General features: G+C 70.4%; 392 protein-coding genes, 19 tRNA genes, 3 rRNA genes, 1 other RNA gene, 3 pseudogenes and 1 riboswitch (2 of these 419 running past the window's edge). Of the genes and pseudogenes, 207 read left to right on the plus strand and 211 right to left on the minus strand.

Going from position 1 to position 461,373, the window contains the following annotated elements; genetic code table 11:
- From OHT01_RS19865 to OHT01_RS19875, 3 genes and pseudogenes are all read right to left on the minus strand, one after another.
- Nucleotides 1-695, minus strand: partial view of an NAD(P)H-quinone oxidoreductase gene (locus tag OHT01_RS19865; protein WP_328554483.1) — the 5' portion only. 286 nt of this gene lie to the left of the window's left edge; only the first 695 of its 981 coding nucleotides appear in the window; its start codon is at nt 693-695; the stop codon falls past the left edge of the window.
- A 127-nt stretch (nt 696-822) separates the two neighbouring features.
- Nucleotides 823-1,440 (minus strand): hypothetical protein, encoded by a 618-nt coding sequence (locus OHT01_RS19870; RefSeq protein WP_328554484.1) that lies wholly within the window; start codon nt 1,438-1,440, stop codon nt 823-825.
- 412 nt (nt 1,441-1,852) lie between these two features.
- Nucleotides 1,853-2,545, minus strand: a pseudogene (locus OHT01_RS19875) (potassium channel family protein); the annotation flags it as partial.
- 236 nt (nt 2,546-2,781) lie between these two features.
- Here OHT01_RS19875 and OHT01_RS19880 point away from each other — a divergent pair.
- Together OHT01_RS19880 and OHT01_RS19885 are read left to right on the plus strand one after the other, a co-directional pair.
- A complete protein-coding gene (locus OHT01_RS19880) occupies nt 2,782-3,267 on the plus strand; it encodes a hypothetical protein (protein ID WP_328554485.1) in 486 nt (161 codons plus the stop codon).
- Nucleotides 3,268-3,427: 160 nt separating this feature from the next.
- On the plus strand, nt 3,428-4,537 hold the full coding sequence (locus tag OHT01_RS19885) for a potassium channel family protein (RefSeq protein ID WP_328554486.1): 1,110 nt from the start codon (nt 3,428-3,430) through the stop codon (nt 4,535-4,537).
- 201 nt (nt 4,538-4,738) lie between these two features.
- On the opposite strand, the gene OHT01_RS19890 is transcribed toward OHT01_RS19885, so the two are convergent.
- The 5 genes from OHT01_RS19890 to pdhA form a co-directional block, all read right to left on the minus strand.
- The gene (locus OHT01_RS19890) at nt 4,739-6,187 is read right to left on the minus strand and encodes a molybdopterin molybdotransferase MoeA (protein ID WP_328554487.1); all 1,449 of its coding nucleotides are present in this window, start codon (nt 6,185-6,187) and stop codon (nt 4,739-4,741) included.
- Nucleotides 6,184-7,359 (minus strand): DUF6457 domain-containing protein, encoded by a 1,176-nt coding sequence (locus tag OHT01_RS19895; protein WP_328558179.1) that lies wholly within the window; start codon nt 7,357-7,359, stop codon nt 6,184-6,186. Before OHT01_RS19895 ends, OHT01_RS19890 begins: the two co-directional genes overlap by 4 nt.
- Before the next feature lie 180 nt (nt 7,360-7,539).
- Entirely contained in the window at nt 7,540-9,150 is a 1,611-nt protein-coding gene (locus OHT01_RS19900; RefSeq protein ID WP_328554488.1) for a dihydrolipoamide acetyltransferase family protein, read from the minus strand.
- A complete protein-coding gene (locus OHT01_RS19905) occupies nt 9,150-10,154 on the minus strand; it encodes an alpha-ketoacid dehydrogenase subunit beta (protein WP_328554489.1) in 1,005 nt (334 codons plus the stop codon). The genes OHT01_RS19900 and OHT01_RS19905 overlap by 1 nt, the downstream gene beginning before the upstream one ends.
- Complete coding sequence (gene pdhA / locus OHT01_RS19910; protein ID WP_328554490.1) at nt 10,151-11,320, minus strand: pyruvate dehydrogenase (acetyl-transferring) E1 component subunit alpha; 1,170 nt, start codon at nt 11,318-11,320, stop codon at nt 10,151-10,153. Before pdhA ends, OHT01_RS19905 begins: the two co-directional genes overlap by 4 nt.
- A gap of 174 nt (nt 11,321-11,494) precedes the next feature.
- Between pdhA and OHT01_RS19915 the strand changes: the two genes are divergently transcribed.
- Entirely contained in the window at nt 11,495-11,995 is a 501-nt protein-coding gene (locus OHT01_RS19915) for an Lrp/AsnC family transcriptional regulator (protein ID WP_328554491.1), read from the plus strand.
- Nucleotides 11,996-12,111: 116 nt separating this feature from the next.
- On the opposite strand, the gene OHT01_RS19920 is transcribed toward OHT01_RS19915, so the two are convergent.
- Together OHT01_RS19920 and OHT01_RS19925 are read right to left on the minus strand one after the other, a co-directional pair.
- Nucleotides 12,112-12,699, minus strand: coding sequence for a TetR/AcrR family transcriptional regulator (locus OHT01_RS19920; RefSeq protein ID WP_328554492.1), 588 nt, complete (start codon nt 12,697-12,699; stop codon nt 12,112-12,114).
- Entirely contained in the window at nt 12,696-14,210 is a 1,515-nt protein-coding gene (locus OHT01_RS19925; RefSeq protein WP_328554493.1) for a 3-hydroxyacyl-CoA dehydrogenase, read from the minus strand. The genes OHT01_RS19920 and OHT01_RS19925 overlap by 4 nt, the downstream gene beginning before the upstream one ends.
- Nucleotides 14,211-14,358: 148 nt before the next feature.
- Here OHT01_RS19925 and paaN point away from each other — a divergent pair, with 148 nt between their 5' ends.
- Nucleotides 14,359-16,074 carry a phenylacetic acid degradation protein PaaN gene (gene paaN, locus OHT01_RS19930; protein WP_328554494.1) on the plus strand — a complete coding sequence of 572 codons (1,716 nt, stop codon included), beginning with the start codon at nt 14,359-14,361 and terminating at the stop codon, nt 16,072-16,074.
- An 18-nt stretch (nt 16,075-16,092) separates the two neighbouring features.
- Here the strand turns inward: paaN and OHT01_RS19935 are convergent, their stop codons facing one another.
- Genes OHT01_RS19935 through OHT01_RS19945 form a run of 3 tightly spaced genes read right to left on the minus strand, consistent with a single transcriptional unit; the run spans nt 16,093 to nt 19,153 of the window.
- Nucleotides 16,093-16,842 carry a TrmH family RNA methyltransferase gene (locus OHT01_RS19935; RefSeq protein WP_328554495.1) on the minus strand — a complete coding sequence of 250 codons (750 nt, stop codon included), beginning with the start codon at nt 16,840-16,842 and terminating at the stop codon, nt 16,093-16,095.
- The gene (locus OHT01_RS19940; protein ID WP_328554496.1) at nt 16,839-18,071 is read right to left on the minus strand and encodes an HTTM domain-containing protein; all 1,233 of its coding nucleotides are present in this window, start codon (nt 18,069-18,071) and stop codon (nt 16,839-16,841) included. Before OHT01_RS19940 ends, OHT01_RS19935 begins: the two co-directional genes overlap by 4 nt.
- Nucleotides 18,068-19,153 carry a DUF5819 family protein gene (locus OHT01_RS19945; RefSeq protein ID WP_328554497.1) on the minus strand — a complete coding sequence of 362 codons (1,086 nt, stop codon included), beginning with the start codon at nt 19,151-19,153 and terminating at the stop codon, nt 18,068-18,070. Before OHT01_RS19945 ends, OHT01_RS19940 begins: the two co-directional genes overlap by 4 nt.
- Before the next feature lie 260 nt (nt 19,154-19,413).
- On the opposite strand from OHT01_RS19945, the gene paaA reads away from it, so the two are divergent.
- From paaA to OHT01_RS19975, 6 genes are all read left to right on the plus strand, one after another.
- Complete coding sequence (gene paaA, locus OHT01_RS19950; RefSeq protein WP_328554498.1) at nt 19,414-20,454, plus strand: 1,2-phenylacetyl-CoA epoxidase subunit PaaA; 1,041 nt, start codon at nt 19,414-19,416, stop codon at nt 20,452-20,454.
- On the plus strand, nt 20,451-20,738 hold the full coding sequence (gene paaB / locus OHT01_RS19955; RefSeq protein WP_164372737.1) for a 1,2-phenylacetyl-CoA epoxidase subunit PaaB: 288 nt from the start codon (nt 20,451-20,453) through the stop codon (nt 20,736-20,738). The genes paaA and paaB overlap by 4 nt, the downstream gene beginning before the upstream one ends.
- The gene (gene paaC / locus OHT01_RS19960; RefSeq protein WP_328554499.1) at nt 20,735-21,454 is read left to right on the plus strand and encodes a 1,2-phenylacetyl-CoA epoxidase subunit PaaC; all 720 of its coding nucleotides are present in this window, start codon (nt 20,735-20,737) and stop codon (nt 21,452-21,454) included. Before paaB ends, paaC begins: the two co-directional genes overlap by 4 nt.
- On the plus strand, nt 21,448-21,981 hold the full coding sequence (gene paaD / locus OHT01_RS19965) for a 1,2-phenylacetyl-CoA epoxidase subunit PaaD (protein WP_328554500.1): 534 nt from the start codon (nt 21,448-21,450) through the stop codon (nt 21,979-21,981). The genes paaC and paaD overlap by 7 nt, the downstream gene beginning before the upstream one ends.
- On the plus strand, nt 21,981-23,045 hold the full coding sequence (locus tag OHT01_RS19970) for a 2Fe-2S iron-sulfur cluster-binding protein (protein WP_328554501.1): 1,065 nt from the start codon (nt 21,981-21,983) through the stop codon (nt 23,043-23,045). The genes paaD and OHT01_RS19970 overlap by 1 nt, the downstream gene beginning before the upstream one ends.
- Before the next feature lie 193 nt (nt 23,046-23,238).
- A complete protein-coding gene (locus OHT01_RS19975) occupies nt 23,239-24,372 on the plus strand; it encodes an acyl-CoA dehydrogenase family protein (RefSeq protein WP_328554502.1) in 1,134 nt (377 codons plus the stop codon).
- Between the two features lie 12 nt (nt 24,373-24,384).
- Here OHT01_RS19975 and OHT01_RS19980 read toward each other — a convergent pair whose 3' ends face one another.
- From OHT01_RS19980 to OHT01_RS19995, 4 genes are all read right to left on the minus strand, one after another.
- Nucleotides 24,385-24,732, minus strand: a complete 348-nt coding sequence (locus tag OHT01_RS19980) for a rhodanese-like domain-containing protein (RefSeq protein ID WP_328554503.1) — start codon at nt 24,730-24,732, stop codon at nt 24,385-24,387.
- A 36-nt stretch (nt 24,733-24,768) separates the two neighbouring features.
- Nucleotides 24,769-25,521, minus strand: coding sequence for a hypothetical protein (locus OHT01_RS19985; protein WP_328558180.1), 753 nt, complete (start codon nt 25,519-25,521; stop codon nt 24,769-24,771).
- A 701-nt stretch (nt 25,522-26,222) separates the two neighbouring features.
- Complete coding sequence (locus OHT01_RS19990; RefSeq protein ID WP_328554504.1) at nt 26,223-27,623, minus strand: DUF2252 domain-containing protein; 1,401 nt, start codon at nt 27,621-27,623, stop codon at nt 26,223-26,225.
- A gap of 421 nt (nt 27,624-28,044) precedes the next feature.
- Nucleotides 28,045-28,428 carry a winged helix-turn-helix transcriptional regulator gene (locus OHT01_RS19995; protein WP_328554505.1) on the minus strand — a complete coding sequence of 128 codons (384 nt, stop codon included), beginning with the start codon at nt 28,426-28,428 and terminating at the stop codon, nt 28,045-28,047.
- Between the two features lie 146 nt (nt 28,429-28,574).
- Here OHT01_RS19995 and OHT01_RS20000 point away from each other — a divergent pair, with 146 nt between their 5' ends.
- Nucleotides 28,575-29,228 carry an FMN-dependent NADH-azoreductase gene (locus OHT01_RS20000; protein WP_328554506.1) on the plus strand — a complete coding sequence of 218 codons (654 nt, stop codon included), beginning with the start codon at nt 28,575-28,577 and terminating at the stop codon, nt 29,226-29,228.
- Nucleotides 29,229-29,596: 368 nt separating this feature from the next.
- Here the strand turns inward: OHT01_RS20000 and OHT01_RS20005 are convergent.
- A tRNA-Leu gene (locus OHT01_RS20005) sits at nt 29,597-29,680 on the minus strand.
- A gap of 578 nt (nt 29,681-30,258) precedes the next feature.
- Between OHT01_RS20005 and OHT01_RS20010 the strand changes: the two genes are divergently transcribed.
- The 7 genes from OHT01_RS20010 to OHT01_RS20040 all read left to right on the plus strand — a co-directional run bounded on the left by OHT01_RS20010 (nt 30,259) and on the right by OHT01_RS20040 (nt 39,718).
- Complete coding sequence (locus OHT01_RS20010) at nt 30,259-31,101, plus strand: DUF3662 and FHA domain-containing protein (protein WP_328554507.1); 843 nt, start codon at nt 30,259-30,261, stop codon at nt 31,099-31,101.
- Nucleotides 31,102-31,111: 10 nt separating this feature from the next.
- Nucleotides 31,112-31,633: an FHA domain-containing protein FhaB/FipA gene (locus OHT01_RS20015; protein ID WP_328554508.1), complete on the plus strand. Its 522-nt coding sequence runs from the start codon at nt 31,112-31,114 to the stop codon at nt 31,631-31,633.
- 120 nt (nt 31,634-31,753) lie between these two features.
- The gene (locus OHT01_RS20020; protein ID WP_328554509.1) at nt 31,754-33,298 is read left to right on the plus strand and encodes a Stp1/IreP family PP2C-type Ser/Thr phosphatase; all 1,545 of its coding nucleotides are present in this window, start codon (nt 31,754-31,756) and stop codon (nt 33,296-33,298) included.
- A 26-nt stretch (nt 33,299-33,324) separates the two neighbouring features.
- Nucleotides 33,325-34,761 (plus strand): FtsW/RodA/SpoVE family cell cycle protein, encoded by a 1,437-nt coding sequence (locus OHT01_RS20025; RefSeq protein ID WP_328554510.1) that lies wholly within the window; start codon nt 33,325-33,327, stop codon nt 34,759-34,761.
- On the plus strand, nt 34,758-36,239 hold the full coding sequence (locus OHT01_RS20030) for a peptidoglycan D,D-transpeptidase FtsI family protein (protein WP_328554511.1): 1,482 nt from the start codon (nt 34,758-34,760) through the stop codon (nt 36,237-36,239). The genes OHT01_RS20025 and OHT01_RS20030 overlap by 4 nt, the downstream gene beginning before the upstream one ends.
- A 170-nt stretch (nt 36,240-36,409) precedes the next feature.
- Nucleotides 36,410-38,407: a Stk1 family PASTA domain-containing Ser/Thr kinase gene (pknB, locus tag OHT01_RS20035; RefSeq protein WP_328554512.1), complete on the plus strand. Its 1,998-nt coding sequence runs from the start codon at nt 36,410-36,412 to the stop codon at nt 38,405-38,407.
- Between the two features lie 261 nt (nt 38,408-38,668).
- Nucleotides 38,669-39,718 (plus strand): restriction endonuclease, encoded by a 1,050-nt coding sequence (locus OHT01_RS20040; RefSeq protein ID WP_328554513.1) that lies wholly within the window; start codon nt 38,669-38,671, stop codon nt 39,716-39,718.
- A 91-nt stretch (nt 39,719-39,809) separates the two neighbouring features.
- Here OHT01_RS20040 and OHT01_RS20045 read toward each other — a convergent pair whose 3' ends face one another.
- From OHT01_RS20045 to OHT01_RS20070, 6 genes are all read right to left on the minus strand, one after another.
- Nucleotides 39,810-40,484: a class E sortase gene (locus tag OHT01_RS20045; protein WP_328554514.1), complete on the minus strand. Its 675-nt coding sequence runs from the start codon at nt 40,482-40,484 to the stop codon at nt 39,810-39,812.
- Between the two features lie 181 nt (nt 40,485-40,665).
- Nucleotides 40,666-42,099, minus strand: a complete 1,434-nt coding sequence (locus OHT01_RS20050) for a class E sortase (protein WP_443043414.1) — start codon at nt 42,097-42,099, stop codon at nt 40,666-40,668.
- Nucleotides 42,096-42,734: an aminodeoxychorismate/anthranilate synthase component II gene (locus tag OHT01_RS20055; protein WP_328554515.1), complete on the minus strand. Its 639-nt coding sequence runs from the start codon at nt 42,732-42,734 to the stop codon at nt 42,096-42,098. Before OHT01_RS20055 ends, OHT01_RS20050 begins: the two co-directional genes overlap by 4 nt.
- Nucleotides 42,731-42,892: a hypothetical protein gene (locus OHT01_RS20060; protein ID WP_328554516.1), complete on the minus strand. Its 162-nt coding sequence runs from the start codon at nt 42,890-42,892 to the stop codon at nt 42,731-42,733. The genes OHT01_RS20055 and OHT01_RS20060 overlap by 4 nt, the downstream gene beginning before the upstream one ends.
- 31 nt (nt 42,893-42,923) lie before the next feature.
- Nucleotides 42,924-43,676, minus strand: coding sequence for a class E sortase (locus OHT01_RS20065; RefSeq protein ID WP_328554517.1), 753 nt, complete (start codon nt 43,674-43,676; stop codon nt 42,924-42,926).
- Nucleotides 43,677-43,744: 68 nt separating this feature from the next.
- The gene (locus tag OHT01_RS20070) at nt 43,745-44,524 is read right to left on the minus strand and encodes a DUF881 domain-containing protein (RefSeq protein ID WP_328554518.1); all 780 of its coding nucleotides are present in this window, start codon (nt 44,522-44,524) and stop codon (nt 43,745-43,747) included.
- 142 nt (nt 44,525-44,666) lie between these two features.
- Between OHT01_RS20070 and crgA the strand changes: the two genes are divergently transcribed.
- Complete coding sequence (crgA, locus tag OHT01_RS20075; RefSeq protein ID WP_328554519.1) at nt 44,667-44,921, plus strand: cell division protein CrgA; 255 nt, start codon at nt 44,667-44,669, stop codon at nt 44,919-44,921.
- A 326-nt stretch (nt 44,922-45,247) separates the two neighbouring features.
- On the opposite strand, the gene OHT01_RS20080 is transcribed toward crgA, so the two are convergent.
- A complete protein-coding gene (locus OHT01_RS20080) occupies nt 45,248-46,159 on the minus strand; it encodes a rhomboid family intramembrane serine protease (protein WP_328554520.1) in 912 nt (303 codons plus the stop codon).
- A gap of 152 nt (nt 46,160-46,311) precedes the next feature.
- Complete coding sequence (locus OHT01_RS20085; RefSeq protein WP_328554521.1) at nt 46,312-46,845, minus strand: peptidylprolyl isomerase; 534 nt, start codon at nt 46,843-46,845, stop codon at nt 46,312-46,314.
- A gap of 393 nt (nt 46,846-47,238) precedes the next feature.
- On the opposite strand from OHT01_RS20085, the gene OHT01_RS20090 reads away from it, so the two are divergent.
- Entirely contained in the window at nt 47,239-47,937 is a 699-nt protein-coding gene (locus OHT01_RS20090; protein ID WP_328554522.1) for a DUF5324 family protein, read from the plus strand.
- Between the two features lie 484 nt (nt 47,938-48,421).
- Here the strand turns inward: OHT01_RS20090 and OHT01_RS20095 are convergent.
- A tRNA-Ala gene (locus OHT01_RS20095) sits at nt 48,422-48,494 on the minus strand.
- Between the two features lie 182 nt (nt 48,495-48,676).
- Between OHT01_RS20095 and OHT01_RS20100 the strand changes: the two genes are divergently transcribed.
- A complete protein-coding gene (locus OHT01_RS20100) occupies nt 48,677-49,225 on the plus strand; it encodes a helix-turn-helix domain-containing protein (RefSeq protein ID WP_328554523.1) in 549 nt (182 codons plus the stop codon).
- 126 nt (nt 49,226-49,351) lie between these two features.
- The gene (locus OHT01_RS20105; protein WP_328554524.1) at nt 49,352-51,340 is read left to right on the plus strand and encodes a serine/threonine protein kinase; all 1,989 of its coding nucleotides are present in this window, start codon (nt 49,352-49,354) and stop codon (nt 51,338-51,340) included.
- A gap of 156 nt (nt 51,341-51,496) precedes the next feature.
- Here OHT01_RS20105 and OHT01_RS20110 read toward each other — a convergent pair whose 3' ends face one another.
- Together OHT01_RS20110 and OHT01_RS20115 are read right to left on the minus strand one after the other, a co-directional pair.
- Complete coding sequence (locus OHT01_RS20110; RefSeq protein ID WP_328554525.1) at nt 51,497-53,014, minus strand: hypothetical protein; 1,518 nt, start codon at nt 53,012-53,014, stop codon at nt 51,497-51,499.
- A gap of 293 nt (nt 53,015-53,307) precedes the next feature.
- On the minus strand, nt 53,308-53,436 hold the full coding sequence (locus OHT01_RS20115) for a DLW-39 family protein (protein WP_003999697.1): 129 nt from the start codon (nt 53,434-53,436) through the stop codon (nt 53,308-53,310).
- Nucleotides 53,437-53,763: 327 nt separating this feature from the next.
- Between OHT01_RS20115 and OHT01_RS20120 the strand changes: the two genes are divergently transcribed.
- Entirely contained in the window at nt 53,764-54,174 is a 411-nt protein-coding gene (locus OHT01_RS20120) for a DUF6344 domain-containing protein (protein WP_328554526.1), read from the plus strand.
- A 672-nt stretch (nt 54,175-54,846) separates the two neighbouring features.
- Here the strand turns inward: OHT01_RS20120 and OHT01_RS20125 are convergent.
- The 9 genes from OHT01_RS20125 to dnaA all read right to left on the minus strand — a co-directional run bounded on the left by OHT01_RS20125 (nt 54,847) and on the right by dnaA (nt 68,640).
- Nucleotides 54,847-54,923, minus strand: a tRNA-Ile gene (locus tag OHT01_RS20125).
- 101 nt (nt 54,924-55,024) lie between these two features.
- Complete coding sequence (locus tag OHT01_RS20130) at nt 55,025-55,744, minus strand: DUF3566 domain-containing protein (protein WP_328554527.1); 720 nt, start codon at nt 55,742-55,744, stop codon at nt 55,025-55,027.
- A gap of 18 nt (nt 55,745-55,762) precedes the next feature.
- The gene (gene gyrA, locus OHT01_RS20135) at nt 55,763-58,354 is read right to left on the minus strand and encodes a DNA gyrase subunit A (RefSeq protein WP_328554528.1); all 2,592 of its coding nucleotides are present in this window, start codon (nt 58,352-58,354) and stop codon (nt 55,763-55,765) included.
- Between the two features lie 42 nt (nt 58,355-58,396).
- Entirely contained in the window at nt 58,397-60,460 is a 2,064-nt protein-coding gene (gene gyrB / locus OHT01_RS20140; protein WP_328554529.1) for a DNA topoisomerase (ATP-hydrolyzing) subunit B, read from the minus strand.
- A gap of 884 nt (nt 60,461-61,344) precedes the next feature.
- Nucleotides 61,345-61,920: a DUF721 domain-containing protein gene (locus OHT01_RS20145; RefSeq protein WP_328554530.1), complete on the minus strand. Its 576-nt coding sequence runs from the start codon at nt 61,918-61,920 to the stop codon at nt 61,345-61,347.
- Nucleotides 61,917-63,041, minus strand: coding sequence for a DNA replication/repair protein RecF (recF, locus tag OHT01_RS20150; RefSeq protein WP_328554531.1), 1,125 nt, complete (start codon nt 63,039-63,041; stop codon nt 61,917-61,919). Before recF ends, OHT01_RS20145 begins: the two co-directional genes overlap by 4 nt.
- Nucleotides 63,042-63,171: 130 nt before the next feature.
- Nucleotides 63,172-64,047 carry a phosphogluconate dehydrogenase (NAD(+)-dependent, decarboxylating) gene (gene gnd / locus OHT01_RS20155; protein ID WP_328554532.1) on the minus strand — a complete coding sequence of 292 codons (876 nt, stop codon included), beginning with the start codon at nt 64,045-64,047 and terminating at the stop codon, nt 63,172-63,174.
- A 193-nt stretch (nt 64,048-64,240) separates the two neighbouring features.
- Nucleotides 64,241-65,371: a DNA polymerase III subunit beta gene (dnaN, locus tag OHT01_RS20160; RefSeq protein WP_328554533.1), complete on the minus strand. Its 1,131-nt coding sequence runs from the start codon at nt 65,369-65,371 to the stop codon at nt 64,241-64,243.
- Between the two features lie 1,199 nt (nt 65,372-66,570).
- A complete protein-coding gene (dnaA, locus tag OHT01_RS20165) occupies nt 66,571-68,640 on the minus strand; it encodes a chromosomal replication initiator protein DnaA (RefSeq protein ID WP_328554534.1) in 2,070 nt (689 codons plus the stop codon).
- 398 nt (nt 68,641-69,038) lie between these two features.
- On the opposite strand from dnaA, the gene rpmH reads away from it, so the two are divergent.
- The 9 genes from rpmH to OHT01_RS20210 all read left to right on the plus strand — a co-directional run bounded on the left by rpmH (nt 69,039) and on the right by OHT01_RS20210 (nt 76,136).
- Nucleotides 69,039-69,176 carry a 50S ribosomal protein L34 gene (gene rpmH / locus OHT01_RS20170; RefSeq protein ID WP_328554535.1) on the plus strand — a complete coding sequence of 46 codons (138 nt, stop codon included), beginning with the start codon at nt 69,039-69,041 and terminating at the stop codon, nt 69,174-69,176.
- Between the two features lie 21 nt (nt 69,177-69,197).
- On the plus strand, nt 69,198-69,569 hold the full coding sequence (gene rnpA / locus OHT01_RS20175; protein ID WP_328554536.1) for a ribonuclease P protein component: 372 nt from the start codon (nt 69,198-69,200) through the stop codon (nt 69,567-69,569).
- Nucleotides 69,566-69,919 (plus strand): membrane protein insertion efficiency factor YidD, encoded by a 354-nt coding sequence (yidD, locus tag OHT01_RS20180; protein WP_266760612.1) that lies wholly within the window; start codon nt 69,566-69,568, stop codon nt 69,917-69,919. The genes rnpA and yidD overlap by 4 nt, the downstream gene beginning before the upstream one ends.
- 3 nt (nt 69,920-69,922) lie before the next feature.
- Nucleotides 69,923-71,218 carry a membrane protein insertase YidC gene (gene yidC / locus OHT01_RS20185; RefSeq protein WP_328554537.1) on the plus strand — a complete coding sequence of 432 codons (1,296 nt, stop codon included), beginning with the start codon at nt 69,923-69,925 and terminating at the stop codon, nt 71,216-71,218.
- A 15-nt stretch (nt 71,219-71,233) separates the two neighbouring features.
- Nucleotides 71,234-71,743: a Jag family protein gene (locus tag OHT01_RS20190; RefSeq protein WP_261703727.1), complete on the plus strand. Its 510-nt coding sequence runs from the start codon at nt 71,234-71,236 to the stop codon at nt 71,741-71,743.
- Nucleotides 71,744-71,944: 201 nt separating this feature from the next.
- Nucleotides 71,945-72,661, plus strand: a complete 717-nt coding sequence (gene rsmG, locus OHT01_RS20195) for a 16S rRNA (guanine(527)-N(7))-methyltransferase RsmG (protein ID WP_328554538.1) — start codon at nt 71,945-71,947, stop codon at nt 72,659-72,661.
- A 361-nt stretch (nt 72,662-73,022) separates the two neighbouring features.
- Nucleotides 73,023-74,096, plus strand: coding sequence for an AAA family ATPase (locus OHT01_RS20200; RefSeq protein WP_328558182.1), 1,074 nt, complete (start codon nt 73,023-73,025; stop codon nt 74,094-74,096).
- Nucleotides 74,093-75,190, plus strand: coding sequence for a ParB/RepB/Spo0J family partition protein (locus OHT01_RS20205; RefSeq protein ID WP_328554539.1), 1,098 nt, complete (start codon nt 74,093-74,095; stop codon nt 75,188-75,190). Before OHT01_RS20200 ends, OHT01_RS20205 begins: the two co-directional genes overlap by 4 nt.
- Before the next feature lie 328 nt (nt 75,191-75,518).
- On the plus strand, nt 75,519-76,136 hold the full coding sequence (locus OHT01_RS20210; RefSeq protein ID WP_328554540.1) for a GNAT family N-acetyltransferase: 618 nt from the start codon (nt 75,519-75,521) through the stop codon (nt 76,134-76,136).
- A 126-nt stretch (nt 76,137-76,262) separates the two neighbouring features.
- Here OHT01_RS20210 and trxA read toward each other — a convergent pair whose 3' ends face one another.
- The 7 genes from trxA to OHT01_RS20245 form a co-directional block, all read right to left on the minus strand.
- A complete protein-coding gene (trxA, locus tag OHT01_RS20215) occupies nt 76,263-76,595 on the minus strand; it encodes a thioredoxin (protein ID WP_328554541.1) in 333 nt (110 codons plus the stop codon).
- Nucleotides 76,596-76,639: 44 nt separating this feature from the next.
- Nucleotides 76,640-77,605, minus strand: a complete 966-nt coding sequence (gene trxB, locus OHT01_RS20220; RefSeq protein ID WP_328554542.1) for a thioredoxin-disulfide reductase — start codon at nt 77,603-77,605, stop codon at nt 76,640-76,642.
- A gap of 249 nt (nt 77,606-77,854) precedes the next feature.
- Nucleotides 77,855-78,763 carry an anti-sigma factor family protein gene (locus OHT01_RS20225; RefSeq protein ID WP_328554543.1) on the minus strand — a complete coding sequence of 303 codons (909 nt, stop codon included), beginning with the start codon at nt 78,761-78,763 and terminating at the stop codon, nt 77,855-77,857.
- Nucleotides 78,760-79,491, minus strand: coding sequence for an RNA polymerase sigma factor SigM (gene sigM / locus OHT01_RS20230; protein ID WP_328554544.1), 732 nt, complete (start codon nt 79,489-79,491; stop codon nt 78,760-78,762). The genes OHT01_RS20225 and sigM overlap by 4 nt, the downstream gene beginning before the upstream one ends.
- A 29-nt stretch (nt 79,492-79,520) precedes the next feature.
- Nucleotides 79,521-81,236, minus strand: coding sequence for a protein kinase family protein (locus OHT01_RS20235; RefSeq protein WP_328554545.1), 1,716 nt, complete (start codon nt 81,234-81,236; stop codon nt 79,521-79,523).
- A 118-nt stretch (nt 81,237-81,354) separates the two neighbouring features.
- Complete coding sequence (gene murJ / locus OHT01_RS20240) at nt 81,355-83,589, minus strand: murein biosynthesis integral membrane protein MurJ (protein WP_328554546.1); 2,235 nt, start codon at nt 83,587-83,589, stop codon at nt 81,355-81,357.
- A 46-nt stretch (nt 83,590-83,635) separates the two neighbouring features.
- A complete protein-coding gene (locus OHT01_RS20245; protein WP_328554547.1) occupies nt 83,636-86,056 on the minus strand; it encodes a DUF6049 family protein in 2,421 nt (806 codons plus the stop codon).
- A gap of 222 nt (nt 86,057-86,278) precedes the next feature.
- Between OHT01_RS20245 and OHT01_RS20250 the strand changes: the two genes are divergently transcribed.
- Nucleotides 86,279-87,745 carry a CCA tRNA nucleotidyltransferase gene (locus OHT01_RS20250; protein WP_328554548.1) on the plus strand — a complete coding sequence of 489 codons (1,467 nt, stop codon included), beginning with the start codon at nt 86,279-86,281 and terminating at the stop codon, nt 87,743-87,745.
- Between the two features lie 102 nt (nt 87,746-87,847).
- On the opposite strand, the gene OHT01_RS20255 is transcribed toward OHT01_RS20250, so the two are convergent.
- Nucleotides 87,848-88,153: an LppU/SCO3897 family protein gene (locus OHT01_RS20255; RefSeq protein WP_328554549.1), complete on the minus strand. Its 306-nt coding sequence runs from the start codon at nt 88,151-88,153 to the stop codon at nt 87,848-87,850.
- A 15-nt stretch (nt 88,154-88,168) separates the two neighbouring features.
- On the opposite strand from OHT01_RS20255, the gene OHT01_RS20260 reads away from it, so the two are divergent.
- Nucleotides 88,169-88,381: a hypothetical protein gene (locus OHT01_RS20260; RefSeq protein WP_328554550.1), complete on the plus strand. Its 213-nt coding sequence runs from the start codon at nt 88,169-88,171 to the stop codon at nt 88,379-88,381.
- Between the two features lie 90 nt (nt 88,382-88,471).
- On the opposite strand, the gene OHT01_RS20265 is transcribed toward OHT01_RS20260, so the two are convergent.
- The 3 genes from OHT01_RS20265 to OHT01_RS20275 form a co-directional block, all read right to left on the minus strand.
- Nucleotides 88,472-89,734 (minus strand): MFS transporter, encoded by a 1,263-nt coding sequence (locus OHT01_RS20265; RefSeq protein ID WP_328554551.1) that lies wholly within the window; start codon nt 89,732-89,734, stop codon nt 88,472-88,474.
- A 78-nt stretch (nt 89,735-89,812) separates the two neighbouring features.
- Nucleotides 89,813-90,895, minus strand: a complete 1,083-nt coding sequence (locus OHT01_RS20270; RefSeq protein WP_328554552.1) for an inositol-3-phosphate synthase — start codon at nt 90,893-90,895, stop codon at nt 89,813-89,815.
- Between the two features lie 43 nt (nt 90,896-90,938).
- Nucleotides 90,939-91,622, minus strand: coding sequence for a PadR family transcriptional regulator (locus OHT01_RS20275; protein ID WP_328554553.1), 684 nt, complete (start codon nt 91,620-91,622; stop codon nt 90,939-90,941).
- Nucleotides 91,623-91,996: 374 nt separating this feature from the next.
- Between OHT01_RS20275 and OHT01_RS20280 the strand changes: the two genes are divergently transcribed.
- Both OHT01_RS20280 and OHT01_RS20285 read left to right on the plus strand, forming a co-directional pair.
- Complete coding sequence (locus OHT01_RS20280; RefSeq protein WP_328554554.1) at nt 91,997-94,726, plus strand: transglycosylase domain-containing protein; 2,730 nt, start codon at nt 91,997-91,999, stop codon at nt 94,724-94,726.
- A gap of 118 nt (nt 94,727-94,844) precedes the next feature.
- Complete coding sequence (locus OHT01_RS20285; RefSeq protein ID WP_328554555.1) at nt 94,845-96,350, plus strand: glycosyltransferase family 87 protein; 1,506 nt, start codon at nt 94,845-94,847, stop codon at nt 96,348-96,350.
- Between the two features lie 91 nt (nt 96,351-96,441).
- On the opposite strand, the gene OHT01_RS20290 is transcribed toward OHT01_RS20285, so the two are convergent.
- The 3 genes from OHT01_RS20290 to OHT01_RS20300 all read right to left on the minus strand — a co-directional run bounded on the left by OHT01_RS20290 (nt 96,442) and on the right by OHT01_RS20300 (nt 99,199).
- Nucleotides 96,442-97,473 carry an alanine racemase gene (locus OHT01_RS20290; protein WP_328554556.1) on the minus strand — a complete coding sequence of 344 codons (1,032 nt, stop codon included), beginning with the start codon at nt 97,471-97,473 and terminating at the stop codon, nt 96,442-96,444.
- Between the two features lie 128 nt (nt 97,474-97,601).
- Nucleotides 97,602-98,723 (minus strand): peptidoglycan bridge formation glycyltransferase FemX, encoded by a 1,122-nt coding sequence (gene femX, locus OHT01_RS20295; protein WP_328554557.1) that lies wholly within the window; start codon nt 98,721-98,723, stop codon nt 97,602-97,604.
- Between the two features lie 164 nt (nt 98,724-98,887).
- Nucleotides 98,888-99,199, minus strand: a complete 312-nt coding sequence (locus OHT01_RS20300; RefSeq protein WP_328554558.1) for a hypothetical protein — start codon at nt 99,197-99,199, stop codon at nt 98,888-98,890.
- A gap of 287 nt (nt 99,200-99,486) precedes the next feature.
- Here OHT01_RS20300 and rpsF point away from each other — a divergent pair, with 287 nt between their 5' ends.
- The 4 genes from rpsF to rplI all read left to right on the plus strand — a co-directional run bounded on the left by rpsF (nt 99,487) and on the right by rplI (nt 101,216).
- Nucleotides 99,487-99,777, plus strand: a complete 291-nt coding sequence (gene rpsF, locus OHT01_RS20305; RefSeq protein WP_005482942.1) for a 30S ribosomal protein S6 — start codon at nt 99,487-99,489, stop codon at nt 99,775-99,777.
- A gap of 77 nt (nt 99,778-99,854) precedes the next feature.
- Nucleotides 99,855-100,457 carry a single-stranded DNA-binding protein gene (locus OHT01_RS20310; protein ID WP_328554559.1) on the plus strand — a complete coding sequence of 201 codons (603 nt, stop codon included), beginning with the start codon at nt 99,855-99,857 and terminating at the stop codon, nt 100,455-100,457.
- Nucleotides 100,458-100,514: 57 nt separating this feature from the next.
- Nucleotides 100,515-100,751, plus strand: coding sequence for a 30S ribosomal protein S18 (gene rpsR, locus OHT01_RS20315; RefSeq protein WP_003949403.1), 237 nt, complete (start codon nt 100,515-100,517; stop codon nt 100,749-100,751).
- A gap of 18 nt (nt 100,752-100,769) precedes the next feature.
- Complete coding sequence (rplI, locus tag OHT01_RS20320; protein WP_328554560.1) at nt 100,770-101,216, plus strand: 50S ribosomal protein L9; 447 nt, start codon at nt 100,770-100,772, stop codon at nt 101,214-101,216.
- A gap of 182 nt (nt 101,217-101,398) precedes the next feature.
- Here rplI and OHT01_RS20325 read toward each other — a convergent pair whose 3' ends face one another.
- A complete protein-coding gene (locus OHT01_RS20325; protein WP_328554561.1) occupies nt 101,399-102,736 on the minus strand; it encodes an MATE family efflux transporter in 1,338 nt (445 codons plus the stop codon).
- 459 nt (nt 102,737-103,195) lie between these two features.
- Between OHT01_RS20325 and dnaB the strand changes: the two genes are divergently transcribed.
- Nucleotides 103,196-104,665 (plus strand): replicative DNA helicase, encoded by a 1,470-nt coding sequence (gene dnaB / locus OHT01_RS20330; RefSeq protein WP_328554562.1) that lies wholly within the window; start codon nt 103,196-103,198, stop codon nt 104,663-104,665.
- 110 nt (nt 104,666-104,775) lie between these two features.
- Here dnaB and OHT01_RS20335 read toward each other — a convergent pair whose 3' ends face one another.
- Nucleotides 104,776-105,342, minus strand: a complete 567-nt coding sequence (locus OHT01_RS20335; RefSeq protein ID WP_328554563.1) for a dihydrofolate reductase family protein — start codon at nt 105,340-105,342, stop codon at nt 104,776-104,778.
- A gap of 331 nt (nt 105,343-105,673) precedes the next feature.
- Here OHT01_RS20335 and OHT01_RS20340 point away from each other — a divergent pair, with 331 nt between their 5' ends.
- Nucleotides 105,674-107,059 (plus strand): serine hydrolase domain-containing protein, encoded by a 1,386-nt coding sequence (locus OHT01_RS20340; protein WP_328554564.1) that lies wholly within the window; start codon nt 105,674-105,676, stop codon nt 107,057-107,059.
- Between the two features lie 89 nt (nt 107,060-107,148).
- Here OHT01_RS20340 and OHT01_RS20345 read toward each other — a convergent pair whose 3' ends face one another.
- A complete protein-coding gene (locus OHT01_RS20345) occupies nt 107,149-107,601 on the minus strand; it encodes a GNAT family N-acetyltransferase (protein ID WP_328554565.1) in 453 nt (150 codons plus the stop codon).
- Nucleotides 107,602-107,610: 9 nt separating this feature from the next.
- Nucleotides 107,611-108,099, minus strand: a complete 489-nt coding sequence (locus tag OHT01_RS20350; protein ID WP_328554566.1) for a MarR family winged helix-turn-helix transcriptional regulator — start codon at nt 108,097-108,099, stop codon at nt 107,611-107,613.
- Between the two features lie 140 nt (nt 108,100-108,239).
- Here OHT01_RS20350 and OHT01_RS20355 point away from each other — a divergent pair, with 140 nt between their 5' ends.
- Together OHT01_RS20355 and OHT01_RS20360 are read left to right on the plus strand one after the other, a co-directional pair.
- A complete protein-coding gene (locus OHT01_RS20355) occupies nt 108,240-109,448 on the plus strand; it encodes an MFS transporter (RefSeq protein WP_328554567.1) in 1,209 nt (402 codons plus the stop codon).
- Nucleotides 109,449-109,547: 99 nt separating this feature from the next.
- Nucleotides 109,548-109,970, plus strand: a complete 423-nt coding sequence (locus OHT01_RS20360; protein WP_328554568.1) for a GlcG/HbpS family heme-binding protein — start codon at nt 109,548-109,550, stop codon at nt 109,968-109,970.
- Between the two features lie 101 nt (nt 109,971-110,071).
- Here the strand turns inward: OHT01_RS20360 and OHT01_RS20365 are convergent, their stop codons facing one another.
- A complete protein-coding gene (locus OHT01_RS20365; RefSeq protein ID WP_328554569.1) occupies nt 110,072-110,938 on the minus strand; it encodes a GNAT family N-acetyltransferase in 867 nt (288 codons plus the stop codon).
- Between the two features lie 159 nt (nt 110,939-111,097).
- Between OHT01_RS20365 and OHT01_RS20370 the strand changes: the two genes are divergently transcribed.
- A complete protein-coding gene (locus OHT01_RS20370) occupies nt 111,098-111,730 on the plus strand; it encodes an HAD family hydrolase (protein ID WP_328554570.1) in 633 nt (210 codons plus the stop codon).
- A 286-nt stretch (nt 111,731-112,016) separates the two neighbouring features.
- On the plus strand, nt 112,017-113,819 hold the full coding sequence (locus tag OHT01_RS20375) for a globin domain-containing protein (RefSeq protein WP_328558183.1): 1,803 nt from the start codon (nt 112,017-112,019) through the stop codon (nt 113,817-113,819).
- 22 nt (nt 113,820-113,841) lie between these two features.
- On the opposite strand, the gene OHT01_RS20380 is transcribed toward OHT01_RS20375, so the two are convergent.
- The 5 genes from OHT01_RS20380 to OHT01_RS20400 all read right to left on the minus strand — a co-directional run bounded on the left by OHT01_RS20380 (nt 113,842) and on the right by OHT01_RS20400 (nt 117,709).
- Nucleotides 113,842-114,324, minus strand: a complete 483-nt coding sequence (locus OHT01_RS20380) for an NUDIX hydrolase (RefSeq protein WP_328554571.1) — start codon at nt 114,322-114,324, stop codon at nt 113,842-113,844.
- Between the two features lie 185 nt (nt 114,325-114,509).
- Nucleotides 114,510-115,415: a LysR family transcriptional regulator gene (locus tag OHT01_RS20385; RefSeq protein WP_328554572.1), complete on the minus strand. Its 906-nt coding sequence runs from the start codon at nt 115,413-115,415 to the stop codon at nt 114,510-114,512.
- Nucleotides 115,416-115,629: 214 nt separating this feature from the next.
- Nucleotides 115,630-116,829: a cystathionine gamma-lyase gene (locus OHT01_RS20390; protein ID WP_328554573.1), complete on the minus strand. Its 1,200-nt coding sequence runs from the start codon at nt 116,827-116,829 to the stop codon at nt 115,630-115,632.
- On the minus strand, nt 116,826-117,317 hold the full coding sequence (locus OHT01_RS20395) for a low molecular weight protein-tyrosine-phosphatase (protein WP_328554574.1): 492 nt from the start codon (nt 117,315-117,317) through the stop codon (nt 116,826-116,828). The genes OHT01_RS20390 and OHT01_RS20395 overlap by 4 nt, the downstream gene beginning before the upstream one ends.
- Nucleotides 117,318-117,325: 8 nt before the next feature.
- Nucleotides 117,326-117,709 (minus strand): phage holin family protein, encoded by a 384-nt coding sequence (locus OHT01_RS20400; RefSeq protein WP_328554575.1) that lies wholly within the window; start codon nt 117,707-117,709, stop codon nt 117,326-117,328.
- A gap of 81 nt (nt 117,710-117,790) precedes the next feature.
- Here OHT01_RS20400 and OHT01_RS20405 point away from each other — a divergent pair, with 81 nt between their 5' ends.
- The 4 genes from OHT01_RS20405 to OHT01_RS20420 all read left to right on the plus strand — a co-directional run bounded on the left by OHT01_RS20405 (nt 117,791) and on the right by OHT01_RS20420 (nt 120,341).
- Nucleotides 117,791-118,108, plus strand: a complete 318-nt coding sequence (locus tag OHT01_RS20405; protein ID WP_261703765.1) for a cupin domain-containing protein — start codon at nt 117,791-117,793, stop codon at nt 118,106-118,108.
- A 164-nt stretch (nt 118,109-118,272) separates the two neighbouring features.
- Entirely contained in the window at nt 118,273-118,479 is a 207-nt protein-coding gene (locus tag OHT01_RS20410) for a DUF5326 family protein (protein WP_328554576.1), read from the plus strand.
- A 607-nt stretch (nt 118,480-119,086) separates the two neighbouring features.
- Nucleotides 119,087-119,800, plus strand: coding sequence for an IclR family transcriptional regulator (locus OHT01_RS20415; protein WP_405918481.1), 714 nt, complete (start codon nt 119,087-119,089; stop codon nt 119,798-119,800).
- A gap of 103 nt (nt 119,801-119,903) precedes the next feature.
- Entirely contained in the window at nt 119,904-120,341 is a 438-nt protein-coding gene (locus OHT01_RS20420) for an SsgA family sporulation/cell division regulator (protein ID WP_328554577.1), read from the plus strand.
- An 83-nt stretch (nt 120,342-120,424) separates the two neighbouring features.
- Here the strand turns inward: OHT01_RS20420 and OHT01_RS20425 are convergent, their stop codons facing one another.
- A complete protein-coding gene (locus OHT01_RS20425; protein WP_328554578.1) occupies nt 120,425-121,942 on the minus strand; it encodes a YibE/F family protein in 1,518 nt (505 codons plus the stop codon).
- A 220-nt stretch (nt 121,943-122,162) separates the two neighbouring features.
- On the opposite strand from OHT01_RS20425, the gene thiC reads away from it, so the two are divergent.
- A complete protein-coding gene (gene thiC / locus OHT01_RS20430; protein WP_328554579.1) occupies nt 122,163-123,983 on the plus strand; it encodes a phosphomethylpyrimidine synthase ThiC in 1,821 nt (606 codons plus the stop codon).
- A gap of 58 nt (nt 123,984-124,041) precedes the next feature.
- On the opposite strand, the gene OHT01_RS20435 is transcribed toward thiC, so the two are convergent.
- A complete protein-coding gene (locus OHT01_RS20435) occupies nt 124,042-124,428 on the minus strand; it encodes a VOC family protein (protein WP_328554580.1) in 387 nt (128 codons plus the stop codon).
- A gap of 389 nt (nt 124,429-124,817) precedes the next feature.
- On the opposite strand from OHT01_RS20435, the gene OHT01_RS20440 reads away from it, so the two are divergent.
- Entirely contained in the window at nt 124,818-125,705 is an 888-nt protein-coding gene (locus OHT01_RS20440; RefSeq protein WP_328554581.1) for a LysR family transcriptional regulator, read from the plus strand.
- Between the two features lie 46 nt (nt 125,706-125,751).
- Nucleotides 125,752-127,356, plus strand: coding sequence for a VWA domain-containing protein (locus OHT01_RS20445; RefSeq protein WP_328554582.1), 1,605 nt, complete (start codon nt 125,752-125,754; stop codon nt 127,354-127,356).
- A gap of 286 nt (nt 127,357-127,642) precedes the next feature.
- Here OHT01_RS20445 and OHT01_RS20450 read toward each other — a convergent pair whose 3' ends face one another.
- The 3 genes from OHT01_RS20450 to OHT01_RS20460 all read right to left on the minus strand — a co-directional run bounded on the left by OHT01_RS20450 (nt 127,643) and on the right by OHT01_RS20460 (nt 131,145).
- Entirely contained in the window at nt 127,643-128,506 is an 864-nt protein-coding gene (locus OHT01_RS20450; protein ID WP_328554583.1) for a hypothetical protein, read from the minus strand.
- Nucleotides 128,507-128,687: 181 nt separating this feature from the next.
- Entirely contained in the window at nt 128,688-129,830 is a 1,143-nt protein-coding gene (locus tag OHT01_RS20455; protein WP_328554584.1) for a metallophosphoesterase, read from the minus strand.
- Nucleotides 129,831-130,032: 202 nt separating this feature from the next.
- Nucleotides 130,033-131,145: a LacI family DNA-binding transcriptional regulator gene (locus tag OHT01_RS20460; protein WP_328554585.1), complete on the minus strand. Its 1,113-nt coding sequence runs from the start codon at nt 131,143-131,145 to the stop codon at nt 130,033-130,035.
- A gap of 468 nt (nt 131,146-131,613) precedes the next feature.
- On the opposite strand from OHT01_RS20460, the gene hisC reads away from it, so the two are divergent.
- The 6 genes from hisC (at nt 131,614) to OHT01_RS20490 (ending at nt 142,098) form a co-directional block, all read left to right on the plus strand.
- Entirely contained in the window at nt 131,614-132,690 is a 1,077-nt protein-coding gene (hisC, locus tag OHT01_RS20465) for a histidinol-phosphate transaminase (protein WP_328554586.1), read from the plus strand.
- 312 nt (nt 132,691-133,002) lie between these two features.
- Nucleotides 133,003-134,511, plus strand: coding sequence for a cytochrome ubiquinol oxidase subunit I (locus tag OHT01_RS20470; RefSeq protein WP_328554587.1), 1,509 nt, complete (start codon nt 133,003-133,005; stop codon nt 134,509-134,511).
- 20 nt (nt 134,512-134,531) lie between these two features.
- Nucleotides 134,532-135,539 carry a cytochrome d ubiquinol oxidase subunit II gene (cydB, locus tag OHT01_RS20475; RefSeq protein ID WP_328554588.1) on the plus strand — a complete coding sequence of 336 codons (1,008 nt, stop codon included), beginning with the start codon at nt 134,532-134,534 and terminating at the stop codon, nt 135,537-135,539.
- A 60-nt stretch (nt 135,540-135,599) separates the two neighbouring features.
- Nucleotides 135,600-139,133: a thiol reductant ABC exporter subunit CydD gene (gene cydD, locus OHT01_RS20480; RefSeq protein ID WP_328554589.1), complete on the plus strand. Its 3,534-nt coding sequence runs from the start codon at nt 135,600-135,602 to the stop codon at nt 139,131-139,133.
- Nucleotides 139,134-139,237: 104 nt separating this feature from the next.
- Nucleotides 139,238-140,908 carry a sensor histidine kinase gene (locus OHT01_RS20485; RefSeq protein ID WP_328558185.1) on the plus strand — a complete coding sequence of 557 codons (1,671 nt, stop codon included), beginning with the start codon at nt 139,238-139,240 and terminating at the stop codon, nt 140,906-140,908.
- 146 nt (nt 140,909-141,054) lie between these two features.
- The gene (locus OHT01_RS20490; RefSeq protein ID WP_328554590.1) at nt 141,055-142,098 is read left to right on the plus strand and encodes a M23 family metallopeptidase; all 1,044 of its coding nucleotides are present in this window, start codon (nt 141,055-141,057) and stop codon (nt 142,096-142,098) included.
- 59 nt (nt 142,099-142,157) lie between these two features.
- Here OHT01_RS20490 and OHT01_RS20495 read toward each other — a convergent pair whose 3' ends face one another.
- The 7 genes from OHT01_RS20495 to OHT01_RS20525 form a co-directional block, all read right to left on the minus strand.
- Nucleotides 142,158-143,045 (minus strand): Cof-type HAD-IIB family hydrolase, encoded by an 888-nt coding sequence (locus OHT01_RS20495; RefSeq protein ID WP_328554591.1) that lies wholly within the window; start codon nt 143,043-143,045, stop codon nt 142,158-142,160.
- A 118-nt stretch (nt 143,046-143,163) separates the two neighbouring features.
- Nucleotides 143,164-144,066 carry an LLM class flavin-dependent oxidoreductase gene (locus OHT01_RS20500; protein ID WP_328554592.1) on the minus strand — a complete coding sequence of 301 codons (903 nt, stop codon included), beginning with the start codon at nt 144,064-144,066 and terminating at the stop codon, nt 143,164-143,166.
- Nucleotides 144,067-144,146: 80 nt separating this feature from the next.
- Nucleotides 144,147-144,695, minus strand: coding sequence for an RNA 2'-phosphotransferase (locus tag OHT01_RS20505; protein ID WP_328554593.1), 549 nt, complete (start codon nt 144,693-144,695; stop codon nt 144,147-144,149).
- Between the two features lie 230 nt (nt 144,696-144,925).
- A complete protein-coding gene (locus OHT01_RS20510) occupies nt 144,926-145,870 on the minus strand; it encodes a MerR family transcriptional regulator (protein ID WP_328554594.1) in 945 nt (314 codons plus the stop codon).
- A 47-nt stretch (nt 145,871-145,917) separates the two neighbouring features.
- The gene (locus tag OHT01_RS20515; protein WP_328558186.1) at nt 145,918-146,835 is read right to left on the minus strand and encodes a metal-dependent hydrolase; all 918 of its coding nucleotides are present in this window, start codon (nt 146,833-146,835) and stop codon (nt 145,918-145,920) included.
- 92 nt (nt 146,836-146,927) lie between these two features.
- Nucleotides 146,928-148,697 carry an SDR family oxidoreductase gene (locus OHT01_RS20520; RefSeq protein ID WP_328554595.1) on the minus strand — a complete coding sequence of 590 codons (1,770 nt, stop codon included), beginning with the start codon at nt 148,695-148,697 and terminating at the stop codon, nt 146,928-146,930.
- On the minus strand, nt 148,694-149,536 hold the full coding sequence (locus tag OHT01_RS20525; RefSeq protein WP_328554596.1) for a M24 family metallopeptidase: 843 nt from the start codon (nt 149,534-149,536) through the stop codon (nt 148,694-148,696). Before OHT01_RS20525 ends, OHT01_RS20520 begins: the two co-directional genes overlap by 4 nt.
- A 257-nt stretch (nt 149,537-149,793) precedes the next feature.
- Here OHT01_RS20525 and OHT01_RS20530 point away from each other — a divergent pair, with 257 nt between their 5' ends.
- From OHT01_RS20530 to OHT01_RS20555, 6 genes are all read left to right on the plus strand, one after another.
- Nucleotides 149,794-150,810, plus strand: coding sequence for an ABC transporter ATP-binding protein (locus OHT01_RS20530; protein ID WP_328558187.1), 1,017 nt, complete (start codon nt 149,794-149,796; stop codon nt 150,808-150,810).
- Nucleotides 150,800-151,705 carry an ABC transporter permease subunit gene (locus tag OHT01_RS20535; RefSeq protein ID WP_328554597.1) on the plus strand — a complete coding sequence of 302 codons (906 nt, stop codon included), beginning with the start codon at nt 150,800-150,802 and terminating at the stop codon, nt 151,703-151,705. Before OHT01_RS20530 ends, OHT01_RS20535 begins: the two co-directional genes overlap by 11 nt.
- Entirely contained in the window at nt 151,702-152,613 is a 912-nt protein-coding gene (locus tag OHT01_RS20540; protein ID WP_328554598.1) for an ABC transporter ATP-binding protein, read from the plus strand. The genes OHT01_RS20535 and OHT01_RS20540 overlap by 4 nt, the downstream gene beginning before the upstream one ends.
- 10 nt (nt 152,614-152,623) lie before the next feature.
- Nucleotides 152,624-153,343, plus strand: coding sequence for an ABC transporter permease (locus tag OHT01_RS20545; RefSeq protein ID WP_328554599.1), 720 nt, complete (start codon nt 152,624-152,626; stop codon nt 153,341-153,343).
- A 131-nt stretch (nt 153,344-153,474) separates the two neighbouring features.
- A complete protein-coding gene (locus tag OHT01_RS20550; RefSeq protein WP_328554600.1) occupies nt 153,475-153,762 on the plus strand; it encodes an SGM_3592 family protein in 288 nt (95 codons plus the stop codon).
- 260 nt (nt 153,763-154,022) lie between these two features.
- Nucleotides 154,023-154,109, plus strand: a tRNA-Ser gene (locus OHT01_RS20555).
- Nucleotides 154,110-154,193: 84 nt separating this feature from the next.
- Here OHT01_RS20555 and OHT01_RS20560 read toward each other — a convergent pair.
- The 9 genes from OHT01_RS20560 to OHT01_RS20600 all read right to left on the minus strand — a co-directional run bounded on the left by OHT01_RS20560 (nt 154,194) and on the right by OHT01_RS20600 (nt 164,539).
- Nucleotides 154,194-155,048: an HAD family hydrolase gene (locus OHT01_RS20560; protein ID WP_328554601.1), complete on the minus strand. Its 855-nt coding sequence runs from the start codon at nt 155,046-155,048 to the stop codon at nt 154,194-154,196.
- Nucleotides 155,045-156,322: a serine--tRNA ligase gene (serS, locus tag OHT01_RS20565; RefSeq protein WP_328554602.1), complete on the minus strand. Its 1,278-nt coding sequence runs from the start codon at nt 156,320-156,322 to the stop codon at nt 155,045-155,047. Before serS ends, OHT01_RS20560 begins: the two co-directional genes overlap by 4 nt.
- A gap of 572 nt (nt 156,323-156,894) precedes the next feature.
- Nucleotides 156,895-157,830 carry a prephenate dehydratase gene (pheA, locus tag OHT01_RS20570; RefSeq protein ID WP_328554603.1) on the minus strand — a complete coding sequence of 312 codons (936 nt, stop codon included), beginning with the start codon at nt 157,828-157,830 and terminating at the stop codon, nt 156,895-156,897.
- A gap of 187 nt (nt 157,831-158,017) precedes the next feature.
- A complete protein-coding gene (gene efeB / locus OHT01_RS20575) occupies nt 158,018-159,337 on the minus strand; it encodes an iron uptake transporter deferrochelatase/peroxidase subunit (protein ID WP_405916640.1) in 1,320 nt (439 codons plus the stop codon).
- An 8-nt stretch (nt 159,338-159,345) separates the two neighbouring features.
- The gene (locus OHT01_RS20580) at nt 159,346-161,352 is read right to left on the minus strand and encodes a copper resistance CopC/CopD family protein (protein ID WP_328554604.1); all 2,007 of its coding nucleotides are present in this window, start codon (nt 161,350-161,352) and stop codon (nt 159,346-159,348) included.
- A gap of 13 nt (nt 161,353-161,365) precedes the next feature.
- Nucleotides 161,366-161,854, minus strand: coding sequence for a copper chaperone PCu(A)C (locus tag OHT01_RS20585; protein ID WP_328554605.1), 489 nt, complete (start codon nt 161,852-161,854; stop codon nt 161,366-161,368).
- Nucleotides 161,851-162,504: an SCO family protein gene (locus OHT01_RS20590; protein ID WP_328554606.1), complete on the minus strand. Its 654-nt coding sequence runs from the start codon at nt 162,502-162,504 to the stop codon at nt 161,851-161,853. Before OHT01_RS20590 ends, OHT01_RS20585 begins: the two co-directional genes overlap by 4 nt.
- A gap of 250 nt (nt 162,505-162,754) precedes the next feature.
- Nucleotides 162,755-163,489 (minus strand): YcnI family copper-binding membrane protein, encoded by a 735-nt coding sequence (locus OHT01_RS20595; RefSeq protein WP_328554607.1) that lies wholly within the window; start codon nt 163,487-163,489, stop codon nt 162,755-162,757.
- 210 nt (nt 163,490-163,699) lie between these two features.
- On the minus strand, nt 163,700-164,539 hold the full coding sequence (locus tag OHT01_RS20600; RefSeq protein ID WP_328554608.1) for a hypothetical protein: 840 nt from the start codon (nt 164,537-164,539) through the stop codon (nt 163,700-163,702).
- A 250-nt stretch (nt 164,540-164,789) separates the two neighbouring features.
- Here OHT01_RS20600 and OHT01_RS20605 point away from each other — a divergent pair, with 250 nt between their 5' ends.
- A complete protein-coding gene (locus tag OHT01_RS20605) occupies nt 164,790-165,245 on the plus strand; it encodes an ATP-binding protein (RefSeq protein ID WP_328554609.1) in 456 nt (151 codons plus the stop codon).
- Nucleotides 165,246-165,584: 339 nt separating this feature from the next.
- Nucleotides 165,585-166,406, plus strand: coding sequence for a triphosphoribosyl-dephospho-CoA synthase (locus OHT01_RS20610; RefSeq protein ID WP_328558189.1), 822 nt, complete (start codon nt 165,585-165,587; stop codon nt 166,404-166,406).
- A gap of 164 nt (nt 166,407-166,570) precedes the next feature.
- Here OHT01_RS20610 and OHT01_RS20615 read toward each other — a convergent pair whose 3' ends face one another.
- On the minus strand, nt 166,571-168,073 hold the full coding sequence (locus tag OHT01_RS20615; RefSeq protein WP_443043416.1) for an aminopeptidase P family protein: 1,503 nt from the start codon (nt 168,071-168,073) through the stop codon (nt 166,571-166,573).
- Between the two features lie 99 nt (nt 168,074-168,172).
- The gene (locus tag OHT01_RS20620) at nt 168,173-169,684 is read right to left on the minus strand and encodes a PP2C family protein-serine/threonine phosphatase (RefSeq protein WP_328558191.1); all 1,512 of its coding nucleotides are present in this window, start codon (nt 169,682-169,684) and stop codon (nt 168,173-168,175) included.
- Nucleotides 169,685-170,166: 482 nt separating this feature from the next.
- Between OHT01_RS20620 and OHT01_RS20625 the strand changes: the two genes are divergently transcribed.
- A complete protein-coding gene (locus tag OHT01_RS20625) occupies nt 170,167-170,832 on the plus strand; it encodes a bifunctional DNA primase/polymerase (protein ID WP_328554610.1) in 666 nt (221 codons plus the stop codon).
- Nucleotides 170,833-170,887: 55 nt separating this feature from the next.
- Nucleotides 170,888-171,475, plus strand: coding sequence for a hypothetical protein (locus OHT01_RS20630; protein WP_328554611.1), 588 nt, complete (start codon nt 170,888-170,890; stop codon nt 171,473-171,475).
- Between the two features lie 241 nt (nt 171,476-171,716).
- Here the strand turns inward: OHT01_RS20630 and OHT01_RS20635 are convergent, their stop codons facing one another.
- From OHT01_RS20635 to OHT01_RS20645, 3 genes are all read right to left on the minus strand, one after another.
- Nucleotides 171,717-172,685, minus strand: a complete 969-nt coding sequence (locus OHT01_RS20635; RefSeq protein ID WP_328554612.1) for a DUF5926 family protein — start codon at nt 172,683-172,685, stop codon at nt 171,717-171,719.
- A 127-nt stretch (nt 172,686-172,812) separates the two neighbouring features.
- Nucleotides 172,813-173,442, minus strand: coding sequence for an ATP-binding protein (locus OHT01_RS20640; RefSeq protein ID WP_328554613.1), 630 nt, complete (start codon nt 173,440-173,442; stop codon nt 172,813-172,815).
- A 126-nt stretch (nt 173,443-173,568) separates the two neighbouring features.
- Nucleotides 173,569-174,378, minus strand: coding sequence for a glycerophosphodiester phosphodiesterase family protein (locus OHT01_RS20645; RefSeq protein ID WP_328554614.1), 810 nt, complete (start codon nt 174,376-174,378; stop codon nt 173,569-173,571).
- Nucleotides 174,379-174,635: 257 nt separating this feature from the next.
- On the opposite strand from OHT01_RS20645, the gene OHT01_RS20650 reads away from it, so the two are divergent.
- A complete protein-coding gene (locus OHT01_RS20650) occupies nt 174,636-176,117 on the plus strand; it encodes a S1C family serine protease (protein WP_328554615.1) in 1,482 nt (493 codons plus the stop codon).
- A 150-nt stretch (nt 176,118-176,267) separates the two neighbouring features.
- Here the strand turns inward: OHT01_RS20650 and OHT01_RS20655 are convergent, their stop codons facing one another.
- Together OHT01_RS20655 and OHT01_RS20660 are read right to left on the minus strand one after the other, a co-directional pair.
- Nucleotides 176,268-177,089 (minus strand): DUF2637 domain-containing protein, encoded by an 822-nt coding sequence (locus tag OHT01_RS20655; RefSeq protein WP_328554616.1) that lies wholly within the window; start codon nt 177,087-177,089, stop codon nt 176,268-176,270.
- Nucleotides 177,082-177,228 (minus strand): hypothetical protein, encoded by a 147-nt coding sequence (locus OHT01_RS20660; RefSeq protein WP_328554617.1) that lies wholly within the window; start codon nt 177,226-177,228, stop codon nt 177,082-177,084. Before OHT01_RS20660 ends, OHT01_RS20655 begins: the two co-directional genes overlap by 8 nt.
- 430 nt (nt 177,229-177,658) lie before the next feature.
- On the opposite strand from OHT01_RS20660, the gene OHT01_RS20665 reads away from it, so the two are divergent.
- Both OHT01_RS20665 and OHT01_RS20670 read left to right on the plus strand, forming a co-directional pair.
- Nucleotides 177,659-177,745, plus strand: a tRNA-Ser gene (locus tag OHT01_RS20665).
- A 167-nt stretch (nt 177,746-177,912) separates the two neighbouring features.
- On the plus strand, nt 177,913-178,350 hold the full coding sequence (locus OHT01_RS20670; protein ID WP_328554618.1) for a hypothetical protein: 438 nt from the start codon (nt 177,913-177,915) through the stop codon (nt 178,348-178,350).
- Nucleotides 178,351-178,490: 140 nt separating this feature from the next.
- On the opposite strand, the gene OHT01_RS20675 is transcribed toward OHT01_RS20670, so the two are convergent.
- Nucleotides 178,491-179,366 (minus strand): bifunctional DNA primase/polymerase, encoded by an 876-nt coding sequence (locus OHT01_RS20675; protein ID WP_328554619.1) that lies wholly within the window; start codon nt 179,364-179,366, stop codon nt 178,491-178,493.
- Between the two features lie 372 nt (nt 179,367-179,738).
- On the opposite strand from OHT01_RS20675, the gene OHT01_RS20680 reads away from it, so the two are divergent.
- From OHT01_RS20680 to OHT01_RS20715, 8 genes are all read left to right on the plus strand, one after another.
- Complete coding sequence (locus tag OHT01_RS20680) at nt 179,739-180,050, plus strand: hypothetical protein (protein WP_328554620.1); 312 nt, start codon at nt 179,739-179,741, stop codon at nt 180,048-180,050.
- Nucleotides 180,051-180,378: 328 nt separating this feature from the next.
- Nucleotides 180,379-181,575 (plus strand): acyl-CoA dehydrogenase family protein, encoded by a 1,197-nt coding sequence (locus tag OHT01_RS20685; RefSeq protein WP_328554621.1) that lies wholly within the window; start codon nt 180,379-180,381, stop codon nt 181,573-181,575.
- A complete protein-coding gene (locus tag OHT01_RS20690; RefSeq protein ID WP_443043417.1) occupies nt 181,572-182,765 on the plus strand; it encodes a bifunctional MaoC family dehydratase N-terminal/OB-fold nucleic acid binding domain-containing protein in 1,194 nt (397 codons plus the stop codon). The genes OHT01_RS20685 and OHT01_RS20690 overlap by 4 nt, the downstream gene beginning before the upstream one ends.
- A 1-nt stretch (nt 182,766) precedes the next feature.
- Nucleotides 182,767-184,044, plus strand: a complete 1,278-nt coding sequence (locus OHT01_RS20695) for an acyl-CoA dehydrogenase family protein (protein ID WP_328554622.1) — start codon at nt 182,767-182,769, stop codon at nt 184,042-184,044.
- Nucleotides 184,041-184,523, plus strand: a complete 483-nt coding sequence (locus tag OHT01_RS20700) for a MaoC family dehydratase (protein ID WP_328554623.1) — start codon at nt 184,041-184,043, stop codon at nt 184,521-184,523. The genes OHT01_RS20695 and OHT01_RS20700 overlap by 4 nt, the downstream gene beginning before the upstream one ends.
- Nucleotides 184,520-185,686 carry a lipid-transfer protein gene (locus OHT01_RS20705; protein WP_328554624.1) on the plus strand — a complete coding sequence of 389 codons (1,167 nt, stop codon included), beginning with the start codon at nt 184,520-184,522 and terminating at the stop codon, nt 185,684-185,686. Before OHT01_RS20700 ends, OHT01_RS20705 begins: the two co-directional genes overlap by 4 nt.
- Before the next feature lie 391 nt (nt 185,687-186,077).
- Nucleotides 186,078-186,671 (plus strand): SigE family RNA polymerase sigma factor, encoded by a 594-nt coding sequence (locus tag OHT01_RS20710; protein ID WP_328554625.1) that lies wholly within the window; start codon nt 186,078-186,080, stop codon nt 186,669-186,671.
- 112 nt (nt 186,672-186,783) lie between these two features.
- Entirely contained in the window at nt 186,784-188,427 is a 1,644-nt protein-coding gene (locus tag OHT01_RS20715; RefSeq protein WP_328558193.1) for a long-chain fatty acid--CoA ligase, read from the plus strand.
- 147 nt (nt 188,428-188,574) lie between these two features.
- Here OHT01_RS20715 and OHT01_RS20720 read toward each other — a convergent pair whose 3' ends face one another.
- Both OHT01_RS20720 and OHT01_RS20725 read right to left on the minus strand, forming a co-directional pair.
- Entirely contained in the window at nt 188,575-192,786 is a 4,212-nt protein-coding gene (locus OHT01_RS20720) for a PAS domain-containing protein (RefSeq protein WP_328554626.1), read from the minus strand.
- A 318-nt stretch (nt 192,787-193,104) separates the two neighbouring features.
- Entirely contained in the window at nt 193,105-193,689 is a 585-nt protein-coding gene (locus tag OHT01_RS20725; RefSeq protein WP_328554627.1) for an SSI family serine proteinase inhibitor, read from the minus strand.
- 157 nt (nt 193,690-193,846) lie between these two features.
- On the opposite strand from OHT01_RS20725, the gene OHT01_RS20730 reads away from it, so the two are divergent.
- From OHT01_RS20730 to OHT01_RS20745, 4 genes are all read left to right on the plus strand, one after another.
- A tRNA-Ser gene (locus OHT01_RS20730) sits at nt 193,847-193,937 on the plus strand.
- Between the two features lie 281 nt (nt 193,938-194,218).
- Nucleotides 194,219-194,291, plus strand: a tRNA-Arg gene (locus OHT01_RS20735).
- 150 nt (nt 194,292-194,441) lie between these two features.
- Nucleotides 194,442-194,993, plus strand: coding sequence for a hypothetical protein (locus OHT01_RS20740; protein ID WP_328554628.1), 552 nt, complete (start codon nt 194,442-194,444; stop codon nt 194,991-194,993).
- A gap of 102 nt (nt 194,994-195,095) precedes the next feature.
- On the plus strand, nt 195,096-195,662 hold the full coding sequence (locus OHT01_RS20745; RefSeq protein ID WP_328554629.1) for a GNAT family N-acetyltransferase: 567 nt from the start codon (nt 195,096-195,098) through the stop codon (nt 195,660-195,662).
- 32 nt (nt 195,663-195,694) lie between these two features.
- Here the strand turns inward: OHT01_RS20745 and OHT01_RS20750 are convergent, their stop codons facing one another.
- Nucleotides 195,695-196,249 carry a DUF4760 domain-containing protein gene (locus OHT01_RS20750; RefSeq protein ID WP_328554630.1) on the minus strand — a complete coding sequence of 185 codons (555 nt, stop codon included), beginning with the start codon at nt 196,247-196,249 and terminating at the stop codon, nt 195,695-195,697.
- Between the two features lie 324 nt (nt 196,250-196,573).
- Here OHT01_RS20750 and OHT01_RS20755 point away from each other — a divergent pair, with 324 nt between their 5' ends.
- The 9 genes from OHT01_RS20755 (at nt 196,574) to OHT01_RS20795 (ending at nt 208,053) form a co-directional block, all read left to right on the plus strand.
- On the plus strand, nt 196,574-198,100 hold the full coding sequence (locus OHT01_RS20755) for a hypothetical protein (protein ID WP_328554631.1): 1,527 nt from the start codon (nt 196,574-196,576) through the stop codon (nt 198,098-198,100).
- A 146-nt stretch (nt 198,101-198,246) separates the two neighbouring features.
- Complete coding sequence (locus OHT01_RS20760) at nt 198,247-199,188, plus strand: DUF2797 domain-containing protein (protein WP_328554632.1); 942 nt, start codon at nt 198,247-198,249, stop codon at nt 199,186-199,188.
- Nucleotides 199,189-199,371: 183 nt separating this feature from the next.
- Nucleotides 199,372-199,722, plus strand: coding sequence for an antibiotic biosynthesis monooxygenase family protein (locus tag OHT01_RS20765; protein WP_328554633.1), 351 nt, complete (start codon nt 199,372-199,374; stop codon nt 199,720-199,722).
- Nucleotides 199,697-200,689: an amidohydrolase family protein gene (locus OHT01_RS20770; protein WP_443043418.1), complete on the plus strand. Its 993-nt coding sequence runs from the start codon at nt 199,697-199,699 to the stop codon at nt 200,687-200,689. Before OHT01_RS20765 ends, OHT01_RS20770 begins: the two co-directional genes overlap by 26 nt.
- A 127-nt stretch (nt 200,690-200,816) precedes the next feature.
- Complete coding sequence (locus OHT01_RS20775) at nt 200,817-201,557, plus strand: response regulator transcription factor (protein ID WP_328554635.1); 741 nt, start codon at nt 200,817-200,819, stop codon at nt 201,555-201,557.
- Nucleotides 201,554-203,200: a HAMP domain-containing sensor histidine kinase gene (locus OHT01_RS20780; protein ID WP_328554636.1), complete on the plus strand. Its 1,647-nt coding sequence runs from the start codon at nt 201,554-201,556 to the stop codon at nt 203,198-203,200. Before OHT01_RS20775 ends, OHT01_RS20780 begins: the two co-directional genes overlap by 4 nt.
- Before the next feature lie 14 nt (nt 203,201-203,214).
- A complete protein-coding gene (locus OHT01_RS20785; protein ID WP_328554637.1) occupies nt 203,215-204,684 on the plus strand; it encodes a bifunctional glycosyltransferase family 2/GtrA family protein in 1,470 nt (489 codons plus the stop codon).
- Nucleotides 204,681-206,939, plus strand: coding sequence for an ArnT family glycosyltransferase (locus OHT01_RS20790; RefSeq protein ID WP_328554638.1), 2,259 nt, complete (start codon nt 204,681-204,683; stop codon nt 206,937-206,939). The genes OHT01_RS20785 and OHT01_RS20790 overlap by 4 nt, the downstream gene beginning before the upstream one ends.
- Before the next feature lie 340 nt (nt 206,940-207,279).
- Nucleotides 207,280-208,053: a TetR/AcrR family transcriptional regulator gene (locus tag OHT01_RS20795; protein WP_328554639.1), complete on the plus strand. Its 774-nt coding sequence runs from the start codon at nt 207,280-207,282 to the stop codon at nt 208,051-208,053.
- A 31-nt stretch (nt 208,054-208,084) separates the two neighbouring features.
- Here OHT01_RS20795 and OHT01_RS20800 read toward each other — a convergent pair whose 3' ends face one another.
- The gene (locus OHT01_RS20800) at nt 208,085-208,555 is read right to left on the minus strand and encodes a PPOX class F420-dependent oxidoreductase (RefSeq protein WP_328554640.1); all 471 of its coding nucleotides are present in this window, start codon (nt 208,553-208,555) and stop codon (nt 208,085-208,087) included.
- A gap of 346 nt (nt 208,556-208,901) precedes the next feature.
- Between OHT01_RS20800 and OHT01_RS20805 the strand changes: the two genes are divergently transcribed.
- Entirely contained in the window at nt 208,902-209,639 is a 738-nt protein-coding gene (locus OHT01_RS20805; protein ID WP_328558194.1) for an ANTAR domain-containing protein, read from the plus strand.
- Nucleotides 209,640-209,675: 36 nt separating this feature from the next.
- Here the strand turns inward: OHT01_RS20805 and OHT01_RS20810 are convergent, their stop codons facing one another.
- The 3 genes from OHT01_RS20810 to OHT01_RS20820 form a co-directional block, all read right to left on the minus strand.
- Entirely contained in the window at nt 209,676-210,497 is an 822-nt protein-coding gene (locus OHT01_RS20810; protein WP_328554641.1) for a YceI family protein, read from the minus strand.
- 94 nt (nt 210,498-210,591) lie between these two features.
- Complete coding sequence (locus OHT01_RS20815; RefSeq protein WP_328554642.1) at nt 210,592-213,120, minus strand: MFS transporter; 2,529 nt, start codon at nt 213,118-213,120, stop codon at nt 210,592-210,594.
- A 21-nt stretch (nt 213,121-213,141) separates the two neighbouring features.
- The gene (locus tag OHT01_RS20820) at nt 213,142-213,648 is read right to left on the minus strand and encodes a MarR family winged helix-turn-helix transcriptional regulator (RefSeq protein WP_328554643.1); all 507 of its coding nucleotides are present in this window, start codon (nt 213,646-213,648) and stop codon (nt 213,142-213,144) included.
- A gap of 224 nt (nt 213,649-213,872) precedes the next feature.
- Between OHT01_RS20820 and OHT01_RS20825 the strand changes: the two genes are divergently transcribed.
- Nucleotides 213,873-214,070, plus strand: coding sequence for a hypothetical protein (locus tag OHT01_RS20825; protein ID WP_328554644.1), 198 nt, complete (start codon nt 213,873-213,875; stop codon nt 214,068-214,070).
- A gap of 247 nt (nt 214,071-214,317) precedes the next feature.
- On the opposite strand, the gene OHT01_RS20830 is transcribed toward OHT01_RS20825, so the two are convergent.
- The 9 genes from OHT01_RS20830 to OHT01_RS20870 form a co-directional block, all read right to left on the minus strand.
- Nucleotides 214,318-215,169 (minus strand): hypothetical protein, encoded by an 852-nt coding sequence (locus OHT01_RS20830; RefSeq protein ID WP_328554645.1) that lies wholly within the window; start codon nt 215,167-215,169, stop codon nt 214,318-214,320.
- A 50-nt stretch (nt 215,170-215,219) separates the two neighbouring features.
- Nucleotides 215,220-216,116, minus strand: a complete 897-nt coding sequence (locus OHT01_RS20835; RefSeq protein WP_328554646.1) for an RNA polymerase sigma factor SigF — start codon at nt 216,114-216,116, stop codon at nt 215,220-215,222.
- Between the two features lie 244 nt (nt 216,117-216,360).
- Nucleotides 216,361-217,431, minus strand: coding sequence for an RNA polymerase sigma factor SigF (locus OHT01_RS20840; protein ID WP_443043419.1), 1,071 nt, complete (start codon nt 217,429-217,431; stop codon nt 216,361-216,363).
- 216 nt (nt 217,432-217,647) lie between these two features.
- Nucleotides 217,648-217,941: a Dabb family protein gene (locus OHT01_RS20845; protein WP_328554647.1), complete on the minus strand. Its 294-nt coding sequence runs from the start codon at nt 217,939-217,941 to the stop codon at nt 217,648-217,650.
- A 124-nt stretch (nt 217,942-218,065) separates the two neighbouring features.
- On the minus strand, nt 218,066-218,245 hold the full coding sequence (locus OHT01_RS20850) for a hypothetical protein (protein ID WP_328554648.1): 180 nt from the start codon (nt 218,243-218,245) through the stop codon (nt 218,066-218,068).
- A 567-nt stretch (nt 218,246-218,812) separates the two neighbouring features.
- Nucleotides 218,813-218,897 (minus strand) — tRNA-Ser (locus OHT01_RS20855).
- A 121-nt stretch (nt 218,898-219,018) separates the two neighbouring features.
- Nucleotides 219,019-219,450, minus strand: coding sequence for a tRNA adenosine(34) deaminase TadA (tadA, locus tag OHT01_RS20860; protein WP_328558196.1), 432 nt, complete (start codon nt 219,448-219,450; stop codon nt 219,019-219,021).
- A gap of 417 nt (nt 219,451-219,867) precedes the next feature.
- Nucleotides 219,868-220,410 (minus strand): tRNA adenosine deaminase-associated protein, encoded by a 543-nt coding sequence (locus OHT01_RS20865; RefSeq protein ID WP_328558197.1) that lies wholly within the window; start codon nt 220,408-220,410, stop codon nt 219,868-219,870.
- Nucleotides 220,411-220,820: 410 nt separating this feature from the next.
- Nucleotides 220,821-221,003, minus strand: a complete 183-nt coding sequence (locus OHT01_RS20870) for a hypothetical protein (RefSeq protein WP_192582817.1) — start codon at nt 221,001-221,003, stop codon at nt 220,821-220,823.
- Between the two features lie 139 nt (nt 221,004-221,142).
- Here OHT01_RS20870 and upp point away from each other — a divergent pair, with 139 nt between their 5' ends.
- Nucleotides 221,143-221,778, plus strand: a complete 636-nt coding sequence (upp, locus tag OHT01_RS20875; RefSeq protein WP_261703858.1) for a uracil phosphoribosyltransferase — start codon at nt 221,143-221,145, stop codon at nt 221,776-221,778.
- A gap of 198 nt (nt 221,779-221,976) precedes the next feature.
- On the opposite strand, the gene OHT01_RS20880 is transcribed toward upp, so the two are convergent.
- Nucleotides 221,977-222,636 carry a LytR C-terminal domain-containing protein gene (locus OHT01_RS20880; protein WP_328554649.1) on the minus strand — a complete coding sequence of 220 codons (660 nt, stop codon included), beginning with the start codon at nt 222,634-222,636 and terminating at the stop codon, nt 221,977-221,979.
- 90 nt (nt 222,637-222,726) lie between these two features.
- Nucleotides 222,727-223,023, minus strand: a complete 297-nt coding sequence (locus OHT01_RS20885) for a type II toxin-antitoxin system VapB family antitoxin (RefSeq protein ID WP_003999914.1) — start codon at nt 223,021-223,023, stop codon at nt 222,727-222,729.
- A gap of 105 nt (nt 223,024-223,128) precedes the next feature.
- Between OHT01_RS20885 and OHT01_RS20890 the strand changes: the two genes are divergently transcribed.
- Nucleotides 223,129-224,775: a helicase HerA-like domain-containing protein gene (locus OHT01_RS20890; protein WP_328554650.1), complete on the plus strand. Its 1,647-nt coding sequence runs from the start codon at nt 223,129-223,131 to the stop codon at nt 224,773-224,775.
- 95 nt (nt 224,776-224,870) lie between these two features.
- Here the strand turns inward: OHT01_RS20890 and OHT01_RS20895 are convergent, their stop codons facing one another.
- On the minus strand, nt 224,871-225,455 hold the full coding sequence (locus tag OHT01_RS20895) for an HhH-GPD-type base excision DNA repair protein (protein ID WP_328554651.1): 585 nt from the start codon (nt 225,453-225,455) through the stop codon (nt 224,871-224,873).
- Nucleotides 225,456-225,587: 132 nt separating this feature from the next.
- Here OHT01_RS20895 and OHT01_RS20900 point away from each other — a divergent pair, with 132 nt between their 5' ends.
- From OHT01_RS20900 to OHT01_RS20910, 3 genes are all read left to right on the plus strand, one after another.
- A complete protein-coding gene (locus tag OHT01_RS20900) occupies nt 225,588-227,684 on the plus strand; it encodes a penicillin acylase family protein (RefSeq protein ID WP_328554652.1) in 2,097 nt (698 codons plus the stop codon).
- Nucleotides 227,674-228,306, plus strand: a complete 633-nt coding sequence (locus OHT01_RS20905; protein ID WP_328554653.1) for a GNAT family N-acetyltransferase — start codon at nt 227,674-227,676, stop codon at nt 228,304-228,306. The genes OHT01_RS20900 and OHT01_RS20905 overlap by 11 nt, the downstream gene beginning before the upstream one ends.
- A 63-nt stretch (nt 228,307-228,369) precedes the next feature.
- Entirely contained in the window at nt 228,370-230,370 is a 2,001-nt protein-coding gene (locus tag OHT01_RS20910) for a copper resistance CopC/CopD family protein (RefSeq protein ID WP_328554654.1), read from the plus strand.
- A 305-nt stretch (nt 230,371-230,675) separates the two neighbouring features.
- On the opposite strand, the gene OHT01_RS20915 is transcribed toward OHT01_RS20910, so the two are convergent.
- Nucleotides 230,676-230,763, minus strand: a tRNA-Ser gene (locus OHT01_RS20915).
- 72 nt (nt 230,764-230,835) lie between these two features.
- On the opposite strand from OHT01_RS20915, the gene ffs reads away from it, so the two are divergent.
- The 6 genes from ffs to OHT01_RS20945 all read left to right on the plus strand — a co-directional run bounded on the left by ffs (nt 230,836) and on the right by OHT01_RS20945 (nt 239,785).
- Nucleotides 230,836-230,934: signal recognition particle sRNA small type (gene ffs / locus OHT01_RS20920), an RNA gene on the plus strand.
- Between the two features lie 128 nt (nt 230,935-231,062).
- Nucleotides 231,063-233,423 carry a DNA polymerase III subunit gamma and tau gene (locus OHT01_RS20925; protein ID WP_328554655.1) on the plus strand — a complete coding sequence of 787 codons (2,361 nt, stop codon included), beginning with the start codon at nt 231,063-231,065 and terminating at the stop codon, nt 233,421-233,423.
- Nucleotides 233,424-233,556: 133 nt separating this feature from the next.
- Nucleotides 233,557-234,819 carry a phosphoribosylamine--glycine ligase gene (gene purD, locus OHT01_RS20930; RefSeq protein ID WP_328554656.1) on the plus strand — a complete coding sequence of 421 codons (1,263 nt, stop codon included), beginning with the start codon at nt 233,557-233,559 and terminating at the stop codon, nt 234,817-234,819.
- A gap of 366 nt (nt 234,820-235,185) precedes the next feature.
- Nucleotides 235,186-237,033 (plus strand): hypothetical protein, encoded by a 1,848-nt coding sequence (locus OHT01_RS20935; protein ID WP_328558198.1) that lies wholly within the window; start codon nt 235,186-235,188, stop codon nt 237,031-237,033.
- Between the two features lie 184 nt (nt 237,034-237,217).
- The gene (locus OHT01_RS20940; RefSeq protein ID WP_328554657.1) at nt 237,218-238,741 is read left to right on the plus strand and encodes a N,N-dimethylformamidase beta subunit family domain-containing protein; all 1,524 of its coding nucleotides are present in this window, start codon (nt 237,218-237,220) and stop codon (nt 238,739-238,741) included.
- 144 nt (nt 238,742-238,885) lie between these two features.
- Nucleotides 238,886-239,785, plus strand: coding sequence for a phosphoribosylaminoimidazolesuccinocarboxamide synthase (locus OHT01_RS20945; RefSeq protein WP_328554658.1), 900 nt, complete (start codon nt 238,886-238,888; stop codon nt 239,783-239,785).
- Nucleotides 239,786-239,906: 121 nt separating this feature from the next.
- On the opposite strand, the gene OHT01_RS20950 is transcribed toward OHT01_RS20945, so the two are convergent.
- From OHT01_RS20950 to OHT01_RS20985, 8 genes are all read right to left on the minus strand, one after another.
- A tRNA-Gly gene (locus tag OHT01_RS20950) sits at nt 239,907-239,982 on the minus strand.
- A 22-nt stretch (nt 239,983-240,004) separates the two neighbouring features.
- Nucleotides 240,005-240,694 carry a response regulator gene (locus OHT01_RS20955; RefSeq protein WP_443043420.1) on the minus strand — a complete coding sequence of 230 codons (690 nt, stop codon included), beginning with the start codon at nt 240,692-240,694 and terminating at the stop codon, nt 240,005-240,007.
- Nucleotides 240,691-242,136: a sensor histidine kinase gene (locus OHT01_RS20960; RefSeq protein ID WP_328554659.1), complete on the minus strand. Its 1,446-nt coding sequence runs from the start codon at nt 242,134-242,136 to the stop codon at nt 240,691-240,693. The genes OHT01_RS20955 and OHT01_RS20960 overlap by 4 nt, the downstream gene beginning before the upstream one ends.
- 37 nt (nt 242,137-242,173) lie before the next feature.
- A complete protein-coding gene (locus tag OHT01_RS20965; RefSeq protein WP_328554660.1) occupies nt 242,174-242,977 on the minus strand; it encodes an ABC transporter permease in 804 nt (267 codons plus the stop codon).
- Nucleotides 242,974-244,026, minus strand: a complete 1,053-nt coding sequence (locus tag OHT01_RS20970; protein WP_328554661.1) for an ABC transporter ATP-binding protein — start codon at nt 244,024-244,026, stop codon at nt 242,974-242,976. Before OHT01_RS20970 ends, OHT01_RS20965 begins: the two co-directional genes overlap by 4 nt.
- Nucleotides 244,027-244,175: 149 nt before the next feature.
- A tRNA-Gly gene (locus OHT01_RS20975) sits at nt 244,176-244,251 on the minus strand.
- Between the two features lie 118 nt (nt 244,252-244,369).
- A tRNA-Gly gene (locus tag OHT01_RS20980) sits at nt 244,370-244,441 on the minus strand.
- 182 nt (nt 244,442-244,623) lie between these two features.
- On the minus strand, nt 244,624-244,941 hold the full coding sequence (locus OHT01_RS20985; RefSeq protein WP_328554662.1) for a histone-like nucleoid-structuring protein Lsr2: 318 nt from the start codon (nt 244,939-244,941) through the stop codon (nt 244,624-244,626).
- A 361-nt stretch (nt 244,942-245,302) separates the two neighbouring features.
- Between OHT01_RS20985 and purS the strand changes: the two genes are divergently transcribed.
- The 7 genes from purS (at nt 245,303) to purM (ending at nt 253,482) form a co-directional block, all read left to right on the plus strand.
- Entirely contained in the window at nt 245,303-245,566 is a 264-nt protein-coding gene (gene purS, locus OHT01_RS20990; RefSeq protein ID WP_005482678.1) for a phosphoribosylformylglycinamidine synthase subunit PurS, read from the plus strand.
- Nucleotides 245,563-246,267 carry a phosphoribosylformylglycinamidine synthase subunit PurQ gene (gene purQ / locus OHT01_RS20995; protein WP_328554663.1) on the plus strand — a complete coding sequence of 235 codons (705 nt, stop codon included), beginning with the start codon at nt 245,563-245,565 and terminating at the stop codon, nt 246,265-246,267. Before purS ends, purQ begins: the two co-directional genes overlap by 4 nt.
- Nucleotides 246,264-248,537, plus strand: a complete 2,274-nt coding sequence (gene purL / locus OHT01_RS21000; RefSeq protein ID WP_328554664.1) for a phosphoribosylformylglycinamidine synthase subunit PurL — start codon at nt 246,264-246,266, stop codon at nt 248,535-248,537. Before purQ ends, purL begins: the two co-directional genes overlap by 4 nt.
- A 475-nt stretch (nt 248,538-249,012) precedes the next feature.
- A complete protein-coding gene (locus OHT01_RS21005) occupies nt 249,013-249,810 on the plus strand; it encodes a maleylpyruvate isomerase family mycothiol-dependent enzyme (protein ID WP_328554665.1) in 798 nt (265 codons plus the stop codon).
- Nucleotides 249,811-249,960: 150 nt separating this feature from the next.
- On the plus strand, nt 249,961-250,752 hold the full coding sequence (locus tag OHT01_RS21010; protein ID WP_328554666.1) for an META domain-containing protein: 792 nt from the start codon (nt 249,961-249,963) through the stop codon (nt 250,750-250,752).
- Nucleotides 250,753-250,813: 61 nt separating this feature from the next.
- Nucleotides 250,814-252,340 (plus strand): amidophosphoribosyltransferase, encoded by a 1,527-nt coding sequence (purF, locus tag OHT01_RS21015; protein ID WP_328554667.1) that lies wholly within the window; start codon nt 250,814-250,816, stop codon nt 252,338-252,340.
- Between the two features lie 41 nt (nt 252,341-252,381).
- On the plus strand, nt 252,382-253,482 hold the full coding sequence (gene purM, locus OHT01_RS21020; RefSeq protein ID WP_405916677.1) for a phosphoribosylformylglycinamidine cyclo-ligase: 1,101 nt from the start codon (nt 252,382-252,384) through the stop codon (nt 253,480-253,482).
- A gap of 203 nt (nt 253,483-253,685) precedes the next feature.
- On the opposite strand, the gene OHT01_RS21025 is transcribed toward purM, so the two are convergent.
- Both OHT01_RS21025 and OHT01_RS21030 read right to left on the minus strand, forming a co-directional pair.
- On the minus strand, nt 253,686-253,940 hold the full coding sequence (locus OHT01_RS21025; RefSeq protein WP_037615441.1) for a DUF3073 domain-containing protein: 255 nt from the start codon (nt 253,938-253,940) through the stop codon (nt 253,686-253,688).
- 301 nt (nt 253,941-254,241) lie between these two features.
- Nucleotides 254,242-255,336 carry a Leu/Phe/Val dehydrogenase gene (locus OHT01_RS21030; RefSeq protein WP_328554669.1) on the minus strand — a complete coding sequence of 365 codons (1,095 nt, stop codon included), beginning with the start codon at nt 255,334-255,336 and terminating at the stop codon, nt 254,242-254,244.
- Between the two features lie 222 nt (nt 255,337-255,558).
- Here OHT01_RS21030 and OHT01_RS21035 point away from each other — a divergent pair, with 222 nt between their 5' ends.
- Nucleotides 255,559-256,407 (plus strand): hypothetical protein, encoded by an 849-nt coding sequence (locus OHT01_RS21035; protein WP_328554670.1) that lies wholly within the window; start codon nt 255,559-255,561, stop codon nt 256,405-256,407.
- 623 nt (nt 256,408-257,030) lie between these two features.
- Entirely contained in the window at nt 257,031-257,237 is a 207-nt protein-coding gene (gene bldC / locus OHT01_RS21040; RefSeq protein WP_003949541.1) for a developmental transcriptional regulator BldC, read from the plus strand.
- 467 nt (nt 257,238-257,704) lie between these two features.
- On the opposite strand, the gene OHT01_RS21045 is transcribed toward bldC, so the two are convergent.
- The 9 genes from OHT01_RS21045 to OHT01_RS21085 all read right to left on the minus strand — a co-directional run bounded on the left by OHT01_RS21045 (nt 257,705) and on the right by OHT01_RS21085 (nt 265,519).
- Nucleotides 257,705-257,896 carry a DUF6274 family protein gene (locus OHT01_RS21045; protein ID WP_328554671.1) on the minus strand — a complete coding sequence of 64 codons (192 nt, stop codon included), beginning with the start codon at nt 257,894-257,896 and terminating at the stop codon, nt 257,705-257,707.
- Between the two features lie 331 nt (nt 257,897-258,227).
- Nucleotides 258,228-258,302, minus strand: a tRNA-Asp gene (locus OHT01_RS21050).
- Nucleotides 258,303-258,397: 95 nt separating this feature from the next.
- Nucleotides 258,398-262,375 (minus strand): ATP-dependent RNA helicase HrpA, encoded by a 3,978-nt coding sequence (gene hrpA, locus OHT01_RS21055; RefSeq protein ID WP_328554672.1) that lies wholly within the window; start codon nt 262,373-262,375, stop codon nt 258,398-258,400.
- Nucleotides 262,376-262,457: 82 nt separating this feature from the next.
- The gene (locus OHT01_RS21060; RefSeq protein WP_328554673.1) at nt 262,458-262,889 is read right to left on the minus strand and encodes a hypothetical protein; all 432 of its coding nucleotides are present in this window, start codon (nt 262,887-262,889) and stop codon (nt 262,458-262,460) included.
- A 221-nt stretch (nt 262,890-263,110) separates the two neighbouring features.
- Nucleotides 263,111-263,184: transfer RNA gene (locus tag OHT01_RS21065), tRNA-Phe, on the minus strand.
- Between the two features lie 24 nt (nt 263,185-263,208).
- A tRNA-Asp gene (locus OHT01_RS21070) sits at nt 263,209-263,283 on the minus strand.
- A 46-nt stretch (nt 263,284-263,329) separates the two neighbouring features.
- Nucleotides 263,330-263,402: transfer RNA gene (locus OHT01_RS21075), tRNA-Glu, on the minus strand.
- Nucleotides 263,403-263,482: 80 nt separating this feature from the next.
- A complete protein-coding gene (locus tag OHT01_RS21080) occupies nt 263,483-265,066 on the minus strand; it encodes a metallophosphoesterase family protein (RefSeq protein WP_328554674.1) in 1,584 nt (527 codons plus the stop codon).
- A 102-nt stretch (nt 265,067-265,168) separates the two neighbouring features.
- Nucleotides 265,169-265,519 (minus strand): metallopeptidase family protein, encoded by a 351-nt coding sequence (locus OHT01_RS21085; RefSeq protein WP_328554675.1) that lies wholly within the window; start codon nt 265,517-265,519, stop codon nt 265,169-265,171.
- 186 nt (nt 265,520-265,705) lie between these two features.
- On the opposite strand from OHT01_RS21085, the gene OHT01_RS21090 reads away from it, so the two are divergent.
- The 7 genes from OHT01_RS21090 to OHT01_RS21120 all read left to right on the plus strand — a co-directional run bounded on the left by OHT01_RS21090 (nt 265,706) and on the right by OHT01_RS21120 (nt 276,640).
- Entirely contained in the window at nt 265,706-266,959 is a 1,254-nt protein-coding gene (locus OHT01_RS21090; RefSeq protein WP_328554676.1) for a serine hydrolase domain-containing protein, read from the plus strand.
- Between the two features lie 196 nt (nt 266,960-267,155).
- Nucleotides 267,156-267,671 carry a hypothetical protein gene (locus OHT01_RS21095; protein ID WP_328554677.1) on the plus strand — a complete coding sequence of 172 codons (516 nt, stop codon included), beginning with the start codon at nt 267,156-267,158 and terminating at the stop codon, nt 267,669-267,671.
- Nucleotides 267,672-268,097: 426 nt separating this feature from the next.
- Complete coding sequence (locus OHT01_RS21100; RefSeq protein WP_328554678.1) at nt 268,098-270,368, plus strand: DEAD/DEAH box helicase; 2,271 nt, start codon at nt 268,098-268,100, stop codon at nt 270,366-270,368.
- A 272-nt stretch (nt 270,369-270,640) separates the two neighbouring features.
- Complete coding sequence (locus OHT01_RS21105) at nt 270,641-273,715, plus strand: FG-GAP repeat domain-containing protein (protein WP_328554679.1); 3,075 nt, start codon at nt 270,641-270,643, stop codon at nt 273,713-273,715.
- 58 nt (nt 273,716-273,773) lie between these two features.
- Complete coding sequence (locus OHT01_RS21110) at nt 273,774-275,309, plus strand: amino acid permease (RefSeq protein WP_328554680.1); 1,536 nt, start codon at nt 273,774-273,776, stop codon at nt 275,307-275,309.
- Nucleotides 275,310-275,429: 120 nt separating this feature from the next.
- Nucleotides 275,430-275,502, plus strand: a tRNA-Lys gene (locus OHT01_RS21115).
- 187 nt (nt 275,503-275,689) lie between these two features.
- Complete coding sequence (locus OHT01_RS21120; protein WP_328554681.1) at nt 275,690-276,640, plus strand: DUF1731 domain-containing protein; 951 nt, start codon at nt 275,690-275,692, stop codon at nt 276,638-276,640.
- On the opposite strand, the gene OHT01_RS21125 is transcribed toward OHT01_RS21120, so the two are convergent.
- Both OHT01_RS21125 and OHT01_RS21130 read right to left on the minus strand, forming a co-directional pair.
- Nucleotides 276,629-277,282 (minus strand): GTP cyclohydrolase II, encoded by a 654-nt coding sequence (locus OHT01_RS21125; protein ID WP_328554682.1) that lies wholly within the window; start codon nt 277,280-277,282, stop codon nt 276,629-276,631. The genes OHT01_RS21120 and OHT01_RS21125 overlap by 12 nt on opposite strands.
- A gap of 144 nt (nt 277,283-277,426) precedes the next feature.
- Nucleotides 277,427-277,936, minus strand: coding sequence for a MarR family winged helix-turn-helix transcriptional regulator (locus OHT01_RS21130; RefSeq protein ID WP_328554683.1), 510 nt, complete (start codon nt 277,934-277,936; stop codon nt 277,427-277,429).
- 86 nt (nt 277,937-278,022) lie between these two features.
- On the opposite strand from OHT01_RS21130, the gene OHT01_RS21135 reads away from it, so the two are divergent.
- The 5 genes from OHT01_RS21135 to OHT01_RS21155 all read left to right on the plus strand — a co-directional run bounded on the left by OHT01_RS21135 (nt 278,023) and on the right by OHT01_RS21155 (nt 283,472).
- The gene (locus OHT01_RS21135) at nt 278,023-279,162 is read left to right on the plus strand and encodes a dihydrofolate reductase family protein (protein WP_328554684.1); all 1,140 of its coding nucleotides are present in this window, start codon (nt 278,023-278,025) and stop codon (nt 279,160-279,162) included.
- A gap of 161 nt (nt 279,163-279,323) precedes the next feature.
- A tRNA-Met gene (locus tag OHT01_RS21140) sits at nt 279,324-279,397 on the plus strand.
- A 201-nt stretch (nt 279,398-279,598) separates the two neighbouring features.
- Entirely contained in the window at nt 279,599-280,783 is a 1,185-nt protein-coding gene (locus OHT01_RS21145) for a PP2C family protein-serine/threonine phosphatase (RefSeq protein ID WP_443043421.1), read from the plus strand.
- A gap of 328 nt (nt 280,784-281,111) precedes the next feature.
- A riboswitch (cyclic di-AMP (ydaO/yuaA leader) is annotated at nt 281,112-281,266 on the plus strand.
- Nucleotides 281,267-281,277: 11 nt separating this feature from the next.
- A complete protein-coding gene (locus OHT01_RS21150) occupies nt 281,278-282,291 on the plus strand; it encodes a M23 family metallopeptidase (RefSeq protein WP_328554685.1) in 1,014 nt (337 codons plus the stop codon).
- 236 nt (nt 282,292-282,527) lie between these two features.
- Nucleotides 282,528-283,472, plus strand: a complete 945-nt coding sequence (locus OHT01_RS21155) for an aldo/keto reductase (RefSeq protein WP_328554686.1) — start codon at nt 282,528-282,530, stop codon at nt 283,470-283,472.
- Nucleotides 283,473-283,546: 74 nt separating this feature from the next.
- On the opposite strand, the gene OHT01_RS21160 is transcribed toward OHT01_RS21155, so the two are convergent.
- The 4 genes from OHT01_RS21160 to OHT01_RS21175 all read right to left on the minus strand — a co-directional run bounded on the left by OHT01_RS21160 (nt 283,547) and on the right by OHT01_RS21175 (nt 288,666).
- Nucleotides 283,547-284,887 carry a PrsW family intramembrane metalloprotease gene (locus OHT01_RS21160; RefSeq protein ID WP_405916688.1) on the minus strand — a complete coding sequence of 447 codons (1,341 nt, stop codon included), beginning with the start codon at nt 284,885-284,887 and terminating at the stop codon, nt 283,547-283,549.
- A gap of 87 nt (nt 284,888-284,974) precedes the next feature.
- Nucleotides 284,975-285,811 carry a tRNA (guanosine(46)-N7)-methyltransferase TrmB gene (trmB, locus tag OHT01_RS21165; protein ID WP_328554687.1) on the minus strand — a complete coding sequence of 279 codons (837 nt, stop codon included), beginning with the start codon at nt 285,809-285,811 and terminating at the stop codon, nt 284,975-284,977.
- A gap of 99 nt (nt 285,812-285,910) precedes the next feature.
- Nucleotides 285,911-287,116 carry an L-2-hydroxyglutarate oxidase gene (gene lhgO / locus OHT01_RS21170; RefSeq protein WP_328554688.1) on the minus strand — a complete coding sequence of 402 codons (1,206 nt, stop codon included), beginning with the start codon at nt 287,114-287,116 and terminating at the stop codon, nt 285,911-285,913.
- A 128-nt stretch (nt 287,117-287,244) separates the two neighbouring features.
- Nucleotides 287,245-288,666: an MFS transporter gene (locus tag OHT01_RS21175; RefSeq protein ID WP_328554689.1), complete on the minus strand. Its 1,422-nt coding sequence runs from the start codon at nt 288,664-288,666 to the stop codon at nt 287,245-287,247.
- A gap of 792 nt (nt 288,667-289,458) precedes the next feature.
- Here OHT01_RS21175 and OHT01_RS21180 point away from each other — a divergent pair.
- Both OHT01_RS21180 and OHT01_RS21185 read left to right on the plus strand, forming a co-directional pair.
- Nucleotides 289,459-291,552, plus strand: a complete 2,094-nt coding sequence (locus OHT01_RS21180) for an asparagine synthase-related protein (protein WP_328554690.1) — start codon at nt 289,459-289,461, stop codon at nt 291,550-291,552.
- A gap of 438 nt (nt 291,553-291,990) precedes the next feature.
- Nucleotides 291,991-295,545, plus strand: coding sequence for an AfsR/SARP family transcriptional regulator (locus OHT01_RS21185; protein WP_328554691.1), 3,555 nt, complete (start codon nt 291,991-291,993; stop codon nt 295,543-295,545).
- 23 nt (nt 295,546-295,568) lie between these two features.
- Here OHT01_RS21185 and OHT01_RS21190 read toward each other — a convergent pair whose 3' ends face one another.
- Entirely contained in the window at nt 295,569-297,620 is a 2,052-nt protein-coding gene (locus OHT01_RS21190; protein ID WP_328554692.1) for a sigma-70 family RNA polymerase sigma factor, read from the minus strand.
- A 294-nt stretch (nt 297,621-297,914) separates the two neighbouring features.
- The gene (locus OHT01_RS21195) at nt 297,915-298,697 is read right to left on the minus strand and encodes a TetR/AcrR family transcriptional regulator (RefSeq protein WP_328554693.1); all 783 of its coding nucleotides are present in this window, start codon (nt 298,695-298,697) and stop codon (nt 297,915-297,917) included.
- Nucleotides 298,698-299,071: 374 nt separating this feature from the next.
- Here OHT01_RS21195 and OHT01_RS21200 point away from each other — a divergent pair, with 374 nt between their 5' ends.
- Nucleotides 299,072-300,436: an NAD(P)/FAD-dependent oxidoreductase gene (locus OHT01_RS21200; RefSeq protein WP_328554694.1), complete on the plus strand. Its 1,365-nt coding sequence runs from the start codon at nt 299,072-299,074 to the stop codon at nt 300,434-300,436.
- 130 nt (nt 300,437-300,566) lie between these two features.
- The gene (locus OHT01_RS21205; protein ID WP_328554695.1) at nt 300,567-302,234 is read left to right on the plus strand and encodes an ATP-binding SpoIIE family protein phosphatase; all 1,668 of its coding nucleotides are present in this window, start codon (nt 300,567-300,569) and stop codon (nt 302,232-302,234) included.
- 61 nt (nt 302,235-302,295) lie between these two features.
- Here OHT01_RS21205 and OHT01_RS21210 read toward each other — a convergent pair whose 3' ends face one another.
- A complete protein-coding gene (locus OHT01_RS21210; protein ID WP_328558202.1) occupies nt 302,296-303,570 on the minus strand; it encodes an MDR family MFS transporter in 1,275 nt (424 codons plus the stop codon).
- A gap of 184 nt (nt 303,571-303,754) precedes the next feature.
- Here OHT01_RS21210 and OHT01_RS21215 point away from each other — a divergent pair, with 184 nt between their 5' ends.
- The 4 genes from OHT01_RS21215 (at nt 303,755) to rrf (ending at nt 310,125) form a co-directional block, all read left to right on the plus strand.
- Nucleotides 303,755-304,303: a MarR family winged helix-turn-helix transcriptional regulator gene (locus OHT01_RS21215; RefSeq protein ID WP_328554696.1), complete on the plus strand. Its 549-nt coding sequence runs from the start codon at nt 303,755-303,757 to the stop codon at nt 304,301-304,303.
- Between the two features lie 657 nt (nt 304,304-304,960).
- Nucleotides 304,961-306,486: ribosomal RNA gene (locus tag OHT01_RS21220) — 16S ribosomal RNA — on the plus strand.
- A gap of 313 nt (nt 306,487-306,799) precedes the next feature.
- Nucleotides 306,800-309,922, plus strand: a 23S ribosomal RNA gene (locus OHT01_RS21225).
- A gap of 86 nt (nt 309,923-310,008) precedes the next feature.
- A 5S ribosomal RNA gene (rrf, locus tag OHT01_RS21230) occupies nt 310,009-310,125 on the plus strand.
- Together the 16S, 23S and 5S rRNA genes form the textbook arrangement of a ribosomal RNA operon.
- A gap of 236 nt (nt 310,126-310,361) precedes the next feature.
- On the opposite strand, the gene OHT01_RS21235 is transcribed toward rrf, so the two are convergent.
- A complete protein-coding gene (locus OHT01_RS21235) occupies nt 310,362-311,123 on the minus strand; it encodes a CDP-alcohol phosphatidyltransferase family protein (protein WP_328554697.1) in 762 nt (253 codons plus the stop codon).
- Between the two features lie 146 nt (nt 311,124-311,269).
- Between OHT01_RS21235 and OHT01_RS21240 the strand changes: the two are divergent.
- A pseudogene (locus tag OHT01_RS21240) lies at nt 311,270-311,830 on the plus strand (GNAT family N-acetyltransferase).
- 42 nt (nt 311,831-311,872) lie between these two features.
- Here the strand turns inward: OHT01_RS21240 and OHT01_RS21245 are convergent.
- The 7 genes from OHT01_RS21245 to OHT01_RS21275 form a co-directional block, all read right to left on the minus strand.
- Nucleotides 311,873-313,513 carry a type IV secretory system conjugative DNA transfer family protein gene (locus OHT01_RS21245; protein WP_328554698.1) on the minus strand — a complete coding sequence of 547 codons (1,641 nt, stop codon included), beginning with the start codon at nt 313,511-313,513 and terminating at the stop codon, nt 311,873-311,875.
- A gap of 1 nt (nt 313,514) precedes the next feature.
- Complete coding sequence (locus tag OHT01_RS21250; RefSeq protein WP_328554699.1) at nt 313,515-314,939, minus strand: ATP-binding protein; 1,425 nt, start codon at nt 314,937-314,939, stop codon at nt 313,515-313,517.
- Between the two features lie 14 nt (nt 314,940-314,953).
- Nucleotides 314,954-316,504, minus strand: coding sequence for an SCO6880 family protein (locus tag OHT01_RS21255; protein ID WP_328554700.1), 1,551 nt, complete (start codon nt 316,502-316,504; stop codon nt 314,954-314,956).
- Nucleotides 316,501-317,829 carry a hypothetical protein gene (locus tag OHT01_RS21260; RefSeq protein WP_328554701.1) on the minus strand — a complete coding sequence of 443 codons (1,329 nt, stop codon included), beginning with the start codon at nt 317,827-317,829 and terminating at the stop codon, nt 316,501-316,503. Before OHT01_RS21260 ends, OHT01_RS21255 begins: the two co-directional genes overlap by 4 nt.
- Nucleotides 317,819-318,667: a hypothetical protein gene (locus OHT01_RS21265; RefSeq protein ID WP_328554702.1), complete on the minus strand. Its 849-nt coding sequence runs from the start codon at nt 318,665-318,667 to the stop codon at nt 317,819-317,821. The genes OHT01_RS21260 and OHT01_RS21265 overlap by 11 nt, the downstream gene beginning before the upstream one ends.
- Before the next feature lie 208 nt (nt 318,668-318,875).
- Entirely contained in the window at nt 318,876-319,184 is a 309-nt protein-coding gene (locus OHT01_RS21270; RefSeq protein ID WP_037622434.1) for a hypothetical protein, read from the minus strand.
- A 544-nt stretch (nt 319,185-319,728) separates the two neighbouring features.
- Nucleotides 319,729-321,054, minus strand: a complete 1,326-nt coding sequence (locus OHT01_RS21275) for a S53 family peptidase (protein WP_328554703.1) — start codon at nt 321,052-321,054, stop codon at nt 319,729-319,731.
- Between the two features lie 386 nt (nt 321,055-321,440).
- Here OHT01_RS21275 and OHT01_RS21280 point away from each other — a divergent pair, with 386 nt between their 5' ends.
- Nucleotides 321,441-322,082, plus strand: a complete 642-nt coding sequence (locus OHT01_RS21280; protein ID WP_328554704.1) for an SRPBCC family protein — start codon at nt 321,441-321,443, stop codon at nt 322,080-322,082.
- Nucleotides 322,083-322,099: 17 nt separating this feature from the next.
- On the opposite strand, the gene OHT01_RS21285 is transcribed toward OHT01_RS21280, so the two are convergent.
- The 3 genes from OHT01_RS21285 to OHT01_RS21295 are packed head-to-tail and all read right to left on the minus strand — an operon-like array spanning nt 322,100 to nt 323,404.
- Nucleotides 322,100-322,360 carry a DUF397 domain-containing protein gene (locus tag OHT01_RS21285; RefSeq protein ID WP_328554705.1) on the minus strand — a complete coding sequence of 87 codons (261 nt, stop codon included), beginning with the start codon at nt 322,358-322,360 and terminating at the stop codon, nt 322,100-322,102.
- Entirely contained in the window at nt 322,353-322,547 is a 195-nt protein-coding gene (locus tag OHT01_RS21290; protein WP_328554706.1) for a DUF397 domain-containing protein, read from the minus strand. The genes OHT01_RS21285 and OHT01_RS21290 overlap by 8 nt, the downstream gene beginning before the upstream one ends.
- An 11-nt stretch (nt 322,548-322,558) precedes the next feature.
- Nucleotides 322,559-323,404, minus strand: coding sequence for a helix-turn-helix domain-containing protein (locus OHT01_RS21295; RefSeq protein ID WP_328554707.1), 846 nt, complete (start codon nt 323,402-323,404; stop codon nt 322,559-322,561).
- 207 nt (nt 323,405-323,611) lie between these two features.
- Between OHT01_RS21295 and OHT01_RS21300 the strand changes: the two genes are divergently transcribed.
- The 4 genes from OHT01_RS21300 (at nt 323,612) to OHT01_RS21315 (ending at nt 326,967) form a co-directional block, all read left to right on the plus strand.
- Entirely contained in the window at nt 323,612-324,058 is a 447-nt protein-coding gene (locus tag OHT01_RS21300) for an ATP-binding protein (RefSeq protein WP_328554708.1), read from the plus strand.
- 113 nt (nt 324,059-324,171) lie between these two features.
- The gene (locus OHT01_RS21305) at nt 324,172-324,951 is read left to right on the plus strand and encodes a trypsin-like serine peptidase (RefSeq protein WP_328554709.1); all 780 of its coding nucleotides are present in this window, start codon (nt 324,172-324,174) and stop codon (nt 324,949-324,951) included.
- A gap of 107 nt (nt 324,952-325,058) precedes the next feature.
- Nucleotides 325,059-326,066: a C40 family peptidase gene (locus OHT01_RS21310; protein ID WP_328554710.1), complete on the plus strand. Its 1,008-nt coding sequence runs from the start codon at nt 325,059-325,061 to the stop codon at nt 326,064-326,066.
- Nucleotides 326,067-326,265: 199 nt separating this feature from the next.
- Nucleotides 326,266-326,967 (plus strand): phosphatase PAP2 family protein, encoded by a 702-nt coding sequence (locus OHT01_RS21315; RefSeq protein WP_328554711.1) that lies wholly within the window; start codon nt 326,266-326,268, stop codon nt 326,965-326,967.
- A 22-nt stretch (nt 326,968-326,989) separates the two neighbouring features.
- On the opposite strand, the gene OHT01_RS21320 is transcribed toward OHT01_RS21315, so the two are convergent.
- Nucleotides 326,990-328,576, minus strand: a complete 1,587-nt coding sequence (locus OHT01_RS21320) for an FAD-binding oxidoreductase (protein ID WP_328554712.1) — start codon at nt 328,574-328,576, stop codon at nt 326,990-326,992.
- Between the two features lie 282 nt (nt 328,577-328,858).
- Nucleotides 328,859-329,029 carry a hypothetical protein gene (locus tag OHT01_RS21325; protein ID WP_328558434.1) on the minus strand — a complete coding sequence of 57 codons (171 nt, stop codon included), beginning with the start codon at nt 329,027-329,029 and terminating at the stop codon, nt 328,859-328,861.
- Nucleotides 329,030-329,147: 118 nt separating this feature from the next.
- On the opposite strand from OHT01_RS21325, the gene OHT01_RS21330 reads away from it, so the two are divergent.
- Complete coding sequence (locus tag OHT01_RS21330; protein ID WP_328554713.1) at nt 329,148-329,981, plus strand: hypothetical protein; 834 nt, start codon at nt 329,148-329,150, stop codon at nt 329,979-329,981.
- Between the two features lie 130 nt (nt 329,982-330,111).
- Nucleotides 330,112-330,303 (plus strand): hypothetical protein, encoded by a 192-nt coding sequence (locus OHT01_RS21335; RefSeq protein ID WP_328554714.1) that lies wholly within the window; start codon nt 330,112-330,114, stop codon nt 330,301-330,303.
- Between the two features lie 68 nt (nt 330,304-330,371).
- On the opposite strand, the gene OHT01_RS21340 is transcribed toward OHT01_RS21335, so the two are convergent.
- Complete coding sequence (locus tag OHT01_RS21340; protein ID WP_328554715.1) at nt 330,372-330,728, minus strand: metal-sensitive transcriptional regulator; 357 nt, start codon at nt 330,726-330,728, stop codon at nt 330,372-330,374.
- A gap of 238 nt (nt 330,729-330,966) precedes the next feature.
- Here OHT01_RS21340 and OHT01_RS21345 point away from each other — a divergent pair, with 238 nt between their 5' ends.
- Both OHT01_RS21345 and OHT01_RS21350 read left to right on the plus strand, forming a co-directional pair.
- Entirely contained in the window at nt 330,967-331,587 is a 621-nt protein-coding gene (locus tag OHT01_RS21345; protein WP_328554716.1) for a DUF47 domain-containing protein, read from the plus strand.
- Nucleotides 331,588-331,591: 4 nt separating this feature from the next.
- The gene (locus OHT01_RS21350) at nt 331,592-332,590 is read left to right on the plus strand and encodes an inorganic phosphate transporter (RefSeq protein ID WP_328554717.1); all 999 of its coding nucleotides are present in this window, start codon (nt 331,592-331,594) and stop codon (nt 332,588-332,590) included.
- 362 nt (nt 332,591-332,952) lie between these two features.
- Here OHT01_RS21350 and pstB read toward each other — a convergent pair whose 3' ends face one another.
- The 11 genes from pstB to OHT01_RS21405 form a co-directional block, all read right to left on the minus strand.
- On the minus strand, nt 332,953-333,729 hold the full coding sequence (pstB, locus tag OHT01_RS21355; protein WP_328554718.1) for a phosphate ABC transporter ATP-binding protein PstB: 777 nt from the start codon (nt 333,727-333,729) through the stop codon (nt 332,953-332,955).
- 48 nt (nt 333,730-333,777) lie between these two features.
- Complete coding sequence (gene pstA / locus OHT01_RS21360; protein WP_328554719.1) at nt 333,778-334,836, minus strand: phosphate ABC transporter permease PstA; 1,059 nt, start codon at nt 334,834-334,836, stop codon at nt 333,778-333,780.
- The gene (pstC, locus tag OHT01_RS21365) at nt 334,833-335,840 is read right to left on the minus strand and encodes a phosphate ABC transporter permease subunit PstC (protein ID WP_328558203.1); all 1,008 of its coding nucleotides are present in this window, start codon (nt 335,838-335,840) and stop codon (nt 334,833-334,835) included. Before pstC ends, pstA begins: the two co-directional genes overlap by 4 nt.
- A gap of 101 nt (nt 335,841-335,941) precedes the next feature.
- Nucleotides 335,942-337,072, minus strand: coding sequence for a phosphate ABC transporter substrate-binding protein PstS (gene pstS / locus OHT01_RS21370; RefSeq protein WP_405916701.1), 1,131 nt, complete (start codon nt 337,070-337,072; stop codon nt 335,942-335,944).
- A 456-nt stretch (nt 337,073-337,528) separates the two neighbouring features.
- Nucleotides 337,529-337,942 carry an NUDIX hydrolase gene (locus OHT01_RS21375; protein WP_328554721.1) on the minus strand — a complete coding sequence of 138 codons (414 nt, stop codon included), beginning with the start codon at nt 337,940-337,942 and terminating at the stop codon, nt 337,529-337,531.
- A 10-nt stretch (nt 337,943-337,952) separates the two neighbouring features.
- Nucleotides 337,953-339,023 (minus strand): CHAD domain-containing protein, encoded by a 1,071-nt coding sequence (locus OHT01_RS21380; RefSeq protein ID WP_443043422.1) that lies wholly within the window; start codon nt 339,021-339,023, stop codon nt 337,953-337,955.
- Complete coding sequence (locus OHT01_RS21385) at nt 339,004-341,235, minus strand: RNA degradosome polyphosphate kinase (protein WP_328554722.1); 2,232 nt, start codon at nt 341,233-341,235, stop codon at nt 339,004-339,006. Before OHT01_RS21385 ends, OHT01_RS21380 begins: the two co-directional genes overlap by 20 nt.
- Before the next feature lie 331 nt (nt 341,236-341,566).
- Nucleotides 341,567-342,538, minus strand: a complete 972-nt coding sequence (locus OHT01_RS21390; protein ID WP_328554723.1) for a hypothetical protein — start codon at nt 342,536-342,538, stop codon at nt 341,567-341,569.
- The gene (locus OHT01_RS21395; RefSeq protein ID WP_328554724.1) at nt 342,535-343,488 is read right to left on the minus strand and encodes a hypothetical protein; all 954 of its coding nucleotides are present in this window, start codon (nt 343,486-343,488) and stop codon (nt 342,535-342,537) included. The genes OHT01_RS21390 and OHT01_RS21395 overlap by 4 nt, the downstream gene beginning before the upstream one ends.
- Nucleotides 343,485-344,408: an ABC transporter ATP-binding protein gene (locus tag OHT01_RS21400; RefSeq protein WP_328554725.1), complete on the minus strand. Its 924-nt coding sequence runs from the start codon at nt 344,406-344,408 to the stop codon at nt 343,485-343,487. The genes OHT01_RS21395 and OHT01_RS21400 overlap by 4 nt, the downstream gene beginning before the upstream one ends.
- Nucleotides 344,405-344,791, minus strand: a complete 387-nt coding sequence (locus OHT01_RS21405) for a GntR family transcriptional regulator (protein ID WP_405918488.1) — start codon at nt 344,789-344,791, stop codon at nt 344,405-344,407. Before OHT01_RS21405 ends, OHT01_RS21400 begins: the two co-directional genes overlap by 4 nt.
- Nucleotides 344,792-344,980: 189 nt before the next feature.
- On the opposite strand from OHT01_RS21405, the gene OHT01_RS21410 reads away from it, so the two are divergent.
- The 5 genes from OHT01_RS21410 to OHT01_RS21430 are packed head-to-tail and all read left to right on the plus strand — an operon-like array spanning nt 344,981 to nt 349,671.
- Nucleotides 344,981-345,523, plus strand: coding sequence for an RNA polymerase sigma factor (locus tag OHT01_RS21410; protein WP_328554727.1), 543 nt, complete (start codon nt 344,981-344,983; stop codon nt 345,521-345,523).
- A gap of 32 nt (nt 345,524-345,555) precedes the next feature.
- Entirely contained in the window at nt 345,556-346,449 is an 894-nt protein-coding gene (locus OHT01_RS21415; RefSeq protein ID WP_328558205.1) for a zf-HC2 domain-containing protein, read from the plus strand.
- Nucleotides 346,446-347,306, plus strand: a complete 861-nt coding sequence (locus OHT01_RS21420; RefSeq protein WP_328554728.1) for an ABC transporter ATP-binding protein — start codon at nt 346,446-346,448, stop codon at nt 347,304-347,306. The genes OHT01_RS21415 and OHT01_RS21420 overlap by 4 nt, the downstream gene beginning before the upstream one ends.
- Nucleotides 347,303-348,874, plus strand: coding sequence for an ABC transporter permease (locus OHT01_RS21425; protein ID WP_328554729.1), 1,572 nt, complete (start codon nt 347,303-347,305; stop codon nt 348,872-348,874). The genes OHT01_RS21420 and OHT01_RS21425 overlap by 4 nt, the downstream gene beginning before the upstream one ends.
- Nucleotides 348,875-348,927: 53 nt before the next feature.
- Complete coding sequence (locus OHT01_RS21430; protein ID WP_328554730.1) at nt 348,928-349,671, plus strand: ABC transporter; 744 nt, start codon at nt 348,928-348,930, stop codon at nt 349,669-349,671.
- A 94-nt stretch (nt 349,672-349,765) separates the two neighbouring features.
- On the opposite strand, the gene mshD is transcribed toward OHT01_RS21430, so the two are convergent.
- Nucleotides 349,766-350,692: a mycothiol synthase gene (gene mshD, locus OHT01_RS21435; protein WP_328554731.1), complete on the minus strand. Its 927-nt coding sequence runs from the start codon at nt 350,690-350,692 to the stop codon at nt 349,766-349,768.
- Nucleotides 350,693-351,088: 396 nt separating this feature from the next.
- On the opposite strand from mshD, the gene OHT01_RS21440 reads away from it, so the two are divergent.
- Complete coding sequence (locus OHT01_RS21440; RefSeq protein WP_328554732.1) at nt 351,089-352,885, plus strand: bifunctional metallophosphatase/5'-nucleotidase; 1,797 nt, start codon at nt 351,089-351,091, stop codon at nt 352,883-352,885.
- Between the two features lie 62 nt (nt 352,886-352,947).
- Here the strand turns inward: OHT01_RS21440 and OHT01_RS21445 are convergent, their stop codons facing one another.
- The 4 genes from OHT01_RS21445 to OHT01_RS21460 all read right to left on the minus strand — a co-directional run bounded on the left by OHT01_RS21445 (nt 352,948) and on the right by OHT01_RS21460 (nt 356,663).
- Nucleotides 352,948-354,417: a HAMP domain-containing sensor histidine kinase gene (locus OHT01_RS21445; RefSeq protein WP_328554733.1), complete on the minus strand. Its 1,470-nt coding sequence runs from the start codon at nt 354,415-354,417 to the stop codon at nt 352,948-352,950.
- Complete coding sequence (locus OHT01_RS21450) at nt 354,417-355,148, minus strand: response regulator transcription factor (protein WP_328554734.1); 732 nt, start codon at nt 355,146-355,148, stop codon at nt 354,417-354,419. The genes OHT01_RS21445 and OHT01_RS21450 overlap by 1 nt, the downstream gene beginning before the upstream one ends.
- A gap of 79 nt (nt 355,149-355,227) precedes the next feature.
- Nucleotides 355,228-355,419: a hypothetical protein gene (locus tag OHT01_RS21455; protein WP_328554735.1), complete on the minus strand. Its 192-nt coding sequence runs from the start codon at nt 355,417-355,419 to the stop codon at nt 355,228-355,230.
- A 14-nt stretch (nt 355,420-355,433) separates the two neighbouring features.
- Complete coding sequence (locus OHT01_RS21460) at nt 355,434-356,663, minus strand: S1C family serine protease (RefSeq protein WP_328554736.1); 1,230 nt, start codon at nt 356,661-356,663, stop codon at nt 355,434-355,436.
- 445 nt (nt 356,664-357,108) lie between these two features.
- On the opposite strand from OHT01_RS21460, the gene OHT01_RS21465 reads away from it, so the two are divergent.
- Nucleotides 357,109-358,866 carry a trypsin-like serine protease gene (locus OHT01_RS21465; protein WP_328554737.1) on the plus strand — a complete coding sequence of 586 codons (1,758 nt, stop codon included), beginning with the start codon at nt 357,109-357,111 and terminating at the stop codon, nt 358,864-358,866.
- Between the two features lie 100 nt (nt 358,867-358,966).
- Here OHT01_RS21465 and OHT01_RS21470 read toward each other — a convergent pair whose 3' ends face one another.
- Both OHT01_RS21470 and OHT01_RS21475 read right to left on the minus strand, forming a co-directional pair.
- On the minus strand, nt 358,967-359,989 hold the full coding sequence (locus OHT01_RS21470) for a LacI family DNA-binding transcriptional regulator (protein ID WP_328554738.1): 1,023 nt from the start codon (nt 359,987-359,989) through the stop codon (nt 358,967-358,969).
- 23 nt (nt 359,990-360,012) lie between these two features.
- Nucleotides 360,013-360,831 carry a response regulator transcription factor gene (locus OHT01_RS21475; protein ID WP_328554739.1) on the minus strand — a complete coding sequence of 273 codons (819 nt, stop codon included), beginning with the start codon at nt 360,829-360,831 and terminating at the stop codon, nt 360,013-360,015.
- 253 nt (nt 360,832-361,084) lie between these two features.
- On the opposite strand from OHT01_RS21475, the gene OHT01_RS21480 reads away from it, so the two are divergent.
- From OHT01_RS21480 to OHT01_RS21515, 9 genes are all read left to right on the plus strand, one after another.
- Nucleotides 361,085-361,966 carry an alpha/beta hydrolase gene (locus tag OHT01_RS21480; protein WP_328554740.1) on the plus strand — a complete coding sequence of 294 codons (882 nt, stop codon included), beginning with the start codon at nt 361,085-361,087 and terminating at the stop codon, nt 361,964-361,966.
- 65 nt (nt 361,967-362,031) lie between these two features.
- Nucleotides 362,032-362,286, plus strand: coding sequence for a MoaD/ThiS family protein (locus tag OHT01_RS21485; protein WP_328554741.1), 255 nt, complete (start codon nt 362,032-362,034; stop codon nt 362,284-362,286).
- A gap of 8 nt (nt 362,287-362,294) precedes the next feature.
- Entirely contained in the window at nt 362,295-363,476 is a 1,182-nt protein-coding gene (locus tag OHT01_RS21490; RefSeq protein WP_328554742.1) for a hypothetical protein, read from the plus strand.
- A gap of 195 nt (nt 363,477-363,671) precedes the next feature.
- Nucleotides 363,672-364,406: an LmeA family phospholipid-binding protein gene (locus OHT01_RS21495; protein WP_328554743.1), complete on the plus strand. Its 735-nt coding sequence runs from the start codon at nt 363,672-363,674 to the stop codon at nt 364,404-364,406.
- 383 nt (nt 364,407-364,789) lie between these two features.
- Entirely contained in the window at nt 364,790-364,870 is an 81-nt protein-coding gene (locus OHT01_RS40180) for a putative leader peptide (RefSeq protein WP_350310325.1), read from the plus strand.
- Nucleotides 364,871-365,018: 148 nt separating this feature from the next.
- Nucleotides 365,019-365,864: a sulfurtransferase gene (locus OHT01_RS21500; RefSeq protein ID WP_328554744.1), complete on the plus strand. Its 846-nt coding sequence runs from the start codon at nt 365,019-365,021 to the stop codon at nt 365,862-365,864.
- A gap of 30 nt (nt 365,865-365,894) precedes the next feature.
- Nucleotides 365,895-366,182 (plus strand): DUF1416 domain-containing protein, encoded by a 288-nt coding sequence (locus tag OHT01_RS21505; protein ID WP_054232391.1) that lies wholly within the window; start codon nt 365,895-365,897, stop codon nt 366,180-366,182.
- A 179-nt stretch (nt 366,183-366,361) separates the two neighbouring features.
- Nucleotides 366,362-366,625, plus strand: a complete 264-nt coding sequence (locus tag OHT01_RS21510; protein WP_328554745.1) for a DUF3099 domain-containing protein — start codon at nt 366,362-366,364, stop codon at nt 366,623-366,625.
- 146 nt (nt 366,626-366,771) lie between these two features.
- Nucleotides 366,772-367,167, plus strand: a complete 396-nt coding sequence (locus OHT01_RS21515) for a VOC family protein (RefSeq protein WP_328554746.1) — start codon at nt 366,772-366,774, stop codon at nt 367,165-367,167.
- 57 nt (nt 367,168-367,224) lie between these two features.
- On the opposite strand, the gene OHT01_RS21520 is transcribed toward OHT01_RS21515, so the two are convergent.
- Nucleotides 367,225-367,587 carry a DsrE family protein gene (locus tag OHT01_RS21520; protein WP_328554747.1) on the minus strand — a complete coding sequence of 121 codons (363 nt, stop codon included), beginning with the start codon at nt 367,585-367,587 and terminating at the stop codon, nt 367,225-367,227.
- A 156-nt stretch (nt 367,588-367,743) separates the two neighbouring features.
- Here OHT01_RS21520 and OHT01_RS21525 point away from each other — a divergent pair, with 156 nt between their 5' ends.
- The 6 genes from OHT01_RS21525 (at nt 367,744) to ygfZ (ending at nt 373,093) form a co-directional block, all read left to right on the plus strand.
- The gene (locus tag OHT01_RS21525; RefSeq protein ID WP_328554748.1) at nt 367,744-368,790 is read left to right on the plus strand and encodes a hypothetical protein; all 1,047 of its coding nucleotides are present in this window, start codon (nt 367,744-367,746) and stop codon (nt 368,788-368,790) included.
- The gene (locus tag OHT01_RS21530) at nt 368,787-369,725 is read left to right on the plus strand and encodes a hypothetical protein (RefSeq protein WP_328554749.1); all 939 of its coding nucleotides are present in this window, start codon (nt 368,787-368,789) and stop codon (nt 369,723-369,725) included. The genes OHT01_RS21525 and OHT01_RS21530 overlap by 4 nt, the downstream gene beginning before the upstream one ends.
- A gap of 248 nt (nt 369,726-369,973) precedes the next feature.
- On the plus strand, nt 369,974-370,744 hold the full coding sequence (locus tag OHT01_RS21535) for a hypothetical protein (RefSeq protein ID WP_443043423.1): 771 nt from the start codon (nt 369,974-369,976) through the stop codon (nt 370,742-370,744).
- Nucleotides 370,745-371,005: 261 nt separating this feature from the next.
- Entirely contained in the window at nt 371,006-371,581 is a 576-nt protein-coding gene (locus OHT01_RS21540; RefSeq protein ID WP_328554750.1) for an FABP family protein, read from the plus strand.
- A 74-nt stretch (nt 371,582-371,655) separates the two neighbouring features.
- Complete coding sequence (locus tag OHT01_RS21545) at nt 371,656-372,084, plus strand: Fur family transcriptional regulator (RefSeq protein ID WP_328554751.1); 429 nt, start codon at nt 371,656-371,658, stop codon at nt 372,082-372,084.
- Nucleotides 372,085-372,127: 43 nt separating this feature from the next.
- Nucleotides 372,128-373,093 carry a CAF17-like 4Fe-4S cluster assembly/insertion protein YgfZ gene (gene ygfZ, locus OHT01_RS21550; RefSeq protein ID WP_328554752.1) on the plus strand — a complete coding sequence of 322 codons (966 nt, stop codon included), beginning with the start codon at nt 372,128-372,130 and terminating at the stop codon, nt 373,091-373,093.
- A gap of 3 nt (nt 373,094-373,096) precedes the next feature.
- Here ygfZ and dtd read toward each other — a convergent pair whose 3' ends face one another.
- Nucleotides 373,097-373,522 (minus strand): D-aminoacyl-tRNA deacylase, encoded by a 426-nt coding sequence (gene dtd / locus OHT01_RS21555; RefSeq protein ID WP_328554753.1) that lies wholly within the window; start codon nt 373,520-373,522, stop codon nt 373,097-373,099.
- Nucleotides 373,523-373,716: 194 nt separating this feature from the next.
- Here dtd and OHT01_RS21560 point away from each other — a divergent pair, with 194 nt between their 5' ends.
- The 3 genes from OHT01_RS21560 (at nt 373,717) to OHT01_RS21570 (ending at nt 377,557) form a co-directional block, all read left to right on the plus strand.
- The gene (locus tag OHT01_RS21560; protein ID WP_328554754.1) at nt 373,717-374,373 is read left to right on the plus strand and encodes an RsiG family protein; all 657 of its coding nucleotides are present in this window, start codon (nt 373,717-373,719) and stop codon (nt 374,371-374,373) included.
- A gap of 526 nt (nt 374,374-374,899) precedes the next feature.
- The gene (locus OHT01_RS21565; RefSeq protein WP_443043537.1) at nt 374,900-375,895 is read left to right on the plus strand and encodes an asparaginase; all 996 of its coding nucleotides are present in this window, start codon (nt 374,900-374,902) and stop codon (nt 375,893-375,895) included.
- A 384-nt stretch (nt 375,896-376,279) separates the two neighbouring features.
- Nucleotides 376,280-377,557, plus strand: coding sequence for a GNAT family N-acetyltransferase (locus tag OHT01_RS21570; protein WP_328554755.1), 1,278 nt, complete (start codon nt 376,280-376,282; stop codon nt 377,555-377,557).
- A 172-nt stretch (nt 377,558-377,729) separates the two neighbouring features.
- Here OHT01_RS21570 and OHT01_RS21575 read toward each other — a convergent pair whose 3' ends face one another.
- Nucleotides 377,730-377,915 (minus strand): hypothetical protein, encoded by a 186-nt coding sequence (locus OHT01_RS21575; RefSeq protein ID WP_328554756.1) that lies wholly within the window; start codon nt 377,913-377,915, stop codon nt 377,730-377,732.
- Between the two features lie 216 nt (nt 377,916-378,131).
- Between OHT01_RS21575 and OHT01_RS21580 the strand changes: the two genes are divergently transcribed.
- Entirely contained in the window at nt 378,132-379,040 is a 909-nt protein-coding gene (locus OHT01_RS21580) for a winged helix-turn-helix domain-containing protein (RefSeq protein WP_328558208.1), read from the plus strand.
- On the opposite strand, the gene OHT01_RS21585 is transcribed toward OHT01_RS21580, so the two are convergent.
- A complete protein-coding gene (locus OHT01_RS21585; protein WP_328554757.1) occupies nt 379,030-379,224 on the minus strand; it encodes a hypothetical protein in 195 nt (64 codons plus the stop codon). The genes OHT01_RS21580 and OHT01_RS21585 overlap by 11 nt on opposite strands.
- 187 nt (nt 379,225-379,411) lie before the next feature.
- Between OHT01_RS21585 and OHT01_RS21590 the strand changes: the two genes are divergently transcribed.
- From OHT01_RS21590 to OHT01_RS21610, 5 genes and pseudogenes are all read left to right on the plus strand, one after another.
- A complete protein-coding gene (locus OHT01_RS21590) occupies nt 379,412-380,296 on the plus strand; it encodes a winged helix-turn-helix domain-containing protein (RefSeq protein WP_328554758.1) in 885 nt (294 codons plus the stop codon).
- On the plus strand, nt 380,245-381,033 hold the full coding sequence (locus OHT01_RS21595) for an HAD family hydrolase (protein WP_328554759.1): 789 nt from the start codon (nt 380,245-380,247) through the stop codon (nt 381,031-381,033). Before OHT01_RS21590 ends, OHT01_RS21595 begins: the two co-directional genes overlap by 52 nt.
- A gap of 433 nt (nt 381,034-381,466) precedes the next feature.
- Nucleotides 381,467-382,450 (plus strand): aminoglycoside phosphotransferase family protein, encoded by a 984-nt coding sequence (locus tag OHT01_RS21600; protein ID WP_328554760.1) that lies wholly within the window; start codon nt 381,467-381,469, stop codon nt 382,448-382,450.
- Between the two features lie 57 nt (nt 382,451-382,507).
- Nucleotides 382,508-383,137: a TetR/AcrR family transcriptional regulator gene (locus OHT01_RS21605; protein WP_328554761.1), complete on the plus strand. Its 630-nt coding sequence runs from the start codon at nt 382,508-382,510 to the stop codon at nt 383,135-383,137.
- An 8-nt stretch (nt 383,138-383,145) separates the two neighbouring features.
- Nucleotides 383,146-383,412 (plus strand): annotated as a pseudogene (locus tag OHT01_RS21610) (AAA family ATPase); the annotation flags it as partial.
- 150 nt (nt 383,413-383,562) lie between these two features.
- Here the strand turns inward: OHT01_RS21610 and OHT01_RS21615 are convergent.
- Complete coding sequence (locus OHT01_RS21615) at nt 383,563-384,234, minus strand: SDR family NAD(P)-dependent oxidoreductase (RefSeq protein ID WP_328554763.1); 672 nt, start codon at nt 384,232-384,234, stop codon at nt 383,563-383,565.
- Nucleotides 384,235-384,459: 225 nt separating this feature from the next.
- Here OHT01_RS21615 and OHT01_RS21620 point away from each other — a divergent pair, with 225 nt between their 5' ends.
- The 4 genes from OHT01_RS21620 to OHT01_RS21635 all read left to right on the plus strand — a co-directional run bounded on the left by OHT01_RS21620 (nt 384,460) and on the right by OHT01_RS21635 (nt 387,355).
- Nucleotides 384,460-385,398, plus strand: coding sequence for an NAD-dependent epimerase/dehydratase family protein (locus OHT01_RS21620; RefSeq protein WP_328554764.1), 939 nt, complete (start codon nt 384,460-384,462; stop codon nt 385,396-385,398).
- A gap of 327 nt (nt 385,399-385,725) precedes the next feature.
- Nucleotides 385,726-386,256: a helix-turn-helix domain-containing protein gene (locus tag OHT01_RS21625; protein ID WP_328554765.1), complete on the plus strand. Its 531-nt coding sequence runs from the start codon at nt 385,726-385,728 to the stop codon at nt 386,254-386,256.
- A gap of 56 nt (nt 386,257-386,312) precedes the next feature.
- Entirely contained in the window at nt 386,313-386,900 is a 588-nt protein-coding gene (locus OHT01_RS21630) for a hypothetical protein (RefSeq protein WP_328554766.1), read from the plus strand.
- A gap of 116 nt (nt 386,901-387,016) precedes the next feature.
- Nucleotides 387,017-387,355, plus strand: coding sequence for a DUF2516 family protein (locus OHT01_RS21635; RefSeq protein WP_328558209.1), 339 nt, complete (start codon nt 387,017-387,019; stop codon nt 387,353-387,355).
- Between the two features lie 450 nt (nt 387,356-387,805).
- On the opposite strand, the gene OHT01_RS21640 is transcribed toward OHT01_RS21635, so the two are convergent.
- The 3 genes from OHT01_RS21640 to OHT01_RS21650 form a co-directional block, all read right to left on the minus strand.
- Nucleotides 387,806-389,134 carry a PP2C family protein-serine/threonine phosphatase gene (locus tag OHT01_RS21640; protein WP_328554767.1) on the minus strand — a complete coding sequence of 443 codons (1,329 nt, stop codon included), beginning with the start codon at nt 389,132-389,134 and terminating at the stop codon, nt 387,806-387,808.
- A gap of 326 nt (nt 389,135-389,460) precedes the next feature.
- Nucleotides 389,461-390,552: a C40 family peptidase gene (locus OHT01_RS21645; protein WP_328554768.1), complete on the minus strand. Its 1,092-nt coding sequence runs from the start codon at nt 390,550-390,552 to the stop codon at nt 389,461-389,463.
- 402 nt (nt 390,553-390,954) lie between these two features.
- Complete coding sequence (locus OHT01_RS21650) at nt 390,955-391,803, minus strand: class I SAM-dependent methyltransferase (RefSeq protein ID WP_405916725.1); 849 nt, start codon at nt 391,801-391,803, stop codon at nt 390,955-390,957.
- A 291-nt stretch (nt 391,804-392,094) separates the two neighbouring features.
- Between OHT01_RS21650 and mshA the strand changes: the two genes are divergently transcribed.
- From mshA to OHT01_RS21665, 3 genes are all read left to right on the plus strand, one after another.
- On the plus strand, nt 392,095-393,432 hold the full coding sequence (mshA, locus tag OHT01_RS21655) for a D-inositol-3-phosphate glycosyltransferase (RefSeq protein ID WP_328554770.1): 1,338 nt from the start codon (nt 392,095-392,097) through the stop codon (nt 393,430-393,432).
- Nucleotides 393,433-393,891: 459 nt separating this feature from the next.
- Nucleotides 393,892-394,383 (plus strand): YbjN domain-containing protein, encoded by a 492-nt coding sequence (locus OHT01_RS21660; RefSeq protein ID WP_328554771.1) that lies wholly within the window; start codon nt 393,892-393,894, stop codon nt 394,381-394,383.
- Between the two features lie 171 nt (nt 394,384-394,554).
- On the plus strand, nt 394,555-396,348 hold the full coding sequence (locus tag OHT01_RS21665) for a glycosyl hydrolase family 28-related protein (protein WP_328554772.1): 1,794 nt from the start codon (nt 394,555-394,557) through the stop codon (nt 396,346-396,348).
- 131 nt (nt 396,349-396,479) lie between these two features.
- Here OHT01_RS21665 and OHT01_RS21670 read toward each other — a convergent pair whose 3' ends face one another.
- Entirely contained in the window at nt 396,480-397,271 is a 792-nt protein-coding gene (locus OHT01_RS21670; RefSeq protein WP_328554773.1) for a helix-turn-helix transcriptional regulator, read from the minus strand.
- 253 nt (nt 397,272-397,524) lie between these two features.
- Here OHT01_RS21670 and OHT01_RS21675 point away from each other — a divergent pair, with 253 nt between their 5' ends.
- Nucleotides 397,525-397,953: a DUF2000 domain-containing protein gene (locus tag OHT01_RS21675; protein WP_328558210.1), complete on the plus strand. Its 429-nt coding sequence runs from the start codon at nt 397,525-397,527 to the stop codon at nt 397,951-397,953.
- Between the two features lie 259 nt (nt 397,954-398,212).
- Here OHT01_RS21675 and OHT01_RS21680 read toward each other — a convergent pair whose 3' ends face one another.
- A complete protein-coding gene (locus OHT01_RS21680; protein ID WP_328554774.1) occupies nt 398,213-399,499 on the minus strand; it encodes an MDR family MFS transporter in 1,287 nt (428 codons plus the stop codon).
- A gap of 195 nt (nt 399,500-399,694) precedes the next feature.
- Between OHT01_RS21680 and OHT01_RS21685 the strand changes: the two genes are divergently transcribed.
- Entirely contained in the window at nt 399,695-400,456 is a 762-nt protein-coding gene (locus OHT01_RS21685) for a phosphoglyceromutase (protein ID WP_328554775.1), read from the plus strand.
- Nucleotides 400,457-400,568: 112 nt separating this feature from the next.
- On the opposite strand, the gene OHT01_RS21690 is transcribed toward OHT01_RS21685, so the two are convergent.
- Nucleotides 400,569-401,264, minus strand: coding sequence for a hypothetical protein (locus OHT01_RS21690; RefSeq protein WP_328554776.1), 696 nt, complete (start codon nt 401,262-401,264; stop codon nt 400,569-400,571).
- Between the two features lie 385 nt (nt 401,265-401,649).
- Nucleotides 401,650-402,333, minus strand: a complete 684-nt coding sequence (locus OHT01_RS21695; RefSeq protein WP_328554777.1) for a calcium-binding protein — start codon at nt 402,331-402,333, stop codon at nt 401,650-401,652.
- 250 nt (nt 402,334-402,583) lie between these two features.
- On the opposite strand from OHT01_RS21695, the gene OHT01_RS21700 reads away from it, so the two are divergent.
- Complete coding sequence (locus tag OHT01_RS21700) at nt 402,584-403,057, plus strand: hypothetical protein (RefSeq protein WP_328554778.1); 474 nt, start codon at nt 402,584-402,586, stop codon at nt 403,055-403,057.
- Between the two features lie 5 nt (nt 403,058-403,062).
- Here OHT01_RS21700 and OHT01_RS21705 read toward each other — a convergent pair whose 3' ends face one another.
- Complete coding sequence (locus tag OHT01_RS21705) at nt 403,063-403,638, minus strand: hypothetical protein (RefSeq protein WP_328554779.1); 576 nt, start codon at nt 403,636-403,638, stop codon at nt 403,063-403,065.
- Between the two features lie 206 nt (nt 403,639-403,844).
- Nucleotides 403,845-407,648, minus strand: a complete 3,804-nt coding sequence (locus OHT01_RS21710) for an ATP-binding domain-containing protein (protein WP_328554780.1) — start codon at nt 407,646-407,648, stop codon at nt 403,845-403,847.
- A 505-nt stretch (nt 407,649-408,153) separates the two neighbouring features.
- Between OHT01_RS21710 and OHT01_RS21715 the strand changes: the two genes are divergently transcribed.
- Nucleotides 408,154-408,921: a calcium-binding protein gene (locus tag OHT01_RS21715; RefSeq protein WP_328554781.1), complete on the plus strand. Its 768-nt coding sequence runs from the start codon at nt 408,154-408,156 to the stop codon at nt 408,919-408,921.
- Nucleotides 408,922-409,066: 145 nt separating this feature from the next.
- On the opposite strand, the gene OHT01_RS21720 is transcribed toward OHT01_RS21715, so the two are convergent.
- Both OHT01_RS21720 and phoU read right to left on the minus strand, forming a co-directional pair.
- A complete protein-coding gene (locus OHT01_RS21720; RefSeq protein WP_167455652.1) occupies nt 409,067-409,219 on the minus strand; it encodes a hypothetical protein in 153 nt (50 codons plus the stop codon).
- 250 nt (nt 409,220-409,469) lie between these two features.
- Nucleotides 409,470-410,159: a phosphate signaling complex protein PhoU gene (phoU, locus tag OHT01_RS21725; protein WP_328554782.1), complete on the minus strand. Its 690-nt coding sequence runs from the start codon at nt 410,157-410,159 to the stop codon at nt 409,470-409,472.
- A gap of 243 nt (nt 410,160-410,402) precedes the next feature.
- On the opposite strand from phoU, the gene OHT01_RS21730 reads away from it, so the two are divergent.
- Both OHT01_RS21730 and OHT01_RS21735 read left to right on the plus strand, forming a co-directional pair.
- On the plus strand, nt 410,403-411,680 hold the full coding sequence (locus OHT01_RS21730; protein ID WP_328554783.1) for a sensor histidine kinase: 1,278 nt from the start codon (nt 410,403-410,405) through the stop codon (nt 411,678-411,680).
- Nucleotides 411,677-412,357: a response regulator transcription factor gene (locus OHT01_RS21735; protein WP_037622332.1), complete on the plus strand. Its 681-nt coding sequence runs from the start codon at nt 411,677-411,679 to the stop codon at nt 412,355-412,357. Before OHT01_RS21730 ends, OHT01_RS21735 begins: the two co-directional genes overlap by 4 nt.
- A 181-nt stretch (nt 412,358-412,538) precedes the next feature.
- Here OHT01_RS21735 and OHT01_RS21740 read toward each other — a convergent pair whose 3' ends face one another.
- Nucleotides 412,539-413,192 carry a DUF461 domain-containing protein gene (locus OHT01_RS21740; protein ID WP_328554784.1) on the minus strand — a complete coding sequence of 218 codons (654 nt, stop codon included), beginning with the start codon at nt 413,190-413,192 and terminating at the stop codon, nt 412,539-412,541.
- Between the two features lie 816 nt (nt 413,193-414,008).
- Here OHT01_RS21740 and OHT01_RS21745 point away from each other — a divergent pair.
- The 6 genes from OHT01_RS21745 (at nt 414,009) to OHT01_RS21770 (ending at nt 420,465) form a co-directional block, all read left to right on the plus strand.
- Nucleotides 414,009-414,491 (plus strand): CarD family transcriptional regulator, encoded by a 483-nt coding sequence (locus OHT01_RS21745; protein WP_003953493.1) that lies wholly within the window; start codon nt 414,009-414,011, stop codon nt 414,489-414,491.
- Nucleotides 414,492-414,838: 347 nt separating this feature from the next.
- Nucleotides 414,839-415,591, plus strand: a complete 753-nt coding sequence (ispD, locus tag OHT01_RS21750; RefSeq protein ID WP_328554785.1) for a 2-C-methyl-D-erythritol 4-phosphate cytidylyltransferase — start codon at nt 414,839-414,841, stop codon at nt 415,589-415,591.
- On the plus strand, nt 415,581-416,075 hold the full coding sequence (gene ispF / locus OHT01_RS21755) for a 2-C-methyl-D-erythritol 2,4-cyclodiphosphate synthase (protein WP_328554786.1): 495 nt from the start codon (nt 415,581-415,583) through the stop codon (nt 416,073-416,075). Before ispD ends, ispF begins: the two co-directional genes overlap by 11 nt.
- 119 nt (nt 416,076-416,194) lie before the next feature.
- A complete protein-coding gene (gene cysS, locus OHT01_RS21760) occupies nt 416,195-417,595 on the plus strand; it encodes a cysteine--tRNA ligase (protein ID WP_328554787.1) in 1,401 nt (466 codons plus the stop codon).
- A gap of 119 nt (nt 417,596-417,714) precedes the next feature.
- Nucleotides 417,715-418,659: a 23S rRNA (guanosine(2251)-2'-O)-methyltransferase RlmB gene (gene rlmB / locus OHT01_RS21765; RefSeq protein WP_328554788.1), complete on the plus strand. Its 945-nt coding sequence runs from the start codon at nt 417,715-417,717 to the stop codon at nt 418,657-418,659.
- 117 nt (nt 418,660-418,776) lie between these two features.
- Complete coding sequence (locus tag OHT01_RS21770; protein WP_328554789.1) at nt 418,777-420,465, plus strand: DoxX family protein; 1,689 nt, start codon at nt 418,777-418,779, stop codon at nt 420,463-420,465.
- A gap of 278 nt (nt 420,466-420,743) precedes the next feature.
- Here the strand turns inward: OHT01_RS21770 and OHT01_RS21775 are convergent, their stop codons facing one another.
- The 3 genes from OHT01_RS21775 to OHT01_RS21785 form a co-directional block, all read right to left on the minus strand.
- Complete coding sequence (locus OHT01_RS21775; protein ID WP_328554790.1) at nt 420,744-421,475, minus strand: nucleotidyltransferase family protein; 732 nt, start codon at nt 421,473-421,475, stop codon at nt 420,744-420,746.
- Nucleotides 421,476-421,705: 230 nt separating this feature from the next.
- Nucleotides 421,706-422,155 (minus strand): hypothetical protein, encoded by a 450-nt coding sequence (locus OHT01_RS21780; protein ID WP_328554791.1) that lies wholly within the window; start codon nt 422,153-422,155, stop codon nt 421,706-421,708.
- A 235-nt stretch (nt 422,156-422,390) separates the two neighbouring features.
- A complete protein-coding gene (locus OHT01_RS21785) occupies nt 422,391-423,527 on the minus strand; it encodes an ABC transporter ATP-binding protein (RefSeq protein WP_328554792.1) in 1,137 nt (378 codons plus the stop codon).
- Between the two features lie 245 nt (nt 423,528-423,772).
- Between OHT01_RS21785 and OHT01_RS21790 the strand changes: the two genes are divergently transcribed.
- Together OHT01_RS21790 and OHT01_RS21795 are read left to right on the plus strand one after the other, a co-directional pair.
- Nucleotides 423,773-423,846: transfer RNA gene (locus OHT01_RS21790), tRNA-Thr, on the plus strand.
- 168 nt (nt 423,847-424,014) lie between these two features.
- Nucleotides 424,015-424,311 carry a hypothetical protein gene (locus tag OHT01_RS21795; RefSeq protein WP_328554793.1) on the plus strand — a complete coding sequence of 99 codons (297 nt, stop codon included), beginning with the start codon at nt 424,015-424,017 and terminating at the stop codon, nt 424,309-424,311.
- Nucleotides 424,312-424,387: 76 nt separating this feature from the next.
- On the opposite strand, the gene OHT01_RS21800 is transcribed toward OHT01_RS21795, so the two are convergent.
- On the minus strand, nt 424,388-425,377 hold the full coding sequence (locus OHT01_RS21800; RefSeq protein WP_328554794.1) for a pyridoxamine 5'-phosphate oxidase family protein: 990 nt from the start codon (nt 425,375-425,377) through the stop codon (nt 424,388-424,390).
- Nucleotides 425,378-425,617: 240 nt separating this feature from the next.
- Complete coding sequence (locus tag OHT01_RS21805) at nt 425,618-427,432, minus strand: hypothetical protein (protein ID WP_328554795.1); 1,815 nt, start codon at nt 427,430-427,432, stop codon at nt 425,618-425,620.
- Between the two features lie 194 nt (nt 427,433-427,626).
- On the opposite strand from OHT01_RS21805, the gene OHT01_RS21810 reads away from it, so the two are divergent.
- On the plus strand, nt 427,627-430,569 hold the full coding sequence (locus tag OHT01_RS21810) for an AfsR/SARP family transcriptional regulator (protein WP_328554796.1): 2,943 nt from the start codon (nt 427,627-427,629) through the stop codon (nt 430,567-430,569).
- Nucleotides 430,570-430,821: 252 nt separating this feature from the next.
- Here the strand turns inward: OHT01_RS21810 and OHT01_RS21815 are convergent, their stop codons facing one another.
- The 4 genes from OHT01_RS21815 to OHT01_RS21830 form a co-directional block, all read right to left on the minus strand.
- Nucleotides 430,822-432,405: a glycosyl hydrolase gene (locus tag OHT01_RS21815; protein ID WP_328554797.1), complete on the minus strand. Its 1,584-nt coding sequence runs from the start codon at nt 432,403-432,405 to the stop codon at nt 430,822-430,824.
- Between the two features lie 103 nt (nt 432,406-432,508).
- Nucleotides 432,509-433,855, minus strand: a complete 1,347-nt coding sequence (locus OHT01_RS21820) for a hypothetical protein (protein WP_328554798.1) — start codon at nt 433,853-433,855, stop codon at nt 432,509-432,511.
- Nucleotides 433,856-433,920: 65 nt separating this feature from the next.
- On the minus strand, nt 433,921-434,142 hold the full coding sequence (locus OHT01_RS21825; RefSeq protein ID WP_328554799.1) for a hypothetical protein: 222 nt from the start codon (nt 434,140-434,142) through the stop codon (nt 433,921-433,923).
- A gap of 372 nt (nt 434,143-434,514) precedes the next feature.
- Nucleotides 434,515-436,140, minus strand: coding sequence for a hypothetical protein (locus OHT01_RS21830; protein WP_328554800.1), 1,626 nt, complete (start codon nt 436,138-436,140; stop codon nt 434,515-434,517).
- A gap of 353 nt (nt 436,141-436,493) precedes the next feature.
- On the opposite strand from OHT01_RS21830, the gene OHT01_RS21835 reads away from it, so the two are divergent.
- Nucleotides 436,494-437,024 carry a DUF4913 domain-containing protein gene (locus OHT01_RS21835; protein WP_405916749.1) on the plus strand — a complete coding sequence of 177 codons (531 nt, stop codon included), beginning with the start codon at nt 436,494-436,496 and terminating at the stop codon, nt 437,022-437,024.
- Nucleotides 437,025-437,138: 114 nt separating this feature from the next.
- Here the strand turns inward: OHT01_RS21835 and OHT01_RS21840 are convergent, their stop codons facing one another.
- Nucleotides 437,139-438,173: a C40 family peptidase gene (locus tag OHT01_RS21840; protein ID WP_328554801.1), complete on the minus strand. Its 1,035-nt coding sequence runs from the start codon at nt 438,171-438,173 to the stop codon at nt 437,139-437,141.
- Between the two features lie 144 nt (nt 438,174-438,317).
- On the opposite strand from OHT01_RS21840, the gene OHT01_RS21845 reads away from it, so the two are divergent.
- Nucleotides 438,318-438,728, plus strand: a complete 411-nt coding sequence (locus OHT01_RS21845) for a hypothetical protein (RefSeq protein WP_328554802.1) — start codon at nt 438,318-438,320, stop codon at nt 438,726-438,728.
- Nucleotides 438,725-439,993: a DUF418 domain-containing protein gene (locus OHT01_RS21850; RefSeq protein WP_328554803.1), complete on the plus strand. Its 1,269-nt coding sequence runs from the start codon at nt 438,725-438,727 to the stop codon at nt 439,991-439,993. The genes OHT01_RS21845 and OHT01_RS21850 overlap by 4 nt, the downstream gene beginning before the upstream one ends.
- Here the strand turns inward: OHT01_RS21850 and OHT01_RS21855 are convergent.
- The 8 genes from OHT01_RS21855 to OHT01_RS21890 all read right to left on the minus strand — a co-directional run bounded on the left by OHT01_RS21855 (nt 439,911) and on the right by OHT01_RS21890 (nt 448,700).
- The gene (locus OHT01_RS21855; RefSeq protein WP_328554804.1) at nt 439,911-441,710 is read right to left on the minus strand and encodes a type IV secretory system conjugative DNA transfer family protein; all 1,800 of its coding nucleotides are present in this window, start codon (nt 441,708-441,710) and stop codon (nt 439,911-439,913) included. The two genes, OHT01_RS21850 and OHT01_RS21855, sit on opposite strands and share 83 nt — an antisense overlap.
- Nucleotides 441,707-443,242, minus strand: a complete 1,536-nt coding sequence (locus OHT01_RS21860) for an ATP/GTP-binding protein (RefSeq protein ID WP_443043538.1) — start codon at nt 443,240-443,242, stop codon at nt 441,707-441,709. Before OHT01_RS21860 ends, OHT01_RS21855 begins: the two co-directional genes overlap by 4 nt.
- Before the next feature lie 362 nt (nt 443,243-443,604).
- Complete coding sequence (locus OHT01_RS21865; RefSeq protein ID WP_328554806.1) at nt 443,605-445,098, minus strand: SCO6880 family protein; 1,494 nt, start codon at nt 445,096-445,098, stop codon at nt 443,605-443,607.
- 228 nt (nt 445,099-445,326) lie between these two features.
- On the minus strand, nt 445,327-446,562 hold the full coding sequence (locus OHT01_RS21870; RefSeq protein WP_328554807.1) for a hypothetical protein: 1,236 nt from the start codon (nt 446,560-446,562) through the stop codon (nt 445,327-445,329).
- Nucleotide 446,563: 1 nt separating this feature from the next.
- Nucleotides 446,564-447,316: a hypothetical protein gene (locus tag OHT01_RS21875; RefSeq protein WP_328554808.1), complete on the minus strand. Its 753-nt coding sequence runs from the start codon at nt 447,314-447,316 to the stop codon at nt 446,564-446,566.
- An 18-nt stretch (nt 447,317-447,334) separates the two neighbouring features.
- Nucleotides 447,335-447,622 (minus strand): hypothetical protein, encoded by a 288-nt coding sequence (locus OHT01_RS21880; protein ID WP_328554809.1) that lies wholly within the window; start codon nt 447,620-447,622, stop codon nt 447,335-447,337.
- An 80-nt stretch (nt 447,623-447,702) separates the two neighbouring features.
- Entirely contained in the window at nt 447,703-447,984 is a 282-nt protein-coding gene (locus OHT01_RS21885; protein ID WP_328554810.1) for a hypothetical protein, read from the minus strand.
- Complete coding sequence (locus OHT01_RS21890) at nt 447,981-448,700, minus strand: hypothetical protein (RefSeq protein ID WP_328554811.1); 720 nt, start codon at nt 448,698-448,700, stop codon at nt 447,981-447,983. Before OHT01_RS21890 ends, OHT01_RS21885 begins: the two co-directional genes overlap by 4 nt.
- Nucleotides 448,701-449,113: 413 nt before the next feature.
- On the opposite strand from OHT01_RS21890, the gene OHT01_RS21895 reads away from it, so the two are divergent.
- The 3 genes from OHT01_RS21895 to OHT01_RS21905 all read left to right on the plus strand — a co-directional run bounded on the left by OHT01_RS21895 (nt 449,114) and on the right by OHT01_RS21905 (nt 451,668).
- Nucleotides 449,114-449,956 (plus strand): lytic transglycosylase domain-containing protein, encoded by an 843-nt coding sequence (locus tag OHT01_RS21895; RefSeq protein WP_328554812.1) that lies wholly within the window; start codon nt 449,114-449,116, stop codon nt 449,954-449,956.
- A gap of 11 nt (nt 449,957-449,967) precedes the next feature.
- A complete protein-coding gene (locus tag OHT01_RS21900) occupies nt 449,968-450,870 on the plus strand; it encodes a hypothetical protein (RefSeq protein ID WP_328554813.1) in 903 nt (300 codons plus the stop codon).
- Between the two features lie 183 nt (nt 450,871-451,053).
- On the plus strand, nt 451,054-451,668 hold the full coding sequence (locus OHT01_RS21905; RefSeq protein ID WP_328554814.1) for a sigma-70 family RNA polymerase sigma factor: 615 nt from the start codon (nt 451,054-451,056) through the stop codon (nt 451,666-451,668).
- 19 nt (nt 451,669-451,687) lie between these two features.
- Here the strand turns inward: OHT01_RS21905 and OHT01_RS21910 are convergent, their stop codons facing one another.
- A complete protein-coding gene (locus tag OHT01_RS21910; RefSeq protein ID WP_328554815.1) occupies nt 451,688-454,636 on the minus strand; it encodes an AfsR/SARP family transcriptional regulator in 2,949 nt (982 codons plus the stop codon).
- 157 nt (nt 454,637-454,793) lie between these two features.
- Here OHT01_RS21910 and OHT01_RS21915 point away from each other — a divergent pair, with 157 nt between their 5' ends.
- Both OHT01_RS21915 and OHT01_RS21920 read left to right on the plus strand, forming a co-directional pair.
- Nucleotides 454,794-455,447, plus strand: coding sequence for a rhomboid-like protein (locus tag OHT01_RS21915; RefSeq protein ID WP_328554816.1), 654 nt, complete (start codon nt 454,794-454,796; stop codon nt 455,445-455,447).
- A 10-nt stretch (nt 455,448-455,457) separates the two neighbouring features.
- On the plus strand, nt 455,458-456,864 hold the full coding sequence (locus OHT01_RS21920) for an NAD(P)/FAD-dependent oxidoreductase (protein WP_328554817.1): 1,407 nt from the start codon (nt 455,458-455,460) through the stop codon (nt 456,862-456,864).
- Nucleotides 456,865-456,879: 15 nt separating this feature from the next.
- Here the strand turns inward: OHT01_RS21920 and OHT01_RS21925 are convergent, their stop codons facing one another.
- Nucleotides 456,880-458,379, minus strand: coding sequence for an MFS transporter (locus OHT01_RS21925; RefSeq protein ID WP_328554818.1), 1,500 nt, complete (start codon nt 458,377-458,379; stop codon nt 456,880-456,882).
- A gap of 80 nt (nt 458,380-458,459) precedes the next feature.
- On the minus strand, nt 458,460-459,440 hold the full coding sequence (locus OHT01_RS21930) for a zinc-binding dehydrogenase (protein WP_328554819.1): 981 nt from the start codon (nt 459,438-459,440) through the stop codon (nt 458,460-458,462).
- 213 nt (nt 459,441-459,653) lie between these two features.
- Here OHT01_RS21930 and OHT01_RS21935 point away from each other — a divergent pair, with 213 nt between their 5' ends.
- Nucleotides 459,654-460,361, plus strand: a complete 708-nt coding sequence (locus tag OHT01_RS21935) for a pentapeptide repeat-containing protein (protein ID WP_328554820.1) — start codon at nt 459,654-459,656, stop codon at nt 460,359-460,361.
- 48 nt (nt 460,362-460,409) lie between these two features.
- Here the strand turns inward: OHT01_RS21935 and OHT01_RS21940 are convergent, their stop codons facing one another.
- Together OHT01_RS21940 and OHT01_RS21945 are read right to left on the minus strand one after the other, a co-directional pair.
- Entirely contained in the window at nt 460,410-460,904 is a 495-nt protein-coding gene (locus tag OHT01_RS21940; protein WP_443043425.1) for a DUF4913 domain-containing protein, read from the minus strand.
- Nucleotides 460,905-461,005: 101 nt separating this feature from the next.
- On the minus strand, nt 461,006-461,373 hold the end of the coding sequence (locus tag OHT01_RS21945) for a hypothetical protein (RefSeq protein ID WP_328554821.1). It continues 580 nt past the right edge of the window; the window shows 368 of its 948 coding nt (coding positions 581-948); its start codon lies beyond the right edge, outside the window; its stop codon occupies nt 461,006-461,008.

A 461,373-nucleotide genomic window follows, 5' to 3' on the forward strand; every position in this document is an offset into this window, starting at 1 on the left:
CCGTTGACGGCGAGGGCCCGCACGTTCCGGTCCAGGTACTTGGCCCCCATGTTGTCCAGGATGACGTCGGCACCCGCCCCGCCGGTGGCCCGCTCGATCTCCTCGACGAAGTCCTGCTCGCGGTAGTTGATCAGGATGTCCGCGCCCAGCTCCGCGCAGAGGTCGAGCTTCGCCTTGGTGCCCGCCGTGACCGCGACCTTCGCGCCGACGGCCTTCCCGAGCTGGATCGCCATGGTGCCGATACCGCTGGAGCCGCCGTGCACGAGCAGGGTCTCGGCGGGGCGCAGATGGGCGACCATGAAGACGTTCGACCAGACCGTGCACGTCACCTCGGGCAGCGCCGCCGCCTGCTTGAGGTCCAGGCCCGCGGGCACGGGCAGCAGTTGCCCGGCCGGGACGGCGACCTTCTGGGCGTATCCGCCGCCCGCGAGCAGCGCGCACACCTCGTCGCCGACCGCCCAGCCGAGGACACCCGTACCGACCGCGACGATGCGACCCGAGCATTCGAGTCCGGGATAGGGAGAAGCCCCGGGCGGCGGGTTGTACATGCCCTGGCGCTGCAGCAGATCGGCACGGTTGACGGCACTGGCCACCACCTCGACCAGTACTTCGCCCTCGGCCGGCACCGGATCGGGGACCTCGTCCCACACCAGCGCCTCGGGCCCACCAGGTTCAGGAATCGTGATCGCGTACATGAGAGGGACGCTACTCCTGGGAGACGCCGCCCATTCCTGCGGCAGGGGCCGGCCGTCCGCGTTTCCGTGACGGCCGGCCGACGGGTCCCCGCCGACCGGCCGGCCGTCACGCCGTGCCGGGCCCGGATCAGGCGGTGACGAAGGTGAAGCTGAGGCTGATCTGCTTCGCGTCCGACATCGAGACCGTGTAGTTCTTCGGACCCGTGAGCCGGACCTCGTAGTCGGCCTTGTCGCCTTTGTGGTTGGCGGCGGCCTTCAGCGTGGCCGGGCCGTTGTCGGTCCGTACGACCTCAGCCGTGACACCCGCCGCGGTGAGCGTGGCGGGCAGCCTCACCTCCGCCGTCACCACCAGGTCGGCGTCACCGGAGTTGGTGGCCGTGACCGGTGAGAGCGGCGTGAAGGCGGAGCTGCTGAGCGTGAGGGACTTCTTGTAGGTGTAGAGGAAGTCGCCGCTGTCGCTCTTGTTCCAGTAGGAGGCCGCGACGTCCACGGCGAGCTTGGCGCTCTTCGCGGGCGTGGAACTGGCTGTGGCGGTCGCGGTCGCGGTCGCCGTCGCGGTCGCGGTCGCCGTGGCGGTCGCGGTGGCGGTCGCGGTCGCCGTGACCGTGGCGGTCGGGCTCGTGGATTCCGAAGGCGTGGGCGTGTCCGTCGCCGTACTCGTGGCCGTCGGGGAGGACGACCTGGTACTGGACGTAGCCCTGCGCGGGAACGTGCGGCTGGCCGTCGCCGGCGCTGCCGCCGACACGCTGCAGCGTGGCCGTCAGTCCCTCGATGCCGGTGGGCGTCACCGTGGCCTCAAAGGGCAGGTCGATGTCGCCATCGTTGTGGACGGTGATGATCGGGGTCCTGTAGGTCATCGTCGACTTGTCGAAGAAGACCGCGCTTCCGAGGGGGTGTGTCTGGTTTTGGATGCTGCTGACTGGCCGGTATATGCGTTGCTTCCGGGCGCAGTTCACCGCAGTCGCTCATCAACTCCACTGTCAGGTATGGGAGTTGCTTTGAAATGCGTGTCGACGGGCCGCGAAAGCCCAGGCTTCGCCGAGTCGCGTGACGCCCGGTTCGTGACAATCTGCCGACCGGGCGCTGCCGACGTGGTCGCGCGCATGCGACGGGCGCCACTCTTGAGAGGGGCCCGGGCCGTCCCTGACGGATGCCGCCTACTCCTGCGGCAGGGGCCGGCCGTCCCGCGTCGTCCGGACACCCCGCGTGTCCCTCGCGACCCTCGCGATCGTGATCAGCCGGTCCGTCAACTGCAGTGCGCCGACGTCCGGATCGTCGTAGCCGAGCACGCGATGTCCCCGTACGACGCTCACCACCAGGTCGACGGTCTCCCGGACGCCCTGGCCCACCTCGGCCTTCATGACGGGCCGCTCGACGATGTCGAGCCCGCTGCCCTGATGGATCAGATCCTCCATCACCCTGCCCGCGGCGGGGCTGAGCACGGAGAGCCCGAGCAGCCGGCCGGCCGCGCTGGCGCTGGTGATGACCGCGTCGGCACCGGACTGCCGGAGCAGCGGGGCGTTCTCCTCCTCGCGGACGGCGGCGACGGTCTTCGCCTCGCGATTGAGCTGCCGGGCCGTCAGGATGACCAGGACCGCGGTGTCGTCCCGTTGGGTGGCGACGATGATCTGCCGCGCCTTGTGCACCTCGGCGCGCATCAGCACCTCGCTGCGCGTGGCGTCCCCGATCACACCCGCGTACCCCTCGGCCGTCGCCGCGTCGACCGCCCGGGAGCTCGGGTCGACGACGACGACCTGCTCCTTCTTGAGCCCGGTCGCACGGAGGGCCTCGACGGCCGACCGCCCCTTCGTTCCGAAGCCGACAACGACGGTGTGATCCCTCAAGGCCGCCTCCAGCGTTTTCTCGAAAATACCCGACACCTCACGTCGGTACGGGGTACCTGAAGCGTCCCGGCTTCAGGACCGGGGAAATCGCCGACCTCAAATCCGACTCAGAAAATCACCGGAATCCCCTCTACCGCCATGCCCACGACATACGGTCGCCACCGGAAGAGCCTCAGCGAACACGAGACCCGTCCGAAGCGCACCGTCGTGAGTCACTCCCCTCTCAAGGCTGGCTGGTACCCATGGGAAAGCTGAAGATTTCCGCGGCAACCACGGCAACCGCGTTATTGGCGGCGGTCATGGCACTCTCCGGCTGCACCGGCGGCCAGGACGACGCCGCGCCCCGTTCCCGTACACCGACGCCCCGTAGTACGTCCTCGCCCGCGCCGGCCCGTGCGGAGCACGTTCCCGGAGAGAGCGTGACGAAGGCTCCGGCCCTCGTGGAGGGGAAGGTGAAAGCACAGGCCGCGAATGCCCAGGGCGACCGGGAACTGGAGATCCGCGGCGGAATCAAGGCCGGACCTCTTTCGATTCTCGTCAATTGCCAGGGCAAGGGAACACTGAAAGTCTCCGTCCAACCACTCGGTCTCAGTTTTCCGCTCACGTGCGTGGACGGAGAGGTAAGCAGCACGCTCAACAAAATCGACCTGAAGCGTTCTCGCGGATACGGCACGGTGAACGTGACCGCTCCGTCCCGCGTTCGGTGGGCGGTCACCGTCGGACAATAGACAGGAGACCGGCACGGTCTGCGCGGCGCGTTCCCGAGGACTCCGGGAATTCACCGCTCCCGCGTCGGGCATGCCGACGGTCGGCTCCCTGCGCCACCGACAGCACTTGATCCGCCATCATGGTGCCGACTCGATGGATCACCGTCGCAGGGGACAAACGTTGAACGACGAGAAGCAACCGCGCTCCAAGACCGGGAAGTTCTCGATTCTCCGGTCTCTCTGGTACCGGTCACGGGCCGAGGCCCTGGACGACGCCGAGGCCGGACGTTCCATCACGATGCCCGTCGTGAGCAGCGTGCCGCCGCTCCAACAGGTTCTACGGCGCTTGGCCATGGCCCTGGTGGTCCTGCTCGTCACGACGCTTCTGGTCTGGTTCGACCGTGCCGGCTACAACGACAACGCCGACGGCAGCGTCGACTTCCTCGATGCCGCCTACTACGCGACCGTCACCCTCTCCACCACCGGATACGGGGACATCACCCCGGTCAGCGACACGGCCCGGCTCATCAACATCTTCGTCATCACACCGCTGCGCGTCCTCTTCCTGATCATCCTGGTCGGAACGACGCTCGAAGTGCTCACCGAGCGCACCCGCCAACAGGTGCGCGTCCATCGCTGGCGTTCCCGCATGCGCGATCACGTGGTCGTCGTCGGCTACGGCACCAAGGGCCGGCAGGCCATCGAGACGCTTCTGGGACAGGGCATCCGCAAGGACAGGATCGTTGTCGTCGACCCGGAGCGGAAGGCGGTGGAGGCCGCGGGAGGCGACGGTCTGGTGTCCGTGCTCGGAGATGCCACCCGCTCGGACACCCTCCGAAAGGCCGAGCTGCAAAGTGCCGCGCAGGTGATCGTCGCCCCGCAGCGCGACGACACCGCCGCGTTGGTCACCCTCACCGCACGTCAGCTCAACAAGCGCGCGACCATCGTCGCCGCGGTGCGGGAGGACGAGAACGTTCCGCTGCTGAAGCAGAGCGGCGCCGACACCGTCGTCACCAGTTCCAGTTCCGCGGGGCGCCTCCTCGGTGTGTGCATGGCCAACCCCCATGTCGCGGACGCTCTGGAGAATCTGATGACCTACGGGAGCGGACTCGACCTCGTGGAGCGTCCCGTGACAGTGGACGAGGTCGGTCGGTCACCCCGGGAATGCACGGATCTGGTCGTGGCCGTCGTGCGCCGAAAGACCGTCTTCGACTACACCGAGCCACAGGCCGCCAGTCTCCAGGCCGGAGACCGTGTGATCTCGATCAGACAGGCGGCGCCCGCTCGTTGAGCAGGCCGCACCGTTCCCGTCCGAGCCACTGGGTGACATCGCCGCGGATCGCGGACCGCGGAGGAGCCGAGAGGAGCGCCGAGGAGCGCTGCGAACCGCCGCGGACCACCGCGGACCACCGCGGACCGCACCGAGCGTCCTCGGCGGTTTCACGTGAAACACTCCCCGTTCGGTCTCGTGCCGCTCCCGCCCTTGACCGGCTCAGACGAAGCAGGCGTCGATCCCCGCGCTGGCCCACGGCAGATCGATGAGGTCCAGCTCCTGCCCGGCCCTCGCGCCACCGGGCGGTACGACCGCGAGCGCGTCCGAGGCGGCGATGCCCCGCAACATCGCCGGGCCGTTGTAGTGCAGCGGCGCGGCACGGTCGCCGCGCAGCGAGACGGGGACGATCCGGGTGTCGTACGGGTGCCCCTGCACGGCGTCCCTGAGGGGCAGCGTGTACATCTCCGGAGCCGCCCGTCCGGCCAGCGTGCGCAGAAGTGGCTCAGCGAGCGTGAGCAGTCCGGAGACAGCGGCCAGGGGGTTGCCGGGCAGACCGACGAGGTGTTGGTTCTCCTGGGTGCGGGCCAGCAGCATCGGGTGTCCCGGCCGCACTTTGACGCCGTCCACCAGGAGTTCGGCGCCGAGTCGGCGCAGCGTGGGGTGGACATGATCGACCGGGCCCCCCGCGGTACCGCCGGTGGTGACGATCAGGTCGGCCCGGGAACCGGTGATCGCCTTGTGCAGCGCCTTGGCGTCGTCGCCGAGTCGGCGCACCGCGATGACCTCGGCACCGAGCGACCGCAGCCACGACGGCAGCATGGGGCCGAGCGCGTCCCGGATGAAGCCCTCCCGGGGCAGCCCCTCGGTGAGCAACTCGTCGCCGAGTACCAGAACTTCGGCGCGCGGGCGGGGGACGACCGTGAGCGTGTCGTACCCGGCGGCCGCCGCGAGGCCCAGCACGGCGGGCGTGACCAGCGCTCCGAGGGGCAGCAACTGGTCGCCGCTGCGGCACTCCTGGCCACGCGGGCGGATGTCCTGCCCGTGCGCGACGACCAGGGTCCCCCTCGACCGGGTGGAGCCGGGGGCTTGCGCCCCGCCCGCGTGCAGCCGCCCCTTGTCGTCGAGGCGGCCGTGCTCACTGCGCAGGACAGCGGTCGCGTCCCGGGGAACACGCGCTCCGGTGGCGATCCGGACCGCTTCGCCGTCGGCGAGCCGTTCCGGCTCGGCGTGTCCGGCGAGCACGCCGTCCTCCCGCACCTCCCAGGGCCCGGGTCCGGCGACCGCCCAGCCGTCCATGGCGGAGGTGTCGAAGGAGGGAAGGTCCGTGAGCGCGGTCAGAGGAGCGGCGAGGACAAGGCCGAGCGAGGCGTCGAGGGAGACCGATACGGGGCTGCGGCGGGGCACGGAACGGGCGGCCCGCTCGGCGACGGCTCGGGCCTCGGCCCAGGGAACGGCCCGGTGATGGGCGTGCCCGCCCTTGCCTTCGCCCGGTGCGTCGGGTGCGGGGACCGCTGCCATGTCGGTTCCCGTAGGTCCGGGGACAGCGCCGTCCGCCCGGCCGGGCTCGCCGGGCGGACGGGCACCGACTCCCTTGACCAGGGCGAGCGCCTCCTCGACGTCGAAGTCGTCGGCGTCCTGGCTGTCCCGGGTGGAGCGGGCGGCGGTCATCCGGCGTCCGGCTCTGCGCCGGTGGCGGGCTCGGAAGCGGTTGCGGGCTCGGAAGCGGTTGCGGGCTCGGCACCTGGGGCAGGAGCGGTGGCGGGCGACGCGGTGTCGGCCGTCGTCCTCGGTTCGGCTTCGGCTTCGGCTTCGGCTTCGGGGGTGTCCTCGTCGGCCCAGCGGAGCGCGAGCGCCACCGCCTTGCGGGCAGCCTCGGCGACCGCCTCCGGGCCGCCGCCGGCCCGCCCGGCCGCGTAACCGACGAGGAACGTGGTCAGCGGGGCGGCCGGCCTGGCCACGCCGTGCGCGGCGTCGCGGGCCAGGTCGAGCAGAACGCCGGTGTCGACGTCCAGGTCGATGCCCAGCTCGTCCTTGACTGCGGAAATCCATTCATCCAGCACGTGCCCATGCTCCCTGATGCGTGCTCTAGCGGCGGCGATGTCGTCCCAGGTGTCGCAGTCGAAGGACGCCACGGGGTCGGTGATCCGAGTGAGGTCGAGGGCGGCGACGAGCCGTCGTAGCGGCAGCCCGCCGAGTTCCCCGTGCGCGGCGGCGAGCACGGCCAGCTCACGGCGCAGCGCGTCCGCGCGGTAGACCGCCACGAGAGGCTGATCCCGCCCGTCGGGGTCGGTGAGCAGAACACCGTCGACGCCGTCGGGGCTGGTGGCCGACCCGTCGGGGCTGCTGCCCGGCCCGTCGGGGCTGCTGACGAGCCCATCGGCATCCGGACGGACGCCTTCGTCGGCGGCCGGGGTCCTGTCGACGGCACCCGCGGGAACGGGCTCGGGCCCTAGGGTGCCACCCGGCCGAGCAGGCGCGGTCCCTTGAGTGCCGCCCGGCCGAGCGGGCACGGTCCCTTGAGTGCCACCCGTGCGAAGAGTCTCCAGCAGGCGCCGTACCGTCCCCTCGTCCAGGAACGGAAGGTCGGCCGAGAGCACGAGGACGTGAGGAGCCGCGGTGTGCCGCAGTCCGGCGTCCAGCGCGGCGAGCGGGCCCCCGCCCGGCGGGTTCTCACGGGCCCACTCCACGGGGCGTGCGGTGGGCCTGGGTTCGGCCACGACCACCGTGCGGGTGGCCCCGGCGCAGGCGGCCAGCACCCGATCCAGCAGCGCCCGGCCGCCCACCCGCACGCCGGGCTTGTCCGCACCGCCGAGCCGGCGGGCCGCACCGCCCGCGAGCACGACGGCGTCGTACCCGGCATCGGCATCGGCACCGGGGGTGCCCTGCGGGCCGGAGCTGCCCGATCGCCCGGTCGTGCCCTCGGGCTCGTACGCGGTCATGCCCCCGAGTATGGGCGCCCGAAGGATCAGCGCCACCCCCAGGGCACGGCCTGAGGACCGGGGGTGGCCGGACCGCCGGACCTACAGGGTTCGCAGCAGCACCGCCGGCTGCTCCACACAGTCCGCCACGTACCGGAGGAAACCACCCGCCGTACCGCCGTCGCAGACCCGGTGGTCGAAGGCGAGCGAGAGCTGGACGACCTGGCGCACCGCCAACTCGCCCTGGTGCACCCAGGGCTTGGGGATGATGCGGCCGACGCCGAGCATGGCCGCCTCGGGGTGGTTGATGATCGGCGTGGAACCGTCGACGCCGAACACCCCGTAGTTGTTCAGAGTGAAGGTGCCGCCCGTGAGGTCCCCGGGCGTCAGTGTCCCGGTCCGGGCCGCCTCGGTCAGCCGGCCGAACTCCGCGCTCAGCCCCTCGGCGTCCCGTGTGTGCGCGTCCCGTACGACGGGGACGACGAGGCCGCGCTCGGTCTGGGCCGCGAAGCCCAGGTGCACCTGGTCGAGCCGGACGATCTCGCGGGCCTCCAGGTCGACCGTCGAGTTGAGCTCGGGGAACCGGGCCAGCGCCGCGGTACAGATCCGGGCCAGCAGGGCGAGCAGGGAGATCTTCGGCCCGCCCGCCGCGTTCATCGCCCTGCGTGCCTGCATGAGCTCGGTCGCGTCGGCGTCCACCCAGCAGGTCGCGTCGGGAATCTCGCGCCGGCTGCGCGAGAGCTTGTCGGCGACGGCACCGCGGACACCCCGGAGCGGGACACGGACTCCCTGCGGGCCGGTCCCGCGGGAGACACCGGCCGCACCGGGCACGACCGACGCGATGTCCGCGTACGAGGTCGCCGCAGCCGGAGCGCGGTCGTACGAGGATGCCGCGGCGAGCGCGTCGGAGCCGGGACCGGCCGCCGGAACGGGATACGGCTCGGTGGTGACGGACGACCGCAGCCGGCCGGCCGCCGCGGCGCGCAGCGCGTACTCGACGTCGGCCCGCAGGATCAGCCCTTCGGGACCGGAGCCCTCCAGCTCCCGCAGATCCACGCCGTTCTCCCGGGCGAGCCGTCGCACGAGGGGCGAGATGACCGGTACGGGACCGTCACCTCGTCGCGTGGCGACGCCGTTCCGGGTGGTCCGCGCCAGGCCTGCCTCATCCTGCTGCGGGGCGCCGACGGGCTCGGGGCGACCGGAGTCGGGACCGTCCTGCTCGGGACGGCTGGGCTCGGGACGGCCTTGCTCGGGACGGACTGCCGAGGTGCCCGTGCCCGCCGGGGACGACGGTGTCCCCGCGGACGGGCCGGCCGTCCGTCGGCCACCGGCCATGACGCCACCGGAGGGGCGCACCCTCCGGCGCCGTGCCGGGGGAGCTCCCGTGCCGTAACCCACCAGCACGTTCCCGGAGCCCTCGTCGGCCCGGTCGTCCTGGTCGGTCCCGCTGTCCTCGGCCCCGGCCGGGGCGCCGACGGCGACGGTCAGCAGCGGCGCCCCCACGGGCAGTTCCGTGCCCTCCTCGCCGAAACGGGCGGTGACCACACCGCCGTAAGGGCAGGGGACCTCCACCATCGCCTTGGCCGTCTCGACCTCGACGACGAGCTGGTCGACGGCGACGACATCGCCGACCTCCACCAGCCAGCGGACGATCTCCGCCTCGGTGAGTCCCTCCCCGAGGTCGGGCAGCTTGAACTCCAGCACCTGTGCCATCAGCTCTGCGCCTCCCATTGCAGACGCCCGACGGCGTCCAGGATCCGGTCGACGCCGGGCAGGTGGTGCCGCTCCAGCATCGGCGGCGGATACGGGATGTCGAACCCGGCGACCCGCAGCACCGGCGCCTCCAGGTGGTGGAAGCAGCGCTCCGTGACGCGGGCCGCGATCTCTCCGCCCGGTCCGCCGAACCCGCCCGACTCGTGCACGACGACCGCTCGTCCGGTCCGCCGCACCGACGCCGCGACCGTCTCGTCGTCGAACGGCACCAGGGAGCGCAGGTCGACCACTTCGAGGTCCCAGCCCTCGGCCCGCGCCGCCTCGGCGGCTTCGAGGCAGACGGGCACGGACGGCCCGTACGTGATCAGCGTGGCGCTCCGGCCCGAGCGCCGCACCACCGCGCGGCCTATCGGCTCAACGGCCGGCGGCTCGTCCGGGTTCCAGGAATCCTTCGACCAGTACAGCCTCTTGGGCTCCAGGAAGACGACGGGGTCGTCGGAGGCGATGGCCTCGCGCAGCAGTCCGTAGGCGTCGGAGACGGTCGCGGGCATGACCACATGGAGGCCCGGGGTCGCCATGTAGTACGCCTCGGAGGAGTCGCTGTGGTGCTCGACGCCGCCGATGCCCCCGCCGTAGGGGACGCGGATCGTGATGGGCAGCGGCATGGCGCCCCGCGTGCGGTTGCGCATCTTCGCCACGTGCGAGATCAGTTGCTCGAACGCCGGGTAGGCAAACGCGTCGAACTGCATCTCCACGACCGGCCGCAGACCGTACATGGCCATGCCGACCGCCGCGCCGAGGATGCCGGCCTCGGCGAGCGGGGTGTCCGTGCAGCGGTCGTCGCCGAACTCCTTGGCCAGCCCGTCGGTGACGCGGAAGACGCCGCCGAGGGTGCCGACGTCCTCGCCCATGACGTGGACGGCGGGGTCGGCGGCCATGGCGTCGCGCAGGGCGCGTCCGAGTGCCTGCGCCATGGTGGCCGGCTTGAGGGCAACGGTCGTCATCGCCCGGCTCCTTCCGGGCCGTGCGGGCCCGCTCCGAGCGAGCCGTCCGCCTCGGCGTCCAGCTCCGCTCTCAACTGGCTCTCCTGCTCAAGCAGTTGAGGAGTGGGTCGGGCATATACATGGGCGAACAGATCCATGGGGTCGAGCACCGGGTCCTGGTTCATGCGCTCGCGCAGGTCCGCGGCCATCGCCTCGGCGTCGTCGCGCACCGCCTGAAGGGCGGCCTCGTCGAGCAGACCGCGCTCGGTCAGCTCGCGCTCCACCAGCGTGACGGGGTCGTGCCCGCGCCAGGTCTCGACCTCGGAGTCGCCGCGGTAGCGGGTGGCGTCGTCGGCGTTGGTGTGGGCGTCGATGCGGTAGGTCACGGCCTCGACGAGGGTGGGACCGCCGCCCGCGCGCGCGTGGGCGATGGCCTCGCTCAGAACCTGGTGCACGGCGACCGCGTCGTTCCCGTCGACCAGGCGGCCCGGCATCCCGTAACCGACGGCCTTGTGGGCCAGTGACGGGGCGGCGGTCTGCTTGGCGAGCGGGACGGAGATGGCGAATCCGTTGTTCTGTACGAGGAAGACGACCGGCGCCCGCCACACGGCGGCGAAGTTCAGCGCTTCGTGGAAGTCGCCCTCACTGGTGCCGCCGTCGCCGACCAGGGCGAGCGCGACCACGTCGTCGCCCTTGAGGCGGGCGGCGTGCGCGAGGCCCACGGCATGCGGGAGCTGGGTCGCGAGGGGGGTGCTCAGGGGCGCGACGCGGTGCTCGTGCGGGTCGTAGCCGGTGTGCCAGTCGCCGCGCAGAAGAGTGAGTGCCTGGACGGGGTCGAGACCCCGGGCGACGGCGGCGAGGGTGTCCCGGTAGCTGGGGAAGAGCCAGTCGCGCTCCTCCAGTACGAGCGCGGCGGCGACCTCGCAGGCCTCCTGCCCCGTGCTGGACGGGTAAACGGCGAGACGGCCCTGCTTGGTGAGGGCGGTGGCCTGGACGTTGTAGCGGCGGCCACGCACCAGCTCCGTGTGCAGACGGCGCAGCAGGGCCGGATCGACCTGCGCGGCCGCGTCGGTGCCGAGCACGCGGTGGGGCAGCGCGTCGGGCAGCAGCGGCGCGGGGTCGGTGCGGGGCTGCCAGGCGGGCGGCGGCGTGGGCCGGTAGGCCCCTCGCTGCTCCATGACCGTCATGACGGCACCTCCTCGTGGGAGCGGCTTCAGACGCGTCACGGGTGTGACGCGCCTCACCTACCGATTGTTCGGTCGTCGGCACATTTTGGCTACAGGCGCCGCCAGGCTGTGGACAAACGGTTCTCCACAGCCTGAGATGGATGCAGTACGTCCATGGTAGGGAGGCGGGGGGACATGGCACCTGAACAAATGGCCGAGCCGCCGGAGGCCGGACCCGTCGCGCCGCCCGCCCGTCCGCTCGACGCGATCGACCAGGACATCCTTCACATGCTCCAGGCGGACGGCCGCGCCTCCATACGTTCCGTGGCCGAACGGGTCCATGTGTCGCGGGCCAACGCCTACGCGCGGATCAACCGCCTCATCGAGGACGGCGTGATCCGCGGCTTCGGGGCACGCGTCGACCACGAACGCGCAGGGCAGGGCACATCGGCGTACATCACCCTCAAGATCGTGCAGAACTCCTGGCGCACGGTGCGGGAGCGGCTGAGGGTGCTCCCCGGGGCCTCGCACATCGCCCTGGTGGGCGGTGACTTCGACGTGCTCCTCCTGGTGCACACGCCGGACAACCGGGCGCTGCGCGAACTGGTCCTCACCCGCCTCCAGTCCATCCCGGAGGTGCTCAGCAGCCGGACGCTGCTCGTCTTCGAGGAGGAGGACCTGGAGCCGGAGGGCTGAAACGCCGGGCGCCGGCGCCTCACGGCCCGCGCGACCCCGGCCCCTGCCCACTGCCTGTCGGCGGGCCTCACGGCTCCTGGCGGAGCGCGGCACCGCGGGGCCCGTGTGGTGCCTCACTACTCCTGGCGGAGCCCTCCGAAGACCAGCACCACCACGGCGTCGGCCACTTCGCGCGCGCCCATGCCCCGCGCGTCGGGGCGGTACCACTCCACGAGTGAGTTGATCATTCCGAAGACCAGCCGGGTGGCGAGCCGGACCTCCACGTCGCCGCGCACGTCCCCGTCCGCGGCCGCGGCCTTCAGGAGTTCGGCGACCCGGTGGTCGAAGTCGCGGCGCCGCTCCAGCGCCCACCGCTCGGTGCCCGTGTTGCCGCGCACCCTGAGCAGCAGCGTCACGTAGGGCAGCTCCGAGGTGAGCACCTCGACCATGCGCCGTACGACGTACTCCAGGCGCTCCACGGCGCGCCCCACGCGCGCGTGCTCCTCGTCGAGGATCTCGAAGAGGCCGTCCAGCGCCCGGCTCACCGCGCGCCGCAGCAGCTCCTCCTTGCCCGCGACGTGGTGGTAGATCGACGACTTGGAGATGCCGGCCGCCTTGGAGAGGTGCTCCATGGAGGTGCCGTCGTAGCCGCGTTCGTTGAAGACCTGGACGGCGACGGAGAGCAGCGTCTCGGGGGTGTACGTGTCCCGCTTGGCGGTGGTCACTGGGTGCCCTCCCGCTTCTCGTTGGCGTACGCGTGGCGGTAGAGCGCCAGGGACGGGGCGTAGCGCCCGGAAGGATCGCGGACGTGCAGTTCGTCCAGGACGTCGTACGACCAGTTCGTGCCGAGCCTGCGGCTCCACTCGAAGGGGCCCAGCGGGTAATTGACACCGAGGCGCATCGCGGTGTCGATGTCCTCCTCGGTGGCCACGCCCTTGGCGACCGCGTCGTGCGCGAGGTCGACTATCCGGGCCACCGTGCGGGCGACGATCATGCCGGGGCAGTCCCCGATGACACTGACGTCCTTGCCCAGCGCCTGGAAGAGGCCGATGGCCTCGGAGAGCGTCTGGGGAGCGGTGTCCTGGGACGCCGACAGGGCGATCCGGGTGGCCTTGCGGTAGTCGAGGGCGAGGTCGAAGTAGACGACGTCGCGGAACTCGACCGAGGTCTGGCCGTCGGCGAGGACCAGTTGGCCGCCGCTCGGCAGGACCAGGCGGGTGCCGTGGTCCTCCTCGTCCTCCCGGACCTGGATGCCCGCTTCGCGGATCAGGCCGAGGACATCGGCGGCGGGGCCCAGGTCGCCCTCGGCGACGACGTAGGCGGGCGGCTGCGCCTTCTCCGCGGTGTGCGGCTCGGACCGCTCGGCGTCGTCCCCGTAGTCGTACCAGCCGTGTCCGGTCTTGCGGCCCAGGCGGCCCGACTCGACGAGCCGTCGCTGGGCGAGGGAGGGCGTGAACCGCACGTCCTGGAAGAAGGACTGCCACACGGAGTGCGTGACGGACTCGTTGACGTCCTGCCCGATCAGGTCGGTGAGCTCGAAGGCGCCCATCCGGAACCCGCCGGACTCGCGCAGGACCGCGTCGATGGTGGCGGGGTCGGCGGCCTGGGACTCGTGGACCGCGAAGGCCTCCGCGTAGAAGGGCCGCGCGATGCGGTTGACGATGAAGCCGGGTGTGTCCGCGCAGGCGACGGGCGTCTTCCCCCAGGCGCGGGCCGTCTCGTACGCGCGCGTGGCCGAGGTGACGTCGGTCGCGAACCCGGAGACGACCTCCACCAGGGGCAGCAGGGGCGCCGGGTTGAAGAAGTGCAGTCCGACCAGGCGGCCCGGGTTGCGCAGCGCGCCGCCGATGGCCGTGACGGACAGCGAGGAGGTGTTGGTGGCGAGCAGGCAGTCGTCCCCGACGATGTCTTCGAGGTCACTGAACAGCCGCTGCTTGGCGTCGAGCTGTTCGAGCACCGCCTCGACGACGAGCACGCAGTCCGCGAGGTCGGTGAGGCTCTCGGCCGGTTGGAGCCGGGCCCGCGCGGCGTCCCGGTCGGCGCCGGTGAGCCGGTCCTTCGCGACGAGCCGGTCGAGACGGGCGCCGATCGCTTCGGCGGCCGCCGCGGCACGCCCGGGAGCCATGTCGTAGAGCCGCACGGGGTGGCCCGCCACCAGCGCGACCTGGGCGATGCCCTGGCCCATGGTGCCGGTGCCGACGACTGCCACGGGGCTGCTGAGGTCGAGTGCTGTCATGTGCGCGATCCTCCCGCACGCCGTTTTCCACAGATGCGGCGGACCCCCTTGTCCCGACCGATCGTTCGGTTACTCTAACCCTGACTGTCCATTCCTGCCCAGCTCGCGAGCTCGACGAGGAGCTCTAGAGACGAGGAGTTGGTCCTTGATGGCCGCCGAACCCACCGCGCACCAGCTGATCGCCCAGCACCGCCCCACGCTCGATCAGGCACTGGAAGCGATCCGCACGCGCGCGTATTGGTCCCCGCACCCCGAGCATCCCAAGGCGTACGGCGAGCACGGCAGCCTCGGCATGGCCGAGGGCAAGGCGGCCTTCGACGCCCTCCTGGGCACGCGCCTCGACCTGGGTCAGCCCGGCACGGACGACTGGGTCGGCGGCGAGGTGTCGCCGTACGGCATCGAGCTGGGCGTCACGTACCCGCACGCGGACATCGACACCCTGCTGCCCGCCATGCGCGCGGGGCAGCGCGCATGGCGCGACGCGGGCGCGGAGATCCGCGCCGTGGTCTGCCTGGAGATCCTGAAGCGGATCAGCGACCGCACGCACGAGTTCGCGCACGCGGTCATGCACACCAGCGGCCAGGCCTTCATGATGGCGTTCCAGGCGGGCGGCCCGCACGCGCAGGACCGCGGCCTGGAAGCGGTGGCGTACGCGTACGTGGAGCAGGTCCGCACCCCCGACACCGCGGAGTGGAGCAAGCCCCAGGGCAAGCGCGACCCGCTCGCGCTGACCAAGCAGTTCACGCCCGTCCCGCGCGGCATCGCGCTGATGATCGGCTGCAACACCTTCCCGACGTGGAACGGCTATCCGGGCCTGTTCGCCTCCCTGGCCACAGGCAACGCGGTCCTGGTGAAGCCCCACCCGCGCGCGGTGTTCCCGCTCGCGCTGACCGTGCAGGTCGCGCGCGAGGTGCTCACCGAGGCCGGCTTCGACCCGAACCTGGTGGCGCTGGCCGCCGAGCGTCCCGGCGAGGGCATCGCGAAGACGCTGGCCACCCGCCCCGAGATCCGGATCATCGACTACACCGGCTCCACCGCCTTCGGCGACTGGCTGGAGACCAACGCCCGCCAGGCGCAGGTCTACACGGAGAAGGCCGGCGTCAACACGGTGATCGTGGAGTCGACCGACGACTACAAGGGGATGCTGTCCAACCTGGCGTTCTCCCTGTCGCTGTACAGCGGCCAGATGTGCACCACCCCGCAGAACCTGCTGATCCCCCGCGACGGCATCCGTACGGACGAGGGCGAGAAGTCCTACGACGAGGTGGTCGCCGACCTCGCCAAGTCGGTCGGCGGACTCCTCGGCGACGACGCCCGGGCGAACGCGCTGCTCGGTGCCATCGTGAACCCGGACGTGAAGGCCCGTCTGGAGGCCGCCGCCGGACTCGGCGAAGTCGCCCTGCCCTCGCGGCAGATCGACAACCCTGAGTTCCCGGGCGCCGTCGTGCGCTCGCCCGTCATCGTGAAGCTCGACGGCGCGCGCAAGTCCTGGGAGACCGCCGAGGGCGCCGACGAGGAGGCCGCCTACATGAGCGAGTGCTTCGGGCCGGTCTCCTTCGCCGTCGCGGTCGACTCGGCGGCGGACGCCGTGGAGCTGCTGCGGCGCACCGTCCGGGACAAGGGCGCGATGACCGTCGGCGCGTACACCACCGACGAGGCGTTCGAGAGCGAGGTGCGGGAGGCCTGCCTGGAGGAGTGCGCCCAGCTCTCCCTGAACCTCACGGGCGGGGTCTACGTCAACCAGACGGCCGCGTTCTCGGACTTCCACGGCTCGGGCGGCAACGGCGCGGCCAACGCGGCTCTGTGTGACGGAGCGTTCGTGGCGAACCGCTTCCGGGTGATCGAGATCCGCCGGGAGGCGTGAGACCGGGGGCGTGAGCCCCTACGCGGGTGCGCCCCCGGTGGCGCTCCAGTGGAACAGCGTCATGGCCACACTGGTCGCGAGGTTGTAGCTGGAGACCTGGGGGCGCATCGGCAGGGACACCAAGTGATCGGCACGGGCCCGCAGTTCGGCCGAAAGACCGTTGCGCTCCGAGCCGAACGCGAGCAGCGCGTCGTCGGGAAGCTTGGACCCGCGGATGTCCTGGCCCTCCGGGTCGAGCGCGAACACCGGTCCCGGCGGCAGTTCGTCCACCGTCAGGCGCTCCACGGCGGTCGCGAAGTGCAGGCCGGCCCCGCCGCGGACGACCGTGGGGTGCCAGGGGTCGAGCGTGCCCGTCGTGACCACTCCGGTCGCGCCGAAGCCCGCGGCGAGCCGGATCACGGCGCCGGCGTTGCCGAGGTTGCGCGGATTGTCGAGGACGACCACCGGCGTCGTGCGGGGCGTACGGGCCAGCGTCTCCAGGTTGACGGCGCGTGAGGGCCGTACGGCGAGAGCGGCCACCGAGGTGGGGTGCGGACGCGGCACCAGGGCCGTGAACGCCGCCTCCGCGACCTCGGTCAGCAGCTCGTCGAGAACGGCGCGTACGTCGGGAGCGAGTTCGTCGGCCAGCGCGAGGACCGCGTCCCGGTCGGTCGTGACGGCGACCGGGACGCGTGCTCCGAAGCGCACCGCGTGCTTGAGGGCGTGGAAGCCGTCGAGCAGGACGGATTCGTCGGCGAGCTGGCGCCAGGCGCGTACCGGGTCGGTCATGCGGTGAAGCCTACGTGCGCGCGCCCGGACTCCTCCGGGACGCCCGGCTCGGGCTCCCGGGGCCCCGGCACCGTACGGCCGCCGCGGGGGAACAGCCCTCCACGCGCGCGTGCCACCAGTCCGCCCAGGCGCAGCAGGAAGGACGTCGGCAGGAACACGGCGTCCGCGGCGATCATCGCGAGCGAGAAGAACGGCAGCCCGAGGACCACGGCGATCACGGCGTGCTCGGTCATCATGGCCGCCAGCAGGACGTTCTTGACCCGCCTGTTGAACAGGGTGAAGGGAAAGGCGACCTGCACGACGACCGTGCCGTAGGTGACGAGCATCACGATCGTGCCGTGCGCGGACAGCAGGTCGGACAGGGCCGGCCACGGCGAGAAGGACTCCAGGTGGAGGGGGTAGTAGACGGCGGTGCCGTCCTGCCAGCGCGAGCCCTGGATCTTGTACCAGCCGGCGGTCGCGTAGATCAGGCACGCCTCGGCCATGATGATCATCAAAGCCGCGTTGTGCACGAGGTTCGCCACGACGTCCAGCAGGACGCGCGGCTCCGCGGTACGGGCGACCCGGCCGACGGTCCACCACAGACCCTGCACCGCCCACAGCCCCCAGAGGACCGTGAGCCAGCCGCCCAGGACGCCCCCGTCGATCCGTCCCGCGCCCGTCGCCACCGCCAGCACGACCCCGAACCCCGCCCACAGCGCGGGGCCCGCCCGGTCGGGCCGGGGCCGCTCGCCACGCGCGCGTGCCTCACGGGCGCGACGGTCGCGCCGCGCGTCGAGGGACCACACCTGGCCGCAGCGGGTGAACACCAAGTAGATCGACATCAGGTGGAGGACGTTGTCCCCGCCGTCCCCCATGAAGACACTGCGGTTCTGCAGCGACAGCACGCCGATCATGAAGATCACGGACATCGTGCGGGTCCGCCATCCCACCAGCAGCAGGGCGCCGGTGAGGGCGGCGAGGGCGTACACGGTCTCGAACCACATCTGGCTGTCGGTCCACACCAGGACCGTGAAGGCGTGGTTGCTCGCCACGAGCTGCCGGGCGAGGTCCCAGCTCCAGGGTCCGTCGGGCCCGTACATCTCCTGGCGGTGGGGGTACTCGCGCAGCAGGAACAGCAGCCAGGTGGCGGCGAAGCCGATACGGATCACGGCGCTCTGGTACGGGCCGAGGGCGGACTCCGTGACCCTGGCGATGCCGCGCGCGACCGTCGGAGCGAATCGGCTCATCGGGCGCTCGCCTCCGTCACCGCGTCCGCGCGGTCGCTCGCCGGAACGGCCCACCAGGGCAGCTCACGGACGACGGGCCGGTCGGACACCTTCTCCCCGCTCCACGAGGGAGGCGGCACGTCGGTGGTCAGGGAGCGGAACTGGACGCGTTCGACGACGGCGCCCGCGCCACCCGCGTGCTCGCGGTCCAGACGCAGCACGCCGATACGGCGCAGGTACTGCTCCGAAAGGTCGCCGCGCAGGCCCGCGGGGCGGTTCTGGGCGTCGTGCGTGCCGGCGTAGAAGTCCCAGGCGCGGCGCAGCTCGTTCTGCTGGGTGTGGCTCGGCAGCGGGTTCCCGTCGATGGCGAGTCCGTCGAGCGCGGACAGGTCGTACCAGCCGGTCTCGCGACCACTGCCGTCCGGGGTACGGACCAGGGCGCGGACCTGGACCGCGATGTCCTGCTGCAACGGGTTGGGGGCGAAGAGCTTCCAGTTCTGCTCGAACTCGGGGTAGATCCATTCGTCGATCGCGCGGCCGTGCTGCCTGGTCACCGTGTTCGAGGGCGCGACGTGCAGGAACACCATCCCGAGGTGCACACAGGAGGCGACGGCCACGACGGCCAGGGCGAGGGCGGCGACGATCTGATAGCGGAGCGAGAGCGCGGCCAGCCCCGCGGGCTCCTCGACCCCCGGACAATCAGCCGCCTCGGGCCCCACCGCCTCGGGCCCCACCATCTCGGGCCCCACCATCTCGGGCCCCGCGGGAGCGGCCACCGCAGGTCCGGTCGCGTCGGACTCCGGCTCCGCCGACTCCGCTGGCGGGACAGCCTCCGGCCCGATCTCCCCGTGCTCCGGGAGAGTGGCCGCCTCGGCCCTCGTCCGGTCGGCTCTCGTGCCGTCGGCCCTCGTACCGTCGGCCCTCCTAGGGTCGGTCGCCGGCTCGTCGGGGGACGTCCTGGCGCCGGTGACCGTGTCCGGCGCGGCGTCCTCGGACGCGGCGCCGTCGGACCGGGCGCCGTCGGACCGGGCGACCCCGGGCACGGCCCCCTCGGGCGCACCCGGCCCAGGCTCCGGCTTCGAGCCCTCGTCGTTCGCGTCCATCCCGCCCCGATTCACGATCCCGCGTCCGGCTTTCGGCCCCCGGACTGCGGGCACCGTACCGCCGCGTACCACCACACCACGACGTTCGCAGGCGAACGGTACTCAGACGCGCCCCTTCGGCACAGCCCCATGGGCCACAACGGCCACACCGACGCGCACGAGGTCATCCACAGCGGTTGACAGCGTACGGCGACCGACCGACCATTGTTGCGAGCGAACCGAACGATCGGTCGGTCGGGAGAGAGGTCGAGGGGGACCGCATGGCGACAGCATCAGCGCACCACACGGCCCGCACACAGGCGGACGAAGCCGCCGACGAAGCGGCGCGCACAGCGGCATACGAGGCCGTCTTCGACGCCGCGGTGGCGGCCGACGAACGCATCGAGCCGCGGGACTGGATGCCCGACGCCTACCGGTCCACCCTGGTCCGCCAGATCGCGCAGCACGCCCACTCCGAGATCATCGGCATGCAGCCGGAGGCCAACTGGATCACCCGCGCGCCCTCGCTGCGCCGCAAGGCGATCCTGATGGCGAAGGTCCAGGACGAGGCCGGACACGGCCTGTACCTGTACAGCGCGGCCGAGACCCTCGGCGTCGGCCGGGACGAACTGCTGGACAAGCTGCACTCCGGCCGCCAGAAGTACTCGTCGATCTTCAACTATCCGACGCTGACCTGGGCCGACGTCGGCGCCATCGGCTGGCTCGTGGACGGCGCCGCGATCACCAACCAGGTCCCCCTGTGCCGCTGCTCGTACGGTCCGTACGCGCGCGCGATGGTCCGCGTGTGCAAGGAGGAGTCCTTCCACCAGCGCCAGGGGTACGAGCTGCTGCTGGCCCTGAGCCAGGGCACCCCCGAGCAGCACGCGATGGCACAGGACGCGGTGGACCGCTGGTGGTGGCCCTCCCTGATGATGTTCGGCCCGCCCGACGACGAGTCCTCGCACTCCGCCCAGTCGATGGTGTGGAAGATCAAGCGCCACTCGAACGACGAGCTGCGCCAGCGGTTCGTCGACATAGCCGTACCCCAGGCCGAGTCCCTCGGTCTGACCCTGCCCGACCCCGACCTGGTGTGGAACGAAGAGCGGGGACACCACGACTTCGGCGCCATCGACTGGACGGAGTTCTGGGAGGTCCTCAAGGGCAACGGCCCGTGCAACGAACAGCGGATCACCCAGCGCCGGAGCGCCCACGAGGAGGGCGCGTGGGTCCGGGACGCGGCCGCCATGTACGCGGACAAGCACACGAGCGGGACCGGTGGCTCCGCGAGCACGACCGGTGAGACAGGAGCGACCCGAGCATGACGAACACCGACTGGCCGCTGTGGGAGGTCTTCGTGCGCTCGCGCCGCGGGCTCTCGCACACCCACGCCGGCAGCCTGCACGCGCCGGACGCCGAGCTGGCCCTGCGCAACGCGCGCGATCTGTACACGCGCCGCGGCGAGGGCGTCTCGATCTGGGTCGTCCCGTCCGCAGCCGTCACGGCCTCCTCGCCCGACGAGAAGGACCCGTTCTTCGAGCCGTCCGCGGACAAGCCGTACCGGCACCCGACGTTCTACGAGATCCCGGAAGGGGTGAAGCACCTGTGACTCCCACCGTGACCACCGCGGCGGCCCTGGCCCTCGGCGACGACGCCCTGGTGCTCTCGCACCGTCTGGGGGAGTGGGCCGGCCACGCGCCCGTCCTCGAAGAGGAGGTCGCCCTGGCCAACATCGCGCTGGACCTGCTCGGCCAGGCCCGGGTTCTGCTGTCCATGGCCGGTGACGAGGACGAGCTGGCGTATCTCCGCGAGGAGCGCGCCTTCCGCAACCTCCAGCTGGTCGAGCAGCCGAACGGCGACTTCGCGCACACCATCGCCCGCCAGCTCTACTTCTCCACCTACCAGCGACTTCTCTACGCTCAACTGGCAGCCGGGGAAAGCGAGTTCGCCCCACTCGCCGCCAAGGCCGTCAAAGAGGTCGCCTACCACCAGGACCACGCCGAGCAGTGGACACTGCGGCTCGGTGACGGCACGGACGTGAGCCATGGGCGGATGCGCCGGGCGTGCGACGCGCTGTGGCGCTTCACCGGTGAGATGTTCCAGCCGGTCGAGGGCGTCGACATCGACTGGGAGGGAACGCGGGCCGCCTGGCTGGAGTCCGTGGGAGCCACCCTGCGCCGTGCCACGCTGCCGGTCCCCGAGGGGCCGCAGTCGGGGGCGTGGGCGGCGGGCGCCGGGCGCCAGGGACTGCACACCGAGTCCTTCGGGCGGATGCTCGCCGAGATGCAGCATCTGCACCGCAGCCACCCGGGGGCGTCATGGTGACGGCGACCGCCCTGGAGGAGGAGCTGCGCAGACTGGCCGGCTCCGTACTCGACCCCGAACTCCCCGTTCTCACCCTGGACGATCTCGGTGTGCTGCGCGCCGTGCACGTCCTCAGCGCCGACTCCGTCGAGGTCGAACTGACCCCGACCTACACCGGCTGTCCGGCCGTCGAGGCCATGTCCATGGACATCGAGCGGGTGCTGCACGAGCACGGCATCCGCGATGTGTCCGTGCGTACGGTGCTCAGTCCCGCGTGGTCGACGGACGACATCTCGGACGAAGGCCGCCGCAAACTGCGGGAGTTCGGAATAGCACCACCGCGTGGCGGGCGTCCCGCCGGTCCGGTGGCGCTCGGCCTGGGCCCGACCCGGACGATCACCGACGCGCCGGAGCTTGACCCCGTCCGCTGCCCGTCCTGCGGCTCGGCCGACACCGAGCTGCTCAGCCGCTTCTCGTCCACCGCGTGCAAGGCGCTGCGCCGCTGTCTGTCCTGCCGCGAACCGTTCGACCACTTCAAGGAGTTGTGATGGCTCGCTTCCACCCGCTCCCGGTGGCCGCGGTCGACCGGATCACCGACGACTCCGTGGCCCTGACCTTCACGGTGCCCGCGGAACTGCGCGAGGACTACCGGCACTCCGCGGGCCAGCATCTGGCCCTGCGCCGCGTGGTCGACGGCACCGAGATACGCCGTACGTACTCCATCTGCTCACCGGCCCCCGCCTCCGACGGCGAGGGACCGCGCACCCTGCGGGTCGGAGTACGGCTGGTCGACGGCGGCGCGTTCTCGACGTACGCGCTCAAGGAGATCGCCGTCGGCGACGAGGTGGAGGTGATGCTTCCGGCGGGACGCTTCACCCTGGAGCCCTCGGCAGGCCTGTACGCGGCGGTGGTGGGCGGCAGCGGGATCACCCCGGTGCTGTCGATCGTCTCGACGCTGCTGGCGCGGGAGCCGGACGCGCGGTTCTGCCTGATCCGCAGCGACCGTACGTCGGCCTCGACGATGTTCCTGGAGGAGGTCGCCGACCTCAAGGACCGCTATCCGCAGCGGTTCCAGCTCGTGACGGTCCTCTCCCGGGAGGAGCAGCAGGCCGGGCTCCCGTCCGGGCGCCTCGACCAGGAGCGGCTGGCCGGGCTGCTTCCGGCGCTGCTGCCCGTGGACCGGGTGGCGGGATGGTTCCTGTGCGGGCCGATGGGACTCGTACAGGGTGCCGAGCGGGCGCTGCGCGGACTCGGAGTGACGCGGGCACGGATCCACGAGGAGATCTTCCACGTGGACGCCGGCATCACGACGGCGTCCGCCGTACCGGCTCCCGCGCACAGCACGGTGACCGCACGCCTCGACGGCCGCGGCGGCACCTGGCCCGTCCAGGCCGGCGAGTCGCTGCTGGACGCGGTGCTGCGCAACCGTCCTGACGCGCCGTACGCATGCAAGGGCGGCGTGTGCGGCACCTGCCGGGCGTTCCTGGTCTCGGGCGAGGTGCGGATGGACCGCAACTTCGCGCTGGAACCGGAGGAGACGGAGGCCGGGTACGTACTGGCCTGCCAGTCCCATCCGGCCACGGAGAAAGTGGAGCTGGACTTCGACCGCTGAGTCCGGCGGACACACCGTCGACGCGACTCCGCCCGCCGGTCCCGTCGTGGCGGGCCGACGACCGCTCGGCCCGCCACGCGGACGACCGATCGCGACCGTTCCCTTCTCGTAGAACCTGTTCTATCTTGACGCTCCGTCAGATCAGGCGCCTCGTCTGGTCGTTGGTCCGGCACGTGTGCGGGAGGACGGGATCGTGGACTTCACCTTCACCGAGGAGCAGCAGGCGGCGGTCGAGGCGGCGAAGGCGGTGTTCGCCGGAGTCTCCCCGGACGGCGTGCCCAGTCCCGCGCTCACCGCGGGCGCCGTCGCCGAGGACTTCGACCGGGCCCTGTGGGCACGGCTCGCCGACGCGGATCTGCTGAGCCTGCTGCTCGACGAGGAGTCCGGCGGGGCGGGCCTCGACGCGGTCGCACTGTGTCTGGTGCTGCGGGAGTCTGCGAAAGTGCTGGCACGGGTGCCGCTGCTGGAGAGCAGCGCGGCGACGGCGGCCGTACAGCGGTACGGCGGCGAGGAACTGCGGGCGGAGCTGCCGGCGCGGGCCGGCCGGGGCGAACTCGTGCTGACCGTCGCCGCCAACGGCAGGACCGGCCACGACCCGGCCGAACTCGCGGTGACAGCGCGCCGGGACGGCGAGGCGTGGGTGCTGGACGGCGTACAGACGGCGGTTCCCTGGGCCCACGGCGCCGACTTCGTCGTCGTCCCCGCGCACACGGACACCGGCCGGACCGTGCTCGCCCTGGTTCCCCGCGAGCACGAAGGGGCCGTGATCGCCGAGCAGATCTCCACGACCGGTGAGCGGCTCGGTGAGCTGCGGCTGGAGTCCACCCGGATCGCCTCCAGGAACGTGGTCGACACACCGGGCGCATGGGAGTGGCTGCGCGACCTGCTGGTCACCGGCACCTGTGCACTGGCGCTCGGACTCGGGGAGAAGGTCCTCCGGATGACGAGCGAATACACGGGCAAGCGGGAGCAGTTCGGGTTCCCGGTCGCCACGTTCCAGGCGGTCGCCGTGCAGGCCGCCGACCGCTATATCGACCTGCGTGCGATGGAGGCCACCCTCTGGCAGGCGGCCTGGCGGATCAGCACGGGCGCCGCGGGCGCGCTCCCGGCCTGCGGTGACGTCGCCGTCGCCAAGATCTGGGCATCGGAGGGGGTACGCCGGGTCGTGCAGACCGCACAGCATCTGCACGGAGGGTTCGGCGCCGACACCGACTACTCACTGCACCGGTACCACGCCTGGGCCAAGCAACTGGAACTGTCGCTCGGCCCGGCGGCGGCACACGAGGAGGCCCTGGGCGATCTGCTGGCGGCGCACCCCCTGGGGTGAGGCGTCCAGCGGCTACAGCACGAAGCCGGGCTCGCCCTTGCCGTTCACGACCGGGCGGCCCGCGGCCTCCCAGGTCTGCATGCCGCCTTCGACGTTCGCGGCGTCGACGCCCTGCTGGACCAGGTACATCGTGACCTGGGCCGAACGGCCACCGGAGCGGCAGATCACGTTGACCCGGCCGTCCTGCGGGGCCGCCTCGGTCAGCTCGCCGTACCGGGCGACGAACTCGCTCATGGGGATGTGCAGCGCCCCCTGGGCGTGACCTGCCTCCCACTCGTCGTCCTCCCGGACGTCCAGCAGGAAGTCTTCGACCGCGAGATTGTCGACCCCGACCGTGGGCACACCAGCTCCGAAACTCATGCCTCCGACGCTACCCGACCGCGCCGGCCGCGAAGCTCAGGGAGTCTGCCCGGTCAGCTCCGCCAGCTCGTACTCGCGCTCGCCGACCTGCGTCAGCAGCTGTTCGGCGATCTCCTCCAGAAGACGGTCCGGGTCTTCCGGAGCCATCTTGAGCATCGCTCCGATGGCGCTCTCCTCCAGTTCGCGGGCGACGAAGGTGAGCATCTCCTTGCGCTGGGAGAGCCATTCGAGGCGGGCGTAGAGCTCCTCGCTGCGGCTCGGCTTCCACTCCTCGGGCGCCGGCCCGGCGGCCCACTCCTGGGCCAGCTCCCGCAGCAACGCCTCGTCGCCCCGGGCGTACGCGGCGTTCACGCGGACGATGAACTCGTCGCGCCGCTTGCGCTCGGCGTCGTCCTGCGCCAGGTCGGGGTGGGCCTTGCGGACCAGCTCGCGGAAGAGCTTGCGGGCCTCCTCGCTGGGGCGCACCCGCTGCGGGGGCCGCACGGGCTGGTCCGTCAGCATCGCCACGGCCTCGGGGAACAGCCCCTCCGAGTCCATCCAGCCGTGGAACAGCTCCTCGACACCGGGCATGGGCATGACTCGCGCCCGTGCCTCGTGCGCCTTGAATATGTCCTCCGGATCACCGGTGCGCGCGGCACGCGCCTCGGCGATCTGGGCCTCCAGCTCGTCGAGCCGCGAGTACATCGGACCGAGCTTCTGATGGTGCAGCCTGGAGAAGTTGTCGACCTCGACACGGAAGGTCTCCACGGCGATCTCGAACTCGATCAACGCCTGCTCAGCCGCTCGCACGGCCCGTTCGAGCCGTGCCTCGGGCCGGGTGTCCTCATCCTGGCTCCGGCTCCGGCTCCGGCCCTCATCGGCCCGAACCTCGCTCTGCCCCGCGGGCTGCTCCTCGTGCTGCCCGGTGGGCCGGGTCCCGGCCTGCTCCTCGGGCCGGGCTCCGCTCGGATCCCCGCCGTCGGCCGCACTCCGGTCCTCGGTGCGGACCTCGTTCCTGGGAGCTTCCTGGGCGCCGGAGGGGGCGTCCGCGCCCTCCGCGTCCGTGATGCCGCCGCCGTCGCCGGGGGAGGCTTGGGGCGTCTTGCCCTCCGGGGCACCGGAGGGTTCCCGGTCCCCCCCGAAGGTGGGCTCGGACTGGCTCTGATCGGCTTCCGGGGTCGTCACCCGACCAGCGTAGGCCACACTCCCGCGCGGCTCACTGCCTTCCCCGCCTCTACAGCCACCTGACCGGCCACAACGACCCCAATGACCCCAACCACCCCGATCATCCCGACCGCTCCGATCACCGAAGCAGCGCACCACTCGCGCCGCTACCGGGACCTACCACCGGTTCAGCGGCCGGTTCAGCGGCCGGTTCAGCGGCCGAGTCCCAGCATCGGACCTGGCGCCGGGACCGGAAGCCCACGGCTCACACCGGTCGGACCACCCTGGTGACCGGCGCCGATGGAGCGGACCCTCCGCGCGGCCGGGCGGCCCGGACGGCCCCCCGGTCACACCCCCGCTTCGGACGCGATCCGCCCGCCTCGGACCGCCGCCACCAGGGCCGCGTGGTCCGCCTCCGTGCGGTCCGCGTAGGCGACGGCGAAGGAGGCGATCGCCTCGTCCAGTTCCTCGTTCTTGCCGCAGTAGCCGGAGATGAGACGCGGATCGGCGCTGTGGCTGTGGGCGCGGGCCAGCAGGGCGCCCGTCATACGGCCGTAGTCGTCGATGTGGTCGGCGGCCAGGGCGGCGGGGTCGACGCTGCCCTTGCGGTTGCGGAACTGGCGCACCTGGTAGGGAAGGCCGTCGACCGAGGTCCAGCCGAGCAGGATGTCGCTGACGACCTGCATGCGCTTCTGCCCGAGGACGACACGGCGGCCTTCGTGAGCCACCTGGGGCATCGGGTGGCCGGCCGTCGCGAGGTGCGGGAGCAGCACCGAGGCACGGGCCTCCTTGACCTGGAGCACAAGGGCTTCGCCGCGATGGTCCAGGAGCAGCACGACGTACGAGCGGGTGCCGACACTGCCGGTACCGACGACCCGGAAGGCGACGTCGTGCACCGCGTAGCGGGCCAGCAGGGGGAGGCGGTCCTCGGAGAGCGTCGTCAGATAGTGGTCCAGGGATGCCGCGACCGCGGCCGCCTCCTCGTCGGGAACCCGGCGCAGCACGGGCGCCGCGTCCACGAACCGGCGGCCGCCGCCCTCCACGGCCTCCGTCGACCTGGCGGCGAACCGCCCACTGGTGTTGGCCCGCGCCTTCCCGGAGACTCGCTCCAGCGTGCCGAGCAGATCGTGGGCGTCGGCGTGCGAGACGAGTTCCTCGTCGGCGATGGCGTTCCACGCGTCCAGCACCGGCAGCTTGGCCAGCAGGCGCATGGTGCGGCGGTACGCGCCCACCGTGTCGAGCGCGGCGGCACGACAGGTGTCCTCGTCCGCCCCGGCCTCCCGGCCCGCGAGCACGAGGGAGGTGGCGAGCCGCTTGAGGTCCCATTCCCAGGGGCCGTACACGGTCTCGTCGAAGTCGTTCAGATCGATGACGAGGCCCCCGCGCGCGTCCCCGTACAGACCGAAGTTCGCCGCGTGGGCGTCACCGCAGATCTGTGCGTTGACACCGGTCGTCGGGGTTCGGGCCAGGTCGTACGCCATGAGGCCCGCGGAGCCGCGCAGGAACGCGAAGGGCGTGGCCGCCATCCTGCCGACCCGTATCGGAGTGAGCTCGGCGAGCCGGCCCCTGTTGGACTCCTCGACCGCGGTCACGGCGTCCGGCCGGTCGGCGTCCAGCAGGAGCTCGGCATGGGCTCCTCGCGGTACGCGCCCGCGCAGCGCCTTTCCCTCTCCCTTGGGCGAGTCCTTCGACGGCCAGGCGGCGAACCCCGGAACAGCGAAGCCCCGGGCCCCGAACACCTCGGCCACCGCCTCGCCCTCGGACGAGGACCGCGTCTCCGACCGCGACCCGGGCTGCGACGCGGGCCGCGCTTCGGACTGGGGCGCCAACGGGTCCCCGGGCCGCGGGCCACCGCTGTCCTGCCGCGCCGGACCGGCCTGCTCGACCAATCCCGCCTGTCCTGCCTGTCCTGCCTGTCCTGCCTGCCCCGCCTGTCGCGGCGGCGCCGTCCGCGGCTCCGTACCCGCTGTACCGATCTCGGCCATCACGACCGCCTCCCCCGCACACGAACATCAACTCGTGCTGACCGTACAGCCGGTCGGGAAAACGCGTCAGACCCTGTGGACAACTCCAGCGGCGCACGGGGAACAAGCCACGCGCACACCCGGGTCCGCGCGTCGGTCGTCGGCGCCGGTGCGGCAACCCCGGGGAGGACTCAAGCGAGTTCGCTCATGCCCCGGGCCGCGTCCGCAGCCGGTCCGGGCAGGTTCCGCTCTCCGGCAGATACCTCTCCGCCCAGGAACCCAGCTCCTTGAGCGCGGGTTCCAGCGCCGCTCCCGCCTCTGTCAGCCGGTAGGAAACCCGCAGCGGGGGACCCTCGTTGACCTCGCGCACCACCAGGCCGGCCGCGCCGAGTTCGGTGAGCCGGTCGGAAAGCATCCGCTCGCTGATGCCCGGGATCGCCCTGCGCAGATCGGCGAAGTGGACGGGGTGCTGCATCAGAACCGCGACCACGAGACCCGTCCAGCGCTTTCCGAGCAGCGTGAAGACACGGGTCATGCCGTCGTCGACCTTCTGACACGGCCCCACGTCGTGGCTTCCCGGTTCTGCCATGACCTCAGGGTACTGCGTCCACACAAGGGGATGAAAAAAAGTAAGTAGCTGTGTTATCTATAGTTAGCAACGAAAGAGAAGCCCCTCGGGCGGCTCGGCTCGGCTCCTCCCCCACCCGGTCCATCCCCGTTTGTCTGGAGATCCCCATGGCCACCCTCCTCCACATCGACTCGTCCGTCTTCACGGGCGACGCCTCCACCTCGCGCGCCGTGACGAACGCCTTCCGCACGGCCTGGCAGGAGCAGCACCCCGACGGCACGGTCGTCTACCGCGACCTCGCCGCGCACCCCGTGCCGCACATCACGGCGGACGCCCACACCGCCGGTTTCGCCGCCCCCGACACGCACACCCCCGGGCAGGCCGAGGCCTTCGCCGCACGGCTGGAGCTCATCGAGGAGCTGGAGAACGCGGACGCGATCCTGATCGGCGCCCCCATGTACAACTTCGCCATCCCCTCGACCCTCAAGGCGTGGCTCGACAACGTCGTCCTCATGGGGCGCACCGCCATGGCCGAGGACTCGAAGGCCAAGGGCACCCCGGTCACCGTCGTCGCCAGCCGCGGCGGCTCGTACGCGCCCGGCACTCCGCGCGAGGGCTTCGAGTACGTCCAGAACTACCTGGAGGCCGTACTGCGCGACGCGCTCGCCCTCGACCTCGACTTCATCGTTCCGGAGCTCACCATGGCCCCGCACAACCCGGCGATGGCCGAACTGGTCCCGCTCTTCGAGGCGTCCCGCAGCAAGGCCCTCGACGAAGCGGCCATCCAGGCCAAGAAGGCCGCGGAGCGCGTCGCCGCGTAACGCCCGGCGACCACCGCCGCTCCGTCCACCGAGGACGGCACACAGCCCCGCAGGGCCGGACACCCGATCCCGCGGGGCTCCGCCGCGTCCGCGAACGCCCGTCCACCCGCCGCCGCGGTCCGGACGGCTCCCCGCCGTTCACATGAGAGCATCGTCACACTTCACGGCGAGCACGAGCCGCCGGCATGGCCCGGCACTCCCGATCGCGTGGCAGCACGGGCGGACATCGGGAACATCACCACAGCCGCCCGCACCACCGCGGGTCCCGCACACCGAGTACCGGACTCCCGGACCCCGCCGTCCCGGACAACACGGCCCCGGACAACGCGAAAGCCCCCCAGGTCGAAACCTGAGGGGCTTTCAGCTTGTGCGCGAGGGGGGAGTTGAACCCCCACGCCCTTTCGGGCACTGGAACCTGAATCCAGCGCGTCTGCCTATTCCGCCACCCGCGCATTGGGTGTGTCGTCCGTCTCCCACCGAGTGGTGCGAGCGCCTTCCGACATGCAGAAGATTAGCACGCTGTCAGGGGTGGATTCACATCCCTTTTCCCCGCCCCTCACGCCCGGCACCCCCCGTCCCCGCGACCGGCAACCGCAGGCCCGGCGCCCTTGCCCCGCCCGGCCCGCGGCCCCCGCGGCTCCCGATCCGGCACCGGCCGCGTCCCTCACTCCCGCCCCGGCACCCTTCACACGTTTCAGACAGAACCGGTTCACGTATCAACCTCGTACCGGTCCTGCGCATCTCCCCAGGAGCCGGGCGGGCCGCACAGTCAGGTGCGGGACACTGGTCGTGGGGCGCCTCTACGATCCATGGCAGGAGTTGTGCCGGGAAGAGTTCGAAGAGGGGCCTCCCAGGGAACTTCGGGAGGGGACTTCGGAAGGCGTCGACAACCCGTCGACCGGGCCGACAGGGGGAACCAGCCGATTTCCCGACGCGTGGATACGATCAGTAAGCAGTACCAGCAAGGCCAGCAGGATCAGACAGGCGACAGCAAGCTGTACCAGGACGGCAACGAAGGAGGAGGTGCCCCATGGGAGTCCTGAAGAAATTCGAGCAACGGCTCGAGGGTCTGGTCAACGGCACCTTCGCCAAGGTGTTCAAGTCCGAGGTCCAGCCCGTGGAGATCGCCGGCGCCCTGCAGCGCGAGTGCGACAACAACGCCACGATCTGGAACCGCGACCGGACCGTCGTCCCCAACGACTTCATCGTCGAGCTGAGCACGCCGGACTTCGAGCGGCTCAGCCCGTACTCCGGCCAGCTCGGAGACGAGCTCGCCGGTATGGTCCGCGACTACGCCAAGCAGCAGCGATACACCTTCATGGGCCCCATCAAGGTCCACCTGGAGAAGGCGGACGACCTCGACACCGGTCTGTACCGGGTGCGCAGCCGTACGCTCGCCTCCTCCGCCAACCAGCAGTCCCCCGAGCGCGCCCCCGCGGGCCCCGCCCCGGCGGCACCCCGCGGAGCCCAGGGTGGCTACGGCTACCCGCCCACGGCCGCTCCCCCCATGCCGTCCGCGCCGCCGCCCGGCGGCCGTCCGGGCGCGTCACCCATGGGCGCCCGGCCCCCGGCTGGCCCGGCCGCGGGTGGCCGTATGCGGCATTGGGTCGAGATCAATGGCGCACGCCACCAGATCTCCCGCCCGACGCTGGTGCTGGGCCGCAGCACCGAAGCCGACGTGCGGATCGACGACCCCGGCGTATCGCGCCGGCACTGTGAGATCCGGACCGGAACGCCCTCGACGATCCAGGATCTCGGGTCCACCAACGGCATCGTGGTGGACGGGCAGCACACAACCCGCGCTACGCTCCGCGACGGCTCGCGGATCGTCGTGGGCAGCACCACCATCATTTACCGGCAAGCCGAAGGGTGAAGCGGGGGCAATGTCAGAGCTGACCCTCACGGTCATGCGGCTGGGTTTCCTAGCCGTACTGTGGCTGTTCGTGATCGTGGCCGTGCAGGTCATCCGCAGCGACCTGTTCGGAACGCGCGTCACACAGCGCGGCTCCCGCAGGGAGGCCGCAAGGCCTCAGCAGGCCGCGCGGCCTGCCACGCCTCCGCAGCAGCGCCAGCAGCAGCCGCCCAGCGGCGGCGGCCGGCAGCGTCGCGGCGCACCGTCCAAATTGGTCGTCTCGGAGGGCACCCTCACGGGAACGACAGTGGCGCTCCAGGGCCAGACCATCACCCTGGGCCGAGCGCACGACAGCACCATCGTGCTGGACGACGACTACGCGTCCAGCAGGCATGCCAGGATCTACCCGGACCGGGACGGCCAGTGGATCGTCGAGGATCTCGGCTCCACCAATGGCACGTATCTCGACCGGAGCCGACTGACGACTCCGACGCCCATTCCGCTGGGCGCGCCGATCCGCATCGGCAAGACCGTCATCGAGCTGCGGAAGTAGTACGACAATGAGCGAGCGGAGCGAGCACGCAACGGCGGTCCATGCGTTGGACCCCGGCGCGCTCCCGACCGGAGGGTGGGCACCGTGCGGATGTACCCGGAGCCGACGGGCGAGGTGCGCATGAGTCTGTCACTGCGCTTCGCCGCCGGATCGCACAAAGGCATGATCCGCGAGGGCAACGAGGACTCGGGCTACGCCGGTCCTCGCCTGCTCGCGATCGCCGACGGGATGGGCGGCCAGGCCGCCGGTGAGGTCGCCAGTTCCGAGGTGATCTCCACCATCGTCGCCCTCGACGACGACGTACCCGGGTCCGACATCCTCACCTCGCTCGGCACCGCCGTACAGCGCGCCAACGACCAGCTCCGGCTGATGGTCGAGGAGGACCCGCAACTCGAGGGCATGGGCACCACGCTCACCGCCCTGCTGTGGACCGGCCAGCGCCTCGGCCTCGTCCACGTAGGCGACTCCCGCGCCTATCTGCTGCGGGACGGCGTACTGACGCAGATCACACAGGACCACACCTGGGTGCAGCGCCTCGTCGACGAGGGCCGCATCACCGAGGAGGAAGCCACCACCCACCCGCAGCGCTCCCTGCTGATGCGCGCGCTGGGCAGTGGCGACCACGTCGAGCCCGACCTCTCCATCCGTGAAGTCCGCGCCGGCGACCGCTACTTGATCTGCTCCGACGGCCTCAGCGGCGTCGTCTCCCATCAGACGATGGAAGACACCCTCGCCAGCTACCAGGGCCCGCAGGAGACCGTGCAGGAGCTCATCCAGCTCGCACTGCGCGGAGGCGGCCCGGACAACATCACCGTCATCGTGGCCGATGTCCTCGACATCGACTCCGGGGACACCCTCGCCGCACAGCTCTCCGACACCCCGGTCGTGGTCGGCGCGGTCGCCGAGAACCAGCAGCAGCACCAGCTGCACGACAACGGCGCCATGCAGACCCCCGCCGGCCGCGCCTCCAGCCTCGGCCGGCCCGTGCCCGGACAGGGCGGCGGCGAGTTCGGCCCGCCCGGCAGCGGTGACACCACCGGCTACGTGTCCACGGGCAGCTTCGGCGACTACTCGGACGAGGACTTCGTCAAGCCGCGCACCGGACGCAGGTGGCTGAAGAGATCCTTCTACATCGTCCTGACACTCGCCGTCATCGGCGGCGGTCTGTACGGCGGCTACCGTTGGACGCAGACGCAGTACTACGTCGGCGCCAACGACGAACACGTCGCGCTGTACCGGGGCATCAGCCAGGACCTCGCCTGGGTCTCGCTCTCGAAGGTGGAGAAGGACCACCCCGAGATCGAACTCAAGTACCTGCCGCCCTATCAGCAGAAGCAGGTCAAGGCGACGATCACCGAAGGCGGCCTCGCCGACGCGAAGTCGAAGATCGACGAACTCGCCGTGCAGGCCTCCGCGTGCCACAAGGAAGCGCAGCGCCGCGCCGCCGAGAGCGAGAACAGCACCGCGACCGGTTCGGGCAAGGCCACGGGAACCACGGGAACCACAAAGACCTCCCTGACGTCCAAGGCCACGTCCACCCCGAGCCCGACCCCGTCGAGCTCGACACCTTCGTCCTCCAAGTCCACGACCGCACCCACTCCCACACCCGGCCCCAGCCTCTCCGACGAGGAGCAGAAGCTGGTCTCGCTGTGCGGTAAGCAGTAAGAAGCCGTGAGGGGCCCTGTCACACGATGAGCAGCAGTACGAACACGCCGACGCACCACACGTCCACGATCGGATCGATCGGCGCACCCAGCCGACGCAACACCGAACTGGCCTTGCTGGTGTTCGCCGTCGTCATCCCGGTGTTCGCCTACGCCAACGTGGGCCTCGCCATCGACGACAAGGTGCCCGCCGGCCTCCTGAGTTACGGCCTCGGCCTCGGCCTGCTGGCCGGCGTCGCCCACCTCGTCGTACGGAAGTTCGCCCCGTACGCGGACCCGCTGCTGCTGCCGGTGGCGACGCTGCTGAACGGCCTCGGGCTGGTGATGATCTGGCGCCTGGACCAGTCCAAACTGCTCCAGTCGATCAAGCAGGCCGGCACCGCGGCACCCCGCCAGCTGATGTACACCGCGCTGGGCATCGCCCTGTTCGTCATCGTGCTGATCTTCCTGAAGGACCACCGCGTCCTGCAGCGCTACACCTACATCTCCATGGTCGGCGCCCTGGTGCTGCTGCTCCTGCCGCTGGTCCCCGGCCTCGGCGCCAACATCTACGGCGCCAAGATCTGGATCCACGTCGGCAGCTTCTCGATCCAGCCCGGTGAGTTCGCCAAGATCGTCCTGGCGATCTTCTTCGCCGGCTATCTGATGGTCAAACGCGACGCGCTGGCCCTCGCCAGCCGCCGCTTCATGGGCCTGTACCTGCCCCGCGGCCGCGACCTCGGCCCGATCCTCGTGGTCTGGTTCATCTCGATCCTGATCCTGGTCTTCGAGACCGACCTCGGTACGTCGCTGCTGTTCTTCGGAATGTTCATCATCATGCTGTACGTCGCCACCGAGCGCACCAGCTGGATCGTCTTCGGTCTGCTGATGTCCGCGGCCGGCGCGGTCGGTGTGGCGACCTTCGAGACGCACGTCCAGCAGCGTGTCCAGGCCTGGCTCGACCCCATGCACGAGTTCATGCAGAGTCGGCAGGGCGTCCCCGGTCACACCGAGCAGTCCATGCAGGCCCTGTGGGCCTTCGGCTCCGGCGGCACCCTCGGCACCGGATGGGGACAGGGCCACTCCGAACTCATCCGGTTCGCCGCCAACTCCGACTTCATCCTCGCCAGCTTCGGCGAGGAAATGGGCCTGGCCGGAATCATGGCGATCCTGGTGCTCTACGGCCTCATCGTCGAACGCGGCATCCGAACCGCCCTCGCGGCCCGCGACCCGTTCGGCAAGCTCCTCGCCGTGGGCCTCTCCGGCGGCTTCGCGCTCCAGGTCTTCGTCGTCGCCGGCGGCGTCATGGGCCTGATCCCGCTGACCGGTATGACGATGCCGTTCGTGGCCTACGGAGGCTCCTCCGTCATCGCCAACTGGGCACTGATGGGCATCCTGATCAGAATCAGTGACACCGCCCGACGCCCGGCGCCCGCACCCGCCCCCAGCCCCGACGCCGAGATGACCCAGGTGGTCCGCCCGTGAACAAGCCCCTGCGCCGGATCGCGATCTTCTGCGGGCTGCTCGTCCTCGCCCTGCTCCTCCGCGACAACTACGTCCAGTACGTCCAGGCGGACGGCCTGCGGAGCGACTCGAACAACCGCCGCGTCGCCATCGAGCGGTACGCCACCCCGCGCGGCGACATCATCGTCGACGGCAACCCGGTCACCGGGGCCGTCAAGTCGAAGAAGAACGGCATCGACGACTTCGAGTACAAGCGCACCTACAAGAACGGCCCCATGTGGGCGCCGGTCACGGGGTACGCCTCGCAGGCCTTCGACGCCTCCCAGCTGGAGAAGCTGGACGACGGCATCCTCACCGGCAACGACGACCGGCTCTTCTTCCGCAACACCCTCGACATGCTCACGGGCAAGAAGCAGCAGGGCGGCAACGTCGTCACCACCCTCAACGCCGCCGCGCAGAAGGCCGCGTACCAGGGCCTGCTGAGCCGCGGCAAGGGCGCGGTCGCCGCGATCAACCCGCAGACCGGCGCGATCCTGGCACTGGCCTCGACCCCGTCGTACGACCCCTCGGCCTTCGCCGGCACCTCCGGGAGCGACGAGAAGGCCTGGAACAAGCTCCAGAAGAAGAACAACCCCGACGACCCGATGCTCAACCGGGCGCTGCGCGAGACCTACCCGCCGGGCTCCACCTTCAAGGTGGTCACCGCGGCGGCCGCGCTGGAGAACGGCCTCTACACGTCCGCGGACCAGCACACCGACTCTCCGCTGCCGTACATCCTGCCGGGCACCACGACCGAGCTGAAGAACGAGGGGAACATCCCCTGCAAGAACGCGAGCATGCGGATCGCCCTCCGCTTCTCGTGCAACACCGTCTTCGGCAAGATCGGCGCCGACCTCCGCAAGGAGAAGATGCTGACGGAGGCCGAGAAGTTCGGCTTCAACTCCGAGCAGCTCACACCGGTGCGCTCCAACGCCTCCGTCTTCCCCACGAAGATGGACCGGCCGCAGACCGCGCTCAGCTCCATCGGCCAGTTCGAGACCGCCGCGACGCCGCTGCAGATGGCCATGGTGGCCTCCGCGGTCGCCAACAACGGCACGCTCATGAAGCCCTACATGGTCGACAAGCTGCAGGCGCCCAACCTGGACGTCATCTCGCAGACCGAGCCGGAGAAGCTCAGCCAGCCGCTCTCCGAGTCCAACGCCCAGATCCTGCAGGACATGATGGAGACGGTCGTCAAGCAAGGCACGGGTACGAACGCGCAGATCCCCAACGTCACGGTGGGCGGCAAGACCGGTACCGCGCAGCACGGTGTCGCCAACAGTGAGAAGCCCTACGCGTGGTTCATCTCATATGCCAAACTCCCCGACGGTAGCTCGCCTGTCGCCGTGGCCGTCGTGGTCGAGGACGGAAGCGCCAACCGTGACGACATCTCGGGTGGCGGTCTCGCCGCCCCCATCGCGAGGGACGTGATGAAGGCAGTCATCGACAGCAAGAAGTGACCCCGCTCACGTCCCCATCACATCGGTGCACGTTGCGATACCGGTCCTGTCACGGGTGACGGTCTTGGCCAGGTCACACAAGGCGATCCGGGTACCGTATGCCCGGACAGCACACCGCCGGACCACACAAAGGTGCGGTCGGGACCGACGGAGAGGGCTGGTAGGTAGCTATGGAAGAGCCGCGTCGCCTCGGCGGCCGGTACGAGCTGGGCCACGTGCTCGGCCGTGGTGGCATGGCGGAGGTCTACCTCGCGCATGACACCCGGCTCGGCCGTACCGTGGCGGTGAAGACGCTGCGGGCGGACCTCGCACGTGACCCGTCGTTCCAGGCCCGGTTCCGCCGGGAGGCCCAGTCGGCCGCCTCGCTCAACCATCCCGCGATCGTCGCCGTCTACGACACGGGTGAGGACTACATCGACAACACCTCCATCCCGTACATCGTGATGGAGTACGTCGACGGGTCCACGCTGCGCGAGCTGCTGCACTCGGGCCGCAGACTGCTCCCCGAGCGGTCGATGGAGATGACCATCGGCATCCTCCAGGCCCTGGAGTACTCGCACCGCGCCGGCATCGTCCACCGCGACATCAAGCCGGCCAACGTCATGCTGACGCGCAACGGCCAGGTCAAGGTCATGGACTTCGGCATCGCCCGCGCCATGGGCGACTCCGGCATGACGATGACGCAGACCGCCGCGGTCATCGGCACGGCCCAGTACCTCTCGCCGGAGCAGGCGAAGGGCGAACAGGTCGACGCCCGCTCGGACCTCTACTCCACCGGCTGCCTGCTGTACGAGCTGCTGACGGTGCGCCCGCCCTTCGTGGGCGACTCCCCCGTGGCCGTCGCGTACCAGCACGTCCGCGAGGAACCCCAGCCCCCGTCGGTCTTCGACCCCGAGATCACGCCCGAGATGGACGCGATCGTGCTGAAGGCCCTCGTCAAGGACCCCGACTACCGGTACCAGTCCGCCGACGAGATGCGCGCCGACATCGAGGCCTGCCTCGACGGCCAGCCCGTCGCGGCCAGCGCCGCCATGGGCTCGGTCGGCTACGGCTACGGCGACGACCAGCCGACCACGGCCCTGCGCTCCTCGGACGCCCAGGCCACGTCGATGCTCCCGCCGATGAACCCGGACGACGGCGGCTACGGCTACGACGACCGCCCGGACCGCCGCCGCCAGAAGAAGAACAACAGCAACACCTCGACGATCCTCCTGGTCGTCGCGGGCGTCCTGGTGCTGATCGGCGCGATCCTGATCGGGAAGTACGCGTTCTCGGGCAAGGGAACGGCCAACGAGGCGTTCGACGTGCCCAACTTCGTCAGTCAGACACTGCCTGACGCCAGGAGACTGGCGGACAACCGCGACCTGAAGCTCTCCCCCACCCGCAAGCCCTGCGAGAAGGAACCCAAGGGCAACATCTGCTCGCAGGACCCGGCGCTCGGCTCGAAGGTGAAGAAGGGCGACACGATCCATGTGGTCGTGTCCACCGGAGCGCCGAAGGTCGTAGTGCCGACCGTCAAGGGCAAGACCCTGGACCAGGCCAAGCAGATCCTCCAGGACGACAAGTACGGGTTCACGGTCAAGCCGAAGTACGAGGACTCCGCGGAGACCCCGAACACCGTCCTGGACCAGGACCCGCCGTTCGGTGACGAGGTGCAGAAGGGCTCGGTCATCACCCTGACCGTCGCCAAGGAGAAGAAGCAGTCCACCGTCCCGGACGTCACGGGCAAGAGCTGCGACGAGGCCAAGACGCAGATGCAGGCCAACAACCTCGTCGGCGACTGCGTCGACACGGACACCGACGACCAGAACCTGGTCGGCAAGGTCATCCAGACGGCCCCGGCGGCCAACACCCAGGCCGACCCCGGTTCCAAGGTGACGATCCAGATCGGCAAGGCCAAGCAGCAGACGACCGTGCCGAACGTCGTCGGCAAGACCGTGGCCGAGGCGAGGCAGATCCTGCAGGGAGCCGGCTTCAACAACATCCAGTTCGCCCAGGGCAGCGACGGAAGCGACGACGCGAGGGTGATCGGACAGAACCCGAACGCCAACAGCCCCGTCGACAGCCCGGACAACACGACCGTCGTCCTCACGACGGTCAAGCTGGGCAACAACAACGGCGGCAACAACGACGGTGGCGGCGGCCTCTTCGGCGGCAACAACGGATAGGCCCCACCAAGGACCGTACTCGGGCAACCGACGGAAAGGGCCCCGGCACTCACTGAGTGCCGGGGCCCTTTCCGTTTCCTCTGATGACACACGGCTGAACAGACCTGCCGGCCGGCCCGATGATCCGCTGCACTGCTCCAGCGACCTGGTGTACGAGATTCGACCGTTTCTTCATACTTCCCGATTCGTTGAAGGCATGGGATGGGGAAGCGAAGCCCTGCCCCATCCAGACAGCAACGGCACAAGCAGAAGAGGCAGTACGTGATCGACGAAGCGGCTCTGCTGGAATCGAAGACCCTGCGGGGCAGTGTGCTGGAGCGCACAGACGTGCTCGACCGGGTCAAGGCATTGTCACTGCTGCCGGATGGCATGCATGTGACGACGACAATGGTGGCGACATACTTCGAGGTCGCCGAAACAGTGATCAACAACCTTCTGAGCCGCCACCGGCAGGAGCTCGAATCCAACGGTCTTCGCGTCCTTCGTGGCACTGAGCTGCAGGAATTTAAGGAACTCAGCTTGAGTTCCTATCGCGACAGTTATCCACAGCCCCGCTCCAGCCTGGCCCTCTGGTCGCGCCGGGCCGTCCTCAACGTCGCCATGCTCCTCCGCGACAGCGACGTCGCCCGCCAGATCCGCACCTACCTCCTCGACATGGAGTACCTGGCGCGCACCCGCCCGGTCGACACCCCGGCCTCAGAGGCGCCCCACGCCCTCGACGACCACATCGACCAGCGCATCACCCACATCCTCGGCAAGACCGTCGTCCCCATGTTCAACGCCCTGATCGAAACTTCGGGCGAACACCGTCAGGAACTCATCTCGCTCCGTGAGGATGTCCAACGGATCGAGCAGCAGATGTGCGGCCACGAGACTCGCATCACCGAACTCGAACGCACTCGTGGTCCGCGCCAGTACACCGGAATCATGGCCTCCATCGACGCCATGAACTGGCGGGAGTTCGAGCACCACGTCGCCGTCCTGCTGCGCCGCGACGGCTGCACGGACGTCATCGTGCACGGCGGCCCGGGTGACCGGGGAGTGGACGTCACCGCGCTCACCGCCGACGGCCGCTCGGTCGTCGCTCAGTGCAAGAGCTTCGCGCCCTACCGCCCGGTGTGGAGCGGCGAACTGCAGAAGTTCCTCGGCGCTTCCCTCGTCCAGCACACGGCCGACGTGGCGCTGTTCGTCGCCACGACATCGTTCACGCCCGACGCGCGCGCCATCGCGGAGACCCACGGCGTCACGCTCGTCGACCGCTCCCACGTGGAGAAGTGGAGCGCGGGCGTTCCGCTGGCTTCCCTTCAGTAGGCGTCACCGGAGACACAGGAAAGGGCCCGAAGTCGCAAGAGATAGTTGCGGCTTCGGGCCCAGCTCATTTTATGCGTAACGACCGGCCTCGCTAACGCAGTTCCTTCGGAGGCGTCCGCGCGCTGTCGACCTTGTCGACCCGCACCAGTTCGCCCCACACCACATAGCGGTAGCGGGAGGTGTACACCGGAGTGCAGGTCGTCAGGGTGATGTAGTGGCCGGGCTTCGTCTTACCCGACTGCTTCGGGACCGTCTGGAGAACCTTGACGTTGTACTTCGAGGTCTCCGGGAGGATGTCGAAGACCTTGTAGACGTACCACTTGTCCCGCGTCTCGAAGACGACCGCGTCACCCTTGCTGATCTTGTCGATGTTGTGGAACTTGGCACCGTGGCCGTCCCGGTGGGCCGCCAGCGTGAAGTTGCCGTTCTTACCGGTCATCGGCAGGGACGCCTTGACGGGGTCCGTGTAGTAACCGGCGACACCCTCGTTGAGGACCTTCGTCGCCGTGCCCTTCTGGACGAGGACCTCGCCGTTCCTCATCGACGGGACATGCAGGAAGCCGATGCCGTCCTTGGTGTCCAGGGCGCCCGGACCGCTCGGTGCCTGTGCCCAGTGGTCGCGGACCTTGTCGCCCTGCTTGTGCGCCTGGCGGTCGGCCACGACGTTCGTCCACCACAGCGAGTAGACGACGAACAGAGCGAGCACCAGCCCCACGGTGATGAGGAGTTCACCGAAGACGCTGACCGCTATCGCGAACCATCCCATGGGCCGGCGCCCCCCGGGAGCGTCACCGGCGGTCGCGTATCCGGCTTCCGATCCGGCGCGTTCGTCGTGGTCGATCCTCGCTGCCACAGTTCATCTGCCCCGTCTGGTGTGTCTCAGTTTGTCTCACGTGCACGTGACGCGCGCACGCACGCCTCCGTGCGGGCGTCGTCGGCGCCGGTCCTCAGCCGATCAGCGCGTCGGGCTTGCCCTTGCTGCGCGGCCGGTCCTCGACCATCTTGCCCCAGACGATCATCCGGTACTTACTGGTGAACTCCGGTGTGCAGGTGGTGAGTGTGATGTAGCGGCCCGGCGCGGTGAAGGTCGAACCCTTGGGAATCGGATCGAGCACGCTCGTGTTGGCCGGGCTCGTCACCGGCAGGATCGACGTCATCTTGTAGACGTAGTAGTCGTCCTGCGTCTCGACCACGATGTTGTCGCCCGGCTTGAGCCGGTTGATGTAGCGGAACGGCTCGCCGTGGGTGTTGCGGTGCCCGGCGAGCGCGAAGTTGCCCGTCTTGGCGTCAGGCATCGCCGTCTTGAGGGGTGCCTCGCCGTAGTGACCGACCATTCCGCGGTCGAGCACGTTCGTCTTGCTCGTGCCCTCCGCGATCGGCGCGACCACGTCCAGCTTCGGAATGTGCAGGATGGCGAAGCCCTGGCCGGGCGCGAACGACCCCGGATTCCGTTTTCCGTTCGCCCAGTCTTGCTGGAGGTGTTGCGTGGCACTGCCCGCCTGCTCGTGCGCCCGCACGTTCGACCACCACAGCTGGTACGTCACGAACAGCAGCATCAGAACGCCGGTGGTGATGAACACCTCGCCGACCATCCGGCTCATGAGCACACCCGCGCTGGGCTTGCGCGCCCGAGCCGCACGCCGGGCGTCCATCCGGCTTCGGGGCGCCCCAGCGGCCTCCTGAGCCCCTTCCTGGGACTCCTGGGGCTCCTGCTCCCCTCCGGGCCGCCCGTGCCGTCTGGCGGCCTTACGGCGGGCCGCACGGCCTCCAGGCGCGGGACCGACCCCGCTCCCGGCCCCACGTACGGCGCCCTCTCCCGTTCGAGGAAGATCAGGCAGACGCAGCGCGACCGTCTCGTCGTCCCGCGGCGGGCGCGCGGGAACCGGTTCCGCCCGGGGAGCGGCCACCGGGCCGCGGTACTGAGCGACCGCGGGCTCCTCGTACGGCGCGGAGTGCGTCCGTCCGTACATGTCCGCGTACGACGGGGCGTTCGCCGGCGTGGTCGGGATGGCCTGCGTCGGGACCTGAGCCGCGTACCCGTGGGAAGCCTGCGCCTGGGCGGCCTGCGCTTGAGCGGCCTGCAACTGAGCCGCCTGCAGTTGAGCCGCCTGAGCCTGCTGCTGGGCGGCCTGTGCCTGCGCGGCCTGTACCTGGGCCGCTTGCAACTGAGCGGCCTGGAACTGCTGCTGCTGCGCTGCGTGCCAGTCCGGTCCGTACCCGCCGGGGCCGTACCCCTGCTGTACGCCCTGTCCCTGGCCGGGCAGCGGATCCGTCAACGGGTCCGCGACCCCACCGGCTGTCGCCTCGAACGCGCCTGCGCCCCCGTACGCGGCCTCGCCGCCGTACGGGGAGCTCTCGCGCTCGGGGCGCAGCGCGGTCACGCCGTGGCCCTGCCCACCACCGGGGCGAGCCCCGCCGACCTCGCCACGGCCACCTTGTCCCCGCATTCGAGCAGCCAGTTGGCGAGCATCCGGTGACCGTGCTCGGTCAGCACCGACTCGGGGTGGAACTGCACACCCTCGACCGGCAGTTCGCGGTGTCTGAGGCCCATGACGATCCCGTCGTGGGTGCGGGCCGTGACCTCCAGTTCGGCCGGGACCGTGTCCGGCTCGGCCGCCAGCGAGTGGTAGCGGGTCGCGGTGAAGGGCGACGGCAGGCCCGCGAAGACGCCCTTGCCCTGGTGCTCCACGAGCGAGGTCTTTCCGTGCAGCAGCTCGGGCGCGCGGTCGACCACACCGCCGTACGCCACCTGCATGGACTGCATCCCGAGGCAGACACCGAAGACGGGAACCCCGGTCTCGGCACAGTGCCGGACCATGTCGATACAGACACCGGCCTGTTCGGGAGCACCGGGCCCAGGGGACAGGAGTACACCGTCGAAGCCGTCCTGGGCGTGCGCGGTCGACACCTCGTCGTTGCGCAGCACCTCGCACTCCGCGCCCAACTGGTACAGGTACTGGACCAGGTTGAAGACGAAGCTGTCGTAGTTGTCCACCACGAGGATGCGCGTGCTCACTGGTTGTCCACCGTCACATCGTTGAAGGGCAGCAGCGGTTCGGCCCAGGGGAAGATGTACTGGAAGAGCACGTAGACCACGGCCAGGACGAGCACGAGTGCGACCAGCGCCTTCACCCATACGCTCCCCGGCAGATGCCGCCAGATCCAGCCGTACATGCCGTCCCTTCCGTCGCCGTACGCCAACAGACTAACGGCGCAGAGCCGCCGGTTTCCCTGCCTCCACAGGCTGTGTGGAATCAAGATGTGCCCAGACGATCAACCGGTGACTGTGCCCCCACTCCGGATCACACGTGGTCAGCGTGAGATAGCGTCCCGGACGCGTATACCCGGACTTACGTGGCACAGGGTCGATCACCTCAATGTCGGAGGGCACCGTTTTGTAGGGGCCTTTGTCGATCCGATACGTGAACCAGGCCGTCCCGTCCGTCAGCACCACCGCGTCGCCGCGCCTGAGCTCGGGAAAGTCCTTGAAGGGATCCCCGTACGTGCGCCGGTGACCGGCGACCGAGAAGTTGCCCTCCTGGCCGAGCTGGGCGGTGCCCCGGTAGTGGCCGAGGCCCTTCTTCAGGACCTGTGTGGCGGTGCCTTCGAGCACGGGCTTGTTCCACGTGAAACCAAGCCGGGGGATGTACATGACCGCGAACGGGCCGCCGTACTTGTAGGGACCGGGCGCCTTCGGGCTCTCGGTGGCCGTGCCGCCGGTACCACTCGCGCTCCCTGAGGAGCCGGCCGTACCGGAGGAGCCCGAAGAGCCCGGCGAGGCCGTCGGCTCCTGGGTCACCGATCCCTTCGACCACTGCTTCTGGAGCACGTCGATCTGGTGGTTCATCGCGCTGTCGGCCTGTACGCCCGTCCAGAACAGCACGTAGACCACGAAGAGGACGATCAGGCTGCCGACGGTGACGCACAGCTCACTGATCGTCCTGACGACCACTCGCACCGACACAAGGTCCCCCCGGCGGCAGCTCGCTCCACAGGCTTCACCCGCTGCTCCGCGAGACCCGGCACCTACTCCACGGGCTTCGCGTAGTGGAGATCCACTGTGCCCGAGTAGCCGGGAAGAGTCACCGTCCCGTCCTCCTCGACTTTCCAGCCGAGCCCGTAGACGTTGACGTACACCATGTAGTTCTGGATCGCCGGAGAGGCCGCGAGCGCCTTCTGGAGCTTCCCCGGGTCACCGACGGCGGTGATCTTGTAAGGCGGCGAGTAGACGCGGCCCTGGAGGATCAGGGTGTTGCCGACACAGCGCACGGCGCTGGTGGAGATCAGCCGCTGGTCCATGACCTTGATGCCCTTGGCTCCGCCCTGCCACAGGGCGTTCACCACGGCCTGGAGATCCTGCTGGTGGATGACGAGGTAGTCGGGCTGCGGCTCGGGATAGCCGGGAAGCTTCGCCGTCGCGTTGGGCGGGGCGTCGTTGAGGGTGACCGTGACCGCCTCGCCCTTCAGCTTCTGGGTGCCCGCGTTCTTCTCCAGCGCGGCGACCTTGGCGTCGTCGGCCACGCTGCTGCCGTCCTCACGGCCGGCGAGGCTGTCCACGTCGTCGCGCAGGGCGCCGTTGGACTCGTCCAGCGTCGCGTTCTTGTGGCTGCGCTCCTGAATCAGGTCGGAGAGCTTCAACATGGACGAGTCCGTACGGATGTTCGTACCCTTGGCCGTATCGAAGCTCGTGAAGAAGATGAGGCCCGCAAGGGCGAAGACGGCGACCGTGAGGACACGTACGGGCCGGAAACGGTGCGTACCGCCAGGACTGGAACCAGTCCCGGGGGAGTCGGCAGAATTGCTCAACGTACCCTTATCTCCTTCGGCGCCGCGGAAGCACTACGCTAACGGACGCCCGGGGGAGCACTCAGTGTCCCCTTGTACGCTGCCCCGGAGCCCGCCCCAGTTCCCTGCGCGGCCACGCAGCGCATCGACAGGAGAGACCCTCGTGCCGAAGTCACGTATCCGCAAGAAGGCCGACTACACGCCGCCCCCGGCGAAGCAGGCGACCAACCTCAAGCTGACCAGCAACACCTGGGTGGCACCGGCCATGCTGGCCATGTTCCTCATCGGGCTCGCCTGGATCGTCGTCTTCTACGTGACGGACGGCTCCCTGCCGATCGACGCGCTGGACAACTGGAACATCGTGGTCGGCTTCGGCTTCATCGCGGCCGGGTTCGGCGTCTCCACACAGTGGAAGTGACCGTCTTCACCCACGTGGAAACGAGCGGGTCAGCAGCTCTGCCCACGACTATCCACTGAGTTATCCACAAGAGTTGTCCACAGGTGGAAAAGAAAGACGATCTGTGGATAACTCTTGCCGCGGTTGACGCCGGTGTGACCGGTCCATCAGCACCCGCAAACCTGTTCGCCCCCTGTCCGACCTGGGGAAACTCGGGTCAGTGACAGGGGGCACAGCTGTTCCCGCACAGCGTGCACAAGATCCGCCACGGTCTGTGGACAACATCACTCTCAGGTGAGCCCGGCGCCTTCTCAGGTGAGCCGACAGAGGCCCTGACCAGCCGTGCTTCAGGTGAGCTGAGCGGTCCTGAGCAGCGTCGTGAGGACCACCGCGACGAGCATCAGCCCGGCGACCCCGTACTGGACGAGATTCCTCCGCTCTCGCGGCGCGTGGACCATCGCGTAGCCGACCACCACACCGCCGACCAGACCGCCGATGTGCGCCTGCCAGGCGATGCCGCTCCACCCGAAGGTGAAGATCAGGTTGATCACCAGCAGGGCGATGACCGGGCGCATGTCGTAGTTGAGCCGGCGCATCAGGACCGCGGTGGCGCCGAACAGGCCGAAGATCGCGCCGGAGGCGCCGAGCGTCTGCTGGGTCGGGTCGGCCAGCAGATAGGTGAGCGCACTGCCCGCGAGACCCGAGACGAAGTAGAGAGTGATGTAGCGGGCACGGCCGAGGGCCGCCTCCAGCGGACCGCCGACCCACCACAGGCTGAGCATGTTGAAAATGATGTGCATGTAGCTGCTCGGGCTGTGCAGGAACATCGACGTCAGCATCCGGTACCACTGGCCTTCGGCCACGCCCTGCAGGTGGCCGGCGAGCAAGGCATTGCCGAAGAGGGTGAAGCGGTTGGTGAACGCGTAGCCCACCGAGAGCTGGACGAGGTAGATCGCCAGGTTGACGCCGATCAGAACCTTGGTGACGAGCCGGGGGTCCGCCGCGATCGTGCCGCCCGCGAGGGTGCGCGGCCGACTGGCCGCCGGGGCGTGCCCGGTGCCGGAGCCGCCGCGGACACAGTCGGGGCACTGGAAGCCGACGGAAGCGCTGACCATGCACTCGGGGCAGATCGGACGTTCACAGCGGGTGCAGCGGACACCGGTCTCGCGGCCAGGGTGCCGGTAGCAACCGGGCAGGCTCCGGGCGTCCTGCGGTCCCTGATCCCTCGGGCCCTGCGGGCTGCCGGGCTGCTGGTCCATGGGGTCCCCTCAATCTCCGTACGGCGGCTCGCACACGGTCTCAGCGGGTCCGGGTGCGCAACGCACCGCCCCGTCCATCCTTACGGATGAACGGGGCGTTTGGTTCCCTGTCGGGAGCCTTCGGGCTCACGGATGTGCAGCCCGGCGCGGTCTCAACGCTCGCGGGTCTCGACGACGACCGACTCGATGACGACGTCGTTGACCGGGCGGTCGGTGCGCGGATTGGTCTGGGCACCGGCGATGGCGTCCACGACCTTCTGGCTCGCCGCGTCGGTGATCTCACCGAAGATGGTGTGCTTGCGGGTCAGCCAGGCCGTCGGGGAGACGGTGATGAAGAACTGGGAGCCGTTGGTGGCCGGTCCGGCGTTGGCCATGGCCAGCAGGTACGGCTTGTCGAAGCGAAGGTCCGGGTGGAACTCGTCCTCGAACTGATAGCCGGGGCCACCGGTGCCGTTGCCCAGCGGGTCGCCGCCCTGGATCATGAAACCGCTGATCACCCGGTGGAAGACCGTGCCGTCGTAGAGCTTGTCCGTGGACTTCACGCCCGTCTCGGGGTTGACCCACTCACGCTCACCCGTGGCGAGCTCGACAAAGTTCCGGACCGTTTTGGGCGCGTGGTTCGGCAGGAGCCGGATGTCGATGTCGCCTTGGTTGGTCTTCAGGGTGGCGTGAAGCTGCTCGGCCACGATCTGCCTTCCGTTGCCTTCTCTTGACGGCCCGATCCTCGCACGGACCGGGCCGGTCAGCGCCCGACCGCCACCTCCGGACGCGCGTGCGGACGCCGGTCCCGCAGAAAACCGGTCGAGTCGCTGCGGGACGGGGGCGGGCCGAGGCGATCCGTGGCATTGTCGACGACAAGCTCCCGTTGCCCCGTATTAATCCGCTATCTCACTTGATCGACACCTGACCGGCTCCGTCCCGGGAGTCCCCGGGAGTCGGCACCCGTGACACGGATGCCCGCCCTCACATGCCCCGGACCCCTTGGACGGGCATGATCCCCATAGGGGTGGAAAGGTGAACTGTGTGTCTTTGGGGGTACCTGACACCCCCGACGTACGCCACCGAGGAGGAGGAAACCCGTGACCCGCATCGACAGCGTGCGCGCCGCGACCGGCTCGGCGAAGGAAAGCGTGCTGCACGCCGCGGAAGTGGTGGCGCCTTACGCCGACACGGCCAAGGACAGGGCCTCGTACTACGCGAGCGAAGCACGTGTACGGCTCGCGCCGAAGGTGTCGCAGGCCGCCGAACAGGCCCGCGTCCAGTACGACGCCTATCTCGCGCCGCGCCTTGAGCAGGCCCGTACCCATGTGCCACCGAAGGTCGACCAGGCCGCCCAGGAAGCGGCCATCCGCACGCGCAGGGCGGCTCGTCAGGCCGCCGACTACTCCAAGCCGAGGATCGAGCAGGCGGTGGCCGCGACCCAGCCCGTTCGGGACGAGGCCGCGGCCCGCGGCGTGGCGGCCATCGCCGCACTGCGCGGCCAGGTCACACCGCAGGAGATTCAGAAGCTGCTCCGCAAGCACGAGCGGCGGGCGCGGGCCGGCCGGCTCGTGAAGGGGCTGGCCGTACTGGGGATTCTGGCGGGCGGTGCTTTCGCCGCCTGGAAGTGGTGGGACAAGCAGGCCAACCCCGACTGGCTCGTCGAACCGCCGGCCGCGACCGAGGTTCCCGAGACCGGGCGCCTCTCGTCGGTCGACGGCAGTGGCCAGTCCGACCTGGCTCCCGAGGTCCAGGTCAAGGAAGCCGAGGAGGCGGCGGAGCGCGACGACCGCCGCTGAACCCGACTCAACATCGCCGCGGGGCAGGAGACTTGACGGTCTCCTGCCCCGCGGCGATGTTTCACGTGGAACGTCGGCAGGAGTCCACGAACGCCCTGCGATGGATTTACCCGCACCGGCCACGATGACGTTTGCAACGGTTCTCGTGTGCAGCATCCATGGAGATGTTGTTGACGGAATGCGCCGAACCGGTCACACGAAAGTCGGATCGGCAGCTCACACAAGGGCTCCGGCCGGTCCCGCGGCCCCCCGGGGCCATGCCGGCCACCCGCACGGCGAAGCCACGGGCCACGCCCCCGCCATCTTGTTTGCGCAAAGAAATGCAATGCCTGCAAAGGCTCTCTTGTGACGCACGTCACTGACCGCGGCGGCGTCGGTCCGATCGCGTCCAGGAGCCATCCCCACCAGGGCTCGCGCGCAGATCGAAAGGGGCATAAGAAAACCGGCCAGCCGCCACTGCTGGGCGTCTGGCCGGTCCGAGGTGTGGAGCCTAGGGGAGTCGAACCCCTGACATCTGCCATGCAAAGACAGCGCTCTACCAACTGAGCTAAGGCCCCTCGAAGAGGAGCGTCCGACCACAGGAACCATCTGTCGACGGGCGCCGCAGACCAGAGTACCGGGTCACCCAGGGGATCTCGCAAAATATTGGGGGTCCCCGTGGACGACCACTCTCCGTAAGATGCTCGACGTGGTTCGCTGTCGCGAACCGCGGTACTTGGGGAAGCGATGGGGAGACGCAATGGACGCCGCACAGCAGGAAGCAACCGCGAGAGCCCGGGAGCTGCAGCGGAACTGGTACGGGGAGCCGTTGGGGGCGCTCTTCCGTAGGCTCATAGAGGACCTGGGTCTGAACCAGGCGCGTCTTGCCGGGGTACTGGGGCTGTCCGCACCCATGTTGTCCCAGCTGATGAGCGGTCAGCGGGCCAAGATCGGCAATCCCGCGGTGGTCCAGCGCGTACAGCTTCTGCAGGACCTGGCGGGGCAGGTCGCCGACGGGAGCGTCAGCGCCGCCGAGGCGACCGAGCGGATGGACGAGATCAAGAAGTCCCAGGGGGGATCGGTGCTGAGCAACACCACGCATTCCACGACCAGTTCGGGAGCCCCGACGGTCAAGCGAGTGGTCCGGGAGATCCAGTCGCTGCTGCGCTCGGTGGCCGCCGCCGGGGACATCATCGACGCGGCGGACACCCTCGCCCCGACCCACCCGGAACTGGCAGAGTTCCTCCGGGTCTACGGCGCCGGCCGTACCTCCGACGCGGTCGCGCACTACCAGTCCCACCAGAACTGAGCCGAGCCCGGCCGCCGACCGTCCGGCGCTGGAGGCCCGTGTCACTTCCAGCCGCCGCACGTCATGCAGCCGGGCACCTCGGAAGAGGTCCCGGGACCGACCGTCGAAGGGGAGCGACGTACGACCATGGGTGAGGTCTTCGCAGGCCGGTACGAACTGGTCGACCCGATCGGGCGCGGGGGAGTCGGCGCGGTGTGGCGCGCCTGGGACCACCGGCGGCGCCGCTATGTGGCCGCCAAGGTGCTCCAGCAGAGCGACGCGCACGCGCTGCTGCGGTTCGTGCGGGAGCAGGCGCTGCGGATCGACCATCCCCATGTGCTGGCTCCCGCCAGTTGGGCCGCGGACGACGACAAGGTCCTGTTCACCATGGATCTCGTCGCCGGGGGCTCTCTGGTCCACCTGGTCAACGACTACGGCCCCCTGCCCACCTCCTTCGTCTGCGTCCTGGTCGACCAGCTCCTCTCGGGTCTCGCCGCGGTGCACGCGGAGGGGGTCGTGCACCGCGACATCAAGCCCGCCAACGTGCTTCTCGAAGCGACCGGCACGGCCCGGCCGCGGTTGCGTCTGTCCGACTTCGGAATCGCCATGCGGCTGGGCGAAGCACGACTGACCGAGACCAACTACGTGGTGGGAACGCCGGGTTACCTGGCGCCCGAGCAACTGCTGGGCTCCGAACCTGATTTCCCCGCGGATCTGTTCGCCGTCGGCCTGGTCGCCCTCTACCTCCTGGAAGGCGCCAAGCCCGACGCCAAGGCACTGATCGAGTACTTCGCCGAGCACGGCACGCCGTCGGCCCCGCAGGGCATACCCGAGCCCCTGTGGCAGGTCGTGGCGATGCTGCTCCAGCCAGATCCGCACGCTCGTTTCCGGACCGCCACAGGGGCGCGCAAGGCCCTTGCCGCAGCCGTCGAGCTGCTGCCCGAGCCCGGACCGGACGACGAACTGATCGAGGTCTTCGACCAACTCGGGCCGCTGCCCGAGGGGTTCGGTCCGAGTGGACCCGTGGGACCGGGGGCTGCTTCGCGCGTGAGTCCACGGACCCTGCCCTCCCTTCGGCATCCGGACTCCACCGCCGCTCACCCCGGCCCCGGCTCCGACGAGAGCGACGGATCAGGCCTTGGCCTTGGTCTCGACGCCATGGACGGTCTGGGGACCGGGACCGGGACCGGCTCCGGCGATCTCCCTGTTTCGGCGTCCGTGTCCGACCCGGGTGAGGATTCCGGCTCCCGGCCTGGCTCCGAACCCGGCTCGGGAGCACGAGGGGCCGTCTCGGGGGGTGTCCGGCGTGAGTCCGGCGCCGAGACCGGGGATCGCGGCCTCGGGACCGGGGCCGTAATCCCGGAATCCCGTCCTGCTGACATGGAGCGGAGTACTGCCCAGGGCGTCGCGGAACAGAGATCCTCTCAAGGCGGCATACGGTCTCAACCCGTCTCCGATCAAGCGCGAGTTCAGCCCGATCGCGAGCACGTGCCACCCCTCACGGCCCCCGACGCCGTACCGGATCGGCCGGCCTCCGAAGACCTTCGGGCTCTCACCACCCCCGACGGCACACCTCCGGACCCCGCTTCCGGGATCTCCCCCCAGCCTTCCTCGACCTCCGCCAGGCCTTCCTCGATGTCGGACACCGGCAGCTTCCATCTGCCGCCGCCGCAACCCGTAACCGGCCCCCCACGGGAACAACGGGCCGAATCTCCCCTTCACCAGCCCCGACACCCGCTGGAGCAGCCTCGACAGACATGGCCGGAGACCCGGACGCCCACTCCCGCCACCTCGCTCCCGCTCCCCCTCCCGTCATCGGCTCCGCTCTCCCCGCCCCCCTTCGACCCGACGCCGACCCCGACACCCACTCCCCCTACCGCGCCGATTCCCGCGCATGCGCCCTCCCCTCATCAGTTCCCGACCCCGGCCGCCGCGATGCCGCAGCACACGTACGCCCCCACCGCTTCGTACACCGCTCGGTCAGTTCAGGCTCCGCATCGGACGAAGGCGCTTCCGGAACGCCGCCGAAGGCGGGCTCGGCCGCGTCCGGGGCCGCCCGCCAAGATCGCGGTACCGATGCTGGTGCTGGCCCTTGCCTGCTTCGCGGTGGGGTTCTGGGCACTGACCCAGGTCTGAAAGGGGAAGGCGATCGGCCCCGGGTACAGGCGGCCCGGCAGCCCCGCGGCCGCAGCCGCGCGAGAATCCCTGGCCCTTTCCCTCCTCTTCCCTCCCCGCCTCGCCTCTCGCCCCGCCCCGCCTCGCGGCGCCCGGCCCTTGGCCCGAGCGAGAGCGCTACCAGCCCCGTGTCGCCCCGTGTTCCCAAGATGCCGGAGCCGACGCGGGCAGCGAAGCAGAAGCCGTGTCGGCGTCCTCCGGTGCGGGGCCCACGGGCCGCACCACACGGCGACGTGCGACCAGGGTCCAAGTGCCGAGCGTCAGCATCAGCAGGCTTCCGGCACCGATGCCGCCGGCGGCGACCAGCTTCATGGTCCCGCTTCGGCCCGCGCCGCCGCTGCCGCCTCCCCCGGTACCCACCGAGCCGCTCGCACCGCTGTCGTCGCCGGCCGCGTCGGTCGTTCTGCCGGAGCCCCCCGCCGGAACGGTGAAGACGTCCGACGGCGTCGGCCGTCCCGTGTAAGCAGGCCCCGACCGCGCCGTTCCGGCCACACGTACCCGCAGCGTCAGACCGAACGGCCCCTCACCGAAGCCGTCGGCGACCTGCGCGGCGAGATGGACCACGAGGTAGTAGGACCCGGCGAACCGCATCCCGCTCACATGGTCGTTGAGGGCGTAGCGGTTCTCGTAGGCGACGGGAGGGAGGGGGGTGAGCGCGGCGGAGCGCTGACTGCCGTCGTAGCCCGAGCCGACATCGACGACGAAACCGCGTACGGGGTTGTAGAGGGACATGACGAGGGCGGTACCCACGTATCCGTCGCCGCTGCCCGAACTGCCCAGGTCCGCCGTGGCGTAGAACCGCTGTCCCCAGTCGACCGGCACCTTGTAGAAGCGGGTCTGCCCCGGCCTGATGGCGTCCTTCCAGACTCCCTCGCTCAGCAGGGCGGCCCGGCTGAACCCGGCACCCCCGCTCCGGGACCTCGCGGTCCCCGTCAGGGCGTCGGGCGACGCGGAGTTCCAGACCTCAGGGGCACTCGTCGAACCGGACGCCGTCTTCAGACCGGGCTCCGACACGGCACTCAGTTCCAGGTCCCACGGCAGGAGGGAAGAAGGCGGTGCGGCGGACGAACCCGCCGCACCACCGGTCGTACCCGCCGCACCGGCTCCGGTTCGTTCGACGACCACGTAGTACGTTCCCGTCGTCCGGCAGGCGTACTGCCGGGCGCCCGTTTCCCGGGAAGCCCAGGCGGTGATGGGGTGCGGACTCTGGGTGGCGCCGAAGTGGACGGTGCCGGAGAACGAACAGTTGCGGCTGTTGCCGTCCTGGAGCGAGACCTTGAGGCCGTCCGAGTAGGAGACCGTCGCGCCGGGCCGGGGAACGGCGGTGACGGCGACGTACGCGGTGGAGGTCGCGTCGAGTTCGAGGCGGTAGTAGAGCCTGCCTTCCCTTCCGGCGGCTCCGATGGAGCTCTTGTAGGTGCGGCCCGGCGCAAGGCGTACGGAGTCGGTCGTGTCCGCGGCGCCCTTGACCGCGGTGGCGCCCTCGGCGAAGGCGTACGGCCCTGACGTACCGTCGGCGGCCGCCCCGGCGTCCTGGCCGGTCGTCCGCGCGTCCACGGTCCCGGGAACCGCTGCGGCGGCCCGGCCCGCGGGCCCGAAGCTCACGCACAGCGCGGCCGCCGTCGCGACGGCCATGAGCATCCGCCCGTGCCACGCCCCCGCACACCGGCTCTTGGTACGCCGGCCCTTCGTGCGCCGCCCCATCACGCGCCACCCCTCGTCGTAGCCCCATGGCGCGGACCATCCTGCCCCGTCGGCCACCGCGACACCCCGTCAATCAGGGGAGGGGCCGAAAGAGAGCGGCCACCCTGCCACCACCTTTGCCCATGCAACCGATTCGCTTGCTTTCGTGAATCGACACGGTCCCGGGAAACACAAAACCCCGACCGCGAGGCGGCCGGGGTCTGCTCCGAGACTGTTGTCGGTACTCACGAACCCGTGGGCACGGAGTCAGTCGCCTCCGTCCACAGATCCTGCTCGGCGCGATCCGCCTGGATCTGGCGGTACACGAGGAGCCCGCCGATGGCGGCCAGTGCGACCAGGAGAAGCTTCTTCACCGCGCGACCTCGTCTTTCGTTGACGTAGGGGACTTCTGGCGCCCGACTATACACACCGACCGATATCGATCGGTGACCTGGATCGGCCCTCAACTACGGCCCCTCAAGCAGCGATAGAAGAGGATGCGGCCGCTCCGACCTCAGGGTGATCAAGCGTCCCAGATTGCGACTTTAGAGAGCATCTACGGACTTTTCCGAGCACTTGCGGCCATCCGGGTGGTGTTCATCTGAACATCAACGCGCCACGAGCGTAGGTCCACCACTTCACGGCCCGCATACACATCATGAGGAAAGTACGCAAATCGCCCGACCCGAAAGTGAGGGGCCGTGACCCAGAACAAGGTCATGAACCTGTGGACCGCGATCGTCACCGCCTTCCTGGCGCTGTGCACGACGCTCGGACTCATCACCACCGCCGCGGCCGCCGCGGTACCGCAGGCCGTCCCGGCCCGCAACACCGAGGCCCCGGTGACGGCCCCGGCCATGGCTCCCTGGGCCTGGTCCTACAGCCGGGCCCTGCCCCCCACGATGAAGCAACGCATCCGCGCGGAAGCACACGGTTCCTCGCCGAGCTGCCGCCACCGCGCACCCGCCGACGACGAGGCGGCCGACCCCGCCGTTCTCGGCGCCACGGAAGGCCTTGCCGCTCCCGAAGCCTGCTCGGGCTCCGAAACCGTCACAGCGCCCGACAGGGAGCCCCTGGCGGGCCTCAGGCCCTCAGTACCGCTCCAGCGCTGAAGCGGGCGGGACACCCCGCACTAGGAATCGGACCGAACGAAGCGTTGGACCGCACGAAGAGTCGGCTGCGCGCCATTGGCTGTACGAAGAGTCGGCTGGACACGGCGCCTGCTGTACGAAGCGTCGGCTGCACACGGCGCCGGCTGTACGAAGAGTCGGCTGGACGGCAGTGGCCGTCCCGGCCCTCAGCTCCCGTCGAACCGGACCCAGCGGTCCCTGATCTCTCCGTCTGCCTGCCGTTCTCCCCTTCACGCGCCCTTTCGCGGACCCCGTAGCTCGTAACCCCCTCACGGACACCCTGACGTAGCGGCGAACTTGCGTACAAAGCACCCAGGGCAAAGGCCCGGCGACTCGGAAGAGTCGCCGGGCCTTCGACGTTGCGCCGAGAAGCTGCCGGCCGTGCCGAGGCGGGACCTGCTATGGCGGTTCGGGAGGAAGGGGATCGAGCAGGAGCAGCACATGGAGCAGGGTCATTGGGAGCGCCACGAGGATGAACGCACTCAGGAGGATCCAGCCGCAGGAAGCCTGATCCAGCTTCCCTCGTTCATAAGGATCGTCGTAGTGGGGGTCAATGCCGCCGGCCCTGCCTGGATCGGTCATCGCGCCTCTTGGGTCGATGACAGCCGTAGATGCCAAAGACCCCCGGCCCATATGGACCGGGGGTCTTCGTACTGGTGGGGCTAACAGGATTTGAACCTGTGGCCTCATCCTTATCAGGGATGCGCTCTAACCAACTGAGCTATAGCCCCGCCGCGCTTTGCGGTGTGTGTCCCGCGCGCTGACCTCTGAAGATTAGCGCACGACGTGGCCAGTCCCAAAATCGATAGTCAGAGGCCGTTTGAGCGGGCCCTCACTCGTCCTCGGCGAGGGTCAGCTCCACGCCTCCGACGAAGCCGGCGGAGAGGTTGTAGATGAACGCTCCGAGGGTCGCGAGCGCCGTCGCGAGCACGACGTCGATGACCGCGATGATCGACGTGAACAGCAGGACGTGCGGGAGCGAGAGGAACGACTGCAGGTCGAAGCCGTTGCCCTCGTTCGAGCCGGTCGCCTCGGAGATGGTGCCGCCGACGGTCGAGAAGACGCCCATCGCGTCCATGACCATCCACAGCACCGCGGCCGCCACGACCGTGCAGATGCCGAGCGCGATGGAGAGCAGGAAACTGACCTTCATCACCGACCACGGGTCGGCCTTGGCCACCCGCAGCCGTGCCTTGCGCGTGCGCGGGGTCGTCCGTGCCCCGGTGCGCGGACGGCGGACCGCGCCCGACGACTGCTGTGCCGGATACGCCTGCGGCGGGTGATACGGCTGTGCGGCCTGCTGCCCCTGCCGTTCGCCCGGCAGCGGCGACGCCGCCGCTGCCGGTGACGCCGGTGGCGCGCTCGGGGCCGCAGGCGCCCCGGCCGGGGCCGCCTGCCCGCCCGCGTACTGCTGGGCCTGCTGGCCTCGGGTGTCCGTCACAGTTCCCCCCTGGGATCCATGAGAGTCATGGGAGTCAGTCTCATCCATGGCGGTGCCACGGCCGCCGTCCGTTTCCGTACCGGTCGATCCGGCGCCCGTGGCTCCGCTCACGACGACTCACTCCTCGCGCTACTCGGCCGAGGACGGCTCGCCCTCTTCCGTACCGACGGCCTCGACGCCTTCGGCGTTCTCGTCCACGGCGTCATCGCCGTCGACTTCCTCCGCCTCACGACCGGCCTCGGCGTTACGAGCGATGCCGACCACGGCATCGCGCTTGCCCAGGTTGATCAGTTGGACGCCCATGGTGTCACGGCCCGTCTCCCTGACCTCGTTGACTCGCGTACGAATCACACCACCGGACAGTGTGATGGCGAGGATCTCGTCGGTCTCCTCGACCACCAGCGCGCCGACGAGAGAGCCGCGGTCCTCGACGATCTTGGCGGCCTTGATACCGAGGCCGCCGCGACCCTGGACGCGGTACTCGTCGACGGCGGTCCGCTTCGCGTACCCACCGTCTGTGGCAGTGAACACGAACGTACCGGGTCGAACAACATTCATCGAGAGCAGCTCATCGCTCTCGCGGAAGCTCATGCCCTTGACGCCCGAGGTCGCACGGCCCATCGGTCGCAAAGCGTCATCCGTCGCGGTGAACCTGATCGACTGCGCCTTCTTGCTGATCAGGAGCAGATCATCCTCTGCCGATACGAGTTCGGCTCCGATCAGTTCGTCGTCGGATCCGTCCTCCGTCTCCCGAAGATTGATCGCGATGACACCGCCCGCGCGGGGCGAATCGTAATCCTTGAGGGACGTCTTCTTGACCAGTCCGCCCTTCGTGGCCAGCACCAGGTAGGGCGCCGCCTCGTAGTCGCGGATCGCGAGGATCTCGGCGATCGCCTCGTCCGGCTGGAAGGCCAGCAGGTTGGCGACGTGCTGGCCACGCGCGTCCCGGCCGGCGTCCGGAAGCTCGTACGCCTTGGCGCGGTAGACGCGGCCCTTGTTGGTGAAGAACAGCAGCCAGTGATGCGTCGTCGACACGAAGAAGTGGTCGACGATGTCGTCCTGCTTCAGCTTCGTGCCGCGGACGCCCTTGCCGCCCCGCTTCTGCGAGCGGTAGTCCTCCGTCTTGGTGCGCTTGATGTAGCCGCCGCGCGTGATGGTGACGACGATGTCCTCTTCGGCGATCAGGTCCTCGATGGACATGTCACCGTCGAAGGGCACCAGCTTGGAGCGGCGGTCGTCGCCGAACTTCTCGACGATCGCGGCGAGCTCCTCGCTGATGATGCCGCGCTGGCGCACCGGCGAGGCGAGGATCTCGTTGTACTCGCGGATCTTGGCCTGGAGCTCGTCGTGCTCCTGGATGATCTTCTGTCGCTCCAGGGCGGCGAGCCGGCGAAGCTGCATCTCGAGGATCGCGTTGGCCTGGATCTCGTCGATCTCCAGGAGGCCCATCAGGCCCTCCCGAGCGATCTCCACGGTGTCACTGCGCCGGATGAGGGCGATGACCTCGTCGATGGCGTCCAGGGCCTTCAGGAGGCCACGCAGGATGTGCGCGCGCTCCTCGGCCTTGCGCAGCCGGAACTTCGTACGGCGGACGATGACCTCGATCTGGTGCGTCACCCAGTGGCGGATGAACGCGTCCAGGGAGAGGGTGCGCGGCACACCGTCGACGAGCGCCAGCATGTTCGCGCCGAAGTTCGTCTGGAGGTCGGTGTGCTTGTAGAGGTTGTTCAGGACGACCTTGGCGACGGCGTCCCGCTTGAGCACGATCACGAGCCGCTGGCCGGTACGGGAGCTGGTCTCGTCCCGGACGTCCGCGATGCCGCCGACCTTGCCGTCCTTGACCAGGTCGGCGATCTTCTGGGCGAGGTTGTCGGGGTTGACCTGGTACGGGAGTTCGGTCACCACCAGGCACTGGCGGTTCTGGATCTCCTCGACGTCGACGACCGCGCGCATCGTGATGGAGCCACGGCCCGTGCGGTACGCCTCCTCGATGCCCTTGCGGCCCACCACCAGGGCGCCACTCGGGAAATCGGGGCCCTTGATGCGCTCGATCAGGGCGTCCAGGAGCTCCTCGTGGGAGGCCTCGGGGTTCTCCAGGTACCACTGGGCGCCGGCCGCGACCTCGCGCAGGTTGTGCGGCGGGATGTTGGTGGCCATACCGACCGCGATGCCCGCCGAGCCGTTGATCAGCAGGTTCGGGAAGCGGGCCGGCAGAACCGTCGGCTCCTGGTTGCGGCCGTCGTAGTTGTCCGTGAAGTCGACGGTGTCCTCGTCGATGTCGCGGACCATCTCCATCGACAGCGGCTTCAGCTTGCACTCGGTGTACCGCATGGCGGCGGCCGGGTCGTTGCCGGGAGAGCCGAAGTTGCCGTTGGAGTCCACCAGCGGCATCCGCATCGACCACGGCTGCGCGAGACGGACCAGCGCGTCGTAGATCGAGGAGTCGCCGTGCGGGTGGTACGTGCCCATGACGTCGCCGACGACACGGGCGCACTTGTAGAAGCCCTTCTCGGGCCGGTAGCCGCCGTCGTACATGGCGTACAGGACGCGGCGGTGGACGGGCTTGAGACCGTCCCGCACGTCGGGCAGCGCGCGCGACACGATGACGGACATCGCGTAGTCGAGGTACGAGCGCTGCATCTCGGTCTCGAGCCCGACGGGCTCGATGCGCAGGATGATCTCGCCGTCTTCGGGAGTGCTCGAAGTATTCTCGTCGGTCATTGCTGGTGAAGATCCTTTCTGACGCGGTCAGCTGAGACCGACTCAGATGTCGAGGAAGCGGACGTCCTTGGCATTGCGCTGGATGAACGCGCGGCGCGCCTCGACGTCCTCGCCCATGAGGACCGAGAACAGGTCGTCGGCCTGGGCGGCGTCGTCGAGCGTGACCTGGCCGAGGACGCGGTGCTCCTGGTCCATGGTCGTGATGCGCAGCTCCTCGGCGTTCATCTCACCGAGACCCTTGAAGCGCTGGATCGAGTCCTCGCGGACGCGCTTGCCCGCCTGGCGGCCGAGTTCGATCAGCGCGTCGCGCTCACGGTCCGAGTACGCGTACTCGAAGTCGTCCCGGCCCCACTTGATCTTGTAGAGCGGCGGGCGCGACAGGAACACGTGCCCGGCCTCGACCAGGGGCCGCATGAAGCGGAACAGGAAGGTCAGCAGCAGGGTGTTGATGTGCTGGCCGTCGACGTCGGCGTCCGCCATCAGGATGATCTTGTGATAGCGGAGCTTCGCGATGTCGAAGTCCTCGTGGACTCCGGTGCCGAAGGCGGAGATCAGTGCCTGGATCTCCTGGTTCTGCAGGATCTTGTCGATCCGCGCCTTCTCGACGTTGAGGATCTTTCCCCGGATCGGGAGGATCGCCTGGTACTGCGGGTTGCGGCCCGACTTGGCCGAACCGCCGGCGGAGTCACCCTCGACGATGAAGATCTCGCACTTGATGGGGTCGTTCGACTGGCAGTCGGACAGCTTGCCCGGCAGGGACGCGGACTCCAGGAGTCCCTTGCGGCGGGTGAGGTCACGCGCCTTGCGGGCCGCCACGCGCGCGGTGGCCGCCTGGATCGACTTGCGGATGATGTCCGCGGCCTCGACCGGGTTGCGGTCCAGCCAGTCGTTGAGGTGCTCGTAGACCGCCTTCTGGACGAAGGTCTTCGCCTCCGTGTTGCCCAGCTTGGTCTTGGTCTGGCCCTCGAACTGAGGCTCGCTCAGCTTGACCGAGATGATCGCGGTCAGACCCTCGCGGATGTCGTCGCCCGTGAGGTTGTCGTCCTTCTCACGGAGCAGCTTCTTGTCGCGCGCGTACTTGTTGATGAGCGAGGTCAGCGCCGCACGGAAGCCCTCCTCGTGCGTACCGCCCTCGTGGGTGTGGATGATGTTGGCGAACGAGTACACACCCTCGCTGTAGCCGCTGTTCCACTGCATCGCGACCTCGAGGGACAGGCTCTTGTCCTTGTCCTCCGCCTCGAGGTCGATGACGGTGGGGTGCACCGCTTCTCCCTTGCGGGAGTTGAGGTACTTCACGAAGTCGACGATGCCGCCTTCGTAGTGGTACGTGACGGACTTGACCTCGTCCTTCTCGTCGGCGCCCGCCTCGTCCGCACCGGCCGTGGCCTTCGCCGAGTCGCGCTCATCAGTGAGTTTGATCGTCAAACCCTTGTTGAGGAACGCCATCTCCTGGAAGCGCCGCGAGAGCGTCTCGAAGGAGTACTCCGTGGTCTCGAAGATGTCCGCGTCGGCCCAGAAGGTGACCGACGTTCCGGTCTCGTCCGTGGCCTCGTGCTGGGACAGAGGAGCCGTCGGGACGCCCAGCTTGTAGTCCTGCGTCCACCGGTGACCGTCCGTCTTGACCTCGACGGAGATCTTGCTCGACAGGGCGTTCACGACGGAGACGCCGACGCCGTGCAGACCACCGGAGACCGCGTAGCCGCCACCGCCGAACTTGCCGCCCGCGTGCAGCACGGTCAGCACGACCTCGAGGGCCGGCTTGCCCTCGGACGCGACGATGCCCACCGGGATGCCGCGGCCGTTGTCGACGACACGTACGCCGCCGTCCGGAAGGATCGTGATGTCGATCGTGTCCGCGTGGCCGGCGAGCGCCTCGTCGACCGAGTTGTCCACCACCTCGTACACGAGGTGGTGGAGTCCACGCTCACCGGTGGAACCGATGTACATGCCGGGTCGCTTGCGGACCGCGTCCAGACCCTCGAGGACGGTGATGGCACTGGCGTCGTACGAGGCTGTGACCTCGCCGTTTGCGCCGATGTCGGTGGACGGGATGTTCTCGTTGGGGTTGCCGGAATCGGCCACGAAGCGCCCTTTCTGGCACAGCACAAGCCGAACTCCCGGCGGGTGGCCGGAGCGGCTGCGGCGTGTTGCGTTGGTAAGCCTTGGTCAGCGTTGCTCGGTGCGTCCCACTAGTGGGGCGGGATTAGCTTCCAGTCTACCGGTAGCGCCGACAGTGATGGGGGTTTGCCGGTACCTGAGTCCGCATGTGCCGCCCTGAACCGGTCTCGTCCGACTCCCCATATGCGGACCAGGGCCCAAAGAGGCTTACAGCGGCACTCAGCGCTTCGGGGTGTCAACCCTTGGCTACTGACCAGTCAGGTCGATCTCCGCCGTCGCGCGCGGTGACCCGCGACGGTGGGCCGGAGCCCGTCGAGGAAGGCCGCGCCCGGCGGCCGAAGCAAGCTCCCACAAGCACCTGATGGGCCCCTGACCAGCGATGATCGACCGTTCTCCGGATCGGCGAGCAAGCGCGGCGAAGTGCCGAGCGACGCACGGGCCCCGCCACAGCAGCCCCAGGAGAACAACGAGTCACACGCGTAGGCGTCCCGGAGCACCTCGACCACGCGGCGAAGGGGCGCGGCCTCCGGCACACGCCGGCCGCGGGCACCGCGATCACGGGCTCGACGCCGGCGGATTCCTCCGCGAGCGACGGCCCGAATTCATTTGCCTTCGTCCGGATCCGCGGCCCGGCGTGGCCACGATCACCGGACTCGGCGGCCCGGCAACGCCGGGATCAGCCGCGCCCGGACCCGAAGCCGCCAGCCGCCCGGCATCCGCCATGAATCGCGCGCGGCCGACAGCCCGGACAGCGTCCGGGCACGGCCCCGCCGGTCACCGGCAGGCCTGAGCGGCGTCCCCGCGCGAAGCCAAGGCGATCTCGTCCCCGTCCACGGCCCGGACCGTCCGGAGCCAGGACCGTCGATGGCCGGTCACCCGTAGGTGTCACCAGGCCCCGTGCTGCCGGGGGCGCGCAGCGGCCCGTAGCGACGTGGGGGACCCGTGGGCCCCTGGACCTTGAGCAGGCGCACGGCGCCGTGGCCGAGGTCCTGGTTCAGCCGCGCGACCAACTGCGGTGCCAGCAGACGCAGTTGCGTCGCCCAGGCGGTCGAGTCGCACTGCACGGTCAGCACCCGCTCGGCCGGGTCGTCGTCGTAGCGCAGCGGAACGCAGTGCTTGGCCAGGTCGTCGCCGACGATCTGCGGCCAGCGGCCCATCACACCGCCCATCGCGGCCGGGGTCTCCCAGCCGCGCTCGGTGAGCAGCCGGTTGATGGCGGCGCCGAGCGCCATGGGGTCACGTCCGTCGGCGCCGGAGCCGGAGCGCAGGCCGCCGCCTCGACGCGCCTGCTTCTTCTGCTGGGCCGCGTCCCCACGCGCGCGTGCCTGCTCCTTCGCGGCGCGCAGCGCCACGCGCGCGAGGTCGACGCCGGAGGGCTCGGGGGTCTTCTTGCCGGACGCAGCGCCTGAGGCGCCCTCGGCGGCCGCTCCCGATGTGTTTTCCGTCATACGCGCTCCACCGTGCCTTCGGACACGGCGTACCGCGTCCCGTTCAGGACGTCCGGAACGTCGTCCTCCACCGCGGCCGTCACGAGCACCTGCTCGCCGGGCGCGACAAGTTCCGCGAGCCGCTCCCGCCTGCGGGTGTCCAACTCGGCGAAGACGTCGTCGAGGACCAGCACCGGTTCGTTGCCCTCGGCCCTGAGCAGGTCGTACGAGGCCAGGCGCAGCGCCAGCGCGTACGACCAGGATTCGCCGTGGGAGGCGTATCCCTTGGCGGGCAGCTGGCCGAGTTTGAGGACCAGATCGTCCCGGTGAGGCCCTACGAGGGTCACGCCGCGCTCGATCTCCGGCTTGCGGGCCTCCTCCATGGCAGCCATCAGCTGGGCGTAGAGCTCCTCGCGGCCGTGGCCCACGATGCCGGGCGAGGACGCCTTGTACTCCAGGGCGAGAGGCCCGCCGCCGGGCGCCAGCTGCTCGTAGGCCTTGTCGGCCAGCGGCTGGATCGCGGCGACCAGGTCGAGCCGCTGGGCCAGCAGTTCGGCGCCCACGCGCGCGAGGTGCTGGTCCCACACTTCGAGTGTGGAGAGGTCCATGGTCCGGCCACCGTGCCGACGGGCCAGCGCGGCCGATTTCAGGAGGGTGTTGCGCTGCTTGAGGACCCGGTCGTAGTCGGAGCGGACGCCCGCCATGCGCGGGGAGCGCGCGGTGATCAGCTCGTCGAGGAACCGGCGTCGCTCTCCAGGATCGCCCTTGACCAGGGCGAGGTCCTCCGGCGCGAACAGGACGGTTCGTACGATGCCGAGTACGTCCCGGGGCCTGACCTGCGAGGACCTGTTGATGCGGGCGCGGTTGGCCTTGCCGGGGTTCAGTTCCAGCTCGATGAGCTGCTGGCGCTCTCCCTGCCGGACGTTGGCCCGGATGATCGCCCGGTCGGCGCCCATGCGGACGAGCGGGGCGTCGGAGGAGACGCGGTGACTGCCGAGGGTCGCGAGATAGCCGACCGCCTCGACCAGGTTCGTCTTGCCCTGTCCGTTGGGACCGACGAACGCGGTGACCCCCGGGTCGAGCGGGACCTCGACCCGGACGTACGAGCGGAAGTCGGCCAGCGACAGATGCGTGACGTGCATGGTCGTTCGCCGACCTCCCCCAGCGTGGTGTTCCGGTTCTCCCCGGGGTCCGGGTCGGCCCCGGTCCTCAGGTTCTTCCCCGGCTGTGGACAACCGGGTCACCCCGGGTGTGGAGAACCCGGGGCGTCGATCAGGCCTTCTCGACGGCGTGGCCGCCGAACTGGTTGCGCAGCGCCGCGATCATCTTCATCTGCGGCGAGTCGTCCTGCCGCGAGGCGAAGCGGGCGAAGAGCGACGCGGTGATCGCGGGAAGCGGTACCGCGTGGTCGATGGCGGCCTCCACGGTCCACCGGCCTTCGCCGGAGTCCTGTGCGTAGCCCTTGAGCTTCTCCAGGTGCTCGTCCTCGTCCAGCGCGTTGACGGCGAGGTCGAGCAGCCAGGAGCGGATGACCGTGCCTTCCTGCCAGGAGCGGAAGACCTCACGCACGTCCGTGACGGAGTCGGCCTTCTCCAGCAGCTCCCAGCCCTCGGCGTAGGCCTGCATCATGGCGTACTCGATGCCGTTGTGGACCATCTTCGCGAAGTGGCCCGCGCCGACCTTGCCGGCGTGCACCGCTCCGAAGTCGCCCTCGGGCTTGAGCGCGTCGAAGATCGGCTGTACCTGGGCGACATGCTCGGCGTGGCCGCCGTACATCAGCGCGTAGCCGTTCTCCAGGCCCCAGACGCCTCCGGAGACACCGCAGTCGACGAAGCCGATGCCCTTGATGCCCAGCTCGACGGCGTGCTTCTCGTCGTCCGTCCAGCGCGAGTTGCCACCGTCCACGACGACGTCGCCGGGCTCCAGCAGGGCGGCCAGCTCGTCGACGGTGGACTGGGTCGCGGCGCCCGCCGGAACCATGACCCACACCACGCGCGGACCCTTGAGCTTGCCCACAAGTTCTTCCAGGCTGTGGACATCGGCGAGGTCCGGGTTGCGGTCGTATCCGATGACGGTGTGACCTGCGCGGCGGATCCGCTCGCGCATGTTGCCGCCCATCTTGCCGAGGCCGACGAGACCGAGCTCCATCAGTTGTTCCTTAGGGGTTGCGACGTGGCGTGAGGGCACTCTCGTACCTGGGTCCGAGCCTAAACCTGGGGGTACCACCCACGCCTTTCGGGCACCGGTGGAACTCACGCACATCTGGGGACATAGCCGCTCATACGTATGCCCCACCCGCGGTGCAGCCCGCCGGGCCCTGGAGGACCGGCGGGCTCCGGGGTCAGCCGGACAGACGGACCGGCATGATCAGGTACTTGTAGGCCTCGTCCGCCTCGGCGTCCACCGCGGGCCTGCCGCTCAGCAGCGCGGGCTTCGTGGACGTCGTGAAGGAGAGCTGGGCGACCGGCGAGTCGATGGCGCTCAGGCCGTCGAGCAGGAACGTCGGGTTGAAGGCGATCGAGACGTCGTCGCCCTCCAACTGGGCGTCGACCCTTTCCACAGCCTGTGCGTCGTCGCTGGACCCGGCCTCCAGGATCAGCACGCCCTGCTCGAAGCTCAGCCGCACCGGGGTGTTCCGCTCCGCGACCAGGGCCACGCGCTTGACGGCCTCCACGAACGGGGCGGTCTCGATGACGGCGATGGAGTTGAACTCCGTCGGGAACAGCGAGCGGTACTTCGGGAGGTCGCCTTCGAGCAGGCGGGTGGTCGTACGCCGGCCCGCGCCCTCGAAGCCGATCAGACCCTCACCCGCGCCGGAACCGGAGAGCGCCAGGATCACGCTGTCGCCGCCCGTGAGGGCCTTGGCGGTGTCCAGGAGCGTCTTGGCGGGCACCAGGGCGACCGCGGACGCCTCCGGGTTCTCCGGCTTCCACAGGAACTCGCGGACCGCGAAGCGGTAGCGGTCGGTGGACGCCAGGGTGACCTTGTCGCCCTCGATCTCGATGCGCACACCGGTGAGCACGGGGAGGGTGTCGTCGCGTCCGGCGGCGATGGCCACCTGGGCCGCGGCCGAGGCGAAGACCTCACCGGGAACGGTGCCGGTCGCCGACGGCATCTGCGGCAGTGCCGGGTACTCCTCCACAGGCAGGGTGTGGAGTGTGAACCGCGAGGAGCCGCAGACCACGGTCGCCCGTACACCGTCTGTGGAAATCTCCACCGGCCGGTTGGGAAGGGCTCGGCAGATGTCCGCGAGGAGGCGGCCGGACACGAGGACCGTGCCCTCCTCGTCGATCTCCGCGTCCACGGAGACCCTCGCCGAGACCTCGTAGTCGAAGCTGGAGAGGCTCAGGGAGCCCTCCTCGGCCTTCAGAAGGAGGCCGGCGAGCACAGGCGCCGGCGGACGGGCCGGGAGGCTGCGTGCCGCCCAGGCCACTGCCTCCGCGAGTACGTCGCGTTCCACCCGGATCTTCACCGTTGCCGCCTCCGTCTGTTGCCGGCGCTCTCGCCCTGCTGGCCTTCGTCGTCTCACTCGGTGTCACTCGGACCGCTGAGGGGAAGGACACCGGGGAACAGTCTGACGCACCGCACTGACAGCTGGTGCCTCTCGGGGTCAAGTCGTGCCGACCGGCACCTGACCGTCCGAGAGCGAGTTGTGCACAGCCCCCACTTCGAAACGGTTTCCAGGCTCTCTCTAGTTGGTCTTAGTAGTAGGGCCTGTGGAAACCGTGGATAACCCCGTTTTCGCAGCTCAGAGGCGGTTTTTTGTCCACCGGGCCTGTGGGCGGAGACGGTGGACAACCGGGGGTCTCTGTGGACGACGAAAAGTTCTGCACACTCGATCCACAGCTTGGGGCTACTTCTCCCCAGCGCCGTCCCCAGCTTTACCCCCGTTCCCCACAGCCCAATCCGGCACCTTGGTGTGACGCCTTTCACTCGACGCGGTGAGATGGCGCGGCGCGTTGCCGAACAGTGGACAGAGATGTGGAGAAGCCGGAGATCGCTGGGGACAACCGGGTCCTGCCTGTGGGCCACCGGTGGACAACTTGGCGCACGACCTGGGGAACTTTCCTTCGTCCACAGGGTGTGGAGAATCTTTGTCCACGAATCCACAGGCGGTTGACCTGGTCTGATGGTCTTTCAACAGTGCTCCCTGTGGAAACAATCTGGACAACTTCCCAGTCCCCAGGGTGTGGACGGAAGAAAGTCGCCACATCTGTGGAGGGAGGCCGTAACCAGGCATGGATTCGAACAGCAGGTGTCGGGTCGGTAGCGGTGAAAACGGGGCGGGAGCCCTCGGAACGGGGGTCCGGAGGCCTCGAAGCGCCCGCATCCCGGTCCTCTGAGCGCGCGTCAGGACGCCCTGAGGAGCGCGTCCTGACTCCTCAGGGAGGGCTGGACACTCCTCCGAGCGTGCGGCTCGACCCTTTCGAGCGACATCCCGGACGCTCGCCTCGGTGCCTCGGTGCCTCGGTGCCTCGGTGCCTCGGTGCCTCGGTGCCCCGGTGCCCCGCGGCCGAGCCGGCTCCCGGGCTCCCCGGCCCTGCCCGCGGTGGAGACGTTCCTGCGCCCGGCTGAGGGCGGGACCTCCCGGACGAGTGAACGGGAACGGCGAAGGGCGCCCCGGGAGGATGTCCCGGGGCGCCCTTCGGACACGTACGGCCGCTGGGCCGTTCAGCCGTTCTTGATGCGGTTGGTGAGCTCGGTGACCTGGTTGTAGATCGAGCGGCGTTCGGCCATCAGCGCGCGGATCTTGCGGTCGGCGTGCATGACGGTCGTGTGGTCACGGCCACCGAACTGCGCGCCGATCTTCGGCAGCGACAGATCGGTGAGCTCACGGCACAGGTACATGGCGATCTGGCGCGCCGTCACCAGCACGCGGCTGCGCGAGGACCCGCACAGGTCGTCCACCGTGAGCCCGAAGTAGTCGGCCGTGGCCGCCATGATCGCGGTCGCCGTGATCTCGGGGGCCGAGTCCTCACCGCCGGGGATCAGGTCCTTGAGGACGATCTCCGTCAGACCGAGGTCCACCGGCTGCCGGTTGAGCGACGCGAACGCCGTCACCCGGATCAGCGCGCCCTCCAGCTCGCGGATGTTGCGCGAGATCCTGGACGCGATGAACTCCAGCACCTCCGGCGGGGCGTTGAGCTGCTCCTGCACGGCCTTCTTACGAAGGATGGCGATACGGGTCTCCAGCTCGGGCGGCTGGACGTCGGTGATCAGACCCCACTCGAAGCGGTTCCGCAGCCGGTCTTCCAGTGTGACGAGCTGCTTGGGCGGTCGGTCGCTGGAGAGAACGATCTGCTTGTTCGCGTTGTGCAGCGTGTTGAAGGTGTGGAAGAACTCCTCCTGCGTCGACTCCTTGTCCGCGAGGAACTGGATGTCGTCGACGAGCAGGATGTCCATCTCCCGGTACCGCTTGCGGAAGCTGTCGCCCTTGCCGTCACGGATGGAGTTGATGAACTCGTTGGTGAACTCCTCCGAGCTCACGTACCGCACCCGGGTGCCCGGATAGAGGCTGCGGGCGTAGTGCCCGATCGCGTGCAGCAGGTGTGTCTTGCCGAGTCCCGACTCCCCGTAGATGAAGAGGGGGTTGTACGCCTTCGCGGGCGCCTCGGCGACGGCCACCGCTGCGGCGTGCGCGAAGCGGTTCGAGGCGCCGATCACGAACGTGTCGAAGAGGTACTTCGGGTTCAGGCGCGCGGTGGGTTCGCCCGGACCGGACGCCGGCGCGGGCTGCGCGGCCTTCGACCCGGGGGCACCGGACGGCAGGGCGGGGCCGCCCCTGCGCCCCTGGCCGCCGCCGGAGGGGTCCTGCAGATCACGGCGGTCGGAACGCTGGTCGTAGTCCTGGCGCTGCTGCTCGTAGGGCGAGCGGTCCATCGACTGCGGCCGGTAGTCCTGGGGCGGCGAGGCGTAGGGGTCCCGTTCCGGGAAGCCGAGGCGCTGCTGCTGCCAGCCGTAGTCGTCCTGGGAGTGGCGCGGCCAGGCGCCCGGCTCCGGGCGCTGGTAGTCCGGGTACGCGGGACGGGCGGTCGGCAGCTGGTCGCCGGGGGCGCCGGGAAGCGGCTCGGAGCGGCCGCCGCCGCGGTGGTCGTCGGCGCGGTGCCGGCCGTACCCCTCGTATCCGTCGCGGCGTGAGTCGTAGGGACTGCGGTCGTCGCGCCCCTGCGGCTCGTACGTATTGCGGTCGTCACGGCCCTGACCGCCGCCCTCGTAGCCGCCGCGGTCGTCACGGCCCTGGCCGTCGTAGGCGCCGCGTTCGTCGCGTCCCTGGCCCTCGTACGCGCTCCGGTCGTCGCGGTTCTGGCCGCCTTCGTAGGCGCCGCGTTCGTCGCGTCCCTGGCCGCCCTCGTAGGCGTTCCGGTCCTCGCGTCCCTGGTTCTCGTAGGAGTCGCGGCTCTGGCCCGGTCCGGTGGGGGGCTCCGACTCCTCGTAACGGGGCGGGGCGGGAGCGGAGGGCTCGCCCGCGGAGTCGTCGACGGTGATGGCGATGCGGATCGGGCGGCCGCACTCCCGGCTCAGCGTCTCGCTGACGATCGGCGCGAGCCGGCCCTCCAGTACGTTCTTCGCGAACTCGTTGGGGACGGCGAGCAGGGCGGTGTCCGCGACCAGGGCCAGGGGCTGGCAGCGCTTGATCCAGTGCTCGTCCTTCGCCTCGACACCCTGCCCGCGGCCCTCGCCGAGAAGTTGTTCCAGTACGCGTGGCCACACTGCGGCAAGATCGGCAGGTACGTCAGCCACGGGGCACGCTCTCTCACGGGTCCCACGAACGTGTGGTTCTGGGAACAGGTTGGGAAGTCAGTCGCTTGGGGCGGGGGGAACAAAACCGCTGGGGCGGTGGGAAGGGAACTAATCGGGGTTCAGCCACGGTAGTCAGGGCGACCGGTGCGGTTCAAGTTGTTGTCCCCAGCCTGTGGATAGTGTCTCCTGTCAGGGACTGGTTTGACCGGATGGCGTAGCCGCGCGTACCGTAACCAGGTCGAGTTGTCGATGGCTGCTGCCGCCTGCCTCCGATGGGCACAGATCGCGAAGAGTGATCGGGAAGCGGTGCACTCGGGCGTAATGCGAGTTTCCTCGTGGGCGCACGGTGACAGCCAGGACGGCACCCCGCCACCATCGATTCTTTCTGGAGCCCCCTAGTGAGCAAGCGCACCTTCCAGCCGAACAACCGTCGTCGCGCCAAGACCCACGGCTTCCGCCTGCGGATGCGCACCCGTGCCGGCCGCGCGATTCTCGCGAACCGCCGTGTCAAGGGTCGCGCCAGCCTGTCCGCCTGATTACTCACAGGTCATGATCTCGTGCTGCCTACCGAGCATCGGCTGAGGCGGCGCGAAGACTTCGCGACCGCGGTACGCCGAGGACGCCGGGCCGGACGCCCGCTTCTCGTCGTCCATCTACGTAGCGGTGCAACGGACCCGCACGCGCCTGGGGAGAGCGCTCCCTCGACGCGTGCGGGTTTCGTCGTGAGCAAAGCCGTGGGCGGAGCGGTCGTACGCAACAAGGTGAAGCGCAGGCTTCGTCATCTGATGCGCGACCGAGTCGCCCTGTTGCCCCCCGGTAGCCTGGTAGTCGTACGAGCGCTGCCCGGTGCGGGTGACGCCGACCATGAACAGCTGGCCCGAGACCTGGATGCCGCCCTGCAGCGGCTGCTGGGAGGGGGCGCGCGATGAAGTACCCGCTGCTTGCTCTCATCAAGCTGTACCAGTGGACGATCAGCCCGTTGCTCGGGCCGGTCTGCAAGTACTACCCGTCGTGCTCCCGCTACGGCTACACAGCCATCGACCGGCACGGTGCGATCAAGGGAACGGCACTTACCGCCTGGCGCATCCTCCGGTGCAATCCGTGGTCGCTGGGCGGTGTGGACCATGTTCCGCAACGCAAGCGTCCGCGGTGGCACGAATTGCTGCGTAACGCCTGGCGTGCACGCAAGGGCGGGACCTCCGCCGCCGAACCGGCCACCGGGGAGACCACTGCCCCGGGCCCGGCCGCCGAGACCCCGTCCCATGCTCAAGGAGCTTGATTAGTGGACACGATTGCCAGTCTTTTCAGCTTCATCACGACACCTGTTTCCTGGGTCATCGTCCAGTTCCACGCCGTGTACGGGAAGATCTTCGGCCCCGACACCGGCTGGGCCTGGGGCTTGTCCATCGTGTCCCTGGTGGTTCTGATCCGTATCTGCCTGATCCCGCTCTTCGTGAAGCAGATCAAGGCCACCCGGGCGATGCAGACGCTGCAGCCCGAGATGAAGAAGATCCAGGAGCGCTACAAGAACGACAAGCAGCGCCAGTCCGAAGAGATGATGAAGCTGTACAAGGACACGGGTACCAACCCGCTCTCCTCGTGCCTTCCCATCCTGGCCCAGTCGCCGTTCTTCTTCGCCCTGTATCACGTGCTCAACGGCATCGCGACGGGCAAGACGATCGGCGTTCTCGACGATCAGCTGCTCGCGAGCGCCCGTAAGGCCCACATCTTCGGTGCCCCGCTCGCGGCGAAGTTCACCGACAGCGCCGAGACGGTCGCCCAGCTCGGTGCCACGCTGACCGATGTCCGTGTCGTCACCGCGATCATGATCGTGATGATGTCGGGCTCGCAGTTCTACACCCAGCGTCAGCTGATGACGAAGAACGTCGACACCACGGTGAAGACGCCCTTCATGCAGCAGCAGAAGATGCTGATGTACGTGTTCCCGGTGATGTTCGCCTTCTTCGGCATCCGGTTCCCCGTCGGTGTCCTCATCTACTGGCTGACCACCAACGTGTGGACCATGGGCCAGCAGATGTACGTGATCCGCAACAACCCGACCCCCGGTTCGAAGGCCCAGGCCGCGTACCTGGAGCGCCTGCAGAAGCACGTCACGAGCCACGGCAAGACGCGCCGCCGCAGTGAGAAGGCCATCGTCAAGGCCATCGTGGCCAAGGGCCGCGACCGCAACGAGTTCGAGCGCAAGTTCATCAACGGCCTCACCAAGGCGGGCCTGGTGGCCCAGCCCGACGGCCTGGTGGTGACGGGCGAGAACGCGACGGTCATCGAGTCCGAGGACGGCACCACGACCACCGCGGCCGCCGCTCCCAAGCGTCAGCAGCCGAAGCGGCAGTCCAAGTCGCAGCGCCAGTCGGGCGCGGCGTCCGCCGTCGCACCGGTGGACGAGTCGGAGCCGAAGACCTCGCTGAGCAAGTCCGACGAGCCACAGGACACCGAGCCCTCCGCCGCAAAGCCGGCCTCTGGAAGCGGTAACAAGCCCGGCACCGGTACCCGCAGCAAGGCCCAGTCCGGACAGCGCAAGGGCCCGCAGCGGCCCAAGTCCCCGTCCAAGAAGTAAGAAGGAGTCCATCCCGTGACGGAAGGCACCACCTCCGCCGCCGCTGAGGGCGACACCCTGACCCGCCTGGAGCAGGAAGGCGAGATCGCGGCGGACTACCTCGAGGGTCTGCTCGACATCGCCGATCTCGACGGCGACATCGACATGGACGTCGAGGCCGACCGCGCCGCTGTCTCGATCATCAGCGACTCGGGCGGCCGCGACCTGCACAAGCTGGTCGGCCGGGACGGCGAGGTGCTGGAGGCGCTCCAGGAGCTCACGCGCCTGGCCGTGCACCGGGAGACCGGGGACCGCAGCCGGCTGATGCTGGACATCGCGGGGTTCCGCGCCAAGAAGCGCGAGGAACTTTCCGAGCTGGGTGCCAAGGCCGCGGCCGAGGTCAAGAGCTCCGGTGAGCCCGTGAAGATGGACCCGATGACACCGTTCGAGCGCAAGGTGGTGCACGACGCGGTCAAGGCCGCGGGCCTGCGCAGCGAGTCCGAGGGCGAGGAGCCGCAGCGCTTCGTCGTCGTGCTCCCCGCCTGATCGGTACGTACGTTCCTTCGGCCCCGTCTGTTGCGCAGGCGGGGCCGAACTTTGTCAGCCTGATAGTCCCCACAGCTGTGGTCCCCGACGCCGATCACTGGCCGCGGTTCCCGAACCTTCGGTCCTCGACAGCTGTTGGTCCCTGATAGTCCTGGTGATCAGCGCCCAGTGCGCTTATGCGGTACGGAAGGACGGTCCCCCGTGACGGAGGCAGCGGAGCTTCCCCCCGCGCCCGAGCAGGCGCGCGAGGTATTCGGTGATCGCTTCGCGGACGCGGTCCGGTACGCGGAACTGCTGGCCGAGGCGGGAGTGCAGCGTGGGCTGATCGGCCCCCGTGAGGTACCCCGGCTGTGGGAGCGGCACCTGCTGAACTGCGCGGTGCTCTCTGAGGTCGTACCCGATGGGGTGACCGTGTGCGACGTCGGCTCCGGTGCGGGACTGCCCGGTATTCCGCTGGCGCTCGTCCGGGAGGACCTCAAGATCACCCTGCTCGAACCCCTGCTGCGCCGGACCACCTTCCTCACCGAGGTCGTGGAGCTGCTCGGCCTCGACCATGTGACCGTCGTGCGCGGCCGGGCCGAGGAGGTCATGGGGACGCTGCAGCCGGTTCACGTGGTGACCGCCAGAGCCGTCGCTCCGCTCGACCGGCTGGCGGCCTGGGGCATCCCGCTGCTGCGCCCGTACGGCGAGATGCTGGCTCTCAAGGGCGATACCGCCGAGGAGGAGCTGAAGGCCTCTGCGACGGCCCTGAGCAAGCTCGGTGCCGTCGAGACGTCCATCCTGCATGTCGGTGAGGGCGTCGTGGACCCGTTGTCCACCGTGGTGCGGGTCGAGGTGGGCGAGAGCCCCGGCGGTGTGCGCTTCGCGGCGAAGCGAGCCAAGGCCGCCAGGACGGGGCGGACGCGCCGCCGCCGCTGATCCAGGTCGATGTGAGCATCGTTACTCCCGGTTCCCGTGTGATGGGACCGGGAGTTTCGCTGTTCAGGGCCGGGAGTTGTTTGTCACTTCCGACGGGCCGGCCAGTCGGCGAGCTGAACTCGGCGAATACTGACAAACCAGTATGTATCGGAGTGTCGCGCCGCGATGGCTCCGGTGGCTGGGCATCGTGTTTCACGTGAAACGTCGCTCACTGTTGCACGGCATCATCAGTCGCGGCCGCGCTGCGGCCGAACCTCGCGACCGGAGGCCTCTCGGTTCACTCGGAAAGGGTGCGGGGTTGTCCACAGAGGTGGATTTCTCCACAGAACAACGGGCCTCGCTGGTTCACGACCCCGATGGCATGGGAGGCTCTGTTCATTGCGAGCCTGAAGTCGAGGAGAGTGAATCCTTGCGGTCCGACGCCAACATCGCGGGACCGATGACCGATCCGGTCCCCGGTCCCCGTACCGAGTCGCTGGGGGACGATGTTTCACGTGAAACACCGCCCCCAATGGACGACACTCCCATTGGTCGTGCTGCCCAGCTGGCTGTGGAGGCGCTAGGTCGCGCCGGTGAGGGCCTGCCACGGCCCGAGCAGACCCGAGTCATGGTGGTCGCCAACCAGAAGGGTGGGGTGGGTAAGACCACGACCACGGTCAACCTTGCCGCCTCCTTGGCCCTGCACGGTAGCCGGGTCCTGGTGATCGACCTCGACCCTCAGGGCAATGCCTCCACCGCGCTGGGCATCGACCACCACGCCGAGGTTCCGTCGATCTATGACGTGCTGATCGACAGCAAGCCACTCTCCGAGGTCGTCCAGCCGGTCCCTGATGTCGAGGGTCTCTTCTGTGCCCCCGCCACGATCGATCTCGCCGGTGCGGAGATCGAGCTGGTGTCGCTGGTGGCCCGTGAGAGCCGACTTGAGCGGGCGATCCTGGCGTACGAGCAGCCGCTGGACTACATCCTCATCGACTGCCCTCCGTCGCTCGGTCTGCTGACCGTCAACGCGCTGGTCGCCGGCGCGGAAGTCCTCATCCCCATCCAGTGCGAGTACTACGCGCTGGAAGGCCTGGGACAGCTCCTGCGCAACGTCGACCTGGTACGAGGACACCTCAACCCCGACCTCCACGTCTCGACGATTCTGCTCACCATGTACGACGGCCGGACACGTCTCGCGTCCCAGGTCGCCGAGGAGGTGCGCAGCCACTTCGGCGAGGAGGTGCTGCGGACGAGCATCCCGCGTTCGGTCCGAATTTCGGAGGCTCCGAGCTATGGGCAGACGGTTCTGACCTACGATCCGGGTTCGAGCGGTGCTCTCTCGTATCTTGAGGCCGCGCGCGAGATCGCCCTTCGGGGAGTCGGAATGGCGTACGACGCGCAACATGCCCATGTGGGCGGACAGAACGATCAGAACATGGTGGAGGGGATCCAGTGAGCGAGCGACGACGGGGTCTGGGGCGGGGCCTTGGCGCACTGATCCCCGCGGCTCCGACAGGTGAGCGTCCAGGTGTCTCGGCGAGTGGGGCATCCTCATCGCTGGGCGCCGGACCCGTACTCACAGCGGAGCGCGGGGTGGCGGCGGCAAAGGTGACAACGCTGCCGCCTGTTTCACATGAAACAGAGGAGCTGTCGTCGAACGAGGGGCAGGAGACGCTTCAGGCGCCTGTCGGTGCTCACTTCGCCGAGCTGCCTCTTGAGTTCATCACGCCGAACCCTCGCCAGCCGCGTGAGGTCTTTGACGAGGACGCTCTGGGCGAGCTCGTCACCTCGATCAAAGAGGTCGGGCTCCTCCAGCCCGTCGTCGTGCGACAGGTGGGCCCGGCGCGCTACGAGCTCATCATGGGGGAGCGCCGTTTCCGGGCCTGCCGTGAGGCGGGACTTGAGGCCATTCCCGCGATCGTGCGGGCCACGGAGGACGAGAAGCTCCTCCTGGACGCGCTCTTGGAGAACCTGCACCGGGCCCAGCTGAACCCGCTGGAAGAGGCGGCCGCCTACGACCAGCTGCTCAAGGACTTCAACTGCACGCACGACCAGCTGGCGGACCGTATCGGGCGGTCGCGTCCGCAGGTCTCCAACACTCTGCGTCTGCTGAAGCTCTCGCCGTCCGTTCAGCGCCGTGTCGCCGCCGGGGTTCTCTCCGCCGGGCACGCTCGGGCACTCCTCGCCGTCGACGACTCGGAGGAGCAGGACCGCCTGGCCCACCGCATCGTCGCGGAGGGGCTCTCGGTGCGAGCCGTGGAGGAGATCGTCACCCTCATGGGGTCCCGTCCGCAGACGGCTCAGCGCTCCAGGGGACCGCGGGCCGGCGGTCGCATCTCTCCCGCGCTGAGTGATCTGGCGACGCGTCTCTCGGACCGCTTCGAGACGCGTGTGAAGGTCGACCTCGGGCAGAAGAAGGGCAAGATCACTGTCGAGTTCGCTTCGATGGAGGACCTTGAGCGCATCCTCGGCTCCCTCGCCCCTGGAGAGGGACCGGTCCTTCAGAAGAGCCTTCTGGACGACGACGACGCCGACGACGCGGAAGACTGATTCGTCTTCCTGGCGGATCGATGTCCTGTCGGTCCACCAGCAAAGCGGGCCGTGTCCGGTGTGTACCGGAACACGGCCCGCTCTTTGCTTTCTGTCGGTATCGATGGAATCGCATCGTCGATACGATGCGATGGGGGTATGGCGCATCCACCTGGCAGCACCTTCATCGGGGAGGCGGGGCCATGCACACCGTGAGCCGTACGGGACTGGTGACCGCGGGCCTGGGCCTGGGAGCGGTCGGCGGATTCGTGGGCAGCCTGCTCAGGGAACGGAGCCATCTGACAGCCGCCCGTGACGCCGCGGGCGAAGGAAGCGAGGAACAGCCTTCATGGGGCGTCGGCTCGTACCGCTCACGCTGGACAACCTTCCGGACCTTCCCCAGCGCTGTCGTGCGTGCGTCTTCTGGGAACTGGACCCCGTCAGCGGTGAAGCCGCGGTAAAGGCGGGGAAGCCCGCGCTGGAGAAGGAAGCGTGGATCTCCTCGGTTCTGCTGGACTGGGGATCCTGCGGCCGGGTTGCCTACGTCGACGACGTACCGGTGGGCTTCGTGCTTTATGCCCCGCCGGCGTACGTCCCTCGTTCCACCGCGTTCCCCACGAGCCCCGTGGCACCGGACGCGGTTCAGCTCATGACCTCGTTCATCATGCCGGACTATCAGGGGCAGGGACTGGGCCGGGTGATGGTCCAGACAGTTGCCAAGGATCTGCTGCGCCGGGGATTCAAGGCGATCGAGGCTTTCGGGGATGCCCGGTGGAAGGAACCCGCCTGCATGCTCCCGGCCGACCATCTGGTCGCGGTGGGCTTCAAGACCGTACGTCCTCACCCCAGGTACCCGCGGCTGAGGCTTGAGCTGCGGACGACGCTCTCCTGGAAGGAAGACGTGGAGCTGGCACTGGACCGCCTTCTCGGGGCTGTACAGAAGGAGCCCGCGCTTCGCCCTCTGTGACGGGCGGCTGATGGCGGTCTGAACCCAGACCGGAACTCCCTCCGACAAAGCGAATGGGCCAGCCCCAAGGGGCTGGCCCATTCGTGTTTCACGTGAAACACGCGCCGCAGGCGCGGCAGTCACCGACTACTCGGCGATGAACTCCTCAAGGTCGCGCACGATCGCGGCCTTCGGCTTCGCACCGACGATGGTCTTGGCGACCTCGCCACCCTGGTAGACGTTCAGGGTCGGGATCGACATGACGCCGTACTTGGCGGCCGTCGCCGGGTTCTCGTCGATGTTGAGCTTGACGATCTCGATCTTGTCGCCATGCTCGGCGGCGATGGCCTCGAGCGACGGGGCGATCTGGCGGCACGGACCGCACCAGGCGGCCCAGAAGTCCACCAGTACGGGCTTGTCGCTCTTGAGGACGTCCTGCTCGAAGGAGTCGTCGGTCACGTTCTTGAGGGTGCCGGCCACGGCGGGCTCCTTAACTTGTTGGTGCGGTGGGGCGAACGGGGGGATCAGACGGTTGCGGCCGCGGCGGCGGTCTCGCTGTCCGCGAGGGCGGCGAGGTAGCGCTCGGCGTCGAGGGCGGCGGAGCAGCCCGTGCCGGCCGCGGTGATCGCCTGGCGGTACGTGTGGTCGACGACGTCACCGGCGCCGAAGACACCGGTCAGGTTCGTACGGGTGGACGGCGCGGCGACCTTCAGGTACCCCTCGCCGTCCAGGTCGAGCTGACCCTTGAAGAGCTCGGTGCGCGGGTCGTGGCCGATCGCGATGAACAGACCGGTCACCGGCAGCTCCGAGGTCTCGCCGGTCTTGAGGTTGCGCAACGTCAGACCTGCCAGCTTCGGGTCGCCCTTGATCTCGGCGACCTCGCTGTCCCACACGAACTTGATCTTCGGGTCGGCGAAGGCACGCTCCTGCATCGCCTTGGAGGCGCGAAGGCTGTCCCGGCGGTGGACGATGGTCACCGACGTGGCGAAACGCGAGAGGAAGGTGGCCTCCTCCATCGCGGTGTCGCCACCACCGATCACGGCGATGTCATGGTCCTTGAAGAAGAAGCCGTCACAGGTCGCGCACCAGGAGACGCCACGCCCGGAGAGCGTGTCCTCGTTGGGCAGACCGAGCTTGCGGTGCTGGGAGCCCGTGGTGACGATCACGGCCTTGGCGCGGTGCACCGTGCCGGCCGTGTCGGTGACGGTCTTGATCTCGCCCGTCAGATCGACGGCGACGACGTCGTCCGGGACCAGCTCGGCACCGAAGCGCTCGGCCTGAGCGCGCATGTTGTCCATGAGCTCGGGGCCCATGACGCCGTCCTGGAAGCCGGGGAAGTTCTCCACCTCGGTGGTGTTCATCAGCGCACCGCCTGCGGTGACTGCGCCTTCGAAGACCAGCGGCTTCAGCGACGCGCGCGCGGTGTAGAGCGCCGCCGTGTAGCCGGCGGGCCCAGACCCGATGATGATCACGTTACGGACGTCGCTCACGGCTTGATTCCTCGTCTCTGGAGACTGCTACGTACCGGTGGGAGCCTCTCTCAGTACTCTCACCCCACCCAACGGATCCTAAGGGGCTTCAATTCCCGTTGTGTCAGGGCACACGGAGACCGGACACCGGACGGAGAGGCCAAGCGGCACTTGGGCAGCACGTCGCCGAGCGTCGAAGCGTCAGAGAGCGCGACCGGGACGCTGCGGAAGGCTTCGCCCAAGACGTCCGGGAACCCGAAGCCGCGGTGTTCAGGATCGTGGGTACGACCGTGTCAGCAGCAACTTGCCGGGGGACGGGGAAGCCTGCTTTTCGCAGGAGCCGTCGACGATGTAGGCGGTGACCTTCGTCTTGTCGGAGACGTCGGACACCACGAGCAGATAGGCGCCGGTCCCCTTGTACGAGCCCTTCTTGGCGGCGAGGAGGACTCCGGGGTCTCCGGTCCCCTGCTCGACGCACTGGGGAACGGCAGGTGTGGGGGTGATCAAGGTCTTGATCCCGCCCGAGTCCGTTCCGGTGTTCTGGGACTCGGCACCCCAGGGCTTCGCACTGGCGGAGCCGTCACCCGATTTCTCGTTCTTCGTGAGAAGGCCGGAGACCTCGTTCTTCAGGGTCTTCTCGGAGAAGGCGTTCGGTGCTCCCGACTCCTGTTGGGTCGCCGACTGGGAGCTCTTGCCGGAGTCGTCGCCGCCCAACGACTGCACGAGGATCGCGCTCAGACCCAGGACGGCTGCCGCGAAGGCTGTGGTGAGAAGGACTGTCCTGCGGCGTCCGCGGCGCGGACGATGAGGGCGCCCGGGTCCGGTGGCCGCATGAGGATGTCCGGACGGGCGGCCAACGGTCGATGTTTCACGTGAAACAAGAATCCGGCCGTCGTCCGTGTCGGAGGCCTCATCGGGAGCTGTGGCACTCAGCAGGGCTTCCGCGGCGAGGGCGGCATCGATGCGTCCGGCCACATCGTCGGGCATGCGCGGGGGACTCGGCAGGCTGCCCAACAGCCCGTGGATCTCCTCCAGGGAGTCGTACACGTCGGCGCAGAGCGCGCACCCGTCGAGGTGCTGCCGTACGTCCTCGGTGCGGGTAGGTGAGAGCAGTCCTTCGGTCAGGTCGGCGATTTCCGCGACGTCCGGGTGCCCTGCCTTGTCCGTCGTGGATGTCACGCTCGCCCACCTCCGCCCTTCACAGCAGCTGAATCGCCTGGCCCTGCCTCGCGGGGCTCCGGCTCGTGAGGTCCCGCTGCGGGTGGGACGGATGTCCCCTGCGTCCGGTTCCGTCCGCGGCCCGACTTCCTGGTCCCGTCGCCACCCGGGCTCTCCGTACGGAGGTGGGCGAGCAGAGGAAGCAGTCTGGCTCTGCCGCGTGCGCAGCGGCTCTTCACCGTGCCGGTCGGCACATCGAGGATGCGGGCGGCCTCGGCCACGGGGTAGCCCTGCATGTCCACCAGGACGAGGGCGGCGCGCTGGTCGGCCGGGAGGGTGCCCAGCGCGCCGATGAGTTCGCGGTGGAGGTCATTGCGTTCGGCCGGCGCGGAGGCGGACTCGTGCGGTTCGAGGAGCTGTTCCAGGCGCTGGGTGTCATCGACGGGGGACGTCCTTCTGGAAGCCGTCTTACGGGCCCGGTCCAGGCAGGCGTTCACCGTGATGCGGTGCAGCCAGGTCGTGACGGCCGACTGGCCCCGGAAGGTGTGGGCGGCCCGGTAGGCGGAGACGAGCGCGTCCTGGACCGCGTCAGCGGCCTCCTCGCGGTCTCCCAGCGTCCGCAGGGCCACCGCCCACAGGCGGTCGCGATGGCGCCGTACAAGCTCACCGAAGGCGTCAGGATCGCCCTCGACGTGACGGGCCAGGAGGTCCTGATCGCTTGCTTCGCCGTGAGCGGCTTCATCGGCCATCGGACCCCCCTTCCCTCCGTCGACGAGCGTCAGCCGGTGAACTTCACATCCGTGATGGCCTGCTTGAAGCCGGCACCGCTGTACTGGTCCGTGCCCGAGTAGGGGGCCGCGGTGATCCACACCAGCACGTAGCGAGTCTTCACTGCCTTGTCCGCGGAGATCTTCAACTGCGTGCCGGAGGTCCTGGCGTCCGCGATCTTCCCCATGGAGCTGATGGGTGCCGACGACGACATGGAGTCCGCGGCGTACAACGACACCGCTGTGTAGTTGCCGCCGTAGTTGAGCCCTATGGAGGCCACCGACAGGCTCTGTGCGGATCCGAGGTCGTAGACGATCCCCACACCCTGCTTGAACGGCGCCAGTTTGGGGCCGCCGTTGAAGGAGTAGGTCCGCCAGTACGTGGTGCTGTCGCCGTCGTAGGTGAGCCCCACGTCCGACGGGTGCTGGGCCTTGCCGTCCGGGTAGTACTCCTGCGCGGCCTTGATGGCGATCGGCTTGACCGGCTTGGTCTGGTCGCCGCTCTTCTCGTTGCCGTCCGTCGTCTGGGTCTTCTTGGTGTCGTCGGGCTTGCTGCGGTCCATCAGCGCGTCTGCCAACTGCCAGCTGCCCAGGCCCAGCGCGGCGATGAGCAGAGCCGAGACGGCCCACTTCAAGGCGGTGCCGGTGCGGCTCTGCAGCGGGGGCGGCGGGGTCGGTACGGGCTGGGTTACACCGGGATGCGGTGACTGGCGGCCGTACGTGCCCTGCTGGTACGTCGTGCGCTGGTACTCGGGCGGCGCGGTGAAAGCGGGCTCCGGCGGGCGGATGCGGGGCATCTCGCTGATCGCCTTCACGAGCTCCTCCGGCGTGGTGCACGGGGACTCATGACGGGAGGCGGTCGCACCGTCGTTGGCCAGCGCGCGCATGGCGAGCTCCGACAGGCCCCGGTGGACACCGGCGCGCACCTGGTCGGGTGCGATGAGGCCCACACCCTTGGGGAGCCCTGACAGGCCGTAGGCATCGTTCTCGTACGGCCAGCGCTGGGTGAGGGAGGCGTACAGAAGTGCGCCGATCGCCTCGGTGTCGGAGCGCTGCGGGGTGTCCGAACTGATGCCGCGCAGCGCCGCGTTCACAGCGAGGCCGCGGATGCGCCACTGTCCCGACGACGTGCGGAGCACGGCGCCCGGAGTCAGCTTCAGATGTGCGAGACCCTCGCGATGCGCGGCGGCCATGGCCTGGGAGACCTGGCTGACCATCTGGTAGGCCTCGTGCACCTCAAGGGGAGCCGAGGCGAGGAGCGCGGTGAGCTCCGTGGCGTCCGGCAGCCACTCGTGCACCACGTAGACGAGATCGTTCTCCTCGACCGCGTCCAGGACCTGGACGAACCGGGGATCGCCCAGCAGGGCGGAGGAACGGGCGGCCGCCAGCACCGAGCGGGCCCGCGGATGATCCGCGGGCAGCAGGTGCACACCGACGGCACGGCGGAGTTTCTCGTCCATCGCGCGCCAACTGCTGAAACCGTCCAGACGGGTGACGCACTCTTCGAGGCGGTAGCGCCTGGCGAGTTTGTGGCCACTGTGCAGTTCGGGCGGTGAGGCCTTTTCGGGACTCTCGGTCCCGCCACTCCCCTGTGCCTCTTGGCTGTCCGTTTCCTGCTCCCAGTTCTGGGCCACCCCGTCGGACGTGGTCTGGTCCGCCTTGGCGGTCAGCGGCTTGTCACCGCTGTTGTCTGCCACGTCGACGGCAGCCGTGCTCCGTTCCGCCACCGTCGTCCCTGCCTCCCCATCCATTGCGCGCTGTCCGACGCAGAAACCAATTGTGCCCACAGTCCGGCGCTATGCACGACACACGGCGACGGACGATGGTTGTGCGCTTACCCCCGACTCAGCGCCCCAGGCGCCCGCGGACCATTCCGACCATTGAATTGAGCTCTTCGATGCGCATCTTGCGCGCGGCGACGTAGAAGACACCGAGCAGGGCGATCGATCCGGCGACGAGCGCGGCGATCGAACCGATCGCACCGTGCCCGAGAACCTGGGTGATCGCGAAGCCTACGGCCCCGCCCACCACGGCGCCAGGGATGGAGGCCAGGCAGAGACGCGCGTACGTGCGCAGCACGCGGGCGCCGTCCAGGTCGCCGCCCAGCCGCCGGCGCAGTCGCTGCCAGGCCACTCCGACGCCCACGGCGTACGCCAGCCCGTACGCGCCGGCCATGCCGACGACCGCCCACTGCGCGGGCAGCACCATGTAACAGACGGCCGACGCGGCCGCGTTGACGGCAGCCACGATGACCGTGTTGTAGAAGGGGGTGCGGGTGTCCTCGTAGGCGTAGAAGCCACGCAGGACCACGTACTGCACCGAGAACGGGATCAGGCCGAGCGCGAAGGCCATCAGGACGTAGCCCTGGGACTGCGCGGCCTCGATGCCGCTGGAGCCGAAGAGCAGGGTGCACATGGGGATGCCCAGGGCGACGAACATGAAGGCGACGGGGACGATCGCCACCGCGGACGTCCGCAGCCCCTGCGAGATGTCGTCGCGGACGGCTCCCGGATCACCGTCGTGGGCCGCTCGCGAGATCCGCGGAAGCATGGCCGCCATGACGGAGACCGTGATGATCGCCTGCGGCATGCCCCAGATCAACTGGGCGTTGGCGTAGGCCAGAATCCCCGCACCGCTCTTGCCCGAGGCCTTGCCGGCCGCCGTGGCCAGCTGGGTGACGACGAGGACGCCCGCCTGGTTGGCGAGAACGAAGAGCACGGTCCACTTGGCGAGCTTGACGGCCTTGCCGAGGCCGTGGCCCCTCCAGTCGAACCGCGGACGGAACCGGAACCCGGCCTCGCGCAGATACGGAACCATCGCCGTGGCCTGTACGACCAGGCCGAGCAGGGTGCCGATGCCCAGCAGGCGGATGCCGTCCGGCGGGATGTTGTTCACCGTCATGCCGGAGTGCCGGGCGGTGCCGTAGACCCAGAGGAACATGCCGAACGTGAAGATCATGACGATGTTGTTCAGGACCGGAGTCCACATCATCGCGCCGAACTTCCCGCGGGCGTTGAGGATCTGGCCCATGACCACGTGCACGCCCATGAAGAAGATCGTGGGCAGGCAGTACCGGGCGAAGGAGACAGCCACGTTGTTGGACGCCGGGTTGCTCGCGATGGAGTCCGACATCAGCTGGATCAGCAGCGGCGCGATGAACACCGCGCCGGTGACGATCACGCCGAGGGCGACCATGACGAGGGTCAGCAGGCGGTTGGCGTACGCCTCACCGCCGTCCTCGTCCTCCTTCATGGACCGTACGAGCTGGGGCACGAAGACCGAGTTGAGTCCGCCGCCGACGGTCAGGATGTAGATCATCGTCGGCAGGGTGTACGCGACGGTCCAGGCGTCACCGAGCGTCGCCGCTCCCAGAGCGGCCGTGATGATCATGGTGCGCACGAAGCCGGTGAGACGGGATACCAGCGTGCCCGCCGCCATGACGGCGCTGGACTTCAGCAAGCCGGAGGCGCGACCGCCGGACTTCGCCGGAGCGGCGGCGGGAGGCTGAGCGGCGGCCGGAGCCGGCTCGGGCGCCGGTGCCGGGACCGCGGGGGACGCATAGGCATGCCGGACCCCGCCCTGCTGCTGATCGCGGAAGAGGTGGGCGAAGGCGTCGGGTTGATCCTGCTCCTCGCCGGCCTGGGTGACCAGGTCGTCCACCCCCACGTACTGAGTGGTCCGGGCGTCGTCCCCGTACGGCAGGTGGCGCGTCGGCCCGGCCGGCTCCGGCGGGGGCGTCTGGGCCCACACCCGGGGATCGGGGGCGTACTGCGACGCGGGAGGCTGGGCGTAGAGCGGCTGCTGGGGGGCGTACGTTCCGGGCGTCGGCGGCGGGTGCGCGGCACGGTCGTAGAGCGCCTCCGCCACCGGGTCCTGGGCCGAGAGGTCCTGTGCCCGGTAGGGGTCCTGGTCGTAGGCGTCCTGGAGGTACATGTCCGCGGGAGACCCCGGCGGCATCTGAGCGGCCCCCGGTGTGCCCTCGGGGTAGCCGGAGCGGCCCGCGTCCTGGTCCGGGTAGTCCTCGGGGTAGCCCGAGGATCCCGCGCCCTGGCCGCGGTCACCGTCGTACGGCGCGTTCATGGTTACCCCACCTCATCGTCCCCGGGCCCACCGGCCACGACATCGCTCAACGGTCCACTCTCTCACCCGTGCCGGACGGGTCGGCGCTTTCCGGTGCGGTGTCCGGTGTTGGGTCACTCGGGTGCTCCGGGCCGTCCGCCCCCGACTCCGAGTCAGAAGCCTGTTCGGGACCGGCCTCGGAGTGTTCGGTGGTGTCAGTGTCCACGGTGCCGTCCGTGTCCTTGCTCTCGCCCCCTGCCTCAGGGCTGGTTTCAGCATCCTCCTCGGCCTGCCGGGCGGCCGCACGCTTACGCTGCGTGTACATCCGGAAACCGGCGAGCACGAGAAGCAGGACACCTCCGCCGATGACGAGCATCACGGTAGAGGTGATCTCGGTGACCTTCACCTCGAAGGGAACCGGGTCTCCGTACGGCTGCCCGTCCTCCGTGTACAGCTGGGCGACGACCTGCACCGGGCCGTTGGCCTTGGTGGAGGTCGTGAACTTCACCGACTGACTGTGCTCGCCGGCGACCTGGATCGGCTGCTCGTCGTACGGGCCGTTGCGGATCTTGAGGCGGGTGGGTTGCTGCGACGTGAGGCGCAGCACCAGATGGCCGACGCCCTGCACGAGGTTGTTCTGGACGGTCACGGGGATCGTGGCGCTGCGCCCGGAGAGCTTCGCGTCCGACTTCTTGATGAGGTGGACCAGGCCCATGAGCCCGTCGAGGTACGTCTCCACACCCTGGCGGAAGGCCGCGGCCTCCGTGGGACGACCGCGCCAGGACGCCGACATCCCCCGGTCTATGGCCAGGCCGAAGGGGGTGACCACACGGGACTCGTCGGTCAGGATCATCCGGAATTTGTCGAGCTTGGCCTGTGTCTCCTGGATCCGCTCGAAGGCAGCACGCGGCAGCTCCCGGTTGCGCAGGGCCGAGGGGTACGAGGAGGCGGGGGGCACCTTCGTGGTGGCGCCGGGGTCGGGCTTGGCCTTGGCGGCGTCGGTCAGCCCCTGCGACTCCGACCAGTTCCCCTGCTGAAGCGTCCGCAGCGCCTCGGCCATCGACTGCGCCTGGCTGGCGGTGGGCATGCGCTGCGGGGCGACGACGATACTGCGCGCGTCCTTCGGCTCCTGCAGGTTGATCATCAGGCTCTGCGCGAGGAACTTCTGGACGGCGAGCGTGGAGGCGTCCGCCTTCAGCATGTCGCCCTGGAACGCGGTCGACAGCCGCTCGTCCGCGACCACCGCCGTCGTTCCGCCGCCGATGGGGCGTGCGGCGCTGGGCGTGTACGACAGGCCACCCGTCTCGCGCAGGCTGTCGCTGCGGGCGATCACCTTGTCGGCTCCGGCCGACGTGGCCACCTTCACGATCGACGGGTCCACCGCGCCGTCCGCCGGCCAGGCGAACTCCGTGCTCGGTTTCACGTGGACGATCGTCTCCACGGTGTCGGCCGCCACAGCGGTGGCGTCCTTGAGGTGACTCAGGGAGCCGGTGACGTCCTTGCCGCGGTGGGCCAGCGACGCGAGGTCGGGGTCGGCGAAGGGGAGCGCGACGACGTCCTGGTCCCTGACCGTCTTCTCCAGCTTGTCGAGCCAGGCGTTGGCCACCGCCTGGTTCCTCCCCTCGACGGTCGTGCCGTCCTCCTGCTGAATCCGGTAGCCGCCCCGCATCGCGTCGACGGAGGCCAGCAGGTCCGGGTCGAGCACCCAGGTGACCTCGAGCTGGCTGCCGAGCGACAGGAGCTGGTCCAGCCGCCCGCCCGGAGAGATCTCCTTGGCCAGATCGTCGTTCTTGAAGACCGGCGTCTGCTGCGCGTCCGAACCGGTCTCCGCCGTGAGGTGGACGGTGGAGATGAGCGGCCAGAGGTACGTCGTCTTCGTCCTCGTGTCCGCCCCTGAGGGCTGCCAGGGCAGGAACGTCCGCTCGATGCCGAGTACCTGGTCCCACGGCTGTGCGGTCGTCCGGCCCGTGAGCGATACGCCGAGCTGGTAGACCCCGTCGGAGCCGAGGTCGAGGTCCTTGACGGGCACCGAGATGCTGAAGTGCTGAGAGCTGCCCGCCCCCAGCTTGGAGACCTTCGCGACGTACTTGCCCCCGACTTCCAGCGGGTCGAGGCCCGGCTGGAAGCTGGTGCGCTTCGCGACGGTGTCGATGGCGGAGCGGGTGTTCAGGGACGGCCCCACGCGGATGCCCACGTGGCCATCCGTGACCGCCTGCTTGCCCGTGTTGGTGACCGAACCCGAGACCGTGATCGTGTCGCCGTCGGTGGGGGTGCTGGGGTTGAGCGAGTCGAGGCTGACGTCGATCGGGCCGGACGAACCGGTGGCATCGGCCACAGAGGCCTTCTCAGCGGCCTGAGAGGGCGTGCTCAAGGGCAGCTGGAGCAGCCCGGCCAGCAGCGGCGCCCCGGCCAGCAGTGCGCCGCTGCGCCGGAGCCACCGACGGGCAGGTGAGGGACTGGTCCCTTGGAAGTCTGCCGCCTCGGCCACGCGCTCGCCCGTCCCTCGTCGTCGTCAGTGGTCGTCGGAATGTGCGTCCACGCATGGTAACGATGTGCGCTGAGAGTAAGTGCCGCGGAGTGGTCCGCAAGATCGGATGAGGGGCCGACTGCCCTGTATGTGCGCGTATTCTGCCCGCGAAAAGATGTGAGGCAGGGTGCGGGGATTTATCCAGGCGCTCCCGGTGGCCTCGGCCACGTACCCTTTTCTGTTGTGCCGAACGCCAATGAAGACAATTCCAGCGCCCTGAGTCAGGTGCAGCGCCGCGCGGTGAGTGAACTGCTGCGGGTGTCCCCTGTCGCCGACGAGCTCGCCCGCCGATTCCAGGAGGCCGGGTTCTCGCTCGCTCTGGTCGGCGGCTCGGTCCGGGACGCGCTCCTCGGCCGGCTCGGCAATGACCTGGACTTCACGACGGACGCCCGACCCGAGGACGTGCTGAAGATCGTCCGTCCCTGGGCGGACGCGTTGTGGGAGGTGGGGATCGCCTTCGGCACGGTGGGGGCGCAGAAGGATGCCCGCGTGGGCGATGTGGAGCAGTCGTTCCAGATCGAGATCACGACGTACCGCTCCGAGGCGTACGACCGGACCTCACGCAAGCCGGAGGTGTCCTACGGCGACTCCATCGAGGAAGACCTCGTGCGTCGCGACTTCACGGTGAACGCGATGGCCGTCGCACTGCCGGAGAAGGAGTTCATCGACCCCTACGGCGGTCTGGACGACCTGTCCGCACGTGTGCTGCGTACTCCGGGTACCCCGGAGGCGTCCTTCTCCGACGATCCGCTGCGGATGATGCGCGCCGCACGGTTCGCCGCGCAGCTCGACTTCGAGGTGGCGCCCGAGGTCGTGGCCGCCATGACGGACATGGCCGGACGTATCGACATCGTTTCGGCGGAGCGGGTACGGGACGAACTGAACAAGCTGATCCGGTCCGCCCACCCGCGCAAGGGCCTGACACTGCTCGTTGACACCGGGCTCGCGGACCACGTGCTGCCCGAGCTCCCGGCGCTGCGGCTGGAGAGTGACGAGCACCACCGGCACAAGGACGTCTACGAGCACACGCTGATCGTTCTGGAACAGGCGATGGCGTTGGAGCAGGACGGGCCCGATCTGGTTCTCAGGCTCGCCGCCCTGCTTCACGACATCGGCAAGCCGCGTACGCGCCGCTTCGAGCAGGACGGGCGGGTCTCGTTCCACCACCACGAGATGGTGGGCGCCAAGATGACCAAGAAGCGGATGGCAGCGCTCAAATACTCGAACGACCTCGTGAAGGATGTCTCACGTCTGGTCGAACTGCATCTGCGCTTCCACGGGTACGGCACCGGAGAGTGGACGGACTCCGCGGTCCGCCGTTACGTCCGTGACGCGGGCCCGCTCCTCGACCGGCTCCACAAGCTGACCCGTTCCGACTGCACCACGCGCAACAAGCGCCGGGCGGCCGCGCTCTCCCGGGCCTACGACGGGCTGGAGGACCGCATCGCCCAGCTCAAGGACCAGGAAGAGCTCGACGCGATCCGTCCCGACCTCGACGGCAACGAGATCATGGAGATCCTGGGCATCGGCCCCGGGCCGGCGATCGGTCAGGCGTACAAGTTCCTGCTGGAGCTGCGCCTGGAGAACGGCCCGATGGAGCACGACGCCGCGGTGGCGTCGCTCAAGGAGTGGTGGGCCGAACAGGGCTGAGGGTTGGAGAGGGCGTCATGTTTCACGTGAAACATGACGCCGGGAGTCGGGAAGGGGCGGTGTTTCACGTGAAACACCGCCCCTTCCCGACTGAGTCAAGTTCTACTTGGCGGCGATCTCCGAAAGGCAGAGTGTGAAGTCGCTGCTGCCGCCCGTCTCGGTGTACTCGGCGTACTTGCTGCGGTCGCAGCCAGAGCTGTCACTCTTCTTCTGCGCAACCTTGAACTTCGCCTTGGAGCTCCCGCAGTCCACGACCTTCAGGCCTGGGTCCGTGGCGTTGTCCGGGTTGCTGATGCTCATGCAGTCGCCGACCTTGGCGGTGTCCGGGTCGTGCCGGCTCGCGAGGTAGCCCACGCCGGCGGCTATGACGGCACAGACCACGATGCCGATGCGCAGGTACTGTTTCACACCACGCTTCGGGCGTTGCGGCGGGACCGGGGCGAACCCGGCGGCTGGCTGCTGCGGAAACCCGGGCTGACCCGGCTGCTGCGGATATGCCTGCGGATATCCCTGCGGCGGCTGCTGGCCGTACGGGACCTGACCTTGAGGCGGCTGGCCGTAGGGCGGCTGGCCCTGAGCGAACGGGTTCTGACCCTGGGGCGGTGGAGTTGTCACTGGATTCCCCCTGGAACGTAAGCGCGTGACACGAAATAAGACGCACGTAAGTTATCGGGCTCCTGTGACAACGCTGTGGCCTGAAGTGGCTCTGTGGCACTGATGTGACACTTACTGAAGTTCAAAGCGGGCCATAGCGACCGCAATGGACGCGTAGACCGCCGCCACCGTCACGACGAGGGAAACCGACCGTCCGTCAGAGGGCAGCATGAGAGCGGCCATTGCCGCCGCTCCGACGAAGGCGACGTTGAACAGGACGTCGTAGACGGAGAAGATCCGGCCGCGGAAACCGTCATCGACCGAGGACTGCACGACCGTGTCTGTGGCGATCTTCGCGCCCTGTGTCGTCACGCCCAGCATGAACGCTGCGACCAGGGTGGGTGCGGGGCTGAACGAGAGACAGAGGGCGGGCACGAGGACCGCGGCGGCACCGGCGCAGACGGCGATCCAGCGGCCCGGGCCCAGCCGCCCGGCTGCCCAGGGCGTCACCACGGCCGCGACGAAGAAGCCGGCGCCCGAGGCTCCGACAGCCAGCCCCAGGAGCGCCAGGCCGTCGTCGGAGTCCGACGCCCACGCATAGCGGCAGAGCATCAGCACCATGACCGTCAGGGCGCCGTAGCAGAAGCGCATCAGTGTCATCGTCATCAGAGCCCAGGCCGCCTCCCGCCGCGGACGCTCCGCGAGATGACGTACGCCCCCGGCAAGGCCACGCGCGGTGCCGGCGAGGGCGGCGACCAGGTGAGGCTGGATCAACTCCTGCTCGGGTCCGAGGAGTCCCGGGGCCATGCGCAGGGACGCGAGAGCCGCGCACAGATACAGCGCCGCTCCTACGAGGACCACCACCGCGTCGGAGTCCGCCCCGACCAGCCGCACGGCGAACGCGAGGGCTCCGCCCATGGTCGCCGCGAGCGTGCCGGCGGTCGGTGAAAGCGAGTTGGCAAGCACCAGACGGTCCGGGTCGACGACCCGGGGCAGCGCGGCCGACAGCCCTGCCAGAACGAAGCGGTTGACCGCGGTGACACTGAGCGCGGAGACGTAGAAGAGCCAGTCGGGTACATGGCCCAGCACCAGGACCGCCGTCACGGATGCCAAAGCCGTGCGCAGCAGATTGCCGTACAGAAGGACCTGCCGACGCCGCCAACGGTCCAGCAGGACCCCCGCGAAGGGGCCGATGAGGGAGTACGGGAGCAGCAGTACCGCCATCGCGGAGGCGATCGAGGCCGCCGAGGTCTGCTTCTCCGGTGAGAAGACCACGTAGGTGGCCAAGGCGATCTGATAGACGCCGTCAGCGCCCTGGGACAGCAGTCGTACACCGAGCAGGCGTCTGAATCCCTGGAAGCGCAGGAGGACGCGCAGGTCACGCACGACAGCCATGGAGCACAGCCTCACATACGAGGAGGGTCCCCGGGCGGTAAGCCCGGGGACCCTCGACAGCGAGCACGAAACCGTGCTTTAGCGCTCGACCTCGCCCTTGATGAACTTCTCGACGTTGGCGAAGGCCTCGTCGTCGAAGTACTGGACCGGCGGGGACTTCATGAAGTAGCTCGACGCGGAGAGGATCGGGCCGCCGATACCGCGGTCCTTGGCGATCTTCGCGGCGCGCAGCGCGTCGATGATGACGCCGGCCGAGTTCGGGGAGTCCCAGACCTCGAGCTTGTACTCCAGGTTCAGCGGGACGTCGCCGAAGGCGCGACCCTCGAGGCGGACGTACGCCCACTTGCGGTCGTCGAGCCAGGCCACGTAGTCCGAGGGACCGATGTGGACGTTCTTCTCGCCCATGTCGCGGTCGGGGATCTGCGAGGTGACGGCCTGCGTCTTCGAGATCTTCTTGGACTCGAGGCGGTCGCGCTCCAGCATGTTCTTGAAGTCCATGTTGCCGCCGACGTTGAGCTGCATGGTGCGCTCAAGACGGACACCGCGGTCCTCGAACAGCTTCGCCATCACGCGGTGCGTGATGGTCGCGCCGACCTGCGACTTGATGTCGTCGCCGACGATCGGGACGCCCGCCTCGGTGAACTTGTCCGCCCACTCCTTGGTGCCGGCGATGAAGACCGGGAGGGCGTTGACGAAGGCGACCTTGGCGTCGATGGCGCACTGGGCGTAGAACTTCGCCGCGGCCTCGGAACCGACGGGCAGGTAGCAGATGAGGACGTCGACCTGCTTGTCCTTCAGGACCTGGACCACGTCGACCGGCGCCTCGGCGGACTCCTCGATGGTCATGCGGTAGTACTTACCGAGACCGTCCAGGGTGTGACCGCGCTGGACCGTGACGCCCTTGCTCGGGACGTCGCAGATCTTGATGGTGTTGTTCTCGCTGGCACCGATGGCGTCGGAGAGGTCGAGGCCGACCTTCTTCGCGTCGACGTCGAACGCGGCGACGAACTCGACGTCACCGACGTGGTACTCGCCGAACTGGACGTGCATCAGGCCGGGTACCTTGGCCGCCGGATCGGCGTCCTTGTAGTACTCGACGCCCTGAACCAGCGAGGCGGCGCAGTTGCCCACGCCGACGATGGCTACGCGAACCGAACCCATTCCGGTTGCTCCCTGTGTGTATCGGTGAAACCCCGAATGGGCTTCACGTGGCGGTGTCGTCGGACGGATCCGGCCGGGTGCTGTCCCGGTGCCGGGGCAGGCCGCCCGTCTCTCCAGATGTGATGTCCTGTTGAGCTGAGCCTTCGGTGGCGAGACGCTTGACGTCCCGTCCGGCCCGCTCGCTCTCGATGAGCTCGTTCAGCCAGCGCACTTCGCGCTCCACGGACTCCATTCCGTGGCGCTGGAGCTCAAGCGTGTAGTCGTCGAGGCGCTCCCGGGTGCGCGCCAGCGAGGCGCGCATCTTCTCGAGGCGCTCCTCCAGACGGCTGCGGCGGCCCTCCAGTACGCGCATGCGTACGTCGCGTGACGTCTGTCCGAAGAACGCGAAGCGAGCGGCGAAGTGCTCGTCCTCGTACGCGTCGGGACCCGTCTGCGCGAGAAGTTCCTCGAAGTGATCCTTACCTTCCGCCGTCAATCGATAGACGATCTTGGCGCGACGTCCTGCGAGCGTTGCCGTCAGGGCGTCTTCGGGTGTGGATCCTGATTCCTCGATCAACCAGCCGTTGGCGACCAGCGTCTTGAGGCAGGGGTAGAGCGTTCCGTAGCTGAAGGCACGGAACACACCCAGTGACGTATTGAGTCGTTTGCGCAGCTCATAGCCGTGCATCGGGGACTCGCGGAGCAGGCCGAGTACGGCGAACTCGAGGATCCCGGAACGCCGGCTCATCGTCGCCTCCTCCCTGTCGCTGCCTCGTCGGCACGGTCTTTATGCCGTGCTGATGTATCGACTCGATACATCAGCACGATAGAACGGCGATGGAGATGCGACAAGCGGGAGCAGAGTGAACGGCGTCACATCACCGATTCATACGAAGCAAGTTGCCTGATTTGGGGTGACCTTCGGCGCTAGGTGGGTTTTGACGGTGCGTAGTCTGTGCGGCATGGACACCACCGGGAACCGAGTGACGTAAGAGAACGTCAACGTCTTTGGTGCAGTACGGGTGAATGCACGATCGACCGCATCCGTACTTCGGGGGGACCGGAAACCAGCCGCCGTTTCCAGGCGCGCAAAGGTGCGCCTGCCCGAGGAGTAGTCGTTCGATGAGCGAGCACCGTCGCAAACCGTCGCAGCCGCAGGGCGGCGGACGTGCCGCGGCCCGGCGCGGCCAACCACAGCCGGGCGCGACCGCAGGCCGCCGCGAGGCACCGCGAGACGCCACCGGGTCTCCTTCCGATTCCTATGACTCGGGGGGTGGAGAGAGCCCGTTCGGCAGCCGTGCCGAGGCACGCCGGGCCACACAGCGAGGAAACGGCGGAGGCCGGCGCAGAGCCGCCGACGGCGCGGGACCAGGCGGTCCCGGAGGAGGGGGCGGCCGACGCGGTGGTCCGCCCGGCCCCGGCGGGCCCGGACGCGGCCGAGGCCGCGCTCCCGAGCCTGCCAAGAAACGCATCATCGACTACCCGCGCTCGGGCAAGTACGGCGCCGCTCGCTGGGTGCCGTCCTGGAAGCTCGTGACGGGCCTGTTCATCGGCTTCTGCGGCAGCATGGTCGCGGCCGCGGGCGTCGCGTACGCCCTGGTGGGCATCCCGGACATCGGCAAGACCGCCAAGGCGCAGAACAACGTCTACTACTACGCCGACGGCAGCGAGATGGTCGCCACCGGTGGTGAGGCCAACCGCCAGATCATCAGCTACGCGCAGATCCCCAAGGAGATGCGGTGGGCGGTCATGTCGGCCGAGAACAAGACGTTCGAGACCGACAGCGGCGTCGACCCCATGGGTATCGCCCGCGCCTTCGTGAACATGGCCAAGGGCGGGCAGACGCAGGGTGGCTCCACCATCACCCAGCAGTACGTGAAGAACGCCATGCTTCAGGACCAGTCGCAGACGATCTCCCGCAAGCTCAGGGAACTGTTCGTCTCCATCAAGGTCGGGGCCAAACTGCCCAAGGACCAGATCATGGCGGGCTACCTGAACTCCGCGTACTACGGGCGCAACGCCTACGGCATCCAGGCCGCCGCACATGCCTACTTCAACAAGGACGCCACGAAGCTGGACCCGAGCCAGTGCGCCTTCCTGGCGGCGGTGCTCAAGGGCGCCACGTACTACGACCCCGCGGGCGCCCAGTCGATCGACCCGGTGAACGCCACGCCTCAGCTCAACCGCAAGCGTGCCGTTGCCCGCTGGCAGTGGATCCTCGACCAGGAGGTCAAGGACGGCCGTCTGAGCGCGGCGCGACGGGACGAGTTCAAGACGTTCCCCACGATCCAGTCCCCGCGGTCCAACGCAGCGCTGAGCGGGCAGGTCGGCTATCTGGTCGACCTGGCCAACACGTACCTGATCTCGAACAGTGGCAAGACCGGGATCACCGAGACCAAGCTCCGGCAGGGCGGCCTTCAGATCCACACGACCTTCGACAAGGCCAAGGTCAAGGCCCTCGAAAACGCTGTGAAGAAGGTGCAGAAGGCCAACATCAAGCCCAAGCTGCGCCCGAACAACGACAAGTACGTCCAGTTCGGCGGGGCGTCCGTCAACCCGGACACAGGCGCGATCGAGGCCATCTACGGCGGCGTGGACGCGACCAAGCACTTCACCGACAACGCCGACCAGACCGGCGCCCAGGTGGGTTCGACCTTCAAGCCCTTCGTACTGGCGGCGGCCATGACCTGGGGTGCCAGGAATCCCAAGGGTGGCGAGGAACAGGCGCAGGACGAACGCACCATCGTGTCGCCGAAGAGCCTGTACAGCGGCAAGAACGGGCTCAAGATCAAGGACTACAACGGGAACGACTGGACGGACGACAAGGGCAAGGAGTGGCTGCAGCAGAACGACGGCCATCAGTCCCTCAACCCGCCCTCGTACAAGATCGACCTGCGTGAGGCGATGCGCGAGTCCGTCAACTCCGCTTATGTCCAGCTGGGCATGGATGTCGGCCTGGACAAGGTGAAGGATTCTGTTCTGCGAGCCGGCATCAAGGAGTCGAGCCTCGCCAGTTCCAGGTTCCCGTCGTTCTCTCTCGGTACCTCCTCCCCGAGCGCGATCCGTATGGCCGGGGGATACGCCACCTTCGCGGCCAGCGGTAAGCAGAGGGATCCGTACTCGGTCGAGAAGGTGACCGACAAGGACGGCGACGTCTTCCAGCACGACCATGTCGCGAAGACCGTCCAGGCGTTCACCCCGGAGGTCGCCGACAACGTGACCGACGTCCTGAAGACCGTCGTCGAGAAGGGCACCGGTACCAACGCCCAGCTCAAGGGCCGCGAGGTGGCCGGCAAGACCGGTACCACGGACGGCAACAAGTCCGCCTGGTTCGTCGGGTACACCCCGCAACTGGCCACGGCGATCGGCATGTACCGCCTGGACGACAACGAGAGCAACAAGAACCGCGAGTTCCTGCCGATGTACGGCACGGGTGGCGAGAAGACCATCCATGGTGCATCGTTCCCGTCCCAGATCTTCCGGGACTACATGGAGGTCGCGCTCGAGAACGACAAGCCGGAGGCCTTCCCGGTCCCCGTGGACATCGGTGTGGTTCTCAACGACACTCCGAGCCCGTCGCCGACCCCCTCGGCCACGGTGAGCGACTCGCCGAGCCCGACGCCGACGCCGACCCCCAGCGAGACCTTGGAGTCTCCCTCGCCCTCGGCGAGCGAGACCTGCAGGAGGTTCGACCTCAACTGCAACAACACTGGTGGCACCGATACGGGCGGTACCAGTACGGGTGGCACCGACGGTGGGGTGACGTCCTCACCATCGGAAAGCACCAGCAGTTCGACCAGTAGAGGCAACAGCAACGGCAACGGAGGCCTCTTCGGAGGTTCCAACGGGTAGCCGTCTCCGTGTGTGTTTCACGTGAAACACACGGATTCATGTGAAACGAGGACCGCCGCACCGACAAGGTGGGGCGGTCCTCGGCCTATTCCTAGACGCGTACGGCAGGATGTGCGGCATGCCCAGTGCAGAGACGACGCGCGTGAGCGCGCACGAGCCGGAGCTGGTGCGGCCGACCAAGGACGACGAGGTCGCCGCCAGCGGCAGTGAGCTGATCGGCGGCCCTATCGGGCGACGAGCCCTGCTCGGGACGTCCTGGTGGACGCCCATACGGGTCGTGGCGCTGGTGGCGATCGGAATGTTCGTCCTCGGTATGGTCCAGAAGCTGCCTTGCTACGACGGCGGCTGGTTCTTCGGAGCCAGTTCGCAGTACACGCACGCGTGCTACTCGGACATCCCGCACCTGTACCAGGGGCGGGGTTTCGCCGACGGTCTCGTACCGTACTTCGACAAGATCCCCGGCGACATGGACTACCTCGAGTACCCGGTGCTGACCGGCGTGTTCATGGAAGTCGCGGCCTGGCTCACTCCGGGCAGCGGGAGCATCCAGCACCAGGAGCAGGTCTACTGGATGGTCAACGCGGGGATGCTGATGGCCTGCGCGGCTGTCATCGCCGTATGCACCGCGCGCACCCACCGTCGCCGCCCCTGGGACGGCCTCCTGGTCGCTCTCGCGCCCGCTTTCGCGCTGACGGCCACCATCAACTGGGATCTCCTCGCCGTGGCCCTGCTGGCCGCCGCGATGCTGATGTGGTCGCGGGGACGCGCCCTGGCCTTCGGCATCCTGATCGGGCTCGCCACAGCGGCCAAGTTCTACCCGTTCCTGGTGCTCGGGCCGCTTTTCCTGCTGTGCTGGCGGGCCGGCAAGTGGCGCGAGTTCGGTACGGCGATGCTCGGTGCCGTCGGTGCCTGGCTGGTCGTGAACCTTCCGGTCATGTACCTCGCGCCCGAAGGGTGGGCGAAGTTCTACAGCTTCAGCCATGACCGCGGCGTCGACTTCGGTTCGGTCTTCCTCTTCATCTCGCAGTGGATGAAGATCTCGATCACCCCCGACGCCGCCAACACCTGGGCGCTGGTCCTGATGGTGATCATCTGCGCGGGGCTGAGCGTCGTCGCGCTCACCGCCCCCCGCCGCCCCCGCTTCGCCCAGCTCGCCTTCCTGATCGTCGCGGCCTTCATCCTCACGAACAAGGTCTACTCGCCGCAGTACGTGCTGTGGCTCGTCCCGCTCGCCGTGCTGGCCCGGCCGCGCTGGCGGGACTTCCTGATCTGGCAGGCGTGCGAGGTCGCGTACTTCCTGGGCATCTGGATGTACCTCGCTTACACGACCAGCGGGGACGCTCACAAGGGCCTGCCGACCGACGGGTACCAAGTCGCCATCGCCGTACACCTGTTGGGGACCCTGTACCTGTGCGGGGTGGTCGTGCGGGACATCTTCATGCCGGAACGCGACGTGGTGCGCCGGGCCGGGGACGACGATCCGTCGGGCGGGCTGCTGGACGGCGCGGAGGATGTCTTCGTTCTCGGGGCTGCCGCACATCCGGCGCGGCACGCCGCACCCTTCGACGGGCTTCCCCAGGTCGACTGGGGAGCGGACACGACTCCTGGAGACCGTTCGCTCTGAGCGAACACGACCTGGAAGAGCACACGAGAAAGGCCGTACACGGACACCGTGTACGGCCTTTCTTCTTGGCTGGAGCGTGCCGAAACCCGGGTCAGCGCTCGACGACGCGGTCGAACTGCGTGGTGGTGTGCCGCAGATGGGCCACCAACTCGTCCCCGACCCTCGGCTCCGAGGCGTCGGAGGGCACGAAGAGAATCGAGACCTGCATGTGCGGCGGCTCGGCGAACCAGCGCTGCTTGCCGTCCCAGACGAACGGGGAAAGGTTCCGGTTGACCGTCGCGAGGCCGGCGCGGGCGACGCCCTTGGCGCGCGGCATGACGCCGTGCAGCGCCTTGGGAGCCTCCAGGCCCACCCCGTGCGACGTACCGCCCGCCACGACCACCAGCCAGCCGTCCGAGGCGGCCTTCTGCTGCCGGTAGCCGAAGCGGTCGCCCTTGGAGACGCGTGTGACGTCCAGGACGGCCCCGCGGTACTCGGTGGCCTCGTGGTCCCCCAGCCACAGCCGCGTGCCGATACGGGCGCGGAAGTGCGTCTGCGGGAACTGCTGCTGAAGCCGCGCGAGTTCCTCCGCCTTGAGGTGGCTGACGAACATCGTGTGCAGGGGCAGACGGGCCGCGCGCAGGCGGTCCATCCAGCCGATGACCTCCTCGACGGCGTCCGAGCCGTCGGTACGGTCCAGCGGCAGATGGATCGCGAAGCCCTCCAGCCTGACGTTCTCGATGGCGGAGTGCAGGTGCGGCAGGTCCTGCTCGCTCACGCCGTGCCGCTTCATCGAGGACATCACCTCGATGACGACACGGGCGCCCACAAGGCCGTACACGCCGTCGATGGACGACACGGAGCGGATGACGCGGTCGGGCAGCGGAACGGGCTCCTCGCCGCGCCTGAACGGCGTCAGGACCAGTAGATCGCCGCCGAACCAGTCCTTGATCCGGGCGGCCTCGTACGTGGTGCCGACGGCGAGGATGTCCGAACCCAGGCGGGTGGCCTCGTCCGCGAGCCGTTCGTGGCCGAAGCCGTAGCCGTTGCCTTTGCAGACGGGGACGAGTCCCGGGAACTGCTCGGACACCTGCTTGTGGTGTGCCCGCCAGCGCGCGGTGTCGACGTAGAGCGTGAGCGCCATGGCCGGTCCCGGAACCTTTCTCGTGGCTGCGGTGTATCAGAGGTATGAAAAGGAATTGTCGCTGATTCGCCGGACCGATGGGGCGATGCCGGGCTGGTTCAGCGGCCCGGCATGCGATTCGGGGTGGCTCAGCGGCGCGACATGTAGATGTCGAGCGCCTTGTGGAGCAGCTTGTTGAGGGGGAAGTCCCACTCGCCGAGGTACTCGGCGGCCTCTCCGCCCGTGCCCACCTTGAACTGGATCAGGCCGAAGAGGTGATCGGTCTCGTCCAGCGAGTCGGAGATGCCGCGCAGGTCGTAGACCGTGGCTCCCAGGGCGTACGAGTCGCGCAGCATGCGCCACTGCATCGCGTTCGAGGGCCGGACCTCACGCCCGATGTTGTCCGAGGCGCCGTAGGAGTACCAGACGTGTCCGCCGACGACGAGCATCGTCGCGGCCGACAGGTTCACCCCGTTGTGACGGGCGAAGTAGAGCCGCATCCGGTTGGGGTCCTCACTGTTGAGGGCCGTCCACATGCGCTGGAAGTACGACAGCGGGCGGGGCCGGAAGTGGTCGCGCAGCGCGGTGATCTCGTACAGCCGCTGCCACTCCTCCAGGTCCTGGTAGCCGCCCTGGACGACCTCGACGCCCGCCTTCTCGGCCTTCTTGATGTTGCGGCGCCACAGTTGGTTGAAGTTCCTGTGGACCTCTTCGAGGGAGCGGTTGGCCAGCGGCACCTGGAAGACATAGCGGGGCTGGACGTCGCCGAAGCCGGCACCGCCGTCCTCGCCCTGTTGCCAGCCCATGCGGCGCAGCTTGTCCGCGACCTCGAAGGCACGCGGCTCGATGAAGTCGGCCTCGATGTCGCGCAGGCGCTTCACGTCCGGGTTCTGGATGCCGCCCTTGATGGAGGTGGCTTCCCAGCGCCGGATGATCACCGGCGGGCCCATCTTCACGGAGAAGGCGCCCTGGTGCTTGAGGTGCGCGAGCATCGGCTGCAGCCAGTCGTCGAGGTTCGGCGCGAACCAGTTGATGACCGGGCCTTCGGGCAGATAGGCGAGGTAACGCTTGATCTTGGGCAGCTGGCGGTACAGCACCAGACCCGCGCCGACCATGTGGCCGGTCTTCTCGTCGAACCATCCGAGGTTCTCGGAACGCCACTCGGCCTTTACGTCTGCCCAGGCGGGGACCTGCATGTGACTAGCCGCGGGCAGGCTCTGGATGTATGCCAGATGCTGCTCTCGGCTGATGGTCCTCAGGGTCAGGCTCATTCGGGGCGCTCCTCGGGCTGGTGTGTCCCCATGGGTACAGGGGCTCCGGCTCTCGCGCCGAAGCCTACTGCGCCCTGCGAGCGCCCCGACTGGCCGTATGGAACCTGAACCCCGGGGACGCGTCGTGAGGCGTCCCCGGGGTCAGGGGAAAACGGACGTTCGACTCAGATCACACCGCCGAAGAGGCCGCCGTGGGCCAGGCCGAGGTAGAAACCGACGCCGGAGAGACCGAGTCCCACGATCAGTCCGAAGCGCTCCCGGGTCGTCTCGGAGATGAACTGCCCGTAGGCGCCGGCGAGGATCCCGACGAGTCCGGACCAGGAGCTGAGCAGATGGAGGCTGTGGAACATCGATGTGACGAAGGCCAGGACCCCGCACACCAGGGTCACCACGAGCAAGGTGTCCTGGAGAGGATGCGGCTTGCCGTCCGTGGCGAAGAGTGAGCCGGTGGTGCTGGGTCGCATTACCTGTGCCATAAGGCACCTCCTGCGGAAGGCGGCGCATCGTAGCGCCATACACACCCGATGTGTACAGATTGACGGCCAACCCGGCCGGATTTCAACCGGAAGCCGGTGTGCAGGTACTCTGTACCCTCTGCACCGGTGTCTGCCCAGGCTCAGAGCCAGGTCACGACAGGGATTGCCGCTCGGTTCACCGATCGGCGGCCCGCTTGTCAGTGGCGGCCGATACCGTTGCGTACGCATCACAACCCTCCTGCCACGGAACGACCGTGGCCGTTGAGTCCAAAGGAGGTGGGTTCCACATGCGTCACTACGAAGTGATGGTCATCCTCGACCCCGATCTGGAAGAGCGCGCTGTCGCCCCCCTGATCGAGAACTTCCTCTCCGTCGTCCGTGAGGGCAACGGCAAGGTCGAAAAGGTCGACACCTGGGGCCGTCGTCGTCTCTCGTACGAGATCAAGAAGAAGCCCGAGGGCATCTACTCGGTCATCGACCTGCAGGCCGAGCCTGCGGTCGTCAAGGAGCTCGACCGCCAGATGAACCTGAACGAGTCGGTCCTCCGGACCAAGGTCCTCCGTCCCGAGACCCACTGAGCTCTCCAGCTCAGCTGAACTCGGGCATCGAGTAGCAGCACCAGCAGCCAGCAGCAAACCCGCCGAGAGGTTCCCCCATGGCAGGCGAGACCGTCATCACGGTCGTCGGCAATCTTGTCGACGACCCCGAGCTGCGCTTCACCCCTTCCGGTGCGGCGGTCGCGAAGTTCCGTGTCGCGTCCACTCCCCGCACCTTCGACCGTCAGACCAATGAGTGGAAGGACGGCGAGAGCCTGTTCCTGACCTGCTCGGTCTGGCGTCAGGCGGCGGAGAACGTCGCCGAGTCGCTCCAGCGCGGCATGCGCGTCATCGTGCAGGGCCGCCTGAAGCAGCGGTCCTACGAGGACAACCAGGGCGTCAAGCGCACGGTCTACGAACTGGACGTAGAGGAAGTCGGCGCCAGCCTGAAGAACGCCACGGCCAAGGTCACCAAGACCACGGGCCGCGGCGGCCAGGGCGGTTACGGCGGCGGCAGTGGCGGCGGCCAGCAGGGCGGCGGCTGGGGCGGAAGCTCCGGCAGCGCTCCGCAGGGCGGCAGCGCTCCTGCCGACGACCCCTGGGCCACCGGCGCTCCCGCCGGTGGCAACCAGGGCGGTGGCGCTGCTGGTGGCGGCGGTGGCGGCTGGGGCGGAAGCTCCGGCGGTTCCGGCGGCGGCTACTCGGACGAGCCCCCCTTCTAGGCCTTAAGGCCGAGGGTGGGCCGTACTCCCACTTCTTGATCACACAGGAGATACACCATGGCGAAGCCGCCTGTGCGCAAGCCGAAGAAGAAGGTCTGCGCGTTCTGCAAGGACAAGGTCACGTACGTGGACTACAAGGACACGAACATGCTGCGGAAGTTCATTTCCGACCGCGGCAAGATCCGTGCCCGCCGCGTGACCGGCAACTGCACGCAGCACCAGCGTGACGTCGCCACGGCTGTGAAGAACAGCCGTGAGATGGCGCTGCTGCCCTACACGTCCACCGCGCGATAAGGGAAGGGTGACCGACTAATGAAGATCATCCTCACCCACGAGGTCTCCGGCCTCGGTGCCGCGGGCGACGTCGTTGACGTCAAGGACGGTTACGCTCGCAACTACCTGATCCCGCGGAACTTTGCGATCCGCTGGACCAAGGGTGGCGAGAAGGACGTCGAGCAGATCCGTCGTGCTCGCAAGATCCACGAGATCGCGACCATCGAGCAGGCCAACGAGATCAAGGCCCGCCTCGAAGGCGTCAAGGTCCGTCTGGCCGTTCGCTCCGGCGACGCCGGTCGTCTCTTCGGTTCCGTCACCCCGGCTGACGTCGCTTCGGCGATCAAGGCTTCCGGTGGCCCCGAGGTCGACAAGCGCCGCATCGAGCTGGGCTCGCCCATCAAGACCCTGGGCGCCCACCAGACGTCCGTGCGTCTGCACCCCGAGGTTGCCGCCAAGGTCAACATCGAGGTTGTCGCTGCCTGAGTGCAGCGCTCGGCATAGCTGAGAGAAGGGCCGCACCCCTCGGGGTGCGGCCCTTCTGCTTCTCCTGAGACCATCCGTTCCGTTTCCTCCGCGCGGGTCCGCCCGGGTACCGGGTCCTGCCCGGCTCCGGGGACTCGTCGTTTCACGTGAAACGCTCGCTTCCGTGAAACGGTCGACGGCGGTCAGCGCGTCGCTCCCGTCACGATCCAGCGGCCCGATCGAGAGCGCAGCCACAGGGTCAGCATCCGCACCGCCATCATCAGCGTCATCGCTCCCCAGAGAGCGGTCAGCCTGCCGCCGAGAACCGGAACCAGCAGGGCGACGGGGGTGAAGACCGCCAGCGTGAGCAGCATGGCCCAGGCCAGATAGGGCCCGTCGCCGGCACCCATCAGCACGCCGTCCAGGACGAAGACGATTCCACAGATCGGCTGGGAGGCGGCAACCATCACCAGAGCGGGCAGTGCCACGTCCTGCACCCCCGAGTCGCTACTGAACAACGGGAGGAACAGAGGGCGTGCCGCGAGGACCAACAGGCCGAGGACGACCCCGGCGACGAGGCCCCACTGCACCATGCGGCGGCATGCCTCGCGGGCACCCTGGGCATCGTCCGCGCCGAGGTAGCGCCCGATGATGGCTTGTCCGGCTATGGCGATGGCGTCGAGCGCGAAGGCGAGCAGGCTCCACAGCGACAGGATGATCTGGTGTGCCGCCATGTCGGCGTCACCGAGCCGGGCAGCCACCGCCGTGGCGATCAGGAGGATCGCCCGAAGCGACAACGTACGGATGAGCAGGGGGGTGCCGGCCTGGGCGCATGCCCGGATGCCGGTGACGTCCGGCCGCAGGGAAGCGCCGTGTTTCCGGGCTCCGCGGATGACGACGTACAGATAGACGGCGGCCATGCCGCACTGGGCGAGGACGGTGCCCCAGGCCGAGCCGGCGATGCCGAGGCCGGCACCGTAGACGAGGGCGGCGTTGAGGACCGCATTGGCGACGAAGCCTCCGACGGCGACGTACAGCGGGGTCTTCGTGTCCTGGAGTCCGCGCAGTATGCCGGTGGAGGCCAGCACGACGAGCATGGCGGGGATGCCGAACGCTGATATCCGCAGATAGGTGATCGCGTACGGGGCGGCGGTGTCCGAGGCGCCGAACAGCTCCATGAGGTCGGGTGCCGTGGGAAGGGCGACGGCGATCACCGCCGCGCCGATGAGCACGGCGAGCCAGATCCCGTCCATGCCCTGGCGGATCGCGGCCCGCAGATCGCCTGCGCCGACTCTGCGGGCGACCGCCGCGGTGGTGGCGTAGGCGAGGAACACGAAGACTCCGACCGCTGTCATGAGAAGGGCCGAGGCGACGCCGAGTCCGGCCAGCTGCGCGGTGCCGAGGTGGCCGACGATGGCACTGTCGGCCATCACGAAGAGAGGCTCGGCGACGAGTGCGCCGAACGCCGGAACGGCCAGCGCGACGATCTCTCGGTCGTGCCGACGTCGGGCGGCCCTGGGTGCCGTGGAGGCCTGTGTCATGAGCATCAATCTAATCTTCCACAGGTAAGAGATGCAACGTGGATGGGACCCTTACTTTCTGTCGTGCGGGGTGTGTTGTGACGCACTGTTTGCAGCGATCTTGATCCCACTGGGGAAGTTTTTCTTCTGCACAGCCGGTGGATGGGAAAAGGCCAGGTCAGAGAACATTCGGTGGATGGGCTGAGGGCTTGTTCACAGGGCTGTCCACCGGGTCGTGCACAGGTTTCGTGGAGTTCTCCACAGCATCCGGGCCGTCGTCCACATGGCCTGTGGATAACCAGATTGGCTGACGGTGCCCGCGGGCCTAACGTGGTGCGGCACCCGTTCTCTTCTCCGGCCTCGGAAAGCACGCAAAACCGACGCCTGAGAACCGGAGTTGGGCGGCTCACTTGTCAGTGCCGTGCCGTAGAAATTAGAGGCACTGCTAGGTCCGCTCCGCGGACGGGAGGAGGTGGCTCGGTGACTATTTCCGAGCCCTTGGACGACCCCTGGGCGGACAGTGGTCCCAGTGATCGTCTGCCCTCGTCCCGTCGGCGTGGGAACGGCGGCCGTGGCCGCGACGAGCAGCACGACCGGGACAACGGGTCATGGGAAAGCAGCGGTTCCTCATTCGAACGGGTACCGCCGCAGGACCTCGACGCCGAGCAGTCCGTCCTCGGTGGCATGCTCCTGTCGAAGGATGCCATCGCCGATGTCGTCGAGGTCCTCAAGGGCCACGACTTCTACCGGCCGGCGCACGAGACCATCTACGGGGCGATCCTCGACCTGTACGCGAAGGGCGAGCCGGCCGACCCCATCACGGTCGCGGCTGAGCTCACCAAGCGCGGCGAGATCACCAAGGTCGGCGGCCCGCCGTATCTGCACACGCTGGTCCAGACGGTCCCGACCGCGGCGAATGCCGAGTACTACGCGGAGATCGTCCATGAGCGCGCGGTCCTGCGCCGCCTGGTCGAGGCGGGCACGCGCATCACACAGATGGGCTACGCGGCCGACGGCGACGTCGACGAGATCGTCAACAGCGCCCAGGCCGAGATCTACGCGGTCACCGAGCAGCGCACCACGGAGGACTATCTGCCGCTCGGCGACATCATGGAGGGCGCGCTCGACGAGATCGAGGCGATCGGATCGCGTTCGGGGGAGATGACCGGTGTACCGACCGGTTTCACCGACCTCGACTCGCTCACCAACGGTCTGCACCCCGGCCAGATGATCATCATCGCGGCGCGTCCCGCCATGGGTAAGTCGACGCTGGCCCTGGACTTCGCCCGGGCCTGCTCGATCAAGCACAACATGCCCAGCGTGATCTTCTCGCTCGAAATGGGCCGCAACGAGATCGCGATGCGCCTGTTGTCCGCCGAGGCACGCGTGGCCCTGCACCACATGCGGTCCGGGACCATGACCGACGACGACTGGACCCGCCTCGCGCGTCGTATGCCGGACGTCTCGGCCGCCCCGCTCTACATCGACGACTCCCCGAACCTGTCGATGATGGAGATCCGTGCCAAGTGCCGGCGTCTCAAGCAACGCGCCGATCTGAAGCTCGTCGTCATCGACTATCTGCAGCTGATGCAGTCGGGCGGCAAGCGGTCCGAGAGCCGTCAGCAGGAGGTCTCCGACATGTCGCGAAACCTGAAGCTGCTGGCCAAGGAGCTCGAGCTGCCGGTGATCGCGCTGTCGCAGCTCAACCGTGGGCCCGAGCAGCGTACGGACAAGAAGCCCATGGTCTCCGACCTTCGTGAGTCCGGCTCGATCGAGCAGGACGCGGACATGGTCATCCTGCTCCACCGCGAGGACGCGTACGAGAAGGAGTCCCCCCGCGCCGGCGAGGCCGACATCATCGTCGGCAAGCACCGTAACGGCCCGACGGCCACGATCACGGTGGCCTTCCAGGGTCACTACTCGCGCTTCGTGGACATGGCACAGACCTGATCGGTGCCATTGGAGGGTCTCGAAACCCTTGGCGGAATCTCACGGCAGTTGGCAGACGGATGGCAGACATGCCACTGCCATGAGATTCGCCGCCGCGTGGGCGCTGCTGCTCAGCGCCTCGTCTCGTACCTGGTCAGGACCACGCCGCCGGGAAGCGTCCGCGTCTCCACCAGGTTCAGGTTCACCCAGCTGTCCAGCGCGGTGAAGAACGGCGTGCCGCCGCCCACCAGGACCGGATGGGCGGCGATCACGTACTCGTCGATCAGCCCGGCGCGCATGGCCGCCCCGGCGAGCGTCGCGCCGCCGATGTTCATCGGGCCGCCGTCCTCGGCCTTGAGCCGGGTGATCTCGGCGATCGCGTCGCCGGTGACCAGGCGGGTGTTCCAGTCGACCTTGTCGATCGTTGAGGAGAACACCACCTTCGGTGTGTCCCGCCAGTTCCGCGCGAACTCGATCTCCGCCGGTGTGGCGTTGGGCCGCTGGTCGCCGGTCGGCCAGTAGGAGCTCATCGCCTCCCACAGCTTGCGCCCGTACAGCGACAGGCCACTCGCCTGCTCGTGGTCGAGCCACCACTGGAACAGCTCGTCGCTCGGCGGTCCGCTCCAGCCGATGTCGTCGCCGGCCGCGGCGATGTAGCCGTCCAGGGTCAGGTTCATGCCGTAGATCAGTTTCCGCATGGCCCAGCCTTCCGTCCGTGGGTGTCCGGCGTACAGACCAGCGCGGCGCGGGAAACTCATCGGTGCGCGATCTGGGCTCGCCGGTACTCCTCGTGCTCGGGGCTCAGCGTGGTGTACTCGGCCGGCTCGGGCAAGCCGCCTGATCCCGACCTCGCCCTCGCGAGGAAAAGCCGCGGATTGAACTGATCATGGACGACAGGCCGTGAGACAGCCAGGAACGCCCAGGTCGCGCAAGATCGACATGTCGCGGGCGGCGAGACCCTGCAGCCATGTGGGCCGGCCCCGGGACAATCCGCTCGACGTCCGGCGCCGGGGCAGGTGGACTGGTGTCATGACGACAACCCACGATGATCTTCTCCCCGGCACGCGCCGAGCCCTGCTGCACCGTATCGCCGTCGCGCAGAGCGAGGGGCGGGCGCCGTCCCTGGTCGCGGCGGTGGTCCGGGGCGGGAAAGCGGTGTGGAACGGGGCGCGGACCTCGGTGGACGGCCACGGACCTGACGAGAACGTGCAGTACCGGATCGGCTCCATCACCAAGACCTTCACCGCCGTTCTGGTGCTGCGGCTGCGCGACGAGGGTCTCCTGGACCTCGGCGACCCGCTGGAGAAGCATGTGCCGGGCACCGGGGCGGGGGAAGTCACCATCTTCCAACTTCTCGCGCACACCGGAGGGTTGGCAGCCGAGTCGCCCGCGCCCTGGTGGGAGCGAACGCCCGGCTCGCTGCGTCCCGAACTGGCCGATGTGCTGGGCGAACAGCCGTACCGGCATCCGGTCGGCCGTCGGCACCATTACTCGAACCCCGGCTACACGTTGCTCGGAGCGCTGGTCGAAGAGGTAAGAGGCGCCCCCTGGGAGGAAGTACTGCGCCGCGAGGTCCTCGAACCGCTCGGTCTGCACCGGACGAGCGGTAGCCCGCAGGCGCCGCATGCGGGGGGATGGGCCGTCCACCCTTGGGCGGACGCGATGATGCCCGAGCCTGCGCAGGACCTCGGGCGGATGGCTCCGGCCGGTCAGCTCTGGTCCACCACAGGTGACTTGGCCCGCTTCGCCGTCTTCCTCGCCCACGGTGACGATCGAGTGCTGAGCGCCGAGTCCGTCAGGGAGATGCACGCGCCTGCCGCGCCTCCGGAGGCGGCGGAACTGGCTTCGGGCTCCTCGTACGGGCTTGCCCTGCAGCTCCTGCACCGTGACGGCCGAACCCTCGTAGGGCACTCGGGTTCCCTGCCGGGATTTCTCGCCGGTTTGGTGATCAGCGTGGAGGATGACGTGGCGGCTGTGGTGCTGTCCAACTGCACCTCGGGCCCGCCCGTGTTCACCGTGGCCGCCGATCTGGTGCGGATCGTCGCGGAGGCAGAACCGCGGATCCCTGAGCCCTGGCGGCCGATGGCCGAAGTCGGCCGTGAGGTAATGGAGTTGGCGGGCCAGTGGTACTGGGGGACGCAGGGTTTCGGGCTGAGGCTGCCGGCCGGCGGTGGGCTCGTGCTGGGTCCGCTCTCGGGTGTCGGCCGGGGCGCCCGCTTCCGGGCGAACGGCGACGGGACGTGGACGGGGCTCGACGGCTACTACGCGGGCGAGCTCCTGCGCCCCGTACGGCGGCCCGACGGCTCGGTGAGCCATCTGGACCTCGGATCGTTCGTGTTCACGCGGCAGCCGTACGACGAGCAGGCCCCTGTGCCCGGTGGAGTGGATCCGGCTGGCTGGCGAGGAGTCGAGTAGGAGCCGTCGGGCCAGGAGGCGGCATGTTTCACGTGAAACAGGCCGCAAACAGGCTGCAACCTCGGCGCGCGGAGGGAACGAGGCCTTCGTCAGAGGGGGAGTTTGAAACCGACGTGTGAGGCCTCGAAGCCGAGCCTCTCGTAGAAGCGATGGGCATCGGTGCGGGAGGCGTCCGAGGTCAGCTGGACCAACTGGCAGTCCTGGCGGCGGGATTCCTCGACCGCCCACTCGATGAGCTCCGTGCCGAGACCACTGCCGCGCTCGTCGGCGTGGATGCGTACGGCCTCGATCAGGGAACGCGTCGCTCCTTTGCGGGACAGCCCGGGAATCACGGTGAGCTGCAGGGTCCCGACAACGCGGTCCTCGCGTACGGCGACGACCAGGTGCTGGTTCGGGTCACGGCTCAGACGGTCCAGGGCGCTCAGATAGGGCCTGAGATCGTCGGGCGACTCCCGTTGGGTGCCGAGCGGGTCGTCGGCGAGCATCGCGACGATGGCGGGAACGTCGTCGGCGACCGCGGCTCGTATCTCAAGATCTGCCATGTCCGCACCCTACGAGGGCATGCCCACGGAGGACATGGGTTCTACGGGCATGCTCGCCGACTCCACGACCCGGACCAGTGGTGCCAGTTCAGGGTTCTCGGCCGCTGTGCCGAGCGCCTCGCGCAGGGCGGCGTCATTGGTGGGCCGCGCCTCGGCGAGGAGTGTCAGTCCTGCGTCGCTGACATTCGTGTAGATGCCGCGCCGGTCGGTCGGGCAGAGATAGCGGGCGAGCAGCCCTCGGTCCTCGAGACGCGTGACCAGCCGAGTGGTCGCGCTCTGGCTGAGGACGACCGCGTCCGCGACCTGCTTCATCTGCAGATGGCCGCCGTCGCCGTCGTGCTGCCGGCTGAGCACGTCGAGCAGGGAGTATTCGCGCACGCTGAGCCCGTGCCGGGCCTGCAGGGCCCGCTCGATATGGGCCTCGATCCTTCCGTGCAGCAAGGAGAGGGCGCACCACCCCTGAGCGAGGGCGGTGAGCGCGGGGTCCGTGGCTGTCATGGTGTTTCCTCCGTCCCGGAGCGGCTGAAGCCAGGATAGAGCACAGGCGCAATAGCCCGCTGTTGCACATTGCCCGCGTCTGCAACTATTGTGAACGCAGGCAAAGCGCCTCTGCAATCTTATGGAAGGTGTACCCCACCATGCCTCTCGCGCTTCTGGCCCTCGCGATCGGGGCCTTCGGCATCGGAACGACCGAGTTCGTGATCATGGGTGTCCTGCCGGAGGTCGCCGGGGACTTCGGGGTCTCCATCCCCACGGCCGGACTCCTGGTGACCGGCTACGCCCTGGGCGTGGTGGTCGGTGCGCCGATCATGACCGCGCTCGGCACGAAGGTGTCCCGCAAGCGGATGCTCATGGTGCTGATGGGCCTGTTCGTTCTCGGCAATCTGATCTCCGCCCTGGCTCCGGCCTTCTGGTTGATGTTCGTGGGCCGGGTGGTCGCCTCCCTCGCGCACGGCGCCTTCTTCGGTATCGGGTCGGTGGCCGCGGCCGAACTGGTCGCACCGGAGAAGAAGGCCGGCGCCATAGCGATGATGTTCAGCGGGCTCACGATCGCCAATGTCGTCGGGGTCCCGCTGGGCACGCTGATCGGACAGTCCGCCGGCTGGCGGGTCACGTTCACGGGTGTCGCCGCACTGGGTGTCATCGGGCTGCTGGGTATCGCCAAGCTGGTCCCGGAGATGCCGAAACCCGAGGGCGTACGTCTGCGCCACGAACTGGCCGCCTTCAAGAACGTCCAGGTCCTGCTCGCGATGGCGATGACCGTGCTCGGGTTCGGCGGCGTCTTCGCGGCCATCACCTACATCGCGCCGATGATGACGCACGTCGCGGGCTTCGCCGACGGATCCGTCACCTGGCTGCTGGTCCTCTTCGGGCTCGGCATGGTGGGCGGGAACCTGATCGGTGGCAAATTCGCCGACCGCGCGCTGATGCCGATGCTCTACGTGTCGCTGGGCGGCCTCGCCGTCGTGCTCGCCCTCTTCACCGTCACCGCGCACAACAAGATCCTGGCGGCCGCCACGATCGTCCTGATCGGCGGTCTGGGCTTCGCGACCGTGCCTCCTCTGCAGAAGCGTGTTCTCGACCAGGCGCACGGCGCGCCCACCCTGGCCTCGGCCGTCAACATCGGCGCCTTCAACCTCGGAAACGCCGTCTCGGCCTGGCTCGGCGGCGTCGTCATCGCTGCGGGTCTCGGCTACACCGCTCCCAACTGGGTCGGTGCGGTCCTCGCCGCGAGCGCGCTCGTCCTGGCCGTTGCCTCGGCCGCTCTGGAGCGCCGCACAGGTGGGCCCAGCGTCGTGGTCGCCGGAGGTACCCCCGCCGAGCAGCGGACCGTCGTCCTCCGCTGACCAGGTCCGAGACGCTGCGGGACCAGGGCCGTTCCCACAGCGTCTCGACCCGGCACGTTCCCGACTCGAACCAGCACACCCCCACAAGGAGAAAACCTGATGAGCACCACCACCGCCGTCGCCCCTCTGACCATCGAGGACGCCGAGGTTCTCGTGACCGCGGCCCGTCGGGCCGCCGAGGCGGCCGGGGTTCGGATCAGCGCCACCGTCCTCGACGCGGGTGGCCACCTGCTCGCCTTCCGACGCGACGACCAGGCCGTCCTGATCTCGGGAGAGACCAGCACACGCAAGGCCTACACGGCACTGCAGCTCGACTCGGCCACGGCCGATCTCGTCGAGGCCGTGCAGCCCGGCGGTCTCTTCCACACGCTGCCCACCGCGCTCGACCGTCCGTTGCTGTTCATAGCGGGCGGCGTTCCGGTCCACCGCGGCGGTCGCCTCATCGGTGCCATCGGGGTCGGTGGCGGGATGCCCGACCAGGACCACGGTTTCGCCGTCGCCGCTGTCGAGTCGCTCGTCTGACGCTCGTCGACAACGGCGCCCACCTGGCGCACGACAGTCGAGAAATGCCGGTTCCCGCGCACCATGGGGACCGGCATTCTTCCGTGAGAGCCGTAGGAGCCCTAGCCGGCGGCCACAGTCAGGGGTGCGAAGCGGCGCGTCCAGTCGCCGGGCAGTTCCGGGATGCCGTACGTCATGACCGCGTTGAAGCCGGTGGGCGCAAGCCCGCGTTCCTTCAGCCAGATCAGCAGGTCTTCGTGCCGGACGTCGACATCGGTGCGCAGCGGACGGTCTGTGCGGGCCGCGAGCGCGGAGAGCAGGGCCTTCGCCGTCTCCGTGTCCCGGGCGATCAGGGGTCCCACGACCTGGTTGGTCATATTGGGCCAGGCGGCCGCGTAGCCGATGATCCGGCCGTTCTCCTCGGCCACGCGGAGCTGGTCCGCGAAGGCGGGCAGGCGCGTGATCATGTGGGTGCGGTCGGTGCCGAAGACGTCTTCGTCCAGGCGGAGGATGGAGGCGAGGTCCTCCGCGGTGGCCGGACGGGTGAGCACCTCGGGCTCAGGGCCGCCCGCGGTGAAGGTCCCACGGACCATCTCGGCCCGGCCGGTGACCTTGAATCCCAACCCCTCGTAGAGCGGGCGACCGTACTCGGTCGCGTGCAGGGTCAACGGGGTGGTGCCCATCTCCTCGATGACGTGCCGCATGAGACGGCGGCCGACCCCTTGGCGGGAGTGCCGCTCCGCGACGAGAACCATGCCGATCGCACCCAGTTCGGGGCGCTCGCGCGGTCCGTATTCGGTCACCACACAGGCGGTGACGAGACCATCGGCTGGGTCGTCGATCCCGTATCCGGTTCCCGCAGCGAGCAGCAGACCCCACTTGTGTTCCTCACGGGGCCAGCCCCGGTCCTCGGACAGGTCGGCGCAGGCGGCGAGGTCGCTGGGCGTCAGACGGCGAACGGGCAGATCGGAGAGGGAAGGTGTCGACACGCGGTTCAGGCTCTCTGACAGGTGTCTTTGCCGTCCACCGCTTTCCCGGCGATTTCATCGACTTTTGGCCATGCCCCGGACCAGCCGCAGCGGGCGGACGGCTGTTTCACGTGAAACCCCGACCGCTGACCGCCGACTGCCCCAGTAGCCTCGATGGACATGGCGAGACTTCATCTCTTCGATCTTGACGGGACGTTGCTCCACGGGAGCACCGCACCGCTGGAGATTTCACGGCAGTTGGGGCTGGAAGCCGAGACCCTGGCGCTCGAAAAGGCCATCTCCGAGGGGCGTATAGGTCCGCCCGAGTATGCGACGCGTGTGCATGCTCTGTGGGCGGAACTCACCGATGCTCGTGTGGCGGCGGCATTCGACGGCGCGCCTTGGATGGCCGGAATCCAAGACGTCTGGCAAGAGATCCGGCGAAGTGGCGACTACTGCGCGGTCGTATCGCTGTCACCCTCGTTCTTTGTGGAACGTCTGATGGCGTGGGGAGCCCACGCGGCCCATGGATCACGCTTTCCGGTCGTGCCGTTCACCGAACCGCTGGACCCGGCGGGCATTCTCAGCTCGGCGTCAAAGGTGCTGATCGCGGACCGGCTCTGTGAAGAGTTCGGGGTGAATCGAAGCGACTGCGTCGCCTATGGAGACTCACTCTCGGACCAGGATCTTTTCGGTGTTGTGCCCGTGTCGGTCGCGATCAATGGCGACCGTCGGCTGCTCAGTCTGGCAACTCACTCCTACGTGGGACGGGACCTGTCGGCTGCCTATCGACTGGCATGCCGTGCCCGGTAAACGCAGACCAGAGCAGCCTAACGGGACGGAGAGATCGAAGACCGGAGTTTTCCGTTATGCGGCTCGCCGTTGATCCGGAGTGGGATGCTCGATGAGAGCGCTGCGGCCAATGCCACGCTCTCGCCTTACGTGTCCGTGCGGGTGGGGATCCGGCTTCATTGGGGCCGCATTGGGCCGACGATGACTGATCCGGAAAGGGGAGCGCACCGGATGCGGGGGAAAGCAGGCATCTTCCGACCGCGGAGGTGCGAGGACCGACCGAAAGATGTTCGAGGCGAGGCAGACCATGGACGCTCCGACCACCACGTCGGCCGACAGGGGCACTTCAGGTGCCAACGGCGGAGGCGGCTGGTTCACGCCCCACAAGGAGCCGCTTGCTACCGGCGATGACCAGGGACCGTCGGACGGCCGTCGACTGGCTGCGATGCGCCCGGTGGGCCGGTCGGCCGCGCCACAGGGGCAACCCGGGCAAGCCGTCCCCGATCAGGCGGTCTCCCGACACGGAGCACCCGAGCCGGCCGGGCAGGGATCACCGGTGCAGGAACGAATATCCCCGGTCGACGAAGCACCCATGACCCTCCGTGAGACGGCATCGGTACCCCACGGGACACCTTCCCCCCAGACGCGAGGTCTCGGGGCAGCACCATCGGAGACGCGCCCGTACGAGGCCGCACTTCCTGGAATCTGGTCTGCCGAGCCCGTCCTGCCGGAGCCCGTCCGGCTCGAGCCGGTACCGTCCGAGAAGCGTTTTCTTCCGCCGGCACCGTCCGAGTTACGGCAGTCCGAGCCGGAGCCGGCCCACGAAGCCGTACGACCTCGATCGGACCCCGGGCCCACTGGGTTCGGCTCTCTGCGGCCCTCTCAGGCGTCCGCACCCGAGCACGTGTCCCCGGGGCCCCATCACCGCCCTTCTCGGCCTGACGCCCGCCCCGAGCCCCTTGTGACGGGTCGACAGGACGCCCCCGCCCCCCAGGCGTCCCCCGACGCGGTGCTGATCCGCCGGACCATGACCGAGGTCGGACCCATCGCCGACAAGGTCACCTCCTACTTCTACGCACTGCTCTTCGTGCGCCATCCGGAACTGCGGTCGCTGTTCCCCGCCGCGATGGACACCCAGCGGGACCGGTTGCTCAAGGCCTTGCTGACCGCGGCCGAGCACATCGACAACACCGAGGTCCTCGTCGCTTATCTGCAGAACCTCGGGCGGGGACACCGCAAGTACGGAACCCGGCCCGAGCACTTCCCGGCCGTCGGTGAGTGCCTCATCGGCTCGCTCGGCCGCTACGCCTCGGCGGTCTGGGACGCCGAGACGGAGGCGGCCTGGGTGCGCACGTACACGACCATCTCCCAGGTCATGATCGACGCGGCCGCCGCCGACGAGCTGCGCGCTCCGGCCTGGTGGTTCGCCGAAGTGGTGTCCCACGACCTGAGGACGCCGGACGTCGCGGTCATCACGGTCCGGCCCGACCAGCCGTACCCGTTCCTCGCCGGGCAGTACACGAGCCTGGAGACACCGTGGTGGCCGCGGATCTGGCGGCACTACTCCTTCGCCTCGGCGCCTCGCTCGGACGGGTTGCTGACCTTCCACGTGAAGGCGGTTCCGGCCGGCTGGGTATCCAACGCGCTGGTGCACCGCGCCCGGCCCGGCGACTTCATCCGGCTCGGTCCACCGACCGGCTCGATGACCGTCGACCACACCACCGAAAACGGCCTGCTCTGTCTGGGCGGCGGCACGGGCATCGCACCCATCAAGGCCCTGGTCGAGGACGTCGCCGAACACGGGGAACGCCGACCCGTGGAGGTCTTCTACGGTGCGCGCACCGATCACGACCTCTACGACATCGACACCATGCTGCGGCTCCAGCAGAGCCACCCCTGGCTCGCGGTACGGCCCGTCGTCGACCGGCGGGCCCATCTGCAGCTGCCGGACGCCGTGCGCGAGTACGGGCCGTGGAACGAGTACGACGCCTATCTCTCGGGGCCGCCCGGAATGATCCGCAGCGGTGTCGACGCACTCAGGGACCTGGGCATCCCGTCCGACCGCATCCGCCACGACTCGGTGGAGGAACTCGTGGTGACCGGCGACTGACCCGGGGCGGCTCTTCTTCGTGTCAGCCCAGGTCGGGTGCGTGCATGGCCCGTACGCCCTCGATGTTCCCGTCGAGATAGTGCCTCAGCGAAAGCGGCACGAGGTGGACCGAGGCGATCCCGACCCGGGTGAACGGGACACGGACGATCTCGTACTCACCGCACGGCTCGTCCACCTCGGGACCGTGCCGCAGGGCGGGATCCATCGACTCCAGCCTGCAGACGAAGAAGTGCTGGACCTTCACGCCGGTCGCGCCACCGTCGTCGCCGATGTGCTCGACCGTGTCGACGAAGCAGGGCACCACATCGATGATCTTCGCGCCGAGTTCCTCGTGCACCTCACGGTGGAGTGCTTCGACGACAGTCGTGTCCTCCGGTTCGACCCCGCCACCCGGTGTGAGCCAGTAGGGATCGACGCCGGGCTTGGTGCGCTTGATCAAGATCAGGTCGTCGCCATCGAGCAGGACGGCACGTGCGGTGCGCTTGACCACGGGTCGGACGGTCATGGGAGAAATGTGGCCCGGCTGGTTCCACGTGAAACATCGTGCGGCCGCGATTCCGTGTGAATCCTCCTGGAGCCCTTCATAGGTGCCCAGGAACAGGGGGGCGGCCTTCGCCCGAACCGCCGCCGTTCGGTCCTCAGTCGCAGGTGGTGCCGCACTGTGCCGCGGTTCGACGCTCCGCGCCCGTCTCAGGTCCAGTCGGCGGCCGCCCGCAGCAGCCATTCGTGCGCTCGGGCGATGTGCGGCATCGCCAGCGTCCCGGTGCGGACGACAAGGAAGTACGTACGCAGCGGGGGCACCGCCGGATCCAGGAGTGCCACGACATCTCCGCGTTCGATGGCATCGGAGCAGAGGTACTTGGGCAGAACGGCGAGACCGGCGCCGGCCGAGGCGCAGGCGAGCACCGCCCGCAGATCCGGGACGACAACCGTGCCGGAGGCGGCCGGGCGGCAGTCGAAGACCGAGGCCCAGTAGCGGGCGACGAGCGGCAACGACTCGTGGACCTCGACGATGGGGAAGTCCTCCAGCGCGTGAGCGCCCTTACGGCGGAGCTTGCCCGGACCGATCTCGGCGGCCCAGCGAGGAGCGGCGACCAGTACATGCTCTTCGTCGCAGAGCGGAGTCGCGGTGAGAAGCGCACCGCGTGGTTGGGCCGTCGTCATGGCCAGATCATGATGTCCGGCGGCGAGCCCCTCCAGCGTCTCCTCCGCGTTGCCGAAGGAGGCACGCAGCGCGAAGCCCAGGCCGTCGTCGCCGGTCAGTTCCGTGAGAGCGGGCAACGCGCGCTCCGCGGTGAACTCCGGCGGACCCGCGAGATGCAGGGTGCGAACGGAGGAATCCTCGTCGAGACCGGTCTCGGCGATCTCCACCAAGGCGTCGAGATGCGGCGCCGCCTTGTGGGCGAGCTCGTCGCCGATGGTCGTGGGAGTCACCCCGCGCGCCTGGCGCAGGAACAGGGGCCGCCCCAACTGGCGCTCCAGTGTGCGGATCTGCGAGGTGACGGCCGGCTGGGACAGGCCGAGCAGCGCGGCGGCACGAGTGAAGGAACCGGCCCGGTGCACAGTCACAAACGTGCGCAGCAAGGCCAAGTCCATGGTGCCCCTCCCCTTTCAGCACCCCCGCGCGAGCCCTAACTATAAATAAGTCGATAGGTCTCTGTCGCTACAGTGATTGGACACTGACACAGAGTCAACTAGCCTTGTTCGCGCGGTTCTTCGCGCGCAGAACCGGGACGGTCCGAGCCACGAGGGGGGAGGCTCGGACCGTCCGTCGTACGTAACGGGGCGCTGATCCCGCAGCCGGTCCGCCTCACTCCGCGGATGCGTCGAGGGCCCGCAGTACGTCCGCCACCAGGTCCTCGGGATCTTCGGCACCGGCCGAGAAGCGGATGAAGCCTTCCGGGACCGCGTCGCCGCCCCACCGCCCGCGCCGTTCGGCCGTGGACCGGACCCCGCCGAAGCTGGTGGCGTCGTCGACCAGGCGCAGCGCGTCGAGGAAGCGCTCGGCATGCGCGCGCGTGGGCAGGGTGAAGGAGACCACGCATCCGAAGCGGCGCATCTGCTGGGAGGCGATCTTGTACGAGGGGTCGTCGGGCAGTCCTGGGTAGCGGAGCCCAGTCACCTCGGGCCGGTCCCGCAGGACCTCGGCGATCGTCCTCGCGGTGGCGGTCTGCCGGTCGGCGCGAAGTTGGAGCGTGGCGAGGGAGCGGTGGGCCAGCCACGCCTCCATGGGGCCGGGGATGGCGCCGACCACCTTGCGCCAACGCCGTACGGGAGCCATCACGTCCGCGTCCCGTCCGGTGACGTACCCCAGAAGGATGTCGCCGTGCCCGGTCAGCATCTTGGTGCCGCTCGCCACGGAGAAGTCGGCGCCCAGCTCCAGCGGGCGCTGTCCGAGCGGGGTGGCCAGGGTGTTGTCGACGGCCACGAGCGTGCCCTGCGCGTGTGCCGCCGTGACGAGGCGCCGCAGGTCGCAGACGTCGAGCCCCGGGTTGGACGGCGTCTCGATCCACAGCAGCTTCGCGCCGTCGAGCACCTCCAACTGGGCATCGCCGGCGGTGGGGGCGGTGCGCACCTCGATGCCGTACGCCGTCAACTGCTCCCGTACCAGCGGCAGCACCTGGTAGCCGTCGTCGGGCAGGACGACGATGTCGCCGGCCCGCAGTTGCGAGAAGAGCACCGCGGAGATGGCGGCCATGCCCGAGGGGAAGGAGAGCGTCTCGACGGACTCCCGCCCGGGCGCCTCCAACTCGCCGATGGCGCGCTCCAGGAGCGTCCAGGTCGGGTTCTCGTCGCGGCCGTAGGTGTACGGTCCCGTGGGTTCACCGGGCAGATGGAAGTGTGCCGCGAAGACCGGGCCGGGAAGGGTCGGCTCGTACTTGACGGGTTCGGGAAGCCCGGCACGCACCGCCCGTGTGCCGTCGCCCGGCACCGTCGCGCGCGTGCCCTCGCTCTCTCCCGCCGGGTCCGTGCCGTCGCCGCTCGCCGTGACGAAATCCCCTGACGTCATACCGCTCGTCCCTCCACTCGCTCTCGTACCGCCGCGAGCAGACCGGGGCTCGCTGCCTCCACCATCTCAAGACATTCCTCGAAGCCGTCCATATGTCCGTAATACGGATCGGGGACGTCCAGGTCGGCGCCCGCGGCGGGGTCGTACGAGCGCAGCAGCCGGACCTTCCCGGCGTCCTCGGCGCTCGTCGCGAGGCGGCGCAGGGCCTTGAGGTGGCCGGTGTCGAGGGCGATCACGAGATCGAGACGGGAGAACCACGAGGCCTGGAACCGCCGGGCCGCGTGGTCGCTCTCGTAGCCTGCCGCCTCCAGCACGGCGACGGTGCGCTCGTCGGCGCCGTCGCCCTCGTGCCAGCCGTCCGTGCCCGCGCTGTCGACCTCGACCAGCTCACCGAGCCCGGCTTCCGCCACGTGGGCGCGGAACACGGATTCGGCCATCGGCGAGCGGCAGATGTTGCCGGTGCAGACGAAACAGACGCGGTAGGTCATGGGCTCTCTCAGTCGTCGTCGCCGTCGGGCAGGACGACATTGAGCGCCCAGGAGACGACGGAGATGATCAGGCCACCCAGGACGGCGGTCCAGAAGCCCTCCACGTGGAAGCTCAGGTCGAGCTTGTCGGCGAGCCAGGAGGTGAGCAGCAGCATCAAGGCGTTCACCACGAGGGTGACCAGGCCGAGTGTGAGGACGAAGAGCGGGAACGTCAGTACCTTCACGACCGGCTTGACGAGGAAGTTCACCAGTCCGAAGACCAGTGCGACGAGGAGGAGCGTGCCTATCTTCTTGCCCGTGCTGTCGCCCGTCAGGGTGATCTTGTCGAGCAGCCAGACGGCGACGGCCAGGGCCCCCGCGTTGGCGAGCGTCTTGACTACGAAATTCTTCATGTGTCTGATCGTGACAGAGAGATCGACTGGCCAGAAGAGGCTGTGGAAACAGCCTGAGGCGGACAAGAGCGGACGAGGGCGATGAAGGCATTCCGGCTGGACGAACTGGAGGCGGAACGCGCCGCCAACGACGGTGCCTACCTGCAGTTCCTGCGTGAGCGGAACATGTCGGTCGGGCTGTACGCGCTCGACGCGGGCGGCCTCGATCCGCAGAAGCCGCACGCTCAGGACGAGGTGTACTTCGTGGTCAGCGGGCGGGCGTCGATCACGGTCGGCCTGGAGACCACCCAGGTGGCACGGGGCAGCGTCGTCTACGTACCCGCGGGGGTCGCCCACAAGTTCCACCACATCACGGAGGATCTGCGGGTCCTGGTGGTGTTCTCTCCGCCGGAGAGCTGATCCGCGTCTCAGGGTTCCCTAGGGGAACGGTCAGGGGAGGACAAGGGATGCGAGGCCACCGCAGGGCCCCCTCTCCCGCTTAGCATCGGATGCGAGACAGCAGAGAACCCGGAATCAGTGCCCCGGCGTCGGGGCCACGGGCGAGGAGAGGTCAGGACAGGGCGATGCGAGAGATCTTCAACGGTATGCCGTGGTGGGTGAAGTGGGTCGCGGTGCCGGTCATCGCCCTGGTGGTGTTCGGCAGCCTGATAGCGAGCATCGTGGGCTTCGTCATCGGCCTGCTCTTCAAGCTGCTCGTCTTCGTCGCGCTGGTGGGTGGCCTCATCTACATCGTGCGGAAGTTCATGTCCTCCTCGCGCAGCGACTGGTGAGCCGCGAGAGGGTGAGCGACAGGTAACGGCGGAAGGGGAAAGGGAACCCAAGGTTCCCTCGGCCGGGGGAAGTTTTCCGGTGAGGCCGTATGCGAGCGGTGACCGGGGGTTAGAGTCCGGAACTCCACGCGGGGTCGACCCCGCGGGCAGCGCACAGCCCCCTCCCGTGTTCCCCCGCACGGGCGGTCCTCCTCGCGCTTCGGAGTGCCCCTTGGCCACGGTTGACACCGCACCCGCACCATCAGTCGCTCCACCCTTCCGGCGATCAGGCACGCCCGCGGCGGCGCGCGTTCCACCGGTCCAGCCACGAACCTCGCCCGGGGACCCGTCCTTCTCCCGCCCCTCGCCGGCCCCGTCCCGGGAGCCGACGCAGCCGCGAACTCCGACGGCGGAGCCGCCCACCCGGCGCACCTCGCCGACGGACCGGCTCACCGGGCGCGCCTCGCGTGCGGACGGGCTCACCGGGCGCACCAGGACGTCGGTGACTCGCGGTCCGGCCTCCCCGGCCCCGGGGACGGCACGCCCCGCCCGCACCGCTCCCGCCGAGCCCGAAGCAACCCCCCTGGATTCTCACTCCACCACGCTGATCGGCTCGGTCCAGCGGGCCATGCGTCTGCTGGAGGCCGTCGCCTCGCGTGAGCAGGGCGCCCCCGCCAAACAGCTCGCCCGGGAGGCGGGACTCGCGTTGCCGACCGCGTACCACCTGCTGCGCACCCTGGTGCACGAGGGCTATCTGCGCCGTGACCGGGGGCTGTTCTTCCTCGGTGAGGCGACCGAGCGGCTGAGCAGCAGCGGAGCCCAGCAGAAACGTCGCAGCACAGTGCGGGACACCCTCGCGCACTGGTGCGACACGCTGGGCGCGCCTGTGTACTACGCGGTCTACCGCGCGGGCGAGATCGAGATCATGTGCGTCGCCGACACCCCGGCGAACCCGGCGGTCGAGGAGTGGGCCGACTTCCGTGAGACCGGGCACGCCCACGCCATCGGCCAGTGTCTGCTGTCCCAGCTGGACGACAAGTCCCGGCGCGACCACCTCGATCGCTACCCCGTACAGCCGATCACTCCCTACACGGTGCGTGACAAGGACCGTCTGCTGAGGCGCCTGGAACGGACAGGGCGGATGGAACCGGTGATCGAGCGGCAGGAGTACGCCCTGGGCACGGTCTGCGCCGCCATCCCGATCACCGCGGGCAGTTCGGCCGCGGCCGTGGCCATTTCCCTTCCTTCCCGCCAGGTGGACCGACTGCAGCCCGCGGCACGGCAGTTGCAGAGCGAAGTCGGCAGGCTGCTAGGAACACTCGCCATCTCTATCAGTATCTGAAAACTCACTCCTTGTGATGTGGCATACACGTTGAGCGATAATTCCAGCAGTGTCAGGGGGACGATTCCTGGCCGCCAGTCGACGGCAAACGACGGGGTAGGCGATGCGCGAGTCGGTGCAGGCAGAGGTCATGATGAGCTTCCTCGTGTCCGAGGAGCTGTCCTTCCGTATTCCGGTCGAGCTGCGATACGAGACCTGCGATCCGTACGCCGTGCGGTTGACCTTCCACTTGCCCGGTGACGCCCCGGTGACCTGGGTGTTCGGGCGGGAGCTGCTCATCGACGGCGTGGGCAGGCCGTGCGGTGACGGCGATGTGCACATCGCTCCGGCCGACCCGGAAGCGTTCGGCGAGGTGCTGATCCGGCTTCAGGTCGGCGGCGATCACGCACTGTTCCGGTCCGGGGCCGCGCCGCTCATCGCGTTTCTCGACCGTACGGACAAGCTGGTGCCGCTCGGGCAGGAACGCTCCCTCGCCGGTTTCGACACCTCGCTCGACGAAGCGCTCGACCGGATCCTCGCGGAGGAGCAGAGCGCGGGCTGAACGCCCCGGCAACCCCGTGCGGAGTAACGCTTCCTCACAAGGGGCGCGGATGCAGGATGGTTTCAGCGCTTTCGCGGGACGCCTCAGTGCTTGCGGCGATGTCCCTTCCCGCTCCGCGCCGGCGTCCGGACGGCCGCGGGCGCCGCGGGGACGGTCGCGGTCCCTTCCCGGTCGGCGGCGACCACCAGGGCGGCCAGCGCGGTCGTCACCGGCACGGCGGCGACCAGGCCGATCGATCCGACGAGGGTGCGCACGATCTCCTCGGCGACCAGCTCGCTGTTGGCTACCGTGCCCACGCTGCTCTGCGCGATCGAGAAAAGCAGCAGCAACGGCAGCGCGGCACCCGCATAGGCCAGGACGAGCGTGTTGACGACCGACGCGATGTGGTCGCGGCCGATACGGATGCCCGCGCGGTACAGGTCACGCCAGCCCATCGTGGGGTTCGCCTCGTGCAGTTCCCAGACCGCGGATGTCTGCGTCACCGTCACATCGTCGAGGACACCGAGCGAGCCGATGATGACTCCGGCCAGCAGCAGACCGCTCATGTCGATGGACGGGTAGAGGCCGTGGATCAGGCCGGTGCTGTCGTCCGTGTTGCCGGTCAGTACGGCCCAGTCGATGAAGACCGAGCCGAGGAGGCCGATCAGCACCAGCGAGAGCAGGGTGCCGACCACCGCCACGGACGTCCGGGCCGACAGGCCATGACACATGTAGAGCGCGATCAGCATGATCGCACTGGACCCGACCACGGCCACGAGCAAGGGGTTCGAGCCCTGCAGGACCGCGGGCAGGATGAAGAAGTTCAGGATCATGAAGCTGATGGCCAGGGCGATCAGGGCCATGACGCCGCGCATCCGGCCGATCGCCACGACGACCACGGCGAAGATCCCGGCGAGCAGCGTCAGGGGCAGCTTCCGGTTCGCGTCCGTCACCGAGTACTGGAGGTCCTTCGGGGCTGAGGGTTCGTACGCGACGACGACCTTCTCGCTCTGGTGCAACTGCCGTGACTGATCCGGCTGAACGATCTCGGTGAACGTGCGGCCCTTGTCCTTGCCGGTGTCGAGTCGGACCGTCGCCTTCTTGCATTCACCTGCCGCCCGCTTCTGTGCGGTGGAGCCCTGGGCGGCGGAGCTGCCACCCGTCGGGGCCTCCGCGGAGGCGTTCACGGACTTGCAGTCCACCTGGTCGATCCTGGTGACTGTCGCTTGCTGGGTCTGCCGGTCGAAGCCGACGCCGGTGCGCTCATGGGAGGGAGCGCCGCCGGGCCACAGCACCACGAGACCCACGGCGACCGCGGCCGCGAAGGGGATCAGCACCGCGGCGATGACCTTGCGCAGATGCTTGGAGACCGGTGCGGCGGGACCGTGGCTGTGCGAGTGCCCGTGTCCGACGCTCGAACCCTCGCCGTGTTCACCGGCGGGACCTGGCCCAGGCCCGCCACCGTGACCGTGGCGGTCACCGTTCGGCCCGCGACCGGGATCACCATCGGTCCCATGCCCGTGCCCAGACGCGTTGCCGTAGCCGTGCCCACGGCCGTCGTCGGAGCCCGGACGGCGCGGCGGCTCGGACGACGGAAACGGGTGCTGCTCGGTCGTTGTCACCGCCCGATCATCGCAAGAACGGCGGGGGCCCTCTGTTCACCGCGCCAAATATGACGCTAGCGTGGAGGCACCTTTGCACACGCGGGAGCTCGGAGCACCGGGCTGAGAGGGCGCTGACCTCCGTCTTCGCGATGTTTCACATGAAACATCGACGAACGGAAGCCGCTGCGTCGACCGCTGAACCTGTTACCGGGTAATGCCGGCGTAGGGAGTAGGTCTCATGACCGACAAGGACGTACACACGCCTGCCTCCAGTCAGGCGGACGGGGTCTCATCCCCGTCCCTGAACGGCGAGGCGGGGAAGACCATCGGCTGGCACAAGGCGTATGTGCGGGGCACACGCCCCGACCTGCGGGTGCCGGTTCGTCAGGTGCACCTCACCAACGGGCAGTCCGTGACGCTGTACGACACCTCCGGCCCGTACACCGATCCGGGCATCGACACCGATGTGCGCAGGGGCCTGGCTCCGCTGCGCGAGGGCTGGATCATCGCTCGCGGAGACACCGCGGAGTACGCGGGCCGTCCCGTCCGTCCGGAGGACGACGGGATCAAGCACACATCCCCTCGTGGAGGACTGCGCAACCTCGACGCGGTCTTCCCCGGTCGGCCGCGCCAGCCACGCCGAGGGCGTGACGGCCGGGCGGTCACCCAGCTCGCGTACGCGCGAAATGGCGAGATCACACCCGAGATGGAGTTCGTGGCGCTCCGCGAGAACGTCGAACCCGAGGTCGTGCGCGAGGAGATCGCCGCGGGTCGCGCGGTGCTGCCCGTGAACGTCAACCACCCCGAGATCGAGCCGATGATCATCGGCAAGCGTTTCCTGGTGAAGGTCAACGCCAACATCGGCAATTCCGCGGTCACTTCCTCCATCGAGGAAGAGGTCGAGAAGATGACCTGGGCGACCCGCTGGGGCGCCGACACGGTCATGGACCTGTCGACCGGCCGCAACATCCACACCACGCGCGAGTGGGTGCTGCGCAACTCCCCCGTCCCCATCGGCACGGTGCCGCTCTATCAGGCGCTGGAGAAGGTCGACGGCCGTGCCGAGGAGCTGACCTGGGAGATCTACAAGGACACGGTCGTCGAGCAGGCCGAGCAGGGCGTCGACTACATGACGGTCCACGCGGGCGTGCGCCTGGCGTACGTGCCGCTCACCGCGAACCGCAAGACCGGCATCGTCTCGCGGGGCGGCTCGATCATGGCGGCCTGGTGCCTCGCGCATCACAAGGAGTCGTTCCTGTACGAGAACTTTGAGGAGCTCTGCGAGATTCTCGCCGCGTACGACGTCACCTACTCCCTCGGCGACGGTCTGCGGCCCGGCTCCATCGCGGACGCCAACGACTCCGCGCAGTTCGCGGAGTTGAGGACTCTCGGGGAACTCAACACGATCGCGAAGCGTTTTCAGGTACAGACGATGATCGAAGGCCCGGGACATGTCCCGATGCACAAGATCAAGGAGAACATCGACCTTCAGCAGGAGATCTGTGATGAAGCTCCGTTCTATACGCTCGGCCCGCTGACGACGGACGTCGCGCCGGCGTACGACCACATCACGTCCGGCATCGGTGCCGCGATGATCGCCTGGTGGGGCACGGCCATGCTCTGCTATGTCACGCCCAAGGAGCACTTGGGCCTGCCCGATCGTGACGACGTCAAGACCGGCGTCATCACCTACAAGATCGCCGCCCACGCAGCCGACCTCGCCAAGGGACACCCAGGTGCACAGGACTGGGACGACGCGCTCTCCGACGCCCGCTTCGAGTTCCGGTGGGAGGACCAGTTCAACCTGGCTCTCGATCCGGATACCGCACGGGAGTTCCACGACGAGACGCTGCCTGCCGAGCCCGCCAAGACGGCCCATTTCTGCTCCATGTGCGGTCCGAAGTTCTGCTCGATGAAGATCAGCCAGAGCATCAACGAGCGGTTCGGCGGGGGTGCGGCGGACGGCGCCTCCGCGGCGGAGATCTCCGAGGGCATGCTTCAGAAGTCGAGGGAGTTCGCGGAGGCGGGCAACCGCGTCTATCTGCCGCTGGCCGACTGAACCGCTCCGCGGGGACGGCGGTCCGGGGTGGACTCCCCGGACCGCCGCCACGGGCCGGTCATGCCGTCGCGTCCTGCGGATACCAGCGCAGTTCCACCGTGTTGCCGTCCGGGTCCTGGACGTAGACAGAGGTGGCGGTACCGCGCGCGCCGAAGCGTTCGACGGGCCCCTGGAGCACGGTGAAGGTCCCCGACGCGATGACCTCGTCCCAGTCCAGAGGTTCCACGGTGAGGCAGATGTGGTCGACGTTGGACTCACCGCGGGACTGGCCCACCAGGTCGATGACGGTTTCCGCGGTGACCCTCACGGACGGGAAAGGGGCCTGGCCACGCCGCCACTCGGCGACGCGGACGGGTGCCAGACCGAGGAGTCCCGTGTAGAAGCCCAGGGACCGTTCGACGTCCTCGACGTTGAGGACCAGGTGGTCGAAGGCCTTCACCCGCACGGCGGTCACCTCGTCTCGGGGAGGGCCGAGTCGATGACGGGCCTGATGCTCTCGCCGAGATCGTGCAGGGGGCCGTCCAGCCCGTTCAGGTAGGCGGTGATGTCCGAGGAGTTCATTGGGTTTCCGTTCAGGAGGGGTGATGGGTGACTGACGACCAGCCGTGATGGAACCGAGCGCCGACGCGCTGTGCGCCTCCGCGTGCCCGTACTGGGCGTCTCCACGTTCGTACGTCTCGGCGTCCGTGGATGGAGGTACCCGGTGCCAGGTAGGGGCTCGGCGGGTGTTCTCCGGCGGCCGGCTGGACGTCTTCTACGATCCGCCGCGGGACGAGCGCCATCAAGACATGATCGCCACACGACCGTTGAGTCAGATTTAACGCCGGAGGTTTCATGCTGGAGCGACTGGAGACCGAGACCTTCCTGACGCTGGCCGAGGAACTGCACTTCGGCCGGACCGCCGAGCGGCTGCTGATCACGACGGGGCGGGTCAGCCAGGTGATCAAGAAGCTGGAACGCCGGATCGGCGGCCCGCTGTTCGAGCGCAACAGCCGTTCTGTCCGGCTCACCCCGATCGGCCGTCAACTGGCGGACGATCTGACGCCCCTGGTCGCCGGGATGGACGCGGCCCTGCGAAGGGCGGCCGACGCCAGTCGTGGGGTCAGCGGAGAGCTGCGGGCCGCCTTCCTCGGCGAGTGGACCGCACCCGCACTGCTCAGAGCCGTCACCCTGTTCGGCGAGCGGCATCCCGACTGCCGCGTCGACGTGCGGGAGGTCCAGCTGTCCAACTCCAGGGCGAGTCTGCTGGACGGTTCGATCGACGTGCTGCTCGCCTCGTTCCCCTTCGACGGCATGGCCTGCGGGCCCGCGCTGCTGCGGGAGAGACGGGTCCTGGCCGTGGCCGCCGGGCATCCGCTGGCCGGCGAGGAGCGGGTGTCCGTCGAGGCGCTGGCGGAACACCCCGTGGTGCAGTACCCGCAGGTGACCTCGGCGGGGTTCAAGCGGGATCGCACGCCGGACCGCACTCCTTCGGGCAGGCCCGTGCCGAAGGGCCCGGTCGGCGGGTCGTTCTCCGAGATGCTCACCCTGGTCGCGATGGGCAAGGGCGTCCTCCCGGTCGGGGAGCACTCGCGGCAGTACTACCCCCGGCCCGATGTCGCCTACGTGCCCCTCCACGACGCGGGGCCGATCGAACGGGGACTGGTGTGGAGGGAGGGCACCGCCACCGAGCGGTTGCGTGAGTTCGTGCGGGCGGCGACGGACGCGGCCGGCTCCCTGTGAGCCGCTGCGGGCTGCCTGCCGCCGGGTCTCTGGGCAGACTGGGTGTATGACAGCGACAGCGATGAGCAAGGGCGCCAACGTTCCCGTCGCGGCGCGGGAGGTGCGGGTCGTGCTCGGCTGGTCCGGGGGCCCGGGCGCGCCGGACGCCGATGCCTCGGCTCTGCTGCTCCGGGCGGACGGACGGGTGCGGGACGACAGCGACTTCGTCTTCTACAACCAGCCGCAGCATGCCTCCGGTGCCGTGCGTCACCTGGGGAAGCGGAGGGAGGGCGACGGGACGACGGACACCGTGGGCGTGGATCTGCGTGCCCTGGAGCCGGAGATCCAGCGGGTCGTCCTGGGTGCCTCCGCCGACGGGGGAACCTTCGGACAGCTGTCGTGTCTGAGGCTGAGTCTGCTCGATGCCGCGACCGGGCAGGAACTGGCGTTCTTCGAGATGGAAGCGACGACGGAGACGGCGTTCATCGGAGGTGAGCTGTATCTGCGGGGTGACCAGTGGAAGTTCCGCGCGGTGGGCCAGGGGTACGCCTCCGGGCTCGCAGGCCTGGCCACCGACTTCGGGATCAGTGTGGACCAGGAGCCGGGCGCTTCCGGGAGTACGGGCTCCAAGGGGACGACCTCCGGAGGCGCGGGTTCCGGAGTCACGCCTTCCGGGGAGGCGGCTTCTTCCTCGGCCACGCCCGCCGTTTCCCCTCGGTCCACGATGACGGCACCCTCGGCACCGCTGTCCCCCTCCGCACCGCCGTCCTCGGCCGCCCCGGCAAGCACGCCCGTGCCGGCGAACCAGCCCCTGCCGGTACCCCCGTCGGCCCCCGCCCCTCCGACCGAACCTGTCCCGGTGTTCCCCGCGGCGACTCCGGGGTCGGCCCTCGGCTCGGCGCCTCGTCCGGTCAAGGGCGAGGACCGGTTGCCCGTGGACATGCGCAAGCGGCTCTCCCTGCGCAAGGAGCAGGTGGCGGTCAGTCTGCGCAAGCACGGGGCGGTGGGTGTCAGGGCCCGCGTCGTCCTGGTCCTGGACGCCTCCGGGTCGATGTCGTTCCTGTACGCGAAGGGCGTCGTCGCCGATGTCGTGGAGCGGATGGCCGCGGTGGTGGCGCAGTTGGACGACGACGGAGAGATGCAGGCGTGGACCTTCGCCTCGCACCCGGCCCGGTTGCCCGACCTGGCCGTGGGGGATCTGCCGGAGTGGCTGGAGCGCCATGTGAGGGTCGGTGAACTGACCTTGTTCCGGCGGAGCAAGAAGCCGCGCAAGGGGCTGCTGCCGGGCCAGGTGGACATGCGGGCGGTCGGGATCCAGAACGAGGAGCAGAAGGTGATCGCCGAGGTGCGGACGTATGTGCGCGAGCACCCGGCGGCCGATCCCACGCTGGTGCTCTTCTTCTCCGACGGCGGCGTCTACCGCAACAAGGAGATCGAGAAGGAGCTGCTGGAGGCGGTGGACGAGCCAATCTTCTGGCAGTTCGTCGGGCTGGGACGCTCCGACTACGGCGTTCTGGAGCGGTTCGACACGCTGCCGGGCCGGCGCGTCGACAACGTGGGCTTCTTCGCCGTCGACGACATCGGTGACGTACCGGACCCGGAACTCTACGACCGGCTGCTTTCCGAGTTCCCGTCATGGATCGGCGAGGCGCGGCGCCTGGGCATCATCTGAGAACCCCCGGACGGAAACCCCCGGACGGAAACGCCGGGACGGAAACGCCGGGACGGAAACGCCCGGACGGGACGGCTTGGATGAGACGGCCCGTACGGGAGCGCCGGAAGGCGACCGCCCGAGCCGAAGACCGTCGGAAGGCAGCGGTCGGCGCGCCCGTAGGAGCGCCACCGCGCCCGCGCAGGCCCACCTCGGGGCGGTGCCCCGCCCGGCGCGACGGCCGTGCAGGGCCCACGCACCCGCGCGGGCCCTGTCCACCCCTGAACCCGGCCGTCGGCCGACCGGGTCACTCCGGCTGGTGTTCCGGTCCCCCGAAGTCCGGGCTGCTGAAGTCCGGGCTGGAGAAGCTCGGGCGCGGGCCGGCCGCGGGTCCGTCGTCGGGGCTGCTGAACCCCGGCCGGCCGTAGCCGAGTTGGGGGATACGGCTGGGTGCCGGTGCGGGGCGGCCCAGTGCCACCGAGCCCGGGTCCGAGAGCGCGTCCCGGAGGAACGGCAGGATGCCCCGCTCCAGCAGGGCATCGCGCCAGGCTTCCTTGGCCCGGATGACCTGTTCGGTCAGCTCGCCGCCCGCTCCGGCCCGGAGCGAGGACGAACCGTTGCGCAGTGCGGTCAGCAGCAGTCCGGCCGCGGCGACCAGAATCGCGGCCGCCGTGACCGCGCCGAAGACCCATCCCGTGGTCAGGAGAGTCCTGGCGATGGCCGGCTCAGGGTCGAGCACCTTCAGGACGTACCCCACGAGCAGGAATATCGCCGCGGCTGTTCCGGCGAGGACGGGCGCGAGCACCGCTACGACGGCGAGACCGCCGGCACCGGCGGTCTCGCCGACCTCTCCCACGGTGGCGGCGAGCCCCATCGCGGTCGTACCCGGTTCCATGGAACCGTCTTCCTCGCTCATGAGCGGGGTGGACCGCACCGGGCGGCGCAGTTCCTCGCGGACCTTCACATAGTGCGCGTACTCGTCGGACGCGGCCGTGGTGATGAGGGCCGTGGCGTTGAGTGCCATGGTGCGCAGTTGTTCGAGGTTGAGCCGCTGGCCGACAGCGGCGAGTTCCGGGCGGTGTGGTGCGGAGCGCAGCGCCTCATCGAGGATCCGCTCGTATTCCTGGCGGTCCTCGCTCAGCAGGTGCTGCGGAACGCTGTTCATCTGCATCCCCCGATGCTCCGTAGGGCTGGTGGCTCGCACGCTGACGAGCCGTCGGGCAGAAACGGAGGGGAGCCTGCTACGGATAAGCCGATGGTAGAGCGGTGACGGCACGCCGTGACAGGGGGTTTCCAGAAATTGGCCCCCCGACCGGAGCGGTCCGCCCGGGGGACGCCTGCCCGGTAAACGCTCAGATATCCAGCGGCAGTTGTTGGACCAGCAGCTTTCCGGCCATGGTCACTCCGCCGTCCATCGCGATGGCCAGTCCGTCGGCGTAGACGTGCGGACCTTCGATCACGGGTCCCGCGCCGGCTTCGCCGTCCTCCGGGCCGCCCTCGCCCAGCAGGTAGGGAATGGGGCTGTGACCGTGGACGATGCGCGTGCCGCCGTAGACGTCGAGCAGTTCGCGGACCGCTTCGGCGCCGTCGTCGCGGAAGGCGAAGCGCCGGGTGAACTTGCGGAAGAGGTCCCAGCATTCGTCCGCGTCGTTGCGGGTGAGCGTTTCGCGGACGGTGTCGTTGACCGCCTCGATGGAGTCGCCGTAGTCGAGGTAGGCGGTGGTGTCGGAGTGCACCAGCAGGTGGCCGTCGACCTGTTCCATGGCGTCGAGGCGGGCCATCCACTGCAGGTGATGGTCCTGGAGGCGGTCCATGTCCGTCTTCTGGCCGCCGTTGAGCAGCCAGGCGGCCTGGAAGGTGGCGGTTCCCGCCCCGGAGCTGACGGGGGTGTCGCCGAACCGTTTGGCGCCGAGCAGCAGCAGCTCGTGATTGCCCATGAGCGCCTTGCAGTAGCCCCCGGCCGCGGCGGCTTCGGCGGACAGCCGCATCACGAGGTCGATCACGCCGATGCCGTCCGGGCCGCGGTCCGTGAAGTCGCCGAGGAACCACAGGCGCGAGGTTCCCGCCGCCCAGTTGCCCGCGGCGTCGACCAGCCCCTTCTCCTGGAGCGCGGCGACGAGCTGGTCGAGGTAGCCGTGTACGTCCCCGACGACGTACAGCGGGCCGGGGCCCGCGCCGGATGCCGGGGACGGCGTACCGGTGGGGTCGACGGCGACCTGGAGGGTGTCACCCCGGTTGATGACCGGCAGATCGCGCTGTGTGGGTGTGTACCCCTCGGAGAACTCTCCCGGGAACTCCGCGGGAGACTCCCCGGACGCGTAGGGCGAGGATTCCCCCGACGTGTACCGCGCAGTCTCCCCGACGGGTCCGGCGCCCTCGCCCTGAGGCGTGTTCTGCGCATACGGACCGGTCTCGTGGACGTACCCGGGTACCCGGAAGTCGCGCAACGTCGCCGTCCGCACCACCTCGGGTCCCTGACCGGCCCCCTGAGTCATCGACCCCTCCACCACCATCGCGCCGCATCTGCACCGGTTCGGACTGCCTGGTCGCAGCGGCCCGCGGTGTCGTCCGCCCATCATAGGAATGCGGATCGCGCCATGTGATGACCCAGGGGTGGTGAATCGGAACAGGAGCCCAGTTCACCGAGGTTTTCGCCCGAATTGGGCGGGGCTCGCCCCGCCCTTGTCGTATCGGGCGTCAACCCTGCTCGGGTGATCGGGGCGGACTGACGGTCGTGCGGGGCGGACGGCGCTCCGACGAGGTCCGCACGATCAGTTCCGTCGGTATCACCTGCTCGACCGGTTGGTCCGATTCGACCCCCTCGATGGCGTCGATCAGCAACTGGACGACGGCTGTGCCGATTCTGCGCGGTTTGAGGGACAGGGTCGTGACGGGAGGCTCGGTGCTGGCGTAGACCGTCGACTCGCTGCAGCAGACGAGGAGCAGGTCCTCGGGTACCCGCAGACCGTAGCGGCGGGCCGCGGCGAGCAGGTCGGTGCCGTTCGGGTCGAAGAGCCCGTAGACCGCGTCGGGGCGGTCGGGCCTCGCGAGGAGGCGGTCGGCCGCGACGGCTCCGGCGCACGGATCGTGCGCCGGATAGGCCTCGTAGACCGGATCCTGGCCCACGCGCTCGCACCAGCGCAGATAGGCGGTGGTGGAGAGGTGGGTGTACGTGTCCGTGGTGGTGCCGGTGAGGAGGCCGATGCGGCGGGCGCCGGCGGCGGCCAGGTGGTCGAGGATGCCGAGGACCGCGGCCTCGTGGTCGTTGTCCACCCAGGCGGTGACCGGGAGCGATCCCGCGGGGCGGCCGTCGGAGACGACCGGCAGCCCCTGGCGGACCAGTTCGCTGACGACGGGATCCTGGTCGGACGGGTCGATGACCACGGTTCCGTCCAGGGCGACGTTCGACCAGACGTCGTGGCGGGAGGTCGCGGGCAGGATGACCAGGGCGTATCCCCTGGCGAGTGCGGCCGAGGTGGCGGCTCTGGCCATCTCGGCGAAGTACGCGAACTCGGTGAAGGTGAAAGGTTCATCCCCGTAGGTCGTGACGGTCAGGCCGATCAGGCCCGACTTGCCGGTACGGAGGGTTCGGGCCGCGGCCGACGGGCGATAGCCCAGCCGGTCGGCGACTTCGCGGACATGGCGTCGGGTGGCGTCCGGGAGCCGACCCTTGCCGTTGAGGGCGTCGGACACGGTTGTGATGGAGACCCCTGCTGCCGCGGCCACGTCTCTGATGCCCGCCCGGCCCGGCCGACCGCCTCGGCGGGAGGTCTCCGCCCGGCTCACCTGGTGCTTCCCTGCTGCTGTCATGGCGAGCCGATAGTAGGGCTCATACGGTGGGGTAGTGCGGACGCATATGCACGCGTTGACAGGCACGTTTCTGCATGGTCAAAGCTGGATAACTTCCTTTGAAGTAAAGGCAGTTGAGCGATCCCATGCCTGTACGTGACTTGTCGGCGCGCATGGGCCTGCCAAGTGGGTCATGTTTCGAAGAGGTCTCAACTCACCTGTACGGGGGATGCGCGCCACGGCGTGAGCCACCCGCGCATGTCGCGAGTGCCGACGCGCCCCCTTTTCGTACGACTTCGTACGAGGACGGTCACCGGGCGGGCGACGCCGGCGAGAGGGACCGGCGTACGCGGATGATCATCCGGCCGGGCCCGAGGTGGTGTTGCGTTGTCCACAGGCCATTCGCAGCGGCGCCGAATCCTCATAAGGTGAGAAGTATTGGTAGCCGGTGGTGATCATGAGCCGCTGGTGATCACGAGGAGGACTGCGGTGAGCGAGACGAACCCCAAGCTGCGTGCGGAGCTGGCGGGTATCCCCACCTACAAGCCCGGCAAGCCCGCCGCGGCCGGTGCCGTGGCGTACAAGCTGTCCTCCAACGAGAACCCGTATCCGCCGCTGCCCGGTGTGATCGAGAGAGTCACCGCGGCCACGGGGTCGTTCAACCGCTACCCGGACATGGCGTGCACCGGGCTGATGAACGAGCTGGCGGACCGGTTCGGCGTCCCGGTCTCCCATCTGGCGACCGGCACCGGCTCGGTCGGGGTCGCGCAGTCGCTTCTGCAGGCCACGAGCGGCCCCGGTGACGAGGTCATCTACGCCTGGCGGTCCTTCGAGGCGTACCCGATCATCACGCAGATCAGCGGAGCGACCTCGGTGCAGGTGCCGCTGACCCCGGGCGAGGTGCACGACCTGGACGCGATGGCCGACGCCATCACCGACCGGACCCGGCTGATCTTCCTCTGCAACCCGAACAACCCGACCGGCACCGTGGTGCGCCGGGCCGAGCTGGAGCGGTTCCTGGACCGGGTGCCGAGCGATGTGCTGGTCGTCCTGGACGAGGCCTACCGCGAGTTCATCCGGGACGTCGAGGTGCCGGACGGTGTGGCGATCTACCGTGACCGGCCCAACGTGTGTGTGCTGCGCACCTTCTCCAAGGCGTACGGGCTGGCCGGCCTCCGGGTCGGCTTCGCGATCGCTCATGAGCCGGTGGCGGCGGCGCTGCGCAAGACGGCGGTGCCGTTCGGCGTGAGCCAGCTGGCCCAGGACGCCGCCGTGGCGAGCCTGCGTGCCGAGGACGAACTGCTGGGCCGGGTCGGCTCCCTGGTCTCCGAGCGCACCCGGGTGGTCGACACCCTGCGCGGCCAGGGCTGGACGGTGCCCGAGACGCAGGCCAACTTCGTGTGGCTGCGGCTGGGGGAGCGCACCCTCGACTTCGCCGCCCACTGCGAGCAGGCCGGTGTCGTCGTGCGTCCGTTCGCCGGTGAAGGCGTCCGCGTCACCATCGGTGAGACCGAGGCGAACGACATCTTCCTGAAGGCGACCGAGGGTTTCCGCAAGGAGCTGTGACCGTCCGGCGGCCCCCCGTCCACGGGTGCCCCTTCCCGGTGGCGGGTGTCTGCCGGTGAATCGGAAGAGAGGGCCCGTACGCGTTCAACGTGTACGGGCCCTCTCTTGCGCCATGGGCCACCCGGTCCCTCGCTCCCGGGGTCCATCGGTCCCGATTAGGGACCCCCCACCCCTCATCCCTCGAACGGGCATGCGTCATAATTGCTTGTGAATGTGAACGCGTTCACAAGCGTGTCCTGTTCCTCCCGTGATGTCTGCGATAAAGCGGGCAAACTGCCGCTGTGACCTCGGCGACGTAAGGAGACTGACGACGTGGAATTGGCTTTGGCGCCGGAGACTCTGGCGCGATGGCAGTTCGGCATTATCACCGTCTACCACTTCTTCTTCGTCCCTCTGACGATCTCGCTCGCCGCGCTCGTCGCCGGCCTGCAGACGGCCTGGGTACGTACGGAGAACCAGAAGTACCTCAGGGCCACCAAGTTCTGGGGCAAGCTCTTCCTGATCAACATCGCGATGGGCGTCGTCACCGGCATCGTCCAGGAATTCCAGTTTGGCATGAACTGGTCCGCCTACTCACGCTTCGTCGGCGACATCTTCGGTGCGCCGCTCGCCTTCGAGGCCCTGATCGCCTTCTTCTTCGAGTCCACCTTCATCGGGCTGTGGATCTTCGGCTGGGACAGGCTCCCGAAGAAGCTCCACCTCGCCTGCATGTGGATGGTCTCCATCGGCACGGTCCTGTCGGCGTACTTCATCCTCGCGGCCAACTCGTGGATGCAGCACCCCGTCGGCTACCGGATCAACAAGGCGAAGGGGCGCGCGGAACTCACCGACTTCTGGCATGTGCTGACGCAGAACACCGCGCTCGCCCAGGCGTTCCACACCCTCACGGCGGCCTTCCTGACCGGCGGCGCCTTCATGGTGGGCATCGCCGCCATCCATCTGGCCCGCAAGAGGCACATCGCCGTCATGAAGACCTCGCTGCGGCTCGGTCTCATCACCGTCGTCATCGCCGGTCTGCTCACCGCGATCAGCGGTGACACCCTCGGCAAGGTCATGTTCAAGCAGCAGCCGATGAAGATGGCCGCGGCCGAGGCGCTGTGGGACGGACAGGAGTCCGCACCCTTCTCGATCTTCGCGTACGGAGACGTCAGCAAGGGCCACAACAGCGTCGAGCTGTCCATCCCGGGGATACTGTCGTTCCTCGCGAACGACGACTTCAACTCGTACGTCCCCGGCATCAACGACACGAACAAGGCCGAACAGGCCAAGTACGGGCCCGGCGACTACCGCCCCATCATCCCGGTCACCTTCTGGGCGTTCCGCTGGATGATCGGCTTCGGCATGGCGTCCTTCGTGATCGGTGTGATCGGACTCTGGCTGACCCGCAAGAAGTTCCTGCTGCCGCAGCACCTCCGGGTCGGCGAGGACGAGGCGCCGCATCTGGTCCTGTTCAAGAACAAGGCACTGGGTCCGACGCTCTCCAAGTGGGGCTGGCGCATCGCCATCTGGACCCTGGCGTTCCCGCTCATCGCCAACTCCTGGGGCTGGATCTTCACCGAGATGGGCCGTCAGCCGTGGGTCGTCTACGGGGTCCTGCAAACCCGGTTCGGAGTCTCCCCCACCGTTTCGCAGGGAGAGGTCATCACATCGATGACCGTCTACACGGCGATCTACGCGATCCTCGCCGTCATCGAGGTCAAGCTGCTCGCGAAGTACGTCAAGGCAGGGCCCCCCGAGCTCACCGAGTCCGACCTCAACCCGCCCACCAGGATCGGCGGCGACTCCAGTGACGCCGACAAGCCGATGGCCTTCTCCTACTAGGCTCAGGGAGCTGCTGAGTCATGGAACTTCACAACGTCTGGTTCGTACTCATCGCGGTCCTCTGGATCGGCTACTTCTTCCTGGAGGGCTTTGATTTCGGAGTCGGCATCCTCACCAAGCTGCTGGCCCGCGACCGCGCCGAGAAGCGGGTGCTGATCAACACGATCGGTCCCGTGTGGGACGGCAACGAGGTGTGGCTGCTCACCGCGGGCGGTGCGACCTTCGCGGCCTTCCCCGAGTGGTACGCGACGCTCTTCTCGGGCTTCTATCTGCCCCTGCTGATCATCCTGGTCAGTCTGATCGTGCGCGGGGTCGCCTTCGAGTACCGGGCGAAGCGGCCCGAGGAGCACTGGCAGCGCAACTGGGAGACGGCGATCTTCTGGACCTCGCTGATCCCGGCGTTCCTTTGGGGTGTGGCCTTCGCCAACATCGTGCGCGGAGTGAAGATCGACCGGAACTTCGAGTACGTGGGCAACTTCTGGGACCTGCTCAACCCCTACGCGATCCTCGGTGGTCTGGTCACTCTGACCCTGTTCACCTTCCACGGGACGGTGTTCGTCGGCCTCAAGACGGTCGGAGACATCCGGGAGCGATCACGGAAGCTGGCGCTGCAACTCGGCCTGGCGACGGCCGTGTTGGCACTGGTCTTCTTGGTCTGGACTCAGATCGACAACGGTGACGGCGCCTCGCTGGCCGCGCTGATCGTGGCCGTGGTCGCCCTTGTCGCGGCGCTGGCGGCGGTCAACGGAGGGCGTGAGGGATGGGCGTTCATGCTCTCGGGGCTCACCATCGTGGCCGCCGTCGCGATGCTCTTCCTGTCGCTCTTCCCGGACGTCATGCCGTCCTCGCTCAACGCGGACTGGAGCCTCACGGTCACCAATGCCTCGTCGAGCCACTACACCCTGAAGATCATGACCTGGTGTGCCGCGATCGCCACACCGATCGTCCTGCTCTACCAGAGCTGGACCTATTGGGTGTTCCGCAAGCGCATCGGCACGCAGCACATCGCCGTGGACGTGTCGCACTGAATTCGATGTAACGGCATGTTTCACGTGAAACATGCCTGATGAGCCAGGGGTGTGTTTCACGTGAAACCGATCGATCCGCGTCTGCTCCGGTACGCCCGAGCCACCCGTTTCTTCCTTGGAGCGGTCGTGGGGCTGGGTGCCGTAGGGGCGGCGCTGGTCATCGCCCAAGCGATGCTTATCGCCGAGGTGGTGGTAGGAGCCTTCCAGCACGGATCGTCCGTCGCCGAACTCCGCACCCCCTTGTTGCTGTTGGCGGCCGTCGCGACCGGGCGTGCCGCAGTTGCCTGGCTCACCGAACTCGCCGCGCACCGGGCGAGTGCCGCGGTCAAGTCGGAGTTGAGGGGACGGCTGCTGGAGCGGGCCGCATCCCTCGGGCCCGGATGGCTCAGCGGGCAGCGGACCGGCTCACTGGTCGCCCTAGCGACACGGGGAGTCGACGCGCTCGACGACTATTTCGCCCGCTACCTCCCGCAGTTGGGGCTGGCGGTGGTGGTCCCGGTGGCTGTACTGGCGCGGATCGTCACCGAGGACTGGGTGTCGGCGGCGATCATCGTCGGCACCTTGCCGCTGATCCCCTTGTTCATGGTGCTGATCGGCTGGGCCACCCGCAGTCAGATGGACCGCCAATGGCGGATGCTGTCCCGGCTGTCCGGACACTTCCTGGACGTCGTCGCGGGACTGCCCACGCTCAAGGTGTTCGGCCGGGCCAAGGCGCAGGCCGAGGCGATCCGGAAGATCACCGGCGAGTACCGGCAGGCGATCATGCGGACGCTCCGGATCGCCTTCCTGTCGTCCTTCGCCCTGGAACTGCTCGCCACCATCTCGGTCGCGCTGGTCGCGGTGACCATCGGAATGCGGCTCGTCCGCGGCGAGATGGACCTGTACGTGGGGCTCGTGATCCTCGTCCTGGCACCCGAGGCCTATCTGCCGCTGCGGCAGGTGGGAGCCCAGTACCACGCCGCCGCCGAGGGACTCGCGGCCGCCGAAGAGATCTTCGAGGTGCTGGAGACCCCGGCGCCGAGGCCCGGTTCGCTGCGTCTGCCCGCCGGGGAGATCGCCTTCGACGGGGTGACCGTGCGGTACCCGGGGCGCTCCGCGGACGCGGTCTCGGACGTCTCCCTGACGGTCGAACCCGGTGAGACGGTCGCCCTGGTCGGACCCAGCGGCGTGGGAAAGTCGACGCTGCTGAACGTCCTGCTCGGGTTCGTCGAGCCCACCGCGGGCCGCATCCGGGTCGGGGGAGTCGATCTCGCCGAGGCCGACCTCGCGGATTGGCGCTCACGGATCGCCTGGGTGCCGCAACGGCCTCACCTGTACGCCGGCTCCATCGCCGAGAACGTACGGCTGGCACGACCCGACGCGGACGACGCGGCACTGCGCACGGCTCTCGTCGACGCCGGTGCGGCCGGGTTCGTCGACGCGCTGCCCGACGGGGCCGACACGGTCCTCGGGGAGGACGGCGCCGGACTGTCGGCCGGTCAGCGTCAACGCCTCGCGCTCGCCCGCGCGTTCCTCGCGGACCGCCCCGTGCTGCTCCTCGACGAACCGACGGCCTCGCTCGACGGGGCGACGGAGGCCGAGGTCGTCGCGGCGGTGCGGCGGCTCGCCGTGGGGCGGACCGTGCTGCTCGTCGTGCACCGGCCGGCCTTGCTGGAGGTGGCGGACCGGGTGGTGCGTCTGGAATCGGCAGCGCCCGGCGACACGTGTCCGGCGCTCGTGATCCCCGGTGGGCCCCAGGACGCAGCGGAGCCGGACCGCACACGAGCGGTCCGGGGAACCGAGCGGGAAGGCGCTTCCTCGGCGGACCGCGAAGTGCTCGCCCCCATCCGTCGGAGCCCGGCCGGCGTCCTCGCCCGCGTCCGGTCGATGGCGGCGCCACGTCGTCGACCGCTCGTGCTCGCCCTGCTTCTCGGAAGCCTCGCGCTCGGGAGCGCCGTAGGCCTGATGGCGACCTCCGGGTGGCTCATCTCCCGGGCCTCCCAGCAGCCGCCGGTGTTCTATCTGATGGTGGCCGTGACGGCCACCAGGACGTTCGGAATCGGGCGGGCGGTGTTCCGGTACGCGGAACGGCTCGTGTCGCACGACGCCGTGCTGCGGATGCTGGCCGATACACGGGTCGCCGTCTACCGGCGGCTGGAGCGGCTCGCGCCCGCCGGGCTGCGGACCACACGGCGCGGTGATCTGCTGGCGCGACTCGTCGCCGACGTGGACGCCCTGCAGGACTACTGGCTGCGATGGCTGCTGCCGGTGGGAGCCGCGGTCCTGGTGGCCGCCGGCTCCGTCGGATTCACTGCCTGGCTGCTGCCCGAAGCCGGTGCCGTTCTCGCCGTCGGTCTGCTGGCGGCCGGTGCCGGTGTGCCCCTGGTGACCGGTGCCGTGGCGCGCCGAGCCGAGCGACGGCTGGCTCCCGCCCGCGGCGTGCTGGCTATCCGGGTGGCCGATCTGCTCACGGGGACCGCCGAGCTGACCGTCGCGGGCGCACTGCCTGCCCGTACGGCACAGACACGGCGGGCCGACGCCGTCCTCACCCGCATCGCCTCGCGGGCCGCCACCGCGACCGCGCTCGGTGACGGGCTCACGGCACTCGTGTCCGGGCTCACCGTCGCGGCCGCCGCTCTGGTGGGCGCCCAGGCGGTCGCCGCCGGGCGTCTGGACGGGGTGCTGATGGCCGTCGTCGTTCTCACCCCGCTCGCCGCCTTCGAGGCCGTCATGGGACTGCCGCTCGCCGTCCAGTACCGGCAGCGGGTGACCAAGAGCGCGGAGCGGGTGTACGAGGTGCTGGACGCCCCAGATCCCGTACGCGAACCCGAACGGCCGCAGCCGGCGCCCTTGTCGCCGTTTCCGCTCCGCGTGGAGGGACTCAGGGCCCGGCACACGGGACAGGACCGGGACGCGCTGGCAGGCCTCGACCTGACACTCGACGAACACCGCAGGATCGCCGTGGTCGGCCTGTCCGGAGCCGGCAAGACGACACTCGCGCAGGTGCTGCTGCGCTTCCTGGACGCCGAAGACGGGACGTACACACTGGGAGGGGCGGACGCGTACGGGATGGACGGGGACGCCGTGCGCCGGATGGTCGGGCTGTGCGCCCAGGACGCGCATCTCTTCGACAGCACCGTGCGCGAGAACCTGCTGCTCGCCCGCAAGGACGCGACCGAGGCCGCCCTGCGCGACGCACTCGGGCGGGCCCGGCTCCTCGACTGGGTGGACGGGCTGCCCGACGGGCTCGACACCCTGATCGGCGAACACGGGGCCCGGTTGTCCGGCGGCCAGCGCCAGCGACTCGCGCTGGCCCGTGCGCTGCTCGCCGACTTCCCCGTACTCGTTCTCGACGAGCCGGCCGAACACCTCGACCTCCCGACCGCCGACGCGCTCACCGCGGATCTGCTGGCGGCGACCGAGGGCCGTACCACCCTGCTGATCACACACCGGCTGGCCGGGCTCGACGCGGTCGACGAGGTGATCGTGCTCGCGGAAGGGCGCGCGGTCCAGCGCGGGACGTTCGCGGAGCTGTCCGCGGTCCAGGGAACGCTGCGGGAGATGGTGGAACGGGAGACCGCCGGGGATCTGCTGGCGGGTGCCGTGGCGCCCTGATCGCCGCGGACCTGACCCCGCTTTCCCTGGCAAAGCGGACTAATTAGGCTCAAGGTGTGGCAGCAGCTTCGGGCTCCCCGGTTCCGGACGGCACCACGGACGCCGTGACCCCGACGGTCGGTGATCCGGGAGCGCTGCCCGACGGGCCGGCCGCACGGGTGCCGCGGCTGCTCGCGGCGCTGCGGTCGGTCGGATCGGGGCTGGAGCTGCACACCACCCTGGACCGGATCTGCGAGACCGCCGCCGAGCTCACGGACGCGCGGTACGCGGCCATCGGGGTCGTCGCCGAGAGCGGGGCGGGACTGGCCGAGTTCGTCCAGCACGGCGTCGACGACGAGACCGCCCGGCGGATCGGACGGATGCCCGACGGCCACAAGGGGCTCCTGGGGGCTCTCATCCGCCACCCGGATCCCGTACGACTCGCGAACCTCACCGACGACCCCCGCTCCTGCGGCTTCCCGCCGGGCCACCCACCGATGCACAGCTTCCTCGGAGTGCCGATCCGGGTGCGCGGGGAGATCTTCGGAAACCTCTACCTCACCCAGAAGCGCGGGGGCGGGACCTTCGGCGACGACGACCTCGACCTGGTCCGGGTGCTGGCCACGGAGGCGGGTATCGCCATCGGCAACGCCCGCCTGTACGAGGCGGCGAAGCAGCGCGAGCGCTGGATCGACGGCTCCGTGGCCGTCACCACCGCACTGCTGGCGGGCGGCGACGCCGAGGACGCCTTGCAGATCGTCGCCGAGCAGGCCCGCCGGCTCTCCGACTCCGTCGCCGGGATCGTGCTGCTACCCGCGGAGGAGGGCGGCCTGGAGATCGTCGCGGTGGCCTCGGATCACCCCTCGAAGATCCTCGGGACGGTCGTCCCCCCGGAGAGCGAGCTGGTCGCCGAACTCCGCGACGGGAAGCCCGTGTTCGTGGCCGACGCGGCCGCCGACCCGCGTATGCGCACGGATCTCACCCACGCCTACGGGCCCGTCATGATGCTCCCGCTGCAGAGCGACGGCCGGGTCCTCGGGGCGCTCCTCACCCCGAGGACCCGCGGCGGACGCCCCTTCACCGAGACCGAGCGGACCCTCGCCGCGCAGTTCGCCTCCCAGGCCGCGCTGGCGCTCATGATGGCCGAGACACAACGCGACCGGGAACGGCTCGCGGTGTACGAGGACCGCGACCGGATCGCCCGCGACCTGCACGACCTCGTCATCCAGCGGCTGTTCGCCACCGGAATGATGCTGGAGAGCGCGCAGCGCCGGTCGAACGTCCCCGAGGTGCGGCGGGGCGTCGGCAAGGCGGTCGACGAACTCGACGTCACCATCCAGGAGATCCGCACCGCGATCTTCGCGCTGCGACAGGGACCCGCCGAGCTGCCGTCCGGGCTGCGCACCCGCGTCCTGCGCGAGATCAACATGGCCGCCGTCCCCCTCGGTTTCCAGCCCGGCCACCACTTCACCGGGCCCGTCGACACGCTGGTCGGCGAGCTGCCCGGCAAGAACCTCATCGCCGCGCTGCGTGAAACCCTCTCCAACGCCTTCCGGCACGCGGGGGCCTCCCGTATCGAGGTCTCCGTCGACGCGGACGCCCTCCTGCCGGACGGGCGGCCGGCGGTGCGCCTCACCGTCACGGACGACGGCGTCGGCATCCCCGAGGGCGGCCGCCGCAGCGGCCTGAAGAACCTCAAGAGACGTGCCGAGTCGCTGGGCGGCGCCAGTTGGTACGGGCCGGGGATCGGCGAGGACGAGGGCGGTGCCACGGTGGTCTGGGAGGTTCCGCGCTGAACCCCCTTGCGCCGCCGCCCCGTTCGCGGGCCGGTTCGCCCGCAGGCGCCTGTTCGGCCCCGCCGCTGGGCCATTCGTGACGTCCCGTCCCCCAGGTGTACGCCTTGAACAGGCCGAGCCCGAAGCCGCGGGCCACGATCGCTGTCATGCGCCCATCTCGTCGCCATCCCCTTTTCGTACCGGCACTGTTGTGCGCCCTCGTGGTCCTCGCGGCCCGGCCGACGGTGGCCGAGGGCGACGACGCGGAGCCCGGCATCAGTACCGAGGTGGCGCGGCTGTACGAGGACGCCTCCGTGGCGACGGGGCAGTACGAGGCGGGGCGGCGCGATGCCGAGGCGCAGCGCGGCCGGGCCGAGCGGGCGGACCAGCTCCTCGCGCGGGAGCGCCAGGAGATCGCGGCACTGCACGAGGACCTGGGCCGGATCGCGCGCGCCCAGTACCGGCAGGGCGGCGGGCTGCCGTACACGGCGCAGATCCTGTTCGCGAAGGACCCCGATGATCTGATGCGTGGTCAGCGTGCCGTGCGGCGGGCCGACCTGACCGTCTCCAACGCCGTCGCGAGGAGCCGGCGCGCCGAGGACCGCCTCGCCGCGGACGGGGCCAAGGCCCAGTCCGAATGGCAGGCGCTGGAGAAGCGGAGCGGGGAACTCGCCGAGATGAAGCGGACCATCGAGGCGAAGCTGGACGAGGCGCGGTCGGCGCTGCAGAGCCAGGCGGACGCCTCGGTGACGGCGGGCTCCTGCCGTGGCGCGGTCCGTCTCGACCAGCCGCCCGTGGATGCCACGCGTGCGTGGGTCGCGCCGGTGGAGACGTACGAACTCTCCGCGGGGTTCGGCAGCGGCGGCGAACACTGGGCGAACCGGCACACCGGACAGGACTTCGCGGTACCCATCGGCACGCCCGTGCGGGCGGTCGGGGCGGGCCGGGTGGTGAAGGTGTCCTGCGGTGGTCCTTTCGGCATCGAGATCGTGGTCGAGCACCCCGACGGCTACTGCACGCAGTACGCGCATCTCGCGGCGGTCGCCGTGGACCAGGGGCAGCGGGTCTCGACCGGGCAGTGGATCGGGCAGTCGGGCACGAGCGGCAACTCGACCGGTCCCCATCTGCACTTCGAGGTGCGGGTGACGCCGGAGACGGGATCGGCGATCGACCCGGTTCCGTGGCTGGCGGAGCACGGGGTCGTCGTGTAGGCCCGCCGCAGGGCCTCCGGCCGGCTCGTCGGAGGCCCTGGAATCGTGCCGCGGGGCGGTTACGGGCGGTCTGCCAGGATCCGCTCGATCACGACGGCCACCCCGTCCTCGTTGTTGGCGACCGTGCGCCCGGAGGCGGCGGCGATCACGGCGGGGTGGGCGTTGCCCATCGCGTACGACCTGCCGGCCCAGGTGAGCATCTCGACGTCGTTGGGCATGTCACCGAAGGCGACGACCTCCTCGGGGGAGATACCGCGCTCCGCACAGCACAGCGCGAGCGTGCTGGCCTTGGAGATGCCGGGGCCGCTGATCTCCAGCAGGGCGCTGGGGCTCGACCGGGTCACGTTGGCCCGGTCGCCGATGGCCGGGCGGGCCACGGCGAGGAACTCGTCCGGGTCCATCTCCGGGTGGAACGCGAGCACCTTCAGCACCGGCTGGTCGGCGTCCAGAGCGTCCTCGGCGAGGAGTTTCTCGGCGGGCAGGACGATCTCCGGGGCCTCCATGTGCATGAGGGGGTACCCCGGTTCGAGATGGAGGCCGAACGTCCGCTCGACGGCGCACACCGTGCCGGGCGCGGCGGACCGCAGTACCTGGACGACGTCGAGGGCGATGGCGGGCGTCAGTTCGCGGATCTTGACGAAGCGGTGGGCGCCGGGGCCGCCGTGCAGGTCGACGACGGCGGCGCCGTTGCCGCAGATCGCCAGGCCGTGCCCGTGGACGTGGTCGCTGACGACGTCCATCCAGCGGGCCGGGCGGCCGGTGACGAAGAAGACCTCGATACCGGCCTGTTCGGCGGCGGCGAGGGCGGCGATCGTGCGGTCGGACACCGATTTGTCGTCGCGCAACAAAGTGCCGTCGAGGTCCGTGGCGATCAGCCGGGGCGGGACGGTGGAGGCCGGAGTCTCGGGCCGGCGAGTCGCTGAGGTCACGTGGTCATTCTCCCGCATATGCGCGCACGGCCGTGCGGCGGTCCGCACACTTGAGTGGTTACCGTTCTCACCGGCTCCGCCACACGCTGTCGGACCCGGTGCCCACGGCGCCGGGTCCGGGGACGGGCGTCGGGTCTCAGGAAAGCTGGGCGACCGCTTCCAGGGCGATCCGCTCGAAGACCTTCTCGTCGGCCACGAAGTCCGAGTCGGGGATCGGCCAGTGGATCACGAGGTCGGTGATGCCCAGCTCCGCGTGCCGGCCCGCGAAGTCGACGAACGCGTCGAGGGACTCCAGGGGCTGCCCGCGGTCGGGGGTGAACCCGGTCAGCAGGATCTTGTCGAGCTCCGACGCGTCCCTGCCGATCTCGGCGCACGCGTCCGCCAGCCTGGAGACCTGCCCGCGAATGGCTTGAACCGACTGCTCGGGGGTGCCCGTCTCGAACAGCTTCGGGTCGCCGGTGGTCACCCAGGCCTGCCCGTGACGGGCGGCGAGCCGCAGCCCGCGCGGGCCGGTGGCGGCCACCGCGAACGGCAGCCGGGGGCGCTGGACGCAGCCGGGGATGTTGCGTGCCTCGTGCGCCGAGTAGAAATTGCCGCCGTACGAGACGGAATCCTCGGTGAGGAGGCGGTCGAGCAGCGGGACGAACTCACCGAAGCGGTCGGCTCGCTCACGAGGGGTCCACGGGTCCTGGCCGAGCGCCGTGGCGTCGAAACCGGTGCCTCCGGCGCCGATGCCCAGCGTGACCCGGCCGTTCGAGATGTCGTCGAGGGAGATCAGGTCCTTGGCGAGGGTCACCGGGTGCCGGAAGTTCGGCGAGGTCACGAGGGTGCCCAGGCGCAGCCGGTCGGTGACGGCGGCGGCCGCGGTCAGCGTCGGGACGGCCCCGAACCACGGTCCGTCGCGGAAGGTCCGCCAGGAGAGATGGTCGTAGGTGAACGCGGTGTGGAAGCCGAGTTGCTCCGCACGCTGCCACGCGGAACGCCCGCCCTCGTGCCAGCGGACGTACGGCAGGATCACGGTGCTCAGACGCAGACTCATACATCGAGCGTAAGCCGAGCCGGGGCGTGGTGGTGGCCGCCTCGGCCCGGTCCCCGGACCGGCGGGCCTGGCGCCCGGGATCAGTGCGGGCCGGGAAACCGCAGGTACCGCGGGGGTACGGCCGCCGTCAGCCAGACGCCGTTGGCGCTGACCCGGAAGACATTGCCGTCACGGTGCATGGCCGCGGCGTCCACGCTGAGCACGACCGGGCGGCCGCGGCGGGCGCCGACGCGGGTGGCGGTCTCCCGGTCCGCGGAGAGGTGCACGTCGTGCCGGCTCATGGGCTTCAGGCCCTCGGCACGGATCGCGTCCAGGGCACGGGCCACGGTGCCGTGGTAGAGATACGCCGGCGGGGTCGCCGGGGGCAGTCCGAGGTCGACCTCGACGGAGTGGCCCTGGCTGGCCCGGATCCTGGTGCCCTCGACGGCGAAGCGGCGCTTGTCGTTCTCGGCCACCACGTGATCGAGCTCGGCGCGGGTGAACGGGAAGCCGTGCGCGGCCGCCGCGGAGATCAGTGCGTCGATCTCGACCCAGCCGCCCTCGCCGAGCGTGAGCCCGATCCGCTCCGGCTGATGCCGCAGGTGCTTCGAGAGGTACTTCGACACCTTCACGGTGCGTCGTTCATCCATCCGTCCGTCAATCCGTTCATCCGCCTGTCCTTCCGTCCGATCGTCCGTCTGCTCATGCGTATGCTCACGCGTTCGTCCACACGTCCGTCCATCCGTCTCCTCTTTCACCACCCCAGCGTGCCTGGCGAGAGACGGATCACGCATTTGATTTTGGCTCGGAGGTTTGATCCACAGCCAAGTCTGTTTATCCACAGGCCAATTGACGAATCTGTGGACAACACGCGCGCGCTTTAAGGTATTTCGTCAATAATGTCATGGTGGAGGCCATTTGCTGCCAGCCGGTCCAACGTGCGTGCCTGCAGCTCCCGTTCGGCGGCAGCCGTGATGAACGCCGAGACATGCTCCGTGCCAACCAGCCGCTCCACGGCCCGCATTGTCCCGGCGGCCACCTCCACCGTGCGGCCGTCCTCCAGCTGCTCCGGAGGTGATCCCGCGGAGAGGTGCCGGCTCAGGTGCCGGGTGGCGAAGAGCCGCATGGCGCGGGCCAGTTCGGCATCCACCGTCTGCTGTGCGAGCGGCCGGAGCCGCCGGACGAGCGAGGCCGCCTCGGCCGCTTCCGCGTCGCTCGGCGGATGCTCCCCCAGATAGCGCGCGAAGACATGCTCCGCCGTGAACTCCAGGAAACGGGAGGCGATGTGCTCGACCTGGCCCCTCAACTCCCGCAGATGACAGGAGATCGCGGACAGCGGAACACCCGCCGTGTACAACTCGACAGCCGCGGAGAGCTCTTGAGGGCTCGGAACGAGGAAGACGTCCTCCTCGCCCGGAACGGGCTCCAGCACGCCGAGCTCCACGGCGTCCGCCACCGCCGCGTCGTCGGGACTGCCGCCGAATCTCTCGTCCAGCTCGGCCCGGGAGACCCGGGCGGCCTCCTCGTCGGTCCACGGGCCGCCCACCTCCGCGACCAGGCCGAGTATCCCGCCGAGGCCCCGCCCCGCGTCCCAGGCCTCCAGGAGCTCCTTGATCGAGGCCAGCGTGTAGCCGCGGTCCAGGAGGTCGGCGATCTGCCGCAGCCGTGCCAGATGGGCGTCCGCGTACACATTGGCGCGGCCGCGCCGCTCGGGGCGGGGCAGCAGCCCGCGGTCCTGATAGGCGCGGATCGTCCGAACCGTGGCGCCGCTGCGGTGCGCCAGATCCTCGATGCGGTACGCGACACCACCCGGCTCGTCACCCATCTCTCCCCGCCCCCTCCCGCCATCTCCAGCTCTCCGCCCCCGGGTTGCTAGGAGGCGGCCGCCCGCCCGATCGCCCCCACGGCGGCCCGCGCCGCCGACCGCGCCGCGGGCGACTGCGCCAGATACTCGACGGCCCTGAGCAGCGAGCCCTCCTTCGACGGATGGTACGACCGCCGCAGATAGCGCGGTATGGCCGCGCCGAGCTCCTTCCAGCTGGGCAACAGCCCTTTGCGGACCGCCGTGTTGTGGGCGGACAGCGAGTAGCGCAGTCGACCGGCGAGCAGCGGGTCGCGGCGGATCAGGTGGGCGGCGCCCCACACCCACAGGTAGAGCATCATCGGCGCGGTGACGGCCATGCCCGCGATCCGCCGGGCGTACCGCGGCACACCCGTCCCGCCGCAGTGCTGGTACAGGTCGAAAGCCACCGCCCGGTGCTCGACCTCCTCTGCGCCGTGCCAGCGCAGCAGGTCGAGCATGACCTCGTCGGCGTCGGCGAGGTCCAGACCCTCGGCCGTCAGGACCCAGTCGCCCAGCACCGCCGTGAACTGCTCGATCGCCGCGACCATCGACAGCCGAAAGCGCAGCCATTCCCGGGCCGGTACGGGAACACCCAGAGGCGGTTCCTCGCCGAGCAGCTTCTCGAAGAGGAAGTCGACATGCCGGGTGAAGCCGGAGGTGTCGAGTCGCTGGGCGGCGAGGTGGTCGAGGACGTACGCGTGCTGGACGCTGTGCGTGGCCTCCTGGCCCATGAACCCCTTGACGTCCTTGCGGAGCCCGGGATCGCGGACCAGCGGCAGGGCCTCCTTGAGGACCCGCACGAACCACCGCTCCCCGGCCGGGAGCAGCAGATGCAGCACATTGATCACGTGCGTGGCGGTGGGCTCGTCCGGAATCCAGTGCAGCGGGGTGTCCCGCCAGTCGAAGGACACCCGTCTCGGGACGATCGCGTGGCGGTCACCGCTCACGGAACCCTCGGCCCGGCCGTCCTCCGACGGTCCTGCCGGGCCGTCTTCCGGCGCCCCGGCAGGGACGTCCGTCGCGTCGTCCGGTCGTTCGCTCACAGCCGTGGCTCCATTCGTGCGATCGCGCGCAGCGTCCTCGGCGCGAAGCGCTGCAGGAGGCGGGCGCCGCGCGCCTCCGGGGTGACCGGCACGACCGCCTCGTTGCGTACCACCGCGCGCAGGACCGCGTCGGCGACCTTCTCCGGCGGGTAGTTGCGCAGCCCGTACAGCCGCGCCGACTTCTTCCGGCGACGCCTCTCCTCGGCCGCGTCCACCCCGGCGAAGCGTGTGGTCGAGGTGATGTTGGTGTTCACGAAGCCGGGACAGATCGCCGAGACCCCGATGTCCTGCCCGGCCAGTTCCGCCCGCAGGCACTCGCTGAGCATCAGGACGGCCGCCTTGGAGGTGCTGTAGGCGGGCAGCGCCTTCGAAGGCTGGTACGCCGCCGCCGACGCGGTGTTGACGATGTGGCCGCCCTGACCGCGCTCGGCCATCTGCTTCCCGAAGAGCCGGCAGCCGTGGATCACACCCCACAGATTGACGTCGAGGACCTTCCTCCAGTCCTCCGGGGTGGTGTCGAAGAAGGATCCGGAGAGTCCGATCCCGGCGTTGTTCACCAGCACGTCCACCACGCCGTACTCGGCGGCGACCTTCTCGGCGAGCTTCTCCATGGCCTGCTCGTCGGAGACGTCGACCGTCTCGGCCCAGGCCGCGGGGGAGCCGATCAGCCGGGACATCTCCGCCGTGCGGGCCGCCCCTTCGGCGTCCCGGTCGACGGCCACCACGCGCGCACCTGCCTCGGCGAACGCGAACGCGGTGGCCCGCCCGATACCGCTGCCGGCACCGGTCACCAGCACCAGCTGCCCGCCGAACCGGTCGGCGTACTTCCCGGTGGCCGCCGGCTCGGGCGCGGGCACCCCGGCCTCGCGGCCCTCGTTGGCCGTCACGAACTCGGATATCCAGGCGGCCAGTTGGTCGGGGCGGGTCCGCGGGACCCAGTGCTTGGCCGGGAGCGTGCGGCGCACCAGCCGCGGAGCCCACGTCTCCACGTCGTCGTAGAGCCGCTCGGAGAGAAAGGCGTCCCCCAGGGGCGTGATGAGCTGCACCGGCGCGTGCGCGTACGCGTCCTCGCGGGGACGGCCGAGCCGGGGCCGTACGTTGTCGCGGTACAGCCACGCTCCGTGCGCCGCGTCCGAAGGCAGCGACGGGGTCGGGTAGCCGTCCGCGGGCACCTTCTCGACCCGCTGGAGGATCTTCGGCCACCGCTTGCCCAGGGGGCCCCGCCAGGCCAGTTCGGGCAGCACCGGAGTGTGCAGCATGTACACGTACCAGGACTTGGCGCCCTGGCCGAGGAGCTGACCGATCCGGCGCGGGGTGGGCCGCGTCAACCGCCGCTTGATCCAGTGGCCGAAGTGGTCGAGAGAGGGACCGGACATCGACGTGAAGGACGCGATCCGGCCCTCGGTGCGCCCGACCGTGACGAACTCCCACGACTGCACCGAACCCCAGTCGTGGCCCACCAGGTGCACCGGCTCGTCGGGACTGACCGCGTCGGCGACCGCCAGGAAGTCGTCGGTCAGCTTCTCCAGCGTGAACCCGCCGCGCAGGGGCCGCGGAGCCGTCGAACGGCCGTGTCCCCGCACGTCGTACAACACGACATGGAAGCGGTCGGCGAGCCGTACGGCGACCTCGGACCACACCTCCTTGGAGTCCGGATAGCCGTGTACGAGCACCACGGTCGGCTGCCTGTCGTCGCCCAGCTCGGCGACGCACAGCTCGATTCCGCCCGTCCGTACCCAGCGCTCGCGCGCGCCCACGAGACTCACTTGTCCTCCGCCCAGCGCCGCACGTGCGGCAGATCGTCGTCGAGCCAGAACGCGCTCTGTTCGGGGTCCCTGGAGTCCGTGACGACCAGGATCTCCTCGAACTTCGCGCCCGTACCCCGGAATCCGAGGTGCGGTTCGACCGCCCACAGCCCCGGCCGGGGCGGGTGGTCGGAGAAGGTGTACGGAGACCACAGCGGGGACCAGCCCTCGCGGTGCCCGTGCAGCGCGTCGCTCGCCAGCCCCTTCAGCGACTGGGTTCCGAACCCGAACAGCCGCGGCGACCAGGACCGCTCCTTCACCCGGTCCACCTTGTGCGCGATCACACCGAACGGATACGCGCGATGCCGGTTGGCGCAGCCCTGGCGGGTCATGAGCCGGTCGACGTCCTCGTAGATCTCCCGCAACGGCCGCCGCTCGCGCACCTCGCGCAGGATGAGCTCGCGGTGCGCCTCCAGATCGGCGAGCAGCCTGTCCTGCACGGGGTTCGGCCCGAGCGAGCCCGAGTAGCCGATGTCCGCCGTGAAGCCCTGGTGCACCGGGGCCATGTCGAGGATGAAGGCCATCCCCGGCTCCAGCCGCCGGTCGGTGGGGAAGAACTGCAGCGGGATCCGGAAGCCGGCGAAGGCCGTCCGGTCGCCGAACCAGGCGAACGGCAGATGGAACCAGTCCCGCACCCCCCGCTCACGCAGCCACACCCGCTGCATGCGCGCCGCCTCACGCTCGGTGACACCGGGCTTCAGCTGTGCCGCGACCGCCTCCGCACACTCGTACGCGAGGCGCTGCACCTCCTTGAACCCCCGCAACTCCGCCGAGAGTTCACCCGCCACTGCCGTCGCCATGCCACCGTCCCACCCTGTCCGCACCGACTGCGGTACGTGCCCGTAACGTGACACTGGCGAATGTGACAGTTGTTAGAGTCTGCGTCAATAGGCTCTCGGACAGCCTGTGGACAACCGGCCGGCCGTGGACAGCCACCTCCCGCCGGCCCGTACTTGAGGGTGACCCCTACGGGCCCGTACGACTGGAGGGTGACGCGGATCCACCTCCACGGGCTGACGACCGTTGTGGCGCGCGCCACTACCTTCGAATCGTGACTGTGATCGCGACCGAAAGCCTGAGCAAGCGGTACCCCCGGGTGACCGCGCTTGACCGGCTCTCCGTGGACGTCGGGCCCGGTGTGACGGGACTCGTCGGAGCCAACGGAGCCGGCAAGTCCACACTGATCAAGATCCTGCTGGGTCTGTCCCCCGCCACCGAGGGGAGCGCACGCGTGCTCGGCCTCGACGTCGCCACCGAAGGCGGCGCCATCCGCGAACGCGTCGGGTACATGCCCGAACACGACTGCCTGCCGCCCGACGTCTCGGCCACCGAGTTCGTCGTCCACATGGCGCGGATGTCCGGGCTGCCGCCGGCCGCCGCCCGCGAGCGCACCGCGGACACCCTGCGCCACGTCGGACTGTACGAGGAGCGCTACCGCCCCATCGGCGGCTACTCGACGGGCATGAAGCAGCGCGTCAAGCTCGCCCAGGCCCTCGTCCACGACCCCCAGCTCGTCTTCCTGGACGAACCGACCAACGGCCTGGACCCGGTCGGCCGCGACGACATGCTCGGACTGATCCGCCGCATCCACACGGACTTCGGCATCTCGGTCCTGGTCACCTCGCACCTCCTGGGCGAACTGGAACGCACCTGCGACCACGTCGTGGTCGTCGACGGCGGCAAGCTGCTGCGCTCCAGCTCCACCACGGACTTCACCCAGACCACCACGACCCTCGCCATCGAGGTCACCGACACCGACGAACACCCGGACGGCACGGCCGCCGTGCGCGAGGTGCTCCACGCACGCGGGATCGAGACCCACGACGGCAGCGGACTGCCGGGCGCCGGGCACATCCTGCTGCTGACCACCGAGAGCGAGGACACCTACGACCTCGTCCGCGACGTGGTCGCCGACCTCGGTCTGGGCCTGGTCCGCATGGAGCAGCGCAGGCACCACATCGCCGAGGTCTTCAAGGACAGCGACGAACAACGGGCACGGGACGAGCGAGCGGCGAGCGCCGACCCGCGGACCGGCGACGACCAGCGGAAGGAGGCGGTCGGCCATGGCAGTTGAGCACCCCCTCACCCAGCCGGGTGAGCAGACCCGTATCCACAACATCGGCTACCGCAACTACGACGGCGCACGCCTCGGCCGCGCCTACGCCCGCCGCTCCCTCTACTCGCAGTCCCTGCGCGGCGCCTACGGACTCGGCCGCTCGGTCAAGTCCAAGGTCCTGCCGATGCTGCTCTTCGTGGTCATGTGCGTCCCCGCGCTGATCATGGTCGCCGTCGCCGTCGCCACGAAGGCCAAGGACCTGCCCGTCGACTACACGCGCTACGCGGTGATCATGCAGGCGGTCATCGGCCTGTACGTCGCCTCCCAGGGCCCCCAGGCGGTCTCCCGCGACCTGCGCTTCAAGACCGTGCCGCTGTACTTCTCACGCCCCATCGAGACCAGCGACTACGTACGTGCCAAGTACGCGGCGCTGACCTCGGCACTGTTCATCCTCACGGCCGCCCCGCTGATCGTGCTCTACGTAGGCGCGCTGCTGGCCAAACTCGACTTCTCCGACCAGACCAAGGGCTTCGGACAGGGACTGCTCTCCGTGGCACTGCTGTCCCTGCTCTTCGCCGGCATCGGCCTGGTCATCTCGGCGATCACCCCGCGCCGCGGCTTCGGCATCGCGGCCGTCATCGCCGCCCTGACCATCTCCTACGGAGCCGTCTCCACCGTCCAGGCCATCGCCTTCGAACGCTCCAGCAGCGGAGCCGTCCCCTGGCTCGGGCTCTTCTCGCCCATCACCCTCATCGACGGAGTACAGACGGCCTTCCTGGGCGCCTCCTCCGCGTTCCCCGGCGAGGTGGGTCCCTCGTCCGGCCAGGGCGTCGTCTACCTCGCCGTCGTCCTGGGCCTCATCGCCGGCTGCTACGGCCTGCTGATGCGCCGCTACCGAAAGGTCGGGCTGTGACCACGCTCAACATCGACCATGTCTCGCGCTGGTTCGGCAACGTGGTGGCGGTCAACGACATCACGATGACGATCGGCCCCGGCGTCACCGGCCTGCTCGGCCCGAACGGCGCCGGGAAATCCACCCTCATCAACATGATGGGCGGCTTCCTCGCCCCCTCGACAGGCACCGTCACCCTCGACGGAAAACCGACCTGGCGCAACGAGGACATCTACCGCCACATCGGCATCGTCCCCGAGCGCGAGGCGATGTACGACTTCCTCACCGGGCGCGAATTCGTCGTCGCCAACGCCGAGTTGCACGGCCTCGGAGCCAAGGCCGCCCACCGGGCCCTCGCCACGGTCGAGATGGAGTACGCGCAGGACCGCAAGATCTCCACGTACTCCAAAGGCATGCGACAACGCGTGAAGATGGCGTCCGCACTCGTCCACGACCCGTCGCTGCTCCTGCTCGACGAGCCCTTCAACGGCATGGACCCGCGCCAGCGCATGCAGCTCATGGATCTGCTGCGCCGCATGGGCGACGAAGGCCGCACCGTGCTGTTCTCGTCCCACATCCTCGAAGAGGTGGAGCAACTCGCCGCCCACATCGAGGTGATCGTCGCCGGACGGCACGCGGCGAGCGGTGACTTCCGACGCATCCGCCGACTGATGACCGACCGCCCGCACCGCTACCTGGTCCGCTCCAGCGACGACCGGGCACTGGCCGCCGCGCTGATCGCCGACCCGTCGACCTCCGGCATCGAGGTCGACCTCGCCGAAGGCGCGCTGCGCATCCAGGCCGTCGACTTCGGCCGGTTCACCGCCCTGCTCCCGAAGGTCGCGCGCGAGCACGGCATCCGGCTGCTGACGGTCTCACCGTCCGACGAGTCCCTGGAATCCGTCTTCTCGTATCTTGTCGCGGCGTAGGAGGCCGAAGATGTACGACCCCACAGTCGCCCGGCTCACCTATCGGGGCCTCCTCGGCCGCCGACGGGCCCTCATCCTCGGCATCCTGCCCGTCCTGCTCATCGTGATCTCGCTGGCCGTCCGGAGCTTCTCCGGAGCCGACGACCAGGTGGCCTCGGACCTGCTCGGCGGGTTCGCGCTCGCCACCATGGTCCCGATCATCGGTGTCATCGCCGGCACCGGAGCCATCGGGCCCGAGATCGACGACGGCTCGGTGGTGTATCTGCTGGCCAAGCCACTGAAGCGGCCCACGATCATCTTCACCAAGCTGATCGTCGCGATCGCCGTCACCATGGCCTTCTCGGCGGTGCCGACCTTCATCGCGGGCATGATCCTCAACGGCAACGGCCAGCAGATCGCCGTCGCCTACACCGTGGCCGCCCTGGTCGCCTCGATCGCCTACGCCGCGATGTTCCTGCTCCTCGGGACCGTGACCCGGCACGCCGTGGTCTTCGGACTCGTCTACGCGCTCGTCTGGGAAGCCCTGTTCGGGTCCCTGGTGTCCGGCGCGCGCACGCTCAGCGTCCAGCAGTGGGCGCTCGCCGTGGCCCACAAGGTGACCGGCGGCGAACTGGTCACCTCGGACGTGAGCCTGCCGACCGCGACGGTCCTGCTGGTCGTGGTCACCGTCCTCGCCACCTGGTACGCGGGACAGCGGCTGCGGTCGCTGACGCTGGCCGGCGAGGAGTGAGCAGGGCTCCCCGCGCGCGTGCCGGCTGGTGGGCGGCACGCGCCCGGGGAGCCCCCTTTTTTCTTGACATCGGCTTCATCCCCGTCCGGGCACACTGACCGAACGGGGACGCGCGGCCAGGAGGAACGGGGATGGCAACCGAGGAACCACGGGGTGACGGCCGCGAACAGGCCGGAAACGGATCCGGGGGCGGACCGGGGGACGAACACGGGGACACGGCCCGGGAACCGTGGGACGACCTCGTGCTCGACGAGAACTTCGTACGGTCCGCCGAGACGACCGAACCGTCGGCCCGCGCGCGCATGCTCGCCGCCCGGTGGCGCGAAGGCGGACCCGATCCACAGCCCTGGCGCTCGGACGAGCCGCCGGCGGGATGGTTCTTCAGCAAGGGGCGCCGGCGCAGATGGCGCCGCAAGTGACGCCCCGCGGAGACCGCCTTTAATCAGTGGCGCCCAAGTCGGCCCACGGGCACAGTGGTTGTGTCCACGCCGCGCACAAAGCCGGCGCCACATTCTGGGAGAGGAGCGCGACGATGTTCATCAGGAGCAGTACGTCGAGCTCCCGACAGGGCAGCCCGCGGCAGGTTCCGGAGTAGTTACCCCTCCGCCGAACCCGCTCGCAGGGGGAGTTGCCCGGGGCGGCCGCTTCGAGCGCGCGTCACCGCGCGGGCCGCCCACCCGGAGGATTGGCCGAGTGGAAAGGCACCGGCTTGCTAAGCCGTGGTCGGGGGTGAAACCCCGCGCGCGTTCGACCCGCGCATCCTCCGCAAGACGTGGAACCGTCGTAGGACCTGGCACCGCCGCAAGAGGCGCAACCGCCCCGGCAGACGTGACCGGCGACCCGGTAACGGCTACGACCGCGCCAGCAACCGCTCCAGCACCACCGCGATGCCGTCCTCATCGTTCGAGGACGTCACCTCGTCAGCGATCGTCTTGAGATCGTCATGGGCGTTGGCCATGGCCACCCCGCGCGCCGCCCACACGAACATCGGCAGATCGTTCGGCATGTCACCGAAGGCGATGGTGTCCGCCGCCTTGACGCCCAGGCGCCGGGCCGCCAAGGACAGCCCCGTCGCCTTGGAGAGGCCGAGGGGGAGCAGCTCCACGATCCCCGCGCCCGCCATCGTGACACCGACGAGCCCGCCCGCGACCTCCATCGCCACCGCCGCGAGCTCGTCGTCGGAGAGCGTCGGATGCTGGACGTACACCTTGTTCAGAGGAGCCGACCACAGGTCGGCGGCGTCCTTGAGCGGGACGACCGGGAGCGCGCCGTCCCGTCTCCGGTAACCGGGGCCGACGAGCACCTCGCCGTCGAGCCCGTCGCGGCTCGCGGCCAACAGAAGCGGCCCGACCTCAGCCTCGATCTTGGCGAGCGCGAGACCGGCCAGCTGGCGGTCCAGCGTCACCGAGGTCAGCAGCCGGTGCTCCCCCGCGTCGTAGACCTGCGCGCCCTGACCGCAGACCGCCAGGCCCCGATAGCCGAGGTCGTCGAGGATGTGCCGCGTCCAGGGCACCGCGCGCCCCGTGACGACGATGTGGGCCGCGCCCGCCGCGGTCACCGCGGCGAGTGCGTCCCGTGTACGCGCCGAGACCGTCTCGTCGGAACGCAGCAGCGTCCCGTCGAGATCGGTCGCGACGAGCTTGTACGGGAACGCCCCCGGCCCCGTGGCCCCGGACGATCCCGTCGACCCGGTGGTGCTCGTCACTTGGAGATCGGCTCCAGAACCTCACGGCCGCCGAGGTAGGGCCGCAGCATCTCCGGAACCCGTACCGAACCGTCGGCGAGCTGGTGGTTCTCCAGGATCGCGACGATGGTGCGCGGGACGGCGCACAGCGTGCCGTTCAGGGTCGCGAGCGGCTGGACCTTCTTGCCGTCGCGCATACGGACGGACAGCCGGCGGGCCTGGAAGCTGTTGCAGTTCGACGCCGAGGTCAGCTCGCGGTACTTGCCCTGGGTCGGGATCCACGCCTCGCAGTCGAACTTGCGGGAGGCCGAGGCGCCGAGGTCGCCGCTCGCCACGTCGATCACCTGGAAGGGCAGTTCGAGGCCGGTCAGCCACTGCTTCTCCCAGTCGAGGAGCCGCTGGTGCTCGCTCTCGGCGTCCGCGGGGTCGACGTACGAGAACATCTCGACCTTGTCGAACTGGTGCACGCGGAAGATGCCGCGGGTGTCCTTGCCGTAGGTGCCCGCCTCGCGGCGGAAGCACGGCGAGAAGCCGGCGTAGCGCATCGGCAGCTTGTCGGCGTCGAGGATCTCGTCCATGTGGTACGCCGCGAGGGGGACCTCGGAGGTGCCGACCAGGTAGTAGTCGTCCTTCTCCAGGTGGTACACGTTCTCCGCGGCCTGGCCGAGGAAGCCGGTGCCCTCCATGGCGCGCGGGCGGACCAGCGCCGGGGTCAGCATCGGAATGAAGCCGGCCTCGGTGGCCTGCGCGATCGCCGCGTTGACCAGGGCGAGCTCCAGGAGCGCGCCGACACCGGTCAGGTAGTAGAAGCGCGAGCCCGACACCTTGGCGCCGCGCTCGACGTCGATGGCGCCCAGCGCCTCACCCAGTTCCAGGTGGTCCTTGGGCTCGAAGCCCTCGGCGGCGAAGTCACGGATGGTGCCGTGCGTCTCCAGGACGACGAAGTCCTCCTCGCCGCCGACCGGGACGTCGGGGTGCACCAGGTTGCCGAGCCGGAGGAGGAGCCGCTTGGTCTCCTCGTCCGCCTCGTTCTGTTCGGCCTCGGCGGCCTTGACGTCGGCCTTGAGCTGCTCGGCCTTCTTCAACAGCTCGGCGCGCTCGTCCGGGGAGGCTTTGGGGATCAGCTTGCCGAGCGACTTCTGCTCGGAACGCAGCTCGTCGAAGCGGACGCCGGACGACCTGCGCCGCTCGTCGGCGGAGAGAAGGGAGTCGACGAGCGCGACATCCTCTCCACGGGCGCGCTGGGAGGCGCGAACACGGTCGGGGTCCTCACGGAGCAGGCGAAGGTCAATCACCCCTCAAGGCTACCGGTGCGGGCTTCCGCCCAACGACCCGATATTCCAGAGCGTGACCGCTGTCACGGTATGAGTGAAATGCCGGACCGAATCCCTTGATCACCGAACGGCGTCAAGGAAAAGGGTCCTACTCCCCGAAACGGGGCAGACGGTCCTTCATCGGTTGACCGGATTTCCTTGCGGGGGACGGGACTTGCGAGCCAAGTTGTCCACAGGGCTCGACCCCTGCCGAGAGTTATCCACAGGCTGTGTGGAAGATCTGTGGATGTCGGAATTGATCATTCCGAGTAGTCTTCGTCGGCTGACGAATTCCCGGTTCAAACCCTCCGTACGCCCACTTTCGGGTGTAAATGATTCCCTCTATAGGGTTGATCAATGGAAATGGGTAGACGAAGGGTGTCGTACGGGCTTGTGGAGGGACTTGGGTCCAGTAGCCGATTTGTCGATGATGTAGTGCTTCGTTGTCGACTTGTCCCCAGGTCGAGAAGCGCACCTGTGGATAACATCTGTGGATGACGAAAATCAGCAGGTAGGACCGTTGGGAAGCGCTCGGACGGGTGTGGATCGCCCGTTCAGAACCGGCCGTCCTCGCAGCGCGCCAGCCAGTCCGAAGCCGCGGAGAACTCGCTGTCCGACGTCCCGGGCCGCAGCGGTGCCACGTCCTCCAGAGGTACACCGGCCCGCGGATACGAACCGAGGAAACGCACCTGGGGACAGATCCGCTTGAGGCCCATCAGCGCCTCGCCCACCCGGCGGTCGGTGATGTGGCCCTCGGCGTCCACCGAGAAGCAGTAATTCCCGATGCCCTGGCCGGTCGGGCGGGACTCGATCCGCATCAGGTTGACGCCGCGCACGGCGAACTCCTGAAGCAGTTCCAGCAGTGCGCCGGGGTGGTCGTCGCCGAGCCAGATGACGACGGACGTCTTGTCGGCGCCGGTCGGTGCGGCGGGCCGGGCCGGGCGGCCGACCAGCACGAAGCGGGTCTCGGCGTTGGCCGCGTCGTGGATCTCGGTCACCAGCGGTTCGAGGCCGTACGTCGCCGCCGCGAACTCGCCCGCGAAGGCCGCGTCGTACCGGCCCTCCTGGACCAGCCGGGCGCCGTCCGCGTTCGACGCGGCCGACTCCCACAGGGCGTCCGGCAGATGTGCGGCCAGCCAGTTGCGCACCTGGGGCTGGGCGACCGGGTGTCCGGTGACCGTCTTGACGTCCTTCAGCGCCGTGCCGGGCCTGACCAGCAGGGCGAAGGCGATCGGCAGCACGACCTCGCGGTAGATCATGAGCTGGTCGCCCTTGGCGAGTTCGTCGAGGGTGGCGGTGACACCGCCCTCGACGGAGTTCTCGATCGGGACGAGCGCGCCCGCGGCCTTGCCGCCGCGCACGGCGTCGAGCGCGGCCGGCACGGACACCATGGGCACCAGCTCCCGTGTCGCGGCCTCGGGAAGCGTGCGGAGGGCGGCCTCGGTGAACGTACCCTCGGGGCCGAGATAGGTGTAGCGCGTAGCCGACATACCGTCACCCTAATGGGCCTCGCCCGAAGCGGCTCCCGCCTCCGGAACCCCCGTCACCGGGTCGGCCGCGGGACCCGCCACCGAGTCGGGTGTGGAGCCCGCGACGGGGCCTGCGGAGCCCCGTACCCAGCCCGGTGCCGAGCCACCCAGGGAGCCCCCGTGCCGAGCCCGGCTGCTGGAGGGCTGATCAGCCCTCCAGCAGCCGCTGGCCCACGTACTCCCCCTCCGCCGCGCCGCCCGGTACCGCGAAGAGTCCGCTCGACTCGTGGCGGATGAACGTCGAGAGCGCGTCGCCGCGGTCGAGTTTGCGCTGTACAGGGACGAAGCCGCGCACCGGATCGGCCTGCCAGCACACGAAGAGCAGACCGGCGTCGGGTGCCCCGTCGACGCCGATGCCGTCGTGGAAGGAGAACGGGCGGCGCAGCATCGCGGCGCCGCCGTTCTGGTCGGGCCGGGTGATGCGGGCGTGTGCGTTGACGGGCACGACCGGGTTGCCGTCGGCGTCGGTCTTGTCCAGGTCCATGGCGGTGGTCTCGGTGCCGCCGCTGAGGGGCGCCCCGGTGGATTTCTTCCGTCCGATGACGTCTTCCTGGGCTTTGCCCGAGAGCTTCTCCCAGTCGTCCAGGAGCATGCGGATACGGCGTACGACGGCGTAGGAGCCGTTCGCCATCCATTCCGGGTCGCCGGAGGCGGGGACGAAGATGCGCCCGTCGAAGTCGGGCTCGGACGGCTTCGGGTTGCGGGTGCCGTCGATCTGGCCCATCAGGTTGCGGGCGGTCATCGGCTCGGCGGTGGCGCCCGGCGAGCGGTTGAAACCGTTCATCTGCCAGCGCACCCGTGCCGCGTCGCCCGCGTCCTTCTGGATCGCGCGCAGGGCGTGGAAGGCGACGAGGGCGTCGTTCGCGCCGATCTGCACCCACAGGTCGCCGTCGCTGCGTGCCTTGTCGAGCTGGTCGGAGGAGAAGTCGGGCAACGGGTCCAGGGCGAGGGGGCGCTGCTTCTCCAGGCCCGTACGCCCGAAGAAGCTGTGTCCGAAGCCGAAGGTGACGGTGAGGGACGACGGGCCGGCGTCACGCGCGACATCCGTGTCCTCGTGGGCGGCGGCCTCGCCCGCCATCAGCCGCTGGGCCGTTGCCGACCAGCGGCGCAGCAGCGCGGCGGCCTCCCTGCGGCCGGCGCCCGCTGCCAGGTCGAAGGCGATGAGGTGGCCGCGTGCCTGGAGGGCGGTGGTGATGCCGGGCTGATGTTTCCCGTGAAACATTGCCATGTCCGCGCCGACCGAGGTGAGTGGGACGGTCTTCGCGGGGGTGGGGGCCGCCGCGTATCCCACGGCCGCTCCCGCCGCTCCGAGGGCGAGGCCGGTGGCGCCCGCGGTGCCGAGCAGTCGGCGCCGCGACATGACTCCCTGCGGGGAGGCACTGGAGGACGCGCTGCCGGGGGGCGTTCCGGGGGAGGGTGCCTTCCGGGTGGAGCGGGAGGCGGCCCCGGAGGTGGACTGGTCAGCCATGGTCAGGTTCAGCCGATCTGCGCGTTCTTGTTCACGGTGGCCTGGTCGATGTCGGAGGTGCGCACGGTCACCGCGATCTTCCAGTCTCCCGCCAGGGGAATCTGCACTCCGTTCGCCGCCCAGTGGCCGGTGGCGACCCGGTCGGGGGTCACGGGCAGCGGGCCGATGTCCTTGGCCGTGAGGGTGAACGCGACCTTCACCTCGGGGACGTCGAAGGCCTTGCCGTTCGGCCGGACGACGAAGACGTGCATCTCGTTGCCGCCGACGCGGGCGGGGTCGAGGGTGATCTCCACCGTGCCCTTGCCGTCCTCGCCGCCCGTGTCGAACGGGATCTTCAGGGACAGCGGGCCTGAGCGCTGCGAGGCGGAGGCGGTGGCCTGCCGGGCCGCTTCCTCCGTGCGTCCCGGTTCGGTGGTCGTCAGTGCGGTCGTGACCGCGAGCAGGACGACCGCGACCCCGGCTTCGGCGAGCACCGAGCGGCGCAGACCTGAGCGCTGCGGGTCGGCGTCGCGGACGCGCTTCTCGCGGGTGGAGGCCACGGCGGCCTGCTGCCGGGCGAGTTGGGTAGCGCGCCGGGAGTCGGCGGGAACGGTGGCGGGTGTCCTCAGCGCGGATCGCTGTTCCACGACGGGGGCGAGGGTCTCGGGGGCCGTCGCCTCGGCCAGTTGGGCCGTCCAGCGCCGGGAGATCCATGCGATGCCGACCAGGAGGGCCACCAGGCCGACCTTGACGAGCAGTAGCTGTCCGTACGTCGTGTCGGTGAGCGCGGACCAGGAGCCGAGCTGCCGCCACGACTGGTAGATCCCGGTCGAGACGAGGACGAGGACGGCGCCGAACGCGAGGCGGGAGAAGCGGCGCACGGCCGTCGCCTCGATCTGTGCTTCGGCGGGAGCGCGGAACAGAGCCACCAGGAGTGTCGACAGACCGCCGAGCCAGGTGGCGACGGCCAGCAGGTGCAGGACGTCGACCGGCATCGCGATTCCGGCCTGGATGCCGGTCGAGGCGTGCTCGGCCATGGCCCAGGTCGCGGCGAGACCGGCCGCGACGACGGCGCCGCCGACGGCGAGTCCGAAGGTGAGGTCGCTCTTCTCCGCGGCCGGATCGTCGGCGTCCGGGGCCGGGTCCTGCGCGGTCCGGTCGTCCGTGGCCGGCTCGTCGGCGTCCGTGGTGCCGTCGGAGCCGCCGTCCGCCCCTTCGGCGGTTTCGCCGGATGCCGCCCGCTCGTCCTCGTCCCGCTTGGCGTACGCGCCGAAGAGGACCGCGATGAACAGCGCCGCCGCGGCGAGCAGCAGCAGCCGCGACACCAGCGCCGCGCCCGACTTCGTCTGCAGCACCTGACCGAGGAGGGTCAGGTCGAAGATGTCGCCGATCTTGCCGGACCCCACGTACGAACCGCGCAGCAGCAGCAGAGCGAGCGTGGAGGCGGTCAGCGTGAGCCATCCGGAGACCACGAGCCGTTGCACGGGCCGGATGCCCGAACCGCGCTGCCAGCAGCCCAGTACGAAGGCGGCACCGCCGACGAGCAGGATGAACCCCGCGTACGAGAAGTAGCGCGCGGCTCCGTAGAGGAAGCCCACCACGCCGCCGCCCACCCCTCGGTCGGACAGGGCGACGGTGGTCTGCGAGGGGGCGCCGACGGAGAAGGTGAAGGCGCCCGAGACGGGGTGGCTGTCCGCCGAGACCACTTGGTAGGTGACGGTGAACGTGCCGTCGGGCAGTCCCGGGCGCAGCTTCAGGCCGTATGTGTCGCCGCCCAGGTCGCTCGCGCCGCCGGTGTCGACGCGCTGGCCCTTGGGGTCGAGCACCTGGAGCGAGTCGTTGTTGAGCGAGACCTGTTCGGAGAAGGTGAGCGAGACCTGGGTGGGTGCCTGGTCGACCACCGATCCCTGCGTCGGGTTGCTCCCGGTCAGCGCGGCGTGCGCGGAGGCGGGCGCGGCGCCCGCCAGGAGCGCGCCGGAGACGGCGAGGAACAGCAGCAGGAGGGTCCGGAAGCGGGGGGCGATGGTCAGTGTCACGGTGATGCCTCCCTCAGTGCCCGGTCTTGGGGTTGTAGGTCGCGGACTTCACCGGCATGGAGATCCTTACCGTGCCGGACTTGGCGAAGTGCAGTTCCACGGACACCTTCTCGCCCTGCTGGGGCTTGTGGGAGAGCTTTGCGAACATGAGGTGGTTGCCGCCGCTCGCGAAGTCGAGGGTTCCCTCGGCGGGCACCGCGAACGAGTTCTTCTCGCGCATCGCGCCGTCCTCGGTCGCGTGCATCGTCACCTCGTCCGAGAGGTCGCTGGTGACCGAGGTGAGCGTGTCGGCGCCGCCCGAGTCGGTGACGGTGAAGAAACCCGCCGCCATGGTGTCCGTGCTGGGGGCGGGCATGTAGGCACCGGTGATCTTGAGTTCGGGTCCGGCCGAGGACGACGGTGAGGAGGAGCCCGAGGCACAGCCCGTCAGCGTCCCCGCGGCGGCTATGACCAGGGTGCCGGTGGCGAGGAGCCCGGCGGAACGGTGCGGACGGCGCCTCACGGGTTCGCCCCTTCGACGATCTTGGGCAGGTCCTTGGTGTAGTCGTCGACGGTGGCGCTCTCGCCGTAGAGCACATAGCCCGCGTCGGTCTTCGGTGAGAAGGCGATGACCTGCGTGCCGTGTACGGAGACGACCTTGCCGTTCTTGTCCTTGGTGGTCGGCTCGATGGTGATGCCCATGGTGCGCGCGCCCGCCTGGATCGTGGCGAAGTCGCCGGTCAGGCCGATGAAGTCGGGGTCGATGCCCTTGAGCCAGGTGCCGAGCGCTGCCGGGGTGTCACGGGCCGGGTCGGTGGTGACGAACACGACGCGCAGCTTGTCCTGTTCGGCCTTGGGCAGCTGCTTCTTGGCGACCGCGAGGTTGTTCATCGTCAGCGGGCAGGCGTCGGGGCAGTGGGTGTAGCCGAAGTAGACGAGCGTCGGCCGGCCCTTGGTCCGCGCGCGCAGGTCGTACTTCTTGCCGGTCGTGTCGGTGAGCACGAGGTCCGGCTTCTCGAAGGGATTGTCGAGGACCGTCGCGGCCTTGGTGGAGCCGGCCTCGGCGGACACTTCGGCGACCGGCTTGTTGCCGTCGTCGCCACTGCCGCAGGCGGAGAGGGTCAGAGCGGCGGCGGCGAACAGGGCGGCCATCGCGTACGTCTTCTTGCGCATAGAGAAATGTCCCAGATGTGAGTGCTCCGGTGTGCACCGGGGGTCGTGCCGGGCCGTAGGGCCAGGTCGGACGTGGCCGGGGCCGGTCCGGTCCGGCCTCGGGCCACGCCGGTCCGAGCCGGTCCGAGCCGGTCCGAGCCGGTCCGAGCCTGTTCGGTTCGGACCGGACCGGACCGGAGAGCCGCGTCGCGACCCTCCGGTGCGCACCGGGAGCGGGTGGGTCTCAGTACCTCAGGTGTTGACCGGCACCTCAGGCGTTCGTACGCCGTCGGCCGGCCAGAACGCCGTACGCCACGCCCGCCAGGCCGAGGGCGATGCCCACGACGCCGAGCACGCGCGCGGTGGTGTCGGCGCCGTCCGTGGAGGAGGCGGCCTCGGTGGACTGCTTGGCGGTCTTCTCGGTGTCGGAGGCGTCCTCCGCGCCGGTGGACCCGTGGTGGCCCGCCTCGGTCGCGGCCGAGAGGGCGAGCACGGGGGCCGGGTTCTCGGGTTCCGCTGCGCCCTCCTTCTGCGGCTCGATCCAGCGCACGACCTCCTTGTCGGAGTACGTCTGGACGGCCTTGAAGACGAGTTCGTCGGTGTCCTCGGGCAGCGCGCCGAGGGAGAGCGGGAACTTCTGGAAGAAGCCCGGCTCGATGCCCTTGCCGTCCGCGGTCCAGGTGACCTTGGTGACGGCCTCGCCGATCTTCTCGCCGTGCGCGGTGACCGGCTTGTCCAGCTTGGACTTGGTGATCTTCACGGTCCAGCCGTCGAGCGGCTGCGCCATGACGGAGGCCAGCGGGTGGTCCGCCGGGAGGTTCACCTCGACCTGGGTGGTCGAGGCGTTGTCGCGCTCGTTGGGCACCTTGAAGTTCACGACGGCGTAGCCGCCCTTGGCGGCCGCGCCCTCGGGCTGCACGCTGACATGCGCGAACGCGGGGGCGGACAGGGCGAGAACGGCCGTGGCGGCGACGGTGCCGGCGGCGGCGAGACGAGAAGCCTTCATGGAAAGGAACACTCCACTTTCAGTCCGGTGACGAAGGGGACGCGCGCGCCTCGGTCCGGGGAAAGGGCTGGGACGGTGTCCGGGCGGACCCGGCGGGCACGCGCGCGTGCGGCACGACCGCGTCCCCTTCGAGGAGGTCCGTGGAGCCCGTGGGGTCCGGGAGGTCGAGGACTCCGGGATTCCGTGGATTCCGTGAGGCGGCGCGTCGTGTCAGGCGACGAGGACGAGTGCGGTGGAGTGGGGCGGCCCGCGCCGGACGACGGCGTACTGCAGGGCGGTCGTCCGTGGAGCGAGGGGCGCGAGCAGCGCGGTACGAGGCGTGCGCGCGATCTCGGGGGCCCCGGGAAGTCCCGTACGCAGGGCGCGTACGAGGGTCAGGGCGGCGCGCAGGGACCGTACGAGCGCCGCTTCGGTGACTCCCTGCGCCGACAGCCGCATGAGACGCAGCAGCGCCAGGTCACCGCTGCGCAGTACCCAGCCGGCGGCGAGGGCCGCGAGGACGTGGCCGAGCAGCATCGGCAGGGAGGGCAGTACGGACATGGGGGCGCCCGCGGCGGTCGGCATGACGTCCGCCGCGTGGTGCATGGACGACGTCATGTCCGCCATGCCCGTGTCGATCCGCGCGTCGGCGAGGATTCTCTGGGCCTGTGCGGGGCTGATCGCCGCCGCGGTCGTTCCGCACACCAGGCGGGCGGCCCGTGCCACGAGCGTGGCGTCGGACATCGACATCCCCGAGGCCATCGAGCCCATGGACCCGGTGGCCGTCGTAGCGGCCTGCAGGCCGAGTCCGAAGAGGGTGTGCAGCACGGTCTGGCTGAGGGCGAGGAGTGCCACGATGCCCGGCAGCGCCCGTTCCCGGCCCGCCAGTGCGGCGGCGACGGTGAAGACCGCGAGGAAACCGGCGCCCAGCGTCCACAGGGGGACGACGGCGCAGGAGGCGATCCCGTGACCGGCCGCGGCCAGCACGACGCAGACCGCGGCGAACACCGCGGCCCTCAGGGTCCGGAGGCCGGCTCCGGAGCGCGCCGAAAGCTGGTGGGGGGCAGTCATGGCGGGCTCATCATCGCACTGGGCGCGGCCGGTCCTGGCGGCAGGTCCGGTCGACGGCATGCGACCGGTCCGTCCGCAACCCGGCGTACGGCCGAAAGGTCGTCGTCCGCTGTCGATCGCTTGCGCATACACCGCTCCCTCATGTGAGCGCGTCGGCCGTATGGGCGGTATCACGTCGCGTATGCGATTGCGCACGGGTGGTTGCGGCAATACGTAACCGTATGTCGAGCCGCGGCCGGGAGGCTGGAGCATGAGCATCTGGTGGTCACTCCATTTGCGGCGCGAGGCTGCGAGTGTCCCGCTCGCCAGGCGCCTGCTGCTCGGCACGATGGAGAGCGCGGGTGTCGACCCGGACATCTCGTACGACCTTTCCGTCGCCCTCACCGAAGCCTGCGCCAACGCCGTCGAGCACGGCGGGGACACCGTGCGGGGTGCCTCGTGCGAGGCGTACCGCGTGACGGCCTATCTCGACGGTGATCAGTGCCGTATCGAAGTCGCCGACTCCGGCCCCGGTTTTCCGGCCGGGAACGGCCGCCCCCTGCTCCGCCAGGCAGGGGAGGACGCGGAGCACGGCCGGGGTCTGTGCCTGATCCGGGAGCTCGCCGACCACGTCCACATCGGCAACAAGCCGGGGCGGGGCGGGGCCGTGGTGAGCTTCGACAAGATCCTCAAGTGGAAGAAGGTCCCCTCGCTGCTCCCGGCCTGACACGCCGAGCGGAGCCCGAGCCGAGCCGAGTGGAGCCCGAGCCGAGCGGAGCCGGGGACCGCGTCCCACCGGGTCGCACGGGGTTGAGCCGAGCGGGGTTGAGCCTGGTCGCCCGCTCGTTGAGCCGCAGGCAGTCGAGCCGGGTCGACGTCCGGCCGGGTCGGCGGGGAACCCCTCCGCCCCGCGGCCCGGCTCCCGTTTCCCGGAGTCCACAGGCCTGTCACAGCGTGCACCCAGGTTCTTGAGGGCCGGTGTTCCTAGTTTTCCTTCGCACGGAGCCGGCCTGGTCCAAGGGCGCTTCCACCGGCGGTGTCCTCACAAGAACGGGGTGCGTCGATGATCAGTCGCGAGGACGACGAGGCGCTGGCGCGGGCCGCGGTGGCCGCGCTGACCCGGCAGCTGGAACTGGCCCCCAAGCCCGGACTGCCCGATCCGCGCGACCTGCGTGCCCGGGTCACCCGGCGGGATCTCTGCTCCCTGCGCTGGTCCGCCAAGGCGCTGGCCCCCGGCCTCGCGGCCATGGCCGCCGCCGCCCGCCGTACCGGCCGGGCCACGCCCGGACTCCGCGCGGAGCTGGGTGCGATCGGCCGGTGCACCGAGCACTCGGTGGCCCTGACGGGCGGCGGTCACCGTGGTGCCCTGTGGGCGCTCGGGCTGCTGGTCGCCGCGGTGGCCCTGGACCCCCGCGCCACCGGGCCCGACGTCACCGCGACCGCCAAGCGGATCGCGGCACACGCCGACCGGCGGGCGCCAAGGAAGCCCTCGCGCGGCTCGTCCGTCTCCGTGAAGTACGGCGCGGCCGGGGCGCGCGGTGAGGCCCGTGCCGGATTCCCGCACGTGCGCAGGGCGTTGGACGCGCTCGCCGCCGCCCGTTCGGCCGGTGTGCCCGAGCCCCGCGCCCGCCTCGACGCGCTGCTCACCGTCATGTCCACCCTCCAGGACACCGAGTTGCTGTACACCGCAGGTCCGCACGGTCTCCGTCATGTCCAGGCGGGCGCCCGGGGAGTGCTGGAAGCGGGGGGTACGTCCACGGAGGCGGGGCGTGCGGGTCTGTCCGCCCTCGACGACGATCTCCACGCGCGGGGGTGGAGCCCCCGGGGCAGCGGAGCCCTGCTGGCGGGCGCGCTGTTCGTGGACGCGCTCCCGGTGACGACGGTCTGACAGCCGGCGCACCGACGAACGTTCGTCGCCCCGCCCCTCGCCCCGCGGTCGGGACACACCGCCGCCGCGGCCCGTCGCGCCCGCGGCCCCTGGGCACACCGATGGCCGGGCGCCCCGCGGGGCATCCGGCCATCGGTGTCGTATCAGCCCTCGTGGGCAGCGCGTCAGCTCTTGAGGGACGCCATCCAGGCTTCGACCTCGTCCGAGCGGCGCGGGAGGCCGGCCGACAGGTTGAGGTTGCCGTCCTCGGTGACGAGGAGGTCGTCCTCGATGCGGACGCCGATACCGCGGTACTCCTCGGGCACGGTCAGGTCGTCCGCCTGGAAGTACAGGCCCGGCTCGACGGTCAGGCACATGCCCGGCTCCAGCGTGCCCTCGACGTAGGTCTCGGTGCGCGCGGCGGCGCAGTCGTGGACGTCCATGCCGAGCATGTGGCCGGTGCCGTGCAGGGTCCAGCGGCGCTGGAGGCCGAGCTCCAGGACGCGCTCGACGGGCCCCTCGACGAGGCCCCATTCGACGAGCTTCTCGGCCAGCACGTGCTGTGCGGCGTCGTGGAAGTCGCGGTACTTGGCGCCCGGCCGCACGGCCGCGATACCGGCCTCCTGGGCCTCGTACACGGCGTCGTAGATCTTCTTCTGGATCTCCGTGTACGTGCCGTTGACCGGGAGCGTGCGCGTGACGTCGGCGGTGTAGAGGGTGTGGGTCTCCACGCCCGCGTCCAGCAGCAGCAGGTCGCCGGAGCGGACCGGGCCGTCGTTGCGCACCCAGTGCAGCGTGCAGGCGTGCGGTCCTGAGGCGCAGATCGAGCCGTAGCCGATGTCGTTGCCCTCGACCCGGGCGCGCAGGAAGAAGGTGCCCTCGATGAAGCGCTCGCTGGTGGCCTCGGCCTTGTCGAGGACCTTCACGACGTCCTCGAAGCCGCGCACGGTGGAGTCGACGGCCTTCTGCAGTTCGCCGGCTTCGAAGGTGTCCTTGACGAGCCGTGCCTCGGAGAGGAAGACGCGCAGTTCGTCGTCGTGCTCACGGGTGACCTTGTCGGTCAGTGCCGCCTCGATCGCCGCGTCGTAGCCGCGCACGACCCGGACCGGACCGGTGGCTTCCTTCAGTGCCGCCGGCAGCTCGCGGACGTCCGACGCGGGGATGCCGTAGAGCTGCTCGGCCTCGGCGAGGGAGTGGCGGCGGCCGACCCACAGCTCGCCCTGCCCGGAGAGCCAGAACTCGCCGTTCTCGCGGTTGGAGCGCGGCAGCAGGTAGATCGTCGCCTTGTGGCCGCCGTTCCCGTTCGGGCCGGCGGCGGGCTCCAGCACGAGGACGCCGTCCTCGGTGAGGTTGCCGGTGAGGTACGCGTACTCGACCGAGGCACGGAAGGGGTACTCCGTGTCGTTCGAGCGGGTCTTCAGGTTGCCCGCCGGGATCACCAGGCGCTCGCCCGGGAAGCGCGCGGACAGCGCGGCGCGGCGGGCCGCCGTGTACTCGGCCTGCGCGATGGGCTCGAGGCCCCGCAGCTCGGTGTCGGCCCAGCCGGACTTCATGCTGTCGGCCAGCTCGTCGGACACGCCCGGGTACAGGCCGTTCTTGCGCTGCTTGATGGGCTCTTCCTCGCCCGCTTCGTCAGCGGCTTCGTCGAGCACGGCTTCCGGGGTCTCCGGGGTGAGCGCCTCCGACACGGTCTGCCTCCTTGATACGACTCTGAACCCTTACCATCGTACGGTCGTACTGAAGGGGGCCCAGGGCCGGAAGGCCTGTTACACCGGGTATCCGTCCCCTCACTCGAACCGGGCCGCCAGCAGGACGACGTCCTCGTCGCTGTCCGCCTCGTCGAGGCCGTCCGGCAGTACCCCGCGCAGCACGTGGTCGGCGATCGCGCCGGGGTCGTCGCGCAGCGCTCTCGGGACGCTCGCCGCCGCCGCGTGCAGCCGGGCGAAGGCGCGGTCCATCGGGTCGCCGGTGCGGTGCAGCAGTCCGTCGGTGTAGATCAGCACGGTCTCGCCGGGGTCGGCGGTCAGTTCGACGCTCGGGGCCTCCCAGCAGGCGAGCATGCCCAGGGGTGCCGACAGGGAGGTCTCCACGAACTCGGTGCGCCGCGGGCCGATCACCAGGGGCGGGCTGTGTCCGGCACCGGCGAGCGTGAGCTTGCGCAGGGCGGGCTCGCAGTACGCGAAGAGCGCGGTCGCGGAACGCGCGGGTTCGGTCAGCCGCAGCAGCAGTTCCAGGTCGGAGAGCACGGCGACGGGGTCCTCGCCCTCCATCACGGCGTAGGCCCGCAGGGAGGCCCGCAGCCGGCCCATGGCGGCGACCGCGCTGGGACCGGACCCGGTGACGGAGCCGACCGCGAGGCCGAGCGCGGCGTCCGGCAGCGGCAGCGCGTCGTACCAGTCGCCGCCGCCGCGCGGGCCGGTGCGGTGCCGGGCGGCGAGCTGGACGCCGGAGACCCGGGGCAGCCGTGGGGGAAGCAGCTCCGCGGACATCGTCTTCACACACGCTCGCGCGCGTTCCAGCTCCAGCAGCCGCGCCAGGTGCTCCGTGGCGTAGCGGACGTAGAGGCCGATGAGGTGGCGCTGACGTTCGACCGGTTCGGCGGGTTCGTCGTAGAGCCATACGGCGGCACCGAGGCGGCCGGCGGCCTCGGTGGACAGCGGCAGCGCGTAGCTCGCGGCGTAGCCGAGACGGGCGGCCACCTCGCGGTGGCGCGGATCGAGCCCGTCCTCCGAGAGGAGGTCCGGCTGGGCGATCTCGCCCTCGCCGCCGGGCAGCCCGTCCAGGATCTTCCCGTACGACATGGAGCTGCGCGGCACCGTCTCGATGTGGCCGAGATCCGCTCGGGCGAGGCCCAGGCCGATGGTGGTGTCGGGGCCGAGGCCGTCGCCGGGTTCCATGACGACGAGACCGCGCCGGGCGCCTACGAGAGCGGCTCCGGCACGCAGGACTTCCTGCAGCGCGTCACTCAGGGTCGCGGTGCGTGCCAGGCCCTCGGTGAGCTCGTGGAGCGTGGTGAGATCCGAGACCCAGCCCGCGAGGCGGTCCTGGAGCGCGGCTCCCGGCCCGGCCGGGGAGATGGCCGAAGTGGCACCCGTGGGCGCGGGCGTCGGCGCGACAGTGTGTGCGGGCGACGGAACCGTGGAATCGATTCCGGCCACTTTCGGAAGGTGAGGGGCGTTCATGACGTCCGGCCTTCCGGCCAGTGCGTATTGCTCAATAGCATCGCAAACCCCCATGTAGTTCTGCGCCGCTAGCGGTGTCTCCACATGTACACGTACTCGTGAGGGGATGTCCAGCATTGTCCTGCTGGGATTCCTGGTGTCCATGAGACCGGTGGTAACCCTTGCGGGAAAACGAGAATGGCCTAAAACTGACTCGGGCAACGGCTTATTGAGGTCGACTGGCCTCGTTCGACGGAGCGTCACAGCGGTCGTGATGGGTACGTACTCGGTGAAGGCCAGGGGTGGTTGAGATCCGCCCGGAACCTGGCGACGGACCCGGGCGTCTTAACCACCGACGACCGTGCCCCATCCTCCCGTGGCGGAGGCGGCAAGGAATACGCGGGACGTAAAACGCCAGGCGCCGCCACCCCACGCCATGCCCATGCTTTGGATACACGCAGTGTGGGCGCGGACACAGCCACACGCTCGGCCCAGAGGGGTTCCCCTTGTCTCCGACAGGGGTGTGATGCGCCAGCAGGTACGCACAGTGAAGTGATCGACACGTGGTGTGATGTGATCCTCGGTGTTGCCAGGCGTGCAACGGAAAGGAACGAGCGCTCATGCGCGAGATCCTCGGAAGGCGACGCAGGCTCCTGTCCAGGCGGAACAACGGGAGGCCTGAGATGCTCAGCGCGGCCCTGACCTTCGCGACCGAATGGCGATGGCCCGTACTCCCGGGTGTGGCGGCCGACCCGCAGGGGCGTGCCCGCTGCGGATGCCCCGACCCGGAGTGCACGGTGCCCGGCGCCCATCCCTTCGACCCCGGCCTCCTCGCGGCCACCACCGACCAGCGGATGGTGCGCTGGTGGTGGACCAACCGGCCCTCGGCCTCCATCGTGCTGGCCACCGGGGGCGGCGCCCCGTGCGCGGTGAGCCTGCCGGCCCTCGCGGCGGCCCGCGCCCTCGACGCCCTCGACCGCACGGGCATGCGCCTCGGCCCGGTCGTGGCGTCCCCGTCCCGCTGGGCGATCCTCGTCGCCCCGTACTCCATGGAGCAGCTCGGCGAACTGCTCTACGCCAAGGACTTCGTTCCCGGCTCCCTGCGCTTCCACGGAGAGGGCGGCTACATCGCGCTGCCGCCGTCCGGGACGGGCCAGGGCCAGATCCGCTGGGAGCGTGCTCCGCTGCCCGGTTCGGCCGCCCCGTGGGTGCCCGATGTGGAGGCCGTGGTGGATGCCGTCGTCGAGGCACTCACTCGTACGGGTGTGAGCGCGCCCGAGTTGTAAGGGCGTCCGGCGCGCGGCGGGCCGCACGCCCGCCCGTGCTCGTTATCGTCCGCCTATGCAGCGTCGTTCTGGGGGGCCCGGCGCCTCGACGCCGTCGCGCGGCGGGCCGGACCCCCGAAGGGTTCGTCTGGTGGCGCTGGCAGCTGTCGTGGTGTGTGTCCTCGCCCTGCCGCTGGCCGTGGCGTCGGCGGGCTCCGTGGGCGACGACGGCTCCGCGGCCGGGCGCGGCACGGCTCGCGCGGACGGCCGGCCGCGGGCGCCCGAACCCGGGCGTTCCCCCCTGCTGCCCGGCCTCGGGTTCGCCACCGCCGCCCGGTGCGGTCCCGAGCTCTCCTCGCCCGACGGCGTCGAGGCCCAGACCTGTGTCCTGACGCGGGGCGAGGAGACCTGGGCGCGCACCTACTACCGCAACGCGAGCGGGGACGCGCTGAGCTCGGTACTGAGTCTCATGGGACCCGGCGGGCGCACGGTGCGGATGAACTGCGCGGTGGACGCGGAGGACGACCCGGGGGAATGCGAGACACCCAGGGAACGTACGGCGGGGGGCGCCGAGGCCTACTCGGCGGTCGCGGAGTTCGCGAAGGGGCCCGGCTCCGACGGGCCGCTGCTGCTGCGCTCGGGGAGCAACTCGGGCCGCTGGTAAGGCTGTTGTAGCCGTACGGGATTCCGGACATGGAAAGACCCGGTTGCTGGCGACGGGGGATGCACCAGCAACCGGGCTACTCGAACGGTAACAAGAGATCGGCGGTTCGCAAATTCGATCTCGGCTATTCGGACACGGATTTACCTGTCACAACGGGGAGTTGTGACAGGAGTCACCCGTTTCCGAGACCCTGACGAGCTGACCGGTCGGTCAGTTCCCGGGTCTGTGCGCCGCCTGTGTGTCAGCTGAGCGTCACCTGGCGGTTGGTGAGCCCCCCGCGCGCACGGCGCTCGTCCGCCGTCAGTGGCGCGTCCATGGCCAGAGCGGTGGTGAGGCGCTCGGCGAACTCGGCCGCCGGCTTCTCGATGTCGTCCGCGGTGACCCCCGTCGGCAGGTCCCAGACCGGCACCGTGAGCCCGTGCGCACGGAAGGAACCCACCAGCCGGGTGCCCTCCCCGAGGCCCGACCGGCCCTCGGCGTGCAGTCGCGCGAGGGCGTCCAGAAGCTGCTCCTCCGCGTAGGGCATGACCCAGCGCAGGTGGTTCTTGTCGGGCGTCTCGCACCAGTAGGCGGCGTCGACCCCGGCGAGCTTCACCGTCGGAATGGCGGCGGCGTTGGCCCGCTCCAGGGAGGCGGTCACCTCGGCCGACGCGTTCTCCGCGTCCGGGACCCAGAATTCGAAGCCGCTGTGCACAACTGGCTCGAAGGCGCCTTCGGGGTCGAGCAGGTCCTGGAGCCGCGGGCCGCCGGCCGGGGCGCGGCGGCCCTCGACGGGGGTGCCGGGCGCCGCGGTGAGCGCGCGCTGGAGGGTGTCGGCCAGGTCGCGGCTGATGTCGCCGGACGCCGTGTCGTTCTGCAGGCCGAGCAGCACCGAGCCGTCCTCGCGGCGCAGTGCCGGCCATGCCATCGGCAGGACGGTGGCGAGGGTGACCGAGGGAACGTCCTCGGGCAGGCTCTCCTTGAGCTTCAGTTCGACGGTGGCGGCGGGCACCAGCTCGCGCAGCGCGATCCAGTCCCCTTCGCCTCGCAGGCCCTCGAACGGGCGGTGCACCAGCTCGGTCACGGCGTGCGCCGCGGCCCGGCCGTGGCAGGCCTTGTACCGGCGGCCGCTGCCGCAGGGGCAGGGCTCGCGAGCGCCGACCACCGGGATCTCGCCGCCGTCCTTCAACTGCGGCTGCTTGGCCTTCGTCTGGGGTCGCTTCTTGGCCATCGTGGGTGTCTCCCGATCACGGCTCGTCTCGTACTGGCGCGAGCCTAGCCGTTCGCAGGAGGACCGACGGGATCCTGTGGACAACGCACCCGCGTCGTCCCGGAACCCGGTGGTCCGTCCGCCGGCCTCAGTCCAGGTCGTCGAAGGCGTCCACGAAGTCCAGACCGGCCGTCCCCGACACCCTCGGTGACGCGACGCGCGTAGCGAAGTCGTCGTGCCGGTGCGCCGTTTCCACGTCGTCCTGGATGACCACCCACACCGTGACCTCGCCGTGGACGTCGTCCCGTACGCCCCAGTCCTTGGCCAGCGCCCTGATGATGTTCAGCCCGCGGCCGCCGCGCGCGGTGACCGACGGGGTGGCGGGAACGGGGCGGGTCGGGCCACCGCCGTCCGTCACCTCGACCGTCAGCCGTCCCGCCGGGTCGGCCCGCCAGGTCGCGCGCACACTGCCGTCGCCCGCGAGGTCGTCCCCCAGGGGCCTGCCATGTCGGCAGGCGTTGCTGAGCAGTTCGGAAAGGATCAGTACGGCATCGTCGATGACCGTTTCCGCCACACCGCCGGAGCGCAGCTCATCACGCATCCGGTGTCTTGCTTCCCCCACGCCCGCAGGGCCATGGGGTACGGCCATGCTCGACGACGTGGGCACCTCCTGTGCCACCACCAACGCCACCCCCGAGACCTCCTTTGCCCCACGCCACGGTGTGAATGCCCCTCTGGACTGGACCGGAAACCGGCCAATCAACGTCTGCTGACGCACTCGTAACGATCGAATGCGGAACGAACGCGCCGGTGCACTCCCTGTAACAAAGTGGCCGATTCTCGATGGTTTTCGAGGGTCGATCGTGTGGTTTCCGGTGGCGGGCCGCCCCGGGGCAAGGCCAGGTCAGCGGCCCAGTTGGCGCAGTACGGCGCGGGGGCGGTTGGTGATGATGGCGTCGACGCCCAGCTCAACGCAGAGATCGACGTCCTCGGGCTCGTTCACGGTCCAGACGTGCACCTGGTGTCCGGCTCGTTTCAGTCGTTCGATGTACCCGGGGTGACTGCGTACGATCCGCATCGAGGGGCCCGCGATCCGGACACCCGCGGGCAGGCGTCCGTCCCGTAGCCGGGGTGAGACGAACTGGAGCAGATAGACCGTCGGCAGGGTCGGGGACGCGGCCCTGACGCGGTGCAGTGAGCGGGCCGAGAAGCTCATGACGCGCACCGCGGAGTCGGCGGCGGACGCGGGGGCGTCCAGGCCGAAGCGCTTCAGCAGGTGCAGCAGCCGGTCCTCGACCTGGCCCGCCCAGCGGGTCGGGTGCTTCGTCTCGATGGCCAGCTCGACACGGCGGCCGGCGTCGGCGACGAGTTCGAGCAGTGTCTCCAGGGTCAGGACCGAGGTGTCCTCCAGGCCCCCGGGGGCGTGTTCCCAGTCGGGCGACTCGTCGCGGTTCTTCCAGGAGCCGAAGTCCAGTGCGGCGAGCTCGGCGAGCTCCAGCGCGGAGACGGCTCCGCGCCCGTTCGACGTGCGGTTCACGCGGCGGTCGTGGACGCAGACGAGATGGCCGTCGGCGGTCAGTCTTACGTCGCACTCGAGGGCGTCCGCACCGTCCTCGATCGCCTTCTTGTACGCGGCCAGGGTGTGCTCGGGGGCCTCTTCGGAGGCTCCGCGGTGGGCGACGACCTGAATCGGGTGCTGTCGTGCGAGGGTCACCGCGTCATGGTGCCATCGTCGCGGGGCGAGTGTGAGGTGAGATATGTCCCATCTCATTACTTTTGCTGTTAAAGGTCCGTTATAAAGGATGACCTCGGACGCACAGCCACCGCTTATGGTGCCCTGACGCCCTGTGGGAAAAGCTGTCGGCGTACAAAAGCACATGCACAGCTGAATCGCGCCGGGCCATCTACAAGTGTGAGTGGGCGTGACCGAGTGCGACCGAGAACAACAGCCGTGGATCGAGGAGAAGAGCTGTGAGCACCGAGAACGAGGGCACCGCAGTACCCCCGGCCCCGTCCGCACCTCCTGTGCCGGTGGAAACTCCCGCTGCTTCCGCGCAGGGCGCCTCGCACGCGGGGGGCGCGCCGACCGCTCCGATCCCCGCGGTGCCCGGCGCACCGGAGCACGCGACGGCGCCCGCGGGCATGCCGGCGTACGCGTCGGCCGGAGCCGGACAGGGGGCCGACCCCTACGGACAGGCCGCGCCCCAGGGCTCCGCCCCTGAGGCCGGCTGGCCGCCCCCGCCGCCCGCCACCCCGTCGTACGCCGACGGCGGCGGCTCGGGAACCGGCGGCTGGGGCTCCGCCTACCAGCAGCCCGCTCCGAAGCCGAAGAACGGCCGTGGCGGCCTGGTCGCCGCGGTACTGGTGGCCGCGCTGGTCGCCGGCGGCGTCGGCGGCGGCATCGGCTACTCGCTGGCCAAGAACAACGACAACACCACCGACTCGACGACGGTCTCCGCCCCGAGTACCAGCGGCCAGGTCAAGCGCGCCTCGGGCACGGTCGCGAACGTGGCCGCCGGCGCGCTGCCGAGCACCGTCACCATCGAGGCCCAGAGCACCAGCGGCGAGGGCGGCACCGGTACCGGCTTCGTCTTCGACAAGCAGGGCCACATCCTCACCAACAACCACGTGGTGGCGGACGCGGTCGACGGCGGCAAGCTCACCGCGACCTTCCCCAGCGGCAAGAAGTACGACGCCGAGGTGGTCGGCCACGCTCAGGGGTACGACGTCGCGGTCATCAAGCTGAAGAACGCGCCCTCGGACCTGAAGCCGCTCGTCCTCGGCAATTCCGACCAGGTGGCCGTCGGCGATCCCACGATCGCGATCGGCGCGCCGTTCGGTCTGTCCAACACGGTGACCACGGGCATCATCAGCGCGAAGAACCGTCCGGTCGCCTCCAGCGACGGAAGCGCCAGCAGCAAGTCCTCGTACATGAGCGCCCTGCAGACGGACGCCTCGATCAACCCGGGCAACTCCGGCGGTCCGCTGCTCGACTCCTCGGGCGCGGTGATCGGCATCAACTCGGCGATCCAGTCGTCGACCAGCGGTGGTCTCGGCGGCTCCGGCCAGTCCGGTTCCATCGGCCTGGGCTTCGCGATCCCGATCAACCAGGCCAAGTACGTCGCCCAGCAGCTGATCCAGACCGGCAAGCCGGTGTACGCGAAGATCGGCGCGTCGGTCTCCCTGGAGGACGGCACCGGCGGCGCGAAGATCACCGAGCAGGGCGCGAGCGGCTCCGCGGCGGTCGAGGCCGGCGGCCCCGCCGCCAAGGCGGGCCTCAAGCCCGGCGACGTCATCACCAAGCTCGACGACATGGTGGTCGACAGCGGTCCGACCCTCATCGGCGCCATCTGGACCCACAAGCCCGGCGACACCGTCAAGCTCACCTACACGCGCGACGGCAAGACCCACACGGTGGACGTCACCCTCGGCTCCCGCGAAGGCGACAACTGACCCGTCGTCCCTGACCCCGACCGGGGTCGGGCCGCGCAGGTCGACAGGTCACCGCCCGTACGGGCGGACGTAGAGGTCGGAAGGGGTGCCTCCCACCGGGAGGCACCCCTTCCGTGTGTCACCGGGCCGGGAGGGCGACCCCGCGGACGCTCACACGCGAGGCGGCTTCGCGGCGGACGGACCGCTCTTGCCCTCGGCGCGCTTCGGCGGCGCCGCCGGGACGGGGCGCTGCCGATGGCGCGACACCGTCTGGCGAGGCGGGCGGGTCAGGGTGATCTGCCGGATCAACTGCTGAAAGCAGGACAGCGACGCCAGGGCCGGTACGACCGCCGTGGCCACCCCCGTGACGGTCTGGTGGGCGTCGGCCACGCAGAACATCATGGCGACGGACGAGAACAGCAGGACGACGTACCACGAGTGCACGGCCCGGCGCTGGTGCAGCGCGGCTCTCAGGATGGAGAGCGAGGCCACCATCCAGGGGCCGTACACGAGAAGGGGCCACCAAGGACCCGTGCCGCTCTGGGCGTTGGACGCGATGTGCTGCAGGGGCGTGTAGGCCACCATGCCGCTGAAGACGCTCACCATCGACACGGTGGCGGCGGCGAGCGCGGCGATCACGAAGCTGACGGTCTGCAGCCAGTTGAAGCGCGGATTGCGGACGCGTACCTTCCGGTGCCCGCTGGAGGAGCGCCGGATGGGCGGCAGTTCGGCGGTGAGCTGAACCAGGTTGTCCATCGGGTCACTGGTGAATTCGTCGGTGTAGGCCGGCTCGCTGCGCGGCGGCGGCACGAGGACTTCCTGCTCCGCCGCGGCGGCGTCCTGCAGGAGGTAGGTGAGCTCCTCGACCGGGTCCCAGCCCTGTTCCCGCAGAGCGTCAGCGGGATCGCCGTACGGACCGGCCTCCGTCCCGGTGGGATATTCGGGATGGTGTCCGTACCGGGCGAAGGAGAGATTCGGATAGTCGTCATTCACGGAAATTCGTCCCAGTCACGTGAGGGCTGTGGCGGCCGGAGCGTCCCTGGCCGTTCCACCGCTGGTTGATTTCCTCTTGAACCGCGTCCAGCACCGTGAGGAAATCGCCGAGCAGCGACTTCGCGCCGGGCGGCGCCACGCGCGCGCCATCTCCCTGAGCGGTGCCGCGGGCGGCGGGCGAGGCGTACGGTGCGGCCGGCGGCGTACGGGTGTATCGCCCGGCCGCCGCAGTACGGACCGCGGCCGGATCCTCCGCCGTCGCTCCGGAGGCGGGTGGAGCGAGAGATCTTGCTTTCGCCATATTCCGCTAACGCCGCTCGCCCTCCTTCAGATGTGTGGCAATCGAGTGAGGGCAAGGCGGCGGAAGTATTCACGAAAGAGGCTTTTCGTGAGGCCCGTCCGGTGGGATGCCGCGTGTTGACGGGGGCCGCCTCCGGCACCGGACCGGCGGCGTCGGGGAGCCCGATCGACGCTGGTGGACCCCGTGCGGACCCCGTGCGGACCATGCCGCCGCGAGACGCCGGGGTCCGGGTACGCTGTACCCGCTCCACCCGGCTGGGCGGGAGCGGGGTGGGTTGCCCGAGCGGCCTAAGGGAACGGTCTTGAAAACCGTCGTGGCAGCGATGTCACCGTGGGTTCAAATCCCACACCCACCGCAGGTGAACGGCCCCTGACCGGGTGAATCGGTCGGGGGCCGTTTTTCGTGAGCCTTGTCCGCCGGCGACCGTGACTCCCCCGGTTTCCCGACCGAACGGGCACGGGAGGGGCACGGCGGCGGAGGCTCCTGATCGGGGGTGATCGATCGTGCCGCATGATGGCCGGCATGTCACTGACCTTTGGCCCGGACCGGCAGACCCGCGAGTTCCAGTGTGACTGCTGCCAAGCTCCGATCGAACGGGCGTGGAACTTCATCCACGCTGACGGTGCCGCGTACGCCGCGTACTTCGCGAACTGCTACCACCACAAGGACAGGGATCACGATGCGTGGATAGACGTGACCTTCGGGACCTGGGGCGCTGGAGCTGAACAATGGGGCGATCATGTTTCGTTCGCCTGCCGCGTCGGTCCTGTGGCTGGGCAGAACACGCCGGCTTCGACCCTGGTGACTGCCGGGCTCGCGCACCCCGACGGTCCTCTGTTCGGCACCAAGCTCGATCGTGAGGCTGCTCTCCAGCACCCGAGGTTGTCAGAGTTCTGGAAGGTGTCCGACTTCATCTTGGAACACGACCCGCTAGTACGCGGCCACATCTACGGGCACTGATCCACGAAGGCCAACCGGCCCATCAGCGTGTTTACCGTTCTCCACTCGGGCCCGCACTCGCTGCGGCCCAGGGCTTGGCCCCGGCGCCGAAGACGCAGCGGGGCCAAAGCCCAAGGGCCGACCCGCCCGGCCGTTTCGGCTCAGTTGTGCCGGGGTGAAGGAGCCGTCATCCGGGACGCGGAGGCGATCGTCGAGCGGGCCTCCCGTTCGGTGAGGCCTGTGCGGACGGCGGCCTGGACGAGTGGGGTGACCAGCTGGGGGCCGATGCCGTTCTCGTAGGCCCGGCAGGCGGCCCAGAAGAGCCGGGTGTTGCGCTGGCCCTCGTGCGCGGCGAGCACGAACTGGACCAGCCCCTGGCCCTGCCGGTCGGCAGCCGACGACGTGGCGTGGTGCGCGCGCGGCGGGGGCAGGAGCAGCCGCAGGAGTTCAGGGGGGCAGGGCGCGGGTGCGAGCCGGGCGGTGCCGGGGGCCGTCTCGTACACGCCGTGTTCGGTGCGTGAGCCGGGGCCGACGAGGTAGCCGCCGGCGCCGCGGATGTCGATGCCGGGGGCGAGCCGGCCGGCCGAGTTGGGGACGACGACGTCCGGTGGTCCGCTCAGCCACAGATGTCGGCCGCCGCTGGGGGTCAGGACGACGACCGTGTCCGGGATCGTGAAGAGATGGCGCAGCGCCAGTTCGCGCAGGGCCGTCGAGGAGTCCGTATCGGATTTGACGTCGAGATCGACGCCGATGAGGTGGTGCGGGTGCAGCCCGCAGGCGATGCCGTAGCCGGTGGCCCAGGGGGCGGCGGCGAAGAGCTCGCGGATGCGCCGGGGCTCTGTCGAGGCGTCGTACACGCCGTGCCCGAAGCGGCCGCATTCGCCGTGGCAGGGAAGGGGATCGGGGTCGTCGCGATGGGGGGAGCGCAGGGCCGGGAGCTTCGTACGGGACAGCGGGATCACCGCCAGGCCGCGCTCGGCTGCGGACAGGGCATGGGCCAGGGCCAGAGTGGTGGCCCGCCGGTCGGTGGTGGCCATGCCTCCATGTTCGTACGAGTGTTCGAAAAAGGGAAGGGTTCCCGGGCCGCGCGAGGGCGTGGGGCGGCCGAAGGGAGAGATCGGCCGAAAAGGTGCCGGAACGCTTCACCTGTTGCGGCCCTTGGGATTGAGCGGTCGATAGCGGTCTGATCAGGCACTTTGTGGGCGCGAAGAGGGTTTATCGACATGTCCTCACACTTGAGGGGGAATTGCGGCTTCCGGGGTGGTTCGCCGGGGATGCGGTGGGCAACTCTGGATTCGCGACGTCGTGGACAGCGCCGAGGCGGCCGGCCAACCGCCTTGGAACAAGCCGTATTTCCCGTACGGCCCGGCTCACCGCCGGTGCGTGCAACCGGTTCTGGAGGAATTCACATGGCAAGCATCCGTACCGCTCGTGTCCTCGCCGCCGTCGCGGCGCTGCCCCTGACCGCCGCGCTCTTCACGGGGGCCGCCGCCGCGGACAACGGCTCCTTCGCGGACACCGGATCGAACGCGGGAGTGGCGACCGCCGCCGGCAGCGGGGTCGGGCGCGACAACAGCGGCAACTCCAACACCACGCAACAGCAGGCGGTCGGTTCGGGAGCGTCGAATCAGAGCAATACCGCCCAAGTGAACGACTCACCGTTCGCGGCGGTCAATCAGGGCAACGCGAACGTCATCGTCAACTTCGTCAAACTCTGGTGAGCCGGGGGCCGATGGGCGGTCGTCGGTCCGGGGGTCACTGGGTGGGGTAGTGCTTCGTGGGGGTTCACGGTGGTCGCGCGACGGTGCTTCGGCGCCGCCGCGCGGTCCGCGTGCGAGGGGGTGAGGGCCGATGGGGTGTGTCGGTGGCCGGAGTGCCGTGGTGTCGGGGTGCCGGAGGGGTGGCCCGTGCCGGTGGCCAGTGGCCAGTGGTCGGTGGGTGGGTGCTGGTGGGGTGGCGGTCCGGGGCGGGGCGTGACCTTGACAGGGGACGGTATCTGACGGACAGTCAGAAAACCTTGTTCGTACGAGGTCCGGGAGGGCCGTCGTCGTGCACCTCGCCCCCACCGAGCGCCAGCAGCGGCTGCGCGCCGAGCTCCGCACGTACTTCCGGGAGCTGATGCCGGACGGGCCACCGCCCGCCGACGACCCGGCGGGGCAGCGGGCGCTGCTGCGCCGGATCGGCGCCGACGGTCTGCTCGGGCTCGGCTGGCCGGTCGCTTACGGCGGACAGGGGCGCGGACCGGACGAGCAGTTCGTGTTCTTCGACGAGGCCTACCGGGCCGGAGCCCCCGTCTCGATGGTCACGCTGAACACCGTCGGACCGACCCTCATGAAATACGGCAGCGAGGAACAGAGGGACTTCTTCCTGCCGCGCATCCTCAGCGGAGACCTCGTCTTCGCCATCGGGTACTCCGAGCCGTCGGCCGGCACCGACCTCGCCTCACTGCGCACGCGTGCCGTCCGGGAGGCAGCGGGGAGCGCGGGACCGGCCGGCGCCGAGAGCGGGCACTGGCGCGTGGACGGGCAGAAGATCTTCACCTCCAACGCCCAGAACGCCGACTGGATCTGGCTCGCCTGCCGGACCGATCCGGACGCGCCCAAGCATCGGGGCATCTCGATCCTGCTCGTCCCCACGGACGCTCCCGGCTTCTCCTGGACGCCGATCGAGACGGTGGGCGGCCAGACCACCACGGCGACGTACTACGACGGCATCCGTGTCCCGGCCGGGAACCTGGTCGGCGAGGAGAACGGCGGCTGGGGGCTCATCACCAGCCAGCTCAACCACGAGCGGGTGGCCCTCGCCGCGATCGGCATGCAGGCCGAGGACTTCTACGCGGCCGCGCTGGAGGCGGCCGGTACGCCCGACCCGGTGACCGGGAGGCGCAGGGTCGACGAGCCGTGGGTGCGCTTCCAACTGGCCGAAGCCCATGCCCGTCTGGCGGCATCGCGCCTGCTCAACTGGCGTTTGGTGGGGGAGGTGGGAGCCGGTGGCCCGGCGCCCGGCGACGCGAGCGGCGTGAAGGTCATGGGAACCGAATCCGCGGTCGCCGTGTACCGGATGTGTCAGCACATCGTGGGAGCGGACGCACTGGTCCGCTCCGGTTCACCGGGCGTCTTCGGGACCGGCGAGCTGGAGCGGATGAACAGGGCGGCGCAGATCAACACGTTCGGGGGCGGGGTGAGCGAGGTGCAGCGGGAGATCGTCGCGACGATGCGGCTCGGCATGCGGAGGGGGCGCCGGTGAGCGGCCGGGGAGCGGGCGGCGAGGGCGCCGCGGCGGACGAGGGCGCGGAACGCCAGGCCGCCGCGCGCGAGGCCGCCGCGCGCGAGGGCGGCGACCTGTGGGCGCGTCTCAAGGAGTACGAGGGGCGCGCGGCCACCGTCGGGGGCGTCGGCAGGGACCCGGTCAACGCGCCGATGATCCGGCACTGGTGCGAGGCGATGGGAGACACGCATCCGGCGTACGAGGGCCCGGACGCCGTGGCGCCGCCCACCATGCTCCAGGCGTGGACGATGGGAGGCCTTCGCGGGCACCCCGGTGGCCCCGGGCGGTCCGGGGCGTACGACGAGCTGCTCCGGCTGCTCGACGGCGCTGGGTACACCTCGGTGGTCGCCACCGACTGCGAGCAGGAGTATCTGCGTCCGCTGCGCCCCGGGGACGAGATCACCTTCGACGGCGTCATCGAGTCCGTCTCGGAGCGCAAGACGACCAAGCTGGGCACGGGGTTCTTCGTCACGTCGAGGACGGACATCCGCGTGGGGGGCGAACTCGCCGGGACACACCGGTTCCGCATCCTCAAGTACGTTCCGGCACACGCGAATCCGAAGGCTCCCGCGACCGGGGCTGCGGTCGGGGATGCGGTCACCGGCACGGGTGAGGGTGCGGGCACGGGGGACTCGGCGGGCACCCCGGCGGTGGACGGCGCGAAGGCGAGGAGCAGGCGCCCGCGCCCGGTGATCAACAGGGACAACGCCGGATTCTGGGAGGGCGTCGGGCACCACCGGCTGCTGATCCAGCGCTGCACGGCGTGCGGGGCCCTGAGATTCCCGTGGCTGCCGGGATGCGGAGCGTGCGGCGGCCCGGACTGGGACACGGTCGAGGCGGGCGGCGAGGGGACCGTCCATTCGTACGTCGTCATGCACCACCCGCCGTTCCCCGCCTTCGACCCTCCCTACGCCGTCGGTCTGATCGAGCTCGCGGAGGGCGTGCGGATCGTGAGCAACGTGGTGGGTGTGCCGCACGACGAGGTGCGGATCGGGATGCCGGTGCGGCTCGAATTCCGGCGGTACGACGAGGAGTTGGAGCTGCCGGTCTTCCGGGCGGGGGAGCGGGCCGGCGGCGACGGCGTTCCCGGTGCCCCGGTCGCACGCACGGCCGCCGGCCGCGTCGGTTCGGCCGTCCTCTCGGCGGGCCGACCGGGGGACGGGAGCTGACATGGACTTCACGCCCACCGAGGAGCAGACGGCCGCCCGGGACCTGGCCGCGCGGATCTTCGGCGACCTCTCCACCCACGAACGGCTCACCGCGGCCGGGACGGGCAGCGACGCCGGACTGTGGAAGGAGCTCTGTGCCGCCGGACTGGTGGCGGCGGTCGAGGAGACCGGTCTCCTCGGTCTCGTCCTGCTGCTGGAGGAACAGGGACGCACCACGGCCCAGGTGCCGTTCGCGGCGAGCTGTGTGTACGGCCTGCTCGCCGTGGAGGCGCACGGTTCGCCCGAGCAGCGCGAGCGGCTGCTGCCGGGGATCGCCGACGGGACGGTGGTGGTGACCGGAGCGATAGCCGGCGCGGGCGCGATATCGGGCTCCGCCTCCGGGCCGGGTTCCGTCTCCGGGCCGGGTTCCGTCTCCGGGCCGGGTTCGGCCTCCGGGCCGGGTTCCGTCTCCGGGCCGGGTTCGGCCTCCGGATCGGGTTCGGCCTCCGGATCGGGTTCGGCCTCCGGACCGGGCTCCGTCTCCGGATCGGGTTCGGCCTCCGGACCGGGTTCCGTCTCCGGATCGGGTTCGCCTTCCGGAGTCGTGCGGGAGCGGGCGCGGGGGAAGCGGGAAGAAGTGCTTGTGGGGAGGCTGACCGGGGCCGTCCCCGCGGTGCCCTGGCTGCGCGACGCCACCCATGTGCTCGTCGCCGATGACCGGCGCGGGCTCTGGCTGGTCCGGGTCGCGGAGGCGGAGAGCGAGCCGGTCGAACTGACGGCGCCCTGGTCCGCGGGGCGCCTGACACTGGACGGGACACCGGGCGAGGCGCTGGGCGCCGAGGGGGCGTACGACGACCTGCTGGCCACGGCCCGTATCGCGTTCGCCGGGCTCCAGGCAGGAGTGTGCGCCGGGTCGCTGTCACGGGCGGTGGAGCACACGAACGCGCGCGAGCAGTTCGGGCGCCCGCTCGCCGCCAAGCAGGGCGTCCAACTACGCGCCGCCGACGCCTACATGGACACCGAGGCGATACGGGTGACGGCGTACGAGGCGGCCTGGCGGCGTGACGAGGGGCTGCCCTACGCGGCGCACGCCCTGACGGCCGCCTGGTGGGCGTCCGAGGCCGGGCAGCGGGTGGTCCACACGGGCCAGCATCTGCACGGCGGGGCGGGTGCCGACCTCGAACACCCCGTGCACCGGCATTTCCTCTGGGGGCGGCAGCTGGACGCCTATCTGGGATGCGGGGGCGAAGTGCTGCAGGAGTTGGGGGAGTTGATCGCGAACGGGGAGGTGGAGACATGAGAGCGGGCGACGTACTGCCGCCGCTGGAGATCGAGATCACCCGCACGCTGATCGTGGCCGGGGCGATCGCCTCACGGGACTACCAGGACGTGCACCACGACGCGGAGCTGGCGAGGGCGAAGGGCTCGCCGGACATCTTCATGAACATCCTGACGACCAACGGCCTGGTCGGACGGTATGTGACCGACCACTTCGGCCCCTTTGCCGTGCTGCGCAAGGTGGCGATACGGCTGGGCGCTCCCAACCACCCAGGAGACACCATGGTGTTGACCGGCTCGATCGAGGAGGTCGACGGTGACACGGCCACGGTGCGGATCCTCGGCGCCAACGGCGTCGGCCGGCACGTGATGGGCACGGTGACGGTGACGGTCCCGACTCCGACCCCGACTTCGACTCCGATCCCGACTACGGAAGCGGCAGTGGCGCCGGGCCGTGCCCTCGCCCCCGTCGACGCGTCGGCCGAAGGGAGTGCCGGGTGAGCGTGCGCAGGCGGGACGGCCTCGGTGGGCGGGCGGCGATCGTCGGCATCGGGGCGACCGAGTTCTCCAAGGACTCGGGGCGCAGCGAGCTGCGGCTGGCGGTCGAGGCGGTGCGGTCCGCGCTGGACGACGCGGGGCTGACGCCGGGGGACGTGGACGGGATGGTGACGTTCACGATGGACACCAGCCCGGAGATCACCGTCGCGCAGGCGGCCGGGATGGGGGAGTTGTCGTTCTTCTCGCGCATCCACTACGGCGGTGGAGCGGCCTGCGCGACCGTCCAGCAGGCCGCGCTCGCGGTGGCGGCCGGGGTGGCCGAAGTCGTGGTCTGCTACCGGGCGTTCAACGAGCGGTCGGGCCGTAGATTCGGCTCGGGCGTGCAGCGGCGGGAGCCGTCGGCGGAGGGTGCGGCGCTGGGCTGGGCCCTGCCGTTCGGACTGCTCACCCCGGCCTCCTGGGTGGCGATGGCGGCCCAGCGGTATCTGCACACCTACGGCCTGACACCTGAGGTGTTCGGGCACGTCGCGGTGGTGGACCGGAAGTACGCGGCGACCAACCCGGCGGCGTACTTCCACGGCAGACCGATCACGCTCGCCGAGCACGCGGCCTCGCGGTGGATCGTGGAGCCGCTGCGGCTGCTGGACTGCTGCCAGGAGACCGACGGCGGCCAGGCGCTGGTGGTCACCTCCGTGGAGCGGGCCCGCGATCTGCCGCACCCCCCGGCGGTGATCACGGCCGCCGCCCAGGGCGCCGGTCGGGCGCAGGAGCAGATGACCGGTTTCTACCGGGACGATCTGACGAGGCTTCCCGAGATGGGCGTGGTGGCCCGGCAGTTGTGGCGGACGGCGGGGATGAGCCCGGCGGAGATCGACGTGGGGATCCTGTACGACCACTTCACGCCGTTCGTGCTGATGCAACTGGAGGAGTTCGGGTTCTGCAAGCCGGGGGAGGCCGCGGACCTCGTCGCCGAGGAGCGGCTGCCGCTGAACACGCACGGGGGGCAGCTCGGGGAGGCGTACCTGCACGGGATGAACGGGATAGCGGAGGGCGTACGGCAGCTGCGGGGCACGTCCGTGAACCAGATAGCGGGCGCCGGGCGCGTCCTGGTCACCGCGGGGACGGGCGTGCCCACCTCCGGCCTGATCCTCGGCTCCGACAACTGAGCCCCGGCCCAGTCCTCCGTCCAGGCCCCGGCCCCTGTCCCGGCCCCCGTTGCGGTCCGTGTCCGGGCTTTTGCCCCGGCCGTCCCGGCCGTCCCGGCCGTCGTAGCGCCTCCGTCGTCGAGGGCCGGCCGAGCGGGTCCTCCCGGTGTGCGGGGTTTCCGGGTGGTGCCCGGAGTACTGCACCCGGGTGCTTGCCTCGCGTGTTGATCCGGAGTCCCGCTTTCCGGGTACTCCCCCGGTGATCGTCTCTCGGGGATGAACCCTCAGAGGGCGGTACCGCTTGTCCACCCTCAGGAGGTGAGGACCACCCCAGTTCTACAACCTGAGGCGGACATGGCTTCGGGACCTGCGGCCGATCCGCCGGAGGAGGGGGCGAACCTAGCGTGGAGCCATGACCACACTCGTCTGCACGAGCGCCTCGGATGCCGCCACGGGGGCGACGCGGAACCGTTCGTACCCGTCGTTCTCCTCGTACGTGAAGGCGCGGCAGCCCGTGCTGCTGCGCACCGCCCGGTCACTCACCGCGAACCCGAGCGACGCGGAGGACCTGTTGCAGACGGCGCTGGCGAAGACGTATGTCGCCTGGGACCGGATCGAGGACCACCGGGCGCTGGACGGCTATGTGCGGCGGGCGCTGCTCAACACGCGGACGTCGCAGTGGCGCAAGCGCAAGGTCGACGAGTTCGCCTGCGACGAACTGCCCGAACCGGAGGGGCTGCCCGCCGCCGACCCCGCCGAGCAGCAGGCTCTGCACGACGCGATGTGGCGGGCGATCACGAAGCTGCCGGCGCGGCAGCGGGCGATGGTGGTGCTGCGCTACTACGAGGATCTGAGCGAGGCCCAGACGGCGGAGGTGCTCGGCGTCTCCGTCGGCACGGTCAAGTCGGCGGTCTCCCGCGCGCTGGGGAAACTGCGCGAGGACCCCGAGCTGGTCCCGGTGCGTCAGGAGACGCCCCGACCGGCCGCCGAGCAGGCAGTTGGCTGATCGATCATTCCTTCGCCTAGTGACATACCACGCGGTATGTGAGCAGAATCAGCCCAACCCATTACTACCGCGTAGGCAATGTCGCCCCCGGGAGGACGCCGTGCTGAGCACGATGCAGGACGTACCGCTGACTGTGACCCGCATTCTGGAGCACGGGGCGCTGGTGCACGGAGAGTCGCAGATCACGACCTGGACGGGCGAGGGCGAGCCGCACCGCCGCAGCTTCCGCGAGGCCGGGGAGCGCGCCAACCAGCTCGCCCACGCCCTGCGCGACGACCTCGGTGTGACGGGCGACGAGCGGGTCGCGACCCTGATGTGGAACAACGCCGAGCACGTCGAGGCGTACTACGCGATCCCCTCCATGGGCGCCGTGCTGCACACCCTGAACCTCCGCCTCCCGGCCGAGCAGCTCGTCTTCATCGTCAACCACGCCGCCGACCGCGTGATCATCGCCAACGGCTCGCTGCTTCCGCTGCTCGCGCCGCTCCTTCCCCACCTGCCGACGGTGGAGCACGTGGTGGTCTCGGGTCCCGGTGACCGTTCGCTGCTGGACGGGACGAGCGTGCGGGTGCACGAGTACGAGGCACTGCTCGCCGGGAAGCCGACGGCCTACGACTGGCCGGAGATCGACGAGCGGCAGGCCGCGGCCATGTGCTACACCTCCGGCACCACCGGAGACCCCAAGGGTGTTGTGTACTCCCACCGTTCGATCTACCTGCACTCCATGCAGGTGAACATGGCCCAGTCCATGGGGCTCACCGACCATGACACGACCCTCGTCGTCGTCCCGCAGTTCCACGTCAACGCCTGGGGTCTGCCGCACGCGACCTTCATGTCCGGCATCAACATGCTGATGCCGGATCGTTTCCTCCAGCCCGCGCCCCTCGCCGAGATGATCGAGAGCGAGCGGCCGACGCACGCCGCCGCCGTCCCGACCATCTGGCAGGGCCTGCTCGCCGAGCTGACCGCCAAGCCCCGGGACGTCTCCTCCCTCGCCCAGGTGACGATCGGCGGCTCGGCCTGCCCGCCCTCGCTCATGGCCGCCTTCGACGCGCTGGGCATGCGCGTCAGCCACGCCTGGGGCATGACCGAGACCTCCCCGCTCGGTACCGTCGCCCGCCCGCCGGCCCACGCCGTGGGCACCGACGAGGAGTTCGCGTACCGCCTCACCCAGGGCCGGTTCCCGGCGGGCGTCGAGGCCCGCCTCACCGGCCCCGGCGGCGAGCGGCTCCCGTGGGACGGCGAGTCCGCCGGCGAGCTGGAGGTCCGCGGCCCGTGGATCGCCGGCGCCTACTACGGCGGCAACGACGCGGAACCGCTGCGCCCCGCCGACAAGTTCAGCGAGGACGGCTGGCTCAAGACAGGTGACGTCGGCACGATCAGCCCCGACGGCTTCCTGACCCTCACCGACCGTGCCAAGGACGTCATCAAGTCGGGCGGCGAGTGGATCTCCTCGGTCGACCTGGAGAACGCCCTCATGTCCCACCCGGACGTGACCGAGGCCGCGGTCGTGGCCGTCCCCGACGAGAAGTGGGGCGAGCGGCCGCTGGCCACCGTCGTCCTGAAGGAGGGTTCCACGGCTGACTTCGAGAGCCTGCGCGCCTTCCTCGCCGAAGAGGGCAAGATCGCCAAGTGGCAGCTCCCGGAGCGCTGGTCGGTCGTCGAGACGGTCCCGAAGACGAGCGTCGGCAAGTTCGACAAGAAGGTGCTCCGCAAGAAGTACGCGGAGGGCAGTCTGGACGTGACCAAGCTCTGACGCGCCACGGGGCGGCCACCGCCGGCCCCGGGAGAGCCGTACACGCAGGCCGGGCGGGGAGCCTCAGGGCTCCCCGCCCGGCCTGCGCGCGGTTCACCGGCCCACCGGCGCACGGACGTGCGGCCGGGACGGGTCCGGCTCAGGACACTAGTTGGTGCCGATGCGGGCCAGGAGGTCCACGATCCGGTCCTGGACCTCGTCGCTCGTGGAGCGTTCGGCGAGGAACAGCACGGACTCCCCCGCGGCCAGCCGCGGCAGTTCCGCCGGGTCGACGGCGGCCGTGTAGACGACGAGGGGCGTGCGGTTCAACTGCCCGTTCGCCCGCAGCCAGTCGACGATCCCGGCACGCCGGCGCCGTACCTGCATCAGGTCCATCACCACGAGGTTCGGCCGCATCTGCGCGGCCAGGGTGACGGCGTCCTCGTCCGTCGAGGCGCGCGCGACCTGCATCCCGCGCCGCTCCAGCGTGGCCGTCAGCGCCAGCGCGATCTCCGCGTGCTCCTCGATCAGCAGCACCCGCGGCGGGTGCTGCTCGGAGTCGCGGGGCGCGAGCGCCTTCAGCAGTACGGCGGGGTCGGCGCCGTACGCCGCCTCGCGCGACGCCTGTCCGAGTCCGGCCGTCACCAGGACGGGCACCTCGGCGGCGACGGCGGCCTGGCGCAGCGACTGCAACGCCGTGCGGGTGATCGGACTGGTCAGCGGGTCGACGAACAGCGCGGCCGGGAACGCGGCGATCTGCGCGTCGACCTCTTCGCGCGAGTGCACGACCACGGGCCGGTAGCCGCGGTCGCTGAGTGCCTGCTGGGTGGGGGCGTCGGGCGCCGGCCACACGAGCAGCCGACGCGGGTTGTCCAGCGGCTCCGGGGGCAGTTCGTCGTCCACGGGACGCGGCTGCGGCTGGTCGGCGACCTCGACGGCACCGCCGGGACCGTCGAGCGGCTCGGGGCCTTCGGCCGCGTTCTCGTCCGGTGCTCCTATGGCGTACGACCGTCCGGCGCCCTCGGTGGTGCCGGGCCGCCGGGGGCCGCCCTGCGGAAGCGAGCGCGCTCCCGTCTCGGCGCGTTCGACGACGGGCTCCGGCGGTGTGCCGAGCTTGCGGCGACGGCCTCCGCCGTTCGACGCGTGCGGGGGAGGCGTCTGCGCCTGGACGCCGCCGCCCGGCTGGGCCGCCGCGACCTGGCGGGCGAAGGGCACGCCCTGGCCGAGCGTGCGCACGCTTATGGCACGGCCCTGCGTCGAGTTGGAGTCGGCGGCCGGGGCGGACGGGGGAGCGGCCTCGGCGGGCAGCGGCTGGGCGGCACGCGGGACCGGGCGCTCCGGGGGGAGCGGGGTGGGGGCGGACCGGGCCGTGACGGCCGGGTCCGCCGCCGGGAGCGCGGGCTGCGCGCCCGCGCCGGACGGCACCGGCCTGCCGGGGGAACCCGCGGCCTGAGTGCCGGCGCCGTTGGTGGTGTTCGCGTCGGGCCACGGCTGGGGGGCCGGAGCGAGCGCGGAACCCGGCGCCACGGCTGCGGGGGCGGCACCGGCCGGGGTGTCCTGCGCGGCTCCGGCGGGCCGCCGGGCGGGAACCGGCTGACCGGCCGCGGCCTGGACACCCTGCGCGGGAAGCCCCTGCGCGGGAACGCTCTGCCCGAGCGCGGGGACCTGCTGTCCGGGAACACCCTGGGCCGGGAGTGCCTGCGCGGGTGTCCCCGCCGTCGTCCCGGGCCGGCCCGGGGCCGCGATCTGAGCGGCTCGTCGGCGGCCCGTCGGGGCGGAGGCGGGGTGCGGCTGCGGCGGTGTGTGATCGTCGTCGGGGTCGTGCAGCATCGCGTCGTGGCGGCCGTCGGGCTGCTGAGCCAACGCGACCTGGGCCTGTGCAGCCCGAGCGACCTGTGCCCGAGCCGCCTGGGCCTGGGCGGCCTGGGCCTGGGCGGCCTGCACCTGGGCGGCCTGCACCTGGGCCTCGGCCTGGACGTATTCCGGTGAGCGGTCCGCCTCCGCCGGCGGCAGCGCGAACACCGCGCGGGCGCCCGTCTCCTGTGCGGCGGCACGCTCGGCCGCCGCGGCCAGCGCGCGTCGGCGCCGTCCGGTCGTCCGGCCCGCCTCGTCGGCGGCACCGTCGTCCTCGTCACGGCCGTCGTCCGGTGCCGTGGCGGCCCCGGCCGGCCGCGCACCGGGCGCCATCGGCAGGGCCGCGGGCAGTGCGTTCTGTTCGCCGTCCCGGCGCGCGCGTCGTCCGGAAGGCACCGGCACCCCCTGCGGAGGCACCGTCCCGCCCAGCCCGGATCCCACGGCCGCGGTACCCGCCCCGTGCTCGCCCGCCATCACGACCGCGCCCTCGGAGACCCCGTCGGGCGCGCCTTCGGCCGTGGCGTGGCCGGTGCCCTCGGCGGGGCTGGGCCGGCCGCGGCGTCGCCCGGTACCGCCGGAGCCGTCCTCCGCGCCCTCGGTCGTCTGCTCGTGCGCGGAAACCGGCAGTTCGCCCGTCGCCTGCTCCTCGCTGGCACGCCGGCGACGGCGCCCGGTGGGAGCGGTCGTACCGGCACCGGCCGCCTCGACGGCCTTCGGGCCGGACTCCCCCGCCACCTCGCTCTCCAGGAAGGCGTCCACGGAGGACCGCCGGGCCCGCCGCCTGCCACCGCTCTGCTGCGCGGTCGGCTCGGCGAGAGCGACCTCGGTGGAGACCACCGGTCCTGTGCCGAGCGGAACCGAGCCCGCCCCGCCCCCGATGGGCACCTCCAGGACGTACGCGCTGCCACTCATCCCCGGCACCTCGTGCGTCTGGAGCACACCGCCGTGCGCGCGCACGATCCCGCGCACGATCGGCTCGTGCACCGGGTCTCCCCCGGCGTACGGCCCGCGCACCTCGATCCGGACGACCTCGCCGCGCTGTGCCGCCGCCACGACGACCGTGTTGTCCATGTAACCGCCCGCCGACACCGGCGCGTTGCCGGTCGCGTCGACGCCCGCGACATCCGCGATGAGGTGGGCGAGGGCGCCCGCGAGACGCTGCGGGTCGACCTCGGCCTCGATGGGCGGCGCGTGCACGGCGAACTGCACCCGGCCGGGCCCGATCAGGTCGACGGCCCCGTCGACACCGGCCGCGACCACGGCGTCGAGCATCACGTTCGTACGGAAGATCGTGTCGATGCCGGCGTCCAGCCGCTGGTAGCCGAGGACGTTGTCGACGAGCGTCGTGATCCGCGAGTAGCCGGCCGAGAGGTGGTGGAGCACCTGGTTGGCCTCCGGCCAGAGCTGCCCCGCGTCGTCGGCGGCGAGCTTGGCGAGTTCGCCGCGCAGTTGGTCGAGCGGCCCGCGCAGGGACCGGCCGAGGACGGCGAGGAGCTGCTCGTGCCGGCCGGTCAGCGCCTCGTAGCGGTCCTTCTCCCGCTCTCCGAGGGCCGCGTAGCGCTCGTCCCCGGCGGCGAGTTCCTCCTCGTGCCCCTCGGTCAGTTCGGTGAGCTCGGCGGTGTGCCGCTCGCGCAGCTCCTCCAGTTCGGCGGAATGCTCCTCGCCGATCCGCTCCAGCTCCTCGGCGTGCCGGGTGGCGGCCGCGTCCTTCTCCTCGACCAGGGTGTCGTACGGCCGCCGGTCGGTGAAGGTCATGACGGCACCGACGAGCTGGTCCCCGTCGCGCACCGGAGACGTCGTCAGGTCGACCGGTACCTGGTCCCCCGACTTCGACCACAGCACCTGCCCGCGCACCCGGTGCTTGCGTCCGGAGCGCAGGGTGTCGGCGAGCGGCGACTCCGCATAGGGGAAGGTCTCGCCGTCCGCCCGCGAGTGCAGGATCAGGGCGTGCAGGTCCTTGCCGCCGAGATCGCTGGCCCGGTATCCGAGGATCTGGGCGGCGGCGGGATTGACGAGGACGACCCGCCCCTCGGTGTCCGTCCCGACGACACCCTCGGCCGCCGCGCGCAGGATCATCTCGGTCTGGCGTTGCGAACGCGCGAGTTCGGCCTCGGTGTCGACGGTGCCCGAAAGGTCGCGTACGACGAGCATGAGCAGCTCGTCGGGGGTGGGGCCGTGGGTGTCGTAGGCCTGCTGGCCGTTCTCCAGATTCGCGCTCGTGACCTCGACCGGGAACTCCGTGCCGTCGGTCCGGCGCGCGATCATCCGGGTCGGCTTGGTCCGCCCGCGCTCGTCCGTGGTGTCGGGGCGCCGCATGGATCCGGGGATCAGCCGGGAGTCGAACTCGGGCAGCAGATCGAGCAGCCCGCGGCCCACCAGAGCCGTGCCCGGGGTCTCGAAGGCCTCCAGGGCGATGCTGTTGGCGTTGACGACGGTCCCGTTGGCGTTGACCAGGACCAGCGCATCGGGCAGCGCGTCCAGTATGGCTGCGAGGCGAGCAGCGCCTCGGGATGGCCTGCTGCTCACGAGACGCTTCCTCCCTGTTACCGCACCTTGCCGACCGCGGTTGCCATCTTGCCAACCGGCCCGCGGCGTGTCACGCGAGGGAGTCTACGGGCAGTGGTTGCGCTCGCGATGCCGGATGAGAGGGAGGTCGCACACATATGAGACGCAGATCCGGCGGAGAACCTGTGACCACGCATTTCGTGCCGCGGAACCGTGAGAGCACCGTGAGATCACCGTGACGTCGCCGTGTCCTGGCGGGTCCTGATCGGGTCCTGATCGGTCCGGATCGGGTCCTGGTGGGGTGTCCGGGCCGGGGCCTGGCCGGCCACGGGACAGCCCTTAGGAGTGCGTGCCGGGCAGCAGCGGCACCAGGGCGTTCCAGCGCGAGATCTCGCACCCGTTCGAGCGGTCGTAGCGCGCGTCGACGGTCCGCCCCGCCCAGGTCCCCGTGACGTGGGCGGTGGCCGGGCCCCCGTACTGCATGGTGCAGAGGGTGTCCGGCGGCACCGGGGCGAAGGTGTCCTTGCCCCAGGTGGTCATCCGGTCCAGCCGGTCGCAGGCCGCCGCCGCGTCCGGATGGCTGCCTCCCGCGGGGTGGCACTCCAGCTCGGACGTCCCGTCCGCACCGCCGCCCACGCCGGTGACGGTCACCGTCAGCCGGTCCGCGGAGTCGTCCGGGCGGGCCGGCGGGGGCATGAGGGCCGGCAGGGCGACTCCGTACGCGGCGGCGGACAGCGCGGACGGCCCGCCAGGGAAGAGGGGGGACACCGTGGCGGGGAACGCCGAGGTGGCTCCGGCGGGGGACGCCATGGGTACGGGGGGCACTCCCGGCGCACCGGACGGGGTGCCGGCGGTGGCGCTGGGCACGGCGGAGAGCGCGGCGGTGGCGGACACGGCGGCGGTGAGGAGCAGTCGGCGCAACATGACCTGCCTAACGCGGGGCGACCCGCCCGGTTGCGCGCGGGCGGGTGCTTTGCGGTGCGGCCTGCCTGCCTAGTACCGTGGGGGGCGATTGGTGACACCGCGCTCGACTGTGTCATCATCTGCACGCACCACTCGCGCTCGCGCAAGTGGTTGTGCGGGAGGCGTCGCCTAGTCCGGTCTATGGCGCCGCACTGCTAATGCGGTTTGGGACTTCAATCCCATCGAGGGTTCAAATCCCTCCGCCTCCGCGCGAAGATCCGAAGCCCCGGTCCCATGGACCGGGGCTTCGGCGTTCTCGGTGTCCGTGTTCCCCGTCCGAGTTCCCCAGGGCCGCGTTCCATGGGTCCGCGGGAGCCGCGCGGGGCGCGGGCGCCCGGGGGGCTCGCGAAGGCCCAGAAGTGCGTTTGCCCAGCTCACAAGGGGTGAGGCAAACGGATTTCACATGGCGGCGGCAGTCATGTAATGTTCTTCCTGTCGCCGCGAGCGGGGCAAAAGCCCGGCAAGCGAAGACAGAAGCACAACAGAACAAGCACTCGTAGCTTAACGGATAGAGCATCTGACTACGGATCAGAAGGTTGCAGGTTCGAATCCTGCCGAGTGCACAGCAGACCAGAGGCCCCGCGGAGAAATCCACGGGGCCTCTGGCTTTTTGCGTGGACGGCAGTGGTTGACGGCAACCGGGTTCCGAAGTGGTTCGGGGGCACCCGGTGGATCTTGGCATGGCCCTGACGTGCCTGAGAGGATCCCTGCTCATGGACACCAGGGGCGGGGATTCGCCACAGCAGGACACGGACCGTGGCAGGGCAGTGGAGTTCACCTACCGGCCGACGGCTGCGGACTTCGAGGAGGCGCTCCGTGCGCGAGCCCGTCGGTCACCGGCGGGCCGGGCCCAGTTGTTCATGGCGCCGATGATCGCGACAGTCGCCGTGTCCGTCTTCTCGATCCTCCACGACGCCTCGCTGACCGTGTGGATCGTCACGCTGGTGCTCTCCGTGGCCGCCACGTCCTGGGGCGCTGTACGCGGAAGGCGCATCGCGGCCCGCCGGATGTTCGGCTTCATGGAGGCGTACGGGCAGTGTCACGTGGTGGCCGACGACCGAGGCACGGTCACCACCGGCGAGCGGGCGTCCCACACCACCGGGTGGACGGTGTACCGGGAGTATCTGGAGACCACCGGGCTCTTCGTGCTGCTGAGCGGTGACCGCGCGGCCGGATTCGCGATACTGCCCAAGAGGGGCGCCCAGGACCCCGCCGACGTGGACCGGCTTCGGGTGATCCTGGACCGGAACCTGAAGCGCCTCTAGATGGCTCCAGGGGCCCACCCGTACCGTGGCCTTCCGGGGTGACCTGAACCGGATGAACCACGAGATCGGCGACCTGTCCGCACGAAGCGAGAACGAGCCTCAGTGAGAATCACCCCCGCCCGACCGAGCGATGTGTCCAAGCTGCTGGCCTTCCGGTCGGAGGCCGCGGGCTGGCTCGCTCGCCTCGGGACCGACCAGTGGCAACTCCCGTACCCGGCGGACAAGTTGTTGGACACCGTGGAGGACGGGACTGTCTTCATGGTCCTGGACGGTGCCGCGACGGTGGCGACCGTCACCCTGACCCCCGAGGCGGATCCGGGCCTCTGGACGGAGCGGGAACTCTCCGAGCCGTCGATGTTCATCAGCAAGCTCTCCGTCGCGCGAACTCACGCCGGACAGAACGTCGGCGGCCGTCTGCTCGATTGGGCCGGAGACCGCGCCCGTCGAGCCGGGGCCGGATGGCTCCGGCTCGACGCGTGGACGAACAACGAGGATCTGCAGGCGTACTACCTCCGCCAGGGGTTCGCGCACGTCCGCACGGTCTTGGAGGGGGCGGCGATCTACGGTGGGCCCCGGGTCTCGGGTTGGCTGGCCCAGCGGTCGACGCACCTGGCCGAGCACGGCTTTGTGGACGAGACCCCGGAGCCGGAACGCCTTGGTGACGGCTAGCCCGGCATCGCCGACATCGCCGCCCCGGGTTCCTACGGAACGGGTTGTCCCTGCGGGGGCAGGTTTCCGCCGGCTTCAGCGGGAGTGGCGGGCCGGCGCGGTGTCATTTGGCCGGCCAGCCACTCCAGGTTCTCCCAGACGCGGGGCTCGCCGTGCACCTTTCGCTGCGTCTCCATCCAGGGACGGTAGTTGTTCCAGACAGCGATGATGAGACCTCCCCAGGCCTCGTCGATGACTTTTCGGTCGAAGGCGTCCGACTGAGCGCCGACAGCCAGGAAGTTGAACGTCGTGAGGTAAGCCGTGATCAGTTTCGTCGTCGGCTCGTCACCTGCCAGCGAGAGGCTGATCAGAGCTGAAATGGCCTCGTGATCCCGCTCGTTGGGTATCCCCTCGTCGAACAGCACCTTTCGCCGTTCCATGTTGGCCGTGAGGTACTCCATGGTCGCCTGCTTGCGGCGCCTGTCGTGATCCTGGCCCGTGCCACGGGCCAGCATGAGGAGCTGCCACGCCAGTGCGCCGAAGGCGACGACACTGACGAGCAGAGAGCCGAACGAAGCAATCAGGGACCACCACTCATACGACGTCACGGCCCGATACCTTACGGAAGACGCGCAGTGGCGGGGCTGTTTCCGACATCAATGCCCGACATCGATGCCTGACATCAACGTCCACGTACGAAGGCGGACAGTCACGGGTTTCGCCCGGATCTCCGCTGTGCCCGGCATCGCCGCCACCGGGCCGGGTGGGCCGGGGAGGCCGGGGCCGCGGGGTCCAGGCTTCGCGGAGAGCGGGCGGCGTGTGCGTGCCGCGGCCGGGCGGTGGCCGGCGGCCGCCGGTGGGGGCCGGGAGGGTGACGCATCACCCGTGCGCTACCGTAACTCGCCTTTGTAGCGCACCTATTGGGGGATTCGATGCGCCGAACAACCGCAGTCGCGAGTGTCGTCACCGTGCTCGTGCCGCTTCTCCTGGCCGGCGCTTCGTCGGCATCGGCCACGGCCAAGGGGTCGCTCACCGTGAAGACGCTGGACCGCAGCGGCAGGCCGGCCTACGCCCAGGTGGCGGTCTACAACAAGAAGACGAACGACTTCCGCTACATCGAGAGCAACAAGGCGGTCTCGCTGCCCGACGGCAGCTACGAGCTCGCCACGTCCTTCGTCGACGACGGGGGTGCCGGGGGCATCGTCGGCGGTCACAGCGTGACGGTCTCCGGGTCGACGAAGACCACGTTCGACGCCCGCAAGGGCCGCCCGGTCAACGTCTCGCTCAGCCCGAAACCGGGCAGTGGGTACGACCACCGGGTCAGCGCGTACGTCTGCGCCACCGACAACAGCCCCGCGACCATGGGTATGTCGGCGGACGCGGGTGCGCTGTACGTCATCCCGACGAGCAGCAGGGCGTACGAGGTGTCCTACGGCACCACGTACGAGCCGCGGTCGGCGACCGGCGGGGACTTCTGGCTGGCCTCGGCCACGCACAAGGGAGGCGTGCCGTCCGGGGTGTCCGCGACACTCAAGCAGTCCAGGCTGACCACCCTCAAGGTGTCGGCCCGTTCCGGCCCCGACAGCGGACAGGCGCGGTTCTCGTTCGACAACTCGGCGGACGGCGACAGCTGCTCGATGTATCCGAACTCGCTCCAGTTCGAACGTGACCTGCCCGATTCCTTCGGCGTCCACGTCCCGGCCGGCCAGTGGAACGTGGGCCAGGAGAGCCACGACTACATCTACGGCGGGTTCCACAAGTACGCGGCGGGCCGGACGACCTCGCTGACCCTCGGCCACGCGGTCTGGGGGCCCAGCGGACGGTTGCCCAACACCTGGTACCACCAGCTCTACTTCGGGAACGTCAACCTGTTCGCCGACCCGACCCTGACCGCCGGCGGGATCCTGGCCGGCGGCACCCTGAAGCTGACCCACGCGGGCAGGACGCTCTACTCGAAGAGCTACGGACCAGGGGGCGACGTCGGCGGGCAGCCGCGCATCCCCGGTGCCGGCTGGTACTCGCTCAGCCAGACCGGCCGTCGCAGCCTGCCGTCCGGCTCACTGTCGACCAGCGCCAGCCTCAGCCTGCACTTCTACGCGGACCCCGGCAAGAACCAGCAGATCCGGGACTACATCACCCGCTTCCGGCCCGAGGCGCTGAACAGCAGGAACCAGGCGGCTCCCGGATCGACCACGACCGTCGACCTGGGCATGCAGCGCAGCGGCACGGGCGACAGCACCGTGCGCCAACTGTCGGACGGCGTGAAGTCCGTGCACGCCTGGTACACCACCGACAACGGCACCACGTGGCACGCGGCCACCGCGAAGCTGTCCGGCGGGAAGTGGACCACCGTCGTCCACAATCCGGCCGCCGGCCGCGTCGGCCTGCGTTCGACCGTCACCGACACCCACGGCGACAGCTCCACGACCACGGTGTACAACGCGTACGCCGTCGGCTGAAGGCCGTCGGACCCGCCGAGTGTCGAGCACGCCGGAGGCCCCGTGGAGGAGTCCACGGGGCCTCCGGCTTTCGCCCGTCCGGGGTGCGGTGTGGGCGTTCTCGCTGGTCAGGGCGATTGTCGGTGGAGGGGGCTAGTGTCGTTGGGGTGCGGCGGGTGTGGGTGTGTTCGGGGGTGCGGTGGTCGGGGGACGGGCCTGCGCTGATGTGGGGCGGCGGGCGGGGGAGTCCGCTTGCCCCGGGGAAGCGGGTCGCGTTCGGCGTGGTGGACGGGGGTGTGCGGACATGTGTCGGGGCGAGGGGCAACGCGTGTCCCGTACGGGCCGCCGTATCGCCGCGGAGCACGGGCGCGCGGTGCGAGGAGTGCGCGCGGCTGGACCGGGCGCACTCCGTGGCCGCCGACACCATCGCCGATGATCCACGGCCGTACCACGTGTATCTCGCGTGGTTCGGGCCCGGCATGGTGAAGGTGGGGATCACCCGGGTCGAGCGGGGTTCCGCGCGTCTTCTGGAGCAGGGCGCCGTCACCTTCAGCTGGCTGGGACAGGGGCCGTTGATGGCGGCGCGGCGGGCCGAGGAGTTGCTGCGGGCCGCGCTCCGGGTGCCGGACCGGATTCCGTACGCGGACAAGCGGGTGGTGCGGGCCGCGCTGCCGGGACCCGAGGAGCGCGTCGCCGAGATCCGGGAGCTGCACGCGCGTGCCGTGGATCTCGGCCGCTGGCCGGAGTCGCTCCGGCGCGCGCCCTTCGAACCCGTCGACCACATGGATGTGTTCGGACTCGCCGGACTCCCGCCCGCGCGGGGGGTCGTGCGCGAACTGGCCGCCGGAGGGGCGATCAGCGGTGAGCTGTGCGCCGCCGCGGGTCCCGATCTGCATCTCCTCACCGGGCGCGGAGTCGTCGTCCTCGACACCCGGCTGATGACGGGGTGGGACCTGACGGTTGTCGGAGGCGGAGGCGGAGGCGGAGGCGGGGACGGGGCCACGAGAGACGGCACGGAGGGGACGGGCGGCAGCGCCGACCGCGGAATCGCCTTCCCTGTACGGGAGTTGCGGGCGGCTGATGGCGGTGTCCAGGACGGTCTCTTCTGAGACGGGGGCGGGTCGGGTGGGGCCGGGGGCGCCGAACGGGCTCGGCGAGGGGGAGCGGGTGCTGGACGGAGCGGGTGGTGGGCGGCGGGCCGCCGGCCGCGATGGTCAAGACTTCGATCCCTTTCGGATCCCGTTCGGAAAGGTGCTGGACGACGGGGGACGCCCGGAAGGAGAGTGGCGGACATGAGCGATCACTCCGACGTGCCTGTCGCAGCCCATGAGCCCCCCTACTACGCCGCCGTGTTCACCTCCGTACGCAAGGAGGAGGACGGCGGGTACGGGGAGACCGCCGAGCGTATGGAGGAACTGGTGAAGGGGATCCCGGGCTATCTGGGGATGGATCACGCGCGGACACCGGGCGGACTGGCCATCACCGTCGGATACTTCCGGGACGAGGACGCCATCAAGGAGTGGAGTGCTCATGCCGAGCACCGGGCGGCACAGCGGCGCGGCCGCGCCGAGTGGTACGAGCGCTACACCCTGCACATCGCCAGGGTCGAGCGGAGCCATGGGTTCGAGCGTGTCGGCGACTGAGGGCGCGGCCGCGGCCGGCGCCGGGGAGCCCGACGGGGTGCAGGGCCGGACACGCCAGGACCCGTACGTCGAGGGGGCCGCGCAGGCGCGGGACGAGGCACGGGAAGTGCGCGCCTTCTGGGAGGGGCTCGGGCTGCCCGGACTCGTCGACGTCCACACGCACTTCATGCCCGAGCGGGTGCTGCGCAAGGTCTGGGACTACTTCGACGGGCTCGGTGAGCTCACCGGCGGCGTCGAGTGGCCGATCACCTATCGCGCGGACGAGGACGAACGACTGGCGCTGATCAGGGAGTTCGGGGTGCGCGCCTTCACGGCGATGCTCTACCCGCACAAGGCCGGCATGGCCGAGTGGCTCAACTCCTGGGCCGTCGACTTCGCCCGCCGGACCCCGGACTGCCTGCACACCTCCACCCTCTTCCCGGAGCCGGGCGTCGAGCGGTACGTGCGCGAGGCGGTGGAGGCGGGCACGCGGGTCTTCAAGGCCCATGTGCAGGTCGGGGCGTACGACCCGGGCGACGAACTCCTCGACCCGGTCTGGGGGTTGCTCGCCGAGGCGGGTGTGCCCATCGTGATCCACTGCGGATCGGGCCCCTCGCCCGGCAAGTACACCGGGCCCGGACCGGTCGCGGCCGTGCTCGGCCGGCATCCCCGGCTGCGGTTCGTCGTCGCGCACATGGGGATGCCCGAGTACGAGGACTTCCTCGGCCTCGCCGAACGGTACGAGGAGGTGCGGCTCGACACGACCATGGCGTTCACCGACTTCAGCGAGAGGCTCGCGCCGTTCCCGCCCGGACTGCTGCCCCGGCTCGCGGACCTCGGGGACCGGGTGCTCCTCGGCACCGACTTCCCGAACATCCCGTACCCGTACGTCCACCAGTTGCGCGCGCTGGAGAGGCTCGGACTGGGGGACGACTGGCTGCGGGCGGTCTGCTACGAGAACGGCGCACGCCTCTTCGGCCGCGGCTGACGTACCGCCCGCGCCGGGGAACCGCGTGGGCTTCCCAGGAGTTCCCTGAGAGGCGCCTGTGTGTTTCTCAGGGAATTCACAGCTTGCGGAAAGGATGCTCTCAGCGGCGCCCACCAAGGTGTCCGCTATGACCACGACCTCGCCCCAGGGGCGCACCGAACTGCTGAGGCCGGACGGGAGCCCCGTCCGGGTGCTTGTGGTGGACGACGAGCTGTCGATCACCGAGCTGCTGTCCATGGCCCTCCGCTACGAGGGCTGGCAGATCCGCAGCGCGGGTGACGGGACGGGCGCGGTGCAGACCGCGCGCGAGTTCCGTCCCGACGCCGTCGTTCTCGACATGATGCTGCCGGACATGGACGGGCTGACGGTGCTCGGCAGGCTCCGCCGGGAGCTGCCCGACGTCCCGGTGCTGTTCCTGACGGCGAAGGACGCGGTCGAGGACCGGATCGCGGGGCTCACCGCCGGCGGCGACGACTACGTCACCAAGCCGTTCAGCCTGGAGGAGGTCGTGGCCCGGCTGCGCGGTCTCATCCGGCGCTCGGGCGCGGCCGACCGGCGCTCCGAGTCCGTGCTCGTCGTCGGCGACCTCGCCCTGGACGAGGACAGCCACGAGGTGTCGCGGGGCGGTGACAACATCCACCTCACCGCGACCGAGTTCGAGCTGCTGCGCTTCCTGATGCGCAACCCGCGCCGGGTGCTGAGCAAGGCGCAGATACTCGACCGTGTGTGGTCGTATGACTTCGGTGGGCAGGCCAATGTGGTCGAGCTCTATATCTCGTATCTGCGGCGCAAGATCGACGCCGGCCGTGAGCCGATGATCCACACCCGGCGTGGGGCCGGGTATCTGATCAAGCCCGCCGTGTCATGAGCGGACGACGACGGCCGCGGGCGCAGAAGAGGCGAGGACGACAGCCGCGCACCCTGCGCACGCGGCTCGTCGTCTCGGCGGTCGCGCTCATCGCCGTGGTCTGCGCCGTGATCAGCACGGTGACGACCATCGCGCTGAGCCAGCACCTGTACGCGCAGCTACGATCCCAGATCACCGACGCGGGCGGACGGCTCTCGGGTCCCCCCGCGAACCTGCGGGGCGCGAACCCGGGCAACGGAAGCCAGGATCCCGGCAAGCCGAACGGCGACGGGGTGCCGAGCTCCGCCGACGGTTCCCCGAGCGGGGACCGGCTCGCCAATTTCGTCCATATCGGCGGGACGCAGACGAAGACCATAGCGGCCGAGATCGGCACCGACGGTGGAGTCGGCGAGGCTGTCGTCGCCGCGGAGGAGTCCAGCACCAGCACCGGATTCAAGGGGATGAAGGCGGTCCGGCTCACCGGTGCGCAGAAGTCCCGGCTCGCCTCCGTCGCCAAGGACGGCAGCGCGCACACCGTGGACATCCCGGGCCTGGGCGAGTACCGCGTCATGTACTTGACCGGCGTCCACGGCAGCTACTACGTCGCCCTGCCCACCGAGTCCGTCACGAACACCATCAACACCCTCATCCTCGTCGAGGTGAGCATCACCGGTGCCGGTCTCATCGCCGCCACCATCGCGGGCAGCGTGATCGTCGGCTTCGCCCTGCGCCCCCTGCGCAAGGTCGCCGCCACCGCCACCCGCGTCTCCGAACTCCCCCTGCACACCGGTGAGGTCACCCTCTACGAGCGGGTCCCCGAGTCCGAGTCCGATCCGCACACCGAGGTCGGGCAGGTCGGGGCGGCGCTGAACCGCATGCTCGACCACATCCACGGCGCGCTGCACGCGCGGCAGCAGAGCGAGATGCGCGTCCGGCAGTTCGTCGCGGACGCCAGCCACGAGCTGCGGACGCCGCTGGCCTCCATCCGCGGGTACGCGGAGCTGACCAGACGCGGCAGGGAAGAGACCGGGCCCGACACCCGGCACGCGCTCGGACGGATCGAGTCCGAGGCCAGCCGGATGACGGGGCTGGTCGAGGACCTGCTGCTGCTCGCGCGGCTCGACGCCGGACGGCCGTTGCAGTACGAGCAGACCGACCTCGTCCCCCTGGTGATCGACGCCGTGAGCGACGCGCGGGCCGCCGGGCGCGCGCACAACTGGCGGCTCGAACTGCCCGAGGAGCCCGCGCTGGTGTCGGCGGACGCCGCGCGCCTGCAACAGGTCATGGTCAACCTCTTCGCGAACGCCCGCACCCACACCCCGCCGGGGACGACCGTCACCGCACGGGTGCACCGGCACGGGCCGTGGCTGTGCGTGGACGTCCAGGACGACGGACCCGGCATTCCCGCCGAGCTGCTGCCCCGCGTCTTCGAGCGGTTCGCACGGGGCGACTCCTCGCGCTCGCGCTCCTCCGGCTCGACCGGTCTCGGGCTCGCCATCGTGCAGGCCGTGGCGGCCGCGCACGGCGGCGCGGTGACCGTGGACAGCGTCCCCGGCAGGACCGTGTTCACCCTGCATCTGCCCGCGCTCGCCCTCGAAACATCGTGGCAACCGCACTCACAGGCACAGCACAGCGCCACCACATGGGTGCAACAGGGCGCTTGACCAGAGTCGTTCCCATGCGAACCGACTCTTCTCCCGGCAATCTGCCGGCGCGGGAGCACCTCCCGGCCGGAGACGCCGGTACGCCTGTCCTGGACGTAGTGATCCCCGTCTACAACGAGGAGAAGGACCTCCAGCCATGTGTGCTCAGACTGCACGAGCACCTCAAGCGCACCTTCCCGTACGCGTTCCGCATCACGGTGGCGGACAACGCGTCCACGGACACCACTCCCCTGGTGGCGGCGCGGCTGGCGGCACAGATCCCGGAGGTCATGTCCTTCCGGCTGGAGCAGAAAGGCCGCGGCCGGGCGCTGCGGACCGTGTGGTCGGCGTCCGACGCGCCGGTCCTCGCGTACATGGACGTGGATCTGTCCACCGACCTGAACGCGCTGCTCCCGCTGGTGGCCCCGCTGATCTCCGGTCACTCGGACCTCGCGATCGGCTCGCGGCTGGCCCGCTCCTCGCGTGTGGTGCGGGGCGCCAAGCGGGAGTTCATCAGCCGCACGTACAACCTGATCCTGCGCGGTTCGCTCCAGGCCCGCTTCTCGGACGCGCAGTGCGGCTTCAAGGCGATCCGCCGTGATGTCGCCCAGGTGCTGCTGCCCCTGGTCGAGGACACCGGCTGGTTCTTCGACACCGAGATGCTGGTGCTGGCCGAACGGGCCGGGCTGCGCATCCACGAGGTTCCCGTCGACTGGGTCGACGACCCGGACTCGACCGTCCACATCGTGAAGACCGCGACGGACGACCTCAAGGGGGTGTGGCGGGTGGGACGGGCCCTCGCCACCGGTTCGCTGTCGCTCGACCGGCTCGCCCGGCCCTTCGGCGACGACCCGCGCGACCGCGAACTGACCGACGTACCCAAGGGCCTGGCCCGCCAGCTCGTCGGCTTCTGCGTCGTGGGCGGCCTGTCCACGCTCTTCTATCTGCTGCTCTACAGCGGCTTCCGCTCCTTCTCCGGGGCGCAGGTCGCCAACGCGCTCGCGCTGCTCGTCTCCGCGGTCGCCAACACGGCGGCCAACCGGCGGCTGACGTTCGGTGTACGCGGCCGGGGCGGCGCCGTCCGGCACCAGGCGCAGGGCCTGGTCGTCTTCGGCATCGGGCTCGCCCTGACCAGCGGCTCCCTCGCGGCCCTGAACGCCGGGACGAGCGATCCCGCGCACTCCACCGAACTGGCGGTGCTCATCGCCGCCAACCTCGCGGCGACCGTGCTGCGCTTCCTGCTCTTCCGCGCCTGGGTGTTCCCCGACCGGCAGGGCGAGACCCCGTCGCCGTTCCCGGCGGCGGCCTCGCACCAGCCCTGCCCGCCGCTCCCGCAGCGCCCGACGGCGCCCACGGCCCCGTACGACACCGCCTCGTACGACACGGCCCCGTACGACACGGCCCGGTTCCGCGCCGGTGAGGCCGCGGACGGCACCTGGCGGGATTCGACCATGCAGTTGCAGGCGGTGCGCCCGCACGATCACGATCCGAGGAACGCGCGATGACGACACAGCCCGACACGAGTGCCGGTACCGGCAGGAGCGACGGCACCGGCGCAGGCACGAGCCGCGGCTCCGGTCACGCCTGGGGGCCTTCCGCCTCGGCACCTCCCCCGGAGCAGATCCCGCCCGCCCCCGCCCCCGGGGCCGGTGAGCCCGAGCAGCCGTTCCTCCGGCGGGCCTGGAGAGGCCGGCCGGAGGACCCGCGCTGGGCGCGCCCCGCCTTCCTCGGTCTCCTGATCGCCACCGCGGTGCTGTACCTGTACGGACTGAGCGCCTCCGGGTACGCCAACTCCTTCTACTCCGCGGCCGTCCAGGCCGGCAGCCAGAGCTGGAAGGCCTTCTTCTTCGGCTCGCTCGACTCGGCCAACGCCATCACCGTCGACAAGCCCCCGGCCTCGCTGTGGCCGATGGCCCTGTCGGTACGGATCTTCGGTCTCGGCTCGTGGGCGATCCTCGTGCCCGAGGTGCTCATGGGCGTGGCCACCGTCGGCGTCCTGTACGCGGCCCTGCGCCGCCGGTTCAGCCCGGTGGCAGGCCTGATCGCGGGCGCGGTGCTCGCGCTCACTCCCGTCGCCGCGCTGATGTTCCGGTTCAACAACCCGGACGCGATGCTCGCGCTGCTCATGACCGTCACGGTCTACTGCGTGATCCGCGGCCTGGAGGACGGCCGGACGAAGTGGCTCGTGTGGGCGGGCGTCGCGGTCGGCTTCGCCTTCCTCGCCAAGACGCTCCAGGCCTTCCTGATCCTGCCGCCGCTGGCCGTGCTGTACGCGGTCTGCGCGCCGGTGGCGCTGCGCAAGCGGTTCGCGCAACTGGGTCTCTCCGCCCTCGCGATGGTCGTCGCCGGCGGCTGGTGGGTCGCGATCGTCGAACTGTGGCCCGCGTCCTCCCGCCCGTACATCGGCGGCTCGCAGAACAACTCCTTCCTGGAGCTGACCTTCGGCTACAACGGCCTCGGCCGGATCAACGGTGACGAGACCGGCAGTGTCGGCGGCGGGGGTGGCGGCGGTGGCACCGGGATGTGGGGCGAGACCGGCTGGAACCGGATGTTCAACTCCGAGATCGGCAGCCAGATCTCGTGGCTGCTCCCGGCGGCCCTGATCCTGCTGGTGGCCGGCATCGTCCTCACCTGGAAGGCGAAGCGGACCGACCTGGTGCGCGGTTCCTTCCTCGCCTGGGGCAGCTCGCTGCTGATGACCGCGCTGGTCTTCAGCTACATGGCCGGCATCTTCCACCAGTACTACACGGTGGCGCTGGCCCCCTACATCGCCGCCGTGGTCGGCATGGGCGCGACGGTGCTGTGGGAGGAGCGGGGCAAGGTGTGGGCGTCGCTCGCCCTCGCCGGTGCGGTCACCGCCTCCGCGGTCTGGGGGTACGTCCTTCTCAACCGCACCTCCGACTATCTCCCCTGGCTCAAGTGGCTGGTTCTCGTCGGCGGTCTGACCGGCGCGCTCGGCCTGATCCTCGCGGGCCGGCTGGGCCGCCGACTGGCCCTCGGGGCGGTCGCGTTGAGCTTCGTGTCCGCGGTCGCGGGACCGGCGGCGTACACGCTCTCCACGGTGAGCACCGGGCACACGGGTTCCATCGTGACCGCCGGCCCGGCCGGGGCGAGCATGATGGGCGGCCGGGGCGGTGGTCCCGGCGGTGGCGGTACGCGGGGCGGGTTCCCCGGTGGCGGCCAGAACCAGCAGAACGGCGGCACCGCGCGGAACGGGCAGCCGGGCGGCGGCATGGGGCAGCCCCCGACGGGCGGCACCGGTGGCTTCCCCGGCCGGAACCAGCAGGCCTCCGGCACCGCCTCCGCCCAGGGCCAGAACCAGCAGGGTGGTATGCCCGGCGGCGGTATGGGCGAGGGAGGTATGGGCGGCGGCGGTGCCGGAGGCCTGCTGAACGGCGCGACCGTCAGCTCCGCGGCCGGGACGCTGCTGTCGAAGAACGCGGAGCACTACACCTGGGCGGCCGCCGCGGTCGGTTCGCAGAACTCCGCGAGCTACCAACTGGCCACGGGCAAGCCGGTGATGGCGATCGGCGGCTTCAACGGCACCGACCCGTCCCCGACCCTGGCCCAGTTCAAGAAGTACGTGACGGACGGCAGGATCCACTACTTCATCTCGGGCGGCGGGATGGGCGGCGGCGGAAACTCCGGCACCACCTCCAGCTCCTCGCGGATCAGCTCGTGGGTCACGGCCAACTTCAAGAAGGTGACGGTGGGTTCGGCCACCTTCTACGACCTCACGCAGCCGAAGACCAGCGGCTGAGGGACGATCGGGCCCACCTGCCCAGGGCGGGCGGCGATCCGCGCACGGGTCGGGGCCGGGGTGGTCGACGGTCCGGTGGAAGGGCGGTGGCCCGGAGCGAGTTCGCTCCGGGCCACCGCCCTTCGCGGCGCCGCCCGGCGGCGTTGCTGCGGAGGGCGGGAGGGGCAGACTCCGCGGTGACAGTGACAGTGACAGTGACAGTGACAGTGGCGGTGGCTGTGGGAGGGCGGCCGGTATCCGGCGGGTGGTTCTCCGGGGAGGGCCCGCTTGGCATCATCGAGGAGGGCGGACCGGGGAGTTCCGGCCCGTTCCGGGGTTCGAGTTCCTAGGAAGGTGCGCCATGGTGAGGGCAGCCGACAGGGCGAAGCGACCGGAGCGGACCAGCGTCTGGCTGGAGGGCAGGGCACCCCGCGGCGGGGCGGCCCGGGGCGGTGGCCAGCCGTCCGGGCTCGACCGGGAGCGGATCACCGGGGCCACGGTGCGGCTGCTGGACGCGGAGGGCCTGGCGAGGTTCTCCATGCGGCGGCTGGCCGCGGAGCTGAACGTCACGGCGATGTCCGTGTACTGGTACGTCGATACCAAGGACGATCTGCTGGAGCTCGCGCTCGACGCCGTGTTCGGTGAACTGGAGCTTCCGGACGCCGAGTCGGAGGAAGGCTGGCGGGACCGGCTGCGGGCGCTGGCCGCCGGGTACCGGGCGCTGCTCGTGCGCCACCCGTGGGTGTCGACGCTGATCGGGAGCTTCCTGAACATCGGGCCGTGTTCCGCGGCGTTCTCGTTGCGCGTGCAGGAGGTGATCCGCGACACCGGGCTGCCGCCGCACGGGCAGATGGGGGCGATGTCGGCGGTGTTCCAGTTCGTGTACGGGTTCGGCACGATCGAGGGGCACTTCGTGCAGCGGTCCGCCTCGGCGGGGATGTCGCAGGACGAGTACTTCCGGCAGGCCATGAGCGCCATCGGTGAACAGCCCCGGTTCGCGGCGCACTTCGAGAACGCGGCGGACCTCATGGAGGCGCGGGGCGGGGACACCGTCTCGGAGATGCGGGAGCGGGACTTCTCGTTCGCCCTGGAGCTGCTGGTCGCGGGCATCGAGGCGATGGTGGCACGGGGCTGACCCCGTGCCGCGGGAGATTCCGGCCCCTCGGCTAGTCCTGGGGGGCCAGATGGGCCGGGAAGCCGCCGGTCGCCACCGGGCCCCAGCGGGTCGGGGTGATCCGGATGATCGACTTGGCCTGCTTGCGCATCGCCTCGCGGTACTCGTCCCAGTCGGGGTGCTCACCGGCGATGTTCCGGTAGTACTCGACGAGCGGCTCGACGGAGTCGGGGGAGTCGAGGACCTCGGCGGTGCCGTCGATCTGGACCCAGGGGCCGTTCCACTCGTCGCTGAGGACGATCAGGGCGACCCGTTCGTCCCGCTTGGCGTTGCGGGTCTTGGCACGCTCGGGGTACGTCGACACGACGATGCGGCCCGAGTCGTCGACACCGCAGGTCAGCGGGGAGCCCTGGGGGCCGCCGTCGGCGCGGCGGGTGAGCAGGACGGCCCGGTGGCGGGGGCGCACGAAGTCCAGCAACTCGTCCAGGGAGACAGCGGTGTTCGTCGCGATGTTGGGTGCCATGCGATCAGCCTAAGGGCTGTCCCGTACTCCCCGGTGGATCAGCGCGCGGCGCCGGATGCGGTGCATCGCAAGGCGGAGGGTCGTCCTCACACTGGGCGTATTCGGGCGATCCGACAACGCGGCGTGGGGGTCCCCCTGCTCGAAGAGCTTGGGGGAGTGCCGTGGCTGTCGTTGCGCGCCCGCCGGGGATTACGGGACAGCCCTGGGCCGCGCGGCTCCCGAACGCCCGCGGGGTGGGCCGGTGGGCGTAGCGGACCTCATCGGAGCGGCTAAAGTGCTCTTCGTCCTGTGCTCGCAGTCGGGAATGTGCTGCGGAGCTCTCCTGCGCATGGCCGTTTGGCCGTGCATGCCGAAGAGGTTCGTGGTGGCTGCGTCCGAGTTTTCCGAATTGTCTCGTTTCGCTACGGGTTTTGAGCTGGCTGAAAGCCTCACGGCCGCCGCTCAGCAGCTCCACGAGACATCGAGTCCCCATGCCACCCTGCGCACCGCCGTGCGGCTGGCGGTGCGTCTCCTGCCGGGGGCCGAGCACGCCGGGATCTCGGTCATCGAGCACAAGGCCCACCGGCAGACCCTGGCCTGGACGCACGAAATCGTCCGCACCGCCGACACCCTGAACGCGGGCCGTGAGCATCACCCGTACTGGAACCGGCTGTGGACCGCGCCGGTGGCCCGGATCGAGGACAGCGCCTCGGCGGACGGGGACGGGGATCTCGCGCTGTCGGGCCTGGGGCTGCGGTCGGTGCTGTCGCTGCGGTTGCGCGCCGACCGGCGCCGGCTGACCGTCCTGACGGCGTACGCGCCTGGGCCGCGTGCCTTCGACGAGTCGGCCACCCGGACAGGCCGGCTGTTCACCGCCCACGTCGGCATCGCGCTGGACTCGGCGACCCTGCGCGAACAGCTCACCGAGGCCATGCGCACCCGGGATCTGATCGGACAGGCCACGGGCATCCTGATGGAGCGCCTCGACATCGACGCGTCCGAGGCCTTCGACAGCCTGGTCCGGACCTCCCAGCGGGAGAACGTCAAACTCCGCGACCTGGCCCGGCGGATCACCCACGCCGACGAGAGCGACGAGGGCGAGTAGGGCCAGGGACGCGCGTGGGGGGAGTACGGCGTGCGCTCACGCGGCCGGCAGCGACTCCCCCTGCACCGCCTGGATGTCCAGCTCCACCTTCAGCGTCGTACCGATGGCGGAGATGCCCGCCTGGACGACCTGGTTGTAGTGCAGGGCGAAGTCCTCGCGGTGGAGTTCGGTGGTCGCGCGGAACGCGGCCCGGGTGCCGCCCCAGGGGTCGGCGCCGGTGCCGAGGTAGGCGAGGTCGAGGCCGACGGGTCGTACGACACCGTGCAGGGTGAGCTCGCCGTGCACGGTCCACCGGTCGGGGCCGGCCGGTGTCAGGTCCGTCGAGCGGTAGGTGAGCAGCGGGTACTTCTCCACGTCCAGGAAGTCCGGGGACCTCAGATGCCCGTCGCGCACACCGTTGCCGGTGTCGATGGAGACGGCCGTGATCGTCGCCTCGACGCGGGACTTGGCCACCTCGTCGGGGGCGATCTCGATGCGGCCCGCGAAGTCCGTGAACCGGCCGTGCACGCTGGAGATCCCCAGGTGCTGGGCGACCACGCCGATCGACGAGTGCGCCGGGTCGATGGTCCACGGTCCGGGCGGGGGCAGCTCGGTGCCGCCCCGGCGGGCCAGGGTCACCTGGCCGACCTCGGCACGGCCGGCCGCCGTGACGATCGCGCCGGCCGCGGCGGGCGCGTACCCGAGCGCGGTCACGATCACCGTGTAGGCGCCCGGCGCGAGGCCCGTGGTGTCGTGCACGGTCCCGTCGGCGTCCGCCTCGGCCCGCAGCACCTGCGCGCCGGCCGAGTCGGTCAGCGTGACGACCGCGTGCGACACGGCCCAGCCGTCCCGCGTACGGATCTTCGCGGTCAGTCCCATGGCAGTTACTCCTTGCGATGAAGCAAATGAAAACCGGCCCGTGGGGGACGCACCTCCGCTCAGAGTGCGCGCACCCCACGGGCCGGGGCTCGAACTACTCGCCGGGGTGGGCGAGTTCGATGTGGTGGTCGTCCACGCCACCGCCGCCGACGGTCAGCGCGGTCGCCACCGGCGGATAGCCCGCCGCGATGACGGTGTACTCGCCACCGTCCAGGTCGGTGAAGGCGTACGCGCCGTCACTGCCGGTCCTGGCCGTGCCGACGACGTTTCCGGCCGCGTCCACCAGCGTCACGCGGGCGTCCGACAGGGGGCCGTGCGGCGCCCGTACGACACCCTGGAGCTGGGCGCCCGAGTCGAGGTCGACCTCGATCCGGGTGACCCCGGTGCCACCGACCTCGACGGGCAGGGCCCGCGGCCGGTGGCCCGCGGCGTTCACCGCGACCGTCACGACGCCGGGGACCAGGTCGGCGAAGGCGAACTCGCCCTGGTCACCGGTGGTTCCGGAAGCCAGTACATCACCGCGGACGTCGGTCACGACGACCATCGCGTCCTTGACCGGAGAGGCGCCCTCGGCGGCCCGGACGACACCGCTCAGCCCGCTGGTACCGCTCAGCAGGATGTCGTACGCGAGCGGCTCGTCGTTCACGACGATCGTCGAGGCCTGCGGCTGGAAGCCGTCGGCGGAGGCGATCAGCACGTAGGAGCCCACGCCGGGCGCGTCCACCGCGTACGAGCCGTCGGCCTGCGCGACCGAGCGGCCGAGCTGGCGTCCCGTCTGCGAGATCAGCGTGACCGCGGCCTGCGGCACGGGCGCGCTCTCCGCGCCGCGGACCTGACCGTGCACCCGGATGCCGCCGGACGCCGGCTGCGGGGCACTCTCCCGCGTCGCGGTGGCGACGGCGCCGAGCCGCTGCGTGCCCTCGGGGCCCGCCTCGGTCGTGCTCGCGGCGACGGCAGGGGCGAGAGCCGCGGTGGCCGCGGCCTCGACCGCTTCGGCGACGGGAGCCTCGGCGACCGGTTCCCCGGCCTGCTCCGCGGCGGCCTGCGCCAGCGCGCCGGACGTCCGCAGCGGGACCTCCTTGATGAACAGCACGATGAGGAAGGCGACCAGCGCCATGCCGGCGGCGATCAGGAAGACGTCCGCGATGCCGTGGCCGTACGCGCTCTCCATCACGGTGCGCAGCGGCGCGGGCAGCTTGTCCATGTCCGGGATGGTGGAGCTGGAGTCCGAACCGGAGCCCAGGGCCGCGTACTTGGGGCCGAGGTCGGTCAGGCCGTCCTTCACGTAGTGGGTGATCCGGTTGGCCATGACCGCGCCGAGCGCGGAGACACCGATCGCACCGCCGAGGGAACGGAAGAACGTCACCGTGGAGCTCGCCGAGCCCAGGTCCGACGGCGCCACCTGGTTCTGCGTGGAGAGCACCAGGTTCTGCATCATCATGCCGACGCCGAGGCCCAGCAGCGCCATGAAGATCGCGATGTGCCAGTACGTCGTGTCGTAGCGGATCGTGCCGAGGAGGCCGAGGCCCGCGGTCACCAGGAAACCACCGCTGACCAGCCAGTACTTCCACCGTCCGGTCCTGGTGATCACCTGGCCGGAGACCGTGGAGGAGATGAACAGGCCGCCGATCATCGGGATCGTCATCACGCCCGACATCGTCGGGGACTTGTCCCGCGCGAGCTGGAAGTACTGGCTGAAGAAGACGGTGCCGGTGAACATCGCGACACCCACGAAGAGCGACGCGAGGGAGGAGAGGGTGATCGTCCGGTTGCGGAACAGCCGCAGCGGGATGATCGGCTCGCTCGCCCTGGACTCGACGAGCACGAACAGCAGGCCGAGGAGGATCGCGCCGGCGACCATCGTGTACGTCTGCCACGAGACCCAGTCGTACTTGTTACCGGCGAAGGTGACCCACACGAGCAGCAGGGAGACCGCGGCGGAGATGCAGAACGCGCCCGCCCAGTCGACCTTGACGTCCCGCTTCACGACGGGCAGGTGCAGGGTCTTCTGCAGCACGATCAGCGCGATGATCGCGAAGGGCACACCGACGTAGAAGCACCAGCGCCAGCCGAGCCAGCTCGTGTCGGTGATGACACCGCCGAGCAGCGGGCCGCCGACGGTTGCGACGGCGAACGTCGCGCCGAGGTAGCCGGAGTAGCGCCCGCGCTCACGCGGGGAGATCATCGCGGCCATCACGATCTGCGCGAGGGCGGACAGACCGCCGACGCCGACGCCCTGGACCACCCGGCAGGCGATGAGCATGCCGGGGTTCTGGGACAGACCGGCGGCGGCCGATCCCAGCACGTAGACGATGAGCGCTATCTGTACGAGCGCCTTCTTGCTGTACAGGTCGGAGAGCTTGCCCCACAGGGGCGTGGTCGCGGTCATGGCCAGCAGCGAGGCCGTGACGACCCAGGTGTAGGCGGACTGGCCGCCGCCCAGGTCGCCGATGATCTCGGGGAGCGCGTTGGTCACGATCGTCGACGACAGGATCGCGACGAACATGCCGAGCAGCAGCCCGGAGAGCGCCTCCATGATCTGCCGGTGCGTCATCGGAGCGCCGTCGGCGCCTCCGTGCTTGGCGTGAGAGCCCCGCACACCGGCTGGTGTGGTCGTTGCCATGGGCTTCCTTTTCTTACGTACTTACGCGGGTGTACGGGTGGTCAGTTCTGATACGTCTGTCGCATACGGGGGGAGGCGCACCGGCGCCCGCTGGGTGGAGCGGCAGTCGCCGAAGCTCTCGCGCAGCCTGCTCATCAGCTCGATGAGCAGCCCGACCTCGTGGTCGGACCAGTGGCTCAGCCGGTCGGCGAGCAGTCGTGACGTGCGCAGCGAGAGCTCGTCGAGCTGCTCCTGGCCGGCCTCGGTGAGGCGCAGGATGCGCGAGCGCTTGTCGGCCGGGTCGGGGGACCGTTCGATCCAGCCCCGGTCGGCGACATGCGCGACATGGCGGCTGGTCACCGACATGTCCACGGAGAGCAGCTCCGCCAGCCTGCTCATCCGCATCGCGCCGTACCGGCCGAGCAGGGTGAGCACGGCGGCGGAGCCCCCGGGGCAGTCGGGCGGCAGGATCCGCCCCATGTCCCTCTTCACGGCACCGATGGCGCTGAGCTGACGAGCCAGTTCCTCGTACTGCGCCTGCTCGGCCATCGCACCTCCCCATTCGTTGCTTAGGGCAACCATAAAGAAGTTGGTTGCCGCAGGCAAACGAGTTGGCGGTCCCGTGGCTAAAGATTCAGTAAAGGTAAATATTGGCGATCGTAAACTTGCAGGTGGGGGCGGGGACGTAATGAATGGTGGGCGGCCGCTCACGATGGGTACGAAGGGGAGCCCGGCACTTGGGCACTCGGCGCGTATTCGCTAGGGTCCGGCCTATGGCAAACACCCAGGGCCCCGAGGGCAACTACGACCCCGCGGGCAGCACCCAAATGTTCCGTGCGTTCGTCGACGAGGCCCCCCAGGGCCGGCAGCAGCAGGTGGCCGCTCCGGCGGGTCCCCGCGTGGGCCTGATCGTCGGCGTCGTCCTCGCCGTCGTGGTCGTCGCGGCGGTGGCGTGGCTCGCGCTCATGTAGCCGAGCGGGACCATGTGACCGAGCCGGGCCACGCGACTCGCCGGGGGTACGTGACCGGGCGGGAATGTGCGGCCCGGTAGCAGCGGGTGGCCCGGCGGGTACGTGACCGGGCCGAACGCGTGGCCTGTCACGGGTACTTGATCGGGCCGAACGCGTGGCCCGGCAGGGGTACGTGACCGGGCGGGAGCGTGCGGCCCGGCAGGGTCCGGCGTCCCGGTGGGGCGTGTGGCCCCGTGGTGCCGCGCCGCTACTTCCACTGGACGGACACGTCCCGCGTCTCGACGTGCATGCCCAGCGGCACCCGCCACGCGTCGACGCACACCGTCCAGGTCCGGCTCTTCTTCGCACCGGCGGCGATGGGCGCGGGAAGGGCCTCGGCCGACCGGACGGTCGCCCAGTCGATCCCGAGCGACCCGATGATGTGGGTCCCGAACGTCACCGTGCCCGAACGCACCGCCGTACCACCGGTGTTGCCGAAGGAGACGGTCACCTTCTCGCACCAGCGCCGATCGGCGGCCGCACGGGTGGTACCGCTCACGACGAGCACGGCCGGCCCGGCGCTCTCCGTCGGCCCGGGAGCGGTCGGCGTACCGGAATTCCCCGAACTCCCACCCGTACGCCCGGAGTCACCGCCTGAGGACGAACCGGCGGACGAACCGGCGGACGAAGCGGACCCGCCGCCGTCGCCGGCCCCCGGCCCTCCCGTGCCGCCTGCTCCGGTCCCGGAACGGTCCCCGCCGGCACCCGAGTTGCCTGAGCCGGCGTCATGAGCCGCCGAGCCCTCCGGACCGCCCGGGCCGTCGGTCGACGAGCCGCCCGGACCGTTGGCCGACGTCGTCCCGGAGCCGGAACTCCCGCTGTCCCCAGCGGTGTCGGAGCCGTTTCCGGCCGCGCCGTCCAGCGGTACGAGGGTCACCTCGCCCGATGGCGCCACCACCGCGCCCGACGCCCGTGGGGAGCCCCCGGCGGCCCCGACGGCGACATAGCCTCCGCCGTTCCCGCCGCCTCCGCACGCGGCCAGCGCTCCGCCCAGACAGAGCGCGGCCGCCGAGGCGCCCAGCAGGGCACCTCGGCGGCCGCGTATCGACTCGTGACGCATCGCGCCAGTGTGGCTGACGATCCGTCAATTATGAACCCCGCGTGGGACGGTCAGTCGGAGATGAGGCCTTCCCGGAGCTGGGCCAGAGTGCGGGTGAGGAGACGGGAGACGTGCATCTGCGAGATGCCGACCTCCTCGCCGATCTGCGACTGGGTCATGTTCGCGAAGAACCGGAGCATGATGATCCGGCGCTCTCGGGGCGGCAGCTTGGCGAGCAGCGGCTTGAGCGACTCGCGGTACTCCACGCCCTCCAGCGCGGTGTCCTCGTAGCCGAGGCGGTCCGCGAGGGAGCCCTCGCCGCCGTCGTCCTCGGGGGCGGGCGAGTCGAGCGACGACGCCGTGTACGCGTTGCCCACGGCCAGGCCGTCGACCACGTCCTCCTCGGACACCCCGAGAACGGTGGCCAGTTCGGCGACCGTCGGCGAACGGTCGAGCTTCTGCGAGAGCTCGTCGCTGGCCTTGGTGAGGGCGAGCCGCAGCTCCTGGAGGCGGCGCGGAACGCGGACCGACCAGGAGGTGTCACGGAAGAAGCGCTTGATCTCACCGACGACCGTCGGCATCGCGAAGGTCGGGAACTCGACACCGCGTTCGCAGTCGAAGCGGTCGATCGCCTTGATCAGGCCGATGGTGCCGACCTGGACGATGTCCTCCATCGGCTCGTTGCGGGAGCGGAAGCGGGCCGCCGCGTACCGGACGAGCGGGAGGTTGAGCTCGATGAGGGTGTCCCGGACGTAGCCACGCTCCGGGCTGTTCTCGGCGAGTGCGGCGAGCCGCAGGAAGAGGGAGCGGGACAGGGTCCGGGTGTCGATGGCGCCCGAGGACTCGGGGACCGGAACGGCTACCGGGGCCTCGGTGGCAGGGACATCGGGAAGCGCGGCGTGCGCCTCGGGCACTGCGTCGCTCTTCATGAGCGTGAGCACCTTCGAGCTGCCCTGATCTGCGGACATGCCACCCCCTTTGGGTCGCGGACGGTCGCGGCAGTCGCTCCCGTCGGAGGAACGCAGCCTCCACCTGAATACCGGAGGCGAGGCCGCGGCAAACGCGCTTCCGGCAGAATGTCACATGTCGGCAACACGCTGTAGAGACTTGTCGACATGTAGAGGGTGGATCAGCCCTGGAAAAAGGGGGTCTGACGGGTTTTCAGCGCTGAACTGCCAGAAAAAGCGACCTTGAGCGATTCGCTCTTTTCGGTTACGCCTCGATCCTGTTTGCGGATCGAAGACGCGCGAAGCTGCGGGCGAGCAGCCTTGACACATGCATCTGGGAGACCCCCAGCTCGGCGCTGATCTGTGACTGGGTCAGGTTGCTGTAGTAGCGGAGCAGCAGGATGCGCTGCTCGCGTTCGGGCAGTTGTACGAGCAAATGCCGTACGAGGTCGCGGTGTTCGACTCCGTCGAGCGCGGGGTCCTCGTAGCCGAGCCGGTCGAGCAGTCCCGGCAGCCCGTCACCCTCCTGGGCCGCTTCGAGGGAGGTCGCGTGGTACGACCGCCCCGCCTCGATGCAGGAGAGCACCTCCTCCTCGGTGATGCGCAGCCGTTCGGCGATCTCCGCGGTGGTGGGCGAGCGCCCGAAGGCGGTCGTGAGGTCCTCGGTGGCGCTGTTCACCTGCACCCACAGCTCGTGCAGCCGGCGCGGTACGTGGACGGTGCGAACGTTGTCACGGAAGTACCGCTTGATCTCGCCGACGACCGTCGGCATCGCGAAGGTCGGGAACTGCACCCCGCGGTCCGGGTCGAAGCGGTCGATGGCGTTGATCAGGCCGATGGTGCCGACCTGGACCACGTCCTCCATCGGCTCGTTGCGGGAGCGGAAGCGGGCCGCCGCGTACCGGACGAGCGGCAGGTTCGCCTCGATGAGGGCGCCGCGGACCCGGTTGTGCTCGGGGGTGCCCGGGTCCAGCACCTTGAGTTCACCGAAGAGCACCTGCGTGAGGGCCCGGGTGTCGGCGCCGCGGCGCCGCTCGTGCGTGACTTCCTGGATCGGGGCGGGGGCGGCCGTGGCCACGGGGTCCGGCGCCGGGCCGGGTGCGGGGGCGGCGATGGGACCGGGCGCGTGGCCGGGTGCGAGCGTGGCCGAGGCGCTCGCCGTGGAGCCGCCCGCGGGGCTGCCTGTGGGGCCGACTGCGGGGCTCGGGGCGCCCGGTGCGGCGTTCGGTGCCGTGGTCTGCGCCGGGGGCGAGGGCGGGGCCGGGGCGGGCGTGAGGGCCGGTGCCGGGGCCTTGGCCGGGGCTTCCTCCTGGGGCGGCGCAGTACTGGCCGACACGGTCAACGCCACCTCTTCATTCGTCAACGATCCGTCAACGTATCCGTCAACTCATCCGTCAAAAGCGGTCATAGCATCACAAGACATGTGCACTGTGTGCAAGCACCGCATAGCGCCGTGTTGAAGGTGAGTTGCAGGTGAGTTGGGGCGTAAGACGCCAAAAACCCCTGACCGGTTGAGGTCAAGGGCTCCGGAAGAGAGTGCGATCAAAAATGATCAGAACGGGTAGTCGGCGATCACCCAGGTGGCGAACTCCCGCCAGAGCGCGACACCGGCCTCGTGCGCCGGGTGCTCCAGGTAGTGCTTGAGGGCGTCGGTGTCCTCGACGGCGGCATTGATCGCGAAGTCGTACGCGATCGGCCGGTCGCTGATGTTCCATTCGCACTCCCAGAACCGGACCTCGGGGATCAGGTCGCCCAGCGCGCGGAAGGCGGCGACGCCCTCGACGACGCGCGGCTCGTCGCGCCGGACGCCGTCGTTGAGCTTGAAGAGGACCAGATGGCGGATCACGGGCACTCCCAGGGGGTGAGGGTCTTCGCTCGGTCGCGGCCTTGACCGGTCGCGCCCGGCTCTGTCGCGGTCGTTCGGCGCACGGCGCGCGGAATCCCCGACGCGCGGGCCTCTGCCCCCGACGTCAGTTCTGAGCGCCGTCGGCGATCCAGGTCATGAAGTCACCGATCGCCCCGGCGGCGTTGGATATCCCCTCGAAGCCTATCTGGACGTAGTCGGCGGCCTTGGCCGGATCAGTGATGATCACGTAGAGCGCGAACACCACGAGCACGTAGATGGCGATCTTCTTCGAATTCACCGCCATGGCGGCCTCCCCTGTGACTGCTGTGCCCGTGGGCCCCCTGCTGCCGGCGGTGAGTGTAACCTTCACGCCGCCTTTAAGGACCAACGGCCCGCTGGTCGAGGTCTTTTGCCGGGCCGCGCCGACGCTCCCGAGGTCCACCATGGAGGGGAGCCCCGGCGGAGTCGACAGGAGTCCACGGGGCCCGGAGGGGCCCACCGCGTGGTCCCCGCCGCCAGTCCTTCCCCCGAGCCGGCGGCGCGGACTCAAGGGTCCCTTCCCTCGGGGGAGGCGGTTGCCCCCGATGCGCCGCTTCCCCCCTCCTCCGTGGGAGCGGAGAACCCTTTCGGGTGCGGTGGAGCCCCGGCGGCTGAGCGGCGCCGGGGCTCCACCGCACCCGGGCGGCCCGCACCCGGGCCGGGGCCTGCACCTGAGGGCGCACCCGGGGCGCGCCACCCGAGGTCATGCGGAAGCCGTGCTGAATCCGGCCCCGGAACGACTGACTCCGAACGCCCCCGAACGCCTCCCGACGCCTCCGAGCGCCCCTGGAACGCACGAAGGGCCCCGTCTTTCGACGAGGCCCTTCAGAAGCGGTAGCGGAGGGATTTGAACCCTCGGTGACTTGCGCCACACTCGCTTTCGAGGCGAGCTCCTTCGGCCGCTCGGACACGCTACCGAGGGAGACCCTACCCCAAGGTGGGCCATGGTCTGAAATCCGTTTCGGCCGTCCCGGAACCGAGGCGCGGCCCGCGGCACGGAGGCCGGCCGGCGTGTCCGCCGCTCGGTCGGCTGCTCGGTCAGCGGTCCCGGAAGAAGTCCGTGAGCAGTGCGGCGCATTCCCCGGCGAGGACGCCCTCGATCACCTCGGGCCGGTGATTGAGCCGCCGGTCGCGGACGACGTCCCAGACGGATCCGGTCGCGCCCGCCTTCTCGTCGCGGGCGCCGTAGACCACTCGTTCCACCCGGGACTGGACGAGCGCGCCCGCGCACATCGTGCAGGGCTCCAGGGTGACGACGAGAGTGCAGCCGGACAGCCGCCACTCACCGAGCCTCGCGGCGGCCCTGCGCAGCGCGAGGACCTCGGCGTGGGCCGTCGGGTCGCCGGTGGCCTCGCGTTCGTTGTGACCGGCCGCCAGCACGGTCGCTCCGTCCGGGGCCATCACGACCGCTCCGACGGGAACGTCACCGCCCCGGACGGCCAGCCGTGCCTCTTCCAGCGCGAGCCGCATGGGGGCCAGCCAGGGATCGCGTACGGGGTCGGGGGGCCGAGGTACCGGGTGGGGGGTGCTCACCCGGGGAACCTAGCGGAATCCCGTGGGACCCGAGGGTGGGCATCCCGCGGTGCCCCGCGCCGCCGGGCACGCGCCCTCCGATTCCCCCACAGGACGAGGGCGACGGTGAGGTCATGTGCCGGGGGCACAGTCGCGGCGATTTTTCCGCAGGGAGTCCTGTCCGGACGTCCCGGGACCGCCGGCCGTCCCGTCATCCCGCCGTCCCGGGGGACGGCGAGCGGCAGGCGCAGGCGGCAGACGGAGGCGAGGACCCGGCCCGCCGAAGGGGCCGGTTCACCGGTATGAGGGTCGGTTCGCGAGCAGAGGCTGGGCCCGCTGTTTCCGGGGCCCAGCCAGGTCCAGCGCTTCCGGGGCCTAGCGGACGGTCTCCAGGACCTCTGCCGCTCCCAGGGCTTCGGCGATCGTGCTGAGCGCGTCGCCTTCGTCCAGGGCCAGCAGTTCCCTCTCGCTCACTCCGAGGTCCGCGAGGATGTAGCGGTCCCCGACGGGGCTGTGCGACACGGCATCGCCGGACACGCTCCCCTGTTCCTCCTCGTCGTCCTCGTCGGAGTCCCCGGGTTCACCGTCCTCCGTGCCGTCCAGGTCGAGGGAGTCCAGGTCGGCGTCGTCGTCGCCCGGATCCCGTCCTAGTAGTTCGTCCGTGAGCAGGATCTCGCCGTACGAACTGCGGGCGGCCGCGGCCGCGTCCGAGACGTAGATACGAGGATCCTCCTCGCCGTCCACGCGGACGACGCCGAACCACGCGTCTTCCTGCTCGATGAGTACGAGCACCGTGTCCTCGTCCGAGACTTCACGGGCCAGGTCGGTCAGATCCGACAGCGTTTCCACATCGTCGAGCTCTGTGTCGCTCGCTTCCCACCCGTCTTCGGTGCGCGCGAGCAGTGCGGCGAAGTACACCGTGACTCTCCCACTGGTCATAGGCGTGCCGGTTGGGGTTCCCCCCGGCGGAGGCTGTGGGCGAGGAGTGCTGCTCCGAGCCCCGCCCACTCGGAATCGTGGCAGAAACAGAGCGTTCAGGGGACGTCTTCGGCCTGCTGTGTCTGCCTCTTTTGATCGCTAACAGCGGATCGTACGCGGCTGCCTGCGCCGTGTAGGCACCTCCTCGCCCGGCACGTCCGCCGCACGGCCCCTCGTGAGGCGGGTGCTGCCCGGTTCCACGGCGGCCGGGCGATCAGTTTTCCCCTCGGCGCGTCATCGAGTGCCGTACGGGCGCGTCACCCCGGCACGACGGGCGTGCCGCAGACGGCGCCGCGGGCGGACCTCCGGTCTTCCCCGGGCGTGGCGGCGACGGTCGTGCGGCGCGCGGACTACCAGCGGAAGGTGCGCATGCGCATGGCGTGGCGCAGCCGGGCCGTCTTGGCGCGGCGGGGCTGGACCCGGTCGCGCAGCTCGCGTGCCTCGGCCAGGTCGCGCAGGAACTGGGCCCTTCGCCTCCTGCGTTCGGCGTCGCTCTCCAGCCGCTCGGATGACTCCTCTTGCGGGTTCCGCATTGGCACACCACCCCAGGTCCGGTCCCTCCCACCTTCCCTCCGACGGGCGGTTTGATGCCAGCGGACGGGTGATGCCGGGCGGCGGTACTTGCCGGGCGGGTCAGTGGCGGGTGCCTGGAGCCCGGCTACTGTTGTGGACATGCGTCTTCACGTCGTCGACCACCCCCTGGTCGCCCATAAGCTCACCACCCTGCGCGACCGGCGCACCGACTCCGCGACCTTCCGGCGGCTGGCCGACGAGCTGGTCACCCTGCTCGCCTACGAGGCCACCCGCGACGTGCGCACGGAGCAGGTCGACATCGTGACCCCGGTCTCCCCGACCACGGGCGTCAAGCTCTCCTACCCGCGCCCGCTCGTCGTGCCGATCCTGCGCGCGGGCCTCGGCATGCTCGACGGGATGGTCCGGCTGCTGCCGACCGCCGAGGTGGGCTTCCTGGGCATGGTGCGCGACGAGGAGACGCTCCAGGCCTCCACGTACGCCACCCGTATGCCGGACGACCTGTCCGGCCGACAGGTGTACGTCCTCGACCCGATGCTGGCCACCGGCGGCACGCTCGTCGCCGCGATCCAGGAGCTGATCAAGCGCGGCGCCGACGACGTCACCGCCGTGGTCCTGCTCGCCGCCCCGGAGGGTGTCGAGCTCATGGAGCGCGACCTGGCGGGTACGCCGGTCACCGTCGTGACGGCCTCGGTCGACGAGCGCCTGAACGAGCACGGCTACATCGTGCCGGGTCTGGGCGACGCCGGGGACCGGATGTACGGGGCCGCGGAGTAGCCCCGTAGCGACCGCGAGAAAACAGCCGGCTCCGGAGTCAGCGCCTCCTCGTACGAGGGCGACTCCGGAGCCGGCTGTTTTCTCCACGGGAGTGACCGCGGAGTCGCCGCCCGTTCTCGGGGAGTGACCGCGGAGTCGCCGCCCGTTCTCCGGGAGCGACCGCCGAGTCGGCGGTCGTACTTCGGGTGAGACCCGGCGTCAGCAGTTCTTCTTCGAGTCGGCGGGCACCGGCTTGGGCTGACTCAGGACGGTCAGCGCCTTGTCGGCGTCCTCCTTCTTCGTCAGCGCCTTGAACTCGGTGCCGATGATGAGGTCGACCGTGGTGGCCTTGGCGCGGCCGTCGGTCTTCAGCAGGGCGCCGGAGAGCTGGGTGTTGAGGACGGGGAGCGCGGCCTGGTCGGCGGCCTTGGCGCCCAGCAGTATCCCGGCGCCCGTGACCTTCTTGTCGTACGCGGCCGTCGCGTTGCCCACATCACCGATCTTGAAGCCGCGTTTCTTCAGCTCGTCCGCCGTCTGTTTGGCGAGCCCGCTGCGGGGCGTCGCGTTGAAGACGTTCACGGTGATCTGGCCCGGCTGGGGCAGGGGAGCCGCGAGGGCGGCCGCCGCCGCGGTGGCCTTCGCCGCGTGCGTGGCCTTCGACGCGCAGGCCGCCTTGGTGCTCGCGGCCGCGGCCTTGTCGCCGCCCGTGTAGATGTCGATGAGCTGCAGGGTTCCCCACCCGATCAGCCCGAGTGCGGTGACGGAGGCGACGACCAGGAACGCGAGCCTGCGACGGCCACGGGGTCGGCGCATCCGCGGGTACTTGTCCCCCGTGATCCGGTACTGGCCACCCATGCCAGGGGGAGTGAGCATGCTCATGGGCGCAGCGTAGTGCGCCGAGACGCCAATGCCTACTAGATGATCATTGACTGGCGTTCAGTTCAACCCATTGGGGTCAAGCCGTGGCCATTAGTCCAGTTCAAGAACGCGCGCGTGCAGCACCTGGCGCTGCTGGAGCGCGGCGCGGACGGCGCGGTGCAGGCCGTCCTCCAGGTACAGATCGCCCTGCCACTTGACGACGTGGGCGAAGAGGTCGCCGTAGAAGGTGGAGTCCTCGGCGAGGAGGGTCTCCAGGTCCAGCTGGCCCTTGGTCGTCACGAGCTGATCGAGGCGGACCGGGCGCGGCGCGACGTCCGCCCACTGCCGGGTGCTTTCCCGGCCGTGGTCGGGGTACGGCCGGCCGTTTCCGATGCGCTTGAAGATCACACGGAAAGCCTACCGGTCAAGACCTTCCGGGCGCAGCCATGGCGGCGGAGTGCGACGCTGGAAAAGATGTCGTAAATCCTTGCAAATCGGGAACAGGGGTCTGATATGAGTGACAGCGAGACCATGCCGTCGGCTGCCGCTGGGACCGTTCCCGAGCACGTGTCCGGCGCCCCCGCGCTCCCGGGGGAAGCCCTGGAGATCGCCTCCGGCTACGCCTTCGCGGGTCCCGCCCTCGACCTCGGCGCGCTGATCTGGGACGGGACGTGCCTGCCCGACGCGCAGATCCGCATCCCGCTGCCGATGCTCAACCGGCACGGCCTGGTGGCGGGCGCCACCGGCACCGGCAAGACCAAGACGCTCCAGCTGATCGCCGAGCAGCTCTCGGCGCAGGGGGTCCCCGTCTTCCTCGCCGACATCAAGGGGGACGTCTCCGGGATCTCGGTGCCGGGCGAGCCGGGGGCGAAGGTCCGGAAGCGGGCCGCCGAGGTCCACCAGGACTGGACCCCGGCCGGCTGCCCCGCGGAGTTCTACGCGCTCGGCGGCCTGGGCCACGGCATTCCCGTACGCGCCACGGTCACCAGCTTCGGACCCGTGCTGCTGGCCAAGGTGCTCGAACTCAACCGGACCCAGGAACAGTCGCTCGGCCTGATCTTCCACTACGCCGACCAGAAGGGCCTGGAGCTGGTCGACCTCAAGGACCTGCGGGCGGTCGTCGCCTTTCTGACCTCGGACGAGGGCAAGGGCGAACTGAAGGGGATCGGTGGGCTGTCCACCGCCACGGCGGGGGTCATCCTGCGCTCCCTCACGGCCTTCGAGGCGCAGGGCATGAGCCCCTTCTTCGGGGAGCCGGAGTTCGACACGGACGAGCTGACGCGCACGGCGGCGGACGGCCGGGGTGTGGTGTCGGTCCTCGAACTGCCCGCCGTGCAGGACAGACCGCAGCTCTTCTCGACGTTCCTGATGTGGCTGCTCGCCGATCTCTTCCACGACCTCCCGGAAGTCGGCGACGCCGACAGGCCGAAGCTCGTCTTCTTCTTCGACGAGGCCCATCTGCTCTTCAGCGACGCGTCGAAGGCGTTCCTGGACTCGATCACCCGGACCGTCCGGCTCATTCGCTCGAAAGGGGTCGGCGTCTTCTTTGTGACGCAGACGCCGAAGGACGTGCCCGCGGACGTCCTCGCCCAGCTCGGCAACCGGGTCCAGCACGCGCTGCGCGCCTTCACCCCGGACGACCAGAAGGCGCTGAAGGCCACCGTGAAGACCTTCCCCGACTCTCCGTACGACCTCGAAGAGGTCCTCATGGGTCTCGGCACCGGAGAGGCCGTCGTCACCGTGCTGAGCGAGAGGGGCGCTCCGACGCCGGTCGCGGTGACCCGGCTGCGTGCCCCGCGGTCGTTGATGGGGCCGGTGTCGGCGGAGGCGCTCGACCGGGCGGTGCGGGACTCGCCGTTGTACGAGCGGTACGCGCGTGCGGTGGACCGGGAGTCGGCGTACGAGAAGGTGGCAGCGGCCTCCGGTTCCTCGTCGCCTTCGCCGTCCGCGCCGTCCGCGCGGCCTTCCCCGTCCTCGCCATCGCGGGGTGGGCCGGAAGCCGCCCGCTCCGGCGGCCGGACCCGGCCCGAGGAGGATGCCTCCGTCGTCGAACAGGTCGTCGGCAGCGGGCTGTTCAAGTCGCTGGCCCGCTCCGTGGGCACACAGATCGGGCGGGAGATTACCCGGTCGGTCTTCGGCACGGCACGCAGGCGACGCTGATGGCGTGCCTCCCCGGAGCGTGAGGAGCGCAGGCCGGGGGCCGGTGGGGGCGCCCCTGCCCGGAACGGGCGGGACGCCGGTCGTCCGGCCCCCGGCTACTTCCCGGCGGCCTTCGCGGCCGCCTTCATCTCCTGTTTGTGGGCGCGGACCTTGGCGAGGGACTCCGGGCCGGTGATGTCGGCGACCGAGCGGAAGGACTTCGCCTCGCCGTAGGAGCCCGCCGCCTCGCGCCAGCCCTTGGGGCGGACGCCGAGCTGCTTGCCGAGGAGGGCCAGGAAGATCTGGGCCTTCTGCGGCCCGAAACCGGGGAGTTCCTTGAGACGGCGGAGAAGTTCCTCGCCGGTCGCGGCGTCCTTCCAGACGGCGGCGGCGTCTCCGTCGTAGTGCTCGACGAGGTACTGGCAGAGCTGATGGATGCGCTTGCCCATCGAGCCGGGATAGCGGTGCACGGCCGGCTTCTCGGAGAGCAGCGCGGCGAACCTCTCCGGGTCGTACGAGGCGATCTCCTGCGCGTCGAGATCGTCCGCCCCCATGCGCCGGGCGATCGTGTACGGCCCCGCGAAGGCCCATTCCATCGGCACCTGCTGGTCCAGCAGCATGCCGACCAGGGCGGCGAGCGGACTGCGGCCGAGCAGTTCGTCGGCCTCGGGCTGCTGGGCGAGGTGAAGCGTGACGTCCATGGACCGATGATCCCGCGTGCGGGGGCGGCACGCTCGGTCGTGACCACCCGGGTTCGCGGCTCGCCACTTCGGTCCACCGCCTCGGAGGATATAAATTAGGTTAGCCTAACCTGACATGAGTGGGGATGGACCGTGACCGCCGAGATCTTCCGTGACACCTGGGGCATCCCGCATCTGCGCGCCGGCAGCGCCCTGGAACTCGCCCGCGCCCAGGGCCGGGTCACCGCCCGGGACCGGGCCTGGCAGCTAGAGGTCGAGCGGCACCGCTCCCAGGGCACCTCGGCCGCGTTCCTCGGCGCGGAGTCCGTCGACTGGGACCGGTTCGCGCGCCGGGCCCGCCTCGACGACACCGCGCGACGCTGCTTCGAGGTCCTGACGGAGCGGGACCCCGAGACGGCCGCGTGGGTCGTCGCCTACGTCGACGGGATCAACGACGGACTGCCCGAAGGGGCCGCCCGCGCACCCGAGTTCGCGGAGAGCGGCCTCGCTCCGGGGCGCTGGGAACCCTGGAGCCCGCTGGGTGTCTGGCTCGGCACGCACATCCTGTTCGCCGGGTTCCCCGCCAAACTGTGGCGCGAGGAGGTCGTACGACGGCTGGGCGCGGACGCGGTCGGCCTGTTCGCCATGGACGGGCCGGGCACGGCCGGGAGCAACGGCTGGCTGGTCGGCGGCGAACGCACCGCCACGGGGCGGGCGTTGATCGCCGGTGACCCGCACCGCTTCATCGAGGACCCCGGTGTCTACCAGCAGATCCGTCTCTCCTGCCCGGAGTTCGACGTCGTCGGCCTCGCCGTCCCCGGTGTCCCGGGCATCGCGCACTTCGCCCACACCGGAACCGTCGCCTGGGCGATCACCAACGCGATGGCCGACTACCAGGACCTCTACCGGGAGCGGCTGCGACTCGTGGACGCGGGAGACGCCGGGGACGCGCGGGGCGCCGGAGGCACCGGGGTGGTCGAGGTCCTCGATCCCGACGGCGTGTGGCGGCCAGTGGAACGGCACGTGGAGCGCGTCGAGGTGGCCGGCGGTGAACCCGTCGAGGTCGAGGTGATCGAGACGGCGCGCGGGCCCGTGGTGATCGGGGGCGCCGGAGCGGAGGAGTCCATCAGCCTGCGCTACCCGCCCCGCGTGACCCGCGACCTCGGCTTCGGCGCGCTCCTCCCGCTGCTGCGCGCCCGCCGGGTCGCCGACGTGGACCGGGCGTTCGACGTCTGGGCCGAGCCGGTGAACGTCGTCCAGGCCGCCGACACGGAGGGCGGAACGCTGCACCGCGTCGCGGGCCGGGTCCCGGTCCGCGGCACGGCCGGCCGCACCAGGGTCGTGCCCGCCTGGGAGGCCGGGCACGCGTGGACCGGCTGGCACGAGATGCCGTACGGCCCGGTCGAGGACGGTCTCGCCGTGATGGCGAACCAGCGCGGCCCCGCGGCCCCGCTCGGCGTCGAGTTCGCGCCGCCCCACCGCGCCGCCCGCATCCGCCAACTGCTCGACGCGGGCGCGAAGTGGTCGGCGCGGGACATGCCGGCCATCCACATGGACACCCGGCTCGCCTCCGCCGCCGCCCTGCTGGACCGGTTGCCCACGCTGGCACTCTCCGGCGCCGCCGCCGGGCTCAGGGAGCAACTCCTGCGCTGGGACCGGCACATGGACGCCGGCAGCCGCACGGCGGCGCTGTACGCGCAGGTGCGCGGCGCGGTCGTACGACGGCTCGCGGCCCACCCCGCCCTCGCCGTGCTGGCCGAGCCGCCCGCCCGTCCGGCGGTCTTCCTGCCCTGGCTCGCTCTCGTCCCCCGCGTCGCCTTCGCCCTCGAAAACCTGCTGACGACACCGGAGTTGTACGGCATCGACCGCGACGACGTGGTGCGCGCGGCCGTCGAGGAGGTGGCCGCCCGGCCCGCGCCGGGCACCTGGGGCGACACCCATCGCCTCGCGCCCTGGAGGGCGCTCACCGGCGCCGCGTACGACGAACCGGCCCTGTCCGGCGACAACGACTGCGTCCTGTCCACCTCGTCGGTGCCCGGACTGACCGACCTGAGCGCCCGCGGATCGGCCGCCCGGTACGTCTGGGACCTCGCCGACCGCGACAACAGCCTCTGGGTGGTGCCCTTCGGAGCCGACGGCGTCCCCGGCGCGGCCCACCACCGCGATCAACTCCCCTTGTGGCTCAAGGGAGATCTCGCCCCGGTGACCACCGACTGGAACAAGCTGACCAAGGAGAGCGATGACGACTGAGACGTACGCCGGCGCCCGCGAGGCCGTCCACGAGCAGCGGTTCGACGGATTCGGCACGGTCCGGGTGCTGCCCGTCGACCCGCACGCCGACCTCGACGTCCTGCACGCCTGGGTCACCGAGGAGCGGGCCGAATACTGGGGCATGACCGGGTTCACCAAGCGGCAGGTGCTGGAGACCTATCTCCACCTCGACTCGCTCGACACCCACCACGCCTTCCTCGCGGTCAAGGACGGCGCACCCGCCGCGCTCTTCCAGACGTACGAGCCCGAGGCCGACCGGGTCTGCGAGTGCTACGAGGTCCGGCCCGGCGACATCGGCGTCCACCTGTTCATCGGACCTCCCGCACCCGGCGGCGCCGAGCGGCCGGGCTGGTCCTCCACCCTGCTGACGGCGTTCCTGGCGTACGCGCTGACCGGCCTGGACCGGCGGCGGGCCGTCGTCGAACCCGACGCCCGCAACGCCAGGGCCATCGCCCGGCTGACCCGGCAGGGTTTCGTCCCCGCCGGCGACATCGTGCTCCCCGGCATCGACCTGCCCGAGGTCCGCCTTCCCGAGAAGCACGCCAAGCTCGCCTTCCTCACGCGCGAGGCCTTCGAGAAGGGTCCGACGCCGCCGAGGTGAGCCGGACGCGGCCGCCGTCCGTACGTAACCGAGACTCTGCACATGCGGATACGGAGACGGCGTGTGAACGGAAGCTGGCAGCGAGACCGGCGGCGGCTCGGCGCACGGGCCCTGGCCCTGTTGGGCAGTGTCCTGGTGCTCGTGCTCTTCGGGGGCGTGGGCGCCGCGTCCGCCCACGCCGCGCTGACGAGCACCGACCCGCAGGACGGCAGCGTGGTGAAGTCGGCACCCCGCCAGGTGACCCTGACGTTCAGCGAGTCGATCGGACTGCTCGACGACTCCTTCCGCGTGCTCACCCCGGAGAACCGGCGCGTCCACACCGGCGCCCCGGGGCACGCGGACGGCCGGTCCGACACCGCCACCGTCACGCTGCCGCGCGGCCTGGGCACCGGCACGTTCACGGTGGCCTGGCGGGTCGTCTCGGCGGACAGCCACCCCGTCTCCGGGGCCTTCACCTTCTCCATCGGCAAGCCGTCCCCGACCGCCGCGCCCCCGCCGCCCACCGGGGGGAATCCCGCCTCCGCCGCCCTCTACGACATCGCCCGCTACGCCGCCTACAGCGGGCTCGCGCTGCTCATCGGCGCGGTCACGTTCGTCCTGGCCTGCGGCTACCCGGGCTCCGTACGGCGGCTGCTGGTGACCGGCTGGTGGACCCTGCTCGGCTCCACGTTCGCGCTGCTCCTGCTGCGCGGCCCCTACGAGCGCGGCACCGGCGTCGCGGACGTCCTCGACCCGACGAGCCTGAGCGAGACCCTGACGGGCCGGTCCGGCGTCATCCTGGTGGTGCGGCTGGCACTGCTCGCCGCGGTGGCCTTCATGCCCCTGCGCGCGTCGGCGGGGGCCCGGGAGCCAGGCCGCGGTGTCGGCGTTCCCGGCGTCCTCGGCGGGCTGTTCGCGCTGGCCCTCGCGGTCACCTGGGCCGCCGCCGAACACGCCTCCGCCGGGATCCAGGTTCCCGTGGCGATGGTCTCCTCCGTGCTGCACCTGCTCGCCATGGCGGTGTGGCTCGGCGGTCTGGCCGCCCTGCTGACCGCCCTCCACCGCCCCGCCGAGCCGGTCCCCCCGGCCGTCGTCACCCGCTTCTCCCGTCTCGCCCTCACGTCGGTCGCCGTCCTCGCGATCACCGGCGTCTACCAGTCCTGGCGCGGCCTCGGCTCCTGGGACGCCCTGACCACGACGTCGTACGGCAGGCTCCTGGTCGTCAAGCTCGCCCTGGTGACCCTCCTGCTGGCGGGAGCCTTCCTCTCGCGGCGCTGGACGGCCCGGCTCGCGACGGCGGAGCCGTCCGCCACCGTCCCCGCCGGGCGGACGCAGGTCGCGGTCGCGGTGCCGGCCGGGGCCCCGGCGGACCGGGTCGCGGTCACCGGCCGGGTGGGCGAGCGGCACGGAGGCGAGGACGGGACACCTCAGGGGGACGCCGGCGAAGGCGGCCCGACGGCAGAGATCCCGACGACAGACAGCCAGAAGGAAGCCGGGTCGAAGGAAGCCGGGTCGAAGGCGGACGAGCCGTCGGCTGACGGTGCGAAGGCGGGCGGTGCGAAGGCCGGTGGGCCGACGGGTGGTGGTCCGGGGGACACCGCGTACCACCGGGGCCTGCGCCGCTCGGTGCTCGCCGAGGTCACCATCGGCATCCTGGTGCTGGTGATCACGACCATGCTGACCGGGACCCAGCCGGGCCGGGCCGCCACGGAGTCCGCCGCCGCCGTCGCGGCCGTGAACCGGCCGGCCTCGACGACGACGCTGGTCCCCTTCGACGTCGGCACCCCGGGCGGCCACGGCAAGGTCCAGATCGAACTGTCGCCCGGCCGGGTGGGCGAGAACTCCGTGCAGGCCGTGATCATCGGCCCCGACGGCGGCCTCGCGACCGTCCCCGAAGTGCGCCTCACCTTCACCCTGGAATCCCAGAAGGTCGGCCCGATCGACGCCGAGGTCACCGACAAGGGCGGCTACTGGACATCGGACGGCCTGACCCTCCCGATCCCCGGCACCTGGACGATCAAGGCCACGATCCGCACCACCGACATCGACCAGGTCACCGTCTCGAAGACCGTGAAGATCGACTGAGCCGGGGTGAACGGAGCCGGGAGCGCGCCCGGCGGAGTGGAGCGCGGGCGGGGCTGGTACCCGAGGAACTCGTACGTCCGAGGCGCGAACACCGCCTCGAACGTCGCGGCCCGCAGGTCCTTCGGAATCACCGGCACGAGCATGAGCAGGGAGACGAGCTGCCTCTCGACGAGGGGCCACTCGTCGGCCTTGAGGTCGCGCCCAAGCGAGTTCCATCCGGCGCGCGACCACGGAAACCGGGTCGGACAACGAAGAAGGGCCCCACCTTGCGGTGGGGCCCTTCGACATCGTGCCCGGTGAGGCACTGGCGGAGGATACGAGATTCGAACTCGTGAGGGGTTGCCCCCAACACGCTTTCCAAGCGTGCGCCCTAGGCCACTAGGCGAATCCTCCGGGGCAAACAATACAAGACGTTGAGGAGTGCTCGCGAACTCGTTCCCCACCCCCGGCATCCTGTACTCTTTGCGGAGCCCCTCACGTGGCGCTATCTGACTGAACTCCCCCAGGGCCGGAAGGCAGCAAGGGTAGGTTGGCTCTGGCGGGTGCGTGGGGGGCGCTTGCGTTTCCGGGGCCGCCGTCCAGCGCCGCCCGACGGCTGTCGGGGCGGGCGGGGAGCGGATGCCGCCGGGGTCGGGCCGGTGATGCGCTCCGGACGGTCCGTGTTGTCAGTGGGCGCCTATAACCTCGTAGACGTGTCGTCTCTCGCGCTGTACCGCCGCTATCGCCCGGAGTCGTTCGCCGAGGTCATCGGGCAGGAGCATGTCACCGACCCGTTGCAGCAGGCGCTGCGGAACAACCGGGTCAATCACGCGTACCTGTTCAGCGGTCCGCGCGGGTGCGGAAAGACCACGAGCGCGCGCATCCTGGCCCGCTGTCTGAACTGTGAGCAGGGGCCCACACCGACGCCGTGCGGGGTGTGTCAGTCCTGCCAGGACCTCGCCCGCAACGGCCGGGGCTCCATCGACGTCATCGAGATCGACGCGGCTTCGCACGGTGGTGTGGACGACGCCCGTGACCTGCGGGAAAAGGCCTTCTTCGGGCCCGCGAGCAGCCGGTACAAGATCTACATCATCGACGAGGCCCACATGGTCACGCCGGCCGGTTTCAACGCGCTGCTGAAGGTCGTCGAGGAACCCCCGGAGCACCTCAAGTTCATCTTCGCCACGACCGAGCCCGAGAAGGTCATCGGGACGATCCGCTCGCGGACCCACCACTACCCGTTCCGGCTGGTGCCGCCCGGGACCCTGCGCGAATATCTGGGCGAGGTCTGCGGGCAGGAGGGCATTCCCGTCGCGGACGGCGTGCTTCCTCTCGTCGTACGGGCGGGCGCGGGCTCCGTGCGTGACTCCATGTCCGTGATGGACCAGCTGCTCGCCGGTGCCGCCGACGCGGGTGTGACGTACGCCATGGCGACCTCGCTGCTCGGGTACACCGACGGCTCGCTGCTGGACGCCGTCGTCGAGGCGTTCGCGGCGGGGGACGGCGCCGCCGCCTTCGAAGTGGTGGACACCGTCATCGAAGGCGGCAACGACCCGCGGCGCTTCGTCGCGGACCTGCTGGAGCGGCTGCGGGACCTGGTCATCCTGGCGGCCGTTCCGGACGCGGCGGAGAAGGGGCTCATCGACGCTCCGGTCAACGTGGTGGAGCGGATGCAGGCGCAGGCCGGGGTGTTCGGCGCCGCCGAGCTGAGCCGCGCCGCCGACCTCGTCAACGACGGGCTGACGGAGATGCGCGGTGCCACCTCGCCGCGCCTCCAGCTCGAACTGATCTGCGCGCGCGTGCTGCTGCCCGCCGCCTACGGGGACGAGCGGTCCGTCATGGCCCGGCTCGACCGCATCGAGCGCGGGGTGAACTTCTCGGGTGGCCAGGCCGCGCCCGCCATGGGCTATGTGCCGGGACCCGAGGCGCACGGCGCGGCGCCGGTCCCGCAGGCCGCCGGCCCGGTGGGTCCTGCCGGAGGCGGCCCCGCGGCGGCCCGTGCCGCGGCCCGGGGAGCGGGACAGGACGGTGCCGGTGAGGGTGCCGGGGCCGCGCCGGGGGTGGCACCCAGGATCTCCGCCCCCGTCGCGCCGGTGGCGCCCGCGACCGCCGTGACCGCCCCGGCCCCCACAGGCGCTGCCCCCGCCGGTGGACCGGGCGCGCCCGGGTACGCGCCCTCGGCGCCCGAGCAGCCCGCGGCCCCGGCCGGAACACCCGCCGCGCCCGCGGGCGCGGCGCCCGGTGCCTGGCCCACCGCGACGGCCGCGGGCAGCGGCCGCCGCCCCGGCGGCTGGCCCACGGCGACGCCCGCGGGCGGCGGACAGGCTCCGCCGCAGTCCGCCCCGGTCCCCGCCGCCACCCCGGCTCCTCCCGCCGCCGGGTACGGAGCGCCCCAGGCTCCCGTCCCTGCGGTGCCACCGGCAGCGGGTGGCCCCGACCCCCGCGTGCTGTGGCCGAACATCCTGGAGGCGGTGAAGAACCGCCGCCGCTTCACCTGGATCCTGCTGAGCCAGAACGCGCAGGTCACGGCCTTCGACGGCACGACCCTGCAGATCGGCTTCATCAACGCCGGGGCCCGTGACAACTTCGCGAGCAGCGGCAGCGAGGACGTGCTGCGGCAGGCGCTCGCGGAGCAGTTCAACGTGCAGTGGAAGGTCGAGGCGATCGTGGACGCCTCGGGCGGTTCGGCCCCGCCGGCCGCTCCGGGGGGCTCGGGCTTCGGCGGTGGGGGCGGTTACGGCGGCGGAGGCAGCGGCTACGGCGGTGGCGCCACCGGCGGAGGCGGCGGTGGAGGCGGTTACGGCGGGGCTCCGGCCGGCCGGAGCCCCGCGCCCCAGCAGCCGTCCGCCCCGGCCCCGAGACCCCCGGCCCCCCAGTCCGGCCCGTCCGCGGGCCGTGTCCAGGGCCAGAACATGTCCGCCACGGCCCCGGCCCACGAACCGCCGCCGGTCGCCCCGGAGGACGACACCCCGGAGGACGACGACCCCGACCTGGACGAGTCCGCGCTCTCCGGCCACGAGCTGATCGTCCGCGAGCTCGGGGCCACGGTGGTCGAGGAGTTCTCGAACGAGTGAGGGACGGGGGTCCGGACACCGCCTCGCGGCACACCGGGCACCCCGTTTCTTGGAGGATCGCACCAGCGCCGTACCGCGCCCGCTTCGGAAGCCCCCACAAGGGCACCCTCGTGCGGCGGCTAGGCTGACCCCCGTGAAGGTCCTTGTCATCGGTGGCGGCGCCCGCGAACACGCCCTGTGCCGCTCCCTGTCCCTCGACCCCGACGTCACCGCCCTGTACTGCGCTCCCGGGAACGCCGGGATCGCGGAGGTGGCGGAACTGCACGCGGTCGACGCCCTCGACGGCGCCGCCGTGGCCGCGCTGGCCACGGAGCTCGGCGCCGAGCTGGTGATCGTGGGCCCGGAGGCCCCGCTGGTCGCCGGTGTCGCCGACGCCGTGCGCGCGGCGGGCATCCCCTGCTTCGGCCCCTCCGGGGAGGCCGCGCGGCTGGAGGGCTCCAAGGCGTTCGCGAAGGACGTGATGGCGGGTGCCGGCGTCCCCACGGCGCGCTCCTACGTCTGCGCGACGCCGGAGGAGGTCGAGGAGGCGCTCGACGCCTTCGGGGCGCCGTACGTCGTCAAGGACGACGGCCTGGCGGCCGGCAAGGGCGTCGTCGTGACCGACGACCTCGAAGCGGCGCGCGCGCACGCCAACGCCTGCGACCGCGTCGTCATCGAGGAGTTCCTCGACGGCCCCGAGGTCTCCCTCTTCGCGATCACCGACGGCACGACGGTCGTCCCGCTCCAGCCCGCCCAGGACTTCAAGCGCGCGCTGGACGGCGACGAGGGCCCGAACACCGGCGGCATGGGCGCGTACTCGCCGCTGCCCTGGGCGGACCCGAAGCTCGTCGAGGAGGTCATGGAGAGCGTCCTCCAGCCGACCGTCGACGAACTGCGCCGCCGCGGCACACCGTTCTCCGGACTGCTCTACGCCGGTCTGGCGATCACCAGCCGCGGTGTGCGGGTCATCGAGTTCAACGCCCGCTTCGGCGACCCCGAGACCCAGGTGGTCCTCGCCCGGCTGAAGACCCCGCTCGCCGGTGTCCTGCTGGCGTCCGCGAACGCCACCCTCGCCGATCTCGAACCGCTGCGCTGGAGCGAGAACGCGGCGGTCACCGTGGTCGTGGCCTCGCACAACTACCCGGACACCCCGCGCACCGGCGACCCGATCACCGGGCTCGACGAGGTGGCCGCGAAGGACGCCCCGCACGCGTACGTCCTGCACGCCGGCACCCGGCACGAGGGCGGCGCGGTGGTCAGCGCGGGCGGTCGCGTGCTGTCCGTCACGGCGACCGGATCCGGCCTCACCGAGGCCCGCGAGCGCGCCTACGCGGCGGTCGCCCGCATCGGTCTCGACGGCTCCCAGCACCGCACGGACATCGCGGCGAAGGCGGCCGCGGAAGCGGCCGAGGCATAGCCCCGGGTCGTCACGGCAGCACCGGGCCCCGGATTCCGTACGGAATCCGGGGCTTTGTCGCGTTGCGCCCGACCCCCTCGATCAGCGGATCTCCGTACGGAACCGGGGGGCCGTCCAGGGTCCACCGTCATCCACCTTTCCCCAGAGCCATTCCATCGGGTGAGCGATGCCGTATCCGGCTGACGAGGGCCGGGGCCCCAACTAGGGTGCGGCGAAAGCATTCCGGCACTTGGCCCACCGGCATTGCGATGTCGGCGGCGGGTGCCACAGTGGGGGAGTGACCAACGCCAGGGCATCCGTCGGCACCGGCAGCGACAAGGCCGGGGCCCGGCGGACAATAGGGGGTGACGTCCGGTCGTGACCGGTATGGGTGTGGAGGCGGGCGCGCAGACAGCGCGCTCCCGGGCGCTCGCTGTGCTGCGCGTCCGCAGCAGGGCGCTGGCCGTCGCCCTGCTGCCCGCGGCCGCGGCCGTCGTGCTGCTCGTCGGCGGCTCCACCGGCCGCGTCACGGGCAGGCCCTGGGAGATCGCGCGGTGGATCGTGACGGTCCTCGCCGTTCTCGTCCTGCTCGCGGCGGTGGGCATCGCGCTCGTCGTGGCCCGCGCCAGGCCCGCGATGAGCCCCACCGTCCCGATCTCCGAGGAATCGGCCCCCGATCTCTACCGGATGGTCCGTGACCTGGCCGACCGCCTCGACGTTCCGGCCCCCTCGGCGATAGCGCTCACCCCGGACTGCGACAGCTGGCTGGAGGACCGCACCCACCGGGCGCACGGCCGGTTCTCGTCGGGCGGCGGGCACGAGCCGCAGAGCGCGGACGGCCGCCGCGGAAGCCCGCCCGGGGGCCGCCCGGTCCCCGTGCTGACGAACCGCGCCCGCCGGGCCTTCGCGGCCCCCGTCCTGGTCATCGGTTCCCCCTTCCTGTGGTGGATGCGGGTCGGCGAGCTGCGGGCGGTCCTCGCCCCGGTCGTCGCCGGTACGGGCCCGTCCGCGCACCCGGACATAGCCGCGGCCCGCCGTTTCGTCCGCGGCCTGGACGCGGCCGTGGCCGTGGCCTCGGCACCCGGCCGCGGCCCGCTGTCCCGCACGGTCCTGGCCGGGGTGGGCTGGGTGACCCGTCTCCTGCTGCGCGGCTGCCGGGATCACGCGGCCGAGATGGAGCGGGGCGTGGCCGCCGCCGCGGCCGAGCGCGCACAGGCTGTGGACTACGGCGTGCGGATCGTCGCCCAGGAGCAGGTGGGCCTGGCGTACGCGGGCTGGGACCGTCTGCTGACCCGCGTCGCGCTGCCCGCCTGGCGGATGGGCCGCTGGCCCTCCCGGCTGGACGTGGGCGTCGTCGCCGCGCTGACCGAGCTGTCCCGCCGCGACCGCCTGGCCGAGGGCTTCACCTCCCGTCTCGGCGAGCGCCCCGCCTGCGACCTGCTCGAAGAGCCCGGCACGGTGGACGAGGCCGCCTCGCTGCTCGCCGCCCGGCTCTTCCACGGCGGTCCCGCCGAGGCCGGCCCCGACTGGGCACCGGTCGACTGGCAGGACTATCCGGACGAGGTCGTCGACCGCAAGTGGCGTACCGACGCGGCCCGCCTGCACCGCGTGCTGGACACGCTCGGTGTCCGGCATCCCGCGGACCCGGCGCTGCCCGAGGCGGACGGACCGACTCTGGCGCGCGTGATGGACCACCTGTCCACGGCGCGGTCGGCCGCTCCCGCCCCTGATCCGGACCCGCGCGCCGCCCTCGCGGCCCATCGCACGGACGTGTACGGAGAGATGGGGATCGCCGAGAGCGACGATCCCGACCTCGCCGTGGGGAACGAGCGGTCGGCCGCCCTCGCCGCCGGGCTCACCGCGGAACTGGCCCGCGAGGAGGCGTCCGCCCCGGCGGCGCCCCGCCCCGCGGGGGGTGCCGAACAGCAGGGCCCCGACCACGCCCTCTGGGACGACCGGATGCTTCCGCTGTTCCCCCTCCAGCCGCCCCGGACCGGTCGCGAGCTGCTTGCCGACCATGTCACGGCGATGGTCTGCTGCTCCGCGATGGACACCGCCGGGGCCGCTCCCGGACTCGACTGGCTGGACGGACCGTCCCTCCTCGTCGCGGGTGAACGAGCCACCGACCTCGGCCCCCGTGTCCTCACCCTGATAGAGACCGGGGACCCCACGCCCCTGCGGGACTGGCTCCGCCATCTCGGAGTCCGCCCGGAGAAACCGGTCCGCCTGGTCTGACGACCTACCGCCTGCCGCCCCCCACTGTCCGAGGCCACAACGGCCCAGCCGGAGCCGTCCGTTCCACTCCCGCCAATTCGCGACGAACGGTGACGGACTGCGTGCGTAATGTGATGTGCTGGGACCGATCGCGCACGGCGCAAGGGCTTACCAGTACGACGGGGGACGAGGGAGGGGAGCGGACATGGGATCGGAGCAGATCCGCCGCTGGGAGTCGGGAGCACTCGCGCACGCCGTCACGGACCCCTTCGGCCAGGGACCCGTTCCCTGGCTCCGCGGCAGCGAGACCTATTTCGACGACACGGGCCATGTCGTCCCCTGGTACCTGGACACCGACGCGCCCCAGGCACCCCAGCAGGCGAGCGGCGCCTCCCGGATCCCGTCCCCGCGCTCCGGCACCCGCGCCCGCACGGGCCCCGGAGGCCCCCGCTCGGCCGACGACGTCCACCGCCAGATCAAGGGCTTCACCACCACGGGTGCCGCCGCCCCCGGCGAGTCCATCGACTTCCACGTCACGGTCGACCCGCCGCAGGAGTTCAGCGTCGACATCTACCGCATCGGCCACTACGGCGGCGACGGCGCCAGCAAGATCACCACGAGTCCGCGGCTCTCCGGCATCGTCCAGCCGTCGCCGCTCACCGCCGATCGCACCGTCTCCTGCCATCACTGGTGGCTCTCCTGGCGGCTGCAGATCCCGTCCTACTGGAGCATCGGCGCCTACGTCGCCGTCCTCACCACCGTCGACGGCTACCGCTCCCACGTCCCCTTCACGGTCCGCAACCACCAGACCGCCGATCTGCTCCTGCTGCTCCCCGACATCACCTGGCAGGCGTACAACCTGTACCCGGAGGACGGTCACACCGGCGCCAGCCTCTACCACGCGTGGGACGAGAACGGCCGGCTGCTCGGCGAGGCCGACGCCGCGACGACCGTCTCGTTCGACCGCCCCTACGCGGGCGCGGGCCTCCCCCTCCATGTGGGCCACGCCTACGACTTCATCCGCTGGGCCGAGCGCTACGGTTACGACCTCGCCTACGCCGACGCCCGCGACCTGCACGCCGGCCGCGTCGACCCCACCCGCTACCGGGGCCTGGTCTTCCCGGGCCACGACGAGTACTGGTCGCCGCAGATGCGCCGCACCACGGAACTCGCCCGCGAGCACGGCACCTCGCTCGTCTTCCTCTCCGCCAACACCATGTACTGGCAGGTGGAGCTGGGCCCTTCCCCGTCGGGCGTCGCCGACCGGCTGCTGACCTGCCGGAAACGCCGGGGTCCGGGCAAGCCCGCCCTCTGGCGGGAGATCGACCGCCCGGAGCAGCAGCTCATCGGCATCCAGTACGCGGGACGCGTCCCCGAGCCGCAGCCGCTGATCGTCCGCAACGCCGACCACTGGCTGTGGGAGGCGACCGGCGCGCACGACGGCGACGAGGTGGAGGGCATGGTCGCCGGTGAGGCGGACCGTTACTTCCCGCGCACGCCACTGCCGGAGCACCAGGACCGCATCCTCCTCGCGCACTCCCCGTACCCGGACAGCGAGGGAGTCCTGCGCCATCAGGAGACCTCGCTCTACCGGGCCCCGTCCGGCGCGCTGGTCTTCGCGTCCGGGACGTTCGCGTGGTCCCCGGCCCTCGACCGCCCCGGCCACGTGGACCCCCGTATCCAGCGGGCGACCGCCAATCTCCTCGACCGCATCTGCAAACACGACTGAGACACGACCGAGGAAGCCCCGCCGGGCGCCCCGTGGCACACCCGCGGCGCGGACACCCGCACCCGCACATGGCGCCCCCTGTCCGAACCCGCTCGCCCCATACGGGAGAATCGAGGCAGTTGGACATAACCACGGGGAGGAACCGTGTCCGGATTCGTCGAAAAGCCCGAGCCCCTTCAGGTGCCGGGTCTGGTGCATCTGCACACCGGCAAGGTGCGCGATCTGTACCAGAACGAGGCGGGCGACCTCGTGATGGTCGCCAGCGACCGCATCTCCGCCTACGACTGGGTTCTCCCCACCGAGATCCCCGACAAGGGCCGCACACTCACCCAGCTCTCCCTGTGGTGGTTCGACCAGCTCGCCGAGCTGGCGCCCAACCACGTGCTGAGCACCGAACTCCCGCCGGGCGCCCCGGCCGACTGGGCCGGCCGCACCCTGATCTGCAAGTCCCTGCGGATGGCGCCCGTCGAGTGCGTCGCCCGCGGCTATCTGACCGGCTCGGGCCTCGTCGAGTACAACGAGTCCCGCACGGTCTGCGGCCTCGCGCTCCCCGAGGGTCTCGTCGACGGCTCGGAACTCCCCGCGCCGATCTTCACCCCGGCCACCAAGGCCGCGGTCGGCGAGCACGACGAGAACGTGTCGTACGAGGAGGTCGCCCGCCAGGTCGGCGCCGACACCGCCGCCGAGCTGCGCCAGGCGACCCTCGCCGTCTACGGCCGTGCCCGCGACATCGCGCGCGACCGGGGCATCATCCTCGCGGACACCAAGTTCGAGTTCGGCTACGAGGGCGAGACGCTCGTCCTCGCCGACGAGGTGCTGACCCCGGACTCCTCGCGTTTCTGGCCCGCCGACGTCTGGGAGCCGGGCCACGCCCAGCCGTCCTTCGACAAGCAGTACGTCCGCGACTGGCTGACCTCCGCGGAGTCGGGCTGGGACCGCAGGAGCGAGCAGCCGCCGCCGGCCCTGCCCGAGCACGTCGTGGCGGCCACCCGCGCCAAGTACATCGAGGCGTACGAGCGCCTGACCGGCGTCAGCTGGACCTGACCTCACCACGGGCCCGGCCTACCGGGCCCCGACCTCGCACCGGGCCCGGCCATCCGCCGGGCCCGGCAGCGGGCCGGAGCACACGAAGAAGCCCCCGACCACAGGCCGGGGGCTTCTTTACTGGAGCGGACGACCAGGTTCGAACTGGCGACCTCAACCTTGGCAAGGTTGCGCTCTACCAACTGAGCTACGTCCGCATGCGCCGTGGCGCGACAGCCACTATACCCAACCTCGCTCCCGTGCGAGACGCACCGCGGCATGCCGATTCTCCGCGCCCAGCTTGGACGCGGCCGACGACAGATAGTTCCGTACGGTCCCCTGGGACAGCGCGGCCCGTTCCGCGATCTCCGCCACGGGTGCCCCGTCGGCGGCGAATTCGAGCACCTCCGCCTCGCGAGCGGTCAGCGGTGAGTCCCCGGCGGAGATCGCGTCCGCCGCCAACTCCGGGTCCACATAACGGTTTCCCGCGTGCACGGTACGGATGATCTCCGCGAGCCGCCGCGCGCTCACGGTCTTCGGGACGAACCCGCGCACACCCGCCGCGAGCGCCCGCTTCAGATGCCCCGGCCGTCCGTGACTCGTCACGATGAGCACCTGGCAGCCCGGCAGTTCGGCCCGTAGGGATGTGGCCACGCTCACACCGTCCGCCCCCGGCATCTGGAGATCCAGTACGGCGACATCGGGCACATGCGCCCGTGCCATCGCCAGCGCCTCCGGCCCGGTCGCCGCCTCGGCCACCACGACCAGGTCGTCCTCCAGCCCGAGCAGCGCGGCCAGTGCTCCCCGGATCAGATGCTCGTCGTCGGCGAGCAGCAGCCGTACGGGACGCCCGGCCGCCGACAGCCCGCTCGCCCCGGACGCTTCGGTGGCTTCGGTCGCTCCGGTCTCCCCGGACGCTCCGGACGTCATGGCCTGGCCTCTCTCACCTGGTGCGGGAAGGCTGCCGACGACGTGCCGGTCTCCGTGCCCGGGTCGCCGCCCCCGGTCCCGCCCTTGCCCGTGCCGCTGTCCATGCCTCTGCCCCTGCCTCTGTCCTGGGCGCTGTTTGCGCCGTCGGCCCGGTGTACGTCCGCGGGCTCGTCCACGGTCCCGCCTCCTGGGCCGTCCCGGTCGGGGGAGACCGGCAGAGGCACCTCGGCCGCGAGGCGGAACATTCCGCCGCTCGCGTCGGCCCGCAGCACCCCGTCCACCACCCCCAGCCGCTCCCGCAGCCCCACGAGCCCGGTCCCTCGCCGCTCCCCGGAGTTCCCGTCCGGCCCGGGGCCCGGCCCGCCGCCTTCCGGCACCCCGTCGTTCTCGACGGTGAGCGTCACCCGGTCCTCGGCCACCCGCAGGGTCAGCGCGCATCTTCTGGCGTCCCCGTGCCGCAGCACGTTCGTGGTGGCCTCCCGGACGACCCAGCCCAGCGCCGACTGCACCTGCGCCGGCAGCTCCGCGGCGCTGCCGGTGATGGCGCAGTCGATGCCGGCGGCGGTCAACACGCCCTGGGCTCCGGCCAGTTCGTTGGCCAGGTCGGCATCGCGGTACCCCCGTACGACCTCCCGTACCTCCCGTTGCGACTCCTGGGCGATCCGCTGTACCTCGGTCATCTGGTCCACGGCCTCGGGGCGCCCGCGCCTGGCGAGCTGCACCGCGAGCTCGCTCTTGAGGGCGATCACCGCGAGGTTGCGGCCCATCACGTCGTGCAGATCACGGCCGAAGCGCAGCCGTTCCTCGGCGACGGCGAGCCGGGCGCGGGTCTCGCGGGCCGCGTCGAGTTCGTAGACGGCGTCGAGCAGCCAGACGGAGAAGGCCGCGGTGAACGTGAGGAAACCGGCGGTCAGCAGGACCAGGACGGCGGTGACCAGCGCGGCGGGGCCCGGGAAGCCGAGCGGGACGGAGAGCGCGCCGGCGCCCGCGGCCGCTCCGAGCACGGCATACGTCATACGGCGCCTGTCACGCGTCCCGAGGGCGATCGTGCCCGCGCCGAACGCGGTGACGCCGACGAGGAGCGAGGAGGCCACCAGGAACTCGCCGTCGCTCGTCGGGTGCCAGGGGGTGCCCGCGAGGAGGGCTCCCACGACGTCCACCGCGCAGGTGCCCACGGCCAGCGCGATCAGCGTCCGCCGGGGCCGGCGCCGGGTACCGCGCACCCAGTCCAGCGCCCGTGACGCGGTCACCGCGCAGAACACGGAGTGACCGCACACCAGCAGGAACAGCGCCCAGGACCGGGCCGCCGACACATTGCCGAAGACGGGCAGCCCGATCGAGACGGCCTCGATCACGCTGAAGAAGTGGAACGACCACCGCGTGTACGTCTCGACCTTCGCCGGTGTGCTCTTGCCCCGCCACCAGCCGGACGGCCCGCTCATGCCCACCCCCGCGTCCATGCCCACCCCGTGTCCACGGTCATCGCCGCGGCTCCCAGCGGAACCACCGTCGTACAGCAAACACCGCGATCACGGCCCAGGCCACCGCCATGGCGAGGGCGCCCGCGGTGTCGTGGCCGGAGAGGTGTCCGGTCCAGCCGCCGCGGATCAGGGTGATCACCGGTGTGAGGGGCAGCAGTTCGCAGAACGAGGCCATGTTGTCGGGCAGCGTCTCCAGGGGGATGACGGTGCCGGAGCCGAGCAGCGACACCAGCGTCAGGGGCGTGGCCGCGACCTGGGCACCCTCGACGCTCTTGCTGAAGCTCGCGGTGACGGCCGCGAGCGCCGGCCAGGTGATCAGCGCCGACAGGAGCCCCAGCACGACCAGTTGGGGCTCCTTGGGTGCCCCGACACCGAGCGTCACCCGGTAGGCGACGGTCAGGACCAGGCACTGGGCGAGACCGATCGCCACCGAGGGCAGCGCGGCACCCGCGAGGATCTCCACGTCCCGCAGCTCCCCGGTGCGCAGCCGCTTGAGGACGAGTTCCTCGCGGCGCGCCGCGTACACGCTCACCAGGGAGCTGTAGACGGCGAAGAGGAGCGAGAAGCCGATGGAGGACGGCAGCAGGATCGAGCCGACGGTGAGTCCGGTGCCCTTCAGATCCATCTGGTCGACGGTCGAGCGGAGCATGAACGGCATGGCCAGGGGCACGAACACCGCCGCCGCGAGCGTCGCCTTGGTGCGGCTCAGCAGCGTCAGCTCGGCGCGGGCCAGCGCTGACGTCCGGCCGGCCGCCGTGGTGAGCGCCCGTCCGGTGCCGGTGGTGACTGTCGTACCGCTCATGCCGCCGTACCCCTCTTCCGCGTCTCTGCCGCTGTCCCGCGCCGGGCCCCGGCCCGCCTCTTCCGGGCCCCCGCGGCCGGTTCCGCCGTCCTCGGTCCGTTCACGTCGTGCGCCGCCGCCTCCCGGGCGATCCGCAGGAACGACTCCTCCAGGGAGGCCGAGCGCACATCGAGCCCCCGCAGCTCGACCCGCGCCCGCTCGGCCCACACCAGCAGCGCGGTGGCCGTCCGTTGCAGCTCGCCGGTGTGGAGCGTGATCATCCGGCCCGCCGTCTCATGGCTGCTCACGCCGATCTCCGGCAGCGGGGGCAGGTCGCCGGGGAAGAACCCGTCGGGCAGTTCGAAGGAGACGTGCGACGGCTGGGAGGCGGTCACCTCGGCGGGAGTGCCGAGGGCCGCGATCCGTCCCTCGTGCAGGATCGCCAGCCGGTCCGCGAGTACCTCGGCCTCTTCCAGATAGTGGGTGGTCAGCAGGACCGTGGTCCCGCCGTCGCGCAGCGCGCGCACCAACTCCCAGGTGTTCCGGCGGCCTTCCACGTCGAGTCCGGTCGTGGGTTCGTCGAGGAAGAGGATCTCCGGGTCGCCGAGGAGCGCGAGCGCCAGGTCCAGGCGCCGCTTCTCGCCGCCGGACAACTGCTTCACGCGTACGTCGGAGCGGTGCGCGAGACCGACCATGTCCAGCGCCTGGTCCGTGGGCCGGGCACCGCTGGTGCAGCCCGCCCACATCCGGGTGGTCTCGGCGACCGTCAGCTCGGAAGGGAAGCCGCCTTCCTGGAGCATCATGCCGATCCGGGGCCGTAGGGCGGCCCGGTCCGTATGCGGATCGTGCCCGAGAACCCGTACGCGACCGCCCGTCGGGGGAGCGAGCCCCTCGATCAGTTCGACGGTGGACGTCTTGCCCGCGCCATTGGTGCCGAGGAGGGCGAAGAGCTCACCGCGGCCCACGGAGAAGGTGATTCCGCGCAGCGCCTCGAAATCTCTTCCGTCGCCCCCGTACACGCGCCGCAGATCGGTGACCTCGATCACGTCATCCTGCTCGTTCGTGTTCATGGAATCAGCGTCCCGGCGGACCGGTCCCGGCAGCAGTGCGGGTTGTCATCACTCCGCATGACAAATGTCAGACGGCACCCGGACGCGAGCGGCCGGCGATACGTGAACACGAGAAAGGCCCCGGTCTGTTGACCGGGGCCTTTGCATCGTGGAGCGGACGACCAGGTTCGAACTGGCGACCTCAACCTTGGCAAGGTTGCGCTCTACCAACTGAGCTACGTCCGCATTGCCTCCGACCGGCTTCCACCGATCGGCGCGAGCACCACCTTACCTGATCCTTCCCCAAGCTCTCGACAAGCTGGAGCAGGGAGGGAACCCCGACTGGAGTCGGTAAGAGATGCAGAGCGGGTGACAGGAATTGCACACTGCGCCTTCCCCCTGGAAGGGGGATGTTCTGCTACTGAACTACACCCGCACGACCTTCGGGTTTCGGCCTTTCGGCTTGGCCCCTCGGCGTGTTCCAGACTCTAGCTGATCGGATGGGGGTCAGCGCAAGTCGGTTGTTCCAGGGTCCGGCGGCGGGGTCCACCGGGCGTCCCACCCGGGCCGGGGGCCCGGTCGAGGGGTCCGTCGGGCACCCCGCCCGAGCCCGCCGGCTCAGTGCGATTCGGCGAACGCCTCGTAGACCCGCTTGGGGATCCGGCCGCGCGGCGGCACGTCCATCTTGTTGGAGCGGGCCCAGGCGCGGACCGCGGCCGGATCGGGCGTCAGCGCGGTGTGCGTGTACGCCTTCCCGGACTTCGACTGCTTGCGGCCGGCCTCGACGTAGGGCTCGAGCGCCTTACGCAGTTCCTCGGCATTGGATGGATTGAGGTCGATCTCGTACGACTTGCCGTCGAGTCCGAAGGCGATCGTTTCCGCCGCTTCCGAGCCGTCGATGTCGTCAAACAGAGTGACCACGACACGCTGCGCCACGAATATCGGTCCCTTCGTGCGACACCTCTGCGATCAACGGTCATGACGTGCGCGGACGTCACGGAGTTGTCGGTGAGATGTCGACTGTCCGGCTGTTATTGAGCAAAGTATCGGCTATTGCCAATTCATTTGTACAGTGCCCGGCATTGCATTGTGAAGCCCGACTAAATCCCCCCGCGTGTCCGAAGGCAATGGGGTCCTGCCGCTCTTCTGCGGTTTTTCCCAGGATTTTCCGTGCACGCCCCCGCGTCGATGCGGGATCGTGATGGGGGTCACGTAGGATTCTACGAATCTACGCGAGTAGAAATTTTGTACGGGTAGTCTGAAGGGACCTGCTCAGCACCACACACCGGGAGTGCCAGTGGCACGCGTCGTAGTCGACGTCATGCTCAAGCCGGAGATCCTCGACCCCCAGGGCCAGGCGGTGCAGCGTGCACTGCCGCGCCTCGGTTTCGAAGGTGTCTCCGACGTCCGTCAGGGAAAGCGATTCGAACTGGAAGTGGACGGACCGGTGGACGACGCCGCGCTCGCCCGCATCCATGAACTGGCGGAATCCTTCCTCGCCAACACCGTGATCGAGGACTTCACCGTCAAGGTCGAGGAAGTCGCGGAGGCCGGAAAGTGACCGCTCGTATTGGAGTCGTCACCTTTCCCGGCAGCCTCGACGACCGCGACACGCAGCGCGCGATCCGGCTGGCGGGTGCCGAACCCGTAGCCCTCTGGCACAAGGACAAGGACCTCAAGCAGGTCGACGCCGTGGTGCTGCCCGGCGGTTTCTCGTACGGCGACTATCTCCGGGCCGGCGCCATCTCGCGCTTCTCTCCGGTGATGGAGACCGTCATCGAGCAGGCGAAGTCCGGAATGCCGGTTCTCGGTATCTGCAACGGCTTCCAGGTCCTCACCGAGGCGCACCTTCTCCCCGGCGCGATGCTCGGCAACAACCACCTCCACTTCATCTGCCGCGACCAGAAGCTGCGGGTGGAGAACGCGGACACCGCCTGGACCGCCGACTACACGGCCGGCCAGGAGATCAACATCCCGCTGAAGAACATGGACGGGCGGTACGTCGCCGACGAGCACACGCTCGACATGCTGGAGGCCGAGGGCCGGGTCGCGTTCCGTTACGTGGTCCGTGGCGAAGCCGCCGATGGATGCGGCAACCCGAACGGATCGCTGCGCGACATCGCCGGCATCACGAACGCGGCGGGCAACGTCGTCGGTCTGATGCCGCACCCGGAGCACGCCGTCGAGCCCCTCGTCGGCTCCGGCCGCACCGACGGCCTCCCCTTCTTCACCTCGATCCTCAAGAAGCTGGTCAACGCATGAGCCGCACGCCTCTGGACACGGTCGAGAACGCGGCCGCGACCCCCGACGTCGAGCTGCCCTGGGCCGAACTGGGCCTGAAGAAGGACGAGTACGAGCGCGTCGTCGAGATCCTCGGCCGCCGCCCGACCGGCGCCGAGCTCGCCATGTACTCCGTCATGTGGTCCGAGCACTGCTCCTACAAGTCCTCGAAGGTCCACCTCCGCCAGTTCGGCGAGAAGGCCCCGCAGTCCGACGCGCTGCTCGTCGGCATCGGCGAGAACGCCGGTGTCGTCGACGTCGGCCAGGGCTACGCGGTCACCTTCAAGGTCGAGTCGCACAACCACCCGTCGTACGTCGAGCCCTACCAGGGCGCGGCCACCGGCGTCGGCGGCATCGTGCGCGACATCATCGCCATGGGCGCCCGCCCGGTCGCGGTCGTCGACCCGCTGCGCTTCGGCGCGGCCGACCACCCCGACACCAAGCGCGTCCTGCCCGGCGTCGTCGCGGGCATCGGCGGCTACGGCAACTGCCTGGGCCTGCCCAACATCGGCGGCGAGGTCGTCTTCGACGCCTGCTACCAGGGCAACCCGCTGGTCAACGCCGGCGCCATCGGCGTCATGCGGCACGAGGACATCCACCTCGCGAAGGCGTCCGGCACCGGCAACAAGGTCATCCTGTACGGGGCCCGCACGGGCGGCGACGGCATCGGCGGCGCGTCGATCCTCGCCTCGGAGACCTTCGACGACGCCAAGCCGTCCAAGCGTCCCGCCGTCCAGGTCGGCGACCCCTTCCAGGAGAAGCTCCTCATCGAGTGCACCCTGGAGGCCTTCGCCGAGAAGCTGGTCGTCGGCATCCAGGACCTCGGCGCGGCCGGACTGTCCTGCGCCACCAGCGAGCTGGCGTCCAACGGCTCCGGCGGCATGCGCGTCACCCTGGACGACGTACCCCTGCGGGACTCGACTCTCTCTCCCGAGGAAATCCTCATGAGCGAGTCGCAGGAACGCATGTGCGCGGTCGTCGAGCCGGAGAAGGTCGACCGGTTCCTGGAGATCTGCGACAAGTGGGACGTCATCGCCACCGTCATCGGTGAGGTCACCGACGGCGACCGGCTGGAGATCTTCTGGCACGGCGGCAAGATCGTCGACGTCGACCCGCGCACGGTCGCGCACGACGGCCCGGTCTACGAGCGCCCCTACGCCCGCCCCGAGTGGCAGGACGCGCTCCAGGCCGACGACGCCGGCAAGCTGCCCCGCCCGACGACGGGCGAGGAGCTGAAGGACCAGGTCCTGCAGCTCGTCTCCTCCCCGAACCAGGCCTCCAAGTCCTGGATCACCTCCCAGTACGACCACTTCGTGCAGGGCAACACGGTGCTGGCCCAGCCCGAGGACTCGGGCATGATCCGCATCGACGAGGAGACCGGACTCGGCGTCGCCATCGCCACCGACGGCAACGGCCGCTACGCCAAGCTGGACCCGTACGCCGGTGCGCAGCTCGCCCTCTCCGAGGCCTACCGCAACGTCGCGACGACCGGCGCCAAGCCGCTCGCCGTCTCGGACTGCCTGAACTTCGGCTCGCCCGAGGACCCGGCCGTCATGTGGCAGTTCGCCGAGGCGATCCGCGGACTGGCCGACGCCTGCCAGCAGTTGGGCACCCCGGTGACCGGCGGCAACGTCTCGCTGTACAACCAGACCGGTGAGGCCGCCATCCACCCGACTCCGGTCGTGGCCGTGCTGGGCGTCATCGACGACGTCGCCCGCCGCACCCCGGTCGCCTTCCAGGAAGAGGGCCAGCTCCTCTACCTGCTCGGTGACACCCGCGAGGAGTTCGGCGGCTCGGCCTGGTCGCAGGTCGTCCACGACCACCTCGGCGGTCTGCCGCCGAAGGTCGACCTGGAGCGCGAGCGGCTGCTCGCCGAGATCCTCATCTCTGCCTCCCGCGACGGCATGATCGACTCCGCGCACGACCTGTCCGACGGCGGTCTGGTCCAGGCCGTGGTCGAGTCGGCGCTGCAGGGCCGCAAGGGCGCGCGCCTGATCGTCCCCGACGGTCTCGACGCGTTCACGTTCCTCTTCTCGGAGTCGGCGGGCCGCGCGGTCGTCGCCGTCCCGCGCTCGGAGGAGCTCCGCTTCAACGACATGTGCGGTGCGCGGGGTCTGCCCGTCACCCGTATCGGTGTCGTCGACGGCACCGAGTCCGAGGCCGCCGTGGTCGAGGTCCAGGGCGAGTTCGCGCTCTCCCTGACCGAGCTGCGCACGGCCCACGAGGCGACGATCCCGGCGCTGCTGGCGTAGTCGTTTCAGCCCCTACCGGCTTGTACGGCTCTACGACTCGTACGGCGAAGCCCCCGCCCGGATGTGGATCCGGACGGGGGCTTCTCGGTTCATCGGACGTAGCTTTTGAGGATCTCCGTGTCGATTTCGATGCCGATCGGGTCGGGGAGGAACACCTTCTCGCCGAACTACGTGACGGTCTCGAGGCACAGGCCAGTGTTGTCCGCGTCCGGCGGTGTCGGGTGGCTTCCGCCGCCGTTCACGCTCACGGGTGACCGCCCCCGCCCACCGGGTTCGTGCAGGACTCGGTCCAGCCCGGACCGGTGCTCTGGTCCACGACGCGCAGAGGGACGAGCACGGGTGCCGGCTCGTGGCACGTCCCCGCCCGCAGGCGGCCGCTGCCAGGTGTCCCACTTCGGCGCGAAGCGTCACGCTCCGGTGCCCGGCCCGCCCCGGCGCCTGAACGGCCATGCCGTCAAGGCATAGGCTCCCGGCCATGCCCCCGGTCAAGAAGCGCGCCCGCACCTACGACCCCGCCAAGATCCGCGCCGCGGTCCTCGCGCAGTTCGGGAACGTACGGGACGGGGTGCACGCCCTGAACGAGGAGCAGTTGGCGCGGCCCGCCCAGCTCGGGGACTGGACCGTGCGGGAGCTGGCCGCGCACCTCGCCATGGCCGTCGAGTCCGTGAGCCGCAACCTCGGCCGGCCGGAGCCCGCGGCCAGGGAACTCGCGCTGCTCGACTGGCCGTTCGCCACCGCCGCGCGGGCCGGGGACATCGACGCCGACAGCCGCGAACTCGCGGAGCGGAACCCGGACCTCGACGCGCTGTACGCCCGCACCGAGCAGCGGATCACCGAGCACCTGGCCACGGCCCCGGACGGCCGGCTCCTCGCCACCCGGACCGGCGCCATGACGCTGGCCGACCACCTCGTCACCCGGACCGTCGAACTCGTCGTCCACACCGACGACCTGAACCGCGCGGTGCCGGGCCTCGACATCCCGTACGACCGGCAGGCCCTCGCCGCCTGCACCCGCTTGCTCGCCGACGCGATCGCCGTGAAGGCGCCCGGCGCGTCCACGGAGGTGCGGATCCCGCCGTACGCCGTCGTGCAGTGCGTGGAGGGGCCCCGGCACACCCGAGGCACTCCCCCGAACGTGGTGGAGACGGACCCGCTGACCTGGATCCGGCTCGCGACGGGTCGTACGGACTGGAAGGCGGCCCTGGACGACGCGAAGGTGAGCGCCAGTGGCGAGCGCGCCGACCTCGGCGACCTGCTGCCCCTGATGGGCTGAACCCATCCGGCCCCGCTCCGCCCAGGCCGATCCGCCCGGCTCGAATCCGCACTCGCGTACGGGCCCGCGGCCGGTCACCTGCCCCGGCCTCCGGGAGGGGATCCCGGCCTCCGCGGGGAACCGGTCCCCCACCCCTCCCGTCCCATCCGCATGGACAAGCAGCGAATGACCCTCGGTGTCCTGGTTCTGCTTCCGCTCGCCGCCGCGTGCGGCACGCAGACGGCGGGGGGCGGTTCCGACGGGGTCGAACCGGCGACCGTGACCGGTGTCCACTGGACGGTCGACAGCCTCACCGTGGACGGGAAGACCGCGGGGGCGCCCTCCACCGCGTATCTGAGGATCGGGGACGACGGTCGTGTCAGCGGCAACCTCGGCTGCAACGGCTTCGGAGCGAAGGCGACGGTCAAGGGCGACCGGGTCGAGTTCGGCGGGATCCGGACGACCGAGATGGCCTGCGCGAAAGGTCCGACGAGCTTCGAGCGGAGCCTGGGACGCACGTTCGCGGACAAGGGCGCCCTCACGGCGAAGGCCGACGGCGACCGGCTGACGCTCACCGCCGACGGCGGGGACCGGATCGGCCTCACGAAGGAGAAGGACGCACCCCTGCGGGGGACCAGGTGGACGGTCACGGCACTGGGTGACACGAACGTCTCCCAGCCGCTGCCGAAGGGCGCGAACGCGTACTTCGTGCTCCGCCCGGACGGCACTTTCGTCGCCAGGCTCGGCTGCAACCACGCGACCGCCCAGGCCACCGTCGAGGACGGACATATCACCCTCGGTCCGGCCAGGACCACCCGCATGATGTGCCAAGACTCACTCATGAGGACCGAGAAGACGCTGCTGGAGCTCTTCGACGGCAGGGTCGCCTACGCGTTGGATCATCGCGGCATCGCGCTGACCAGCGAGAACGGCACTGTCGTCACTGCGGTGGCCGAGGAGTGATCAACTGAGGCCCGCTGTCCCCAATTCGGACCAGTGGTCGATCTCGCCTACACTCGGTGCCGTGCCACGTGGTGACGGTCGACTCAATCATGATCTGCTCCCCGGTGAGAAAGGCCCCCAGGACGCTTGTGGCGTCTTCGGTGTCTGGGCTCCGGGCGAAGAGGTCGCCAAGCTCACTTACTTCGGGCTCTACGCCCTCCAGCATCGGGGTCAGGAATCCGCGGGAATCGCGGTCAGCAACGGCTCCCAGATCCTCGTCTTCAAGGACATGGGCCTCGTGTCCCAGGTCTTCGACGAGACCTCGCTCGGTTCGCTCCAGGGTCATATCGCGGTCGGTCACGCCCGCTACTCGACCACCGGCGCCTCCGTGTGGGAGAACGCCCAGCCGACGTTCCGTGCCACCGCGCACGGCTCCATCGCGCTCGGCCACAACGGCAACCTGGTCAACACGGCGCAGCTCGCCGAGATGGTCGCGGAACTGCCCAAGCAGGAGGGCCGCACCACCCGGGTGGCGGCCACCAACGACACCGACCTGCTCACCGCGCTCCTCGCGGCCCAGGTCGACGACGACGGCAAGCCGCTGACCATAGAGGAGGCCTCCTCCAAGGTCCTCCCGCAGGTCATGGGCGCCTTCTCGCTCGTCTTCATGAACGAGCACACCCTCTACGCCGCCCGTGACCCGCAGGGCATCCGCCCGCTGGTCCTCGGCCGCCTGGAGCGCGGCTGGGTGGTCGCCTCCGAGTCCGCCGCCCTCGACATCTGCGGCGCCAGCTATGTGCGCGAGATCGAGCCGGGCGAGTTCGTCGCCATCGACGAGAACGGTCTGCGGAGCTCGCGATTCGCGGAAGCGAAGCCCAAGGGCTGCATCTTCGAGTACGTCTATCTGGCCCGCCCCGACACGGACATCGCCGGTCGGAACGTGTACCTCTCGCGCGTCGAGATGGGCCGCAAGCTCGCCAAGGAAGCCCCTGTGGAGGCCGACCTGGTGATAGCGACCCCGGAGTCCGGGACGCCCGCCGCGATCGGTTACGCGGAGGCCTCCGGCATCCCGTTCGGCGCCGGCCTGGTCAAGAACGCGTATGTCGGCCGGACCTTCATCCAGCCCTCGCAGACGATCCGCCAGCTCGGAATCCGCCTGAAGCTGAATCCGCTCAAGGAAGTCATCAAGGGCAAGCGCCTGGTCGTCGTCGACGACTCGATCGTGCGCGGCAACACCCAGCGCGCCCTGGTCCGGATGCTGCGCGAGGCCGGTGCGGCCGAGGTCCACATCCGGATCTCCTCCCCGCCCGTGAAGTGGCCCTGCTTCTTCGGCATCGACTTCGCCACCCGCGCGGAGCTGATCGCGAACGGCATGACCATCGAGGAGATCGGCACCTCGCTCGGCGCCGACTCCCTCTCGTACATCTCCCTCGACGGGATGATCGAGGCCACGACGATCGACAAGCCGAATCTGTGCCGCGCCTGCTTCGACGGCGAGTACCCGATGGAGCTTCCCGACCCCGAACTGCTCGGCAAGCAGCTCCTGGAGACCGAGCTGGCCGCGGGTCCCGCAGCCACGGCCGCGGCTGACGCCATCCGTCGCCCGTAGCGCCGCAGAGCCCCGTTTCACCAACCGAAAGATCCCAGGCAATGTCTTCTGTGTCTGATCAGTCCCCTGCGGCGACGGGCAGTGCCTCCGGCGCGTCCTACGCGGCTGCCGGAGTCGACATCGAGGCGGGCGACCGCGCCGTAGAGCTGATGAAGGAGTGGGTGAAGAAGACGCAGCGCCCCGAGGTCCTCGGCGGCCTCGGCGGTTTCGCCGGCCTCTTCGACGCCTCCGCCCTCAAGCGGTTCGAGCGCCCGCTGCTCGCCTCCGCCACCGACGGTGTGGGCACCAAGGTCGACATCGCCCGGCAACTGGGCGTGTACGACACCATCGGCCACGACCTCGTCGCGATGGTCATGGACGACATCGTGGTGTGCGGCGCCGAGCCGCTCTTCATGACCGACTACATCTGTGTGGGCAAAGTTCACCCGGAGCGGGTGGCGGCCATCGTGAAGGGCATCGCCGAGGGCTGTGTCCTGGCCGGCTGTGCCCTGGTGGGCGGCGAGACGGCCGAACACCCGGGTCTGCTCGGTCCGGACGACTTCGACGTCGCCGGCGCCGGTACGGGCGTGGTCGAGGCCGACGAGCTGCTCGGCCCGGATCGCATCCGTACGGGTGACGCGGTGATCGCCATGGCGGCCTCCGGTCTTCACTCGAACGGGTACTCGCTCGTCCGGCACGTCCTCTTCGACCGGGCGAACCTGCGCCTGGACCAGCACATCGAGGAGTTCGGCCGCACGCTCGGCGAGGAGCTCCTGGAGCCCACCAAGATCTACTCGCTGGACTGCCTGACGCTGACGAAGAGCACCCAGGTGCACGCCTTCAGCCACATCACCGGCGGCGGTCTGGCGGCCAACCTGGCGCGGGTGATCCCAGACGGGCTGCACGCCGTGGTCGACCGCGAGACCTGGACCCCGGCGCCGGTCTTCGACCTGGTCGGCAGGACCGGCGGTGTCGAGCGCCTGGAGCTGGAGAAGACGCTGAACATGGGCGTCGGCATGATGGCGATCGTGCCCGAGGAGTCCGCCGAGACCGCCCTCGCCGTCCTCGCGGACCGCGGAGTGGACGCCTGGATCGCCGGTGAGATCACCGAGCGCGGGGACCACACCACGGGCGCGGCGCTCATCGGCGACTACGCGAGCTGAAGCAGGGGCTACGGGGGCCGAAGCCGGCGATCGGGCCGGTCCAAGCCCCCGAAGCAGCACGAAACCCGGTCCGGCGCTGAGGCCCCGGACCGGGTGAGGTGCTGTCGCTACGAGAAATCCGCCAGGCGGGATCTACCAGGAACCCACGCCAGGAGATCCGCTACGAAGAAGAGATCGCGGAAACTGCGAGGGACGCTGTTGCGTCAAGCGCCGCGACGTTGCGACTGCGGACCGGACTGGTCGTCCTCGTCCTCGTCGTCGTCGTTATAGAGATCCGCGTACTGTGCGTACGGGTCGTCTTCCTCGTCGTCGTCCTCGAACGGCTCGCCATTCGGCGGCTGGCTCGAAGTCGAAGCGCCCAGCTCATTGGCCAGACGCGAGAGGTCAGTCCCGCCGCTGCTGTACTTCAGCTGGCGGGCGACCTTCGTCTGCTTGGCCTTTGCCCGGCCGCGCCCCATGGCTCGACCCCCTCGGATACGGGGCTCGACGGCCCCAGAGTCTTGACACGCGTTCATGATCTGGAACGGACTCTCCGTGGAGAGACCGGTCCGTAGGGCTTCCACGGTACCTGAGCCCGCGCCCATACGGTACGTCGCCCGCAGCACGCGCCTTCACCCAGAACCCGCGAGGTGCCCTGTCCTCGCTGGTCAACCGCGATTTTAACCTCTTATTGGCGTACGACCCGCCGACGGACGTGAGAGTTGTCTCCCAACCGGCCGCCGACGGGTCCCTGACAAGCGTCAATGGCCCCTGAAGGGGTCAGCGACGACGTGCCTCCGCCATCCGCTGCTCGGCGATCCGGTCGGCCGCCGCGGCCGGCGGAATCCCGTCCTGCTTCGCACGTGCGAATATGGCCAGCGTGGTGTCGAAGATCCTCGCGGCCTTCGCCTTGCACCGGTCGAAGTCGAAGCCGTGCAGCTCGTCGGCGACCTGGATGACACCGCCCGCGTTCACCACGTAGTCGGGGGCGTACAGGATGCCGCGGTCCGCGAGATCCTTCTCCACGCCCGGGTGCGCCAGCTGGTTGTTGGCGGCACCACACACGATCCGGGCCGTCAGCGCGGGCACGGAGCTGTCGTTGAGCGCCCCGCCCAGCGCGCACGGCGCGTAGATGTCGAGGCCCTCGGTACGGATGAGCGCCTCGGTGTCCGCGACGGCCGTGACACCGGAGGGGTGCCGGTCCAGGATCCGCCGCACGGAGTCGGCCCGTACGTCCGTGATCACGACCTCGGCGCCGTCCTCGCGCAGGTGGTCGACCAGGTGGTGGCCCACCTTGCCGACGCCGGCGACGCCGACCTTGCGGCCGCGCAGCGTCGGGTCGCCCCACAGGTGCTGGGCCGAGGCCCGCATGCCCTGGAAGACACCGAAGGCGGTCAGCACCGACGAGTCGCCCGCGCCACCGTTCTCGGGGGAGCGGCCGGTCGTCCACCGGCACTCGCGCGCCACGACGTCCATGTCGGCGACATAGGTGCCGACGTCGCACGCGGTGACGTACCGGCCGCCGAGCGAGGCGACGAACCGGCCGTACGCGAGGAGCAGCTCCTCGGACTTGATCTGCTCGGGGTCGCCGATGATGACGGCCTTGCCGCCGCCGTGGTCGAGTCCGGCCATGGCGTTCTTGTACGACATCCCGCGCGCGAGGTTGAGGGCGTCGGCGACGGCCTCCTGCTCGCTCGCGTACGGGTAGAAGCGCGTACCGCCGAGGGCGGGGCCCAGGGCGGTGGAGTGGAGGGCGATCACGGCCTTGAGGCCGCTGGCGCGGTCCTGGCAGAGCACGACTTGCTCATGACCCCCCTGATCCGAGTGGAACAGGGTGTGCAGTACATCAGCAGGCGCGCCGGTTACGTCGGTCACTGTGGTGACTCCCAGGTAAAAAGCGGCGGTTGGGTGGGGGCCCGTGCGGATGGCGGGCTCCGTGGGAATGAGACTAGAGCCTGCGCCGACCCGCCCTCGGCGCAGTGGTCGGGATCACCCGCGGGCGGGGTACGGCCATGGTTCGATTTGCATAGATTTCTCTTCAGGCTGTGATCGGTTTTCGCTGGTTTTCCCGGTGGTCGACGGGGGAGGAGAGCAGGCGTGCCCAAGGTGTCCGCGGTGATCGTCCCGTACACGTCGTATCTGCGGGTGTACGAGCCACTGGCCGCGTTCCCCGAGTCGGAGCGCGCCCACTGGACGCGCTACGCCCGGCGCGCCGAGCGCCCCTCCTACCAGGACGAACTGCGCCGTTCGCTGGCCGATCTGCTGCCCACCCCGCCGGTCCCCGTGCCGGTGCACGAGAGCGGCGAGGCGTTCGTGGCCGAGATCGACGGGGTGGTGTGCGTGTGTCCCTGGCGCACCCGGCTGCGCGGCTGGCAGGCCCTGGACGAACTGGGCGAGGAGCTTCCGGCGGCCGTCCTGGACGCGGTGCTGCCGCCGCTGGTGCGCCGTCAGGCCGCGCTGGACTACGAGCGCTGGCTGCTGCGCAACCCCGACGCCCGCCCGTGGATCCGCACCTCGACCTGGCAGGTGCCGCTGAACTGGTTCGTCCTCGTCACCGACGAGGAGCGGGAGTACGAGAAGGGGACGGGCCCCGGCGGGGCCGCGCCGCTGCTGCGCTACCGGACGCCGATGGTGCAGGCGCGGCGGCGCACCGCGCGGGCCCTGCGGACGCTCAGGGACGCGCTGGACGAAGGGCCGCTCATCGAGGGCCTGGTGGACGTGGGGCGCTGGCTGGAGGAGTTCCATCCGCGCTCGCTGGTCGAGCTGGACTACGGCGGGCTCGTGCACACGCTGCCGGCCGGCCATCTGGAGGACGACCACTCCGCCGCGGACGTCGCCGAGGGCATCGAGGCGCTGCGCACCGGGGACGGGGCGGCGGCGGGCGAGGCGTACGGCCGGCTGGTGGAGCGCTGGCGGTCCGTCAGGGACCGGCGTTCGTCGAACTGACGCGAGGTTCCGGCGGGCCGGGCCGCCTGCCCGGGTGGCACCCGTCGTCCGCCCCGGTCCGGTCGGGGCGGGAGTGGGTGCTGAGTTCCCTGTTCGGTGTGATCTGCTTCTCACAGGTTCCGGGTCGAACTCGCGTATGGTCCTGACACGCTGAAGAACCCTCACTCCAGGACGTAGGTCCCGATCCGGGCTTATACGTCAACGGGTGTCAAGCGTGACGGACGGCACTTACCCGGCTCTTGCATCGCTTGCCCCTCCTCGTGTCAAAATAGGACAAGGAGCCCGGGGGAGGGCTCCCTCCGCCCACGTTTGGGGGGGAATCTCGGCATTGCACGCTTTGGGGGGTCTGGTGACTCCTGATCGCCCTGTGACTGATCGTCACAGTGGCGTGACTGTCCGCTATGGCATGGTCCATCGGCTTCCGTCGCTGATGAACACCTGGGAGGGCAATTCCATCGGTTTGGCCGACGCGGCTGGACGGATGGTGTAGTTGTAGTGCCGAGGACAAGCCGTTCGTCCTATAACCGACTCGACTCGCGTCCGCCATTTCGGGCAACGCGGGTCAAGGTGCAGAATTTAGAGGAAAGAACCGAGAAGGTTCGGTTCTCCCGAGGAGGCCGCTCATGACCGCTCGCACCCCTGATGCCGAGCCGCTGCTGACCCCGGCTGAGGTCGCCACGATGTTCCGCGTCGACCCCAAGACGGTCACGCGGTGGGCGAAGGCCGGCAAGCTCACATCCATCCGCACGCTCGGCGGGCACCGCCGCTACCGCGAGGCTGAGGTCCGCGCACTGCTCGCGGGTATCCCGCAGCAGCGCAGCGAAGCCTGAACCATCGCATAACCGGACAATTCAACGGATCCCCCAATCCGTCGAGGCGTCCACACCACAGCTCCAAGCGACGCGGGTTCTGCCCCAACAGAGCTCACGCCCAAGCGTTTTTGCCACATGAACAGGGTGCGTCGTAGATCGCGCTGGACTCCGCCGGGTCCAGCGCGATCTTTTTTGTGCGGTCCGCGCGCCTCGGCGACCGGCCTGTGAGCGGCCTTGTCGGAGTCTGGGGGCGGGTGTCGGATCGGCTGTGGAAGTCCTCGAAGAGCAGTGCAATTGCACATATTAAATTGACTGGTTGTAGGAGAGGGGTAAGTTCCACACTTCTGAAAACATATGCGGTGACTCCCGTCACATGCCACAGTCCTTGTCGCCTGTGAGCCTTCTGCGATAGGGGAGTTGAGGCGGCGAGGGGTTCTGCCGCAACGGGCCGCGCATCGCGTGATCTTCGCGGAGGGGGTCCTCGGTCACGCGGTGGGGGGACTCTCGTCCTCCGGGGCGCTCTCGGGGTCCGGTTCGTCGTACGGGGTGGGTTCCATGGCCAGCCGCGCGAGCTGGTGGCAGATCGGGCAGTGCCGCGTCAGATGGCGGTACCCGGAGGCGGCCGCCAGATGGGCTCGGAGCAGAGCCCGGGTCTCGTGCCGGGCGGACACCGCCATACGCACCTCCAGGGGGCCGGCAGGGCGAAGGCCCTGGATTCCGGGGTACCGGCGGAATGTGACGCCGTCAAGGGACGGGAACGCGTCGCAGAGCGGCGCCCGGACGCCCCGGCGGCCTCGATCCGGCCGGTGAGCACACGCGAACGGGTCCGGTGCCGGGCGCCGACGGCGCGGGCAGGCCGAACACCGGGGCCGGGCAGGCGGACGAGTCGCGCACGCCGCCCGGGCGAACACCCCGGTGGCACACCGGAGGACCGGGGGCGGGACGGACGCGGGGCGGGAGCGGGCATGCGAAAAGGCCCGGAGCCGAAGCTCCGGGCCTTTCCTCACGCGGTCCTGACGGGATTTGAACCCGCGGCCTCCACCTTGACAGGGTGGCGAGCACTCCAAACTGCTCCACAGGACCTTGATTCGCAGCGACTTGTTCTTGCGCTGTGCTGCGAAAAGAGACTGTACAGGAGGGCGGGCCCAGGGTCGAACTCACCGCACGTGCGGGTGCCGTTACGGGGCGGCCGCGTCGATCGCCTTCACGATCCGCTTGTCCGAGACGGGGTACGCCGTGCCCAGCGCGTGGGCGAAATAGCTGACCCGGAGCTCCTCGATCATCCAGCGGATGTCCAGCACCGACGAGGGCACCGGGCGGCCCTGCGGCAGCTGTTCCAGGAGCCAGGCGTACTCGTCCTGCATCTCGTGGACCTTCTCCATGCGGCTGGTGTCCCGCTGGACGCCGGTAGGCATCTGCTGGAGGCGGCGGTCCGCGGCGACCAGATAGCGCATCAGGTCCGGCAGCCGCCGCAGCCCCGTCGCCGTGACGAAACCGGGCTTCACGAGGGCGTCGAGCTGCCCCCGTACGTCCGTGAGGTTGGCGAGCAGGGTCGGGCTCCTGACGCCCTTCAGACGGCGCTCACAGGCCTGCCAGGCGGCGAGCACCTGCTGCACCTGCCCGACCGTGCGCACGGTCGTGTCGACGATCTCCGCGCGCACCTTGTCGTACAGCTTCCGGTAGGACTCCTCGTCCCACGCCGGGCCGCCGAAGTCGGCGATCAGCTTGTCCGCGGCGGCCATCGCGCAGTCGTCGAACAGGGCCTGCACCGAGCCGTGCGGGTTCGCGGACAGGGCGAGCTTCTGGGCGTTGGTGAGCTTGTCCGAGGCGAACTTGCCCGGGTTCACCGGGATGTTCCGCAGGATCAGCCGGCGGGTGCCCTTCCACATGGCCTCGGCCTGCTCGGCCTCCGTGTCGAAGAGCCGCACCGAGACGGTGTTCGCCGCCGCTCCGTCGTCCACCAGCGCGGGGTACGCCTTCACCGGCTGGCCCGCCCGGCGGGTCTCGAAGAGGCGGCTGAGCGAGCCGATCGTCCAGTCGGTCAGCCCCGTGCGTTCCAGGGACTCGCCGCCCTCGCGCTCCGCCGTCGCGGCGGCGGCCTGCGAGATCGCCTGACGCGCCTTCGGCTTCAGCCGGACCTTCAGGACCTCCAGGTCCTTGTCCTCGGCGAGCTTGCGGCGCCGCTCGTCGACGATCCGGAAAGTGATCCTCAGATGGTCGGGGAGCCGTGACCAGTCGAAGTCGTCGGCGGTCAGCGGGACTCCGACCATGCGCTTGAGCTCGCGCGCCATGGTCAGGGTCAGTGGTTCCTGGAGCGGTACGGCCCGCTCCAGGAACTTCTGGGCGAAGTTCGGGGCGGGAACGTAGTTCCGCCGGATCGGCTTCGGCAGCGAACGGATCAGCTCCGTCACCACCTCCTCGCGCAGCCCCGGGATCTGCCAGTCGAAGCCCTCGTCCGTGACCTGGTTCAGGACCTGGAGCGGGATGTGGACGGTCACGCCGTCCGCGTCCGCGCCCGGCTCGAACTGGTAGGTCACCCGGAACTTCAGCCGCCCCTGGAGCCAGGAGTCGGGATAGTCGTCCTTCGAGACCGCTCCGGCCCGGTCGTTGATGAGCATCGAGCGCTCGAAGTCGAGCAGCTCGGGCTCCTCGTGGCGCTTGTGCTTCCACCAGGAGTCGAAGTGCGCCCCGGACACGACGTGTTCGGGCACCCGCTGGTCGTAGAAGTCGTACAGGGTCTCGTCGTCGACCAGGATGTCCCGGCGGCGGGCGCGGTGCTCCAGCTCCTCGACCTCGGTGAGGAGCTTGCGGTTGTCGGCGAAGAACTTGTGGTGCGTGCGCCAGTCGCCCTCGACGAGCGCGTTGCGGATGAACAGCTCGCGGCTGGCCTCGGGGTCGATCCGCCCGTAGTTCACCTTCCGCTGCGCGACGATCGGCACGCCGTACAGCGTGACCTTCTCGTACGCCATCACGGCGGCCTGGTCCTTCTCCCAGTGCGGTTCGCTGTACGTCCGCTTGAGGAGATGGCCGGCCAGCGGCTCGATCCACTCCGGCTCGATGCGGGCGTTGACGCGCGCCCAGAGCCGGGAGGTCTCGACGAGCTCGGCGGACATCACGAAGCGCGGGGGCTTCTTGAAGAGCGCCGAACCCGGGAAGATCGCGAACTTGGCGCTGCGCGCGCCCAGGTACTCGTTCTTCCCCGTGCTCTTCCCGCTCTCCCCGCCGGTCTCCTTCACGTCCTTCATGCCGATGTGCGAGAGCAGACCGGCGAGCAGGGACACATGGACGCTCTGCTCGGGCGCGTCCCCCTCGTTCAGATGGATGCCCATCTGCTTGGCGACGGTCCGCAGCTGGCTGTAGATGTCCTGCCACTCGCGGATGCGCAGGAAGTTCAGGTACTCCTGCTTGCACATCCGGCGGAACGCGGACGAGCCCCGCTCCGTCTGCTGTTCGCGGACGTAGCGCCACAGGTTGAGGAAGGCGAGGAAGTCGGACGTCTCGTCCTTGAACCGGGCGTGCTGCTGGTCGGCCTGCGCCTGCTTCTCGGACGGCCGCTCGCGCGGGTCCTGGATGGAGAGCGCGGCCGCGATCACCATGACCTCGCGCGCGCAGCCGTTCTTGTCGGCCTCCAGGACCATCCGGGCGAGCCGGGGGTCGACGGGAAGCTGGGCGAGCTTGCGGCCGGTCGGGGTGAGCCGGTTGCGTACGTCCTTCTCCGTCGGGTCCAGCGCGTTCAGCTCCTGGAGGAGCTGGACGCCGTCGCGGATGTTGCGGTGGTCCGGCGGGTCGATGAAGGGGAACTTCTCGATGTCGCCGAGGCCGGCCGCGGTCATCTGGAGGATGACGGAGGCGAGGTTCGTCCGCAGGATCTCGGCGTCGGTGAACTCCGGCCGGGCGAGGAAGTCGTCCTCGGAGTACAGCCGGACGCAGATGCCGTCGGACGTACGGCCGCAGCGGCCCTTGCGCTGGTTGGCGCTGGCCTGCGAGACCGGTTCGATCGGCAGCCGCTGCACCTTGGTGCGGTGGCTGTAGCGGGAGATGCGCGCGGTGCCCGGGTCGATCACGTACTTGATGCCCGGGACGGTCAGGGAGGTCTCGGCCACGTTGGTCGCCAGAACGATCCGTCGCCCGGTGTGCGGCTGGAAGACGCGGTGCTGCTCGGCGTGCGACAGCCGCGCGTACAGGGGCAGCACCTCGGTGAAGCGATAGTTCTTCTTCGTCAGCGCGTCGGCCGTGTCGCGGATCTCGCGCTCGCCCGACAGGAAGACGAGGATGTCGCCCTTGCCCTCGGCCTGGAGCTCCTCGACGGCGTCGCAGATCGCGGTGATCTGGTCGCGGTCGGTGTCCTCCGAGTCCTCTTCCAGGAGGGGGCGGTAACGCACCTCCACGGGATACGTCCGGCCGCTCACCTCGACGATGGGGGCGTCCCCGAAGTGCCGGGAGAACCGCTCCGGGTCGATGGTCGCGGAGGTGATCACGACCTTGAGGTCGGGGCGCTTGGGCAGCAGTTGGGCGAGGTAGCCGAGCAGGAAGTCGATGTTGAGGGACCGCTCGTGGGCCTCGTCGATGATGATCGTGTCGTACGCGCGCAGCTCGCGGTCCGTCTGGACCTCGGCGAGCAGGATGCCGTCCGTCATGAGCTTGACGAAGGTGGCGTCCGGGTTCACCTGGTCGGTGAAGCGGACCTTCCAGCCGACGGCCTCGCCCAGCGGCGTGTCCAGCTCCTCCGCCACCCGCTCGGCCACCGTACGGGCGGCGATACGACGGGGCTGGGTGTGCCCGATCATGCCGCGGACGCCACGGCCCAGCTCCATGCAGATCTTCGGGATCTGGGTGGTCTTGCCGGACCCGGTCTCACCGGCGACGATCACCACCTGGTGATCACGGATGGCCTCCGCGATCACGTCCTTCTTCTGGCTGACCGGGAGCTGCTCGGGATAGGTGATGGCGGGGACGCGGACGCGGCGCTCGGCCATCCGGGCCTCGCCCTTGGTGACCTCCGCCTCGATCTCGGCGAACACGGCGGAGCGGGCCTCGGGCTTGCGGATCTTGCGCGCGCCTTCGAGCCTGCGCCCGAGCCGGTGCGCGTCGCGCAGGGACAGCTGGGCCAGACGGGCGGCGAGATCGCCGAGGGCGGGGGCGGGGTGCGTAGACATACGCGGTCCAGGATCTCACCTCGGCGAAATGACTGGCGAACGCTTTTGCGCGCACCGGCCGCCCGGCCCCGCCGGGACCGGCCTACTCCTGGGGTTGCCGCAGGTCCGAGGCCGTCTCCGGAGGCGTGGCCGGCCCCGGGACAGCTCCCGGGACAGTTGTCGACCCCGGGACAGCTCGCGGGAAAGTTGTCGATCCCGGTGCCGCTCCCGGGACGGCTGTCGATCCGGGGGCCGTTCCTGAGGCTGCCGCCGGTTCGCGGGCCGCCGCCGGAGCGGGGATCTGGGGCTGCGCCATGGCCCTGGCCGTGTTCGAGACCGCCTTGATGCCCAGGTAGGCCGTGGTCGTGCTGCTGACCGCGGTGAAGGCCGCGGTCAGCACGCCGACGGTCACCGCCTTGTCGCCGTCGAGCTGCCAGACCCCGAAGACCGTGACGGCGACGACCGCGAGGTTGCTCATGACGACCGCCGTCAGCCCGTAGCGGGCGCGGTAGCGCTCCAGATCCAGCTCGCGCACCGGTTTCGACCTGTCACCGTTCAACACCACTCGTTCCCCCGCCCGCGACACCGCGGACGCGACGTCGCGTCCGCGGTGCCAGAACGTAGCGCCACGCCGGGAACATGCCAAGCCGGCGGCGTGCCGGACAGGCGGAGCGCTCGGAACCGGACACGGGCGCACAGGAAAAGCACGGGCAGGCATGAAAAAAGGCCCCGATCCGAAGATCGAGGCCTTTGCTGTGGCTGGGGCCGGGGTCGAACCGGCGACCTATCGCTTTTCAGGCGATCGCTCGTACCAACTGAGCTACCCAGCCACGAGGCTTCCGGGGAAACCTCAGCGGTCCTGACGGGATTTGAACCCGCGGCCTCCACCTTGACAGGGTGGCGAGCACTCCAAACTGCTCCACAGGACCAAGCTGTTGCGTGCGACGCGTGAACAGTGTCGCACACGGTGTTGCGTGCCCCCAACGGGATTCGAACCCGTGCTACCGCCTTGAAAGGGCGGCGTCCTAGGCCGCTAGACGATGAGGGCTATCGGCCCGCCTGGGCGCTTCTCAGCGCGTCGGGGACGTCATGAGCATATGGGATGGCGGGGGGTATCGCCAAAACGGTTTACCGGGAGGTCCCGGAGGGGCTCTGGGAGGGGGTCGGCACGGGGGTCGCGCCGGGCTGGTTCTCCTTCGGGAGATGGCGGCTCACCTCGGCCGTCGTCTCACCCAGACCGCCCAGCCTGATCTCGTCCCAGGCCTGCAGCCGGCGGGTGTCGCGGTCGAGATAGAGGACCGAGGCCTCGATCGGGTCCGGGTACCTGCCCTCGACGGCGCGCAGGCCGCTGCCGCCCGTCGAGCCCTCGACACGCAGCCGGGTGCCGTCCTTCATGACCTCCATCCCCTCGTGGTGCAGATGGCCGGCGAGCACCAGCGGCACCTCGCCGTCCGTCCCGCGGGCCGCGGACGGTTCATGGGCGATGGCGATGTCCACCGGGGTGCCCGCGGCGCGCTGGTCGCGCAGCGCCGAGGCCAGCCGGGCGCCCGCGAGCCGCTCCGCCGCGCCGCCGCCCGGTGTCACCGAGCGGTCCGGGGTGAACTGGGGGTCGCCGATCCCGGCGAAGCGCAGGCCCGCGACCGTCACCGCCCGTCCGTCGTCGAGGACGTGCACGTTCTTCAGGTGTTCGAGGTAGCGCTGGGTCGCGCCCGAGTCGTGGTTGCCGCGGACCCAGACGTAGGGGGCGCCCAGGTCGGGGATCGGGTCGAGGAAGCCGTTCTCGGCCGCCGAGCCGTGGTCCATCGTGTCGCCGGAGTCGACGATCACGTCGACGGCGTACTGCTTCACCAGTGAGCCGATGATCTTCCAGCTCGCCGGGTTCAGATGGATGTCCGAGACGTGCAGGACCCGGATCGTGGTCGGGTCGGGCTCGTAGACCGGGAGGGTGGAGGTGACGTCGTAGAGCTTCGTCACGTTCGTCACCAGGCGCGCCAACTCCTCCTGGTAGACGTCGAACTCGCTGACGATGTTGCGGGCGTCGCCGACCAGGGAGGGTGCGGAGGCGAGGAGCCCGGAGTACTTCGGCTCCAGGACCGACTTGGGGTTCCAGGTGGCGAAGGCGGTCGCTCCCGAGGCGGCGAGCAGGGTGAGCGCGAGGCCGCTCGCGGCGAGGGCCCGGCGTGGGCGGCGGTAGACCGCGAGGCCCAGGGCGCCGGCGCCGGCGACCACCGCCACGCAGGAGCGGACGGCCAGGTCGAAGGTGCCGTGCTCGACATCCCGTACGACCTCGTCCTGGAGTCCGGCGATGCGCTCCGGGTGGTCGACGAGGGCCTGGGAGCGTTCCGGGTCCAGCCGGTCCACGTCCACGTCGAGGCGCAGCGGGGCCTCGTGGCTGCGCAGTTCCAGTGCGCCGAGCGGGGAGATGTTGATCTTCGTGCCGCCGGTGAGGGAGGGGCGCAGGGTCATGGTGGTGTTCATGGGGCCGACCGGGACGCGCACGTCCCCCACGACCAGCAGTCCCAGCCAGGCGCCGAGCAGCACCACGCAGAGAAGTCCGAGGGCGCGGGCGTACGGGTTCGGCCGGGCGGCGAGTTCGAGCGCCGGGCCCTTGCGGCGGCCGTGGCGACGGCGGGTGAGGGCGTGCAGCGCCGGGCGGGCGCGGTCGGTCATGCGGCGGACGGTGGCGGTTGCGGCAACGAGGACGCGGGCCATTGGTCCCGTATGCCCAAGTGCCGGGGCGGGTATGCGGGAGTTCCGGCGCCCTCTCGGGGGCGCGTGCGCCGATCCGGCGGCGGTGCCGGGGCCGGTGTCCGGTCAGCCCCAGCCGAGCTCGTGCAGCCGCTCGTCGTCGATGCCGAAGTGGTGGGCGATCTCGTGGATCACGGTCACGGCGACCTCGTGGACCACGGCGTCCCGGGTCTCGCACATGCGCAGCGTGGGGCCCATGTAGATCGAGATGCGGTCGGGGAGCACCCCGGCGTACCACTCGCCGCGGTCGGTGAGCGGAGTGCCCTCGTAGAGGCCCAGCAGTTCGGGGTCGTCGGCCGGCGGCTCGTCCTCGACGAACACGGCGACGTTGTCCATGACCCGGGTCAGCTCGGGCGGGATCCGGTCGAGCGCCTGGCTCACGAGCTCTTCGAAGGTTTCGCGCGTCATCTCCAGCACAAGGCCATTGTCGGGGACGGCGCGCCACCGGCGGGGTACGAGGAAGGCTCCGGCGCGGTACGCGGAAGGCTCCGGCGGGCCGGATCGCGCGGAGGGGAGCCGGCCGCCTGCCCCACATGGGGTTTCTCATAGCATTTACGGAGTGTTCTGTCGAATTGCGGTCGATCGTCCGGACATAGTGCGGGCATGACCCGCATCCCCATCCCGACGCGTCCGCGGATGCGTGCGCGCGCCGCCCGCAGGGCCCTCCTCTGTGCCGCCCTCCTCGCCGTCACGGTCCAGGCCACCGCCACCGCGCCGGCGTTCGCCGGGGGGCCCGGACGCCATGCCGCGAGCGACTGCGTGAGGACCGAGGGGCCTCTCCACGGCGAGGCCCGCGAGGTTCTCGACATCACGCGCAAGGCCAAGGCCGAACTCCATCTGAAGTCGGTGGAGCTGAAGGTCACCCGTCACGGGCGCGAGGTCCTCACGGACGCGCTCGGAGAGTCCATGACCGGTGTTCCGGCTCGGCCGGACATGCACTTCCGCGCCGGTTCCGTGGCCTTCTCCTATGTCGGCACGGCTCTCCTCCAGTTGGTCGAGGAGGGGAAGGTCGGCCTCGACGACACCGTGGAGCGCTGGCTGCCCACGCTGCCGAAGGCGAACCGGATCACCCTGCGGATGCTGGCCACCAACACCACAGGCCTGCACGACTACGTCACCGACCCGGCCTTCCTGGCCGAGCTGGAGGCCCACCCGTTCCGCCAGTGGACCCCGAAGCAACTGCTCGCGTACCCGTACAGCCACCCGTTCTGGTACGAGCCGGGCACCAACTGGAGCTATTCGCACGCCAATTACGTGCTGCTGATCCAGGCGCTGGAGAAGATCACCGGTACCCGGATCGACAAGTTCCTGAGGGAGCGGGTCACGGGTCCGCTGGGTCTGGACAACACCCGCAACAACTTCACCCCCGACATCCCGCGCCCGGTCCTGCACGCCTTCACGTCCGAGCGCGGCCTGTACGAGGAGTCCACGTTCTGGAACCCGTCGTGGACCACCGCGCCCGGCGCGGTCATCACCACGCACATCTGTGACCTGGCACGCTCGGCGCAGGCCATCGGCAGCGGCGAACTCCTCTCGCACCGCTCCTACCGCACCCTGATCGACCCGGGGACGGTCGGTCTCGGTCACGCGACCGCCACCTGTCCCGCCACCGTCTGCCTGAAGCAGACCGAGGCCAAGCACTTCGGGCTCGGTGTCATCGTGATCAACGGGTGGGTCCTGCAGAACCCGTCGTTCTCGGGTTACGCGGCGATCCAGGCCTATCTCCCGTCCGACGGTCTCGCCATCGCGGTCGACGCCACCAAGACCAAGGACACGCCGGACGGCAACATGGCCGAAGTGATCGCCCGGCGCATCGCGGCCGCGCTCGCCCCGCAAACCCCGCTGGCGATCGACTGACCGACCCGCGGCGCCTCCTGGAGCACGGCTCGCCGCGTGCGAGGAACGTGCCTCGCGCACGCCCCCCGGGCCCGGTTGGGCCCGGGGGGCGCGTGTCCTCCTGCGGGCGACGGGAGTTGGACAGGGAGAACTCCCGTCCTCCCCACGCTCCCGGCTCCTCCCGAGCGGGGGACACCGCATCCGGAGGTGGCCGCTCGTGCGCGCCTTGTACGTACCCGTCCGTCTGGTCGCCGTGGTCATGACCGTTGCCGCCGCCGTCGGCTGCATGAAGGTCGGCGACGACGCGGGGCAGCCGGGGCCCTCGCACTCGGCGGGGCGACGGGCCGGTGAGGTGCCCGGTGTCGGGGCCGCGCAGGGCGGTGGCGGCGTCGGATCGCGCGGTGGCAGGGGCGCGAAGGGCGGGAGGGCCCCGGTGAAGCCGGGGGAGTCCGCGTCCGACGGCGCGTCCGCTTCGGCGTCGGCGTCCGCGGACGGGAAGCCGTCCGGGAAGGCGACGGAGAACGGCGGGAGGCCGTCCGCGGACTCCGTACCGCCGGGCGGTGAGCCGAGTCCCTCGCGGACGACGGCGGAGCCGACGCCCGAGCCGCCGCCCGAGTCGTCGTCGCCCGCGCCCGACCCCGGTTCGGCGGAGCCGTCGTCGTCGGCGCACGAGCAGCCGGTGACGCAACTGGTGCAGCGCGAGCCGGCACCCGAGGCGGGTTCCCCCGTGTAGCGGGCGCGCCCCGTTCTGCCCGGAGGGCGGCGGCCGCCGGCGGAACCGTGGCCATGGACGTCCGGGCCCCGGAGCGGTGGGCGTCGGTCCTGGGCCGAGAGCCCGGATGTGGCGGGGTTCACGGACATCGGGGACGTGGATGTGGTCCGTTCAACAGCGCGGTCGGCGTGGCCGAGGTAGCTTTGTTGAAGCGAGCAGGTGGCCAAGAACGCACCCCCACCTGGTCGTATGAGGCTCAGTTTGCCTTCATGGGGGAAGGGTGCGTATGGTAGTAGATCGTTTGATCCCATTTGCCCGGCGCCGCCGCAGAGAGCGCCGCGTGGCGCGTACTCTCCCTTGCCGTGGCCGGACCGCATAGAGGCGGTCGTTTGCGACTTCACGGAGTTTGGGCGCGTGCCGAAGAACTCCGGAAGGTTCGCATTTCGCATGTCTGTTTCCAGTACTGATCACGTCGTCGTGCCCGAGAACAACGAGAACAACGACGCGGTCGACGCCGTCGAGGTCATCGAGACCGCCGAACTCATCGAGGCCGTCGAGGCCGTCGAGTCCGCCCCCGAGATGACCTTCGAGGACCTCGGTCTTCCCGAGGGCATCGTCCGCAAGCTCGCGCAGAACGGCGTGACCAGCCCCTTCCCGATCCAGGCCGCGACCATCCCGGACGCCCTGGCCGGCAAGGACATCCTCGGCCGTGGCCGCACCGGCTCCGGCAAGACCCTCTCCTTCGGTCTGCCGACCCTGGCGCAGCTCGCCGGCGGCCACACCGAGAAGAAGAAGCCGCGCGCCGTCATCCTCACGCCGACCCGTGAGCTGGCCATGCAGGTCGCCGACGCGCTTCAGCCCTACGGCGACGTCCTCGGCCTGAAGATGAAGGTCGTCTGCGGCGGTACGTCGATGGGCAACCAGATCTACGCCCTGGAGCGCGGCGTCGACGTCCTCGTCGCCACCCCGGGCCGTCTGCGCGACATCATCAACCGCGGCGCCTGCTCGCTGGAGAACACCCAGATCGCCGTCCTCGACGAGGCCGACCAGATGTCGGACCTGGGCTTCCTGCCCGAGGTCACCGAGCTGCTCGACCAGATCCCGGCCGGCGGCCAGCGCATGCTGTTCTCCGCCACGATGGAGAACGAGATCTCCACGCTGGTCAAGCGCTACCTGACCAACCCGGTGACGCACGAGGTCGACAGCGCCCAGGGCAACGTCACGACCATGTCGCACCACATCCTCATCGTGAAGCCCAAGGACAAGGCGCCGGTCACCGCCGCGATCGCCTCCCGCAAGGGCCGCACGATCATCTTCGTCCGCACCCAGCTGGGCGCCGACCGCATCGCCGAGCAGCTCCGCGACGCCGGTGTGAAGGCCGACGCGCTGCACGGCGGCATGACGCAGGGCGCCCGCACCCGGACGCTGGCGGACTTCAAGGACGGTTACGTCAACGCGCTCGTCGCGACCGACGTCGCCGCCCGCGGTATCCACGTCGACGGCATCGACCTGGTCCTGAACGTGGACCCGGCCGGCGACCACAAGGACTACCTGCACCGCTCCGGCCGTACCGCTCGCGCGGGCCGCTCCGGCACCGTCGTGTCGCTGTCGCTGCCGCACCAGCGCCGCCAGATCTTCCGGCTGATGGAGGACGCGGGGGTCGACGCCGCGCGTCACATCATCAACTCGGGCACGGCCTTCGAGCCCGAGGTCGCCGAGATCACCGGCGCCCGCTCGATGACCGAGGTCCAGGCCCAGTCCGCGGGCGACGCCGCCCAGCAGGCCGAGCGTGAGGTCACGCAGCTCACCAAGGAGCTGGAGCGCGCGCAGCGTCGTGCCGCCGAGCTGCGCGGTGAGGCCGACCGTCTGGTCGCCCGCGCCGCCCGTGAGCGCGGCGAGGACCCGGAGGTGGCCGTCGCGGCCGCCGCCGAGGCCGCCGAGCAGGCCGTCGTCACCGAGGCCCCGGCCGCCGAGTCCGTGGTCGCCGAGGCCCCGGCCGAGCGTCCCGCGTACGAGCCGCGCCAGCGCCGTGACGAGCGGGGCAACTACGAGCGCCGCGACAACGACCGCGGTGGCTTCCGCCGTGACGACAACCGTGGTGGCGGCTTCAACCGCGACGACCGCGGCGGCCGTCGTGACGACCGCGGTGGCGACCGTGGTGGCTTCAACCGCGACAACCGCAGTGGTGGCGGCTTCAACCGCGACGACCGTGGCGGCCGTTCTTTCGAGCGTCGTGACGACAACCGTGGTGGCGGCTTCAACCGCGACAACCGCAGTGGTGGCGGCTTCAACCGCGACGACAACCGTGGCGGTGGCTTCAACCGCGACAACCGCAGTGGTGGCGGCTTCAACCGCGACGACAACCGTGGTGGCGGCTTCAACCGCGACAACCGCAGCGGTGGCGGCTTCAACCGCGACGACCGTGGCGGCCGTTCTTTCGAGCGTCGTGACGACAACCGCAGCGGTGGCGGCTTCAACCGCGATGACCGTGGCGGCCGTTCTTTCGAGCGTCGTGACGACAACCGCAGCGCCGGCCACCGGGGCAGCGACCGTCCCTTCAACCGTGACCGTCAGGGCGACCGTCCCGCGGGCGGCAGCTTCCGCTCCGGCCACGACCGTCCGACCGGCCGTCGCGACGACCACCGCACGACCGGCACCGGCACCGCTCCCGGCTCGTTCCGCCGTGACGAGAAGCCGCGCTGGAAGCGCAACGGCTGACGCCGAGCAGCTCAGTGAAGTGAAGTGATGTGGCCCCCACCCGGACCGGGTGGGGGCCACATCGTCGTTTCCGGGAGCCGGCCGTGGAAAATGCTCGTCGGCTCACCCGCCAACTCCCGTTATGATCACCCGACTTCTGTGGAGGGTGCGACGGCTGGGGGCCAGGTCGACGCCTGGGACGGCAGACGCCTCTCCACACCGTTCCGGGAGGGGTTCCCTTGCTTCGCCATGTCTTGACCCGCCGTCCTCGCGCGAGACGTGCGGCCGTCGCCGTGGCCGCCTCCGCGGTACTCGCGGGCGGAGCGGTCCCGCTGCTGCCCACGACCGCTTCCGCGGTGGGCGCGCCTCAGGAGACCGTGGTTCCCGCCGTGTACCGCTCGTCGAACACGACGGCCACGCTGGTCAATCCCGACAGCACCACGGGCGGCGACGCGGTGGGCGTCCTGGGCGTCTTCCACCGGCTGGAGGGCCACCCGGGGATGGTGTGGACGCGTTACGCGGACGGCCGGTCCTTCGACGCCCCGTCGACGGCCGGCGCCATGATCACGGTCGGGACGGGCAGCGACGTCCTCGCGTACCGCTACAACGACGGTCACGTCGACCTGTGGAACGCGGTCGACGGCACGACCACCACGCTCCGCATGCCCGCCGGGCAGACGCTGTACAACGTCTTCGGTACCACGGTCGTCAGCTATCAGGAGGTCACGGCCGAGGACGGCACGACCGGCAAGCTCCAGCACCTGCTCACCGCCGGGCCCGACGGGACCACACGCGATGTGCCCGTCGGCGAGGTGCCCACGGGCATGGTTCTCGGCGGCCCCGTACGCGGCGACGCGAAGGGGCTGGTGTTCTTCGCCAGGCTGGACGGCGCTTCCCGGCTGGTCGACGTCGACCAGGACACCGGCCAGGTCCGGGCCTGGACCGCGGCCCTGCCCACCGCGAGCGGATACACGTACACCAAGCTCTCCCCCCGGCACCTCGTCGTGTACGGCGGCGTCGAGAGCACGAAGGCGTACGTGTACTCCCGCTCCGACCTGTCGGCGGCACCCGCCGAGGTCACGCTCGACAGCACCGGCTCCCGGACGGCGGACGACCTCGCGGTGGTCGGCGACTGGCTCGTCCACCGTCCCGGCAGCGGCGCGAGGGTGACGGCCGTCCCCATGGCCGGCGGGGAGGCGGTGACGCTGTTCGCCGCCTCGAACCCGGGTGTCTCCGCCGCCCCGGACGGCACCGCGGTCGTCATCGGCCGCACCGGCGCCGACGACTGGGGAGTCCAGCGGATCACCGAGGGCGCCGACGGCAGGCCCACGGTCGGCATGGTCAAGGCGCTGCCGAAGCCGCCGTACAGGATCCAGGGGCTGTCCCTGGACCAGGGCCGGCTCCTGGTCGCCGACGAAAGCTGGGGGGCCGGGTACCGGGACGACTACGTGCGGACCGTCGCCGCGACCGGTACGCCCGAGTTCGGTGAGCGCTCCTCGTACGACGGGTCCGAGCTGAAGCTCTACGGCTGCGCGGCGACGGACGTCGGCTGTGCCCAGCTGCACGGCACGGCGGACAACCGGGCCGTCTGGCTGGCGGAGGACACGGCGACCTCCGACCGCCTGCGGGTCAGCGGGCCCGCGCCGTACGGCTTCTGGGAGCGGGGACTGCCCGCCGGGGGCCGGATCACCGATGTCTCCGGCCGGTACCTGATCCACACGAGCGCGACCACGCAGACCGTCCTGAAGCTCGGCGACAGCACCCCGGTGCTCACCCGGACCTCCGGGGCCGCCGCCCTCTCCGGAGACGTGCTCTGGACGCCGGGACCGACGCCGGGCACCCTCACGGCGTACGACCTCACCGCGAGGAGGACCACCGAGACCCTCACCACCGACATCGGCTGCGTGCCCACCGAGCTGCAGGCACTGGGCCGCTGGATCTACTGGACCTGTGACGGCAGGGCCGGTGTCTACGACCGTACGGCGAAGAAGTCCGTGGCCGTGCCAGCCGACGAGGCGAAGCTCGGCGACGGGTACGTCGTGACGCACGACAAGCAGGCCGGGAAGCTGACGCTCACGACGGTCGCGGGCGGCAGCGCCGAGAGCCGGGTCATCGGCGACCTGCCCGACACCGGCGTCTCGCAGCGCGACGTGCGCTGGACGGTCGACGAGTCCGGCGCGAACGCCGCCTACGTGGACGGTCAGGAACGCGTGCACCTCGTACCGTCCGGGGTGGCCCAGCAGCCGCTGCGGCTGCTGGCGCCCGCCGAGAACGAGACGTCCGTCGAGACGCACACGATCGACACCACCCCGGACACCCTGACCACCCTGCTGCTGTCGAAGCCGGCCGCGAACTGGACGGTGACCGCGCGCAACCGCGCCACCGGCAGGACCTACAGCGACAACCGCGACGGCGGTCCCGCGCGCGGTGAGCTGAACGTCGGCTGGTTCGGCGCCGACCCGGCCTTCCCCGGCGACTCCTTCGCACCCGACGGCTCCTACGACTGGACCGTGTCCGTCACCCCCGCGGACGGAGTCGGCGCGCCGCTCCAGGTGCACGGCACGGTCCGGCTGAAGGGCGGCAGCCCGGTGCGCCACGACCACGTGGGGCTCGAAGGGGCCCCGGACGGCACCGGCGACCTGCTCACCCTCAACTCCTCGGGCGGCCTGACCTTCCAGCAGGGCGACGGGAAGGGCGCGTTCGCCGGAAAGGTGACCGGCAACGGCTGGTCGGCCAAGACGGTCGCGGTGCCGTTCGGCGATCTGAACGGCGACCGCTGCAACGACGTCCTGGTGCGGATGAGCGACGGGTCCCTGCGCGGCTACAAGCCCGCGTGCGGCGCGGCCCCGACCCCCTCGACGTCGTACAAGTCGCTCGGCACCGGCTGGAACGCGTACGACGTCCTGACCTCGCCCGGCGACCTGACCGGTGACCGGCGGCCCGATCTGCTGGCGCGCAAGGCATCGACCGGGGACATCTACCTCTTCGCAGCGAAGAGCGACGGAACGCTCGCCGCGGGCAAGAAGATCCGTACGGCGTGGACGGGCTACACGAAGGTCGTCGGCGCCGGGGACCTGAACGGCGACGGGATCGGGGACGTTCTCGCGCGGGACAGGGCGGGCACGCTGTACCGCTACAACGGCACCGGGACAGGCCTGTTGAAGGACCGGGTGAAGGTGTTCTCCGCCTGGGGCGCGTCGTACGACGCGATCGTCGGGGTCGGCGACATCACCGGCGACGGGAAGAGCGACCTGGTCGAGCGCGACACCTCGGGGAACGTCTTCCGCAACGCCGGTACGGGGAACGGCTCGTTCGGCTCGCGAGTGAAGATCACCAGCGGCTGGCAGGGTTACAAGGGCCTTTTCTAGCCAATTCGCTGCCCGATACGGCGCATGTCATGCCCCCGGCGAGGGAATCGCTGGGGGCATGACAGATGACGCCAGAGCCACTGGGCTGTCGGACGAAGAGCGGCTGGCCCAGCTCGGCTACACACAGGTTCTCGCCCGCCGCATGTCGGCGTTCTCCAACTACGCGGTCTCGTTCACGATCATCTCGGTCCTGTCGGGCTGTCTGACGCTGTATCTGTTCGGCATGAACACCGGCGGTCCCGCCGTGATCACCTGGGGCTGGGTCGCGGTCGGACTGATGACGCTGTTCGTCGGGCTCGCGATGGCCGAGATCTGTTCGGCCTACCCGACCTCGGCCGGACTGTACTTCTGGGCCCACCGGCTCGCCCCGGAGCGCAGCGCGGCCGCCTGGGCGTGGTTCACGGGCTGGTTCAACGTCCTCGGCCAGGTGGCGGTGACCGCCGGGATCGACTTCGGCGCCGCGTCCTTCCTCGGCGCCTATCTGAACCTCCAGTTCGACTTCGCGGTGACACCGGGCCGCACGGTCATCCTGTTCGCGGGAATCCTGATCCTGCACGGCCTGCTCAACACCTTCGGCGTGGGGATCGTCGCCCTGCTCAACAGCATCAGCGTGTGGTGGCACGTCATCGGCGTCGCCGTCATCGTCGGCGCGCTGACCTTCGTACCGGACCACCACCAGTCGGCCGACTTCGTGTTCACGAAGTTCGTGAACCACACGGGCTGGGGCAGCGGGGTCTACGTCGTCCTCGTCGGGCTCCTGATGGCCCAGTACACGTTCACCGGGTACGACGCCTCCGCCCATATGACGGAGGAGACCCACGACGCCTCCACGGCCGGCCCGAAGGGCATCGTGCGGTCCATCTGGACGTCGTGGATCGCCGGATTCGTCCTGCTCCTCGGCTTCAACTTCGCCATCCAGTCGTACGACAAGGAGCTGGGCTCGGCGACGGGCGCGCCCCCGGCGCAGATCCTGCTGGACGCGCTCGGCGCGACGACCGGCAAGCTCCTGCTGCTGGTCGTGATCGGTGCCCAGTTGTTCTGCGGGATGGCGTCGGTGACCGCCAACAGCCGCATGATCTACGCCTTCTCGCGTGACGGCGCGCTGCCGTTCTCGAAGGTGTGGCACACGGTTCATCCGCGCACCCGGACCCCCGTGGCGGCGGTCTGGCTGGCCGCGCTGGGCGCTCTGGTGCTCGGGCTGCCCTACCTCATCAACTACGCGGCCTACGCGGCCGTGACGTCGATCGCGGTGATCGGTCTCTATGTCGCGTACGTCATCCCGACGCTGCTGCGGGTGCGCAAGGGCGACGCCTTCGAGCGCGGGCCCTGGCACCTGGGCCGCTGGTCCCGTCCCGTCGGGGTGATCGCGGTCGTCTGGGTGGCCGTCATCACGGTCCTGTTCATGCTGCCCCAGGTCTCCCCGGTCACCTGGGAGACGTTCAACTACGCCCCGGTCGCGGTCCTGGCCGTCCTCGGCTTCGCGGCGGCCTGGTGGCTGGTCTCGGCCCGGCACTGGTTCCTCAACCCGGACCACCAGCGCACGATCGCCCGCGAGGCCACCCGCAAGGGTGCGCCCGAACCGGTCGATCCCTGACCTTGTGCGCTTTTGGCGCGGCCGGGTCCCGATACCCGATCGGAGTCCCGGCCGCGTCCCGCTATGCTCGGGGATGCATCGGCGCGAGCCGGTGTGCCGCAACGGCGTTGTCCGGTGCGGGGACCCTTAGCTCAATTGGCAGAGCAGTGGACTTTTAATCCATTGGTTGTGGGTTCGAGTCCCACAGGGTCTACGACTGCGGGAGAGGGGAAGCCCCCCTCAGGACCGCTGGGCAGCGCCCGGACCGGCTTCGGCCGATCCGGGCGCTGTCTCGTTTCCGGGCCCGGCCCGGGCCGGTGGGCGCGCCAGTCTGCCCGCAAATATTTGAACGCGTTCAGTTTTCTGCGCTAGGCTCCCCGCATCACACACGGGGGAGCCTGATGAAGATAGTGATCCCTGGGGGAACCGGACAGGTCGGCGCGATCCTGAACCGCGCGCTGACCGCCGGGGGCCATGAGGTCGTGGTCCTGACCAGGCGGCCGGCGCGCGACCGTGAAGTCCTGTGGGACGGAGAGACCTTGGGGCCGTGGGCCGAGGTGATCGACGGAAGCGATGTCGTGGTCAACCTGGCCGGGCGCAGCGTCAGTTGTCGCTACACCGCGGCGAATCTGCGGGCCATGATGGACTCGCGCGTGCGCTCCGCCCGAGTCGTGGGCGAGGCGATCCGGGCAGCGGCCCGGCCTCCCCGGGTGTGGCTGCAGATGAGCACGGCCACCGTCTACGCCCACTCCTTCGATGCGCCCAACGACGAGGCGACCGGTGTGCTCGGCGGTGCCGAACCCGGCGTGCCGGGCTACTGGGCCTACAGCGTCGAGATCGCGAAGGCCTGGGAGCGCGCGCAGGAACAGGCCGAGACCCCGGACACGCGCAAGGTCGCCCTCCGCTCGGCGATGGTGATGAGTCCCGACCGGGGCGGTGTCTTCGACGTCCTGCTGCGACTGGCGCGGCTCGGCCTGGGCGGCCCGGTCGCGGGCGGCGGGCAGTACGTGTCCTGGATGCACGACCGCGATTTCGTTCGCGCGGTCGAGTTCCTGGCCGCCCGGGACGACCTCGCGGGGCCGGTGAACCTGGCCGCTCCCGTTCCGCTGCCCCAGCGCGCGTTCATGCGCGCGATGCGAGCGGCGTGGGGTGTCCCGGTGGGTCTGCCCGCGACGAGGTGGATGGCCGAGGTCGGCGCGTTCGCGCTGCGGTCGGACACCGAACTCCTGCTGAAGAGCCGCCGTGTCGTTCCGGGCCGCCTGCTCGAAGCGGGCTTCGCCTTCGACCATGTCCACTGGCCGGAGGCCGCCGACGACCTCGTGCGGCGGGTGCGCGGGGCGTCAGCCCGCTGAGAGGCCCGTCAGCTCGCTCGCGTCCGAGAGTTCCGGCAGCGGGAGCGTGTGCTGGGTCTGGAGGACCTTGGCGCGCAGGTAGCGGACGTTGTGGGCGGTGGTGAAGACGCCCGTCGGGACCCGGTGGGAGACCGTGATGCCGAGGTCGCGGAGCTGTTCGGCCTTGTCCGGGTTGTTGGAGAGCAGGTCGAGGGAGTCGATGCCGAGGGCCCGGAGCATCTGGGCCGCCGCCGTGTAGTCGCGGTCGTCCTCGGGCAGGCCGAGGGCCGCGTTGGCGGCGTACGTGTCGAGGCCCTGGTCCTGGAGGGCGTACGCGTCCAGCTTGTTGTAGAGGCCGATGCCCCGGCCCTCCTGACGCAGATACAGCAGGACGCCGCCCCGGTCCGCGATCTGCTCCACCGCCTCGCGGAGCTGGGGTCCGCAGTCGCAGCGGGCCGAGCCGAAGACATCGCCGGTCAGGCACTCGGAGTGCAGTCGCACCAGCGGGTTCGCGCCGGGCTCACCGAGGACGACGGCCAGGTGCTCCTTGTCGTCCTCCAGGCCGTGGAAGGTCACGAGTTCCCCGTCGACGGAGTAGCCGTCGCCGAAGCGCAGGGGCACGCGGACGCGGGTGCGCACGGTGGCGGTGGGGTGGTCGCGCATGGTGTCTCTCCGTCCAACGGGTTCGTACGAGATGGTGCTTCAGATTTGAAGCACTACCTCGGGAGGAGACCCTACATCTGCTTCAAACTTCAAGCAATGGGGTTCGGGTCCCTAGCGGCGGCGGACAGCGGTCCGACCTGTCCCTCATGAGGAGCAGGAACGCCGTCGCCACGGCAGATCTTCCCCGGAGGCCCCCGAATTCCCTTCCTGGATCGCCCGGGTGATGGTTCCGCAGATCTCGTCCAGCCGTTCCACCTGCTCGGGCGTCAGATGGTCGAAGATCGCCGTCCGCACCGTCTCGACGTGTCCCGGCGCCACCCGCTCCAGGAGGGCCATGCCCTCGTCGGTGAGGACGGCCATGTGCCCGCGCTTGTCGGTGGGGCAGCCCTCCCGGCGTACGGTGCCGTCCTTCTCCAGCCGGGTCACCGCGTACGTCAGACGGCTGCGGGTGATCTTCTGGGCCTCGGCGAGGTCGGTCATCCGCAGCCGCCGGTCCGGCGCCTCGGACAACTTGGCCAGGATGGAGTAGTAAAGGTGGGGCATCCCCGCCTCCGCCTGCAGCCGGCGGTCGATGGCGTCCTCCAGGAGGGAGGACGCGGAGAGGTACGAGCGCCAGGCGCGCTGTTCGGCGGCGGTGAGCCAGCGGGTCGTCATGAGACCAGTCTAGGTATTGTTTAAAAATTGAACCACTATGCGCGTGTGATCCGACTGCCCGCGTGTGATCCGGAGGATGCGTTCCGATGCCCCGTCCCCACGTCCTGTTGTCCGCCGCCGTCTCCCTCGACGGCTTCCTGGACGACACCGGCCCCGAGCGGCTGCTGCTCTCGGGCCCGGCCGACTTCGACCGGGTCGACGAGGTGCGGGCGTCCAGCGACGCGATCCTGGTGGGCGCCGGCACGCTGCGTACGGACAACCCGCGGCTCCTGGTCAACTCCGCCGAACGGCGGGCGGCCCGCGTCGCCGGCGGCCGCCCCGAGTACCCCCTGAAGGTCACCGTCAGCGGTTCCGGCGACCTCGATCCGCGGGCGCAGTTCTGGCACACCGGCGGCGAAAAGGTCGTCTACACGACGGACGAGGGCGCGCGGCGGGCAGCGGCCCTGCTGCACGGGCTCGTCGGGGTCGACGTCGTGGCGACCGGGCCCGAACTCGACTGGCGGGTGCTGCTGGAGCACCTCCACGACGTACGGGGCGTGCGCCGGCTGATGGTCGAGGGAGGCGGCAAGGTCCACACCCAGCTCGTGCGCGAGGGCCTCGCCGACGAACTGCAGCTCGCCGTCGCCCCCCTCTTCGTCGGACAGCCGGACGCGCCGAGGCTGTTCGGTCCCGGGGCCTACCCGCTGGGCCGGCTGCGGCTGGTGGAGACCCGGCCGGTCGGGGACGTCGTGCTCATCCGCTACGTCCCGACCGCGCCCGGCACCGGCCCGCTGGCCGCCGCGGCGGACCGGCACTGGCTGGAGCTCGCCTGTGAGCTGGCGGCGCTGTGCCCGCCCTCGAAGACCGCGTTCAGCGTGGGCGCCGTGGTGGTCGCGGCCGACGGGACCGAGCTGGCCCGGGGCCACTCCCGTGAGGGCGACGACCCCGTCGTGCACGCCGAGGAGGCCGCCCTCGCCAAGATCGACCCGGCCGATCCGCGGCTGCCCGCCGCCACCGTCTACAGCAGCCTGGAGCCGTGCGCCCACCGCGCCTCCCGGCCCGTTCCGTGCGCCCGGCTCATCCTCGACGCCGGTGTGCGGCGGGTCGTCACCGCCTGGCGCGAGCCCGACACCTTCGTCGCGGACGCCGACGGGAACGGACTCCTCGCCACGGCGGGCGCCGAGGTCGTCGTCCTTCCCGAGTACGCGGACCGGGCCCAGGCCCCCAACCGGCATCTGCCGGGCTAGACCCCCCGTTCCGCTCCCGCCCCCCGGCCTGGCTGCCCCGCCGAGCCCGGCCGGACGCCGTCCGCCGCGGGCGCCGGAGGGTGCCCGCCGGCGACGCTGAAGGGGCGCGTTTAAACGGGTGTGCTCGGGGTCCCGCGGATGGCGTACACTGGTCTTAACGACGCGGGGTGGAGCAGCTCGGTAGCTCGCTGGGCTCATAACCCAGAGGTCGCAGGTTCAAATCCTGTCCCCGCTACTCAAGGCCAAGGGCCGGAACTCGGATTCACGAGTTCCGGCCCTTGGTGTTTGCCCACGAGTTCTCCCTGGCCGGTTCTCCCGCAGCCGGTTCACCAACCGGCCACCCGGGCCGATTCCCTCCGGCGCCCGTCCCCCGGTGCCGTCCCCCGGTCGGGCCACACCGGTCGCCCCCTGTCCCCGCTCCGGGTCTTCTGGACGGGTGGGGCAGCCAGGACGTGAGCAGCGAGCGGGGAAACCCCCTGACCGGGCCGGCGGGCCCCCGCCGGCCGTCCCCGGGAGCGGCGCGCCGCCCGCCCCGACGGCAGGGACTCCCCGCAGGATCTCCCTCGCGCGCGCCTTCGTCCGGACCCTGCCCGCACTGCTCGTCGTCGTCGGGCTCCTCTACGACTACTTCACCCCGGGGGACTACACCGCGGCCCCCTTCCTCACGGCCGCGCCCCTGGTCGCCGCTCCCCTCTACTCGCTGCGCGGCACCGTCGTCACCGGCGCCCTCGCCGTCGGCGCGCTGCTCGTGGTCCACTGCGTGCTCGGCATCGTCCTGCACGTCGACGCGGTCACCGAGGTGATCACGGTGGCGACGGCCGCCGTCCTCGCCGTCCTCATCAACATCGTGGTCCGGCGCGGCGACGAACGGCTCGCCTCCGTCCGGGAGATCGCCGAGTACGCGCAGCGCGCCGTGCTGCCCGAGCCCGAGGCGCGGATCGACGGCCTCGATGTCGCGGCCCGGTACGAGGCGGCACAGGAGGACGCGTTCATCGGCGGGGACCTGTACGCGGTCCAGGACTCCCCGCACGGCGTGCGGCTGATCGTCGGGGACGTACGGGGGAAGGGGATGACCGCCGTGGCCGCCGTCGCCGTGGTGGTCGGCGCGTTCCGGGAGGCCGCGGAGCAGGAGGCGACCCTGGAGGGGGTCGCCCGGCGCCTGGAGCGGGCGCTGACCCGGCCGGGCACCCTGCACGAGAGCCCTGACGCGTTCGAGGAGTTCACCACCGCCGTCCTCGCGGAGATCCCGCACGACGAGGACGTCGTCCGCGTCGTCAACCGCGGTCATCCGCCACCCCTGGTCCTGCGTCCCGACGGCACGCTCGTCACCCTCGCCGCCGAGCCCTTCGCGCTGCCGCTCGGGATGGGCGAGCTGGGCACCTGGCCCGACCGGGCGATACAGGACCGCTTTCCGCGCGGGGCGACGCTGTTCCTGTACACCGACGGGCTGTCCGAGGCCCGCGATGAGCACGGGAGGTTCTACGATCCGGCCGCGTGGCTGGCCGGACGGGTCTTCCCCGGCCCCGACGCGCTGCTGACCGGCCTCGCCGAGGCGGTCCGCCGGCACACCGGCGGCGCCCTCACGGACGACATGGCGCTGCTGGCCGTCCGGCGCATCTGAGCGATGTGTTCGCCGACGGGCCCCGCGGCGCCCGGGCGGCCTTTCCGGTCCTGCGCGCACCGCCTTTCACGGCATCCGCGCAAGGCCTTGTGCGGCTCCGTCACGAACGGTGACCGGCCGGTCCCCCTCCGCATGACGTCTGACATGCCATCAGGTGAACCCGTGTCGACAGGGCGTGGCCAACTCGCCCGTTTTTCATCGCTCATGACCTCAAAGTCCCGGCCAAGAGCCGTTAATGATCAGTCGGAACATCTTGGAATCCGGTGCCTGAGTCTATTAACGTTCGATAACGCAGTGCGGTCGTCCCAGCCGTCACAAGAGACGGCTCCGTGCGCACGCGCCGAATCCCGCAAGGGAACCGGGGACCCATCACGTGGGGTGAATCGAACGTATTCCGCTGTGGAAGCAGTGGTCGTACGCGCGTAGGAGACCTTCCTTCTCCGAACCCGTCAGCTAACCCGGTAGGCGGCAAGGAAGGAAAGGAGCGCGCCCACGTGGCGTCCAACCCGCCTGCTCAGCCAACCTCGTTCCCGCCGAACGACACGCAGACCTTCGGCTACGGCAAGGACGAGGGACCCTGGGAGGAGTGGAACCCCACCGAGGATTCCGTTCTGCCGAATCGCGGCCGGCACCGCACGGGCAAGCAGCGCGGCGGAGGACTCGCCCGCAGCTCCACCGTCCTCGGCGTCGGTGTCATAGCCGCGGTCGGCGGGGGTGGCATCGCCAGCGCCGCGCCGGGCAATGCCCCCGTCTCGATCTCGCTGCCCGACCTGTCGTCGGTCACCCACTCCGCCGAAGCCCTGATCTCGCACGGCGGATCCAGCACCCCCAAGGGCTCCACGACTCCGCTCACCAGCGTCGGCCTGACCAGCGCCGACGCGGCGCAGGGCGCCACGGACGCCGGTTCGGCGCTGCGCGCCCGCATCATGCAGCAGGCCCAGTCGCAGCAGGCCCACGCCGACAGCACCACGCATCAGGCCGCCCTGACCGCCGCCGTGAAGAAGAACGCGGACGACGCCGAGGCCAAGGCCGACGCCGTGAAGAAGAAGGCGCTGGAGACGGCCAAGGCGAAGGCCGAGACCGAGCGCCTCGCCGAGCTCGCCAAGAGCTACACGCTGCCGACCTCGTCGTACACCCTGACCTCCCGCTTCGGTGAGGCCGGGGCCCTGTGGTCCTCCGGGTACCACACGGGACTCGACTTCGCGGCGCCCACCGGCACGCTCATCAAGGCGATCCACAGCGCCACCGTCACCGAGGCTGGCTGGGCCGGATCGTACGGCTACCGCACGATCCTCACCCTCGACGACGGTACGGAGCTCTGGTTCTGCCACCAGTCGTCGATCAGCGTCCATGTGGGCCAGAAGGTCGCCACCGGCGATGTCATCGGGCGGGTGGGCGCGACGGGCAACGTCACCGGGCCGCACCTGCACCTCGAAGTGCACCTCGGCGGCGCCGCCACCGCCAGCGACCCGATGCCCTGGCTCCAGGCCAGGGGCCTCAACCCCTGACCCGTACGGCCCCTGAACGAGTCGTACGGCATCCGACGCGCGTCGCCCCCGACGTGTGCCGCACGACCCCGCCCGCCCCTGACTCCCCGCCGATCCGCGCTGTTCCCTGATCTCCGACGGTCCTGACGTCACCCCCCCACGTCAGGGCCGCCGGTCAGGCGGGGCGGGTCCGGGAGCGTCGGTCCCCCGCGGTGGGTGTGGAATACATACATCCGGTACGGGCGTTGACGCCGTACATGACTTCTCTTCGCAAGCTGGGTTCGTCGGACCTCGAGGTCTTCCCGCTCTCCCTCGGCGGGAACGTCTTCGGCTGGACGGCCGACGAGAGCCGTTCCTTCGCCGTGCTCGACGCCTACGCGGCCGCCGGCGGCAATTTCCTCGACACGGCCGACTCCTACTCGGCGTGGATCGAGGGCAACGAGGGCGGCGAGTCCGAGACCCTCATCGGCAAGTGGCTCGCGAAGCGCGGCAACCGCGCGGACATCGTGGTCGCCACCAAGGTCAGCCAGCACCCCGCGTACCCGGGACTGTCCGGTGCCAACATCAAGGCCGCCGCCGACGCGTCGCTGCGCCGCCTGGGCACCGACCACATCGACCTCTACTACACGCACTTCGACAAGCCGGAGGTGCCGGTCGACGAGATCATCGGCGCCCTCGACGAGCTGGTGAAGGCCGGCAAGGTCCGGCACATCGCCGCCTCCAACATCTCGCCCGAGCGGCTCCAGGAGTCCCTGGAGTTCTCCGACCGCGAGGGCCTGGCCCGCTATGTCGCGCTCCAGCCGCACTACAACCTGGTCTCGCGCGACACCTACGAGGGCGCACTCCAGGACATCGCCTCCCGGGCCGGTCTGGCCGCCGTCCCGTACTACGGGCTCGCCTCCGGCTTCCTCACCGGCAAGTACCGCCCGGGCACGACGGTCGACTCGCCCCGGGCGGCGGGCGCGGCCAAGCACCTCGGCACGGACCGCGGGCCGAAGGTCCTCGCCGCCCTCGACGAGGTCGCCGGAGCCCACGACGTCGCCGTCGCCACCGTCGCCCTCGCCTGGCTGGCCGCCCGGCCGACGGTCGCCGCGCCGATCGCCTCCGCCCGCACGGTGGAGCAGCTCCCGGCCCTGCTGGGGGTCGCGGACCTGGTGCTGACGGACGACGAACTGACGCTCCTGTCCAGGGCGTCCGCGTAACGGCGGGAAAGCGGCCTTCGAGGGTTCCGGCTTCCCGGGGGTGATCTCTCCGGGAGCGCCGGGGCCCCGCAGGGCTACGAGCGGTAGGGGTTGTACGCGGGATACGGCGCCGGCGCCGGCTGACCGTACGACTGCGTCGGCGGGACGGCGTACCCGTACCCGTACCCGGGGGCCTGCCAGGGCGCCGGTGCCGGCAGCGGGGTCGTCGCGCGGGCCGCGTAGGCGAGGGCCGGGCGGGCGGTCTCCCGGCGGCGCCACAGCTCGTCGAGCAACTCGCGCTCCCGTACGACGAAATCGGCGCCGGCCCGGCCGCGGCGTCCCCGGTGGCGCAGGAACGCCAGGGAGGTCGCGTACGCCTCGTACTCCGCCACCGAACGCGCCGCGGCCTTCCCGAAGTGGTGACCGGCGTACTCGCGGGCGAGCCGCCGCGCCCGCATCGAGCCGAGGGCCCACGGTTCGGTCGTGCCCAGCCAGCCGGCCACGGTGTACGCGGGCAGTTCCGTGCGCACGGTGCGCAGCTCGCGCTGCCGGGTCCAGACGGCCAGCCAGGTCAGCAGCCCGAACGCGGGCACCATGAACGCGGCGTACACCCCGAAGAACCCGAACTCGCCGAAGCCCGAGGAGCTGTTCCAGATCGCGTGCATGCCCATCGCGAGCAGCAGTCCGGTGAGGGGGAGCAGTACACGGCGCACGTGCTGGCGCTCGGCGGACAGCGCCGCGGCCCCGAAGCCGATTCCGGTCATCACGGTGAACAGCGGATGCGCGAAGGGCGACATCACCACGCGGACGAAGAAGGTCGCGGCGGTGACCGAGGCGAGCCCGCTCTCCCCGCTCAGCTGGTCGCTGCCGAAGGCGGTGCCGAGGTACAGGATGTTCTCGGTGAAGGCGAAGCCGGTGGCGGTGATCCCGGCGATGACGACGCCGTCGACGATCCCGGTGAAGTCCCGTCTGCGGAACAGGAAGACCAGCAGGACGGCAGCGGCCTTCGCCGACTCCTCGACGACGGGCGCTATGACGGTCGCGCCCAGCGTGTCGGCGCTGGACGGATCCGCGGTCGCCATCGCTATCCACCGGGTCGCGAAACTGTTGGCGACGATCGCTATGAGCGCCGCCGCGCAGGCACCCCAGGCGAACGAGAAGAGCAGGTTGCGCCAGGGGCCCGGCTCGACCCGGTCCAGCCACCGGAAGGCGGCTATGAGCAGCGGTACGGGGAACACGGCCAGTCCGAGACCGACCAGGAAGCCCTCGGTTCCGGTCTGTTCGCGGACCAGGGCGAGGATCACCAGACCGGACATCGCGAGCAGCGTGATCAGCGCTCCGTACCGGACCCATCTGCGCCGCCACCAGCGCGGATGCATCGGAGCAGGTCCGGCGGGGCCGCCGGACCGCGTCGGGTACAGAGGATGGATGGCCACGGCATTGACCCTAACGAGGGAGGGCGTGGCCCGCGACGGTAACCGGAGTCCCCGGGACTTCCCGGGGAGGGACCGGAGCGGTGTGGGTCAGTCGCCCGGGGTGTGCTGGTCTCGATGCTGTACGCGCCGGAAGAGGAGGTCGTTCACCACATGACCCTTGTCCAGTCCCTGGCCCTCGAAACGGGTCAGCGGCCGGAACTCCGGACGCGGCGCGAAACCGCCGTCCGGCCGCGTGTTCTCGAAGTCGGGGTGCGCGCTCAGCACTTCGAGCATCTGCTCGGCGTACGGCTCCCAGTCCGTCGCGCAGTGCACGAGCGCCCCTGGTTCGAGGCGGGTCGCGGCGAGATCCAGGAACTCCGGCTGGATCAGCCGCCGCTTGTGGTGCCGCTTCTTGGGCCACGGGTCGGGGAAGTAGACGCGCAGGCCCTTCAGGGACGCGGGCGGCAGCATCTCGCGGAGCAGGATGATCGCGTCGCCGTTCGCGACCCGGATGTTGGACAGGCCGCTCCGCTCGGCGAGGTTGAGCAGGTTTCCCTGGCCCGGCGTGTGCACGTCCACGGCGAGGATCCCGGTACCCTGGTCCTCGGCCGCCATCTGCGCGGTGGCCTCGCCCATGCCGAAGCCGATCTCCAGCACGACGGGCAGGTCCGCTCCGAACAGCTCCGCCAGGTCGAGCGTGCGCCGTCCGTCGATGTCGAGCCCCCACTTGGGCCACAGCCGCTGCAGCGCGTCACCCTGTCCGGTCGTCACCCGGCTCCGCCGCGGCTGGAAGCTCCGGATCCGCCGCTCGAAGTGCGAGCCGGCGGGATCGGCCTGCGGGCCGTCGGGGAAGCGGGACTCGCCCTTGGCGCGGTGGTGACGCGGCGAGCCGTCCTCGGCGGAGGCGGGCCGGGTCTCTTCGGTGGAGTCGAGGAAGTCAGACACAGTGGGACCGATTTTACGGGGGCCACGACGCGGGGCGGTCCGCGTGACCCGGGGCCGGGGCGGTCCGCGTGACCCCGGGCCGGGTGGTCGGGGCGCGGCTCAGGCCGCGGCCAGGGCAGCCAGGGCCCGGCGGGCGACCTCCCGGCCGATCGGGAGCGAGGCCGTGGCCGCGGGGGACGGCGCGTTCAGTACGTGTACCGTCCGCGGGCCCTCCTTGATCAGGAAGTCGTCGACCAGGGTGCCGTCCCGCAGGACCGCCTGGGCGCGCACCCCGGCGCTGGCGGGAACCAGGTCCTCCGGGTTCACCGCGGGCAGCAGCCGCCGCACCGCCTCGGTGAACGCCGCCTTCGACACCGACCGGCGCAGCTCCCCCGCTCCGTAGCGCCAGTGCCGTCGCGCTATCCGCCAGGTACCCGGCCAGGACAGGGTCGCGCCCAGCTCGCGGGGCCGGACGACCCCCCACCCGTACCCCTCCCGGGCGAGCGCGGGCACCGCGTTGGGGCCGATGTGGACGCCGCCGTCGATGCCCCGGGTGAGGTGGACGCCGAGGAACGGGAACGCGGGGTCCGGAACCGGGTACACCAGGCCCCGCACCAGCTCCGGCCGCGCCAGTGTGTAGTACTCGCCGCGGAAGGGGACGATCCGCATCCCGGGGTCGTCCCCCGTGAGCCGGGCCGTCTCGTCGCAGTGCAGTCCCGCGCAGTTGACGAGCACCCGCCCGCGGACGATCGTCCCGTCGGCCGTGCGCACGGCCACGCCGAGACGGGGGCGGCGGTCGGCGCTCACGACGTCCGCCCCGTACCGGATCTCCGCCCCGGAGGCCTCCGCGAGCCGCCGGGCCACCGCCACGTAGTCGCAGATGCCCGTGCCGGCGACATGGATGGCGGCGAGGCCGCGCACCTCGGGCTCGTGCTCGGCGAGCTGGGCGGGGCCCAGCTCCTTGACCGCGATGCCGTTCTCCCGGCCGCGCTGCGCCAGGCCGTGCAGCCGGGGGAGCTCCGCCTTGTCCGTCGCGACGATCAGCTTGCCGGTGACGGCGTGCGCGATGTCGTACTCCGCGCAGAACTTGACCATCTCGGCGGCGCCCCGCACCGCGTACCGCGCCTTGAGGGAGCCGGGGCGGTAGTAGATCCCGCTGTGGATCACCCCGCTGTTGCGCCCTGTCTGGTGCCGGGCGGGCCCTTGCTCCTTCTCCAGCACGGTCACCCGGGTGCCCGGGGCCGCGCGCGTGATGGCATACGCCGTCGACAGGCCGACGATCCCGCCGCCGATCACCAGAACATCGCAGTCGTACGCGCTCCGCATCCGCACCACCTCCCGGCTTCGATAGTGCACTGCGCCACTGACAATGCCCTCAAACCCGAGAACCGCGCCCCGCGGTTTCTTTTGCGCCGCGGGGCACTGGCGCCCTGTCCGGGCCTGAGCCCCCGGCTCTAGGCCGGAGCCATCAGGAGCGGACGTGCCCGCTCCCGGAGCTCCACCACGCGCGGCTCGTCGCCGTACGGCTCCAGCCGGTGCAGCAGGTCCTTCACGTACTCGGTGGTGCGGGCGGACGAGATGCGTCCCGCGACCTCCACCGCGCGGACCCCCTGTTCGCACGCCGCGTCCAGATTGCCCGATTCCAGCTCGGCGACCGCCGAGACCACCAGGCGCAGTCCGTGCGACCGCACGAATTCCTCCGTCGGCTTCGACAGCGCCTGTTCGGTGAAGCGGCGCACCTGGCGCGGCGCCTTCAGGTCGCGGTAGCACTCGGCGGCGTCGGCCGCGAAGCGGTCGTACGAGTAGAAGCCGAGCCAGGACGGGTCGTGGTCGCCGTCGCGGGCCCGCTCCAGCCACCCTTCGGCGGCCTTCAGCGCCGTACCGGCCGCCTGGGCGTCACCCGCGCGCGCGTGGGCACGTGCCTCGACGAGCCGGAAGAAGCTCATGGTGCGGGCCGTGGCGAGACCGCGGTTGCGTTCCAGGGCGGCCTGGGCCAGGTCGACGCCCTCGTCGCCGAAGCCCCGGTAGGTCGCCTGGAGGGACATGGAGGCCAGGACGTAGCCCCCGAGGGGCACGTCGGCGGCGGCCCGGGCGAGTCGCAGGGCCTGGATGTAGTAGCGCTGCGCGGCCTCCTGCTGGCCCGTGTCGAAGGCCATCCAGCCCGCGAGACGGGTGAGCTCGGCCGACGCGCCGAAGAGCGCTCTGCCGACCTCGTCGGAATAGGAGCCGAGCAGCAGGGGCGCGGCCTCGACCCGCAGGCACTCGGGCACCATGGACGAACGCCAGTCACCGCCCCCGTACTTGGAGTCCCAGCGCCTGGCGTCCTCGGCCGCCTCGCGGAGTTTCAGCACATCGCTGTGGCCGACCTTCAGCGGCGCTCCGGAGCCCTCACCGGGGCTCACCTCGCGCGCCACGGAACTGTCGGCCGGGGTTATCAGCCAGCGGGAGGCGGGAGTCGCGTAGGCGCTCACGGCGAAGGAGCCGGCCAGTGACTGCCAGATGCCGCCGCCAGCCCGCCGTCCGGCGAGGTCGAGGCGGTACAGCTCGGTGGCCGACCGCACCGCCTGCCCGACGTCACGGGGGAACGCGAGGCCCACCTCCGGCGCCGGGTCCGCGTCCGCCAGGCCGATCTCGTGGAGCGGCACCGGACGGCCGAGCTTCTGGCCGATGGCGGCCGCGATGAGGTGCGGCGCGGCGCCCTGAGGCACCATGCCTTTCGACACCCAGCGCGCCACCGACGTCTTGTCGTAGCGAAGAGTCAACCCGCGTTGAGCGCCAAGATCGTTGACGCGACGCGCGAGTCCTGCGTTGCTGATTCCCGCGAGGGCGAGAACGGCGCCGAGTTTTTCGTTCGGCCCGCGTTGCTCCCTGGACATGCGCCACCCCTCGACACAGACGGCTGCCGCACTGGCATAACCACGCGGCATTCGTAAACCCAGCGTAGTTCGCCCGATCCCCAGCGTTAAGGGGCGTAGGTCCGGTTGGCGGGATTGTGGTCCGTACGACTGTACGGACTGTTGTGGCGTGCTCCCGTTGTGTGGCCGTGCGCCCGTCCGTGCGCTCTTCTCCGGCCATGAGGGGGAGCGCTTCCATGGAACGTGCGTGGGTCGGCCCGCTGTACTGGATCCAGTGGGCTGGGGGACACCGCCGCCTACATCCCCGCGGGCGGCGGACCGGTCCGGGAGGCGAACTCCGCCTCCCGGACTGTGCGTTGCCGAAGCGGTGCGCAAGGCCTGCACGGAGCGTATCCGGGCTTGTCCGTCCATCGCCGATTTGGCCGAAAATCGATGGCCGCCCCGAAGGGTAATCAGGGCTCCCACCACGTGAGTTGAGGGCGCGAAGGGCGTCCCGAGGGAGCGTATCGGGGGCGCATTCGCGTCGACCTGTCGGGGGTCGGTGGTGCGCGAGGGGCCGACGCGAGGGTTTCCCGACGTCGTCCGAGGTAGATTCCTCCGGGTGCGCGCGGCGATGCCAGGACGCCTCAACAGGCTCTGCCCGAAGGGGATTTGCCGGTCTTACGGGCGTCCCGCGGCGGCGCGGGCTTCCGCACGGGGGCGCACTCCGGGGAGCGCAAGGCGCCGCAGGGACCCTCCCATACGCCTCCTTCGTGGCAGCATGGTGCCGAGTTCGTACGGTGCACTGGTTGCCCACAGCCTGTGGAGGCGGCGATGCGATGGTTGGTGGGGTGGAGCAGCACCGTCGCCAGAGCGTCCGCGATCGGCTCGGCGGGCGCCACGGGCAACGACGGCGAGACCGTGCACCCGGTGGGTTCCCAGCTCCTGTGGGGCGACCCCGATCCGCTGTGGGCCGTCGGCGACTGGCGTCCCGACGAGGTGCGTGTGGTGAAGGCCGACGCGCAGAACCGCATCGCCGTTCTCGGCACCTGCGGCGCCTCCGACGAGGAACTGCGGGTCGGGCTGTTCGCCGCGCGCGGCGGAGCGCTCCGCCACCTCACCAACTGGTCCGGCAGCTACACCGCGGTCGTCCAGGTCGGCCGCCGGGTGACCGTCTGCGGTGATCTCGCCGGCGCCCGGCCCGTGTTCTACACCCCCTGGGCCGGCGGTACGGCGTACGCGACGGCCGCGCTCCCGCTCGCCGACCTCATCGAGGCCAACCTCGACTTCGGGCATCTGGCCGCCGTGCTCGCGGCCCCCGACGTCCCGGCCGCGGTGCACGACTCCACCCCCTACGAAGCCGTTCGCCGCATTCCGCCGGGACACACGCTCATCCTGCGGGCCGGGGCGCGCGAGATCGCCGGGTACGAGCCCGTCGCCTCCCTCGCGGTCGCCGCGCCCATCGCCGATCCCACGATCGCCGTGGACGCCGTACGGGACGCCCTCGTGGAGGCGGTCCGCGCCCGCCTCTCCGCGCCCCGCCATGTGCCGGGCACGGATGTGGACCCCGGGCCCGTACCCGGCATGGGACCCGCCGAGCGCCGCGCCGCGCGCGGGATGCCGGTGCCGGGCATCGGAGCGGACCTCTCCGGAGGGCCCGCGTCGGGGACCCTGGCGCTGCTGGCCGCCGGCCTTCCCGGGGCGCCCGGCACGGTTCTCGGACACGGCACCGGCGCCGGTGAACGGCTCCTGGCGGTGACCTTCAACGACCTCGCCGTACGGGGACGCGAGGCCGAGCTGGAGCGGGCCGGGACGCTGGCCGCGAATCCCCGGCTGCACCACGTGGTCGTGACCGGAGGCGAAGAGGCCCTGCCCTACGCCGACTTGGAGGGACCTCTCACCGACGAGCCGGGGCCCTCCCTGGTGACTGCGGCACGCCACCGGGCGCGGCTCGCCTCCGGCAGCGCGGACCACTTCACCGGGTACGGCGCGCGGCAGGTGCTGGACGCCCATCCGGCCCGCCTCGCCGACCTCCTCATGGACCGCAAACGGCGCCATCTGGTCCGTCCCGTCGCCGCGTTGACGAAGGCCGACGGGTCGGTGATGGTCCCCGCGCGCGTGTACGGCGCGGCCCGCAAGCTCGCCCGTACGCCGTACCGCACCGGAGTCGACGTCCTCGCCGAGCAGTTGCTGCACCGGCGGTTCGAGGACCCCGGAGGCGCGGTGGGCGCGTCGCTCGCCGCGCTGAGCTGGGCCGGACCGGGGCCCGCGGCGCGCTGGCTGACCGGGGAGGCGCTGGCTGAAGTATCGGTTCGCCTCCAGGCGGGCGGGGGGCGGCCCAACATCGGTCCCGGGCAGCGGCCCGGGGACTTCCGCGCGCGTGCCGCGCTGGCCCGCCACGCGGCGGACGTACGGGTCCTGGAGCAGGCCGCCGAGATCCGCTTCCAGCGGCTGCACGCGCCGTTCCTGGACAACCAGGTCGTCCGGGCGTGCCGTGCGCTGCCGGAGGCGCTGCGCGTTCAGCCGGGGGCGCGGGCGGCGATTCTGCGTACGGTGCTGGAGGGGGCCGGGGTGGCCGATCTGCCCCCCGGCTGGGGGGCTCCGTCCCACGCGTCCTCCGCGGCGGCGGCCCGGACCGGGCTGCGGGTGGCCGCCGATTCCCTGATCTCCCTGTTCGACACGCCCTTGCTCGCGCAGGCGGGGCTGGTCGAGGCGCGGGTCGTCCGCAAGGCGCTGCGCGCGGCCGCGGAGGGGGCGCCGCTGCCGCTCGACGGGCTGGCCGATCTGGTCTCGGTCGAACTGTGGCTGCGGCGGTTGCTGGCCCGGCGAGGGACGTGCTGGACGGGGACGCCCGCGCGACAGCGGGCCGTTCCCGCGGGGATCGTTCCGCAGGGCAGGGCGCTGGGGGCGGGGGCCCGCCGGGGCTGAGCGGCGGTGGTTCCCGGCTCGCGGCTCGCGGCTCCCGGCTGCGGGGTGCGTCTGCGTCTTGCGGGTGCCGGGTGCTGGGTGGCGGGTGCGTTGTGGGGCGGGGTCGTGCCGGTACATCCGCCCGCATCCGAACGGATCTCAGCGGGGTTGCTACGTGTTCGTGGGTGGTGATCCGTCCGGCCTGCGGGCATGTGATGTACCGGCACGGCCCCTCACGCGCGTGCCCGGCTGCGGGTGCGAGTGCCGGACGGTCACAGCCCCGGCCGGCGAGGCTCCGGCCCCTGTGGCGTTTGAGGAGCGGGGGCCGGGGCGGAGCCCCAGGTACGGGTGGTCGGGTAGGGGCGGAGGGGGTGGGAGAAGGCTGTGGCTGCGGGGCGGGAACCCGGGGGCGGGGGCGTGCTGGTGTCCTCGTCGGGGTGGGGCGGTGAGAATGGGGGTGTGCGGTACAGGATCCTGGGGGTCGCCCAGGTGGAGAACGACCGGGGGGCCCTGATCACCGTGGGCGGCCCCCGGGTCCGCGCGCTGCTCACGGCCCTGGCCCGCCACCCCTCCCGCACGACCGCTCCGGACACCCTGATCGACGAGGTGTGGGCGGACGATCCTCCCCAGGACGCCCCGGCCGCCCTGCAGGCACTGGTCGGCCGCCTCCGCCGGGCCATCGGCAGGGACGCCGTCACCTCCCAGGCCGGCGGCTACCGGCTCCGGGCCGCCGAGGAGGACGTGGACCTGTTCGTCTTCCAGCGGCTCGTCGCGGAGGGCAGGACCGCACTCGACCACGGTGACGCCCCGGCCGCGGCCGTCCGCCTGCGCGAAGCCCTCGCCCTGTGGCGCGGCCCCGCCCTCGCGGACCTTCCCGACCGCACCACAGCCACCCGCCCGGAGGCGCTGCGCCTGGAGGCCACGCGCGGCCGCGTCGAGGCGGACCTGCGACTCGGCCGCGCCGTCGACGTCGTACCGGAGTTGAAGGAACTGACGACGGCCCACCCGTACGACGAGGCTCTGCACGTCCTGCTCATCCGCGCCCTGCGCGAGGCGGGCCGCGGGGCCGACGCGCTGGCCGCGTACGAGGACGTGCGCCGCGGACTGATGGACGGTCTCGGCACCGATCCCGGGCCGGAACTGCGCGCCCTGCACGTCGCGTTGCTCGATCCGGAAGGGGCCGGCGGGCCGCAGCGAATCCGGCCTCGTACCGACGGTGCTGCCGTGGCACCCGGTCCGGTCCCGGGCCTCAGCCCCGGGGATCACCACCGCGCTCAGCGCACCGGGAATATTCGTCCCCGTTTGAACTCTTTCGTCGGACGGGAACGCGAGCTCGGGGCCATCCGTTCGGATGTGCGGAGGGCGCGCCTGGTCACGCTGACCGGACCAGGGGGTTCGGGAAAGACCCGCCTCGCCGAGGAGGCCGCCGCCGGGCTTCCGCAGGCCTGGCTGGTCGAGCTGGCCCCGCTCGACCGGCCCGAGGCGGTCCCGGGCGCGGTGGTCAGCGCCCTCGGTCTGCGCGAGACCGCGTTGATCACCAACGAGATGGCGGTTCCGCAGGACGACCCGGTCGCCCTGCTCGTCGAGTACTGCGCCTCGCGCAGCCAGCTCCTGGTCCTTGACAACTGCGAGCATGTCATCGGCGCCGCGGCCGAACTCGCCGAGACGCTGCTGACCCGCTGCCCGGGGCTCACGATCCTCGCCACCAGCCGTGAACCCCTCGGTGTGCCCGGCGAGTTGGTGCGCCCGGTCGAGCCCCTCCTGCCCGGTTCCGCGCGCCGCCTGTTCATGGAGCGGGCCTCGGTGGTGCGCCCCGACGCCGGTACGGCCCTCCACGACGCCGCAGCCGTGGACGAGATCTGCCGGCGGCTCGACGGCCTGCCCCTGGCCATCGAGCTGGCGGCGGCCCGGTTGCGGCTGCTCACCCCGCGGCAGATCGCCGACCGGCTCGACGACCGCTTCCGGCTGCTCACCTCCGGAAGCCGTACGGTGCTGCCCCGTCAGCAGACCCTGCGTGCCGTCGTCGACTGGTCCTGGGATCTGCTCGACGAGCGTGAGCGGACCGTGCTGCGCGAGGCGTCGGTGTTCGCGGGCGGCTGGGACCTGGAGGCCGCGGAGGCCGTGTGCACCGGTCCCGCGGCCGACCTCATCGGCGCGCTCGTCGACAAGTCCCTCCTCGTGGCCACCCCCGACGGCATGGACGGCACGCAAGGGGTCGGTGGGGCGGGCGGCGGTGGTGTCCGGGGTGCGGGAAGCCCTGAGGGCGGCCTCGGCGGCGGGATGCGCTATCGCATGCTGGAGACCATCCACGAGTACGCCACCGAGCGCGCGGCCGAGGTTCCCGGGCTGCGTGCGGCGGCCGAGCGGCGCCACCGCGCGTGGGTGCGCGCCCTGACGGAGGAGGCCGAGCCCCAGCTCCGCTCGGCGAGCCAACTCCCCTGGATCCGGCGCCTGGAGACCGAGCTTGACAACATCCGGGCGGCCCTCCACCGGGCGCTCGTCGCCCGTGACGAGGAGGAGGCGGGTGCGCTGGTCCTCGCCATGGGCTGGTTCTGGTGGCTGCGCAACTTCCGCACCGAGGGCGTCGAATGGACCGAACTCGTTCTGAAACTGGGAGCGTTCCTCGACACCGGGACCGAGGACCGCGGGGCGGCCGACGAGGGCGCGGCGGCAACCGGCCGCGGTACGGGGACAGTCGGCGACGGCAAACCTGCGGCCGGAGTCGAGGCGGGCTGCGGCAGCGGCGGTGGCGGGCATCCCGGCGGTGACGGCCTCTTCGCCGAGCTCGACGGTGTCGACCCGGTCGCCGCCCTTCTCGATCATCCCGAGCGCGACGAACGGCATCCGCTGCACGCCGCGCGGATGCGGATGCGCATGTTCCATCTGTTCATGAAGGTGGACGTCGTCCCGCTGGACGAGTGGGGGGACGAGCGGTTGCGGGAGTACGTGGGGCGGGTGCGGGCCGTCTTCCAGAAGGGCGGTCCGGACGCCGCGCGTATGCCGGGGATCATCTGGCCGCTGACCGCGCACTTCATGGGCGACGCGGACGACACGCGGCCCGCGATGGACGAAGCGGTCGCCAACTGCCGTGAGTACGGCGGCGAATGGGAGATCGGCGTCGCCCTGATGCTCCGTACGCACATGGTCGTCGACGCCCCCGGCGGAATGCCCGGGGTGGACGAGGACCTGGTGGAACTGCGCGGGCTCAGCCGACGGGTGGGGGACCGCTGGATGCGGGCCCAGGTGTGCAGCGCGGCCGGTGAGGCGGCGATGGCGCGTGGCCGGTTCGACGAGGCGAAGGGCGAGTACGAGGAAGCTCTGCGGCTCGCCTACGAGGTGGGGGCGTACGCGGAGGTGCCGTTCCTGATGGCACGGCTGGCGGAGATCGCCCACCGCTCGGGCGAGCGCTCCGTGGCCCTGGCCACCCTGGACGAGGCGAGCGCGGCGGCCGATCTGTACGGGGTGATCGACTCCCGCGCGTTCGTGTATCTGCTGCGAGCCCAAGTGGTCCTGGACGACGGGGAGGTCGCCTTCGCGCGCGAGCTGTGCGAGAAGGCGCGTGAGGAGAGCGCCCGGGGCACCCCGCCGCCGCAGTTCACGGCCGCGCTGGACGGGGTCGACGCCATCGTCACGGCCGCCGAGTCCGGTCCCGTGCCGGCCCTGCGGAAGCTGTATGGCGCGCTGCGGGACGCGATGGACGCACGGTGCGCCGACGTGGTGGCGGCAGGTTTCGTCGAGGTCGCCGCGAGGCTCCTCACCGAGGTGGGTGCCCACCCGGTGGCGACGCGCCTGCTCGCCGCCGGAACATCTTGGCGCGGAGGGGACCTGCGCCCCGCGCGGGAGCGCGCCGACGCCCGGCGCACCGAGGCCGCGGCCCTCGCGGCGCTCGGCCCGGACCGCTACGAGTCGGAGCGAGCCCGGGGTTCCGGCCGTTCCCAGGAAGAGGCGCTGGGGGACCTGGCCGAGGTCCTGCTGGAGTACCCCGAGGAGTACCCCGAGCGCTCATCGGCGTAGGGACGTCCGCTCGCGCCGAACTCTCACCGGCACAGGAACCTCGACTCGGCCCAGTCCCCCAGCGACGCCGAGTCGACCGGGCCGTGGGGTTCCACGACGAGCCGGACCGTCCGGTGGCCGGTGAGGTTCACATGGACGGGAACCGCCGGGTCGCCGCCCTCGATCAGCGGCGACCGCCACACCGGGGAACCGTCCGCGTACACGGAGAACCGCAAGGTGCCCAGGCCCAGCATCAGGTCGTCGACACCGACCATCGCGTCGTACGAGCCGCACTCGCGGTTGAGGTCGACGGTGACGGAGGACCGGCCGTGGACGGTCACACCGTGCGTGTACCGGGTGTCCGCGATCCTCATTCCGTCACGACGCCAGACCCAGTTGCTCTCGACGAGCCGCATCTCCGGCCCGGAGTGGTCGCCGGTGACGTCGTACTCCAGCTCGCTCCACCGGTAGACGGCCTGGGCGGGCGGGGCGGGCGTCGGGGTCGGCGCGGGCGTCGGCCGGGCCTTCGTCGGGGTGGGCTCCGGCCGCGGAGTGGCAGTCGGGGCGGGCCTCGGCGTGGGGGACGGGCTCGGCGCCGGGGACGCCTCGGGCGCGGGCCGCGGCTTTGCCGAGGAGGCCGGGGCGGCCACCGGCCCGCGAGCCGGTACGGGCGGCTTCGGCGTGGGGGGTCTCGTGGGCGGAGCCGGCGAAGGCGGCGGCGCTTCGACGGCGGGCGACGCGGAGGGCCTGGCCTCGGGCCGCCCCGCCGGACTCTCGTGGCCGGCCAGAGCGAGCGCCACCGCCGCCGCGGCCGCCGCGACGACACCCGCCGCGATACCGGCCTTGACCGGCGCGCCGAGCCCCTCCGCGACCGCGGCGCCGCCTCCGGCGCCCGCTCCTCCCGAGCCGCCGCCCGCCGCGGCGGCCGCGCCCGCGACCCCGGCCGCACCCGCTCCGGCGCCACCCGCGATGAGCGCGAGGGCCTTCGCGTACCCGGCGGCCCCGAACCAGCCGATGACCGCGACCGGTACGACCGCCGGGATCCCGCCGGCCACTTCCTTGATCTGGCCCGCGGCCAGGCGGCACTTGGCGCATTCCTCCAGGTGCTTGCGCAGCCCCCGTTCGGCACGGGTGCGCAGGCCGCCGCGGGCGTAGGCGCCCAGCCGGTCGGCGTAGCGAGCGCACTCCTCGTCCATGGTGAGGGTGGTGCTGACGTGCGCCTGGAGATACGCCTGCTTGAGGCCCTCGCGGGCACGGCTGGCGAGCACACGGGTTCCGTTGGCGTCGAGACCGAAGAGCGTGGCGACCTCGCTCGGGGACTCGTCCTCGACCTCGGTGTGCCACAGCACGGCCTGCCAGCGCTCCGGCAGCGAGCGGAAGGCTCGCATGGCCATGGACTGCTCGGCCTCGTGCATCGCGCGTACGTCCGCCCCGAGATCGAGGGTGTCGTCGCCGGAGACCTCGGATCCGCGTACGGCCTGTGCGGCGAACACCGCGAAATCGTCGACCAGTTGCTCTCTTCTGGTCGTCTTCGTCCAGTGTGCGGCGACCCGGCGGACGGTGGTGAGGAGATACGCGCGCACGGCGTGCTCGGGGCCGCTGCCGCCGCGTACGGCCTGGAGCATGCGGGCGAACACCTCGGCCGTGAGGTCGTCGGCGGTGTGCGAGTCACGGCAGCAGGTGCGGGCGTAGCGGCGGACGGCCTCGGCGTGCCGGCGGTACAGCTCCTCGTACGCGGTGTCGTCGCCCGCGCGCATCCGTGCGATCAGACCGGCGTCGGGGGGCGGCGGCTCCACCGGGGGCGGCAGAACGCCGCCCTCGCGCCGGTCCCACCGGTCCCGCTGCGAGGGCACACCGGGGTCGGCCGCATCGTCGAACGGGGCGGCCGGAGGAAGGAGTTCGCGACCTTCGCCGTGCGGGTCTCCGTCGTCCCGGCCGACGCTGTGCGGGCTTCCGTCGTCCGGGCCCGTGCTGTGCGGGCTCCCGCGGTGCGGGCCGCCCTGGCTCGGCACCTGTCGTGACGTTGCGCCGCCGGTTTCCGTGCCGCCGTCGGCGCCACTGTCACCGAGTGACTCGTCCCGCCCGTCAACGCTCATCGCGGAAAGCCCCCGCCTGCCCACTCGGTCCCGAATACCGGGACACAGTGCCACAGGCTCCCCGAACAGGGCCCCTTTGTACGGACCGACCACTCGTCCGGGGGGTTTTATCGAGTGGCAGTACTAACTGCCACTCGATCGGGGAATGGTCAACAGTCCCCCTGCGCCCGGATGTTGCCGTTCCACACCGGCATGACGGCATGACGGCATGACGGGGATGACGCTTCCGGTGCGCGGCCGACCCGCACGCACGCACCGGAACTCGTCCGCTCCGCAGGGGCCTTCGGGTCCGGATCACGCCGGACGCGAGCGCAGGCCCTCCAACAGGATGTCGAGAAGCCGGGCCGAGGCCGCCGCCTGCTGGGCCGCGTCCGGCAGCGAGGGTGCCGCCGTCGCGATGACCAGCAGTACGTCCGCCACGGTGACGTCGGCGCGCAGCTCGCCCGCCGCACGTGCCCGGTCCACGAGCCGGCCGACCACTTCGAGCAGCGTCGCCGCGCCGGCGTCGTCCACCGCGGCGATCACCGGCTCGTCGTCCTCGGCGGCGGGCCGCTGCTCGACGAGCCGCAACTCGGTCGTGAGCTGGGACCGCTGCTGCGGCACCCGCGCCTCGTCGGCCTCGGACCCGTCCTCGGGGACACCGACCCGCAGCACCTGCGGCGGCAGCAGCCGTCCGGCACCCGAGGCCACCGACGTCCGCAGGAAGCGCGAGAGCGCCGACCACGGCTCGTCCTCCTGGCCGAGCGCGGAACGGGCCTGGTCGGTCAGCCGGGAGGTCTCCTCCTCGGCTATCCGGCGCACCAGGACGTCCTTGCTCGGGAAGCGCCGGTACACCGTGCCGACACCGACTCTCGCGCGTCGTGCGACGTCCTCCATCGGCGCGCCGTATCCCAGCTCGCCGAAGACCTCGCGCGCCGCGCGCAGTACATGTTCCAGATTGCGCTGTGCGTCCACACGCAGCGGCGTGGTGCGCGATCCGTCCGCCGGACCGCGGCCGTTGCCGCTCGTCGCCGCGCCGATCGCACCACCAGGTGCGATGGCCGACGCGGAAGACCAATGAGAGTCCTGAATGTGCATAAGCGTTCCCCCGGTAATGACGTCTCCCCCCGGAGACTCTCCCCGCCATCGACAGACCGGAGTGTGTGGAACAAGCTGGTGCGTGAGCCCGTCGTGCGGACCCGCCGAGCGCATCCCCCTACACCCCGTCGACACACGAACATAGTTGAGAGGGGGTCAATTCAGAAGGGGCAGGTTCCGCACAGAGCGCCCCCCGATCGGAGTACGGGCCGGGTACGTCCCGGTTGCACCCCCTCCGAGTACCCCCCTCGCCCACCCTGACCTGCTCTTTTTCTGCCGACTCCGGCAAATCGGCCAACTCCGCACGTTGACGGCGACCGGTCACACAAATTGCCAGGGCTGTGGACAAACGCGAGAGCGGGGTGCGTCATGGGGTGGTGAAGGAACGTGCGCGCATTCTCATTGTCGGCGGTGGCTACGTCGGGATGTACACCGCTCTGCGCCTCCAGCGGAAGCTGAAGCCCGAACTGAAGCGGGGCGAGGTCGAGATCACGGTCGTCTCGCCCGACCCTTATATGACGTATCAGCCGTTCCTTCCCGAGGCCGCCGCGGGCTCGATCTCGCCGCGGCACGTGGTCGTCCCGCTGCGCCGGGTCCTCGGCCGGTGCCGGATCGTCATCGGCGAGGTCCGGTCGATCGACCACGCCAAGCGCACCGCCACGCTCAGCACACTCGCCACCGAGGAGGAGGGCACGGGCGCGGAGCAGATCACGTACGACGAACTCGTGCTCGCCCCCGGCTCCATCTCGCGCACCCTGCCGATCCCCGGGCTCGCCGAGCACGCCATCGGCTTCAAGACGGTCGAGGAGGCCATCGGCCTGCGCAACCACGTCATCGAGCAGATGGACATCGCCTCCTCCACCCGCGACCCGGCGATCCGCGACGCGGCCCTGACCTTCGTCTTCGTAGGGGGCGGTTACGCCGGCGTCGAGGCGCTCGGCGAGCTGGAGGACATGGCCCGCTACACCGCGCGGTACTACCACAACCTCAAGCCCGAGGACATGAAATGGATCCTCGTCGAGGCCTCGGACCGCATCCTGCCCGAGGTCGGCGAGGAGATGGGCAAGTACACGGTCACCCAGTTGCGCCGGCGCAACATCGAGGTACGCCTGGACACCCGGCTCAACACCTGCGCGGACCGGATCGCCGTCCTCAGTGACGGCGCGCGCTTCCCGACGCGCACCATCGTGTGGACGGCCGGCGTGAAACCGAACCCCGTCCTCGCCGCGACCGACCTCCCCCTGAACGAGCGCGGCCGGCTCAGGTGCACCCCGCAGCTGGCCGTCGACGGCGTCACGCACGCGTGGGCGGCGGGAGACGCGGCGGCCGTCCCCGACGTGACCGCGGAGCCCGGCAGGGAGACCGCCCCCAACGCCCAGCACGCCGTGCGCCAGGCGAAGGTCCTCGGCGACAACCTCGCGCACACCCTGCGCGGCGAACCCCTGGAGACGTACTCCCACAAATACGTCGGCTCGGTCGCTTCCCTGGGACTGCACAAGGGAGTCGCACACGTCTACGGGCGCAAGCTGAGGGGCTATCCTGCCTGGTTCATGCACCGCGTCTACCACCTCAGCAGGGTGCCGACCTTCAACCGCAAGGCCCGTGTGCTCGCCGAATGGACCCTGGCGGGACTCTTCAAGCGGGAGATCGTGTCCCTCGGTTCGCTCGAACACCCCCGTGCGGAGTTCGAACTGGCGGCCGGGGGAAAGCCTCCGACCGACCCGAAGGGGTCGTCCTGACCGGACCGAGGAACTCCACCGGCACGGACGGCGTCTGACGGATGTCGGCCCGGTCGGTCAGACTGCCAGACAGGTCCACGACTTTGGGCGGGTGAACCGCTCGCCCTTCTAACACGAGGCTTTTCCCACTGTGAACTTCACGCGCTGGAGCGCCCGGCTCCCCGGAACGCAGCGCCGCGCCGCAGCGCGGACCGAGCACACCGCCGCGCACACGGCCGTCCCGGACCGGCGCGGGGAAGGCTCCGTGCCGGCGGCCCGCGTCGAGCGACCGACCGACGACGTCCATCCCGGGCCGGCCGTCGACGTACTCCCGGTCCGCGCGGTCCTCGACCGCGTCCCCGCGCTCGTCGCCCTCGTGCACGGCCCCGAGCACCGCGTCTCGTACGTCAACGGCGCCTACACGGCGGCCTTCGGCGCCCGCCCCGTCGGCGAGCCCGCGCGCGACGCCCTGCCCGAGCTGGACGAGCTCGGCCTGCTGCCGCTCCTCGACCAGGTCCTGCGCAGCGCCAAGTCCCGCACCGTCAAGTCCCGCAAGGTGTCGACCGGCCGCTCCTACACGTTCACCTGCACCCCCGTCGACACCTCCCCGGAGAGCGACGGCCGCGGCGTGCTCGTCTTCGCCACCGACGTCACCGATCACGCCGAGGCCGCCGAGCGGCTGCGCGCCAGCGAGCGCGGCCAGCGCGAGACCGCCGTCACCCTCCAGCGCTCCCTGCTCCCGCAGGAGTTGGAGGAACCCGATGATCTGCGCGTCGCCGCCACCTATCTGCCCGGCGGCACGGAGGCGGCGGTCGGAGGCGACTGGTACGACGTCATCACGCTCGGCGGCGGCCGGACCGCGCTCGTCATCGGCGACGTCATGGGCCGCGGGGTCCGCGCCGCGGCCGTCATGGGCCAGCTGCGCACCGCCGTCCGCGCGTACGCCCGTCTCGACCTGCCGCCGCACGAGGTCCTGCAGCTCCTCGACGGCCTCGCCACCGAGATCGACGCCAACCAGATCGCCACCTGCGTGTACGCCATCCACGACCCGAACGAGGGCCGGCTGGTGTATGCCTCCGCCGGTCACCTGCCCATCCTGGTCCGCGACGAGAACGGCACCATCCACCGCGCCGACGAGCCGACCGGGCCGCCGCTCGGCACCGGCGGCTGGCTGCACGCCTCGGGCTCGGTGCCGCTGGGCCCCGGTTCCACCGCCGTCCTCTACACGGACGGTCTGGTCGAGCGCCGGGACGAGGACCTCGACGAGGGCATCGCCTCCCTGGAGCGCGCCCTCGCGGGCGCCACGGGCACCCCCCAGGTGGTCTGCGACCGTCTGGTCCGCGCGGCCGGCGTCACCGCCGACCACGACGACGACGTCGCCGTCCTGGTCGTCCAGCACCCATCCCGTACGGGCCCCGACGGCGAGCTCTTCCGCAACGCGGCCCTGGAACTGCTCGGCGGCATGGAAGCGGCCCCACGCGCGCGTGCCTTCGCCTCCGGGGTGCTGGCCAGCTGGCGCTTCCCCGCCGAGCTGCACGACCTCGGCGTCCTGGCCGCCAGCGAGCTCGTCGCCAACTCCCTCCAGCACGGCATCCCGCCGATGCGGCTCCGGCTGCGCCGCACCGACCGCCGCCTGATCATCGAGGTCACCGACGGCGACGACCACCTCCCGCGCCGCCGCCGCGCCGAACCCGGCGACGAAGCGGGCCGCGGCATCGCGATCGTGGCCACGATCGCTTCGAGCTGGGGCTCCCGCCGCACACCGGGCGGCGGCAAGGCGGTCTGGTGCGAGTTCGTGCTCCCGCGCGCGGGGAGCTGAATCCGCACAGACGAAACGGCCGCCACCACGTCCTCACGTGATGGCGGCCGTCGTACGTCCGTCAGACGCCCGCCGGTACCGGCTCCGCCGGAGCCCCGCCCTGCGCGACCACCCGGCTCCGCGCGAGCGACGGCTGATTCTGTACGGGGGTGAGCCGCCGCCCGAGCCGCACGGCCAGGACGGTGATGCCGAGGGAGAAGAGCAGGAACGTCGCCACGTACGGGCCGTGCAGCGAGGCCCCCATCGGGCCGCCCACCGCCGGGCCGATCGCCAGCGCGAGCTGCTTCACCAGGGCGAAGGCGGAGTTGTACTGCCCCGCCATGCCCTTCGGCGCCAGATCGGCGACCAGCGGAGCCACCGTCGGTGACAGCATCGCCTCACCGAGCCCGAAGAGCGCGTACGTCGAGACGAAGGCCGCCGTGGCCATGGTCCGGCTGCCGTGCCCGAGGCCCGCGTACCCGGCCGCCAGCCAGGCGACGGCCCAGATGAGTCCGACGGCGGCGATCACCCGGGACCGCTTGCGGCGCTCGACGAACTTCAGGACCGCGAACTGCGCGACCACGATCATCGCCGTGTTCGCCGCCATCGCCGTACCCAGCGCGGACGTGGAGATCCCGGCCGCCTCGACGCCGTACGCGGAAAGCCCCGACTCGAACTGTCCGTAGCAGGCGAAGAACAGCACGAACCCCAGTACGGAGAGCTGCACCATGGCCCGGTTGCCGAGGAGCTGCCGCAGGTTCCCGCCCTTGGACTGCGGGGTGTCCCCGGTGATCCGAGGCGCGTGCGGCATCCGCACGGTCGCCATGATCACGACGAGGACGAGGAACATCGCCGCCTCGATCGCGAACAGCAAAGTGAAGGAGCTCGCCCGGTCCGGGTCGACGATGTGACCGCCGATGAGACCGCCGACGCCGAGTCCCAGGTTCTGCAGGAAGAACTGCGTCGCGAAGGCGCGCGACCGGGTGTCCGCCGTGGAGCAGTCCACGATCATCGTCGCCAGCGACGGCTGCATCACGGCCTGCCCGGCACCGAGCGCCGCGGCCGACAGCACCACGGTCGTCGCGTTGTCCGCCAGCCCGAGGCTCAGCGCACCGAGTGCGGCGGTGACCAGCGCGACGAGAAGGACCGGCAGGGGGCCTCGCCGGACGATCGCCCGGCCGGCGAACGGCAGCACGACGAGAGCGGCCACGGCGAAGACGGCGAGCACGATGCTCGCCGTCATGGAGCCGAGTCCCCGTACCTGCGCCACATAGACGTAGAGGAAGGGGACGGTAAAGCCGAGCCCGAACGCGCTGAGCGCGTTGCCCACGTGGATCCGGCGCATCGCTGCGCCCATCGCCCTGGTCACGTTCACCTGCCTTGGTCGTGAAGCCGTGCGGGCCTGCCCGTGCCGGGCACCGTGTCCGTGACACGTTCCCTACGCATGGATGCAGGCCTGAAGACTTCGAAGCTAAAGTTAGAACTTGAACTCTACACCTTGAAGGACTTCGACACCAAGCGCCTCATGCGATACTCGGGCCATGGGCGACATCCCCGGCGTCAGTGAGCCGACACTCGAAGAACAGATCGCCGCCTACCAGCGCGAGTTCCAGGACCTCGACCCCCAGGTCGAGAAGATCGTCTCGGCGCTGTCCCGTCTCAACCGGCGGATGAACGTCGCCTACGGCCGCCAGACCGCCGCGCTCGGCATCAGCAACGCCGAGTGGGAGGTCCTGAAGGCGCTCGTCCTCGCCGGCGCTCCGTACCGTCTCGGCCCCAGTGAGCTCGCCAAGCGCCTCGGCCTCACCCCGGCCGCCATGACCCACCGGATCGACCGCATGGTCGCGGAGGGGCTGGTCACCCGGGAGCGCGACGAGTCGAACCGCGTGCGCGTGATCGTCGAGCTGACGGACGAGGGCCGCGAGAAGTGGCTGGAGGCGATGCGCCTCGCCACGGTCTTCGAGGAGGACCTGCTCCAGGACCTCAGCGCCGAGGACCGGGGTGTCCTGGGCGAGGTCCTGACCCGTCTGCTGCGACGGGTGGAGGACGCCCAGCCGGACGCGGGCGGCCGGCTCAGCGACCTCGATTAAAGATCTTGACAGGGGAGGTTGACACTGCCCTGGCGGATCCGTAAGGTTCTTCGAGTTGCCACGGGGCCGTAACGGTTCTGCGACGACACCTCGGCCGCTGATGCGGCACTCAAACCACCAGCACGATCTCCCAACCGGGGCGAATTCGGCGTGCCCGAATTCAATTCGATTTGGGTCCGGCGGCCCGATTAGGAACTGCCGGGAAGATCCGCTAAAGTTTGAGACGTCGGAACAGCCCAACAGCCGGGAAGACAAACCCCGCTGACTGGGAGTCAGGCCCGAAAGGATCTGATAGAGTCGGACTCGCCGGAAAGGGAAACGCGGAAGCGGGAACCTGGAAAGCACCGAGGAAATCGGATACGGAAACGGTCTGATAGAGTCGGAAACGCAAGACCGAAGGGAAGCGCCCGGAGGAAAGCCCGAGAGGGTGAGTACAAAGGAAGCGTCCGTTCCTTGAGAACTCAACAGCGTGCCAAAAATCAACGCCAGATTTGTTGATACCCCGTCTCCGGCCGATCGGTCGGGACGAGGTTCCTTTGAAAAAGTCCTGCCGGGCATTGTTCCGGTAGGCGCATCAGCGAGGACGCTGTGAACCGAAGGGATTATTCCTCCCTCCGGTTCCGCTCTCATGATGTTTCACCGGATTACCGGTAAACATTCACGGAGAGTTTGATCCTGGCTCAGGACGAACGCTGGCGGCGTGCTTAACACATGCAAGTCGAACGATGAACCACTTCGGTGGGGATTAGTGGCGAACGGGTGAGTAACACGTGGGCAATCTGCCCTTCACTCTGGGACAAGCCCTGGAAACGGGGTCTAATACCGGATAACACTCCTGCCTGCATGGGCGGGGGTTAAAAGCTCCGGCGGTGAAGGATGAGCCCGCGGCCTATCAGCTTGTTGGTGAGGTAGTGGCTCACCAAGGCGACGACGGGTAGCCGGCCTGAGAGGGCGACCGGCCACACTGGGACTGAGACACGGCCCAGACTCCTACGGGAGGCAGCAGTGGGGAATATTGCACAATGGGCGAAAGCCTGATGCAGCGACGCCGCGTGAGGGATGACGGCCTTCGGGTTGTAAACCTCTTTCAGCAGGGAAGAAGCGAAAGTGACGGTACCTGCAGAAGAAGCGCCGGCTAACTACGTGCCAGCAGCCGCGGTAATACGTAGGGCGCAAGCGTTGTCCGGAATTATTGGGCGTAAAGAGCTCGTAGGCGGCTTGTCACGTCGGGTGTGAAAGCCCGGGGCTTAACCCCGGGTCTGCATTCGATACGGGCTAGCTAGAGTGTGGTAGGGGAGATCGGAATTCCTGGTGTAGCGGTGAAATGCGCAGATATCAGGAGGAACACCGGTGGCGAAGGCGGATCTCTGGGCCATTACTGACGCTGAGGAGCGAAAGCGTGGGGAGCGAACAGGATTAGATACCCTGGTAGTCCACGCCGTAAACGGTGGGAACTAGGTGTTGGCGACATTCCACGTCGTCGGTGCCGCAGCTAACGCATTAAGTTCCCCGCCTGGGGAGTACGGCCGCAAGGCTAAAACTCAAAGGAATTGACGGGGGCCCGCACAAGCAGCGGAGCATGTGGCTTAATTCGACGCAACGCGAAGAACCTTACCAAGGCTTGACATACACCGGAAAGCATTAGAGATAGTGCCCCCCTTGTGGTCGGTGTACAGGTGGTGCATGGCTGTCGTCAGCTCGTGTCGTGAGATGTTGGGTTAAGTCCCGCAACGAGCGCAACCCTTGTTCTGTGTTGCCAGCATGCCCTTCGGGGTGATGGGGACTCACAGGAGACTGCCGGGGTCAACTCGGAGGAAGGTGGGGACGACGTCAAGTCATCATGCCCCTTATGTCTTGGGCTGCACACGTGCTACAATGGCAGGTACAAAGAGCTGCGAAGCCGCGAGGCGGAGCGAATCTCAAAAAGCCTGTCTCAGTTCGGATTGGGGTCTGCAACTCGACCCCATGAAGTCGGAGTTGCTAGTAATCGCAGATCAGCATTGCTGCGGTGAATACGTTCCCGGGCCTTGTACACACCGCCCGTCACGTCACGAAAGTCGGTAACACCCGAAGCCGGTGGCCCAACCCCTTGTGGGAGGGAGCTGTCGAAGGTGGGACTGGCGATTGGGACGAAGTCGTAACAAGGTAGCCGTACCGGAAGGTGCGGCTGGATCACCTCCTTTCTAAGGAGCATCTAGGCCGCCAAGCTTGCTTGGTGGTCCAGGGCCATTACGTCGGCACACGTTCGACGGTGGTTGCTCATGGGTGGAACGTTGATTATTCGGCACTCTTGACTGTCTTCTCCTTCCAGTACTGTCCTTCGGGGCGTGGAAAGAATGAGGGAAGCGGGAAGAGGGTCGGGCACGCTGTTGGGTGTCTGAAGGTACGGCCGGAAGGCTGCCTTCAGTGCCGGCCCCAGTGCACTCGAACTACTGGTTCGGGGTGATGGGTGGTTGGTCGTTGTTTGAGAACTGCACAGTGGACGCGAGCATCTGTGGCCAAGTTTTTAAGGGCGCACGGTGGATGCCTTGGCACCAGGAACCGATGAAGGACGTGGGAGGCCACGATAGTCCCCGGGGAGCCGTCAACCAGGCTTTGATCCGGGGGTTTCCGAATGGGGAAACCCGGCAGTCGTCATGGGCTGTCACCCATACCTGAACACATAGGGTATGTGGAGGGAACGCGGGGAAGTGAAACATCTCAGTACCCGCAGGAAGAGAAAACAACCGTGATTCCGGGAGTAGTGGCGAGCGAAACCGGATGAGGCCAAACCTTGTATGTGTGAGACCCGGCAGGGGTTGCATGCAAGGGGTTGTGGGATCTCTCTTTCACAGTCTGCCGGCTGTGAGACGAGTCAGAAACCGTTGATGTAGGCGAAGGACATGCGAAAGGTCCGGCGTAGAGGGTAAGACCCCCGTAGTCGAAACATCAACGGCTCGTTTGAGAGACACCCAAGTAGCACGGGGCCCGAGAAATCCCGTGTGAATCTGGCGGGACCACCCGCTAAGCCTAAATATTCCCTGGTGACCGATAGCGGATAGTACCGTGAGGGAATGGTGAAAAGTACCGCGGGAGCGGAGTGAAATAGTACCTGAAACCGTGTGCCTACAAGCCGTGGGAGCGTCGCGCATTGAGTTTACTCAGTGCGTCGTGACTGCGTGCCTTTTGAAGAATGAGCCTGCGAGTTTGCGGTGCGTTGCGAGGTTAACCCGTGTGGGGAAGCCGTAGCGAAAGCGAGTCCGAATAGGGCGATTCAGTAGCGCGCTCAAGACCCGAAGCGGAGTGATCTAGCCATGGGCAGGTTGAAGCGGCTGTAAGAGGTCGTGGAGGACCGAACCCACCAGGGTTGAAAACCTGGGGGATGACCTGTGGTTAGGGGTGAAAGGCCAATCAAACTCCGTGATAGCTGGTTCTCCCCGAAATGCATTTAGGTGCAGCGTCGTGTGTTTCTTGCCGGAGGTAGAGCACTGGATAGGCGATGGGCCCTACCGGGTTACTGACCTTAGCCAAACTCCGAATGCCGGTAAGTGAGAGCGCGGCAGTGAGACTGTGGGGGATAAGCTCCATGGTCGAGAGGGAAACAGCCCAGAGCATCGACTAAGGCCCCTAAGCGTACGCTAAGTGGGAAAGGATGTGGAGTCGCACAGACAACCAGGAGGTTGGCTTAGAAGCAGCCACCCTTGAAAGAGTGCGTAATAGCTCACTGGTCTAGTGATTCCGCGCCGACAATGTAGCGGGGCTCAAGCGTACCGCCGAAGTCGTGTCATTGCAGCAATAGGGCCAACGCCCGCTGTGATGGGTAGGGGAGCGTCGTGTGCCGGGTGAAGCCGCGCCGGAAGGCAGTGGTGGACGGTTCACGAGTGAGAATGCAGGCATGAGTAGCGATACACACGTGAGAAACGTGTGCGCCGATTGACTAAGGGTTCCTGGGTCAAGCTGATCTGCCCAGGGTAAGTCGGGACCTAAGGCGAGGCCGACAGGCGTAGTCGATGGATAACCGGTTGATATTCCGGTACCCGCTGTGAAGCGTCAAACATTGAACCAGGCGATGCTAAGTCCGTGAAGCCGCCCCGGAGCCTTCGGGCAAGGGGGAGTGGTGGAGCCGACGGTCCAGACCTGTAGTAGGTGAGTGATGGGGTGACGCAGGAAGGTAGTCCATCCCGGGCGGTGGTTGTCCCGGGGTAAGGGTGTAGGCCGTGTGATAGGCAAATCCGTCACACATTAAGGCTGAGACCTGATGCCGAGCCGATTGTGGTGAAGTGGATGATCCTATGCTGTCGAGAAAAGCCTCTAGCGAGTTTCATGACGGCCCGTACCCTAAACCGACTCAGGTGGTCAGGTAGAGAATACCGAGGCGTTCGGGTGAACTATGGTTAAGGAACTCGGCAAAATGCCCCCGTAACTTCGGGAGAAGGGGGCCATCACTGGTGATCCGATTTACTCGGTGAGCTGGGGGTGGCCGCAGAGACCAGCGAGAAGCGACTGTTTACTAAAAACACAGGTCCGTGCGAAGCCGTAAGGCGATGTATACGGACTGACGCCTGCCCGGTGCTGGAACGTTAAGGGGACCGGTTAGTCACTCTTCGGGGTGGCGAAGCTGAGAACTTAAGCGCCAGTAAACGGCGGTGGTAACTATAACCATCCTAAGGTAGCGAAATTCCTTGTCGGGTAAGTTCCGACCTGCACGAATGGCGTAACGACTTCTCGACTGTCTCAACCATAGGCCCGGTGAAATTGCACTACGAGTAAAGATGCTCGTTTCGCGCAGCAGGACGGAAAGACCCCGGGACCTTTACTACAGTTTGATATTGGTGTTCGGTTCGGCTTGTGTAGGATAGGTGGGAGACTGTGAAGTGCGGGCGCCAGCCCGTGTGGAGTCGCCGTTGAAATACCACTCTGGTCGTGCTGGATGTCTAACCTGGGTCCGTGATCCGGATCAGGGACAGTGTCTGATGGGTAGTTTAACTGGGGCGGTTGCCTCCTAAAGAGTAACGGAGGCGCCCAAAGGTTCCCTCAGCCTGGTTGGCAATCAGGTGTTGAGTGTAAGTGCACAAGGGAGCTTGACTGTGAGACCGACGGGTCGAGCAGGGACGAAAGTCGGGACTAGTGATCCGGCGGTGGCTTGTGGAAGCGCCGTCGCTCAACGGATAAAAGGTACCCCGGGGATAACAGGCTGATCTTCCCCAAGAGTCCATATCGACGGGATGGTTTGGCACCTCGATGTCGGCTCGTCGCATCCTGGGGCTGGAGTCGGTCCCAAGGGTTGGGCTGTTCGCCCATTAAAGCGGTACGCGAGCTGGGTTTAGAACGTCGTGAGACAGTTCGGTCCCTATCCGCTGTGCGCGTAGGAATATTGAGAAGGGCTGTCCCTAGTACGAGAGGACCGGGACGGACGAACCTCTGGTGTGCCAGTTGTCCTGCCAAGGGCATGGCTGGTTGGCTACGTTCGGGAGGGATAACCGCTGAAAGCATCTAAGCGGGAAGCCTGCTTCGAGATGAGTATTCCCACCCCCTTTGAGGGGTTAAGGCTCCCAGTAGACGACTGGGTTGATAGGCCAGATCTGGAAGGCGGGCAACCGCTGGAGGTGACTGGTACTAATAGGCCGAGGGCTTGTCCTCAGTTGCTCGCGTCCACTGTGTTGGTTCTGAAACCACGAACAACCGTCGTAGCTATGCCACGGCTCCGGTTGACAGTTTCATAGTGTTTCGGTGGTCATAGCGTGAGGGAAACGCCCGGTTACATTCCGAACCCGGAAGCTAAGCCTCACAGCGCCGATGGTACTGCAGGGGGGACCCTGTGGGAGAGTAGGACGCCGCCGAACAAATTTTGAAGAAAACCCCCGTACCGGGAAACCGGTCACGGGGGTTTTCTGCGTTCAGGGGTATTTGCTCCACGCCGGTGCCAATGCACGAGAGTGCCAATTCACGGGGGTACTCACGAGGGGCGCTTTCGTGGAGGCACCGTCAGACGGTCCTACAGCTCGCTCACCCGGACCGGTCCGGGAATGAGAAAGGGGGCGGTCTCCTCGTGGAGACCGCCCCCTTTCTCGTGGTGCGGTTACTTCAGGCGGGACGAGGCGACGATCGAGACGATGTGCGCGGGCACGAGCAGCCACACGATCGCCGTGACGGCGATCGTCGCGATCCGGGTGGCCGTCAGGTCGCCGAGCGCCAGGTCGATGACCGCGGTGACGAGCAGCAGGATGGTGCACTCGATGCCGTTGACCAGGCGGTGGAGGCCCACGGCCGAGGCCAGCCGGCGGACCTGCGCGAGACCGCTGGAGCGCGGGACGACGGACTGGTCGTTCGCCTTCTCCATGCCGCTGTCGGAGCGGGCCACGTGGACGAGGTCGGAGGACGACTTCAGGAGCAGGACGCCGATGGCCGCGACCAGACCGGCCACCAGATAGGGGTCGAGGCCGAGTTCCGAGGCGCGGATGCCCATGCCGACCATGACGGCGGCGTCGGCGAGGTAGGCGCCGAGACGGTCCAGGTAGACGCCGAGAGGGCTGAACTGGCGGCGCCAGCGGGCGACTTCACCGTCGACGCAGTCGAGCAGCAGGTAAAGCTGCATGAAGAGGACCGAGAGCACCGCCCCGCCGAGACCCGGCAGGACCAGGGCGACGCCGGAGAGCATCCCCGCGAAGACCATGATCACGGTGATCTGGTTCGGCGAGATACGGGCGTCGACGAGATGGCGGGTCACGCGCAGGGAGAGGGACCTCATATAGAGGCGGCCGGCCCAGTGCTCCGCCCTGCTGTCGAGTTTGCCCGCAGGGTGAATGACGTTGCGGAGTTCCTCTAGTTGGACTTTGGGCATGCGGCGTTTCTCCCTGGCGAACTGGCACTGGATCGGTCGGCTGGCAATGTCGTACAGGGAAGAGCATGACGGGGGTGCGGGCGGAGGCGATCGGCAGGGTGGAAATCAGGTGATCGCTGTCGTACGCGCGTACTACGGTGGCCGCCATGACCTCCACGACCCACGTGTTCCGCTCCATACGTCCCGACGAGTGGCGTCAGGCGAAGCAGCTCAGACTCGATGCCCTGCGGGACTCCGTCGCGCACCTGGCGTTCCTGGAGACGTACGACGACGCGGCAGCCAAGTCCGACGCCTTCTGGCAGGACCGGACGTCCGGGGCGGCCGTCGGGGTCACCGAGCGGCAGCAGATCGTGGCCGAGGGCCCGGACGGGGTGTGGGCCGGTTCCGTGACCGTGCTGGTCGAGGAGGCCGGGGCACGGGATCCGTTCGGGAAGGTGGTGGAGCGGAACCAGGGGCACCTGGTGGCAGTCTTCGTGCGGCCCGAGTACCGGGGAAGTGAGGCCGGGGTGACCCGGGCGCTCTTCGAGGCCGCTCTCGCGTGGTCGTGGGGCATCGGTCTCGATCGCGTACGGCTGTTCGTGCACGAGAAGAACGGCCGCGCCGAGGCGTTCTAGCGGAAGGCGGGTTTCGTACCCACCGGCGAGACGGCGCCGATGCCGGGGGGCACGGGCGAACTGGAGCTGGAGTTCGTGATCACCCGGGGGTAGGGCCTGCCGGAGCCCGGCCACCGTGTCGGGCCGGCGGTCGCGTCAGACCGGAAGCTCGTACTGCGGCCAGCGCGCCCGGAGTTGTTCGCGGGAGCGGAGGAGCGCCAGGGTCGGCAGGCCGCGGGCCGGGCCCGTGCTCAGGAGCTCCGGGAGCTGGGGGAGCGGGGCCACGGCCGCGATGTCGTCGAGGACGAGCGTGAATGGTGGGTCGAGCCGACCGGAGGATGACCGTTCGGCCATGCGCCGGCCACGCTCGACCACGCTTGAGGCGAGGGCCGTCAGGAGCGGCATGGCGCCGGGGTTCGCCTTGGGGTCCTCGATGGGTTCACCTACCAGATAGAGCGTGCCCCCTTCGTTGACGAAGGAATCCAAGGCGAGGCTGTCATTTCGGTTGGGAGTGCAGGATTCGCGGATGTTGACCGTGCCGAACGCCGCGAGGGCACGTGCCGTCAGCTCCTGTGCGATGTCCCGGCGTTCGGGGTGCGAGACGAGCGCGGCCTCCAGCTCGCCCGCGGCGCCCGACGCGGCCTTGGGATTCGTCCGCAGGGCCCGTACGGCGTCCTGCACCTGGGCGCCCTGGGCCCAGCGGTGGACGTGGCGGAAGGCTCTGCCCTCCACCGCGGCGGCGTGCAGATAGCTGCGCATGAGCGTTTCCGCGACATCGGCCATCGCCTGGTCCGCCTTGGCGGTGGGGCGCACCGCGGCGAGCAGGGCGGCCGCCCTGGCCGCCGCCGTCTCCCTGTCCTCGCAGCCCGCGACGGGGGACCAGTGGAGCCGGGCCGGGGTGTCGCAGAGGTGGACCGGGTCGTAGAGGAGGACGGGGCCCAGTTTGGCGCGGGCGTCCTTGGTCCCCGACCAGGTGCGGGGGTCGGAGGTGATGACGAGAGCCGGGCCCTCGGCGTCGCGTACGGCCTGGGCGGCGGTGGGGTGGCGGATCTCGGCGGGGGCGAGGACGACCGCGCGGGTGGACGTCCACGCGGGCTTCGGCCGGGCTGCCGTGGCGGTCTGGGGCATCACCGCCTCGGAGGGTACGGCGTCCCCGGCGCCCGTACGTCCGCCGGAGTCTGAGCCCGGATGGCCGCCCGGATATCCGTGGGCCTCTTCGCGCTCCCGCTCCCGCACGTGTTCGCGTGCCGGGTCGCCCACGTGTTCGTGTGCCTGGAGGCCCGCCCGCTCGCTCCCGGCCGTCCTGCGGGCCGTGTCCGCCGTCTCCAGGGGGTACGGGGAACGCGGCGGCTGCTCCGTCCGGGCCGCCGGCACCGACGGGTCGGAGGCGTCCAGGGGCACCGCGGTCCCGGCCCCCGCGCGTCGTCGCGCCCGTCCCGCACGCCACCGTGCCACCGTGCCCATCACGAACACCGCGAGGACCAGCAGCACCATCAACTGGCCGATGAACAGGCCCCAGAAGAGGCCGTAGCCGGACAGTTGGGCGGCGGGGGTGTCGGGCCAGGCGCCGGGGATGTCGTGCGGGGCGCCGATGAGATGCCGCATGGCCAGGGGCGTACGGGTGAAGGTGATGGCGTCCGGCCAGGCGCCGCGGGAGAACCAGCCCGCGAGGCCTGTCGCCGTCCACACCATCAGGGTCATGCCGAGGAGGAAGCCCAGCACTCCGACCAGCAGGCCGTCGGGGATGCCGCCCGCCCCCTCGTGCCGGGGGTCGTGCTGGTCGGGGTGCTGTCTCATCTCAGGCCACCGTGGACTCGGTGGAGCCGTCGAGGTCGCTGAGATGCTGTTCCATGAAGGCCGCCGCCCGTTCCTCGGCCTCCAGTTCGGCGGCGCGCATCGCGTCGTCGGCTGCGAGGTCGGCGGACGACTCGGTCATCGCCCGGTCGGTGAAGACCAGCGGGCGTTCGGTCTCCGTGATGAGGTGCTTGACCACCTGGACGTTGCCGTTGACGTCCCAGACCGCGATGCCCGGGGTCAGCGTCGGGATGATCTCGACCGCCCAGCGGGGGAGGCCGAGGACCCGGCCCGTCGACCGGGCCTCGTCCGCCTTCTGCGCGTAGATGGTCCTCGTCGACGCCATCTTCAGGATCGCGGCGGCCTCCTTGGCCGCCGCTCCGTCGACCACGTCCGACAGGTGGTGGACGACGGCCACGAAGGACAGGCCGAGGCGCCGCCCGAACTTCAGCAACCGCTGGAAGAGCTGGGCCACGAAGGGGCTGTTGATGATGTGCCACGCCTCCTCCACCAGGAAGATGCGCTTCTTGCGGTCGGGCCGGATCCAGGTGTGCTCCAGCCACACACCCACGATCGCCATGAGGATCGGCATGGCGATGGAGTTCCGGTCGATGTGTGAAAGGTCGAAGACGGTGAGGGGGGCGTCCAGGTCGATGCCGACCGTCGTCGGACCGTCGAACATGCCCCTCAGGTCACCGTCGACCAGCCGGTCCAGGACCAGTGCCACGTCCAGGCCCCAGGCCCGTACGTCGTCTATGGCGACGTTCATCGCCTCGGCCGACTCCGGTTCGGGATGGCGCAGTTGCTCCACGATGTCGGTGAGCACGGGCTGGCGCTCCACGATCGTCTCGTTGACGTAGGCGTGCGCGACCTTCAGGGCGAAGCCGGACCGTTCGTCGAGGCCGTGTCCCATCGCGACCTCGATGATGGTGCGCAGCAGTGCGAGCTGGCCCGTCGTCGTGATCGCGGGATCGAGGGGGTTGAGCCGGATTCCCATGTCCAGGGCGGCCGTCGGGTCGAGCCGGATGGGAGTGATTCCCAGCTCCTGCGCGATGAGGTTCCATTCACCGGCACCGTCCTCGCCCTGGGCGTCGAGGACGACGACCTGGCGGTCGCGGAACCGCAACTGCCGCAGTACGTACGTCTTCTCCAGGGCCGACTTGCCGTTCCCGGACTCTCCGAGGACCAGCCAGTGCGGGGCCGGGAGCTGCTGCCCGTACAACTGGAAGGGGTCGTAGATGTACCCCTTGCCGGAGTACACCTCGCGGCCGATGATGACGCCCGAGTCGCCGAGGCCCGGTGCGGCGGTGGGCAGGTAGACCGCCTGTGCCTGGCCCGTGGACGTACGCACGGGAAGGCGGGTGGTCTCGACCTTGCCGAAGAGGAAGGACGTGAAGGCGTCCGTCGCGGCGGACAGCGGATCCCGCATCAGTGCATCAACCCCTACCTGCGGATTCCGGTGGCGAACGGCAGTGTGTTGACGAAGGCCCGGTGGTGCTCGCGGTCGCACCACTCCAGTTTCAGATACGACTTGCCGGCCGAGGCGCGGATGGTGCGCTTGTCGCGCGCGAGGGCCTCGGGGTTGCGGGAGGACACGGTGATGTAGCCGACGAGGTTGACGCCCGCGGCGCCGCTCGCGAGGTCCTCGCCGCGCTGGTCGAGGCGGTTGTGCGAGGCGATGTCGCGGGGGTCCACGGTCCGGTTCATCTTGGCGGCGCGGCTGGCCTCGGCCTCGTCGTTGGTCTTCTCGGTCAGCATGCGCTCGATGGCGACCTCGGTGGGTTCGAGGTCCATGGTCACGGCGACCGTGCGGATGACGTCGGGGGTGTGGACGAGCAGCGGGGCGAGGAAGTTGACGCCGACCGGGGTCATCGGCCACTCCTTCACCCAGGCCGTGGCGTGGCACCAGGGCGCCCGGGTGGAGGACTCGCGGGTCTTCGCCTGGAGGTACGTGGGCTCCATGGCGTCCAGCTCGGCCGGCCAGGCGTTGCGCTTGGTCATCGCCTGGATGTGGTCGATGGGGTGGTCGGGGTCGTACATCGAGTGCACGAGGGAGGAGAGCCGTCCCTGACCGAGCGGCTGCCGTACGCGGATGTCGGCTTCCTGGAGCCGGGAGCAGATGTCGGTCAGCTCGCGTGCCATGACGACGGCGAGTCCGGCGTCCCGGTCGACCTTCCGGCCGCCCTGCGGGCGCGCCGCGCGTGCCATCGCCTGTGCCTCGGCGGCCAGTTCACGTGAGTAGTGCATGCAGGCGACCAGATAGGCCCGGTGCTGCTCACTGCTCGTGGACACCATCGACTGGAGCTGGTCGTACGACTGCTGGAGCCATCCGGGAGACCGATCGTCCCCGCGTACGGACACGTCCTTGGCGTGGGCGTCCGGGTCGGCGGGGAGGGTGCGGGCGAGCATCTGGAGGCGGGTGACGAAGCCGTCGCCGTTCGCCACGTGCTTGAGCAGCGTGCCGAAGCGGTCGACGAGGGCCTCCTGGTCCTCGCTGTCGCGCAGACCGACACCCGGGCCCTCGATCTCGATCGCGGCCGTCACGGTCCGCCGGTCCGCGTGCAGCAGCACGGCGATCTCGTCGGGCCCGAACGGGGCGGCGAGCCAGGAGATCCGCCCGATGCCGGGCGGCGGTCCGATCTCGACCTCCTTGCCGTCGAGGCGCATGCCCGCCTCCATCACCGGGCTGCGGTACGCCGTTCCCTGGCGCAGGCTCCGCTTGTAACTGCGGTTGATCTCGAACCACTTGTAGAACGTGCGCCGCTTGTACGGGACGTACACCGCGGCGAGCGCGAGCAGGGGGAAGCCCATCAGCAGCACGATCCGCATGGACAGCACCGGGACGAGCAGGCCGCACATCATGCCCAGGAACGCGCCCCCGATGATGAGCGCGATCTCGCCGGACTCGCGGTTCCGGCCGACGATCGCGTTCGGCCGGGCGCGGCCGATCAGATATGTACGGCGGGGCGTGACCAGATGGGACTCGGTCGTCAACGCCCTTCACCTCCCGTGCGGTTGGTACTGCTGTTGCGGGTGTTGCTCGCGTGCGGGGTGTTGACCGGGCTGGTACGCGGCGGTGGTGCGGCGGAGGGGACGGATCCGCCGCCTCCGTTCGGTGTACGGGTGCTGTGCGCGGCCACACCGCCGGACGCGGGGTTGGCGGGGCGGGGCTGGCTGTTGCCGCCTCCGCCGCCTGAACCGTTGTTGTCGGCGCGCGTGCTGTGGGTCTTGATGCCCTGCGCGACCAGGGTGGCCGGCGAGCTGATCACGGCGGCGGCCTTGCCTTCGGCGCCCTGCATGATGCGGTTGTTGCGGGAGCCGGCGATCTCGTCGCCGAAGCCCGGTACGAAGCGGTAGATCATCGCGCTGGCGAAGATGGCGAGCAGGATGATCGCGAGGCCGGAGACGACGGCGGAGAACGCGTCGGGTCCGCTGTCGGAACTGAGGGCTCCGGCGAGGCCGAGCACGATCACGATGACCGGTTTCACCAGGATCACCGCGATCATGATGCCCGCCCAGCGGCGCACGTGGCCCCACAGGTTCTTGTCGACGAGGCCCGCGTAGACGACGGTGCCCAGCAGGGCGCCGACGTACAGCAGGGCGGCCCGGATGACCAGCTCCAGCCAGAGGATTCCGGCGGCGAGGATCGAGACCATCGAGACGACGATCAGCATGATGGGACCGCCGCCGATGTTGCCGCCCTTGTTCAGGGCGCCGGAGAACGTCCCGAAGAACGCGTCCGTCTGGTTGCCGGTCGTCTTGGCCAGCACCTCCGTCACGCCGTCCGTCGCCGACACCACCGTGTAGAGGATCAGCGGGGTGAACGCCGAGGCCAGCACGGTGAGCCAGAGGAACCCGATCGCCTCGGACAGGGCCGTGCCGAGGGGGACTCCTCGCACGGCCCGCTTCGCCACGGCCAGCAGCCACAGCAGCAGGGTCAGGATCGTGGACGCCGCGAAGACGACGGCGTACTGCTGGAGGAACTTGGCGTTCGTGAAATCGACGTTGGCGGTGTCGTTCACGGCGGCGGAGAGTTTGTCGACGGTCCAGGAGGCGGCGTCGGCGCAGCCCTTCGCCAGAGAGGAGAGCGGGTCCAGGGTGGAGCCCGCACCGGGGTCGGTGCTGAGTCCCGACTTGCCGGATCCCTTGGTCCCGGTCTTGCAGTACTGCTTGGCCGGGCCGATCAGGAGGCTGCACGGGTCCTTGGAGGGCGAGGGCGTCGGTGCCGCGACGGCACGGGTGGCGAGCAGAACGGCCGTGCTCTGTACGGCCGTGACGACCGCCGTGAGTTTGAGGGCGCTGCTTCGGCTACCGGGCATACGTGAACCCTCCGTACTCCTCGATGGCCTTGCTGATCTCGTCGGAGGTGGCGGCTTTGTCGTCGCCGGGGACCGGGGCGGGCCCGTCCTTCTGGGAGTCCGTCACGATCTTCCAGTCGCCGTTGTCCCACTGGAGCTCGAAGGTCCAGGTCTTCCACGTCGAACTGACGGGATCGGTCGACGTCTGGCCGGACATGCCGATGAGGCCCATGTACCAGACCGAGACCTTGGCGCCGGAGCCGCTGTACTGCTGGGCCTTGGTGCCGATAGGAATCGTCCGCGAGACGAACGTGCTGCCCGCCGGCGGATTTCCCTCCGCGTCGAGCCCCAGTTTTCTGAGGAAGTCCGCCGAGTACGCCTGGTCCATCGGACCCTGGAGCCGACCGGCGGCGGCGGATGTGTAGATGGTGCTGACGATGTCGTGCCGCGTGGCGGTGTTGAACATGCCCGTCGAACCCAACGCCACCGCGTAGTTCGCCGCCGCGCTCTGGGCGCCCTCACTCGTGTGGGGGAAGCCCGCCGGGATGCCCGCGGACTTCGCGTCGACCGGGTGGTCGCCGGAGGCCGCCGTGGGGGACGCCTTCTCCTTGGCGCCGCTGCCGGCGTCCGGCGAGGCCGAGTTGTCGCCGCGGTTCGCGAAGGCGATCGCGGCGATGAGGAGGACCACCACGCCGACGACCGTGATCAGGCTCCGCGAGGACGATCCGCGCCGCCGCGCGCCGCCGTAGACGTCGCCCGCCCGGTCGGGCAGACGGGTGCGGGTCTGGCCGGAGCCCCCGTACCCCCCGTCCTCGCCGCGCGGGCCGTCACCGTACCCGGGTTCGTCGCCGAGACTCATGCCGCGTACGCCCCCTCAACCTCTCGCTGAACCAAGTAGTACGACGGTAGCCGTGCTGGTTCCCGCGCGGGCGCGGTGTGGTGACTCGACATCAGGGAAACGCAACCTCAGCCGGTGGGCACGACGGACGGGTGGATCGATGGAGGAGATTCCGGGCGCGCCCGGCCGGGGAGTGGCGGTGCGCCGGGTGCGGCGCGGCCCGGCCGGGCTACACGGCCATGCCGTACACGATGGTGAAGAGCGTGCCGAGGGAACCGATGATGAAGACTCCTGTGAGCCCGGCGATGATGAGGCCCTTGCCCTGTTCGGCGCTGAAGGTGTCGCGGAGGGCGGTCGCGCCGATGCGCTGTTTGGCCGCGCCCCAGATCGCGATGCCGAGGCAGAGCAGAATGGCGACCGCCATCACCACCTCGACCATCACCTTCGCTTCGTTGCCCAGGCTGCCGAAGGGGCCCCAGTCCGGGGCGATTCCACCGATGATTGTGTTGATGTCGCCCTTGTCGGCTGCGAAAAGCATGTAAGTCACCGCCCCTAGTGGGTAGTTCTGCACCCCCTGCCACTGCGCGCAGAGGTCGGGCCTATTCTCGCCGACAATGACGCCGTCGTATGTCGACTTGACGTCATTGGTTGGCGGGATTCGTACGAATTCCTTGTCACCGGCGTACGCGGGACCCCTGTGGGAGGCGTACGGCGGTATACGAAGAGTCGTATCGTCACTCTGTGTATCACGGCCGGTCACGCCGGGCAATGAAGTGGGAGCGAAACCTGGCGCGTGGTTCCGTCGTTGTCCCCTTCTACGACTCGGGCGCCGGGGTGAATTCGAACGGACGCCGCTCCGCGGGCCCGCTCCTGACGGTCCGTCGCGCCGGTGTTCCCCGGGGGGCCGCTCCTGCGCGGGGTGGACGCCGTACGCGGGAGCGGCCCGGCGGCCCGGCGGCCCGGCGGTCCGGCGGTCCGGGGCTGTCGGGCACGAGGAACGGGCCGCGGCTGGTTGCCGCGGCCCGTTCGGCGGGTGCCGCCGGGGAACCCCACGTCTCCCGACGGCTGCCACACTCCGGAGGTCAGCCGGTGAAGGCGGTGACACCCTCCGGGGTGCCCCAGCCGGTCGGGCCGTCGTAGCCCGTGGTGGCGGTGCAGAGGTAGCTGGTGCTGCAGGTGCCGTTGTTGCCCGAGGTCACGTCGTTGAGGGCCGAGGTGCCGGCCTTCGTGTACGGGAACTTCGCCGGGTAGGAGCCGCTGGACGGGGTGCCGCCGAGGGCGTAGACACCCGCGATGATCGGCGAGGAGGCGCTGGTGCCGCCGAACGTGTACCAGCCGGCGGTGATGCCGTACGAGTCGTACACCGCGACGCCGGTCGCCGGGTCGGCGACCGCGGAGACGTCGGAGATGGTGCGCTTGGAGCAGCCCGTGTCGGTCTGCCAGGTCGGCTTGGTGTCGTACGAGGAGCAGCCCGAGCCGGTGCCCTCGGTGCTGCTGGTCTTCCACACCGACTCGGTCCAGCCGCGGGTGGTGGAGGTCGCCTTGGTCAGCGCGGTGCCGCCGACGGAGGTGACGTACTGGGAGGCGGCCGGGTACTCGGCGCCGTAGGCGGAGTCACCCGCGCTGACCGTGATGGCGACACCGGTGTGCTTGAAGTACGAGGTGTCGTACGAGGTGTCGGAGGACGACTCGGAGCCGCCGTAGCTGTTCGAGACGTACTTCGCGCCCAGGGTGACCGCCTCGTTCACGGAGATGCCGAGGTTGGCCATCGAGGAGGACTTGGCCTCGACGAGGAGGATGTTGCACTTCGGGCAGATGGCGCTCGCCATGTCGAGGTCGAGGGACTCCTCCTCGGCCCAGCCGCTGTCGCTCGTCGGCAGTGAGGTGGTCGAGCCGGTCTGGCTGACCTGCTTGAAGCAGCCGCTGGCCTTGGTGCAGGCCGAGAGCCCGTAGTACGAACGGTAGGTCGCGAGGTCGGCCTCGGCGTTGGGGTCGTTGTAGGCGTCGACGATGGCGATGGTCTCGCCGGAGCCGTTGGACGCGGCCGCGGAGGTCAGGCCGTAGGCGGCCTGGAGGTCCGTCGGTCCGAAGCCGGAGGGCGTGGAGGCGTCGGCGGACTTGGGGGTGACGCCCTTGGCGAAGGCCTTCTCCGCCAGGTACTCGGTGACGCCGCTGGTGACCCGCTTGGCGTTGCAGGCGGCGACATCGGCCTTGGTGGGCGTCGCGCACGCCCTGGTCCAGCTCACGTGGGGGGTGACCTTGGCGACGCCGGTACGGGCGTCCGCGGTCCCGGCGGCGCCGAGGCCCGCGAGGACGAGGGCGGCGACGCCGAGGACGGTCGCGCCGGTTCGGTGCCACCTGCCGCGCGTCGGGCCGGCGGAAGGTCTCTGGGGGAGTGTCGTGCGCAACGTACAGCCTCCTGGGAGTGGTTGGTCAGGGGCAGTGCGGGAGCGCCGCCGGTGCGGTGTCCCCGGCGGTGGGCCGTGCGGCCCGCGGACGACCATCCCTTGTTGAGTACGCGACAACAAGAGGCTTATGGAAGCCTTACTTCCGCATTGCTGAACGCGGCAGGCGCGTGACCTCCCCATGGCTCCCGGATGGCTGGAGGCTGACGGCCGCTTGACCCAACTCACAGCCCGTTCAGGGGAATTGCACTGGTGGTGGCGGGGCGTTTCGCGGACGGCGGCGCGCCTTCGTGATAGGGACGCCGTGGGGCCGGGCCGGTACGGGGGAAGCGGGAATCTCGCCCGAGGGAGTCCGGCGACGCCGATGGAAGACCTCCGGAGGAGCAACCGTGATCGACGTGACCTATCAGATCGACGCCGTGCGCCGCACCGTCGCCACGCGCGAGTTCAAGGGGGCCGCGGCCCGCGTGGTGACCCTGGGCCAGACCTACGACGCGACGGTCGGGGAAGTCTGGGACGCCTGCACCAGCGCCGAGCGCATCCCCCGCTGGTTCCTGCCCGTCTCCGGCGACCTCCGCCTCGGCGGGACCTACCAACTGGAGGGCAACGCGGGCGGCACGATCGAGCGGTGCGAGCCGCCGGAGAGCTTCGCGGCGACCTGGGAGTACGGCGGCGACGTCAGCTGGATCGAGGTGCGGGTGACCCCGGAGGGGGACCGCACCCGGTTCGAGCTCGAACACATCGCCCACGTCGACGACGAACGCTGGGCGCAGTTCGGACCCGGCGCGGTCGGCGTCGGCTGGGACCTCGGCCTGATGGGCCTGGCGGGCCACCTAGGGTCCCCGGGCGGCTCCGTGGACCCGAAGGAGAGCATGGAGTGGCTGGCCTCCGACGAGGGCCGCCGCTTCATCACGCTGAGCAGCGAGCACTGGTACGAGGCGAATGTCGCCGCCGGCGAGCCCGAGGACGGCGCCCGGGGCGCGGCCTCCCGGACCACGGCGGCCTACACGGGCGCCGAACCGGCCGAGTGAGGCCGCTCGCGCTCACCTCATGACGGGCTCTCGGCGTGAGCCGGGGGCCGCTCGTCCTCCAGCCCCTCGACGAAGTGGTCGAACTCGCCCGCCTGGACGCCCAGGACGAACGCGTCCCACTTCCTGCGGGTGGTCGTGACGACGTTCTCCGGGTCGCCCGTCTCCCTGATGTAGACCAAGTCGTCCGCGCCGAAGGCGAGTTCGATCCAGGGGCCGGGTCCGGTCGCGTCGTCCGGCGCGGCCCGCACCCAGTCGAGGTCCGAGGGGATGTCAGTCACGGTCCTGTTCCTTCTTGAGGCTGCCGAGGAGGGATCGGAAGGCCGCGGGCGCGGCGGTGAGTATCGCTCCGCGGGGGTCGGCGCTCTCGGTGAGGTGGATCGCGCCGGAGGCGCGCTCTCCCGCCACGTGGAGGCAGGAGTTGCCTTCGGGGCAGTACGACGACTTCTGCCACCTGAGCATGGGCATCACAGGCTCCTTCACAGGTCCTTGAGGATGTTGTGGACGAAGGTCTGCGACCGCTCGGGGGTGAGGGCGGCCGCCTCCATGCGGTCGAGCAGTACGCGGTACTTGTCCAACTGGGCCTCGGCGTCGAGGAACACGGGGCCGTGCGACTGGTCGAGGTTCACGGTGTCGAGCTGCGGAACGGGCCCCTCGGCGTAGTAGATCGACTGCCCCGAGCCGGGGAAGACGGCCGAGCTGAACGGGAGGACGTGGACCGCGATGTGCTCCCGCTCGTTCAGGTCGAGCAGGTAGCCGAGCTGGTCCCGGGTGACCCGGGGGCCGGCGAACGTCATGCGCAGGGCGGCCTCGTGAATGATCACCTGATGCGGGGTCGGAGGGCTGCGGAAGAGGACGGCCTGCCGCTTCACCCGGAACGACACCCGGTGCTCGACGTCCGGCGGCGGCAGTTCGGGTACGGCCTGACGGAAGATCTCGCGGGCGTAGTCCGTGGTCTGGAACAGGCCGGGCATGTGCACCGTCACGGCGGTGCGCAGCCGTCGGGCGTGGTGTTCCAGCTCGGCGAGGTCCAGCAGTCCGGCGGGCAGGATCTCGCGGTACTCCTCCCACCAACCGCGTGTGCGGACGGCGGTCATGTCGCCGAGAGCCTGGACCAGTGCTTTGTCCGAGCAGTCGTAGTGGGAGGCGAGCGTGTGGACGCGCTCGGCGCTCACACCGACCCGCCCGGCTTCCATGTTGCTGACCTGAGTCTGCTTGATGCCCATGAGTTGACCGGCCTCGGTCGACGTCAGGCCCGCGCGTTCGCGGAGTTTGCGCAGCTCCGTGCCGAGACGGAGCTGGCGCCCCGTCGGGTTCGTCCTCACGGGCTCGCTGCCTCCTTGCTGGTGCTCGTCACCCACACGGGTGGCAGTAAAGCCGATTCCCGCTAACCGGTGAATGTATTCACTGGGCGCGGCTACCTTATTGCTGGGACCCCGCCCAGAAGCACCCCGCTCGACGGAGCGGCCGCGGTCACTGGGCACCGTAGCGACATGACACCAGTCAACTCCCCTCCGTGATCGGAGACTTCCATGGCCACCGTATCGCCGCCCTGGTCGTACACCCTCCAACTCCCGCACGATCCACGCGCCCCGGGTATCGCCCGCGTCACCCTCCGGGCCGTCCTCGCCGCGTACCAGCTCTCCGAACTCGCGCCCACGGCCGAGCTGTTGGCCTCCGAACTGCTCACCAACGCCCATCTGCACGCACCAGGCCCCTGCGCCCTGCGCGTCATCTCGGACCAACCGGGCCGGCTGCGGGTCGCCGTGTGGGACTCGGATCCGACCGTGCCCTCCGGATTCCGGGAGGGCGTCCCCGCCGACCTGCCCCCGGTGGACACCGAGCACGGCCGGGGGCTGCACCTCGTACGGGCCTGCGCCGACGCGTGGGGGGTCGCCGTCCTGCGTGAGCTCGGCGCGTCGCGGGGCGGGAAGCTGCTGTGGGCCGAATGCCGCACCGCCGGGCGGGAGCGGGGCTGAAACGGTGGAGGCACCCCCGGACGGGAGTGGTGGCCGGGCGGGGTGGGGCTTCACAGGTGATACTCGGACTGGTCCGAGGTTTTTCTCACCCGTTTGCGGCAAGGTGAGGGGCGATGAAGAGCATCCGCATCACCCGTCTCCCAGACACCCGGCGGCCCGCACTGCTCGGTGCGGCGCTCGTGCTGCTGGCGGTGACGTCCTCTTCCGTGGCGGCGGCCGACGACGGCCCCGGCCCGTTCGGTGTGACCGTCCAGGCCGCCGCGAACGGCCGGAGCGCCCGGGTGGGCGCCCTGTTCCACGGGAGCGCCGCGAGCGGCGGCAAGGGCGGGCACTTCTGCACCGCCTCCGTCGTGCGCAGCGAGGGGCGGGACCTCGTCCTGACCGCCGCCCACTGTCTGGACGGGGAAGGGGAACTCTCCTTCGCGCCCGGCTACCGGGACGGCAGTGCCCCGTACGGCTTCTGGGACGTCCAGGGCGTCTTCCTCCCCGAGGGGTGGCTGAACGACCAGGACGAGGACAGCGACGTCGCCTTCGCCGTTCTCGCCACCCGCGACGGCAAGGAGGTCCAGGACGCCGTCGGGGGCGGGAACGCCTTCGCCGCGCACCGCGCCACCGGGGCCACCGCCGTCACCGTCACCGGGTACCCCGGCAGCGTCGACGCGCCCATCACCTGTACCGACAAGCCCACCGCGCTCAGCCGTACGCAGCAGCGCGTCGCCTGTCCCGCCTTCGCCGGCGGGACCAGCGGCAGTCCCTGGGTGAACGGGGACGGGGCGGTCGTCGGCGTGATCGGCGGTCACCAGCAGGGCGGGGACACCGACGACATCTCGTACAGCGCGGCGTTCGGGACCGAGGCCGAGGAGCTCTACCAGCAGGCCGGCCGCGCCGGTTAGGACCCGGCCCGGCGGAACATGCCGCACTGTCCCTGTGCGCGACCGCCCTCTCGCACGGAGCCCGCATCTACACTGACGTCGGCGGACTCCTGTGCGGCGAGGGGCGGTTGACGGTGCGTAAGACGTGGATCGTGGTGACCGCCGCCGTCGGCGCGGGGGTCGCCTTCGTGATGCTGCTCGTCGTCGGCGTCTACGTGGTCGCCGGGAACCTCGCCAACGGGATCGGCGGCGGTTCCGTGGGCCTCGCCAAGGGCGCCGTACCCGCCGCGTACCAGTCCCTCGTCCAGAAGTGGGGCAATCTCTGCGGCGCGATCAATCCCGCGCTGCTCGCCGCCCAGCTCTATCAGGAGAGCGGATTCAATCCGAACGCCAGGAGTCCGGCGAAGGCGGAAGGGATAGCGCAATTCATTCCGGGGACCTGGGCCACGCACGGAGTCGACGGGGACGGGGACGGCGTCCGTGACGTGTGGAACCCGAATGACGCGATTCCGTCGGCCGCCTCGTACGACTGCGAGCTCGCCTCGTATGTGAAGAACGCTCCGGGAAACGTCACCGAGAACATGCTCGCCGCCTACAACGCGGGCGCGTACGCGGTCATCAAGTACGGGGGCGTACCGCCGTACGCCGAGACCCGGAACTACGTGAAGACGATCACCACGCTCGCGAAGAGCTTCGCCGCGCCGGTGACCCGCGTGGACCCCTCGAAGCAGGCCGCGGCGGCCATCACATACGCGCAGAAGAAGCTCGGCACGCCCTATCTGTGGGGCGGCAACGGCACCGCTGACCAGGGCGGACGATTCGACTGCTCGGGTCTGACCAAGGCCTCCTACGACAGCGTCGGGGTGACCCTGCCGCGGGTCGCCAACGACCAGTACAACGCCGGTCCGCACCCCAAGCGGGAGGAACTCCTGCCCGGGGACCTGGTGTTCTTCTCGGACGACCTCACCAACTCCCGGGCCATCCGGCACGTGGGCATCTATGTGGGCGGCGGATACATGATCGACGCCCCCCGGTCGGGCGCCGTCATCCGTTTCGATCCCATCGACACGCCCGACTACTTCGGGGCCACCCGGGTGACCGCGGATGGCGCGAAAGCACTGCCCACTTCGGTATGAAACCACCCTCTGATCTGCGGCGATGTATCTCTCTTCGATAACGTATGCGTGATCATTCCGTGGAGTGTGGAACGTAATGGAGGGGACCGTGCGTTCCTTTTGACGTAGAGAACTGAACTGATCTACAACCACGGGGGTGGATCGAGCGGCGCGCGGAAGAGCGCGGCCGCGGGAAAGACGACGAAGGGGCCGCAGCGCCATGGCTGGACTCGCCGAATCCGGTTCGAACCCCGACGTCGAACTGCTCTACGACATCAATGGCCTGGCCAAGCACGCGCCGCACTGGTTCGACCGCGTCGTGGAGTTCGTCGGCGAGTGGGGTCTGCCGCTCGCGATGGTCCTGCTGGTCGTGTGGTGCTGGTCGACCGTGCGGCGCCGGGGCGGGGCCGACGCGGCCTCGTCCGTGGCCGGACTCGTCTGGGCGCCGCTCGCGGCCGGCATCGCGCTCCTCGTGAACGTCCCGATAAGGGGCTTCGTGGAGCGCCCCCGCCCCTTCGTCGACCACCCGGGCCTCGACGTCCTCGTGAACGGCAAGACCGACTTCTCCTTCGTCAGCGACCACGCGACGATCACCATGGCGATGGGTGTCGGACTCTTCGTCGCCAACCGGAAGTTCGGGCTCGTGGGGATAGGGCTCGCGCTGCTCGAAGGGTTCTGCCGGGTCTACCTGGGCGTGCACTACCCGACGGACGTCATCGGCGGGTTCGCGCTCGGCACGGCCGTCGTCCTGCTGCTGTCGCCGCTCGCCATGGCCCTGCTGACCCCGGTCATGACGGCGGTGGAGAGCGCTCCGCGGGCCGGCCGGCTGATCCGCGCGCGCGGCGCCGCACCCGCCGGGCAGGAGACCCTGATCCCGGGGGCGCGCGCCGAGCACAACGAGGAACGGGACCTGGCCGCGTAGCCCCTTCCCGGACCGTCCCGGGCTACAGGGCCTGCGGGAACGAGAAGAAGCGGTCCGGGTCGTACGTGTGCTTCAGGGCCGTCAGGCGGGTGGCCGCGTCGCCGTAGTACGCCTTGCGCCAGTCGGTCAGCGTCGCGTCCGTGTAGTTCTGGTAGGCCGCTCCCGAGGCGTACCGGGTCATCGCGTTGTGGGCGCCGGTCAGCCAGGACTGGGCGGTGGTCCCCGAAGTGCCCGCCGGCCAGGAGACGATGTACTGGGCGAGCATGCGCGAGCGGCGGTGCACGAACGCCGTGGCCGTGGGCGCGACCCGGTTGACGGCGCCGCCGAGCGCGGTGAGCGCGATGCTGCCCGCGCCGCCGCGGACCGCGGAGATCTGGTTCAGGAGCGTCTGGACACCGGCCGCCGAGATCGAGCGGTCGAAGAAGTCCGAGCGGGCCGCGTACGTCTCGCGGCCGAGGGCGCCCTGCGGGCTGCGGCCCGGCGTCGAACCCGGCAGGTGGCACTGGGCGTCGGCGGAGAACGACGAGCAGCCCGCGTACACCTCCATCGACTCCTCGTACGAGCGCCGCTTGAGGGAGACGCTGCGCGCGGGGGAGCCGATCCGGTCGGCCAGCCGGTCCACGGCGTTCTGGAGTTCGCCGTAGGTGCCGAGGGAGAAGGCGGCTATGGAGACGGTGGGGGTGCCGCCGGATGCGTTGGCCAGGTGGCAGGACGACCAGATCTCGTCGGGCTGGCTCGGGCCCCACTCCTGCCAGGCCTTCACCACGGCGGCGGCCTTGGCCCAGGGCCAGGTCATGTACGCCGAGACGCCCTGCGGCGCGGGGTGGGTCCTGAACCGGAGCTCGGTGACGACACCGAAGTTTCCGTTGCCCGCGCCGCGCAGGGCCCAGAACAGGTCCTTGTTCTCGGTGGCGTTCGCGGTGAGCTGCTTGCCGTCGGCGGTGATCAGCGTCGCCTGGGTGAGGCTGTCGCAGGTCAGTCCGTACGCCCGTGACACGACGCCGTGGCCGCCGCCCAGGGTCAGGCCCGAGACGCCCACGGTGGGGCAGGACCCCGCGGGGATGGTGACGCCCTTCGCGGCCAGCGCGCGGTAGACGTCGATCAGTTTGGAACCGGCCCCGACGACGGCCTCGTTGGCCGAGGCGCGGATCTTGTTCAGCTTGGAGACGTCGATGATCAGGCGGCCGTCGCCCGAGGACCAACCGGCGTACGAGTGTCCGCCGTTGCGGATCGACACCTTGACGCCGTGGGCCCGGGCGTAGTCCATCGTGGTGCGGATGTCGTCGGCGTGCGCGACATAGGCGACCGCGGCGGGCTTCAGATTGTCGAAGCGCGTGTTGTAGAGCTGGTGGGCGGCCGGCCAGGTGTGGTCGCCGGGGCGTATCAGGGCGCCGTCGAGCTGATGGGACAGCGCCGTCCAGGTGGCGGCCGCGCGGTTGCTCGCGGTCGCCGTGCGGATGCCGGTGCTCCCGGTGGCCGTGCTCGCGGCGCTCGCGCTCCCGGCCGTACCGGCGGCCTTGCCGTCCCCGCTGTCACTGCCGTTGCAGGCGGACGTCGCCGCCGCCGCGAGGACGGCGGTGGCTCCGCCGATGAACGAACGCCGTTGCATGTGCGCCTCCCGTGGGTTCCGTGGAACGAGACGGGCCCCCGGGCCCTGGGGTTCCACCTGCCCATGTCGCAGAACCGCTACAGCGCTGCGCATCCTGGCACGCACCCTCCCGACCGGGCACGGCGGGGCGGGGCTGCGGGAGTGGAGGGGCGCGGAGCGAGCGGCGCGAAATCGGGGTGAGGCGCCGAGATGACGTGATGACGTGATGACGTGGGGCATGGGGCATGGGGCATGGGGTACGGCGGGCGGGGCGGCCCCGGTGCTTCGCGGGGGCCGGGCGTCCTAGGCGGTCACCGCCGTCGCGTGGGTCGCTCCGTCCGTGCGGGCCTGGCTTCTGGCGCGGCGGGCCGGGCCCCGCCAGCCGCAGGTGCAGCGGGCCAGGCAGAAGGGGCCTTGCTCGACCGTGGTCGTCCGGTGGTCGGGGGGAGGGTCCGTCGCGTCCAGCTGCTCCACACCCCCAACGTTACCCAAGCCAAGTGAACGGATTCCTGTCGCGTGACGGGCGTCCCTACCCGTCGTTAAGCGGAACGACAGGAAGGCCCGGGACGGACCGGCTGGGGGTCGGTGGACGATGGTGGCGCAGCGGCAGGGACGGGCGGCGGTCGTGGCCGCGTTCGTCGCGGCGGGGCTCATGGTCTGTGGCGCCGGATGCTCGGGCGGCGGGGCCGCCGCCGAGAATGTGCGGGCGGGCACCGGTGGCGTCGAGAAGCTGCGCCGGGCCGTGGCCGAGCTGGAGAGGGCCGGCAGCGCGAAGGCCAGTACGTCGATGGAGATGGCCACCGGCGGTACCTGGGTCACCATCCGCGGGCAGGGCGTGTACGACTTCCGGAAGCAGACCGGGCGGCTGAAGGTGCTGCTGCCGCAGGACCCCGCGGGGGCCGCCGAGCACCGGCCGATCACCGAACTCCTCACCCCGGGCGCGCTGTTCATGAAGAACAGGGGCGCCGGAGTGCCCGCCGACAAATGGGTCCGGGTGGCGACGGCCGGTCTCACCGACGGGAACCTGGTGACCGGCGGCGCCACCGACCCGTACGCCGCGGCCGAACTGCTGCGCGGCGCGCGGGCGGTGACCTATGTGGGCAGGACCGAGGTCGCCGGGATCCCGGTCCGGCACTACCAGGGGACCGCCGACCTCGACATCGCGGCGCGGGACGCCTCGAAGGGGCAGCGGCCGGCTCTGCGGGCGGCGGCGAAAGGGTTCGCCACCACCGCGGTCCCGTTCGACGCCTACCTCGACGACCAGGGGCGACTGCGCAAGGTCCGGCACCGGTTCAGCTTCGTCAACGGACAGCGCAGGGGCACCGTCGCCGTCGCCTCGACCATCCTGCTGTACGACTTCGGCAGCCCCGCCGCCGTACGGCTGCCGGATTCCGCGGACATCTACGCCGGGAAGATCGCGGAGTAGTGGATTCCGGGGGAATGGGCAAGAGCATCCGGAGCCGTAGCTTCACCGGAGGGCCGGAAATGGCCCTTCCGTGCCATGCGCGGTGCGTAGGCCGCTCCCTACTCTAGGAAGTCGGTGACGGCAGGAAGAGGTGACGTGCGTGGCTCCGGTCGGCGGTACGGCAGTTCAGGACCACGTGGCCCTCGCCGAGATCGAGCTGTGCGGCGAGCTGATCATCGCGGCCTCGGCGGCCCATGAGGACCGGCTCAGCCTGGAGAGCATCGACGCGGTGCTGAAAGTGGCCGAAGAACGTGCCCATGACCAGTGGGGCGCGGAGGACTAGTCCCTCCGGGAGGCCCCCGGCGTCCCGCCCCGCCTCGCGCGGCTGTCCGGTGCGGACTCGGATGTCCCTCAGGTACGGAGCAGGCGGCCGATCGCCTTCGTCGCTTCCTCGACCTTCGCGTCGATCTCGTCGCCGCCCTTGAGGGCCGCGTCCGCGACGCAGTGGCGCAGGTGCTCCTCCAGGAGCTGGAGGGCGAAGGACTGGAGGGCCTTCGTGGAGGCGGACACCTGCGTGAGTATGTCGATGCAGTAGACGTCCTCGTCGACCATCCGCTGGAGGCCGCGGATCTGTCCCTCGATGCGGCGCAGCCGCTTCAGGTGCTCGTCCTTCTGCTGGTGGTAGCCGTGTATGCCGCGGTCGTGGTCGGTCACGACCTCCTGCGCGTCGCCGGAGGGCGCGGTCGCGCCGGCCTCGGTGGTCGTCATCGCGTCCTCCTGCTGGGTCCGATCGGCGATCCTGTCTGAAACGCCACTTACATATACCCCTGGTGGGTATATGGTATCGAACTTTGCTGGGTATAGGGCCCTTGCCCGGTGCCGGTACCGGACCCCGTGCCGATCACTGTGCCCGATGGGCGACACTGGGGGACGGCCCATTAGCCGTGGCCGGATGATGCGCTTAGCATCAGCCTGACCGAAACCGAAGCATCTCGAGGACCCCAACGTGCGCTTTCGTCTGACCCCCAGGGAGACGAGCTTCTACGACATGTTCTCCGCATCCGCGGACAACATCGTCACGGGCTCGAAACTCCTGATGGAACTGCTCGGGGCGGACAATTCCGCTCGGGCCGAGATCGCAGAGCGTATGCGGGCCGCGGAACACGCCGGTGACGACGCGACACACGCGATCTTCCACCAGCTGAACTCCTCCTTCATCACGCCCTTCGACCGCGAGGACATCTACAACCTCGCCTCCTCCCTCGACGACATCATGGACTTCATGGAGGAGGCCGTCGACCTGGTCGTCCTCTACAACGTCGAGGAACTGCCCAAGGGCGTCGAGCAGCAGATCGAGGTGCTGTCGCGGGCCGCGGAGCTGACCGCCGAGGCCATGCCCAACCTGCGGACCATGGACAACCTCACGGAGTACTGGATCGAGGTCAACCGTCTGGAGAACCAGGCCGACCAGATCCACCGCAAGCTGCTGGCCCACCTCTTCAGCGGCAAGTACGACGCCATCGAGGTGCTGAAGCTCAAGCAGATCGTGGACGTGCTGGAGGAAGCGGCCGACGCGTTCGAGCACGTGGCGAACACGGTGGAGACCATCGCCGTCAAGGAGTCCTGACCCGTTGGACACCTTCGCTTTGATCGTGACCATCGGGGTCGCGCTCGGATTCACGTACACGAACGGCTTCCACGACTCGGCGAACGCCATCGCCACCTCCGTGTCCACGCGCGCCCTGACGCCGCGGGCCGCGCTCGCCATGGCCGCGGTGATGAACCTCGCCGGCGCGTTCCTCGGCAGCGGGGTCGCCAAGACCGTCAGTGAGGGGCTGATCCAGACACCCGAGGGCTCGAAGGGGATGGGCATCCTCTTCGCGGCGCTCGTCGGCGCGATCACCTGGAACCTGATCACCTGGTACTTCGGTCTGCCGTCCTCGTCCTCGCACGCGCTGTTCGGCGGCATGGTCGGCGCGGCGCTGGCCGGGGGCACGACGGTCTACTGGAGCGGCCTGCTCGACAAGGTCATCATCCCGATGTTCCTGTCGCCGGTCGTCGGCCTGCTCGTCGGCTATCTGGTGATGGCCGCGATCATGTGGATCTTCCGGCGGTCCAACCCGCACAAGACCAAGCGCGGTTTCCGTATCGCGCAGACGGTGTCCGCGGCCGGCATGGCGCTCGGGCACGGTCTTCAGGACGCCCAGAAGACGATGGGTGTCGTGGTGATGGCGCTGGTCATCGCCGGCGTCCAGGGACCGAACGACGCGATCCCGGTCTGGGTGAAGATCACCTGCGCGGCGATGCTGTCGCTGGGTACGTACGCGGGTGGCTGGCGCATCATGCGGACGCTCGGGCGGAAGATCATCGAGCTCGATCCGCCGCAGGGTTTCGCCGCCGAGACGACCGGCGCGTCGATCATGTTCACCACTGCCTACATCTTCAAGGCGCCGATCTCCACGACCCACGTCATCACCTCGGCGATCATGGGTGTCGGGGCGACGAAGCGGGTGAACGCCGTGCGGTGGGGCGTCGCCAAGAACATCGTCCTCGGCTGGTTCATCACCATGCCGGCCGCCGCGATCGTGGCGGCGTGCAGCTTCTGGGTCGTGAACCTCGCGTTCCTGTAGGGCGTGATCGCCGCCGGGTGCCTCCGGCGGTGCGCGGGCCGGTCCTTCGGGGCCGGCCTTTCGCGTTCCCGGGGCCTGGCATCCGGCCCCTCCACCCCTGCCCTTCCCGTACCCGGCGGCTCCGCCCCCCGGACCTCTGTTTCCCAGCGCCCACCCGTCCCGGTCGGATGACAGGCGCCCCAGGGCGACGGGCACGGGGCGGGGTCCGAGGCCGGGGTCCGAGGCCGGGCCCGGAAACCGAGTCCGCTCTCCGGGGCCGGGAAAACGAACGGGCCCGCCCCCGGGAGCCAGGGGCGGGCCCTTCTCGTCCTCGCGGTGGCACCGCCATGCAGCACCGCGAGGGGTTTCGGGAGGCGGTCCGGTCAGCCGAAGCGACCGGAGATGTAGTCCTCCGTGGCCTGGACGGACGGGTTGGAGAAGATGCGCTCCGTGTCGTCTATCTCGATGAGGCGGCCGGGCTGGCCGACCGCGGAGAGGTTGAAGAACGCGGTGCGGTCGGAGACGCGGGCGGCCTGCTGCATGTTGTGCGTCACGATGACGATCGTGAAGCGCTCCTTCAGCTCGCCGATCAGGTCCTCGATGGCGAGGGTGGAGATCGGGTCCAGGGCCGAGCAGGGCTCGTCCATGAGAAGGACCTGCGGCTCCACCGCGATCGCCCGCGCGATGCACAGACGCTGCTGCTGACCGCCGGACAGGCCGGACCCGGGCTTGTTCAGCCGATCCTTGACCTCGTTCCAGAGGTTCGCGCCCTTGAGGGACCGCTCGACGATGTCGCCGAGCTCGGCCTTCTTGTAGGAGCCGTTCAGCTTCAGACCCGCCGCGACGTTGTCGAAGATCGACATCGTGGGGAAGGGGTTGGGGCGCTGGAAGACCATGCCGATCGTGCGGCGCACGGCGACGGGGTCGATGCCGTTCCCGTACAGGTCCTCGTCGTCGAGGAGCACCTTGCCCTCGACGCGCCCGCCGGGGGTGACCTCGTGCATGCGGTTCAGGGTGCGCAGGAAGGTCGACTTGCCGCAGCCGGAGGGGCCGATGAAGGCCGTCACGGAGCGGGGCTCGACCGTCATGGAGATGTCTTCGATCGCCTTGTGGGCGCTGTAGTAGGCGGTGAGACCGCTTACGTCGATTCGCTTGGCCATGTCAGTCACTGCTTCTTTCGCAAAGGATCGGGTCGCTGATCGGCCGCGTCAGCGGCCCGTCTTGGGTGCCTTCCAGCGCGCGATGGCGCGGGCTCCCATGTTGAGGATCATGACGAACAGGATGAGGGCGAGTGCCGCCGCCCAGGCCCGGTCGGTGGACGCCGGGGTTCCCGCGGCGTACTGCCGGTAGATGTACAGCGGCAGCGAGGCCTGAGGTCCGTCGAACGGGTTGTTGTTGATGAAGTTCGTACCCCACACCAACAGCAGCACCGGAGCGGTCTCACCGGTGATACGCGCCACCGCGAGCATCACACCCGTGGTGATACCGCCGATGGACGTGGGCAGGACCACCTTGAGGATGGTGCGCCACTTCGGGATGCCGAGCGCGAGGGAGGCCTCGCGCAGCTCGTTCGGGACGAGCTTGAGCATCTCCTCGGTGGAGCGGACCACCACAGGCATCATCAGGATCGACAGGGCCATCGCGCCGGCGAAGCCGGAGTAGCCCATGCCCATGATCAGGATCCAGAAGCTGAGAACGAACAGACCGGCGACGATCGACGGGACACCCGTCATGACGTCGACGAAGAAGGTGACGGCCTTGGCGAGACCGCCGCGGCCGTACTCCACGAGGTAGATCGCGGTGAGCACGCCGATCGGCACGGCGATGAGCGAGGCGATACCCACCTGCTCCAGGGTGCCGATGATCGCGTGGTAGATACCGCCACCGGTCTCGGCGTCGGCGACCACACCCATGGAGTGGCCCAGGAAGTAGAGGTCGAAGACCTTCGCACCGCGCTTGACGGTCTCCCAGATCAGGGAGGCCAGCGGGATGAGGGCGACGATGAAGCAGGCCCAGACCAGACAGGTCGCGATGCGGTCCTTGGCCTGACGGCGGCCCTCGACGCGCGAGGCGATCACGTACGTACCGAGGACGAAGAGGATCGCGGCGATCAGGCCCCACTGGACCTTGCTGTCCAGGCCGGCGGCGAGACCGATGCCCACGCCGACCGCGACGGATCCCGCGGCGATGGCCCAGGGCGACCATGTAGGGAGGCTGCCGCCGCGCAGCGAGCTGGCGTGCTTCGGGGTGACGGGTGCGTTGCTCATGCGTTGGCCCCCGAGTACTCCTTGCGGCGGTTGATGATGATGCGCGCCGCACCGTTGACCAGCAGCGTGATGACGAACAGGACGAGACCGGAGGCGATCAGGGCGTCCTGGCCGAACACGGTGGCCTCGTTGAACTTGGCCGCGATGTTCTGCGCGAAGGTGCCGCCGCCGGGATCGAGCAGGCTGGCCTGGATGTCGAAGCTCGGGGAGAGCACGGTGGCGACGGCCATCGTCTCGCCGAGCGCGCGGCCGAGGCCGAGCATCGAGGCGGAGATCACGCCGGAGCGGCCGAAGGGCAGCACCGACATGCGGATGACCTCCCAGCGCGTGGCGCCGAGGGCCAGCGCGGCTTCCTGGTGCATCTGCGGTGCCTGCCGGAAGACCTCACGGCTCACGTTGGTGATGATCGGAAGGACCATGATCGCGAGCAGGATGCCGACCGTGAGCATGGAGCGGGGCGCTCCCTGCTGCCAGCTGAAGATGCCGGTCCAGCCGAGGTAGGTGTTGAGCCAGCTGAACAGCCCGTTCATGTGCGGGACCAGGACGATGGCGCCCCAGAGGCCGTACACGATGGAGGGGACGGCGGCGAGCAGGTCGATCACGTACGCGATGGGTCCGCCGAGCTTGCGCGGCGCGTAGTGCGTGATGAACAGCGCGATGCCGACGGCGACCGGGACCGCGAGGGCCATGGCGATGACCGCGGAGACCACCGTGCCGAAGGCCAGCACCGCGATGCCGAAGACCGGCGGGGTGAGGCCGGTGTTCCACTCGAAGGTGGTGAGGAAGTTGCCGTGGTTCTTGCTGAGCGCGAGCGAGGCGCGGTAGGTGAGGAAGACCGCGATGGCGGCCATGATCACCAACAGGAGGATGCCGGAGCCGCGGGAGAGCGCCAGGAAGACGCGGTCACCGGGGCGGGTGGCACCGCGGGCGGCACGCTTGCGCGCGGCGCCCGAAGGTCGTGGGGCGGGAGGAGGAGCTTCAGTGCTCTGCGTCGATATGTCCATCATGAGTCTCCGGTCTGCGGAGCCGGATCAGGGTGGCGGCTCCAGGCGGCGGTGCACCGGACGGTGCGGCCCACCTCGGCGAGGCGGGCCGCACACTCGGGTCAGCCCAGGTTCGAGATGGTGGAACGAACCTTGGTGATGATCTCGGCGGGGATCGGCGCGTACTGGGCGGCGGTCAGCTGCTTCTGGCCGTCCTCGCTCGCGGTGTAGGTGAGGAAGGCCTTCGTCGCGGCCAGGGTGTCGGCCTTGTTGCCCTTCTCGCAGAGGATCTCGTAGGTGACCAGCGTCAGCGGGTAGGCACCCTCGGCGGTCGGCTTGTAGTTCAGCTGGAGCGCGAGGTCGTTGCCGGTGCCGACGACCTTGGCGGAGGAGATGGCCTTGGTGGCGTTCTCGACCGTGGCGGCGGCCGGGGCGGCGGCGTCCGTCTTGAGGGACGCGGCCTTGATGCTGCCGGTGGCGTAGGAGAGCTCGAAGTACGAGATCGCGCCGGGGGTCTGGTTCACCTGCTGGGCGAGACCGGCGGAACCCTGAGCGGACTGGCCGCCCTTCGCCTGCCAGGCCTTGCCGCCGGAGTACTTCCAGTCCGCCGGGGAGGTGGCGATGAGGTACTTGGTGAAGTTGTCCGTGGTGCCGGACTCGTCCGAGCGGTGGAACGCCTGGATCTTGGTGGAGGGAAGCTTCGCGCTGGGGTTCAGCTTCTTGATGGCCGCGTCGTCCCACGTCGTGATCTTGCCGTCGAAGATCTTGGCGAGCGTGGAGGAGTCCAGGACCAGGTTGTCGACACCGGGGACGTTGTAGCCGATCGCGATGGGGCCGCCGACCATGGGCAGGTCGACCGCGGCGTTGCCGCCGCAGACCTTCTTCGCGGCCGTGGCCTCTTCGGGCTTCAGCGGCGAGTCCGAACCGGCGAACGCGGTCTGGCCCTGGGTGAACGTCGTGACGCCGGCGCCCGAGCCCGTCGGGTTGTAGTTGATCTGGACGTCCTTGCAGGCGGCCGTGAAGGCCTTCGTCCAGGCGTCGATCGCGTTCTTCTGCGCGGAGGAGCCGGAGGCCTGGAGCTGGCCCTTGGCGCCGTCACACTTGATGGCGCTGTTGTTGCTGGCCGAGGCCGAGCTGCCGCCACCGTTGGTGTTGCCGGTGTCGTCAGAGCCGCACGCCGTGAGGGCCAGGGCGCCGGAGACGGCGAGAGCACCGAGGGTGAGGGCACGCCGGTTCATGCGCTGAAGCTTCACTTCGGGAGTTCCTTCCAGGAGCCGCCGTCTGGTGGCGGCGTGCGATGTCTGTGTCCTGCGGTCCGTAACGACGCGGAGGTTCGCCCTGGGGCGTCCTTCGCACCGTGTAAGGCCGAAATTAGGCAGAACAGGTGAAGGCGCCGAAGGCCGTAAGTGAACGGGGAGTGAACCCCTGACGGCGGTGCGGTGAGGTCACGGAACGCTCACGTCGAGGACACGGCCGTGTCCCGGCCGAGGGGTCCAATGGGGAAACTCCAGGTAATCGAACGGGTGCGCGCGCGAAGCGCGGTACCCACGTTCCCGTCATACCTCGTTCGCCCCCAATTCCTCATGCGTACCAGCGAACGGCGCGCCCACTACGGTGAGTGCCCGTCGGCGGTTCCCCCGCGGTGTCCCGCGCATGGCGGAATGCCGCTCCGGATGCCAGGGCGGCGTCCTCATAACCAGGGGAACACGTCAGGCCGTACGCAGCGCGTCCAGCAGCGCGTCCACCAGGTCCCGGTCACGGGGCTGGGTCAGACGGTGGCGGGCGGCGACGGGGGACAGCCACAGGACACGGTCGACCTCGTCGTTCGGGGCGAAGCGGCCGTCGGCCGCCTCGGCGGCCCAGTAGCGCACCTCTTTGGAGCGGCCGGCGACGAGATAGCGAAGGGTGGGGAGGACCGCGCCGGGGACGGCGTCGTAGCCCGTCTCCTCCTCCACCTCGCGCAGCGCGCCGGTCAGGAACCCCTCGCCGCGCTTCAGCTTGCCCTTCGGATGCGACCAGTCGTCGTACTTGGGCCGGTGGACGAGGCAGATCTCCAGCTCGGAGTCCACCGGGGAGCGGCGCCACAGGACACAGCCCGCCGCCTGGATGGTGTCGTCGTCCATGGGGCCTCCCTCACGGGGTGCGTACGGCTTCCTTCTGCCAGGCCTGCTGGAAGGCGAACCGGGCCGCCTCCACCTCGTGCCGCTGATCGGCGTGCAGCACACCGAGCGCGTACGCCGTGGCCGGCGCGATGCGCGGGGTGCGGGCCGCCGACGCCGCGGCGGCCGCCGCCTCCGCCGCGTCCCGGTGCCGGTTGAGCGCCTTGCCCGCGCCGAGCAGGCGCGTGTCGACCGGGCACTCCCCCTGGTGCAGCACCTCGCCGGCGTACCGGTGCAGCCGCATGAGCAGCCGGACCTGGTGCCAGGGCGCGTCCTGCGGCTGCGGAGCGGTGTCGGCGGCGAGGCCGTGCACGAGGGCTTCCGCGTTGTAGGGGTGGCCCGCCACGACCAGCGGCAGCGCGCCGACGGCGTCGGTCAGCCGGTCCGCGGCCGCGGCCGCCAGCGGACGCAGGTCGGTCTTGTCCGCGGACCTGGCCAGCGGTACCTCGCTGGCCAGGACGGCGACGCTGTCGGCGACGGCGTGGAAGCGGGAGGAGCCGAGCGCCTGGAGGGCCGCCGAGTGCGCGCGGGTCCGCGCGAGTGTGAGCTGGCGGTCGAGCAGCGCGCCGGCCTTCGCGGCGCCGATGGTCAGATGGCCCGGCTTGGCGGCGGCCGGGGTCCGGCCGCCCTGGGCGGGCAGCGCCGCCGTGCCCGACAGCCGGTTCAGCGCTCCGAGCAGCCGTTCCAGGCGTGCCGCATAGGCGTGCTCGCGCGCCAGGGTGCCGGAGAGCCAGGCCAGTTCTGGGCGCATCCGCTCCGACCAGTCCGCTTCCAGCAGCGGCCGGAAGGTGTGCAGACTGCCGCTGATGCGGCGGGCGGAGCGGCGCAGGGAGCGCGCCGCGTCGCCGGACTCCCCGGCCCCGCCCGCCGCGGCACCGGTCTCCCGGTGCTGGCGCAGCGAGCGGAGGAATTCCGTGGCCTGGGCCCGCAGATAGCCCGCGAGGGCGTCACCGATCGGGGCACCTCCCTCGTCGAGGGGGGCCGGTGCCCTGGGGGCCGTCCCGGCCACGGAACCGGTGGGGGGATCAAGGTGCTGCTGTGCCACGCCGGCGCCTCCGGGCGTCTATGAGCATCTCCTGGACGTTCCGCAGAGGCTGGCCGTCCGCGTCCATCGCGTGCCGGATCCACTCCCCGTCGGGGCCGAGGTGCCAGGAGGCCGTGGTGTCGGACATGCCGGTCTCCAGCAGCCGGTTGAGGGCTGCCCGGTGAGCCGGGTCGGTGACCCTGACCAGGGCCTCGATCCGCCGGTCGAGGTTGCGGTGCATCATGTCGGCGCTGCCGATCCACACTTCGGGCTCGCCGCCGTTGCCGAAGGTGAAGACCCGGGAGTGCTCCAGGAAGCGGCCGAGGACGGAGCGGACCCGTATGTTCTCGGACAGGCCCGTGACGCCGGGCCGGACGGCGCAGATGCCGCGCACCCACACGTCGACCGGCACACCGGCCTGGGAGGCGCGGTACAGCGAGTCGATGAGTGCCTCGTCCACCATCGAGTTGACCTTGATGCGGACGAACGCGGGACGCCCGGCGTTGTGGTGCTGGACTTCCTTGTTGATCCGCGCGATCAGTCCGTCGCGCAGGGACTTGGGCGCGACCAGCAGACGGCGGTAGGTCTCGCGGCGCGAGTACCCCGAGAGCCGGTTGAAGAGGTCGGAGAGGTCCGCGCCGACCTGCGGGTCGGCGGTGAGCAGTCCGAGGTCCTCGTACAGCCGGGCGGTCTTCGGGTGGTAGTTGCCGGTGCCGACGTGGGAGTAGCGGCGCAGGGTGTCGCCCTCCTGCCGGACCACGAGCGACAGCTTGCAGTGGGTCTTCAGGCCGACGAGGCCGTACACCACGTGGCAGCCGGACTCCTCCAGCTTGCGGGCCCACTTGATGTTCGCCTGCTCGTCGAAGCGGGCCTTGATCTCGACCAGGACGAGGACCTGCTTGCCGGACTCGGCCGCGTCTATCAGGGCGTCGACGATCGGCGAGTCGCCGGAGGTCCGGTAGAGCGTCTGCTTGATGGCGAGCACGTCCGGGTCGGCCGCGGCCTGTTCCAGGAAGGCCTGCACCGAGGTGGAGAACGAGTCGTACGGGTGGTGCAGCAGGACGTCCCGCTCGCGCAGCGCGGCGAAGATGTCGGGCGGGGACGCCGACTCGACCTCCGCGAGATCGCGGTGGGTGCCGGCGATGAACTTGGCGTACTTCAGCTCCGGCCGGTCCAGGGCGCCTATGCCGAAGAGACCGGTGAGGTCCAGGGGACCGGGCAGCGGGTACACCTCCGCCTCGGAGATCTTCAGTTCCCGTACGAGGAGATCGAGGACGTAGCGGTCGATGGACTCCTCGACCTCCAGGCGCACCGGCGGACCGAAGCGGCGCCGCATGAGTTCCTTCTCCAGGGCCTGGAGCAGGTTCTCGGCGTCGTCCTCCTCGACCTCCAGGTCCTCGTTCCGGGTGAGCCGGAAGGTGTGGTGCTCCAGCACCTCCATGCCGGGGAAGAGCTCCTCCAGATGGGCCGCGATCACATCCTCGATGGGGACGTAGCGGTTCGGGGAGGCCTCCAGGAAGCGGGAGAGCAGCGGCGGGACCTTGACGCGCGCGAAGTGGCGGTGGCCGCTGACCGGGTTCCGTACGACGACGGCGAGGTTCAGGGACAGGCCCGAGATGTACGGGAAGGGGTGCGCGGGGTCGACCGCCAGCGGGGTCAGGACCGGGAAGATCTGGTGCCGGAAGAGGGTGAACAGGCGGGCCTGCTCCTTCTCGGTCAGCTCGCTCCAGCGGACCAGGTGGATGCCCTCCTCCGCCAGCGCGGGAGCGACGTCCTCCTGGTAGCAGGCCGCGTGCCGGGCCATGAGCTCCCGGGAGCGGGCCCAGATCATCTCCAGGACCTCGCGGGGCTGGAGGCCCGACGCGGACTTGGTGGCGACACCGGTGGCGATGCGGCGCTTGAGGCCTGCCACCCGGACCATGAAGAACTCGTCCAGGTTGCTGGCGAAGATCGCCAGGAAGTTCGCGCGCTCCAGAAGGGGCGTGTTCGGGTCCTCCGCGAGTTCCAGAACGCGCTCGTTGAACGCCAGCCAGCTGCGTTCACGGTCCAGGAAGCGGCCTTGCGGCAGCATGATCCCGTCCTGCACCGTGTCCTCGTACTCGTCGAGGTCGGCGTCGAGGTCGGGCTCCAGATCGGAGACGTTGGCCGCGACGGTGTGCGGCCGGTGCGCGGCGATGGAGCCGACCGAGGGCTGCGGGTGCTGCACGGGTGCCTGGGCGCTTCGCTGGTTCATGGACCCATTCTTCCGTGCCGAGGGCGAGACCGGCGCGTCGGAGAGGGCGGGCGCCAGAGCGCCGATGCGGAAATTCCCGTTCCGCATGGCCGGCGTACGCTCACTCCCCGTCGACGGTGAGGACTCGTTCTCCGGCGGGGGAGAAGGCTCGGGCACGGCGGGCTGCATTGCTTGAGCGTCGCAAGGTCACCTGAATCGATGGTTACGGCGACATGACGTGCGGGCTATCTGGGGGAGGCTCCCGGACGTCTTCACGTCCGGGAGCCAGGTACTTCCTGGTACTTCAGGGCATTTCCGGGTACGCCCCTTCCCCGGTGAGGGGCGTACCGGCTCAGGGGGTACGGCGGCGCAGCAGCGTGAAGGCGGCGGCGGTCGCGAGCCCCGCGACGGCCAGCAGCAGGCCGCTCTCGACGAGCTGGAGGGGCCAGAAATGGGACTCCGGCTGATAGGTCGTCCAGAAATCGGCCAGCCCCGACCGCTTCACACACTTCCCGAGGGCGGCGGCGCTGTCGGTTCCGACGCAGGCCATGCTGGTGCTGAGCCGCTCGCCGTCGCCGGTGACGGCACCGTGTTCGAGGATCAGGGCGCCGTGCGGGAACTGGAGTGCGGCCCGTCCGGTGGCCGTCTCGGCAGGCCACAGACTCATCCGGAACCTGTCCAGCACCTCGTGCAGGACGTACGCCGTGCCGAGGGCGGCCGCGGCGGCGGGCATGGCCCTGCGCAGGACCAGGCCGGCGAGCGCGCCGAGGGCGAGGCCCGCGAGGGCGTACGCGACGGCCACCGGGCCGGAGGAGATGAAGACGTTCGTGAGGAACCAGTCACCGGACAGTTTCCCGTTACCGGCACGGCGGGTCCAGCTGCCGAGCAGAACCGCCAGCGTGGTGCCCGCCGTCAGCAGGACCGCGGGGACGGCGAGCTTGGCGGCCAGCCAGCGCGCCGGGGTGACGGACTGGGTCCAGGCCAGCCGCGCGGTGCCGCTCTCCAGCTCGCGGCCGGTCAGCGCGGCACCCGCCCAGACCGCGACCGCGTACATCAGATACGTGACACAGGCGGAGACCAGGGCCAGACCGTAGGCGTAGATCTTGTCCGCCATGGTCTCCCGGATGATTCCGCAGTCCGCCAGGAAGTCCGACGCGTCGCAGTCCCCGGCGGCCGCGCGGGCGTCGGGGCCGATGGCGTGCATCCAGATCAGGACCGCCGCGACGGTGAGCAGGGCGGCGCCCCAGGCGTACAGGGCCGTGCGGTGCAGGCGCAGCACGGTCCAGGTCAGGCCGGACGGGCGTCGCAGGGTCAGGGCGCTCATGAGGTGGACGTCCTCCTCAGGACGCCGAACGCGAGGGCCACGAGGATCGCGGTGGCGCCCAGCAGGACGCCTGTCTCCAGGAGCTGGCGGGGCCAGTAGTCCGGGGAGGGGAGGTACTCGCGGGTGAAGCGGACGACATCGTGCCGGGCGAGACACGCGTGGCTGTCGATGCAGCCCGGGTCGGGGATCCGCGCGCCCGTGGAGGTGATCGCCCGGCTTCGGACGGACAGGTCGGGCTGCTGGTAAGTGCCCTGGAAAGGCCAGGAGTTCCCGCGGAACGCGATGACCGCGTACTGGGCGAGCCCGGCGACGGCGAGGGCGGGCAGGGTGCGGCGCAGCGTGAGACCGACGAACACGCCGACGGCCAGACCGAAGAGCGGTGCGGCGACGGTGGCCGGGCCGATGGAGAAGTACACGGCGCGCGGTCCGATGCCGGCCAGCAGGAGGTTGCCGTGGGCGGACCACAGCATCCGGTACAGCGCGACCAGCAGGCCGGTGCCGACGGTGATGAACAGCGCGGGCACCGCCAGTTTGGCGGCCAGCCAGCGGGCCGGGGTGACGGACTGGGCCCAGATGAGCCGGGCGGTGCCGCTTTCCAGCTCGCGGGCGGTCAGCGAGCCGCCCGCGAAGACGGCGACGGCGAACGAGGCGAAGCTCAGCAGGGAGGCCGGGTCGTAGAAGAGGTCGTTGTAGGCGCCGGAGAAGGGGGAGCCGATGATGCCGGCGGTCCAGGCGTCCTCCTGGACGCCCGTGTAGCCGAGGGCGTCGAGCAGATGCTGCGTGTGGGCCGCTCCGGGGCCGTACAGCCACAGCAGCAGACCGGCGGTGAGCACCACGTAGCCGGTCCAGATCCACAGCGCGGTGCGGTGCAGCCGCAGGACGGTCCAGACGAGGCCGCGCGGCCTGGGCAGAGCGCGGCGCACGGGGGACGGGGAAGTGGTGGCGCTCATCGGGTCACCGCCGCGGGGGTCGCCGTCGTGCCGGGCGTGAGCAGGGCGGGGGCCGAGGGGGAGCGCAGATGGGCGAGGAGCAGTTCCTCCAGCGACGGCCGCTCGGTCTGCCAACGGTCGTCCACCGGCCCGTCGTTGCGTATGAGGGCGGTCAGGCCGCGGCCTGCGGCGCGGGACTCGACGACGAGGTGCGGGGCGAGGTCGCCGGGGGCGCCGCGGCCGGTCACCACGGTGTGCGCCAGGAGCAGGTCGTCCAGGCCGCCGCCGAGCCGGATGCGTCCGTCGCCCAGGAGCAGCAGATGGTCGCAGGCGTCGGCGAGTTCGGCGACGATGTGCGAGGACATCAGCACCGTGGTCCCGCGTTCGGCGGCGTCCGCCATCAGCGTGCCCAGCAGTTCGTGGCGGGCCAGCGGGTCCAGGTCGGCCATCGGCTCGTCCAGCAGCATCAGTTCGGGCCGCTTGCCCAGCGCGAGGGCGAGTGCCACGCGGGTCCGCTGGCCGCCGGAGAGTCTTCCGACCCTGGTCCCGGGATCGAGTGAGCCCTGTTCCACGATGGCGGCGGCGTACGGGGCGTCCCAGCGGCCCGGGTTGAGCTCGGCGCCCAGGCGCAGTGTCTCGGCGATCGTGAGCTGGGGGTACAGAGGCTTGTCCTGGGAGAGGTGGGCGATGTTCTCGCGTGCCCCCGCCGTGGTCGTGCCGAGCACGGTGAGCGTGCCGGCGGTGGGCCGCAGCAGCCCGGCCACGGTCGCCAGCAGGGTCGACTTGCCCGCGCCGTTGGGGCCGACGAGGGCGCTGACCCGTCCGGCCGGGAGGCGGAAGGAGCAGTCCTCCAGAGCCGCGGCGGAGCGCCGGCCGTAGCGCACGGTGAGACCGTGCGCCTCGATGGCGACGGTGGGGCGGGTGGTGCTGGTGGAACTCACTGGTCCCCCTTCGGGAAGTGTTCGTCCAGTACGGAGCCGAACAGCGCCGCCACGTCCTCGCGGTCGAGGCCCGCCGTGCGGGCGCCGCGCACCCAGGCGTCGAGCTCCTCGCGCAGGGGCGAGTCCGCGGGGGCGGCGCCGAGCGTTCTGCGGACGAAGGTGCCGAGGCCGCGCCTGGCCTCGACCAGGCCCTCGCGCTCAAGTTCGCGGTAGGCCTTCAGGACGGTGTTCGGATTGATCGCGGTGGCTTCCACGACCTCGCGGGCCGTGGGGAGTTTGTCGCCGGGTTCGAGGAGGCCGAGGCGCAGCGCCTGCTTCGTCTGCTGGACGATCTGGACGTAGGTGGCGACGCCGCTGCGCCGGTCGATGCGGTACGCGACCACTCGGACAACCACCCTTTCACTAATTGAGTAGTGAAAGGGTGGTGCAAGAGGGGGTCCGCCGTCAAGTCCGGGCCGTTCGCGCGGTGTTGTTCCGGCGTGAAACCCGCCTACTTGCCGGGCACGCAGGGGTCGCCAGAAATTCTTGGCCGATGTGTGAACCGATCGGCGGGGCTCGTCCGATGAGGGGATGTGAGGGAAACGAGAAGCGACGGAGAGCTGCTGCGGGCCATCGCAGCGGACGGGGACCGTCGCGCCTTCGAAGAGCTGTACCGGCGGTACGCGCCATGGCTGACCGCGCGGTTGCGCGGCCGGTGCGCCGATGCCGGGATCGTCGACGACGTCGTCCAGGAGACCTTCCTCGCGGTCTGGCGCGGCACCGCCCGCTACCGAGAGGAGGGCGACCCGGCCGGCTGGCTGTGGCGCATCGGCTCACGGCGCCTCGTCGACTCGATACGGGGCGACGGCGCGCGCGGCCGGCTGCGGCACGCGCTGGCCCGGCTCCGGCACCGCGACGAGGCCTCGGCGGAGGAGCGCGTGCTGGCAGGCGTCGAACACGGCGACCTGGCGGGCGCGCTGACCAGGCTCTCACCCGAACTCCGTGCGGTCCTCCAGGCCACGGTGATCGACGGACTCAGCACCAGGGAAGCGGCCGTCCTGCTCGGCATTCCGCCGGGCACGGTCAAGACGCGGGCACTGCGTGCGCGCAAGCAGTTGCGGGAGGCGTTGGCATGAGCGACGACCGTCGCGGGAGCGATGACAGCGACATGAGCGGCGACAGCGACCTGAGCGGCGGCAGCCGCAGGGCCTGGCATGTGCCGGAGGAGGACCTGCGGGCCTATGCGCAGGGCGAGTTGGCGCCGCCCCACATGTGGTCCGCCGACACCCATCTCGCCGCGTGCCCGCGGTGCCGGGAGACGCTGGCCGCACTCAGCGACCCGGTCGCCCTGGACGCCGGGTGGGAGCGGCTCGACGCCGAGCTCGACGCCCCCCGGCCGGGACCGGTCGAGTGGCTGCTCGTCCGGCTCGGCGTCGCCGACCACACGGCGCGGCTGCTGGCCGCCGCCCCCGTCCTGCGCCGCTCCTGGCTCGGCTCGATCGTCGCCCTGCTGGGCATGACCGTGGTCGCGGCCAACGAGGTGCGGGCCGGGGCCACACCCATCCTCTTCCTGGCCCTCGCGCCGCTGCTCCCGCTCGCCGGGGTCGCGCTCTCCTACGGTCCGGCGATCGACCCGACGTACGAGATGGCGGTCGTCTCCCCCCTGCACGGCTTCCGGCTCCTGATGATCCGCACGGTCTCGGTGCTCACCGTGTGCCTGGGATTCAACGGCCTCGCGACCGTCGCCCTGCCCTCCTACGGACTGCACGCCCTGGCCTGGCTGCTGCCCGCCCTCGCCCTCACCGCGACCGGACTCGCGCTCAGCTCCCGGTTCGGACCCGTGCTCGCCCCCTCCCTGGTCGGCGGCGGCTGGATCGCCCTGCTGGCCGTGGCACGGGCGACCACGGAGTCCGACACCACGCTCGCCCCGTTCACGGCGGCCGGGCAGGGCGTCTCCGGGGCCGTCGCGGCACTGGCCGCCGGACTCCTCTACCTCGTGCGGGACCGGTTCGACGCGTCCTGCCTCCCGCTCACCGACTTCACCGACAGGAACCCCGCATGATCCCCACCGTCTCGGCCTCCGGCCTGACCCTCCGCTTCGGCGGGACACTCGCGCTCGACGACATCTCCGTCCGCCTGGCCGAGGGAGTCACCGGACTTCTCGGGCCCAACGGCGCCGGAAAGACAACCCTGCTGAGGGTGCTCGCCACCGCCGTGCTCGCCGACCGGGGCTCCTTCACGGTCCTCGGACACGACCCGGCCACCACCGCCGGACGCCTGGACGTGCGGCGCGCCCTGGGCTATCTGCCGCAGACCCCCGGCTTCCACCAGGACTTCTCGGCCTTCGAGTTCGTCGACTACGTGGCGATCCTCAAGGAACTGACCGACCGCACCGCCCGGCACCGCGAGGTGCGCCGGGTGCTGGAGGCCGTCGACCTGTCCGATGTCCGCGGCAAGCGCATCAAGCGGCTGTCCGGCGGTATGCGCCAGCGGGTCGCGCTGGCCGCCGCGCTCGTCGGCGACCCCGGCTTCCTCGTCCTCGACGAGCCGACCGTCGGCCTCGACCCCGAACAGCGCATGCGCTTCAGGGAACTGATCGCCCAAGCGGGAGAAGGCCGCACCGTCCTGCTCTCCACCCACCAGACCGAGGACGTCGCGATGCTCTGCCACCGGGTGATCGTCATGGCCGGCGGCCGAATCCGCTTCGAGGGCACCCCCGCCGAGCTGACCGCCCGAGCGGCCGGCCGGGTGTGGAGCGGCACCGAGCGCGATCCGGCCGCCCGAGCCGGATGGCGAACGGGCACGGGCGCCTTCCGTAATGTCGGCGACCCTCCCGAGGGCGCCGAACTCCTCGAACCGACCCTGGAGGACGGCTACTTGCTCACTCTCGACGCCGAGACCGCGGCGGTGACGGCATGAGCGCCACCACGAGCACGATCACGCAGGCGGCTCCCACGGGGGTGGAGCCGCCTGCCCGGGGCAGGGAATCCCGGGCGGCCGCCGTCCTGGCCCTGGCCCGTTTCGAAGCACGCGAACTGCTGCTCCAGATCCCGGTCCTGGTCTTCCTCGTGCTGTACGTCGGCTACACCGGATGGACACTGTTCTCCGGCCGTGAGGGCATGGACGACTTCCCGGTCCTCCAGGACGTCGACCGGTCCACCCAGTCGGCACCCCTCCTGCTCGGCATCGCCGTCTTCGTCGGCGTCAACCGCGCCGTGCTGCGTTCCCGACGGCACACCACCGACCGGCACTTCGACATCCTGCCCATGGAGCAGTGGCGGCGCACGGTGGCGCACGGACTGTCCGTCCTGCCGTTCGCCGCGATCACCGCACTGGTCGTCGGCTTCCAGTTCACCTGGGCGGCGCTGAAACCGGGCGCCGTGGGCCACGGCTCACCCGCCGAACTGGCCGTGGGCCCGCTGGCGATCCTCCTGGGCGGTGCCCTCGGAGTCCTGCTCGCCCGGGTGATACCGATCGGTTTCATCGCACCGCCCTTCGTGATCGGCGCCTACGTCCTCACCTTCCTGGCCTCCGCGTCCACCCAGGGGACGCACTGGGTGCGCTGGCTCGGACCGGTCGTCTCCGACGAGGGCGCCGACCCCTTCCCCTCCGGGCTCCTCGGCCGCCCGGCCGCCTGGCACGCGCTCTATCTGACGGGCCTCGCGGTACTGCTGCTCTGCCTCGCCGTCCTGAGGAGCGGCGGCCGGACCTGGCTGGTCGGATCGGTGACCGTGGTGGCCCTCGCGGTGACCGCCGCCGGTGTGGCCGGACAGTCCCCGGGCGAGCCGGCCTCGCTGCTCGCGGCCCGCGCCAAGATGTCCGTCACCCCGGAGAAGGCGCAGACCTGCGTCCAGCACGGACGGTCCACGTACTGCGCCTACCCGGAGTGGGCCGGTCGCACCGCCGACTGGGCCGCCGCCGTCGACCGCATCCAGTCCCTTGCGGGTGGTTCCGCCGGGGGCGAGCGGCTGACCGTGCGACAGCGGATCGACGCTCGCTACGGCCTTCAGAGCGATGCCGCGATTCCCCCGTCCACCACCCGGGGCACCGTGACGGTCGGCACGCGCTGGGGCGGAAACCGCCTCCCCGAGTTCGCGGTCGGTGTCGCCTCGGTCCTGGTCCTGGGCGACGAGGCCACCGCCGGGAAGGTCTGCGACGCGCGTGCGGTGACCACGATGTGGCTTGCGCTGAGCACCCAGCCGGACCCGATGAAGTCCCTCCGCAACGTCCGGCTGGACGACAGCATCACGGGCTCCGCCATCGCGCTGGCCCCGACGAGCCCCATCTCCATGTCCGCCCAACAGACCACCGTGGTGCGCGAGTTGCTGAAGATGCCGCACTACAGCGTCGCCGCCAAGGTGAAGGCCCACTGGACGGAGCTGACGTCCGCCAAGACGTCCACGACACGGGTGGCCGAGCTCCTGGGAGTGCCGGTCGACGGCAAGGGGACCGCGGCGGATTCCGGGAGCGGATCGTGCGAGGAGTAGCGGGGGCGAGGAGAGAGAGGGACGAGAGGGGCGAGGTGAAGGACAGAGGAGCGGTGAAGGAGAAGGGAGCGGTGAAGGACAGGGGAGCGGTGGAGGACGTCGTGGGTGCTGCGGGCCGCCCTGCTGAAACCCTCGGCCCCCCACCCGCGTACGCGGTGGCCTTCGCCCTTCTCCGGCCCGTGTGGCGCAGCCTGCCGCACTGGGCCCTGGCGGCAGGCGCGGTCCTCGGGCTGCTGCTGGCCGGCATTCCCCGGATGTTCGCCGGTCCACCGGATCCATGGCTGTGTCTCAACCTGTTGCGGGCCGCGGCGCTCGCCTTCGCTCTGGGACTGACGTTCCTGCTCGACGATCCGGCCCGGCACACCACGGCGGCGGTTCCGACGAGACGGCCGGTGCGGATCGGTCTGCGGGTGGGTCTCGTCGTACCGTTCATGGCGTCGTGGTGGACGGCCGCGCTGTTCCTCATACCCGCCGAGGGCCGGCCCCCGGTGGGCGCGATCACCCTGGAGGCGGCGGCCTTCGTCGTCCTCGCGCTGGCCGCCGCGCTTGTCGCCGTACGGCACTCGGAGGCCACCGAGCCGGGGGTCGCGCTGTCCGCCGGGCTCGTGGGCGCGTCCTTCGCCGCCACCCTGCTGCTCCCCGACCGCTGGGCGCTCTTCGTGGCGCCGTTCGACCCGCACTGGGACGACGCGCACCGGCGGTGGGCGGGCGTCCTGGCCGTGGCGGCGCTGGTGGGGGTGTGCTCCGTGGCCGAACCTCTGCGGCGACGCCGGACGACCCTCCTTGCCCACCGCTGACTTCAGCCCCTGAAAAGGCGCTCGTGCTCCGCGAGGTCGTGCTCCGAGAGGTCAGAACTCGGTCGGGTCAGGACTCCGTTCGGTACATGTCGGGTCAGGACTCCGTTCGGTACATCAGGTCCGTCTCGTGGGTGACGAAGCCGAGACGCTCGTAGACGGTGACCGCAGCCTTGTTGTCGGCGTCGACGTAGAGCATCGCGGTGGGCAGGGTCTGCGCGGCGAGGTGGCGCAGCCCGATCGTGGTCAGAGCCTTGCCGAGACCGCCGCCCTGGGCCCCGGGGCGCACGCCGAGGACGTACACCTCGCCCAGTCCCTCCTCGGCGTGGACCTTGGTCCAGTGGAAGCCGACGAGTTCGTCGCCCCGGAAGGCCAGGAAGAAGCCGGCCGGGTCGAACCACGGTTCGGCCATCCGGTCGTCGAGGTCGCGCTGGGCGAGGGAGCCCTGCTCGGGGTGGTGGGCGAAGGCGGCGGCGTTCACGGCGAGCCAGTCGCCGTCGTCCTGGCCGGGCACGAAGGTCCGGACGGTCACTCCCTCCGGGAGCTTCGGCTCGGTCAGGTCGAGGTTCTCCAACGGGCGGCGCATCTGGCGCAGTTCGCGGAAGAGGGTGAGGCCGAGGACCTGCGCGAGATGCCGGGCGGCGGAGTGCCCGCCGTGGGCCCACACGCGCAGCCGCTTCCCGGACTCGTTGAGCATGGCCGAACCGAGCGCCCGTCCGTGCCCGTGACCGCGGTGCGCCGGGTGGACGACCAGTTCGGCGGCCGGGGCCTCGACCGGGTCGGTGTCCTCCAACTGTGCGTAGCCGATCAGTTCGTCGCCGAGGGTCAGCAGCAGATGCCGGACGCCTTCACGGCTCCCGCCCTTCAGTTGGAGCCGCCCCTGTTCCGACACCGCCTGCTGACCGTCGGCCCGAGCGGCCTCCGAGAGCAGCCGGAGCACGTCCTCGGCCTGACCCGGGGAGAGCACGGAGTAGGTCTCGATGGAGCGGGTGAGGGCGAAGGGTGCCGCGTCGTCGCTGGTCATGCATACGAGGGTACGGCTCGGCGGTGGGGGGACAAGGAGTTGGGCGGCGCGGACACGGATCGTGGCGGGAGGCCGGGCGGGCGGCCGGGAGGGGCGCCCGAGAGGGGGGTGGCGACATGGGTGTCGGTTCCCGGTGAGGCGATGGCAATCCGTCCGTAACCGCGAACCCCCTTTTGCGCTACGCGCGTTGATTCTAAAGTGCATGCAAAGCCGCGACCGTGGCTCGGTCCGGCAGCGGTCCGGCAGCGGTTCGCGCGACGCGCGCGACCTGAGGGCCCGCGCGGCGCGCACCACGTGCGGGCCCGCGGTTCGCACGGCCCGCACCACCCGCACGGCTCACGCACGGCTCACGCACGGCACACCGTTTCGGCCACTCACCGTTCTCCAGGGGGAACCATGCCGCCCACGATCCGGTCCAGACGCGCACAGCGCCTTCTCGCGGCCGCCGCCGGACTCGCCACCGTCGGCGCGCTGGCCGCGGCGATGCCCGCCAGCGCGCACCAGGACAAGGCGACGCCGCTGCACCACCACGGCAGCGGTCGCTACCAGGACGTCCAGTTGCTGTCCTTCAACGACCTGCACGGCAATCTGGAGCCGCCGACCGGGTCCTCCGGCCGGGTCACGGAGCTGGAGGCGGACGGCACGACGAAGACCATCGACGCGGGTGGTGTCGAGTATCTGGCCACCCATCTGCGCAACGCCCGCAAGGGCAACAAGTACTCGATCACGGCGGCCGCCGGTGACATGGTCGGCGCCTCCCCGCTGATCTCCGGCCTCTTCCACGACGAGCCCACCATCGACGCGCTCAACGGCCTCGACCTCGACGTCACTTCGGTCGGCAACCACGAGTTCGACGAGGGCGCCAAGGAGCTGGCCCGGCTCCAGAAGGGCGGCTGCCACCCGACGGACGGCTGTTCCGGCGGCGAGAAGTTCACCGGCGCCGACTTCCCCTACCTCGCGGCGAACGTCACCGACGAGAAGACCGGGAAGCCGATCCTCAAGCCCTACTGGGTGTGGAAGAAGAACGGCGTCAAGATCGGGTTCATCGGCGTCACGCTGGAGGGCACGCCGAACATCGTCTCCGCCGAGGGCGTCAAGGGCCTGAAGTTCGGTGACGAGGTCGAGACGATCAACAAGTACGCCAAGGAGCTCCAGCACCAGGGCGTGAAGTCGATCGTCGCGCTGATCCACGAGGGCGGGGCGCCCGCCTCGCAGTCGTACAACTACGACTGCGACAGCCCCGGTGCCGGTGACGGCATCTCCGGGCCGATCGTCGACATCGCCAAGAACGTCACGCCGGCCGTGGACGCGCTGATCACCGGCCACACCCACCAGGCGTACGCGTGCACCATCCCCGACCCGGCGGGCAGGCCCCGCATGGTCACCTCGGCCTCCTCGTTCGGGCGGCTCTACACGGACACGACGCTGACGTACGACCGCTGGACCGGTGACATCGCCCGTACGGCGGTGAAGTCCGCGAACCACGTGGTCACGCGCGATGTGCCGAAGGCCGCCGACATGACATCCCTGATCACCAAGTGGAAGGCGCTCTCCGCGCCGGTCGCCTCGCGTCCCCTCGGCTACATCGCGGGCGACATCGGCAACACCGGCACCGAGTCCCCGGCCGGCGACCTGATCGCCGACGCGCAGCTCGCGTACGCCAAGTCCGTGGACCAGGAGGCCGACCTCGCGGTGATGAACCCGGGCGGCATCCGCGCCGGACTCACCTACACGGCGAGCGGCGGCGAGGGCGACGGGGTGGTCACCTACGGGGAGGCGTACACGGTCCAGCCGTTCGCCAACACCGTGAACCTGGTCGACCTCACCGGCGCCCAGGTGATCACCGCACTCCAGCAGCAGGTCAGCGGCGCCAACGAGGCCGCTCCGAAGATCCTCCAGATCTCCAAGGGCCTCACCTACACGCTCGACCTGACCAGGACCGGCGCGGCGCGGGTCGTCGCCGACTCGGTCAGGCTCAACGGCACCGCGATCGACCCGGCCGCCACCTACCGCGTCGCGATGAACTCCTTCCTCGCGGGCGGCGGCGACGGCTTCGCGGAACTCGGCAAGGGCACGAACGTCCGTGTCGGCGGCGACGACCTGGCGGCCCTGGGCGCCTACCTGACGGCCAACTCCTCGGCCGCGACGCCGTACCCGGTCCCGGCGGCGGACCGGATCACGGTCGTTCAGTAGACCGAAGAGCGGCGAGCCCCCACCCGCGTCCGGGTGGGGGCTCGCTCATGACCGGGAGCCGGTCAAAGGGTGTCGGGCGGGCCGGTCGGAGCCCCCGGAAGCCGGACGGCCGCGATCGTGCCGCCGCCCTCCGCGGGGCGCAGCGACACCTCGCCGCCGGTCTGCTGGACCGTGCGGGCCACGATGGACAGGCCGAGCCCCGATCCGGGCAGCGCCCGCGCGTCGGGGGAACGCCAGAAGCGGTCGAAGACGTGCGGGAGTTCGTCACCGGGGATGCCGGGGCCGTGGTCGCGCACGGTCAGTTCGCCGTCCTTCAGCCGCACGTCGATCGTGCCGCCCGCGGGGCTGAACTTCACCGCGTTGTCGAGGATGTTCACGATCGCCCGCTCCAGCGCGGAGGGCTCCGCCCGGACGAACCAGGGCTGAAGGTCGGCCGTGATCGTCAGCTCCGGTCCGCGCAGCCGGGCCCTGCGCAGGGCCGCTTCCACGGTGTCCTGGAGTGCCACGACCTCCACCCGGTCGGCCGGGTGCTCCGCGTCGGACCGTGACAGCGTCTGGAGGTCGCCGATCAGCGCCGCCAGCTCGGTCATCTGCGCCTTCACCGAGGCGAGCAGCGCCTTGCGGTCCGCCGGGGGGATCGGGCGGCCGATCTCCTCGCTGCGGGTGAGGAGTTCGATGTTCGTACGCAGGGAGGTGAGCGGCGTCCGCAGCTCGTGCCCGGCGTCGGCGATGAGCTGGTTCTGCAGCTCGCGGGAGCTCGCGAGGGAGGCGGTCATCGAGTTGAAGGAACGGGAGAGCCGGGCGATCTCGTCGTCGCTGTCCTCGTCCACGGGGATGCGGATGGTGAGGTCCTCGGTGCGGGCGACGTGCTCGACGGCCTCGGTGAGCTCGTCGACCGGGCGAAGCCCGGCGCGCGCCACCCAGAGCCCGGCCGCCCCGGCGCCGACCACGCCGATGCCGCCGACGAGCAGGAGTACCAGGGCCAGTTCGTTGAGCGTGGAGTTGGTGCCCTTGAGGGGAATGGCGTACATGGTCGCGGCGTCCGGGACGATCGACGTCGTGCCGTTCGGATCGCCGATGGCCAGGGGGACCGTCAGAACCCTTAGGGGGTTGCCCTTGGTGTCGGTGCCGTTGCGGAAGACGCCGTGGCGCGCGACCGGGTTCTTGGCGAAGGCGGTGTCGCTGCCTGCGATCTCGATCTTGCCCGGTGAGACAGGGGCGACACAGGACTGACCGTCCGCCGTGACCACCTGGAGGTAGGACTCGAACTGGGCCCGGAACCCTCCGGCGTCGGTCGGTGGCTGGCCGGACGGGTCGTTCGCGGAATTGCCGCAGTTGGTGATGGTGCTGGCGATGTTCCTGCCCTGCGGGCGGGTCGCCGACGACTGCAATTCGTTGTCCAGCTCGTTGTACAGCTTCCCGCGCACGATGAACCAGCACGTCACCGCCACCGCCGCCACCGCGAACGCCACCGCCGCCGCCACCAGCAGGGCCAGCCGGGAGCGCAGGGGCAGCGACCTGAATCTGCGCATCACTCCGCGCCGCCGGCCCGCAGTACGTATCCCACGCCGCGGACCGTGTGGACCAGGCGCGGCTCGCCGCCCGCCTCCGTCTTGCGGCGCAGGTACATGACGTAGACGTCGAGGGAGTTCGACGACGGCTCGAAGTCGAAGCCCCAGACGGCCTTGAGGATCTGCTCGCGGGTGAGGACCTGGCGCGGGTGGGCCAGGAACATCTCCAGCAGGGTGAACTCGGTGCGGGTGAGCTCCACCGGGCGCCCCGCCCGGGTGACCTCGCGCGTCGACAGGTCCATGCGCAGGTCGCCGAAGGTCAGCGCGTCGTCCTCGACGACGGCGCCCGCCGACGCCGCGTACGAGCTGCGCCGCAGCAACGCGCGGATGCGGGCGAAGAGTTCGTCGAGCTCGAAGGGCTTGACGAGGTAGTCGTCCGCGCCGGCGTCCAGGCCCGTGACCCGGTCACCGACCGTGTCACGGGCTGTCAGCATGAGGATCGGCGTGGTCGTGCCCGCGCCGCGCATCCGGCGGGCCGCGGTGAGGCCGTCCATGCGCGGCATCTGGATGTCGAGGACGACCAGGTCGGGCTGGTAGGCCGTCGCCTTCTCCAGGGCGTCCGCGCCGTCGACCGCGACCTCGGTGTCGTACCCCTCGAAGGCGAGGCTGCGCTTGAGTGCGTCGCGCACGGCCGGCTCGTCGTCGACGATCAGGATGCGCTGGGTGTCACGGTCGCCTTCGGCGGAGCTCATGGGTGTCGGGTTCCTCGGGTGGGATGGGGCGTGATCGGGTGCTTTCAGCCTCGCACGTTCGGGGCTGTCCCGGAATGGATCAGCTTCGTACGGTACGGCGGCGGGTGGAGCTTCGCCGAGGGGCGGGCCGGGAGACGGCGGGGGCCAGTTCCGGGGCGCGCCGCGCGGGTGCGTGCAGCTCGCGGGCGACCGTCAGGGCCAGGCCGATTCCGGCCGGGTCGCCGGCCCGGTCGCCCGCCGGGGCGGTGTGCGGGACGCGCTCGATCTTCATGGCGACCTCCGGGTTCAGCCGTTGGATCCGCCGGCCCGCAGCGTGGCCAGGTCGGACTTGACGGTGTTGATCGGGATGGCGAAGCCGAGGCCGACGCTGCCCGCGCTCGACGAGGACGACGAGGAGTCCGAAGCGGCCGAGTACATCGCGGAGTTGATGCCGACGATGTTGCCGTTCATGTCGATGAGCGCGCCGCCGGAGTTGCCCGGGTTGAGCGAGGCGTCGGTCTGGAGGGCCTTGTACGTCGTGGTGGAGGAACCGGTGTCGCCGTTGAACTGGCGGCCGCCGAACTCGAACGGCCACTGGTCGCCGCTGCCGCTGCCGCCGCTGCCCTGCTGTTGCTGCTGGCCCTGGCTCTCGTCGGTGGAGACGGTCACGTCACGGTCGAGGGCGGAGACGATGCCGCTGGTGACGGTGCCGGTCAGGCCCTCGGGGGAGCCGATCGCGACGACCTGGTCGCCGACCCGGACGCCGTCGGAGTTGCCGAGCGTCGCGGGCTTCAGGCCGGAGGGCGCGTTGTCCAGCTTGATCAGCGCGAGGTCCTTCTTGCTGTCGGTACCGACGACGCTCGCGGTGTAGGACTTGCCGTCGTTCAGCTGCACCTTGATCGCGGAGGCGCCCGAGACGACGTGGTTGTTGGTGACGATCTCGCCGCCGGTCGTGATGATCACGCCCGAGCCGGTGGACGAGCCCGCGTTCGAGGTCGCGCCGATCTCGACGATGCTCGGGCTGACCGCCTTGGCGACGCCGGAGACCGTGCCGCGCTGGCTGGTGGGCACCACGTTGGCGCTGGTGGTGCTGGAGGTGGCGACGGTGTCGTTGCCGGTCAGCTCCTGGAAGGCGTACGCGGTACCGCCGCCGATCGCGGCCGCGACGATCGCCACGGCGGCGAGCAGGGCGAACGGCCCCTTGGCGCGCCGCTTGCCGGTGGCGCTCGCGGGGGGCTCCGGATGACCGGGGGCCGCCGAGGCGAAGGCCGCGGTGGAGCCGACCGGGTCGGGGCCGGGATGGCCGGCGTAGGGGCCGGCACCGTGGCCGCCGTCCCCGCCGCTGCCACCGTGCCCGGAGCCCGGCCACACGGTGGTGCCCGGCTCGACGTGGACCGGCGCGGCCGGGTCGTACGCCGGCGGTGGAGGCCACTCGGGATTCACGGGGGCGGAGTGATGCGACTGCTGCTCGGGGTACGCGGACCCGTGGTCGTCGCCCTGGGGGTACTCGCCGCTGCGGCGGAAGCTCTCGGTCATGAGAAAAGACTGTCCCCCGATCATGAGAGCTCCCTGAGTGGTCCCTGAGAAGCCCGACAGAACCTCGTATGCCCGATATAAAGACGCTTTCTGCGAGCGCGCTGCGAGTCCCCTGCGAGCCCTCCGTGCGTTCCCGGTGTGCCCGGACCGGCTCCCGGAGGGGTCCGGAACGGGCCCCGTCACCCGGGCCGCCGCGCTCCGGCGAACAGCGGGTTGCCTCCGGGTGATGCCACGGAAGGGCGGAAACGAACACTCGTCCGACCGTTGTGGAGGTCGTGTGTCCAGGGGCAGGTGAGGCCTACGATTCCCGGGCCGGAGGGGGGCTCCGCGGTTACGCCCGACATCGACGCAAGCGATTGCTGCCGTCGATCGGGCCGGTGCGTCGTATGCCCTTCTCGGCCTCTGACGAAGAAGACGGCACACGCACCCACACCAGGAGTCCTGAGTGATACCTGCCCTGCGCGACCGCTGGAGACGCCCCGCCACGGCGTTGCCGGCGGCCGCTCTCGCGCTGGCGCTGACCTGCGCCGGCGCCCTCGCGGCACAGCCCGCCACCGCCGCCGGTGATCCGGCCGGACCGCCCGGCGCGAGCGTCGCCCGGTCCTCGTCGGCACCCTCGCCGACCGCCTCCGACAAGGAGCTGCGCCACCGCGTCGTCGAAGCCGCCAAGACGCAGGCGACTCCCGGCACGGCTCCCAAGAAGACGCCGTTCATCATCGGCGGCACCGAGACGACGATCTCCTCCGCGCCGTGGATGGTCCAGCTCTCCTACTACGACAGCACGGCGCAGGTCGGCTACTTCTGCGGCGGCACCCTCGTCGCCCCGAACAAGGTCCTGACGGCGGCCCACTGCGTCGCGGGTCTGGACTGGGCGGACAACGGCGCGGTGGTCGCCGGTGCCACCGGTCTGCTGGACGACACGAACGGCACCGTCGCGGGCGTCCACCGCCAGTGGAACCACCCGCACTTCAACAGCGCGACCCTCCAGAACGACATCGCGGTCCTCACCCTGGACCGTCCTCTGGAGCAGCAGTGGCAGAAGCTGGTGGCCGCGGGCGACAGCGCCTCGTACAAGGCCGGCAACTCCGCCACCGTCTACGGCTGGGGCCTGACCTCCGGCGCCTCGGACGCCGACCTGTCGGCGAACCTGCGCAAGGTCACTCTGCCGCTCGTCTCCGACTCCACCTGCAACAGCGCGATGAACTCGGTCCTCGGTGAGGACGACTTCGTCGAGGGCTCCATGTTCTGTGCGGGCACCCCGGCGACCGGCGTCGACGAGGGCACCAAGAGCCCGTGCAACGGTGACTCCGGCGGTCCGGTGATCGTCGGCGGCAAGGTCGTCGGCATCGTCTCGTGGGGTGTCTCCGGCTGCACCGCGAAGGGCGCCTACCCGGTGTTCACCAAGGTGTCGTCGTACACCTGGGCCGCCCAGCCCCGCATCGACGACACGGACCTGACCTTCGACGGCCGCGCCGACCTGCTGGAGCGCACGCCCTCGGGTGGTCTGTTCGAGCAGGACAGCAAGGGCACCTCGCTGACCGCCCGCGCCTACCAGGGCAACAACTGGCAGAACGCCGGCTGGGTCCTCCAGGCCGATCTGGACCGGGACTTCTACCAGGACCTGATCATGCGGGACAAGGGTGACGGCAAGCTCTACCGCAGCTACCTGAACCACAGCACGGGCCAGTTCGAGTGGATGCAGATCAGCTCGGTGTGGGGCGGCTACAAGTCGTACGCCGTCCCCGGCGACCTGACCGGCGACTCCCGCCCCGACCTGGTCGCGGTGGACGCCGACGGCTCGGTCTACCTCTACCCGGGCAAGGGCACCGGCCAGTTCTACGGCCGGGTCAAGATCGTCGACAAGGCGTGGAAGAACGTCAGGATCTTCGGCCACGGCGACCTGTCCGGCGACGGCCGCGCCGACCTGCTGGTCCGCAACAGCTCGGGCGTCCTGTACCTCTACCGCGGCACGCAGGTCGAGAAGACCCCGTTCTCCGCGCGCGTCCAGGCCCGTACGGGCTGGAACTTCACCTCGTACGTGGCCAACGGCGATGTGACCGGCGACGGCATCGCGGATGTCGTCACCCGTGACTCGGGCGGCACGCTCTGGCTCTACCCCGGCACCGGCAAGGCCTCCAGCAGCCTCTTCGGCACCCGCAAGAGCCTCGGCACCGGCTTCAACCAGTACAACCTGCTGTTCTAGTTCCCGTCCGTCCCACCGCTGTGAACAGAGATCCCCGCGTCCCCTCAGGGGCGCGGGGATCTCCGCTGTCCGTATGTGGGGCGGCGGCGGGCCCGGGGGCCTACTGGCAGCCGCAGGACTGGCGTAGCACCAGCCGGGAGGGGAACAGCTTCAGCCGCTCGCGGCGGGACCCGGGCACCCGCAGCCCGTCGTCCAGGACGAGGTCCACGGCCGCTCTGGCCATCGCCGAGCGGTCCGATGCGATCGTTGTCAGAGGAGGGTCGGTGAGGGCCGCTTCCTTGACGTCGTCGAACCCGGCGACCGCGAGCTGCCCCGGCACGTCGATGCGCAGTTCGCGCGCGGCGCGCAGGACACCGATGGCCTGGTCGTCAGTGGAGCAGAAGATCGCCGGCGGCCGGTGCGGCCCGGCGAGCAGCTCCAGGCCGACCTGGTAGGCGTCGTACCGGTTGTAGGGGGCCTCGAAGAGGCGGCCCTCGGTCGGCTTGCCGGCCTCCTGCATCGCGCGGCGCCAGCCCTCGACGTGGTCGGAGACGGGGTCGCCGACGGCGGGCGTCTCGGCCGTGCCGCCGAGACAGGCCACGTACTCGTACCCGTGCTCCAGAAGGTGCCGGGTGGCGAGCTGGGCGCCCCCTATGTCGTCGGTGACGACGGCCACGTCGTCGATCGCCTCGGGGCGCTCGTGCAGGAGCACCACCCGGGCGTCCCAGGCGTCGATCTCGGCGGCCGCGTGGTCGTTCAGCGCGTGGCTGACGAGGATCAGCCCGGAGACCCGCATGCCGAGGAAGGCCCGCAGATAGTGGACCTCGCGCTCGGCGATGTAGTCGGAGTTGCCGACCAGGACCATTTTCCCGCGCTCGGCGGCGGCCTGTTCGACGGCGTGCGCCATCTCCCCGAAGAAGGGCTGGCGCGCGTCCGGCACGATCAGGCCTATGAGCTCGGTCTTCCGCGAGGCCATGGCCTGGGCGACCCGGTCGGGCCGGTACCCCAGCTCCTTGATCGCGGCGAGAACACGCTCGCGCGTGGCCGGGGCGACCGGCCGGGGTCCGTTGTTGATGACATAGCTGACGACGGCGGTGGACGTACCCGCCAGTCGCGCTACATCATCCCTAGTCACCTTGGCCACGCGCGGAGTCTACGCGGATGGACCTACCTCTGGGCAGGGCGTACGGCGGCTTCCTGCGGCTCTACCGCGGCTTGCGCCGGGGCGGGGCCGTCCAGGTGCGCCGTCTCGTCCGCATCCTCCGGCTTTGGCTGGGCAGCCTTGGCCTTCGCCTCGTCCGCGGCGCGGTCCACCTTCTCCGGGGTAACGAATCGATAACCGACGTTCCGGACGGTTCCGATCAGCGACTCGTGCTCGGGCCCGAGCTTCGCGCGCAGTCGCCGTACGTGTACGTCGACCGTCCGCGTACCGCCGAAGTAGTCGTAGCCCCAGACCTCCTGGAGCAACTGGGCGCGGGTGAAGACGCGGCCCGGGTGCTGCGCGAGGTACTTCAGGAGCTCGAACTCCTTGAAGGTGAGGTCGAGGACCCGGCCCTTGAGCTTGGCGCTGTACGTCGCCTCGTCCACGGAGAGGTCGCCGTTGCGGATCTCCATCGGGGAGTCGTCGTTGACGATCTGCTGGCGGCCCATGGCGAGACGCAGGCGCGCCTCCACCTCGGCCGGACCGGCGGTGTCGAGGAGGACGTCGTCGATGCCCCAGTCGGCGGTGACGGCCGCGAGGCCGCCCTCCGTCACGACGAGGATGAGCGGACAGCCGGGTCCCGTGGAGCGCAGCAACTGGCACAGGCTGCGGACCTGCGGGAGATCGCGTCGTCCGTCGATCAGGATGACGTCGGCACCGGGGGTGTCGACGAGAGCTGGGCCTTCGGCCGGAGCCACGCGCACGTTGTGCAGCAGCAGGCCGAGCGCGGGAAGCACCTCCGTCGACGGCTGAAGGGCGTTCGTGAGGAGCAACAGAGAACTCATCGAGCCTCACCCACCTGGGTCGTCCTGCGTTCGTGCACGGTTCGCTCGCCCATAACGTCTGGTTCCTCCTCGGTCCCTGCGAGGACGTTTGCGGCACTGCTCTTGTACGTGCGGATCCCGCGCCCCTGGGATCCGCTGCGCGTCCGAGGCCCGTACACCTGCGGTTTCCCGCTTCGTATACAACGCTTCCGAAAGCACAAAAGGACCCGGGGGCTACTCTGCCCGAGTCCTCATGCCCAGCAGAATAGCCCACATGAGCTCAGGTCCGGCAGGTCAAGTGACGCGATCTTTCAAGAGTCCACGCCTTGAGACAACGTCGCGTGCCCCTTCGCGGAGGTTTCTGCGCACGGTCGACGGGGTGACGATCGATGCGGCGTACGACCCCGGAACGGAGTCGTCAGGTGACCTCGCGTTCATCGTCGCCCATGGATTCACGGGTGATCTGGACCGGCCGCACGTCCGCCGCGCGGCAGGCGTCCTCGCCCGCAGGGGGGCGGTGGTCACCTTCTCCTTCCGCGGTCACGGCCGGTCGGGCGGCCGTTCCACGGTCGGCGACCGAGAGGTCCACGATCTGGCGGCGGCGGTCGCCTGGGCGCGTGAACTCGGGCACACCCGGATCGTGACCGTCGGCTTCTCGATGGGCGGCTCGGTGGTGCTGCGGCACGCCGCGCTCCACGCGGAGAAGGGCCGGGAGCCCGGTGGTGAGCCGGTGCCCGGCCGGGAGCACGAGGGGCGCACAGGGGCGCGTACGGACGCGGTGGTGTCGGTGAGCGCGCCGGCCCGTTGGTACTACCGGGGCACGGCCCCCATGCGGCGGCTGCACTGGCTGGTGACCCGCCCGGAGGGCCGGATCGTGGGCCGGCTGGGTCTGCGGACCCGGATCGACCACCGCGACTGGGACCCGGTGCCGCGGTCCCCGGTCGAGTGCGTCCCGCACATCGCGCCGACCCCGCTCCTCGTCGTCCACGGCGACCGGGACGGCTACTTCCCCGTCGACCACCCGCGGATGCTGGCCGAGGCCTCCGGCGGCCACGCCGAACTGTGGCTGGAGCACGGCATGGGGCACGCCGAGAACGCCGCCCCCGACGACCTGCTCACCCGTATCGGGGACTGGGCCGTCACCCACGCGGGCTAGCCTGACGGGGTTCACGCAAACAGACGCGCGGACATCACACACCAGATCGCTGATTGAGGAACGAGATGGCAAAGGGCACGGTGCGTTACTGGGCCGCCGCCAAGGCCGCGGCAGGCGTCGGCGAGGAGCCGTACGACGCGGGCACGCTCGCCGAGGTGCTCGACGCGGCCCGCGAACGACACCCCGGCGAACTCGTCCGCGTCCTGCGGCGATGCTCGTTCCTGATCGACGGTGATCCCGTGGGGACCCGCGGGCATGAGACGGTACGGCTGGCCGAGGGCGGCACGGTCGAGGTGCTCCCGCCGTTCGCAGGAGGGTGAGCGAGACGATGAGCAACCAGCCGTACGAGGGTCGGCACGAGGCGTACGACCCGTATCAGCAACCGCAGCAGCAGCAGCCCCAGCAGCAGGAGCCCCAGCCGCAGCCCGAGTGGCAGCAGCACACCCAGCAGTGGGAGGGGCGGACCTGGGAGGCGCAGGCGCACACGCCGGTCCCCGCGGCCGACACCGCGTATCCGGCCGCGCAGGGGTACCAGGCCTACGACGAACCCCAGGGGTACGGCGGTGCCGTGGGAGCGGCCCTGCCGCCCGAGGCTCCGGCGCGGCCGTGGGCACCGGAGCACGCTCCGGCCGCCGGCGAGGCACCCGGCGCCGTGGGCCCGGCCGACCCGTCCCGTCCCGGCGGGACGCTTCCCGAGAGCCCTGGCGAGGCCGGAGCGGGCTACGGGCCCGCGACCGTCGTCGGCCAGAGCCGGATCAGTGACGCCCAGCGTGCCCGCGCCGAGGGCCGCTCGCCGATCATCGAGCCCGGGATGCAGCCGGCCGCGCTGACGGCGCTGCTCGCGCTGCTGCTCTCCGGAGCGGCGGCGATCGGCGAGTACGCGCTCGTCGTCCCCCTCGTCCTGCTCCAGGCCGTCACCGCGGCGGGCTGGTTCCGGCTGAACGGGATGTGGCCCGCCCGGCAGGGCATCGCGCTGGCGTTCCTCGGCGCGGTGACCGCCGACGTGGCCCTGCTCGCGGCCGGCCGGGAGAACGCGCCCGCCGCGATCCTCGGCACGCTCGGTGTGTGGGTCCTGCTGACCCTCGTGCTGCAACTGCGCAGCCACGCCGACCCGGACACCCGCATGTACGGCCTGATGGCGACCGTCGTGTCCGCGGCGCTGTCGATCATCGCGGCCGGGCATCTGGCGGCCGAGCCGGACGCCGTCACGGTCGGCGCGGCCGCGGTCGCCGTGGCGATCCTGGCCCGCGCCCTGCCGCTGCCCACCGCGGCCTCCGTGGTGGTCGCGCTGCTGGCCGCCACCGGCGCCGGCATCGCGGTCGGCGGGATGACGGACCTGGGCACGCAGGGCGCCTTCCTGGGCCTCGGTGCCGGGGCGTGCGCGCTGATCGGCCACCGGGTCGCCAGCTACGACTACCCCTCGCGGTTCGTCCACTTCACCGCGGGCGTGGCGCTGCCGCTGGCCGCCGCCGCTCCCGCGGTCTACCTGCTCGGCAGAGCGCTGGGCTGATCGGCCGGTCCCACCGGTTCGGATCCGATCCAGCCGTTCCGATCGGATCCGGTCATCCAGCCTCTCCGGATCGTCACAGATGATCGACAACACCCCCGAAGGGCCCCCGATCCGGGGGCCCTTCGGGGTTAGGCTCGCGCTCGGCGGTCACTCGGCCGTCCAGACGGGGCCGTCCCAGGTGGGGGAACATCGAGCATGCGCGCACTGCGAATAAGCCTGATTCTGCTGGTCGTTCTCGGCGGTCTGTTCGTGCTCGCCGACCGGGTGGCGGTCGGGTTCGCGGAGGACGAGGCGGCCGGCCGGATCAAGAGCGCCGAGGGACTCGCGGCCACCCCCGACGTGTCCATCGGGGGCTTTCCGTTCCTCACCCAGGTCGTCGGCGGCGAGCTCGACGACGTGAAGATCGGCATCAAGAACTACGAGGCGTCGACGGGCTCCTCCGCCGGCACCATCCGCATCGACGACCTCAACGCCGAGATGCGCGGCGTCGCCTTCGACGGCGGCTACAGCTCCGCCACCGCCGGCAGTGCCACCGGCACCGCGTCGATCTCGTACGCCGAGCTGCTCAAGGCCGCGAAGTCCGGGCCCGAGGACGTGGCGCCCGGCGTCACGGCCCAGGTCATCGGCCTCTCGGACGGCGGCAACGGCAAGATCAAGGTCACCGTCTCGGGGACCGTCCTGGGCGCCAAGCTGCCCGAGCCGGTCTCGGTGCTCAGTTCCGTCACCGTCTCCGGTGACACCGTGAAGGTGCACGCCGACTCGCTGCCCAAGCTGGGTGTCCAGCTCGCCGAGGGCCGGATCCGCTCGATCACCGACTTCCAGCAGAAGATCGAGCAGCTGCCCGGCGGCATCAAGCTCGACAAGGTCGAGGCGGCCCCGACGGGCGTCGAGATCTCGGTGAAGGGTTCGGACGTCCGGCTCGTCGGGTAGAAGGCCCGACCGGACCGATCGGGTGGCGGGCAGCATCTGGCCGGACCGGCGCGGGGCGACGGGTCGACGGGGTGACGGGGTGAAGCCGGCCGGGCCGAGTGAGGCCGGGCGGCAGCGGCCCGGGGCGGGCCCGTGGGCGGGCGGGGTGGCGCCGAGGTGGCCCGGTCGCGCGGCGAAGGGCTCTTTCCGGGGACGGTTGTCCGAAAGGCGAGACGGCCCTGTCCGTACCGCAGATGCGCCGTCGAATGGATGAGCGACCCGTACCCCCAGAATCCGTGCGGGCGGGGCCCCGGCAAGGCTCGCGTATCACAATGCGGACGATCGCGTCTCAATATTCGACACGCCGGTGACATGTCCGCCTGTCCGTCCCTACGATCGGACCCATGAAGCGACAGGCGGACCTCACGAAGCGGCGGGCAGTAGACCTGTGCCGCGTCGCCGCCATGCTCTGTCGCACCTTCTGAGCGGAAGCGTTCCCGCCTTCCGCGAGCCGGGCCCCTGGACCTCTCTTGTCCGGGCCACCATTGCGCCGCGCAGCCCTCACCGGCATGCAGCACCGCGCACCCTCTCCAACGCACCACCCCGCCGCAACTGCCCCGGAGGAGAACGAGCATGAGCCGCAGTGACGTCCTGGTAGACGCCGACTGGGTCCAGGACCACCTGGACGACCCGAACGTGGCCGTCGTCGAGGTCGACGAGGACACGTCGGCGTACGAGAAGAACCACATCAAGAACGCCATCCGGATCGACTGGACCAAGGACCTCCAGGACCCGGTCCGCCGTGACTTCATCGACCAGGAGGGCTTCGAGGAGCTCCTCTCCTCGAAGGGCATCGGCAACGACACGCTGGTCGTGCTCTACGGCGGCAACAACAACTGGTTCGCGTCCTACGCCTACTGGTACTTCAAGCTCTACGGCCACGAGAACGTGAAGCTGCTCGACGGCGGCCGCAAGAAGTGGGAGCTCGACTCCCGCGACCTGGTCGACGGCTCGCAGATCCCCGACCGCACCGCCACCGCCTACAGGGCCAAGGCCCAGAACACCTCGATCCGCGCCTTCCGCGACGACGTCGTCGCCGCGATCGGTTCGCAGAACCTGGTCGACGTCCGGTCGCCCGACGAGTTCAGCGGCAAGCTGCTCGCCCCGGCGCACCTGCCGCAGGAGCAGTCGCAGCGTCCGGGCCACGTCCCGAGCGCCCGCAACATCCCGTGGTCGAAGAACGCCAACGACGACGGCACCTTCAAGTCGGACGACGAGCTCAAGGAGCTCTACGCCGGCGAGCAGGTCGACCTGGCCAAGGACACGATCGCCTACTGCCGCATCGGTGAGCGTTCCGCGCTCACCTGGTTCGTCCTGCACGAGCTCCTCGGTGTGCAGAACGTCAAGAACTACGACGGCTCGTGGACCGAGTACGGCTCCCTCGTCGGCGTGCCGATCGAGCTCGGCGCCAACAAGTAACCCTCAAGGCCTGAAGGACGGAATCGAAATATGTGTGGAGCGAAGGCCGGCGGCCCGGACGCCTCGACGATCAAGCCCGGTGAGACCACGATCCAGGGTCAGGTGACCCGCGACGGCGAACCGGTGACGGGCTACGTCCGTCTGCTGGACTCGACCGGCGAGTTCACGGCGGAGGTCCCCACGTCCGCGACGGGTCAGTTCCGCTTCTACGCGGCCGAGGGCACCTGGACCGTCCGCGCGCTGGTCCCCGGTGGCACCGCCGACCGCACGGTCGTCGCCCAGACGGGCGGCCTCGCCGAGGTCGCGATCGCCGTCTGAACGGCGGACCGCCGTCCCTGACGGCAGTCGACTGAACGGCCGAAGGGCCGCACCCCCGGGGGTTGGACGCTTACCGGATCGGGGTGCGGCCCTTCGGCTTGCCCGTTCCGCCCGCCCCCGGCCCCGCAGGGGGCCGCCGACACTGCGCCGGACGGGTTGTCCGGGCCTACGCTGGTGGTATGTACGCGCGCAGGCGTCATCTGTACTTCGCCATGATGGGGACGTGCATCGTGCTGTTCGTCCTCGCCTGGGGAGTCGTACGGTTGTGGTCGGTCCCCGCGGCGGTCGCGATGTGTGTGGTCGCCATGGTGATTCCGCCGGTGGCCGCGATGGTGGCCAACCGGCGGGGACCGGAGGACCGGTGGTGGGACGACCCGTCCGGGGACCCGAAGTCCGACGAGTGGTGGGACGAGCTGGACGGCAAGAAACGGCGGCAGCCGTAGAGCGGCGCCGGGCGGTGGAGCGAACGGCGCCGTCGGCGGAGAGGCGGCGCCCGCGGCAGGGCGGCGGCAGCGGGAAGGCGGCGCCGGCTGCGGACGTGGTGGCAGCGGGCGAAACGGCGGCAGCGGTGGGAGCGGAAAAGGCGTCTATGTCGCGTACGAGGTTGTCCACCGTGGTGCTCGACGCGCCCGACGCCCATGAACTGGCCGGTTTCTACCGGCGGCTGCTCGGATACGAGGTGCGCGCCGAGGAGCCCGACTGGGTACTGATCGGTCCGCCGTTCGGCGGGGTCGCGCTCGCCTTCGAGACCGAGCCGCACTACACGCCGCCGGTATGGCCCGCGGGCCCCGGCGACCAGCGGATGATGCTCCATCTCGACATCGAGGTCGACGACCTCGCCGAGGAGACCGAACACGCAGTGGAGCAGGGCGCCCGGCTCGCCGAGCACCAGCCCCAGGAGGACGTACGCGTGCTGTTCGACCCGGCGGGCCACCCCTTCTGCCTCTGGGTGGACACCCGCGCGCGGCGCAGACGCGGTCAGTAGGGCCACGGCGCGGTCGGCGGAGGCACGGGCCCCGCCGCCGGAGACGTGCGGACGGCGTCAGTAGACCAGCGCCTGCGTCCCGTCCGCCATCGCCTCCTGCACGAACACCTGCGCGCCCGCGATCCGCACGCCGTCGAGGACGTCCTTCTCGGTGATGTCGCGGCGGGCCGCGCACTGGGTGCACAGGGTGATGCGCCCGGCCGCCAGGATCGAGTCGATCAGATCGGGCAGCGGCGCGGCGTGCGGCAGTTCGAACTCGGCGGCGCGGCCCGGCAGCGCGAACCACGCGGACTCCCCGGTCAGCCAGAGGGAGACCTCCACGCCACTGGCCACGGCCACCGCCGCGACGGTGAACGCCTGTGAGCAGCGCTCCGGGGCATCGGCCCCCGCCGTCACCTTGATCACGAGCTTGTTCGCCATGGCCGCCATGGTATTCCGAATCGTGATCAACGTCCGGGCAACCCCGTGCGGGGACCATGAGTCTCCTGTGCACGCGGATACGGAATCCGTACTTCACGTTCGTGGGGGGACGTCTTGGTAGGACCCGAAGTACCCGAAACACCGGAAAGACCGAGCGTGCCCGAGGTTGCGCCGGTTGCTGGTTCCGGTACGGCAGACAGTGAGCCCGGACAGCTCGAACAGCCCGAGACGTCCGGGCAACCCGTAGAGCCCGCACCTGTCGAGGCGTCCCCGGCTCCGGCGTCGGCCACGGACGCGGCACCGTCGTCGGCCACGGACGCGGCATCGGCTCCGGCGTCGGCCACCGACTCGGCATCGGACTCGGCAGCGGCCACGGACTCGACCCCGGCACAGGCCCCGGCACAGACCGAGGCGGTCGCGCAGTCCGATGGACCCGCGGCGCCCGCCGAGCGGACGGCCGCGCCCGCCGAGCCGGATGACGCTCCGTCAGTACCGCGCGCCCGTCGGCGCGGACGCACGACCCTGCTCATCGCCACGGCCGCCGTGCTCGGTCTCGTCGCCGGTACCTGCGCCGGATATCTGGTGCAGGCCGACAGCGAGCCCACCAAGCTGCCGTCGCTGTCGCAGCCGGCTGTCGCCCAGGCCAAGGGTGACGGTCCCGAGCCGCTGTCCGCCGCCCAGGACGACCGGGTGAAGACGAACGGCGACCTGCGCAAGCTGCTGCTTCCCCGGCCGAAGGGCACGAGGGAGAGCGAATGGACGGGCGACGACGGCTGGATGAATCTGACGGAGTACGCGGACTCCTACAAGAAGCCGGCCGGCGCCTTCGGCACCCTCGTCGCCGACGAGTTCCGCCGCGCGGCCGTCGTCGGCTGGCGGCAGGGCAGTACGTACAGCGTGGAGATCCGTCTGGTGCAGTACCGCCAGGAGGAGTCCCTCAAGGCCTCCGAGGCCGCCGACAACGCGTACTACTGGGCGGAGAAGGACGCAGGCACCAACAGCCGGCCCCTCCCCGGCACCGGGGACGGCATGGTGTACGTCCACACCCGGCCCGAGACGAAGGCCGGCTACCTCCCGATCTACTCGGCGGAGGCGCACGCCTGGCGCGGTGACATCGCCATGGAGGTCTGGGTCTACGACACCAAGCCGATTCCCAAGGAAAAGATCATGGATCTGGCCAAGCGGCAGGTGGGTCGACTGTGAGCGAGAACCCCATCGAGGACCCCGCCGAGAGTCCGGCCGAGAACCCCATCGGGAACCCTGCCGAGGGCCTCGCCGAGAACCCCGCGCAGAGCCCTGCCGAGAACCCCGCCGAGAACCCCGCGCAGAACACCGCCGAGGGCCCCGGTGAGAGCCCCGGCGTGCCCGCCGGCGAGACCGTCGCGCCCAAGAAGCGCCTGCGGCGTGGCCGAATAGCCGCCGTCTCCGGCGCTGTCCTGCTGGTCGCGGCGGTGATCGGTGGCGTCGGCTGCACCGTCGTGACCGTGGACGGGGCCGACCGCGACCCGGGGAAGCCCACCTGGCGTTTCCCGAAGGCCGTGAAGGACAAGGAAGAGAAGGCGAAGCCCGACACGGGCCTCAAGGGCATGCTCCTGCCCTACGGCGACGACTACACGCGTGGTCCGGACCTCGCCGAGTTCGGCGCCGAGGCCGAGTTGAGCGGCAGCCAGGCCGCCGCACTCCGCAAGGAGGCCATCAGCGACCTGCCGCGCACCCAGCGGCGGAAGCTGGAGAAGCGGATCGACGAGGAGCGCATCAAGGGCATGGTGATGCGCAGTTACCTCAGCTCGGACGTCTACGCGGACTACGACAAGAAGACCTTCACCGCGAGCGTCACGCTTTCCCAGATGGCGAACCAGCGGACCGTGCGGGAGATCTCGACGGCGCAGAACGCGATCTTCGACGCGCTGGGGATCTTCCGCAAGGGCCCCAAGATCAAGGGCCACAAGAACGCCGGGTGCTTCCTCCCGCCCAAGGACAGCAGCGAGAAGCTCGACATGATGGTCTGCTCCGCATACGAGGGAGACGTGCTGGTCAGCGCGACCGTCTCCGGCGTCAAGCCGCTGGACGGCCCTGCCGTCGCCCGCTTCCTGGCCGCCCAGCTCGACAGGATCACGGACCCGGGGGAGGCCGTATGACCGAGAACCTTGCTGCGCCTGTGGCTTCGGAAGAAGCCCCTGAGGCGTCTGCCGAAACAGCACCGGAGGCAGTACCGGAAGCAGCGACACCGGAGGCAGTACCGGTAGCCGCGACACCGGAGACAGCACCGGTAGCCGCGACACCGGAGACAGCACCGGTAGCCGCGACACCGGAGACAGCACCGGCAGCAGCACCCGAAGCACCTCTGGAAGCGCCGTCGGCCGAACCGCTCCCGGTCGGACCCCCGGTGAAGAAGGACCGCCGGGTCCTGCGGGCCGTGCTGCGCTGGACCGCGGCCACCGTGGCGTTCGCGGCGGCCTGCGCGGGCGCCACGTACGGCATCACGGAGATGCGGCGCACCGACGTCCCGGGCCTGGCGACCGTGTCCGACGGGCGCTGGAACTACCCCGAGATCCAGTTCCCGCCGCTGCCCTCGGGCAGCCCGCGCCCCTTCGCCGAGGCGAACAAGGCCGGCGTGCACTACGCCGACCTGCGTGAGCTGCTGCTGCCGGCCCCCCGGGGCGCGACGGCCGACAAGGCCCTGCGGGGTACGGACGGCTGGCTGCCGAGGAAGGGCTTCCTCGCCGAGTACGCCTCGAAGGACGACCGCGATCACATCGACGAGCTGCTGACGGACTACGGCCTGCGGCACATCGCCGCTCGCGGCTGGACCACCCCGGACGGCACGCACACCCGGATCTACCTGCTCCGGTTCGACACCGCCGCGGTCGTCGACGAGCTCCAGCAGGAGGAGTTCACGAGCTGGGACAGCCCGAAGTTCGCGGCGCGAGGCGCCGCCGACGTGCACAACGACGAGGCTTTCTCGCACGTCACCCCGGTCGCGAACGTCGCCCGGTACCCGTACACGGAAGCCAAGCCGTACGGCGCCGGGCAGGTCCGGCAGGCGTACCTGGTGGCCGGGGACACCCTCGCCCTGGTGGTGCAGTCCCGCAAGGGCTCCGCCCGCGCGGTCCCCTTCCAGCAGACGGTCGTCCTGCAGAGCCAGCTCCTCGGCTGAGGGCCGCGGCCCGCCAGGGCACACCTGAAAGAGAACGCCGGGTCCCAGCCGCGTAAGCTGGGGCCCGGCTTTTGTGTACCTCCCCAGTCCCGGCTGCGTCCGGGCGGGGACCCGTTCCGCTCACCGAGGAGCACCCCGTGGAGATCTTCTTCGAAACCCTGCTGGCCTTGGTCTGCGTCGGCGTGCTCGCCTTCGCCGGACTGACCGTGAAGAAGCTGTACCAGGGCCAGCGCTGACCCCCATCAAGGAACTGCTCAGCTCATGATCGAGATCCCGTCGGACCTCCACAAGGACCTGGTCCCCCTTGTCTTCCTGCTCGGCGACTGGGCCGGAGTCGGCGTGTACGACTTCCCCGGCTCCGAGAAGTGCAACTTCGGGCAGGAGGTCAGCTTCACGCACGACGGGCGGGACTTCCTGGAGTACCGCTCGCACAGCTGGGTGCTCGACGCGGACGGCGAGAAGGTCCGGCCGCTGGAGTCCGAGGCCGGTTTCTGGCGGGTCGACGCCGACCGCAAGGTCGAGGTCGTCATGACCCGCGACAGCGGCGTCGTCGAGATCTGGTACGGCGAGCTGGCCGACAAGAAGCCGCAGATCGACCTGGTCACCGACGCCGTGGCCCGTACGGCCGCGTCCGGTCCCTACAGCGGCGGCAAGCGCCTCTACGGCTATGTGAACAGCGACCTCATGTGGGTCGGTGAGAAGCAGACCCCCGAGGTCGAGCTGCGTCCCTACATGTCGGGGCACCTGAAGAAGGTCGTCACCCCGGAGGACGTCGAGCGCTGGGCCAAGGACCTGCCCGACGACATGCCGGACGACGGGATCGCCTTCTTCAAGTAGGCCGCCGTGCCGTTCGTGAGCCGCCGTGCAGTTCATCAGGCCGGCTCCGACGGGAATGGTCCTAGACTTCCAGTGTGGTGAGCACCGACTGGAAGAGCGACCTCAGGCAGCGCGGCTACCGGCTGACGCCGCAGCGCCAGCTTGTCCTCGAAGCAGTGGACACCCTGGAGCACGCGACCCCCGACGACATCCTCGTGGAAGTGAGGAAGACGGCGTCGGGGGTCAATATTTCCACCGTCTACCGGACCCTGGAGCTCCTTGAGGAGCTCGGGCTGGTCAGCCATGCCCATCTGGGGCACGGCGCACCGACGTACCACCTGGCCGACCGGCACCACCACATCCACCTCGTCTGCCGGGACTGCACGAACGTCATCGAGGCCGATGTCTCCGTCGCCGCCGAGTTCACCGCGAAACTCCGGGACACCTTCGGCTTCGAGACGGACATGAAGCACTTCGCCATCTTCGGCCGCTGCAAGGACTGCCAGGCAGCCCTTCAGAAGTGACAGAAATAAAATCGGCGACCGCGCGGTCGTAGTGTGTATGTCCATGAAGAGCTCCCTCCTGTCCCTGCCCGGCGCCGTTCCTGCCGAGGGTGTGGACGAAGGCGTCGCCGCCCACTACGGCGACCTGTTCCGTGAGCAGCGCGCCCTTGCCGACGGCCTCGGCTTCGTGGACCTCTCGCACCGCGGAGTCGTCACCGTCACCGGCGACGACCGCCTCGCCTGGCTGCACCTCCTGCTCACCCAGCACGTCACCGACCTCCCGGCGGGGCGCGCCACCGAGGCGCTGATCCTCTCGGCCAACGGCCACATCGAGCACGCGCTGTACCTCGTGGACGACGGCACGACGGTGTGGATGCACACCGAACCCGACACCCAGGAGGCGTTGATCGCCTACCTGGAGTCGATGAAGTTCTTCTACCGCGTCGAAGTCGCCGACCGCACCGCCGACTTCGCCGTCGTCGAGCTCCCGGCCGGTTCGATCGCCGAGGTCCCCGAGGGAGTCGTCGTCCGCGAGACGCCGTACGGCCGTGATCTCTTCCTTCCGCGCGCCGACCTGGAGTCGTACGCCGAGAAGACCGGCCCCCCGGCCGGACTGCTCGCCCACGAGGCCCTGCGCGTCGAGCAGCACCGGCCCCGCGTCGGCTTCGAGACCGACCACCGCACCATCCCGCACGAGCTGGGCTGGATCGGCACCGCCGTGCATCTCCAGAAGGGCTGCTACCGCGGCCAGGAGACGGTCGCCCGCGTCCAGAACCTGGGCAAGCCGCCGCGCCGCCTGGTCTTCCTCCACCTCGACGGCAGCGAGGTCCATCTGCCCCCGCACGGAACCGAGCTGCGCCTCGCGGGCGAGGATCCCGACGGCCGCAAGATCGGCTTCATCACCACCTCCGTACGCCACTACGAACTGGGCCCGATCGCCCTGGCCCTCGTGAAGCGCAACGTGCCGCTGGACGCCCCGCTCATGGCGGACTCGACGGCGGCGGCGCAGGAGGTCGTGGTCGAGCCGTAGGGCTCACATCTCCAGGAGGACGGTGAACGGGCCGTCGTTCGTCAGCGAGACGCGCATCCGGGCGCCGAAACGGCCTGTGGCCACCGTGGCGCCCAGAGCGCGGAGCTGGGCGACGACCTCGTCGACGAGCGGCTCCGCCACATCACCGGGGGCCGCTGCGTTCCAGGTGGGGCGGCGGCCCTTGCGGGCGTCGCCGTAGAGCGTGAACTGGCTGATGACGAGCAGCGGCGCGTCGCTGTCGGAGCAGGACCGCTCGTCGGCCAGCATCCGGACGGACCAGAGTTTGCGGGCGAGTTGGGCCGCCTTCTCCTTGGTGTCCTCGTGCGTGACCCCGACGAGGACGCACAGTCCCTCGCCGCTGATCTCGCCGACCGTCTCGCCGTCCACGACGACGCTCGCGCCGTCCACCCTCTGCACCACCGCACGCATGCGGACCATGATGCCGTGTCACGGGGACGCGGCGCGCTGCGGGCCCTTCGCGTGATTTTCAGGGGTAACCAACCCGCCATCTGGGGCTGATCGGGTCACTCGGGCACATAGCGGCCATCGGGGGTGGCACCATGCGGGGTGTTGCGGTGCGCCCGTTGGGTGGACCGCGCCGGTCGAGGGGACGGTAGAGGCACATGAGCACATCGAGTACCGGGCAGCAGCCCGGGGCCGTGTCATTGACCCGCACGAGCGCACGGACGGAAGGGATGACGGCCCGGCCGCCGGTGCAGCGCACCGACAGCGGTCCGCCGGCGGCCGAGCAGGGCCGCCCCGGCATCGCCGCGCTCCGGCTTCCCGAACTGCGGACGCTGCGCCGGGACGCCCAGCGGGACGAGGCGGACCTCAGCTATGTCCGGCGGCTGCTCCAGGGGCGTATCGACATCCTGCGGGCGGAGCTCGCTGGCCGCGGGGAGCGCCGGATGGCCGGGGCGGTCTCCGGGCACCGGTCGTCCGTGGACCGGGGGAAGCACTCCGTCGTCGAGCGGCTCTCGGAGATCCTCACGGACGCACCGGCGCGGTACCGCTCCTCGGCCCGCCATGTGACGGTGGGCACGCCGCACGGTGAGGAGTACCGGGCGCTGGCGGCCGACATGCTCGCCGAGGTGGAGCTGTCGGACCTGGACGCCCGGACGGACGAGGAGCTGGGCGCGGGTCTGGGCCGGCTCGTGCGCTATGAGCAGCAGGTCTCCCGGCGGCGCCAGCAGCTTCAGCGCACGGCGGACGATTGCAGCGCCGAGATCGCCCGCAGGTACCGTGAAGGCGAAGCACAAGTAGACGACCTGCTCATGTGACGTGGCGGCCCCGGCGATCCCGGGGCCGAGGGGTTGCGCCGGATACAGGAGGCGCGCTCCCGCTCCGCGCAGGCGGGGGTGTTGTCCGGGACACGACCCGGCCGACGCCTTCCGAGCGGGTCCCCGTTCCGGAAGGCCACCGCCGATGCCCGTCACTCCCAGCACACCCGAAGACTCCTCCGCGCCGACCGCGATACCCGGCGCCCCCCGAACATCCGGCTCCACCGGTACCGCCGGCATACCCGGCTCCACCGGCATACCCGGCTCCGCCGGCATACCCGGCTCCGCCGGCATACCCGGCTCCGCCGGCATACCCGGCTCCGCCGGCATACCCGGCTCCGCCGGCATACCCGGCTCCGCCGGCATACCCGGCTCCGCCGGCATACCCGGCTCCGCCGGCATACCCGGCTCCGCCGGCATACCCGGCTCCGCCGGCATACCCGGCTCCGCCGGCATACCCGGCTCCGCCGGCATACCCGGCTCCGCCGGCATACCCGGCTCCGCCGGGATACCCGGCTCCGCCGGGATACCCGGTACGCCGGGCAGCTCCACCGGTACGACGGGCTCCCACGGCGGGTCCGGCGTGCTTCCCGTCCTCGCCGAGGTCGTGCGTTCCGGCTTCGTCGAGGGACACCACCGCGGCAGCCTGGTGGTCCTGGCCGCGGACGGGACGGTCGAGCTGGCGCTCGGCGAGGTGGCCGCGCCGGTCTTCCCCCGCTCGTCGAACAAGCCCATGCAGGCCGCGGGCGTCCTGCGCGCGGGCCTGGACCTGGCGGGAGAGCGCCTCGCCCTCGCCGCCGCGAGCCACTCCGGAGAGGTCTTCCACCGCGACCTCGTCCAGAAGATGCTCGTCGAGCACGGGCTGACCGCCGAGCAGCTCCAGTGCCCGGCGGACCTTCCGCTGGACCCCGTCGAGGCCGAGGCCTACCTCGCCTCCGGTGCCGTCCGCGACCGGGTCACCATGAACTGCTCCGGCAAGCACACGGCGATGCTCGCGGTGTGCCTGCAGCGCGGCTGGCCCACCGAGTCGTACCTCGATCCCGAGCACCCGCTGCAGCGGCTGATCCACTCCGTGGTCGAGGAGAACGCCGGGGAGACCGTCGCCGCGGTCGGCACGGACGGCTGCGGAGCCCCGCTGATGGCCCTCACCCTCACGGGTCTCGCCCGTGCCTTCCGCTCCTTCGTGCTCGCGGCCCCCGGCTCCGCCGAACGCCGCGTCGCCGACGCCATGCGCACGCACCCCGAGTACGTCGCCGGCACCCGACGCCCCGACACCTGGCTGATGCGCGCGGTCCCCGGGGCCCTGTCCAAGATGGGCGCCGAAGCGGTCCAGGCGGTCGCCCTGCCGGACGGGCGTGCCCTCGCCTTCAAGATCGACGACGGCGGGGGCCGCGCGCTGGGTCCGGTGCTGGCCCGAGCCCTGGGCCTGCTGGGCGTGGACGCGCCGGTGGTCGCCAGGATCGGCGCCGCCCCCCTGCTGGGCGGTGGCCGCGAGGTGGGGGAGATCCGGGCAGCGTTCTGACCGGGCCGCCGGCCAGTACCGGCTGCTGGTCCGCCCGAGCGCGGCCGACCCACAGGCCGGTCCAAGGGCCGGACAGGGTCCCGGCCGAAGGGGGCTTCGGGCACCCGGCCGCCGGGGGCGTGCCCCGTCGGGAGACGGTTCCCCGTGAGGAGACGGCACGGGCCCGCGCCGGGCCCGTACTGCCGTGGAGTCTGCCCTCTGCCCCCTCGGCCTGTGGTTGACCGACCACCCCGACTCCGGCACGGGTCTGCACGGGCCTGCACCCGCCTGCCGGCCTTCACCAGTCCGGCATCGGGCCGGCCCGGCCCGATGCCGGACGTGGGGAGGAGGCGGCGCCCGGAAAACCGGGCGACACCTCCCGTGGGGGCCGCCTAGCGTGGTCGTATGAGCCCGCTCGACGCCCTCGACGCCATTCACCCGATCGACGTACGGCCGATCACGCCCCCCGACATCCCGGACTGGCTGCGCGCGTTGAAGACGGGGTTTCTGCAACCGCCGGTCGTCCCGGAGGACGAGGCCGAGGCGCGGGCGTCGGGGATCATCCCGTCGAGGACGCTGGGCGCGTACGACGGCTCCCGCTGCGTGGCGACGTTCAGGTCGTTCCCGCAGGAGCTCACCGCGGTCGGCGGAGCGATCGTCCCCGCCGACGCGATCTCCAACGTCACCGTCTCGCCCACGCACCGCCGCCGGGGCCTTCTCACCCGCATGATGGAGGCCGACCTCGCGGCGGCGCGCAAGCGGGGCGATGTCGTCGCGACACTCATCGCCGCCGAGTACCCGATCTACGGCCGCTACGGCTTCGGCCCGGCCACCAGCACCACCAAGTGGACCATCGACGTGCAGCGCACCGGTCTGGACCCCCGCTGGGCGGGCCCGGCGGACGGCGGTCGTATCGACCTGGTGGACGCCGAGGACGTCCGCAAGGCGGGCCCCGAGCTGCACGAACGGTTCCGGCGCGGCCGGCCCGGCGCCGTGAGCCGGGACGCCCGCTGGTGGCAGGTCAGCACCGGCCTGCTGACGTTCGGCGCCGGTGACCGGAAGGAACCGTTCTACGCCGCGTACCGCTCGGCGGCGGGCGGGATCGAGGGCCTCGTCTCCTACACGGCGGACGACAACTGGGGCGACGCCAACCAGCCCGAGATCACGGCGGACGTGAACTGGCTGCTCGCGGTGACCCCGGCGGCCGAGCGTGCCCTGTGGCACTACCTCTGCTCGATCGACTGGATCACCCGGGTCAGGAGCTGCCGACGCGCCCCCGACGACCTGCTTCCCCAGTTCCTGCCGGACCCGCGTGCCGCCCGGGTCACCACCCAGACGGACTGGCTCTGGGTGCGGATCCTGGATGTCGTACGGGCCATGGAGGCGCGGACGTACGGGGCTGCCGGGACGCTCGTGCTCGACGTGCTCGACGAGAGCGGGCCGGACGGCGGCCGATACCGGCTCCAGGTCGCCCCGGACGGTACGGCGACCTGCGATCCGACCACGGAGGAAGCCCAACTGGTGCTCTCCATAGCCGATTTGGCGATGCTGTGGCTCGGGGACGAGTCCGCGGTACGGCTGGTGGCGCTGGGCCGGGTCCGGGAAGGGCAAGAGGGCGCCGCCTCCATGGCCGACGCCCTGCTGCGGACGGCCGGGCGACCTTGGTGCCCGGACATCTTCTGAACTGCTGCTGACGGTGGGGTTCTCCTGCCGCCTCCTTCCACGCGGGTGCCGACTGCTGATCCGTAGCGATTCAGTTGTGGTTGTGGTGGTGCGGTGGTGCGGGCCGACCGGGCTCCCGGCTCCCCTCCGGAGGGGAGCTCGGTCGGCCGGACTGCCGGACGACAGCGTCCGGTCAGCCGGACTGGGCGAGCAGCATCACGAGGATCACGGCCCCGATGCCGCTGATCGTGGTGTTCCGGGCTTTGAGCCCGACGGACAGGGCGACGAACGCGATGATGCCCATCGGCCCGTACTCCCACTGGATGACTTGCTCGAATCCGATGGCCAGGGCGGCGACGGCGAGGGCGACGAGCGGCATGACGGTCCCTCCTCGGGGACGGGGACGTGGAACCCCGCTGAGGACCGTCCGCCCGGACCACCCGGCGTCCAGGTGGAAACTCGGCGGCCAACCCTCTGGAAGCTTGACCATGTTGTGCAAGTTGGCGACCAACTCACTCTTACGTATCTCCGTGTTGGGGCGACTCATAACCACCTATCCGGCAACTGCCCAAAGATGGCGGGAAGTTGTAGGGTTCTGGTTGTGGAGCCGGAGCATGCCGCCGTCAACGGGCGGAACAGGTCACCACGGCCGCCGAGGTCACACCGCGAGGTGGCCGACGAGCTGCGCAGCCGGATCAGGTCCGGTCAGCTGCGGGCCGGCCAGCGCATGCCGACCCAGGCCAAGCTGGCCGACGAGTTCGGCGTCGAGCGCGGCGCGGTGCGCCAGGCGCTGCGCATCCTGCACTCGGAGCGGCTGCTGTCCAATGTGTCCAAGGGGAGCCCAGCGACGGTGGCGGACCATCCCGAGAGGGCTCTGACCGGGCCGGAAGCCCCGCCGCAGTCCACCATGGTGGCGCTCGCCCCGCGGATCACCGCGGCTTTCGCGGTCCCGCACGTGGAGATCGACGCCCTGTGCCTGACCGCGGTGTCGCTCACCCTCGCCATGGGCGAGCCGTTGCGCGAGATTCACGCGGGGCGCATGGAACCGGCCAGGGTCGACGTCCGGGTGCTGCTGCCCAGCCGGCACATCGACCTCGCGTTTCCCACGCCGGTCGACGACATGGCGGACGACCGTCCGCGGCTCCGCTGGCTCGCCCAGCGCAACGCGCAGGTGCGGGTGCTGCGGCACAACCTGCTGGCGCTGCGGGCCACCCACGGCATCGACGTGCGGGTCTCCTTCCGCGCGCTGCCCTTCACCCCGCCCGTGAAGCTGTACCTGCTCAACGAGGCGGAGGCGCTCTTCGCGTACTACACGCTCGCGCGGCGGGGCGAGGAGATCGACCACGAATACCTGGAGACGTACGACGCCGAGGGAACGCAGTCGATGCTGTTCGCCTTCGGCCAGGGAGCGGGACTGCGGGACACCACGTTCGTGGAGCAGTCCCACCTCTGGTTCAACGCGCTCTGGGAGACCATCAGTTCGGAACTGCTGATCACGAGCTGATGGCGGGCCCCGCGACCAGCAGGGCCAGCACGACAGCCCCGATGGAGCTGCACGTGGGGTTCTTCGCCTTGATCCCGATGGTGAGCAGCAGCAGGCCGACGATGCCCGTCGGCCCGTACTGCCACTGAACGAGTTGCTCGAAGCCGACGACGAAGACGGCGGAGAGGAGGGCGATGGCGGGCATGGTGGTTCCTCCTGCTTCTTCTGTGACGTGCTGGGGTGGTGGGCGCCACGGATGGGTGAGGGAGGAGGCAAAACTTCCGCCATCTTGGCTGAGTTGGTCACCAACTCTGACTATGTTGTCCCCACTTGGTAAGCATCTATAAACAACTTCCAAGTAACTCCCCACAGATGGGAGAGAGTTGTACCGTTTGGTCGTGACTCAGGAGAACGTTGTGGTGAGTGACAGCAGCAGAAGGCTTTCGCCCCAGGAGATCGCCGACGTCCTGCGGGAGCGCATCCGCTCCGGCGAGCTGAAGGCCGGCGACCGTCTGCCCACCCAGGCGGAACTGGCCGACGAGTTCGGCGTCGAGCGCGGAGCGGTCCGGCTGGCCCTGCGCGCGCTCCAGGAGGACGGCCTGCTCAGCAACGTCAGCAAGGGCAGCCCGCCGCGGATCGCCGAGGCCGCTCCCACCCGGAACGGACCGCAGCCGACCATGGTTGGCCTCGCCCCCCGGCTCGCCGAGGCGTTCTCGGTCCCCCATGTGCGGATCGACGCGGCCTGTCTCACCGCGGAGACGATGACGCTGGCCCTCGGTGAGCCGGTCCGCCGGATCCACGACGGGAGGATCCGCCCGGAACGCATCGACGTCCGGATCCTGCTGCCCAGCCGGGAGATCAACCTGGCGTTCCCCATCTCCGTCGAGGGCGGCGGCGAGGACGACCGGGTCCACAAGCGCTGGCTGGAACAGCGCAACGCCCAGGGGCACGTCCTGCGCCACAACCTCCAGTCCCTGCGCTCCTCTCACGGCATCGACGTCCACGTGACCTTCCGGGCGCTTCCGTTCACGCCGCCGGTGAAGCTCTACCTGCTCAACGAGTCGGAGGCGCTGATGGCGTACTACATGATCGCCAGGCGCGAGGAGGAGACCGCGGAGGGCGGAGTCCTGGACATGTACGACACCCTCGGCTCCGAGTCCCTGCTCTTCTCCTTCGAGAAGCGGACGGGCGGGCGGGACGAAGCGTTCGTGGCCGAATCGCAGAAGTGGTTCGACGCCCTCTGGGAAACCATCACCACGGACCTGAAACTCTCCTAGTGACTTCTGATACGACGCAGACTGATGCGGTGGCGACACAGACAGAGAACCTGCGGGACACGATCACCCGGGCGCGCTTCGTGCTGTTCGACTTCGACGGGCCGGTCTGCCGGCTGTTCGCGGGGCACTCGGCGGAACGGGTGGCGAGGGATCTGGTCGAATGGCTCGAACGACAGGGGATGCACGGCCTGTTGACCCCCGAGGAGCGTGTGCACCCCGACCCGATGGTGGTGCTGCACGCGGTGAACCGGCGGAGCCCGCGCAGCGATCTGGTGACCGAACTGGAGGCGCGGTTCACCCAGCAGGAACTCAAGGCGGTGCCCAAGGCGTGGCCCACCGCGTACGCCGACGCGGTGATACGGACCTGGACCGCCGTCGGTGCCCGGCTGGCGATCACCACCAACAACTCCCCGCTCACGGCGGCCCGTTACCTGGAGAGCCGCGGCCTGGCCGCCTGCTTCGCGCCCAACATCTACGGCCGCACCGGGGACCTGCACCACCTCAAGCCGGACCCGCACTGCCTCAACCGGGCCCTGAACGCCCTCGGTGCCGCTCCTTCGAAGGCCCTCATGATCGGTGACGCCCGCTCGGACCTGGACGCGGCCCGGCGGGCCGGGGTCCCGTTCCTCGGCTACGCGCGTAACGAGCGCAAGGAGAAGCTGCTTCGGGACGCCGGAGCCGAGCAGGTGGTGACGTCGCTGGAGACCGTGCTGCAGGCGCTGCGGGGTCGGCTCTGACGTAGGGGGTGAGAGGTGCTCAGCGGTGGGAACACGTACAGGCGAGCGCCCGGCGTATCGCGTCGGCCGCGTCGCCGTCACTCCGACAGGGTGAACCACGGGGCGGTCCGCTCCAGGTGCCGCCCCGGGGTGTCGCCGCTGCTCAGTACCTTTCCGCACCTTTCCGCGGAAGCGGACGGCCGCGCGTGCACCTGACGGACCGTACGAAGGAGAGGACATCTTCTGGCACTATGCCCACTCATGGGGGAACGGGGGAGTACCGTTCCCCCTTTCTTTTCTCATTGGTTGCGGTCACGCGAGAGAACGGTCAATGTCACGCGAATCGGCTTCCTCGGCTCTGCTGCGAGCCACTGAGGTGAGTGGCGGCGTGGGAGAGGTCGAAGGACCACTCCATGGCTACCACCATGAGACCTATGTCATTCACCTGCCGGGAGTGACCTCAGAGAACGAACGGGCCCGCTGGAAATGCCGGGAGCCACGCCCCGGACTGCTGTGGTTCGACCGGCGCTGTTTCGCCTCCGAGGAACAACTGCTCAGCGCTCTGAAGGGCCGGATCGAAGGAATCCCCGACCTTGTCGAGGCAGGTCGCGGCGTCGACCTCCAGCGGTTCATCGAGGGAAGGACGCTCGGATCGCTGTACGGGTCCGGCAGCGAGATCCCTCCGTCCCTTTTCGTGCAGATCGTTTCTCTTTTCAGGCAGTTGGCCCGTGTGCGGCCCGATTCCCTCTCCGCGGAACGGACCTGCACTTCCGCGGACCGGGCGCCCGAAGGCGACACCTCGGGCTTTCTGGAACGGCTCATCCTGTTCACGGACAAGCGGGTGTACCAAAGGAATATGCCCGGCTTCAAGGGCCTGTTCTACGACCTCGGGCTGGACGAGACCTCCTTCGCGCATCTCCGCAGTCATGTGTCGGGACTGACGGAGCGTCCTTTCTGTCTGCTGCACGCCGATCTCCACCGGGAGAATTTCGTCGTCGACGCGGACGAACGGCTCTGGACCATCGACTGGGAGCTGGCGATGTTCGGCGACCCGCTCTACGACCTGGCCACCCATCTCTACCTGATGCGGTATCCCGCGGACCAGGAGCGGCGGATGATCCGGCACTGGTGTGCGGCCGTCGAGGGCGAGGCTCCCGGCAGCTCGGCCGGCTGGGCCGACGACCTGCCCAAGCTGCTCGCCTACAAGCGCGCCCAGTCCGTCTTCACCGACGTCATCCGGATGGCGCTGCCGCTGGCCGATGAGCCGGCGGCCGACGGGAGTCCCCTCCTCGCCCACACCGCCGGCAGGATCCGGAAGGTGCTGAGCGCCGCGAGGGAGCCGCTGGGGATCGAGGTGCCGACCATCGAGCACGTCACGGCATCGCTCGGCAGGTGGTGCGAGCGCTACGACCCGATCGGGGGCAAGCCCCTGCCGTGACCTGCTCGGGATTCCGGACAGGGTGGCGGCTCCCGGCGTGTGCGTAGGCTCGTGACCATGAGTGGCACCGGACTGCGTGAACGCAAGAGGCAACGGATGTACCAGGCCGTCTCCGACACCGCCATCGGCCTCTTCATCGAGAAGGGGTTCGACGCCGTGTCCGTCGCCGAGGTCGCGGCCGCCGCCGAGATCTCCAAGCCGACGCTCTTCCGGTACTTCCCGGCCAAGGAGGACCTGGTCCTGCACCGGTTCGCGGACCACGAGACCGAGGCCGCTCGGGTCGTCGAGGAGGGCCGGGCGGCCGGGCGGTCCGCGATCGACGCGCTCAGGGAGCACTTCCTGGACGGGCTGCGCCGCGAGGACCCCGTCACCGGGCTCAACGAACATCCCGGCATTCTCGCCTTCCACCGGCTGCTCTACGGCACGCCGTCGCTGGTGGCGCGGATGTACGGGTACCTGGAGCGGTCCGAGGCCGCGCTAGCCGGGGCGCTCGCCGAGCCGCTGGGCGCCGGGCTCGACGCGCGGCTCGCCGCCGGGCAGATCACGGCCGTGCGCCGCATCCTCGCCGAGGAGAACCTGCGGCGGATCGCGGAGGGCGAGCGGGTGACGGACGTACGGCCGGACGCCGAGGCGGCGGCCGAGCGGGCCTTCGCGCGGCTGGCGGCGGGGTTCCCCGGGCTCGCCTGAAAGGAGAGGCCAGCGCGCGGCGGTCCTCCTTCGGACCGCTGACCGTGCCCGGCGACCTCGCACAGGGCACGACTGTCCGGGCGGCGCGGGAGCGGGACGAGTTCCTGGGCCATCTCGGCCATCTCGGCAAACCGGAGGCGGCCGTCGTCCCCCTGACGATCGGGTTCCGGGTGCCCGAGGCCGTTGCCGCGCTCGCCAACCAGGGGCTGGACCGCCTCGGCATGGGCGTGGCACCGGCCCGATCCCTACGCAGGGGCGGCGAGTTGAGGATCCGGCCGGCGTGGTGCCGACCCGGGCGGTGTCACACCTGGACGTGATCCACGCACGCCCCCTGCCCTGGTGACTCCCGACGGGTGCGGCTGCTGCCGTGGTGACTCCCGCCCCCGCCCGGTGCCTCGGGGCGCCCGGCCTCGCGACCCCGATGGTCACCAGGGCAGGCGTCGGCCGTCGCGGAAGAAGCCACCGGTAGGGCCGTCGTCCGCGAGGGTGGCCGCCCAGACGACGCTCGCGGCACCCTCCTCGACGGGCCGGCCGCCCGGCCCGCCCATGTCGGTCGCGACCCAGCCCGGGCAGACCGCGTTCACCAGGATCCCGTCGGACCGCAGTTCGGCGGCGAACATCCTGGTCAGGGCGTTGAGAGCGACCTTCGATGCCGAGTACGCCGGTGTTCCGCCGCCCATGCCCGTGAGGGACGCGGCCTCGCTGGAGACGTTCACGATCCGCGGGTGCCCGCTCGCCCGGAGCAGCGGGAGCAGTGCCTGGGTCAGCCGCCAGGGCCCGTACAGATTGGTCTCGGCCGCCTCGCGGACGACGTCCAGGTCCGCGGTCGAGGCGCGCTGCCAGGTGTCGTACGTGATCGCCGCGTTGTTGATCAGCACGTCGAGCGCGTCGATGTCCCGGGCCGCCGCCGCGATGTCCGCCTCGGAGGTCACGTCGAGGCGGAGCGGGCGGACGCCGGGCAGCCCGATGTCCTCGGCCGCGTCGGCGGCGGCCTCCGCGGACCGGGCGGTCAGATACACGGTGTGGCCGTCGGAGGCCAGCAGGCGGACGGTCTCACGGCCGATTCCGCGGTTGCCGCCGGTGACGAGCGCGATCACGGGATCACTCCGGCGGGGTCCGTCAAGGGGATCAACCGCTCGTCCTCACAGGTCGGATGGGCTTCGGCCTCCGCCCGTGAGGCGGTCCACCCCGGAGCGTACGCGGCCGGGGTCCGCGCCCCTCCCTCACCCGCCGGACCGGGCGCGCCGCCCTCGTGTCACAAATGCCCCCTCCCGGTTCGTCCATGGGGGGAGAGCCATTCGTGCATCAGGAAGACGAGGGTGATGGTCATGCGGGTGTTCGTGGCAGGCGGGACCGGGGTCCTCGGGCAGCGGCTGGTGCCGCAGCTCGTGGCCCGTGGGCACCAGGTGACGGCGACGACGACGAGCGCGGCGAAACGGGGCCTGCTGGAACGGCTCGGCGCCGACGCCGTCGTGATGGACGGGCTGGACGCGGTGTCGGTCGGCGAGGCGGTGGCGGGCGCGCGACCGGACACGATCGTGCACCAGATGACCGCGATCTCCATGGCGCACGCGGGCAAGCCCGACCTCAAGCACCCGGACCGATGGTTCGCCACCACCAACCGGCTGCGCACCGAGGGGACGGACCATCTGCTGGCCGCGGCCGGGGCGACCGGCGTCTCTCATGTCGTCGCGCAGGGTTACGCCAGTTGGAACGGCGTCCGCGAGGGCGGCTGGGTGAAGACCGAGGAGGACCCGCTCGACCTGATGGAGGGGACCGCGGCGCACGGAGGCATGCTGGCGATGCGCCATGTCGAGGAGGCCGTCCTCGCGGTCGGCGGGGCGGTCCTGCGGTACGGCGCCTTCTATGGTCCCGGCGCCACCGACGATCAGGTCGAGCTGGTGCGCAAGCGGCAGTTCCCGCTGGTCGGGCGGGCCACCGGGTACAGCTCGTGGATCCATCTCGACGACGCGGCGAGTGCCACCGTCCTGGCCGTGGAGCAGAAGGCGACGGGCGTGTTCAACATCGTCGACGACGACCCGGCCCCGGCTTCGGAGTGGCTGCCCCACCTGGCCGCGTGCGCGGGAGCGAAACGGCCCGTGCGGATTCCCGTGTGGCTGGCACGACTGCTGGCCGGGGACCAGGCGGTGGTGATGATGACCGAGGGGCGCGGCTTCTCCAACGCCAAGGCCAAGCGTGACCTCGGCTGGCTGCCGCGCCGGCCGTCATGGCGCCAGGGCTTCGCCGAAACGCTGACCTGACCTGACCTGACCTGACCTGGACGGGATTCCGCCGATCCCGTCACATGGCTATACGGAGTTGAGGGACAGGGTTTTCGTGGTGGACGTGATCGTGCTCGGCGGGATCTCCTCGCCTGGCTGCCGAGGTGTTTAGGCACCGAGCCCGGCTGATCACCGTCACGTCCTGTACTTCCCACACGTCCTGCACATCCCACACGTCTGCTCGTCCTGCTCGTCCTGATCCCGGGAGCGAGGCCCTCGCCGAGACGCGAAGGGCCCGAAGTGGCGTGACACACTTTTGCAAGCGGGTGCTTGCAATAGTTAGCGAGGATGCGGCAAGGTGGACGCATGGCATCGCTCAACGTCGGCAATCTTGGTGAGTATCTGCGGGAACAGCGGCGCACCGCGCAACTGTCGCTGCGGCAGCTCGCCGACGCCGCCGGGGTGTCCAATCCGTATCTGAGCCAGATCGAGCGCGGGCTGCGCAAGCCGAGCGCGGAGGTGCTCCAGCAGGTCGCCAAGGCGCTGCGGATCTCCGCCGAGACGCTGTATGTGCGGGCCGGCATTCTCGACGCCGAGCGGGACCGGGACGAGGTGGAGACGCGTGCCGTCATCCTCGCCGATCCCACGCTGAACGAGCGGCAGAAGCAGGTGCTGCTCCAGATCTACGAGTCCTTCCGCAAGGAGAACGGATTCGAGATCGCGCCGGCGGACGAGACCGCTCACGGCGTCGAGGTGCCCGGCACCGGCGCGGGCCGCGGCACCGACGCATCCAAGGCTCAGGACATACCGGACGCCCAGCCTTCACAGGACACCGCCGTCCGCGGCCCCCGCACGGCCGACGGCAGCGATGCCGATCCGCAGCAGAACGCGAGTTGACCGCATGCGGATCACCACAACCCTCAGCTGAAAGCGATTACGGGAGGACCATCGTCATGGCCATCACCGACGACATCCGCAAGGCCGCCACGGACCCGACCCCGCTCTACTTCCTCGCCGGCACCGCCGACCTGGCTGTTCAGCAGGCGAAGAAGGTCCCCGGCATCGTGGAGCAGATCCGCGCCGAGGCCCCGGCGCGCATCGACACCGTGAAGAACATCGACCCGAACGCCGTGCAGGAGAAGGCCACCGCCCGCGCCAAGGTGGCGCAGGAGAACCTGCAGGCCAAGGTGACGGAGATCCTCAGCACCCTCGACACCGACCTCAAGAAGCTCGGTGAGTCCGCCCAGGACTTCGCCCTGCGCGGTGTCGGCGTCGCCGCGGAGTACGCGGTCAAGGCCCGGGAGACGTACGAGAAGGTCGCCGAGCACGGCGAGCAGACCGTGCGGACCTGGCGCGGCGAGGCCGCCGAGGAGATCGAGGACTTCGCCATCGCCGTCGAGCCGAACGCCGAGCCCGTCGAGGTCAAGGAAGAGGAGAAGCCGACGGCCGTCGCCGACGACGCTCCCTCCAAGAAGAGCCCGGCGAAGAAGGCCCCGGCCCGCAAGCCGGTCGCCAAGAAGACGGCTCCGCCCGCGAAGTAGGCGAGCGGCGGCAACACGACTCCGCCTTACGCGGACGGGCCGGGCACTCTCTGAGTTCCCGGCCCGTTCTCCGGGTACGGTGACCGTAGAGACGATTCGAACGGGCGGTGGGCATTGTGCTGATGACGGCATTCGGCGGTCTGATGTGGCTGATCTTCACAGCCATGCTCGTGCTCGCCGTGGTGGCGCTGGTGATGGCCGCGATCGCCCGCGAGGACGCCTACCGAGCCGCCGACAAGCAGAACAAGATGTTCTGGCTCATCATTCTCGGCGTCACCGTGGCGGTGAACCTCCTGGTGCCGATGCTCTTCCTGCAACTCGCGGGCCTGGTCGCCACGATCGTCTTCTTCGTCGACGTGCGTCCCGCCCTGCGGCAGGTCTCCGGCGGCGGAGGTGGCCGCCGCGGCGGAAGCAGCAGCGACGGCCCGTACGGCCCGTACAACGGCGGCAGGTAGCCCCCGGACCAGGCGCGGAGAGCCGGCAAGGCAACCACAACGCACCCGCAGCCGGGCGCGGAGAGCCGACACGGTAACCACAACGCACCCGCAGCCGGGCGCGGAGAGCCGGCAAGGCAACCACAACGCACCCGCAGTCGGGCGCGGAGCAGGCACAGCAACCCGATGCACCCGCAGCCGGGCGCGGAGAGCCGGCAAGGCAACCACAACGCACCCGCAGCCGGGAGCGCGCGGGAGGGGTCGTGCCGGTACATCAAATGCCCGCAGGCCGGACGGATCGACACCCACGCCCACTTCGAAACGCCGCTGAGATCCGTTCGGATGCGGGCGGATGTACCGGCACGGCCCCGACCCACCCACCGGACAGCACCCGGCACCGGAACCGGCCCCCGCGAACGCCGGAAGCGAGCGACCCGCGAATGCGAGCGACCGGCTAAAGCGAGCGACCAGTTAAGGGGCCCGGTCCAACAGCAGGACCGCCACGTCGTCCGCCAGCTCCCCACCGTTGAGTTCGCGCGCCTCGTTCACCGCGGCACGCAGCAGTTCCTCGCCCTGGAGTCCCTGGGCGAGCTGGCGGCGGACCATCTCCACCATGCCGTCCAGCCCCAGGCGTTCCTTGCCCACGCCGGTGTGGCCCTCGATCAGGCCGTCGGTGTAGAGCATCAGGCTCCACGCGGCACCGAGTTCCACCTGCATGCGCGGCCAGCGGGCGTTCGGGAGCAGACCGAGCGCGGGGCCGTTGTTCTCGTACGGCAGCAGTTCGGCGGGCCGGCCCGGACGGGCGATCAACGGCGACGGGTGACCGGCGAGGCACAGTCCGGCGCGGCGGCCGTCCGGCGCGATGTCCACGGTGCACAGCGTCGCGAAGATCTCGTCGTTCTCGCGCTCGTGCTCCAGGACCTGCTGAAGCGTGGACAGCAGCTCGTCGCCGCACAGGCCCGCGAACGTCAGCGCGCGCCAGGCGATGCGCAGTTCCACACCGAGTGCCGCCTCGTCGGGCCCGTGCCCGCAGACGTCGCCGATCATCGCGTGCACCGTGCCGTCGGCCGTGCGCACGGTGTCGTAGAAGTCGCCGCCGAGCAGCGCTCGTGAGCGGCCCGGACGGTAGCGCGCGGCGAAGCGCAGCGGGGAGCCCTCCAGCAGCGGGGTCGGCAGCAGCCCGCGCTCCAGACGGGCGTTCTCCTGGGCACGCAGCTTGGACTCGGTGAGCCGTCGCTCGGCCTTGTCGGAACGCTTCCGCTCCACCGCGTACCGGATCGCCCGGCTCAGCAGCCGGCTGTCCAGCTCGTCGCGGAAGAGGTAGTCCTGGGCGCCGACGCGCACCGCCTCCGTGCCGCGCTCGGCGTCACCGGACGCGGTGAGCGCGAGGACGGCGTGGCCGGGCGCGAGCCGCAGCACGTGCTTCAGCGTCGCCAGCTCGTCGACGCCGTCCGCCGCCCGGCCCGGCGCGGGCAGCGCGAGGTCGAGCAGGATGCAGTGGACGTCGTCGGTGAGCAGGCGCTCGGCCTCGGTGAGGTTGCGGGCGGTACGGATCCTGATCGGCTTGCCGGCCGCGTCGAGCATTTCGGGCACGCCGAGCGAACCCGCCGGGTCGTCTTCGATGATCAGGAGGGTCAGCTGGGTGGTGCCGGTGATCGGGGTCGTGGCGCGAAGTTCCGTCGTTGTCCCGGCGGGGCCGCCGGCGATGTCTCCGGATGGGCCGCCGGGTGAGAACACGGCTTGAGCCTGACCACTTTCCACAGCCGGGATCGCTCTCTGCCGCGGTACGGGTACGGGCATCGTCAGGGTTCCTTCCCTCCCCCCGAGGGCGTGGTGGGCGAAGGACCTCGACCCACCGACGGGGACCATAGCGCCCGCCGGTGCCGCAACGGAATGCCGGACGGCACGGCGCCGGACGAAGGGCCACCGTCATATGCCGCATCCCGTACCGCATTTGGACAGGACGCGTTGCCGGCGGGGATGACGAAGGTCACGTCACCGGGGCGGAGGGGGCCGGGCAACCGTGCGGTGGGTCACGTGCGGTGGGTCACGCGCGGCCCGTCACGCGTGACACCCCCGGGAGTTCGCGCCTTCGGGCACGCTTTCGGCCGTTTTGTGCGCCTGCTCTACGCGTCCGGCCGTACGACGCCCAGAATCCGCATCGAGCCCGCCCCCGTGATCGTCACCGTGCGTCCGGGGCGCGGGGCGTGCACGATCGCGCCGTCCCCTATGTACATCCCGACATGGCTGGCGTCGTCGAAATAGATGATCAGGTCGCCCGGTCGCATGTCCTTGACGTCGACGTGCTTGAGCTGCTTCCACTGCTCCTGGGAGGTGCGGGGGATGGGGTGGCCCGCGGCGGCCCAGGCCTGCGAGGTGAGCCCCGAGCAGTCGAAGGTCTTCGGACCCTCGGCCCCCCACTCGTAGGGCTTGCCGATCTGGTCGGTCGCGAACTTCACGGCCTTCTTGCCCTGCTCGGACGCCTCGCTCCTGATGTCCGCGAGGACACCGGAACTCAGCCAGGCCGACTGCGCCTGGTACGCGGCCTCCTCCTCCAGCTTCGCCAGTCGCTCCTTCTCCTTCTTCTCCAGCCGGGACTCCAGCTTCTCGGCCTCGGAGATCCGCTGCTTGATCTTCTTCTTGGCCTCGGCCCTGGCCTCGCGGTCGTCCTCCAGCTTGCGCCACTGGGCGGAGGCGTCCTTCGCGTACTGCTGCAGGTCCTGCTGGGTGCGCGCCATCTCGTCGAGCAGCCCCTTGGTGGCGTGCTCGCCCTGCCGCACCCGCCCCGCGCCGTCGAGGAACGCCTGCGGGTCGTCGCTCAGCCACAGCCGGGCCTCGGGCGGCAGCCCGCCGCCGCGGTACTGAGCGCGGGCGGCCGCGCCCGCCCGGTCCTTCAACTCGTCCAGCTTCGCCTGGCCCTTGACGATCTCCTGGGCCAGATCGACGATCTCGGCGGACTGCTTCGCGGCCTTCTCCTCGGCGGCGTTGTACGCGTCCGTCGCGACCGAGGCGTCGTGGTAGAGCTTGTCCAGCTTCTCGCGGACCGCTTCAAGGTCCTTGTTGCTCACGGGCGTCGGGGTCGCCGCGGGGGCTCTGGTCGGCGCCGGTTTCGGTGCCGGGCTCGCGTAGGCCGTCCCTGGTGTCGCCAACACCGCGCAGACACATGCGCAGGCCAGGGTCATGGCCGCCGTGGTCAGACTCCGCTTGCCGGATCCCATTGCTCTGCCCCCAAACTGATTTACCGTCAGTAACTTACGACGCCTGGGGATCGTGCCATGTCGGCGCGCAATGCGACAGAGCCGGGCAAGAACTCCCTTCCTCCCGCGTGCGAGGCGGGCACGAACTCCCTTCCCGCAGGCCCGCTTCGGCATGACGATCTCACTCCCCCGCCTGTGTGACGTGCGACTCACCGGGTTCGTTCCCAGCGGGACACGCATGGACCGCCCATCGGCCGTTCGGTCCGTTCGGTCCGTTCGGTTCGGTGTGCCTGGAGCCGGGCGGTTCGGGCGTACCCGGGCCCCGGCCGGGCAGATCGTGTGCGCGACCTCGTGCCGGCCGGTGCCGTGGGCCCCTCGTCGGGTACGCGTGTCCGTCCGGTGCCCGGCGCGTCCGTCACTCCGTCACGTACGGGGAGCCAACGCCTCCCAGCGCACCGTCACTTCACCCTGGCGCCAGCGGGTGATCCCGTCGGTGACCGGCCAGTCGGCCGTCAGATCGCGCACCGCGCGTATCCAGCGCTGACGCGCGCCGTACGCCGCGTACGGAGCGGCGGCCGCCCAGGCGCGGTCGAAGTCGCGCAGGAAGGTGTGCACGGGCTCGCCCGGGACATTGCGGTGGATCAGGGCCTTCGGCAGCCGCTCGGCCAGGTCGGACGGGCGGTCCAGGGAGCCGAGCCGGGTCGCGAAGGTGACCGTGCGCGGGCCTTCCGGGCCGAGGGCGACCCAGACGTGCCGACGGCCGATCTCGTCGCAGGTGCCCTCGACGAGCAGTCCGCCGCGGGAGGTGGGGTCGGCCGGGGCGAGCCGCGCGCAGAGTCGCCGCCAGACCTCGGCGACCTGCTCCTCGTCGTACTGGCGCAGTACGTTCGCCGCCCGGATCAGCTGCGGCCGGCCCGGCACCGGTACCTCGAAGCCGCCGTGCCGGAAGGCCAGCCCCTCCCGTTCGTACGGGCGGGCGGCGGCCACCCGGGCCGGCTCGATCTCGATGCCGAAGACATGGGTGCGGGGCGCGGCCGCGCGCAGGCGGGTCAGCAGCTCGACCGCGGTCCACGGCGCGGCGCCGTAGCCCAGGTCGACGGCCACGGGCTCCGGCGCCCTGCGGAGTTCGGCGCCGTGCACCGCCGCGATCCAGCGGTCCATGCGGCGCAGACGGTTGGGATTCGTCGTCCCGCGCGTCACCGTACCCACGACAGGGGTGCCACCGCTCGAGCGAAGCCGAGAGTGGGGGAGGGACGCTGCGCGGGTGGCCATGCGTACGAGAGTAGGCGGCCCCGGCGGGGACCGGTTGACCCTGTGGACAACCCGCGACCGCCACCCGCCGCCCGCGGAACGCCTGTGGAGAACTCCGACGGAAACCGCTGGAGAACCTCATCGGAATCCCCGGCGGGCAGGGAGGCAGACGACCAGCGGGATCGAACGGTTGAGCGATGAGCGGTAATGATTCGGCAAAGAGGAAATGGAGCGGAGACCTCCGGCGTTCAACGTCCTGGAGGGCGTGACACGTCCTCCGACCGGCATGCCCGCAGCAAGGAGGAACGCCACGTGAGCCAGTACGTCAGCAGGCTCGGGCGTCGCTCTCCGGCGGCTCCCTCACGGCTCAGGCTGCACCGCAGGCCGCGTCGCGTGGCGATGCTCTCCGTACACACCTCGCCCCTGCACCAGCCCGGCACGGGCGACGCGGGCGGGATGAACGTATACATCGTCGAACTCGCCCAGCGGCTCGCCGCGATCAACATCGAGGTCGAGATCTTCACGCGGGCCACCACCGCGGCACTCGCGCCCACCGTCGAGCTGGCCCCCGGTGTCCTCGTCCGGCATGTCGACGCGGGCCCCTACGAAGGCCTCGCCAAGGAGGACCTCCCCGCCCAGCTGTGCGCGTTCACCCACGGCGTCATGCAGGCCTGGGCCGGTCACCGCCCCGGCTACTACGACCTCGTGCACTCGCACTACTGGCTCTCCGGACACGTCGGCTGGCTGGCCGCCGAGCGCTGGGGCGCGCCCTTGGTGCACGCGATGCACACCATGGCCAAGGTCAAGAACGCGTCGCTGGCCGAGGGCGACACCCCGGAGCCCGCCGCCCGCGTCATAGGCGAGACCCAGATCGTGCGCGCCGCCGACCGCCTCATCGCGAACACCGCGGAGGAGGCGGACGAGCTCGTCCGCCACTACGGGGCGGAAGCCGGCAAGGTCGCCGTCGTCCACCCGGGTGTCAACCTCGACCGCTTCCGGCCCGCCGACGGCCGTGCCGCCGCCCGCGCCCGGCTCGGCCTCCCGCAGGACGCCCTGATCCCCCTCTTCGCGGGCCGCATACAGCCCCTGAAGGCCCCCGACGTCCTGCTGCGCGCGGTTGCCGTGCTGCTCGACGAGCGGCCCGACCTGCGCGGCAGGATCGTCGTCCCGGTGGTCGGCGGCCCGAGCGGCAGCGGGCTCGCCAAGCCCGAGGGACTCCAGAAACTGGCCGCGCGGCTGGGCATCGCCGACGTCGTGCGGTTCCGGCCGCCCGTCGGGCAGGACCAGCTCGCCGACTGGTTCCGGGCCGCGTCGGTGCTGGTCATGCCCTCGTACAGCGAGTCCTTCGGGCTCGTCGCCATCGAGGCGCAGGCGGCCGGTACGCCCGTACTCGCGGCCGAGGTCGGCGGTCTGCCGGTGGCCGTCCGCCACCAGGAGACCGGGTTCCTGGTTCCCGGCCACTGTCCCGCCGACTACGCGCGCGTGCTGCGGGAGTTCGCCGACGACGAGACACTCACGGCCCGGATGGGCGCCGCCGCGGCACGGCACGCGGAGCAGTTCGGCTGGGACACCGCGGCGGCAGCGACGGCGGACGTGTACACGGCCGCGACCCAGGACCACCGCCGCCGGGTACGGGCACACCACGCGTGACACGTGCGGTGGGCCGCACCCCGCGTGAGGCGTGCCGTGGGCCGCACCCCGCGTGAGGCGTGACGCACCACGCGCACCACGCGTGACGAGTGGCGCGGGCCCTATCGCACCCGGCACGGGGCACAGGGCATCCGGCACCCGGCACCCGGCACAGGGCACAGGGCGCCCGGCACCCGGCACAGGGCACAGGGCACCCGGCACCCGGCGTCCGGCACCGGGCACAGGGCGCCCGGTGCCCGGCGCCGGGCGTGGGTTTTTCGACTCGTCCCGGGCCGCGGGCCTGTCGCACTGGTCCCGGACCGCTGGTGTGCCGCACTCGTTCCCGGGCGCGCGTGAACCGCGCCCGGGGACGCGGCCGCCCCGCACCCGCCGGCTCCCCCTGACGCGACCGCGTCGCACCGCACCGCATCGCATCCGGCCGTCGCGTCACGCCCGAGGCGGGTCACGTACGCTCGCCTCATGGCTGACGCAGCGTCGATCATCGAGAGGGTCCTCACCGAGGCCGAGCTTGAGTGGGAGAGCCCCGGGGCGGGCTCGTACGTCGTGAAACTGCCCGGCACCCGCAAGCTCTCGACGACGGTCTCGCTGATCGTCGGCAAGCACTCGCTGTCGCTGAACGCCTTCGTGATCCGCCACCCCGACGAGAACCACGAAGGGGTTCATCGCTGGCTCCTGGAGCGCAATCTCAAGCTCTACGGGGTCGCCTACGCAGTCGACTCCCTCGGCGACGTGTATCTGGTCGGCAAGCTGCCGCTGGCCGCCGTCACCCCGGAGGAGGTGGACCGTCTCCTCGGGTCCGTCCTCGAAGCCGCCGACGGCTCGTTCAACACCCTCCTGGAACTCGGCTTCGCCTCCGCGATCCGCAAGGAGTACGCCTGGCGGGTGTCCCGCGGCGAGTCGACGCGCAATCTGGACGCGTTCACGAACCTGACTCAGCGTCCCACCAACTGACCCTCGCCATCCGTCAATTGGCCATTGCATGACCCCTTCCCCGCCCAGGGTCCCCGTGGCATGCTCACCGCCGACGCGGATATGAACGTTGTTCACATCCATGAAATTCGCAAAGGTCGTACGACGGTCGCACGACGGTCGCACGCGATCCACAGGGAAGGGCGGACGGGCATGACCGACAGGAACGGGTACACGGGGATCACCAGGCGGGCCCTGCTCGGCAGCGCAACGGCCGTGGCGGCCGCCGCCGTGACCGGCGCGGCGGCGACGAGGGCGGACGCGGTGTCCAGGGCCAACGCGGCACCGCCGTCACCCTTGCGAGGGACGGCCGCCGGGACATCGGGGGATGTGACGTCCGGGGGCGTGGCATCCGGCGCCGCCCAGGGAACGGCCGCCCGGCCGGGCGGCGAAGTCCCGCGGATCTGGCGCGAGTTCACCCGCTCCCCGTTCACCCACCCGCAGGTCCCGTACGTCGGCAGGTCCGGCGCGCACCGCGGGGCCGCACGCTTCCCACGTCACCCCGTCGTGACCGACATCCGTGACCACGGTGCCGTCGCCGCCGACGGCACCACGGACTGCGCCCCCGCGATCAACCGTGCCATCGCCGCAGCCGGAAGGGCCGGCGGTGGCACGGTCACCATCCCTCCCGGGACGTTCCGCATCGACGACCTGATCCGCATCGGTCACTCGAACGTGGTCCTCCGGGGCGCCGGCAGCGGCCGTACGACGCTGTACGCGACCAGGAACCTCACCGAGCTCATCGGTGGCTACGGATCCCGCTACGGCGGCGACAAGTCGTCGTGGTCCTGGGCCGGCGGCCTCATCTGGCTCGCCCCACAGGCCCGTTGGGACTCCCTCGTCGCCGCCGTCAGGGCGAAGGCCTGGCCCTTCGAGGGCTGGACCGGCAACACGCGTGACGCCTGGCGGACCCTCACCACGGTCGAGCCCGCGCGCCAGGGATCCTGGACGGTGACCGTCGCGGACGCCTCGAAGCTCCGCCCCGGCACGCTCGTCCTCCTCCGCCTGGCCGACGACGCAGGCCACACCCTCCTGGAGCACATGTCGGGCGGCGGCCCCGGGCCCGAGGCGTACTTCTGGGACGACAAGACGAAACTGACCTCCTACGTCCCCTACGAGTGGCCCGTCCGCATCGCGCGCGTGCGCGGCCGCAGGGTGACCCTCGAACGCCCCCTCCCCCTCGACGTACGCCCTGAGTGGGACCCGCGGCTGACCACGCACGTCGAGGAACTGACCGGCTCGGGGGTGGAGGGGCTGACCCTGGAGGCGGTGGAGACACCGCAGTCCCCGCACCTCCTCGACAAGGGCTACAACGGCGTCGTCCTCCAGTGCGCCTACGACTGCTGGGTCGACGACGTCACGGTCCGCCACGTCGACAACGGATTCGGCCTCGTCGCCGCCTCCGCCTGCACCCTGCGCCGTACGACCGTCGCCGGACGCGGCTCGCACCACCCGTACTTCTGCCGCGAGGGCTCGCACGACAACCTGGTCGAGGACTTCACCGTCGAGGAACGCACCGTCCCCGCGCCCGCCGGAACCCAGTTGCACGGCATCAACGTCGAGGGACTGTCCTCTTACAACGTCTGGTCGCGCGGTGACATGCGCATGGGTACCTTCGACTCCCACCGCGGACTGCCCTTCGCGAACGTCCGTACCGACATCACCGTGTACAACGACGGCCGGCACGGCGGCGACGCCTCCGCGGGGCCCCTGTTCGGCGCGCGCTTCACCCACTGGAACATCAGGGTCACCAACGGCAGGGCCGGACTGATGAAGATCGACGGTCTCGCCCCCTACAGCGCCACCGTCGGCGTCAACGAGGTCACCGAGTTCGACCAGACCGACGTACCCGACTTCACCGGGGATCTGCACGCGCGGCTGGAGCTGTACGGGACGACGGACGTCGTACGGCCGCGCAATCTCTACGAGGCCCAGCGCGACCTCTAGACCACCTAGACCACCTGGACCACCTAGACCACCTGGACCACCTGGACCACCTGGACCACGACCACTCGTACAGCCCCGCTCCACGACCGCCCGTACGGCCCCCGGTCCACGACGGCCCGTACCGTCCCGGTTCACGACCGTGCGTACTGTCCCGGGGGTACCCCCACCAACCGCCTGAAATGGCGGGTGAGATGGGACTGGTCGTAGAAGCCCGTCGCGGTGGCCACCTCGCCCGGTGGCCGTCCGTCGAGGAGCAGGCGGCGGGCACGGTCCACCCGGCGGGACAACAGGTACTGGTGAGGGGCGATGCCGAACGTGCCGCTGAACGCCCGGACCAGGTGGGCGGGGTGGGCGTGCACCAGTCGTGCGGCCTCGTCGAGGGCGATCCCCTCGGCGAGCCGTTCGTCGAGGAGTTCGCGCAGCCGGTGGGCGAGCGGCCGGTCGGCGCGCGCGGGCCCGGCCGCCGACCAGGGGCGCAGCAGGTCGCGCAGCCGGTCCCCGATCAGCGTCAGCCTGCTGTCGGCCTCCAGCTCGTCCCCGGGGTGGGCGAGCGCGGTGTGCAACTGGCCGACCCTGCGCCGCAGCACCGGGTCCGCCAGATCGGGGCCGTCCACCGCCGGCCCGATGAGGTCGTCGGCCAGTCGCGAACCGTCCAGGTAGAGGACCCTCTTGCGGAAGCCGTGTTCCGTGGCGGGAGCGCCGTTGTGCGGGATGTGCGGCGGCAGCAGCGACACCGTGTCGTGCGGGGTGCCGTGCTCGTGCCGGTCGAGGTCGTACCGGACGGCGCCGTCGTCGACGATCAGCAGGGTCCACGCCTCGTGCACGTGCATCGGGTACGCGTACTCGGTGTAGTGCGCGTGGAAGACCTCGACGACGCCCGGGACACTCGGGCGCCACGCGGAGATCTCACGCTGCGGGGCCATGCAAAGAACGTACAAGACGACGGGGTACGCCGGTCGGCAGTCTTCTCGCATGAGCAGCGAGAACGACATGAGCCCCACCGCCGGGAGTGCTACGAACCCCTCCGGCCCCGCCGCCGGGAGCGATGCGAACCCTTCCGGTACCGGCGGAGCGAGCCGTGCGAACCCTTCCGGTACCGGCGGAGCGAGCCGTGCGAACCCTTCCGGTACCGGCGGAGCGAGCGGTGCGAATTCTTCCGGTACCGGCGGAGCGAGCCTGTCGGGCGACGCACCCGTCCGCTTCGACACCAAGATCACCGTCGTCCTGCGCGACGACCTGGAGCCCTGGCAGCGGCTCAATGTGACCGCCTTCCTCGTCAGCGGCCTGGGGACGGCGGTCTCCGAGGTGATCGGGGAGCCGTACGAGGATGCCGACGGGGTCTCCTACCTCCCGATGTTCCGGCAGCCGGTGCTGGTCCTGGAGGCTTCGAAGGAGACGCTGACCGCCGCCCACGGCCGCGCGCTGTCCCGGGCGCTGCCGCGAGCGGTCTTCACGTCGGACCTGTTCGGCACGGGCAACGACCGGGACAACCGCGCGGCCGTACGGGCCGTGCCGACCGGCGAACTGGATCTGGTGGGCATCGCGGTGTACGGGCCGCGGAACGCGGTGGACAAGGTGGTGAAGGGGGCGCGGATGCATCCGTGAGGTGCGGATGCGCCCGTTGGGTCCCCGGGAGGCGGCAGCGGGCCGGGTGCCCACGGGTCGGGGTGGCCGGCCGCCGGCCGGAGACGGCTACCGGCCCGAGTCACCACCCGCCCGAGTCACCACCCGCCGGGTGACGGCGGACCGGTGCGGCTCAGGCCGGTGTACTCGCGGACCGGTGTGATGGCGGCCGGTGCGGCTCAGGCCGGTGTGCGTGCGGACCGGTGTGATGGCGGCCGGTGTGATGGCGGACCTGTGCGGCTCAGGCCGGGGTGGCTTCCGTGCGGGGCGTTGCGGTGGGCCGGGCCTCGGTACCCGTCCCAGGACCCTGGGACGACTCCCGTACCGACTCCTCCGCCGGGAGTCGGCGCATGAGCAGCCCGTACCCGAGTCCCGCCGCCGTTCCGACCACCGCGCACAGTGCCCAGAGCCAGGCCGCGCCGAGGTGGTCGATGACGACGCCGGACATCACCGGGGAGATGAGGGCCGCGAGGGCCCACGAGAGCGTGTACATGCCCTGGTAGCGGCCGCGGCCGTGGACGGGGGACAGGCGGACGACGAGGCCGGTCTGCGTCGGGGCGTTGACGATCTCGGCGAGGGTCCACACGCAGACGGTGAGCGTGAAGACCCCGACCGACCCGGCGAAGGCGGTGAGCCCGAACCCGTACCCGGCGAGCAGCGACGAGATCACGAGCAGCCGCTTGGGGTCCCGGTGCTCGATGAAACGGGTGACCGGGATCTGGAGCGCGACGATGAGTACGCCGTTGACGGCCATCGCCGTGCCGTAGTCGGCCGGGGTGAAGCCCGCCCTGCCCATGGCGACCGGCAGCCCGACGGAGCCCTGCTGGAAGACGAGGGCGACGAGGAACGAAAGCCCGACGACACTCATGAACCGTCCGTCGCGCAGCACGGTCCCGAGCCCGACCGCCGGTTCCGTCTCCTTGGCGACCTGCACGGGCCTGGACTCCGGGAGCTTCGCGAAGACGACGAGAGCGCAGACGAGGGTCATGCCGGCTTCGATGAGGAAGCCCGCGAGATAGCTGAACTCGGCGATGAAACCGGCGCCGATCGAGGAGACCGCGAAGCCGAGGTTGATGGCCCAGTAGTTGAGCGAGAAGGCGCGGACGCGGTCCTCGGGCCGGACGATGTCGGCCATCATCGCCTGCACGGCGGGCCGGGACGCGTTGCTGGTCATGCCGACCAGGAAGGCGACCGCGGCGATGGCCACCGGGTCGTGCATGAAGCCCAGCAGCGCCACCGAGCCGGCCGTCGAGACCTGCGCGACCAGCAGGGTGGGCCGCCGGCCGAACCGGTCGGCCATCACTCCGGCGACGAGCGAGGAGACCACACCGCCGAGCCCGTGCAGGGAGGCGACCAGACCGGCGTACGAGGCGGAGTAGCCGCGGTCGAGGGTCAGATACAGCGCCATGAAGGTGGCGACGAAGGCCCCGAGCCGGTTGATCAGTGTGCTGGTCCACAGCCACCAGAACTCGCGGGGAAGCCCTGAGACGGTCTCGCGGAAGGCACGTCTCAGGACGGCGGCTGGCATGGATCCCCCACGGATGTAAGCGGCTCGGGCGGTGAGCACAACTTACGAGTGGGCTGCCTCGGAGAGCCACTCAATTAACAGATGCCGTCAACTGAAGGACGTCGCGGAGGAGCGGGAGCGGCCAGGCGGGGGTTCCCGTGTCCGACTGATGGCCGAGGGCGCGAGCGGTCGCGGGGTTCGATTACGCTCGGAGCCATGGCCGACGCACCGTACAAGCTGATCCTCCTCCGCCACGGCGAGAGCGAATGGAACGCGAAGAACCTGTTCACCGGTTGGGTGGACGTCAACCTCAACGAGAAGGGCGAGAAGGAGGCAGTCCGCGGCGGTGAGCTGCTCAAGGACGCCGGCCTGCTGCCCGACGTGGTCCACACCTCGCTCCAGAAGCGCGCGATCCGCACCGCGCAGCTGGCGCTGGAGTCCGCGGACCGCCACTGGATCCCGGTCCACCGAAGCTGGCGCCTGAACGAGCGTCACTACGGAGCCCTCCAGGGCAAGGACAAGGCCCAGACCCTCGCCGAGTTCGGCGAGGAGCAGTTCATGCTCTGGCGCCGCTCGTACGACACCCCGCCGCCGGCGCTCGATCGCGACGCCGAGTACTCCCAGTTCGACGACCCGCGCTACGCGGCCCTGCCGCCGGAGCTGCGCCCGCAGACGGAGTGCCTCAAGGACGTCGTCGTCCGCATGCTTCCGTACTGGTTCGACGGCATCGTCCCGGACCTCCTGACCGGTCGTACGGTCCTGGTCGCGGCCCACGGCAACTCGCTGCGCGCCCTGGTCAAGCACCTCGACGGCATCTCCGACGCCGACATCGCGGGCCTGAACATCCCCACCGGCATCCCTCTCTCCTACGAACTGGACGCCGACTTCAAGCCCCTCAACCCGGGCGGCACCTACCTCGACCCGGACGCCGCCGCGGCGGCGATCGAGGCGGTCAAGAACCAGGGCAAGAAGAAGTAGTTTTCGCGATCACGCCCCCGACCTGCGCATACGGCGTGGGGCGGGGGCGTGATCGCGGTCTGGGCGCCCTCTGTGCCCTGTTCGGGGCGGCGCTGCGGCCGGCCGTGGCGCGTTACTCCTCGTCGGCGGTCTGCAGCTCGACGGGCCGGTCGGCCACGTCCATCGTCTGCGGTGTGGCCAGCAGCTTGTTCAGCCCAAGGGTCAACTGCACGGTGAACACGCTCAGTAGGACGGCCAGGGCTATTCGGACCAGGCTGTAGCCGGCGTCGACGTTCGCCGCGGTCTTGTAGTCGTCGGGCGTTTGGAGGTTGGAGTTGGTCACGAACGAGACGTAGAGCGCGGCGAAGACCGACAGGAACCACCCGCCGTAGGCCCAGACGACTCCGCTGCCGCCTGGCAGGGCCCTGATCCATCCCAGCCCGATGTCGGTGCGTGACATGGCGTTCGCGTGGCCGACGCGCGCCCACCGCTGGTAGGCGTACAGAACTGCCATGAAGGCTACGAAGCGCAGCATGCCCGTGGTGTTGATCGTCTGGAGTGCGCTGTGCAACGCCTGCCGGTCGTAGCCGTAGCCGTTGTCGGCGGCGGCCAAGGTCCATTGGTGAGCCCGCGTGCGCTCGGCGGAGAACCGCACGGCCTCGTTGACGATGGCTACCGCGGCCGCGGCCAGCACCGTAAGCAGTGGGCCCGACAGCGAGACCCGGCCGGGACTCACTTTGGACTGGACCAGCAACGCCGCCTTGTCGTTGCGCCCGCGACGCTGAGGCGGCTTCGACGAGTCGCTCTCCTGCTGACAGACCGGACACAACCCTTTGATCCCGTCAAAAGCGACTTCACGCTGTCGACACTTCCGGCACGTCAGTAGCATCCCGCGCCCCCTCTTTGCATGATCGCGGCTGGATTGAGCGCCGCATCCTATTGGGTCCGCCACAGAGCCGTCGATGCCTTCTTGATCTTCTCTTCGAGGCGGCCCGTCGGCCCGACGGCCCGGCACGGTGCGGCCCGGCCCCGGGCGGTCGAAACCCACGGCATCGCGATCCTGCCTGGGGCGGAGGCCGGATACGCATCCGTGCGCGGCGGGGCCGATGCCTGGTCAACTCCATGTCGGTAAAAGGGTATTGAGATCCTCGATGAGCAGGGACGCCGAAGCGGTGCGGCCCTGCGTTGTTCGGAGACCGCGGCCGGACCCGCGGCTACTTCACGTCGACGGAATCGCCCGTGGCCGCGACGGCCGGGGTGGTGCTCGTGCCCGCGAAGTAGTAGCGCCAGGTGCCGTCCACCGAGGCGGTGGCCGTGGCCTTCACATTGCCGCTGCCGTCCGTGTCCACCGTCCTGACGGTGCTGTACGTGCTGCTGCCCGCCTTGCGGAACTGCAGCTTGACCGGCTGTCCGGTGTACCCGTGGTACTTCCGGTCATCCCAGTTCGCCCTGGTCAGCTTGCCCGTGACGGTGATCGTCCGGCCCTTGGTGACCGGCTCCGGCGAGGCGTTGACCGTGAGCTTGGAGTAGCGCTGCACGTGGAAGGTGCCGAGGTTCGTCCGCTTCACCGAGTCGCCGTCCTTGGCCTTCGCGTACGCGCCGAAGTGCCAGGTGCCGGCGAAGGCGTTGCCGTACAGGTCGTACTCGGGCCAGACGCTGTACGTCGACGTGCAGGTGACGGTGGTCCCCGAGGTGCACACGGTCTCGCTGGGCGAGTCCTGGGTCCAGAAGTCGTCGGGGTCGCTCCAGGTGCCGTGGTAGAGGTACGTCTGCCCGGAGGCGATGCCGGCCGGGTCGGAGGCGGTGAACGTGACCTTGAAGCTCACCATGTTCGTCGTACCGACGGCGACGTCCTTGCCACCGTTCACCACCACGTTCGACACCTTGGTGTCGCCCACCACCGTGTCCGCGTGAGCGGCCGGAACGGTGAGGGCCAGACACAGGCGGAGGCGAGCGGGGCGGTGGGCTGTCAGTGCTCGGGCTTGCCGTCTCGCCCTGGCGAAACGGGGCGCCGATCACCGCGGATGCGCGACGCCGATGGGTCTTCTGGTCCTGTCGACGGGCGAGTACCTACCGCATGGGGACCGGGTGGCGTCGGAAATATCCGAGAGAGCGGTGATACGGCCGCGTTGGTGTCATCGTCGAGGCGTGACATCGACAACCCTTGTGCCGTTATTCGGCGTCCTGCTCGGCGGTCTCGTGTCGACAGGGACCCAGTGGTTGCTGGGGCGCGCTTCGGAGCGGACCGAAGTACGACGGAGCTCTCGTGAACGAGCCGAGACGCGTCGCAGCGAACGCGTCACCCACCTCATCGACTTCCTGTCCGCGGTGCAGGAAGCCGAACGTGTCGCCGTGGACCACTATCACCACCAGTTGGCCGACGAGCAGTGGCAGGCACGGGCCAAACAGTCCATCGACCGTATGTGGGTGGCCCAGAAGACGATCCACATGCTGTGCGCGCCCGAGGTGAACCATGCGGCGCGCGCCCTGGCGTACGACGTCCAGGACGTGATCAGGAACGGGCCCGGCGATCCGGGAGAGCCGCGGGACGAGAGGGTCTGGGCCTACATACGCCCCAGCCGCATGGCGTTCTTGGATGTCGTGCGCGACCAGTTGACGTAGCGGAATCAGCCGACCTTACGGAGCCAGTCGGCGAGCGCGGAGAAGTCGTCGTCCGTCAGGCCCTCGCCCGGGTCGACACGGTGAAGCAGAGCGGGGCCCTCGTGCTGGGCGGCGACCCAGAGCCGGTCCATGGCGCCGATCTCGTCGTCGACCCAGATGAACGGGCGGCCGTCGGCCCACTCCACGAGGGTGCGGGTCTTCCAGTGCAGACCGTGCGGCCCCTCGTCGGCGGCGACCTCGGGCCACTCCACCACCGGCAGCCTGGGCAGCCCGATCCGCGGGCCGACGGACTCGTTCGCCTCGTCCATCCACGTCGTGGCCCACACCAGATCGCACCCCAGGGCCGTGAGCCGCGGCCCCACGGCCACGTCGAGTCGTCCGAGCAGCGGATTTCCCCGGTCCCCCGTACTGGTCGGCGTCGCCTTCGCCGTTGCCGCTTCGGGGCCGAGGCGCGGGGCGGAGCCGGAGGTTCCTCGCCGGGTGGAGGACGGGCCGAACGGGATGAGGGGGCCGTCGACGTCGAGGAAGAGGATGGGGGCGGGGACCGGGACGGGGGCAGTGGCGGGGACGGCGCGCTTCACATGTTCCTTCGGATTCCGCCCGCGCTCCTAGGGCGCGGGGAGTGGCGTGGCGAGCTGTGACCGTTGGTTCGCCGCGCTTTCCGGGGCACGTCGTCCGATCAGGCAGCCTCTGGTCAGACAGCCTCTGGTCAGACAGCCCCTGGTCAGGGAGACCCTGGTCGGACAGCCCCTGGTCAGAGAGACCCTCGTCATCCGGGGGCCTTGTGTCAATCGGTCAGACGCAAGGCGGTTCGTGCGTCCGGGCCGTGCCAACCCTCCGCGGTGCGCCATACGACGTGCACGTCGAAGGCGTTCCGAATGGCGTCCGGAGCCCAGCTCTCCGCGGGCGGCTCGGACAGGACCAGGTAGCGGGTGTCCGCCGAGCGCCGTTCCATCCGGTCGAGTTCCAGGAGACGGACGGCTCCGGCGCGCAGGTGCGGGTAGCCGGAACGGCCGGCGCCGAGCACCTCGTAGCGGAGGAAACCGTCCGGGCCGTCCAGGACGACATCGGCCACGGCGGAATCCGAGGGGCGCAGGCCCGCTCGCAGGAGTGCGGCCTTCAACTCGAAGCGCACGGCCTCGTGCGTGTTGCAGTCCCGGTCCGCCCCCGCCTCGACGGCCAGGTGCCGAGCGAGTTCCCCGCTCCACGTCGCCCGCCCGTCCGAGGGTGCGGAATCGGTGGCGGAATCGTTGGCCGAATCGGTGGCTTGGAGAGCGGTGGTGTTCATGGAGTCGCTGTCCTTCTGCTCGTGTGTCGTGCGCGGCTCGGTCGAAGCAGCCGTGATCGCCTCGGGTCGCGCGGGGTCGGCTCCGGGTGTCGTGCCGGGCCCGGGTGCCGAGTCGGGCCCGGGCACGGTGTCGGGTTCCTGTACGGACTCCGGTCCTCGTACGGACTCCGGTCCTCGTACGGACTCCGGTTCCCGTACGGGCTCCGGTCCCGGCCTGGGTTCCGGGTCCGGCCCGGGTGCCGGTTCGGTGCCGGCTCGTTGGCGGAGTTCGTGCCGAGCCCGGTCGAGCGCGTCGGTCCAGTCGCGGAACGCGGGATCGTCCGGCAGGGCGGCTCGCAGGCCGGGAAGGTCCGATCCGACCGCCTGCCGGGCGCGTTGGGCGAGGTCCGCCAGTTCGCTCAGCCGGTCGCGGTCGGCGGAACCCAGCAGGCGCCAGACGCTCAGCCAGTCGACCCGGTCGCGGCGCAGGCAGCGGCCGGCCATGCCCTTCAGTTCGGCGAGGAGCGCCGTCATCTCCGGTGGCGTCGCACAGTCGCCGTGGACGATGGACCCCAGGACCCCGAGCGCGGCGTCGTAACGGGGCGCCATCCGCGCGGAGATGGGTCTGCGGCCGAAGTCGCCGGCCGAGACCAGGCTGACCTGGCCTTCGTTCCGGGTCACCCAGCCGTCCAGCCGGGAGCCGGCGGTCGGGGCGGGCTCACCGTGGCGGGGGACCAGGAGAAGGGTTCGTTCCGTCGCGGGGGCCAGGGCCTTCACTTTCCAGTGCGATCCGGGGCCGGGGCCGAGCACCCGCACCTCGACGGCTGTGCCGACCGGCAGTGCATCGGTCGTTGACGAGGTGGAAGAGGGGAGCGAGGAGAGCGAGGGGAGCGAGATCAGAGAGGAGAGCGAGGGGAGGGAGATGGGAGTCAAGTACGTTGGAACGGGGGGGACTTCACCACTCCCGCCATCGCCGGTGCCGCTGTTCGTGCCGCCGTTCGTTCCGCGGTCTGTTCCCCCGGTCGTTCCGCGGTCCGTTGCACCGTCCGTCCTGTCGTCCGACGCGCCGAGCTCGATCGGCAGCGGTGTCGTGTGGAGGACTGTCAGCGTCTGGGTGCTGCGGGTCAGGGCGACGTACAACTGGCGCAGTCCGGCGGGCCCCCGGTCGGCGATCGTCGTCGGCTCCAGGACCAGTACGTGGTCGAACTCCATGCCCTTGGCCTGCGCGGCCGGGAGTACGGACACGGTGCGTAGCGTCTCCTCGGTCATCCCGGCCACGAGGTCGACGCGACGGCGGACCTCCTCCAGCCAGTCGGAGTCGTCGGGGACGATGACGGCAACGGACCTCGGGGACCGCCCGTCATCGGTGCTCACGAGTCGTGCGGTGCGGGTCGCCGCGTCGTCCAGCAACTCCCAGGGAGTCGTGGAGACGAGCCGCACGGCCTCGGCGCCGGCCCGTCGTACGGCCGTCGGGTAGGGCAGGGAGGGCGCGACGGCTCGGGCCAGCGGCGCCACGAACTCCATGATCTCGGCCGGTACGCGGTAGCTCGTGTTCAACTCGGCCACCCGCCAGTCCCCTTGGGCGGACAGGATTCCGCCCAGCTCGTCCCAGGCGGTGTAGGAGTGCGGGCCGGTGGCCTGGGCCAGATCGCCCAGCACGGTCATGGAGCCGGTCGGACACCGTCTGCGCAGGGACCTCGCCTGCATCGGGGTGAGATCCTGCGCCTCGTCGACCACGATGTGCCGGTACCGCTGCGGGGTCTCGCCCGCGATGAGGAAACGCAGCTCCTCCAGACACACCAAGTCATCGATGGTCCAGGGCTCTTCGGCGGCACTGTCGGCCTTCGGCCGCTGGAGAGAGGCCTGTTCACCCTCGTCGAGGATTCCGGAGGCGCACTCGCGCAGTCTGGTGGGGGAGTTGAGCAGGCCCCGCAGCGCTTCCTCGGGGCTCAGCGCGGGCCAGACCCGTTCGACGAGCGTCGTGACCTGCCGGTTGCGTTCCAGTTCGCGGCGTACGGTCGTGTCCCTGCTGCGGCGTGGGGCGACGCGGACGAGTTCACCGAGCAGCCGGTCCACCAGCAGGGTGCGGAAGCGGTCCCTGCGCGCCCGGTGGCCGTTGGGTCCCCCGCGGGCGTCCTGGAGGAGACCGAGCACCTCCGAGCGCGGCAGACGCAGTGAGGTGCCGCCCACGATCACGACGAAGGCCGGTTCGTCCTGGGCGTGGGAGGGAGTGGAGATGACGGTGTCGAGGGCTTCGGGGCGGCACTCGCTCTCCACCCGCCTGCGCAGGACGGCCGCCATCCGCTCGTCGGACTTCACCAGCCGGGCGGCGGTGGAGTCCGCGCCCTGGATCTCCCCTTCCCAGAGGCGGGCCAGTTGTACGGCGGTGACGTTGCGGGTGCCGAGGGTCGGCAGGACGCGCCCCACGTACTCCAGGAAGTTCTGGTGCGGTCCCACCACCAGGATGTCCTGCGCGCGGAAGTGGTCGTTGTTGACGAGCCAGGTCACGCGGTGCAGGCCGACCGCCGACTTTCCGGTGCCGGGGCCGCCCTGGACGACGAGGACGTCCGCGGGCGAACCGGTGACCAGGGCCATCTGGTCACGTCTGATCGTCTCGACGATGTCCCGCATCCGGCCACTGCGGGACCGGCGCAGTTCGCGCAGGAGGAACTCGTCGACGGGCTGCGGCTTTTGACGCCGTCTGCCGGTGCCGCGGCGTGGCGAGGGGATGGCACGCGGCCGTCCGTCGTCCCCCGCGGCGGGTGGGACGGTGCTGTCTTCCGGCTTCTCGGGGGCTTCGAGAGGAGCGGGCTCCTCTTCCAGGACCGACGGTGACGCGGCCTCCCCGCCGAGTCCCGGAGTGCCGGTGTACGGGCCCGCGGCCGGGGTGATCTCGTCCAGGAAGTCCTCGACCGTACGCTCGGCGCAGCGCAGCCGGCGCCGCAGGAGTACGTCGCCAGGGGTCTCCGGCCGGGCGTTCTGCCAGCTCACGGCGATCGGGTTCGTCCAAGAGACCACCACCTGATCGCGGGTCTCGGTGTCGAAGACATGGCGTCGCCCGACATAGAACGTCTCCGGCTCGGAGCCGTCGCCCTCCTGGATGTCGACGCGGCTGATGACCAGGGCCTCGCCCCCGAGACCGCCGTACTCCTCCGCCGTGCTCTCCGCTTTCCTGCGGACCGCGACGCTGTCCTTGCCGGTCGCGGAGGCCGTGGCCGCCGATGGCGAGGTCATCTCCGCGAGCCGGGCCTCGTAGCAGTCGTAGGCGCGGTCCACTGCCTTCTGCTCGTTGGCGATGACCGTGTCCCGTGGTGTCGTGCTCACGTGTGTCCCCTCCTGGCAGCGCCCCTCGCGCCGACGCGGGCCGGGCCCGCCTCCCCTGTCACAGAGGTAGCAGAATCCGTGGGTCAGACCACGGTCAATCGGACAACAGAGCTGTAATCGCGCAGACTTCGGTCCGGCGCGAGCGCATCCGGTCCTTAGGGGTCCCGCACGGTCCTCCGAGAGATCGCGAAGGACCGGCCCACCGGGATTCCGCCCGGGTCCATCGGGATCGCGGACGGTGCTCCGCTTCGACAGGCGGCAGCGTGTGAGGGGCCGCGTCCGCCGAGCCGGAGCCCGTGCGTACACTGCGCGCAATTGTCTGTGACCTGTCGGGGGAGGCGTCCGCGACGGCCGCCGCCAGGCCGATCAGGGCCCGGCGGCCGGACGCCGGGCACCGGCTGCTGACAGTCGGTCGTGGCCGCCACCACGAACACGTCGGGGACGTCCAGCGCCAGGGTCACCGCGACCTCGGACAGGTACTGGCGCTCCGAGTTTCTGGAGAGAGATGCGTATACGTACCGCCGCGGCCGCTGCCGTCGGCACCTTCGCGCTGCTGTCGTTCCTGACTCCCGCGGCGCACGCGGACACGAGGAAGGGTGACACCGCCTTCACCTCGCTGGCCTTCAGCAGGACCACCGTCGACGTCGGCGTCAGCGCGACCCAGACGATGACGGTCACGGCCACCGCCAAGGACGGGTCCGGGATCAAGGACATCTACGGAGCCAAGCTGGTGAGCCCCGACAGCCGGGTCATCCACGCCGGCTCCGCCGCCTGCACGAAGCCCTCGTCGACGACGAGGAAGTGCGTCTTCAAGTACAGCCTGGACCCTCACGGCACCGACTACTACGACCTCAAGAACAGCTCGGCCGGGACCTGGCAATTCACCGCGGAGGCCGCCGCCATGGACGGGGACTTCTACGAACTCCAGACCGGCGCTCCGGTGAAGATCAAACGGTACGCCGAGTTGGCGGCCGCGCAGGCCTCGCCCGAGCCCGTCGTCAAGGGCCACACCCTCACCGTCACCGGGACGCTGACCCGGGCGAGCTGGGACACCAACGTGTACGCGGGGTACGGCGGCCAGCCGGTGGCGCTCCAGTTCAAGAAGTCCGGCTCCTCGACGTACGGCACGGTCAAGACCGTGAGCACGGACAGCAGCGGCAAGCTCAGGACGACGGTCACCGCGAACTCTTCCGGCACCTGGCGCTGGAAGTTCGCCGGCACCGGCACCACCAGCGGTGCGACCGCTTCCGGCGACAGCGTCGCCCTCCGCTAGATCCGGTGGATCCCGATGATCCCGTCCGGGGCGCGTGGATCCGGTCGGGGGCGCGCCTCCGACCCGTGCGCCCGACCCGTTCAAGGGCGAAGGGCCCCGTCACGACGACGGGGCCCTTCTGGACGTACTGGACGTAGGTGAGCGGTCAGCCGCACTGGCAGGGGTTGCCCGACTGGCAGCCGCAGCCGCAGCCGGAGCCGCAGCCGCAGGCGCCGAACAAAGGGAGGCTTTTGATCTCGGCGGGCTGTTGGGTGTCACGGTCCTGCGTCGGATCGGGCGTGCTGGGAGATTCGGCCATGGGTCCCTCCTTCAGGCACGGAGGCGTGCCGCGCACACCGCGCCGCACAGCTCCTGTCGCCCATCTCATGCCCAGCCTGGCGGGCGCATCAACGGCGCACTGAGGCGTCTCGCGCGCCCGGAGCGGGAATCCCACGCGGGGCGGACCAGGAGCAGGGCGTGCTGCCCTCGGCCGCCCCGGGAAAGAGCGGGGCCCAGCCGTCCCCGACCGGGAACTGCTGGGCCCGCAGGTCGCGTCCGCCCCGAGAGGGCTACGCGCCCTCCACCCCCGTGACCGGCTGGATGTCCGACTGGAGCTCGTCGGCGTGTTCGCCCGTGACCAGGTAGACGACGCGCTTGGCGACCGAGACGGCGTGGTCGGCGAAGCGCTCGTAGTAGCGGCCGAGGAGGGTGACGTCGACGGCGGTCTCGATGCCGTGCTTCCACTTGTCGTCCAGCAGGTGCTGGAAGAGCGTGCGGTGCAGGAGGTCCATCTCGTCGTCGTCCTGCTCCAGCTGCATCGCCAGGTCGACGTCCTTGGTGATGATGACCTCGGCCGCCTTGGCCATCAGGCGCTGGGCGAGCTGGCCCATCTCCAGGATCGTGGCGTGCAGGTCGTGCGGGATGGCGCGGTCGGGGAAACGGAGCCGGGCCAGCTTGGCCACGTGCTGGGCCAGGTCGCCGGAGCGCTCCAGGTCGGCCGACATCCGCAGCGAGGTGACGACGATACGGAGATCCGTCGCCACCGGCTGCTGGCGGGCCAGCAGGGCTATCGCGCGGGCCTCCAGCTCGTGCTGGAGATCGTCGACCTTCTGGTCGGCAGCGATCACGCTCTCGGCCAGCTTCAGATCGGAGTCGAGGATCGCCGTCGTGGCGCGCCCGATCGCCGACCCGACGAGCCGGGCCATCTCGACCAGGCCGTCGCCGATCGAGTCAAGTTCCTCGTGATACGCGTCACGCATGTGGTTGTCCCTCTCGTACGTCAGCTTCGGGGGTCCGGGGTCCGGGACCGTGCTGTTCCGGCCACCGCCCGGCGGCCGGAGGGACCCGAGAACCCCACGCTCCCACGTTCGGACCCGTACGCGTCCGTTTCCGGCACCTCAAGTGAATCAACACTGGCTCCTGGGTGAACTCTGGGCGACGAGTGTTCGAGCTCGCACCCGGATGGCTGTGGCCAGGAGCGACGGCATGCCTAACCTGGGTGCATGGACGTGAACGCGGCGGTCGCCGCAGCGGCAGCGATCGCCGGAGTACTGACCGGTGTCATCGCCATGCTGGCGTTCCGCTGGAGCGAGCGCGACCAGAAACGCCCGACCCGCACTTCTCTGCACACGGACGCGGTCCTTCCGCCCGGTGTCGACACCGTGCTGTCGGTTCTCAGGTCCTCGGCGGTCGTACTCGACGAAGCGGACGCCGTGGTCAAGGCCAGCTCGGCGGCTTATGCCCTCGGACTGGTGCGCGGCGGGAAACTCGCCGTCGAACCGATGATCAACATGGCGCGTGACACCCGTCGTGACGGGGAGATACGTCAGGTGGAGCTGGACCTGCCCAGAAGGGGCACGGGGAGGGGTGAGGCCCTCGCGGTCTCCGCGCGGGTGGCTCCCCTCGGATCGCGCCTGGTCCTCCTTCTCGTCGAGGACCTGACGGAGGCGCGCCGCATCGAAGCCGTACGGCGGGATTTCGTCGCGAACGTGAGCCATGAGCTCAAGACTCCCGTCGGGGCGCTCTCCCTGCTCTCCGAGGCTGTCATGGACGCTTCGGACGATCCGGAGGCCGTCGAGCGTTTCGCCGGGCGGATGCAGATAGAGGCCACCCGGCTCACCAACCTCGTCCAGGAGCTCATCGACCTGTCGAGGGTGCAGAACGACGACCCCCTGGAGGACGCCGAGCCGGTCCGCGTCGACGAGCTGGTCGCCGAGGCGATCGACCGCTGCCGCCACCAGGCCGGCGCGAAACAGATCACCATGGCCGCCGGCGGCACCGCCGACCTGAGCCTGTGGGGCAACCGGGGCCAGCTCGCCGCGGCCCTCGGCAACCTCGTCGAGAACGCCGTCAACTACTCGCCCGCCCGCACCCGCGTCGGCATAGCCGCCCGCCGGGTGACCGCGCCCGGCGGGGAACACATCGAGATCGCCGTGACCGACCAGGGCATCGGCATCTCGGAGAAGGACAAGGAGCGCGTCTTCGAGCGCTTCTACCGAGTCGACCCGGCCCGCTCCCGTGCCACCGGCGGCACGGGCCTCGGGCTGGCGATCGTCAAGCACGTGGCCGCCTCGCACGGCGGGGAGGTCACGGTGTGGAGCTCCGAGGGTCAGGGCTCCACGTTCACCCTGCGGCTGCCGGAGGCGAGTGCGGCCCGCGACCGCGTGACCGATCACCACATGCCCGGACTCGACGAAGAGGACGAGACCGGGCAGCCCGACGGGACGACCACCGTCACATCCCCGTACGAACCGCTTCCTGCCCCGGAGGTCCTTCCGTGACCCGTGTGCTCGTCGTCGAGGACGAGGAGTCCTTCTCCGACGCCCTGTCGTACATGCTCCGCAAGGAGGGCTTCGAGGTCGCCATCGCGACCACCGGGCCCGACGGACTCGACGAGTTCGAGCGCAACGGCGCCGACCTCGTTCTCCTCGACCTGATGCTGCCGGGGCTGCCCGGCACCGAAGTGTGCCGCCAGCTCCGCGGCCGCTCCAACGTGCCGGTGATCATGGTCACCGCCAAGGACAGCGAGATCGACAAGGTGGTCGGGCTCGAAATAGGAGCCGACGACTACGTCACCAAGCCCTTCTCCTCCCGGGAGCTGGTCGCCCGTATCCGGGCCGTCCTGCGCCGCCGTGGGGAGCCGGAGGAGGTCGCCCCGGCGGCGCTGGAGGCCGGTCCCGTCCGGATGGACGTCGACCGGCACGTGGTCACCGTCTCCGGCGGCAAGGTCGACCTCCCGCTGAAGGAGTTCGACCTCCTGGAGATGCTGCTGCGCAACGCGGGCCGTGTGCTGACCCGGATGCAGCTCATCGACCGGGTCTGGGGTGCCGACTACGTCGGTGACACCAAGACCCTCGACGTCCACGTCAAGCGCCTGCGCGCGAAGATCGAGCCGGACCCGGGCGCGCCCCGGTACCTGGTGACGGTGCGCGGTCTCGGCTACAAGTTCGAGCCGTAAACCGGCCCCACCTCACCGTGCGTGTGGTGCGTACGACGAAGGGCGGGACCCCTGGAGAGGGGTCCCGCCCTTCGTCGTACGGGAAGTGCCGCGCGAGTCGTACGGGACTGCTGCGAGCGTGCACGCGCCCGGTGCGGGCCCGGACGCGTGGGCCGGGCCCGGTGTCGCGCCCGGCCTCAGCTCACTGCGAGGCGGACGCGGTGGCCGTGGCGCTCGACGACGCGGAGGTGCCGGGCTTGCCCGACGTGGACGCGGACGGTGAGCCCGTGGCCGACCCGGACGGCGAGGTGGCCGGGGTGGCGGACGCGGTCGGCGCCGCCGGGATGTCGCTCGGGCCCCACTTGGAGAAGTAGCTCGCGGCCGGGACGACGTAGGCGCTCAGGCTCACGTCACCGGTCTTGCTGAAGGCGAACGTGACCTTCTGGACGCTGCCGTTCAGGACGGTTCCGGAGGGGCTGGACAGGGCCGCGGAGGCGTTGCCCTTGCCGCCGAGGACGATCGAGCCGCCGGCCGGGACGGTCAGCTTGCCCTTGCCGCCGGCGGGCGTGATCTGGGCGGTGCCCTCGCCCTCGACGTTGATCGAGTCCAGGGTCTGCGCGGTGGTGCCGTTGTTGAACAGCGTCGCGGAGATCACCGCCGGACCGGTGGCCTTCACATCGGGCTGGGTGATGACGAGCGCGTTCTGGACCTTGATGTCGCCCACGGAGGTGGCCGCGTTGTCCGGCTTGACCTCCAACGTCTGGGCGTCGCTGCCGGCACCGCACGCGGCGAGTGAGGCGATCGAGAACGCGATGACGGCGGCGGCGGGAGTGCCGCGTCGAAGGCTGCTGCTCACGGCGGCGGCAACTCCTTGAACGTGGGCGAAGCAGGGCGGCTTCTGTGTAAAGCCGTCCTAAGGGTCTGTCAGCGGCCTTAGGTTACCGATCCGTTCCCGCGCGATCGCACCCGACCCTCCCCAAGCCGCCGACTTTGCCCGTCCGAGGGGTGAACGAGGGGGGTCCGGGGGCCGGTGGCGGGCCGAGGGCGGCGATCGGGACACGCGTACGGGCCGATCGGCGCGCGGGCCCACGGCCACTGGCGCGCGTGCGCCCACGAGCTCCGGTGCGCGGGTGTCCGCGGGCTCCGGTACGCATGCGCCCATGGGCTCCGGTGCGCCGGGTGTGCGCCCCGTTGTTCACCCTCCGCCCATCCGGCGCGTCGGCTACTTTGATCGCGCGCTCGTCCGCCATTCACATAAGTTCCGCCGACTTAGGTTGCGCATTTCGTGGAATGAATGCCCGGCTCTCCGAAAAATGGATCACGGGGTCATCGAGGGCCGATGAGTACGTGATCATCGAACCCCTTGATCAATTCCGGATTCGTCTCGTACTCGGCTCCGCCCATCGAACGGAGTAGCGGAAGTCGCGCTCTTGGTGCCGGACAAAACGGGATGTTCGGAGCCTGGTCACGGCCTCCGGGTGTGTGTAACGTACGCGTTTCACTCCGCATGGACAGCCGCTCCGACCTGCGAATACCCTCTTCCGCTCGCCCCTCGCAGCACGTTCCTGTTGCGGTTGTCAAGCCCCGAGATATGCCCTGACCTGCGAAAACGCCATTCAGAAGACGCCGTTTCCGTGTTACTCTGGATAGCCACGGAAGGGGTACCTGTCACATGACGTTCAAGGTTGGCGACACCGTGGTCTATCCCCATCACGGGGCCGCGCTGATCGAGGCCATCGAAACTCGCCAGATCAAAGGCGTGGACAAGACCTACTTGGTGCTGAAGGTCGCCCAGGGTGACCTGACGGTACGTGTGCCAGCGGACAATGCGGAGTTCGTCGGCGTACGTGATGTGGTCGGTCAGGACGGGCTGGACCGGGTCTTCGAGGTGCTGCGCGCGCCGTACGCCGAGGAGCCCACGAACTGGTCGCGTCGCTACAAGGCAAATCTGGAGAAGCTCGCCTCCGGCGATGTCATCAAGGTCGCGGAAGTCGTGCGTGACCTGTGGCGTCGTGAGCGCGAGCGCGGACTCTCCGCAGGTGAGAAGCGCATGCTCGCCAAGGCGCGCCAGATTCTGGTGAGCGAGCTCGCCCTCGCGGAGAACACCAACGAGGACAAGGCCGAGGCCCTGCTCGACGAGGTTCTCGCGTCCTGACGCCGGCTCAGTCGCCGAGACGCCAGCCGTCTTGACGTACGCCCAAGCCCGCGCAGCAGCGCAATGAAATGCCGCGGTGCCCGATGACGCAATTGCTGTCGCCGGGCGCTGCGGCATGTTCGTACCCGCGCCCATTCGGTGGAACCGGACGTTCACCCGGCATCGGCATTCCCGCGGTATACCGGCGTATCCGATACTTGGGGTGCCGACCCGGGCCCTCGACTCGACCGGATGTCACGGAAGGGTCCGGTCAAGGCGTCGCGCCCGGTGCTCCCCCAGCTCTCCGAGCAGGGGGTACCCCCAGGCCATACCCACCCGGGTCGAGCACACAAACCTGACAGGAACCGATGTCTGACGTTTCGCTCCCTTCGCAGCCGGAAGCCCGCACCGCCGCCGTGATTCCGGCCGCCGGACGAGGTGTGCGCCTCGGTCCGGGCGCCCCCAAAGCGCTCCGCGCGCTGAACGGCACGCCCATGCTCATCCACGCGGTCCGCGCGATGGCCGCCTCGCGCGCCGTCTCCCTGGTCGTCGTGGTGGCTCCGCCGGACGGCACCGCCGAGGTGAAGACGCTGCTCGACGCGCACGCGCTGCCCGACCGCACCGACTTCGTCGTCGTCCCGGGCGGTGACAGCCGCCAGGAGTCCGTGAAGTACGGGCTCGACGTGCTGCCGCCCGACGTCGACATCGTCCTCGTGCACGACGCGGCCCGGCCGCTCGTGCCCGTCGACACCGTGGACGCCGTCATCGAGGCCGTACGGGAGGGCGCTCTCGCCGTCGTACCGGCGCTGCCGCTCGCCGACACCGTCAAGGAGGTCGAGCCCGCGGCCGTCGCCGGGGAGCCCGAGCCGGTCGTGGCGACCCCCGAGCGGGCTCGGCTGCGTGCCGTGCAGACGCCGCAGGGCTTCGACCGCCGGACGCTGCTGCGGGCCCACGAGATGGTCACCGGCGACGTGACCGACGACGCGAGCATGGCCGAGCGGCTCGGCGTCCCGGTCGTGGTGGTGCCCGGCCACGAGGAGGCGTTCAAGGTGACGCGCCCGCTGGACCTGGTGCTGGCGGAGGCGGTTCTCGCGCGGCGGAGGCTGAACGATGGGTTCTGAGAGTCCGGTGATCCCCCTCGTCGGGATCGGTACCGACATCCACGCCTTCGAGGAAGGGCGGGAGCTGTGGTGCGCCGGCCTGAAGTGGGAGGGGGAGGGGCCCGGACTCGCCGGGCACTCCGACGCGGATGTCGTCGCGCACGCCGCGTGCAACGCGCTCTTCTCCGCCGCGGGCCTCGGTGACCTCGGGGCCCACTTCGGCACCGGGCGCCCGGAGTGGTCCGGCGCGTCGGGGGTCGTGCTGCTGACGGAGGCGGCGCGGATCGTCCGCGAGGCCGGCTTCGTCGTCGGCAACGTCGCCGTCCAGGTCGTCGGACCCCGCCCGAAGATCGGCAAGCGGCGGGACGAGGCCCAGAAGATCCTTTCGGACGCGGTGGGGGCACCGGTGTCGGTGTCGGGCGCCACGACGGACGGGCTCGGTTTCCCGGGCCGCGACGAGGGCCTGATGGCGGTCGCCACGGCGCTGGTGGTCCGCGCGGGCTGAGGCAGGAGGGACGCCGGGGTTGTCCGCCCGTCCGGTTCCGTCCCCCGTATGTCACGAATACATGGCCTTGCGGGGGAAGGGGTCGCGGGGCACTACCCGGGGCCCACTACCCTGGAGTGGTGACCATTCGCCTGTACGACACCAGCGCCCGGCAGATCCGTGACTTCGCCCCGCTCGTGCCGGGTTGTGTCTCGATCTACCTCTGTGGCGCCACCGTGCAGGCCGCACCGCACATCGGGCACATCCGCTCGGGTCTCAACTTCGACATCATGCGCCGCTGGTTCGAGTACCGCGGCTACGACGTGACGTTCATCAGGAACGTCACGGACATCGACGACAAGATCATCACCAAGTCGGCCGAGCAGGGCCGCCCCTGGTGGTCCATCGGCTACGACAACGAGCGCGCCTTCAACGACGGTTACGACGCGCTCGGCTGCCTGCCGCCCACGTACGAACCGCGTGCCACCGGCCACATCCCCGAGATGATCGAGATGATGCGCGGGCTCATCGAGCGCGGTCACGCGTACGCGGCCGACGGGAACGTCTACTTCGACGTGCGGTCGTACGACGGCTATCTCCAGCTCTCCAACCAGGAACTGGACAATCTGCTCCAGCCGTCGGGCGAGGGCGAGACCGGCAAGCGCGACCAGCGTGACTTCGCCATGTGGAAGGCCGTGAAGCCGGGTGAGCCGAGCTGGGAGACGCCCTGGGGCCGGGGCCGTCCGGGCTGGCACCTGGAGTGCTCGGCCATGGCCCACAAGTACCTGGGCAGCGCCTTCGACATCCACGGCGGCGGCATCGACCTGATCTTCCCGCACCACGAGAACGAGATCGCGCAGGCCAAGGCCTTCGGCGACGAGTTCGCGGAGTACTGGGTGCACAACGCCTGGGTCACCATGAGCGGCGAGAAGATGTCGAAGTCCCTCGGGAACTCGGTGCTCGTCTCCGAGATGGTCAAGGCGTGGCGCCCCATCGTGCTGCGCTACTACCTCGGCACCCCGCACTACCGCTCGATGATCGAGTACAGCGAAGAGGCCCTGCGCGAGTCCGAGTCGGCGTTCGCGCGGATCGAGGGCTTCGTGCAGCGGGTGGTCGAGAAGGCGGGGGGCGTCGTCGAGCCGTCCGCCGAGGTACCGCCCGCGTTCGCCGAGGCGATGGACGACGACCTGGGCGTTCCGCAGGCCCTCGCCATCGTGCACACGACGGTCCGCCAGGGGAACTCCGCACTGGCCGCCGACGACAAGGAAGCCGCCGTCGCCCGCCTCGCCGAGGTTCGGGCCATGCTCGGCGTCCTCGGGCTCGACCCGCTCGACCCGCAGTGGGCCGACGAGAGCGACCGCGGCGAGGACCTCCACGGCGTCGTCGACACCCTCGTCCGGATGGTCCTCGACCAGCGCGAGGGCGCCCGCACCCGCAAGGACTGGGCCACCGCGGACGCCATCCGTGACCAGCTCAACCAGTCCGGCCTGGTCATCGAGGACGGCCCGCAGGGGCCGCGCTGGACCCTCGGACCGCGCTGAGCACCCGCTCCGGCGGACCCGGCCGACCACGGTCGGCCTTGATCGATTGTGCCGCCCGGACCTCCGGGCGGCACACTTCATATACGTACGCACGCACGCCTCACACAGACAGGTAGGTCATGGCTGCTAACAACCGCCGCATGTCCGGCAAGAAGGGCGCGCAGGTCGGCAGTGGCGGCCAGCGACGCCGGGGCCTGGAAGGCAAGGGTCCGACCCCGCCCGCCGAGGCGCGCAAGGGCCACAAGAAGAACCGCGTCGCCAACGCCAAGGCGAAGCAGATCGTCCGCCGCCCCGCCCACCCCAAGGGCCGCGGCGGCAAGGGCACGTCCGAGATGGTCGTCGGGCGCAACTCCGTCGTCGAGGCGCTGCGCGAGGGCGTCCCCGCGATGACGCTCTACGTCCAGCAGTTCATCGACAACGACGAGCGCGTCCGCGAGGCGCTCCAGCTCGTCGCCGAGCGCGGCGGCATCCACCTGATGGAGGCCCCGCGTCCCGAGCTCGACCGCATGACCAACGGGCTCAACCACCAGGGTCTCGTCCTCCAGGTCCCGCCGTACGAGTACGCGCACCCCGAGGACCTCGCCGCCGCCGCGTACGACGAGGGGCAGGACCCGCTGATCGTCGCCCTCGACGGGGTGACCGACCCGCGCAACCTCGGCGCGGTCGTCCGTTCCGCCTCCGCCTTCGGCGGCCACGGCGTCGTCGTGCCCGAGCGGCGCGCGGCCGGCATGACCGCCGGCGCCTGGAAGACGTCGGCCGGCGCCGCCGCGCGTATTCCCGTCGCGCGCGCGTCCAACCTGACGCGGGCCCTGGAGGCGTACAAGAAGGCCGGCCTCGTGGTGGTCGGCCTGGCCGCCGACGGCGAGGTCGAGGTCGGTGAACTGGAGGCGCTGGGCGGCCCCGTCGTCATCGTCGTAGGCAGTGAGGGCAAGGGCCTGTCCCGACTCGTCGGCGAGACCTGCGACTTCCGGGTACGGATCCCGATGCCCGGTGGCGCGGAGTCGCTGAACGCCGGTGTCGCGGCGGGAGTTGTGCTGTACGAGGCGGCACGCCGACGCGCCTGAACAAACGTCCAGGCGGTCACCCCCGTGGGGCAATCGGGATGTTCTGAATGATCTTGACGCGGTCCGGACAGTTCGGCGCGGTCAAAGCAGTGTCCTAACCACACGTCACTCGGTTAGATGAGTGTGGACACCAGAACACCCCGCACACCCACGGGGGACCGCTCGTCGGGATTCGACGACGTTCCCGCGCTGAGCATGGTGAAGGTGCCGAGCGATCCGGCGCAGGTCATCGTCAATCATGCGAGCTTCCGCGTTCAGCTTGCGAGCGCCTCGCGAGGCCAGTCCCCGCGTATCGCACGGCACTTGGGCTCCCCCGGCGCCGGTGCGCCCGGCAGAGCGGGCGGGGCCGGTCCGGCCGGCGGGGCCCGCCGCCGCGCCCCCGTCGTCTGGAGCGGGAAGTCCGCGCCGGACGACACCGGCGCCCACCGCCTGCTCCAGGCCGTACGGAGCGCGGGCATGACCCACGGCTCCGCCGGGCCGACGGCCGAAGGCGGTTCGACGCAGGTCATCCCGCGCATCGGCGAACAGCCGGGCTACGCAGGCGATCTGACCGTCGACACGGTCGAGACACCGTTCGTCGGCAGTCAGCGAACCCCTGTCGGCCAGGAGCGGCGACTGCTGCCGCAGATGCGCGGCGCGGGCAGCGCCTACGACGAACAGGCTTACGGGGACGGCGACTTCGGGGGCGACGGCTTCGAGGACGACGGCTTCGACGGGGCGCCGGACGACGCTCCCGTCAGGCGGGGCGGTTCCGAGCCGGTCCGGCACGCCTATCACCCGGGCCGCCGGATGAACCTCGGCGTCGTACTGCTCCCGCTGCGCGTCTTCCTCGGGTTCATCTCCATCTACGCGGGCATGGGCAAACTCTGCGACCCCGTCTACTTCGACGGCGGCAAGCGCGGCTCCATGGTGAAGTGGCTCAACACCCTGCACCCGTGGGAAGTCGCCGAACCGTTGCGCCAGTTCGCGCTCCAGCACCCGGTCGGCTCCGGGCTCGTCATCGCCTTCTTCCAGGTGATCGTCGGCGTCCTGACCGTCCTCGGGCTGTGGCAGCGGGTGGCCGCGGTCGTCGGCGCGACCCTGTCGGCGGCGCTCATCGTCACGGTCAGCTGGAAGACGGTGCCCGCCTACGACGCGCCCGACATCATCTACCTCGCCGCCTGGTCGCCGCTGATCATCGCGGGTGCCCCGGTCTACTCCGCGGACGGGCGGCTGTCGGGTGAGGCCTGGCGGACACTCGGGCCGCGCGCGGACATCTGGGACCTGCGCGCACGGGTGCTGCGCCGCGGCGCGCTGCTCACGGCCGTCGTCGCCGGACTCACCCTGCTCGTCGGATCGCTCCTCGGCGGCGCCGTCCGCGACTCCAGCCGGATCGTCGTCCCCGGTCCCGGCGAGGCCCCGCGCAACGAACTGCCCGGCTCCCCGCTCCCCGAGACGCCCGGCAAGCGGCACCAGCGGGCCACCCCCTCGGCCTCCGCGGCACCCAGCCGCAGCAGCTCCGCGCCTCCGTCGGCGACGGCCAGTACGCCGGGCGCGACCCAGGAGACCGGCCGTTCCGGCGCCGGGCAGCCCAGCCAGACCCAGGGCAGCGGCCAGGCCCCGCCCCAGCACTCCGCGCCGGTCGGTCAGGCCCCGAGCACCAGCGCGGGCCCCAGCAGCAGCGGCGGCTCGTCGACCGGCGGCAGCGGCAGCGGCAGCAGCGGCGGCAGCGGTGGCACCGGCGGTACGGGCGCCGCGAACGGCACCTCCACCGGCGGGAGTTCGTCCACGGGCCAGCCGGGCCTGGTGGGCGGCCTGCTGGGCTGACGCCCCCGGCACCGCCGTACGACGACAGGGCCCCGCACGCGAACGTGCGGGGCCCTGTCGTCACGCGTGGACGGCTCCCGGGGGCCCCGGCGGTCCGGGGACGGCCTCCTGCGCTTCCAGGACGCCTATGGGCTCTGCGGTGTGCCGGTTCTGAGGGCCGCGTGGGTTGCCGCGGTTCTGACGCCCCTGACGACTCGGACGACCCTGGCGGCTCGGACGGCTCGGACGGCTCGGACGGCTGTGACGGTTCTGGCGGTTCTCGTGGTTCCGACGGCGCTCTAGCGGCCCAGGGCCGCGAGCTCCTTCGCCGCCTCCGTGAGGTCCTTGGCGGTGTCGATGGCGCGCCAGTAGGCCCCCTGGGGGATCGGGAAGCCGGACAGCCGGCGTTCGCGGGCCAGGCGGGGGAAGGTGGTGCGCTCGTGGTCGCCGCGCTCGGGGAGCATCTCGGTGAACTCGGGGGAGAAGACGTAGACGCCCGCGTTGATCTCGAACGTGGAGGGCGGGGCCTCGATGAAGTCCGTGATGTGACCGAACCCGTCCGTCTGGACGGCGCCCCACGGGATACGGGGACGGGCCAGCGCGAGTGTCGCGACCGCGTCGCGCTCGGCGTGGAAGTCCGCCATGTCGCGCAGCGAGAAACGGGTCCAGATGTCACCGTTCGTCGCGTACCAGGGCCGGTCGGGGTGCGGGAGGTGCGCGGCGGCGTACTTGAGGCCGCCGCCGCGGCCGAGAGGCTCCGTCTCGACGACCGTCGTGACGTCGAGCGGGAGGTCGGCCGAGTCCAGCCACTTCTGCAGGACGTCGGCGAGGTGACCGCAGGAGACGACGACGTCGGTCACGCCCTCTTCGGCCAGCCAGGTCAGCTGGTGGCCGATGATCGGTGTCCCGGTGCCGGGGATCTCGACCATCGGCTTGGGCCGGTCGTCGGTGTAGGGGCGCAGCCGGGAGCCCTGGCCGCCGGCCAGGACGACGGCTTGTACGGGACGCGACGCGGCGTTCGGATCGGTCATGCCCGAACTGTACGTGGCGCCCCGGGCGCGGCTTTCTGCGGCAACCGTTCCTTAACCAGCTGTTACCGGACGGCCCGGAATCCGCTGGTTCGCCCTGCCGTGGACCGGATGACGCACGAGGTGGCGCATCGGGAGACGCGCGGAGGCGCGGGCTGGTGGGCGGCCGAGCGGGACTGTGCCCCTCGGAGCGGCCGCGGTCTCCGAGGGGCGTCGGCCCGGGGGCGCGGACCTCAGAAATGGGTGGCCGCGACCCCCGAGGCGAACGCGGTGTCGCAGACGGGCCGGGCGAAGGACTGGGCGCGGGTCGGGCCGTACGCGCGGACCGCGGCGCGGCCCAGGGCTCGGGCGATGGAGACGCAGTGCTTCGCGAGCGACGGACGGCCGTTCACCGCCTCCTGAAGGTGGGTGAGGGCCACGCCCGGGTTCTTGTCCTGGAGCTCCAGGAGAAGCTTGTCGCGCAGGACGTCCTGCGGGGCACGGGTGACGGCTCGCGTCGAGACGTCTTCGGAGGACGCGGTGAGCACCGAGCTCGAGGGGTTCCCCGACCAGTTGACTCGGGTGACCGCGAGAGTCCCGGAGAGCACCAGGACGACAGGCAGAACGAGGGCGAGGGTGCGGCCGATCCGGCGGGCGGGGCCACGGCCACGCCGGGTCTGTTGGTTAGTGGTGGAGTGCTTCACGCGAGTGAGGGTAGCGCGGGGTGATGATTTGGCGACATTTAGTCACCGGTTCGGGGGATGGGGAAACGGTGTTTTCTGGGTACTGAGTTGACGTACAGATATCGAAATGCCCGGTCTGCCGGGGTATTTGTCGACAACGAAGAGGGCCCCGCAGCCTGCTGCGGGGCCCTCTTCGTCAACTTGGGTGAATTCAACCCCTAGGGGTGTGTGGATCTCCGTCCGGATGACGCGGACGTCAGTCGGACAGGCGCTCGCCCGTCGAGGTGGAGAACACGTGGATCTCGCCCGGACGGGGCACGACGTGCAGCGTGGCGCCCTTGTCCGGGACCGAGCGGCCGCTGACGCGGACGACGAGGTCCTTGAGGTCGTCGCCGACCTTGGCGGAGCCGTAGACGTAGCCGTCGGCGCCGAGCTCCTCGACGACGTTCACCGAGACGGCCAGGCCGGCCGGGGCGTCCTCGGTGTCCTTGGTGAGCGACTTGGCGGCCTCGCCGTTGTGCTCGACGACGTCGAAGTGCTCCGGGCGGACACCGACGGTGACCGTGCGGTCGCCCTTGTCGGAGGCGGCCTTCAGGGCCTCGCGGTTGACCGGGACGACGCTGTTGCCGAACTTCACGCCGCCGTCGGTGATCGGGACCTCGATCAGGTTCATGGCCGGGGAGCCGATGAAGCCGGCGACGAAGAGGTTGGTCGGGCGGTCGTACATGTTGCGCGGCGAGTCGACCTGCTGGAGCAGACCGTCCTTGAGCACGGCCACCCGGTCGCCCATGGTCATGGCCTCGACCTGGTCGTGGGTGACGTACACCGTGGTGATGCCGAGACGGCGCTGGAGCGAGGCGATCTGCGTACGGGTGGAGACGCGGAGCTTGGCGTCCAGGTTCGACAGCGGCTCGTCCATGAGGAAGACCTGGGGCTCGCGCACGATGGCGCGGCCCATGGCGACACGCTGGCGCTGACCGCCGGAGAGCGCCTTCGGCTTGCGGCCGAGGTACTCGGTGAGGTCGAGGATCTTCGCCGCGTCCTCGACCTTCTGGCGGATCTCGGCCTTGTTGACGCCGGCGATCTTGAGCGCGAAGCCCATGTTGTCGGCGACGGTCATGTGCGGGTACAGCGCGTAGTTCTGGAACACCATCGCGATGTCCCGGTCCTTGGGCGGCAGGTGCGTGACGTCGCGGTCGCCGATGCGGATGGCGCCGCCGTTCACGTCCTCGAGCCCCGCGAGCATGCGGAGCGAGGTGGACTTGCCGCAGCCGGAGGGACCGACGAGGACGAGGAACTCGCCGTCCTCGATGTCGATCTCCAGGGCATCGACGGCGGGCTTCTCGGAACCCGGGTAGATCCGGGTCGCCTTGTCGAACGAGACAGTGGCCATGGTGATGGGCCCCCTTCACCGGCAGGAACGTGCCGGACGATCCGTTGTAAAGGTGGTGATCCACTATGGAAACGCCCATAGTGGTGTAGTCCATATGAGTGAACTGGGTCAGGACGCTACCTGGCGTTCATGTGTTCTGTCAGCACCCGGGCACCGGTGAAGTTCGCGGAAACTCCCGACAGGGCCCCGCGGCGACGTGGGTAGACTGCACGGGCACACCCGCCCGCACCCCGGGCGCGCGCCAGGCCTCCTTAGCTCAGATGGCCAGAGCAACGCACTTGTAATGCGTAGGTCGTCGGTTCGAATCCGACAGGGGGCTCACCTTCAGCCCAGCTCAGACTGTGTCTGAGCTGGGCTTTTGCGTTTCTTGGGTGTGGTGCTTGGCGCGGGCGGCGGGAGCGGTCCCGATCGAGTTGGCCGGCCGGAGCGCGAGGCGTAGCGTTTTCAGGTAGGCAAGGTGATTTTCCCATCGGCACGGGGAGTTCTCATGATCGGCGCCACCGTCACCTTCTCCTACACCGGCGACTTCGACCGCTCACGGATAACCAAGGTGGCCGAGGACGCCCGGGGCATGTTCGAAGGCATGCCAGGCGTGAGGTTCAAGTTCTTCACCTTCGACGAGAAGCAGCAGCAGGCGGTCAACTTCTATGTCTGGGACTCGAAAGAGCAGGCGGAACAGTTCTTCTCCGACGAGTTGCGCGAGCGCGTGACCGGTCTGTACGGCGTCGCGCCAGTCGTCGAGTTCGTGGAGATCGCCGAGATCGTCGACAATTCGGCTTCGTAGCGGCATGCCGGTCCAGGCGCGGTGCGGGTCGGCCTGCCGGCCGGGAAACGGTCGGCAGGCGTAGGGCTGCCCCGGGTCAGGGCGCTGTGGTGTCGCGGGCCGCGGAGGCGGTGGCGAGGGACTTCAGGGCGGGCCAGTCCACCCGGGGGCGGGTCAGGCCGCGCCTGTCCAGGTACGCCTTGGTGTCCCGGCGGGCGGTGCGCAGGGTGCGCAGCATGTCGCGGGGCTCGCCCGAGCCGGAGGGTTCGATCACGCGGTCGGGGCGGAACAGCCGGCGGCCGTCGGCTGTGGTGTGCAGCTCACCCCGTACGAGGGCGTTGTAGAGGCCGGACAGCCGGTCGTCGTGGCGGTGGACGAGCAGCCCCGCCGGTCCGGGGACCATCTCGCAGTCGGGTGCCGGATCCACCAGGAAGCCGTCCGGGGTCGGCGTGGTCCGGGTGCGCGACAGGAGCGGGGCTCCGGAGGCGTCCCGGGCGCTGAGTACGGCCGTGGGGAACCGGGCGAGGACGTCGGCGCCGGGCAGGACGGGCGCGGGGTCCGTGGCGAGGGGCGCGGTGGCGCGGAGGGCCGCGGGTGCCTCTGCGGGGGAGTCCGCCGCGAGGGATGCGAGGGCGGCCGTGGCCGGGCGGGTGCGGACGTCCGTCGGGGTGACGGTGATCAGCAGGCGCAGGTAGTACCAGTCCATCAGCCAGCGGGCCGGCGCGTCGACGTAGCGACGGCTGTCGGGCTGGCGGTCGAAGAGCATCGACCAGTACGCCTCGTCGCCGGCCGGGGAGGCCACGATCTCCTCGGGGCAGACGGCCGTACCGCCGATGAACACCTGCTCCGGCCGGTCGAGGCCGCTGGCCGTGGGGTCGGAGAAGAGGAGTGCGACGCGGCCGTCCCGGCGGACGTTGAGGGCCTTTCGCGCGAAGGCGAGGGACGTGGTGACGAGCAGGGTCCCGTCGTCGCGGCGGAAGGCGGCGGTCGGCCAGACGAGCGGGGCGCCGTCGCGGCCCAGCGTCACGAACTCGCAGGTGCGGTAGGCGTCGACGGTCTCGGCGATCGTCGGGGCTAGAGATATCACGGGGGCAACCTAGCTATGAGTCAAGGGAGTTGGCGAAGGGGTTGGGCGGCGTTTCGGGGTGTGGCGTTCTGGGGCTGTGGCGTTCCGGGGTGCGGGGTGCGGGAGCAGACCCGCGGTCGCTGAGCGGCCATCCGGGCAAACGACCGGGCGAGTGCTCGGGCGCGCGGGTACCCGGCGGCTCGCGTGCTCGGGCTTCAGACCGTGAACACGGGAATACCGGGGGGTTCGTGTGCTCGGGCTTCAGACCGTGAACTTCACCGCTTCGAGCCAGCGGGCGTTCTCCAGGGCGCCGCCGAAGATGTAGCCGGGGCGTGCGTCGGCGCAGCCCTGTCCGCCCCAGTCGGAGCCGTGGACCTTGGCCGTCTGGCAGATCCGGCCGCTGCCGATGTTGATGGCGAAGCCCGACATCGCGGGGGCGTTCTTCTTCGTGCTGCCGATGTAGTTGTTCCGGCCGTCGGCGATGACCGCCGTCCACTGGGGTTCCCACTTGCCTTGTCCATTGGACGAGCCGGGGTCGTCGACGAAGGCGTTGGCGGCCGAGCCGCCGCCGCCGGACACCGCGATGTTGAGGGCCTTGATCGGACGGTTCCGGCCCGAGGTGCCGGCCATCGTGCCGTCGCACACGGGCTTCTGCCAGCCCTGTCCGGAGACGTAGGCGCGATAGCAGATGTGCCGTCCCGAAGGGTCGTTGCGGGCGAGACGGTTCACGGCGGTGGCGGCGGTGTCCTGCGCGGGCTTCGCCGTCACCGTGGCCTGCGGCGGCCTCGCGGTGACCGTCACGGTGACTCCTCCGCCGCTCCTCGGGTCCTTGGCGCCCTTGGGCCCCTTGGACTCCTTCGCGCCCTTGGACTCCTTCGGCCCGGCCGACGGCGAGGCCGAGGAACGGGGTGGCGGCGACATGCTCGCGGAAGAGGTGGAGATCGGTCCCGACTTCTCGGCCTGGGGGCGTCCGTTCGTCTCGTCGCTGGACCGGGCGGTCTGTTTCTGGTGCCCGCCGTCGTCCGAGCCGCCGCTGCCCAGGATCACCAGCGGAACGATCACGAGTGCGGCCGCGACCAGGGCCACCGGCCCGACCACCAGGGGCCGGTGGAGCAGGCCAGGCCCCACGTACTCGTCGTCCGACTGACGCGTTCCACTCCTTCGGACGAGTTGCGGGGCGGGTTGCGGGACGGGCCTCGCGCCGGGTTCGCCACCCCCGCCGAGGTCGCTGCCCCCGCTTGGGGAGGGCGGCGGGGGCAGCGGCATGGATTCCCGCCGGCGCTGCCGCGCCAGCGTGTACGCCTCGACGTCGAAATCGTCGTCATCGTCGTCGCCATGGTCATGGTCATCGTCGGCAGCGGCGAGGTCGTCTTCGTCGTCCAGACCTTCTTCGGCCCGGTCGAAGTCCAGGTCGTCGACGTCCTCGTTGAGCCGCTCGTCGGGTGCCGCCCCTTCGGCGAACCTCTCGGTGGGGCCGTTTCCGGCGGGGCCGGTTCCCGCGTGCGCCGCGGCCGGGTTCTCGTTCTCGACCGGTTCCGGAGACCCCTCGGCGCCTGGCATCGGCGCCCGGGCGGGAGCCGGTGGCGCCTCGGCGGTCCGGGAAGGCTGCGGCTGTTCCCGCTGGTCCACCAGCGTGCTCGAACCGTCCGGGGCCACCTCGACGAACGCCACGTAACCCGCCGAGGGGTCCGAGACGGTAGCGGTCACGGTGGCGCCGCGGTCCCGCGCGTATCCGTGCAGCACGTCGAGGATCGCGGCGTCGACCGTCAGTCCGTCCGGCGACGGTACGGGCTCACCGTCGATGACGGCGGAGCCGTCGCCTGAGATGACCACCGCGAAGCCGGGAACCGGCTCGGCCGCCTCCCCCAGGGCTCCGGGCTCGGCCGCCTCCCCCGCGGCTCCGGGCGCGGGCACCTTCCCCACGGGTCCGGGCTCGGCCGCCTCCGCCACCCGTTCGGGTGGTTCAGGCGCGGTCGCATCCCCCGCCGGTTCCGGCCCGCTGGGATCCGTCGGCCTCGTGGGCGCGGAGGGGTCGCCCTCCGCGGTCGGTTCGGGCGTCTCTTCATCCCGGCTCATGGAGCTTCCTTCCTGACGTCCCGGTCGCGTGGCGCCGGCCGGGCCCGTCGCGTCGGTTTCTCGTAGCGCAACGGACGCCGTCCGGGATCGGTTCAATCCCGGAGCCGTGCGGGACCGGGGCACGAGAGACGTGTGGGCTCCTCCACACTTCCAACACCCCTGATATGACACGGGTGTTCAGTAGGGTGCAGAGAGTGAACGCCTACGAGAATTCCGTGCGCTTCACCGTGCTGGGACCGGTCCGGGCATGGCGTGGTGAGCAGGAGGTGGATGTCGGTTCCCCGCAGCAGCGGGCCGTGCTGGCGGCGCTGCTGCTCCGGCGAGGGCGCCCCGTCATGCTCGGCGAACTCCTCGACGCGGTCTGGGGCGAGGAGTCGCCGACGGCCGCGGTGTCGGTCGTACGGACTTATGTGTCGCGCCTGCGCAAGGGGCTGGAGCCGGGGCGGGACGCCGGCGCTCCCCGGGTGGTCGTCTCGGTCGGTGACGGATATCTGCTCCGGATCCCCGAAGGCGCCCTGGACCTCGGGGTGTTCGAGCAGCGTGTCGCCGAGGCCAGGAAGCTGCGGGCCGGGGGCGATCCGTCCGCGGCGGCCGGTCTGCTGCACGCCGCGCTCGGCGGCTGGCAGGGAGCGGCACTGGCCGGAGTGCCCGGACCGCTCGCCGAGTCCGAGCGCTCCCGGCTGGACGAACAGCGGCTGGCCGCGCTGGAGATGCGGCTGGACGTCGACGTGGAACTCGGACGCCACGGCGAAGTGATCGCCGAAATGGTCTCGTTGACCGGGAAGTACCCGCTGCGGGAGCAGCTGTGCCGACTCCTCATGCTGGCGCTCTACAGGTCCGGTCGGCAGGCCGAGGCGCTGGCCGCCTACCGCAGGGCGCGCGGCACCCTGGTGGCCGAGCTGGGCATCGAGCCCGGCGCGCCGCTGAAGGAACTGCACGACCGCATCCTGGCCGCCGACGTGTCCCTGGACGCCGTGCCGCCCCGGGACGCCGTGCCGCCCCGTACGCACCGGGCGCCCGAACCCGAGCCGTCCGTGAGACCGGCACCGCCGGTCGTCACGCACCCGGCGCTTCCGGCTCAACTGCCCTCCGACCTGCCGACGTTCGTCGGCCGTGAAACCGAACTCAACCGGGTGCGCGCCCTGTTGCCCGGGACGGGTGACGCTCCGACCTCGGTGGTGATCGGCGCGATCGGCGGCATGGCCGGGATAGGCAAGACCACCTTGGCCGTGCACTGGGCCCACGAGATCGCCGACCGCTTCCCGGACGGACAGCTCTACGTCAACCTGCGCGGCTTCGACCCGACGGGCGTGGTGGTGGTGCCGGACGACGCCATCCGAATCTTCCTCGACGCGCTCGGCGTCCCCCCGATGCGGATTCCCGCGAGTCTCGACGCCCAGGCGGCGCTCTACCGCAGCATGCTCGCCCAGCGCCGGGTGCTCGTCCTGCTCGACAACGCCCGCGACACCGAGCAGGTCCGTCCGCTGCTGCCCGGCTCCCCCGGCTGTCTGGTCATCGTCACCAGCCGCAACCAGCTCACCGGTCTGGTCGCCGCGGAGGGCGCGCACCCGCTGACGCTGGACCAGTTGACGCCGGCCGAGGCGTACGACCTCCTGGCGCGCCGTCTCGGCACCGCCCGGCCGGCGGCGGAACCGCGGGCGGTGGACGAGATCATCACGCGGTGCGCCCGGCTGCCGCTGGCGCTGTCCATCGTCGCCGCCCACGCCGCCGCGCACCCCGGCTTCCCGCTCAGTGCCATCGTCGACGAGCTCCGTGAGAGCCACGGCAGCCTCGACGCCTTCGCGGGCGGAGAGGACCTCAGCACCGACGTACGGGCCGTCTTCTCCTGGTCGTACAAGGCGCTGTCCGCTCCGGCCGCGCGCCTCTTCCATCTGCTGAGCCTGCACTCCGGGCCGGACATCTCCGCGCCCGCCGCGGCCGCGCTCGCCGGGCTTCCGCCCCGGGAGGCCCGGGGCCTGCTCGTCGAGCTCACCCGCGCCCATCTGCTCAGCGAGCACTTCCCCGGCCGCTACACCCTGCACGACCTGCTGCGCGTGTACGCCGCCGAACGCGTCCGGGCCGAGGAGGCACCGGGGGAGCGGGACCGGGCGGTGGAGCGACTGCTCTCCTGGTACCTGCACACCGCCGACGCCGCCTACCCGCACATCACCCCGCGCCGACAGCGGATCGCCCTCGATCCGCCGCCTCCCGGGTGCCGTCCGCTGGAGTTCACGACGTACGACGACGCGCTCGGCTGGTGCGAGAAGGAGCGGGGCAACCTGGTCAGCGCGGTGCACACGGCCGCCGCGTCCGGGCATCCCGGCATCGCCTGGCGGCTGCCCGCCGTCCTGTGGGGCTTCTTCTACCTCCGCAGCCACATGCACGACTGGCTCGACACCGCCCGGGTGGGGCTGGCCGCCGCCCGCGCCGCCCACGACCGTGTGGGTGAGGCCCAGGGGCTCGCGGACCTGGCCGCCGCCGAGCGCAGCTCGGGCCGGTTCGACGAGACGATCGACTACCTGCGCCGCGCGATGGTCGCCTACCGCGATCTCGGGGACCACGACGGCAGGGGGTCGGCCGTGTCCAATCTGGGTGACGCCTATCTCCAGACCGGGCAGCTCGCCAAGGCTGTCGAGTACACCCGCCGCGGGCTGGCCATCGAGCGGGTCATCGGGAGTGCCTGGGGCGAAGGGATCGCCCTGAGCAACCTGGGCGACGCCTATCAGCGGCTCGGCCGGTTCGGCGAGGCCGTCGACTGCCTGGACCAGGCGCTGGTCATCCTGCGCGCCAACGGGAACCTGTGGGTCGAGGGCATCACCCTCGGCATCCTCGGCACCGTCCACCGTCGTCTCGGGCACTACGACGCGGCGGTCGAGTACCACCTCCAGGCGCTCAGGACCCACCGGGACATCGGCAACCGGTGGGGCGAGGGCCACACCCTGAGCAACCTCGGGGACGTCCGTCTGGACGCCCGGGAACCGGAGGCCGCGCGCGAGAGCTGGCTCCAGGCCCTGGCCATCTTCGTGGAGTTCGATCATCCGGACGCGGAGAAGGTCCGTGCGCGGCTCGGCCGTCTGGAGAACGGGCCGCCCGGCGTCGGCGCCCAGGAGGCTGCCGAGCCGGGACGGACCGCCTGACATACGTCTCTCCTTCGATCCCGCGATGCCGATGTCTTCGGGGCGTTCCGTGCGTTCGGTGCGTGCTGTGGCGCGACCGGTGGCTTCGGTGTTCTCGGTGTTCTCGATCAGGGTCCGGCCGGGGCTCCGGGGTGCGGGGCCCCGGCCGGGTTCACCAGAACAACGGACCGCGGCGGAGGCCGGTTCAACCCGGCACGGTTCGATCGAAGACGGTTCGGGGACAGTTCCGGCCGAGGTCGGTTCGGGCCGGGGTCAGCTCGCGTCGCGGTAGACGCGGCCGCCGGCGTTGGCGGTCGCTCCGTCGTACAGGCCGGTGGGGCTGGTCACGGTCGAGAGCGTGAACCACGCGTAGCGCTCCACGAAGTCCAGGCCGTCCAGCATCGTCGTCGACGACCTGATGAAGTCGGTCTGCTCCTGCTCGCCGGGATAGCGGGGTGTGCCCCCGGAGAAGTCGATCAGGCCGTACTCGGTCAGCCAGATCGGCTTGTGGTAGCGGTCGTGGACGGCCTGGAGGTAGCCGCGCAGTTGGTCGACGGCCGCCGGGCCGAAGTCGGCGCCGTACCAGTGCAGTGGGATGAAGTCGACGCGCAGACCGCGCTGGGCGGCTCCCCGCATGAAACGGTCCAGCCAGCCGCCGGCCACGTCGGCGCCGGTGGCGACCGCGGGAGCGCCCAGCCGCAGGCCGGTCGCCTCCAGCCGTGGCCACAGGTCCAGCGCCCGCTCGGGAGTCATGGCGGCCTGGTTCGGTGAGTCCGGCTCGTTGAAGCCGAGCAGTTCCCTGCCCTCCGTGGCGGCCCGGCCCAGTTCGGCGTCGGTGACCGAGCCGGCACCCCAGATCATCGGGACGTAGTCGACACCGGCCGGCTTGGTCACGGCACCGGTGGAGGACGCCCAGTTGAAGTACCAGGACGCGCCGGAATCGGCCAGCGCCTGGGAGGCGCCGTCGACGGGGTTGAGGCTGACGCCCTTGCGGCCGGCGGCCGGGGTCTGCTTCCCGGGACCCGGCGGGGCCGTGGTGGCGGGGTCGGTCGGGGCGGCGGCGCCGGTGCCGAAGGCGACGGTCAGGCCGGCACACCTGGTGCACTGGTACATGACCCTGTTGCCGGGCTCGGCGTCCTGCTTGGACCAGGCGTACGCGGTCGGGCACCTCTGGTTGATCATGTCGCTGTACGGGGTCTTCGCGTCCCGGTCCGGGTTGACGCACACCAGCGGCGTGCCCGTGCCCGGGTCCTTGACGAGGTTGTCGGCCGGACAGGCGGACAGCAGGTCCTCCGCGCAGCCCGCGACCGCGCACGCCCCGCTCGGCGGCGGTGCCTCGCCGTCGGGCGTGATGGTGACGGGTGCCGCGACGGCGTTGACGTAACTGACGTCGTACCAGGGTGCCAGGGAATCGGCCGGATCGAAGTTGAACTCGGCCAGCCCCGTGGGCTGTTCGCCCGTGGAGCAGCGGTCCGCGAACGGTCCGCAGTCACCGACGGCACAGTGGAACGTACTGCCCTCCTCGCCGCCGCAGCCCTGGCGGGCGAAGAAGGTGCCACGCCAGTGACCGGCTCCCTCGCGCTCGGGGACGGTGAGGGTGGCGGACTGGCCCGGGTCCAGCACCGGCAGGCCGGTGAGCGCGGTCGAACCGTCGGCGTTGACCGTACTGCCGACCCAGATACGGCCGGCCGTCCTGTTCTGGAGGGTGACGGTGTGCTCGGCGGTGCCGACGTCGGCGGCGGGTCTTCCGTGGAGGTCTCCGCCGCCGGAGCGATGCCGCTGGATCGCCACGGCCGTGCCGGTCACACCGACGACGACCAGGAGCAGGGCCAGGAGTAACGAGGTGCGTCTGCGCATGGAACGTGTGCCTCTCCATCGGGCGGGCGCTGAATCGGCGATCGGATCGTCGCCGCGGGCACGACGGACGGACGGGGGTGGATGGTTCACCCGGGGGTGGATGTCAGAGCCGTCGCGCCTTCGGGGTGGTCGTGTTCGTGTTCTGTCCGGTGCGCATGGAGGTGGGCACGGGGGTGGAACCTGAGCGGGAGGCGCTACTACGGGAGGTGGAGCCCGAGTGGGTGGAGGTGATCGAGTCGAGTGCGGCCCTGCGCCCCGCGTCGCTGAGCAGGGGCCGCGGCGCGTTCGTCGCCGTGAGCGCGGGACTGGAAGGCGCGGACATGGGCGTCATGGGGCTGAGGAGAGCCAAGGGCACGGGGTCGTGGCTCCCGAACAGCGGGGTGGTCTCGGCCATGGGGAAGTCATGGCCGAGGATCGACGGTTCCCGGTCCGGGTCGCTGAAGCCGGTGTCGTTCCACGCGCGGACGGCCCGCCCGGCCTGCTGGACGGGGGTGGGTGTCGGGCTCACGGGGAGGGCGGTGACTCGTTCGAGTCGCGCCTCCTGGGCTGCCTGGAGGCCGATGGCGTCACTGAGCTGATGCCGGCCCGGATTGCGGGAGTCGTCGGTGCTCTGGGCGTACCGGGCACGCTGGGCCGCCTGGAAGGCATGGCCGTCGCTCATCCCGTCCTCGACCGGCCGGTCGAAACCACTCGTGGCCGACGACGCGACCGGGCCCCGCCGACCGGGCGCCCGGCGTTCCCAGACCGCGCGGCCGCGCTCGGACCGCTCCCGGTCCTGGGCCATGGTGGGGGTCCGGTCGGTGGTCACGGCCTCGGCGGCCGTGGCCGTCCGCGGTACCGCGCCCTGCGACAGGTTCCGTGTCCGCTGCGGCGGGTCGGCGCTCGGGGGAGCGTTGCGCCGCAGTTCCCTCAGGTACGCGTTGTTGGCGTACATCGCGACGCTCGGCATGCTCTCAGGAGAGCTGTCGTACGCCGTCCTCCACTTCTCCTCGGTTCTGACCAGCGCCAGAACCGCGTCCTCGAAGGCCTGCCGCGCGGGGAGCGGAAGCCGGCTGATCGTCCCTTCGAAGGCTTCCCTCGACGAGGGTGTCGGCTGGGTGGAGAGGGCCTGCCCGGGCGGCCCGCCCCTCATCGCCTGGGCCGATTCCGGCTCGGCCCGGCCGGATGATCCGTCGGCCTGCGACCCGCCGCCGGCCGCGGAGGCTCCCCCTCGCGACGGGGACCGGCCGCGGAGGGTGTCGATGAAGCGGCGCAGCTCTCGCGCCAGTTGATCCCAGGCGTCGTCCGTGCCACCGCTGCGCGCGTCGGTGCCGGGACGCCTGGCGCTCAGGGCGTACTCGGTCGCGAGCAGGCTGCGCGCCAGCCCGAGTTCGGGGGAATCCGGTCGCGCGGGCGACGTCCTCCCGGCCGGCTGCCTCCCGGCCGGGGAAGCGACGTTGTCTTTCGTCACGGTTGCCCCTCATCCCTGTCTGAACCTCGCAATGCCGGATGTACGACGTCGGTTCGGCGCGCGGGTCACGCCCCGCGCGGTTCGAATCCGCTCGGCAACGGCAGCAGACCGGGAGGCAGCGGGGCCTCGGGGAACCACGGGGCGCCGTTCGCGGGGAACCGCGGGGCGCCGTCGGCCGGTCGCGCGGGGGCCGTCCGGCGGGCGTAGCAGCCGTCCGCAGCGGACGCGGACCGGCGGCGCTCCAGCAGACCCTGCGACGCGGACCGCCACGCGTGGGCTGTGGTCATGGCGTACCTCCAACCTCTCGGCTGTATCCGTCGGCCGGATGCCGACACCAGTCGGAGGAGAACAACGGACCCGGCGCGCCCGGCGGTTCAACCGGCCGTCCCCGAAAGGGATTCCGGTGTCCTGTGGTCGTGTCGTCGAACCCCTCGGCGGTACGGGCTTGTTGTGCGGGCGTCTTCGGCGTGGAAGGGCGCCCACGGCGCAGCCGCAGTCCACGCCTGCCGATTCGGCCCTCCGCACGAGGGCGAATCCGACGGACACACGAAGGCCGTGCTGAAGGGCCGCATGGCCCGCTTCGTCGCGCGAAGCGGGCCATGCGGCCGGGTCCGCGCCGCCACGAACACGCCGCGGGCCCGGGAGGAGCCGGTCAGTCCCTACTTACCGGGGGTGCCATGCTTCTTCTGCGGGGCTCCCGCCAGCCACTTCAGCATGCCGCTCGGCTCCGGCTTCTTCTTCCTTCCGCCGCTGCTTCCGTGCCCCGACGAACTGGCCTGCACCGGGGCCGGCGCCTCCGACGGCGGACTGGGGTGCCTGTTGGTACGCGTCAGCCGAGCACCGTCCGCCGAGGAGGCCGATTCCGTGCTCGGTGTGCGGTCCCGTGCGTCGTACGAGGGGTTGTACGACTGGGCGTTCCCGACCGGCGACGACGGATAGGCGAACGGGCTCCCCTGTTCGGGCGACTCGGTCCGCTGGCCGGGGAAGCCCTGCCCCGTGGTCGTCGGCTGGAGGGAGTAGGTGTACGGCTTCTCGTACTGGCCGCCTTGCGGAAAGTAGCTGCCCCCGGATCCGGGAGGGGCCGACGTCGGAGAGTAGTCCGCGGTGCCGGAGGGCCCGAGACCTATGCTGGACATGCCCTGCGTGAGCTGGGTGCCGTAGTCCTGCGTGCCCGGCCACTGCGTGGTGCTCGCCCGGCGCTGCTGTTCCGCCTTGAAGGCCGTGAGCTTCTCGTCCAGTGAATGGGATGCCGCCGCCTGGGCCCGCAGTTCGCCGAGCACCGCCTGCTTGGTCGCCTCCCTGTCCGCCCCTTGCAGCGACGCGTTGGTGTCCACCCTGGTCAGCTGACGGCTCAGCACCTGGGAGAGCTCGTGCGGGCTTTCCGCGCCCGATGCCCTGCCCGTGGCAGGGTCCGAGAGGACGATCACCGCGTTGGGGTCGTCGAACGCCTCGTGGAAGTTCTTCAGCGAGTACTTGCTCGAAGCACTGTCCTGGGAACTCGACGAACTGGACGAGGACTTGCTGGCGTTCCGCGCCTTCTCCTGGTTGCGCCAGCGTCCCTGCTTGTCCGCGAACTGCGGATCGCCGGGGGCGGGAATCTGGTCGAAGGAGTTCTGCGAGTGGATGTTGAACGTCGCCTTCGTCTCCAGCGACCACGTGGACGAGTCCTGCGAATCGCCCCTGATGCCCATCACCTTGACGTGCATGTTGGAGACCTCGCCGGCCTCGATCCGCTTCTTCAGGTGGGGCCACTCGTGCGCGGTCAGCACGCTGTTGGCCACGATGCCTTCGAGTACCACCGCCTCGACCGGGCCCCGCGCGCCGTCGACGTAGTGGCTGGACATGTACTTCCAGAGGTCGGCCTGTACCGGAGCGTCCGACCAGTTCTCGAACCCGCAGTTCTTTCCGTTGAAGATCCTTCCGGGGGGCGACGTCTCCAGAATGAGACCACCGGCTTTCGCGGCCTGCTTCGCCGGGTAGAACGGTTCCGTCTTGCTCCACAGGTACTTCTTGCTGAAGGTCTCCTGCGCCTTCGCGTCCCGCAGCGTGGCGAAGTTATCTTTCCTTCTGTTCTCTCGCCACCAACTGGCCGGGACATGCAGTGCGTTGATCCGGTCGAACTCGTTGATCAGGTTGTTCGCCGCATCGCCCGACCACTGATCATTGGGCTTGTGCCCTTGGTTGAGCCATGTCCCGTTGTTGTAGAGCTGGTCCATGTAGCCGTCGAAGGCCGCCATGAATTTCGCGTCCTTGTGCAGGTTGTACTTCCTCAATTCCTTTCTCATGTCCGCATCGTCGGACCTGAATTTCTCCTCGTTGAAACCCGCCATCGTGAGGTCCTCCTCGCCGGAGTGGCGAGTGAGGTGCCACTCGCCCGCGCCGTGGAACTGCCGTGCCGGATGATCTTTTTTCGCGATTCCGTTTTGCGATTCCGTTCACGGCCGTTTCGGCGGCCGCGACAGATGCAACGGAAGGCACGTCCGAGCGGTTCAACCCGGTGACCGCACCGGCGATCCACCGGATCCGTGAACCCCGTACCGCACGCGTGCGTTGTGGTGACCGGACGGGACCCGGACCTCGTACGGGTTCCTCGACCACTGTCCGACGCGGCTCTCACCGCGCATCAGGAAGGAGCGCCATGACGGTCCAGACGCCTGACGCCGAGCAGGCGACCGCAGCGCCCCCGGAACCCTCCCGGGCAGCGACCCCGGAACCTTCCCCGGAATCCGACGCACAGGCCCCGCAGGGGAGTCCGCCACAGCCCCCCGCGCCGAAGTTCATCCTCTACCTGGAGGCGCCGGAGTACGGCCGGACGTTGCGGCAGCTGACCCTGTGGGTGCACCACGTGCTGCTGCCGGTCTACGGCCGGGAGGTCACCTCCATGTCCCTGTGGTGCTCGCGCTGGTGGGAGCACCCGGAGGCGGTGGCCCAGCTGCACGGGCTGTGGCTCGCCTGGGGGGAACTGAGCGACACCGGCTCCGAGTCCGGCATGACCGGGCCGGCCGCCTGGCACCGGGACTTCCTGGGCCCGATCATGCAGAACCTGCGGGATCCGTCGGGTGTGTTCGCCGGCTGCAAGCCCGGTTCGCACCGCCCGAAGGAGGTGCCCGCCGTCGACGCCGTAGACCCGTTCGGGCCGCCGCCCGGACCGCGGCCCGCCCGGGGCTGACGGGCGCGTTCGGAACTGATGGACCCGTTCAGGGCTGCCGGGCGTGCTCCCGGCCCCGGCGGGACGAGGGGCGGACCACCGTGGTCCGCCCCTCGTCCCGGTCCTCCTCGAAGGTCACGCGTCCGGCCGGACCACCCCCAGGATCTCCATCGACGCGGCCGGGGAGACGTACACCCAGCGGCCGGGCCGGGGAGCCTGGATGATCTTGCCGTCGCCGATGTAGAGGGCGACATGGCTGGCGTCGGCGAAGTAGATGATGAGGTCGCCGGGGCGCATGTCCTCGATGGGCACGTGCTTGAGCTGTCGCCACTGCTCCTCCGAGGTACGGGGGATGGGGTGGCCCGCGGCCAGCCAGGCCTGCGAGGTGAGGCCGGAGCAGTCGAAGGAGTCGGGGCCCTCGGCTCCCCACACGTACGGCTTGCCGAGCTGGCGGGTGGCGAAGGCGATGGCCTTCTTCCCGGCCGGGGTCGCGTCGGTGCCGACCTTCGCGAGGATGCCCGTGCCCACCCACTTCGCCTGGGCCGCGGCGGCCTCCTTCTTCTCCAGCGCGGCGAGCCGCTCGACCTCCTTCTTCTCCAGCCGCGACTCCAGCTTCTTCGCCTCGTCGATGCGCTGCTCGATCGCCTGGCGCTCGGTGTCCATGGCGCGGCGGCTCGCCCGCAGATCCCTCAGTTCGTCCGCGGCCTCGTCGGTGCGGGTCCCCAGGTCCTTACGGGTGGCGCTCAGGGCGGTCAGCACCCCTTGGGTGGCTTGCTGCGCCTGCCGGGCCAAGGAGGCGTTGTCCAGGGCGCGTTCGGGGTTGTCGGAGAGGGCGAACTGCATCTCGGCGGGCAGGCTGTCGCCCCGGTACTGGGCGCGGGCCGCCGCCCCCGCCAGTGAGGTGAGGCGGCCCAGTCTCGACTCGGCCTCCTCGATCCGGCCCTGGAGCGTGTGGACGCGTTTCTCCTGCTCGCCCACCTTCTCGTCGGCGGCGTCGTACTTGTTGGTGGCGACCTCCGCGTCGTGGTAGAGGCGCTTGAGTTCGGCGTGTACCTCGGTGAGGGTGCTGGGCTCGGCCCGGGCCGGCTGCGGGGCCGTCGCCGTCAGGGCGAGGGCCAGGGTGACGGTCGCCGCCGTCCGGTGGCCGTGTGCGCGCAGAGTCCGTCTCATCTGTGCCGAAGCTCCTTTCGTAGACGTCGCATGAGGTGTGCGGGGCGGGGTCGTCACCACAACGGGGCGGTGGCGTCCGGTGGTTCAAAGCGGGGGTATGAACCGGCCGGACGCGCGACCCGTTGTGCGTCCCAGGTGCGGTTCGTGGACGAAGGGATCGGTATGGGCGCGGAGTTGGTGCTGCTGGCGCTGTGCACGGGGTCCGGCCTCGGCTTTCTGACGCTGGCGACACGGTCGGCGCTGGGGGCCGTACGGCTGTGGGTGCGCGGGCTGCGCGTGATGGGACAGGTGACGCCCCGCATGACCGCGGACCGGCGGTGGGGCGGACTCGTGGTGTTCTCCGACCACCTGGGGCGGGGGCTGGTCTTCGACCCGGGCTGGCGGGGGCCGCTGTGCGGGCTGCCGCCGGTCGGCGGCAGCGTGCCCGTGGTCTACGCGCAGAACCGGCCCGCCACGGCCAGGTTGTGGACGCTGCGGTATCTGCTGGCGCCGTCGTTCGGATGGTTCCTGTCGTCGACCCTGGCGTTCGGCACCGGCGTCGTGGTCTCGTCGTGAGCCTGATCCGGGGCGGGGCCATGGAACGGCGGAGCGGGTCCCTGGTGCGCCGGGGCGGGAGCGGACCGGGCGGCCTCGGGCGGGTGCACGAGATCGACGCGCTGCGCGGGTTCGCCCTGTTCGGCATCCTGCTCGTCAACGCCCAGTTGATGGCGGGCCCTTACACGGCGTTCGGCGGCGGTCCCGGCGCCTCGGACATCGACCGGGCGGCCGCGTGGGCGGTGACCGCGACCACCACCGTCTACCAGCTCTTCTCCTTCCTGTTCGGCTACAGCTTCGTCCTCCAGAGGCGGGCCGCCCGAGGGGCCGGGCCGGTGTTCGCGGTGCGGCATCTGCGGCGTACGGCCGGGCTGTTCGGGCTCGGTCTCGTCCACGCCGTGCTGCTCTATCCCGGCGACATCCTCATGACGTACGCCGCTCTGGCCCTGGTCCTGTACGGCCTGCGCGACCTCGGTCCCCGGGCCGCCCTGCGGGTCGCGGTCTGCCTGGTGGTGGGACTGGCCCTCGTGCTGCTCGGCTACGGGCTGGCGACCGTCGCCCTCACCGAACCCGTCACCCCGGCCGGGTACGCCCCCGAGGCCGCGCACATCGTGGCCGCCTACCGGGGCGGTTTCCCGTCGGTGGTCGGGGCGCATCTGCGTGAGCTGCCGACCGCGCTCGGCGCGAACCTGATGTACGCCCCCGACATGCTGGCCGCCTTCCTGGCGGGACTCGCGGCCGCGAAGGCGGGACTGGTCGAGCGGCGCGGGCGGGACCGGGTGTGGCTGCGCCGGACGGTCCTGCGCTGGCTGCCGGTCGGCCTGGCCGGCGGCGTGGTCACCGCGTGCTGTGCGAACGGGCCCCTGGACAGCCGGTGGTTCCTGGTCGGGCACGCGGTGTCGCTGCTGACCGCGCCCGCCCTCACGGTGTCGTACGCGTGCGGAGTGCTCCTGCTGACCGGCGCCGTGCGCCCGGCGGCCGACGCGCTCGCCGCCTCCGGGCGCCTGGCACTCAGTCACTACCTCACCCAGTCGCTGGTCCTCGCCTGGGTGTTCACCGGGTACGGTCTCGGGCTCTACGACCGGGTCGGCACGGCCGTCGTCGTCGCGGGCTGCGTGCTGCTGTACGGCCTCCAACTGGCCCTCGGTACGCGGCTGATGGGCCGGATCCGGTACGGGCCCGCCGAACTGCTGCTGCGCACGGTCACGCTGGCCGGGCGTCCCCTCCCGGGGACGTCTTCTCCAGCGCCACGCCCGGCAGGAGCCGGCCCGCCGCCCGTTCGGTGATCGCCGCCGTCTCCGCCTTCGCCGCCGCCGAGATGGCACCGGCGCCGGGCTCCTTGTACCAGGGCCGCAGCCGGATCAGGGCGGGTCGCACCCCGGTGGCGAGGAGCAGCGCGGTGCCCTTGGGCAGGGCGCGGATCCGGTCGGGGGGAAGGACGGCCTCCTGGCGGTAGGAGTACGAGCGCGAAGTGCCGTCCTTGCTGCGGGAGACGCTCGGGGTGCGGACGTCGTGCTGGCCCACCAGGGTGGAGATCTTCTGGACGAAGTCGGCGTCGTCCAGGCCCGCGCCGAGCAGCTTGACGGTCGCCGCGCTCCACAGCGCGTCCATGCCGACCTCGCCCCACACCCGGGCTCCCTGGCGGTAACTCTGGAGCAGGGTCACGACGTTGATCCCCCGCGAGCCGAAGTGCGAGTAGAGATCCGGGAGATCGGAGATGCGGCACACGTTCGCCGCCTCGTCGAGCACCGCGGTCAGCGGCGGGTCGAGGCGCCCGCCCATGCGCTCGGCGGCGACGACTCCCGCCCGCATCGTCGCGTCGGCGAGACCCGCGATGACGCCCGCCGCCGAGCCGCCGCCGTCCTTGGACAGCAGGTAGAGCGTGTCGTGGCCGAGGACGTGCCGGTCGGGACGGAACTCCGGGAGGTCGGGGTCAGGGGTGACCCAGGCGAGGATCTCGGGGTCGAGGAGGCAGGAGACGGTCTGCCGGGCGGTCTCGTAGATGCCGTCCCGCGTCTCGACCGCGCCCCGCACCGTGCCCTGCAACTGCTCGGCCATCGCGACGAGTCCGACCTGGCGCAGGAGGTCGATCGGGGCGCGGTCGGCGGGGTCGGCGAGCCAGGCGAGGATCTCGGTCACCGGGGCCCGGCCCCGCGCGGCGGCGAGGAAGAGCGCGGTGAGCGTGTTCTGGGCGGCCGAGATCCAGAAGTCCTTCTTCGCGGTGTCGTCGTTGACGGACGCGACGAAGTGGCCGGACATCCGGCGGGCGCCCTCGATGGTGTGGCACTCGCCGAGGAGGTTCCACCACATCGCCCGCGGGGTGTGGGCGATGCCCTGCGGGTCGAACGTCCAGACCGTGCCCGCCTTCTCGCGTTCGGCGCGGGTGACGGCGTACACGTCGGCCTTGTTGGAGGTGAGCAGGACGGCGCCCTGGGCGCGCAGCACCCTGGGTACGGCGATCCCGGTCGACTTGCCGGCCCTGGGTGCCATGAGGTCGAGTTCCACGTCCTCGTAACTGCTGCGCAGTTCAGGGCCCTTGGGCTCCAGGTCGCCGAGGAGGTTGCCGGTCTCGTCCGGGTGCACCTGGCCGCGGCCCTTGAGCCCGGGGCGCAGTTCGCGGGCGCGGGCCTCGATGCCCTTGGGGCACATGGCGGCGAGTTCACGCCGCCCGGCCAGGCCCTTGGGGCGGGCCGAACGGTCCATGAAGAGGCGTACGACGAGGGCGACGGGCAGCGCGACGAGCGTCAGCAGGCCGAGCATGCCCGCGTAGACGGCGGCGGCCGGCGCCGTGGGCCACAGCGCGCCCGGACCGTCGGAGACCAGGCGGGTGACGGTGGACAGGGCGAACGGCGGGGCGTTCCAGCCGTTTCCGGAGAGACCGGCGCCCAGGGTGCCCCCGGACCAGGCGAGGGTGAACGTCAGCAGTCCGGTGCCGGCGAGGGCGACGACGGCCCACGGCAGCAGGTCGTGCAGGTCGCCGCCACCGCCACGGGGGGCGCTCACGCGGTCCACCGCCCGGCCGCCGCCTCGGTTCCGGGACCGCCGGGACCGCCGAGGCCGCCGGGACCGCCGGGAGTGCCGGGGAATCCGTGGACGCCCTCCTGCGCGGCTCGCGCGACCTGCTCGGCGGCACGGGCGGCTGCCTGCTCGACGGCCTCCTCGTTGGTCGTCCAACGGGTGTTGGTGTTGTGCAGCCGGCGCTCCGCGTCGGTTATGGCGACCTTGATGGGGATGCCGGGGCGGCCGCCGACCTTGATCAGGAACCGGCCGCGGCCCGGCGGTTCCTCGTTGTCGCCGTTGACGCCCCAGCCGGGCGGCGAGGACCAGGAGGACACGAGCTCGATCTCGCGCCGGGACAGGCCGACCACCTTGCCGAGGTCCTCCATCTCGGTCTTCGGCAGCCCGGCGCACACCACCATCCCGGCCCGTTCGACGAAGCCGCGCGCCTTGGCGCGGTCGGCGTCGGTGCCGAGCGCCTCGGCGTCCTTGAGCGTGTGGGTGATCTTCGCGTCGCCGAGGCCGAGCGAGCGGTTCAGCCGGGTCAGCGCGTCGATGCGGTCGACGATGCCGGAGGCCGCGCGCAGCGGGCGCCACAGCTCGTCGAGGACGGTGAAGAACCAGCGCCTGGGCGCGAGTCCGGCGTCCGCGAGGGCGTGCGAGGCGGCCACCGTGCCGAGTCCGTCGGACCAGGCGGCGAGCATCGCGGCGGCCGTGAGCTGGGTGTCCGCCTCGCCGATGCCGGAGATGTCGATGCACACGGCGGGCGCGTCGGGGTCGATCCGGGTGGACGTCTCGGAGGCGAAGGTGTCGCCGAGCGGGCCGTCGAGAATGCCGAGCAGGGAGCGGTGCAGCGGGTCGACGGCGTCCCGGTAGCGGGCGTCGTCACCCCGGTCGAGGGTGACCGCGCGGACGCGGGGCGGGCCCTCGGTCAGGACCCGCAGCACGTCGGGCAGCAGCACCGCACGGCCCTGGGGGGCGCGTTCACGCAGATGATGGAGCACGGCGGAGAGCACGGACTGCTCGTGGTCGTCCATGGGCCGCCCGCGGACGATGGTGATGAGGGCGGCGACCATGTTCAGCACGCGTCCGTGGGCCTCGGCCTTCAGGACCTCGCCGGCCTCGCCGCCGATCTTCGCGGCGGCCTCTCCCATGGCGCCCGGGTCGAGGACGTTGATGCCGCCCCGGCCGCGGCCGATGGAGATCACCTGGCCGCCGAGCGCGCGGACGGTGTCGGCGTAGTCCGGCTTGAGGTCGCCGAGGACGAGGGGGACGACACCGGTCGCGGCGAGCCCGATCAGCATCCGGTTGATGAGGGTGGACTTGCCCAGGCCCGGCATACCGAGCATGAACAGCGAGGGGTTGGAGATGTAGCGGGCCCGGGTGAACCAGTTCAGCGGGTCGCCGCAGACGGTGGCGCCGGTGAACAGATGCTGCCCGAGCGGTACGCCTGTCATGGGTGAGCCGGAACCGGCGGCGAACGGCCACATGCCGCAGGCCTGCACGGTAGTGGCCCGCCACATGGTGGGCGGGTCCATGTAGCCGACGCGCCCACCGCCCACGCCGTACCAGCCGCGGTGCGGGACGAACAACTCCTTCGGCTTCGCCGAGGTCTTCTCCTTGCCGGAGTTGCCGGAGCTGCCGTTCGTGGTGGACCTGGTGGACCTGGTGGACCTGGACGGCTCGGGCGGCATGGCCCCCTTGCCCGCCGGGACCGCGCCGGGGCCCGTACCCGTTCCACCCTCCCGGCCGCCGGAGCCGGCCGCCCCGGCCCGCTCCTTTTGCCCGGACGTCCGCGCCCAGGGCTCGGACGCGCCGGTCCCGCCCGGGGCGGGCGCCCCGAGCGCCTGCTCCTCGGCCAGCCGGTCCGCCCGTTCGGCCCGCTTCTGCTCACGCCGGCTCACAGGGCCTCCTGCAGTTCGTGCGGGACGAGGGTCTGCTCCCAGGGGAGGATTCCGGCGGGCAGGGTGCAGCTGAACGCCGCCGCCTGCATCCGGTCCGCGGGCCGCATCAGGACCCGGGACGCCGCGGTCAGGTTGCGGACGGTGACGCTCGCGTCATCCAGCTCCTCCATGCTGTCGACGGTGACCGTCAGCATCAGCGAGAACTCCACGAGCCCGGCGCCCGAGGCCTCCTCGGCGGCGGTCTGCTCCGCCGCTCGCACCTCGGAGGCCGCGCGCGCCTGCACCATGCCCTTGCCGGACGAGGCCATGAACTGGGCGCTGCGCCGGTCCGCCTCGACGATGCGCGCCGAGGTGGCGGGGTCGATGGGCCGGTAGACCAGCGCGACCCGCTTGCGCCGGGTGCCGGGTGCGGCCTCCAGCATGCCCCGGAGCACCGAGGAGCGGATGGTGCCGCGTGGCGCCAGGGTCAGCAGCCAGGTCCGGGAGACGCCGGAGTCGTGCTGGTAGCTGTTCACGGTCTCGACCGCGGCGGCGGGACCCGCGTCGTCCCACTCCAGCCCCGTTCCGCCCTGCTGGGCACGGGCGTTGAGGACGTCGGCGGCGACGGCCGGGTCGTAGGCGACGCGGACGACCTCGGCGATCCGCTCGGCCGACAGCGGGTAGGCGGCACCGCCGCCCGCGGCGACGAGCCCGCTGAGCAGGCCCGGGATGCGGATGGCGAGATCGGTGATCACATCGGCCTTCTTGCGCCGCTGGCCGGGCGGGACGCCGTAGGTCAGGGTGATGTAGGTGTGCATCTCGGAGGACGCGCTCGGGTACCGCTCCACGACCTCCTCCATGACCGCGCGGGCGGCGGGCGGAGCGTCGGGGTGGATACGGGGCAGCACCTCGTGGGCGAGCCGGGTGCCCGGGTCGGGCGCGGTCTCCACGATGACGGTGGCGCCGCGCAGGCCGGGTTCGTGGGACAGCCGGGCGAGCCACTCGCCCCACAGCGCGACCCAGACGTCGACCTGGTCCGGATCGATGAGCGAGCCGCCGTCGGGGTCGCAGCCGAGGACGATCGTGTAGAGGTTGCGGACCGGGTGGTGCAGCACGCCGAACGGACGGTCGTAGGCGTCCCGGCCCTCGGTCGCGGTGACCTTGTTGAGCAGGCCCGGCGGGCGGAACCGGCCGCCGGGCCGGGCGGACAGCGGGCCCGAGACGTACAGGTGCGCGCCCTTCGCCTTGCGGCGCCACCATCCGATGCGCAGGGTGATGAGCTGGTAGACGTTGCGACCGTCCTGGGTGCGGACGGCGAGCGGTACCAGGAACACGACGACCGGTACGAACACGACCAGCGCCGCGTACAGCGATATCAGCGAGGCCAGCAGGGTGACGATGAGTCCGCCGAACACCCCGAAGGTGCCGACGAGTCCGAGGGGTCCGAGCCCCGGCCGCCGTGGCCTGCGCCAGTTTCCGTAGGTCGGATGGATGACGGCTTCCGTGGACATGAGTCCGGTTTCCCTTCGTGAAGTGACGCGGGTACGGCGCGGCGGTGGGGAGACCGCCGGGCCCCCAGGGGGGAGCGGGAGCCCGGCGGCCGTTCAGGGGAGGGCGGGGAGGCAGGAGGAGGGGAGACGACGGGGAGTCCGCCGGTCACCGACGGGGGCCGCCCCCGGGTGACGTCCGGTCGCGCTCGCGCCGGGCGCCCGGTCCGGACCGCGTTCTCTCCCCGGCGATCACTTGTTGTGGCCCAGTTCGCCGTCGGCACCCTCGACCGCGCCGGAGACGGTGGAACTCGCCACCTGCGCCGCGGCCACCGCCGCGAGGACGGCGACCCCCGCCGGTCCGGCCGCCGCTGCCGCGCCGCTCGCGCCGCCGCCCGCCGCTCCGGCACCCGAGGCACCGGCCCGGCCCGCTCCGGCCGCGCCGTTCGCTCCGCCCGATCCGGTCGCGCCCGCTTCTCCGCCCGCGCCGGACGAACCACCGGCGCCGGACGAGCCGCCCGAGCCGCCGGACCCGGTCGCGCCGCTCGGACCCACCTGCGCACCGCCGCCGGAGCCGCCGCGGCTGCCGCCGAGCTGGACCGCGCCGCTGGCCAGACTGGAACCCGCCTGTCCCATGCTCGACATGGGGTTGCCGGTGCCCATGGCCGCGGTCGCGGGCACGATGAGCTTCAGCAGCGCGGGCAGCGCGACGGCGGAGAGCAGCATCACGCCGATGCCGGCGATCCGGGTGTTGATGGTGCTGGTGTCACCGGTGCCGCTGTTCTTGCCCGAGTTGATCATCGCCATGCCCGCGTTGAGTACGAGGGCGACCGCGGGTTTGTAGAGCAGCCAGGCGATCATCCAGCCGATGTGCTTGCGCCACCAGCCGGCGCCCCAGTCCGTCATCGAGGCGGCGGCGGCCAGCGGCAGCGTGCCCAGCAGGAGCATCATCACGCCGAGCCGGATGTACATCAGGACCGTGTGGATGATCCCGGCGATCAGCAGCAGGAACGCGAGGACCAGCAGCAGGAAGGACTGGATGCCTCCGCCGTCCGAGCAGGCTCCGACGTTGTTCAGCGAATCCCGTACGGCGTTGTTGAACAGGTAGTTGGAGTAGCTGTCGCCCACGGCCGCGGCGGCCACCACGACGGTGGTGGCGGCACCCGAGACGAGCACCACCCGCATGATGCCCTTCAGCGCGGTGCGGCCCGCGTCGCCCTTCCGTTCGATGGCCATGCGGCAGGCGGCGAAGAGCAGCGAGCCGACGGCGAGGTAGACCACGATCCACTGCGTGTCGCCGCTGATGTCCTTCGACGTCTGGGTCTGCTCCAGCGTCGGGACGTTGGTGGTCAGCGCCGCGAACACCGCGACCGCGCCCGCGAGGATGGTCTTCGCGATCAGCTCGACGATGGTCCCGATGGGATCGCCGAGAAAGCTGAAGAACCCCTTCGCCAGGTCCGTGATCGGATTCCCGGACGTGCAGTTCACGTCAAACCCCCCAAAGGATGAAGCCGTTGGTGCTCTGGACGGCCGACACCGGCGAGTGCAGCGAACCGTTGTCGTCGGGCTCGACCTTCCAGTCGCCGCCGCTCCAGCGCAGGGAGATGTTGGTCGCCGCGTATCCCTGGGCGCTCTTCAGGAGCAGTCGGACGGTCGCCGCGCTGTTCGTGTACGAGGTCACGGAGAAGCCGGCGTACGAGGCGACGGCCGTGTCGCCGTTCTGGCTGTCGGTGCTCCGGACGGTGGCCCGCTGGAACTCGAACATCTCGCGGCCCTGCCCGGGGACGACCTGCTGCTCGGTGACGGTGCGCCAGTCGGACCCGCTCATCTGCGAGGGGATGATGTGGGCGGCGAGCGCGGCCCCGGTCGGTGTGTGCGCGTAGCACCACCACAGAGGTCCCTGGATCAGGGTCGGTCCCGCGGAGGCGGAGACGGGCACCTTCGCGACACCGAGGGTGCGCCAGCTCACGTCCTTGGGCGCGGCCTCGGGCAGCGCGGCGCCCGCGCTGTCGTCGGTACGGCAGCCGGCGGGCCGGCCGTCCTTCGCGGCGGAGGTGCGGGCCAGCGGGCCCCGGGAGGCCGCGGCGTTCGCGTGGGCCGTGGTCGTGTCCGGGCCGGACAGCAAGGTGACGATCCCGCCCACCACGACGACGATGCCCAGGAATCCAGCCGACAGCTGCCAACTGCGCTGCTTGTAGTACGGCCCGGACTCCGTGAGCCGGCGCTCCCTGCGTTTGAACATCACGACCGTCCGCCGGGCCTACGCGAAGACGAAGCTGATCAGCGGACCCGCGGTGGCCACGAGGACACAGCCGCCGAGCACCATGCCGAGCCGGCTCATGTGCTCCGAGCTCTCGCCCCGCTTGACGGAGACGGCCATCATCGCGCCGGTGATCAGGACCCCGGCGACCCCGGCGGCGGTGCCCGCCCAGGCGGCTATGCCGAGGACCGTGTTCACCTTGGAGGTGAGCTCGCCGGGGGCGTTGGCCGCGGGCTGGGGGACTCCGGCGGCGAGGATGCTGGAGGCTTCGTAGAGCAGAGAGGACATGAGGATCTCCGAGGGATTCGGCGCCCGGTACGAACGGCGGGCGGGAGGGTGACTGGCTTTTGCGGGAAGGTGGGTCGAGGTCAGGGGCCGAGGAGCTGAAGGCTGCCGAGGGCCGTGACCAGCGGACCGGCGCACGTGGCGACCAGGCAGCTGAGGGTCACGAAGAAGACGCCGCGGAAGTGCTCGCCGCCCTCGCCGGGATCGCCTCGGCGCAACTGGAGCGCCATCTGGATGCCGACGATGATCAGTCCGCCGACACCGCAGGCCGAGGCGCACCAGGCGAGCAGGCCGAGGATGGTGTCGGCCTCCACCGGCGGGGTGTAGGCGGCCAGGAACCGCGTGTCGAGCAGGGGCTGGGTCACGACGCGGCTCCCTCGCCGTAGGGCTCGCCGCCCACCAGCCGCGCGAGCGTGGCGAGTTGTCTGGGGACGGACTTGGGGCGGCCGCCCGCACGCCAGGCCGGTATCCACGGCAGGCGGTGCACCCGGGCCACGGAGCGGAGCACGCGGATGCGACGCAGCAGGCCGAGCGGCAGCCGCCCGGGGGCGTCGGCGACGAGGACCACACCGAGCAGTTCGAGTCCCTGCGGGGCGTTGCCCTCATTGAGCGCGCCCAACGCCTGGGAGACGGACCGCAGTCCGCGCGCGTTGGTCCGGCCGACCAGCACGACCCGGCGTGGCTCGCCGCGGGCGGGGTCCGGCCAGCGGGCTCCCACGTCCACCCCGCCGAACGCCTCGACCAGCGAGGTCGCGCCGGATCCGCCGTGCGCCTTGACCCAGCCGACCTCGTCGCGCGATCTGCCGCGAGCGGCCCTGGGCGGCCGCTTCGACTGGCCCCAGGACGGCTCCGAGGCGGCGGCGGACTTCGGCGAGACGGCCTTGGGCCGGGGCGCGGCCTGCGGAGCCGTGGTGAACACCGGCTGAGCGGCGTGGACTTGAGGCGACGTGTGCTGGACCGCGGGTGCCTGCGGTGACGCGGGCTGGGCCACGTGGGCGTGCCGTGACGCGGGCTGGACCGCGGGTGCCTGCGGCGAGGTGTGCTGGACCGCGGGTGCCTCTGGTGACGCGAGTGGGGCCACGTGGGCCTGTGGTGACGCGGGCTGGACCGCGTGGGCCTGCGGTGACGCGGGAGCGGCAACCTCGGGGCGCGCGGGCTGTCCGGCCGGTGCCGCGGGCGGGGCCGGGGTTGCCGGGCTCCCGGGGGGCGTCTGGACGCCGGTCCCGTCAGGAGCGGGCCGTGCTTCCGTCGGCGTCGGCTGCGGGTTCTTCGGTCCCCTTACCCATGACCCCGGGCCCGACGGCATTGCCGAAGGAGTCCCCATGTGTGCCCCGCCCCCTCTTCGCTTGCTGATCCGCTGCTCTGGCTCATCTGATTTCCGCTGGTTTGAACTTATTTGCTCCGGGCGCCGTTTCGATCTGTCGAGCCCGTCGGACAGCACAACGGGCCATGTGGCCACAGCGGTTCAAGGCGAAGGGAAGAAGGCGGGCGCTCATGAGCGGAGAGAGCGGAGAAGGCGGTTCGTCGGCCGTCAGGAACGGGATCATCGCGGGCACCGGCTGCGGTTGCCTGCTGTCGCCGCTCGCCCTGGCCGGAACGCTGGTCGTCGTGGTGATCCTGGGCGGGTTCGGCGTGCTGCTGGCGCCGCTCATCGCGCTGTACCTGCTGTTCCACGGAGGCGGTGGCAGTCCGCCCAGCCAGGCCGACGCGGACCAGTCGCTCGGCATCTTCCAGGGCGACGGCAAAGGTCAGTTGGACACCTCCACCGTCCCCGCGGACCTGGTGGACCCCATTCAGAAGGCCGGCGAACTGTGCGGCGCCATCGGCCCGATCGTCATCGCCTCCCAGATCGAGAAGGAGTCAGGCTTCAACAGCGCCCTGGTCGGCCCGAACGGCGAGAAGGGCCTCTCGCAGCTACCGCCCGACGTCTTCACGCAGTACGGCAAGGACGACGACGGCAACGGCAAGACCTCGGCCCTGGACGCGAAGGACTCGATCATGGCGCAGGGCCGCTACCTGTGCGAACTGGCCAAGCAGGGCCAGCAGATGATCGACGACGGCGAGGTGGACCGGGGCGACGGGGACGGCACCACCAACAGCGTCCTGGACCTCGCCCTGGCCGGCTACGACGTCGGGATGGACGCCGTCCGCGCGGCCAGAGGGGTGCCGCAGACGAACGAGGCCCAGGGCTATGTCCTCGCCATCCGCGCCCAGTTCGCGAAGTACCAGGGCATCGGCGCCCCGCCCTCGGGCGCCACTCCGGGCGTCACGCCCGCCCCGACCCCGACCCCGACCGCGACCGCGACCGCGACCAGTTCCCCCCCGACCGCCGCATGAGGAGGACAGCCATGGCCCGCTTCGATGTGTACATCTCCGGCGAAGGGCTCGCCGAGATCGATGGACACACCCTTGTTCCCGCCCCCGGTCAGTCCGTGCACGAGGCCGTCCTCGACCGGTTGCAGAGGTACGCGGAGGAACGTGCCGGCGCCGTCGCGGCGTCGGTGTACGACAGCCCCGGTGCCGACCGCTTCGTACTTGAGGTGCTGCCGGACGGTTCGAGCCGCGTCCTCGAACCGGAGGAGGAGCCGTCAGACGAGCCCCACCCCACGGCTGCGCCGGCGGCCGATCCCGTCGCCACCGCCACCGCCGCTGCCATCACCGCCGTCGCCACCGTCGTCGTTCCCGTCTCCGACGCGGACACCGCCTCCGCCGTCGCCACCGCGGTCGCCCGGGCCCGCGCCACGGCCGCCGCGCGTGCGGAGGTACCCGACCCGGGCGCCGTCGCGGCCCCCGCCGTCACCGCCGGTCTCCCCGACGGCCTCACCGGACGGATCGGCCGTATCAACGCGCTCGCCGCCGACGGCCTGCTCGACGAAGCGTTCGCCGACGCGACCGCGCTGCGTGAGGAACTGACCGACGCGATGGGCGCCGAGCACCCGCACGCCGTGGAGGCGCGGGCCGTCGAGGCGTACCTCGCACACCTGCGCGGCGACCACCGGGAGGCGATCGTGCTGGCCCTGGCCGTGGCCCGGATCCGCTGCCGGGCCAGGGACGGCCGGGCACCCGCGGAGGTGGCACGGGCCGCGGCGGCCTGGCAGCAGCTCGACGACGACCGGGCCGTCGTCGCCCACGGGCGCGAACTCCTGCACATGTGGGACACGTTGGACCGGCACGGCCTGCTGCCCCCCGGCTACGCGGCACTCGTCGGGCAGGTCCGCGGACAGGTCGACGCACTGGAGGCGTACGTCTGAGTCGCCGAGCGCGACCTCGCGCATACCCCTGGTCACACCCGCCCCGACCAGCTCGTCCATCACTTCGTACACCCGGCGTCAAACGAATGTGGAACACCCGTCGGAACACTCCGTTCCCCCGGAGGCACCGGCCCCAGGTCTCCCTTGACCGGGGCCGGTCATCCCAAGGAACAGGAGCACACCATGAACGTCACGGTCATCGGATCGGCGAGCGCGGTCTCGCCCGAGGAACGGGCGTTGCGCGACCTCTACCTGGAACACGGCCCGGCGCTCTACACGTATGTGCTGCGCATGCTCGGCGGGGACACGCACCGCACCGAGGACGTCATCCAGGAGACGCTGCTGCGCTGCTGGAACAAGCGGAACCTGGTCGACGACGAGGGCATGGCCGTACGCCCCTGGATGTTCCGGGTCGCCCGCAACCTCGTCATCGACGGGCACCGGACGCGGATGGCGCGGCCGTTGGAGATAGGCGGTGCCACCTGGCTGAGCGAACTGGGCGCCGAGGTGGACGACATCGAACGGATGCTGTCGTCCGTCGTGGTGCGCGAGGCCCTTCGGGCGCTCACTCCCGCCCACCGCGACGTGATCCGGGCGACGTTCTTCGAGGACCGCACCACCCAGGAGGCGGCCGACGCCCTGGGCATCCCGCAGGGCACGGTCAAGTCCCGGGTGTACTACGCGCTGCGCAGCCTGCGCCTGGCCCTGCGCGAGCACGGTGTCGTCGGGGACGACGACGTCCGACCGCAGGAGCAGGAGCAGGAGCGGGAGCAGGACCGGGACCGAGCCGCGGCTTGAGCGCGTCCGGGTCGGCCGGTCACGGCGGACCGTCCCCGGTTTCTCCGGGCCCGGCGGCGCCCAGGTCGCGCAGGGTCGCCCGCAGGTCGGCGGCCTCCGGGTGGGAGGTCTCCTCCAGGAGGGCGAGTGCCTTCCGGAAGGCGCCGATCGCCGCGTCCCGGTCGCCCGCGGCGAGCCGGGAGTCGGCGATGTGCCGCAGGGTGTCCGCCTCCAGATAGTGGTCGCCGACCTCCCGGTACAGCGCCAGCGCCTGCTCGAAGCGTTCGACGGCGGCGTCGTACCGGCCGAGCTGGTGGTGGGCGTAGCCCACGCTGTCCTGTGCCGCGGCCTCGCCGATCGGGTCCCCGATCTCCTGGTGCAGGGCGACGGCCTTCTCGCAGTGCTCCAGCGCCTTGTCGTGCTCGCCGAGCAGGATGTACGTCCATCCGACCTCGTTCAGAACGATGGCCTCGCTGCTCGTGTTGCCCTCGGTCCGGTACAGCTCGCGGGCGTGCTCGTAGTGGTCCAGCGACACGGTGAACCGGCCCTCGCCGTTGGCCTGGTAGGCGAGACAGCGCCGGGTGCGTGCCTGGCCGGGCAGGTCGCCCTCGGCCCGGAACAGCTCCAGCGCCCGGCCGAGGTCCCGGCGCGCCTCGGCGGAGTGCGCAAACCGGGTGTGGAAGAAGCCCAGACCGCGCAGGGCGTGCGCCTCGCCCAGCCGGTCGCCGACGGCGCGGGCGGCCCGGAGCGCGGCACTGTTGATCTCCATCAGGTCGTGCCAGAAGCCGAGCCGGTCGAAGTACAGGTCCAGTCCGACGGCGGTGCGCCAGGCGTGGTCCTCGTAACCGTGGGCGGCGCCGTGCTCGACGACCGCGCGCAGGACGTGCCGCTCCGTGCGCAGCCACTGCATGGCTTGCTTGCGTCCGGTGAACCGGGGCGCCCCGCCGTCCGTTGTGTTCGGCGGCAGGCGAAGGGTCTCGCGGAGCGGGCTGATGATCGCGGAGGCGTGGTGGGTGGTGTGCAGATAGTGGTCGTGCATGCGGTGCAGCGCCGCGTCGCGCCGCTCCTCCGTGTCCTCGGTGTCGGCCAGTTCGCGGGCGTAGGCACGCAGCAGGTCGTGGAAGGCGTAGCGGCCGGGCGCGTGTTCACCGAGCAGGCTGGCCCCGGTGAGTTCGGCCAGCAGCGCGCGGACCGGGCGCGGGGGCACCGCGGCCAGGGCGGCGGCCGCGGCCGTGCCGATGTCGGGGCCCGGGTGGAGGGAGAGCCGGCGGAACAGTTCCGCCGCCGGGGAGGGCAGCGCGTGGTACGACCACGAGAAGACGGCGCGCGCGTCCGTGTGGGCGTCGCCGCCGGTGAACGCGTCCAGACTGCCGTGGGTCTCCCGCAGTTCCCCGGCGATGTCGGCGAGCCGGAAGCCGGGGTGATGGGCGGCGCGTGCCGCCACGATGGCCAGGGCCAGCGGCAGCCGGGCGCACAGCTCGACGATGGCGTCGGCGGCCTCCGGTTCGGCCGCCACCCGTACGGCGCCGATCCGCCGGGTGAGCATCGCGCGGGCCTCGCCGGTGCTCAGCGGCCCCAGGGTCAGCGGATGGGCGCCGTGGCCGGCCACCAGTCCGGTCAGCCGGCTGCGGCTGGTGACGATGACCAGGCAGCCCGGTGTGCCGGGCAGCAGCGGTCGTACCTGCCCGCTGTCGCGGGCGTTGTCCAGCACGATCAGGACGCGGCGGCGGGCGAGGACGCTGCGGTAGAGGGCGGCCTGCGCGTCGAGCCCTTCGGGGACGGCCTGCGGGGCCACGCCGAGGGCGACGAGGAACGTCTCCAACGCCTCGGAGGGGTCCATCACGGAGCCGCCCTGGTCGTATCCGCGCAGGTTCACATAGAGGCTGCCGTCGGGGAAGCGATGGGCGACGCGGTGTGCCCAGTGCACGGCCAGGGTGGTCTTGCCCGCTCCGGCCATGCCGTTGATCAGGCCGATGACGGCGGTGGCCGGATGTTCCTCGGCGGGCAACAGCGCGTCCACCTGGCCGAGTTCGGTGTCGCGTCCGGTGAACAGAGGCAGGTCGGCGGGGAGCTGGGAGGGATGTACGTCGCCCGCGACCCGCGCGTGCTCGTCCGGGTCGGGGTCGTCCGCCGGCTCGGGGTCCGGGTCGTCCTCGCGGCCGGTGCCGTCGGTGTCCGGCGCCGGTACCGGAACCGGTGGCGGCGACAGGTCCGGGTCCCCGGCCAGCAGCCGGGCGTGCGTGGCCCGCAGGGAGGGGCCGGGTTCGATGCCCAGCTCGTCCACGAGCGTGCGGCGGGTGCCCGCGTACACCTCCAGCGCCTCGGCCTGCCGGCCGCAGCGGTGCAGGGCCACCAGCAGCAGTTCGCACACGGCCTCGCGCAGCGGCTGCGCGCCGCGCAGTGCCACCAGTTCGGGCAACACCGCTTCGTGGCGGCCGAGTTCGAGCTCCACGCGGAGCCGGTACTCCTGGGCCGTCAGCCGCCGCTCGGTCAGGCGTGCCCGTTCGGTCACCGCGAACGGTCCCGGCACACCGGCCAGCGGGGTGCCGTGCCAGGCGGTGAGCGCGGTGCCCAGCAGCCGGGCCGCCCCGCGGCTGTCGCCCCGGGCGCGGCGCAGCTCGGCCAGCGCCAGGCCCTCCTCGAACTCGCCGAGATCGCTGGTTATCTCCTCGGTCCGCAGCGCGTACCCGTCACCGATGGACACCACGAGCCGGGGCGGGACGCCCGGGGTCCGGTCGGACTCCAGCAGTTTGCGCAGCCGCGACACATAGGTGCGCAGCACGGGGACGGCGCCGGCGGGCGGGTCGTGACCCCAGATGCCGTCGACGAGTTCGCCGACGCCGACCGCGCGTCCACGGCGCAGCAGGAGCACCGCGAGCACGGCCCGCTGCTGCGGTGAGCCGAGGGCCAGTTCCGTCTCGCCCCGCCACGCGCGCAGCGGACCCAGTAAGGAGAAACGGAGAACTCCCGCACCATCAGTAACAGTCACGGCACCAGAGAGTAGCGAGGCACTGTTACGAACACTCTGTCGATCCGGCCATTTCATATGTTCGTGGCGTGCAGGCAACGGGCTGGTCGCCCCGGAGGGCGGATCGTCCGGAATGTCGATCGCGTGGGGAACACCCCCGGCATGGGTGAATCGGACCATGCGTATTGACCGGGGCTTCCACAGGGTGTGGACGTACGTGCGCGGCGCTCCGGGCACGTACATCTGGCTGACGATTCTGTTCATCACGACCGTGGCCATGCACCACATGTCTCCGGATTTCGAAGAGGACTTCCTGAGACAGCGCTCGACGAACATCCACGAGCTGTCGAACAACCCGGTGCGGGTGCTGTTCGCCAGCGCGATGTGGATCGAAGGCGGCCACTGGATCCCGTACGCCGTTCTCTACACCGTCTTCCAGGCGCCGGCCGAACGCTGGCTGGGAACCGCGCGCTGGCTCGCGGTCAACGCGGCCGCGCATGTGCTGTCGACGCTGATCAGCGAGGGTGCGCTGCTCTGGGCGATCAAGCACGGAGTGGCACCGCACTCCGCGGTCGACACCCTCGACATCGGGGTGAGCTATGCCCTCGCGGGGGTGGTCGGCGTGCTCACGTACCGGTTCGCGGCGCCCTGGCGGTACGTGTATCTGGTGGTCGTTCTGGCGCTGTACGGGATTCCCTTCGCCACCGCCCGGACCTTCACCGATCTCGGGCATTTCACCTCCGTCCTGACCGGTCTGGCCTGTTATCCGCTGGCCAGAGGGCGGGGAAAAGCATGGAATCCGAAGGAGACAGTGGACGCTCTGCGGGGTTAACGTCCGGCTCATGAGCAGTTCGGCGAGCAAGGCAGTGAACGGCGGCATCTCCTTCTGGTACGCGGACGACGGCCTTCCCGCCCCCCGGGAACCCCTGCCCGGCGACGGGTCCGCCGACGTCGTCGTGGTCGGCGGCGGCTACACCGGACTGTGGACCGCGTACTACCTGAAGAAGGCGGCCCCCTCCCTGCGCGTCACCGTCCTGGAGCAGAAGTTCTGCGGCTACGGCGCCTCGGGGCGCAACGGCGGCTGGCTCTACAACGGCATCGCGGGCCGCGACCGGTACGCGAGGCTGCACGGCCGGGAGGCGGCCGTACGCCTCCAGCAGGCCATGAACGACACCGTGGACGAGGTCGTCCGGGTGGCGGCCGAGGAGGGCATCGAGGCCGACATCCACCAGGGCGGTGTCCTGGAGGTGGCGTACACGCCCGCGCAGCTGGCCCGGCTCAAGGCCTTCCACGCGCACGAGCTGTCGTACGGCGAGAAGGACCGCGAGCTGTACGGCGCGAAGGAGACCGCCGAGCGGATCCGGGTCGCGGACGCGGTGGGCTCGGCCTGGACCCCGCACGGGGCCCGGCTGCACCCGGTGAAACTGGTCAAGGGCCTCGCCGCGGCCGTCGAGGCGCTCGGCGTCACCATCCACGAGCAGACGCCGGTGACCGAGATCCGCCCGGGGCACGCGGTGACGCCGTACGGCACCGTCCGCGCCCCCTACGTCCTGCGCTGCACCGAGGGCTTCACCGCGAACCTCAAGGGCCAGAAGCGCACCTGGCTGCCGATGAACTCCTCCATGATCGCGACGGAACCGCTGACCGCGGGCCAGTGGGCCGGGATCGGCTGGGAGGGCCGCGAGACGCTCGGCGACATGGCGCACGCGTACATGTACGCCCAGCGCACCGCCGACGACCGCATCGCGCTCGGCGGCCGCGGTGTCCCGTACCGCTTCGGCTCGCGCACAGACAACGACGGCCGCACCCAGCAGTCGACCATCGACGCCCTGTACGAGATCCTGGTCCGCTTCTTCCCGTCGCTGACCGGTGTCCCGGTGGCCCACGCCTGGTCGGGTGTCCTCGGCGTCCCGCGCGACTGGTGCGCCACGGTCACCCTGGACCGCTCGACGGGCCTCGGCTGGGCCGGCGGCTACGTCGGCTCCGGCGTCGCCACCGCCAACCTCGCCGCCCGCACCCTGCGCGACCTCGTGCGGCAGGACTCCGGCGAGGCGGGCGCGACCGGCCTGACCACCCTGCCCTGGGTGAACCACAAGGTCCGCAAGTGGGAGCCCGAGCCGTTCCGCTGGATCGGCGTGCACGGCATGTACGCGACCTACCGCACGGCCGACCGCCGCGAACTGACCGCCCACACCCCCGAGTCGTCCCGGCTGGCCCGGGTCGCGGACCGGGTGGCCGGACGCCACTGACCGGGCCCGGAACCGTCAGCCAACGGACTCCGGGACCGCCGCTCCCGCCGCCGCGTGCTTCGGGGCCTTGGCCGTGACCATGAGGCCGGCGACCAGGCCGGCCAGCAGCAGGATGCCGGTCGCCCACCAGATGGCCACGGTGTAGCCGTGGACGACGCCCTCACGGACGATCAGCGCCTTCTGGGACGGGTTGTGGAGATGGGCGGCGATGTAGGCCGTGCTGGTCGTGGTGGCGATGGTGTTCAGCAGCGCCGTACCGATCGAACCGCCCACCTGCTGCGAGGTGTTGACCGTCGCGGAGGTCACGCCCGCGTCCTGCGGGGCGACCCCGGCGGTCGCGGTGGCGAAGACCGGCATGAAGACCAGGCCCATGCCGAGACCCATCAGGAGCAGACCGGGCAGCAACTGGCCCGCGTAGTCGGAGTTGACCGTGAGCTGCGTGAAGATCACCATGCCGCCGGCGGCGAGGACCGCGCCCGGCACCATCAGTATGCGTGGCGCCACATGGGGCAGCAGCCGCGCCGAGATCTGCGTCGAACCGATGATGATCGCGACGGTCAGCGGCAGGAACGCGAGACCGGTCTTGACCGGCGAGTACCCGAGGATGACCTGGAGGTAGTAGGTCATGAACAGGAACATGCCGAACAGGGCGATGACCGCGAGCCCCATCGTCAGGAAGCAGCCGGCTCGGTTGCGGTCCTTGACGATGTGCAGCGGCAGGAGCGGGCTCGGTGCCCTGTTCTGCCACCACACGAACGCGACCAGCAGCGCGGCCCCGCCCGCGATGAGGCCCAGCACCAGCGGGTCCGACCAGCCGCGCGAGTTCGCCTCGCTGACCCCGTAGACGATCGCCACCAGTCCGCCGCAGCCCAGCACCGCGCCGGGCACGTCGAGGTGGACGTTCTTGAAGCCCGGCCGGTCCCGCAGCAGTCCGAACGCGCCGATGACCGTGATGACCGCGATGGGGATGTTGACGTACAGGCACCAGCGCCAGTTCAGGTACTCCGTCAACAGGCCGCCCACGATGAAGCCGATCGCCGCACCCGAGCCCGCCAGCGCTCCGTAGACACCGAAGGCCTTACCGCGTTCCCTCGGATCGGTGAACGTCGTGGTCAGCAGGGACAGCGCGGACGGCGCGAGCAGGGCGGCGAAGGCACCCTGGAGGGCGCGGGCGCCGAAGAGCATGCCGGACGTGGTGGCCGCGCCGCCGATCCCGGACGCGACGGCGAAGCCGATCAGCCCGATGACGAACGTGCGTTTGCGGCCGACGAGGTCGGCGATCCGGCCGCCGAGCAGCAGCAGCCCGCCGAAGGCCAGCGTGTAGGCCGTGATGACCCACTGCCGGTTGCCGTCGGACATGCCGAGGTCGTGCTGAGCGGAAGGGAGCGCGATGTTCACGATGGTCGCGTCCAGCACGACCATCAACTGGGCCAGCGCGATGATCACCAGCGCCCACCAACGGTGGGGGTCGGGACCCACGGGCGCTTCTGGTTCACCTGTCCGGGTGACACTCATTCGCTCAGAAGACCATGAAACAGGATGAGTCGCATCTTTGGACGACATGGCCTCGCGGGACGGGTTCCAGGGGCTCGCGGTCATGGCTCCAACACCACCTTTCCGATCGTGGCCCTGTCCTCCAGGGCCCGGTGCGCCGAGGCCGCCTCGGCGAGGGGAAAGCGCGTGACGGCCGGGGTGAGGCGCCCGGCCGCGGCCTCGGCCAGGGCCCGCAGTTCCAGGGTCCGTACGGGGTCGGGTCCGCCGGCCTTCCGCATCATCACGGGGCCGAGCACCTGCTCGGACACCCCTTCCACGAGGTACGGGGAGCCGCCGCGCAGGCCCGCGCCGGACCACCCGAAGACGAGGTGCCGGCCCCCGGGCCCGAGCAGGGCGACGGCGTCCCGGGCGATGTCGCCGCCGACACCGTCGAGCACGACGGTCGCCGCCCGGCCGCCGAGGTGCGCCCGGACCTTCTCCGGCCAGCCCGGGTCGGTGTAGTCGACGGCCGGATCGGCGCCGTTCGCGCGCGCCCGCGCCACCTTCTCCGGGCCGCCCGCGAGACCGACCACGGTCGCGCCCGCGTGGTGCGCGTACTGCACGAGGAGCGTGCCGAGGCCGCCCGCGGCGGCGGGCACGACGACCACGGAGGAGGGGCCGAACTCGGCGAACTGCACGATCCCCATGGCCGTACGGCCTGTTCCGATCATGGCGACGGCCTGCGCGAAGTCGAGGTTCGCGGGAATGTCGTGGAGGCGCTCGACGTCGGTGACGGCCAGTTCGGCATAGCCGCCCGGGGCGAAGCCGAGATGGGCGACGACGCGTCTGCCGAGCCAGAGCGCGGCGACGCCCTCGCCGAGGGACTCGACGGTTCCGGCGACCTCGCGGCCGGGGACCGTCGGCAGGGCCGGCACCGGGGCCGGGCCGCCCCGCATGCCCGCGCGCAGAGCGGTGTCCAGGAGATGCACACCGGCGGCGGCCACGGCGATACGGACCTGGCCGGGCCCCGGCACGGGGTCCTCGGTCCGCTCGTGGACGAGATTCTCGGCGGGACCGAAGGCGTGCAGCTGGATCGCGTACATCGGGGCTCCTGGCTGTCTGTGAGGCCGGTCGAACATCCACCCTCCGACCTCAAGCCCGCTTGAGGTCAAGGCGCTCGCGGAGGCGCGGGGCCGGCGGCGTCAGGGCAGCCGGCTTTCCTGTGGATAAGGACGGCCGAGGACCCGGGAATGTGACATGCGGGGAGTTCTCGCAGGCCGGCGCCGGTTGTCCGTGGCGGCGGGCAGGATGGGGGCATGGCGAGGAGAGTGGCGGGCGGGCGCGGCGGTACGGGTGCGAAGGCACCGGGGACAGGGCTGAAGGCGGCACGGCGGCCGGAGGTACGACTGCCGGTGCTGGAGCCGTACGACGGCGCGGAGCTGGAGCCGGACGGCGACTACGACGGGCTGGAGTTCAAGGACGCGGACTTCGCAGGGCAGGACGGCGGGGGAGCCCGCTTCATGGACTGCGCCCTGACGGGCTGCGCGCTGGACGAGACGCGGCTGCACCGCGCGCGCCTGCTGGACTCGGTCCTCACGGGCCTGCGGGGTGTGGGCACCGATCTCGCCGAGTCGACGCTGCGCGATGTCGAGCTGGTCGACGCCCGCCTCGGCGGGCTCCAGTTGCACGGCTCCGTCCTGGAGCGGGTGGTCGTGCGGGGCGGGAAGATCGACTATCTGAATCTGCGCACGGCGAGACTCAAGGACGTCGTCTTCGAGGGCTGCGTCCTGGTCGAGCCGGACTTCGGCGGCGCCCGGCTGGAGCGCGTGGAGTTCGTGGACTGCGTCCTGAAGGGGGCGGACCTCACCGAGGCCACCCTCGTGGACGTGGACCTGCGCGCGGCGGCGGAGCTGGACATCGCGCGGGGCGTGGACCGGCTCGCGGGCGCGGTCATCAGCACGGCCCAGCTCCTGGACCTGGCGCCGGTGCTGGCCGCGGCGCTCGGGGTCAGAGTGGAAGGCTAGAACCCGTCAGGACCGGTCCGATGGACGCCCGGGGGCACGGGTGCGGGGTCACCCCGGGTAGGGGTCCATCGAGGGAGTCTCCTTGTCCCGGTGGCCCGCCTTGCAGCCCGCGAACGGGCCGGCGGGATCGCGCAGCGCGGCCATGACATGGGTGAGGTGGTCGCGGTGCCACAGCGCGGGACCGCTCAGCCCGGCCGTCGGCCCGGTCAGCTCCTGCCAGGTCATCCACAGGCCGTAGAACTGGGCCACCGCTTCGGGGTGCCGCCACCAGCTCGCGCACCAGGGCGCCGTCGAGGTGACCTCGCGGCCGTACACCGGCAGCAGGAGGTGCCGCACCCACAGGGTCAGCCGGAAGAGGGCTTCGTCCTGTTCCGGGCCCTCCAGATACAGGATGAACAGCGAGGTCGGTTGCGGGGGAGCCGGTTGCGGGGCGCTGTCGCCGGACGCGAGGTCCGTGGTGGGGGCCGCCTCCGCCGGGTGCTGGAGTTCTCGGCCGTGCTCGTCGCCCTCGGGGACGCCGGTCAGGGTGGCGTTCTCTGGCATGCGGGGATGTCCTCGGGACCGGAGGGAAGGTGGAGGGGCAGCCGCTGCCGGGACGCCCCCTGCGAGGGAGTCCCGGGGACCGGCTGTCGGCTGATTCCTGGTTACGGGGCGGCAGCGCCGCGCTTGGCGACGGTCGCGGCCTTCGGCGGCGGCTGAGGGAGGGCCGAGGTCGTCGCTGTCGCGTGTGCCGTGGAGGACTCCGCACCCGGCGACTGCAAGGAGGCCACGCTCGGCGACGACGCCAGGGCGGAGTTGGCCGTCGGAACCGCCGTCATGGCGAGGGTGTCGGGGGGCAGGCTCGCGTTGCTGCCGAGGCTCGCCGTCCCCGCCGGCGACGCGACGGTCGGCAGGAAGCCGCCCTCGGTGGCGCGCTGCTGGTAGCTGGTCAGGGAACCGCCGAGGGTCAGCGACGTTCCCCAGGTCGTGAGCTGCTGCAACTGCTCGCGGGTCTTGTCGGGATCGGCGGCCT

The sequence above is a fragment of the Streptomyces sp. NBC_00358 genome (assembly GCF_036099295.1).
Classification (GTDB): domain Bacteria; phylum Actinomycetota; class Actinomycetes; order Streptomycetales; family Streptomycetaceae; genus Streptomyces.

What these genes read in the sequence shown, in the direction of transcription:
- OHT01_RS19880 (WP_328554485.1), top strand. Translation starts at nt 2,782, where the DNA reads ATGGGAAAGCTGAAGATTTCCGCGGCAACCACGGCAACCGCGTTATTG.
- OHT01_RS19890 (WP_328554487.1), bottom strand. Translation starts at nt 6,187, where the DNA reads ATGACCGCCGCCCGCTCCACCCGGGACAGCCAGGACGCCGACGACTTC.
- OHT01_RS19900 (WP_328554488.1), bottom strand. Translation starts at nt 9,150, where the DNA reads ATGGCACAGGTGCTGGAGTTCAAGCTGCCCGACCTCGGGGAGGGACTC.
- OHT01_RS19905 (WP_328554489.1), bottom strand. Translation starts at nt 10,154, where the DNA reads ATGACGACCGTTGCCCTCAAGCCGGCCACCATGGCGCAGGCACTCGGA.
- pdhA (WP_328554490.1), bottom strand. Translation starts at nt 11,320, where the DNA reads ATGACGGTCATGGAGCAGCGAGGGGCCTACCGGCCCACGCCGCCGCCC.
- OHT01_RS19915 (WP_328554491.1), top strand. Translation starts at nt 11,495, where the DNA reads ATGGCACCTGAACAAATGGCCGAGCCGCCGGAGGCCGGACCCGTCGCG.
- OHT01_RS19925 (WP_328554493.1), bottom strand. Translation starts at nt 14,210, where the DNA reads ATGACAGCACTCGACCTCAGCAGCCCCGTGGCAGTCGTCGGCACCGGC.
- paaN (WP_328554494.1), top strand. Translation starts at nt 14,359, where the DNA reads ATGGCCGCCGAACCCACCGCGCACCAGCTGATCGCCCAGCACCGCCCC.
- OHT01_RS19935 (WP_328554495.1), bottom strand. Translation starts at nt 16,842, where the DNA reads ATGACCGACCCGGTACGCGCCTGGCGCCAGCTCGCCGACGAATCCGTC.
- OHT01_RS19940 (WP_328554496.1), bottom strand. Translation starts at nt 18,071, where the DNA reads ATGAGCCGATTCGCTCCGACGGTCGCGCGCGGCATCGCCAGGGTCACG.
- OHT01_RS19945 (WP_328554497.1), bottom strand. Translation starts at nt 19,153, where the DNA reads ATGGACGCGAACGACGAGGGCTCGAAGCCGGAGCCTGGGCCGGGTGCG.
- paaA (WP_328554498.1), top strand. Translation starts at nt 19,414, where the DNA reads ATGGCGACAGCATCAGCGCACCACACGGCCCGCACACAGGCGGACGAA.
- paaB (WP_164372737.1), top strand. Translation starts at nt 20,451, where the DNA reads ATGACGAACACCGACTGGCCGCTGTGGGAGGTCTTCGTGCGCTCGCGC.
- paaD (WP_328554500.1), top strand. Translation starts at nt 21,448, where the DNA reads ATGGTGACGGCGACCGCCCTGGAGGAGGAGCTGCGCAGACTGGCCGGC.
- OHT01_RS19970 (WP_328554501.1), top strand. Translation starts at nt 21,981, where the DNA reads ATGGCTCGCTTCCACCCGCTCCCGGTGGCCGCGGTCGACCGGATCACC.
- OHT01_RS19980 (WP_328554503.1), bottom strand. Translation starts at nt 24,732, where the DNA reads ATGAGTTTCGGAGCTGGTGTGCCCACGGTCGGGGTCGACAATCTCGCG.
- OHT01_RS19995 (WP_328554505.1), bottom strand. Translation starts at nt 28,428, where the DNA reads ATGGCAGAACCGGGAAGCCACGACGTGGGGCCGTGTCAGAAGGTCGAC.
- OHT01_RS20000 (WP_328554506.1), top strand. Translation starts at nt 28,575, where the DNA reads ATGGCCACCCTCCTCCACATCGACTCGTCCGTCTTCACGGGCGACGCC.
- OHT01_RS20010 (WP_328554507.1), top strand. Translation starts at nt 30,259, where the DNA reads ATGGGAGTCCTGAAGAAATTCGAGCAACGGCTCGAGGGTCTGGTCAAC.
- OHT01_RS20015 (WP_328554508.1), top strand. Translation starts at nt 31,112, where the DNA reads ATGTCAGAGCTGACCCTCACGGTCATGCGGCTGGGTTTCCTAGCCGTA.
- OHT01_RS20020 (WP_328554509.1), top strand. Translation starts at nt 31,754, where the DNA reads ATGAGTCTGTCACTGCGCTTCGCCGCCGGATCGCACAAAGGCATGATC.
- OHT01_RS20025 (WP_328554510.1), top strand. Translation starts at nt 33,325, where the DNA reads ATGAGCAGCAGTACGAACACGCCGACGCACCACACGTCCACGATCGGA.
- pknB (WP_328554512.1), top strand. Translation starts at nt 36,410, where the DNA reads ATGGAAGAGCCGCGTCGCCTCGGCGGCCGGTACGAGCTGGGCCACGTG.
- OHT01_RS20045 (WP_328554514.1), bottom strand. Translation starts at nt 40,484, where the DNA reads ATGGGATGGTTCGCGATAGCGGTCAGCGTCTTCGGTGAACTCCTCATC.
- OHT01_RS20060 (WP_328554516.1), bottom strand. Translation starts at nt 42,892, where the DNA reads ATGTACGGCTGGATCTGGCGGCATCTGCCGGGGAGCGTATGGGTGAAG.
- OHT01_RS20080 (WP_328554520.1), bottom strand. Translation starts at nt 46,159, where the DNA reads ATGGACCAGCAGCCCGGCAGCCCGCAGGGCCCGAGGGATCAGGGACCG.
- OHT01_RS20100 (WP_328554523.1), top strand. Translation starts at nt 48,677, where the DNA reads ATGGACGCCGCACAGCAGGAAGCAACCGCGAGAGCCCGGGAGCTGCAG.
- OHT01_RS20105 (WP_328554524.1), top strand. Translation starts at nt 49,352, where the DNA reads ATGGGTGAGGTCTTCGCAGGCCGGTACGAACTGGTCGACCCGATCGGG.
- OHT01_RS20110 (WP_328554525.1), bottom strand. Translation starts at nt 53,014, where the DNA reads ATGGCCGTCGCGACGGCGGCCGCGCTGTGCGTGAGCTTCGGGCCCGCG.
- gyrA (WP_328554528.1), bottom strand. Translation starts at nt 58,354, where the DNA reads ATGACCGACGAGAATACTTCGAGCACTCCCGAAGACGGCGAGATCATC.
- OHT01_RS20145 (WP_328554530.1), bottom strand. Translation starts at nt 61,920, where the DNA reads ATGACGGAAAACACATCGGGAGCGGCCGCCGAGGGCGCCTCAGGCGCT.
- recF (WP_328554531.1), bottom strand. Translation starts at nt 63,041, where the DNA reads ATGCACGTCACGCATCTGTCGCTGGCCGACTTCCGCTCGTACGTCCGG.
- gnd (WP_328554532.1), bottom strand. Translation starts at nt 64,047, where the DNA reads ATGGAGCTCGGTCTCGTCGGCCTCGGCAAGATGGGCGGCAACATGCGC.
- yidD (WP_266760612.1), top strand. Translation starts at nt 69,566, where the DNA reads ATGAAGTACCCGCTGCTTGCTCTCATCAAGCTGTACCAGTGGACGATC.
- OHT01_RS20200 (WP_328558182.1), top strand. Translation starts at nt 73,023, where the DNA reads ATGGGAGGCTCTGTTCATTGCGAGCCTGAAGTCGAGGAGAGTGAATCC.
- OHT01_RS20210 (WP_328554540.1), top strand. Translation starts at nt 75,519, where the DNA reads ATGGGGCGTCGGCTCGTACCGCTCACGCTGGACAACCTTCCGGACCTT.
- sigM (WP_328554544.1), bottom strand. Translation starts at nt 79,491, where the DNA reads ATGGCCGATGAAGCCGCTCACGGCGAAGCAAGCGATCAGGACCTCCTG.
- murJ (WP_328554546.1), bottom strand. Translation starts at nt 83,589, where the DNA reads ATGAACGCGCCGTACGACGGTGACCGCGGCCAGGGCGCGGGATCCTCG.
- OHT01_RS20265 (WP_328554551.1), bottom strand. Translation starts at nt 89,734, where the DNA reads ATGGCTGTCGTGCGTGACCTGCGCGTCCTCCTGCGCTTCCAGGGATTC.
- OHT01_RS20270 (WP_328554552.1), bottom strand. Translation starts at nt 90,895, where the DNA reads ATGGGTTCGGTTCGCGTAGCCATCGTCGGCGTGGGCAACTGCGCCGCC.
- OHT01_RS20275 (WP_328554553.1), bottom strand. Translation starts at nt 91,622, where the DNA reads ATGAGCCGGCGTTCCGGGATCCTCGAGTTCGCCGTACTCGGCCTGCTC.
- OHT01_RS20280 (WP_328554554.1), top strand. Translation starts at nt 91,997, where the DNA reads ATGAGCGAGCACCGTCGCAAACCGTCGCAGCCGCAGGGCGGCGGACGT.
- OHT01_RS20285 (WP_328554555.1), top strand. Translation starts at nt 94,845, where the DNA reads ATGCCCAGTGCAGAGACGACGCGCGTGAGCGCGCACGAGCCGGAGCTG.
- OHT01_RS20290 (WP_328554556.1), bottom strand. Translation starts at nt 97,473, where the DNA reads ATGGCGCTCACGCTCTACGTCGACACCGCGCGCTGGCGGGCACACCAC.
- femX (WP_328554557.1), bottom strand. Translation starts at nt 98,723, where the DNA reads ATGAGCCTGACCCTGAGGACCATCAGCCGAGAGCAGCATCTGGCATAC.
- OHT01_RS20300 (WP_328554558.1), bottom strand. Translation starts at nt 99,199, where the DNA reads ATGGCACAGGTAATGCGACCCAGCACCACCGGCTCACTCTTCGCCACG.
- rpsF (WP_005482942.1), top strand. Translation starts at nt 99,487, where the DNA reads ATGCGTCACTACGAAGTGATGGTCATCCTCGACCCCGATCTGGAAGAG.
- OHT01_RS20310 (WP_328554559.1), top strand. Translation starts at nt 99,855, where the DNA reads ATGGCAGGCGAGACCGTCATCACGGTCGTCGGCAATCTTGTCGACGAC.
- rpsR (WP_003949403.1), top strand. Translation starts at nt 100,515, where the DNA reads ATGGCGAAGCCGCCTGTGCGCAAGCCGAAGAAGAAGGTCTGCGCGTTC.
- rplI (WP_328554560.1), top strand. Translation starts at nt 100,770, where the DNA reads ATGAAGATCATCCTCACCCACGAGGTCTCCGGCCTCGGTGCCGCGGGC.
- OHT01_RS20325 (WP_328554561.1), bottom strand. Translation starts at nt 102,736, where the DNA reads ATGACACAGGCCTCCACGGCACCCAGGGCCGCCCGACGTCGGCACGAC.
- OHT01_RS20335 (WP_328554563.1), bottom strand. Translation starts at nt 105,342, where the DNA reads ATGCGGAAACTGATCTACGGCATGAACCTGACCCTGGACGGCTACATC.
- OHT01_RS20340 (WP_328554564.1), top strand. Translation starts at nt 105,674, where the DNA reads ATGACGACAACCCACGATGATCTTCTCCCCGGCACGCGCCGAGCCCTG.
- OHT01_RS20345 (WP_328554565.1), bottom strand. Translation starts at nt 107,601, where the DNA reads ATGGCAGATCTTGAGATACGAGCCGCGGTCGCCGACGACGTTCCCGCC.
- OHT01_RS20350 (WP_328554566.1), bottom strand. Translation starts at nt 108,099, where the DNA reads ATGACAGCCACGGACCCCGCGCTCACCGCCCTCGCTCAGGGGTGGTGC.
- OHT01_RS20355 (WP_328554567.1), top strand. Translation starts at nt 108,240, where the DNA reads ATGCCTCTCGCGCTTCTGGCCCTCGCGATCGGGGCCTTCGGCATCGGA.
- OHT01_RS20360 (WP_328554568.1), top strand. Translation starts at nt 109,548, where the DNA reads ATGAGCACCACCACCGCCGTCGCCCCTCTGACCATCGAGGACGCCGAG.
- OHT01_RS20370 (WP_328554570.1), top strand. Translation starts at nt 111,098, where the DNA reads ATGGCGAGACTTCATCTCTTCGATCTTGACGGGACGTTGCTCCACGGG.
- OHT01_RS20375 (WP_328558183.1), top strand. Translation starts at nt 112,017, where the DNA reads ATGGACGCTCCGACCACCACGTCGGCCGACAGGGGCACTTCAGGTGCC.
- OHT01_RS20380 (WP_328554571.1), bottom strand. Translation starts at nt 114,324, where the DNA reads ATGACCGTCCGACCCGTGGTCAAGCGCACCGCACGTGCCGTCCTGCTC.
- OHT01_RS20385 (WP_328554572.1), bottom strand. Translation starts at nt 115,415, where the DNA reads ATGGACTTGGCCTTGCTGCGCACGTTTGTGACTGTGCACCGGGCCGGT.
- OHT01_RS20390 (WP_328554573.1), bottom strand. Translation starts at nt 116,829, where the DNA reads ATGACGTCAGGGGATTTCGTCACGGCGAGCGGCGACGGCACGGACCCG.
- OHT01_RS20395 (WP_328554574.1), bottom strand. Translation starts at nt 117,317, where the DNA reads ATGACCTACCGCGTCTGTTTCGTCTGCACCGGCAACATCTGCCGCTCG.
- OHT01_RS20400 (WP_328554575.1), bottom strand. Translation starts at nt 117,709, where the DNA reads ATGAAGAATTTCGTAGTCAAGACGCTCGCCAACGCGGGGGCCCTGGCC.
- OHT01_RS20405 (WP_261703765.1), top strand. Translation starts at nt 117,791, where the DNA reads ATGAAGGCATTCCGGCTGGACGAACTGGAGGCGGAACGCGCCGCCAAC.
- OHT01_RS20410 (WP_328554576.1), top strand. Translation starts at nt 118,273, where the DNA reads ATGCGAGAGATCTTCAACGGTATGCCGTGGTGGGTGAAGTGGGTCGCG.
- OHT01_RS20415 (WP_405918481.1), top strand. Translation starts at nt 119,087, where the DNA reads ATGCGTCTGCTGGAGGCCGTCGCCTCGCGTGAGCAGGGCGCCCCCGCC.
- OHT01_RS20420 (WP_328554577.1), top strand. Translation starts at nt 119,904, where the DNA reads ATGCGCGAGTCGGTGCAGGCAGAGGTCATGATGAGCTTCCTCGTGTCC.
- thiC (WP_328554579.1), top strand. Translation starts at nt 122,163, where the DNA reads ATGACCGACAAGGACGTACACACGCCTGCCTCCAGTCAGGCGGACGGG.
- OHT01_RS20440 (WP_328554581.1), top strand. Translation starts at nt 124,818, where the DNA reads ATGCTGGAGCGACTGGAGACCGAGACCTTCCTGACGCTGGCCGAGGAA.
- OHT01_RS20445 (WP_328554582.1), top strand. Translation starts at nt 125,752, where the DNA reads ATGACAGCGACAGCGATGAGCAAGGGCGCCAACGTTCCCGTCGCGGCG.
- OHT01_RS20450 (WP_328554583.1), bottom strand. Translation starts at nt 128,506, where the DNA reads ATGCAGATGAACAGCGTTCCGCAGCACCTGCTGAGCGAGGACCGCCAG.
- OHT01_RS20455 (WP_328554584.1), bottom strand. Translation starts at nt 129,830, where the DNA reads ATGACTCAGGGGGCCGGTCAGGGACCCGAGGTGGTGCGGACGGCGACG.
- OHT01_RS20460 (WP_328554585.1), bottom strand. Translation starts at nt 131,145, where the DNA reads ATGACAGCAGCAGGGAAGCACCAGGTGAGCCGGGCGGAGACCTCCCGC.
- cydB (WP_328554588.1), top strand. Translation starts at nt 134,532, where the DNA reads ATGGAACTTCACAACGTCTGGTTCGTACTCATCGCGGTCCTCTGGATC.
- OHT01_RS20490 (WP_328554590.1), top strand. Translation starts at nt 141,055, where the DNA reads ATGCGCCCATCTCGTCGCCATCCCCTTTTCGTACCGGCACTGTTGTGC.
- OHT01_RS20495 (WP_328554591.1), bottom strand. Translation starts at nt 143,045, where the DNA reads ATGCGGGAGAATGACCACGTGACCTCAGCGACTCGCCGGCCCGAGACT.
- OHT01_RS20500 (WP_328554592.1), bottom strand. Translation starts at nt 144,066, where the DNA reads ATGAGTCTGCGTCTGAGCACCGTGATCCTGCCGTACGTCCGCTGGCAC.
- OHT01_RS20505 (WP_328554593.1), bottom strand. Translation starts at nt 144,695, where the DNA reads ATGGATGAACGACGCACCGTGAAGGTGTCGAAGTACCTCTCGAAGCAC.
- OHT01_RS20510 (WP_328554594.1), bottom strand. Translation starts at nt 145,870, where the DNA reads ATGGGTGACGAGCCGGGTGGTGTCGCGTACCGCATCGAGGATCTGGCG.
- OHT01_RS20525 (WP_328554596.1), bottom strand. Translation starts at nt 149,536, where the DNA reads ATGGCGACGGCAGTGGCGGGTGAACTCTCGGCGGAGTTGCGGGGGTTC.
- OHT01_RS20535 (WP_328554597.1), top strand. Translation starts at nt 150,800, where the DNA reads ATGGCAGTTGAGCACCCCCTCACCCAGCCGGGTGAGCAGACCCGTATC.
- OHT01_RS20545 (WP_328554599.1), top strand. Translation starts at nt 152,624, where the DNA reads ATGTACGACCCCACAGTCGCCCGGCTCACCTATCGGGGCCTCCTCGGC.
- OHT01_RS20550 (WP_328554600.1), top strand. Translation starts at nt 153,475, where the DNA reads ATGGCAACCGAGGAACCACGGGGTGACGGCCGCGAACAGGCCGGAAAC.
- pheA (WP_328554603.1), bottom strand. Translation starts at nt 157,830, where the DNA reads ATGTCGGCTACGCGCTACACCTATCTCGGCCCCGAGGGTACGTTCACC.
- efeB (WP_405916640.1), bottom strand. Translation starts at nt 159,337, where the DNA reads ATGGCTGACCAGTCCACCTCCGGGGCCGCCTCCCGCTCCACCCGGAAG.
- OHT01_RS20590 (WP_328554606.1), bottom strand. Translation starts at nt 162,504, where the DNA reads ATGCGCAAGAAGACGTACGCGATGGCCGCCCTGTTCGCCGCCGCCGCT.
- OHT01_RS20595 (WP_328554607.1), bottom strand. Translation starts at nt 163,489, where the DNA reads ATGAAGGCTTCTCGTCTCGCCGCCGCCGGCACCGTCGCCGCCACGGCC.
- OHT01_RS20600 (WP_328554608.1), bottom strand. Translation starts at nt 164,539, where the DNA reads ATGACTGCCCCCCACCAGCTTTCGGCGCGCTCCGGAGCCGGCCTCCGG.
- OHT01_RS20605 (WP_328554609.1), top strand. Translation starts at nt 164,790, where the DNA reads ATGAGCATCTGGTGGTCACTCCATTTGCGGCGCGAGGCTGCGAGTGTC.
- OHT01_RS20620 (WP_328558191.1), bottom strand. Translation starts at nt 169,684, where the DNA reads ATGCTGGACATCCCCTCACGAGTACGTGTACATGTGGAGACACCGCTA.
- OHT01_RS20625 (WP_328554610.1), top strand. Translation starts at nt 170,167, where the DNA reads ATGCGCGAGATCCTCGGAAGGCGACGCAGGCTCCTGTCCAGGCGGAAC.
- OHT01_RS20630 (WP_328554611.1), top strand. Translation starts at nt 170,888, where the DNA reads ATGCAGCGTCGTTCTGGGGGGCCCGGCGCCTCGACGCCGTCGCGCGGC.
- OHT01_RS20635 (WP_328554612.1), bottom strand. Translation starts at nt 172,685, where the DNA reads ATGGCCAAGAAGCGACCCCAGACGAAGGCCAAGCAGCCGCAGTTGAAG.
- OHT01_RS20670 (WP_328554618.1), top strand. Translation starts at nt 177,913, where the DNA reads ATGTCACTGACCTTTGGCCCGGACCGGCAGACCCGCGAGTTCCAGTGT.
- OHT01_RS20675 (WP_328554619.1), bottom strand. Translation starts at nt 179,366, where the DNA reads ATGGCCACCACCGACCGGCGGGCCACCACTCTGGCCCTGGCCCATGCC.
- OHT01_RS20680 (WP_328554620.1), top strand. Translation starts at nt 179,739, where the DNA reads ATGGCAAGCATCCGTACCGCTCGTGTCCTCGCCGCCGTCGCGGCGCTG.
- OHT01_RS20695 (WP_328554622.1), top strand. Translation starts at nt 182,767, where the DNA reads ATGGACTTCACGCCCACCGAGGAGCAGACGGCCGCCCGGGACCTGGCC.
- OHT01_RS20700 (WP_328554623.1), top strand. Translation starts at nt 184,041, where the DNA reads ATGAGAGCGGGCGACGTACTGCCGCCGCTGGAGATCGAGATCACCCGC.
- OHT01_RS20710 (WP_328554625.1), top strand. Translation starts at nt 186,078, where the DNA reads ATGACCACACTCGTCTGCACGAGCGCCTCGGATGCCGCCACGGGGGCG.
- OHT01_RS20715 (WP_328558193.1), top strand. Translation starts at nt 186,784, where the DNA reads ATGCAGGACGTACCGCTGACTGTGACCCGCATTCTGGAGCACGGGGCG.
- OHT01_RS20725 (WP_328554627.1), bottom strand. Translation starts at nt 193,689, where the DNA reads ATGTTGCGCCGACTGCTCCTCACCGCCGCCGTGTCCGCCACCGCCGCG.
- OHT01_RS20740 (WP_328554628.1), top strand. Translation starts at nt 194,442, where the DNA reads ATGGACACCAGGGGCGGGGATTCGCCACAGCAGGACACGGACCGTGGC.
- OHT01_RS20755 (WP_328554631.1), top strand. Translation starts at nt 196,574, where the DNA reads ATGCGCCGAACAACCGCAGTCGCGAGTGTCGTCACCGTGCTCGTGCCG.
- OHT01_RS20765 (WP_328554633.1), top strand. Translation starts at nt 199,372, where the DNA reads ATGAGCGATCACTCCGACGTGCCTGTCGCAGCCCATGAGCCCCCCTAC.
- OHT01_RS20770 (WP_443043418.1), top strand. Translation starts at nt 199,697, where the DNA reads ATGGGTTCGAGCGTGTCGGCGACTGAGGGCGCGGCCGCGGCCGGCGCC.
- OHT01_RS20775 (WP_328554635.1), top strand. Translation starts at nt 200,817, where the DNA reads ATGACCACGACCTCGCCCCAGGGGCGCACCGAACTGCTGAGGCCGGAC.
- OHT01_RS20780 (WP_328554636.1), top strand. Translation starts at nt 201,554, where the DNA reads ATGAGCGGACGACGACGGCCGCGGGCGCAGAAGAGGCGAGGACGACAG.
- OHT01_RS20785 (WP_328554637.1), top strand. Translation starts at nt 203,215, where the DNA reads ATGCGAACCGACTCTTCTCCCGGCAATCTGCCGGCGCGGGAGCACCTC.
- OHT01_RS20790 (WP_328554638.1), top strand. Translation starts at nt 204,681, where the DNA reads ATGACGACACAGCCCGACACGAGTGCCGGTACCGGCAGGAGCGACGGC.
- OHT01_RS20795 (WP_328554639.1), top strand. Translation starts at nt 207,280, where the DNA reads ATGGTGAGGGCAGCCGACAGGGCGAAGCGACCGGAGCGGACCAGCGTC.
- OHT01_RS20800 (WP_328554640.1), bottom strand. Translation starts at nt 208,555, where the DNA reads ATGGCACCCAACATCGCGACGAACACCGCTGTCTCCCTGGACGAGTTG.
- OHT01_RS20805 (WP_328558194.1), top strand. Translation starts at nt 208,902, where the DNA reads ATGCCGAAGAGGTTCGTGGTGGCTGCGTCCGAGTTTTCCGAATTGTCT.
- OHT01_RS20810 (WP_328554641.1), bottom strand. Translation starts at nt 210,497, where the DNA reads ATGGGACTGACCGCGAAGATCCGTACGCGGGACGGCTGGGCCGTGTCG.
- OHT01_RS20815 (WP_328554642.1), bottom strand. Translation starts at nt 213,120, where the DNA reads ATGGCAACGACCACACCAGCCGGTGTGCGGGGCTCTCACGCCAAGCAC.
- OHT01_RS20820 (WP_328554643.1), bottom strand. Translation starts at nt 213,648, where the DNA reads ATGGCCGAGCAGGCGCAGTACGAGGAACTGGCTCGTCAGCTCAGCGCC.
- OHT01_RS20825 (WP_328554644.1), top strand. Translation starts at nt 213,873, where the DNA reads ATGGCAAACACCCAGGGCCCCGAGGGCAACTACGACCCCGCGGGCAGC.
- OHT01_RS20830 (WP_328554645.1), bottom strand. Translation starts at nt 215,169, where the DNA reads ATGCGTCACGAGTCGATACGCGGCCGCCGAGGTGCCCTGCTGGGCGCC.
- OHT01_RS20835 (WP_328554646.1), bottom strand. Translation starts at nt 216,116, where the DNA reads ATGTCCGCAGATCAGGGCAGCTCGAAGGTGCTCACGCTCATGAAGAGC.
- OHT01_RS20850 (WP_328554648.1), bottom strand. Translation starts at nt 218,245, where the DNA reads ATGGCGGTGAATTCGAAGAAGATCGCCATCTACGTGCTCGTGGTGTTC.
- tadA (WP_328558196.1), bottom strand. Translation starts at nt 219,450, where the DNA reads ATGCGGCTCGCGCTGGAAGAGGCACGGCTGGCCGTCCGGGGCGGTGAC.
- OHT01_RS20870 (WP_192582817.1), bottom strand. Translation starts at nt 221,003, where the DNA reads ATGCGGAACCCGCAAGAGGAGTCATCCGAGCGGCTGGAGAGCGACGCC.
- upp (WP_261703858.1), top strand. Translation starts at nt 221,143, where the DNA reads ATGCGTCTTCACGTCGTCGACCACCCCCTGGTCGCCCATAAGCTCACC.
- OHT01_RS20880 (WP_328554649.1), bottom strand. Translation starts at nt 222,636, where the DNA reads ATGAGCATGCTCACTCCCCCTGGCATGGGTGGCCAGTACCGGATCACG.
- OHT01_RS20890 (WP_328554650.1), top strand. Translation starts at nt 223,129, where the DNA reads ATGAGTGACAGCGAGACCATGCCGTCGGCTGCCGCTGGGACCGTTCCC.
- OHT01_RS20895 (WP_328554651.1), bottom strand. Translation starts at nt 225,455, where the DNA reads ATGGACGTCACGCTTCACCTCGCCCAGCAGCCCGAGGCCGACGAACTG.
- OHT01_RS20905 (WP_328554653.1), top strand. Translation starts at nt 227,674, where the DNA reads ATGACGACTGAGACGTACGCCGGCGCCCGCGAGGCCGTCCACGAGCAG.
- OHT01_RS20935 (WP_328558198.1), top strand. Translation starts at nt 235,186, where the DNA reads ATGGGTGTGGAGGCGGGCGCGCAGACAGCGCGCTCCCGGGCGCTCGCT.
- OHT01_RS20940 (WP_328554657.1), top strand. Translation starts at nt 237,218, where the DNA reads ATGGGATCGGAGCAGATCCGCCGCTGGGAGTCGGGAGCACTCGCGCAC.
- OHT01_RS20955 (WP_443043420.1), bottom strand. Translation starts at nt 240,694, where the DNA reads ATGACGTCCGGAGCGTCCGGGGAGACCGGAGCGACCGAAGCCACCGAA.
- OHT01_RS20960 (WP_328554659.1), bottom strand. Translation starts at nt 242,136, where the DNA reads ATGAGCGGGCCGTCCGGCTGGTGGCGGGGCAAGAGCACACCGGCGAAG.
- OHT01_RS20965 (WP_328554660.1), bottom strand. Translation starts at nt 242,977, where the DNA reads ATGAGCGGTACGACAGTCACCACCGGCACCGGACGGGCGCTCACCACG.
- OHT01_RS20970 (WP_328554661.1), bottom strand. Translation starts at nt 244,026, where the DNA reads ATGAACACGAACGAGCAGGATGACGTGATCGAGGTCACCGATCTGCGG.
- purL (WP_328554664.1), top strand. Translation starts at nt 246,264, where the DNA reads ATGAGCCGCACGCCTCTGGACACGGTCGAGAACGCGGCCGCGACCCCC.
- OHT01_RS21005 (WP_328554665.1), top strand. Translation starts at nt 249,013, where the DNA reads ATGCCCCCGGTCAAGAAGCGCGCCCGCACCTACGACCCCGCCAAGATC.
- OHT01_RS21010 (WP_328554666.1), top strand. Translation starts at nt 249,961, where the DNA reads ATGGACAAGCAGCGAATGACCCTCGGTGTCCTGGTTCTGCTTCCGCTC.
- purM (WP_405916677.1), top strand. Translation starts at nt 252,382, where the DNA reads ATGTCTTCTGTGTCTGATCAGTCCCCTGCGGCGACGGGCAGTGCCTCC.
- OHT01_RS21025 (WP_037615441.1), bottom strand. Translation starts at nt 253,940, where the DNA reads ATGGGGCGCGGCCGGGCAAAGGCCAAGCAGACGAAGGTCGCCCGCCAG.
- bldC (WP_003949541.1), top strand. Translation starts at nt 257,031, where the DNA reads ATGACCGCTCGCACCCCTGATGCCGAGCCGCTGCTGACCCCGGCTGAG.
- OHT01_RS21045 (WP_328554671.1), bottom strand. Translation starts at nt 257,896, where the DNA reads ATGGCGGTGTCCGCCCGGCACGAGACCCGGGCTCTGCTCCGAGCCCAT.
- hrpA (WP_328554672.1), bottom strand. Translation starts at nt 262,375, where the DNA reads ATGTCTACGCACCCCGCCCCCGCCCTCGGCGATCTCGCCGCCCGTCTG.
- OHT01_RS21080 (WP_328554674.1), bottom strand. Translation starts at nt 265,066, where the DNA reads ATGGCCCGCGTCCTCGTTGCCGCAACCGCCACCGTCCGCCGCATGACC.
- OHT01_RS21090 (WP_328554676.1), top strand. Translation starts at nt 265,706, where the DNA reads ATGACCCGCATCCCCATCCCGACGCGTCCGCGGATGCGTGCGCGCGCC.
- OHT01_RS21100 (WP_328554678.1), top strand. Translation starts at nt 268,098, where the DNA reads ATGTCTGTTTCCAGTACTGATCACGTCGTCGTGCCCGAGAACAACGAG.
- OHT01_RS21110 (WP_328554680.1), top strand. Translation starts at nt 273,774, where the DNA reads ATGACAGATGACGCCAGAGCCACTGGGCTGTCGGACGAAGAGCGGCTG.
- OHT01_RS21120 (WP_328554681.1), top strand. Translation starts at nt 275,690, where the DNA reads ATGAAGATAGTGATCCCTGGGGGAACCGGACAGGTCGGCGCGATCCTG.
- OHT01_RS21125 (WP_328554682.1), bottom strand. Translation starts at nt 277,282, where the DNA reads ATGCGCGACCACCCCACCGCCACCGTGCGCACCCGCGTCCGCGTGCCC.
- OHT01_RS21130 (WP_328554683.1), bottom strand. Translation starts at nt 277,936, where the DNA reads ATGACGACCCGCTGGCTCACCGCCGCCGAACAGCGCGCCTGGCGCTCG.
- OHT01_RS21135 (WP_328554684.1), top strand. Translation starts at nt 278,023, where the DNA reads ATGCCCCGTCCCCACGTCCTGTTGTCCGCCGCCGTCTCCCTCGACGGC.
- OHT01_RS21155 (WP_328554686.1), top strand. Translation starts at nt 282,528, where the DNA reads ATGACTTCTCTTCGCAAGCTGGGTTCGTCGGACCTCGAGGTCTTCCCG.
- lhgO (WP_328554688.1), bottom strand. Translation starts at nt 287,116, where the DNA reads ATGCGGAGCGCGTACGACTGCGATGTTCTGGTGATCGGCGGCGGGATC.
- OHT01_RS21175 (WP_328554689.1), bottom strand. Translation starts at nt 288,666, where the DNA reads ATGTCCAGGGAGCAACGCGGGCCGAACGAAAAACTCGGCGCCGTTCTC.
- OHT01_RS21180 (WP_328554690.1), top strand. Translation starts at nt 289,459, where the DNA reads ATGCGATGGTTGGTGGGGTGGAGCAGCACCGTCGCCAGAGCGTCCGCG.
- OHT01_RS21190 (WP_328554692.1), bottom strand. Translation starts at nt 297,620, where the DNA reads ATGAGCGTTGACGGGCGGGACGAGTCACTCGGTGACAGTGGCGCCGAC.
- OHT01_RS21195 (WP_328554693.1), bottom strand. Translation starts at nt 298,697, where the DNA reads ATGCACATTCAGGACTCTCATTGGTCTTCCGCGTCGGCCATCGCACCT.
- OHT01_RS21210 (WP_328558202.1), bottom strand. Translation starts at nt 303,570, where the DNA reads ATGGGCGCAGCGATGCGCCGGATCCACGTGGGCAACGCGCTCAGCGCG.
- OHT01_RS21215 (WP_328554696.1), top strand. Translation starts at nt 303,755, where the DNA reads ATGGGCGACATCCCCGGCGTCAGTGAGCCGACACTCGAAGAACAGATC.
- OHT01_RS21235 (WP_328554697.1), bottom strand. Translation starts at nt 311,123, where the DNA reads ATGCCCAAAGTCCAACTAGAGGAACTCCGCAACGTCATTCACCCTGCG.
- OHT01_RS21245 (WP_328554698.1), bottom strand. Translation starts at nt 313,513, where the DNA reads ATGAGACAGCACCCCGACCAGCACGACCCCCGGCACGAGGGGGCGGGC.
- OHT01_RS21250 (WP_328554699.1), bottom strand. Translation starts at nt 314,939, where the DNA reads ATGCGGGATCCGCTGTCCGCCGCGACGGACGCCTTCACGTCCTTCCTC.
- OHT01_RS21260 (WP_328554701.1), bottom strand. Translation starts at nt 317,829, where the DNA reads ATGCCCGGTAGCCGAAGCAGCGCCCTCAAACTCACGGCGGTCGTCACG.
- OHT01_RS21265 (WP_328554702.1), bottom strand. Translation starts at nt 318,667, where the DNA reads ATGAGTCTCGGCGACGAACCCGGGTACGGTGACGGCCCGCGCGGCGAG.
- OHT01_RS21270 (WP_037622434.1), bottom strand. Translation starts at nt 319,184, where the DNA reads ATGCTTTTCGCAGCCGACAAGGGCGACATCAACACAATCATCGGTGGA.
- OHT01_RS21290 (WP_328554706.1), bottom strand. Translation starts at nt 322,547, where the DNA reads ATGCCCATGCTCAGGTGGCAGAAGTCGTCGTACTGCCCCGAAGGCAAC.
- OHT01_RS21300 (WP_328554708.1), top strand. Translation starts at nt 323,612, where the DNA reads ATGGCCACCGTATCGCCGCCCTGGTCGTACACCCTCCAACTCCCGCAC.
- OHT01_RS21305 (WP_328554709.1), top strand. Translation starts at nt 324,172, where the DNA reads ATGAAGAGCATCCGCATCACCCGTCTCCCAGACACCCGGCGGCCCGCA.
- OHT01_RS21315 (WP_328554711.1), top strand. Translation starts at nt 326,266, where the DNA reads ATGGCTGGACTCGCCGAATCCGGTTCGAACCCCGACGTCGAACTGCTC.
- OHT01_RS21320 (WP_328554712.1), bottom strand. Translation starts at nt 328,576, where the DNA reads ATGCAACGGCGTTCGTTCATCGGCGGAGCCACCGCCGTCCTCGCGGCG.
- OHT01_RS21330 (WP_328554713.1), top strand. Translation starts at nt 329,148, where the DNA reads ATGGTGGCGCAGCGGCAGGGACGGGCGGCGGTCGTGGCCGCGTTCGTC.
- OHT01_RS21340 (WP_328554715.1), bottom strand. Translation starts at nt 330,728, where the DNA reads ATGACGACCACCGAGGCCGGCGCGACCGCGCCCTCCGGCGACGCGCAG.
- pstB (WP_328554718.1), bottom strand. Translation starts at nt 333,729, where the DNA reads ATGGCCAAGCGAATCGACGTAAGCGGTCTCACCGCCTACTACAGCGCC.
- pstA (WP_328554719.1), bottom strand. Translation starts at nt 334,836, where the DNA reads ATGAGCAACGCACCCGTCACCCCGAAGCACGCCAGCTCGCTGCGCGGC.
- pstC (WP_328558203.1), bottom strand. Translation starts at nt 335,840, where the DNA reads ATGGACATATCGACGCAGAGCACTGAAGCTCCTCCTCCCGCCCCACGA.
- OHT01_RS21375 (WP_328554721.1), bottom strand. Translation starts at nt 337,942, where the DNA reads ATGGACGACGACACCATCCAGGCGGCGGGCTGTGTCCTGTGGCGCCGC.
- OHT01_RS21385 (WP_328554722.1), bottom strand. Translation starts at nt 341,235, where the DNA reads ATGAACCAGCGAAGCGCCCAGGCACCCGTGCAGCACCCGCAGCCCTCG.
- OHT01_RS21390 (WP_328554723.1), bottom strand. Translation starts at nt 342,538, where the DNA reads ATGAGCGCCCTGACCCTGCGACGCCCGTCCGGCCTGACCTGGACCGTG.
- OHT01_RS21395 (WP_328554724.1), bottom strand. Translation starts at nt 343,488, where the DNA reads ATGAGCGCCACCACTTCCCCGTCCCCCGTGCGCCGCGCTCTGCCCAGG.
- OHT01_RS21415 (WP_328558205.1), top strand. Translation starts at nt 345,556, where the DNA reads ATGAGCGGCGACAGCGACCTGAGCGGCGGCAGCCGCAGGGCCTGGCAT.
- OHT01_RS21420 (WP_328554728.1), top strand. Translation starts at nt 346,446, where the DNA reads ATGATCCCCACCGTCTCGGCCTCCGGCCTGACCCTCCGCTTCGGCGGG.
- OHT01_RS21425 (WP_328554729.1), top strand. Translation starts at nt 347,303, where the DNA reads ATGAGCGCCACCACGAGCACGATCACGCAGGCGGCTCCCACGGGGGTG.
- mshD (WP_328554731.1), bottom strand. Translation starts at nt 350,692, where the DNA reads ATGACCAGCGACGACGCGGCACCCTTCGCCCTCACCCGCTCCATCGAG.
- OHT01_RS21440 (WP_328554732.1), top strand. Translation starts at nt 351,089, where the DNA reads ATGCCGCCCACGATCCGGTCCAGACGCGCACAGCGCCTTCTCGCGGCC.
- OHT01_RS21445 (WP_328554733.1), bottom strand. Translation starts at nt 354,417, where the DNA reads ATGCGCAGATTCAGGTCGCTGCCCCTGCGCTCCCGGCTGGCCCTGCTG.
- OHT01_RS21450 (WP_328554734.1), bottom strand. Translation starts at nt 355,148, where the DNA reads ATGAGCTCCGCCGAAGGCGACCGTGACACCCAGCGCATCCTGATCGTC.
- OHT01_RS21455 (WP_328554735.1), bottom strand. Translation starts at nt 355,419, where the DNA reads ATGAAGATCGAGCGCGTCCCGCACACCGCCCCGGCGGGCGACCGGGCC.
- OHT01_RS21460 (WP_328554736.1), bottom strand. Translation starts at nt 356,663, where the DNA reads ATGACCGAGAGCTTCCGCCGCAGCGGCGAGTACCCCCAGGGCGACGAC.
- OHT01_RS21475 (WP_328554739.1), bottom strand. Translation starts at nt 360,831, where the DNA reads ATGAGTTCTCTGTTGCTCCTCACGAACGCCCTTCAGCCGTCGACGGAG.
- OHT01_RS21480 (WP_328554740.1), top strand. Translation starts at nt 361,085, where the DNA reads ATGAGCTCAGGTCCGGCAGGTCAAGTGACGCGATCTTTCAAGAGTCCA.
- OHT01_RS21485 (WP_328554741.1), top strand. Translation starts at nt 362,032, where the DNA reads ATGGCAAAGGGCACGGTGCGTTACTGGGCCGCCGCCAAGGCCGCGGCA.
- OHT01_RS21490 (WP_328554742.1), top strand. Translation starts at nt 362,295, where the DNA reads ATGAGCAACCAGCCGTACGAGGGTCGGCACGAGGCGTACGACCCGTAT.
- OHT01_RS21495 (WP_328554743.1), top strand. Translation starts at nt 363,672, where the DNA reads ATGCGCGCACTGCGAATAAGCCTGATTCTGCTGGTCGTTCTCGGCGGT.
- OHT01_RS40180 (WP_350310325.1), top strand. Translation starts at nt 364,790, where the DNA reads ATGAAGCGACAGGCGGACCTCACGAAGCGGCGGGCAGTAGACCTGTGC.
- OHT01_RS21500 (WP_328554744.1), top strand. Translation starts at nt 365,019, where the DNA reads ATGAGCCGCAGTGACGTCCTGGTAGACGCCGACTGGGTCCAGGACCAC.
- OHT01_RS21505 (WP_054232391.1), top strand. Translation starts at nt 365,895, where the DNA reads ATGTGTGGAGCGAAGGCCGGCGGCCCGGACGCCTCGACGATCAAGCCC.
- OHT01_RS21510 (WP_328554745.1), top strand. Translation starts at nt 366,362, where the DNA reads ATGTACGCGCGCAGGCGTCATCTGTACTTCGCCATGATGGGGACGTGC.
- OHT01_RS21515 (WP_328554746.1), top strand. Translation starts at nt 366,772, where the DNA reads ATGTCGCGTACGAGGTTGTCCACCGTGGTGCTCGACGCGCCCGACGCC.
- OHT01_RS21520 (WP_328554747.1), bottom strand. Translation starts at nt 367,587, where the DNA reads ATGGCGAACAAGCTCGTGATCAAGGTGACGGCGGGGGCCGATGCCCCG.
- OHT01_RS21540 (WP_328554750.1), top strand. Translation starts at nt 371,006, where the DNA reads ATGATCGAGATCCCGTCGGACCTCCACAAGGACCTGGTCCCCCTTGTC.
- ygfZ (WP_328554752.1), top strand. Translation starts at nt 372,128, where the DNA reads ATGAAGAGCTCCCTCCTGTCCCTGCCCGGCGCCGTTCCTGCCGAGGGT.
- dtd (WP_328554753.1), bottom strand. Translation starts at nt 373,522, where the DNA reads ATGCGTGCGGTGGTGCAGAGGGTGGACGGCGCGAGCGTCGTCGTGGAC.
- OHT01_RS21560 (WP_328554754.1), top strand. Translation starts at nt 373,717, where the DNA reads ATGAGCACATCGAGTACCGGGCAGCAGCCCGGGGCCGTGTCATTGACC.
- OHT01_RS21570 (WP_328554755.1), top strand. Translation starts at nt 376,280, where the DNA reads ATGAGCCCGCTCGACGCCCTCGACGCCATTCACCCGATCGACGTACGG.
- OHT01_RS21575 (WP_328554756.1), bottom strand. Translation starts at nt 377,915, where the DNA reads ATGCCGCTCGTCGCCCTCGCCGTCGCCGCCCTGGCCATCGGATTCGAG.
- OHT01_RS21585 (WP_328554757.1), bottom strand. Translation starts at nt 379,224, where the DNA reads ATGCCCGCCATCGCCCTCCTCTCCGCCGTCTTCGTCGTCGGCTTCGAG.
- OHT01_RS21605 (WP_328554761.1), top strand. Translation starts at nt 382,508, where the DNA reads ATGAGTGGCACCGGACTGCGTGAACGCAAGAGGCAACGGATGTACCAG.
- OHT01_RS21620 (WP_328554764.1), top strand. Translation starts at nt 384,460, where the DNA reads ATGGTCATGCGGGTGTTCGTGGCAGGCGGGACCGGGGTCCTCGGGCAG.
- OHT01_RS21625 (WP_328554765.1), top strand. Translation starts at nt 385,726, where the DNA reads ATGGCATCGCTCAACGTCGGCAATCTTGGTGAGTATCTGCGGGAACAG.
- OHT01_RS21630 (WP_328554766.1), top strand. Translation starts at nt 386,313, where the DNA reads ATGGCCATCACCGACGACATCCGCAAGGCCGCCACGGACCCGACCCCG.
- OHT01_RS21640 (WP_328554767.1), bottom strand. Translation starts at nt 389,134, where the DNA reads ATGCCCGTACCCGTACCGCGGCAGAGAGCGATCCCGGCTGTGGAAAGT.
- OHT01_RS21645 (WP_328554768.1), bottom strand. Translation starts at nt 390,552, where the DNA reads ATGGGATCCGGCAAGCGGAGTCTGACCACGGCGGCCATGACCCTGGCC.
- OHT01_RS21650 (WP_405916725.1), bottom strand. Translation starts at nt 391,803, where the DNA reads ATGGCCACCCGCGCAGCGTCCCTCCCCCACTCTCGGCTTCGCTCGAGC.
- OHT01_RS21660 (WP_328554771.1), top strand. Translation starts at nt 393,892, where the DNA reads ATGGCTGACGCAGCGTCGATCATCGAGAGGGTCCTCACCGAGGCCGAG.
- OHT01_RS21665 (WP_328554772.1), top strand. Translation starts at nt 394,555, where the DNA reads ATGACCGACAGGAACGGGTACACGGGGATCACCAGGCGGGCCCTGCTC.
- OHT01_RS21670 (WP_328554773.1), bottom strand. Translation starts at nt 397,271, where the DNA reads ATGGCCCCGCAGCGTGAGATCTCCGCGTGGCGCCCGAGTGTCCCGGGC.
- OHT01_RS21680 (WP_328554774.1), bottom strand. Translation starts at nt 399,499, where the DNA reads ATGCCAGCCGCCGTCCTGAGACGTGCCTTCCGCGAGACCGTCTCAGGG.
- OHT01_RS21685 (WP_328554775.1), top strand. Translation starts at nt 399,695, where the DNA reads ATGGCCGACGCACCGTACAAGCTGATCCTCCTCCGCCACGGCGAGAGC.
- OHT01_RS21715 (WP_328554781.1), top strand. Translation starts at nt 408,154, where the DNA reads ATGCGTATACGTACCGCCGCGGCCGCTGCCGTCGGCACCTTCGCGCTG.
- OHT01_RS21720 (WP_167455652.1), bottom strand. Translation starts at nt 409,219, where the DNA reads ATGGCCGAATCTCCCAGCACGCCCGATCCGACGCAGGACCGTGACACC.
- phoU (WP_328554782.1), bottom strand. Translation starts at nt 410,159, where the DNA reads ATGCGTGACGCGTATCACGAGGAACTTGACTCGATCGGCGACGGCCTG.
- OHT01_RS21730 (WP_328554783.1), top strand. Translation starts at nt 410,403, where the DNA reads ATGGACGTGAACGCGGCGGTCGCCGCAGCGGCAGCGATCGCCGGAGTA.
- OHT01_RS21745 (WP_003953493.1), top strand. Translation starts at nt 414,009, where the DNA reads ATGACGTTCAAGGTTGGCGACACCGTGGTCTATCCCCATCACGGGGCC.
- ispD (WP_328554785.1), top strand. Translation starts at nt 414,839, where the DNA reads ATGTCTGACGTTTCGCTCCCTTCGCAGCCGGAAGCCCGCACCGCCGCC.
- ispF (WP_328554786.1), top strand. Translation starts at nt 415,581, where the DNA reads ATGGGTTCTGAGAGTCCGGTGATCCCCCTCGTCGGGATCGGTACCGAC.
- rlmB (WP_328554788.1), top strand. Translation starts at nt 417,715, where the DNA reads ATGGCTGCTAACAACCGCCGCATGTCCGGCAAGAAGGGCGCGCAGGTC.
- OHT01_RS21770 (WP_328554789.1), top strand. Translation starts at nt 418,777, where the DNA reads ATGAGTGTGGACACCAGAACACCCCGCACACCCACGGGGGACCGCTCG.
- OHT01_RS21775 (WP_328554790.1), bottom strand. Translation starts at nt 421,475, where the DNA reads ATGACCGATCCGAACGCCGCGTCGCGTCCCGTACAAGCCGTCGTCCTG.
- OHT01_RS21785 (WP_328554792.1), bottom strand. Translation starts at nt 423,527, where the DNA reads ATGGCCACTGTCTCGTTCGACAAGGCGACCCGGATCTACCCGGGTTCC.
- OHT01_RS21795 (WP_328554793.1), top strand. Translation starts at nt 424,015, where the DNA reads ATGATCGGCGCCACCGTCACCTTCTCCTACACCGGCGACTTCGACCGC.
- OHT01_RS21805 (WP_328554795.1), bottom strand. Translation starts at nt 427,432, where the DNA reads ATGAGCCGGGATGAAGAGACGCCCGAACCGACCGCGGAGGGCGACCCC.
- OHT01_RS21815 (WP_328554797.1), bottom strand. Translation starts at nt 432,405, where the DNA reads ATGCGCAGACGCACCTCGTTACTCCTGGCCCTGCTCCTGGTCGTCGTC.
- OHT01_RS21825 (WP_328554799.1), bottom strand. Translation starts at nt 434,142, where the DNA reads ATGACCACAGCCCACGCGTGGCGGTCCGCGTCGCAGGGTCTGCTGGAG.
- OHT01_RS21830 (WP_328554800.1), bottom strand. Translation starts at nt 436,140, where the DNA reads ATGAGAAAGGAATTGAGGAAGTACAACCTGCACAAGGACGCGAAATTC.
- OHT01_RS21835 (WP_405916749.1), top strand. Translation starts at nt 436,494, where the DNA reads ATGACGGTCCAGACGCCTGACGCCGAGCAGGCGACCGCAGCGCCCCCG.
- OHT01_RS21840 (WP_328554801.1), bottom strand. Translation starts at nt 438,173, where the DNA reads ATGAGACGGACTCTGCGCGCACACGGCCACCGGACGGCGGCGACCGTC.
- OHT01_RS21860 (WP_443043538.1), bottom strand. Translation starts at nt 443,242, where the DNA reads ATGGACCCGCCCACCATGTGGCGGGCCACTACCGTGCAGGCCTGCGGC.
- OHT01_RS21865 (WP_328554806.1), bottom strand. Translation starts at nt 445,098, where the DNA reads ATGTCCACGGAAGCCGTCATCCATCCGACCTACGGAAACTGGCGCAGG.
- OHT01_RS21875 (WP_328554808.1), bottom strand. Translation starts at nt 447,316, where the DNA reads ATGTTCAAACGCAGGGAGCGCCGGCTCACGGAGTCCGGGCCGTACTAC.
- OHT01_RS21880 (WP_328554809.1), bottom strand. Translation starts at nt 447,622, where the DNA reads ATGTCCTCTCTGCTCTACGAAGCCTCCAGCATCCTCGCCGCCGGAGTC.
- OHT01_RS21895 (WP_328554812.1), top strand. Translation starts at nt 449,114, where the DNA reads ATGAGCGGAGAGAGCGGAGAAGGCGGTTCGTCGGCCGTCAGGAACGGG.
- OHT01_RS21900 (WP_328554813.1), top strand. Translation starts at nt 449,968, where the DNA reads ATGGCCCGCTTCGATGTGTACATCTCCGGCGAAGGGCTCGCCGAGATC.
- OHT01_RS21905 (WP_328554814.1), top strand. Translation starts at nt 451,054, where the DNA reads ATGAACGTCACGGTCATCGGATCGGCGAGCGCGGTCTCGCCCGAGGAA.
- OHT01_RS21915 (WP_328554816.1), top strand. Translation starts at nt 454,794, where the DNA reads ATGCGTATTGACCGGGGCTTCCACAGGGTGTGGACGTACGTGCGCGGC.
- OHT01_RS21920 (WP_328554817.1), top strand. Translation starts at nt 455,458, where the DNA reads ATGAGCAGTTCGGCGAGCAAGGCAGTGAACGGCGGCATCTCCTTCTGG.
- OHT01_RS21925 (WP_328554818.1), bottom strand. Translation starts at nt 458,379, where the DNA reads ATGAGTGTCACCCGGACAGGTGAACCAGAAGCGCCCGTGGGTCCCGAC.
- OHT01_RS21930 (WP_328554819.1), bottom strand. Translation starts at nt 459,440, where the DNA reads ATGTACGCGATCCAGCTGCACGCCTTCGGTCCCGCCGAGAATCTCGTC.
- OHT01_RS21935 (WP_328554820.1), top strand. Translation starts at nt 459,654, where the DNA reads ATGGCGAGGAGAGTGGCGGGCGGGCGCGGCGGTACGGGTGCGAAGGCA.
- OHT01_RS21940 (WP_443043425.1), bottom strand. Translation starts at nt 460,904, where the DNA reads ATGCCAGAGAACGCCACCCTGACCGGCGTCCCCGAGGGCGACGAGCAC.